Origin of the sequence: Mycobacterium sp. OAS707, assembly GCF_014873705.1 — a bacterium.
Classification (GTDB): domain Bacteria; phylum Actinomycetota; class Actinomycetes; order Mycobacteriales; family Mycobacteriaceae; genus Mycobacterium.
On the sequence record NZ_JADBDS010000006.1, the window covers coordinates 57,672 to 510,965 of the forward strand.

At 65.8% G+C, this 453,294-nt stretch carries 450 protein-coding genes, 2 tRNA genes and 3 pseudogenes (1 of these 455 cut by a window edge); 204 read left to right on the forward strand and 251 right to left on the reverse strand.

Going from position 1 to position 453,294, the window contains the following annotated elements:
* On the forward strand, nt 1–574 hold the end of the coding sequence (locus GGC64_RS31530; protein WP_192726547.1) for a hypothetical protein. Its footprint begins 980 nt before the window's first position; 574 of the gene's 1,554 nt are visible here — the last part of the coding sequence; its start codon lies off the left edge, out of view; the stop codon is at nt 572–574.
* 61 nt (nt 575–635) lie between these two features.
* Here the strand turns inward: GGC64_RS31530 and GGC64_RS31535 are convergent, their stop codons facing one another.
* Together GGC64_RS31535 and GGC64_RS31540 are read right to left on the reverse strand one after the other, a co-directional pair.
* A complete protein-coding gene (locus tag GGC64_RS31535) occupies nt 636–1,520 on the reverse strand; it encodes an LLM class flavin-dependent oxidoreductase (RefSeq protein ID WP_192726548.1) in 885 nt (294 codons plus the stop codon).
* A gap of 32 nt (nt 1,521–1,552) precedes the next feature.
* On the reverse strand, nt 1,553–1,987 hold the full coding sequence (locus tag GGC64_RS31540; protein ID WP_192726549.1) for a DoxX family protein: 435 nt from the start codon (nt 1,985–1,987) through the stop codon (nt 1,553–1,555).
* Nucleotides 1,988–2,075: 88 nt separating this feature from the next.
* Here GGC64_RS31540 and GGC64_RS31545 point away from each other — a divergent pair, with 88 nt between their 5' ends.
* Nucleotides 2,076–2,489, forward strand: coding sequence for a VOC family protein (locus GGC64_RS31545; RefSeq protein WP_192726550.1), 414 nt, complete (start codon nt 2,076–2,078; stop codon nt 2,487–2,489).
* Here the strand turns inward: GGC64_RS31545 and GGC64_RS31550 are convergent, their stop codons facing one another.
* Nucleotides 2,490–3,335, reverse strand: coding sequence for a class I SAM-dependent methyltransferase (locus tag GGC64_RS31550; RefSeq protein ID WP_370582452.1), 846 nt, complete (start codon nt 3,333–3,335; stop codon nt 2,490–2,492). It lies immediately after the preceding gene.
* A gap of 26 nt (nt 3,336–3,361) precedes the next feature.
* Nucleotides 3,362–4,471: a TDT family transporter gene (locus GGC64_RS31555; RefSeq protein ID WP_192726551.1), complete on the reverse strand. Its 1,110-nt coding sequence runs from the start codon at nt 4,469–4,471 to the stop codon at nt 3,362–3,364.
* A gap of 92 nt (nt 4,472–4,563) precedes the next feature.
* Here GGC64_RS31555 and GGC64_RS31560 point away from each other — a divergent pair, with 92 nt between their 5' ends.
* From GGC64_RS31560 to GGC64_RS31570, 3 genes are read left to right on the forward strand one after another with little or no spacing between them, the layout of a single operon-like run.
* Nucleotides 4,564–5,871, forward strand: coding sequence for a sensor histidine kinase (locus GGC64_RS31560; protein ID WP_192726552.1), 1,308 nt, complete (start codon nt 4,564–4,566; stop codon nt 5,869–5,871).
* A complete protein-coding gene (locus GGC64_RS31565; protein WP_192726553.1) occupies nt 5,862–6,506 on the forward strand; it encodes a response regulator transcription factor in 645 nt (214 codons plus the stop codon). Before GGC64_RS31560 ends, GGC64_RS31565 begins: the two co-directional genes overlap by 10 nt.
* A 20-nt stretch (nt 6,507–6,526) precedes the next feature.
* Complete coding sequence (locus GGC64_RS31570; protein ID WP_192726554.1) at nt 6,527–7,408, forward strand: DUF4097 family beta strand repeat-containing protein; 882 nt, start codon at nt 6,527–6,529, stop codon at nt 7,406–7,408.
* On the opposite strand, the gene GGC64_RS31575 is transcribed toward GGC64_RS31570, so the two are convergent.
* The 4 genes from GGC64_RS31575 to GGC64_RS31590 are packed head-to-tail and all read right to left on the reverse strand — an operon-like array spanning nt 7,389 to nt 10,374.
* Entirely contained in the window at nt 7,389–8,351 is a 963-nt protein-coding gene (locus GGC64_RS31575) for an RNA polymerase subunit sigma-70 (RefSeq protein ID WP_192726555.1), read from the reverse strand. The genes GGC64_RS31570 and GGC64_RS31575 overlap by 20 nt on opposite strands.
* Nucleotides 8,348–8,749: a PPOX class F420-dependent oxidoreductase gene (locus GGC64_RS31580; protein ID WP_192726556.1), complete on the reverse strand. Its 402-nt coding sequence runs from the start codon at nt 8,747–8,749 to the stop codon at nt 8,348–8,350. The genes GGC64_RS31575 and GGC64_RS31580 overlap by 4 nt, the downstream gene beginning before the upstream one ends.
* Before the next feature lie 41 nt (nt 8,750–8,790).
* Nucleotides 8,791–9,804, reverse strand: coding sequence for a nitronate monooxygenase (locus GGC64_RS31585; protein WP_192726557.1), 1,014 nt, complete (start codon nt 9,802–9,804; stop codon nt 8,791–8,793).
* A gap of 30 nt (nt 9,805–9,834) precedes the next feature.
* A complete protein-coding gene (locus GGC64_RS31590; protein ID WP_370582453.1) occupies nt 9,835–10,374 on the reverse strand; it encodes a GNAT family N-acetyltransferase in 540 nt (179 codons plus the stop codon).
* 19 nt (nt 10,375–10,393) lie between these two features.
* Between GGC64_RS31590 and GGC64_RS31595 the strand changes: the two genes are divergently transcribed.
* Nucleotides 10,394–10,786: a VOC family protein gene (locus tag GGC64_RS31595; RefSeq protein WP_192726559.1), complete on the forward strand. Its 393-nt coding sequence runs from the start codon at nt 10,394–10,396 to the stop codon at nt 10,784–10,786.
* Here GGC64_RS31595 and GGC64_RS31600 read toward each other — a convergent pair.
* Together GGC64_RS31600 and GGC64_RS31605 are read right to left on the reverse strand one after the other, a co-directional pair.
* Nucleotides 10,755–11,411, reverse strand: coding sequence for a maleylpyruvate isomerase family mycothiol-dependent enzyme (locus tag GGC64_RS31600; protein WP_192726560.1), 657 nt, complete (start codon nt 11,409–11,411; stop codon nt 10,755–10,757). The genes GGC64_RS31595 and GGC64_RS31600 overlap by 32 nt on opposite strands.
* On the reverse strand, nt 11,398–12,300 hold the full coding sequence (locus GGC64_RS31605; protein WP_192726561.1) for an alpha/beta hydrolase: 903 nt from the start codon (nt 12,298–12,300) through the stop codon (nt 11,398–11,400). The genes GGC64_RS31600 and GGC64_RS31605 overlap by 14 nt, the downstream gene beginning before the upstream one ends.
* Nucleotides 12,301–12,377: 77 nt before the next feature.
* Between GGC64_RS31605 and GGC64_RS31610 the strand changes: the two genes are divergently transcribed.
* Nucleotides 12,378–13,058: a TetR/AcrR family transcriptional regulator gene (locus tag GGC64_RS31610; RefSeq protein ID WP_192726562.1), complete on the forward strand. Its 681-nt coding sequence runs from the start codon at nt 12,378–12,380 to the stop codon at nt 13,056–13,058.
* Here GGC64_RS31610 and GGC64_RS31615 read toward each other — a convergent pair.
* The 7 genes from GGC64_RS31615 to GGC64_RS31645 form a co-directional block, all read right to left on the reverse strand.
* Nucleotides 12,988–13,464, reverse strand: a complete 477-nt coding sequence (locus tag GGC64_RS31615) for an RrF2 family transcriptional regulator (protein WP_192726563.1) — start codon at nt 13,462–13,464, stop codon at nt 12,988–12,990. The genes GGC64_RS31610 and GGC64_RS31615 overlap by 71 nt on opposite strands.
* Nucleotides 13,465–13,474: 10 nt before the next feature.
* Nucleotides 13,475–14,071 (reverse strand): cysteine hydrolase family protein, encoded by a 597-nt coding sequence (locus tag GGC64_RS31620; protein ID WP_192726564.1) that lies wholly within the window; start codon nt 14,069–14,071, stop codon nt 13,475–13,477.
* Nucleotides 14,072–14,093: 22 nt separating this feature from the next.
* Entirely contained in the window at nt 14,094–14,822 is a 729-nt protein-coding gene (locus tag GGC64_RS31625; RefSeq protein ID WP_192726565.1) for a 3'(2'),5'-bisphosphate nucleotidase CysQ, read from the reverse strand.
* Nucleotides 14,819–16,663, reverse strand: a complete 1,845-nt coding sequence (gene cysN, locus GGC64_RS31630) for a sulfate adenylyltransferase subunit CysN (protein ID WP_255529013.1) — start codon at nt 16,661–16,663, stop codon at nt 14,819–14,821. Before cysN ends, GGC64_RS31625 begins: the two co-directional genes overlap by 4 nt.
* 1 nt (nt 16,664) lies before the next feature.
* Nucleotides 16,665–17,588 carry a sulfate adenylyltransferase subunit CysD gene (cysD, locus tag GGC64_RS31635; protein ID WP_192726566.1) on the reverse strand — a complete coding sequence of 308 codons (924 nt, stop codon included), beginning with the start codon at nt 17,586–17,588 and terminating at the stop codon, nt 16,665–16,667.
* A 155-nt stretch (nt 17,589–17,743) separates the two neighbouring features.
* Nucleotides 17,744–18,868, reverse strand: coding sequence for a zinc-binding dehydrogenase (locus tag GGC64_RS31640; RefSeq protein ID WP_192726567.1), 1,125 nt, complete (start codon nt 18,866–18,868; stop codon nt 17,744–17,746).
* Nucleotides 18,861–19,292 carry a tautomerase family protein gene (locus GGC64_RS31645; protein ID WP_192726568.1) on the reverse strand — a complete coding sequence of 144 codons (432 nt, stop codon included), beginning with the start codon at nt 19,290–19,292 and terminating at the stop codon, nt 18,861–18,863. Before GGC64_RS31645 ends, GGC64_RS31640 begins: the two co-directional genes overlap by 8 nt.
* A 75-nt stretch (nt 19,293–19,367) precedes the next feature.
* Here GGC64_RS31645 and GGC64_RS31650 point away from each other — a divergent pair, with 75 nt between their 5' ends.
* Entirely contained in the window at nt 19,368–19,937 is a 570-nt protein-coding gene (locus GGC64_RS31650) for a helix-turn-helix domain-containing protein (RefSeq protein WP_192726569.1), read from the forward strand.
* Here GGC64_RS31650 and GGC64_RS31655 read toward each other — a convergent pair.
* A complete protein-coding gene (locus tag GGC64_RS31655) occupies nt 19,924–20,730 on the reverse strand; it encodes a transporter substrate-binding domain-containing protein (RefSeq protein ID WP_192726570.1) in 807 nt (268 codons plus the stop codon). The two genes, GGC64_RS31650 and GGC64_RS31655, sit on opposite strands and share 14 nt — an antisense overlap.
* 58 nt (nt 20,731–20,788) lie before the next feature.
* Here GGC64_RS31655 and GGC64_RS31660 point away from each other — a divergent pair, with 58 nt between their 5' ends.
* Together GGC64_RS31660 and GGC64_RS31665 are read left to right on the forward strand one after the other, a co-directional pair.
* On the forward strand, nt 20,789–21,214 hold the full coding sequence (locus GGC64_RS31660) for a PaaI family thioesterase (RefSeq protein WP_192726571.1): 426 nt from the start codon (nt 20,789–20,791) through the stop codon (nt 21,212–21,214).
* Nucleotides 21,215–21,715: 501 nt separating this feature from the next.
* A pseudogene (locus tag GGC64_RS31665) lies at nt 21,716–21,883 on the forward strand (PaaI family thioesterase); the annotation flags it as partial.
* Here GGC64_RS31665 and GGC64_RS31670 read toward each other — a convergent pair.
* The 6 genes from GGC64_RS31670 to GGC64_RS31695 form a co-directional block, all read right to left on the reverse strand.
* Nucleotides 21,880–22,371, reverse strand: a complete 492-nt coding sequence (locus tag GGC64_RS31670) for a carbonic anhydrase (RefSeq protein WP_192726572.1) — start codon at nt 22,369–22,371, stop codon at nt 21,880–21,882. The pseudogene GGC64_RS31665 and the gene GGC64_RS31670 sit on opposite strands and share 4 nt — an antisense overlap.
* Nucleotides 22,372–22,502: 131 nt before the next feature.
* Entirely contained in the window at nt 22,503–24,383 is a 1,881-nt protein-coding gene (locus tag GGC64_RS31675; RefSeq protein ID WP_192726573.1) for a glycosyltransferase family 39 protein, read from the reverse strand.
* 33 nt (nt 24,384–24,416) lie between these two features.
* A complete protein-coding gene (locus GGC64_RS31680; protein ID WP_192726574.1) occupies nt 24,417–25,685 on the reverse strand; it encodes a bifunctional glycosyltransferase family 2/GtrA family protein in 1,269 nt (422 codons plus the stop codon).
* Between the two features lie 47 nt (nt 25,686–25,732).
* The gene (locus GGC64_RS31685) at nt 25,733–27,598 is read right to left on the reverse strand and encodes a glycosyltransferase family 39 protein (protein WP_192726575.1); all 1,866 of its coding nucleotides are present in this window, start codon (nt 27,596–27,598) and stop codon (nt 25,733–25,735) included.
* Nucleotides 27,599–27,621: 23 nt separating this feature from the next.
* Nucleotides 27,622–29,244: a cell wall metabolism sensor histidine kinase WalK gene (locus GGC64_RS31690; RefSeq protein ID WP_225952749.1), complete on the reverse strand. Its 1,623-nt coding sequence runs from the start codon at nt 29,242–29,244 to the stop codon at nt 27,622–27,624.
* Nucleotides 29,222–29,926 (reverse strand): response regulator transcription factor, encoded by a 705-nt coding sequence (locus tag GGC64_RS31695; RefSeq protein ID WP_192726991.1) that lies wholly within the window; start codon nt 29,924–29,926, stop codon nt 29,222–29,224. Before GGC64_RS31695 ends, GGC64_RS31690 begins: the two co-directional genes overlap by 23 nt.
* 186 nt (nt 29,927–30,112) lie before the next feature.
* Here GGC64_RS31695 and GGC64_RS31700 point away from each other — a divergent pair, with 186 nt between their 5' ends.
* Nucleotides 30,113–30,628, forward strand: a complete 516-nt coding sequence (locus GGC64_RS31700) for a hypothetical protein (RefSeq protein ID WP_192726576.1) — start codon at nt 30,113–30,115, stop codon at nt 30,626–30,628.
* 5 nt (nt 30,629–30,633) lie between these two features.
* On the opposite strand, the gene GGC64_RS31705 is transcribed toward GGC64_RS31700, so the two are convergent.
* Both GGC64_RS31705 and GGC64_RS31710 read right to left on the reverse strand, forming a co-directional pair.
* Nucleotides 30,634–30,864, reverse strand: a complete 231-nt coding sequence (locus GGC64_RS31705; RefSeq protein WP_225952886.1) for a hypothetical protein — start codon at nt 30,862–30,864, stop codon at nt 30,634–30,636.
* A gap of 111 nt (nt 30,865–30,975) precedes the next feature.
* A complete protein-coding gene (locus GGC64_RS31710; protein ID WP_225952750.1) occupies nt 30,976–31,215 on the reverse strand; it encodes a hypothetical protein in 240 nt (79 codons plus the stop codon).
* A 247-nt stretch (nt 31,216–31,462) separates the two neighbouring features.
* Between GGC64_RS31710 and GGC64_RS31715 the strand changes: the two genes are divergently transcribed.
* Genes GGC64_RS31715 through GGC64_RS31730 form a run of 4 tightly spaced genes read left to right on the forward strand, consistent with a single transcriptional unit; the run spans nt 31,463 to nt 36,880 of the window.
* Nucleotides 31,463–32,440 (forward strand): ABC transporter permease, encoded by a 978-nt coding sequence (locus GGC64_RS31715; protein WP_192726578.1) that lies wholly within the window; start codon nt 31,463–31,465, stop codon nt 32,438–32,440.
* Nucleotides 32,437–33,366 carry an ABC transporter permease gene (locus GGC64_RS31720; protein WP_192726579.1) on the forward strand — a complete coding sequence of 310 codons (930 nt, stop codon included), beginning with the start codon at nt 32,437–32,439 and terminating at the stop codon, nt 33,364–33,366. The genes GGC64_RS31715 and GGC64_RS31720 overlap by 4 nt, the downstream gene beginning before the upstream one ends.
* Nucleotides 33,363–35,198, forward strand: a complete 1,836-nt coding sequence (locus tag GGC64_RS31725; RefSeq protein ID WP_192726580.1) for an ABC transporter ATP-binding protein — start codon at nt 33,363–33,365, stop codon at nt 35,196–35,198. The genes GGC64_RS31720 and GGC64_RS31725 overlap by 4 nt, the downstream gene beginning before the upstream one ends.
* An 11-nt stretch (nt 35,199–35,209) precedes the next feature.
* Nucleotides 35,210–36,880 (forward strand): ABC transporter family substrate-binding protein, encoded by a 1,671-nt coding sequence (locus GGC64_RS31730; RefSeq protein WP_192726581.1) that lies wholly within the window; start codon nt 35,210–35,212, stop codon nt 36,878–36,880.
* Here the strand turns inward: GGC64_RS31730 and GGC64_RS31735 are convergent.
* Complete coding sequence (locus GGC64_RS31735) at nt 36,867–38,123, reverse strand: alpha/beta fold hydrolase (protein WP_192726582.1); 1,257 nt, start codon at nt 38,121–38,123, stop codon at nt 36,867–36,869. The genes GGC64_RS31730 and GGC64_RS31735 overlap by 14 nt on opposite strands.
* Before the next feature lie 89 nt (nt 38,124–38,212).
* On the opposite strand from GGC64_RS31735, the gene GGC64_RS31740 reads away from it, so the two are divergent.
* On the forward strand, nt 38,213–39,427 hold the full coding sequence (locus GGC64_RS31740) for an acyl-CoA dehydrogenase family protein (protein WP_192726583.1): 1,215 nt from the start codon (nt 38,213–38,215) through the stop codon (nt 39,425–39,427).
* Here GGC64_RS31740 and GGC64_RS31745 read toward each other — a convergent pair.
* Genes GGC64_RS31745 through GGC64_RS31765 form a run of 5 tightly spaced genes read right to left on the reverse strand, consistent with a single transcriptional unit; the run spans nt 39,424 to nt 43,507 of the window.
* Nucleotides 39,424–40,347 (reverse strand): ABC transporter substrate-binding protein, encoded by a 924-nt coding sequence (locus GGC64_RS31745; protein ID WP_192726584.1) that lies wholly within the window; start codon nt 40,345–40,347, stop codon nt 39,424–39,426. The two genes, GGC64_RS31740 and GGC64_RS31745, sit on opposite strands and share 4 nt — an antisense overlap.
* A gap of 10 nt (nt 40,348–40,357) precedes the next feature.
* Nucleotides 40,358–41,080, reverse strand: a complete 723-nt coding sequence (locus GGC64_RS31750; protein ID WP_370582483.1) for an ABC transporter permease — start codon at nt 41,078–41,080, stop codon at nt 40,358–40,360.
* A gap of 2 nt (nt 41,081–41,082) precedes the next feature.
* Entirely contained in the window at nt 41,083–41,727 is a 645-nt protein-coding gene (locus GGC64_RS31755) for an ABC transporter permease (protein WP_192726586.1), read from the reverse strand.
* Nucleotides 41,724–42,827, reverse strand: a complete 1,104-nt coding sequence (locus tag GGC64_RS31760) for an ABC transporter ATP-binding protein (RefSeq protein ID WP_192726587.1) — start codon at nt 42,825–42,827, stop codon at nt 41,724–41,726. Before GGC64_RS31760 ends, GGC64_RS31755 begins: the two co-directional genes overlap by 4 nt.
* A complete protein-coding gene (locus GGC64_RS31765; RefSeq protein WP_192726588.1) occupies nt 42,824–43,507 on the reverse strand; it encodes an IclR family transcriptional regulator in 684 nt (227 codons plus the stop codon). The genes GGC64_RS31760 and GGC64_RS31765 overlap by 4 nt, the downstream gene beginning before the upstream one ends.
* A gap of 162 nt (nt 43,508–43,669) precedes the next feature.
* On the opposite strand from GGC64_RS31765, the gene GGC64_RS31770 reads away from it, so the two are divergent.
* Nucleotides 43,670–45,118 carry an aromatic amino acid lyase gene (locus GGC64_RS31770; RefSeq protein WP_192726589.1) on the forward strand — a complete coding sequence of 483 codons (1,449 nt, stop codon included), beginning with the start codon at nt 43,670–43,672 and terminating at the stop codon, nt 45,116–45,118.
* Here GGC64_RS31770 and GGC64_RS31775 read toward each other — a convergent pair.
* Nucleotides 45,115–46,623: a GMC family oxidoreductase N-terminal domain-containing protein gene (locus GGC64_RS31775; protein ID WP_192726590.1), complete on the reverse strand. Its 1,509-nt coding sequence runs from the start codon at nt 46,621–46,623 to the stop codon at nt 45,115–45,117. The genes GGC64_RS31770 and GGC64_RS31775 overlap by 4 nt on opposite strands.
* Nucleotides 46,624–46,831: 208 nt before the next feature.
* Between GGC64_RS31775 and GGC64_RS31780 the strand changes: the two genes are divergently transcribed.
* On the forward strand, nt 46,832–47,182 hold the full coding sequence (locus tag GGC64_RS31780) for a hypothetical protein (protein WP_192726591.1): 351 nt from the start codon (nt 46,832–46,834) through the stop codon (nt 47,180–47,182).
* On the opposite strand, the gene GGC64_RS31785 is transcribed toward GGC64_RS31780, so the two are convergent.
* Nucleotides 47,127–48,734 carry a DHA2 family efflux MFS transporter permease subunit gene (locus tag GGC64_RS31785; protein ID WP_225952751.1) on the reverse strand — a complete coding sequence of 536 codons (1,608 nt, stop codon included), beginning with the start codon at nt 48,732–48,734 and terminating at the stop codon, nt 47,127–47,129. The two genes, GGC64_RS31780 and GGC64_RS31785, sit on opposite strands and share 56 nt — an antisense overlap.
* A gap of 78 nt (nt 48,735–48,812) precedes the next feature.
* Between GGC64_RS31785 and GGC64_RS31790 the strand changes: the two genes are divergently transcribed.
* Nucleotides 48,813–49,472: a helix-turn-helix domain-containing protein gene (locus tag GGC64_RS31790; RefSeq protein ID WP_192726592.1), complete on the forward strand. Its 660-nt coding sequence runs from the start codon at nt 48,813–48,815 to the stop codon at nt 49,470–49,472.
* Between the two features lie 80 nt (nt 49,473–49,552).
* On the opposite strand, the gene GGC64_RS31795 is transcribed toward GGC64_RS31790, so the two are convergent.
* From GGC64_RS31795 to GGC64_RS31810, 4 genes are all read right to left on the reverse strand, one after another.
* Nucleotides 49,553–50,179 (reverse strand): DUF1326 domain-containing protein, encoded by a 627-nt coding sequence (locus GGC64_RS31795; protein WP_192726593.1) that lies wholly within the window; start codon nt 50,177–50,179, stop codon nt 49,553–49,555.
* Nucleotides 50,180–50,193: 14 nt separating this feature from the next.
* The gene (locus tag GGC64_RS31800; RefSeq protein WP_192726594.1) at nt 50,194–50,970 is read right to left on the reverse strand and encodes a DUF2182 domain-containing protein; all 777 of its coding nucleotides are present in this window, start codon (nt 50,968–50,970) and stop codon (nt 50,194–50,196) included.
* A gap of 69 nt (nt 50,971–51,039) precedes the next feature.
* On the reverse strand, nt 51,040–53,661 hold the full coding sequence (locus GGC64_RS31805) for an ATP-binding protein (RefSeq protein ID WP_192726595.1): 2,622 nt from the start codon (nt 53,659–53,661) through the stop codon (nt 51,040–51,042).
* A complete protein-coding gene (locus GGC64_RS31810; protein ID WP_192726596.1) occupies nt 53,658–54,806 on the reverse strand; it encodes an exonuclease SbcCD subunit D in 1,149 nt (382 codons plus the stop codon). The genes GGC64_RS31805 and GGC64_RS31810 overlap by 4 nt, the downstream gene beginning before the upstream one ends.
* Before the next feature lie 103 nt (nt 54,807–54,909).
* Here GGC64_RS31810 and GGC64_RS31815 point away from each other — a divergent pair, with 103 nt between their 5' ends.
* The gene (locus GGC64_RS31815; protein WP_192726597.1) at nt 54,910–55,416 is read left to right on the forward strand and encodes a histidine phosphatase family protein; all 507 of its coding nucleotides are present in this window, start codon (nt 54,910–54,912) and stop codon (nt 55,414–55,416) included.
* Here GGC64_RS31815 and GGC64_RS31820 read toward each other — a convergent pair whose 3' ends face one another.
* Complete coding sequence (locus GGC64_RS31820) at nt 55,417–55,971, reverse strand: DUF3558 domain-containing protein (protein ID WP_192726598.1); 555 nt, start codon at nt 55,969–55,971, stop codon at nt 55,417–55,419.
* Complete coding sequence (locus GGC64_RS31825; protein ID WP_192726994.1) at nt 55,968–56,489, reverse strand: DUF3558 domain-containing protein; 522 nt, start codon at nt 56,487–56,489, stop codon at nt 55,968–55,970. The genes GGC64_RS31820 and GGC64_RS31825 overlap by 4 nt, the downstream gene beginning before the upstream one ends.
* Nucleotides 56,490–56,673: 184 nt before the next feature.
* Between GGC64_RS31825 and GGC64_RS31830 the strand changes: the two genes are divergently transcribed.
* Genes GGC64_RS31830 through GGC64_RS31840 form a run of 3 tightly spaced genes read left to right on the forward strand, consistent with a single transcriptional unit; the run spans nt 56,674 to nt 62,507 of the window.
* Nucleotides 56,674–58,413 carry an ABC transporter ATP-binding protein gene (locus GGC64_RS31830; protein ID WP_192726599.1) on the forward strand — a complete coding sequence of 580 codons (1,740 nt, stop codon included), beginning with the start codon at nt 56,674–56,676 and terminating at the stop codon, nt 58,411–58,413.
* Complete coding sequence (locus tag GGC64_RS31835) at nt 58,413–60,323, forward strand: ABC transporter ATP-binding protein (protein WP_192726600.1); 1,911 nt, start codon at nt 58,413–58,415, stop codon at nt 60,321–60,323. Before GGC64_RS31830 ends, GGC64_RS31835 begins: the two co-directional genes overlap by 1 nt.
* Before the next feature lie 18 nt (nt 60,324–60,341).
* On the forward strand, nt 60,342–62,507 hold the full coding sequence (locus GGC64_RS31840) for a molybdopterin-dependent oxidoreductase (protein WP_192726601.1): 2,166 nt from the start codon (nt 60,342–60,344) through the stop codon (nt 62,505–62,507).
* Here the strand turns inward: GGC64_RS31840 and GGC64_RS31845 are convergent.
* Nucleotides 62,504–63,073, reverse strand: a complete 570-nt coding sequence (locus GGC64_RS31845; protein ID WP_192726602.1) for a hypothetical protein — start codon at nt 63,071–63,073, stop codon at nt 62,504–62,506. The two genes, GGC64_RS31840 and GGC64_RS31845, sit on opposite strands and share 4 nt — an antisense overlap.
* 90 nt (nt 63,074–63,163) lie before the next feature.
* Nucleotides 63,164–63,364 carry a hypothetical protein gene (locus GGC64_RS31850; protein WP_192726603.1) on the reverse strand — a complete coding sequence of 67 codons (201 nt, stop codon included), beginning with the start codon at nt 63,362–63,364 and terminating at the stop codon, nt 63,164–63,166.
* Nucleotides 63,365–63,402: 38 nt separating this feature from the next.
* On the opposite strand from GGC64_RS31850, the gene GGC64_RS31855 reads away from it, so the two are divergent.
* Entirely contained in the window at nt 63,403–64,254 is an 852-nt protein-coding gene (locus GGC64_RS31855) for an AIM24 family protein (protein WP_192726604.1), read from the forward strand.
* Nucleotides 64,255–64,260: 6 nt separating this feature from the next.
* Here GGC64_RS31855 and dtd read toward each other — a convergent pair whose 3' ends face one another.
* Together dtd and GGC64_RS31865 are read right to left on the reverse strand one after the other, a co-directional pair.
* Nucleotides 64,261–64,692, reverse strand: coding sequence for a D-aminoacyl-tRNA deacylase (dtd, locus tag GGC64_RS31860; RefSeq protein WP_192726605.1), 432 nt, complete (start codon nt 64,690–64,692; stop codon nt 64,261–64,263).
* A gap of 36 nt (nt 64,693–64,728) precedes the next feature.
* Nucleotides 64,729–65,343 carry a DUF305 domain-containing protein gene (locus tag GGC64_RS31865; RefSeq protein ID WP_192726606.1) on the reverse strand — a complete coding sequence of 205 codons (615 nt, stop codon included), beginning with the start codon at nt 65,341–65,343 and terminating at the stop codon, nt 64,729–64,731.
* Nucleotides 65,344–65,402: 59 nt separating this feature from the next.
* On the opposite strand from GGC64_RS31865, the gene GGC64_RS31870 reads away from it, so the two are divergent.
* The 3 genes and pseudogenes from GGC64_RS31870 to GGC64_RS31880 all read left to right on the forward strand — a co-directional run bounded on the left by GGC64_RS31870 (nt 65,403) and on the right by GGC64_RS31880 (nt 68,681).
* Complete coding sequence (locus GGC64_RS31870; protein WP_192726607.1) at nt 65,403–65,609, forward strand: heavy-metal-associated domain-containing protein; 207 nt, start codon at nt 65,403–65,405, stop codon at nt 65,607–65,609.
* A pseudogene (locus tag GGC64_RS31875) lies at nt 65,609–66,495 on the forward strand (hypothetical protein). Before GGC64_RS31870 ends, GGC64_RS31875 begins: the two are co-directional and overlap by 1 nt.
* Nucleotides 66,492–68,681: a cation-translocating P-type ATPase gene (locus GGC64_RS31880; RefSeq protein WP_192726608.1), complete on the forward strand. Its 2,190-nt coding sequence runs from the start codon at nt 66,492–66,494 to the stop codon at nt 68,679–68,681. The pseudogene GGC64_RS31875 and the gene GGC64_RS31880 overlap by 4 nt, the downstream one beginning before the upstream one ends.
* Here the strand turns inward: GGC64_RS31880 and GGC64_RS31885 are convergent, their stop codons facing one another.
* The 3 genes from GGC64_RS31885 to GGC64_RS31895 all read right to left on the reverse strand — a co-directional run bounded on the left by GGC64_RS31885 (nt 68,682) and on the right by GGC64_RS31895 (nt 72,629).
* Nucleotides 68,682–70,067: an HNH endonuclease signature motif containing protein gene (locus GGC64_RS31885; protein WP_192726609.1), complete on the reverse strand. Its 1,386-nt coding sequence runs from the start codon at nt 70,065–70,067 to the stop codon at nt 68,682–68,684.
* Nucleotides 70,068–70,148: 81 nt separating this feature from the next.
* A complete protein-coding gene (locus tag GGC64_RS31890) occupies nt 70,149–71,363 on the reverse strand; it encodes a glycosyltransferase (RefSeq protein WP_192726610.1) in 1,215 nt (404 codons plus the stop codon).
* Between the two features lie 138 nt (nt 71,364–71,501).
* A complete protein-coding gene (locus GGC64_RS31895) occupies nt 71,502–72,629 on the reverse strand; it encodes an adenylate/guanylate cyclase domain-containing protein (RefSeq protein WP_192726611.1) in 1,128 nt (375 codons plus the stop codon).
* Nucleotides 72,630–72,671: 42 nt separating this feature from the next.
* On the opposite strand from GGC64_RS31895, the gene GGC64_RS31900 reads away from it, so the two are divergent.
* Nucleotides 72,672–73,166: a DNA-deoxyinosine glycosylase gene (locus tag GGC64_RS31900; RefSeq protein ID WP_192726612.1), complete on the forward strand. Its 495-nt coding sequence runs from the start codon at nt 72,672–72,674 to the stop codon at nt 73,164–73,166.
* An 87-nt stretch (nt 73,167–73,253) separates the two neighbouring features.
* On the opposite strand, the gene GGC64_RS31905 is transcribed toward GGC64_RS31900, so the two are convergent.
* Genes GGC64_RS31905 through GGC64_RS31915 form a run of 3 tightly spaced genes read right to left on the reverse strand, consistent with a single transcriptional unit; the run spans nt 73,254 to nt 75,793 of the window.
* The gene (locus GGC64_RS31905; protein WP_192726613.1) at nt 73,254–74,633 is read right to left on the reverse strand and encodes an amidase; all 1,380 of its coding nucleotides are present in this window, start codon (nt 74,631–74,633) and stop codon (nt 73,254–73,256) included.
* 8 nt (nt 74,634–74,641) lie between these two features.
* Nucleotides 74,642–75,475 (reverse strand): helix-turn-helix domain-containing protein, encoded by an 834-nt coding sequence (locus tag GGC64_RS31910; RefSeq protein ID WP_192726614.1) that lies wholly within the window; start codon nt 75,473–75,475, stop codon nt 74,642–74,644.
* A gap of 21 nt (nt 75,476–75,496) precedes the next feature.
* Entirely contained in the window at nt 75,497–75,793 is a 297-nt protein-coding gene (locus GGC64_RS31915) for a hypothetical protein (RefSeq protein WP_192726615.1), read from the reverse strand.
* Nucleotides 75,794–75,872: 79 nt separating this feature from the next.
* On the opposite strand from GGC64_RS31915, the gene GGC64_RS31920 reads away from it, so the two are divergent.
* From GGC64_RS31920 to GGC64_RS31935, 4 genes are read left to right on the forward strand one after another with little or no spacing between them, the layout of a single operon-like run.
* Complete coding sequence (locus GGC64_RS31920; protein WP_225952752.1) at nt 75,873–77,237, forward strand: MFS transporter; 1,365 nt, start codon at nt 75,873–75,875, stop codon at nt 77,235–77,237.
* A 47-nt stretch (nt 77,238–77,284) separates the two neighbouring features.
* The gene (locus GGC64_RS31925; RefSeq protein WP_192726617.1) at nt 77,285–77,758 is read left to right on the forward strand and encodes a glyoxalase/bleomycin resistance/extradiol dioxygenase family protein; all 474 of its coding nucleotides are present in this window, start codon (nt 77,285–77,287) and stop codon (nt 77,756–77,758) included.
* 9 nt (nt 77,759–77,767) lie between these two features.
* Nucleotides 77,768–78,205: an HIT family protein gene (locus GGC64_RS31930; protein WP_192726618.1), complete on the forward strand. Its 438-nt coding sequence runs from the start codon at nt 77,768–77,770 to the stop codon at nt 78,203–78,205.
* Nucleotides 78,206–78,210: 5 nt separating this feature from the next.
* Nucleotides 78,211–78,666, forward strand: a complete 456-nt coding sequence (locus tag GGC64_RS31935; protein ID WP_370582460.1) for a nitroreductase family deazaflavin-dependent oxidoreductase — start codon at nt 78,211–78,213, stop codon at nt 78,664–78,666.
* On the opposite strand, the gene GGC64_RS31940 is transcribed toward GGC64_RS31935, so the two are convergent.
* Together GGC64_RS31940 and GGC64_RS31945 are read right to left on the reverse strand one after the other, a co-directional pair.
* A complete protein-coding gene (locus GGC64_RS31940; protein WP_192726619.1) occupies nt 78,663–79,712 on the reverse strand; it encodes an LLM class flavin-dependent oxidoreductase in 1,050 nt (349 codons plus the stop codon). The two genes, GGC64_RS31935 and GGC64_RS31940, sit on opposite strands and share 4 nt — an antisense overlap.
* 7 nt (nt 79,713–79,719) lie before the next feature.
* The gene (locus tag GGC64_RS31945) at nt 79,720–80,538 is read right to left on the reverse strand and encodes a uracil-DNA glycosylase (protein ID WP_192726620.1); all 819 of its coding nucleotides are present in this window, start codon (nt 80,536–80,538) and stop codon (nt 79,720–79,722) included.
* A gap of 75 nt (nt 80,539–80,613) precedes the next feature.
* Here GGC64_RS31945 and GGC64_RS31950 point away from each other — a divergent pair, with 75 nt between their 5' ends.
* From GGC64_RS31950 to GGC64_RS31970, 5 genes are all read left to right on the forward strand, one after another.
* Entirely contained in the window at nt 80,614–81,843 is a 1,230-nt protein-coding gene (locus GGC64_RS31950; RefSeq protein ID WP_192726621.1) for an MFS transporter, read from the forward strand.
* Nucleotides 81,844–81,913: 70 nt separating this feature from the next.
* Nucleotides 81,914–84,496: a LuxR C-terminal-related transcriptional regulator gene (locus GGC64_RS31955; RefSeq protein ID WP_192726996.1), complete on the forward strand. Its 2,583-nt coding sequence runs from the start codon at nt 81,914–81,916 to the stop codon at nt 84,494–84,496.
* A 9-nt stretch (nt 84,497–84,505) separates the two neighbouring features.
* Nucleotides 84,506–85,870: an FAD-binding oxidoreductase gene (locus GGC64_RS31960; protein WP_192726622.1), complete on the forward strand. Its 1,365-nt coding sequence runs from the start codon at nt 84,506–84,508 to the stop codon at nt 85,868–85,870.
* A gap of 45 nt (nt 85,871–85,915) precedes the next feature.
* Nucleotides 85,916–87,157 carry a cytochrome P450 gene (locus GGC64_RS31965; RefSeq protein ID WP_192726623.1) on the forward strand — a complete coding sequence of 414 codons (1,242 nt, stop codon included), beginning with the start codon at nt 85,916–85,918 and terminating at the stop codon, nt 87,155–87,157.
* Nucleotides 87,157–87,741 (forward strand): TetR/AcrR family transcriptional regulator, encoded by a 585-nt coding sequence (locus GGC64_RS31970; RefSeq protein WP_192726624.1) that lies wholly within the window; start codon nt 87,157–87,159, stop codon nt 87,739–87,741. The genes GGC64_RS31965 and GGC64_RS31970 overlap by 1 nt, the downstream gene beginning before the upstream one ends.
* Before the next feature lie 3 nt (nt 87,742–87,744).
* On the opposite strand, the gene GGC64_RS31975 is transcribed toward GGC64_RS31970, so the two are convergent.
* From GGC64_RS31975 to GGC64_RS31995, 5 genes are all read right to left on the reverse strand, one after another.
* Complete coding sequence (locus GGC64_RS31975; protein WP_192726625.1) at nt 87,745–90,120, reverse strand: arylsulfatase; 2,376 nt, start codon at nt 90,118–90,120, stop codon at nt 87,745–87,747.
* Nucleotides 90,121–90,196: 76 nt separating this feature from the next.
* The gene (locus GGC64_RS31980; RefSeq protein ID WP_192726626.1) at nt 90,197–90,910 is read right to left on the reverse strand and encodes a siderophore-interacting protein; all 714 of its coding nucleotides are present in this window, start codon (nt 90,908–90,910) and stop codon (nt 90,197–90,199) included.
* Nucleotides 90,911–91,019: 109 nt separating this feature from the next.
* Complete coding sequence (locus GGC64_RS31985) at nt 91,020–91,841, reverse strand: formate/nitrite transporter family protein (RefSeq protein ID WP_192726627.1); 822 nt, start codon at nt 91,839–91,841, stop codon at nt 91,020–91,022.
* 228 nt (nt 91,842–92,069) lie between these two features.
* Nucleotides 92,070–93,221, reverse strand: coding sequence for an acyltransferase (locus GGC64_RS31990; RefSeq protein ID WP_192726628.1), 1,152 nt, complete (start codon nt 93,219–93,221; stop codon nt 92,070–92,072).
* Nucleotides 93,218–94,906: a DEAD/DEAH box helicase gene (locus GGC64_RS31995; protein ID WP_192726629.1), complete on the reverse strand. Its 1,689-nt coding sequence runs from the start codon at nt 94,904–94,906 to the stop codon at nt 93,218–93,220. The genes GGC64_RS31990 and GGC64_RS31995 overlap by 4 nt, the downstream gene beginning before the upstream one ends.
* 87 nt (nt 94,907–94,993) lie before the next feature.
* On the opposite strand from GGC64_RS31995, the gene GGC64_RS32000 reads away from it, so the two are divergent.
* Nucleotides 94,994–95,554 carry an LppP/LprE family lipoprotein gene (locus GGC64_RS32000; protein WP_192726630.1) on the forward strand — a complete coding sequence of 187 codons (561 nt, stop codon included), beginning with the start codon at nt 94,994–94,996 and terminating at the stop codon, nt 95,552–95,554.
* 52 nt (nt 95,555–95,606) lie between these two features.
* On the opposite strand, the gene GGC64_RS32005 is transcribed toward GGC64_RS32000, so the two are convergent.
* The gene (locus GGC64_RS32005) at nt 95,607–96,536 is read right to left on the reverse strand and encodes a DUF559 domain-containing protein (protein WP_192726631.1); all 930 of its coding nucleotides are present in this window, start codon (nt 96,534–96,536) and stop codon (nt 95,607–95,609) included.
* A 190-nt stretch (nt 96,537–96,726) separates the two neighbouring features.
* Between GGC64_RS32005 and GGC64_RS32010 the strand changes: the two genes are divergently transcribed.
* A complete protein-coding gene (locus GGC64_RS32010; RefSeq protein ID WP_192726632.1) occupies nt 96,727–100,149 on the forward strand; it encodes a TM0106 family RecB-like putative nuclease in 3,423 nt (1,140 codons plus the stop codon).
* Entirely contained in the window at nt 100,146–101,495 is a 1,350-nt protein-coding gene (locus GGC64_RS32015) for an FAD-binding oxidoreductase (protein ID WP_192726633.1), read from the forward strand. The genes GGC64_RS32010 and GGC64_RS32015 overlap by 4 nt, the downstream gene beginning before the upstream one ends.
* Here GGC64_RS32015 and GGC64_RS32020 read toward each other — a convergent pair.
* Entirely contained in the window at nt 101,492–103,579 is a 2,088-nt protein-coding gene (locus GGC64_RS32020) for an MFS transporter (RefSeq protein ID WP_192726634.1), read from the reverse strand. The two genes, GGC64_RS32015 and GGC64_RS32020, sit on opposite strands and share 4 nt — an antisense overlap.
* 88 nt (nt 103,580–103,667) lie before the next feature.
* On the reverse strand, nt 103,668–104,930 hold the full coding sequence (locus GGC64_RS32025; protein WP_192726635.1) for a multidrug effflux MFS transporter: 1,263 nt from the start codon (nt 104,928–104,930) through the stop codon (nt 103,668–103,670).
* A gap of 213 nt (nt 104,931–105,143) precedes the next feature.
* Here GGC64_RS32025 and GGC64_RS32030 point away from each other — a divergent pair, with 213 nt between their 5' ends.
* The 7 genes from GGC64_RS32030 (at nt 105,144) to GGC64_RS32060 (ending at nt 113,481) form a co-directional block, all read left to right on the forward strand.
* On the forward strand, nt 105,144–105,431 hold the full coding sequence (locus GGC64_RS32030; protein ID WP_192726636.1) for a WGxxGxxG family protein: 288 nt from the start codon (nt 105,144–105,146) through the stop codon (nt 105,429–105,431).
* Between the two features lie 170 nt (nt 105,432–105,601).
* Nucleotides 105,602–106,348 (forward strand): hypothetical protein, encoded by a 747-nt coding sequence (locus tag GGC64_RS32035; protein ID WP_192726637.1) that lies wholly within the window; start codon nt 105,602–105,604, stop codon nt 106,346–106,348.
* Between the two features lie 150 nt (nt 106,349–106,498).
* Nucleotides 106,499–110,209: a multifunctional oxoglutarate decarboxylase/oxoglutarate dehydrogenase thiamine pyrophosphate-binding subunit/dihydrolipoyllysine-residue succinyltransferase subunit gene (locus GGC64_RS32040; RefSeq protein WP_192726638.1), complete on the forward strand. Its 3,711-nt coding sequence runs from the start codon at nt 106,499–106,501 to the stop codon at nt 110,207–110,209.
* 276 nt (nt 110,210–110,485) lie between these two features.
* Nucleotides 110,486–111,229 carry a cutinase family protein gene (locus tag GGC64_RS32045; RefSeq protein ID WP_370582484.1) on the forward strand — a complete coding sequence of 248 codons (744 nt, stop codon included), beginning with the start codon at nt 110,486–110,488 and terminating at the stop codon, nt 111,227–111,229.
* A gap of 127 nt (nt 111,230–111,356) precedes the next feature.
* Nucleotides 111,357–112,118, forward strand: a complete 762-nt coding sequence (locus GGC64_RS32050) for a class I SAM-dependent methyltransferase (protein WP_192726640.1) — start codon at nt 111,357–111,359, stop codon at nt 112,116–112,118.
* Between the two features lie 70 nt (nt 112,119–112,188).
* Complete coding sequence (locus tag GGC64_RS32055; protein ID WP_192726641.1) at nt 112,189–113,019, forward strand: SDR family oxidoreductase; 831 nt, start codon at nt 112,189–112,191, stop codon at nt 113,017–113,019.
* Between the two features lie 96 nt (nt 113,020–113,115).
* Nucleotides 113,116–113,481 (forward strand): hypothetical protein, encoded by a 366-nt coding sequence (locus tag GGC64_RS32060; RefSeq protein WP_192726642.1) that lies wholly within the window; start codon nt 113,116–113,118, stop codon nt 113,479–113,481.
* An 89-nt stretch (nt 113,482–113,570) separates the two neighbouring features.
* On the opposite strand, the gene GGC64_RS32065 is transcribed toward GGC64_RS32060, so the two are convergent.
* The 3 genes from GGC64_RS32065 to GGC64_RS32075 all read right to left on the reverse strand — a co-directional run bounded on the left by GGC64_RS32065 (nt 113,571) and on the right by GGC64_RS32075 (nt 116,648).
* A complete protein-coding gene (locus GGC64_RS32065; RefSeq protein WP_192726643.1) occupies nt 113,571–114,401 on the reverse strand; it encodes a glycine betaine ABC transporter substrate-binding protein in 831 nt (276 codons plus the stop codon).
* A gap of 8 nt (nt 114,402–114,409) precedes the next feature.
* Nucleotides 114,410–115,591 (reverse strand): NADP-dependent malic enzyme, encoded by a 1,182-nt coding sequence (locus GGC64_RS32070; RefSeq protein WP_192726644.1) that lies wholly within the window; start codon nt 115,589–115,591, stop codon nt 114,410–114,412.
* A gap of 67 nt (nt 115,592–115,658) precedes the next feature.
* Complete coding sequence (locus GGC64_RS32075; protein ID WP_192726645.1) at nt 115,659–116,648, reverse strand: malate dehydrogenase; 990 nt, start codon at nt 116,646–116,648, stop codon at nt 115,659–115,661.
* A 158-nt stretch (nt 116,649–116,806) separates the two neighbouring features.
* On the opposite strand from GGC64_RS32075, the gene corA reads away from it, so the two are divergent.
* On the forward strand, nt 116,807–117,910 hold the full coding sequence (gene corA, locus GGC64_RS32080) for a magnesium/cobalt transporter CorA (RefSeq protein WP_192726646.1): 1,104 nt from the start codon (nt 116,807–116,809) through the stop codon (nt 117,908–117,910).
* Here the strand turns inward: corA and GGC64_RS32085 are convergent.
* From GGC64_RS32085 to GGC64_RS32110, 6 genes are all read right to left on the reverse strand, one after another.
* Entirely contained in the window at nt 117,907–118,500 is a 594-nt protein-coding gene (locus tag GGC64_RS32085) for a suppressor of fused domain protein (protein ID WP_192726647.1), read from the reverse strand. The two genes, corA and GGC64_RS32085, sit on opposite strands and share 4 nt — an antisense overlap.
* Entirely contained in the window at nt 118,497–119,729 is a 1,233-nt protein-coding gene (locus GGC64_RS32090) for an ABC transporter ATP-binding protein (protein WP_192726648.1), read from the reverse strand. The genes GGC64_RS32085 and GGC64_RS32090 overlap by 4 nt, the downstream gene beginning before the upstream one ends.
* A gap of 4 nt (nt 119,730–119,733) precedes the next feature.
* Entirely contained in the window at nt 119,734–120,573 is an 840-nt protein-coding gene (locus GGC64_RS32095; RefSeq protein WP_192726649.1) for a carbohydrate ABC transporter permease, read from the reverse strand.
* Nucleotides 120,573–121,499, reverse strand: a complete 927-nt coding sequence (locus GGC64_RS32100; protein WP_192726650.1) for a carbohydrate ABC transporter permease — start codon at nt 121,497–121,499, stop codon at nt 120,573–120,575. Before GGC64_RS32100 ends, GGC64_RS32095 begins: the two co-directional genes overlap by 1 nt.
* Entirely contained in the window at nt 121,496–122,893 is a 1,398-nt protein-coding gene (locus GGC64_RS32105; RefSeq protein ID WP_192726651.1) for an ABC transporter substrate-binding protein, read from the reverse strand. Before GGC64_RS32105 ends, GGC64_RS32100 begins: the two co-directional genes overlap by 4 nt.
* A 230-nt stretch (nt 122,894–123,123) precedes the next feature.
* Nucleotides 123,124–123,651, reverse strand: a complete 528-nt coding sequence (locus GGC64_RS32110; protein ID WP_192726652.1) for a general stress protein — start codon at nt 123,649–123,651, stop codon at nt 123,124–123,126.
* A 107-nt stretch (nt 123,652–123,758) separates the two neighbouring features.
* Between GGC64_RS32110 and GGC64_RS32115 the strand changes: the two genes are divergently transcribed.
* Together GGC64_RS32115 and GGC64_RS32120 are read left to right on the forward strand one after the other, a co-directional pair.
* Nucleotides 123,759–124,541, forward strand: a complete 783-nt coding sequence (locus GGC64_RS32115; RefSeq protein ID WP_192726653.1) for a DUF4190 domain-containing protein — start codon at nt 123,759–123,761, stop codon at nt 124,539–124,541.
* Between the two features lie 2 nt (nt 124,542–124,543).
* Nucleotides 124,544–124,930, forward strand: coding sequence for a DUF4190 domain-containing protein (locus tag GGC64_RS32120; RefSeq protein ID WP_192726654.1), 387 nt, complete (start codon nt 124,544–124,546; stop codon nt 124,928–124,930).
* A gap of 1 nt (nt 124,931) precedes the next feature.
* Here GGC64_RS32120 and GGC64_RS32125 read toward each other — a convergent pair whose 3' ends face one another.
* On the reverse strand, nt 124,932–125,900 hold the full coding sequence (locus GGC64_RS32125; protein WP_192726655.1) for a CoA ester lyase: 969 nt from the start codon (nt 125,898–125,900) through the stop codon (nt 124,932–124,934).
* 26 nt (nt 125,901–125,926) lie between these two features.
* Between GGC64_RS32125 and GGC64_RS32130 the strand changes: the two genes are divergently transcribed.
* From GGC64_RS32130 to GGC64_RS32145, 4 genes are all read left to right on the forward strand, one after another.
* Nucleotides 125,927–127,222, forward strand: a complete 1,296-nt coding sequence (locus GGC64_RS32130) for a magnesium transporter MgtE N-terminal domain-containing protein (RefSeq protein ID WP_192726656.1) — start codon at nt 125,927–125,929, stop codon at nt 127,220–127,222.
* Nucleotides 127,219–127,770, forward strand: coding sequence for a DUF1003 domain-containing protein (locus tag GGC64_RS32135; RefSeq protein ID WP_192726657.1), 552 nt, complete (start codon nt 127,219–127,221; stop codon nt 127,768–127,770). Before GGC64_RS32130 ends, GGC64_RS32135 begins: the two co-directional genes overlap by 4 nt.
* Nucleotides 127,771–127,857: 87 nt before the next feature.
* The gene (locus GGC64_RS32140; protein WP_192726658.1) at nt 127,858–129,192 is read left to right on the forward strand and encodes a lytic murein transglycosylase; all 1,335 of its coding nucleotides are present in this window, start codon (nt 127,858–127,860) and stop codon (nt 129,190–129,192) included.
* A 34-nt stretch (nt 129,193–129,226) separates the two neighbouring features.
* A complete protein-coding gene (locus tag GGC64_RS32145; protein WP_192726659.1) occupies nt 129,227–130,369 on the forward strand; it encodes an Mrp/NBP35 family ATP-binding protein in 1,143 nt (380 codons plus the stop codon).
* Between the two features lie 4 nt (nt 130,370–130,373).
* Here the strand turns inward: GGC64_RS32145 and tatB are convergent, their stop codons facing one another.
* The 4 genes from tatB to sigE form a co-directional block, all read right to left on the reverse strand.
* Nucleotides 130,374–130,766, reverse strand: a complete 393-nt coding sequence (gene tatB, locus GGC64_RS32150; protein WP_192726660.1) for a Sec-independent protein translocase protein TatB — start codon at nt 130,764–130,766, stop codon at nt 130,374–130,376.
* Complete coding sequence (locus GGC64_RS32155; RefSeq protein ID WP_192726661.1) at nt 130,766–132,259, reverse strand: trypsin-like peptidase domain-containing protein; 1,494 nt, start codon at nt 132,257–132,259, stop codon at nt 130,766–130,768. The genes tatB and GGC64_RS32155 overlap by 1 nt, the downstream gene beginning before the upstream one ends.
* A 73-nt stretch (nt 132,260–132,332) precedes the next feature.
* A complete protein-coding gene (rseA, locus tag GGC64_RS32160) occupies nt 132,333–132,725 on the reverse strand; it encodes an anti-sigma E factor RseA (protein WP_192726997.1) in 393 nt (130 codons plus the stop codon).
* Between the two features lie 89 nt (nt 132,726–132,814).
* Nucleotides 132,815–133,525, reverse strand: coding sequence for an RNA polymerase sigma factor SigE (sigE, locus tag GGC64_RS32165; protein WP_225952804.1), 711 nt, complete (start codon nt 133,523–133,525; stop codon nt 132,815–132,817).
* A 253-nt stretch (nt 133,526–133,778) separates the two neighbouring features.
* Here sigE and GGC64_RS32170 point away from each other — a divergent pair, with 253 nt between their 5' ends.
* The 6 genes from GGC64_RS32170 (at nt 133,779) to GGC64_RS32195 (ending at nt 139,129) form a co-directional block, all read left to right on the forward strand.
* Nucleotides 133,779–134,444, forward strand: a complete 666-nt coding sequence (locus GGC64_RS32170; protein WP_192726663.1) for an O-methyltransferase — start codon at nt 133,779–133,781, stop codon at nt 134,442–134,444.
* Nucleotides 134,445–134,536: 92 nt separating this feature from the next.
* Complete coding sequence (locus GGC64_RS32175) at nt 134,537–135,223, forward strand: TetR/AcrR family transcriptional regulator (protein ID WP_192726664.1); 687 nt, start codon at nt 134,537–134,539, stop codon at nt 135,221–135,223.
* The gene (locus tag GGC64_RS32180) at nt 135,195–136,127 is read left to right on the forward strand and encodes an ABC transporter ATP-binding protein (protein ID WP_192726665.1); all 933 of its coding nucleotides are present in this window, start codon (nt 135,195–135,197) and stop codon (nt 136,125–136,127) included. Before GGC64_RS32175 ends, GGC64_RS32180 begins: the two co-directional genes overlap by 29 nt.
* On the forward strand, nt 136,124–137,746 hold the full coding sequence (locus tag GGC64_RS32185) for an ABC transporter permease (protein WP_192726666.1): 1,623 nt from the start codon (nt 136,124–136,126) through the stop codon (nt 137,744–137,746). Before GGC64_RS32180 ends, GGC64_RS32185 begins: the two co-directional genes overlap by 4 nt.
* A gap of 21 nt (nt 137,747–137,767) precedes the next feature.
* On the forward strand, nt 137,768–138,442 hold the full coding sequence (locus GGC64_RS32190) for an isoprenylcysteine carboxylmethyltransferase family protein (RefSeq protein ID WP_192726667.1): 675 nt from the start codon (nt 137,768–137,770) through the stop codon (nt 138,440–138,442).
* A gap of 12 nt (nt 138,443–138,454) precedes the next feature.
* Complete coding sequence (locus GGC64_RS32195) at nt 138,455–139,129, forward strand: isoprenylcysteine carboxylmethyltransferase family protein (protein WP_192726668.1); 675 nt, start codon at nt 138,455–138,457, stop codon at nt 139,127–139,129.
* On the opposite strand, the gene GGC64_RS32200 is transcribed toward GGC64_RS32195, so the two are convergent.
* The gene (locus tag GGC64_RS32200; RefSeq protein ID WP_192726669.1) at nt 139,102–139,503 is read right to left on the reverse strand and encodes a hypothetical protein; all 402 of its coding nucleotides are present in this window, start codon (nt 139,501–139,503) and stop codon (nt 139,102–139,104) included. The genes GGC64_RS32195 and GGC64_RS32200 overlap by 28 nt on opposite strands.
* A gap of 87 nt (nt 139,504–139,590) precedes the next feature.
* Between GGC64_RS32200 and GGC64_RS32205 the strand changes: the two genes are divergently transcribed.
* Nucleotides 139,591–140,439, forward strand: coding sequence for a sigma-70 family RNA polymerase sigma factor (locus tag GGC64_RS32205; protein WP_192726670.1), 849 nt, complete (start codon nt 139,591–139,593; stop codon nt 140,437–140,439).
* Here GGC64_RS32205 and GGC64_RS32210 read toward each other — a convergent pair.
* The 4 genes from GGC64_RS32210 to GGC64_RS32225 all read right to left on the reverse strand — a co-directional run bounded on the left by GGC64_RS32210 (nt 140,436) and on the right by GGC64_RS32225 (nt 142,724).
* On the reverse strand, nt 140,436–141,380 hold the full coding sequence (locus tag GGC64_RS32210; RefSeq protein ID WP_192726671.1) for an NADP-dependent oxidoreductase: 945 nt from the start codon (nt 141,378–141,380) through the stop codon (nt 140,436–140,438). The genes GGC64_RS32205 and GGC64_RS32210 overlap by 4 nt on opposite strands.
* Nucleotides 141,381–141,509: 129 nt before the next feature.
* Complete coding sequence (locus GGC64_RS32215) at nt 141,510–141,887, reverse strand: DUF4267 domain-containing protein (protein ID WP_192726672.1); 378 nt, start codon at nt 141,885–141,887, stop codon at nt 141,510–141,512.
* Nucleotides 141,888–141,909: 22 nt separating this feature from the next.
* Nucleotides 141,910–142,227: an NIPSNAP family protein gene (locus tag GGC64_RS32220; protein ID WP_192726673.1), complete on the reverse strand. Its 318-nt coding sequence runs from the start codon at nt 142,225–142,227 to the stop codon at nt 141,910–141,912.
* 20 nt (nt 142,228–142,247) lie between these two features.
* On the reverse strand, nt 142,248–142,724 hold the full coding sequence (locus tag GGC64_RS32225; protein ID WP_192726674.1) for a DUF1772 domain-containing protein: 477 nt from the start codon (nt 142,722–142,724) through the stop codon (nt 142,248–142,250).
* Between the two features lie 110 nt (nt 142,725–142,834).
* Between GGC64_RS32225 and GGC64_RS32230 the strand changes: the two genes are divergently transcribed.
* Nucleotides 142,835–143,401, forward strand: coding sequence for a TetR/AcrR family transcriptional regulator (locus GGC64_RS32230; RefSeq protein WP_192726675.1), 567 nt, complete (start codon nt 142,835–142,837; stop codon nt 143,399–143,401).
* 58 nt (nt 143,402–143,459) lie between these two features.
* Entirely contained in the window at nt 143,460–143,948 is a 489-nt protein-coding gene (locus tag GGC64_RS32235) for a MarR family winged helix-turn-helix transcriptional regulator (protein ID WP_192726676.1), read from the forward strand.
* Here the strand turns inward: GGC64_RS32235 and glgC are convergent.
* On the reverse strand, nt 143,945–145,159 hold the full coding sequence (gene glgC, locus GGC64_RS32240) for a glucose-1-phosphate adenylyltransferase (RefSeq protein WP_192726677.1): 1,215 nt from the start codon (nt 145,157–145,159) through the stop codon (nt 143,945–143,947). The two genes, GGC64_RS32235 and glgC, sit on opposite strands and share 4 nt — an antisense overlap.
* 142 nt (nt 145,160–145,301) lie before the next feature.
* Here glgC and glgA point away from each other — a divergent pair, with 142 nt between their 5' ends.
* On the forward strand, nt 145,302–146,465 hold the full coding sequence (glgA, locus tag GGC64_RS32245) for a glycogen synthase (RefSeq protein ID WP_192726678.1): 1,164 nt from the start codon (nt 145,302–145,304) through the stop codon (nt 146,463–146,465).
* Here the strand turns inward: glgA and GGC64_RS32250 are convergent.
* From GGC64_RS32250 to GGC64_RS32285, 8 genes are all read right to left on the reverse strand, one after another.
* The gene (locus GGC64_RS32250; protein ID WP_018598966.1) at nt 146,462–146,632 is read right to left on the reverse strand and encodes a DUF3117 domain-containing protein; all 171 of its coding nucleotides are present in this window, start codon (nt 146,630–146,632) and stop codon (nt 146,462–146,464) included. The two genes, glgA and GGC64_RS32250, sit on opposite strands and share 4 nt — an antisense overlap.
* A gap of 106 nt (nt 146,633–146,738) precedes the next feature.
* Entirely contained in the window at nt 146,739–147,341 is a 603-nt protein-coding gene (locus tag GGC64_RS32255) for a DNA-3-methyladenine glycosylase I (RefSeq protein WP_370582462.1), read from the reverse strand.
* A complete protein-coding gene (locus GGC64_RS32260) occupies nt 147,338–147,709 on the reverse strand; it encodes a DivIVA domain-containing protein (RefSeq protein WP_192726679.1) in 372 nt (123 codons plus the stop codon). Before GGC64_RS32260 ends, GGC64_RS32255 begins: the two co-directional genes overlap by 4 nt.
* Before the next feature lie 42 nt (nt 147,710–147,751).
* On the reverse strand, nt 147,752–149,260 hold the full coding sequence (locus GGC64_RS35430) for an adenylate/guanylate cyclase domain-containing protein (protein WP_192726680.1): 1,509 nt from the start codon (nt 149,258–149,260) through the stop codon (nt 147,752–147,754).
* 65 nt (nt 149,261–149,325) lie between these two features.
* Complete coding sequence (locus GGC64_RS32270; protein WP_192726681.1) at nt 149,326–150,276, reverse strand: glucosyl-3-phosphoglycerate synthase; 951 nt, start codon at nt 150,274–150,276, stop codon at nt 149,326–149,328.
* Entirely contained in the window at nt 150,273–151,097 is an 825-nt protein-coding gene (folP, locus tag GGC64_RS32275) for a dihydropteroate synthase (protein ID WP_225952809.1), read from the reverse strand. Before folP ends, GGC64_RS32270 begins: the two co-directional genes overlap by 4 nt.
* 123 nt (nt 151,098–151,220) lie before the next feature.
* Entirely contained in the window at nt 151,221–153,032 is a 1,812-nt protein-coding gene (gene fadD6 / locus GGC64_RS32280; RefSeq protein ID WP_192726682.1) for a long-chain-acyl-CoA synthetase FadD6, read from the reverse strand.
* Nucleotides 153,033–153,084: 52 nt separating this feature from the next.
* Nucleotides 153,085–153,645: a TIGR00730 family Rossman fold protein gene (locus GGC64_RS32285; RefSeq protein ID WP_192726683.1), complete on the reverse strand. Its 561-nt coding sequence runs from the start codon at nt 153,643–153,645 to the stop codon at nt 153,085–153,087.
* A gap of 29 nt (nt 153,646–153,674) precedes the next feature.
* Here GGC64_RS32285 and GGC64_RS32290 point away from each other — a divergent pair, with 29 nt between their 5' ends.
* A complete protein-coding gene (locus GGC64_RS32290) occupies nt 153,675–155,744 on the forward strand; it encodes an AAA family ATPase (RefSeq protein ID WP_192726684.1) in 2,070 nt (689 codons plus the stop codon).
* Here the strand turns inward: GGC64_RS32290 and GGC64_RS32295 are convergent.
* The 4 genes from GGC64_RS32295 to dapE all read right to left on the reverse strand — a co-directional run bounded on the left by GGC64_RS32295 (nt 155,741) and on the right by dapE (nt 160,366).
* The gene (locus GGC64_RS32295; RefSeq protein ID WP_192726685.1) at nt 155,741–156,430 is read right to left on the reverse strand and encodes a hypothetical protein; all 690 of its coding nucleotides are present in this window, start codon (nt 156,428–156,430) and stop codon (nt 155,741–155,743) included. The genes GGC64_RS32290 and GGC64_RS32295 overlap by 4 nt on opposite strands.
* A 5-nt stretch (nt 156,431–156,435) precedes the next feature.
* A complete protein-coding gene (locus GGC64_RS32300; RefSeq protein WP_192726686.1) occupies nt 156,436–157,572 on the reverse strand; it encodes a hypothetical protein in 1,137 nt (378 codons plus the stop codon).
* Nucleotides 157,573–157,611: 39 nt separating this feature from the next.
* The gene (abc-f, locus tag GGC64_RS32305; RefSeq protein WP_192726687.1) at nt 157,612–159,222 is read right to left on the reverse strand and encodes a ribosomal protection-like ABC-F family protein; all 1,611 of its coding nucleotides are present in this window, start codon (nt 159,220–159,222) and stop codon (nt 157,612–157,614) included.
* Nucleotides 159,223–159,298: 76 nt separating this feature from the next.
* Nucleotides 159,299–160,366 carry a succinyl-diaminopimelate desuccinylase gene (gene dapE, locus GGC64_RS32310; protein ID WP_192726688.1) on the reverse strand — a complete coding sequence of 356 codons (1,068 nt, stop codon included), beginning with the start codon at nt 160,364–160,366 and terminating at the stop codon, nt 159,299–159,301.
* 34 nt (nt 160,367–160,400) lie between these two features.
* Here dapE and dapD point away from each other — a divergent pair, with 34 nt between their 5' ends.
* Entirely contained in the window at nt 160,401–161,345 is a 945-nt protein-coding gene (dapD, locus tag GGC64_RS32315; RefSeq protein ID WP_192726689.1) for a 2,3,4,5-tetrahydropyridine-2,6-dicarboxylate N-succinyltransferase, read from the forward strand.
* Between the two features lie 123 nt (nt 161,346–161,468).
* A complete protein-coding gene (locus GGC64_RS32320) occupies nt 161,469–162,752 on the forward strand; it encodes a nucleotide disphospho-sugar-binding domain-containing protein (RefSeq protein WP_192726690.1) in 1,284 nt (427 codons plus the stop codon).
* Here the strand turns inward: GGC64_RS32320 and GGC64_RS32325 are convergent.
* Complete coding sequence (locus tag GGC64_RS32325; protein ID WP_192726691.1) at nt 162,749–163,942, reverse strand: ROK family transcriptional regulator; 1,194 nt, start codon at nt 163,940–163,942, stop codon at nt 162,749–162,751. The genes GGC64_RS32320 and GGC64_RS32325 overlap by 4 nt on opposite strands.
* 52 nt (nt 163,943–163,994) lie before the next feature.
* Here GGC64_RS32325 and GGC64_RS32330 point away from each other — a divergent pair, with 52 nt between their 5' ends.
* Nucleotides 163,995–165,173 carry an MFS transporter gene (locus tag GGC64_RS32330; RefSeq protein WP_192726692.1) on the forward strand — a complete coding sequence of 393 codons (1,179 nt, stop codon included), beginning with the start codon at nt 163,995–163,997 and terminating at the stop codon, nt 165,171–165,173.
* On the opposite strand, the gene GGC64_RS32335 is transcribed toward GGC64_RS32330, so the two are convergent.
* From GGC64_RS32335 to GGC64_RS32345, 3 genes are all read right to left on the reverse strand, one after another.
* Entirely contained in the window at nt 165,170–165,727 is a 558-nt protein-coding gene (locus GGC64_RS32335; protein WP_192726693.1) for a M15 family metallopeptidase, read from the reverse strand. The two genes, GGC64_RS32330 and GGC64_RS32335, sit on opposite strands and share 4 nt — an antisense overlap.
* Nucleotides 165,728–165,825: 98 nt before the next feature.
* The gene (locus GGC64_RS32340; protein WP_192726694.1) at nt 165,826–166,176 is read right to left on the reverse strand and encodes a VOC family protein; all 351 of its coding nucleotides are present in this window, start codon (nt 166,174–166,176) and stop codon (nt 165,826–165,828) included.
* Nucleotides 166,177–166,225: 49 nt separating this feature from the next.
* A complete protein-coding gene (locus GGC64_RS32345; RefSeq protein WP_192726695.1) occupies nt 166,226–167,644 on the reverse strand; it encodes an acyl-CoA synthetase in 1,419 nt (472 codons plus the stop codon).
* Between the two features lie 41 nt (nt 167,645–167,685).
* On the opposite strand from GGC64_RS32345, the gene GGC64_RS32350 reads away from it, so the two are divergent.
* The 3 genes from GGC64_RS32350 to GGC64_RS32360 all read left to right on the forward strand — a co-directional run bounded on the left by GGC64_RS32350 (nt 167,686) and on the right by GGC64_RS32360 (nt 169,525).
* Complete coding sequence (locus GGC64_RS32350) at nt 167,686–168,222, forward strand: NUDIX hydrolase (RefSeq protein WP_192726696.1); 537 nt, start codon at nt 167,686–167,688, stop codon at nt 168,220–168,222.
* 71 nt (nt 168,223–168,293) lie between these two features.
* Entirely contained in the window at nt 168,294–169,067 is a 774-nt protein-coding gene (locus GGC64_RS32355; RefSeq protein WP_192726697.1) for a glucose 1-dehydrogenase, read from the forward strand.
* Between the two features lie 44 nt (nt 169,068–169,111).
* Entirely contained in the window at nt 169,112–169,525 is a 414-nt protein-coding gene (locus tag GGC64_RS32360) for a cupin domain-containing protein (protein WP_225952755.1), read from the forward strand.
* Between the two features lie 10 nt (nt 169,526–169,535).
* Here GGC64_RS32360 and GGC64_RS32365 read toward each other — a convergent pair whose 3' ends face one another.
* Nucleotides 169,536–170,657 carry an alpha/beta hydrolase gene (locus GGC64_RS32365; RefSeq protein WP_192726698.1) on the reverse strand — a complete coding sequence of 374 codons (1,122 nt, stop codon included), beginning with the start codon at nt 170,655–170,657 and terminating at the stop codon, nt 169,536–169,538.
* A gap of 37 nt (nt 170,658–170,694) precedes the next feature.
* On the reverse strand, nt 170,695–171,720 hold the full coding sequence (locus GGC64_RS32370; protein WP_192726699.1) for a zinc-dependent alcohol dehydrogenase family protein: 1,026 nt from the start codon (nt 171,718–171,720) through the stop codon (nt 170,695–170,697).
* 128 nt (nt 171,721–171,848) lie between these two features.
* On the opposite strand from GGC64_RS32370, the gene GGC64_RS32375 reads away from it, so the two are divergent.
* From GGC64_RS32375 to GGC64_RS32385, 3 genes are all read left to right on the forward strand, one after another.
* Nucleotides 171,849–172,727 (forward strand): helix-turn-helix transcriptional regulator, encoded by an 879-nt coding sequence (locus GGC64_RS32375; RefSeq protein WP_192726700.1) that lies wholly within the window; start codon nt 171,849–171,851, stop codon nt 172,725–172,727.
* A gap of 33 nt (nt 172,728–172,760) precedes the next feature.
* Nucleotides 172,761–173,297, forward strand: coding sequence for a pyridoxamine 5'-phosphate oxidase family protein (locus GGC64_RS32380; protein WP_225952756.1), 537 nt, complete (start codon nt 172,761–172,763; stop codon nt 173,295–173,297).
* A gap of 173 nt (nt 173,298–173,470) precedes the next feature.
* Nucleotides 173,471–173,866, forward strand: coding sequence for a nuclear transport factor 2 family protein (locus GGC64_RS32385; protein ID WP_192726702.1), 396 nt, complete (start codon nt 173,471–173,473; stop codon nt 173,864–173,866).
* On the opposite strand, the gene GGC64_RS32390 is transcribed toward GGC64_RS32385, so the two are convergent.
* Together GGC64_RS32390 and pruA are read right to left on the reverse strand one after the other, a co-directional pair.
* Nucleotides 173,863–174,822: a proline dehydrogenase family protein gene (locus GGC64_RS32390; protein WP_192727001.1), complete on the reverse strand. Its 960-nt coding sequence runs from the start codon at nt 174,820–174,822 to the stop codon at nt 173,863–173,865. The two genes, GGC64_RS32385 and GGC64_RS32390, sit on opposite strands and share 4 nt — an antisense overlap.
* Nucleotides 174,822–176,462: an L-glutamate gamma-semialdehyde dehydrogenase gene (gene pruA, locus GGC64_RS32395; protein ID WP_192726703.1), complete on the reverse strand. Its 1,641-nt coding sequence runs from the start codon at nt 176,460–176,462 to the stop codon at nt 174,822–174,824. Before pruA ends, GGC64_RS32390 begins: the two co-directional genes overlap by 1 nt.
* 92 nt (nt 176,463–176,554) lie before the next feature.
* Here pruA and GGC64_RS32400 point away from each other — a divergent pair, with 92 nt between their 5' ends.
* Nucleotides 176,555–178,135 carry a CdaR family transcriptional regulator gene (locus GGC64_RS32400; protein WP_192726704.1) on the forward strand — a complete coding sequence of 527 codons (1,581 nt, stop codon included), beginning with the start codon at nt 176,555–176,557 and terminating at the stop codon, nt 178,133–178,135.
* An 8-nt stretch (nt 178,136–178,143) separates the two neighbouring features.
* Here GGC64_RS32400 and GGC64_RS32405 read toward each other — a convergent pair whose 3' ends face one another.
* The gene (locus tag GGC64_RS32405; RefSeq protein WP_192726705.1) at nt 178,144–178,572 is read right to left on the reverse strand and encodes a hypothetical protein; all 429 of its coding nucleotides are present in this window, start codon (nt 178,570–178,572) and stop codon (nt 178,144–178,146) included.
* Between the two features lie 99 nt (nt 178,573–178,671).
* On the opposite strand from GGC64_RS32405, the gene GGC64_RS32410 reads away from it, so the two are divergent.
* Together GGC64_RS32410 and idi are read left to right on the forward strand one after the other, a co-directional pair.
* Nucleotides 178,672–179,541, forward strand: a complete 870-nt coding sequence (locus tag GGC64_RS32410) for a MerR family transcriptional regulator (protein ID WP_192726706.1) — start codon at nt 178,672–178,674, stop codon at nt 179,539–179,541.
* A 52-nt stretch (nt 179,542–179,593) separates the two neighbouring features.
* Complete coding sequence (gene idi, locus GGC64_RS32415; protein ID WP_192726707.1) at nt 179,594–180,184, forward strand: isopentenyl-diphosphate Delta-isomerase; 591 nt, start codon at nt 179,594–179,596, stop codon at nt 180,182–180,184.
* Here idi and GGC64_RS32420 read toward each other — a convergent pair.
* From GGC64_RS32420 to GGC64_RS32465, 10 genes are read right to left on the reverse strand one after another with little or no spacing between them, the layout of a single operon-like run.
* The gene (locus GGC64_RS32420; protein ID WP_192726708.1) at nt 180,126–180,458 is read right to left on the reverse strand and encodes a DUF3140 domain-containing protein; all 333 of its coding nucleotides are present in this window, start codon (nt 180,456–180,458) and stop codon (nt 180,126–180,128) included. The two genes, idi and GGC64_RS32420, sit on opposite strands and share 59 nt — an antisense overlap.
* Complete coding sequence (locus GGC64_RS32425) at nt 180,459–180,671, reverse strand: DUF2945 domain-containing protein (protein WP_192726709.1); 213 nt, start codon at nt 180,669–180,671, stop codon at nt 180,459–180,461.
* Nucleotides 180,672–180,708: 37 nt separating this feature from the next.
* Complete coding sequence (locus tag GGC64_RS32430; protein ID WP_192726710.1) at nt 180,709–181,713, reverse strand: DUF5914 domain-containing protein; 1,005 nt, start codon at nt 181,711–181,713, stop codon at nt 180,709–180,711.
* Nucleotides 181,710–183,233, reverse strand: a complete 1,524-nt coding sequence (locus GGC64_RS32435; protein WP_192726711.1) for an FAD-dependent oxidoreductase — start codon at nt 183,231–183,233, stop codon at nt 181,710–181,712. The genes GGC64_RS32430 and GGC64_RS32435 overlap by 4 nt, the downstream gene beginning before the upstream one ends.
* Nucleotides 183,230–183,940, reverse strand: a complete 711-nt coding sequence (locus GGC64_RS32440; RefSeq protein WP_192726712.1) for a class I SAM-dependent methyltransferase — start codon at nt 183,938–183,940, stop codon at nt 183,230–183,232. Before GGC64_RS32440 ends, GGC64_RS32435 begins: the two co-directional genes overlap by 4 nt.
* Entirely contained in the window at nt 183,937–184,266 is a 330-nt protein-coding gene (locus tag GGC64_RS32445) for a lycopene cyclase domain-containing protein (RefSeq protein ID WP_192726713.1), read from the reverse strand. The genes GGC64_RS32440 and GGC64_RS32445 overlap by 4 nt, the downstream gene beginning before the upstream one ends.
* Nucleotides 184,263–184,607, reverse strand: coding sequence for a lycopene cyclase domain-containing protein (locus GGC64_RS32450; protein ID WP_192726714.1), 345 nt, complete (start codon nt 184,605–184,607; stop codon nt 184,263–184,265). The genes GGC64_RS32445 and GGC64_RS32450 overlap by 4 nt, the downstream gene beginning before the upstream one ends.
* Nucleotides 184,608–184,609: 2 nt before the next feature.
* Complete coding sequence (locus tag GGC64_RS32455; protein ID WP_192726715.1) at nt 184,610–185,560, reverse strand: phytoene/squalene synthase family protein; 951 nt, start codon at nt 185,558–185,560, stop codon at nt 184,610–184,612.
* Nucleotides 185,557–187,074: a phytoene desaturase family protein gene (gene crtI / locus GGC64_RS32460; RefSeq protein WP_192727002.1), complete on the reverse strand. Its 1,518-nt coding sequence runs from the start codon at nt 187,072–187,074 to the stop codon at nt 185,557–185,559. Before crtI ends, GGC64_RS32455 begins: the two co-directional genes overlap by 4 nt.
* 5 nt (nt 187,075–187,079) lie before the next feature.
* The gene (locus tag GGC64_RS32465) at nt 187,080–188,177 is read right to left on the reverse strand and encodes a polyprenyl synthetase family protein (RefSeq protein WP_192727003.1); all 1,098 of its coding nucleotides are present in this window, start codon (nt 188,175–188,177) and stop codon (nt 187,080–187,082) included.
* A 219-nt stretch (nt 188,178–188,396) separates the two neighbouring features.
* Between GGC64_RS32465 and GGC64_RS32470 the strand changes: the two genes are divergently transcribed.
* On the forward strand, nt 188,397–188,864 hold the full coding sequence (locus tag GGC64_RS32470) for an N-acetyltransferase (RefSeq protein ID WP_192726716.1): 468 nt from the start codon (nt 188,397–188,399) through the stop codon (nt 188,862–188,864).
* A gap of 1 nt (nt 188,865) precedes the next feature.
* Here the strand turns inward: GGC64_RS32470 and dapC are convergent, their stop codons facing one another.
* Together dapC and fdxA are read right to left on the reverse strand one after the other, a co-directional pair.
* Nucleotides 188,866–189,942, reverse strand: coding sequence for a succinyldiaminopimelate transaminase (gene dapC / locus GGC64_RS32475; protein WP_192727004.1), 1,077 nt, complete (start codon nt 189,940–189,942; stop codon nt 188,866–188,868).
* A gap of 38 nt (nt 189,943–189,980) precedes the next feature.
* Nucleotides 189,981–190,307: a ferredoxin gene (gene fdxA, locus GGC64_RS32480; RefSeq protein WP_192726717.1), complete on the reverse strand. Its 327-nt coding sequence runs from the start codon at nt 190,305–190,307 to the stop codon at nt 189,981–189,983.
* 366 nt (nt 190,308–190,673) lie between these two features.
* On the opposite strand from fdxA, the gene GGC64_RS32485 reads away from it, so the two are divergent.
* The 5 genes from GGC64_RS32485 (at nt 190,674) to GGC64_RS32505 (ending at nt 194,609) form a co-directional block, all read left to right on the forward strand.
* Nucleotides 190,674–190,886, forward strand: coding sequence for a hypothetical protein (locus GGC64_RS32485; protein WP_192726718.1), 213 nt, complete (start codon nt 190,674–190,676; stop codon nt 190,884–190,886).
* A gap of 79 nt (nt 190,887–190,965) precedes the next feature.
* Entirely contained in the window at nt 190,966–191,526 is a 561-nt protein-coding gene (locus GGC64_RS32490) for a PadR family transcriptional regulator (RefSeq protein ID WP_192726719.1), read from the forward strand.
* Complete coding sequence (locus tag GGC64_RS32495) at nt 191,523–193,532, forward strand: NADPH-dependent 2,4-dienoyl-CoA reductase (RefSeq protein ID WP_192726720.1); 2,010 nt, start codon at nt 191,523–191,525, stop codon at nt 193,530–193,532. Before GGC64_RS32490 ends, GGC64_RS32495 begins: the two co-directional genes overlap by 4 nt.
* Before the next feature lie 9 nt (nt 193,533–193,541).
* A complete protein-coding gene (locus GGC64_RS32500; protein WP_192726721.1) occupies nt 193,542–193,943 on the forward strand; it encodes a type II toxin-antitoxin system VapC family toxin in 402 nt (133 codons plus the stop codon).
* Between the two features lie 102 nt (nt 193,944–194,045).
* Nucleotides 194,046–194,609 carry a YceI family protein gene (locus GGC64_RS32505; protein WP_192726722.1) on the forward strand — a complete coding sequence of 188 codons (564 nt, stop codon included), beginning with the start codon at nt 194,046–194,048 and terminating at the stop codon, nt 194,607–194,609.
* Nucleotides 194,610–194,632: 23 nt separating this feature from the next.
* On the opposite strand, the gene GGC64_RS32510 is transcribed toward GGC64_RS32505, so the two are convergent.
* Nucleotides 194,633–195,094, reverse strand: a complete 462-nt coding sequence (locus GGC64_RS32510; protein ID WP_192726723.1) for a DUF2231 domain-containing protein — start codon at nt 195,092–195,094, stop codon at nt 194,633–194,635.
* Nucleotides 195,095–195,253: 159 nt separating this feature from the next.
* Between GGC64_RS32510 and GGC64_RS32515 the strand changes: the two genes are divergently transcribed.
* Entirely contained in the window at nt 195,254–195,649 is a 396-nt protein-coding gene (locus GGC64_RS32515) for a hypothetical protein (RefSeq protein ID WP_192726724.1), read from the forward strand.
* 2 nt (nt 195,650–195,651) lie between these two features.
* On the opposite strand, the gene GGC64_RS32520 is transcribed toward GGC64_RS32515, so the two are convergent.
* On the reverse strand, nt 195,652–198,231 hold the full coding sequence (locus GGC64_RS32520) for a bifunctional FO biosynthesis protein CofGH (RefSeq protein WP_192726725.1): 2,580 nt from the start codon (nt 198,229–198,231) through the stop codon (nt 195,652–195,654).
* Between the two features lie 208 nt (nt 198,232–198,439).
* Here GGC64_RS32520 and GGC64_RS32525 point away from each other — a divergent pair, with 208 nt between their 5' ends.
* Nucleotides 198,440–199,507, forward strand: coding sequence for a hypothetical protein (locus tag GGC64_RS32525; RefSeq protein ID WP_192726726.1), 1,068 nt, complete (start codon nt 198,440–198,442; stop codon nt 199,505–199,507).
* Between the two features lie 3 nt (nt 199,508–199,510).
* Here the strand turns inward: GGC64_RS32525 and GGC64_RS32530 are convergent, their stop codons facing one another.
* On the reverse strand, nt 199,511–199,924 hold the full coding sequence (locus GGC64_RS32530) for a hypothetical protein (protein ID WP_192726727.1): 414 nt from the start codon (nt 199,922–199,924) through the stop codon (nt 199,511–199,513).
* Between the two features lie 115 nt (nt 199,925–200,039).
* Nucleotides 200,040–200,924, reverse strand: a complete 885-nt coding sequence (mshB, locus tag GGC64_RS32535; RefSeq protein WP_192726728.1) for an N-acetyl-1-D-myo-inositol-2-amino-2-deoxy-alpha-D-glucopyranoside deacetylase — start codon at nt 200,922–200,924, stop codon at nt 200,040–200,042.
* Nucleotides 200,925–201,660: 736 nt separating this feature from the next.
* On the opposite strand from mshB, the gene GGC64_RS32540 reads away from it, so the two are divergent.
* The 4 genes from GGC64_RS32540 to GGC64_RS32555 all read left to right on the forward strand — a co-directional run bounded on the left by GGC64_RS32540 (nt 201,661) and on the right by GGC64_RS32555 (nt 208,025).
* The gene (locus GGC64_RS32540; RefSeq protein ID WP_192726729.1) at nt 201,661–203,265 is read left to right on the forward strand and encodes a hypothetical protein; all 1,605 of its coding nucleotides are present in this window, start codon (nt 201,661–201,663) and stop codon (nt 203,263–203,265) included.
* Between the two features lie 106 nt (nt 203,266–203,371).
* Complete coding sequence (locus GGC64_RS32545; RefSeq protein WP_192726730.1) at nt 203,372–204,607, forward strand: chloride channel protein; 1,236 nt, start codon at nt 203,372–203,374, stop codon at nt 204,605–204,607.
* Between the two features lie 441 nt (nt 204,608–205,048).
* Complete coding sequence (locus GGC64_RS32550) at nt 205,049–206,332, forward strand: hypothetical protein (protein ID WP_192726731.1); 1,284 nt, start codon at nt 205,049–205,051, stop codon at nt 206,330–206,332.
* A gap of 115 nt (nt 206,333–206,447) precedes the next feature.
* Nucleotides 206,448–208,025, forward strand: a complete 1,578-nt coding sequence (locus GGC64_RS32555; protein WP_192726732.1) for an LCP family protein — start codon at nt 206,448–206,450, stop codon at nt 208,023–208,025.
* On the opposite strand, the gene GGC64_RS32560 is transcribed toward GGC64_RS32555, so the two are convergent.
* Both GGC64_RS32560 and typA read right to left on the reverse strand, forming a co-directional pair.
* Nucleotides 208,026–209,906 carry an ABC transporter family substrate-binding protein gene (locus tag GGC64_RS32560; protein ID WP_192726733.1) on the reverse strand — a complete coding sequence of 627 codons (1,881 nt, stop codon included), beginning with the start codon at nt 209,904–209,906 and terminating at the stop codon, nt 208,026–208,028.
* Between the two features lie 23 nt (nt 209,907–209,929).
* Nucleotides 209,930–211,819: a translational GTPase TypA gene (gene typA / locus GGC64_RS32565; RefSeq protein ID WP_192726734.1), complete on the reverse strand. Its 1,890-nt coding sequence runs from the start codon at nt 211,817–211,819 to the stop codon at nt 209,930–209,932.
* A gap of 164 nt (nt 211,820–211,983) precedes the next feature.
* On the opposite strand from typA, the gene GGC64_RS32570 reads away from it, so the two are divergent.
* Nucleotides 211,984–212,241, forward strand: coding sequence for a hypothetical protein (locus tag GGC64_RS32570; RefSeq protein WP_192726735.1), 258 nt, complete (start codon nt 211,984–211,986; stop codon nt 212,239–212,241).
* A gap of 4 nt (nt 212,242–212,245) precedes the next feature.
* Here the strand turns inward: GGC64_RS32570 and GGC64_RS32575 are convergent, their stop codons facing one another.
* Together GGC64_RS32575 and GGC64_RS32580 are read right to left on the reverse strand one after the other, a co-directional pair.
* Nucleotides 212,246–213,307, reverse strand: a complete 1,062-nt coding sequence (locus tag GGC64_RS32575) for a hypothetical protein (protein ID WP_192726736.1) — start codon at nt 213,305–213,307, stop codon at nt 212,246–212,248.
* 55 nt (nt 213,308–213,362) lie between these two features.
* Nucleotides 213,363–213,770 (reverse strand): (deoxy)nucleoside triphosphate pyrophosphohydrolase, encoded by a 408-nt coding sequence (locus tag GGC64_RS32580; protein ID WP_192726737.1) that lies wholly within the window; start codon nt 213,768–213,770, stop codon nt 213,363–213,365.
* A gap of 410 nt (nt 213,771–214,180) precedes the next feature.
* Between GGC64_RS32580 and GGC64_RS32585 the strand changes: the two genes are divergently transcribed.
* Complete coding sequence (locus GGC64_RS32585) at nt 214,181–214,468, forward strand: 4a-hydroxytetrahydrobiopterin dehydratase (protein ID WP_192726738.1); 288 nt, start codon at nt 214,181–214,183, stop codon at nt 214,466–214,468.
* On the opposite strand, the gene GGC64_RS32590 is transcribed toward GGC64_RS32585, so the two are convergent.
* Nucleotides 214,410–215,663 (reverse strand): mannosyltransferase, encoded by a 1,254-nt coding sequence (locus tag GGC64_RS32590; protein ID WP_370582486.1) that lies wholly within the window; start codon nt 215,661–215,663, stop codon nt 214,410–214,412. The two genes, GGC64_RS32585 and GGC64_RS32590, sit on opposite strands and share 59 nt — an antisense overlap.
* A gap of 118 nt (nt 215,664–215,781) precedes the next feature.
* On the opposite strand from GGC64_RS32590, the gene GGC64_RS32595 reads away from it, so the two are divergent.
* From GGC64_RS32595 to GGC64_RS32605, 3 genes are all read left to right on the forward strand, one after another.
* A complete protein-coding gene (locus tag GGC64_RS32595) occupies nt 215,782–216,324 on the forward strand; it encodes a hypothetical protein (RefSeq protein WP_192726740.1) in 543 nt (180 codons plus the stop codon).
* 56 nt (nt 216,325–216,380) lie between these two features.
* A complete protein-coding gene (locus GGC64_RS32600; RefSeq protein ID WP_192726741.1) occupies nt 216,381–217,310 on the forward strand; it encodes a hypothetical protein in 930 nt (309 codons plus the stop codon).
* Nucleotides 217,311–217,631: 321 nt separating this feature from the next.
* Nucleotides 217,632–220,073, forward strand: coding sequence for a hypothetical protein (locus GGC64_RS32605; RefSeq protein WP_192726742.1), 2,442 nt, complete (start codon nt 217,632–217,634; stop codon nt 220,071–220,073).
* Here GGC64_RS32605 and GGC64_RS32610 read toward each other — a convergent pair.
* A complete protein-coding gene (locus GGC64_RS32610) occupies nt 220,070–220,216 on the reverse strand; it encodes a DUF1059 domain-containing protein (protein ID WP_192726743.1) in 147 nt (48 codons plus the stop codon). The two genes, GGC64_RS32605 and GGC64_RS32610, sit on opposite strands and share 4 nt — an antisense overlap.
* Nucleotides 220,217–220,251: 35 nt before the next feature.
* Here GGC64_RS32610 and GGC64_RS32615 point away from each other — a divergent pair, with 35 nt between their 5' ends.
* Together GGC64_RS32615 and GGC64_RS32620 are read left to right on the forward strand one after the other, a co-directional pair.
* On the forward strand, nt 220,252–220,917 hold the full coding sequence (locus GGC64_RS32615; RefSeq protein ID WP_192726744.1) for a nitroreductase family protein: 666 nt from the start codon (nt 220,252–220,254) through the stop codon (nt 220,915–220,917).
* 113 nt (nt 220,918–221,030) lie between these two features.
* Nucleotides 221,031–221,420 carry a recombinase family protein gene (locus GGC64_RS32620; RefSeq protein WP_192726745.1) on the forward strand — a complete coding sequence of 130 codons (390 nt, stop codon included), beginning with the start codon at nt 221,031–221,033 and terminating at the stop codon, nt 221,418–221,420.
* A 21-nt stretch (nt 221,421–221,441) separates the two neighbouring features.
* On the opposite strand, the gene GGC64_RS32625 is transcribed toward GGC64_RS32620, so the two are convergent.
* Complete coding sequence (locus GGC64_RS32625) at nt 221,442–222,020, reverse strand: HhH-GPD-type base excision DNA repair protein (RefSeq protein ID WP_192726746.1); 579 nt, start codon at nt 222,018–222,020, stop codon at nt 221,442–221,444.
* 115 nt (nt 222,021–222,135) lie between these two features.
* On the opposite strand from GGC64_RS32625, the gene GGC64_RS32630 reads away from it, so the two are divergent.
* From GGC64_RS32630 to GGC64_RS32640, 3 genes are all read left to right on the forward strand, one after another.
* Nucleotides 222,136–222,486, forward strand: coding sequence for a DUF485 domain-containing protein (locus GGC64_RS32630; RefSeq protein WP_369434734.1), 351 nt, complete (start codon nt 222,136–222,138; stop codon nt 222,484–222,486).
* Nucleotides 222,483–224,126 (forward strand): cation acetate symporter, encoded by a 1,644-nt coding sequence (locus tag GGC64_RS32635; RefSeq protein WP_192726748.1) that lies wholly within the window; start codon nt 222,483–222,485, stop codon nt 224,124–224,126. Before GGC64_RS32630 ends, GGC64_RS32635 begins: the two co-directional genes overlap by 4 nt.
* 96 nt (nt 224,127–224,222) lie before the next feature.
* Complete coding sequence (locus GGC64_RS32640; protein ID WP_370582487.1) at nt 224,223–225,365, forward strand: MFS transporter; 1,143 nt, start codon at nt 224,223–224,225, stop codon at nt 225,363–225,365.
* Here GGC64_RS32640 and GGC64_RS32645 read toward each other — a convergent pair.
* The gene (locus GGC64_RS32645; protein ID WP_192727005.1) at nt 225,346–226,509 is read right to left on the reverse strand and encodes a sulfotransferase; all 1,164 of its coding nucleotides are present in this window, start codon (nt 226,507–226,509) and stop codon (nt 225,346–225,348) included. The two genes, GGC64_RS32640 and GGC64_RS32645, sit on opposite strands and share 20 nt — an antisense overlap.
* Nucleotides 226,510–226,618: 109 nt before the next feature.
* Between GGC64_RS32645 and GGC64_RS32650 the strand changes: the two genes are divergently transcribed.
* The 3 genes from GGC64_RS32650 to GGC64_RS32660 all read left to right on the forward strand — a co-directional run bounded on the left by GGC64_RS32650 (nt 226,619) and on the right by GGC64_RS32660 (nt 229,679).
* On the forward strand, nt 226,619–227,191 hold the full coding sequence (locus tag GGC64_RS32650) for a TetR/AcrR family transcriptional regulator (protein ID WP_192726750.1): 573 nt from the start codon (nt 226,619–226,621) through the stop codon (nt 227,189–227,191).
* On the forward strand, nt 227,188–228,291 hold the full coding sequence (locus GGC64_RS32655; RefSeq protein WP_192726751.1) for a DUF1214 domain-containing protein: 1,104 nt from the start codon (nt 227,188–227,190) through the stop codon (nt 228,289–228,291). The genes GGC64_RS32650 and GGC64_RS32655 overlap by 4 nt, the downstream gene beginning before the upstream one ends.
* A 182-nt stretch (nt 228,292–228,473) precedes the next feature.
* Nucleotides 228,474–229,679 (forward strand): glycoside hydrolase family 76 protein, encoded by a 1,206-nt coding sequence (locus tag GGC64_RS32660; RefSeq protein ID WP_192726752.1) that lies wholly within the window; start codon nt 228,474–228,476, stop codon nt 229,677–229,679.
* Nucleotides 229,680–229,808: 129 nt separating this feature from the next.
* On the opposite strand, the gene GGC64_RS32665 is transcribed toward GGC64_RS32660, so the two are convergent.
* The 3 genes from GGC64_RS32665 to GGC64_RS32675 are packed head-to-tail and all read right to left on the reverse strand — an operon-like array spanning nt 229,809 to nt 231,077.
* Nucleotides 229,809–230,420: a LysE family translocator gene (locus GGC64_RS32665; protein WP_192726753.1), complete on the reverse strand. Its 612-nt coding sequence runs from the start codon at nt 230,418–230,420 to the stop codon at nt 229,809–229,811.
* 3 nt (nt 230,421–230,423) lie between these two features.
* Nucleotides 230,424–230,591, reverse strand: a complete 168-nt coding sequence (locus GGC64_RS32670) for a DUF5302 domain-containing protein (protein ID WP_192726754.1) — start codon at nt 230,589–230,591, stop codon at nt 230,424–230,426.
* Nucleotides 230,592–230,633: 42 nt separating this feature from the next.
* Nucleotides 230,634–231,077 carry a PPOX class F420-dependent oxidoreductase gene (locus tag GGC64_RS32675; RefSeq protein WP_192726755.1) on the reverse strand — a complete coding sequence of 148 codons (444 nt, stop codon included), beginning with the start codon at nt 231,075–231,077 and terminating at the stop codon, nt 230,634–230,636.
* Nucleotides 231,078–231,123: 46 nt separating this feature from the next.
* Here GGC64_RS32675 and GGC64_RS32680 point away from each other — a divergent pair, with 46 nt between their 5' ends.
* Nucleotides 231,124–231,642, forward strand: a complete 519-nt coding sequence (locus GGC64_RS32680) for a DUF1697 domain-containing protein (RefSeq protein WP_192726756.1) — start codon at nt 231,124–231,126, stop codon at nt 231,640–231,642.
* Entirely contained in the window at nt 231,639–232,478 is an 840-nt protein-coding gene (locus GGC64_RS32685; RefSeq protein ID WP_192726757.1) for a class I SAM-dependent methyltransferase, read from the forward strand. The genes GGC64_RS32680 and GGC64_RS32685 overlap by 4 nt, the downstream gene beginning before the upstream one ends.
* Here GGC64_RS32685 and GGC64_RS32690 read toward each other — a convergent pair.
* The gene (locus GGC64_RS32690) at nt 232,444–233,970 is read right to left on the reverse strand and encodes an NAD(P)/FAD-dependent oxidoreductase (RefSeq protein ID WP_192726758.1); all 1,527 of its coding nucleotides are present in this window, start codon (nt 233,968–233,970) and stop codon (nt 232,444–232,446) included. The genes GGC64_RS32685 and GGC64_RS32690 overlap by 35 nt on opposite strands.
* 130 nt (nt 233,971–234,100) lie before the next feature.
* On the opposite strand from GGC64_RS32690, the gene GGC64_RS32695 reads away from it, so the two are divergent.
* Nucleotides 234,101–235,303, forward strand: a complete 1,203-nt coding sequence (locus GGC64_RS32695) for a CdaR family transcriptional regulator (protein WP_192726759.1) — start codon at nt 234,101–234,103, stop codon at nt 235,301–235,303.
* Here the strand turns inward: GGC64_RS32695 and GGC64_RS32700 are convergent, their stop codons facing one another.
* Entirely contained in the window at nt 235,304–235,669 is a 366-nt protein-coding gene (locus tag GGC64_RS32700; protein WP_192726760.1) for a GntR family transcriptional regulator, read from the reverse strand. It lies immediately after the preceding gene.
* A gap of 37 nt (nt 235,670–235,706) precedes the next feature.
* Here GGC64_RS32700 and GGC64_RS32705 point away from each other — a divergent pair, with 37 nt between their 5' ends.
* Nucleotides 235,707–236,420, forward strand: coding sequence for an NAD-dependent deacylase (locus GGC64_RS32705; RefSeq protein WP_192726761.1), 714 nt, complete (start codon nt 235,707–235,709; stop codon nt 236,418–236,420).
* A 47-nt stretch (nt 236,421–236,467) separates the two neighbouring features.
* On the opposite strand, the gene GGC64_RS32710 is transcribed toward GGC64_RS32705, so the two are convergent.
* Genes GGC64_RS32710 through GGC64_RS32720 form a run of 3 tightly spaced genes read right to left on the reverse strand, consistent with a single transcriptional unit; the run spans nt 236,468 to nt 240,054 of the window.
* Nucleotides 236,468–237,100 (reverse strand): class I SAM-dependent methyltransferase, encoded by a 633-nt coding sequence (locus GGC64_RS32710; protein WP_192726762.1) that lies wholly within the window; start codon nt 237,098–237,100, stop codon nt 236,468–236,470.
* Nucleotides 237,036–237,776: a TetR/AcrR family transcriptional regulator gene (locus GGC64_RS32715; protein WP_192726763.1), complete on the reverse strand. Its 741-nt coding sequence runs from the start codon at nt 237,774–237,776 to the stop codon at nt 237,036–237,038. The genes GGC64_RS32710 and GGC64_RS32715 overlap by 65 nt, the downstream gene beginning before the upstream one ends.
* 1 nt (nt 237,777) lies before the next feature.
* Nucleotides 237,778–240,054 (reverse strand): MMPL family transporter, encoded by a 2,277-nt coding sequence (locus tag GGC64_RS32720; RefSeq protein ID WP_192726764.1) that lies wholly within the window; start codon nt 240,052–240,054, stop codon nt 237,778–237,780.
* 100 nt (nt 240,055–240,154) lie between these two features.
* Here GGC64_RS32720 and GGC64_RS32725 point away from each other — a divergent pair, with 100 nt between their 5' ends.
* Both GGC64_RS32725 and GGC64_RS35110 read left to right on the forward strand, forming a co-directional pair.
* A complete protein-coding gene (locus tag GGC64_RS32725; protein WP_192726765.1) occupies nt 240,155–240,421 on the forward strand; it encodes a hypothetical protein in 267 nt (88 codons plus the stop codon).
* An 89-nt stretch (nt 240,422–240,510) separates the two neighbouring features.
* Nucleotides 240,511–240,642 (forward strand): hypothetical protein, encoded by a 132-nt coding sequence (locus GGC64_RS35110; protein WP_101953086.1) that lies wholly within the window; start codon nt 240,511–240,513, stop codon nt 240,640–240,642.
* A gap of 84 nt (nt 240,643–240,726) precedes the next feature.
* Here the strand turns inward: GGC64_RS35110 and GGC64_RS32730 are convergent, their stop codons facing one another.
* Genes GGC64_RS32730 through GGC64_RS32740 form a run of 3 tightly spaced genes read right to left on the reverse strand, consistent with a single transcriptional unit; the run spans nt 240,727 to nt 243,584 of the window.
* Nucleotides 240,727–241,722, reverse strand: a complete 996-nt coding sequence (locus tag GGC64_RS32730) for a nitronate monooxygenase family protein (protein WP_192726766.1) — start codon at nt 241,720–241,722, stop codon at nt 240,727–240,729.
* The gene (locus tag GGC64_RS32735) at nt 241,719–242,471 is read right to left on the reverse strand and encodes a 3-hydroxyacyl-CoA dehydrogenase (protein WP_192726767.1); all 753 of its coding nucleotides are present in this window, start codon (nt 242,469–242,471) and stop codon (nt 241,719–241,721) included. Before GGC64_RS32735 ends, GGC64_RS32730 begins: the two co-directional genes overlap by 4 nt.
* Before the next feature lie 18 nt (nt 242,472–242,489).
* On the reverse strand, nt 242,490–243,584 hold the full coding sequence (locus GGC64_RS32740; protein ID WP_192726768.1) for a CaiB/BaiF CoA-transferase family protein: 1,095 nt from the start codon (nt 243,582–243,584) through the stop codon (nt 242,490–242,492).
* A 78-nt stretch (nt 243,585–243,662) separates the two neighbouring features.
* On the opposite strand from GGC64_RS32740, the gene GGC64_RS32745 reads away from it, so the two are divergent.
* From GGC64_RS32745 to tet(V), 3 genes are all read left to right on the forward strand, one after another.
* Entirely contained in the window at nt 243,663–244,484 is an 822-nt protein-coding gene (locus GGC64_RS32745; RefSeq protein ID WP_192726769.1) for an enoyl-CoA hydratase, read from the forward strand.
* 110 nt (nt 244,485–244,594) lie between these two features.
* The gene (locus GGC64_RS32750) at nt 244,595–244,954 is read left to right on the forward strand and encodes a hypothetical protein (protein WP_192726770.1); all 360 of its coding nucleotides are present in this window, start codon (nt 244,595–244,597) and stop codon (nt 244,952–244,954) included.
* A gap of 44 nt (nt 244,955–244,998) precedes the next feature.
* The gene (gene tet(V), locus GGC64_RS32755; protein WP_192726771.1) at nt 244,999–246,282 is read left to right on the forward strand and encodes a tetracycline efflux MFS transporter Tet(V); all 1,284 of its coding nucleotides are present in this window, start codon (nt 244,999–245,001) and stop codon (nt 246,280–246,282) included.
* On the opposite strand, the gene GGC64_RS32760 is transcribed toward tet(V), so the two are convergent.
* From GGC64_RS32760 to GGC64_RS32770, 3 genes are read right to left on the reverse strand one after another with little or no spacing between them, the layout of a single operon-like run.
* On the reverse strand, nt 246,279–246,998 hold the full coding sequence (locus tag GGC64_RS32760) for a CPBP family intramembrane glutamic endopeptidase (RefSeq protein WP_192726772.1): 720 nt from the start codon (nt 246,996–246,998) through the stop codon (nt 246,279–246,281). The genes tet(V) and GGC64_RS32760 overlap by 4 nt on opposite strands.
* 2 nt (nt 246,999–247,000) lie before the next feature.
* Nucleotides 247,001–248,143 (reverse strand): NAD(P)H-binding protein, encoded by a 1,143-nt coding sequence (locus GGC64_RS32765; RefSeq protein ID WP_192726773.1) that lies wholly within the window; start codon nt 248,141–248,143, stop codon nt 247,001–247,003.
* Between the two features lie 38 nt (nt 248,144–248,181).
* Nucleotides 248,182–248,793 carry a TetR-like C-terminal domain-containing protein gene (locus GGC64_RS32770; protein ID WP_192726774.1) on the reverse strand — a complete coding sequence of 204 codons (612 nt, stop codon included), beginning with the start codon at nt 248,791–248,793 and terminating at the stop codon, nt 248,182–248,184.
* A 90-nt stretch (nt 248,794–248,883) separates the two neighbouring features.
* Here GGC64_RS32770 and GGC64_RS32775 point away from each other — a divergent pair, with 90 nt between their 5' ends.
* On the forward strand, nt 248,884–249,915 hold the full coding sequence (locus GGC64_RS32775; RefSeq protein WP_192726775.1) for an aldo/keto reductase: 1,032 nt from the start codon (nt 248,884–248,886) through the stop codon (nt 249,913–249,915).
* On the opposite strand, the gene GGC64_RS32780 is transcribed toward GGC64_RS32775, so the two are convergent.
* The gene (locus tag GGC64_RS32780; protein ID WP_192726776.1) at nt 249,912–250,436 is read right to left on the reverse strand and encodes a gamma carbonic anhydrase family protein; all 525 of its coding nucleotides are present in this window, start codon (nt 250,434–250,436) and stop codon (nt 249,912–249,914) included. The genes GGC64_RS32775 and GGC64_RS32780 overlap by 4 nt on opposite strands.
* A gap of 58 nt (nt 250,437–250,494) precedes the next feature.
* Nucleotides 250,495–251,451, reverse strand: coding sequence for a GlxA family transcriptional regulator (locus tag GGC64_RS32785; RefSeq protein ID WP_192726777.1), 957 nt, complete (start codon nt 251,449–251,451; stop codon nt 250,495–250,497).
* Nucleotides 251,452–251,490: 39 nt separating this feature from the next.
* Between GGC64_RS32785 and GGC64_RS32790 the strand changes: the two genes are divergently transcribed.
* Entirely contained in the window at nt 251,491–252,810 is a 1,320-nt protein-coding gene (locus tag GGC64_RS32790; protein WP_225952759.1) for an MFS transporter, read from the forward strand.
* Between the two features lie 77 nt (nt 252,811–252,887).
* Nucleotides 252,888–253,619: a fasciclin domain-containing protein gene (locus GGC64_RS32795; protein ID WP_192726778.1), complete on the forward strand. Its 732-nt coding sequence runs from the start codon at nt 252,888–252,890 to the stop codon at nt 253,617–253,619.
* Here the strand turns inward: GGC64_RS32795 and GGC64_RS32800 are convergent.
* The 3 genes from GGC64_RS32800 to GGC64_RS32810 are packed head-to-tail and all read right to left on the reverse strand — an operon-like array spanning nt 253,616 to nt 256,698.
* Complete coding sequence (locus GGC64_RS32800; RefSeq protein WP_192726779.1) at nt 253,616–254,758, reverse strand: acyl-CoA dehydrogenase family protein; 1,143 nt, start codon at nt 254,756–254,758, stop codon at nt 253,616–253,618. The two genes, GGC64_RS32795 and GGC64_RS32800, sit on opposite strands and share 4 nt — an antisense overlap.
* A complete protein-coding gene (locus GGC64_RS32805; RefSeq protein ID WP_192726780.1) occupies nt 254,759–255,556 on the reverse strand; it encodes a crotonase/enoyl-CoA hydratase family protein in 798 nt (265 codons plus the stop codon).
* The gene (locus tag GGC64_RS32810; RefSeq protein WP_192726781.1) at nt 255,553–256,698 is read right to left on the reverse strand and encodes an acetyl-CoA C-acyltransferase; all 1,146 of its coding nucleotides are present in this window, start codon (nt 256,696–256,698) and stop codon (nt 255,553–255,555) included. The genes GGC64_RS32805 and GGC64_RS32810 overlap by 4 nt, the downstream gene beginning before the upstream one ends.
* 166 nt (nt 256,699–256,864) lie before the next feature.
* Between GGC64_RS32810 and GGC64_RS32815 the strand changes: the two genes are divergently transcribed.
* The gene (locus tag GGC64_RS32815) at nt 256,865–257,656 is read left to right on the forward strand and encodes a GntR family transcriptional regulator (RefSeq protein ID WP_192726782.1); all 792 of its coding nucleotides are present in this window, start codon (nt 256,865–256,867) and stop codon (nt 257,654–257,656) included.
* A gap of 160 nt (nt 257,657–257,816) precedes the next feature.
* On the opposite strand, the gene GGC64_RS32820 is transcribed toward GGC64_RS32815, so the two are convergent.
* Nucleotides 257,817–259,565, reverse strand: a complete 1,749-nt coding sequence (locus GGC64_RS32820) for a DUF3556 domain-containing protein (protein WP_192726783.1) — start codon at nt 259,563–259,565, stop codon at nt 257,817–257,819.
* A 55-nt stretch (nt 259,566–259,620) separates the two neighbouring features.
* Between GGC64_RS32820 and GGC64_RS32825 the strand changes: the two genes are divergently transcribed.
* A complete protein-coding gene (locus GGC64_RS32825) occupies nt 259,621–260,322 on the forward strand; it encodes an alpha/beta hydrolase (protein WP_192726784.1) in 702 nt (233 codons plus the stop codon).
* 352 nt (nt 260,323–260,674) lie between these two features.
* Entirely contained in the window at nt 260,675–260,953 is a 279-nt protein-coding gene (locus GGC64_RS32830) for a hypothetical protein (RefSeq protein WP_192726785.1), read from the forward strand.
* 60 nt (nt 260,954–261,013) lie between these two features.
* Here GGC64_RS32830 and GGC64_RS32835 read toward each other — a convergent pair whose 3' ends face one another.
* Nucleotides 261,014–261,547: a DoxX family protein gene (locus tag GGC64_RS32835; protein ID WP_192726786.1), complete on the reverse strand. Its 534-nt coding sequence runs from the start codon at nt 261,545–261,547 to the stop codon at nt 261,014–261,016.
* 22 nt (nt 261,548–261,569) lie between these two features.
* Nucleotides 261,570–262,334 (reverse strand): SDR family NAD(P)-dependent oxidoreductase, encoded by a 765-nt coding sequence (locus GGC64_RS32840; protein WP_192726787.1) that lies wholly within the window; start codon nt 262,332–262,334, stop codon nt 261,570–261,572.
* A gap of 24 nt (nt 262,335–262,358) precedes the next feature.
* Here GGC64_RS32840 and GGC64_RS32845 point away from each other — a divergent pair, with 24 nt between their 5' ends.
* On the forward strand, nt 262,359–262,964 hold the full coding sequence (locus GGC64_RS32845; protein ID WP_192726788.1) for a TetR/AcrR family transcriptional regulator: 606 nt from the start codon (nt 262,359–262,361) through the stop codon (nt 262,962–262,964).
* On the opposite strand, the gene GGC64_RS32850 is transcribed toward GGC64_RS32845, so the two are convergent.
* Complete coding sequence (locus tag GGC64_RS32850; RefSeq protein WP_192726789.1) at nt 262,961–263,284, reverse strand: helix-turn-helix domain-containing protein; 324 nt, start codon at nt 263,282–263,284, stop codon at nt 262,961–262,963. The two genes, GGC64_RS32845 and GGC64_RS32850, sit on opposite strands and share 4 nt — an antisense overlap.
* A gap of 75 nt (nt 263,285–263,359) precedes the next feature.
* Here GGC64_RS32850 and GGC64_RS32855 point away from each other — a divergent pair, with 75 nt between their 5' ends.
* The gene (locus GGC64_RS32855; protein WP_192726790.1) at nt 263,360–263,971 is read left to right on the forward strand and encodes an NADPH-dependent F420 reductase; all 612 of its coding nucleotides are present in this window, start codon (nt 263,360–263,362) and stop codon (nt 263,969–263,971) included.
* On the opposite strand, the gene GGC64_RS32860 is transcribed toward GGC64_RS32855, so the two are convergent.
* Nucleotides 263,954–265,219, reverse strand: a complete 1,266-nt coding sequence (locus tag GGC64_RS32860; protein WP_192726791.1) for a DUF1298 domain-containing protein — start codon at nt 265,217–265,219, stop codon at nt 263,954–263,956. The genes GGC64_RS32855 and GGC64_RS32860 overlap by 18 nt on opposite strands.
* 23 nt (nt 265,220–265,242) lie before the next feature.
* On the opposite strand from GGC64_RS32860, the gene GGC64_RS32865 reads away from it, so the two are divergent.
* Complete coding sequence (locus GGC64_RS32865) at nt 265,243–266,043, forward strand: SDR family oxidoreductase (RefSeq protein WP_192726792.1); 801 nt, start codon at nt 265,243–265,245, stop codon at nt 266,041–266,043.
* A 113-nt stretch (nt 266,044–266,156) separates the two neighbouring features.
* Here the strand turns inward: GGC64_RS32865 and GGC64_RS32870 are convergent, their stop codons facing one another.
* The 13 genes from GGC64_RS32870 to GGC64_RS32930 all read right to left on the reverse strand — a co-directional run bounded on the left by GGC64_RS32870 (nt 266,157) and on the right by GGC64_RS32930 (nt 279,180).
* The gene (locus tag GGC64_RS32870) at nt 266,157–267,053 is read right to left on the reverse strand and encodes an alpha/beta fold hydrolase (protein ID WP_225952840.1); all 897 of its coding nucleotides are present in this window, start codon (nt 267,051–267,053) and stop codon (nt 266,157–266,159) included.
* A gap of 5 nt (nt 267,054–267,058) precedes the next feature.
* Nucleotides 267,059–267,709: a hypothetical protein gene (locus tag GGC64_RS32875; protein WP_192726794.1), complete on the reverse strand. Its 651-nt coding sequence runs from the start codon at nt 267,707–267,709 to the stop codon at nt 267,059–267,061.
* The gene (locus tag GGC64_RS32880; protein WP_192726795.1) at nt 267,706–268,368 is read right to left on the reverse strand and encodes an Mce protein; all 663 of its coding nucleotides are present in this window, start codon (nt 268,366–268,368) and stop codon (nt 267,706–267,708) included. The genes GGC64_RS32875 and GGC64_RS32880 overlap by 4 nt, the downstream gene beginning before the upstream one ends.
* A complete protein-coding gene (locus GGC64_RS32885) occupies nt 268,332–269,834 on the reverse strand; it encodes an MCE family protein (RefSeq protein ID WP_192726796.1) in 1,503 nt (500 codons plus the stop codon). The genes GGC64_RS32880 and GGC64_RS32885 overlap by 37 nt, the downstream gene beginning before the upstream one ends.
* Before the next feature lies 1 nt (nt 269,835).
* Nucleotides 269,836–270,990 (reverse strand): virulence factor Mce family protein, encoded by a 1,155-nt coding sequence (locus tag GGC64_RS32890; RefSeq protein WP_225952760.1) that lies wholly within the window; start codon nt 270,988–270,990, stop codon nt 269,836–269,838.
* Nucleotides 270,987–272,306, reverse strand: coding sequence for an MCE family protein (locus GGC64_RS32895; RefSeq protein WP_192726797.1), 1,320 nt, complete (start codon nt 272,304–272,306; stop codon nt 270,987–270,989). The genes GGC64_RS32890 and GGC64_RS32895 overlap by 4 nt, the downstream gene beginning before the upstream one ends.
* Nucleotides 272,303–273,637, reverse strand: coding sequence for an MCE family protein (locus GGC64_RS32900; protein WP_192726798.1), 1,335 nt, complete (start codon nt 273,635–273,637; stop codon nt 272,303–272,305). Before GGC64_RS32900 ends, GGC64_RS32895 begins: the two co-directional genes overlap by 4 nt.
* Nucleotides 273,634–274,665, reverse strand: coding sequence for a virulence factor Mce family protein (locus tag GGC64_RS32905; RefSeq protein WP_192726799.1), 1,032 nt, complete (start codon nt 274,663–274,665; stop codon nt 273,634–273,636). Before GGC64_RS32905 ends, GGC64_RS32900 begins: the two co-directional genes overlap by 4 nt.
* Before the next feature lie 36 nt (nt 274,666–274,701).
* Complete coding sequence (locus GGC64_RS32910) at nt 274,702–276,153, reverse strand: MCE family protein (protein ID WP_192726800.1); 1,452 nt, start codon at nt 276,151–276,153, stop codon at nt 274,702–274,704.
* 3 nt (nt 276,154–276,156) lie between these two features.
* Nucleotides 276,157–277,011, reverse strand: a complete 855-nt coding sequence (locus GGC64_RS32915) for an ABC transporter permease (protein WP_192726801.1) — start codon at nt 277,009–277,011, stop codon at nt 276,157–276,159.
* Nucleotides 277,008–277,775, reverse strand: coding sequence for an ABC transporter permease (locus tag GGC64_RS32920; RefSeq protein WP_192726802.1), 768 nt, complete (start codon nt 277,773–277,775; stop codon nt 277,008–277,010). Before GGC64_RS32920 ends, GGC64_RS32915 begins: the two co-directional genes overlap by 4 nt.
* Nucleotides 277,776–278,038: 263 nt before the next feature.
* Entirely contained in the window at nt 278,039–278,512 is a 474-nt protein-coding gene (locus tag GGC64_RS32925; RefSeq protein ID WP_192726803.1) for a VOC family protein, read from the reverse strand.
* 56 nt (nt 278,513–278,568) lie between these two features.
* Entirely contained in the window at nt 278,569–279,180 is a 612-nt protein-coding gene (locus GGC64_RS32930; protein WP_192726804.1) for a TetR/AcrR family transcriptional regulator, read from the reverse strand.
* A 101-nt stretch (nt 279,181–279,281) separates the two neighbouring features.
* Here GGC64_RS32930 and GGC64_RS32935 point away from each other — a divergent pair, with 101 nt between their 5' ends.
* The 4 genes from GGC64_RS32935 to GGC64_RS32950 all read left to right on the forward strand — a co-directional run bounded on the left by GGC64_RS32935 (nt 279,282) and on the right by GGC64_RS32950 (nt 284,037).
* Nucleotides 279,282–280,136 (forward strand): alpha/beta fold hydrolase, encoded by an 855-nt coding sequence (locus tag GGC64_RS32935; protein ID WP_192726805.1) that lies wholly within the window; start codon nt 279,282–279,284, stop codon nt 280,134–280,136.
* Nucleotides 280,133–283,027 carry an aminotransferase gene (locus GGC64_RS32940; protein WP_192726806.1) on the forward strand — a complete coding sequence of 965 codons (2,895 nt, stop codon included), beginning with the start codon at nt 280,133–280,135 and terminating at the stop codon, nt 283,025–283,027. Before GGC64_RS32935 ends, GGC64_RS32940 begins: the two co-directional genes overlap by 4 nt.
* 81 nt (nt 283,028–283,108) lie before the next feature.
* The gene (locus GGC64_RS32945) at nt 283,109–283,519 is read left to right on the forward strand and encodes a hypothetical protein (protein WP_192726807.1); all 411 of its coding nucleotides are present in this window, start codon (nt 283,109–283,111) and stop codon (nt 283,517–283,519) included.
* 143 nt (nt 283,520–283,662) lie between these two features.
* On the forward strand, nt 283,663–284,037 hold the full coding sequence (locus tag GGC64_RS32950) for a limonene-1,2-epoxide hydrolase family protein (RefSeq protein WP_192726808.1): 375 nt from the start codon (nt 283,663–283,665) through the stop codon (nt 284,035–284,037).
* Here the strand turns inward: GGC64_RS32950 and GGC64_RS32955 are convergent.
* On the reverse strand, nt 284,034–284,984 hold the full coding sequence (locus GGC64_RS32955) for a hypothetical protein (protein ID WP_192727008.1): 951 nt from the start codon (nt 284,982–284,984) through the stop codon (nt 284,034–284,036). The genes GGC64_RS32950 and GGC64_RS32955 overlap by 4 nt on opposite strands.
* A 28-nt stretch (nt 284,985–285,012) precedes the next feature.
* Between GGC64_RS32955 and GGC64_RS32960 the strand changes: the two genes are divergently transcribed.
* Nucleotides 285,013–285,795, forward strand: a complete 783-nt coding sequence (locus tag GGC64_RS32960) for an adenylate/guanylate cyclase domain-containing protein (RefSeq protein WP_192726809.1) — start codon at nt 285,013–285,015, stop codon at nt 285,793–285,795.
* Here GGC64_RS32960 and GGC64_RS32965 read toward each other — a convergent pair.
* Nucleotides 285,792–285,956 (reverse strand): hypothetical protein, encoded by a 165-nt coding sequence (locus GGC64_RS32965; RefSeq protein WP_192726810.1) that lies wholly within the window; start codon nt 285,954–285,956, stop codon nt 285,792–285,794. The two genes, GGC64_RS32960 and GGC64_RS32965, sit on opposite strands and share 4 nt — an antisense overlap.
* A gap of 43 nt (nt 285,957–285,999) precedes the next feature.
* On the opposite strand from GGC64_RS32965, the gene GGC64_RS32970 reads away from it, so the two are divergent.
* The gene (locus GGC64_RS32970; protein WP_192727009.1) at nt 286,000–286,680 is read left to right on the forward strand and encodes a guanylate cyclase; all 681 of its coding nucleotides are present in this window, start codon (nt 286,000–286,002) and stop codon (nt 286,678–286,680) included.
* 7 nt (nt 286,681–286,687) lie between these two features.
* Here GGC64_RS32970 and GGC64_RS32975 read toward each other — a convergent pair whose 3' ends face one another.
* A complete protein-coding gene (locus tag GGC64_RS32975; protein ID WP_369434738.1) occupies nt 286,688–287,695 on the reverse strand; it encodes a DUF2993 domain-containing protein in 1,008 nt (335 codons plus the stop codon).
* A 294-nt stretch (nt 287,696–287,989) separates the two neighbouring features.
* On the opposite strand from GGC64_RS32975, the gene GGC64_RS32980 reads away from it, so the two are divergent.
* Nucleotides 287,990–288,238: a hypothetical protein gene (locus tag GGC64_RS32980; RefSeq protein ID WP_192726811.1), complete on the forward strand. Its 249-nt coding sequence runs from the start codon at nt 287,990–287,992 to the stop codon at nt 288,236–288,238.
* 28 nt (nt 288,239–288,266) lie between these two features.
* Nucleotides 288,267–288,509 (forward strand): hypothetical protein, encoded by a 243-nt coding sequence (locus GGC64_RS32985; protein ID WP_192726812.1) that lies wholly within the window; start codon nt 288,267–288,269, stop codon nt 288,507–288,509.
* A gap of 77 nt (nt 288,510–288,586) precedes the next feature.
* Here the strand turns inward: GGC64_RS32985 and GGC64_RS32990 are convergent, their stop codons facing one another.
* The 6 genes from GGC64_RS32990 to ychF form a co-directional block, all read right to left on the reverse strand.
* Nucleotides 288,587–288,928, reverse strand: coding sequence for a hypothetical protein (locus tag GGC64_RS32990; protein ID WP_210082371.1), 342 nt, complete (start codon nt 288,926–288,928; stop codon nt 288,587–288,589).
* 86 nt (nt 288,929–289,014) lie between these two features.
* Nucleotides 289,015–290,217 (reverse strand): serine hydrolase, encoded by a 1,203-nt coding sequence (locus tag GGC64_RS32995; RefSeq protein ID WP_192727012.1) that lies wholly within the window; start codon nt 290,215–290,217, stop codon nt 289,015–289,017.
* 101 nt (nt 290,218–290,318) lie between these two features.
* Nucleotides 290,319–291,065 carry a class I SAM-dependent methyltransferase gene (locus GGC64_RS33000; RefSeq protein ID WP_192726813.1) on the reverse strand — a complete coding sequence of 249 codons (747 nt, stop codon included), beginning with the start codon at nt 291,063–291,065 and terminating at the stop codon, nt 290,319–290,321.
* A gap of 310 nt (nt 291,066–291,375) precedes the next feature.
* Nucleotides 291,376–292,161 (reverse strand): methyltransferase domain-containing protein, encoded by a 786-nt coding sequence (locus GGC64_RS33005; RefSeq protein ID WP_192726814.1) that lies wholly within the window; start codon nt 292,159–292,161, stop codon nt 291,376–291,378.
* A 98-nt stretch (nt 292,162–292,259) separates the two neighbouring features.
* A complete protein-coding gene (locus GGC64_RS33010) occupies nt 292,260–292,526 on the reverse strand; it encodes a MafI family immunity protein (protein WP_192726815.1) in 267 nt (88 codons plus the stop codon).
* Between the two features lie 36 nt (nt 292,527–292,562).
* Nucleotides 292,563–293,642, reverse strand: a complete 1,080-nt coding sequence (gene ychF / locus GGC64_RS33015) for a redox-regulated ATPase YchF (protein WP_192726816.1) — start codon at nt 293,640–293,642, stop codon at nt 292,563–292,565.
* A gap of 84 nt (nt 293,643–293,726) precedes the next feature.
* Between ychF and GGC64_RS33020 the strand changes: the two genes are divergently transcribed.
* Nucleotides 293,727–294,830 carry a DUF6542 domain-containing protein gene (locus GGC64_RS33020; RefSeq protein WP_192726817.1) on the forward strand — a complete coding sequence of 368 codons (1,104 nt, stop codon included), beginning with the start codon at nt 293,727–293,729 and terminating at the stop codon, nt 294,828–294,830.
* Here the strand turns inward: GGC64_RS33020 and GGC64_RS33025 are convergent.
* From GGC64_RS33025 to GGC64_RS33065, 9 genes are all read right to left on the reverse strand, one after another.
* Nucleotides 294,827–295,453: an FHA domain-containing protein gene (locus tag GGC64_RS33025; protein WP_192726818.1), complete on the reverse strand. Its 627-nt coding sequence runs from the start codon at nt 295,451–295,453 to the stop codon at nt 294,827–294,829. The genes GGC64_RS33020 and GGC64_RS33025 overlap by 4 nt on opposite strands.
* Complete coding sequence (locus tag GGC64_RS33030; RefSeq protein ID WP_192726819.1) at nt 295,453–296,733, reverse strand: VWA domain-containing protein; 1,281 nt, start codon at nt 296,731–296,733, stop codon at nt 295,453–295,455. Before GGC64_RS33030 ends, GGC64_RS33025 begins: the two co-directional genes overlap by 1 nt.
* The gene (locus GGC64_RS33035; protein WP_192726820.1) at nt 296,730–297,734 is read right to left on the reverse strand and encodes a protein phosphatase 2C domain-containing protein; all 1,005 of its coding nucleotides are present in this window, start codon (nt 297,732–297,734) and stop codon (nt 296,730–296,732) included. Before GGC64_RS33035 ends, GGC64_RS33030 begins: the two co-directional genes overlap by 4 nt.
* Nucleotides 297,731–299,941 carry a serine/threonine-protein kinase gene (locus GGC64_RS33040; protein ID WP_192726821.1) on the reverse strand — a complete coding sequence of 737 codons (2,211 nt, stop codon included), beginning with the start codon at nt 299,939–299,941 and terminating at the stop codon, nt 297,731–297,733. The genes GGC64_RS33035 and GGC64_RS33040 overlap by 4 nt, the downstream gene beginning before the upstream one ends.
* Entirely contained in the window at nt 299,938–301,083 is a 1,146-nt protein-coding gene (locus tag GGC64_RS33045; RefSeq protein WP_192726822.1) for a hypothetical protein, read from the reverse strand. Before GGC64_RS33045 ends, GGC64_RS33040 begins: the two co-directional genes overlap by 4 nt.
* 2 nt (nt 301,084–301,085) lie before the next feature.
* Nucleotides 301,086–302,051: a glutamate ABC transporter substrate-binding protein gene (locus GGC64_RS33050; RefSeq protein WP_192726823.1), complete on the reverse strand. Its 966-nt coding sequence runs from the start codon at nt 302,049–302,051 to the stop codon at nt 301,086–301,088.
* Nucleotides 302,048–303,298, reverse strand: a complete 1,251-nt coding sequence (locus GGC64_RS33055; RefSeq protein WP_225952761.1) for a hypothetical protein — start codon at nt 303,296–303,298, stop codon at nt 302,048–302,050. Before GGC64_RS33055 ends, GGC64_RS33050 begins: the two co-directional genes overlap by 4 nt.
* Before the next feature lie 81 nt (nt 303,299–303,379).
* The gene (locus tag GGC64_RS33060; RefSeq protein WP_192726824.1) at nt 303,380–305,152 is read right to left on the reverse strand and encodes a penicillin-binding transpeptidase domain-containing protein; all 1,773 of its coding nucleotides are present in this window, start codon (nt 305,150–305,152) and stop codon (nt 303,380–303,382) included.
* Nucleotides 305,152–306,153, reverse strand: coding sequence for a 4-hydroxy-3-methylbut-2-enyl diphosphate reductase (locus tag GGC64_RS33065; RefSeq protein ID WP_192726825.1), 1,002 nt, complete (start codon nt 306,151–306,153; stop codon nt 305,152–305,154). The genes GGC64_RS33060 and GGC64_RS33065 overlap by 1 nt, the downstream gene beginning before the upstream one ends.
* A 54-nt stretch (nt 306,154–306,207) precedes the next feature.
* Between GGC64_RS33065 and GGC64_RS33070 the strand changes: the two genes are divergently transcribed.
* Genes GGC64_RS33070 through GGC64_RS33085 form a run of 4 tightly spaced genes read left to right on the forward strand, consistent with a single transcriptional unit; the run spans nt 306,208 to nt 309,389 of the window.
* A complete protein-coding gene (locus GGC64_RS33070) occupies nt 306,208–306,774 on the forward strand; it encodes a lipid droplet-associated protein (RefSeq protein WP_192726826.1) in 567 nt (188 codons plus the stop codon).
* The gene (gene xseA, locus GGC64_RS33075) at nt 306,771–308,000 is read left to right on the forward strand and encodes an exodeoxyribonuclease VII large subunit (protein WP_192726827.1); all 1,230 of its coding nucleotides are present in this window, start codon (nt 306,771–306,773) and stop codon (nt 307,998–308,000) included. The genes GGC64_RS33070 and xseA overlap by 4 nt, the downstream gene beginning before the upstream one ends.
* Nucleotides 308,001–308,213, forward strand: coding sequence for an exodeoxyribonuclease VII small subunit (locus GGC64_RS33080; protein WP_192726828.1), 213 nt, complete (start codon nt 308,001–308,003; stop codon nt 308,211–308,213).
* A 51-nt stretch (nt 308,214–308,264) separates the two neighbouring features.
* A complete protein-coding gene (locus GGC64_RS33085) occupies nt 308,265–309,389 on the forward strand; it encodes an NAD-dependent epimerase/dehydratase family protein (RefSeq protein WP_192726829.1) in 1,125 nt (374 codons plus the stop codon).
* 30 nt (nt 309,390–309,419) lie between these two features.
* On the opposite strand, the gene GGC64_RS33090 is transcribed toward GGC64_RS33085, so the two are convergent.
* Nucleotides 309,420–309,698, reverse strand: a complete 279-nt coding sequence (locus tag GGC64_RS33090; protein ID WP_192726830.1) for a DUF1876 domain-containing protein — start codon at nt 309,696–309,698, stop codon at nt 309,420–309,422.
* Nucleotides 309,699–309,801: 103 nt separating this feature from the next.
* On the opposite strand from GGC64_RS33090, the gene GGC64_RS33095 reads away from it, so the two are divergent.
* From GGC64_RS33095 to GGC64_RS33110, 4 genes are all read left to right on the forward strand, one after another.
* Nucleotides 309,802–310,509 carry an alpha/beta fold hydrolase gene (locus tag GGC64_RS33095; protein ID WP_370582471.1) on the forward strand — a complete coding sequence of 236 codons (708 nt, stop codon included), beginning with the start codon at nt 309,802–309,804 and terminating at the stop codon, nt 310,507–310,509.
* A gap of 79 nt (nt 310,510–310,588) precedes the next feature.
* Entirely contained in the window at nt 310,589–312,133 is a 1,545-nt protein-coding gene (locus tag GGC64_RS33100; RefSeq protein ID WP_192726832.1) for an arylsulfatase, read from the forward strand.
* A gap of 2 nt (nt 312,134–312,135) precedes the next feature.
* On the forward strand, nt 312,136–313,032 hold the full coding sequence (locus tag GGC64_RS33105; protein ID WP_192727014.1) for an HAD family hydrolase: 897 nt from the start codon (nt 312,136–312,138) through the stop codon (nt 313,030–313,032).
* Nucleotides 313,025–313,903 (forward strand): formylglycine-generating enzyme family protein, encoded by an 879-nt coding sequence (locus GGC64_RS33110; protein WP_192726833.1) that lies wholly within the window; start codon nt 313,025–313,027, stop codon nt 313,901–313,903. The genes GGC64_RS33105 and GGC64_RS33110 overlap by 8 nt, the downstream gene beginning before the upstream one ends.
* Nucleotides 313,904–313,928: 25 nt before the next feature.
* Here GGC64_RS33110 and GGC64_RS33115 read toward each other — a convergent pair whose 3' ends face one another.
* Nucleotides 313,929–314,375: an SRPBCC family protein gene (locus tag GGC64_RS33115; protein WP_192727015.1), complete on the reverse strand. Its 447-nt coding sequence runs from the start codon at nt 314,373–314,375 to the stop codon at nt 313,929–313,931.
* A gap of 80 nt (nt 314,376–314,455) precedes the next feature.
* Here GGC64_RS33115 and GGC64_RS33120 point away from each other — a divergent pair, with 80 nt between their 5' ends.
* Genes GGC64_RS33120 through GGC64_RS33130 form a run of 3 tightly spaced genes read left to right on the forward strand, consistent with a single transcriptional unit; the run spans nt 314,456 to nt 317,245 of the window.
* A complete protein-coding gene (locus GGC64_RS33120; protein ID WP_192726834.1) occupies nt 314,456–315,232 on the forward strand; it encodes an SDR family NAD(P)-dependent oxidoreductase in 777 nt (258 codons plus the stop codon).
* Nucleotides 315,229–316,059, forward strand: a complete 831-nt coding sequence (locus GGC64_RS33125; protein WP_192726835.1) for an SDR family oxidoreductase — start codon at nt 315,229–315,231, stop codon at nt 316,057–316,059. Before GGC64_RS33120 ends, GGC64_RS33125 begins: the two co-directional genes overlap by 4 nt.
* Nucleotides 316,060–316,069: 10 nt before the next feature.
* Nucleotides 316,070–317,245 carry an AI-2E family transporter gene (locus GGC64_RS33130; RefSeq protein WP_192726836.1) on the forward strand — a complete coding sequence of 392 codons (1,176 nt, stop codon included), beginning with the start codon at nt 316,070–316,072 and terminating at the stop codon, nt 317,243–317,245.
* Here the strand turns inward: GGC64_RS33130 and GGC64_RS33135 are convergent.
* The gene (locus GGC64_RS33135; protein ID WP_192726837.1) at nt 317,226–318,053 is read right to left on the reverse strand and encodes a dienelactone hydrolase family protein; all 828 of its coding nucleotides are present in this window, start codon (nt 318,051–318,053) and stop codon (nt 317,226–317,228) included. The genes GGC64_RS33130 and GGC64_RS33135 overlap by 20 nt on opposite strands.
* 8 nt (nt 318,054–318,061) lie before the next feature.
* Nucleotides 318,062–318,718 (reverse strand): DUF4245 domain-containing protein, encoded by a 657-nt coding sequence (locus tag GGC64_RS33140; protein WP_192726838.1) that lies wholly within the window; start codon nt 318,716–318,718, stop codon nt 318,062–318,064.
* Nucleotides 318,719–318,756: 38 nt separating this feature from the next.
* On the opposite strand from GGC64_RS33140, the gene glpX reads away from it, so the two are divergent.
* The 6 genes from glpX to GGC64_RS33170 all read left to right on the forward strand — a co-directional run bounded on the left by glpX (nt 318,757) and on the right by GGC64_RS33170 (nt 329,129).
* Nucleotides 318,757–319,803: a class II fructose-bisphosphatase gene (gene glpX / locus GGC64_RS33145; protein ID WP_225952762.1), complete on the forward strand. Its 1,047-nt coding sequence runs from the start codon at nt 318,757–318,759 to the stop codon at nt 319,801–319,803.
* A 23-nt stretch (nt 319,804–319,826) separates the two neighbouring features.
* Nucleotides 319,827–321,251 carry a class II fumarate hydratase gene (locus GGC64_RS33150; RefSeq protein WP_192726840.1) on the forward strand — a complete coding sequence of 475 codons (1,425 nt, stop codon included), beginning with the start codon at nt 319,827–319,829 and terminating at the stop codon, nt 321,249–321,251.
* Between the two features lie 53 nt (nt 321,252–321,304).
* A complete protein-coding gene (locus GGC64_RS33155) occupies nt 321,305–324,049 on the forward strand; it encodes an AAA family ATPase (protein WP_192726841.1) in 2,745 nt (914 codons plus the stop codon).
* 97 nt (nt 324,050–324,146) lie between these two features.
* Nucleotides 324,147–326,933, forward strand: coding sequence for a LuxR family transcriptional regulator (locus GGC64_RS33160; protein ID WP_192726842.1), 2,787 nt, complete (start codon nt 324,147–324,149; stop codon nt 326,931–326,933).
* A 63-nt stretch (nt 326,934–326,996) separates the two neighbouring features.
* Complete coding sequence (locus tag GGC64_RS33165) at nt 326,997–327,206, forward strand: hypothetical protein (RefSeq protein ID WP_192726843.1); 210 nt, start codon at nt 326,997–326,999, stop codon at nt 327,204–327,206.
* Nucleotides 327,207–327,299: 93 nt separating this feature from the next.
* On the forward strand, nt 327,300–329,129 hold the full coding sequence (locus tag GGC64_RS33170) for a hypothetical protein (RefSeq protein ID WP_192726844.1): 1,830 nt from the start codon (nt 327,300–327,302) through the stop codon (nt 329,127–329,129).
* Here GGC64_RS33170 and GGC64_RS33175 read toward each other — a convergent pair.
* A complete protein-coding gene (locus GGC64_RS33175) occupies nt 329,062–330,279 on the reverse strand; it encodes a cation:proton antiporter (RefSeq protein WP_192726845.1) in 1,218 nt (405 codons plus the stop codon). The two genes, GGC64_RS33170 and GGC64_RS33175, sit on opposite strands and share 68 nt — an antisense overlap.
* Nucleotides 330,280–330,291: 12 nt before the next feature.
* Nucleotides 330,292–331,173 carry a polysaccharide deacetylase family protein gene (locus GGC64_RS33180; RefSeq protein ID WP_192726846.1) on the reverse strand — a complete coding sequence of 294 codons (882 nt, stop codon included), beginning with the start codon at nt 331,171–331,173 and terminating at the stop codon, nt 330,292–330,294.
* A 157-nt stretch (nt 331,174–331,330) separates the two neighbouring features.
* Between GGC64_RS33180 and GGC64_RS33185 the strand changes: the two genes are divergently transcribed.
* Complete coding sequence (locus GGC64_RS33185) at nt 331,331–331,780, forward strand: hypothetical protein (RefSeq protein WP_192726847.1); 450 nt, start codon at nt 331,331–331,333, stop codon at nt 331,778–331,780.
* Nucleotides 331,781–332,087: 307 nt separating this feature from the next.
* On the opposite strand, the gene GGC64_RS33190 is transcribed toward GGC64_RS33185, so the two are convergent.
* Nucleotides 332,088–333,218, reverse strand: coding sequence for a BTAD domain-containing putative transcriptional regulator (locus GGC64_RS33190; protein ID WP_192726848.1), 1,131 nt, complete (start codon nt 333,216–333,218; stop codon nt 332,088–332,090).
* A 68-nt stretch (nt 333,219–333,286) separates the two neighbouring features.
* On the opposite strand from GGC64_RS33190, the gene GGC64_RS33195 reads away from it, so the two are divergent.
* Nucleotides 333,287–334,129: a hypothetical protein gene (locus GGC64_RS33195; protein ID WP_192726849.1), complete on the forward strand. Its 843-nt coding sequence runs from the start codon at nt 333,287–333,289 to the stop codon at nt 334,127–334,129.
* Here GGC64_RS33195 and GGC64_RS33200 read toward each other — a convergent pair.
* Nucleotides 334,117–335,526, reverse strand: coding sequence for a serine/threonine-protein kinase (locus GGC64_RS33200; RefSeq protein WP_192726850.1), 1,410 nt, complete (start codon nt 335,524–335,526; stop codon nt 334,117–334,119). The genes GGC64_RS33195 and GGC64_RS33200 overlap by 13 nt on opposite strands.
* A 126-nt stretch (nt 335,527–335,652) precedes the next feature.
* Here GGC64_RS33200 and GGC64_RS33205 point away from each other — a divergent pair, with 126 nt between their 5' ends.
* Nucleotides 335,653–336,000, forward strand: a complete 348-nt coding sequence (locus tag GGC64_RS33205; RefSeq protein WP_192726851.1) for a DUF732 domain-containing protein — start codon at nt 335,653–335,655, stop codon at nt 335,998–336,000.
* A gap of 10 nt (nt 336,001–336,010) precedes the next feature.
* On the opposite strand, the gene GGC64_RS33210 is transcribed toward GGC64_RS33205, so the two are convergent.
* The 4 genes from GGC64_RS33210 to GGC64_RS33225 all read right to left on the reverse strand — a co-directional run bounded on the left by GGC64_RS33210 (nt 336,011) and on the right by GGC64_RS33225 (nt 341,105).
* Nucleotides 336,011–337,324 (reverse strand): PhoH family protein, encoded by a 1,314-nt coding sequence (locus GGC64_RS33210; protein WP_192726852.1) that lies wholly within the window; start codon nt 337,322–337,324, stop codon nt 336,011–336,013.
* A gap of 229 nt (nt 337,325–337,553) precedes the next feature.
* Complete coding sequence (locus tag GGC64_RS33215; protein WP_192726853.1) at nt 337,554–338,375, reverse strand: acyl-ACP desaturase; 822 nt, start codon at nt 338,373–338,375, stop codon at nt 337,554–337,556.
* Nucleotides 338,376–338,433: 58 nt separating this feature from the next.
* Nucleotides 338,434–339,900, reverse strand: a complete 1,467-nt coding sequence (locus GGC64_RS33220; RefSeq protein WP_192726854.1) for a glycine hydroxymethyltransferase — start codon at nt 339,898–339,900, stop codon at nt 338,434–338,436.
* 5 nt (nt 339,901–339,905) lie between these two features.
* On the reverse strand, nt 339,906–341,105 hold the full coding sequence (locus GGC64_RS33225; RefSeq protein WP_192726855.1) for a DUF885 domain-containing protein: 1,200 nt from the start codon (nt 341,103–341,105) through the stop codon (nt 339,906–339,908).
* A gap of 30 nt (nt 341,106–341,135) precedes the next feature.
* Between GGC64_RS33225 and coaA the strand changes: the two genes are divergently transcribed.
* The gene (gene coaA, locus GGC64_RS33230; RefSeq protein ID WP_192726856.1) at nt 341,136–342,074 is read left to right on the forward strand and encodes a type I pantothenate kinase; all 939 of its coding nucleotides are present in this window, start codon (nt 341,136–341,138) and stop codon (nt 342,072–342,074) included.
* A 41-nt stretch (nt 342,075–342,115) separates the two neighbouring features.
* On the opposite strand, the gene GGC64_RS33235 is transcribed toward coaA, so the two are convergent.
* The 4 genes from GGC64_RS33235 to GGC64_RS33250 form a co-directional block, all read right to left on the reverse strand.
* On the reverse strand, nt 342,116–342,526 hold the full coding sequence (locus GGC64_RS33235) for a hypothetical protein (protein ID WP_192726857.1): 411 nt from the start codon (nt 342,524–342,526) through the stop codon (nt 342,116–342,118).
* Between the two features lie 90 nt (nt 342,527–342,616).
* Nucleotides 342,617–343,024 carry a hypothetical protein gene (locus tag GGC64_RS33240; protein WP_192726858.1) on the reverse strand — a complete coding sequence of 136 codons (408 nt, stop codon included), beginning with the start codon at nt 343,022–343,024 and terminating at the stop codon, nt 342,617–342,619.
* A gap of 69 nt (nt 343,025–343,093) precedes the next feature.
* Nucleotides 343,094–344,446, reverse strand: coding sequence for a hypothetical protein (locus tag GGC64_RS33245; RefSeq protein ID WP_192726859.1), 1,353 nt, complete (start codon nt 344,444–344,446; stop codon nt 343,094–343,096).
* Between the two features lie 15 nt (nt 344,447–344,461).
* Nucleotides 344,462–345,253, reverse strand: coding sequence for a (2Z,6E)-farnesyl diphosphate synthase (locus GGC64_RS33250; protein WP_192726860.1), 792 nt, complete (start codon nt 345,251–345,253; stop codon nt 344,462–344,464).
* Between the two features lie 55 nt (nt 345,254–345,308).
* Here GGC64_RS33250 and GGC64_RS33255 point away from each other — a divergent pair, with 55 nt between their 5' ends.
* Nucleotides 345,309–346,046: a hemolysin III family protein gene (locus GGC64_RS33255; protein ID WP_192726861.1), complete on the forward strand. Its 738-nt coding sequence runs from the start codon at nt 345,309–345,311 to the stop codon at nt 346,044–346,046.
* A gap of 52 nt (nt 346,047–346,098) precedes the next feature.
* Here the strand turns inward: GGC64_RS33255 and GGC64_RS33260 are convergent, their stop codons facing one another.
* The 4 genes from GGC64_RS33260 to mca are packed head-to-tail and all read right to left on the reverse strand — an operon-like array spanning nt 346,099 to nt 349,546.
* Complete coding sequence (locus GGC64_RS33260) at nt 346,099–346,470, reverse strand: nuclear transport factor 2 family protein (protein WP_192726862.1); 372 nt, start codon at nt 346,468–346,470, stop codon at nt 346,099–346,101.
* A gap of 10 nt (nt 346,471–346,480) precedes the next feature.
* A complete protein-coding gene (locus tag GGC64_RS33265; RefSeq protein WP_192726863.1) occupies nt 346,481–348,466 on the reverse strand; it encodes a thioredoxin domain-containing protein in 1,986 nt (661 codons plus the stop codon).
* The gene (locus tag GGC64_RS33270; RefSeq protein ID WP_192726864.1) at nt 348,450–348,677 is read right to left on the reverse strand and encodes a hypothetical protein; all 228 of its coding nucleotides are present in this window, start codon (nt 348,675–348,677) and stop codon (nt 348,450–348,452) included. The genes GGC64_RS33265 and GGC64_RS33270 overlap by 17 nt, the downstream gene beginning before the upstream one ends.
* A complete protein-coding gene (gene mca, locus GGC64_RS33275) occupies nt 348,674–349,546 on the reverse strand; it encodes a mycothiol conjugate amidase Mca (protein ID WP_192727016.1) in 873 nt (290 codons plus the stop codon). The genes GGC64_RS33270 and mca overlap by 4 nt, the downstream gene beginning before the upstream one ends.
* A gap of 109 nt (nt 349,547–349,655) precedes the next feature.
* Between mca and GGC64_RS33280 the strand changes: the two genes are divergently transcribed.
* The 3 genes from GGC64_RS33280 (at nt 349,656) to GGC64_RS33290 (ending at nt 351,518) form a co-directional block, all read left to right on the forward strand.
* Entirely contained in the window at nt 349,656–350,078 is a 423-nt protein-coding gene (locus GGC64_RS33280) for a DUF4307 domain-containing protein (RefSeq protein WP_192727017.1), read from the forward strand.
* A 240-nt stretch (nt 350,079–350,318) separates the two neighbouring features.
* A complete protein-coding gene (gene greA, locus GGC64_RS33285) occupies nt 350,319–350,813 on the forward strand; it encodes a transcription elongation factor GreA (RefSeq protein WP_067800314.1) in 495 nt (164 codons plus the stop codon).
* 39 nt (nt 350,814–350,852) lie between these two features.
* A complete protein-coding gene (locus GGC64_RS33290) occupies nt 350,853–351,518 on the forward strand; it encodes a GPP34 family phosphoprotein (RefSeq protein WP_192726865.1) in 666 nt (221 codons plus the stop codon).
* Here the strand turns inward: GGC64_RS33290 and GGC64_RS33295 are convergent.
* Complete coding sequence (locus GGC64_RS33295; RefSeq protein WP_192726866.1) at nt 351,507–352,661, reverse strand: cystathionine gamma-synthase; 1,155 nt, start codon at nt 352,659–352,661, stop codon at nt 351,507–351,509. The genes GGC64_RS33290 and GGC64_RS33295 overlap by 12 nt on opposite strands.
* A 54-nt stretch (nt 352,662–352,715) precedes the next feature.
* Here GGC64_RS33295 and GGC64_RS33300 point away from each other — a divergent pair, with 54 nt between their 5' ends.
* On the forward strand, nt 352,716–353,882 hold the full coding sequence (locus GGC64_RS33300) for an acyl-CoA dehydrogenase family protein (protein WP_192726867.1): 1,167 nt from the start codon (nt 352,716–352,718) through the stop codon (nt 353,880–353,882).
* A 6-nt stretch (nt 353,883–353,888) separates the two neighbouring features.
* On the opposite strand, the gene GGC64_RS33305 is transcribed toward GGC64_RS33300, so the two are convergent.
* The 5 genes and pseudogenes from GGC64_RS33305 to GGC64_RS33325 all read right to left on the reverse strand — a co-directional run bounded on the left by GGC64_RS33305 (nt 353,889) and on the right by GGC64_RS33325 (nt 358,890).
* Nucleotides 353,889–354,995: a hypothetical protein gene (locus GGC64_RS33305; RefSeq protein ID WP_192726868.1), complete on the reverse strand. Its 1,107-nt coding sequence runs from the start codon at nt 354,993–354,995 to the stop codon at nt 353,889–353,891.
* A gap of 13 nt (nt 354,996–355,008) precedes the next feature.
* Nucleotides 355,009–355,581, reverse strand: a pseudogene (locus GGC64_RS33310) (RDD family protein); the annotation flags it as partial.
* 3 nt (nt 355,582–355,584) lie between these two features.
* Nucleotides 355,585–356,259 carry an RDD family protein gene (locus GGC64_RS33315; protein WP_192726870.1) on the reverse strand — a complete coding sequence of 225 codons (675 nt, stop codon included), beginning with the start codon at nt 356,257–356,259 and terminating at the stop codon, nt 355,585–355,587.
* Nucleotides 356,260–356,379: 120 nt separating this feature from the next.
* Entirely contained in the window at nt 356,380–357,774 is a 1,395-nt protein-coding gene (locus GGC64_RS33320) for a cystathionine beta-synthase (protein WP_192726871.1), read from the reverse strand.
* A 54-nt stretch (nt 357,775–357,828) separates the two neighbouring features.
* A complete protein-coding gene (locus GGC64_RS33325; RefSeq protein ID WP_225952764.1) occupies nt 357,829–358,890 on the reverse strand; it encodes an alpha/beta hydrolase in 1,062 nt (353 codons plus the stop codon).
* Nucleotides 358,891–359,087: 197 nt separating this feature from the next.
* Between GGC64_RS33325 and GGC64_RS33330 the strand changes: the two genes are divergently transcribed.
* Both GGC64_RS33330 and GGC64_RS33335 read left to right on the forward strand, forming a co-directional pair.
* Nucleotides 359,088–360,053 (forward strand): SGNH/GDSL hydrolase family protein, encoded by a 966-nt coding sequence (locus GGC64_RS33330; RefSeq protein WP_192726872.1) that lies wholly within the window; start codon nt 359,088–359,090, stop codon nt 360,051–360,053.
* Nucleotides 360,054–360,085: 32 nt separating this feature from the next.
* A complete protein-coding gene (locus GGC64_RS33335; protein ID WP_192726873.1) occupies nt 360,086–361,303 on the forward strand; it encodes an acetyl-CoA C-acetyltransferase in 1,218 nt (405 codons plus the stop codon).
* A 144-nt stretch (nt 361,304–361,447) separates the two neighbouring features.
* Here GGC64_RS33335 and GGC64_RS33340 read toward each other — a convergent pair whose 3' ends face one another.
* Nucleotides 361,448–362,296: a Bax inhibitor-1/YccA family protein gene (locus GGC64_RS33340; RefSeq protein WP_192726874.1), complete on the reverse strand. Its 849-nt coding sequence runs from the start codon at nt 362,294–362,296 to the stop codon at nt 361,448–361,450.
* A gap of 159 nt (nt 362,297–362,455) precedes the next feature.
* On the opposite strand from GGC64_RS33340, the gene GGC64_RS33345 reads away from it, so the two are divergent.
* Genes GGC64_RS33345 through GGC64_RS33355 form a run of 3 tightly spaced genes read left to right on the forward strand, consistent with a single transcriptional unit; the run spans nt 362,456 to nt 365,974 of the window.
* Nucleotides 362,456–363,493 carry an enoyl-CoA hydratase/isomerase family protein gene (locus tag GGC64_RS33345; RefSeq protein ID WP_192726875.1) on the forward strand — a complete coding sequence of 346 codons (1,038 nt, stop codon included), beginning with the start codon at nt 362,456–362,458 and terminating at the stop codon, nt 363,491–363,493.
* Nucleotides 363,490–364,269: an enoyl-CoA hydratase gene (locus GGC64_RS33350; protein WP_192726876.1), complete on the forward strand. Its 780-nt coding sequence runs from the start codon at nt 363,490–363,492 to the stop codon at nt 364,267–364,269. Before GGC64_RS33345 ends, GGC64_RS33350 begins: the two co-directional genes overlap by 4 nt.
* A 10-nt stretch (nt 364,270–364,279) precedes the next feature.
* Nucleotides 364,280–365,974, forward strand: coding sequence for an alpha/beta-hydrolase family protein (locus GGC64_RS33355; protein WP_192726877.1), 1,695 nt, complete (start codon nt 364,280–364,282; stop codon nt 365,972–365,974).
* On the opposite strand, the gene GGC64_RS33360 is transcribed toward GGC64_RS33355, so the two are convergent.
* Together GGC64_RS33360 and GGC64_RS33365 are read right to left on the reverse strand one after the other, a co-directional pair.
* Complete coding sequence (locus GGC64_RS33360) at nt 365,971–366,342, reverse strand: rhodanese-like domain-containing protein (RefSeq protein WP_192726878.1); 372 nt, start codon at nt 366,340–366,342, stop codon at nt 365,971–365,973. The genes GGC64_RS33355 and GGC64_RS33360 overlap by 4 nt on opposite strands.
* Nucleotides 366,342–366,893, reverse strand: a complete 552-nt coding sequence (locus tag GGC64_RS33365) for a cysteine dioxygenase family protein (protein ID WP_192726879.1) — start codon at nt 366,891–366,893, stop codon at nt 366,342–366,344. The genes GGC64_RS33360 and GGC64_RS33365 overlap by 1 nt, the downstream gene beginning before the upstream one ends.
* Nucleotides 366,894–367,845: 952 nt before the next feature.
* Between GGC64_RS33365 and GGC64_RS35215 the strand changes: the two genes are divergently transcribed.
* From GGC64_RS35215 to GGC64_RS33380, 3 genes are all read left to right on the forward strand, one after another.
* On the forward strand, nt 367,846–369,690 hold the full coding sequence (locus GGC64_RS35215) for a hypothetical protein (protein ID WP_192726880.1): 1,845 nt from the start codon (nt 367,846–367,848) through the stop codon (nt 369,688–369,690).
* A 63-nt stretch (nt 369,691–369,753) separates the two neighbouring features.
* Nucleotides 369,754–370,188, forward strand: a complete 435-nt coding sequence (locus GGC64_RS33375) for a lipoprotein LpqV (protein WP_192726881.1) — start codon at nt 369,754–369,756, stop codon at nt 370,186–370,188.
* Between the two features lie 26 nt (nt 370,189–370,214).
* Nucleotides 370,215–371,177, forward strand: coding sequence for a patatin-like phospholipase family protein (locus GGC64_RS33380; RefSeq protein WP_192726882.1), 963 nt, complete (start codon nt 370,215–370,217; stop codon nt 371,175–371,177).
* A gap of 1 nt (nt 371,178) precedes the next feature.
* Here the strand turns inward: GGC64_RS33380 and GGC64_RS33385 are convergent, their stop codons facing one another.
* On the reverse strand, nt 371,179–372,036 hold the full coding sequence (locus GGC64_RS33385) for a patatin-like phospholipase family protein (RefSeq protein ID WP_192726883.1): 858 nt from the start codon (nt 372,034–372,036) through the stop codon (nt 371,179–371,181).
* A gap of 37 nt (nt 372,037–372,073) precedes the next feature.
* On the opposite strand from GGC64_RS33385, the gene GGC64_RS33390 reads away from it, so the two are divergent.
* Nucleotides 372,074–372,793, forward strand: coding sequence for an HAD family acid phosphatase (locus GGC64_RS33390; protein ID WP_192726884.1), 720 nt, complete (start codon nt 372,074–372,076; stop codon nt 372,791–372,793).
* Here GGC64_RS33390 and GGC64_RS33395 read toward each other — a convergent pair whose 3' ends face one another.
* Nucleotides 372,794–373,654, reverse strand: coding sequence for a class II glutamine amidotransferase (locus GGC64_RS33395; RefSeq protein ID WP_192726885.1), 861 nt, complete (start codon nt 373,652–373,654; stop codon nt 372,794–372,796). It lies immediately after the preceding gene.
* A 22-nt stretch (nt 373,655–373,676) separates the two neighbouring features.
* Between GGC64_RS33395 and GGC64_RS33400 the strand changes: the two genes are divergently transcribed.
* The 3 genes from GGC64_RS33400 to GGC64_RS33410 all read left to right on the forward strand — a co-directional run bounded on the left by GGC64_RS33400 (nt 373,677) and on the right by GGC64_RS33410 (nt 376,598).
* Complete coding sequence (locus tag GGC64_RS33400; RefSeq protein WP_192726886.1) at nt 373,677–374,720, forward strand: zinc-binding dehydrogenase; 1,044 nt, start codon at nt 373,677–373,679, stop codon at nt 374,718–374,720.
* On the forward strand, nt 374,717–375,460 hold the full coding sequence (locus GGC64_RS33405; protein ID WP_192726887.1) for an SDR family NAD(P)-dependent oxidoreductase: 744 nt from the start codon (nt 374,717–374,719) through the stop codon (nt 375,458–375,460). Before GGC64_RS33400 ends, GGC64_RS33405 begins: the two co-directional genes overlap by 4 nt.
* Before the next feature lie 91 nt (nt 375,461–375,551).
* Nucleotides 375,552–376,598 carry a cupin domain-containing protein gene (locus GGC64_RS33410; protein WP_192726888.1) on the forward strand — a complete coding sequence of 349 codons (1,047 nt, stop codon included), beginning with the start codon at nt 375,552–375,554 and terminating at the stop codon, nt 376,596–376,598.
* 82 nt (nt 376,599–376,680) lie between these two features.
* Here the strand turns inward: GGC64_RS33410 and GGC64_RS33415 are convergent, their stop codons facing one another.
* Nucleotides 376,681–377,733: a dihydrodipicolinate reductase gene (locus GGC64_RS33415; RefSeq protein WP_192726889.1), complete on the reverse strand. Its 1,053-nt coding sequence runs from the start codon at nt 377,731–377,733 to the stop codon at nt 376,681–376,683.
* Nucleotides 377,734–377,822: 89 nt separating this feature from the next.
* Here GGC64_RS33415 and GGC64_RS33420 point away from each other — a divergent pair, with 89 nt between their 5' ends.
* From GGC64_RS33420 to GGC64_RS33435, 4 genes are all read left to right on the forward strand, one after another.
* The gene (locus tag GGC64_RS33420) at nt 377,823–378,944 is read left to right on the forward strand and encodes a BTAD domain-containing putative transcriptional regulator (protein WP_192726890.1); all 1,122 of its coding nucleotides are present in this window, start codon (nt 377,823–377,825) and stop codon (nt 378,942–378,944) included.
* A 101-nt stretch (nt 378,945–379,045) separates the two neighbouring features.
* Entirely contained in the window at nt 379,046–379,387 is a 342-nt protein-coding gene (locus tag GGC64_RS33425; protein WP_192726891.1) for a DUF732 domain-containing protein, read from the forward strand.
* Nucleotides 379,388–379,504: 117 nt separating this feature from the next.
* Nucleotides 379,505–380,695: a lipid-transfer protein gene (locus GGC64_RS33430; protein WP_192726892.1), complete on the forward strand. Its 1,191-nt coding sequence runs from the start codon at nt 379,505–379,507 to the stop codon at nt 380,693–380,695.
* Between the two features lie 93 nt (nt 380,696–380,788).
* On the forward strand, nt 380,789–381,100 hold the full coding sequence (locus GGC64_RS33435; protein WP_369434742.1) for a hypothetical protein: 312 nt from the start codon (nt 380,789–380,791) through the stop codon (nt 381,098–381,100).
* A 57-nt stretch (nt 381,101–381,157) separates the two neighbouring features.
* Here GGC64_RS33435 and GGC64_RS33440 read toward each other — a convergent pair whose 3' ends face one another.
* From GGC64_RS33440 to GGC64_RS33450, 3 genes are all read right to left on the reverse strand, one after another.
* Nucleotides 381,158–381,463 carry a hypothetical protein gene (locus GGC64_RS33440; protein WP_192726893.1) on the reverse strand — a complete coding sequence of 102 codons (306 nt, stop codon included), beginning with the start codon at nt 381,461–381,463 and terminating at the stop codon, nt 381,158–381,160.
* Between the two features lie 166 nt (nt 381,464–381,629).
* Nucleotides 381,630–383,012 (reverse strand): cation:dicarboxylate symporter family transporter, encoded by a 1,383-nt coding sequence (locus GGC64_RS33445; protein WP_192726894.1) that lies wholly within the window; start codon nt 383,010–383,012, stop codon nt 381,630–381,632.
* A 108-nt stretch (nt 383,013–383,120) separates the two neighbouring features.
* Nucleotides 383,121–383,735 carry a DUF4352 domain-containing protein gene (locus GGC64_RS33450; RefSeq protein WP_192727020.1) on the reverse strand — a complete coding sequence of 205 codons (615 nt, stop codon included), beginning with the start codon at nt 383,733–383,735 and terminating at the stop codon, nt 383,121–383,123.
* Between the two features lie 77 nt (nt 383,736–383,812).
* On the opposite strand from GGC64_RS33450, the gene GGC64_RS33455 reads away from it, so the two are divergent.
* Complete coding sequence (locus GGC64_RS33455) at nt 383,813–385,378, forward strand: ATP-binding protein (RefSeq protein ID WP_370582474.1); 1,566 nt, start codon at nt 383,813–383,815, stop codon at nt 385,376–385,378.
* Nucleotides 385,375–386,064, forward strand: coding sequence for a response regulator (locus tag GGC64_RS33460; RefSeq protein ID WP_192726895.1), 690 nt, complete (start codon nt 385,375–385,377; stop codon nt 386,062–386,064). Before GGC64_RS33455 ends, GGC64_RS33460 begins: the two co-directional genes overlap by 4 nt.
* Before the next feature lie 36 nt (nt 386,065–386,100).
* Here GGC64_RS33460 and GGC64_RS33465 read toward each other — a convergent pair whose 3' ends face one another.
* The 6 genes from GGC64_RS33465 to GGC64_RS33490 all read right to left on the reverse strand — a co-directional run bounded on the left by GGC64_RS33465 (nt 386,101) and on the right by GGC64_RS33490 (nt 391,431).
* Nucleotides 386,101–387,051 carry a DMT family transporter gene (locus GGC64_RS33465; RefSeq protein ID WP_192726896.1) on the reverse strand — a complete coding sequence of 317 codons (951 nt, stop codon included), beginning with the start codon at nt 387,049–387,051 and terminating at the stop codon, nt 386,101–386,103.
* Nucleotides 387,032–388,081 carry an aminotransferase class I/II-fold pyridoxal phosphate-dependent enzyme gene (locus GGC64_RS33470; protein ID WP_192726897.1) on the reverse strand — a complete coding sequence of 350 codons (1,050 nt, stop codon included), beginning with the start codon at nt 388,079–388,081 and terminating at the stop codon, nt 387,032–387,034. The genes GGC64_RS33465 and GGC64_RS33470 overlap by 20 nt, the downstream gene beginning before the upstream one ends.
* 107 nt (nt 388,082–388,188) lie before the next feature.
* Nucleotides 388,189–389,196, reverse strand: coding sequence for a hypothetical protein (locus GGC64_RS33475; RefSeq protein ID WP_370582475.1), 1,008 nt, complete (start codon nt 389,194–389,196; stop codon nt 388,189–388,191).
* Between the two features lie 492 nt (nt 389,197–389,688).
* Complete coding sequence (locus GGC64_RS33480) at nt 389,689–390,102, reverse strand: DUF1232 domain-containing protein (RefSeq protein ID WP_192726899.1); 414 nt, start codon at nt 390,100–390,102, stop codon at nt 389,689–389,691.
* Nucleotides 390,103–390,117: 15 nt separating this feature from the next.
* Entirely contained in the window at nt 390,118–391,134 is a 1,017-nt protein-coding gene (locus GGC64_RS33485; protein WP_192726900.1) for a peptidoglycan-binding protein, read from the reverse strand.
* Nucleotides 391,135–391,242: 108 nt separating this feature from the next.
* A complete protein-coding gene (locus GGC64_RS33490) occupies nt 391,243–391,431 on the reverse strand; it encodes a hypothetical protein (protein ID WP_192726901.1) in 189 nt (62 codons plus the stop codon).
* 80 nt (nt 391,432–391,511) lie between these two features.
* Between GGC64_RS33490 and GGC64_RS33495 the strand changes: the two genes are divergently transcribed.
* A complete protein-coding gene (locus tag GGC64_RS33495; RefSeq protein WP_192727022.1) occupies nt 391,512–392,252 on the forward strand; it encodes a DUF427 domain-containing protein in 741 nt (246 codons plus the stop codon).
* Here the strand turns inward: GGC64_RS33495 and GGC64_RS33500 are convergent.
* Entirely contained in the window at nt 392,249–393,202 is a 954-nt protein-coding gene (locus GGC64_RS33500) for an esterase family protein (protein WP_192727023.1), read from the reverse strand. The two genes, GGC64_RS33495 and GGC64_RS33500, sit on opposite strands and share 4 nt — an antisense overlap.
* Nucleotides 393,203–393,299: 97 nt before the next feature.
* Nucleotides 393,300–395,333 (reverse strand): DUF4185 domain-containing protein, encoded by a 2,034-nt coding sequence (locus tag GGC64_RS33505; RefSeq protein WP_192726902.1) that lies wholly within the window; start codon nt 395,331–395,333, stop codon nt 393,300–393,302.
* Nucleotides 395,334–395,527: 194 nt separating this feature from the next.
* Here GGC64_RS33505 and GGC64_RS33510 point away from each other — a divergent pair, with 194 nt between their 5' ends.
* The 4 genes from GGC64_RS33510 (at nt 395,528) to GGC64_RS33525 (ending at nt 398,205) form a co-directional block, all read left to right on the forward strand.
* Nucleotides 395,528–395,881 (forward strand): hypothetical protein, encoded by a 354-nt coding sequence (locus GGC64_RS33510; protein WP_192726903.1) that lies wholly within the window; start codon nt 395,528–395,530, stop codon nt 395,879–395,881.
* 208 nt (nt 395,882–396,089) lie between these two features.
* A complete protein-coding gene (locus GGC64_RS33515) occupies nt 396,090–396,527 on the forward strand; it encodes an HPP family protein (RefSeq protein WP_369434745.1) in 438 nt (145 codons plus the stop codon).
* A gap of 79 nt (nt 396,528–396,606) precedes the next feature.
* Nucleotides 396,607–397,422 carry a mycofactocin-coupled SDR family oxidoreductase gene (locus GGC64_RS33520; protein WP_192726905.1) on the forward strand — a complete coding sequence of 272 codons (816 nt, stop codon included), beginning with the start codon at nt 396,607–396,609 and terminating at the stop codon, nt 397,420–397,422.
* A 99-nt stretch (nt 397,423–397,521) separates the two neighbouring features.
* Complete coding sequence (locus GGC64_RS33525) at nt 397,522–398,205, forward strand: hypothetical protein (RefSeq protein WP_192726906.1); 684 nt, start codon at nt 397,522–397,524, stop codon at nt 398,203–398,205.
* A 2-nt stretch (nt 398,206–398,207) separates the two neighbouring features.
* Here GGC64_RS33525 and GGC64_RS33530 read toward each other — a convergent pair whose 3' ends face one another.
* From GGC64_RS33530 to GGC64_RS33540, 3 genes are all read right to left on the reverse strand, one after another.
* Nucleotides 398,208–398,843: a TetR/AcrR family transcriptional regulator gene (locus GGC64_RS33530; protein ID WP_192726907.1), complete on the reverse strand. Its 636-nt coding sequence runs from the start codon at nt 398,841–398,843 to the stop codon at nt 398,208–398,210.
* Nucleotides 398,836–400,089 carry a cytochrome P450 gene (locus tag GGC64_RS33535; protein WP_192726908.1) on the reverse strand — a complete coding sequence of 418 codons (1,254 nt, stop codon included), beginning with the start codon at nt 400,087–400,089 and terminating at the stop codon, nt 398,836–398,838. Before GGC64_RS33535 ends, GGC64_RS33530 begins: the two co-directional genes overlap by 8 nt.
* 190 nt (nt 400,090–400,279) lie before the next feature.
* Complete coding sequence (locus GGC64_RS33540) at nt 400,280–401,323, reverse strand: hypothetical protein (protein ID WP_192726909.1); 1,044 nt, start codon at nt 401,321–401,323, stop codon at nt 400,280–400,282.
* Nucleotides 401,324–401,597: 274 nt separating this feature from the next.
* Between GGC64_RS33540 and GGC64_RS33545 the strand changes: the two genes are divergently transcribed.
* Complete coding sequence (locus GGC64_RS33545) at nt 401,598–402,077, forward strand: hypothetical protein (RefSeq protein WP_192726910.1); 480 nt, start codon at nt 401,598–401,600, stop codon at nt 402,075–402,077.
* 494 nt (nt 402,078–402,571) lie between these two features.
* On the opposite strand, the gene GGC64_RS33550 is transcribed toward GGC64_RS33545, so the two are convergent.
* A tRNA-Leu gene (locus tag GGC64_RS33550) sits at nt 402,572–402,644 on the reverse strand.
* A gap of 887 nt (nt 402,645–403,531) precedes the next feature.
* On the opposite strand from GGC64_RS33550, the gene kdpF reads away from it, so the two are divergent.
* From kdpF to GGC64_RS33580, 6 genes are read left to right on the forward strand one after another with little or no spacing between them, the layout of a single operon-like run.
* Entirely contained in the window at nt 403,532–403,618 is an 87-nt protein-coding gene (kdpF, locus tag GGC64_RS33555; RefSeq protein ID WP_192727024.1) for a K(+)-transporting ATPase subunit F, read from the forward strand.
* Entirely contained in the window at nt 403,618–405,288 is a 1,671-nt protein-coding gene (gene kdpA / locus GGC64_RS33560) for a potassium-transporting ATPase subunit KdpA (RefSeq protein WP_192726911.1), read from the forward strand. The genes kdpF and kdpA overlap by 1 nt, the downstream gene beginning before the upstream one ends.
* Nucleotides 405,288–407,438, forward strand: coding sequence for a potassium-transporting ATPase subunit KdpB (gene kdpB / locus GGC64_RS33565; RefSeq protein WP_192726912.1), 2,151 nt, complete (start codon nt 405,288–405,290; stop codon nt 407,436–407,438). Before kdpA ends, kdpB begins: the two co-directional genes overlap by 1 nt.
* Before the next feature lie 2 nt (nt 407,439–407,440).
* On the forward strand, nt 407,441–408,310 hold the full coding sequence (locus GGC64_RS33570; protein ID WP_192726913.1) for a potassium-transporting ATPase subunit C: 870 nt from the start codon (nt 407,441–407,443) through the stop codon (nt 408,308–408,310).
* Complete coding sequence (locus GGC64_RS33575) at nt 408,297–410,837, forward strand: sensor histidine kinase KdpD (RefSeq protein WP_192726914.1); 2,541 nt, start codon at nt 408,297–408,299, stop codon at nt 410,835–410,837. Before GGC64_RS33570 ends, GGC64_RS33575 begins: the two co-directional genes overlap by 14 nt.
* The gene (locus tag GGC64_RS33580) at nt 410,834–411,526 is read left to right on the forward strand and encodes a response regulator (protein ID WP_192726915.1); all 693 of its coding nucleotides are present in this window, start codon (nt 410,834–410,836) and stop codon (nt 411,524–411,526) included. The genes GGC64_RS33575 and GGC64_RS33580 overlap by 4 nt, the downstream gene beginning before the upstream one ends.
* A 9-nt stretch (nt 411,527–411,535) precedes the next feature.
* Here the strand turns inward: GGC64_RS33580 and GGC64_RS33585 are convergent, their stop codons facing one another.
* Entirely contained in the window at nt 411,536–411,838 is a 303-nt protein-coding gene (locus GGC64_RS33585) for a DUF732 domain-containing protein (RefSeq protein ID WP_192726916.1), read from the reverse strand.
* A gap of 285 nt (nt 411,839–412,123) precedes the next feature.
* Between GGC64_RS33585 and GGC64_RS33590 the strand changes: the two genes are divergently transcribed.
* The gene (locus GGC64_RS33590) at nt 412,124–413,659 is read left to right on the forward strand and encodes a 5'-methylthioadenosine/S-adenosylhomocysteine nucleosidase (RefSeq protein ID WP_225952766.1); all 1,536 of its coding nucleotides are present in this window, start codon (nt 412,124–412,126) and stop codon (nt 413,657–413,659) included.
* A 3-nt stretch (nt 413,660–413,662) separates the two neighbouring features.
* Here GGC64_RS33590 and GGC64_RS33595 read toward each other — a convergent pair whose 3' ends face one another.
* Genes GGC64_RS33595 through GGC64_RS33610 form a run of 4 tightly spaced genes read right to left on the reverse strand, consistent with a single transcriptional unit; the run spans nt 413,663 to nt 417,416 of the window.
* Nucleotides 413,663–415,255, reverse strand: a complete 1,593-nt coding sequence (locus tag GGC64_RS33595) for an NAD(P)/FAD-dependent oxidoreductase (protein ID WP_192726917.1) — start codon at nt 415,253–415,255, stop codon at nt 413,663–413,665.
* Nucleotides 415,252–415,722 carry an SRPBCC family protein gene (locus GGC64_RS33600; protein ID WP_192726918.1) on the reverse strand — a complete coding sequence of 157 codons (471 nt, stop codon included), beginning with the start codon at nt 415,720–415,722 and terminating at the stop codon, nt 415,252–415,254. Before GGC64_RS33600 ends, GGC64_RS33595 begins: the two co-directional genes overlap by 4 nt.
* Nucleotides 415,719–416,501, reverse strand: a complete 783-nt coding sequence (locus GGC64_RS33605) for an SDR family oxidoreductase (RefSeq protein ID WP_192727026.1) — start codon at nt 416,499–416,501, stop codon at nt 415,719–415,721. The genes GGC64_RS33600 and GGC64_RS33605 overlap by 4 nt, the downstream gene beginning before the upstream one ends.
* A gap of 48 nt (nt 416,502–416,549) precedes the next feature.
* Nucleotides 416,550–417,416, reverse strand: a complete 867-nt coding sequence (locus tag GGC64_RS33610) for an alpha/beta fold hydrolase (protein WP_192726919.1) — start codon at nt 417,414–417,416, stop codon at nt 416,550–416,552.
* 42 nt (nt 417,417–417,458) lie between these two features.
* On the opposite strand from GGC64_RS33610, the gene GGC64_RS33615 reads away from it, so the two are divergent.
* Nucleotides 417,459–419,330, forward strand: a complete 1,872-nt coding sequence (locus GGC64_RS33615; protein WP_192726920.1) for a propionyl-CoA synthetase — start codon at nt 417,459–417,461, stop codon at nt 419,328–419,330.
* A 20-nt stretch (nt 419,331–419,350) separates the two neighbouring features.
* Here the strand turns inward: GGC64_RS33615 and GGC64_RS33620 are convergent, their stop codons facing one another.
* Nucleotides 419,351–420,139 (reverse strand): PaaX family transcriptional regulator C-terminal domain-containing protein, encoded by a 789-nt coding sequence (locus tag GGC64_RS33620; protein WP_192726921.1) that lies wholly within the window; start codon nt 420,137–420,139, stop codon nt 419,351–419,353.
* 49 nt (nt 420,140–420,188) lie between these two features.
* Between GGC64_RS33620 and GGC64_RS33625 the strand changes: the two genes are divergently transcribed.
* Both GGC64_RS33625 and GGC64_RS33630 read left to right on the forward strand, forming a co-directional pair.
* Nucleotides 420,189–421,352 carry an SRPBCC family protein gene (locus GGC64_RS33625; RefSeq protein WP_192726922.1) on the forward strand — a complete coding sequence of 388 codons (1,164 nt, stop codon included), beginning with the start codon at nt 420,189–420,191 and terminating at the stop codon, nt 421,350–421,352.
* Nucleotides 421,349–422,167, forward strand: coding sequence for an enoyl-CoA hydratase/isomerase family protein (locus GGC64_RS33630; protein ID WP_192726923.1), 819 nt, complete (start codon nt 421,349–421,351; stop codon nt 422,165–422,167). Before GGC64_RS33625 ends, GGC64_RS33630 begins: the two co-directional genes overlap by 4 nt.
* Before the next feature lie 13 nt (nt 422,168–422,180).
* On the opposite strand, the gene GGC64_RS33635 is transcribed toward GGC64_RS33630, so the two are convergent.
* From GGC64_RS33635 to GGC64_RS34960, 3 genes are all read right to left on the reverse strand, one after another.
* A complete protein-coding gene (locus GGC64_RS33635; RefSeq protein WP_192726924.1) occupies nt 422,181–422,390 on the reverse strand; it encodes a three-helix bundle dimerization domain-containing protein in 210 nt (69 codons plus the stop codon).
* A 70-nt stretch (nt 422,391–422,460) separates the two neighbouring features.
* Entirely contained in the window at nt 422,461–422,625 is a 165-nt protein-coding gene (locus tag GGC64_RS34955) for a hypothetical protein (protein WP_210082463.1), read from the reverse strand.
* Between the two features lie 32 nt (nt 422,626–422,657).
* Nucleotides 422,658–422,843: a hypothetical protein gene (locus GGC64_RS34960; protein WP_225952767.1), complete on the reverse strand. Its 186-nt coding sequence runs from the start codon at nt 422,841–422,843 to the stop codon at nt 422,658–422,660.
* Between the two features lie 322 nt (nt 422,844–423,165).
* Between GGC64_RS34960 and GGC64_RS33645 the strand changes: the two genes are divergently transcribed.
* Together GGC64_RS33645 and GGC64_RS33650 are read left to right on the forward strand one after the other, a co-directional pair.
* Nucleotides 423,166–423,582: a DUF4383 domain-containing protein gene (locus GGC64_RS33645; RefSeq protein WP_192726925.1), complete on the forward strand. Its 417-nt coding sequence runs from the start codon at nt 423,166–423,168 to the stop codon at nt 423,580–423,582.
* A 107-nt stretch (nt 423,583–423,689) separates the two neighbouring features.
* Nucleotides 423,690–424,430, forward strand: a complete 741-nt coding sequence (locus GGC64_RS33650; protein ID WP_192726926.1) for a DUF899 domain-containing protein — start codon at nt 423,690–423,692, stop codon at nt 424,428–424,430.
* A 28-nt stretch (nt 424,431–424,458) separates the two neighbouring features.
* Here the strand turns inward: GGC64_RS33650 and GGC64_RS33655 are convergent, their stop codons facing one another.
* The 5 genes from GGC64_RS33655 to GGC64_RS33675 form a co-directional block, all read right to left on the reverse strand.
* Entirely contained in the window at nt 424,459–425,397 is a 939-nt protein-coding gene (locus GGC64_RS33655) for an exopolyphosphatase (protein WP_370582476.1), read from the reverse strand.
* Entirely contained in the window at nt 425,394–425,885 is a 492-nt protein-coding gene (locus GGC64_RS33660) for a DUF501 domain-containing protein (RefSeq protein WP_192726928.1), read from the reverse strand. Before GGC64_RS33660 ends, GGC64_RS33655 begins: the two co-directional genes overlap by 4 nt.
* The gene (locus GGC64_RS33665; RefSeq protein ID WP_192726929.1) at nt 425,878–426,504 is read right to left on the reverse strand and encodes a septum formation initiator family protein; all 627 of its coding nucleotides are present in this window, start codon (nt 426,502–426,504) and stop codon (nt 425,878–425,880) included. Before GGC64_RS33665 ends, GGC64_RS33660 begins: the two co-directional genes overlap by 8 nt.
* A gap of 3 nt (nt 426,505–426,507) precedes the next feature.
* Nucleotides 426,508–427,797 carry a phosphopyruvate hydratase gene (gene eno / locus GGC64_RS33670; protein ID WP_192726930.1) on the reverse strand — a complete coding sequence of 430 codons (1,290 nt, stop codon included), beginning with the start codon at nt 427,795–427,797 and terminating at the stop codon, nt 426,508–426,510.
* Between the two features lie 76 nt (nt 427,798–427,873).
* A complete protein-coding gene (locus GGC64_RS33675; RefSeq protein WP_192726931.1) occupies nt 427,874–428,602 on the reverse strand; it encodes a lytic murein transglycosylase in 729 nt (242 codons plus the stop codon).
* Between the two features lie 172 nt (nt 428,603–428,774).
* On the opposite strand from GGC64_RS33675, the gene efeU reads away from it, so the two are divergent.
* Genes efeU through efeB form a run of 3 tightly spaced genes read left to right on the forward strand, consistent with a single transcriptional unit; the run spans nt 428,775 to nt 432,116 of the window.
* Complete coding sequence (efeU, locus tag GGC64_RS33680) at nt 428,775–429,689, forward strand: iron uptake transporter permease EfeU (protein WP_192726932.1); 915 nt, start codon at nt 428,775–428,777, stop codon at nt 429,687–429,689.
* Nucleotides 429,686–430,843 carry an iron uptake system protein EfeO gene (gene efeO, locus GGC64_RS33685; protein WP_192726933.1) on the forward strand — a complete coding sequence of 386 codons (1,158 nt, stop codon included), beginning with the start codon at nt 429,686–429,688 and terminating at the stop codon, nt 430,841–430,843. The genes efeU and efeO overlap by 4 nt, the downstream gene beginning before the upstream one ends.
* On the forward strand, nt 430,824–432,116 hold the full coding sequence (efeB, locus tag GGC64_RS33690; RefSeq protein WP_192726934.1) for an iron uptake transporter deferrochelatase/peroxidase subunit: 1,293 nt from the start codon (nt 430,824–430,826) through the stop codon (nt 432,114–432,116). The genes efeO and efeB overlap by 20 nt, the downstream gene beginning before the upstream one ends.
* 101 nt (nt 432,117–432,217) lie before the next feature.
* On the opposite strand, the gene GGC64_RS33695 is transcribed toward efeB, so the two are convergent.
* The 3 genes from GGC64_RS33695 to GGC64_RS33705 are packed head-to-tail and all read right to left on the reverse strand — an operon-like array spanning nt 432,218 to nt 437,640.
* Nucleotides 432,218–433,330 (reverse strand): nucleoside triphosphate pyrophosphohydrolase, encoded by a 1,113-nt coding sequence (locus tag GGC64_RS33695; RefSeq protein ID WP_192726935.1) that lies wholly within the window; start codon nt 433,328–433,330, stop codon nt 432,218–432,220.
* Nucleotides 433,327–436,983 (reverse strand): transcription-repair coupling factor, encoded by a 3,657-nt coding sequence (gene mfd, locus GGC64_RS33700; protein ID WP_192726936.1) that lies wholly within the window; start codon nt 436,981–436,983, stop codon nt 433,327–433,329. The genes GGC64_RS33695 and mfd overlap by 4 nt, the downstream gene beginning before the upstream one ends.
* A 54-nt stretch (nt 436,984–437,037) precedes the next feature.
* The gene (locus tag GGC64_RS33705; RefSeq protein ID WP_192727027.1) at nt 437,038–437,640 is read right to left on the reverse strand and encodes a TetR/AcrR family transcriptional regulator; all 603 of its coding nucleotides are present in this window, start codon (nt 437,638–437,640) and stop codon (nt 437,038–437,040) included.
* A gap of 85 nt (nt 437,641–437,725) precedes the next feature.
* On the opposite strand from GGC64_RS33705, the gene GGC64_RS33710 reads away from it, so the two are divergent.
* From GGC64_RS33710 to GGC64_RS33730, 5 genes are all read left to right on the forward strand, one after another.
* Nucleotides 437,726–437,797: transfer RNA gene (locus GGC64_RS33710), tRNA-Gln, on the forward strand.
* Nucleotides 437,798–437,801: 4 nt separating this feature from the next.
* A complete protein-coding gene (glmU, locus tag GGC64_RS33715; protein WP_192726937.1) occupies nt 437,802–439,277 on the forward strand; it encodes a bifunctional UDP-N-acetylglucosamine diphosphorylase/glucosamine-1-phosphate N-acetyltransferase GlmU in 1,476 nt (491 codons plus the stop codon).
* 74 nt (nt 439,278–439,351) lie between these two features.
* Nucleotides 439,352–440,332, forward strand: coding sequence for a ribose-phosphate diphosphokinase (locus tag GGC64_RS33720; RefSeq protein WP_192726938.1), 981 nt, complete (start codon nt 439,352–439,354; stop codon nt 440,330–440,332).
* Entirely contained in the window at nt 440,332–440,685 is a 354-nt protein-coding gene (gene arsC / locus GGC64_RS33725) for an arsenate reductase (glutaredoxin) (RefSeq protein ID WP_192726939.1), read from the forward strand. The genes GGC64_RS33720 and arsC overlap by 1 nt, the downstream gene beginning before the upstream one ends.
* The gene (locus GGC64_RS33730; RefSeq protein ID WP_192726940.1) at nt 440,682–441,338 is read left to right on the forward strand and encodes an LpqN/LpqT family lipoprotein; all 657 of its coding nucleotides are present in this window, start codon (nt 440,682–440,684) and stop codon (nt 441,336–441,338) included. The genes arsC and GGC64_RS33730 overlap by 4 nt, the downstream gene beginning before the upstream one ends.
* On the opposite strand, the gene GGC64_RS33735 is transcribed toward GGC64_RS33730, so the two are convergent.
* A complete protein-coding gene (locus GGC64_RS33735; protein ID WP_370582479.1) occupies nt 441,319–443,415 on the reverse strand; it encodes a bifunctional polysaccharide deacetylase/glycosyltransferase family 2 protein in 2,097 nt (698 codons plus the stop codon). The genes GGC64_RS33730 and GGC64_RS33735 overlap by 20 nt on opposite strands.
* Nucleotides 443,416–444,166: 751 nt before the next feature.
* On the opposite strand from GGC64_RS33735, the gene GGC64_RS33740 reads away from it, so the two are divergent.
* From GGC64_RS33740 to pth, 3 genes are all read left to right on the forward strand, one after another.
* Complete coding sequence (locus GGC64_RS33740) at nt 444,167–445,036, forward strand: oxidoreductase (protein ID WP_192726941.1); 870 nt, start codon at nt 444,167–444,169, stop codon at nt 445,034–445,036.
* Between the two features lie 138 nt (nt 445,037–445,174).
* A complete protein-coding gene (locus GGC64_RS33745; RefSeq protein WP_192726942.1) occupies nt 445,175–445,843 on the forward strand; it encodes a 50S ribosomal protein L25/general stress protein Ctc in 669 nt (222 codons plus the stop codon).
* 6 nt (nt 445,844–445,849) lie between these two features.
* Nucleotides 445,850–446,428: an aminoacyl-tRNA hydrolase gene (gene pth / locus GGC64_RS33750; RefSeq protein ID WP_192726943.1), complete on the forward strand. Its 579-nt coding sequence runs from the start codon at nt 445,850–445,852 to the stop codon at nt 446,426–446,428.
* 162 nt (nt 446,429–446,590) lie between these two features.
* On the opposite strand, the gene GGC64_RS33755 is transcribed toward pth, so the two are convergent.
* On the reverse strand, nt 446,591–447,625 hold the full coding sequence (locus GGC64_RS33755; RefSeq protein ID WP_192726944.1) for a 4Fe-4S binding protein: 1,035 nt from the start codon (nt 447,623–447,625) through the stop codon (nt 446,591–446,593).
* A gap of 91 nt (nt 447,626–447,716) precedes the next feature.
* On the opposite strand from GGC64_RS33755, the gene GGC64_RS33760 reads away from it, so the two are divergent.
* On the forward strand, nt 447,717–448,256 hold the full coding sequence (locus GGC64_RS33760; RefSeq protein ID WP_192726945.1) for a DUF6611 family protein: 540 nt from the start codon (nt 447,717–447,719) through the stop codon (nt 448,254–448,256).
* Here the strand turns inward: GGC64_RS33760 and GGC64_RS33765 are convergent.
* Genes GGC64_RS33765 through GGC64_RS33775 form a run of 3 tightly spaced genes read right to left on the reverse strand, consistent with a single transcriptional unit; the run spans nt 448,253 to nt 450,869 of the window.
* Nucleotides 448,253–448,978, reverse strand: a complete 726-nt coding sequence (locus tag GGC64_RS33765; RefSeq protein ID WP_192726946.1) for an SDR family oxidoreductase — start codon at nt 448,976–448,978, stop codon at nt 448,253–448,255. The two genes, GGC64_RS33760 and GGC64_RS33765, sit on opposite strands and share 4 nt — an antisense overlap.
* On the reverse strand, nt 448,975–449,415 hold the full coding sequence (locus GGC64_RS33770) for a VOC family protein (protein WP_192726947.1): 441 nt from the start codon (nt 449,413–449,415) through the stop codon (nt 448,975–448,977). The genes GGC64_RS33765 and GGC64_RS33770 overlap by 4 nt, the downstream gene beginning before the upstream one ends.
* Nucleotides 449,388–450,869 carry an NAD(P)/FAD-dependent oxidoreductase gene (locus tag GGC64_RS33775; protein WP_192726948.1) on the reverse strand — a complete coding sequence of 494 codons (1,482 nt, stop codon included), beginning with the start codon at nt 450,867–450,869 and terminating at the stop codon, nt 449,388–449,390. Before GGC64_RS33775 ends, GGC64_RS33770 begins: the two co-directional genes overlap by 28 nt.
* Nucleotides 450,870–450,960: 91 nt before the next feature.
* Between GGC64_RS33775 and GGC64_RS33780 the strand changes: the two genes are divergently transcribed.
* Nucleotides 450,961–451,404, forward strand: coding sequence for a hypothetical protein (locus GGC64_RS33780; RefSeq protein WP_192726949.1), 444 nt, complete (start codon nt 450,961–450,963; stop codon nt 451,402–451,404).
* A gap of 19 nt (nt 451,405–451,423) precedes the next feature.
* Here the strand turns inward: GGC64_RS33780 and GGC64_RS33785 are convergent, their stop codons facing one another.
* Complete coding sequence (locus tag GGC64_RS33785; RefSeq protein ID WP_192726950.1) at nt 451,424–452,272, reverse strand: ABC transporter permease; 849 nt, start codon at nt 452,270–452,272, stop codon at nt 451,424–451,426.
* A complete protein-coding gene (locus tag GGC64_RS33790; protein WP_192726951.1) occupies nt 452,269–453,222 on the reverse strand; it encodes an ATP-binding cassette domain-containing protein in 954 nt (317 codons plus the stop codon). Before GGC64_RS33790 ends, GGC64_RS33785 begins: the two co-directional genes overlap by 4 nt.
* Nucleotides 453,223–453,294: the final 72 nt, after the last annotated feature.

Consider the following 453,294-nt stretch of genomic DNA (forward strand, 5'->3'; position numbering starts at 1 on the left):
CGGGATCGGCAGCGCGATCCCGTTCGCAGCGACAGCTGCCACCGCCAAGGCCGCCGGACCAGAAGTGGTGCCGTTGGCCGCTTCCCGGATGGTGGCGGTAAACGTCGACAGCGGTGCGGCCGGCTCCAACGGCGGACAGTCGTCAACGCAGACGACCGTCAAGAACAAGGACGAGTCGCAATCGTCGGGAACCGGAGCCGGCACCACCGCGGCCGCCGACGAGCACCAGTCGTCCTCCGGCGGCGGATCTGCGACCGGCAACGACGGATCCTCGGTGAAGGACGAGAAGTCCGGAACCAACGACGACAAGTCCGGATCCAACAACGGTTCCACCACGACCAGTGGCGGCACCACGACCGGGACGGACGACACCAAGGGTTCGACGGACACCAAGGGTTCGACCGAGACCAAGGACTCGACCGACACGACGGACACGAAGACGGGCAACAAGACCTCGCCTGATACCTCGAAGTCGGACGACTCGGCCAAGGCCGGTGCGAGCGCCGGTGGCGGCGGTTCGGACCACGATTCCGGTTCCGACAACGGATCCGGCGGCGGTTCAGACAAGAACTGATACATCCCCACACCTGGACCCCTCTTCGCCCTTCGGAGAGGGGTCCAGTCTGTGTGCACGCCTAGGTGAATTCTGCGACCACCTCGGCGACACGACGCAACTGGTCGATGTCGGAGCTTGTCGGGATGAGGTGAACCTCGTCGGTACCGATGTCGGAGAACCTCTGCAGCACCGCGAGCAGATCGTCGCTGTCGCCTGACCATCCTGTGGAGGGTGCCATCGCATCGACGACCTGCGCCGGAATCCAGTTCATGTAGTGCAGCAGATGCCGGTGAATCTGCGCGCGGGTGAGCTGTGGGTCGTCACCGATGGCGAACCAGAACGACGTCGCCAGATGAGGCTTGGGTTTACCCGCCTTCGCCCATGCCTGGCGCGCGACGTCGAACAGCTCGTTCTGACTGCCGATGTCCAAATCAAGCGTGGTGGCTGCCAACCCGTCGGCCCAAACCGCAGCGCTGCGAACGGTTTTCGGCCCCATTGTGCCGACCAGCAGCTGCGGACCCCCGTCTTGCACCGGCGGCGGCCCGACGGGGACGACGGAGTCCGTGATCTTCTCGCCTGCCCAGACGCGCTTCATCACCGCGACGCGTTCGGCGAGCCCGCGCATCGTCTGCGTCGCGGGGTCGGCGCCGACGCCGTGATAGTCCTCGTGTCGGCCCCCGACTCCAAGGCCGACCGTCAGCCGGCCACCGCTGAGCATGTCACCGGTCGACAGTTGTTTGGCCAACATCACGGGGTCGTGCAACTGGGGCACCACGACCGTCGTCACCAACCGCACCCGGTCAGTCCACGCGCAGAGGGCACCCATCAGCGTCAGGCATTCGGGATTTTCGAAGACGACGCGCTCACCCCAGCACAGCGACGAGAACGGGCCGCTGTCGATGAGTTCGGCCCACGCCCGCAGCGTCGCGGCGTCCAACGCCGGCTCCATAATCGGCATGGTCATCCCGATCCGCACGTCGGCGATTCTGACACGGCTCAGTCGGTGGTCCGCGCAAGTCCAACGACACGCAGCAGATCCGGGCGCCGCATGGCGAGCCCGACCCACATCAGCGCGCCCACGTACACCGCAAACAGCGTGTGCGAAACCAGCGGCGACTCCACGCGCATGTTGGCCGTGACCGCACCACCCAGATACGCCGTGATCCCGAGTGCGCCCAGTACGGCGGTGCGAGGGATCACGTAGACGACGACGCACACGGCCAGCACGATGCCCATGATCAGCGCCTGACCTGGAGGAAAGCCCAGGGCCTCGGTGCCCTCCTTGACCTGCGGTACCGAGGCGAGCTTGCCCACGGCGTCGAAGGCGAGAAACGCGGCGACCAGGACGCTGATGACGATGCCGGCCTTGCGAAGCTTCGATGACCGGCGAGCGGGCTCGATGCTGAGGTTTTCGTCGGCGATGACGCTCATGGTGGTGCTCCCTGCTGTTGTCGAGACATTGATGACAAGACAGACCGGGGCTGCGCGGAGAACTCATCGCTACTGGCAGCATGAACCCATGACGATCACCACCGGCTCCATCGCGCACGTGCGACTCACGGTCACTGATATCGAGCGGTCGCGGCAGTTCTACGAAAGCGTGTTCGGCTGGCCGGTGTTGATCGAGGCGCCCGAGAGTGCCGACGCGGCCACGCAAGAGGCGCTGAGCTTCCTGTTCGGCGGGGTGATCTACGACCTCGGTGGCACGCTGGTCGGCCTTCGGCCTGTAGCGTCCGACACGTTCCACGAAGACCGCTGCGGGCTGGACCACTTGGCTTTCCGTGTCGGCAGCAAGGCCGAATTGGACGACGCAGCAGCGCATCTCGACGAGGTCGGGGTCGATCACGAGCCCATCAAGGACATCGGCCCGTCGTACATCCTGGAATTCCGCGACCCGGACAACATCGCGCTGGAGCTCACCGCCCCGAAGTAGTCAGCTCGGCGCGAAGCGGACAACCCCGCTGTAGGTGTTGTTGCCCGGTTTACGGGGGTCCGGCTGCGGTAGCCACGCCAGCGGCCGCATCCACCGGGGCAGCCGATCGAGGCGACGCGCCGCGGTGAACACCGATTCGATCTCGATCGCCCGCCAGCCCAGGTCCTCGAAAAAGGCGACGCCGTTGTCGGGCGCGAATTTGAAGGGTGCGCTGTCCAGCAGGCCCCGGGTCTGCTTGTTCATCCGCTTCTGTAATCCTGGGCCGGAGAAATCCAGCATCCACCAGGCGATCTCGGGGCGCTTGAATGCTGTCGACAACGCTCGGACGTCTCGCTCTTCCAGGTACATCAGCAGACCCTCGGTCAATACCAGGGCCTTGGTGACGCCGGCCAACTCGCCGTTGAGGAAGTCGTCGCGGGCCGCTGGATCGGCGAGGTCGACGGCATGTCTGGTCAACCGGCAGCGCGGCGTCTGATCGGCGAGCGCGTCGTCCTTCTCGGTGAGCAGGTCCGGCAGATCCGCTTCGACCCAGGAAAAATCGGGCGGCAGGTCCAACCGGTAGGGCCGGGTGTCCAGACCGGCGGCCAGGTTCAGCACCTTGTCGCAGCCGTCGCCGATGGCCTCGAGGATGACGTCGTCGATGATCTTGGTGCGCGCCACCAACCACCAGCCGTTGCGAATCGCCTTGGGGGCCGCAGCAACGATGGCACGCCCGCGCTCGCCGGCAAGCCGGTCGGCAAGGTGGTCGTGGAACAACGCATCGGACCGCTCGGACTCGACCGCTCGGTAGGTCGCGACCCAGCGCGCGGTATCGGACACATGGGAAATCAACGGTTCTGTCGCCACCCTGCGAGTCTTACACGCTAAGCGAGCTAATCCTTCTTGGCCTTGATCGGATCGGCCGACGGTGGCGCGAAGATGTTGCCGCGCAACCCTCCTCGGAATGTGCGCGCCGCGACGAGACACCAGGTGCTCAGCAGGCCGACGTAGGCGATGGCCGCGGCGAAGCGGAATGCAGGCAGCCCGGTGTGGACGGCCAGCTGCGTGGTGCCGGTGACGAAGGTGCCCACCGGGAACGTCAGGCTCCACCACGTCAGCGCGAACGGCATACCGCGCCGCAGGGTGCGGATGGTCAATGCCGTTGCCAATCCGATCCACAACACCGCGAATCCCCACACCGGAACGCCGTACAAGATCGCGAAGACGCCCATGCCGTCGGCGAGCCGTGGTTCAACGGCCATCACCGCGTTCGTGCCGAGAAGCCCTGCGGCTGTGATGGATTGGCCGAGCGGACCGAGCACTATCCACAGCGTTGGCACGCGCGCGGTGCCCGAGGTGCCGAAGTGCGCAAGCCGACTCCACACCATCGAAATGATGATCAGCGACGCGACGAGCGAGAGCCCGAACATCGCATAGCAGCCGTAGAGCATGGTCTGCCTGCCGGTGCCCGGAACGATGTGCGGGATCAGCAGCGCACCCGTCGCCGCGGACACCATCGGCGGCACCACCGGCATCAGCCAACCGCCGAATGCGGCATCGGGCTCGACGCGGTACTGAGTGAACATCAGATACGGGATGCTGATCGCGGTGAACAAGCCGCCGAGCGTGCCCGCAGTCCACAGCACCCAATCGAGATCGATCGCCGCCCGCTCACCGATCAGGTCCCTGCCGACGAGGGCCGCTCCGGCGCCGACGGTGAGCAGGGCCATCGGCGCTGCGCCGTAAAAATGACCCATCTGGGGGTTGTAGGCATGACTGCGGGCAACGGTCGGGTGGCGTACCCAATGGGCGGCCACGGCGACGATGAGAATCACCAGCCATACCGTGCTTGCCACCCAGACCGCCTCGGCGAACGCCCGTAGACCGGGGATATGCAGCGGCAACGTCGCACCCGCTGTCGCCACGATGCCGGTTCCCATGACCGAGGCGAACCAGTTCGGCCCAAGAAAACCCAGCCGGTGCTGCCGGTCGGTCGTCGTCATCGGGCCATCATCGCGCCTACGGGGGTTATCCCCCGGCAGGTTCTCGGGAAAACGCTGTGTCGCACCTGCGCTGCGGTCCATAGGTTGAAGGCATGGTCGCAGTCACCGACACCAGTCCCGACACTGCTCCGGCACCCGCTTCCGCCGATGAGCCCGTCTCGGCGGCCCCGCGCAACATCGGCGTGGTGCCGACCGCGTCGTTGCTGACCGGAGCCGCGATCGCAACCGTGTGGTTCTGGATCCCGTTGACAATCTTCATCATTGGCGTCTCGTCGATCCCAAGCGGTGTCGGCTTCGTGCTCTGCGCCATCGTGTTCATCTATCTGATGCGCGGCGTCGAACACGTCGAACGCGTACGCAGCGAGGCGGTGTTCGGCCTGGGCATCGCCGTTCCGCCACGGCCAATGTCGCGGTATGCCGGCTTCCAGCGCTGGCTGCATCAACTCTGGCTGGACATCAGCAGCGCCCGGTTCTGGAAGGCCACCGCCCATCACTACCTGCGCATGCTCTACGACATGCTGGCCGCGGGCACTGCGCTTGCACTGCTGGCCTGGGCGATCCTGGGTCCGGCCGCCGCGGTCGCGATCCGGCAGAGCGATCCCGATGCCGGTCTGTCTTTCATATCGCCGCCGCTCGCGTTCCTGACCGCCGTCGTTGCGGTGGTCGGGGCGGTGGTGATCCTGGTCTTCGCACCCGCTGTCGACGCGATCATCGACCGCTGGCTGCTGTCGCCGTCGCCGACCGCGGCGCTGCAGTACCAGGTCAGCGCGCTCGCCGATGCTCGTCAGGGCGCGGTGTCGTCGGCGCAGACCGAGCGTCACCGCATCGAACGCGATCTGCACGACAGCGTGCAACCGCGACTGGTTTCGCTTGCGATGACCATCGGACTGGCGCAGACCAAACTCGACACCGACCTGCCCGCGGCCAAGCAACTGATCGCCGAAGCGCACGACGACGCGAAGAGCGCGCTTGTCGAGTTGCGAAACGTGGTGCGCGGCATCGCACCCACGATCCTGTCCGACCGAGGCCTAGACGCCGCGTTGTCGGCGGTGGTGCAACGTTCGGCAGTACCCACCACGCTCAACGTGTACCTGCCGCGCCGACTGCCCGACGAAGTCGAATCGGTGGCCTACTTCGTCGTCGCCGAGACGGTCACCAACATCGCCAAACACGCAGCGGCCAGCCAGGCCGTTGTCACCGTGCGCCTCGACGAAGCGGCGAACCAGTTGCACGTCACCGTGTTCGACGACGGCCGCGGCGGAGCATCGATCACCACCGACGAGAACGCCACCGGCCTCCGCGGGCTCGAAGAGCGGGTGCGGGCCGCGCACGGCACGTTCACGGTGTCCAGCCCGGCCACGGGCCCGACGATCATCACCGCGGTGCTGCCATGCGCGTAGTGATCGCCGAGGATTCGGCGCTGCTGCGGGCGGGCATCGAGCGGATCCTCACCGACGCCGGTCACGAGGTGGTGGCCGGCGTTCCGGATGCGACGAATCTGCTCCGGCTGGTCAACGAGAAGCGGCCCGACCTTGCGATCCTCGATGTCCGGATGCCGCCGACGTTCACCGACGAGGGCATCCGCGCCGCGGCGCTGCTGCGCAGCCAGAATCCGGAGTCGCCGGTGCTGGTCCTGTCGCACTACGTCGAGGAGCGCTATGCCGCAGACCTGATCGCCTCGGACACAAAGGGATTCGGCTATCTACTCAAGGATCGGGTGGCCGACGTCCCCGCATTCCTTGACGCCGTCGAGGTGGTCGGCGGCGGCGGCACTGTGCTCGATCCGGAGGTGGTTTCGCAGATCCTGGTGCGTTCGCATCGCCGCAGCGCGCTCGACGAACTGACGCCGCGTGAGCGCGAGGTGTTGCAACTGATGGCCGAGGGCAAGACGAACTCGGCGATAGCCGCAGCACTGTTCATCTCCGTCGGCTCGGCGGAAAAACACATCGCCTCGATCTTCACCAAGCTGGGCCTGGCTCCTGACGAAAGCGAGAACCGCCGCGTGCTGGCGGTGCTGCGCTACCTCGAATCCTGAAGCACCGAAAGGGTTTGATTGTGACAACCATCGCTCCCCCACCACCGGCACCGGTGAACCCGCCGCCTCCGCTCTCCCCCGGCGGGCGGACCGCGTTCCGGATAGCGCTCATCGCCGCCGCGGCGGTGCTGGTGGTGGGGACCCTCGCCTCGCTCGGCACGGTGGGGTGGGGCATCGCCAGTTTCCGGGTCATCACGGACAGCAAGCCACTGCCCGCTGGGATGCGGTCGGTGGTTGTCGATACGGGCTCGGTTCCGGTCGCGGTCCGCATCACCGCCGATCGTGAGGCGCGGGAGCCGCGGGCCGACCTGCGGATGGTGAATTCCACTCGGGCAGGGGCAAATCCGCTGGCCGTCAGTACCGAGTCAGGCGACACACGGATAACGATCAATGGCGAGTCGACCTCATTCCTGAATTGGGGCCGGGCCGGCGAGATCACGCTCGTCCTGCCGCCGGAAGTCGCTCGCAGGCTGTCGGTTACCACCCAACAGGACACCGGCGTGGTGCTGGCGCAGGCCGACCTCGATCAGCTGATCGCTCGGACCGACAACGGCGAGGTGGTGTTGAGCGGATCTGCTCGACGCGTCGAGATCTACACCGACAACGGCGATGTGTTCACCCGCCATCCGATCTCGGTGTCTGAATCGTTCAGCGCCACTGCCGACAACGGCGAGATCAGAGTGGAACTTGCCGAAACAGCGCCGCGCACGGTCAATGTCACCAGTGACAACGGCGATGTCATCGTCGCATTGCCTGCCCGTGGTCCCTACGCTGTGAACGCGAGCACCGACAACGGCGACACGACGATACGCGTGCCGCAGGCAACCGATCGGGAGAAGGCCGCGGCCGTTGTCACGGCGCACTCACAGAACGGCGACGTCGTCATCGACGGTCTGCGGTAGCGGCTTCAGCGATCAGCGGTAGCCCGAACAGTGTGACCAGCCTGGAATCCCCGTACACCACGATGCGGGCGATCCCGGACGCGGTGACGTCGAGCAGTGCGATCCCGAATGCGCGCAGCGCGCCGTCGCCGTCGCGGCGATACGCCGCCGCCGCGGGCTGGCCATTGGCGCCGATCTCCACCATCCGCCAATCACCTTGCACGCCAACCACTGTTGCGAGATAGGGCAGACACGTCGCCCGGCCCGAGAACCAGGTCCGCGAGCCGACCATCTCCAGTGCGGCATCGTGCCGCAGCGCGTCGGCGAGCAAGGTGGTGTCGGCCGTCTCGAACGCGGTCATGTACTTCTCGAGCAACTCGCGGGCCCGTGGCTCGGTCGGTTCGATGACCTCGTCGGCGTTCGGCGCGATGTCCTGCATACGCGCGCGGGCCCGTTGTAGCGCACTCTTGACGGCCACGACGCTGATGTCGAGCATCGCGGCGACGTCTGCGGCAGGGAAGGCCAGCACGTCGCGAAGCAGTAGCACCGCCCGCTGCTGCGCGGGAAGGTGCTGCAGGCTCGCGATCAGCGCCAGCCGAAGACTCTCCCGCGACGCGACGACCGCGGCCGGGTCGGCGACCCGGGAGTCCGGAATGACCTCTACCCACATCACATTCGGTGCTGGTGCGGCTTCCGCATGCGGGTCGTCGGCAGGGCCCGCCAGACCCGAAGGCAACACCCGCCTGCTGCTGTGGGCCAGCGCGGTCAAACAGGTGTTCGTCGCGATGCGGTACAACCACGTCCGCACCGAAGACCGGTTCTCGAAGTCCTGGTATGCGCGCCACGCCCGCAGATAGGTTTCCTGCACGACGTCTTCGGCGTCGTGTGCCGACCCCAGCATGCGGTAACAGTGCGCGATCAGTTCGCGCCGGTACGGTTCCGTGTCGCGGACGAATTCGCTCATGCGGCCGCCGGGGGAAACTGGTAGACCTTCTCCGGTGTGATGCGCACGATGAGCCGTTCGGCCTCGGGCTCGGGCGGCGGCTGCGTGCCACCCATGTACCTGTCGTACATCTCGTACAGCAGTCGCTTCTCCGGGTCTTCGACGATCTCCACCGTGCCTCGGATCTCCAGATAGCGCGGCTGCCGCTTGTCCGCGACCAGCAGGCTGACCCGGGGATCGCGAGCCATATTGCGCGTCTTCAGGCGACCCTTGATGGTGCTGAACACCACCGTGTCACCCTCGCGTTTGACGAATATCACCGACGACTGCGGGCGTCCGTCGGCGTTCGACGTGGCGATCGCCGCGATGTGTGGTCCGTCGAGCACTTCGCGCGCGAGCTCGTTGAGTGTTATGTCCATGCCGGTATAGACACGCGGAGGCGCGAAAAGGAATCGGTCGGCTAGGTGAGGCTGCTGACGATCTCGGCGACCGTGCCCGCCCTGGCCTGCCGATAGCCGGTGCCGGCCCAGATGTTGACGGCTTGCGGATCGCCCGCCCGCACCGAAGCCTGCCGAAGCGGGCTGGTCAGCCAGTGGATCTCGGGATAACCAAAAGTCGCCTCGGCTTCATGTTCGTCGATGAACCGGTTGCGCAGCCCGCGCGCGTAGCGGCCGGAGAATGCCCTCGTCACAACGGTTTCCGTGAACTGCGGGTCCTGCAGCGCGGCGCGGTGCACCGGGCTGCTGCCCGACTCGGCCGACAGCAGGAACGCCGTGCCGAGTTGCGCCGCGACCGCGCCTGCCGCCAACACCCGCCCGACATCCTCGGCCGTCATCAACCCGCCCGCTGCCACGACCGGCACGTCGACGGCGCCCTTGACGTCGGCAAGCAGTTCGTCGAGGGGCTGCGTGGCAGGCTGCGCGGCAGGATCGAACGTGCCGCGGTGACCGCCGGCCGACGGTCCCTGCACCGCTACCGCGTCAACGCCGCGCGAAACCGCCGTCCGCGCCTCGGCCAACGTGGTCACAGTCCCGACGACCGTGACGCCGGCTTCTCGCAATCGGCGGCACTCCTCCGCACTCGGCACGCCGAACGTGAAGGAAGCGACATCGGGTCGCACATCGAGCAGCACCTCGATCTTGGTCGACCAATGGTCGTCGTCGAACCGCGGCTCACCCAGCTTGGCGCCGTAGCGCTGCGCCTCGGGTGCGAGCGCCTTGGCGTAGAGCTCGATGTCCTCGCGAGTACCGGCACTCGGTTGTGGCACAAACAGATTCGCGCCGATCGGGCCTGACGTGAGGCTACGCGCCGCGGCGAGCCGCTCGGCGAACGCCTCGGCCGTGAGGTAGCCCGCGGCGACGAAACCGAGCCCGCCCGCGTTGGTCCCGGCGGCCGCGAGTTCCGGCGTCGACGGCCCACCGGCCATGGGCGCGACGATGATCGGTACTGAAAGTTCGCGAAAGTCCAACGCCATCGAACCTTCGTACCACTTCGGGCACGGCCGCTATCTGAGAGCCTTGCCGAACATCAGGCAGTCCTGCGGATCGGTGGAGATGTTCGGCAAAACGGCGAATTGCGACATCCGACCCTCGAAGGCCAGCCCACTGCGCTCTAGCAGCGCCGCCGAGCCGGTGTTGTCGACGTGACAATGAGCCGTCACCCGGTAGATGTGAGGGTCGGCCTTGGCCCTGTCGATCAGCAGCGCCAGCACCTCCGACATGATGCCCTTGCGCCACCACGGCCTGCCAAGGCAGTAGCCCAACTCGACGGTGTGCGGCGGATGTCGCCGCCAGCCGCACAAGCCGACGGCACCGGTGCCGTCGTGCAATTCGATCAGCCACGTCGTCTCGCCGCCGACGTTGAAGAACTCGGTGATCACCCGCCGTGTCTCGGCCACGTCCGGATGCGGACTCCACGACAGATAGCGCGTCACCTCCGGATCGGACGCGACACGCTCGAAGAGCAGCTCGGCGTCGTCGACGGTTGGCGCGCGCAGCGTGACCCGTGGACCGGTGAGCTCGGGGACGCCGATGTTGTCGGACACCGCTCTATCCTGAATCGATATGGCAATCACGTTCAACCACACCATCGTCGCTGCGAAGGACCGCGAGGAATCGGCCCGCTTCTTCACCGAGCTGTTCGGGCTGCCGGCCGCCAAGGAATTCGGCCCGTTCCTGGCGGTGGGGCTCAACCACGACGCCAGCCTTGACTACGCCCAGGTGGCCCAGGGTGAGGACATCCACCCGCAGCACTACGCGTTCCTGGTGTCCGAGGACGAGTTCACCGAGATATATGCACGCATCAAGGCCCGCGGCCTGCAGCACTGGGCCGATCCGCGGGGCGCCAGGCCCGGCGAGATCAACACCAACGACGGCGGCCGTGGCGTCTACTTCCAGGACCCCAGCGGGCACTATCTGGAAATCCTCACCCGGCCCTACGGATCAGGTGCCGGCTGACCCTCGACGCCAGGGTGCCGACACCGTCGCCGTCGAGGCGGCCCAACATCGCTTCTCGGTTGGCAAGCACCGAAACCAAGTCGGCGGCAAGGCCACGGACCAACGGGCCGTGACCGTGCGTCCAGTCGGCGTCGGTGGCGACCAGTCGCAGCCCTCGACTGTTGCGGTAGGCGGGCACGAAGGGGTTCGGCACACGAACTTGGGTGTTGAGCACTGCGACGAGCGCGTCGGCGGGAATCGCCGGCTGGCGGCCCAACGCGAACAGCATGTCGAGTTCGTGGGTGATGTGGTCACCAAGCAGTAGCTGCGGCGGGAAGTATCGGCCGAGCCCCTGAGGCCGCCAGGTCAGCCTGTCGAAGTCGTCGAGCAGTTGCAGCGGAGTTCGCGACACCGCAAGCGATCGCGCCATCGCGGCGTTCGCGCGGTCGAACGACCAACTGTGCCGGCGCATTTCGGCCGTCAGCGCGACTGCGCCTGCGCTGTACCCAACGACCAGATGCGCGAGCACGTCGTGGTTGGACCAGCTGTCGCACAGGCTTGGCCGCGCCCAGTCCTCGGCGCTGAACGCGTCGGACACTGCACAGAAGCGAATGTCGTTAGCCCTCAACCGATCACGCGCGGACATCGAGGTGCTCCTTGAGGAAGGCGGTTTGGTCGGCGAGCACCTGGGCCACCAGCGGCGGGTGGTAGATCGCGAAGTGGTCGGAGTCGTAGTGCCGCTCCACGCCTTTGGGCGCGCGGCGCGCGACCAACGCGGCGTATGCCGGGTCCATCAGGTTTTCCCTGTCGCAGACACACACGAGGAAGGGCGCGTCGATGCGGCGGGCATGGTGAAGGACCGACGTCGTCACCATCGCTACCGCGTCGGCGGCGGCGATGCGGTTGTCGAACTGGCCGTCCGGCGGAACCGTGGAATTCCAACCGGATTGGGCGCCTTCGACGGTGACCATCGCGAACCCGCCCGGCGGCCCGACGATCGGCACGTAGCGTCGACCGCGCTTGGTGGCTATGCGCAGCAGGTCCTCCGCGATCGCGGGTGTCAGCCGCAACGCGGACAACAGCCCCAGTCTGCGGGCGGCGCCGGGCCCGTGCACGATCGGGCACTGCACCACGGCGACCGCGACGTCGTCACGCTCCGCGGCGACGCGGACCACGTTCATGCCGCCGAGACTGGTGCCCCACAACCCGATGCGCCGGTGGTCGATTTCCGGCGTCGCCGTCAGATGGTCGAGCGCCGCGACGACGTCATCGCATTGTTTGCGTATCGAAATATGTTGGCGCGGTTGGCCGTCGGATGCTCCGGTGTTTCGATAGTCGAACGCGACCGTCGCGATTCCTGCGGCGGCGAAGTGTTGTTCGTACTGCGCGAGCATCATGTCGTGCGTTGCGCCGAGACCATGCACCAGGACGACGGCCGGATGCGGGCCAGACCCAGCGGGCAGCGTCAGCCACGCCGCGCATCGGACGCCACCAGACGAGAAATCGACGCGCTCGGTCGGAATGGTCGCGGGCATGTGCACTCCTTCATAAGTACGCTGTACGTGTTGGCTACACTGGCTTACGTACGATGTACTTGTCAAGGAGTCAAAGAATGCGCGCACGGTTCACGACGGAAGAGATCGCCGCGGCGGCGCTGGGCATCGTCGACGCAGAAGGACTGAGCGCGCTCAGCATGCGGTCGCTGGCCGCCGCGCTGGGCACCGGCCCGATGACCGTCTACAACTACGTCGCCGACAAGGAAGGCCTCGAGGAACTCGTGGTCGCCGCGGTTGTCGCGCAGGTTCGACTGCCCGACCCGACCGACGATTGGCGGCACGACGCGTACGCGATCGCCGATGCGATGTGGCGGGGCATCCGTGCGCACCCTGCCGCGATTCCGCTGGTGCTGACTCGCCGGACACTGTCGGCGACCGGTTTTGCCGCCGCCGATGCCTTGATTGCCGCGCTTGCACGCGCCGGTTTAGCGGACCGCGATCGGCTGGCTGCATTTCACGCCGTGCTCGGATTCGTCGTAGGCGCCGCGCAGACCGAACTCGCAGGCCCACTGACCCGCGGCCGCGATGCCGCCGACGCCGCCGCGCGAATCGGCTCAGTGGCCGGCCGGACGTATCCGAATATCGAGGCGCTCGCGAAGGTCGCGACGAAGATGTCGGTTGACGAGGACTTCGACCGCGGGCTGCACATGCTGCTCGACGGCATCGCTACCCGACGGAGTGACCCCGCTGCTCCTCCTGGCCGCGATAGTCGTCGGCCATCTTCGCGACGTGTTTAGGCAGCGCACCGGACGCGACGTCGGCGAGACTGGTCTTCTCGAGCACCGACCGCATGCTGGCCCGCAGCGCGCGCCAAACGTCGGTCAGCGCCGCCGTCGGCCCTGAGTACGGCAGATCGCCGAGCCCGATGTCGCGCACGCTGGCCAGCGGGCCGTCGATACAGCGCAGGACGTCGGCGATGCTGATTTCTCGGGCCGGACGGGCCAGCGCATAGCCGCCGTCCCGGCCGCGATGGCTGCGCACCAGCCGGTCGGTGCGCAGGTCAGACAGGATGTCGACGAGAAATTGCGGCGGAATGCCCTGGGCCTTGGCCAGGTCGTCGGTCTTCGCAAGGACGCCCTCTTCGATGGTGGCCAGCTGCACCATGGCCCTGACGGCATACTCCGCCTTGGCCGACATCCGCATGTTGGTCAGGTTAGTCGGGAATGTCGTGAGCGCTGGGAACCACGACGGCGAACAGGTCGGCCATCGCGGCGAGGCTGGCCGCCTGCATGGCCTCCGCGGACACCGTCTCGTCACCCAGTCCGGGCAGCGCACGGGTGGCCGTCGCCGATGCGACCACCGTCGGCGCATAGCCGAGATTGAACGCGCCGCGGGCCGTCGAGTTCACGCACATGTGCGTCATGAAGCCCGCCAGTACGAGGTTGGTGGCATTGGAGGTCTTCAACACCTCATCGAGGTCCGTCTGCACGAACGAGTTCGGATAGTTCTTCACCACGACGGGCTCGCCGTTGTGCGGTGCGACCTGCGAGACGATCGCGCCACTCTCCCCCTCGATGTCGTACAGCGAACCGGGGCCGTCGTCGTGCTGGATGTGGATGATCGGGATGCCCGCCGAGCGGGCCCGCTCCAGCAGAGCGGCGGCCTCGTCGAGCGCCGCCTGCACGCCCTCGAGTTCCATGATTCCGCGCGTGTAGGTGTTCTGGCAGTCGATCAGGATCAGGGTCGATTCGGCCAGACTGACCGGCCGTTGGGGCAGATCGGCGAGGACGCGCAGGGTCGGGTTGCTCACGCGCAGAGCGTACTGTGCGCACTCATTTGGTGACGGCCAGCACGGCGTCGGCGAATTCGGGGCGACACACGATGAGGTCGGGCAGTCGTGGGTCGGCCTGGTTGTAGACCAGCGGCGTGCCGTCGATGCGCGACGTGTACAGACCGGCCGCGCGGGCCACTGCGACGGGTGCCGCGGAGTCCCACTCGTACTGGCCGCCGGCGTGCACGTAGATGTCGGAGATGCCCTGCACGACGGATGCGACCTTCGCTCCTGCCGAACCCATTTCGACCAGCGTGCCGTCCAGCGCTTCACGCACCGCGAGCGCGATCGCCGGTGGCCTGGTGCGCGACACCACGATTCGCGGCCTGTCCGCGGTGGCCGGCGGCGGGTTGACCGTCGGCGTGACAAGCGTGATGCCCTGTGCGGGAAGGGCAACGGCACCGGCCACCAATTCACCTGCCTGCCACAGCGCAACATGCACAGCCCAGTCCTCGCGGCCCAGTTCGGAGAACTCCCTGGTGCCGTCGAGGGGGTCGACAATCCACACCCGCTCCGAGCTCAGCCGCACCGGGTCATCGGCACCTTCCTCCGACAGCACGGCATCGCCGGGCCGCTCGACGGCCAGCGCCTCCATCAGGAAGTCGTGGGATCGCTTGTCCCCCGCGGCTTTCCGCTCGGCCTCGGTGGCGTCGGCAAGCTCGCTGCGCACATCGAGCAGCAGTTTGCCTGCCTCAGTCGCCAACCGTGCGGCGACGTCGTGGTCGGTCACCGCTTCGATTCCAGTAGCTCGATCACCAGATCGGCGAGCTCCTCCGTGGAGCGGTCCGGCGTGAGCCTGATGTCCGGGTTCTTCGGCTTCTGATACGGGCTGTCGATTCCGGTGAAGTGGGTGATCTCGCCCGCGCGCGCCTTGGCGTACAACCCCTTCGGGTCACGGCGTTCGCAGTCCTCCAGCGGGGTGTCACAGAACACCTCGAAGAAGTCGAGGCCCGCATCGGTGGTCACCTTGCGTGCCAGCGCGCGGTGCTCTTCGAGCGGGCTGATCGCCGGAACGAGCACGACCTGGCCGGAGTCGGCGAGAATCGCCGCGATGTGAGCCAGCCTGCGCTGGTTCTCGGCGCGGTCGGCCATCGAGAAACCGAGGTCGGCGTTCAGGCCGTGCCGCAGGTTGTCACCGTCGAGAACATAGGCGGGCGTTCCCTTTTCGAGCAATTTCTGCTCGACCAGCATGGCCACCGACGACTTGCCCGAGCCGGACAGGCCGGTGAACCACACCGTGCGGCCCTTCGACAGCCGGTCCTCGGAGGTGCACAGCGACTGGTGGCGCACCGTGTTCGGGCTCGACGTGCGCGCCGTCACGTACGGCAGGATCATGCCCGCGGCGACGGTGCCGTTGGTGTTCGGGTCGATCAGGATGAACGAACCCGTCGCGGCGTTGCGGCTGTACTCGTCGAGCAGCAGCGGCACCTGCGTGCGCAGCGAGATGCGGCCCAGCTCATTGAGTTTCAGTGCGGTCGCCGACTTGTCCCGGTGCAGCGTGTTGACATCGAGCCGGTAGTCGAGCGCGGTCACCTTCACGCGAGTGCTGCGGGTGGTGTGCTTGATGATGTAGTCGCGGCCCGGCTCCAGTGAGCTTTCGTCGGCCATCCAGCACACCGTGGCATCGAACTCCTGCGCAACCCGCGGCTGGTTGTTCGGCCGCGCGATCAGGTCGCCCCTGGAGATGTCGATGTCGTCGGCGAGGCTGATCGACACCGCCATCGGCGGAAAGGCTTCCTGCACAGGGCCGCTCGGGCCATTGATTTCGGTGATGCGGCTGGATTTTCCGCTGGGCAGCACGACGATCTCGTCACCGGGCCGCATCACACCGCTGGCCACGGTGCCCGCGTAACTGCGGTGGTCGTGATGATCAAGGCTTTGCGGACGGATCACGTACTGCACAGGGAACCGCACGTCGACCAGGTTGCGGTCGCCCGCGATGTACACGTCTTCCAGATGCGACAGCAGCGAGGGCCCGTCGTACCACGGGGTGTTCTCCGACTTGGTGACGACGTTGTCGCCCTTGAGCGCCGACAACGGAATCGTGGTCACGTCATGGATGTCGAGCCGGGCGGCGAACTCGTGAAAGTCGTCGCGGATCTTCTCGAAGCGCTCACGGTCCCAGTCGACGAGGTCCATCTTGTTGACTGCCAGCACGATGTGCCGGATTCCGAGCAGCGAGGCGAGGAACGCATGCCTGCGCGACTGCTCGAGCAACCCGTGCCTGGCGTCGACCAACACGATCGCCAGCTGCGCGGTCGAGGTTCCCGTGACCATGTTGCGCGTGTACTGGATGTGGCCCGGGGTGTCGGCGATGATGAATTTCCGCTTGGCCGTGGCGAAGTAGCGGTACGCGACGTCAATCGTGATGCCCTGCTCACGCTCGGCGCGCAGACCGTCGGTGACCAGTGCCAGATCGGTGTAGTCATGTCCGCGTTCCTTGGACGTGCGCTCGACCGCGGCGAGCTGGTCCTCCATCACGGCCTTGGAATCGAACAACAGCCTGCCGATGAGCGTGGACTTGCCGTCGTCCACCGAGCCTGCGGTGGCGATGCGGAGAAGTGTTGCCATGTCAGAAATACCCCTCGCGCTTGCGATCTTCCATTCCAGCTTCAGAGATTCGGTCGTCGGCGCGGGTAGCGCCGCGCTCGGTCAGCCGCGAGACGGCGGTTTCGGCGATCACCTCGGACACCGTGCCCGCCAACGACTCGACGCAGCCCGTGCAGGTGACGTCGCCGACGGTGCGGAACCGCACGGTCTTGGTGACGACCTCCTCTTCCTTGCGCGGCTGCATGTACTTGTGCACCGCCAGCAGCATGCCGTCGCGCTCGAACACCTTGCGCTCGTGTGCGTAATAGATCGACGGCAGCTTGATCTTCTCGGCGCCGATGTAGGACCAGATGTCGAACTCGGTCCAGTTGGACAGCGGGAACACGCGGATGTGCTCGCCCTTGTGATGCCGGCCGTTGTAGATGTTCCACAGCTCGGGCCGCTGCGCCTTGGGATCCCACTGGCCGAACTCGTCACGGAAGGAGAACACCCGCTCCTTGGCGCGGGCCTTCTCCTCGTCGCGGCGTGCGCCGCCGAATGCGGCGTCGAACTTGTTCTCGCGGATGGCGCGCAACAGCGTGAAGGTCTGCATCGGGTTGCGCGACGGGATCGTCTCGACCACCCGGCCCGCGTCGATGTCGTCCTGCACCTTGGCCACGACAAGGCGTACTCCGGACTCCGCGACGAGTTCGTCGCGAGCGGCCAGCACCTCGTCGAAGTTGTGCCCGGTGTCGACGTGCATCACCGGGAACGGCAGCCGGCCCGGCCGGAACGCCTTGATCGCCAGGTGCAGCATCACGATGGAGTCCTTGCCGCCGGAGAACAGCAGCACCGGCCGCTCGAACTCCGCGGCCACCTCCCGAATGATGTGGATGGCCTCGGCCTCCAGCGAGCGCAGATGGCTCAGCTCGTAACGGCCAGCGTTCAATTCCTGGGTGGCAGTCATGTCATCCTCGTAAAGTTGGTAGAGATGACCAGAATTATCTGCATAACCCGATATGAAACCAGCCAGGGGCTGCGCTGTCAACGGCGTTCCCCGGCGAGCAGACGCAAAGTGGCGTGTCGCGGCGGCGTGTCGGGCCATTTTGCGTCTGCTCGCGATCAGGTCAGCCGGGAGCGGTGGAGGACCAGCTTCGTGGTGTGCGCCTTGTACGCCTCCGGGGCGTCGTCCCAGTCCGCGGTCAACGTGGTGACGACTTCTGCCGGGAAGTCGTCGGCGGCAACGAAATCCAGCAACTCCGGCAAGACCGGACGGACACTGGACACTGCGATCTTGAGCGAGGCGTCGTTGACGTACATGTGCATCAGCGGCACCTTCGTGCCCGGCGGTAGGTAGAACCCGACCGGTTGGCACACTCCCCCTGGCGCCAGTGACCGCAGCGCCGCGTCGACACCCGCGGCGGTGGCCGTGCCCTCCACCGCGACGTCGTAGTCGCGGCGCGGGATGTCGGCGGTGGTGCGCTTGGCGTTCTTCACCTGGTGCACGCGGGCACCGAACTTCTCTGCGATCGCCAGCCTCTCGGGCCGGTCGTCGACGTAGTCGACGGTCTCGGCGCCGTGGCGCACGGCCAGCCCCGCCGCATACAGGCCGATGCTTTGCGCCGCGCCGCCGAGAATCAACACCCGACCACCCGGTCGTTCGCGCAGCATCGGCACCACACATCGCCAGGCGTCGGCGAGGTTGTCGCTGGCCGACGCCACCCGCAGGGGATCCACCTCGCCGGGCACCTTCACCAGCATGTGATCTGCGAACGGGATGCGCAGCACATCGGCCACCATGCCGCCCCACGGCCCGCTCGCCGGCCCGAAACCGAAGGCCGCCAACGTGTTGGTGCGGGTGGTGGCGCATTTCGCGGTGATCCCGCGTTCGCATTCACGGCAACTGCCACACGACACTGCCCACGGCACGATCACGACGTCGCCGCGTTGCAAACCACTAACCGACGGGCCCGTCTCGATCACCTCCGCAACGCATTCGTGCCCGATCGCGAACGGGCCCACAAACGGGATCGGTCCACACACGCTGGCGACGATCGGATCCACCAGCCCGACGCGCATCCCGACCTGCATCGCACGCGAGACATGCCGATGCACCGGCAGCGCGTCACCGTCGCAGCGCCCCGCAACGAACGGGCGCACCAACGCGTCGCCAGGATCCTGCAGCCGCGGCGCATCGCGTTCTCGCCACTCGAGATGACCCGTGCGAATCAGTTGCAGCTCACGCATTTTCGCGCTCCGCCTTCGCCAGCGCGGCGAGTTCGGCGAATCGGACGATCGCGCCTCCGGCGCCCCAGGTGCCTTCGGGTTGCTCGTGGACGAGCACCCACACCCGCAGCGCGTCCGCCTCGGACAGGCCTGCCGCATCGAGCACATTGGCGGTCGCCTCCTTGACCAGTCCCTCCTTGCGGCGGTCAGACAATGCACCCTGCGGCACCGTCACATCCACGCGGAACCGCGGCGCGTCGTCCTCGAGTGCGGCGAAAGCGCCGGGAGTCACTTCGTCAACCCGGCTCCACGCCTGCGCGCGGAAGAACGCCGTTTCGGGCGCGCCTTCCCACTTGAGCAGCGTGGCCGCCAGGGTTTTCTGCAGGTCACGACGCTTTTCCGCGCTGAGTACGCCGGCGGGCACCGTCAATCCGATCATCGGCATGAGAAACCTCCTATAACGACTGTTATAAATGATGTACCGTAGGCTATAACAGTCGTCATAGCAAGGAGGTCGGCGGTGGCCGATACGGAGTCTCGACAGCGCCTCGTGGCCGGGGCGGCCGACATGATGCGCCGCCGCGGATTGAACGCGACAAGCGTTCGCGAGTTGGCCAAGCACGCGCAGGCACCGCTCGGCTCGACGTATCACTACTTCCCCGGCGGCAAGTACGAGTTGGCCGCCGAGGCGGTGCGGTGGGCCGACGATTTGACCACGCGCGCATTGGTCAAGGAGTTGCAGGCCGGACCGTTGGCCGGCCTCAGAGCATTCCTGAAGATGTGGCGAAAGATCGTGGTCGACAGTGACTTTCGCGCCGGCTGCCCGGTGCTTGCCGCATCCGTCGAGGACCTTCCGGACGACGGAACAGCGCCGCGTGATGCCGCAGCGGTGGCCTTCGGCAACTGGACATCGCTGCTTGCGCAATCACTGCGTGACCATGGCGCATCCGACGCCGAGAGCCTGGCCGTTCTGATCGTGGCAGCCGTCGAGGGCAGCGTGGCGATGTGTCGCGCCCAGCGCAGCACCGAGTCGCTGGATCAGATTGCCGCACAATTGGAGTCGCTGGTCGCTGCCGTCACGGACCGATGACGGCGCCGAGATACTTGCGACTCACCGCCTCATAAGTGCCGTCGTTCTGCGCGATGTTGAGCCACTGGTTGATCCACTGCTGCAGGTCGGTCGCCGGCCGCGAGATGAGATAACCCTTCTGCTCGAACGTGAACGGGTGATCCAGGCTCACGCCGCACAGTTGCGGATTCTGGTTGGCCTGCCACCGGACCTCGCTCGCATCGGTGATCATGACGTCCGCGGCGTTGTCGATGAGTTGGTCGAAGATCGTGTTGTTGTCGGGGTAAGTGACAACCTGCGCTTGCCGCAGATGCTCCTTGTCGAAGTCGGCGTTGGTCCCGCCCGGATTGACCACTACCCGTACGTCTGGGTGGTCGATATCGGCCAACGTCTGAAATTTCGCTGAGTCGGCGCATCGGATGATGGCCGCTTTCCCATCGCGTAGATACGGGGCGCTGTAGAGAGCTTGCTTGGCGCGATTGAGCGTGATCGAGATTCCACCCATCGCGACGTCACACTTGTCGTTCAAGTCCGTGATGAGATTGGCCCACGTGGTCTGCACCACGTCCAACCTGACGCCAAGCCGAGCGGCCATATCATGCGCCATCTCGACGTCGAGCCCGCTCCAATTCCCTTGCGGGTCGCGGTAAGTGAACGGGCGATAGTCGCCGGTGCTGCAAACGCGGACGGCGCCGCGCTGTGCGATGCCCGGCAAACCGCCTGCCGTCTGCATCGTGGTCAGCGGAGCGGATGACCCGCAGCTTGTCAGCAAGACGATCAACACAGCCATCGTGGCCAACCGGATCGCTGTCATCGACTCTCCTCGGTTCGCTTACTTCAGAGGTAATTGATCAGGCGCACATACTGGGTTCATGTCTACTCCCACCCAGCCCCAGACCGGTGCCGACGTCATGGCCCAGTTCATCCCGTCGTCGCCGTTCGTCGCCAAGCTCGGGATCGTCGCCGATGCACTCGATGCCGACGAGGTGCGACTGCGCCTGCCGTGGGACCCGACCAACGTCACGGTCGCCGACATGGTGCACGGCGGCGCGATCGCGGCGCTGGCCGATGTCGCGGTGATGGCCGCGGCATGGGCGGGTGCTGAAGTGCCGGACTCGCTGCGCGGGGTGACGACGTCGATGTCGATGCAGTTTTTGGCGCCTGCGCGCGCGACCGACCTGATTGCGATCGGGCGGGTGCTGCGGCGCGGCAAGACATTGGTGAATTGCGACGTCGACGTCGTGACGCCGGAGGGTGAGGCAGTCGCGAAGGCGATCGCGACCTACAAAGTGGGCTGACCTACAAGTGGGCTAACGCCATTAGGTGACCGGTAGAGGCGTCAGCCGACGCTGCCCGGTGTTCCGATTGGAACCTGCAGACCCACCCAGTTGCACGGTGTCCAGGTTCGCCACGCGATCAGCGCGCACTGCTGCTCGGGACTGAGCGATGGCGCACACGGCGGGGTCCCGGGCACTCCACACACAGGATCGGCCGAGGCGATACCCACACCTACAAAGCCGCCAACGCTGATCGAGCCGGCGACGACCCCGATCATCAGAAATCGTTTTAACATGTCAAGCCCTGCCTTCTGTCGTTCACGCCAAGGGGTGCGCTGCACTTGTCGCTGGAGCCACCCCGATGGCTGTCGCTGCCACGACAAGGGTTCGGACCGTTTGGAGTCCCTGTTTTGATCTAGAAAATCCGGCGGTCCGCCCCCGAAGCGCGTCCGCCTACAGCACCAAGTCTGCGCGCGAATCGGCGACATTGAATCAGGTGTTTCCCTATGTCTTGTTTGCTGGACGACGTCGATGTCGATGCAGTTTCTGGCGCCTGCGCGCGCGATCGACCTGATCGCGATCGGGCGGGTGCTGCGGCGCGGCAAGACGTTGGTGAATTGCGACGTCGACGTCGTGACGCCGGGGGGTGAGGCGGTCGCGAAGGCGATCGCGACCTACAAAGTGGGTTAGAGCGTGACCTCGTTCAGCCGACCCGTGGCGACGTCGAAGATGAATCCGCGCAGCGATTCGTGTTTGGTGACGAACGGGTTTGCCTCGATGCGGCGCAGCGACTGACGCACATCCTCTTCGAGATCGACGAAGGACTCCGCCGCCCACTCGGGCTTGATGCCGGTCTCGTCCTGAATCTGCTGTTTGAATCCGTCGTCGGTGAAAGTCAGCATGCCGCAGTCGGTGTGGTGAATCAGGATGATCTCTTTGGTGCCGAGCAACCGCTGACTGATCGCCAGCGAGCGGATCTCGTCGTCGGTGATGACGCCCCCCGCATTGCGGATGACGTGTGCCTCGCCGTCGCCAAGCCCGAGGATCCGGTAGACGTCGAGCCTGGCGTCCATGCACGCCACCACCGCGACGTGCTTGCTCGGCGGCAGCGGCAGTGGGCCACTGAACGTGCTGGCGTACGCCTCGTTGTTCTTCAAATATTCGTCGGTCACGGACATTGGGACCTCCTCGAAGACCTGCAGGAGACCATAGCAACGCAGCGACGCAGCGCCAGCCAAAAAATCATCGTGAACAGGCCGCGACGGCCGCCCTGCCGGGGGTAGCAGGGCGGCCGTCTGATCAGGGCGGACTAGCGCGGTTGACTCAGGTCGTAGACGGTTGTGCCGCCGACCTCGATCGGGGTGAAGTTCTGCTTCACCCACGTCGTGATCTCCTGCGCCGGGCCCGAGCGGTCCCGACCGGGACCTCGGTGGTTGTCGCTGCCGATGAAGTACCGGACCTCGTGGTCGGCGACGTAGCCCTGGAACTGCGCCAGCGTCGGTGAGTTGTCCGATCCGGTGAAGCCGCCGATCGCCATCAGGGAAGTGCCTGTCTTGAGTTCGAGGCTGCTCACCCCCATCGAACCGATACTGGCTGCGGCCCAACGACTGTCGGTACCTTTGAGAAGTTGCGCCAGCGCCTCGTTGTCCTCGTTGGCGGCACCGGGGCCGCGTCCACCGAACGGCCCGCCTGACCCGCCGCCGAAGCCGGCGTCGCGGCTGGGACCTGACATCGTGCCAGGCCCGCTGTGGGCCTGCGTGACGTTGTAGAGCGAGAACGCGGTGGGCGCGGCGAGGCCGAAAAGTGCTGCAGCAGCTATGAGTACGACCGCGGCGCGGCCGAGACGGTGGGCACCGACCGCGATGACAGCCGCGACGATCACGCATCCGGCCAGCACGATCCAGCGCAATGCGGGCAGCCAATCCGGCGTGCGGTCGAGCAGAATGAACGCCCAGACGCCGGTGAACGCGGCCATCACCGCAAGCAAGAGCCGCTGCATCAGGAACTCCCTGCCACGCCACAACTCGACCGCGGAGATCCCGACCAGCGCCGCGACGGCCGGCGCCAAAGCCACTGTGTAATACGGGTGCACGGTGCCGTCCATGAAACTGAACACCGCGCCGGTGACCAGCACCCAGCCGCCCCACAACAACAGTCCTGCCCGAACGGATCCGGTGCGCGCCGTGCGGCGGGTGAACCAGAGACCCGCGGCAAGCCCGATCAACGCGGCGGGCAACAGCCAGGACGCTTCCACACCCATCGACGGACCGAACAGCCTGCCGATACCCGGTTCGCCACCGAAGAACAGGTTGGCCCCCTTCGGCCCTCCTCCGCCGGGACCGCGGCCGGGACCACCCTCACCACCGGCGATGCGCTGGATTCCGTTGTAGCCCAACGCAAGCTGTAACAGGCTGTTGTCGGTGGACCCGCCGATGTACGGCCGCGAGTCCGCGGGCCAGAGGCTGACCAGTGCGACGTACCAACCACCCGAAACCACCATCACGGCGGCGCCGACGAGCAGCTTGCCGATGCGCTGCCAGATGCCCACGGGCGCGGCGATGAGGAACGCCAGCGCAAGACCGGGCACGATCAGGAAGGCCTGCAGCATCTTGGTAAGGAACGCAAACCCAACAACGAGACCCACCAACGCAATCCAGCGCGTGCCGCCCGTCTGGATGGCCCGCACCATGAAGTACGCGGCGGCCACGAGCAGCAACACGAGCAGGGCGTCGGGGTTGTTGTACCGGAACATCAGCGCGGCGACCGGCGTCACCGCGAGTGCTGCGCCCGCGATCAGACCGGCGACGGGTCCGCTGGTGCGCCGCACCGTCAGATACAGCAGTCCGACCGCTCCGACACCCATCAACGCCTCGGGCAGCAGCATGGTGAACGCGCTGAACCCGAACAGCCTGCCGAACAAGCCCATCACCCACAGCGCGGCGGGTGGCTTGTCGACGGTGATCGCATTGCCCGCGTCCAGTGAGCCGAACAGCCACGCCTTCCAGTCCTGCGTGGCTGCCTGCGCCGCGGCGGCGTAGTAGTCGTTGGCCCATCCGGAGGATCCAAGTCCCCACAGATACAGCACCGCGGTCGCCGCAAGCAGCGTCAGCACCGCGGGACGGACCCATCGCGCGTTGCGTCGCGCCTCTGGTACCGCCGCGGTCTGCGGGGGTACTTCGGTGATCGTCATGTAGGCAGTTTCCTTTGCGTCGTGGGTGGGGGTTCAGCGCGATCGGCGTGGGTGAAAGACCCAGCCGCGCAGGAGGACAAAGCGCACGGCAGTGGCGACCAGGTTCGCCAGCACCAGTGCTGCGAGTTCGACCAGGTGGTGTGGCTGCGCGACCACCGCGTGCAGCAGGGCCAGCGAGCCGCTCGTGATCGTCAGCGCGATGCCGAATACGACGAGACCCTCGAAGTGATGGCGGGTCGCGTTGGTGCGGCCGCCGACGCCGAACGTGAACCGCCGATTCGCTGCGGTGTTGCCAACCGCCGTGAGCAGCAAGGCGATCAGGTTTGCCGCCTGGGCGCCTGCCCAGCCCTGCATCAGCATGAACAGCAGCACATAGGCCGCGGTCGATGCGACACCGATGGCGCCGAACCGAACCACCTGGCGAAACAGCGAGCCTGGTGCGGCCGATTTCCGCGATGAACCCAATTGTGCGGCAATGGTGTTCACCGGGATCGAACCGTCGGCGAAGCCTCGCAACATCCGCCCGATGCCCTTGAGGTCAGCCGTCGCCGTGGCGACGATGTCGACGCGACTGTCCGGATCGTCCACCCAGTCCACCGGGACTTCGTGGATCCGCAGTCCGCTGCGCTCCGCGAGCACCAGCAGTTCGGTGTCGAAGAACCAGCCGGTGTCGGAAACGTGCGGCAGAAGACGCTCGGCGACGTCGGCGCGGATGGCCTTGAACCCGCACTGCGCATCGGAAAAGCCAGCGGCCAGTGTCGATTTCAGGATCAGGTTGTAGCAGCGCGAAATGATCTCGCGCTTCGGGCCGCGCACAACCCGTGCGCCGCGGCCGAGCCGGGTGCCGATAGCGAGGTCCGAGTGGCCCGAGATGAGTGGCGCGACCAGCGGGGCGAGCGCGGCCAGGTCGGTCGACAGGTCGACGTCCATGTAGGCCAACACCGGAGCATCGGAGGCCGACCAGACCGCGTGCAGTGCGCGGCCGCGTCCCTTCTGCTCGAGCCGGACGACGCGGACATCGGGCAACTCGTCGGCGAGTTCGGCCGCGATGCGTGGCGTGTCGTCGATGCTGGCGTTGTCGGCAATCGTGATGCGCGCCTCGAACGGCAGGTTCTCCCGAAGATAGCGATGCAATCGGTGCACAGAGTCGGCGAGCGCGGCTTGTTCGTTGTACACCGGTACCACGACGTCGAGCACTGGCACGCCGGCGGCGCGGGCCGCCACGGCGGCGTTCGGCCGCGATTCGAAGTGGTGAGCCAGTCCGGTGAGCGGTTCAAGGGCGATGTCTGTCATGAGAACCATGGTTGAGTAGCAGCGTGTGTCCGTCGTGGGCCTTAGCTATGCCCTGGCTATGAATCGCGGGGCGGTTGCGTGAGGTCATAAATGACCACGCGGTCGACGGTCAGCGGGGTGTAGTGGGTCTCGACCCAGTTGGCGATATCGGTGGACTCGCTGCTGCCTGTCACGCGGCCCCAGTGGCCGATCATCATCTTGCCGCGGACGAAGTAGTGGATCCGTCCGTCCGCCACGTATCGCTGAAACTGCTCCAGCGTCGGTGACGGGTCGGTGCCGTTGAATCCGCCGATCGCCATGATCGGTGCGCCCGTTGCCAATTGGTAGCCGGCGGCGTTGTTCGAGCCGACGGCCGCCGCGGCCCAGGTGAAGTCGCGCGCATTCGCGGACAGCTTCGCAGTCAATGCCTGTCCCGGTGTCGGCGAGTCGAGCAGGCCGCCCGGGCCGGTGAATCCGCCGAAGCCATGCCTCGCGGGGCCGACGGACGGGATGGCGCCGCTGTGCGGGACGGCCGCGGTCGCAACCGAATACACCGCGGGCGCTGCCAGACACGCCACAACAGCCAGCGCGGCCGCCGACCGAGCAACCGCCAGGGGTAGGCGGCCCGCGACCAGCAGCAGCACTGCCGCGCCCACTCCCCCGACCGCGACCGCGGCCCGCAGCCACGGCAGCCATTCGCTGTCCCGCGACAACAGCACCGCCGCGAGGATGGTGGTGACCAGGACCGTGCCTGACAATGCCATCGCGGCCCGCAGGTCGGATCGGTTGCGCCACAGCAGCATTGCCCCGATACCGATCGAGGCGCCGACCGCGGGCGCCAGTGCGACGGTGTAGTAAGGGTGCAGAATGCCGTTGGCGAAGCTGAATACCAGCGCGGTGACGGTCAGCCAGCCACCCCACAGGATGAGCGCGGCCCGCGTCGGATCCGTGCGCGGTGCCCGCCTGGTGATGAGGAACCCCGCACCGAGGCAGATCAGCGCGGCAGGCAGCAGCCACCCGATGTCCAGCCCCATCCCGTTGCCGAAGAGCCGGCCCCATCCGACATCGAAGTTGAGGTTGCCGAGCCCGCCGGGCTCGTCACCGGTCAACCGGCCCAAACCGTTGTAGCCCAACGCCAACTCGACGATGCTGTTGTGCTGCGAGCCGCCGATGTAGGGCCGCGCATTCGCGGGCCACAACTCCACGAGCAACAGATACCAGCCGCCCGACACGACAACGGCGGCGAGGGCCGCGAGCAGATCGACGACGCGCCGTCGCATCCGGTGCGGACCCGCGATCAGATACGCCGCGGCGAGTCCCGGCAACACCAGGAATGCCTGCAGCATCTTGGCAAGAAACCCGAAGCCGACGAGGACGCCCGCGCCGATCAACCACCAAGGGCTGCTGTCCTTTTCGCACGCTCGCGCCACACAATAAGCGGCGCCGACGAGAAGCAGCACCAGCAGCGCGTCGGGATTGTTGAACCGAAATATCAGTGCGGCCACGGGCGTCAGCGCGAACACCGCGCCCGCCAGCAGCGCCGCGCCTTCACCGCTAACCCGTCGCACCGCGGCATACAACAACGCCACGGCCGCGACACCTTCCAGCGCCTGTGGCACCAGGACGCTCCACGGGTTGAGCCCGAACAGTCGCACCGAGATGTCGATGATCCACAGCGCGGCGGGCGTCTTGTCGACGGTGATCGCGTTGGCGGCATCGCTCGACCCGAAAAGCATCGCTGTCCAGTCGCTGGCGCCGGCCTGTGCAGCGGCGGAGTAGAACGCGTTGCCCCAACCGCTCACCGAGAGGTTCCACAGGTACAGCACGGCCGTCGCGACCAGAAGTAGGCCCAGGCGGACCCGCGAGCAGACGCAGATGGCCCCAAAACCGCGGCGTGTCGGGGCCATTTGCGTCTGCTCGGCGGGGAGAACCAGGGTGGTCATCAAGGCGAGTTTCGTTGAGCGCGCTAGGCGCCGGATTTGGGCGAGCTGTGAGTCGACTGTGGATCACCAGGAAAGCGCACGACGAACTCGGTCTTGCCGGGCACGCTGTGCACCCCGATGGTGCCGCTGTGGGCCCGCACCACTGCGGCGACGATCGCCAGTCCGAGGCCGGTGCTGCCGCCACGCCGCGACCGCGACGAATCGCCGCGGGCGAAGCGCTCGAATATCTCGGGCTGCAGCCACGGCGGAATGCCAGGACCGTCGTCGGCGACCGTGAGCGCGGCGCCGCCGGAATCGTCGATGGACAGCGATGTCGTGACGGTGGTGCCTGCAGGCGTATGCGTCCTGGCGTTCGCGAGCAGATTGGCGAGCACTTGGTGCAGCCGGGCTTCGTCGCCGGTGACGACAACGGGCTCGTCGGGCAGATCCAGCGACCACTGATGGTCGGGTCCGGCGATATGGGCGTCGCTGACCGCGTCGACGACGAGTCGGGACAAGTCGACCTGCTCGCGCTCCAACGGCCGTCCGGTGTCCAGCCGAGCCAACAGCAGCATGTCCTCGACGAGTTGCGTCATGCGCTCGGTTTCGGATTCGACGCGGCTCATCGCATGCGCGACGTCGTCGGGCAGGTCATCCCTTTTGCGTTGCGCCAGTTCGGTATAGCCGCGAATCGCGGCCAGCGGCGTACGCAGTTCGTGACTGGCGTCGGCGACGAACTGACGCACGCGCGTTTCGCTGGCGTGGCGGGCAGACAGCGCACCGGCGATACGATCCAACATCCGGTTCAGCGCCGAGCCGAGCTGTCCGATCTCGGTGTCCGCGCTGAGGGGATCGACCTTGACGATCGGCGTCGGCAGTCGCACCTCGCCGCGGTCGAGTTCAAGGTCGGCCACCTGCCGGGCAGCCTCGGAAACCCTTGACAGCGGCGCAAGTTGGCGACGGATGATGATGATGCCCGCGGTGGTGCCGCCGACAAGTGCTACCGCGCCGACTACGCCGAAGATGACCATCACCGTCAACAAGGTGTCGTCGACGTCCGAGGTGGGCAACCCCGTCACGATCGTCTCGCCGGGACCGCGGGCGTGCATAGCGACGACGCGGTAGCGGCCAAGGCCGTCGAGCCTCATCGTGATCGGTTTGTCGTTCGGCAGCACAGTGGCGAGTTGTTTGGCTGCGGTGCTGCTGATTTCGGACTGTGTGCCGTCTGCGTTGATGATGCCCGCATCGACAGGGGCGCCGCGGCTCACCACCGCCCCGACCGTGCGGGCCGCTTGGCCCGGGGCGTTGAGGAAGTAGGGGCCAGGCCCGAAGTCGTTACGAATGATGATGCGCCGCGTGAAGTCTGGCGGCGGGAAGCCAGGCACCTGCTCCATGCCGGGCGGTCCCGGTGGCCCTGGTCGTCCGGGCGGCCCCATCGGAGGCCCGAACTCGAACAGCCCGACCGAACGGTGACCGGTTTCGGCCAGCCGGTCGTCGAGTTGATTCATCAAAAAGCGTTGCAGCGCAAGCTCGGTGCCCACCCCGATCGCCGCGCACACCAAGGCCAGCAGGACGATCTGAGAGGCGAGCAGCCTGGCCCGCAGCGACCAACTGCGCGGCGAGCGGAAGCGGCCGCGCCGGACCTCAGCGGGGGGGCTTGAGGACATAACCCGCGCCGCGCAAGGTGTGGATCATCGGCTCACGCCCGTTGTCGATCTTCTTGCGCAGATACGACACGTAAAGCTCGACGATGTTGGACCGACCACCGAAGTCATAACTCCACACTCGGTCCAGTATTTGCGCTTTGCTGAGCACGCGTTTGGCGTTGCGCATCATGAATCGCAACAGCTCGAACTCGGTCGCGGTCAGTGAGATCAGCTCGCCGCCGCGGGTGACTTCGTGGCTGTCCTCGTCGAGGACCAGATCGCCGACGATCACCTTGGCGCCCCCCGTCTCGCTCGTCACGCCGGTGCGCCGCAGCAGCGCGCGCAGCCGCAGCACCACCTCTTCGAGGCTGAACGGTTTGGTGACGTAATCGTCGCCGCCTGCGGTCAAACCGGCGATGCGGTCCTCGACCGAGTCTTTCGCGGTCAACAGGAGCAATGGCAGGCCGGGAATCTGCTCACGCAGCTTGTGCAGCACGTCGAGCCCGCTCATGTCCGGCAGCATCACGTCGAGCACCACCACATCGGGCGGCGTCTCCCTCGCCGACGCGATCGCCGAGGCGCCGTCGCCCGCCGTCGCGATCTCCCATCCCTCGTACCGCAGGGCCATCGACACGAGTTCGGCGAGCACCGGCTCGTCATCGACGACCAGCACGTGGATCGGCTTGCCGTCCGCACGCCGCATCACCACGCGCGCGGGTTCGGTCTCGTTCACGCTGAAAGCGCTGGGAGTGGACACGCGCCCATTATTCGTCGCGGCCATAGGTCTCGACTGTGCCTTGTCTATGTGTCGGCTGTGAAGGCGTCCAGGTATACGAGATTTCGGCAACACGCACAGCGGACTCACATGAACGGCTTGCACTCTGGTCACATGAGCACCCCTCAAATCGCCGAGCATCGGGCGTGGGGCTGGCGCGGGAGCGTTGGCGCCATCGCGGTCGCAGCGGTCATCGCCGCAGTCGGCGGGGCCGCCATCTACGCCGCGACCGAGGGCACGTCCCACCCGTTCGGCGCCTCCCACCAGCCAGGACCGCAGATCGGAATGCACGGCGCGATGGGCGCACCGGGCCAGAGTGACAGCGCACCGCACTCACTGCACGCGGAATCCGTCGTGGCCGACGGCAACGGCGGTTACCGCACCGAACTGACACAGACCGGCACGGTCACCGCGGCCTCGCCCACCTCAATCACAGTGCGCAGCGCTGACGGCTACACACAGAGCTACGTCATTCCCGCCGCGGCGCGCAATGCCGGCGCACCGCTCGCCGTTGACGCCCAGGTGGCCGTGCGCGCCACCCGCAACGCTCAGACGGCGATCGTCACCAGCATCGGCAATCCGCCACCGGATCTCGGCGGATCCGGGTCGGCGCCGACTCACCGGAACTGACGCCGCTACGGGGTGGCGAACCCGGACGGCGTCGTCGCGGTCACCGGTGGTGTCGCGACGCTGGTTTCCACGGTCGTGGGGGCCGTCGTCGACGTGGTCGTTCCGCCGAGCGTGATCTCTGGGCCCTCGCTGATGTTTCCCGGTGCGCCGCTGACCACGACGGTGAACGCGCCCATCCCAACAAGGGCGCAGGCACCGATACCGGCCGCGACGAGTTTGAGCTGACTCGGATTCACCTCTGACCACTCCATTCGGTCTCTGGCCTCGAACAGTTCATGAGGGGTCGACCAGCGACCCCTCCGCTGTTTCGGGTAACCGAACGGACCGTGGGTGAAACGTCAGAGGCGCTAGGAGCCGGCGCCGCCGAATGGGGTCGCCTTGACCAGTGGCACCGCGATCGTGGTTTCCGGGGCGGCCGGCGGCGTTTCCTGGGTGCTGGTCGCGCCGACCGTCATACCCGAGCTGGTGATCGTCACCGGCGCCGCCTGCTGGCTGATCGCCATGCTCAGCGCCCCCGCCGCCACTATGGCGCTGCCGCCGATGACGGCCGCCAGCATCTTTGCGTTGGTTTGCCTGGTTGGTTGCATGGTGTTCGCTCCTCTATGACTGTGAGCCGGGCCGTCGCCTCAGCGCGACGAACCGGCAAACGTGCAGGTCGGAGCCAGTGAATGCGAAAATCCTGTGAAGGCACTGGATCGAGCGTGCGAACTACCTACATGCGCGCTGTCACTGTTTCCACAGTCAAAGAGTCGGGCGCGCGGGGCGCTTGCCGGTGGTTATTCAGGAACCATCTCTTACCCTGTGCGTCATGCACGCCGCCCGTGGATGTCGCCCATGACGCGATTTCTCCTGCGGCGACTGCTGAACTACATCGTGCTGCTGGCGGTGGCCTCGTTCCTTACCTTCTCGCTGGCTTCGCTGACGTTTCGACCGTTGGACAGCCTCCTGCAGCGGAGTCCGCGGCCGCCGCAAGCAGTCATCGACGCGAAGGCCGCAGAGCTGAACCTCGACAAGCCGATACCGCTGCGCTACGGCCATTGGGTGGCAGGCGTTGTGCACGGTGATTTCGGCACCACCATCGGCGGACAGCCGGTTTCGGATGAACTGGGGCGACGCATCGGCGTCAGTCTGCGTCTGCTCGTGATCGGCTCGGTCGTTGGCACCGTGATCGGCGTTGTGGTCGGCGCGTGGGGGGCCGTCCGGCAATACCGGCTGTCGGATCGGGTGATCACCGTGTTGTCGCTGTTGGTGATCAGTGCCCCAACGTTCGTCATCGCTAATCTGCTCATTCTTGTTGCGCTGCAAGTCAATTCGCTGCTAGGCATCCAGCTGTTCGAATATACGGGTGAGACGTCGCCGGACGCGATCGGGGGGACGTGGAACCAATTCGTCGATCGGGTACAGCATCTAGTGCTGCCGACGTTCACCTTGGCCTTGGGGGCGATCGCCGGTTACAGCCGGTATCAACGCAACGCGATGCTGGATGTGCTCGGCCAGGACTTCATCCGCACCGCCCGCGCCAAGGGGCTGACCCGGCGCCGCGCACTGTTCAAACACGGCCTACGCACGGCACTGATTCCCATGGCGACACTGTTCGCCTACAGCGTCGCCGGGTTGTTCACCGGCGCACTGTTCGTCGAGACGATCTTCGGCTGGCACGGTATGGGTGAATGGGCGGTACAAGGCATCTCGACGCAGGACACCAATATCGTCGTCGCCATCACCTTCTTTTCGGGCGCCCTGATCCTGATCGCAGGGCTGTTGTCCGATGTCATTTACGCGGCGCTCGATCCGAGAGTCAGGGTGACGTGACCGAACCAGTGACCACCGAGACCGCGACCACCGCCAAATCCGGAGTGGACGTGGCCCGGTTCACGTCGCGACGCACACTGGTGTGGCGCCGATTTCTGCGCAACAAGCCTGCGGTGGTCTCGCTCGTGCTTCTGGTCGTGCTGTTCATTGCCTGCTACGCCCTACCGTCGGTGTTGCCTTACCGCTACACCGACATGGATTTCACCGCTTTACAGCAGCCGCCGACGCCTGAGCATTGGTTCGGCACAAATTCATCCGGCCAGGACCTGCTGTCCCAAACCCTGCGCGGTATGCAGAAATCCATGTTGATAGGGGTCTGCGTAGCCTTCATCTCCTCGCTCATCGCTGCGACCGTGGGCTCGATAGCCGGATACTTCGGGGGCTGGCGCGATCGCACACTGATGTGGATCGTCGACCTGTTGTTGGTGGTCCCGAGCTTCTATGTGATCGCGATCATCACACCGCGCACCAAGCAAGCCGGGACCGTGCTTTGGTTGATCCTCCTGCTGTCCGTGTTCGGCTGGATGATCAGCTCCCGGGTGGTACGCGGCATGACGATGAGTCTGCGCGAGCGCGAATTCGTCTCTGCTGCACGTTATATGGGAGTCAGCAACACGCGAATCATCGCTCGCCACATCGTGCCCAACGTAGCGTCATTTCTGATTATCGACACCGCACTGAACGTCGGCCTCGCGATCTTGGCCGAAACCGGGTTGAGCTTCCTGGGTTTCGGCGTTCAGGCGCCGGACGTATCGCTGGGCACGCTGATTGACGACGGTAGAACGTCTGTTACGACATTCCCGTGGGTGTTTCTGTTCCCCGCGGGTGTGCTGGTGCTGATCATCTTCTGCGCCAATCTCGTCGGAGACGGCCTGCGCGACGCGCTGGATCCGAGTGCTCAACCGCTGCGGAGGCTTCGCAAATGAGCCTGCTGCAGGTGACCGATCTCACCGTTGCCTTCTCAACAGACACCGAGCGGGTAAATGCGGTGCGCGGCATGACCTTCGAAATGGCGGAACGAGAGGTTGTCGCACTCGTCGGCGAATCCGGTTCGGGCAAGTCGGCGACAGCGATGTCGATCGTCGGGCTGTTGCCGGAGTACGCGGAGGTATCCGGATCGATCCGGCTGCACGGCGACGAACTGCTCGGGCGATCAGACAGCCAGATGTCGCAAATCCGTGGCAAGGTCATCGGCACGGTGTTTCAGGATCCGATGTCGGCGCTGACCCCCGTGTACACGGTGGGCGATCAGATCGCCGAGGCGCTGGAGATTCACAACCGCGGTATCGGCAAGCAAGCCGCCAGGACCAGGGCCATCGAACTGCTCGAGCTGGTCGGCATCGCCCAGCCCGAGCGACGCGCGCGCGCCTTTCCACACGAGCTGTCCGGCGGTGAGCGACAGCGGGTGGTGATCGCCATCGCCATCGCCAACGATCCTGACCTGCTCATCTGCGACGAGCCGACGACAGCTTTGGACGTGACCGTGCAGGCGCAGATATTGGAGGTGCTCAAGACCGCGCGCGACGTCACCGGCGCGGGCGTGCTGATCATCACCCACGACCTCGGTGTGGTCGCCGAATTCGCCGACCGTGCATTGGTCATGTACGCCGGTCGCGCGGTAGAGACTGCAGAAGTCGACGCGTTGTATGCCGACTGCCGAATGCCTTATACCGCAGGGTTGCTCGGTTCGGTGCCGCGGCTGGACTCCCCGCAAGGGGCGCGGCTGGTGCCGATCCCCGGCGCGCCACCCTCGATGGCGGCCCTGCCGCCGGGTTGCTCGTTCGCGCCGCGTTGTCCGCTTGCCATCAGCGACTGTCGCGCGGCGGAACCGGAACTTCTGCAGATCAGTCCCGGGCATCGCGCGGCATGCATCCGCACCCAACTCGTCGCCGGCCGAAGCGCGGCCGAAATCTATGGCGTGCCGACGGAGCCACTGGCCACCGAGAAGGAAGACGACGTTCCCGTCGTGCTGCGAGTGCGCGACCTTGTGAAGACCTACAAGCTGACCAAGGGCGTGGTGCTGCGCCGCCAGATCGGCGAGGTGCGCGCGGTCGACGGGGTCAGTTTCGAGCTGCCCCAAGGCCAGACGCTCGGCATTGTCGGCGAATCCGGGTCGGGCAAGTCGACGACACTGCACGAGATCCTGGAACTGACGGCGCCGCAGTCAGGTTCGATAGAGGTCCTCGGCTCCGACGTCGCCACGCTCGACCGGCGTGCCCGGCGTGCCCTGCGCGGCGATCTGCAGGTGGTGTTCCAGGACCCGGTCGCGTCGCTGGATCCGCGGCTTCCTGTGTTCGATGTTCTCGCAGAGCCATTGCAGGCCAATGGTTTCGACAAGCGCCGAACCGGCGAGCGGGTTGCCGAACTACTGGGAATAGTTGGGCTGCGACGCGAGGACGCCAGCCGATATCCGGCCGAGTTCTCCGGTGGACAGAAGCAGCGTATAGGGATCGCACGGGCACTGGCGCTGCAGCCGAAGATCCTGGCGCTCGACGAACCCGTTTCGGCGCTGGACGTGTCGATCCAGGCAGGCATCATCAACCTGCTGCTGGAACTGCAGGACCGGTTCGGCCTGTCGTACCTGTTCGTGTCGCACGATCTTTCCGTCGTCAAACATTTGGCCCACCGTGTCGCGGTCATGTACAAGGGCAAGATCGTCGAACAAGGCGACGGCGACCAGGTGCTCGCCAATCCGCAGCACGATTACACCCGCCGATTGCTCGCCGCAGTACCGCAACCAAAACCGAATCGCAGGTAACGTCTGTCGCCATGAAGATCCGACGCTTCGCCGCGGTTGTCCTCGCCGCCGGTTTGACTCTCACCGGATGCTCCGGCACAAAGCACGAGACGCCGTCGGCAGGCGGATCCGCGGAGGTCGGGACGACCAATGACATCAACCCGCAGCCGGTATCAGCCCTGAAACAGGGCGGCAACCTGCGGTTGGCGCTGACCGAATTTCCGGCCAACTTCAACCAGCTGCACATCGACGGGAACACCGCCGACGTCGGCGCGCTCGCGCGGGCGACATTGCCGCGGGCGTTCCGGATCGCGCCGGACGGCTCGCTGACCGTGAACACCGACTACTTCACCGACATCAAGCTCACCAGCACCAATCCCCAGGTCGTTACGTACACCATCAATCCCAAGGCGGTTTGGACCGATGGGACGCCGATCACGTGGGAGGACATCGCCTCCAACATTGAAGCCACCAACGGCAAGGACAAGCGGTTCGCGATCGCGAGTTCGTCGGGCAGCGACCGCGTCGCATCGGTGACTCGCGGGGTCGACGACCGTCAGGCCATCATGACGTACGCCAAGCCGTACGCCGAGTGGCGCGGCATGTTCTCCGGCAATACGCCGCTTCAGCCCAAGAGCACAGTCGCAACGCCTGAAGCATTCAACAAGGGCGAGCTCAACGGGCCAGGGCCATCCGCAGGACCATTCATGGTCTCGTCTGTTGACCGTTCCGCCCAACGAATCACGTTGACCCGCAATCCAAAATGGTGGGGAACACCGCCGCTGCTCGATAGCATCACGTACCTGGTGCTCGACGATGCTGCTCGCATCCCCGCGCTGCAGAACAACACCATCGACGCAACCGGGCTTGCCTCACTTGACGAGTTGACCATCGCTCGGCGCACGGACGGCGTCGCGATCCGACGCGCGCCCGGGCTGAGTTGGTATCACTTCACCTTCAATGGCGCCCCCGGATCCATCCTGTCGGACAAGGCGCTGCGACTCGCCATCGCCAAGGGCATCGACCGGCAGACAATCGCCGACGTGTCGCAGCGCGGACTCTCAGACAAGCCTGCAGCGCTGAACAACCACATATACGTCGCGGGCCAAAAGGGCTATCAGGACAACAGCGCGGTGGTCGCGTTCGATCCCGAGAAGGCCAAGCAGGAACTGGATGCGCTGGGGTGGCGGATGAACGGCCAGTTCCGCGAGAAGGACGGTCGACAACTTGCGATTCGTGACGTGTTCTACGACGCCCAGACCACCAAGCAGATTGCCCAGATCGCCCAAAACAGCCTCGCGCAAATCGGCGTCAAACTCGAACTGGTCACCGCGCGAGGTGGCACATTGTTCACCGATTTCGTCACTGTGGGCAATTTCGATATCGCTCAGTTCGCTTGGGGCGCAGATGCATTCGCTCTCTGCTGCCTGACGCAGATCTACACCACCGGTGCCGACAGCAATTTCGGCAAGATCAGCAGCCCGGAAATAGACGCCAAGGCCGAGCAGACGCTCGACGAACTCGATCCCGACAAGGCCCGCGCGCTTGCCAATGAATTGGACAAGCTGATCTGGGCGGAGGGCTTCAGCCTGCCCTTGTTTCAGAACACCGGAAACGTCGCTGTGCGAAATACTTTGGCTAACTTCGGCGCATTCGGTATGGGTGATGCTGACTACACCAAGATCGGCTTCATGAAGCAGTAACGCGATGCACGGTGCGGGGAACTGCGGCAGGGACGGCCTTTTCGACGGCGGCGGCGCCTGCAATGGCCCAGATCGCCAGCCGAACCCCGAGGCCGCCCGGCGCCGCGTCCAGCTTCCTGGCACGGGCCGGCAGACCTGACGTCGCGCGGTCGTAGGTGGCCTTGATGATGTCCAGCGCTGCCCGCTCACGAAGGTCGATCGCCGAATGCCCGGCGGTGGCCAGCCTGACCAGCACCGCGCCCGGGATCAGCGAGGCGATCCTGTCGGCCACGGCGGGCGGGGTGATCAGATCGCGACCACCCGAGATGACGACCGTCGGCCAGTTGAACATCGGCATCGCCTCGACGAGATCGAACGGCTCGGCTTCGAATTCCGTTGTGCTCACGTCGAACTCGAGAAAAGCGACGGCGGGGTCAAGCGGCTTTCCGTCTGGAGCAGCCGCGTAGTTCAGCTCGCGGTAGCCGATCCTGCCGACCAAATCGGGTTCGTGCCGGTAGGGCGCCTTGCGTTCGAACAGGAAGCGCGCGCCCCGGTCGAGGGCCGACCACAGCGCGAGCCGCCCGGCCAGCAACAGGTCGAGTTGACGCCGTAACACCGCGGGCCCGGCGAAGCCGTACACCGCGGCGGCCAGCTGGGTCGCCTGCGGGCTGAACTTCTGCTGGTCAACGAGCTGGCGCACCTTGGCGGCCAGGTCAGCGGTCTCGGCGCTGTCGCCGTCCCACAACAGCCGACGGGTCGCCTCGCGGACGGCGTCGATATCGTCGGCCGACAACACCGGTGAGTCGAGAATCATCGCGTGCACCCGATCCGGGTGTCGCACACCGACTCCGGCTGCGACGTAGGTGCCATACGAGGTGCCGTAGATGGTGGCCTTGGCGACGTGGGCGTCGTCAAGGACAGCGGCAACGTCGTCGACCACCTGGTCGATGGTCAGCGCCTCGGGCGGCAGATCCGTGCCGCTGTCGTCATGACGGGACATGCCCACGCCGCGGTGCTCGATCATGATCACGTCGAGGCCCTCGGCGGCAGCGCGGCGACGGAAACCTCGGTACAGAGCGATCGAGGCGGCGCCGGGCCCGCCGGGGATGACGACCAGCGGATTCGTCGATTTACGCCCCGTGCGCACATAGAACAGGTCGAAGTCCTCTGTGCCATCCGGCCGGATCGGCCGTCGCACCGCGCGCACGCCTGGCAAAGCGGCCAGCTTGTCGTGCGCCCGGCGACGCTTGGCGTTCATCGTCATCACCACACATTGTGCCCCGTCGGCCGTTCTTAGGCTCCCGATGATCCAAAGCAGTGCGTGTCAGGGCCCGGCTTCGGTAAAACCAGGCCATGACCTCAGTAGACCGCGCGGCTCGCACACTGCCAGGCTCGCCCGAATGGGCAAGCCTGCTCGACCAGATCGGTGCTGGCGCAAAAGATCGAGATCTCAACGACGAGAACCCTTTTGACCAAGTGTCTGCGTTGAAGCGAGCCGGATTCGGTATCCTCCGGTTGCCTGAGCATCTCGGCGGCGCGGGACTCACAGTCCCGCAACTGTTTTCAGCGGTGATAGATGTCGCCAAGGCCGATCCCATTGTGGCCCACATCTTTCGGACGCACTTCTGGTTCGTCGAGGAAAGGCTGCGCACCGCCGACGATCCCAGTTCTGCGCGCTGGTTGCACAAGGTTTCCGAGGGCAAGATCTTCGGCAATGCGTTCAGCGAGAAGGGTTCACTGGCCGTCGGCAGCCTCGTCTTCAACACCCGCCTGCTACCCGCGGATGGCGGTGGTTACCGGCTCAACGGCGAGAAGTTCTACAGCACCGGCACGCTGTTCTCCGACTATCTCACCGTCGCTACCACCACCGACCACGACTCGGTCGCGACGGTGGTGGTGCCCGCCGACCGTGCGGGCGTGCGGCTGATCGACGACTGGGATGGCTTCGGCCAGCGCCGCACCGGCACAGGTACCACGGTGTTCACCGACGTCGCGGTGTCTGCGGATGAGGTCCTCTCCGACACCTCCTATGACGCGGACCCGGCGCCGACGGTGCAGTATGCGTCGCTGCAGCTGTACATCCACGCCGTGGTGGCCGGCATCCTGGCCGCGGTCGTGGATGACGGTGTCGCGCTGCTGCGTTCACGCGACCGCAGCTTCAGCCATGCGCTGTCCGAGCGGCCGACCGACGACCCGCTGTACCAAAGGCAGCTCGGCGAGTTGGCCGCGACCGCCTACATCGCGCGGGCCGTCGTGCTCGATGCCGCTGCAGCCATTGAGGCCGCGACGGCATCCGAGACCGGCGGCGTTCCCGACGCGCGGCTCGCCGAGGAAGCCCAGCTGAAAGTCGCCAAGGTCAAGGTGCACCTCGACGACGTGGCACCGCAGGCCGCAACCCGGCTGCTGGAGTTGGGCGGAGCCAGCGCGGCCAGCAGGCAGCGCAACCTCGACCGGCACTGGCGCAACATCCGCACCATCACCCTGCACAACCCCGTGGCGTACAAGGCCCGGGTGATCGGCCAGAACCTGTTGCACGGCACGCCGGTTCCGGCCAACGCCTACTTCTAGCTCTTGGATATCCCCGCGTTTGCGAGCCACTTCTTTGCGATGTCGGCCAGGTTGGTGCCCTTGGCCGCCTCGGCATTCATCGAGATCAGGTCATCGGTGGTGAGCTTGGCCGACACGGCGTTCAGTGTCTTGGTGATGTTGTCGTTCTGCTTGCCGGACTTGATCAGCGGGACCACGTTCTCCGCGGCGAACAGGTTCTTGTCATCCTCAAGCGCGACAAGGTGGTTGGCGTGCAGGCCGGGGTCGGTGCTGAACAGGTCGCCCGCCTGGACCTGACCGTTTGTCAGTGCGGTCATCGTCAAGGTGCCGCCTGCGTCGAGGCTGACGAAGTCCTTGAAATTGAGGCCGTACAGGTCGCGCAGTCCTACCACGCCCTGGGTTCGGGTCTTCCATTCGGGCGGTCCGCCGAGGACGAGTTCGCCTGCGACCGGCTTGAGGTCGGAGATGGTCTTCAGCTTGTACTTGTCGGCCGTCGCCTGTGTCACGGCCACGACGTCCTTGTCTTCTGCCGGTGACGGCGTCAGCATGGACGTTCCTGCCGGCAGCTTCGTCGACAGTTCGCTCTGCACCGCTTGCGGGGTGGCTGCGGTCGACTTCGGATCGAGGTAGCTCAACAGCGCCCCGGTGTACTCGGGAACCAGGTCGATGGAGCCGTCCTTGAGGGCCTGGAGATAGACCTCACGGCTACCGATGTTGAACTGTTCCTTCACACTCACACCGTCTGCCTGCAACGCCTGTGAGTAAATGCTTGCGATCAACTGGCTTTCGGTGAAGTCGGCCGAACCCACGATCACCTGCGAGCCCGACGACCCGCTGTTGTTACCGCCGCCTGAGAGCGGGTCGCCGCCCCCGCCGCCGCACGCGGACAACGCGAGGACGGAGGCTGCGGCCATGGCCGATAACAGTGTGCGTTTCTTCATGGTGATTCTCCTAGGTGGTGGCCGGCTCGAGGACGGTTGTGGATATCGGTGAGCTTGATTTGGCGGTGGTGCGGCGCAGGCCCGGTGACACAATGACACGGCCGAGCCAGGCGAAGGTGAATTCGAGAGCGAGCGCCAGGATCGCGACAAGGATTGCCCCGCCGGCCATTTCGGCAAAGCTGGCCTGCGCCCTGCCATCGAGAATGAATCGACCCAGCCCCTGCAGGCCCAGGTAGGCGGCGATCGTGGCCGTCGAGACGATCTGCAGCGTCGCGCTTCTGACGCCGGAGACCATCAGCGGCAAGGCGCAGGGCAGCTGCACACGCAACAGAATCTGGGGCTTGGTGAACCCCATTCCCCTTGCTGCGCCGACGGCGTCGGGATCGGCGGTCTGGATGCCGGCATACGTTCCGGTCAGGATCGGCGGCACGGCAAGCAGCACAAGCACAATGATGGTCGGCAGCACATAGACCAGCTTTCCGGCGACGACCGGCGAGATGACCAGGAACAGCAGCACGAGCAGGCCCAGGGAGGGCAGTGCGCGCAACGCGTTGGCCGACCCGGCGACCAACGCCTCCCCGCGTCCGGTGTAGCCGATGAGAACTCCCAGCGGAACCGCGATGACCAGGGCGGCCAGCAACGCGATCGCGGAGTACAGCAGGTGGTAGCCGACCTGCGCCGGAATACCGCCCGACCCCGACCAATTCACCGGATCGGTCAGCCACGCAACGATGTTCATGAGGTGACCGTCCTTTGCCGCCAAGGGGTCAAGAGTCTGTTCAGCCAGATGATCAGGCCGTCGAAGACGACCGCAAGCACCACGCACAGCGCGATGCCCGTCACGAGCGGAACGTACAGCCGCAACTGGAACCCCTGCGTGAACAGGGAGCCCAACTGCGGGATCCCCAGCAGGGCCGCCATGGTCACGATGCTGACGTTGGACACCACTGCCACCCGCAGTCCAGCGGCGATGACCGGAACCGCGACCGGCAGTTCGACGAGAACAAGTCGCTGCCACCCTCGATAGCCCATGGCCTCGGCGGCCGCGACCGTGTCGTGCGGCACCGAGTCCAGCCCATCGGCGACCACCCGCACGAGCAGTGCCAGTGTGTAAAGCGTCAGTGCGACAACGATGTTCAACGGGTCGAGGATCTTCGTACCGAGGATCACCGGCAGGATAATGAACAACGCGAGCGAGGGAATCGTATAGAGCAGCCCCGCGGTGCCGACGATCGCGGCCTGGCCCCTCTTGAATCGATGCGCCCACCAACCGAGCGGGAGCGCGATGAGGAGCCCCAGGATGGTGGGCACCAGCGTCAGCCAGGTGTGGCTGATCGTCAGCGAAACGATCCGGTCGATATTCGACGATATCCAGTTCATGCCGCCGTCCTCGCGGCCTTCGCGCGGCGGATCGCGTCGATCACGTCGTGATCGGATGCGGTGCCGAGCAGCGCGCCGTTCTCATCGGTGACGACGCAGCGGCTGCTCGGGCTGGACAGCGCCGAGTTGAGCAGGTCACGGAGCGGAGCAGTGCGCGGCGCCGACGTGGCGCTGAGGTTGACGTCACTGTCCTGGATGCGGTCGCCGCGGACATTTTCGGTGTCGACCCAGCCAATCGGAGCCCGCTTCTCATCGACGACAAGAACCCACCGCCCCTGCGACGCGATTGACGAGACAGGTTGCCCCACAGTGATAGTCGGCTCCTCGTTGAGCTTCAGCAGCTCATCTGAAGTGTGGAACCCCAGCGCGCGATAACCGCGTGCCGAGCCGACGAAGTCGGCGACGAACGCATCGTTCGGCGCGGCGAGCAGCTCGGCAGGCGTCGCTGCCTGTGCCAGCGTTCCGCCCTGCCGAAGCACCACCACCTGGTCACCGAGTTTGAGCGCCTCGTCGATGTCGTGGGTGACCATCACGATGGTCTTGGAGATGTCGGCCTGCAGCCGCAGAAATTCGTCCTGCAACTGGTTGCGCACGATCGGGTCGACGGCGCTGAACGGCTCGTCCATCAACAGGAACGGCGGATCCGTCGCCAATGCGCGGGCCACTCCGACACGCTGCTGCTGGCCACCGGACAACTGCCACGGGTAGCGCCGGGCGAATTTCGCATCCAGCCCGACGCGCTCCAGGAGTTCGATTGCCTTGGAACGGCTTTCCCGCTTTCCGCCGCCAAGCAACCGCGGCAGCGCGGCGACGTTGTCGACCACCGTGCGGTGCGGGAACAGGCCTGCGTTCTGGATGACGTAGCCGATCCTGCGGCGCAACGCGACCTTGTCGAGCGTCTGGGTGTCGACCCCGTCGAGCGTGATGCTGCCCGAGGTCGGTTCGATGAGCCGGTTGATCATCCGCATCGACGTCGTCTTGCCGCATCCCGACGGGCCGACCAGGGTGGTGATCTTGCCGTTGGGTGCGGTGATCGTGAGCTTGTCGACGGCGACGGTGCCATCGGGATAGACCTTGGAGACGTTGTCGAACGTGATCATGAGTGTCCTTCTGGCGGAGTGGAATTCGAGCGACGACTCAAGCCGGCAGACAGCGAAGCCGCTGCCGCGCCGAGCATTCGGCCGTATTCGGCGGATTGCGAGGAATTGAGCCGGTAGCTGGGAATCACCAGGCTCAGCGCGGCGACGATGCGCGACTCGGAATACACGGGGCATGCGATCGCGGTGACATCCGCCTCGACACCGCGTTCAACGATCACGTACCCCTCGTCGGGCACCCGACCGCGCAACGCGTGCCCGGCCGCTGACTTGTCCAACGGAACGGTGCGACCGACCCAGCTGGCATGGCGCACGGAATGAGTGCCCTCGACGATGCTGATGTAGAGCGCAGTGCCGCCGTGGCCCTCGACGCTCAGGTATGCCGATTCCCCCGCCTCGGCGACCAGCTTCTCCATCACGGGCTTGGCGAAGTCGATCAACGACTCGTTGGAAAGGGCCTGCGCCCCGAGCTGGATGAGGCGGCTGCCGGGCCGGTAGGTGCCGCCGACTTCTTCCTTGGTGACGAAGCCGGTGTTCTCCAGTGTGCGGAGCAGCCGAAGCGCCGTACTCGGCGCGAGATCGCACTCCCTCGCGCTGTCGGCGAGGTTCGCGCCACCGCGGTCGCAGATCGTGGCGAGCAGGGCGAGCGCGCGCTCCACGGTCCGCGTGGACGGTTCGGCCACCGTGACCTCCTCTCACCGCCATGCAATCTACGAGGGGTTTGTTGCGAGCAACGCCTCGTCGATTTCCACTAAGTAAAATTCAAATTCCATCTAGCGGCAATACCCGGTTTCGGTGATGATAGGACTCGTCGCGCGCGTGCGATAGATAACGAGGAGAATTCCATGCTTGTACTTAACGGATCCGCGAGTATCGCCGACGTGGTGGCACTCGCGGACCGCCGCGAGCAGGTTTCGGTCTCGCCGCGCGTTGTTGAAGCCGTCGACCACGCGCATCGGGTGGCCGCGGAGCTGGGCACCCGCTTCCCCATCTACGGCAGAACCACCGGCGTCGGCGCGAATCGAAACACGGCCGTGTCGCCGACCGACACGGAATACGGCATGCGTCTGCTGCGCAGCCACGCAGTGGATGCGGGTGACCCGCTGGACGACAGGACGGTGCGGGCGATGCTCGCTGTGCGGCTGGCCCAGTTGTGCGTGCCTGGCGCGGGACTCGATCCGAAAATCTTGTCCGGACTCGCGACGATGCTCAACGACGACGCCCTGCCGGAGCTTCGTCAGTACGCGTCGATCGGGACGGGGGACCTCGCCCCGCTCGCAGGCACCGCATTGACTCTGATCGGCGAGCGGCGGGCGTCGAAGCCGCTGACGCCGATGGCGCCGTGGGGCGCCGACAGCGCGTTGCCGTTCATGAGCAGCAGCGCGCTCACCGTCGGCCGCGGTTGCCTTGCACTGGACGAGCTTTCACGTCTGGAAAGAGCGTCGAGCATGATCTACGCGCTCAGTTTCATTGCACTCGACGGCAATCCCGAGGCGCTGTCTTCCGTCGCCGCGCAAGCGTCGGCCGCCCCGTATGTCGCGACCGTCGCCGATCGGCTGTGCTCACTGCTGGCGGACGGGCTGGGTCGACCACCCGCCCGCATCCAGGATCCCTACGGCCTGCGGGTGTACCCGGTTGCGCAGGCGACGGTGCTCGCGTCCATGCACACGCTGGAGGGGCAACTGGAGCGAACGCTCAACTCCGCGCAGGAGAATCCGCTGTTCGATATCGACAAGGGCGCAGTCGTTCATCACGGTGCGTTCTACCAGGCGTCGTTGTCGCTCGAATTGGATGGCACCACGCTGGCGCTCGCGCTCACCGCTCCCATCACGCACTCCCGGATCAGAATGATCAACGACCCGGATACCAACGGCGGCAACGCTTTTCTCGCAGCTGATGCGCCGGGGTCGTCCGGGCTGATGATGGTCGAGTACGTGGCCGCAGGTGCGATCGCGGAGATCCGCAACGCCGCCCAACCTGCGTCTGCCGGCACGCTCGTGCTGTCGCGGGGCGCAGAGGAGGACGCCACCTTCGCGTCTCAGGGCGCACAGCAACTCGAGCGGTCCATCGCCGCATACCGGGTCTTGCTGTGCTGCGAACTCGTTGGCGCAGTGCGACTTCTGCGTCACCGCGGACTCCACGATCAGGTCGGCGGTGTGGTTGGCGATGCGCTCGACCTTGCCGGCGTGCTGCCCCGCGCCACCGACGACCGCGACCTCCGCGGGGATATCGCGTTGGCGGAATCCCTGCTGGACGAGATCGGCCGACTGGTGCCCGCCGAAACGAAGAGCTAACCCGCTCGGATCAGGTCTGCGGCCTTCTCGCCGATGAGCACGCTGGGCGCGTGGGTGTGGCCGCGGATGATTGTCGGCATCACCGACGCATCGGCGACCCGCAGCCCGTCCACCCCGCGCACGCGTAGCTCAGGGTCGACGACGCTGGCGTCGTCGCTGCCCATCCGGCAGGTGCCAACCGGGTGATAAAGCGTGTGCGACAACGAGTTCAGTGCCGTTTCGAGCGTCTCGTCGTCGAGTACCCTCGCGCCCAGCGGCCTGGCGATCTTGCCGATGATGCCCTTGAGCGCGGCGGCCCTGGCGATATCGGCACACATCCGCAACCCGGACATCAGCGCTGCACGGTCGGCGCCGTCGGCGTCGGTCAGGTACCGGGGGTCGATGATCGGCTTGTCTTTCGGATTCGCCGACCGCAGGGTGATGGTGCCGCTGCTGTGCGGCTTGAGCAGGATCGGACCCATCACAACGGCATGGCGGTCGTAGGGATCGCCGAGCCCTTCCTCGAAGTACGGAGCGGGCGCGAAAATCAGCTCCAGATCTGGGTGTTCGAGGTCCGCGCGGCTCTTGGCGAAGCCGTAGGCCTCCCCGACGTTGGACGTGAGCATGCCGCGTCTGCGCGCAAAGTAGTTCACCAGTTCCAGCGGTTTCTCCGCCGTGAACAGAGTGTCGTTGGGCACGTCGAAACCAATCGGGACCACGAGATGGTCCAACAGGTTCGTGCCGACACCGGGTGCCTCGGCCACCACGCCGATGCCGTGCTCGGTGAGCTGGTCGCCAGGCCCGATGCCGGACAGCATCAGCAACTGCGGGCTGTTGATCGCGCCGCCGCACAGCACCACCTCGCGGCGGGCCTTCACGACGCGGCGAGCACCCAGCTGCTCGAATTCCACACCGACTGCGCGCTTTCCGTCGAAGAGCACACGCGTCACGGTGGCCTCGGTGTGCAAGGTCAGGTTTCGCCGCCGCAGCGCCGGTTTGAGATACGCGTCGGCGGTGCTCCACCGCGCTCCCCTGCGCTGTGTGACGCGGGTTTCGATGAAACCCCTGTGACCGCACTCGCGCGCGGCTTCCAACCAGGCCGCCGTTGCGCTGCGTGGGCTGCGCTGCGGCGAGATGACGAGCGGTCCGCTTTCGATGCGCTGGAAGTACTTCTCGACAAACCCGTAGCTCCACTGCTCGCCAGCGTGCTCGGCCCACTCGTCGTAGTCCGCGGGAAAACCCCTGACCCACATCATCGCGTTCATCGATGATGAGCCGCCCAGCACTTTGCCTCGCGGCCAATAGATTTCGCGGCCGTCGAGTTCCTTCTGCGGTTCGGTCAGGTAATCCCAGTCCATGGCGCTGCGAAAGAGTTTCGCGAAACCGGCAGGGATGTGAATGAACTTGTCCTTGTCCCGCGGGCCAGCCTCGAGCACCACCACGGACACGGCCGGATCTGCGCTGAGCCTGTTGGCCACCACTGACCCGGCCGAGCCGGTCCCCACCACGATGTAGTCGGCATCCACCTGCCGGAGTCTATGAGTCCGCCAGTCGTTGCACGCTCAATTCGTCGGCTCAGGTGTGGCCGTGGCGTATTGCCGATGACGTCAATTCAGCAACTCTTTCTGATGGCGAATTGACCGGAAATGCTGGCATAACGGGGCGAGGGGACTATTTTGGCAACCGTGATCGGGCTGTCTCACCCTACCCTCGCGAGCCGAAAGGGAGAAGTCGATGAAGAATGCCACTCACAAGTTCGTCGCGGTTTGCATCGGGGCCCCTCTGATGGCTCTCATGGTCGCAGCCCCCACCGCGTTCGCCGCCCCGTGTGATGCGTCGTGCGGCGTCGGCGGTGCATCCGGTGGCAACGGCGGTATCAAATCGGGCGGTAAAGCCAACGGCGGCCAGGTGGTTGGCCCGCGTGGCGGCACCTTCTCGGGCACTGTAGCCACCAATGGTCCCACCAGCTCGGGTCGCATCGTCACAGCGCCGGATTCTCAATTCGGCGCAGGCACGCTGAGCGGCAACTTCACGACGTTGCCGGGGAAGGGTCATTGCACGGGCGGCTTGACTCAGTTCTGCTGACCGACAAGGCCGGCACCGCCTCGGCCTCGAGCAGCTCTGCGTGCGGTGCCCGGGCGGGAAGCAACCAGGCGACGACGATCGCGGCGCCCAGCGCGATTCCCGCGCTGACAAGCGAACCGACCTGCAGACCGTCGAGAAAAGCCGTGTTGACAGCGGCGCGGGCGTCGGGAATCAGCGGCTGCGGAAGCTGACCGATGACTCGTTGCGCGGCGGCCATCGACCGTTCCATTGTCGCGCGGGCATCGGCGGGCAGGTTGGCCAACGCCGGGCTGGCGGAAAGCCGACTCGAATAGATCGAGGCGAACACGCTGCCGACGATCGCGACGCCCAGCGTTCCACCGAGTTCACGGGTGGTGTCGTTGACCGCCGAACCGACGCCGGCCTTGTCCGGGGACAGCGAGCCCATGATCGCCTCGGTGCCCGGCGCGGTGGTCAGGCCGAGGCCACCGCCGAGAAGCACCATCTGCAAGGCGATTTCGAGGTACGGCGTAGCGGCGTCGGCTGTCGACGCCCACGCGAGTCCAGCCGCGAAGGTGGCCAACCCGCCTGCGACCACCGCAGTGGTGCCGGTCCTTTCGACAATGCGCGGACCGATGATGCTGGCGACCGCAATCGAGACGGCGACGGGCAGTAGCCGGACCCCGGCCTCAAATGCGCTGTAGCCCTTGATGAATTGGAAGTACTGGGTGATGACGAAAATGAACCCGAACAAGGTCAGAAACCCTGCGGTCACCGCCAGGCTGCCACCGGAGAACCGCCTGTTGAAGAACACCGTCACGTCGAGCATCGGGTGCGGGGTGCGCCGCTCCCACAGCGCGAAAACCGCGAGCACTGCCACGGCACTCACGAAGCCCGCGACGGTGTGCGTGCTGCCCCAGCCCCAGTTCGGCGCCTCGATGACGGCGTAGACCAGCGCAGTGATGCCGATGGAGGACAGCACCAGACCCGGCACATCGACCGGCGGTGCCGCGGGATCACGTGAGGTCGGGATGAACAGCACGCCGCCGATGATCGCCACCGCTGCCAGCGGCACGTTGACCATGAATACCGAACCCCATGAGAAGTGCTCGAGCAGCCAACCACCGGAGATCGGCCCCGCGGCCACACCGACGCCGACCATGGCGGCCCACAGCCCGATCGCCTTCGCGCGCTTCACCGGTTCGGCGAAGATGTTGGTGATCAATGACAATGTGGTTGGGAAGATGACGGCGGCGCCGACGCCCATGGCTGCCCGCGAAGCGATCAGCGCATCGGCCGAGTTCACTTGTGCCGCAATGGCGGAGGTGACCGCGAACAGCGCGAGGCCGGCACTGAGCCAGCCGCGGCGACCGAAACGGTCGGACAGGCTGCCCGCCGACAGCATGAGCCCGGCCATCACGAGCGTGTAGGCATCGACGATCCATTGCAGCTGCGCGGTGTCGGCGTCCAAGTCCCGCGACAGAGTAGGTAGCGCAACGTTGACGATGGTGGCGTCCACGCTGATGACGAAGACGCTGAGGCAGATGAAGACGAGCGCGGCGACCGGGCGGTCTTTGAAGATTGGGGTGCTCATGGCCAGAACCGTAAACCTCTCAGACAAGTTTTTCAAGCGATAAGACCTATTACTTGTCTAAGTGGTAAGGTTATTCCCATGCCACGGAGCTACCAGCAGAACTGCCCGATCGCCAAAGGCCTCGATGTGCTCGGCGAGCGCTGGACGCTGCTGATCCTGCGCGAGCTGATCGGTGGTCCTCGCCGCTATGGAGATCTGCGCGGACAGCTGCCCGGGATCGCCACCAACCTGCTGGCCGACCGACTGCGCGAGCTGGAGGAGGCCGGTCTGGTCGATCGCGAGGAGTTGCCGCCGCCGGTCGCGCGGACGGTGTACACGCTGAGCCAGACGGGCTGGCGCAAGGTGCTGCCGGTGGTCAAGGCGATCGCGATGTTCGGCCTCGACATGGTCGTGCCGGATGCCTCCGCGCTGACGCCGCTCAACGGATTTCTCGCAGGCATCCTGCTCGGCATTGATTCCGGCAGCATCGGGGACGTGCGCGCGTCGTATCGCGTCGACATCGACAAGCGCAGGTTCGAGTTCGCCGTCGACCCCGCAGGCTTGAGCGCCCCACAGGGTTCGCCCGCCGTCACCGTGACGACGACGGCAGCCGACCTGATCTCCGCTCGGCTGGGCGCGACCGCGGCCGAGCGCAAGGCCGCTCTGCGGCGGATCAAGTTCGACGGGGACGCGGACGCCGTCGGCGACATGCGACGCGTGTTCGGCCTATCCGGCGACCCTGGTCTACAGGCGGCCTAGGTATTGGCGCGAGCGGCCAGTTATGACACAGTTTTTGCGAGATCCTGTGCCGCAAGTGGCCACTCGGCGGCGGACGGCAACTAGGCGTTCGACCAGTCGAACTCGTAGAAGATCCAATTCGTGTCGGTGAAGTCCAGCCGAACACCTTCGGCCTCGACCTGGAACGAGCCGATGCCGCATTCACCCTTCGTCCAGATGAACCCATCCGGCAGCACGATCTGTGCTTGATGCGGCTCACCGGTCACGGGGTTCTTGAAGCTGTCACCCGTGGCCCGGCCGAGGCCCTCGGCCGTCATCGTCACGGTCACGCCCTCACCGTCGAAACTGATCGGTGCCTTCGCAAGCCCGACGACCTCGTACGTCGTGCCGAGGATTCCCCATGGGTCGCCACCGAGTTGGCCGGTGTAAATCTGTGACAGACACTCGATCTGCTCGTCGGTGGTCTCCGGGGCGACGATGAACACCGCCCTGCCGTTGCCGTCGTGAATCGCCTTCGGCCAGTCGATCACCGCGATCGCTTTCACACCGGAGAGGTCCACATCACCGCAAGAGCCCTCGAGGATGTGGTTACCGACCATCGCCCGGCAGCTGCCGTCGGCCGACGTCGGGAACCCGTGAAAGTTGCACCCGCACCCCGGCGCGCAGTTGCAGAACTCATACCCGTGTCCCTTGAGGTACCAGCGAGTGCTTTGTTCGGTCGTTGTCATGGCAAACCTTTCGATCAGAGCAGGTAAGTAACAAAGTCGGGGCGCATCAACAGCGTGGCACCCAGAATCACCAGCACCACTCCCGTCACCCGGGCAAGCTGTTCTCCGAACGGCGCGAGTTTCTCGAGCAGAATCAGCACCGCGAAAACCACCATCCATACCAATTGCATTGCCCCGAAAGCGATCAGCAGCGCCATCAGCATCCAGCAGCATCCGATGCAGAACATGCCGTGCCGCATGCCTGCGACGAACGCGCCCACCGGGCGATCCAGATGCTTGCCGTGGCGCATGAAGAACGACAGCGGCGATCGGCAGTGCCGCAGGCAAACCGATTTCAGTGGCGTCAGCTGATACAAACCCGCGGCCAGCGCGACTCCGCCCGCGACGCGTGCGGCCCATGAGCTGCCCGTCATCAGCGGCTCATTCAAGCGACTCCACGCGAAGTACGCCGGAACGCCGACCAGTCCCCACAGCGCGATGTATCCGCCGACGAAGACGGCCACCGGCGCAGCCTGCCCGTTAGCGGCTGCCCTCGCGTAGAGGCGGACCACCGGCAGCACCGCCGGGAACATCATCGCGGCCATCATCGCCACCCATGCGACCAGGAACGCGACGAATGACATGGCCGGCTGTTGCGCCATCGGCATGCCGTCCATCGACGTCTCGTCGCCGGCCATCTCACCGGCGGTGTAGGCCGACCACCACCAACCGAGTGCCGCGAGGATCAGCAGCCCAGCCTGCAACCAGATGTCGCGGTTGCCCGCTACCCCACGAACGTCGCTCGCACGCAAGTCAGCCCCCCACGGCCGTCGTGTACCAACTATTGCACCGTTGGCGGGCCGGGGTAGCGGATTTGCCGGCTAGGCCGTGAGCTCGATGTGATGGGCCCCCGTCACGCTGGCGTAGCGCTCCGGACTGCAGGTCAACACGATCACCTGACCATCTCCGCCGACGGCGTCGAACACCGCGCCCATTTTGGTCAGCCGCTGCGGGTCGGTGAAACCGAGCGCGTCGTCGATGACCACCGGAACGCTGTCTTCCTTGGCCACCAACACCGCGCCAGCCAGTCGCGCGACGATGCCCATCTGTTCCTTGGCGCCGCCGGACAACGACTCGTACGGCACGGTGCGGCCCGCCAGTGTCCGGTTGCAGATGCGCAGCGCGCTGTCGATCTCGACTTCGAAGCTATCGCCAAACACGATGCGGCCCAACCGCTCCACCTGGTTTCGGAACGGGTCGACGTAACGCTGCCTGGTGGCGTCGCGGTGTCGCGCCATCACCGAGCGCAGCAGTTGCGCAGCACGGGCACGCCGATGCATACGCAAATACTCTGCCTCTGCGCGCTCGCGTTCGGTCTGTGCGGCATCGAGGTGACCCTTGCGGCCCTCGGTGCCGTAAACCTTGAGCTGCGTGGTCACCTCGCGTAGCGCCTCGGATGCTTCCTCGTGCCTGCTGTCCAGCGAGTCGGCCCGGCGAACCGCATCGCTGAGCGCGGCGCCGACGGTGTCCGGTGCACTCTTCGCCAATTCGGCGCCCAGTTCTGCGACGAGTCCTGTTGCGCGCCGGGCCGCCTCACCGTCGGCTTCTGCCTTGACCGCGAGCTCGTCGTCGGTAGCGAGCGATCGCAGATGAACCAACCGCTCCTGCGCTGCGCTGAGTTCGATTCGGGCCGCGGCGAGTTTTTCGCGGGCGACGTTGGCACGGGTGGTCTGCTCCCCCAATCGCTTCGCCGCGGCCTCGGCCACCTTGCGATGTGTTTCGCAGTCCGCCATGGCCTGCTTGTGCGCGACCACCGCGGCGTCGAGGTCGGCGCGGGCAGCCGTCGGGTCGTCCCACAGACTGAGGTCGGCGGGCTCACCAGCGCGCAATTCGGCTAGCCGCGTTCGCAATTGGTCGACGACGTCGTCACCTGTCAGCGCTTCGCACGTGGCGCTCAGTTTGGTATGCGCAGCAAGCAGTTCGCGGCGACGCTCATCCAGCAGGCGCGCGGCATCCACATCCGCGACCCGCGCCCGCGCCAATGCACCAGCGAGAACCTCTTGTGCCGCTTCGAGTTTGGTCTGTGAATCCGCCGCGGGAGTTCCGGGCACGACGCGGGCACGCAGCAACCCGGGCAGTTCGATGTCGGTCGGCGCGCCGACGTTTGCCGCCCAGCTGCCACCGGCCTCGAGGGAAACCGGCTCGCCCTCGACGCGGACCTCGACGTCGGCGATCGCGACGATTTCGATGTGGGCTGACGCGAGTTCGGCTTGACCCGCAGCCCGTTCGACCGCAATGGCCGCGGCTTCGATCGCCCGCATCGTGTCGTCTGTCAGCGCAATGTCCGCGAGCTCGCGGGCAACGCGGTCGAGCTCGCGGCGTGCGGCATCGAGCTTGGCAAGGCGGCCTTCGAGGCGGTCGGCCTCGTCCCGGGCGGATACGCGCTCGACGGCACGCCGGGCGACATCGACCCGCGTCTGGGCCGCCTCGACTGCGGCACGCGCCTCCCCCGCTGCGGCCTCGGCGGCCTCCTGCACTTCGGCAGCGGTCGCGAGGTCCTCGACAGCCTCCGCCGCGGCGGCCTGCAGTTCGGTGGTCGCGGCGGTGCGCTGATCGATGTCTGCGCGCAGCCGCCGCCGTTCGGTGAGCGCGGCGACCGACGCGGTCATCGTGGCATCGGCTGCTGCGGCGACCACCTGGGCCTGCTTGAGCTGCTGGGTCAGCGCGGCGACGGCCTCCGCCGCTGCACGCGCCTCGGCGAGACGTTTCGCCGCCTCGGCCCGCTGCTCGGCCAGCACCGAAAGGCTCTCGGTCAGCGCGCCGTGCTTGCGCACCGCATCGTCGACCTCGGCCACCGCGGCCGCGCACCGGGCCACCTCGTCGTCGGCGTCGCGCAGCCGCTTGATGGCGGCGGCCCATTCGGCGGTCGGCCGGCCGGTCTGCGTGTAGTACCGCAGGTATTCGGCGTCGATGCGGTCGATCAGCAGTCCATCCGTAGCGCCGGACGGCGCCTGCGTTTCGCCGGCGGCCGCATCCAGCGCGCGCGAGAGTGCGTCGCACCCTGACAGGTCCACCACCGCGGTGGAGGTCGCCTGCAGCACCCGTTGCGCCTGCCACAACTCCATGTCGACCGTCTCGTCGAGCAGCGCGAGGACCCGCTCGTGCGCCTCGTCGCCGGTGAGCTGCTCGCGGCGCGGCGCGAGCACCGTCAGCTGCGTCTCGCAACGTTTGTGAAACCGCTTGTGATAGACGAATCGATAAGGGCCGGTTGAGATTTCGGCGGTGATCTCGGCGCCGACGTCGGCGTGGGTCGGCTTGACCTGCTTGACGTCCTTCTTGTTCGACCGGTCCTTTGAGTTGATCAGCAGATCGAGCGCCTCGATCATCGACGACTTGCCGATCTCGTTGGCGCCGCTGACGACGACCACGCCGTGGTCGGGAAACTCGATCTCGCGGTGGGTGATGCCGCGGTAATTCGTCAGTACGAGCCGATGCAGTTTCACGCGACGCCCCGGTCCACCAGGCGCAGCAGCAGCGCCAACGCCGCGCGGGCGTCGTCGGCATCCTCACCGTCAGTGCGTGCGGTGTCGACCAGCTCGTCGACGGCGGCCGCAGCGAACCCGCCGATGCCGAGGTCGTCGAACTCGCCGTCGGCGGGGATGACCGCGATGTCGGTCTGCTTGTCCCACGGCACCAGCGCGGCAAACAGCCGGGCGTACTTGTCGAGGCACGCGTCGAGCGCGGCCTTATCGGTGACGGTCAGCGATCCGCTGAGCCCCAGCCGAACGACAGTGCGCTCCTTGTCCGGCATCAGGTCGAGGTTGATATCGAGGTCGACGATGTCACGACTGCTGTCCACGGTGCGGCACAGCGTGACGAAGCGCCACCGTCCGACGCGTTGCGCGTCCACCTGCACCGGCCGTCGCGGGTCGTTTTCATCGATGTCGACCAGCAGCACGTGGCCAGGGTCGGGCTCGATGTCGTCGTAGTTGGTGACCTCGGGTGAGCCGGAGTACCAGATGCGGCCCGTCGAGCCGACCTGAGTACGGGAGTGCTTGTCCCCCAAAGCAACATAGTGCACCGCGCCACGCTCGATGGCCGCCTCCAGCACAGCGAGCCGGACCAGCGACGGCTTGTCCTTGTCGGGTTCGAAGATGTCGACACCGCCGTGCCCCACCACAATTCGCGTGACGCCGTCGGGCTGCAGTCCGCCCAGCACCTCGGCCACCAGATCGGTGGTCGGCTTCTTCGAGCGCCACGGCGCGGCAACGATTTCCAGCCCCGGGCGCACCTCGTGTACGCCCTCACGGTCGAGAACCGTGACGTTGTCGGGACATTCGGCGGTGAACAGCGCACTGGTGTACACCGACGAAGCGTCGAGTGGGTCGTGGTTGCCGGGAAGCAGATACACCGGAATGCCGATGGCGCGCATGGCTTCCAGCGACTGGCTGACGTCACGCGGCGCGAGTTGGTTGTCTTCGAAGACATCGCCTGCCACCACCACGAATTCGGCGCCCGCGTCAACCGCGAGCGGCCCGATGCCCGCGACGACGTCGCGGCGGGCGGCTGAATACCGCGGCTGGGCCTCGCCGTTCAGGAAGTATCGGGTCATGCCGAGCTGCCAGTCGGCGGTGTGCACGAATCGCATCTCGGCTCTCCTTTCATGTCCTGTATCTCCTCGGCACCGCGAGTGTAGGTCCGCCCGCCGACAAGTCTCGGGACGTGCGTCGGCATGCCCTACCGTTATTGGTGTGACCGACCGCTACCGCACTCTGCTATTGCTTCGGCACGCCAAATCGGACTATCCGACCGGTGTGGCCGACCATGAGCGCCCGCTGGCGCCGAGGGGTGAACGGGAGGCCACGCTGGCAGGCGATTGGCTGCGGGCCAACGCGCCCGCGGTGGACGCGGTGCTGTGCTCGACGGCCACCCGCACCCGCGAGACGCTGGCGCGGACCCGTATCGACGCCCCGGTTGACTACCTTGACCGGCTATACGACGCAACACCTGGCACGGTGATCGAGGAGATAAACCGGGTCGCACCCGACGTCGAAACCCTGCTGGTGATCGGACACGAGCCGACGATGTCGTCGTTGGCGCTCGGCCTGGCCTCCGTTGACGGAAGCAATAGCACAGCGGCCGAACGCATTTCGGCGAAGTTCCCGACCTCTGCGATCGCGGTGCTGCGCACCGGTGAGCCGTGGGACAAGCTGACGCTCAGCGGCGCCACACTTGTCGGCTTCCACGTGCCCAGGTGATCAGGAACTGGTGGCCAGCGTCAGTTCCATCAGCTTGACGACCATCCCGCATGCGTCGATGCCCGGCGTCTGCGGGTTCACCCACCAACCGACCACACCGCCGGCGTCGCTGGCGACTCCGCACGCCCCGTTGGGATCGTTGGGCTTCATCACTATCGACGGCACACCCGCGATCGAGCGGTTCTCGATCTGATAGTTCAGGCTTTGGGCGACCTTCTTCTCGTTGTCGAGGCTGCCCTGCTCGTACCAGAACCGGGTGATGTCGATCAGGCCCGCCGGGTTGGCCGCCTGCCAGCGGCACACCGCGCCGACGAACGTGCTCTGAATGTCCAGCGGATCGGCGCCGACGGTCTTGGCGAGGATGTCCTCGGTCAGCACCTCACATTCCTTGAGCAGGTTGGGGTACTGCTTGGCCGAGTCGTCGTTGCGGGGCACGTCGCCCGTTCCCGACTTCGTCGCGGTTCCCTGAACCGTTGATGTGCAGCCGGTCAGCAGCACCAACACCGACATCGCGGCGACCACGCCGGCCAGTGCGCGACGGCGCAAGCGGCTCATTTCGCATTCACAATCGATTGTCGGGTCAGTTCCTTGGCCACGTCACAGGGATCCGGGAACGGCTGTTCGTTGAAGCTGATCGACCACTCGATGAAATCGTCTTGGAACTGGATGCCCACCTCGCACAGGTTGTTGCCGATCGTCGGATCGGTGCCCAAGGCGATGAACCCGCTGTGCCCCTCGATGTTGATGTCCTCGACGCTGGCCCGCGACAGTTCCTCGGTCTTGCGTTCGCGCCCAATCGGGCTGCCGCGATACCACGTGAAGGAGAAGTGCGGGCCCAGGATGCCGCCGCCCTGCAGCCACTGGCAGCCCACCGAGTTGCGCGCGGTGTTCACCAGGCCGGTGACCCGGGTCTGTTCGGCGATCGTCTGGTCGGTGACGCCGCCGCATTCGGGAAACATCGGGCCGTGCGAGGCGTTCTGCGACGGGCCCGGCGACTGCGGAACGCTAGGCGAAGTCGAGCCCCCCGAATCGCTCGAGCACGCCGCAAACAGCGGCATCATGGCCGCGGCCATTGCGGCCAGCGCCTTCGCGGACCGCGGCTTCCCGGTCGCGCACTTGCTGGGGGTCACGCCATGCACTGTAGCGGCACCCCAACACCTCAACCACCGACATGCCGATTGACCAGCTCATTAAGCGAATTCTCAGGTGGCGCTGCCGAACACAACTTCGGTGGGCGGGGTATGCGACAGTAGCGGGATGCTCTGGGCGTTGCTGCGACGGTATACGCGTCCGTACCGCTCTCTGCTCGCGACCGTGGCGGGTCTCCAGCTCATCAGCACGCTCGCGTCGCTGTACCTGCCCACCGTCAACGCCGCGATCATCGACGACGGCGTCGCCCAAGGGAATCTGCGGCGGATCGCCGAACTCGGCGGCGTGATGCTCGCCGTTACCGGAATGCAGGTGGTGTGCGCGGTCGGCGCGGTGTACTTCGGGTCGCGGGCAGGCATGGGGGTCGGGCGTGACCTGCGCAGGTCGATCTTCAGCCACGTCACCAGCTTCTCGGCAGAGGAGACGGCTAGATTCGGCGCCCCGTCGCTGCTGACCCGGACCACCAACGACGTCCAGCAGATCCAGCAGTTCGTGCAGCTGACCTGCACGATGCTGATCACCGCGCCGATCATGTCGATCGGCGGCATCTTCATGGCGATACATCAGGACGCGGGCCTGTCGTGGCTGCTGTTGATCAGTGTGCCGGTGCTGGCGGTCGCCAATTATCTGATCGTGTCGCGACTGCTGCCCATCTTCCGTCGGGTGCAGCGTCAGATCGACAGCATCAACCGGGTGATGCGCGAACAGCTCTCCGGCCTTCGGGTGATCCGGGCCTTCGCGCGGGAGGCGTTCGAACGCAACCGATTCGGCGTTGCCAACCAGGGCCTATCGGACTCCGCGCTGGAAGCCGGCCGGCTGCAGGCGTTGATGCTGCCGGTCACCACGCTGGTGATCAACATCTCCAGCGTCGCGCTGATCTGGTTCGGCGGCTTGCGAATTGACGCCGGGCTGATGCAGGTGGGCTCGCTGATCGCGTTCCTTTCTTACTTCATGCAGATCCTGATGGCCGTATTGCTGGCCACGTTCATGCTGGTGCTGCTGCCGCGCGCGTCGGTATGCGCCGAACGGATCACCGGCGTGCTGTCCACTACGCCCGGCATCACCAGCCCTCCGTCGCCGGTGCGACCCGACACCGTTCGCGGCGAAACCCGGTTGGACGGTGCGACATTCAGCTACCCCGGCGCCGACCGCCCTGTGCTGCAGGATGTTTCGTTCACTGCGCTACCCGGCGCCACCACCGCGATCGTCGGGTCGACCGGTTCGGGGAAGTCCACCCTGATCGCGCTGATCTGCCGACTGTACGACGTCACCGCAGGATCGGTGCGCATCGACGGCGTCGACGTGCGCGACTACGACACCGAACAGCTGTGGTCGGCCATCGGCCTGGTGCCGCAGCGTGGCTACCTGTTCTCCGGCACGGTCGCAGACAACCTGCGATACGGCAAGGCCGACGCGACCGACGAGGAGATGTGGGATGCGCTGCGGGTCGCGGCCGCCGACGATTTCGTCCGCGCCCACCCCGACGGTTTGGCGATGCCGGTCGCGCAGGCCGGCATCAATTTTTCGGGAGGCCAACGGCAACGGTTGGCGATCGCACGCGCCGTGATCCGCCGTCCGGCGATCTACCTGTTCGACGACGCGTTCTCCGCACTCGATGTGCACACCGACGCCCGCGTCCGCGCGTCGCTGCGCGAGGTGTCGGCGGACTCGACGGTCGTGATTGTGTCGCAACGCATCTCGACGGTCGCCGAGGCTGACCAGATCGTCGTCGTCGACGACGGCCGGGTGGTGGGAATCGGCACGCATGACACGCTGCTGGCCACCTGCCCCACCTACGCCGAGTTCGCCGACTCGCAGTCGCTGGTCGCCGGGGCGGGAGGCCACTGATGACCGCAGGGCCGATGACACGGCCGATCCGCGGCGTGGTGCAGGCACCGACGGAGCGGTCGCGCGACTTCAAGGGGTCGGCGGTCCGATTGGTCAAACGGCTGACGCCACAGCGCGGGCTCACCGCCGTCGTGATCCTGCTGGGGGTCGGCGGGATCGCGATCGGGGTGATAGGCCCGCGCATCCTCGGCCACGCAACCGATCTGCTGTTCAACGGCGTGATCGGCCGCCAACTGCCCGCTGGTCTGACGAAGGAGCAGGCCATCGCGGCAGCGCGGGCGCGCGGCGACAACACCTTCGCCGATCTGCTGTCGGGAATGAATGTCGTGCCTGGCCGTGGCGTGGACTTCGGCGCGATCGGCCGCACGCTGCTTTTGGCTTTGGGGCTGTATCTGGTTGCTGCGCTCATGGTTTGGCTGCAGGCGCGCATCCTCAACGTCGTGGTGCAGCGCACCATGGTGGGCCTGCGTTCCGACGTCGAGAACAAGGTGCATCGACTGCCGTTGCGCTACTTCGACTCCCGGCAACGCGGTGAGGTGCTGAGCAGGGTCACCAACGACATCGACAACCTTCAGCAGTCGTTGTCGATGACGATCAGCCAGCTGCTGACTTCGGTGCTCACCGTGGTGGCGGTGTTGGTGATGATGCTGACCATCTCGCCGCTGCTGACGTTGCTCACGGTCATCACCGTGCCGCTGTCGCTGTGGGTGACGCGCGCGATCGCCCGCCGCTCACAGCGCTTGTTCGTCGCGCAATGGCGCAACACCGGCCGCCTCAACGCCCACATCGAGGAGACCTACAGCGGGTTCACGGTGGTCAAGACCTTCGGCCACCGGGCGAGGGCGCTGGAGCAGTTCGAACAGTTCAACGACGACGTCTACCAGGCCAGCCGTGGCGCGCAGTTCTTCTCGGGATTGGTCGGCCCGGCCACCACATTCGTCGGAAACCTGAGCTACGTGGCGGTCGCGGTGGTCGGCGGTGTGCAGGTCGCGACGGGTCAGATCACGCTGGGCAGCATCCAGGCGTTCATCCAGTACGTCCGCCAGTTCAATCAGCCGCTGAGTCAGGTCGCGGGGATGTACAACACCCTGCAGTCCGGAGTGGCAAGTGCCGAGCGGGTTTTCGATCTGCTGGACGCCGAGGAAGAGTCGCCGGACCCGGGCGTGGTGCTGCCGTCGGTGGACGGCGGCCCGCGCGGCCGGGTCGAGTTCCAGCACGTCGACTTCAGCTACCAGCCAGGCACACCGGTGATCGAAGACCTGTCACTGGTGGCGGAGCCCGGCAGCACAGTGGCGATCGTCGGGCCAACCGGCGCGGGCAAGACCACGCTGGTGAACCTGTTGATGCGGTTTTACGACGTGGACTCGGGACGCATTCTCGTTGACGGCGTTGACATCTCGTCGGTGGACCGGCAGTCACTGCGGTCAAGGATCGGCATGGTGCTGCAGGACACCTGGCTGCTGGGCGGGTCGATCTACGACAACATCGCCTACGGCAGACCCGATGCCAGCGAGGACGACGTAATCGCTGCCGCTACGGCGGCCTACGTCGACCGGTTCGTGCATACGCTGCCCGACGGCTACCAGACGGTCGTCAGCGACGACGGCGGCAACATCAGTGCGGGTGAGAAGCAGCTGATCACCATCGCCCGCGCCTTCCTGGCCCGCCCCCAGCTGCTGGTTCTCGACGAAGCAACCAGCTCGGTGGACACCAGAACGGAGCTGCTGATCCAGCACGCGATGGGCGAACTGCGCCGCGATCGCACGAGTTTCATCATCGCGCACCGGCTTTCGACGATCCGCGATGCCGACGTGATCCTGGTGATGGAGGCGGGCCGGATCGTCGAGCGAGGCAGTCATCAGGAACTGTTGGCTAAGCATGGCGCTTATTGGGAGATGACGCAGGTCTAGCGGGGCTATGGTGCGTGCATGACCGCCACGGTGCACACGTTCTGCCGATACTGCCTGGCCTGCTGTGGTCTCGAAGTGACGGTCGAGGACAACCGGGTCACCAAGATCGCGCCCGACAAGCAGAACCCCCACACGTGGCAGGACTTCTGCGCCAAGGGCCGCACCGCCAACCAGCTTGTCGAGCATCCGCGCCGGATCCTCAACCCCATGCGCCGGGTGGGCGATACATACGTGGAGGCCAGTTGGGAGGAGGCGATCGGTGACATCGCCGCCCGGATGAACGCGCTGATCGACGCCGACGGGCCCGATGCGGTCGGCATCTATTACGGCAATCCGTCCGGCTTCTCGTCGTCGAACATCATCTTCATGAACGCATGGCTGGACGGCATCGGCACGCACAACCGGTACTTCGTCGGCTCGGTGGACCAGAACGCGATGCACGTCGTCGCAACGGCGATGTACGGTTCGATGCTGATGGCGCCGGTGTCCGACATCGACAACTGCGACTACTTTCTGCTCGTCGGCACCAATCCCGCTGTCAGCGCGTGGAATTGGCTCGAGACGGTGCCTGGTGGATGGCGGCGCGCGGTGGAGCGACAAAAGCGGGGCGCGACGATCGTCGTCGTCGACCCACTGCGGACAGAGACCGCAGAGAAGGCCGACGTCCACCTCGCCGTGCGGCCCGGGCAGGACTGGGCACTGCTGCTCGCGATGGTCAAGGTGATCCTCGACGAGCGCCTCGAACATGAGCAGGACTGCACGGAACTGGCAACGGGCGTCGACGATCTGCGCCGGCTTGTCGCCGATGCCGACCTCGACGATCTGGCAGTGCGGTGCGACATTCCGCGCGCTCAGATCGAACGGGTGGCGCGTGAGTTCGCCACAGCGCGCGCCGCGATGGTGGTGACACGGACCGGCGTCTCGCTGCACCTTGCAGGCACCGTCGCGGAGTGGCTCGGGCACGTGCTGAACGTGATCACCGGCAGGATGGATCGTCCCGGCGGTCGCAGGTATGAGCCCGGCTACGTGGACGCCATCCGGCTGTCCGGCATGATCAAGCAGTCACCCCATAGAAGTCGCGTTGCCGGCCGCGGCATGGTTGCCGGCGCGCATGCGCTAAGCGAATTGCCCGATGAGATAACAACTCCGGGTCCCGGCCAGATCAAGGCGATGCTGATCAACTGCGGCAATCCGGTGGTCTCGGGACCCGACGGCGCCAAGCTCGACGAGGCGCTGGCCCAGCTGGATCTGTTGGTGGCCATCGACTTTGTGCAGCGCGAAAGCCACCGGCATGCGCACTGGCTGCTGCCCGCCGTCCATTGGCTGGAGCGTGACGACCTGCTCGCGTTCACCAGCAACATGCACGACGAGCCGTACCTGCAGTACGGACGCAAAGCGGTTGAACCACCGCCCGGCGCGCGTCAGGAATGGCGCATCTTCGTCGATCTGGCGATCGCCATGCGCAAGCCGTTGTTCGGCGCCAGGGGGTTCAATGGATTCGTCAAGGCGACGCGCCGACTGGCGCGGCTGACGCGCAAGCCCGCGTTGGAGTTCGGGCCGCACTGGGTCGACCGGCTGGTGGTCTCCACCGGGCGAAAGGTCAACGGCCGCAGGATCAAATGGCGTGACGTGATGGCACACCCGCACGGCTGGGTGCTCGGCCCTCGCGAGTTCGGACACTTCCGGCAAGCGCTGCGCACCGACGACAAGAAGGTGCACGCGGCGCCGCCGGAGTTCGTGCAGCGGGCGCGCGAGCTGCTCGCCGAACATACGCCGCAGGCGCCTGCCGAGTATCCGTTCCAGCTCGCGAACCGGCGAAACCGTCACTCGATGAACTCATGGCTGAACGAGTTGCCCGGTCTGCATCCGTCCGGCAAGGACAACGAGGTGGTGATCCATCCCGACGACGCGGCCGCGCTTGGCGTCCAAGACGGCGACAAGGTGAGGGTCTACTCCCCTGTCGGCGCGATCGAACTGGCGGCGTCGGTCGACGAGCGACCTCGGCGTGGCGTGGTCGTCATCGACCATGGCTGGGGCTCAAGGATTTTCGACCCGCGCGGCGGCGCGCAGCCGGAGTCCTACGGCGCCAACCGCAATCTGCTGATCGACGGTGGACCCGTCGACCCGCTGTCGCAGACCGCCGCACTGAGCTCGTCGTACGTCGGAATAGAACGCTTGGCCTAGAGTTGCGGGCCCTCGGCGCGCAGGTCGTCGACGTTTTTCATAGCGTCGCGCAGCTTGCCAAGCCATTCGTCGGCGTGCTCGCCAACCAGGCGGACCGACCAGGCCAACGCATCGGAGCGCGACCGCGCCACCCCCGCGTCGACCAGCGTGTCGAGCACCTGACGTTCCGGCTGCTTGAGCCGGGTCATCACCGGAACGGCGATGTGGGTGAACAGAATTCGCTCTGGGTTTTCGGCGCTGCCCACCTCTACCCCCCAAGCCACTTTCCGGCCGTAGCGGGCCTCGGCTTCGTCGGCGATGTGCATGCGCTCGGCTCGGGTCTCTTCGCGGAAGCGCGAGACTCTGCCTGAGGCGCGCGCCTCGCTCTCTTCTCCGTCGGCCACGGGCAGTCGGCCGATCACAGTGATCTCTTCGCGGTCGACAACGACCGTCGGGTCGCCGTCGAACCAGCCATCGGGCAACCGGCCGGCGAACCAGTCGGCAGCATCGCTTGCATCGGGTTGTTCGGCCTGCTGCCAGCCGCCGGAGCGGCCCGACCGTCGGCCATGGAGGTGATGTTGTCGCATGATTACATGATTACACCGTTACAACGCTGATGGGACGCCTTTCACCGCAAGCGAACGGCCGTGATCGCCGCTAGCAGCGTCAGCCGGTGTCTAGCGCTTCATGAGCACGACGGCGCCGCCGCCGACGACCGCCCCGATCAACAGCAGCACGGCCAGGGCCGGGCTGACCAACCACCACACCAGCCCTACCCCGATGAGGACCGGCGAGACGGCGAACAGCACCATGCCGGGGTGCTGCTTGATGACCGCAAGGGCGCTCTGCGCCCGAACCCGGTCGATTTCCTTTGCCATCACCTAAGAATGCCAGCGGTTGCCCTAGTTTGGACGGCATGACAGGAACTGGACCTGGAAGCTGGCGCCCCGACCCCGAAGGCCGTTACGAGTACCGGTGGTTCGACGGCCGGCAATGGACCGATCAGGTGTCCCATCGCGGGCAGGTGAGCCGCGCACCGCTGGGTGGGCCGCCTGCGTCACCGGCGCCACCGCAGGCCGCTCCGGTCGGTGACGGATTCTCGGGCATCACCGGCGATCTCGTCGACGGCCGGTTCAGCGAGAAGGAAGCCAAACCGATCGCGAACCAGAACTCGAAGCTGCTGCGCGTGCGCCTCGGCGAACCGTTCATGGCGCGACAGGGTGCGATGGTCGCCTATCAAGGCAACGTGGATTTCTCGTTCGAGGGCGGCGGCGCAACGAAATTCATCAAGAAGGCGTTGACAGGTGAGGGACTGCCGCTGATGCGCTGCCAGGGTCAGGGCGATGTCTTCCTCGCCGAGCGGGCCTACGACGTACATCTACTGAACCTGAACAATGCCGGACTGTCGATCAGCGGCAAGAATGTGCTGGCGTTCTCCTCGAGCCTCGACTGGAACATCGAGCGGGTGAAGGGCGGCAGCATGGTCGCGGGCGGTCTGTTCAACACGACGCTGCGCGGCACCGGTTGGGTGGCGCTGACCACCGATGGCCCGCCTGTCGTGCTGAACGCGGCCGAGGCGCCGACGTTCGCCGACACCAATGCCGTGGTGGCGTGGTCGGCGAATCTGCAGACGCAGCTGAAGACGAGCTTCAAGGCAGGCGCGCTGATCGGTCGCGGTTCCGGCGAGGCGCTTCAGGTGTCGTTCTACGGGCAGGGCTTTGTCATCGTCCAGCCGTCGGAGGGCATTCCGCCGGTCGCGACGGGCTAGCACTCACTAAGCCTCCAGCAGCACCGTCACCGGGCCGTCGTTGACGAGCGCGACCTGCATGTCCGCGCCGAACACGCCGGTTTCGACGTGGGCGCCGAGGCGTCGGAGCGCTTCGGCGAACGCCGTCACCAACGGTTCGGCCACCGCGCCAGGAGCGGCGGCGTTCCACGTCGGGCGCCTGCCCTTCGCGGTGTTGGCGTAGAGCGTGAACTGGCTGACCACCAGAATCGGTGCGCCGACATCTGCCGCGGCCTTCTCGTCGTCGAGAATCCTCAGCTGCCATAGCTTTTCGGCCAGTCGCTGTGCCTTCGCCGCATCGTCGGTGTGCGTGACGCCGACGAGCGCGAGCAGGCCCTGACCGTCCGGGGAGATGGCGCCGACGATCTCACCGTCGACAGTCACCGATGCCGAGGTCACCCGTTGCACGAGGATGCGCATGACCGCAGATGCTGCCATGCGCACCCAACGCCACAACTAGAGCGTCGCCAGGATGCCCCTCATGGTTTCGATCTCTTTCTGCTGGGCGGTGACGATCGCGTTGGCAAGTTCGATCGCGGCTGGATATCGGCCATCCTTGATTTCGTTCTGCGCCATCGTGATTGCGCCATCGTGATGCGCAATCATCTGCGTCAGGAACAGCTTGCTCGCGTCGACGCCCTGCGCGGAGGTCAGCGCCGTCATGTCTGCGTCGGACATCATGCCGCTCATGCCAGGCATCTCGTGACCGGACATGGGCGGCATGGCGGGCGTGCCCCATTGAGTGAGCCAACCCTGCATCAACTGGATTTCGGGTCCCTGGGCGGCCTTGATCTGATTGGCAAGTTCGGTGACGCGTGGATCGATGCCCTGCTTGCCGAGGACCATGTCGCTCATCTCGACCGCCTGCTGGTGGTGCGGAATCATGTGCTGGGCGAACATCACGTCTGCGTCGTTGTGGGCCTGCGCCGCTGCGCTCGTGGTCGGTGCGGCGGTCATGGCCGACATGGAGTGTTCAGCGGGATGCTCGGATTGGGTCGAGCTGCTACAGCCTGTCGAGATGGCCAGCACCGCCAAGGCGCCGGCACCGATCACGGTCGTTCGCTTCCACATGGTCATCGTTCCTTTCTACACACTTTTAATACCCTAGGGGGGTATGGTACACATGACACATGAGCACAACGACGGTCACCGTCACGGGTATGAGCTGCGGTTCCTGCGCCTCGACGGTGCGTGAGGAAATCTCCGATATCCCCGGGGTGCACGCGGTCAATGTCGATCTCGGCAGCGGAACGGTCGTCATCGAGAGCGGACGACCTGTCGAGGCGGCGGCGATCAAGACCGCCATCGAGGAAGCCGGCTACCGGTTGGCCGGCTGATGAACGCCGCACAGAAGATCGTCGCGTTCATGGTCGGCCTGGCCGTGGTGTTCACCGTCGCCGTCTTCCTCGGCAGGGCCGTCGGGCCCGAGGGCGGTGTGGTCGTGCAGCAGGCAACCGGACACGACGACGGTCACGGAGACCACGGCGCCGCGACCGAGTTGCCCGGTGGCCTGTCGTCGATGCAAGACGGCTACACGCTCTCGCTGGCCGAAGATCGATACGAGGCCGCCAGCCGGGTGCCGCTGCGATTTCGGATCCTCGACGCCAGCGGCGCGCCGGTCATGCGGTACATCGAGAACCACGAAAAGCTGTTGCATTTGATCGTGGTCCGCAACGATTTGACGCGTTACCAGCATGTGCACCCAAGGCTCGGTCCGATGGAACATGGGATGTACCAGTCGATCTCGGCCTTGGCGGCGACTATCGCGTGTTCGCCGATTTCACCCCGGCCGGTGGCCCCGCGATGACGTTGGGGGCCAACGTGCACGTCGGCGGCGAATACGCCCCGCAGCCGCTGTCGCCAGTCGCGGCGACGTCGGTCGTCGACGGGTACACGGTCACTTTGAGCGGGACGGCGAAAGCGGATGAGCCGGCTATGTTGACAATGTCGGTGAGCCGCGCCGGCAAGCCGGTCACCGATTTGCAGCCGTACCTGGGTGCATACGGCCATCTGGTTGCGCTGCGCGCGGCGGACCTGGCCTACCTGCACGTCCACCCGATGGGCACGCCGGGCGATGGCGTGACTGCTTCAGGACCCGACATCGGCTTCCACGCCGTCTTTCCGAGCGGGGGCGACTACCGGCTGTTCCTCGATTTCCAGCATGCTGGTGTGGTGCGCACCGCTGAGTTCACCGTGCCCGTCGGCGACAGGGAGTCTCGATGACGTCGGTCGAGCTCGCGATCGACGGCATGACGTGCGCGTCGTGTGCACATCGGATCGAGAAGAAACTCAACAAGCTCGAGGGCGTCACCGCCACGGTGAACTTCGCGACCGAGAAGGCGCATGTCGAATACGGCGATGCCGTGACCGCAGGTCAGCTGGTGGCCACGGTCGAAGACGCCGGCTACCAGGCGCACCTTCCCGAGGAAGCCATCGAAACGACAGCTGATCCGACGGCGTCGCTGCGGGAGCGACTGCTGATCTCGGCGGTGCTGACGGTTCCGGTGATCGCGATGGCGATGGTGCCCGCGCTGCAGTTCAGCAACTGGCAGTGGCTGTCGCTGGCGCTGGCGGCGCCGGTGGTCATCTGGGGTGCGTGGCCGTTTCACCAGGCGGCGTGGACGAATCTGCGGCATGGCACCGCCACCATGGACACACTGATCTCGATGGGCACGCTCGCCGCGCTCGGTTGGTCGATCTACGCGTTGTTCTGGGGCAATGCGGGCATGCCGGGAATGAAGCATGCGTTCGAGCTGACGATCGCGCGCACCGACGGAACCGGCAACGTCTACTTCGAAGCGGCGGCGGGAGTGACCACGTTCATCCTCGCAGGCCGCTATTTCGAGGCCCGCGCCAAGCGGAGAGCCGGTGCGGCCCTGGAGGCGCTGCTGGAACTCGGCGCCAAAGACGTCGCGGTGCTCAAAGACGGTGCAGAGCAACGCATTCCGATCGAACGCTTGTCGGTCGGCGACGAGTTCGTCGTGCGTCCGGGAGAGAAGTTCGCCACCGACGGCGTGGTCGTTTCGGGCAGTTCAGCGGTTGACGCGTCGATGCTGACTGGGGAATCGGTGCCGGTGGATGTCCGGCCAGGCGATGCCGTAGTGGGTGCGACCGTCAACGTCGATGGCAGGCTTGTGGTCCGGGCCAGCCGCATTGGCTCGGATACTCAGCTAGCGCAGATGGCCCGCCTGGTGGAAGACGCGCAGAACGGCAAGGCGCAGGCGCAGCGGTTGGCGGATCAGATTTCCGGGGTGTTCGTGCCGATCGTCATCGCGTTGTCGGTAGCGACCTTGGGCTTCTGGCTCGGCACAGGCGGATCCGCCGCAGCGGCGTTCACGGCTGCGGTGGCGGTGCTGATCATCGCGTGCCCATGTGCGCTTGGCTTGGCCACACCGACCGCGTTGATGGTGGGTACTGGTCGCGGTGCACAACTCGGCATCCTGATCAAAGGGCCGGAAGTGCTCGAGTCCACGCGCCGCATCGACACCATCATCTTGGATAAAACAGGCACGGTGACCACTGGGACGATGACGCTGGTCGACGTGATCACGACCGATGGTGAACAACCGGACGAGGTGTTGCGATTGGCCGGCGCGCTCGAGGATGCGTCGTCGCATCCGATCGCCAAGGCGATCGCGAGCGGCGCGCGCGAGAAAGTCGGCGAGCTACCGATCGTGGACGACTTCAAGAGCCTCGATGGGCTGGGTGTCCAGGGCCTCGTTGAGGGGCACACGGTTTTGGTTGGCCGACGCCGGCTGCTAGACCTGCCCGATGACCTCGCAAAGGCCATGCAGGAGGCCGAATCTCATGGCCGGACGCCGGTGGTTGTCGGCTGGGAAGGCAAGGCGCGCGGAGTGCTCGTCGTCGCCGACGCCGTCAAGCCGACGTCGGCCGACGCTATCCGGGAGTTGCGCGATCTCGGCTTGACGCCGATCCTGCTGACGGGTGACAACGCTGACGCTGCACGGACCGTTGCGAAGCAGGTCGGAATCGACGAAGTGATCGCCGAGGCGCTGCCCGAGGACAAGGTGGCAGCGGTGAAGCGGCTGCAGGCCAACGGTCGAGTGGTAGCGATGGTCGGCGACGGCGTCAACGACGCCGCTGCGCTCGCCCAAGCGAATCTCGGCTTGTCGATGGGTACCGGCACCGACGTCGCAATCGAGGCGAGCGACCTGACGCTGGTACGCGACGACCTGCGCGCCGTGCCGACCGCGATTCGGTTGTCGCGCAGGACGTTGTCGATTATCAAGGGCAACCTGTTCTGGGCGTTCGCATACAACGTCGCGGCATTGCCATTGGCCGCGGCCGGCTTGCTCAACCCGATGATCGCCGGCGCTGCAATGGCTTTCAGCTCCGTATTCGTTGTCAGCAACAGCCTGAGGCTGCGCCGATTCAGCGCGTACCGGTAGCTATGGGTCGTCCTCTTCGGCCACCAGATATTTCTCGGGATGGTGGTAGTCGTTGACGCGTTCCTGCCCGACGTCCAGATGTGGTGGTGGAATCCATTCGGTGCGGCCGTCTTTGCGCTTTCGGGTGGTCCACCCCTGCTCCTCGACGAGGCGGTTATCCGGGCCACAGGAAAGCGTCGCGTTGGTGATGTTGGTTTCACCGCCCGCGGCGGCCCAGCCGTCGACGTGGTGAACCTGGCACCAGTACCCTGGCGCGGTGCAACCCGGCCGCGTACAACCACGGTCCATGGCATGCAACACAATGCGCTGCCCAGGTGTCGCGAAACGTTTCGCCCGGCCGCAGTAGAGCGGTTCGCGGGTGTGCTTGTCATAGACCACCAGATAGTGATTGGCCTGAGATGCCAATCGGATCACGTCGCGCATCGGCAGCAGCGTGCCGCCCGCGGTGACCGCGACCCCGGCGCCTGACTGCAGGTCCTGCAGCGTCGTCGACACGATGATCGTGGCAGGCAGCCCGTTATGCTTACCCAACTCTCCCGAGGCCAACACCGATCGGCCCATCGCCTTGAGCGCATCGTGGTTGCGCTGCCCCGCCGACCGTGTATCGGCTAGCACCGCCTCGTCGCTGGGCTCGCCATCCACACACGGCGATTCGTCGTCCGGGTTGCACATGCCCGGCGCCGCCAACTTCGCGAACACCGCATCCAATGTCGCGCGGGCTTCGGGGTCGAGCAGACCGCGGACCTCGCTCATCCCGTCGACGTCCTGCTTGCCGATGGTCAGATATCGCCGCCGCGCCCGGTCGGCGTCGTCGGGCAGATCACCATCCTGGTTCAGCAGTAGCGCCAAGCGTTCCATCGCCGCCCGAAACTGCGTCGGCCCCAACCTGGTAGCGACGCACGCCAAATCGGCCTCGGCCGATCCACGGGTCTGACCGTCGATGTGACTGGGCAGGTCATCGAAGAACTTCTCGATGATCCGCACATGCTCGGCCCCGATGTCGCCACGGGCCTGGGCCGCAGCCACATTCGGCAACGACGGGGCCAACGCTTCTCCGCTCAACGCCGTCCGCGGCCCCAACATCGCGGCCTGTTTGATGCGACGCTTCGCTTCGGCCTCCGAGATCCGAAGCGCTTCGGAGAGCACCTTGGCCCAGGACCTGGCACCTAGCTCGGTCGGCGTGCACTGCGAAGTGAGCTGATGAATCAGCCGGTGATCGACGGCGGGCTGACGGCGATACCCGACCTCGAGCCGCTTCTGAATGCCAAGCACCTCGGGCCCCGTCAACGCGCCGAACGACAGCCCGGCCATGTCGACCTGGGCCTGTTCCCAGCGCGCAACAGTCACGAGAATCTCCTCGCGATCCGCAACCGCACCCGACGTCATGCTTCGAACATTAGTTCGATGCTCCGACAAGAATGGCCGGGTTGGTGCCAGTGAAATCAAAGTGACACAAGAGGTTTGGCGTCAGACGCGCGAGACCTCCTCGAGCAAGAGGTTCGCGGCCACCGTGGTCCCGTCGGTGCGGATCATGCCCGCCACATCCTTCGCTCGCAGCCGGGTCTCCGGAGCCAGCGCGACCGCGAGTCCGGCAGCCAAGGACTCCACCGTCGGTGTCGAACCATCATGTGCCGCACCGATTCCCAGCTCTGCCACACGTTCGGCCCAGTACGGCTGATCCGCGATCTGAGGCACCACCACCTGAGGCGCGCCCGCCAGAGCGGTCGTCGTGGTCGTCCCCGCACCGCCATGGTGCACGACGGCGGCGACCCGGCCGAACAGCGCCTGATGATTGACCTCGCCAACGACGAAGCAGTCGTCTTTCTCGTCAATCAGAGCGAGGTCGGCCCACCCGCGACCGATGACCACGCGGCGGCCCTGCGCGCGAACCGCTTCGATCGCCACCCTGGCGACGTCTTCGGGGGCGCGCACGCTGCCCATGCTGACAAATACCGGAGGCTCTCCGGCGTCCAGGAAGCTCTCCAGGTCGGCAGGCAGCGGGCGTTCGTCGCGCAGGATCCACGCGCCGGTCTGCACGACGTCGAGGTACGGCGAACCGGGCCATGGTGACAGCGTCGGGTCCGTCGCAAGCCATGGACGGTCCGTGAACACGTGGTCGCGGACATTGTCGACCGGCGGCAGCCCGATCGCGGCGCGACGTTCGTTGAGCGGCTTGGCGTACAACGCGTTTACTCGTTCGGCGTCGATGGCCCACAGCACCCGGTTGTCGGTCTCGCCCGGCGGAAACGGCTTGCCGGGCCGCGGCAGCGGCCGCTGAGTGGGCGAAGGAAACGAACCCGAGTGGAAGGCCGCGAGCACATACGGGATGCCTCGACTCTCGGCCACCGACCGCACACCGGCAGGCATCAAGCCCGTCGCCACCACCGCGTCACAACCCTCAACCGCGGCTCCGACAATCTCGAAATGCGCAGCGACCAACCCGGCTGCCACGCGTGGTGCGTCGGCCGGTGTCGACGGCTTCTTTCCGTCGCTCCCGTGCACCAGCGCGCGCACCGACTGACCGGCAGGGACCATCTCGACGCCGAGGCGTGCCGATTGCTCGGCGAAGTCCGGAGGCGCGCACACCCGAGCCTGCGCACCGAGTTCTTGCAGTCGCACCGCAAGCGCCAGCACCGGTTCGACGTCTCCACGCGACCCCCACGTCGACAACAACACACGCATTTTCGCTGCCCCATTTCCACGAGTTTTGGCTTCGGCCTGGGCCCACACCGCAGGTAGGGGAGGATTTTGCGGCACCACCGGGGTCTTGCCGCAAGCCCCCCTATGCGCTATAGATTGAGAGTGGGAGGGGGTCAGCACTCAGTCGCTCTCGACTGTCGCCCTTCGCGCACGGAACAGCTTGACGTCGGATTTGATGCCCTTCAGGTGCCGCGCTCCCGCGAATGACCAGGTGAATCGGCCGTCGTCGGCGATCGCTTCGTAGGTCTGCTCCGAGACCAGTATCGAACCGGGCCGCGCCGCGCTCGTCACACGACTGGCGAGGTTCACCGGACTGCCGAACCAGTCGCCGGCCCGGCTCACCGCCATCCCGGTGGCGATGCCCGCGCGCAGTCGAGGAAAGTCATCATCGCCCTCGGTCGCGTCGACCAGGTCCAGCACCGCCTCAAGTAGCGGAACCGGTTCCGGGCTGACCAACATCACCTCGTCGCCAATGGTTTTGATGAAGCGCACCGGCGGGACGGCGACCTCACGAGCGAGTTCGCCGAGGCGGTGTGCCAGCCGTTCGAGGTCCTCGGGCGACACCACCTCGCCGAGACGGGTGAAGCCGACGAGATCGGCGAACGCGATGGTGACCAGGCGAGCGCCTGGCAGGCGTTGCCCCTCGGCCCTTTCGCTGGCCGTGACGGCCTCGGTCTCCATCAGGTGGCGCAACTGCAGGCGCAGCATTTCCTGAATCATCGGGCCGAGCATGGGAGCGATCTCACGTATCAACGCTTCGGTGTTCTTCGCGATCTGCAGCTCCGAAGCCGATGGGTCCAGAATCGACGCCAAGGCGGCGTAGCGCATCACCTCGGCGGCGCGCGACAACCCCTCAGCGAGCGTCCTGGTGATCTGCACGACCTGGTCGGGCTCGATGCCAAGGTCCAGCGACTTCTTCGCATATGCCGCGGCCTCCGCGTCGGCGCGCAGATACACGGCCGCATCGGGATCGTCGACGCGCGGCAGCCCCATGGCGCGCTGCAGGCGCTGAAGCAGGTCCAGGTCGATGCCCGTCTTTTCGCTGGTCTCCCTGGCAGAGACGTAGACGCCGTCGTCACCGAGGAGCCGACGCGACGCGAGCAGCGCCGGCATGAACCCGCCCCTGATCTGCTCAACGGTTACTCCCCGCTCGAGCAGCCACGGAATCAGTTCGGCGCGCTCCTGACGTTCCTCGCCCTCGAGGCCGTCGAGCAGCCCGGACGCTTCGAGATCGAAGTCTTCGGCCACGGCCACAACGTATACCGCCGAGGTGGGGCAATATTCGGATACATGGCTTCCGAGCTGCTCCACGGGTTTCCGCCGATTGTCGGCGACGGCGCCAAGACGCTGATCCTCGGCAACATGCCGAGCGTGATTTCGCTGGGCGCGCAACAGTACTACGCGAACCCGCGGAACGCGTTCTGGAGGATCACCGGCGCGATCTTCGGGTTCGACGCGGACGCGCCGTATGACGGGCGGACCGCGGCGCTGGTCGTGAATGGCGTTGCGGTGTGGGACGTGCTGCGGTCGTGCCGGCGAGTCGGCAGCCTGGACTCAGCGGTCGAGCCGGATAGCATGGTGCCCAACGACTTTGGCGAGCTTTTCGAGCAGTATTCGGATATCTCGCGGGTGTTCTTCAACGGAGCTGCCGCTGAGAAGAACTTCAACCGCCTGGTCCGCGTCGCGCCCGACTTTCAATATCGGCGGCTGCCGTCAACCAGTCCCGCGCAAACCATGCGCTACGAGGACAAGCTGGCCGCCTGGCGGGTCATAGGCGACTCATGACACCGTCGGGAGCCGCGAGCGTGCGCAAAATGCCAGAATTGCGCGGCGTGTCGTGTGCAGACACGCACGCTCGCGGGTAGTTGAGGGTCAGGACACCGGCGGGCGGCGCTGCGCCCACGGCCGGGCCTGCTCGATCTGCGCTCCTAACGACAGTAACGTCGCCTCATCGAATGGCTTGCCCACCAACTGAATCGACGTCGGCAGACCATTGCCGTCCAGGTCCCACGGCACCACCGCCGCGGGCTGCCCCGTCACGTTGAACATCGCCTGGAACGGAACCCGCATGGCGACTAGCGCCAGTGTCGCGATCGCCCCGCGCCGCTGGTAGGCCCCGACCTTCGACGGGCCGGTCGCCGTTCCAGGGGTGATCACCACGTCGACATCGTCGTAGATCGACTGGATACGTTCGGCCACGCCGCTTTCCGACCCCCTGATCGCGTTCATCCGACGATCAGAGAGCAGTCCGCCGATCCGCGCGAACGCACGGGTGCGACGCTCGAGGCGCTCCGGGTGCGGCAGCGTCTTCACGTCGTCATACACCCCGCGGAAGTAGCGGGGCAGCGCATGCCCATAGACCCCCGAAAGCGGATAGTCGGGATCCCGCTCGATGACCTCGTGGCCCAACTCGCGCAGCAGCTTTCCCGCCTGCTCGACGGCCGCCCGCTGCGCCTTGCCGACCCGAGCGGTCAGCGGCGGAGGCACCTTGGTGCTCAACGCAATCCGCAACTTTGCCGGCGCCTGCTTGGCCGCGGCGACGAACCCGTTGCCCGGAGCAGTCACATCCAGAAACAGTGCGGCGTCCTCGACCGTCCGCGCCATCGGGCCGTTCACGCTCAACCCGTTCCATGCGTCGTCGTGCGGCGCCAGCGGCACCCGGTCGCGCTGCGGTTTGATGCCGAACAACCCGCACCACGTCGACGGAATCCGGATCGATCCCATGCCGTCGGATCCCAGGGCCATGGCCGCCAAACCCGCGGCCACCGCCGCACCGCTGCCCCCGCTGCTGCCACCGGGCGTGTAGTCGGTGTTCCATGGGTTGCGCGTCGCCCCGAACGCGAGCGTCTCAGTGAACGACCACACCATCATCTCGGGCACCGCGGTCTTTCCGATGATGACCGCCCCTGCGTCACGCAGTCGACGCACCACTTCCGCGTCCTGCGTGCGGGCAGGCCCGTGCGCGGCACTGCCATACGTCGTGACCTCGCCCGCGACGTCGACGTCGTCCTTGATGGCGATGGGCACGCCCAGCAGCGGCAGCCGCTCCCCCGCGTCCAACCTGGCCTGCGCGGTGACGGCCGCCTGCCGCGCGCTGTCGGCCAGCACCACCCGATACGACCTCAGCTCCGGGTCGAGGCGGCCGATGCGCTCCAGGTAGACGTCCAGCAACGCAGGTGCTGCGATGACGCCGTCGGCAAGAGCGCGGGCCTGCTCGGCGGCGCCTGCGAAGACGAGCTCACGAGTGTCCACGCCATCTCCTAACTTCCGTGGGTCGAGGCGTATTCGCCCGGTGTGGTGCCAAGCATGTCGCGGAAGTCGTTGATGAAGTGCGCCTGGTCGTACCAGCCGAGCCGGACGGCAAGGTCGGCATGATCGACGCCTGGCCGGCTCTCGATCTCCAGCGCCGCCTGCTGCAGCCGGTAGCGGCACAGCACCCACTTGACCGGAACGCCGACATACCGGCGAAACACCCGCTGCGTGGTGCGCGCGCTCCACGGCGAATGCGCCATCACCTGCTCGACCCGGTGCAGCCGATCGTCTTCGCGGATCCGGTCGACCAGATGCGTCAATGCCACGAACGTGGGGTCGAGCTCGCCAGCGTAGTCACCGATGAGCTCGTCCATGCGAGCCGATGCGGAATCGACGTCGTCGTCGAGATGTATTGCCCGGCCGAACAATTCGTCGTCCACCGGTTGGATGCGCCCGGTCAAGGCGGCAGCGTCGCGGCCGAACCGCGCGGTGAAACCACCTGGCCGGAACCGGGCCCCGACCACGCGACCGCGCTCACTGATCGTCGTGTGGAACACGCGCTCCACCACGCCGTGCACCAACGTGTTCGGCAACGGAAAGCCGTGGCGCGGACCGTCATCGCCCCACTCGTGCGTGAGATGCAGCGACGGGAAGGTGATGACCGTGCTGTCGAACGGCGCCTGGTCCCGAAGGTCCCAGCACACCGACCAGAAGTGCTCGACGAACCGTGCAGTGGCATCCGAGGGCGCCCACCGATCGAGGTCGAACGCCGACGCGCTGCCTGCCCGTCCCACCACGCCGCGGATGGGCGCGGCTTGTGTCGCGGTGTCGCGGGCGCCCATGAGAGTCAGGCTACGAAACTGCTAGTCGATGCGGATGATGTACGTGCCATCTTCGTCGCGCTCGATCGGCCGATCGGCCGCATTCACCCAGACCAGTGGGTCACCCGGGGTGCCGACGAACGCATTCGTCATGGCGCCGCCGGGCGCCAGGTAGACGCTCCACTCCTCGCCCGGCGAAAAGATCGTGAGCACCTCTTCCCCGGTGGCACGACGAATGGAGAGCGTGTGGCCGTTTTCGTCCTCTACTGTCCCGCCATCTTCGGACTCATCGGTCAGTTCCTCGTCAAGGTCTTCGTCAAGGTCTAGGTAGTCGGACACGCGGATCAGCCTAACCATCCGGGCGGACGACATACGATGCCGACAGCGTGACGGCGGGGGGCGCATCGTGGACCATGCCATGTCCAGGAACCAGACCGTCCTGATGGTGTCGGCGCTGATTGTCTCCGTGGTCGCGTTCCAACTCAACACGACGATGCTGATCCCCGCGATCCACACCATCAACGAGCAGTTCGGCCGGGGCGCGTTCGCGACGATGTCGACGTACTTCTCGCTGGCGGGCGCGGTTTCCAGCGTCGTGCTCATCCGGTGGAGCGATTACGTCGGACGCAAACGCGTTCTGCTCGGCGTGATGGTCGTCATGTGCATCGGCACCGTGCTCTGCCTCGTGAGCACGACGCTCGTATTCATGGTTGTCGGCCGAATCCTGCAGGGCGGCAGCGTAATTACCTTCGGCATCGCGTTCCTGATCATGCGCCAGCACCTCAGCGGTCCCGCGTTCGGCACCTGCTGCGGACTTGTCACCGCGATCAACGGTGGCGTCGCCGGGTTCGACTCGCTACTCGGCGGCGTCATGGTCGACCGGCTGGGATACCGGTCCATTTTCGGACTGAGTCTGATCGTCGGTCTCGCCGCTCTCGCGTTCGCGTGGAAGACCGTCCCCGTCGATCATCCGTCCCGTTCGAGCGCCGATCGGATGGACTGGCTGGGTGCGGTTCTGTTGTCGCTGACCGCTATTGGAGCCAACCTGTTCCTCGGCTATGGCGCCCGCGAGGGCTGGGGCTCCCCCGTCGCACTCGGCTGGATCGGCATTGGAGCCGTGGCCCTGTTTGCGCTCATCGTCGTGGACAGCAGGCTGGCACATCCGTTGGTGGCCGTCGAGCATCTGCGTTCACGTCAGGCGTGGCCGCTGATCGTCGCGACCATCCTGTGCATCGCGTCGTTCATGACCGTCCTCACGTTCATCGTCCCGTCGATCGGTGAGGACGCCGACTCCGGCTTCGCCCTCGACGGCACCATGACCGCAATGCTGCTTCTGACGCCCGCCGCAATCGTCCAATTGATCAGCGCCCCTTTGGCAGGCAGGCTCGCAGTGCGGATCGGCTTCGTCACGGTGCTGCGTGCCGGCGTCGCCTCCTCCATCGTGGTCACCGCGCTTCTCGCGCTCTTCGTCGAGAGCCTCTCCATGATCGTCGCCCTGATGGTGGTGTTCGGATTCACATGCACGGGTGTGCTGTTGACGGCCGTGAGCACGCTGGGCGTCGTGCAGGCTGCCGACGACGAGCCAGGCGCGCTACCCGGCATCAACGGCGTGGCTTTCGGGATCGGCGGTGCGGCCGGATTCGCTTGGGCCGGACCGGTTGTCGGCACGGGCACTGTCGCGAGCTTTCAGACAGCGCTGTGGGCCTGCGTCGTCATCGGGATCGTCGCCCTGGTTTTCAGCCTGATCCTCAAACCGAAGCCCGGACCCGTAGTGCCCGGCTGACGCGTTTCTCCAATACGCCCTTTCCGCGACGGGCCACAGTGGTTCGCATGAGCGTGAAACCAATTCCGGAGGGCTACACCAGCCTGACCCCGTTCCTGTGCATCGACGGCGCCGCCGCCGCGATCGACTTCTACGTTTCGGTGTTCGGCGCCAAGCTCGTCGACCGAATGGACGGTCCCGGCGGGACGGTTGCGCACGCCGAACTGGACTTCGGCAACGGCCGCCTGCAACTGGGCGACCCCGCCGAGGCGTATCAGATCGCCGCGCCCGACCCGAAAGCCCCGGCCACCCATTCCGTGGGGTTCTACTGCGAGGACGTCGACGCGGTCGTGGCCAAGGCCGAGGAGGCCGGCGCCACCATCCGCGAACCCGCCCAGACCTTCGTCACCGGCGACCGCTTCGCCTCGATCCTCGACCCGTTCGGCCAGCGCTGGACCGTGATGACTCGCGTCGAGGATGTCTCACCTGAAGAACGCGACCGCCGGATGGCCGACTGGGCCAAGGAGAACATGGGTAGCTAACGTGGCGGAATGTCCTGTGTTTTCTGCGCCGTCGTCGCCGGCGAGGCCCCGGCCATCCGGATCTACGAGGACGACGACTACCTGGCCATTCTCGACATCCGGCCGTTCACCCGCGGCCACACCCTGGTCATCCCCAAGCGCCACACGGTCGACCTGACGGATACGCCTTCGGAGACGGTCGCCGACATGGTGCGCATCGGCCAGCGCATTGCCAGGGCGGCCCGTCGGTCGGGGCTGCATGCCGACGGCAACAACGTCGTCATCAACGACGGCAAGGCCGCCTTCCAGTCGGTTTTCCACATCCATCTGCACGTGCTGCCGCGGCAGAGCGGTGACAAGCTGTCGTTCGCCAAGGGCATGCTGCTGCGCAAAGACCCCGACCGCGAGGAGTCCGGCCGGTTGCTGCGCGAGGCCCTGGCGGAACTGGACTCGGCTGCGCAAGACTGACCCTCATGAGTGGAATGCCTGCCTGGGAGAAATACATCGGCCTTCCGTTGCTGATGCTGCACGACAAGATCTACAAGGGCACCAACGGCCGGATCGGGCACCGCATCCTGCCCGGCACGCCGCCCAACCTGCTGCTGCACACCGTCGGTGCGAAGACCGGAATCCAACGGACGAATTCACTCACCTACGCCAAAGACGGAGACTCCTACCTGATCGTCGCGTCCAAGGGCGGTGATCCCAAGGCGCCAGGCTGGTATCACAACCTCAAGGCCAATCCGAACGTCGAGATCAACGTCGGGCCAAAGAGATTCGGCGTGGTAGCCCGGCCAGTGCTGCCCGACGACGCCGACTACGCGCGACTATGGGAGATCGTCAACAAGAACAACGCCAACCGGTACGCGAACTACCAGAAACGGACGTCGCGACCGATTCCGGTGGTGGTCCTCCGCGCCAGCGGCTAAAACAGTTCCTTGGCGAGCAGTTCCAGCGTGGTGTCCCGGGCGGGTGCGGTTGCGGGGTCTGTGCCGCGGCGCGCGGAAGCGACCGGGTTGACCATCACCTCGTCGACGCCGAACTCCTCGGCCAGCGCGCGCACTTGATCGGCCGCCTCGGTTGGTGAGCCGACGACCGCACGCCGCAGCGCTCCCTCGATGACGCGTTGCGCCTGCGGGGTCATCTCCTGCTGTTCGGCGTCCTCGACAAGATCGAGCGCGGCAAGCGGCTGGCCCGTCCGCAGCCGTCCCATCATCTGTAGGTTCGGCAACAGCAAAGCCATTGCCTCGTCCCGGGTTTCGGCAACGACCGCGTTGACTGTCAAGAACGTCACCGGCTCGGCCGCCAGGTCGCTCGGCCGGAATTCGGAGCGGTACACCTCGAGCGCCTCGGCTGTGCCCTGGCCCGAGAAGTGATGCGCGAACACATACGGCAAGCCCTTGGCCGCGGCCAAGTGGGCCGAGTACATCGACGAGCCCAGCAGCCACAGTTTCGGCTCCGTCACCGCCGACGGCGTCGCCTTGAGGACGTAGTTCTCCCGCATCAGATCCCGCGGCAGCGGCACCCGCACGCCGCGGGCGCTCATCAGCGCGACCACGTCGTCGAGGTACTCCGGGAACGCCTCGATGTCGCGGTCGTCGCGGCCTGCGGCGCCACGCAACGCCATCGAGGTCACCGGGTCGGAGCCCGGTGCGCGGCCGATGCCGAGATCGATGCGGCCGGGGTGCGCGGCCTCCAGCAGCGCGAACTGCTCGGCGACGGCCAGCGGCGCATGATTGGGCAACATCACGCCGCCAGAACCCAGCCGCAGCTGCGACGTCTGCGCGGCCAGATGCGCGATCAGCACCGGCGGACTGGTGGCCGCCACGGCGGGCATGTTGTGGTGTTCGGCCAGCCAGTAGCGGGTGTAGCCGAGCCGATCGGCCGTCTGCGCGAGGTGCGTCGTCGCCGCCAGCGCATCAGACGTCGTCTGGTCGGTGCGCACCGGCACCAGGTCGAGAACGGAAAGTCGCATGGCTACGTCAACGCCCCTTTGCGCCTGCGCGTTCCCGGGCCTGCCGAAACACGTCGTCGAGCATCTGCGGGGTCAGCTTGCCGGTGAACGTGTTCTGCTGGCTGGGGTGATAGCAGCCGATTAGCGTCACAGCGCCCAGGGTGGCCGTCGCGCCGTGCCCGAACTTCGGCGCGGGCGACGGGACGCCCCCGACCATCTGCAGCGCCGCCCGCCACGCGAACCCCCCGAGCGCAATGATCACCCGAACGTGGGAACTGATCAGTCGCCACTCGGCGTCCAGCCACGGTGCACACGTCGCGCGCTCTGCCGGTGTCGGCGCGTTGCCCGGCGGAGCGCAGCGCACAGCCGCGGCGACCCGAGTGTCGTTGAGCGCCAAGCCATCTGCCGCGTCGACACACTCGGCTTGATTGGCAAGACCGGCGCGGTGCAGCGCGGCGAACAGAAAGTCGCCGGAGCGGTCACCGGTGAACACCCGGCCGGTGCGGTTGCCGCCGTGCGCCGCCGGTGCCAGGCCGACGATGACGATCCGCGGCGTTGTCGACCCCCAGCCGGGAATCGGCCGACCCCAGTACGGCTCGCCTGCGAACGACTTTCGCTTCACGATGGCAACTTCTTCGCGCCATTCGACCAGCCGAGGGCAGGCGCGGCACACCGACACCTCCGCGTCCAGTTCTTCAAGGGTCTTGACCGCCGAGGCCATGGCCTCAACCTGCGCGGGCGTCTGCGCCACCGCAGTGCGCGACGTGGCCGGATCGCCCGGCCAGCCGGTGCCGGGAGGCACGGGCGAATCGAACATCTCGCCGGTTCGCGGATGGTTCAACTTCACCCCTCCACTGTGCACGGCATGCAAAATCGCGTGCCGAGCGGGCTTGGCCGCTGTTACATTCGGCCGCGATACCCCATGACGAACGGCAAGCGCGGTCCGCTACTCCTGATTCTGTCCGCCGCGCTGATGGCCGGCGCCGGCAACGGCATCTCACTCGTCGCCTTTCCTTGGCTTGTGTTGCAGCGCAACGGCTCTGCGTTGTACGCCTCGATCGTCGCGATGGCGGGCACGTTGCCGCTGCTTGCCGCTACCCTGATCGCGGGTGCCGCAGTCGACTATCTCGGCCGCAGGCGGGTGTCGATGATCTCCGACGCGTTGTCGGCGCTCTCGGTGGCCGCGGTCCCTGTGCTGGCGCTCATGTTCGGGGTGCAGGCCATCAACGTCGCGGTGCTGGCAGGGCTGGCCGCGCTCGGCGCGTTCTTCGACCCGGCAGGAATGACCGCCCGCGAGACCATGCTGCCGGAGGCGGCCACGCGCGCCGGTTGGACGCTCGACCGCGCCAACAGCGTGTACGAGGCGATTTTCAACCTGGCCTACATCGTCGGGCCTGGCATCGGCGGCCTGCTGATCGCGACGCTGGGCGGCGTCAACACCATGTGGGTGACCGCAGCGGCATTCGGGTTCTCGATCGTCGCGATTTCGGTGCTGCGGTTGGAGGGCGCGGGCGTACCCGACCGCGCTGCGCTGCCCCAAGGCGTCTGGGCCGGCATCGTCGAGGGCCTGAAGTTCGTGTGGCACAACAAGGTACTGCGCACGCTGGCGATCATCGACCTGACGGCCACCGGTCTGTATATGCCGATGGAGTCGGTGCTCTTTCCGAAGTACTTCACCGACCGCAACGAACCGGCCCAACTGGGGTGGGTGCTGATGGCGTTGAGTGTTGGCGGCCTGATCGGCGCGCTCGGATATGCGGTGCTGTCGAAGTATTCGCGGAAGCGGACCGTGATGCTGACCGCGGTGCTGACCCTGGGCGTGGCGATGACGATCATCGCGTTCCTGCCGCCGCTTCCGCTGATTCTGGTGCTGTGCGCGGTCGTGGGGTTGGTCTACGGGCCGATCGCTCCGATCTACAACTACGTGATGCAGACGCGCGCGCCCCAACATCTGCGCGGCCGTGTCGTCGGCGTCATGGGGTCGTTGGCGTACGCCGCGGGACCACTGGGCCTGGTCGTGGCCGGACCGCTCGCCGACGCCGCCGGACTGCATGCGACGTTCCTTGCGCTGTCGCTGCCGATGCTGGTGCTGGGCCTGGTTGCGGTCTTTTTGCCCGCGTTGCGCGAGTTGGATCGGGCGGGTTTGCCCTGACGAGCCGTTTCGGCGTTTTAGGCTACTTTCTGTGCGTGTGACGTGGCCCTTGATCGGTCGCTCAGAAGAGATGCAAACGATCGTCGCCGCGATTACCGAGCCAGGCCTGGCCGGAATCCTGGTCAGCGGGCCGGCGGGCGTCGGAAAGAGCCGGATCGTGCGCGAAGCCCTGGCGTCGGTCGCCAAACAGGGCTTCGAAGCGCGGTGGGCGGTCGGCACGATGTCGGCGCGCAAGCTTCCGCTCGGCGCGTTCGCACCGTGGACGGGGTCGGCGAGCAGCGATCGCCTGCAGCTCGTGCGCGGCGTGATCGACTCGGTGACGGCAGCGCCGCCCGGTACCACGGTTGTGCTCGGCGTCGATGACGTGCATCTGCTCGACGAACTGTCGACATTCGTGGTGCATCAGATCGTGCAGCGCGAGGCCGCCAAGGTCGTGCTCACGGTGCGCGAAGGCGAACGCGTCCCGACCGAGATATACGAGATATGGCGCGGCGGCCAGTTCGACCGGCTGGACCTGCAACCACTTTCTGCCGACGACGTCGGCGCGCTGTTGACGGCGGCGTTGGACGGGCCGGTGGATCCCGACGCGGCCAAGCGGCTGTGGAAGCTCACGCGCGGGAACGCGTTGTATCTGCGCAACATCGTCGAGCAGGAAATCGCAGACGGCCGAATCCAGCAGCAGAACGGCTTTTGGCAGTGGATCGGTGAACCGACCATGCCGCGGGGATTGATCGAACTGATCGAATCCCGGTTCAGCGGCCTGTCGCAACCGGTCGGCGAGGTGATCGACGCGCTGGCGGTCGGAGAGCCGCTCGAGATGAAGACGCTGCGACGGATCGCCGATCCTGACGCCATCGAAGAAGCCCAGGTTCGCGAGCTGATCACCGTCGACGAGCTCGACAGCGAACTCGAAGTCAGACTGGCGCATCCGCTCTACGGCGAGGTGCGCCGATCTCGATCCCCGGAAACCAGGCTGCGACGACTTCGCGGACAGGTCGCGGCCGAACTCGCATCGTCGCCTGGCAGCGACGAGATGGGCACCGTGGTGCGCCGGGCCTCGCTGATCCTCGACTCCGACCTGCCGCCCGACGCCGATCTGTTGCTCAAGGCGGCAGGTGGCGCGGTATGGGCAGGCGATCTCCGGCTAGCCGATCGACTCGCCAAGGCAGCGATCCGCGCTGGCGGCTCACCGCGCGCGTATTTCCTTCGCGCACATGCGTTGTCATGGTTCCCCGCCGGCGAGGAGGCTGAAGCCGTGCTGGCCGAACTCGCCGGCTTGGAGCTGAACGACGACGACCGCGGCCGGCTCGCCTACATGCGCGCGCTCAACATGCTGTGGGCTTCGGGCGATGCCGAACGCGCTAAAGACATCATCGACGAAGCGGCACAAGGCACTTCACCTCGGATGTGGATCGACGCCTTCCTCACTGTGTACTGGTTTGCGCTGGATCAGCCGCAGGAAGCGTTGAAGACCGCGAAAAGCCTTGTGCTGGAAGAGCTGCCGGCCGTCGCGGGGACCGAGACGGCATGGGCGCTCGCGGTGATACTCGCAGACGCCGGACGGACGGGCGAGGCAGTAGCCGCGGCGAACACCGGATACGCCATCGCGTCCCGCTTCTTCGACTCGCCGCAGATGCGCTTCAACATCGCCGACGCGCATGTCAGCGCCTTGCTGTTGGCGGGCGAAATCGATGACGGCCTCGCAGAGGCGCAGCGTGTGCGCGAGCAGGGCGCCGAGATGCCAGGGGCGATGCAGCTGGTCGGCACGGCGATCGCGGGTCGGGCCGCGCTTTTTGCGGGCAGGCTCGAGGAGGCATGCGCATTGTTGGGCACCGCGGCGCCTGCGTTGTCCGCATCGGGTAACGAAATGGGCTGGGGCTACCGCTATCACATCCCTTATGCGATCGCGCTTGCGATGCGGGGTTCGACAGATGAGGCCGCCGCGGTGCTGGCGTCCCTCGAGAAGACGCGTCGCCCATTCCGCGGCCTGGACTACGAGCGCAGCCTGGCCCGCGGATGGCTGGCGGCCGGGCAAGGTGCGGTCACCGAAGCGATCGCCACGATGTTGTCGGCTGCCGAAACCGCCGCGGCCAAGGAACAGTTCGCCGCCGAGTTGCTGTGTCTGCAGACCGCCGCGCAGTTCGGGGATCACTCCGCCGTGTCGCGACTGAACGAGCTCGCCTCGATCGTGGAGGGGCCGCGAGCGCCGCTGGTGGCCCGCTTCGCGGCCGCGCTCTGCCCCGTCGATGGCACCGAATTGGAGGCGTTGTCAAAGGAATTCGAGAACATGGGCGATCTCGTCGCTGCCGTCGACGCGGCCGCCCACGCATGTCTGGCGTTCCGCGAGGGCGATCTCAGGGGGTCGGCACTGCGGTGTTCGTCGCGGGCAGAGTCGCTGGCGAAGCGATGCGGCGTCAGCACACCGACGCTGCGCGAGGTCAGCGAACCGTTGCCGCTCACCGGGCGTGAGCGCGAGATCGTCAGTCTGCTCCGATACGGCTATTCGACGCGCGAGGTTGCCGAGCGGCTCTGTGTTTCGGCACGCACCGTGGAAGGCCACGTCTACCGGGCGATGACCAAGACGGGGGCGGCGACCCGGGAAGAGCTCATCAGAATGGTGTTCCCCGACTGGGAAGGCCCAAGCGGCTCGTAGCATCGACTTATGAGTGAGGCACTGGCGAGTCTGATCGCCGAACTGCCCGACGGTGTCGTCGTCACCGACCCCGACATCCTGGCGTCCTACCGCCAGGACCGTGCCCTTGACCCGAGTGCAGGCACGGCCCTTGCCGTGGTGCGGCCGCGACGAACCGAAGAAGTCCAGACCGTGATGCGCTGGGCGTCACGGCACCGGATCGCCGTCGTTCCCCGTGGCATGGGCACCGGGCTTTCCGGCGGCGCCACGGCGCTGACCGGCGGCATCGTGCTGAGCACCGAGAAGATGCGCGACATCACCGTCGATCCCGTGACGCGCACGGCCGTCGCACAGCCCGGGCTGTTGAACGCCGAGGTGAAGAAGACGGTCGCCTCCTACGGGCTGTGGTATCCGCCGGATCCGTCGTCGTTCGAGATCTGCAGTATCGGCGGCAACATCGCGACCAACGCGGGCGGGCTGTGCTGCGTGAAATACGGAGTCACCACCGACTACGTGCTGGGTCTTCAGGTCGTGCTGGCCGACGGGACCGCGGTGCGCCTCGGCGGCCCACGGCTGAAGGATGTCGCGGGGCTGTCGCTGACCAAGCTGTTCGTCGGCAGCGAGGGCACGCTTGGGATCATCACCGAGGTGACACTGCGGCTGCTGCCGCCGCAGCACGTGGCTTCCACTGTCGTAGCGACGTTCGACTCGGTGGAAGCGGCGGCCGGTGCTGTCGTGTCGATCACCGGCAAGATCCGGCCCTCGATGCTGGAGTTCATGGATGCCGCGGCGATCAACGCGGTCGAGGACAAACTGCGCATGGGGTTGGACCGGTCTGCGGCGGCGATGATGGTGGCGGCCACCGACGACCGCGGGCCGTCTGGCGTCGAGGACGCCGAGTTCATGGCGACGGTGTTCACCGAACATGGTGCGAAGGAAGTGTTTTCGACGTCCGACCCGGAAGAGGGCGAGGCGTTCGTCGCCGCCCGCCGCTTCGCGATCCCCGCGGTCGAGGCCAAGGGCTCGCTGCTGCTCGAGGACGTCGGCGTCCCGCTGCCCGCACTGGCCGACCTGGTCGGCGGCGTGGCCAAGATCGCCGCGAACCACGACTTGATGATCTCGGTGATCGCGCATGCCGGCGACGGCAACACCCATCCGCTGATCGTCTACGACCCCGCCGATGCGGCGATGGCCGAACGGGCCCAGAAAGCGTTCGGCGAGATCATGGATCTCGCGGTCGGGCTGGGCGGGACGATAACCGGCGAACACGGCGTCGGTCGGCTGAAACGGCCATGGCTGGCGGGCCAGCTCGGGCCGGAGGCGATGGAGCTCAACCAGCGGATCAAGCGGGCGCTCGATCCCGACGGCATCCTCAACCCTGGCGCGGCAATCTGACCGCGGCTATTGACACGATCTGGGTGCGTGTCGTACCAATGAGACATGACAGCCACTCTGTCTCACGGCTCGCCCGTCCGGTTTCAGCTCGCTGACGCCGATACCTGGCCCAACCCGTGGCCGATGTATCAGGCCCTGCGCGATCACGACCCTGTCCACCACGTGGTGCCCCCTGACCAGCCCGACCACGATTACTGGGTGCTGTCGCGGCATGCCGACGTTTGGGAGGCGGCACGCGACAACGAGACCTTCTCGTCGGCGCAGGGCCTGACGATCAATTACGGCGAACTCGAACTGATCGGCCTGCAGGACAATCCGCCGTTCGTGATGCAGGACCCACCGGTCCACACCGAGTTCCGCAAGCTGGTGGCCCGCGGTTTCACCCCGCGGCAGGTCGAGGCCGTCGAACCGAAGGTTCGTGAATTCGTCGTCGAACGCATCGAACGGCTGCGCGCCAACGGCGGCGGCGACATCGTCGCCGAGTTGTTCAAGCCGCTGCCCTCGATGGTGGTCGCGCACTATCTCGGGGTTCCTGAGGAGGATCGCAACCAGTTCGACGGTTGGACCGAGGCGATCGTCGCCGCCAACACCACCTCCGGTGGTGTCGCCGGAGCGCTGGGCGGGCTCGGCGACGCGCTCGGCGAGATGATGGGCTACTTCACCTCGTTGATCGAGCGACGCCGCGTTGAGCCCGAGGACGACACCGTGTCGCATCTGGTGGCCGCCGGTATCGGCGCCGACGGCGACATCGCGGGTGTGCTGTCGATCCTGGCGTTCACGTTCACGATGGTCACCGGCGGAAACGACACCACGACCGGAATGCTCGGCGGCACAGTGCAATTGCTTCACCAACGACCCGACCAGCGGCAGCTGCTGGTGGCTGAGCCGGAGCTGATCCCCGACGCCATTGACGAGTTTCTGCGGCTGACGTCGCCGGTTCAAGGTCTGGCCCGCACCACCACCCGCGACGTCACTGTCGGCGACACCACGATCCCCGCCGACCGCAAGGTGCTGCTGCTCTACGGGTCGGCCAACCGCGACGAGCGTGAATTCGGCGACGACGCAGCCGAACTCGACGTGCGGCGGCGACCGCGCAACATCATGACGTTCAGCCACGGCGCGCACTTCTGTCTCGGCGCCGCGGCGGCCCGCATGCAGTCGCGAGTCGCGCTGACGGAGCTGTTGGCGCGCTGCCCCGATTTCGAGGTCGACGAGTCCGGAATCGTCTGGGCCGGCGGCAGTTACGTGCGTCGCCCGCTGTCGGTGCCGTTCCGGGTGAGCTCCTGATGGCCGGTGACTGGCTCGCGGCGCAGCGCACCGAGGTGGCCGCCGACCGAATCCTCGACGCTGCGGGCGAGCTGTTCGCACAACAAGAAGCCGCGACCGTCGGCATGCACGAAATCGCTTCGGCCGCAGGATGCTCGCGCGCCACCCTGTACCGGTACTTCGAAAACCGTGAAGCGCTCTACACCGCCTATGTACACCGCGAGGCCTACCGGCTGTATCGCGAGATGACCGAACAGATCAACTCGTTGGCGGACCCGCGGGAGCGGTTGATCGAGGGCATGATGGCCTCGATGCGCAACGTCCGCGAAAGCCCAGCGCTCGCATCGTGGTTCGCCACCACTCAACGGCCGATCGGCGCGGAGATGGCCGAGCAGTCCGAGGTGATCAGGGCGTTGACGGAGGCCTTCGTGATCTCGCTGGCACCCGACGACCCCGAAGTGGTGGCGCACCGGGCCCGCTGGTTGGTGCGGGTGATGACGTCGCTGTTCCTGTTTCCCGGACACGACGAGGCCGACGAGCGCGCGATGCTCGAGGAGTTCGTCGTGCCGATGGTGGTGCCGAACCAACCCGAGCGGACGGGCTGACGTTTACTGCCGCGCCATCGCGATGCGGAAGCGCTCGTCCGGCTCGATGTAGTGCTCGGCGGCCTTGGCGTCATCGCCGAGATCGATTCGCACCCATCCGATCTTGCCGGTGAATCTGCTGTTGTGGGCGGTGTAGTCCGGACTGACGGTGGTGCCGGTCTCGTTGCCGACGTCGGTGGTTTCGTCGGCGGAGAAGATGAAGCCCTGGGTTTGATCGACGCGACCCTTGCCTACTTCCTTGCCGTCGTAGTACAGGGTGACGTCACCGCCCTTGCCCATGCCTCCGCCGTCGTAGGCGAACTCCATGCGCACTTGGGTCGTTCCGGTCGGAACGGGCTCTGCGGCTTCGATATCGAATGACTTGATGCCCAACACGTTGTAGTGGAACTTGGCCCGACCGTCTTTGGCGTAGAGGCTCCACCCGCCGAATCGGCCACCTTGGGCGATGATCACGCCCTGTACGCCCTCTGGCGGAACCTCCACTTCGGAGGTGACCGCGAAGGACTTGTTCTTGATGTCGACAACGCTGTTCTCCGACAAGCGGCCCATGCCGGCGAAGAGAAGCTGGGAATTGCCCTTGATCAGTGTCGGCCTGCCTGCCGACGTCGGGTTGATGCGTTCGATCTGTCGGTCATCGAGCGGTAACACGTTGTACTTGACCGCTTCGATCAGCCAAAGCCGTTGCAGCTCATGCAGTTTGTCGGGATTCTCCCTGGAAAGATCCTTGGACTGCGTCCAGTCGGTGTTGCCGTCGTAGAGTTCCCAGACGTCGTCGTCGAAGGCGGGCATGGCCGCCCCACCCATCTCCCATGGTGTGCGGTGCTTGGTCACCGCGCTCCAGCCCTTGTGGTAGATGCCCCGGTTGCAGAACATCTCGAAGTACTGGGTCTCGTGTCGCTCAGGGGCGTCGGCGTCGTTGAAGCTGTACAGCAGGCTGGTGCCCTCGTAAGGGCTCTGCATGACGCCGTTGACGATGGTCGGCTCCGGTATTCCGGCTGCCTCCAACACAGTGGGCGCCAGGTCGATGACGTGGGTGAACTGGTTGCGTATGCCGCCCTTGTCGTCGATTCCCTTGGGCCAGTGCACGATTGTGCCGTTGCGGGTGCCGCCCCAGTGCGACGCCACCTGCTTGGTCCACTGATAGGGCGTGTCCATCGCCCACGCCCAACCCACCGCGTAGTGGCCGTAGGACGTCTCACTGCCGAACTCGTCGAGCTTGGAGGCCAGGAACTCGGGCGTCTCGAGGTCGGCCATCCCGTTGAAGTTGGCCATCTCGTTGAACGCACCCTGCAGCGTGCCTTCTGCGGAAGCACCGTTGTCGCCGATGATCACGTAGACCAGCGTGTCGTCCATTACCGGTTCGAGCGCGTCGAGCAACCGGCCGACGTGATAGTCAGTGTGCTCCAAAAATGCGGCGTACACCTCCATTTGGCGCTCCAGCGCGGGCTTGAGCGCAGGATCCATTTCGTCCCACGCCGGGATCTCCGCGTGGCGCGGCGTCAGTACCGCGTCGGGGCCGATGACGCCCAGCTCCTTCTGCCGTTCGAAGGTGATCTCGCGCTGCCGGTCCCAGCCGTGGGCGAACTTTCCCTTGTACTTGTCGATCCACTCCTTCGGCACATGGTGCGGCGCGTGGGTGGCACCCGGTGCGAAGTACATGAAGAACGGTTTGTCGGGCAGCAGCGCCTTCTGCTGGCGCACCCAGCTGATCGCCTTGTCCGCCAGGTCCTCGGTGAGGTGATAGCCCTCGGCAGGCGTCTTCGGGGGCTCGATGGGCGTGGTCCCCTCGTAGAGGGCGGGGTCCCACTGGTTGTTCTCACCGCCGATGAAGCCGTAGAAGTACTCGAATCCGCCTCCGCCAGTAGGCCATGCCGTGAACGGCCCCGCCGGGCTGGTCTGCCAGACAGGTACCTCGTGGCACTTGCCGAATTGAGCGGTCGAATAGCCGTTGAGCTTGAGCGTCAACGCCAATGGCGCCTTGGTGTTCGGCAGCACCGAGGTGTATCCCGGTGCCGCAGTCGCGGTCTCGGTGATGTTGCCCATGCCGACCGAATGGTGGTTGCGGCCGGTCAGCAGGGCCTGCCGCGTCGGCGAGCACAGCGCGGTGGTGTGCAACCGGGTGTACTTCAAGCCGCCGGAGGCGAGCCGTTCGAAATTCGGCGTCTCACACGGACCGCCGAAGGCGCTGCTCGCGCCGAAGCCCACATCGTCGATGAGGACGACGAGCACGTTCGGGGCCGTCTTCGGCGGCCGCACATCCTTGATAGGCGGATAGCTGGTGTCCGGGTCCTTGGCGTCGTACGTGGTGAGTCCGACGTGCGCGATGTCGGGGATGGGAAGGATGTCACGCCGGACGGTGTCCGCTGACGAGTTGGGCATGGATGTCCTCTCCGCTCGAACCACGCTGCTTGGGTCCGAGAGGGTCAGACTAGCCGCTCGCCAAGTGATCGATGCGTCATGCGACCCAATATGCTTGTGCCTTGATGGATTTCCGAGGGATGTTGTAGTCCTCGCGGAAGACCTTGGCGACCGCGCGGGTGGTTCGGTTATCGCATGCGACCCAGCCGAAGTGGTCGGCCGCGTCGAACGCCGATGAGCTGACTGCCTGCGTGAGCGCTTCACCGCCGTTCTTGCGGTCAACCCACACCACGTCCGTGCTGCGCGCCACCGGCAGTTGCTTGTCATCGTCGTGGCCTGCTTCGAGAAACACCTTCGCCGGGGCGTTGCCGATCGCGGTCAGCAACGAGTTGATGGCGGGCAGCGAGGCGGTGTCGCCGACGATGACGTAGCCCTTGGGCGCGGGCTCGGGCAGCGTGAAGTTGCTGCCGAGCACCGTCACCTCGATGGTGTCGCCGGGTTGCGCGTTTCGAGCCCACCGCGAGGCGACCCCATCGTGCAGCGCGAACTCGATGTCGACGGTGTCGGTCGCCGGATCCGGGTCGACCAGCGTGTAGCCGCGCTGATGCTGCTTGTCACCGTCGGTGAACCACATCCGGATCCACATCGTCGGATGCAGCGGCCGGTCGGTCAGCAAGCCGCCGGCGTCGAAGCTCAGGCGCAGGTAATGCGGTGTGATCTCGCGACGGCCCGTCACGGTCAGCCGGTAATCACCGGCACGCAGCAGCTTCAGCACCGCGCCCTGAAATCCACGCGACGGCGTGTCCGACATGAGTAGCCCTTCCTAGCGATTTATTAGGAAAGGTTACCCTAACTCGCGCGAGTGGGCGGCTGTCCGTGTATAGCCGTTGCAGTAGGTCAGTGAAAGCTTGGGCCGCAAGTCATTCCGCTGACTCCGCGTCGTCTCGCTCTTCCTCCAGTCGGTCTTTGCTTCGGAGCAGGCGCAACAGTGTTACCAAGCCAAGCCCCCCGACCATGTTGCCGACCACCGTGTAACCGAACCACGTGAGCCAGTCGAGATAGCCGAACGGTGCGTGGCCGGTGAACATCGCTCCGAAGATCAACAACGAGTCCAGAATCGAGTGAAACATCTGCAGTCCGGCGAGCAGGAACGCGCCGGCGACGGCCGCCGCAATTTTGCCAACTACCGAATCGGTGCCGTGCTGCATGCGCGTCATCAGTGTGATCGCCATGCCTCCGAGCACGGCTAGCGCCAACGTCTCTGCGGACATCGGTGCGGTGGCGTAGTGGGTCGCCGACTCGACCGTCTGGTCGTGCAGTTTCGGGAACGCGGTGATGATCAGCCACATGATCAGCCAGCCGCCCGCGAGGTTGGCAGCCAGCGTGCCGCCCCACAGCTTGAGCAGTTGGGCGAAGCTGGCCCTTTTGGCGGCCACCGTGGTCACAGGGACCAGGAAGCCCTCGGTGAACAACTCGCTGCGGCCCAACAGCAGGGCGAGGAAGCCGATCGAAAACGCCAGCCCCGCAAGCAATGTGTTGTCCGTGGCTGCCAGCACGGAAAGGTATGCGAGTACGCCCATCGCAACCTCCGTGCCACCGAAGAATCCGGTGACCAGAACTTCGCGCCAGCTACGGTGCAGCCGTTGCGTGCCCTCGTCGACCATCCTGGTGAAGGCGTGTTCGAGTTCGTCCTCGATCGGGCTGTCGGATCCTCCGAGGTGGCGTTGGTCGGTGTTGCTCATCGAATGCGGCGATCGCGTTCGGAGTCGCGTTTGCCACAGTGGGCGCGCTGCGTGACGACGCGGCGTGCTGCTGGCGTGGTGGAGGGTGTGCCCTGCGATCCCGGAGTGGCCATGTGTCCTTTTTCGTGGGTCACCAAACCGGCGATCCGTGTTCTGTTGGTTGGATCCCGGGATGCCCGATGGCGTCGGCTTCAAACCCTCGGGCGGCCGATAGGCGCTTACGCCGCGCTAGTCGGCGCGTACGCGCGTGAACCTGTGCAGCAGCCACGCCACCGGCACCGTCACCACGAACGTCGTCAGGAACAGGATTGCGACGTTGCCGGTGTAGATGTGCCAGCGCAGGATCTCCACCATCACCAATTCCATGGTCACCAGATGGATCAGGAAGATCTCGTAGGAAATCTCGCCGAGAAAGACCATCGGGCGAGTGGCGAGGAACTTCGCGTACAGGCCGCGGTCGTGCAGCGCCAGCGGAGCGACAGCCAGCGTGGCGATCACCGCGTAGAACCCCGCCTTGATCAGGGCCTCACGCAGCTCATGCGGTGACGTGGTGGGTTCGCCCGCAATCGGCGTCGAGGCGATGAGGTAACACACCACCGCCAGCGGCACGCACGCAAACGCATACGCGCGCACCCCCATCGGCTGCAGCACCGCCAGCATCATGCCGCCGATGAACCACACGAGATACGTCGGCAACCACAGCCGCGCACCGTCGGGCAGAAAGTCAGTGGTGTGCACCAGGATCAGCCACGCAGGTGTGATCAACGCAAGCCCCGCGAGACCGGTGAGCAACAGCAGCGGCCGCCAACGACGCCGGCACAGCACCACCAACAACAGGTACGCCAACAGTGGCAGCACCACATAGAACGCGACCTCGACCGCCAGGCTCCACATCTGCGTAAGTCCTTGGTGCAGATACGAATACAGATAGTTGTCGGTGTAGATCTGAGTCAGCGTCAAGTTGCGCAACAACCCGATCATGTTGTGGCCGGGGTTCGGGCCCGCGGTGCGCCAGTGGTAGATCGCGAAGGCCACCAGCACCGTGACGACGTATGCCGGCATGATGCGACGCACCCGATGCCACGCATAGCGGCGCACCGAAGGAGACACACCATCGGTGGCGACGGCCTTGACCCACGGCGCGAACAACAAAAACCCCGACAGCACAAAGAAGATCGGTACGCCGATCTCCATCCGCGAATACACCAGCCCGATGTAGCCGTGCGTGTACTTCCCGGTGGTGTATGCCGCATGCGTGCCCATCACCAGCAGCGCCGCGATTGCGCGGATGCCTGTCAGCGACGCGACGCGCTCGGCCTTGCTTACCGATTCCAGGCCGCCTTGCGCGACTGGGTCTTTCACGCCTTTCGGCGATGTCATTCGTGCTTCCGCTTCGACTTACCTGGTGGCCGCTTCGGTGCGCGATCCGGCTGGAGATTGATCAGGTTGCCCTGAATGCGGGTTTTTTCAAGGGCTTTCAGCGTCTCCTTGGACAACTTCGCGGGCAATTCGACCAGCGAATGGTCTGGCCGGATCGTGATATGACCGAAGTCGCTGCGGTGCAACCCGCCCTCGTTGGCGATCGCGCCGACGATCGCGCCCGGCATCACCTTGTGCCGCTTGCCAACCGAGATGCGGTAGGTGGCAAGGTCGCTGCGCCGCTCGCGCGGCTTGCGCGGGCCGTCATCGCGCGGTCGCTCGGGCCGTTCGCGCCGTTTCTCCGGCGGCGGTTCGGTCATCAGGAACTCTTCGCCGTCGCGGCTCTGCAACGCCAGCGCGGCGGCGATGTCGGCCATCGGCACGTCGTTGTCGCGCTCGTAGCCCTCGATCAGCTTGCGGAACAGGTCTATTCCCGGTGCGCTGAGCGCCTTGGTGATCGAATCGCGGAACTTCTCCACCCGCTGAGCGTTGACGTCGTCGACCGAGGGCAACTGGGATTCGACCAGCTTCTGCCTGGTGACCCGCTCGATCGAGTTGAGCAGGTGACGTTCGCGCGGCGTGACGAACAACAGGGCGGTGCCCGACCGCCCGGCCCGACCGGTGCGTCCGATCCGGTGCACATAGGACTCGGGATCGTGGGGGATGTCGTAGTTCAGCACATGCGAGATGCGTTCGACGTCAAGGCCACGGGCCGCGACGTCGGTGGCGATCAGGATGTCGATCGAGCCGTTCTTCAGCGAGTTGATCGTTCGCTCGCGGACCGCCTGCGGGATGTCGCCGTTGATCGCGGCCGCGGAGAACCCGCGGGCCCGAAGCTTTTCGGCGACCTCCTCGGTGGCCTGCTTGGTGCGGACGAAAACGATCATCGCCTCGAAGGGCTCGACCTCGAGCAGTCGCGTCAGCGCATCCATCTTGCGCGGGCCTGCCACCTGGATGTAGCGCTGCGAAATGTTCTCGGCGGTCTGCGTTTTCGACTTGACCGTCACCTCGACCGGATCGTGCAGGTATTTATTGGTGATCTTGCGGATCGCGGGCGGCATCGTCGCCGAGAACAGCGCGACCTGCTTGTACTCCGGGGTGTCCGCCAGAATGCGCTCGACGTCTTCGGCGAACCCCATCTGGAGCATCTCGTCGGCCTCGTCGAGCACCATGTAGTCGAGGTGGCTGACGTCGAGGGTGCCCTTTTCCAGATGGTCGATCACCCGCCCCGGCGTGCCGACGACCACCTGGGCGCCTCGCTTGAGGCCGGCCAGTTGCGGGCCGTAGGAGGAGCCGCCGTACACCGGCAGAACGTTGACATGAAGGTGCGCGCCGTACCGGCTGAACGCCTCGGCCACCTGCAGCGCAAGCTCACGGGTCGGGGCGAGGACAAGCGCCTGGGTGGTCTTACTCGTCGGGTCGATCTTCGACAGGATCGGGATGGCGAACGCGGCGGTCTTGCCGGTGCCGGTCTGGGCCAGGCCGACGACGTCGGAGCCCGCCATCATCGCGGGAATGGTCGCGGCTTGGATGGCCGACGGCGACTCGTATCCGACGTCGCTGATGGCCTGCAGCACCGAGGGGTGAATCTGCAGGTCGGCGAATGTCAGATCAGCGCTGGTCGGATCCGGTTCAGAGGACGTCATCTCGCAGGAAGTCTAGTGGTTGGGAGCCCGATTCCCCGCCGCGCGCCTGTCTGCCGGTTGGTCGCATTGGCGTTAGGGTGCCCTGTTGTGAAATGGGCCGTCCTCGTCGCGGCGGTGACGGTCGCCGTTGCCGGCTGCGGATCGGGTGACTCGACGGTGTCCAAGACGCCGGAGCCGACGGTCTCGACGGCGACACCGGCGACCGCTGCGCCTGCCCCGGCGTTACCCCCGCCGCCGCCCGTCGTCGCACCTTCGGCGACTGCGGCGGCTGATCCGTGCGCGATCAACCTCACCGCGCCCGAGATCGCCAAGGCGGTCTCGGAGTTGCCCCGCGACCCGCGCAGCAACCAGGGCTGGAGTCCCGAACCGCTGGCAGGCAACTACAACGAATGCGCGCAATTGTCGGCGGTGATTGTCAAGGCCAACACCAACGCAGACCACCCGAACACCCGTGCTGTGCTGTTCCACCTCGGCAAGTTCATCCCGACCGGCGTTCCCGACACTTACGGGTTCAACGCCATCGAGAACTCGGCCACCACCGGCGACACGATCGCGCTGAAGTACTCCGGCGGCATCGAGGGGCTCGACAGCGTGGTGAAGTTCCGGTGGAACGGCAACGGCGTCGAGTTGATCGGCAACACTGGCTGATCCCTGGCGCGAACGTGGGTTACCCGCACGGTTTTAGTGTGTGATGCGTGCATCAAGCCCACACTCGGCGCGCTGGATCGAGCCAAGAGATGCGCGCGTCGAGTCGGATTTCCTGCCAGCGGGGCCAACCCGCCGCGCGGGCGGCGTCACGCACGCGAGCCAGGAAAACATGCGACCGGTAGCGCAAGTGATCGCGGCTCAACCGGATGATCAGCCAGCCCTGGGCGGCGAGTCGGGCCAGTCGGTCGATATCGCGAGCATGCTGGTCGGGGTCAACCCAGTGTTGAGCACCGTCATACTCGACGCCGACCTTCAACTGCTCCCATCCGATGTCGACGCGGCCAACGAATTCGCCGAATTCGTCGAGAACGACGATCTGCGTTTGGGGATTCGGAAACCCGGCGGCGATCAACAGCAGGCGCGTCCGGGTCTCTTGCGGTGACTCTGCGCCGGCGTCCATCAAATCCAAGGCACGCCGCAGTTGAAGCATGCCGCGGGCCCCGCGATGGTTCTCGGCGACAAGCGCAACATCTTCGGGCTTCAGACCAGTCGCGTTCGCCAGTGCGTCGATCCGGATGATCGCGGTTTCGAGTCGATCGCGCCGGCCGAGGTCGTATGCAGTTCGTGCCGGCGTAGTGACGGGCATTCCGCGTACGACGCACGTCTCGTCATCGCGGAGGCGGTTGCGGTGAATGATGATGCCGTCGACGCCGCAGGTGTCACGACGGATCAACTCGGCAGGTAGGTCCGAAGCTATCCACTGCGAGCCGTGCAGTGCCGCGGCGGACATTCCTGCAATCGTGGCGTTTCGCTCGGACCACAGCCACGCAGCGACCGCTCGTCTGGCAGGTGTGAGTTCCACGGCCTTCACCAAATACACGTTGCGGTAGACCATGTCGTGGCGGCTCACCAACGTTCGCCTGGTCACCCTGCCTGCCGCCAATGCTTCGGTGCCGACGAACGGCATCACTTCGTCATTCATGCCGTCACCGTTGCGACGCAGACCCACACAATCGGCGCTCGCAGCCAGCTCACTGGTCTATCTGTGGATGGCGGCACGACTGGGGATCGACGAGTGTGGGCTTGTGTCACGCTGCGGCGGCCCAAAGCGTGCGGGTAACCCACGTTCGCGCCTGACGTGAGGTGTCGGTTGGCTCACATAGGCTGACAGCGTGTTCGTCTCCGGCGATCGCGTCATCTACAGCGCATCCGATCTCGCCGCAGCAGCGCGTTGCGAGTACGCGCTGCTGCGTTCGTTCGATGCGCAACTCGGCTGGGGACCTGCGGTCGCCAAAGAGGATGAACTGCTCGCGCGGACAGCCAAACTCGGCGGCGAGCACGAGCAGCGTCACCTCGACGAACTGCGCGAGGATGCCGACGAAACCGTCGCGGTCATCGGCAGGCCCAAGTACACCGTCGACGGGCTGACCGCCGCGGCGGAGCAGACGATGCGCGCCGTCGAGCGCCGCGCCCCCGTCATCTATCAGGCCGCCATGTTCGACGGCCGGTTCGTCGGCTTCGCCGATTTCCTCGTCTTGTCGCACTCTGAGGCTGGCGCCCGCTACCGGCTGCGCGACACCAAACTGGCCCGCTCCGTCAAGGTCGAGGCGCTGCTTCAGTTGGCCGCCTACGCGGACACCCTCGCCGCGGCCGGTGTACCCGTCGCCGACGAAGTGGAACTCGTGCTCGGCGACGGCGCCGTCGCGAGCTACCGCGTCGACGAGCTACTGCCGGTGTATCTGCCTCGCCGCACCGAACTGCAGCGCCTGCTCGACGACCACATGGCCGGCGGCAAGGCAGTCGCCTGGACTGACGACGACGTGCGGGCGTGCTTTCGCTGCCCGGAATGCGAGATCCAGGTGCGCGCCACCGACGACCTCTTGCTCGTCGCGGGTATGCGGGTAACCCAACGCGCCCGGCTGATCGACGCAGGCATCACCACCCTGCACCAGCTGGCCGACCACACCGGCGCTGTCGAGGAACTGCCTGCCCGCACGGTCAAGACGCTCGCGGCCCAAGCCCGACTACAGGTCGCCGACCGTGTCGACGGCAAGCCACCGTACGAGGTCGTCGACGCCCAACCGCTGATGGTGCTGCCCGACGCGGACAAAGGCGACCTGTTCTTCGACTTCGAAGGCGACCCGCTGTGGACCGTCGACGGCCGGGAGTGGGGGCTCGAATACCTATGGGGCGTACTCACTGTCACCGACGAGTTCCACCCGTTCTGGGCACACGATCGGGCCGGTGAGCGCCAGGCGCTGCAAGATTTCCTCGCGATGGTGCGCAAGCGGCTGCGGCGCTATCCCGGCATGCACATCTATCACTACGCGGCCTACGAGAAAAGCACCCTGCTGCGGCTGGCAGGCCGCTACGGTGTCGGCGAGAACGATGTCGACGACCTGCTGCGCAACGGCGTGCTCGTCGACCTGTATCCGTTGGTGCGCAAGAGTATTCGAGTCGGCACCGAGAACTACAGCATCAAGTCGCTCGAGCCGCTCTACATGGGCAACGAGCTTCGCGACGGTGAGGTGACCACCGCAGCCGACTCCATCACGCAGTACGCGCGCTACTGCGCGCTGCGCGACGAAGGGCGGCCCGACGAGGCGGCGTCGGTGCTCAAGGAGATCGAGGACTACAACGTCTACGACTGCCGGTCGACGCGGCGGTTGCGCGACTGGATGATGGCCCGCGCCATCGAGTCCGGTGTACCGCCTCGTGGTCCGCAACCCGTAAGCGATGGCGGCGCAATCGAACTCGCCGACGCCATCGACCGCAGACTGCTCAAGTTCGCGGGCGACGGCGTCGAGGAACGCACGGCCGAACAGCAGGCCGTGGCGATGGTCGCCGCCGCGCGGGGATTCCACAAGCGTGAGGACAAGCCGTACTGGTGGGCCCACTTCGACCGGGTGAACAATCCGGTTGACGAGTGGGCGGACAACAGCGACGTCTTCATTGCCGAGCGCGTCGAGATCGTCACCGACTGGCACCAACCGCCGAAAGCGCGCAAGCCCCAGCGGCATGTCCGCCTGGTCGGCGGCATCGCGAACGGCGAACTGTGCAAAGAGATGTACGCACTCTATGACCCGCCCGCACCCGTGGGCCTCACCGACGATCCCGACCGGCGCGGGTTCGGGTCGGTGACGGTGGTCGGGTGCGACAACCCCGAAGCCCCCACCGAGGCCGTTGTCGTCGAGAAACAGCCAAAGGACGGCGACGTCTTCGAGCAGTTGCCGTTCGCGCTGACACCGGGTCCGCCCATCAACACCAAACCGTTGCAGGACTCAATCGCCGAGACCGCCGCGCTCGTCGCCGCCGGCCTTCCCAATCTGCCCGTCGACGCGGTGACAGACGTTCTGCTGCGGCGCAATCCGCGAACGCTCAGCGGTGCGGCACTCCCCCGCACCGGGGTCATCGCCGACGACATCACGACCGCGTTGCTGGATCTCGACTCGTCGTATCTCGCGGTGCACGGACCGCCGGGCACCGGCAAGACGTTCACCTCCGCGCAGGTGATCGCGCGCCTGGTGAACCGACATCAATGGCGGATCGGCGTCGTCGCCCAGTCGCATGCGGTGGTGGAGAACCTGTTCTGCGATGTGCTCAAGGCGGGCGTCGACGGCGAGCGGATCGGCAAGAAACTCAACACCGTCAACGCGGGCTGGACCGATCTGACCAATCCGGAGTTCGCGGGTTTCATCGAAGGCCGTGACGGGTGCGTGGTGGGCGGGACGGCCTGGGATTTCGCCAATGCCAACAAGATTCCGCGTCAAGCCCTCGATCTGCTCGTCGTCGAGGAGGCCGGCCAGTACAGCCTGGCCAACACCGTCGCAGTCGCACCGTCGGCCAGAAACCTGATGCTGCTTGGTGATCCACAGCAGCTGCCACAGGTCAGCCAGGGCACACATCCCGAACCGGTGAACGAATCCGCGCTCGGCTGGCTGGTGGACGGCCATCACACGCTGCCCCCAGAGCGCGGCTATTTTCTCGACTACTCGTATCGGATGCATCCCGCCGTTTGCGAACCGGTTTCCCGGCTCTCCTATGACGGCCGGTTGCGTTCACATGAGCACGTGAGCGCCGCGCGCAGCCTCGACGGCGTCGCCCCCGGCGTCCGGGTGCTCACCGTGCAGCACAACGGCAACTCCACCGACAGCCCCGAAGAGGCCGACGCGATCGTCGCGGACATCTGCGACCTGCTCGGCAGGACGTGGACGGACGAAAACGGCGAAACGCCGTTGGCGCAGGAGCACGTCCTGGTGGTGACGCCGTACAACGCGCAGGTGGTCACGTTGCGGCGCAGGCTGGACGCCGCCGGACTCGACAAGGTCGAGGTCGGCACCGTCGACAAATTCCAGGGCAGGCAGGCTCCGGTGGTGTTCGTCTCCATGGCGGCGTCGTCTGCAGATGATGCACCGCGCGGAGTTTCGTTCCTGTTCAACAGGAATCGGCTCAACGTCGCCGTCAGCAGGGCGAAATACACCGCGATCATCGTGCGGTCGGCGCTGCTGACCGACTACCTGCCTGCCACGCCGGACCGCTTGGTGGAGCTGGGGGCGTTCTTGTCGCTCGCGTCGTGTGATACACCGACGGAATGACGCTGACCGAAACGCTGGCCGGGATCGTGGGCGCCGCACACGTCATCACCGATCCCGATGTGCTGGACGGCCGCAGCGTCGACCACACCGGGCGCTATCGCGGGAAGGCAGGCGCTCTGGTGCGACCGGGTTCGGCCGACGAGGTGGCTGCGGTGCTGCGGGCCTGCCGCGACGCCGGCGCATATGTCACGGTGCAGGGCGGACGGACGTCGTTGGTTGCCGGCACGGTGCCCGAGCATGACGACGTGCTGCTGTCGACCGAACGGCTGCGCGAGGTCGGTGAGGTCGACGGCGTCGAGCGGCGCATTCGCGCGGGCGCGGGCGCGACGCTGGCCGAGGTGCAGCGCGCCGCGTCCGCCGCCGGTCTGGTGTTCGGGGTCGATCTGGCCGCGCGCGATTCCGCGACGGTCGGCGGAATGGCGTCGACGAATGCCGGCGGACTGCGCACGGTCCGCTACGGCAACATGGGCGAGCAGGTCATCGGCCTGGACGTGGCGCTGCCCGATGGGTCGCTGGTGCACCGGCATTCTCAGGTGCGCAGCGACAACACCGGCTACGACTTGGCGTCGCTGTTCGTCGGCGCCGAGGGCACTCTCGGCGTCATCACCTCGCTCGACTTGCGGCTGCACCCGACTCCGAAGCAACGGGTCACCGCGATCTGTGGATTCGACGATCTCGACGCGCTGGTCGAAACCGGGCGCGTGTTCCGCGACATGGACGGCATCGCGGCACTGGAGTTGATCGATGCCCGCGCCAGCGCATTGACCGCCGAGCATGTCGGGGTTGCCGCGCCCGTCGATGGGGCATGGCAGCTGCTCATCGAATTGGCAGGCGACACAGACCAAACCGAGCAACTGGCCGATGCGCTCGACGATGCGCGGATGTCCGACGAGCCCGCCGTCGGTGTCGACGTCGGCGCGCAGCAGAGGCTGTGGCAGATCCGCGAATCGGTGGCCGAGGTGCTCGGCGTGTACGGGCCGCCGCTGAAATTCGATGTGTCCCTTCCACTCTCGGCGATCGCGGATTTTGCCAAGGCATCCGCCGGCTTGGTCGCCAAACATGCGGCCGAGGCGATCCCCGTGCTCTTCGGTCACATCGGCGAGGGCAATCTGCACCTCAACGTGCTGCGGTTTCCGGCAGGCGAGGCGGAGCGGGCGATGTATTCCGAGATGATGGAGTTGATCGCCGGCAGCGGCGGCAACGTCAGCTCCGAACACGGCGTCGGCACCCGCAAGCGCGACTATGTGTCGATGTCACGCACGCAAGCCGATATCGCGGCGATGCGCGCAGTCAAAGCCGCGTTCGATCCGACCGGATATCTCAACCCCGCAGTGCTTTTCGGCTAGTCGTGGCCAGGAGTCGAGTGCCTGCCGTAGCGCGGCGCGTCGTCGGGATCGTCGCGGGAGTGTCTGCCGTTGGACTCGAACCAGAACGGCCGCTTCTGCGGTTGGCTCTCGGGCAGGTAGTGGCGCGATGACCGCTCATGGCGTGACGGACGCGGCCGCGGAGCGGGCGGGGTCAGCGGCTGAAATCGCTCCTCGTCGACGTGAAAGCCGTTGTGCGCGAATCCGATCGGTTCGGATTGGGGCTTGGCGGGCGGAACGTCGTCAGCCAAGAGCTGGTCGAAGATGCCGCGCCACGATTCGGGTTCGGGGGGCTCGTCATCGGCCGGCAGATGCCGCCACGACTCGACCGGGGCGGAGTGCCAGGCCTCGGCGGGGGCCGGCAGTGGGTGGTCGACACGCGTCGGCATCGGCGCGGTGACGCTGTCGTCAGCGGGGACGACGGGCTCGGCTTGGATCACCGGTTCGGGATCGTCGTCCCAACGGATTTCGTACTCGAGGTACTCGTCGTCATCGACGAACGTCTCGTCGCCGCCGTAGTCGACCGCCAGGCCCGCGTGGTGGTCGTCGTCCAGATCGTCTTCGTCCTCATCGAGATCAGCGGTGCCGAACCCGAGCAGGAAAATCGCTGCGACGACGCCGAACAACGCGAAGAACGCGGGCAGCAACATCGATTGCGACATCGCTGCCGCGAACGGATCGTGCAGCCAGGCGGGCAGCTGCGTCACCCCACCTTCGCCCTGCGTCGCCTGCGCAGGCATGGGCGGCATCTCGGCACTGATCCGCGACGTCATGAACGCGGCCATCCCCGCGCTGCCCAACACCGAGCCAACCTGCCGCGTGGTGTTGTAGACGCCGGAACCGGCTCCCGCCAGTTTCGGAGGCAGGTTGCGAGTTGCGGTGGCCGCCAGCGGAGCCCAGATGAATGCCGAACCGACGCCCATCGCGGTGATCGGCAACACCAACCGCCAGATCGGCGTGCTCGGCGTCATCTCGACGGACAACCAGGTCATCGCGATCGCCAGCACCGAGAAGCCGAAGCCGATCACCGGCCGTGGGTGCGAGCGGTCGACGATCTTGCCGACGAACGGCGCAAGCACTCCGGTGGAGATCGCCATCGGCGCCGTCAGCAACGCTGAGCGCGTCGGCGAAAGTCCGCACACCGCTTGGGCATAGAACATCAGCGGCAAGAACGTCGCCGTGACGACGAAGCCGATGGTGGCGACCCCGACGTTGGACAACGAGAAATCGCGGTCGCGGAAGATGCTCAGCGGGATCAGCGGTTCGCTGGTGTTGACGTACTGCCAGATCAAGAATGCGGCCATGAACCCGATGCCGCCCGCGATGGTGCCCCAGATCCACGGCGCCCAGTGATGCGACTGGCCTTCCTGCAGTGCGAACACGATCATGAACATGCCGATGCCGGACAGCAGCACACCGAGCAGATCGAATTTGTGCGTCGACGTCGGCAGCACCGGGATCAGCCACACGGCCAGCGCCAGCCCGATGACGCCGATGGGCACGTTGACGAAGAAGATCCACTGCCAGCCGAGCCGGTCGACCAGTACGCCGCCGGCCAGCGGGCCCACCAGCGTCGCTACCCCCGCCGTCGCGCCCCACACGCTCATCGCCACGCCGCGGCGCTCGGCCGGGAAGATCCGGGTGATGGTCGACAGCGTCTGCGGGGTGAGCAGCGCGGCGCCGATGCCCTGCACCACGCGGGCCGCGACCAGCATTTCGATGCTGCCTGCCAGCCCGCACCACAGCGACGCGGCGGTGAACACCGTCAGACCCAGCAGGTAGAGGTTCTTCGGCCCGAACCGGTCGCCGAGGCGGCCGGCCACCAGCAGCGGCACTGCGTAGGCCAGCAGGTAGGCGCTTGTCACCCAGATGACGGAGTCGTAGCTGGCGCCGAGCTTGTCCATGATCGACGGGTTGGCGACCGCGACGATGGTCGCGTCGACCAGGATCATGAAGAAGCCGACCAGCATGGCCCACAGGGCGTTCCAGGGATTTCCGGCGTCGACTCGTAGCCGCACTCCCCCTCGAGCGCGGCGATCCTGCCGGTTACTTAACGTTTGGAACATCTCGGGTCGACCACAAAAGCAACGATTCAGCCGACGGTACGGACCTGGATATCCCCCGGACAAGTCCGGGGTCGGCCAGCGACGAACGTCAGGCTGGTTCGGCGACGGCGTCGCCGGTGACGTCGTCCTTGGTTTCGGTGGCCGGCACGCCGACCGCCAAGAGGGCCAGCAATGCGATCACCATGCCGGCCGTCATCACCAAGGCTAACGCGATCTCGTTGTTGCCAAGCACGCCGACCAGCGGTGCCACCGCGGCACCGAGCCCGAACTGCGCGGCACCGAGCAATGCCGCCGCCGTGCCTGCCGCGTCGGGATGCCGGGACAACGCGACGGCCGGCGCGTTCGGAATGACCAGACCCATCGCGGCGAGGATGAACCAGACCGGCACCACGAAGCCCGGCAGACCGCCGATGTGCGCGGAGGACACGCCGACGAAGACAACCCCGGCCGTGACGGCCGCCGACAACGCCCACAGCACGATCGTCTGCGGGGCGAACCGCCGCAGCAGCACCACGTTGAACTGCGTGGCGCCGATCAGCGCGACCGCTCCGGCGCCGAACACCAGCGCGAAGGCCTGCTGGCCGAGGCCGTAGTGGCCCTGCAGCACGAACGACGCGCCCGCGATGTACGCGAACAGCCCCGACATGGCAAGCGCGGCCACGAGCACGAGGATGACGAAACGGGCGTCGCGCAGCAGTTCGACGTAGGTGGCGCCGATGCTGCGCACCTTCAGAGGCCGACGATGTGAGGCGGGCAGAGTTTCCGGCAGTGCGAGCGCCGCGAGCAGCAGCAGACCACCCGCCAACACGACCAGCGCGGCGAACACCCAGTGCCATGAGGCCGTCAACAGCACCGCCGCGCCCAGGGAGGGGGCGATCACCGGCGCGACGCCCAGCACGAGCATCAGCCGCGACATCACAGTGGCGGCGACGGATTCCGCGTACAGGTCACCGACCACGGCGATCGCGACGACCATCGCGGCCGCGGCACCCATGCCCTGCAGCCCGCGTGCCAGCCCGAGCACGGCGATGTTGGGCGCGAACAGGCACACCACCGACGCCAGCATGTGCAGCACGATGCCGGCCATCATCGGCCTGCGGCGGCCCAGCGAGTCGGACAGCGGGCCGACGATCAGCTGGCCCAGCGCCAGTCCGGCGAGCGTGCCGGTGAGCGTGAGTTGGGCGACCGATGAAGACACCGAAAGGTCGTCAGCGATCTTGGGCAGCGCAGGCAGGTACATGTCGATGGTCAGCGGACCCAGCGCGACGAGGGCGCCAAGGACTGTGATCATCTTGGCGCGGCTTGGCGTCGTTTCGACCGGGGCCACGTCCATGTCGATTGATGCTGCCATGGGAATGGTTAGCGCCGCTTCTCAGTAAATTGTTCCCAGGGGCCCCCGGGGAGCGGTTTCGAAGCGCGAGCAAAGCAATGTGGTTTGGCTGAATCCCGCCGGGGTATCTGTGCTCGCGGCAGGGGGGACCCTCTCATTGCCGCCGTTGTGCGAGCTACAGCACCTGGCTCGCGTCTCTGGAGCATTCGCTCCCAATCATCAAGGAGTTCAACCATGCGAAATCTTCTTGCTGCGCTCATCGCTGCCGGTGCGGTGTCCGTCGCCGGCGCAGGAGTGGCGAACGCCACACCGGCGCCTGCGCTGCCGACCGCGCCCGCCGTCACTGTGACGACGCTTGCGGCCGACGACATGAACAGCGACGACAGCGACAACACCGGGCTGTGGGGTCTTGCAGGGCTGTTGGGCCTCCTCGGCCTGCTTGGGCTGAAGCGCCGCAACGACGTCGACCGTCGCGTCGGCACCGGCACGACACCTGGCGGCACCGCGGGCCCGCGCGTGTAAATACCCGAAGAGCCCCCGCCCCGCGCACGTCGCGGCGGCGGGGGTTCTCCGCTTCCTGGCGTCTGACAATGCCTGGCCGCCTTGCGGCACTCGGCGCCGTTACCGTTCGTTGAGCAAGCGTTAGCCTGAAGGTTCGGACAGGTCGAACCGGGTCGACAAAGGGGAGCCACATGAGTGCTCGGTCGAACGCGAAGAGTCAGCTGCCGGCTACAACGGATGAGAATCCCGGCGCCGCCGCCAAGGTGTTGTCGCAGATCATCGAGCGCGGGAGCCGCGTTCAGGGCCCTGCGATCAAGGCCTATGTGGACCGGATGCGCCAGGGCAGTCCGGATGCGCTGCCCGCCGACATCGTCAAGAAGCTGGAGAAGCACTACCTCGCGGCCGTGATGGCCAGCGGGGCGGCGGTGGGCTCCGCGGCGGCATTTCCCGGCATCGGCACGCTGGCCGCGCTGTCGGCCGTGGCCGGTGAGACCGTGGTGTTCTTGGAGGCCACCGCGGTCTACGCGCTGGCGCTGGCCGAGGTGTATGGCATCCCCGCCGACCACCGCGAACGCAGGCGTGCACTGGTGCTGGCGGTGCTAGTCGGCGAAGAGAGCAAGCATGCGGTCGCCGAGCTACTCGGTCCCGGCCGCACGAGCGGCGCCTGGGTGGCCGACGGCGCGGCGACATTGCCACTGCCGGCGGTGTCCCAACTGAATTCGCGGCTACTGCGCTATTTCGTGAAGCGCTACACACTCAAGCGCGGCGCGATCGCATTCGGCAAGTTGCTGCCGGTAGGCATTGGCGCGGTCGTCGGCGGCGTCGGAAACCGACTGATGGGCAAGAAGATCGTCGCCAACGCACGCAGGGCGTTCGGCAACCCGCCGGCGCGGTGGCCCTCATCGCTGCACGTGCTGCCCGGCCCAAGCGAGCGATGACGATAACTGCCGTTCGCGTGGTTTGGCCGACGGCACAAGCGTTAGCCTTTAGGCGGTGGAATCACGGGTAACCCTCGTGGTCCGCAGGAATATGGGTGGCGAGCGTTGAACCGCTTGCCTGAGGCGAAGGAATCGAGGCGAGTAGCTGCCGTGAACTCACCATCACCATTCGGACAGAACGAGTGGTTGGTCGAGGAGATGTATCGCAAATTTCGCGAGGATCCCTCGTCGGTAGACCCGAGTTGGCATGAATTCCTAGTCGACTACTCGCCAGAACCAACCACGGAGACGCATCCCACCATCGGCAACGGGCAACCCGCGCAAGCGCCCGTCGCACCGCCGGAACCGGCGCCCGCCCCCGCGCCTGCCCCGAAGGCCGACGCGGGCAACGGCGTCGCCGCTGCGCCCCCGAAGGCGCCGGAACCGCCGAAGCCTGCGGCCAAACCGGCAGCCCCGCCCATCACGCCTGCCGAGGGCTCCGAATCGCAGGTGCTGCGCGGTGCCGCGGCCGCGGTCGTGAAGAACATGTCCGCATCGCTCGAGGTGCCGACCGCGACGAGCGTGCGGGCCATCCCGGCCAAGCTGCTGATCGACAACCGGATCGTCATCAACAACCACCTCAAGCGAACCCGCGGCGGCAAGATCTCGTTCACGCACCTGATCGGCTATGCCTTGGTGCAGGCGGTCAAGAAGTTCCCGAACATGAACCGCCACTTCGCCGAGGTGGACGGCAAGCCGAATTCAGTCACCCCCGAACACGTCAACCTCGGCCTCGCGATCGACCTGCAGGGCAAAGACGGTGCTCGGCAACTCGTCGTCGCGGCCATAAAGGGTTGCGAGACAATGCAATTCGGCCAGTTCATCGCAGGCTATGAGGACATCGTCCGGCGTGCCCGCGACGGCAAGCTGACCGCCGAGGACTTTTCCGGCGTCACGATCTCGCTGACCAACCCGGGCACCATCGGCACCGTGCACTCGGTGCCGCGGCTGATGCGCGGCCAGGGCGCGATCATCGGCGTCGGCGCGATGGAGTACCCGGCGGAGTTCCAGGGCGCCAGCGAGGAACGCATCGCCGAACTCGGCGTCGGCAAGCTGGTCACGTTCACGTCGACCTACGACCACCGGATCATTCAGGGCGCGGAGTCGGGCGACTTCCTGCGGACCATTCACGAATTACTGCTGTCCGACGACTTTTTCGACGATATCTTCCGTGAGCTCGGCATCCCGTATGAGCCGGTGCGCTGGCGCACGGACAACCCGGACTCGATCGTCGACAAGAACGCCCGTGTCATCGAGTTGATCGCGGCCTACCGCAACCGCGGCCACCTGATGGCCGACATCGACCCGCTGCGCCTGGACAAGAGCCGGTTCCGCAGCCACCCGGATCTCGACGTGGCCACGCACGGCCTGACGCTGTGGGATCTGGACCGCGAGTTCAAGGTCGACGGATTCGCAGGCAAGGAATACAAGAAGCTGCGTGACGTGCTCGGGCTGTTGCGCGACGCGTACTGCCGGCACGTCGGCGTCGAGTACACCCACATTCTCGAGCCCGAGCAGCAGAAGTGGCTGCAGGAGCGGATCGAGGTCAAGCACGACAAGCCGACCGTCGCGCAGCAGAAGTACATACTGTCGAAGCTGAACGCAGCAGAGGCGTTCGAGACGTTCCTGCAGACCAAATACGTTGGGCAGAAACGATTCTCGCTCGAAGGTGCGGAGACCGTCATCCCGATGATGGATGCGGCCATCGACCAGGCGGCCGAGCATGCGCTCGACGAGGTCGTCATCGGTATGCCACACCGCGGCAGGCTCAATGTGCTGGCCAACATCGTCGGCAAGCCCTACTCGCAGATCTTCTCCGAGTTCGAGGGCAACCTCAACCCGTCGCAGGCGCACGGTTCCGGCGACGTGAAGTACCACCTTGGCGCGACCGGCAATTACATTCAGATGTTCGGCGACAACGACATTCAGGTGTCGCTGGTCGCCAACCCGTCGCATCTGGAGGCCGTCGACCCTGTGCTGGAGGGCCTGGTTCGCGCGAAGCAGGACCTGCTGGACAAGGGCGACGCGCCGGACGGCTTCTCCGTCGTGCCGATGATGCTGCACGGCGACGCTGCATTCGCGGGCCAGGGCGTGGTGGCCGAGACGCTGAACCTGGCGCTGCTGCGCGGTTACCGCACCGGCGGCACGATCCACATCATCGTCAACAACCAGATCGGCTTCACCACATCGCCGAACGACTCGCGGTCCTCGGAGTACTGCACCGACGTCGCGAAGATGATCGGCGCGCCGATCTTCCACGTCAACGGCGACGACCCCGAGGCGTGTGTGTGGGTGGCGCGGCTTGCCGTGGACTTCCGCCAGAAGTTCAAGAAGGACGTCGTCATCGACATGCTGTGCTACCGCCGCCGCGGGCACAACGAGGGCGACGACCCGTCGATGACACAGCCGTACATGTACGACGTCATCGACACCAAGCGTGGCTCGCGCAAGACCTACACCGAAGCGCTGATCGGCCGTGGCGACATCTCGATGAAAGAGGCCGAGGACGCCCTGCGCGACTACCAGGGCCAGCTTGAGCGGGTGTTCAACGAGGTGCGCGACCTCGAGAAGCATCCGATCGCGCCGAGTTCGTCGGTGGAGTCCGATCAGATGGTGCCCGCAGGCATGACCACCGCGGTGGACAAGTCTCTGCTCGCCCGCATCGGTGACGCGCACTTGGCGTTCCCCGACGATTTCAACGTCCACCCCCGCGTCATGCCCGTGCTGGAGAAGCGCAGAGAGATGGCGTACGAGGGCAAGGTCGACTGGGCGTTCGCCGAACTTCTTGCGCTCGGCTCATTCCTGGCCGAGGGCAAGACGATTCGGCTGTCCGGCCAGGACACCCGTCGTGGCACGTTCACGCAACGGCATTCGGTGATCATCGACCGCAAAACCGGTCGGGAGTTCACCCCGCTGCAGTTGCTGACGACCAACACCGACGGCACGCCGACCGGCGGCAAGTTCATGGTCTACGACTCGGCGCTGTCGGAGTTCGCAGCGGTCGGCTTCGAGTACGGCTACTCGGTCGGCAATCCCGACGCACTTGTGTTGTGGGAGGCGCAGTTCGGCGACTTCGTCAACGGCGCGCAGTCGATCATCGACGAGTTCATTTCGTCCGGCGAGGCCAAATGGGGCCAGCTGTCCGACGTGGTGCTGCTGCTGCCGCACGGCCACGAGGGCCAGGGACCTGACCACACCTCGGCGCGCATCGAGCGGTTCCTGCTGCTGTGGGCAGAGGGCTCGATGACGATCGCGATGCCGTCGACACCCGCGAACTACTTCCATCTGCTGCGCCGCCACGGCCTGGACGGAATTCACCGGCCGCTGATCGTGGCAACGCCAAAGTCCATGCTGCGCAACAAGGCTGCGGTCAGCGATCTCAAGGACTTCACCGAGGGCAAGTTCCGGTCGGTCATCGAGGAGCCCACCTACGACGAGGGCATCGGAGACCGCAACAAGGTCAAGCGGATGCTGCTGACCAGCGGCAAGATCTACTACGAGCTGGTCGCGCGGAAGAACAAGGACAACCGCGACGACGTCGCGATCGTCCGTATCGAGCAGCTTGCTCCGTTGCCCCGGCGGCGGCTGTCCGAGACGCTGGACCGGTATCCGAACATCGAGCAGTACTTCTGGGTGCAGGAGGAGCCTGCGAACCAGGGTGCGTGGCCGACATTCGGGCTCACGCTTCCTGAGGTGTGCTCGGACAGGCTGTCTGGCATCAAGCGGATTTCGCGTCGCGCGATGTCGGCGCCGTCGTCGGGCTCGTCGAAGGTGCACGCCGTCGAGCAGCAGGAGATCATCGACGAGGCGTTCGCCGAGTAGCCGGTCGTTTTTGCGTTCAGGGTCGTGAACCTCGGCGGTTCACGACCCTGAACGCATTTTTGAGCGCCTAGTCGGCGAGCAAACGCTGCGGGGACCGTCGACCATCCCCGCCGACGAGCTTTTCGCCCGTGAGATAGATCACTTGACATTTCTGGAATCGCAGGTAGCGGATCCCGCTTGTAGCAGGCAGTTGCCACCTCTGCATAGAAGCGATGGCAGACCGACCGAAGGACGGGACCGCTCATGACGACACCGCTACTGGCTCGCTCCGCCAAGATGACGCAAACGGCCACTTTCGCGGCACTCACGCTGGTTGCTGTCGTCGCCGGGCTGTTCGCAGGCCCCGCCACAACGGCCAACGCCGCTGACGACGCGTGCGCCGCCGTCGAGGTCGTGTTCGCCCGCGGCACTTTCGAGGCGCCCGGCGTCGGTGCCACCGGGCAAGCATTCGTCGACGCGTTGCAAGCCCGGTTGCCGGGTAAGACGGTCGAGGTGTACGGGGTCGACTATCCGGCTTCGCTGGATTTCGGGCAGGCCGTCACCGGAATTGCCGACTCTGTCAACAAGATTCAGTCGATCGCCGCACAATGCCCATCGACAAAGATCGTGCTCGGCGGTTACTCGCAGGGCGCCGCTGTCGCCGGTTACACCACATCCAGTGTTGTGCCCGCTGGATACACACTGCCGGCAGGCATCTCCGGACCAATGCCTGCATCCGTCGCCTCCCACGTCTCGGCGGTGGTTCTGTTCGGCACTCCGGACCCCTGGTTCCTTGGCCTGGCCGATCGCAACGCACCGCCGATAACCATCGGTGACCTGTACGCCGGCAAGACGATTCAGCTGTGCGCCACTGGCGACCCGGTCTGCTTTCCCGGTGGCCTGGATCGCTCCGCGCACAGCTCGTACAAGTCAAACGGCATGGCCGATCAGGCGGCCGACTTCGTGGCCGGCAAGCTCGGCGGCTCTGCACCGGTGGCGCCGGTCGTGCAAACCGCCGGCGAGGCCGATCCCGGAAACTGAGACAAACCCTCGCCGACGGCCGGAAGTCAGTCCCCAAGGACTGCTTCCGGCCGTCGGTCATTCACAGCCCGTTGACAGCGAAAGACGTAGCGCCCCATAGCCGGTAGCGGCGATCTACCTTGGACGAATGACTGCTGTAGACGTTCGCCAGCACGAGGCCGACTACGGGTACGACGGGGACTACCGCGCCATACCGGCACCCGCAGTCGCCGGCATCACCGCGGCGACCAGCGCCGCCCTGCTCGCGTCGGCTGCCAGATGTCTGCGGCGGGGTAAACCGCTCGCGGCGGCGGTGACCGGTGGCACGGGTGCGTCCATCATCGCGACCGCGGCGCTGTTCATCCGCACCACCCGCGTCGGCAAGTTCGAGGCGTGGGCCGACATCCTGAAGGACCTGCGCCTGCGCGGCGACGAAACCCTCCTCGACATGGGCTGCGGACGTGGCGCGGTGCTGCTCGCCGCGGCCAAGCTGCTACCGAACGGCCGGGCAATCGGCGTCGACATCTGGCGCGCCGACCAGACGCACAACGCCGAGCAGAACACGCTGCGCAACGCCGAGATCGAGGGCGTCGCGGATCGTGTCGAGGTGCGGACCGCCGACATCACCGACCTGCCGTTCGACGACGACAGCTTCGACGTCATCGTCAGCAGCCTTGTGGTGCACAACATTCCGGACGCAGACGCGCGCGCGAAGGCCATCAGTGAAGCGGCGCGGGTGTTGCGTCCCTGCGGCAAGCTGGCGCTTGTCGACATCTTCTACACCAACCACTACGCCAGCCAACTGCGCGCACTCGGCTGGACCGACGTTCGTCGTCGCAATCTGGGCTGGCGGATGTGGTGGGGCCCGGGCATGGGCACGCACGTCATCACGGCGACGAAACCGGCATAGGGCCGCTGTAAGCGGGACCGCCGGTACCGACTAGCCTCTACCCGAGTCGTCTCACGCGAGGGAGTTGGTTATGCAGGGCTTTGCCGGAAAGGTCGCGGTGGTGACCGGCGCCGGGTCGGGTATCGGGCAGGCGCTGGCCGTCGAGCTGGCCCGTTCAGGCGCCAGCCTGGCGATCAGCGACGTCAACACCGAAGGTCTGGCACAGACCGAAGAGCGACTGAAGGCCATCGGCGCGGCGGTGAAGGCCGACCGGCTCGACGTCACCGAGCGCGGGGCATTCGAGTTGTACGCCGACGCGGTCAAGGAGCACTTCGGCAAGGTCAACCAGATCTACAACAACGCGGGCATCGCGTTCGCAGGCGACATCGAGGTCACCGAATTCAAGGACATCGAGAAGGTGATGGACGTCGACTTCTGGGGCGTCGTCAACGGCACCAAGGTATTCCTGCCGCACCTGATCGAGTCCGGCGACGGCCACGTCATCAACGTCTCCAGCATCTTCGGGCTGTTCGCGGTGCCCGGACAGGCCGCCTACAACGCGGCGAAGTTCGCCGTCCGCGGCTTCACCGAGGCACTGCGCCAGGAGATGGCGTTGGCCGGGCATCCGGTGAAGGTGACGACCGTGCACCCCGGCGGCATCAAGACCAACATCGTGCGCAACATGACCGCCGTCGACGGCGTCGACAAGGAAAAGCTGACCAACACCTTCGACAAGAAGCTCGCCAACACCACTCCCGAGAAGGCAGCGCGGATCATCCTCGAGGGCGTACGTAAGAACAAAGCCCGCGTGCTCGTCGGCCCCGATGCGACGGCGCTCGACCTGATCGTCCGGGTCACCGGCTCGGGTTATCAGCGGCTGTTCTCGACGGTGATGTCGCGGATGGTGCCCGAAGCGCACTGAACCACACGTTCCTCGCGATCGTGAGTGATGTGAGGGGGTCAACCACGGGGCGTGCCAGCACGCACCCGGATCTGACAACCCGAGAGGAACGCAGACATGAAGCACAAACTGATATGCGCAAGCTGCATGGTCGCCGCCGCTGTCATGGGCGCGGCACCTGCACACGCCGGTCCCCCCAACGCCGAATGCGGCGCACCGGGAGCCACCAGCACTCCGGGTAATGCGGCGACGTCGCCCGGTTCGGTGTTCAACGAACCCGGCGTCAACAGCACCAATGGCGGCAAAGGCAATCAGGCATATGAAAATGCTGGGGCGCCGTCGCAGTACGACGTCGCGTGCGCCAAGGTAACCGCGGCCAACGCGGGCACGCCGCAGCAGACCACCCCGCCGCCGGACGTCATCACCAACAATTCGCGGGCCAACAGAGCGATTTCGCACGTCGGTAAGGGCGCCGACAAGTAGCGCGATCGTCGCGCTCTACGGCCGCGAGAGTGCTTGGAATGTACGCAGATTGCGGCGTGTCGACGTGCAGACACGCACGCTCGGCGTAGTCAGCGGCCGAGTGGGTGCGCGTCGAGCCATGCGTCGGCCACCTGCCCGGGTTCCTTACCCTCGGCGACCTGCCTGCGCATGTCGACAAGTGAGCCGCTGTCGAGCACGCCTGCCACCTCGTTGAGCGCAAGCACCTGCTGCTCGTTCAACTCGTTGCGGCGGTACAGCGGGACAAGGTTCTCGGCGCGGATCAGTGCGGTCTTGTCGGACAGCACGACCAACTCGGCCGGGATGTTCGGCGTGGCGGTCGTCGTCCACGCCGCGTTGATCTGCCCGGCTTTCAGTACGGCGAAAAGGGTTGTGCTGTCCTTGAATTCGCGTGGCCGCGGCAACGAGCACGGGCCGACCTTCGCCGGTGTGGCCATGCCAGGCAAGGCACCGGCGACGATCTTGGCGCAATTGCGGACCGCCGCGGTGACGTCGCGTCCACCCCACGCGCCTGCCGTCTGCTCGGTAACCGCTACTGCGGGCTTGTCCTCAGCGGAGGTTGTATAGTCGCCCGCCGCAACACCTTCCGGCAACGCAGACAGCAGCGCGCGGTACACCTGCGCGTCTGCTCGCGCGGTGGCGTCGGGGTCGAATCTGGCCAGCAGTTGGCCGGTGAAGCCCGGTGTCACCCGAACGTCGCCGGAATCCAACTCCCCCACCGGATCCGGCACCGATTTCACATGTGCCGGGCTGCCATAGAACCGCAGCGCGGCGGCATACAAGTGCGCCACCAACTGCGATTCCGGCTCGGACCTGGCGCCCACTGTGATCGACGGCGGCCCGGCAGGCGCCCCACATCCGACGAGGATCAGCGCGAGGAGCGCGACCGCGAACCGGCGCATAGGGCCCGTCAGAGCTCAGCGGCCGCGGCCACCGCCGCTGCGACCTCCGGAGCGACCCGAGGATCGAGCGGGCTTGGCACGATTCGGTCCGCGGCGAGGTCGTCGCAGGCGACCGCGAAGATCGCTTCTGCGGCAGCCACTTTCATCCGCTCGGTGATCCGCCGGGCGCCTGCATCCGACGCACCGCGGAAGATGCCAGGGAACGCCAGCACATTGTTGATCTGGTTCGGGAAGTCACTGCGCCCGGTCGCCACCACCGAGGCGTACTTCGCGGCCACATCGGGATGGATCTCCGGGTCGGGATTCGACAGCGCCATCACGATGCCATCGGGGGCCATTGTCGCGACCAACTCCTCTGGCACCACACCGCCGGAGACACCGAGGAACATGTCGGCACCCTTGAGCGCGTCGGCCATGCCGCCGGTCAGGCCGTCGGGGTTGGTGCGCCCCGCCAACTCGGCCTTCACCGGAGTCAAGCCGTCACGGCCGGAATGCAGGATGCCGCGGGTGTCGACCACGGTGATATCCGAAACACCTGCTGCCAGAAGGATATTCGCGCATGCGACACCCGCGGCGCCGACGCCGGAGATCACCACGCGAAGCGAAGCCATATCCCGGTCCAGCACCTTCGTGGCGCCCATCAGCGCCGCGAGCACGACGATCGCGGTGCCGTGCTGGTCGTCGTGCATCACCGGGCAGTCGAGCGCCTCGATCAGGCGACGCTCGATCTCGAAGCAGCGTGGCGCCGAGATGTCCTCGAGATTGACCGCCCCGAACGTCGGCCGCAGCCGCACCAGGGTCTCAACGATCTCGTCGGGATCCTTGGTATCCAACACGATCGGGATCGAGTCCAGTTCGCCGAACGCCTTGAACAGCGCGCACTTGCCTTCCATCACCGGCAGCGCGGCCGCGGGCCCGATGTCGCCGAGGCCGAGCACCGCGGTGCCGTCGCTGACCACGGCCACCAGCCTGTTGGCCCACGTGTAGCGGGCGGCCAGCGTGCGGTCGGCGGCGATCGCCCGGCTGACCTGCGCCACACCGGGCGTGTAGGCGATCGACAGGGCGCGCTGCGTGTCCAGCGGCGACTTCAGCTCGGCCGACAGCTTGCCGCCTACGTGAGCCTCGAAGATCTCCTCATCGGTGACGACAACCTGCGGGGTTTGGACTTCGTGCGGCACCGTTTCAGTCACCGCGTCAGGCTACTTGGCCGAATTAACGAGGCCGCCGACGGGGTTGTGAATTTTGCGAATATTCGGCTCAAATCAGCCCGAGCTCGGTGACCGCCTTGCGTTCGTCGTCGAGTTCCGCGGTCGACTTGTCGATGCGGGCACGGGAGAATTCGTCGATCTCCAGGCCCTGGACGATCGACCAGTTGCCGTCCTTCGTCGTGACCGGGAACGACGAGATCAGTCCCTCGGGCACGCCGTAGCTGCCGTCGGAGAGCACCGCCATCGACACCCAGTCGCCCTCGGCGCTGCCCAGCAGCCAGTCACGGGCGGCGTCGGTGGTTGCCGACGCAGCCGATGCGGCAGAGGAGGCGCCGCGGGCGTCGATGATCGCCGCGCCGCGCTTGGCGACGGTCGGAATGAAGTCGTTCTCGATCCAGGCCTGGTCGTTGACGACCTCGGCGGCGTTCTTGCCGTTGACCTCCGCGTGGAAGATGTCGGGGTACTGGGTGGCCGAGTGGTTGCCCCAGATCGTCACCTTCTTGATGTCGGTGACGGCCGCCCCGGTCTTCTTGGCCAGCTGCGAGATCGCCCGGTTGTGGTCGAGGCGAGTCAGCGCGGAGAACCGCTCCTTGGGGATGTCGGGCGCGTTGCTCATCGCGATCAGCGCGTTGGTGTTGGCCGGGTTGCCGGTGACACCGATCCGGATGTCGTCAGCAGCGACCTCGTTGACCGCCTTGCCCTGGGCAGTGAAGATCGCGCCGTTGGCCTCCAGCAGGTCACCGCGCTCCATGCCCGGGCCACGGGGCCGGGCGCCGACCAGCAGGGCCAGGTTCGTGCCGTCGAAGATCTTGTTGGCGTCCGAGCCGATCTCCACACCCGCGAGCAGCGGGAACGCGCAGTCGTCGAGTTCCATCACGACACCCTCGAGCGCCTTGAGCGCCGGCTCGATCTCCAGCAGCCGCAGTTCGATCGGCCGGTCGGGGCCGAGCAGCGATCCGCTGGCCAGGCGGAACAACAGGCTGTAGCCGATCTGGCCTGCGGCACCGGTGACGGCGACCTTGAGGGGAGTTGTGCTCACGTCAGATGCTCCTTAGGCGAAGTCCGATTGCCCGCACCGCGGGCGAGGGTCTGTCCGGGACGAAACTAGCGCACGGGCTTGCGCAGCTGGTGTCTGGGTGTATCGCGACGCGTAGCATTGATCCGCTGGTCAGACCTGCGCGACGAGGGGAGATTGAGATGCCGTCGTTCCGCGGACTACCGCCCTCTCTACGGCCGGTGGCACGACCGAAGCACACCCACCCGGATGTGAAGTCGATTCACGTGCCGGTGGCGCGGGCCATGGTCGACTGCGGCATCTATGTCGACGGTCAGCGCGCGCCCGGCAAGTACACCCACGCCGCCGCGCTGAACAAAGTCCATGAGCTCGAACGCGAAGGCAAGGACGCATTCGTCTGGATCGGCCTGCACGAGCCCGACGAACACCAGATGCAGGCCGTCGCCGACGTGTTCTGCCTGCACGAGCTGGCCGTCGAGGACGCGGTGCACGCCCACCAGCGGCCCAAGTTGGAGCGCTACGACAAAACCCTGTTCCTGGTGCTCAAGACCGTGAAGTACGTCGAGCACGAATCGATGATCAACGCCCGCGAGATCGTCGAGACCGGCGAGATCATGATCTTCGTCGGACCCGACTTCGTGGTCACCGTCCGCCACGGCGACCACGGTGGGCTGGCCGATGTGCGAAGGCGGCTCGACGCCTCACCCGCGATCCTCAAGCTGGGGCCGTACGCGATCATGCACGCGATCGCCGATCACGTCGTCGACAAATACCTCGACATCACCGATTCGATCGAAACCGACATCGATGCGATGGAAGAGGACATCTTCTCGCCGGGAAAGCAGACCAACATCGAGTGCATCTATCTGCTCAAGCGCGAGGTGGTCGAATTGCGCAGGGCCGTCTCGCCGTTGACGCTCGCCCTGCAACGGATGGGCACCGACCACAACGACCTGATCTCGATCGAGGTCCGCCGCTACCTGCGCGACGTCCTCGACCACAACATCCAGGCCTCCGACCGGATCGCCAGCTACGACGACATGTTGAGTTCGCTGGTGCAGGCCGCGCTTGGCAAGGTCGCGATGCAGCAGAACGTCGACATGCGCAAGATCTCGGCGTGGGTGGCCATCGCGGCGATTCCGACAGCGCTGGCAGGCATCTACGGGATGAACTTCGACCACATGCCCGAATTGCACTGGGTCTGGGGCTATCCGACCGTGCTTCTCACCATGGTGGTCGTCTGCTCACTGCTGTACCGGACCTTCCGCCGCAACCACTGGCTCTAATTCGGCTGTGCCGCAGGGCGCGACGGGTCCAGCACGTCGACGCCGTCCTGCACCCACGCCTCTCGCATCGCGTCGGCGCCCTTGAGCCGCACCCAGGCGGCCTCGGTGGCCGTGATCGGTGTGGCAGACAGCAGCTTGACCGGCGGCAGCGGATCGGTCAGCGGGACGTCGTCAATGTCGCTGCGGTCCAACAGGAATGCTGTGAAAGGCGCCGACTCCCACAGCGGGGTCTCGAGGTCGATCAGCGCGTCGGGCTCGAGAACCAGGCCTTCGACGGCGGGCGCGGCAGCCACGATGGCCACCGAGCGCGTAAGGCCCGCGGGTGACGGGCCCCGCAATGCGACAACGACCTCGGCCCGCGGACCGTGCAGCGCGTCTGTCACCATCTCCGTCGGGTCGAACATCGGGTTGCGCGAACATCCAAGCGAAACATAGTGACTGACGCCATCGCTGTCGGGACCGAACCGCAACAGGTCAATGCGCTCAGTGCCGAGAAACGTCACGCTGGCTTCGTCGGGTTCGGCGATGATCCCGGCCCGGGTGAAGTGCTCGCCAAGATGCGAGCGGACCTTCGCCAGGACGTCGATCACTCGGCAGGCGGCGGCGGGTCGCTGAGCGGCTCGGAGGTCGGCGCTTCAGGCTGGGCCTGCGAACCGGCGGGCTCGATAGTCAGATTCACTCCGGAGTCGGCGTCGAAGATCGCGATCTTGGTGGTGTCGAACGCCAGCTCCATGGTCTGGCCAGGCGTCACCTTCGACTCGGTGGAAACCCGTGCGACGAACTCGTTTTCACCGCCTTCGGATTCGGCTGCCGCGGCCAGCTGGGCCGACTGCGCGCTCGCCCCCTCCAAGTTGAAGTGCACGTACTTCTCGGCGCCGAGCGATTCCACCACGTCGACCTTCACCTCGAAGACCAGCGCCCTGATGCGCTGATAGGTGTCGATCAGGCTGGCGTCCTCGAGGTGTTCGGGCCGGATCCCGACGATCACGTTGTTGGGTTTCGGGTGCTTGTCGAGCATGTCGTGGACCTCTTGGGTCAACGTGATCTCGCCCATCGGCAGGCGCACGCCGACGTCGGTCAGCGTGGCGGGGAAGAAGTTCATCGCGGGAGACCCGATGAACCCGGCGACGAATAGGTTGGCCGGCCTGCTGTACAGCTCGTCGGGTGTGCCGATCTGCTGGGCCACGCCGCCCAGCAGCACCACCACCCGGTCGCCCAGCGTCATCGCCTCGGTCTGATCGTGGGTGACGTAGACGGTCGTGGTGCGCAACCGGGTCTGCAGCCGCGCGATCTCCGATCGCATCTGGACGCGCAACTTGGCGTCGAGGTTGGACAGCGGCTCGTCCATCAGGAAGGCCTTGGGATCACGCACGATCGCACGGCCCATGGCTACGCGCTGCCGCTGACCACCCGAGAGCTGTCCCGGTTTGCGATCCAAAAGCTCGGTCAGGCCAAGGATTTTCGCGGTGTCCTCGACCTTCTGCGCGATCTCGTCCTTCTTCACCTTGGCCAACGTCAGCGGAAACGCAATGTTCTGCCGGACGGTCATGTGCGGGTACAGCGCGTAGGACTGGAACACCATTGCGATGTCGCGGTCCTTGGGCGCCTTCTCGTTCACCCGCTCTCCGCCGATACGCAACTCGCCGGACGAGATCTCCTCGAGGCCGGCGATCATGTTCAGCGTCGTTGACTTTCCGCAGCCCGACGGTCCGACCAGAATGATGAACTCGCCGTCGGCGATCGTCAGCGACAGATCCTTCACGGCCGTAGCGCCGTTCGGGTAACTCTTGGTCACCCTGTCCAACACGATTTCGGCCATGCAACTATCCCTTCACCGCACCGGACGTCAGGCCGGCGACGATCCGTCGTTGGAAGATTAGAACAAAGACAATGATCGGGATGGTGATGACCATCGCGCCCGCTGCGATGGAGCCCGTCGGTTCCTCGAATTGCGAACTGCCGGTGAAGTTGGCGATCGCCACCGGAGCCGTGATGGCACGCTGAGTGGCCGTCAACGACAACGCCAGCAGCAGGTCGTTCCACGCGAAGATGAACACCAGAATCGCGGCGGTGACGATGCCCGGCGCGGCCAGCGGGGCGATCACCCTGCGGAACGCCTGAGCCGGTGTGGCGCCGTCCATCTTCGCCGCCTTCTCCAAATCCCAAGGGATCTCCCGGAAGAAGGCCGACAGCGTGTAGATCGCCAGCGGCAGCGCGAACGTGATGTAGGGGATGATCAGGCCCGGCCAGGTGTTGAACAGCCCGATGGTGCGCCACATGTTGAAAATCGGCGTCACCAGTGAGATCTGCGGGAACATCGCGATCAGCAGCGCAACGCCGATCAGCAGCCGCTTACCCGGAAACGCCAGTCGCGCAACGGCATAGGCCGCCATGCCGCCGAACACCACCGCAATCACGGTGGTGATCAACCCGATGCCGATCGAATTGATCAGTGCCGAGGTGAAGATGTCGCCGTCGAAAATCCCCTTGTAGTTGTCGAAGGTGATCTGCGACGGGATCAGCTTGCCGTCCTTGACGCTCGACGTCGGCTTCAACGACAGGCTCAGGATCCACAGCACCGGAAACAGCGCGTACAAGACGACGAGAATGTTGACGACGGTCCAACCCGTCGCCCGGCCCGCGCCGACCTTTTCGCGCGTCATCAGCGCCTCTCCTCATCGGACCCGGGCGCCGAAGCGCCGAAGAGCTTGATGTAGATGAACGCGATGATCGCCACCGACAGGAAGATCAACACGCTGATCGCCGAGCCCAGTCCGAGGTTGAACGCCTTGAATAGGTTGTCGTAGCCAAGGATCGACACCGAGCCCGTCTGGTTTGCGCCGCCGGTCAGCACATAGATGTTGTCGAAGATCCGGAACGCATCCAGCGTGCGGAACAGCAGCGCCACCAGAATCGCCGGTTTGATCAGCGGCAGAATCACTTTGACCAACCGCTTCCACGCGCCCGCCCCGTCGACCTGGGCCGCGTTCAGCAGATCCTGTGGCACCAGGGCCAATCCGGCGAGCAGCAACAGCGCCATGAACGGCGTCGTCTTCCACACCTCGGCCAGCACCACGATCGCAAGCGACGGCAGCTGTTCGGTCAGCGGCGCGCTGCCTTCTGGCAGCAGGTTGGCCAGATAGCCGGTGCCCGGCGTCCACGCGTAGTACCAGCTGTACGAAGCGGCGACGGTGACGATCCCGTACGGGATCAGAATCGCGGTGCGCACCACGCCCTTACCGAAGATCGTGCGATGCATGACGAGCGCCAGCGCCATGCCGAGCACGAACTCGATGGCCACCGATACCACGGTGATCGCCAGGGTCACCACGAACGCCGTCCACCAATACCGGTCGGACAGCACGGTGATGTAGTTCTGCAAGCCGACGAACGACGTGTCGTCCGGTGTCGCGAGGTTGTAGCGCTGCAGGCTCAGCCACACCGCGTAACCGATCGGGTATGCGGTGACCGCAAGCATCAACAACACCGCGGGCGCGATCAACAGATACGCCAGGCGCCGTTCCGATTTCGTGTCGTCGGTGCCACCGGTTGGCGTGGTCGATGCGGCCGGCGGTGCAACCGCGGTCATGGGATCAGCCCCTTACCGTCAATGGCCTTTTGCACCTGGACCGTGAGCTCGTCGGCGGTGCGGTCGGGATCGATGTTGGTGATCGGCGCAAGCGTGACCGAAATGCGCGTCGACACCGCTTGATAAACGGGCGTCGCGGGCCGAACGGCGGCGTTGGTCAGCTGCTCTTTGATGATCGCGTACTGCGGGTACTTCGCCTGGAACGTCGGATCGTCGTACAGCGAGGTCCGCACGGCAGGAAGGCCACCCTCGACGGACGTGTACCGCTGATTTTCGACGTTACGCAGGCACCGGATCGCCTCGAAGGCCTCCGCGCGGTGCTGGGTGGTCTTGGCGACCGCGAGGTTCAGCCCGCCGAGCGTCACTTTGGCCGGCTCCCCCGCCTTCACACCCGGATAGTTCGCGAACCCGAAGACTTCCTTGCTCACGTCATACGCGGATTTGAACTGCTCGTCGGTGGGCGAGAACGTGCCCGCGTCGTTGATGCTGCCCGCCAGATCGGGCTTCTTGTCCAACGGCAGGAAGCTCACCCCGCCCTTGACGGCGTTCTCGAGCATCGAAGGCAACACGAACGGCCAGTTCACCTCGAGCGCGGCTTTGCCCTGCTCGAGCGCGAGTCGCGCGGTGCCCTCGTCGGTCTGGGTGATCGACGGGTCGGCACCCGGTGCGGTGGCAACGGCCTTCATGATCTGCAGCGCCTTGACCGTCGCGGCGCGGTGCTCAGGGGTGTCGGTCAGCGTGACGGTCTTGCCGTCATCGGAAAGCACTTGACCGCCAGCGCTTTCCAGCAAGGTGTTGAACCACACGACCAAACCCTCGTACTGCTTGGCCTGTACGGCGATCCAGCTGGGCTTGCCCGCGGCATGCAGGCGCGTGGCCTCGTCGACCATGCCGTCCCAGGTCTCTGGTGGCTTGTCCATCAAATCGGCGCGATACCAAAGCAATTGGGTGTTGGTCGTAATCGGGGCGGCGTACAGCTTGTTCCGCCACGTGGCGGTTTCCAGCGGACCTGGCAGCGTGTTGCTCTTGGCGTCGGCCTCGGCCTTTCCCGCCGGATCCTCCGAAAGCGGCAAAGCCCAACCAGCCTCGGCGAACTCGGCGGTCCACACCACGTCGAGCGCCATCACGTCCAGCGTCTTGTCGTTTCCATTGAGGCGCCGAGCCAACTGCAGGCGCTGATCGTCGGCACCCTTCGGCAAGCTGACCTGTTGGATTTTGAAGCGGCCGCCGAGTTCCTCGTTACACCGCTTGGCGACCGCGGTGAACGTCGCCATCTCGTTAGCCGGGGTGTAATAGTCGATGACAATTCCGCCGCCGCCGGATCCACACGCGGACACCACTGACGCAGTCGTCAACGCGGCCAATGCCGCAGCACCTAGCCGCCGTGGGCCCACCACTGAACTCCCGCCTGCGTCTTGAATGTCGCCGCCGGGGCGGCTTCGACGGGACTCTCCCGCGGGCAAACCGTATTGCCAGTTAGGCGTGATTCGCAACACTTTCGGCACGCGCGTCGCGCACCGTTACGCAATTGCGGCGGGCCCACGCGCAAGCTGGGGAGGTGCGCAAACTGCCAGCTAATTCCGGCGTGTCTGCGTGCAGACACGCACGCTGGCGGATGGAGGCGCTAGATCGTCAAGCGCGCCAGGAGATCCCGGCCCTTTTCGGCGCTCTGTGGATCGCACAGAACGTCGTAGCGACCTGCGACGAGCTGCATGGTCGAGCTGAAATCTCTTGTGCCGCGCGCCATCGCATACGGGATCGCCGACGTGATCAAGCCGAAGAACACCCCGGCCACCAAACCCGTGATCAGCGCGCCCCACGGACTGGGGCTGAAAAAGCCGAGGATCAGGCCGATGAACAGGCCGAGCCACGCGCCCGTGACGACCCCGCCTGCCAGCACCTTGGGCCAGGTCAACCGGCCGGTGACCCGTTCCACCTGCATCAGGTCGACGCCGACGATGGTCACCTGCTGCACCGGGAACTCTTGGTCGGACAGGTAGTCGACGGCGCGCTGCGCCTCGGCATACGTCGGGTACGAGCCGATCGGCCAGCCCTTCGGCGGGGTGGGCAGCGCGGCCGGACCACCGCGTCCAGGAGTCGCGGTGCCCGGCGTCACGCCCGGGGTCTGTCCTGGCTGAAACGGGCTGGTCATCGCTCTTCCATCTCCTTTGTGCGCACCTGAGTTTCGTCGCTGCTCTCACTCGGACCAACGCTGCGACGCCCGCAAAGGTGCCCGGCACGTGCGCTAGGTTGATCAGCATGACAAATCCGGGCGACGACGCAGGCCAAACGCCATCATCGGACTCCAACGACGGGGCGTCGGAGCCGGCGTCCGGGGGTTATGAGGCGCCCCCGATCGAGCAGTCCGCGGACAACCCTGCCGGCTCCGCGCAGTCCGACGCGACGCAGCAGATCCAGCAGTCCGACGCGACGCAACAGATAGCGCAGCCCGACGCGACGCAACAGATCCAGCAGCCCGGCTACACCCCGCCTCCGGCCTACACCCCTCCGCCGGTGTACGACGCGCCCAGCTATCCCCAACAGCCGGGCTACCCCGGCTTTCCGCCGCCCGACTATTCGGCGCCGACGGACTATCCCGCGCCTGGCGCTGCCCAGCCGGGCTACCCTCCCCCGCCGTACCCCGGTGCGCCCGGCTACGGCGTGCCGTCGTATCCGCCGCCGCCGCAGTACGGGACACCTCAGTACGGGGCGCCGCCCTATGGGGCGCCGACGCCGGGCTATCCGCCGCCGCCTATGGGCTACGGCCCACCGCCGACCGGCTATCCGGCGCCCGACTACTCGATTTACGGACCACCCCCGCAGAAGACGAACACGATGGCGATCGCCTCGCTCATCGCATCATTCGTCGGCTTCGTGTGCTGGCTCGGTTCGATCGCCGGGATCGTCCTCGGCATCGTTGCGATGAATCAGATCAAGCAGTCTCGAGAACAGGGACGCGGTTTGGCGATCGCGGGCATTGCCATCGGCGCGGTGTCACTGATCGTCGGCTTCATCTTCATGGTGTTGGCGTTCAACAGCTGACGATGACCGAGAGCCAGCCCGAGCAGCCGCCTGTCGACTATCCGGCCGACGCCGGATTGCCGCCTCCGGTCTATCCGCCGCCGTATCCTGGCGCGACCGGTTACCCGGGCTACGACCCGTACCGGCCCATGAAACCTCCTGGCACGAACGGCAAAGCGATCGCGGCGCTTGTCACGTCGCTGCTGGGGCTGGTGTGCTGCGGCCTGCCGTCGATCGCGGGTCTGGTCCTCGGGATCATCGGCATGCGCGAGACCAAGCGCACCGGCCAGGACGGCTATGTGCTCGCGCTGGTCGGCACCATCATCGGTGGCCTCGCGGTCGCCGGGTGGGTGGCCTACCTGCTGTTGTCGATCAGCATCTACGCCAGCGGCTGGCAGTGGGCGCCCTGAGCTAACTGGGCGGGGAGAACGGCTCGGTCGTGCGCGCCAGGCCCGCGGCCCGGCCCTTCGCCGCGATCACCAACGCCATTTTGCGGCTGGCCTCGTCGATCATCTCGTCGCCGAGCATCACCGCGCCACGCGCGCCGCCTGCCCGCGACGTATGCCACTCGTAGGCCTCGAGAATCAGCTCGGCGTGGTCGTAATCCTGCTGTCGCGGGCTGAAAACCTCATTGCCCGCCTCGATCTGATCGGGGTGCAACACCCACTTGCCGTCGTACCCCAGCGCGGCCGACCGTCCTGCCACCCGCCGGAAACCGGCTACATCACGCACTTTCAGATATGGCCCGTCGATGGCGAGAACCCCGTGCGTGCGGGCGGCGACCAGGATTCGCATCAACACGTGGTGATGCGCGTCGCCGACGTCGTAACCCTCCGGCTGCTCACCCACCTCCAGGGTCCGCATGTTGAGGCTTGCCGCCATATCCGCGGGCCCGAGGATCAGCGCCTGCATCCTCGGCGCCGCCGCGATCGCGTCAATGTTGGTCAGCCCCTTGGCATTTTCGATCTGCGCCTCAATTCCGATGCGGCCCACCGGGAGTCCGTGCGTGGTCTCGAGCTGGCTCAGCAGCAGGTCGAGCGCGTGGATGTGCGAGACGTCAGTCACCTTGGGCAGCACGACAATGTCGAGCGCCGCGTCCTTTGCAGAAGCGACAGTCGAAACCACCTCGATCACGTCGGCGTACGTCCATGGCGTCGTCCAGTCGTTGACCCGCACCCCGCGCAGCTGGCCCGCCCATCCCGGTTCGGCGAGCGCGAGCGCGACCTGCGTGCGCGCCTCGGCCTTGGCGTCGGGTGCGACGGCGTCCTCGAGGTCGAGGAACACCTCATCGGCGGGCAGATTCTTTGCCTTCTCGATCATCTTGGGGTTGCTGCCAGGAACCGAGAGGCAGGTTCGACGGGGCCGATAAGCATTTTCCACAGCCCTACTCTCTACTCTCTACAGACATGGCAGCGGTGAACAGGGTCTATGCGGCCCGGCTCGCGGGGATGGTGGTGCTGGGCCCCGACGGCGAGTCCATCGGCCGTGTCCGCGATGTGGTGATCAGCATCGGTGTGGCCCGCCACCAGCCGCGCGTGCTCGGCCTCGTCGTCGAATTGCTCACCCGCCGAAGGATTTTCGTTCCGATTCTGCGGGTCACCGCCATCGAACCGAGCGCAGTCACACTGGCGACGGGCAACGTCTCGCTTCGTCGCTTCTCGCAGCGGCCCAACGAGGTGTTGGTGCTCGGCGAAGTGATCGAAACCCGTGTCCGCGTCGATGATCCCGACCTGCCGGAGCTGGCCGGAATCGACGTCGTCGTGGTCGACCTCGGCATCGAACAGACCCGCACCAGGGATTGGGTCGTCACCAGGGTCGCCGTGCGGCCGCAACGTCGGCTCGGCCGACGCTCCAATGTCGCGATTGCCGACTGGAATCGGGTGCAGGGGCTGACACCGTCCGGGTTGGCGATGCCCGACCAGGGCGTCGGCCAACTGCTCGAACTATTCGCGGGCCAGCGGCCGATCGAGGTCGCCGAAGCGATTCGCGAACTGCCGGAGAAGCGGCGCCTCGAGGTGGTCAGGGCGCTGGACGACGAGCGGCTCGCCGACGTGCTGCAGGAGCTGCCCGAGGACGAGCAGGCCGAGGTGCTGCGGCGGTTGGAGACCGAGCGGGCGGCCGACGTGCTCGAAGCGATGGATCCCGACGACGCCGCCGACCTGCTCGGCACGATGACGCCGGCAGACGCCGAGCAGTTCCTGAGGCGGATGGATCCCGAGGATTCCGAGGACGTGCGGCGGCTGCTGAGCCACTCGCCGGACACGGCGGGCGGCTTGATGACGTCGGAACCGGTGGTGCTCGCACCCGACAACACCGTCGCCGAAGCGCTCGCCAGGGTTCGCGACCCCGACCTCACCCCCGCGGTCGCTTCACTGGTCTTCGTCACCCGCGCGCCAACGGCCACCCCGACCGGGCACTACCTGGGTTGCGTGCACCTGCAGCGGCTGCTTCGCGAGCCGCCGGCCGAGCTGGTCAGCGGCATCCTCGACAAAGATCTGCCGAGCCTGAGCCCTCAGGACCCGCTCGCGGCGGTGACCCGCTATTTCGCTGCCTACAACCTGGTCTGCGGCCCGGTTGTCGACGAGGAGAACCACCTGCTGGGCGCGGTGTCCGTCGACGACGTCCTCGACCACCTGCTGCCCGACGACTGGCGTGAACGCGAAGAACCCGAGCTGTCCGGCGCCGAAAGGGAGCTCCCATGAGCGACTTGTCGGCGCGCCAGCGGCTGGACACCCCCCGCACGTCGCGTAGCCGCTTCTCGCTGAACGTCGATGCGGAGGCGGTGGGGCGATTCAGCGAATCGATCGCGCGATTCCTCGGCACCGGCCGCTTCCTGCTGTGGCAGTCCATCGTGGTGATCGTCTGGATCTCGCTGAACCTGTTCGCGGTCAAGCTGCGGTGGGATCCGTATCCGTTCATCCTGCTCAACCTGGCGTTCTCCACCCAGGCCGCCTACGCGGCGCCGCTGATCCTGCTGGCCCAGAACCGGCAGGAAAACCGCGACCGGGTGGCGCTGGAAGAGGACCGCCGCCGCGCCGAACGAACCAAAGCCGACACCGAGTATCTGGCCCGTGAGCTGGCAGCTCTGCGGCTGGCCGTCGGTGAGGTCGCCACCCGCGACTACCTGAGGCGCGAACTCGAGGAATTGCGCGAACTGCTGGTTGCACTGCAGCCGAAGCAACCGCCGACGGACGGGGAGGCGACGACCAAGCCCGACGGTTCGGAGCGGCGCACCAAAAGACCGAGCTAACCGGCTTAAGCCATTGCTACAACGCTCGAATCGAGAATCACCTATGGTGACTTGGTTCACCATTCACCGCACACCAAGGACGGTTGAGTGCACATAGGGGGACGAGCCGCCCTCGAGGCAGCGCAGCGCCGAGCAGGGCGAGCCGTACGCAAGCCTGTCTTCGGCGTTGCCATCATCACCCCGTTCATCCTCGCCGGCGCCGTCGGTGCGTCGGCGCCGACACCGGTGCGCGACGCAGCCGTGACGCCGCTGGCTTCGGTTCAGTCGTCAGGCAACCGCTCCGGGGCTTCGGTGGTAGCGGTCACCAAGACGCCTACCGCGTTCCACATCGCCGCGTCGACGGTGTCGGCTCCCCCGCCGTCGGCAGTGGTGAATTCGCCTGGGTCGCTTCGCATTCCGGCCATCGTGTTGTCCGCGTACCGCAACGCCGAGCGGATGATGGCTGCCGCGTATCCAACCTGCGGTGTGAGTTGGAACCTTTTGGCGGGCATCGGTCGCATCGAATCGCTGCACGCCAACGGCGGCGCCACCGATTCGCAAGGCACTTCGGTGCGGCCGATCTACGGGCCGTCACTCGATGGCACGCTGCCCGGCAACGAGGTCATCGTGCAGAGCCGCGCCGCAGACCGAGTGACATATGCCAGGGCGATGGGCCCGATGCAGTTCCTGCCCGGCACCTGGTCCCGCTACGCCAGCGACGGCGACGGCGACGGCAAGGCCGACGTGCAAAACGTGTACGACGCTTCGCTGGCGGCGGCTCGCTATCTTTGCAGCGGCGGACTGAATCTGCGTGATCCGAGCCAAGTGATGGCCGCGATCCTGCGCTACAACAATTCGATCGCCTACGCCCGCAATGTGCTGGGCTGGGCCGCGGCCTACGCAACCGGCGTGGTGCCGGTTGACCTGCCGCCGATCACCGGGCCGGTGCCGCCGCTTGGCGACGCCCACCTGGACAACTACCAAGGCCTCGGCCCCGGCCTGCCGGAGAACGCTCTCGGGCTGCCGGCCAACGACCCGTTGGCCTTGATTCCGATGATGGGTCGCGGTGACCTCGCCAGCCAGCTCGCCCTCGGGCCCCTGCCTGGCCCGCTGCCGGGACCCGCGCCGCTGGTCGTCGCACAGCAACCGGAGCCCGAGCAGTCGGCGCCACCGCCGTGGCTGCCGCCGTGGATGCAACCGCAGCAGACCGTCCAGGAACCGCCGTCGCGGCCTGCCGGGTGCGCGGTGTTCTGTATCACCCCGACCGCGCCCGCCCCGAGCGCGGCCGCGGTGCCTGGTGATGCGCAGATGCTGATGCCGCAGGCCCCGCAGCCGGCCGTGCCCGCGATGGCACCCGAGCAGCCCGCGACCGAGACCGCGCCGGCTGAGCAGCCGGCGGTGCTGCCACCGGCGCTGGGGCCTGCGCCGGGACCTGCTGGTTAAAGAGGACCGTGGGGTCGGCCTAGACTCGATGCCGATGTCTCAAACTCCCACTGACCTGGAATCGGCGATCCGCGCCGCGCTGGCCAAGGTGATCGACCCCGAGCTACGCCGCCCGATCACCGAACTCGGCATGGTCAAGAACGTCACCGTCGAGGCCGATGGTGGCGTGCACGTCGAGGTGTACCTGACCACCTCGGCCTGTCCGAAGAAGGCCGAGATCTCCGAGCGCGTCACCCTGGCTGTGGCGGACGTGCCGGGCACCGGCGCCGTCAAGGTCAGCCTCGATGTGATGAACGACGAGCAGCGCACCGAGCTTCGCAAGCAACTGCGCGGCGACGCCCGCGAACCGGTCATCCCGTTCGCCCAACCCGGTTCACTGACCCGCGTGTACGCCGTCGCGTCCGGTAAGGGCGGCGTCGGCAAGTCGAGCGTCACGGTCAATCTGGCTGCCGCGATGGCCGCGCGCGGGTTGTCCGTCGGCGTGCTCGACGCCGATATCTACGGCCACTCGGTGCCGCGGATGATGGGCACCACCGACCGGCCTACCCAGGTGGAGTCGATGATCCTGCCGCCGGTCGCCCACGACGTTCGGGTCATCTCGATCGCGATGTTCACCCAGGGCAACACCCCCGTGGTGTGGCGCGGGCCGATGCTGCACCGCGCGCTACAGCAATTCCTGGCCGACGTGTACTGGGGTGACCTCGACGTACTGCTGCTGGACTTGCCGCCGGGCACCGGCGACATCGCGATCTCGGTCGCGCAGCTGATCCCCGGCGCCGACATTCTGGTGGTGACGACGCCGCAGCTGGCCGCCGCCGAGGTCGCCGAGCGGGCCGGCGCGATCGCGCTGCAGACCAAGCAGCGCATCGCCGGCGTGGTGGAGAACATGTCGGGGCTGCTGATGCCCGACGGAACCACGATGCAGATCTTCGGTGAAGGCGGCGGCAAGCAGGTCGCCGAATCGCTGTCGCGTTCGGTTGGCGCGGATGTGCCGTTGCTCGGCCAGGTGCCACTGGACCCTGCACTGGTCGCGGCAGGCGATGACGGTGTGCCGCTGGTGTTGTCGGCCCCGGATTCGGCCGCGGGCAAGGAGCTGCGCAAGATCGCCGACGCGCTGTCCTCGCGTAAGCGTGGGCTTGCGGGCATGTCGCTGGGTCTGGACCCCGCGGGCCGCTAGGCGCTCACGTCGCGTCGGTGTCGAACGGCGTCGAGGCGGGCGGCTCCGGCTGCGCGACGGGCGCAGGCGCCGACACTGGCTTTTCCGCGCTGGTCGCAGGCTTGTCGAATTTTCCGGTGAAGATCGAATCATCGCCGTCGAGAAGGTGTTTCGTCAGTGCGGCCCTCGGCGTCATGCCACGCAACTTGTTGAGCTCGCTCAGCGGCTCGCGCAGATCCTCGAATTCCGGGCCGAGGTCGTCGCGTAGTTGACTGGTGGCGCCGCTGATGTAGTCGCGCGCCTGGCGCAGCGCACCCGAGGTCCATCGGATCGCGCCGGGCAGCCGTTCTGGCCCGAGGATCACCAGGCCGGCGATCACCAGGACCAGCATCTCGCCCCAGCCCACGTTCGCGAACATTATGTCGTTGGAGTGTCAGCGCCCGGGGTGACCATCAGCGTCACGTGACGGCCGTCGCGGACCACCTCGATCGGCGACTCTTGACCAATTGTCAACTGGCGCACCGCAACAACGAATTCGTCGGCATCTGCGACCGTGCGGTTGCCGACCTTGACGACGACATCGTTCTCGAGGATGCCGCCCTTCTCGGCGGGCCCGCCCGCCTTCACGTTGGCCACCTGCGCGCCCGACGCGATGTCGTTGCTCACCGAGCGGGCGGTCAGGCCCAGCGTCGGGTGGGCGATCTTGCCGTCCTTGATCAGCGCGTCGATGGTCTTTTTGACCTCGTTGACCGGGATCGCGAAACCGAGGCCGCTTGCGCTGTCGGACAACGACTTTCCTGCGGTGTTGATGCCGATCACTTCGGCGTTCATGTTGATCAGCGGGCCACCGGAGTTGCCGTGGTTGATCGATGCGTCGGTCTGCACGCCGTCGATCACGGTGTCGGTGTCCGAGCCGTCACCGGACAGCGGCACCGGACGGTGCAGCGCGCTGATGATCCCGTGGGTGACCGTGCTGCGCAGACCCAGCGGTGCGCCGGCGGCAATCACCTCATCGCCGACGACCAGCTTCTCGGAGTCGCCGAGCTTGGCCACCGACAGGTTGTCGACGTTGTCGACCTTCAGCACGGCCAGATCTGTCTTCGGGTCGCGGCCAACGAGATTGGCGGGTACTTCCTTGCCGTCGTTGAACACCACCGAGATCTTGTACTGGCTCGGGTTGGCCGCAGCCTCGGAGATGACGTGGTTGTTGGTGACGATGTAGCCGCGGCCGTCGACCACGACGCCCGAGCCCTGTGAGCCCTCGGAATCGCTGACGGCTTCGACCGTCACCACCGAATCAGCAATCGCGGCAGCCACTTTCGCGAACTGTCCGGGCGGAGGCGCGTCGTTGTTGCTGGTTTCCAGCGTGACCTTTGACGTGGTGAACGCCTCGACGACTTCAGCCGTCTTGCGACCCACCCAGCCGCCGCCGATGCCGACCACCAGCGCCAGGATCGCCAGGACCGCCAGCGCGACGTAGGAGACCCGGCCGCCGAACAGCACATCGCGCACGCCGAGCTTGCCCGTCGCGGCATATGACGTTGCAGGCGCGGTCTGCGGCAGCGCAGGAGTGCCGAGGGCCGCCGCGGCCCCAGGATTGCGCCAAGGGTCGTCGGCGTCGTCAGGACCGGCGCCGTCGCGTTCAGCCTCAAGCGCGCCCGCGTCGGCAGGGTGCCGCTGCAGTGAATCGCCACCCGCGTAGGGCCTGCCGAACGCCTCGGCCAGCACCGGGTCGGGCTTTTTGTCCTTCGGCGTGTACTCGGCTTGGTTGCGATAGCGGTCCAGACCCACGAACGACCCGTCGACGCCCTCGGGCCTGCCGAACGCGCGACGCGCCGCAGGATCGACAGGTGGACGCGACACAGGGCGCGGCTCTAGGCGCTCACGCCCGGACTGGTCCAGATTGGTCACCCGTTCATCACCCTCGTTATGGGAGCGCCCGCCCGAAAAGTGGGCGCCCGGCGCGCGTCATTTCGCATTCACCCTACCGGCGCCTGCGCCGATACCGCGGTGTGCCGTCAGCAAACTGAGGCTGATCCGCTTCGTCGGGCGGTGCGGGTGGAGCGTGCGGGATCTGGGACAACATGCCCAGCAGAGATGTCGGGATGGCGATGGAGCCGGAATCCCGCAAGGCGGCGCGGGCCTGACGCTGGGCCTCGACCTCGGCCGCGCACTCCTGGCACAACGACAGGTGATGTGCGGCGCGCAGGTGCGCGGTCATCCGCAGTTCACCGTCGACGAACGCCGCGACCGCCTCGATCGACAGGTGCTCGGTGGAGCCGAATTGCCGGGGCCCGACCGGCGCATCGCTCTGCGAGGCGAACTGAGCGGGCAGCCAGGAGAACGCACGGCGGAACACATGTCCCGGGTCCACCATCACCCAGCTCCTCTCGTTCTTGTTCACGTCGCAAACGACGGTCCTGGATTGAATGTAGCGCGGCAGCCTGTGGGCCACACCCGCGAACCTCAGGCCGATTTCGCCGTGTCGTCCGAGTGGCTGGCCAGGTAGTCGCGCAGCGCCTGGCGTCCGCGGTGGATTCGGCTGCGCACAGTGCCGAGCTTGACGCCCAGCGTGGCACCGATTTCCTCGTAGGACAGGCCTTCGATGTCGCACAGGACCACGGCGGCGCGGAACTCCGGCGGCAGCGAGTCCAGTGCGGCCTGCAGGTCGGGGCCCAGCCGCGAATCGTGGTAGATCTGCTCGGGGTTCGGCTCGTCGGCAGGCACCCGGTCATAGTCCTCGGGCAGCGCCTCCATCCGGATGCGGCCGCGGCGGCGGACCATGTCCAGGAACAGGTTCGTGGTGATGCGGTGCAGCCAGCCCTCGAAGGTGCCTGGCTGGTAGTTCTGCACCGACCGGAAGACGCGGATGAACGTCTCCTGCGTCAGATCCTCGGCGTCGTGCTGATTACCCGACAGCCGATATGCCAGCCGGTACACCCGGTCGGCGTGCTGACGGACCAGCTCGTCCCAGGACGGCATCGTGGTCGCGTCGCCGGTGGCGTCGAATACCGCGGTTCCGGTCAACTCGTCGGACGGCTCTACCCAGTTTCCGTCGGTGTACTGCTCGAGATGGGCCATCGAGACTGGGGCCAGCTTGGTGGTGGTCGTCGGATCCTCCGTTGTTTCGGCTCTTCGCGCGAGCCGATCATCGCTGTCACAGCCGTCACTGATCATCGACGGCTCGATGTCGGCGGAAACGCGTTTGTCCACGTGCCTATTCCCATAACGCCAGCGTCCGCCGTGTTCCATGCGAGATACGCTCTCCGACTGGGGTGTGCTTGGCATATGAGCAAACTGAACTTTTCCTGAGAACATTCGTTACCCGTTTTCCGACCAGCACAAACGGGTTTGCGCAGGCTGTGATTCTGGCGATCGGGACGGGCGTGTCGCGGCTGCGGCCCACATGGGTTCGCTCTACGCTGCGGGCATGGCCGGCATCGACGACGTCATCGGGGGCGGACCGCAGAGCCGGCCCGAGTCGATCGTCAGCCACGCCGAGGGCTCGATCTCCGAGGACGCGATCGTCGCCGCCGCCCGTGAGCGGGCCGTGGACATCGGCGCAGGCGCAGTCACCCCCGCGGTCGGTGCGCTGCTCTGCGTGCTGGCGAAGCTGACCGGCGCCAAGGCAGTGGTCGAAGTGGGCACGGGCGCGGGCGTCAGCGGGCTGTGGTTGCTCTCAGGGATGCGTGAAGACGGCGTGCTGACCACCATCGACGTCGAACCCGAGCATCAGCGGCTGGCCAAGCAGGCCTTCACCGAGGCGGGCGTCGGCCCGTCGCGGACACGGTTGATCGTGGGCCGTGCTCAGGAGGTCCTGACCCGGCTGGCCGACGAGTCCTACGACCTGGTGTTCATCGACGGCGATCCGGTCGACCAGCCGCAGTTCGTCGAAGAGGGCGTGCGACTGCTGCGGCCCGGCGGCGCGATCGTGGTGCATCGCGCGGCACTGGGCGGGCGTGCCGGCGACGCGAACGCCAAGGATGCCGAGGTCAGCGCTGTGCGCGAGGCGGCGCGACTGATCGCCGAGAATGAGCGGCTGACGCCGGTGCTCATCCCGCTCGGCGACGGCCTGCTGGCCGCCGCGCGCGACTGAATTTTCTTCCGCACCCCAAATCGCGATCTTTACGGATTTCTGACGGGGTAGATCCTTGACTGTGCACTGAACGCGTGTTTAGTGTACTAAACATGCGTTCAGCGTCAGACGATCGCACGGCCGTCGCCCGGATCCGCGACGCCGCGATCGAACAGTGGGGTGAGCACGGCTTCAACGTCGGGCTTCGCAGCATCGCCGAGTCCGCTGGCGTGTCCGCCGCACTGGTGATTCATCACTTCGGCTCCAAAGACGGCCTGCGCAAGGCCTGCGACGACTACATCGCCGAGGAGATCCGCACCGGCAAGTCCGCTTCGATGCAGACCAGAGATCCGGCCGACTGGTTTCGGCAGATGGCCGAGATGGAGTCGTACGCGCCGATGATGGCCTACCTGGTGCGCAGCATGCAGTCGGGCAGCGAGCTGGCAAAGATGCTGTGGCAGAGGATGATCGACAACGGCGAGGAGTATCTCGAAGAGGGTGTGCGAACCGGCCTACTCAAGCCCAGCCGCGATCCGAGTGCCCGCGCCAAGTTTCTCGGCCTGACCGGTGGCGGCGGATTCTTTCTCTACATCCAAATGCACCCAACCCCAACCGATCTGCGCGCCGTCCTTCGCGATTACGGCGAGGAGATGATCCTGCCCGCCCTCGAGCTCTACACCGAGGGCCTGATGACGGACTCAACCATGTACGACGCATTCCTCGAGGCGCGTGAAAAAGGTATTCCGTTCACATCCAATGAAGGAGAGCACAATGACGGCGGCATCTCTGCAACGAGCTGACACTTCGCGGTCGCAGCTCGCTGTCGAAATCCGGGGCCTGTCCAAGTCGTTCGGCCGCACCAAGGCGCTCGACGGTCTCGACCTGACGGTCGCCCCGGGTGACATCACCGGATTCCTCGGCCCGAACGGTGCGGGCAAGTCCACCACGATCCGGGTGCTGCTGGGCCTACTGCGCGCAGACAGCGGCACCGTCCGACTGCTCGGCGGCGACCCCTGGCAGGACGCGGTGGGACTGCACCGGCGAATCGCTTACGTGCCGGGCGATGTCACGTTGTGGCCCAACCTGACCGGTCTTCAGGCCATCGACTTCCTTGTCCACCTGCGCGGTAACGGCGTCGACACCAGGCGCCGCGACGAGTTGATCGAGCGGTTCGAACTCGACCCACACAAAAAGGCGCGCACCTACTCCAAGGGCAACCGGCAGAAGGTGGCGATCATCGCCGCATTCTCGACCAACGCCGAGCTCTACATCCTCGACGAACCCACTTCTGGCCTGGATCCGTTGATGGAGAAGGCATTTCAGACCTGCGTGGAGGAGGTCACGAAGCAGGGCGCTGCGGTGCTGCTGTCCAGCCACATCCTTGCCGAGGTGGAGAAGCTCTGCGACAACGTCACGATCATCCGCGCGGGCCGTGCGGTGAAATCCGGTACGCTCGACGACCTGCGACACCTGATGCGCACCACGATCACCGTGCGCACCCGCGGCGATGCCGGTGTGCTGCAAGACCTTCCGTATGTACACGACTTCGCAGTCGAGGACGCGCACGTCCGGTTCTCCGTTGACCGCAATGAGCTCGACTTCGTCATGGAGCACCTCACCGATCTCGGCATCGCCGAACTGACGGTGGCACCGGCGTCGCTGGAGGATCTGTTTCTGCGCGAGTATCAGGGGGTGAACCGATGACCACCACGACCGTTGCGACCCGTGCGGGCCGGCACGAAGCGGCGCGGCAGGGATCGTCGCTCACCGGAGCAGCGAGCCTGCTGCGACTCGCGTTGCGGCGCGACCGGGTTCGGCTGTCGGTATGGGTGGCGGCGCTGACGCTGATGATGGTGTATGCGCCAAACGCGGTGAAGCTCGCCTACCCCGAGGAGCCGCAGCGGCTCGCGCGGGTGAACCTGCTCAAGACACCCGCCGGAATGATGTTGGGCGGACCGATGTTTGGCGGAAACGAGACCGACCTCGGCGCGATGATGGCAAACGAGCTGATGCTGACGCTGATCATCGCGGCGTCGATCCTCGCCATCACCACCGTCATCCGGCACACCCGCGCCGAGGAAGAAAACGGCATCGCGGAACTGGTTTCGTCGTCGGTGGTCGGACGCTACGCGCGAACCTGGGCCGCGTTGATCCTCGTCGCAGGCGTGAACGCCGTCCTCGCAGTGACCATGACGGTGGCGATGGCATCGACGGGCTTCTCGTTCGCAGACACTGCCGCGATGTGCCTCGGCATCACCGGGGTGGCCATGGTTTTCGGTGCGGTGGCCGCGGTCACGGCGCAACTGTGGCGCCAGGCGCGGACTGCGACCGGTGCGGCGATGGCGGTGCTTGCCGTGGCGGCGTTGGTGCGCGGCATCGGTGACGTCATCGACAACTCCGGGTCCGCGCTGAGCTGGTTCTCCCCCATCGCATGGGCCCAGCAGATGCGCGCGTTCGTCGACTTGCGCTGGTGGCCGTTCACGATGCTTGTCGCGCTGACGATCGCACTGATGGCGCTGGCCGCCTGGCTGGAAGGCAGCAGGCAGTACGACGCCGGGGTGATCCCGTCAACCGGCGAGAAGCCGAACGCGCGGCCGATCTCCGGCGTGTTCGCCCTGCACATGACGCTGCAGCGCGGCCAGATCATCGGCTGGACCGTCGGACTGTTCCTGGGCGGCTTGGCCTTTGGCTCCATGACCAAGTCGCTGCTGGACGCGGCGAAGGACAACCCGCTGCTCGCCAGGGTGCTGACTGCCCAGGGCACCGACGGCGTCTACATGACGATGACGCAGTTCCTCGCGGCCGCCGCCAGCGCGTATGTCGTCAGCGCCGTGCTGCGGGTGTACAACGACGAACAATCGGGCCTCGGCGAGGCGGTGTTGGCCGGCGCGGTGTCGAGGTGGCGCTGGTTGCTGACCGCTGTCGCGGCCGCGCTCGTCGGCTCCGCGGTGTTGATGTTCTTCGCGGGTCTTGGCAACGGGCTCGGGGCGGGCCTGACGCTCGGCGAGCCCGCAACCATCGCGAAGTTGACGTTGACCGGTCTCGCTCACCTGCCGGCGATGGCGGTGATCGCAGGCGTCGCGGCCTTGGCCGTCGCAGTGCGCCATACCTGGATCGGTTGGCTCGCAGTCACATTCGTCGTCACATCGCTGTACCTCGGCGCGCTGCTGAGACTGCCCCGCTGGCTGATCGACCTGTCGCCGGTGGGACGGACCACGATGCCGACGGACTTTCCCGCAGGCGCACTGACGGTGATGGTCGTCGGTGCCGCGGCGCTGACAGTCCTCGCCTGCTGGGTCTATCGCATCCGCGACGCGGTGTAGCGCTCTCGACAAGGAAGGATCATGAAAACCGCACTCCAAGCCACGATGTCATCCGTTCTGTCGCTGGCGCTGATGGCCCTGGCATTGTTCTGGCCCGCAGGCACATTCGACTACTGGCAGGCGTGGATCTTCTTCGGCATCTTCGTCGGGCTCTCGGTGCTCTACATGGTGTATGTCGGACTGACGAACCCCGCAGTGCTTCGCAGGCGGATGAACGCCGGACCTCAGCACGAAACCAGGCCGGTGCAGAAGGTCGTCATCACCGGCATCGCGCTGGCGTTCTTCGCGCTACTAGTCGTCTCGGCGTTCGACCATCGGTTCGGCTGGTCGCACGTGCCCACCACATGGGTGGTCGTTGGGAACCTGATGACGTGGACCGGACTTGGCATCGCGCTGGTGGTGATCACTCAAAATGACTACGCGGCTACGAACATCACCGTCGACGCGGAGCAGACGGTGGTGTCCACAGGGCTGTACGGCCTTGTGCGACATCCGATGTACTTCGGTGCTCTCCTCATGTTCATCGGCCTCCCTCTCGCACTCGGCTCGTATTGGGGCCTCGTCGTCGTCCCCTTCAGCGCAATCCTGTTCACCGCCCGCATCGTCGACGAGGAGAAGGCGTTGACAGAAGGGTTGACCGGCTACCGCGAGTACACCGAGAAGGTGCATTCCCGGCTGGTGCCCGGTGTCTGGTGAGAGACGAGAGTCATGAAGACAGCCGTCCGAGCAGTGTTGACGTCCGTCGTCGGCTTCGCCGTCTTCCTGCTGTTGGTGTTCCTACCGGCCGGGACGTTCGACTACTGGCGAGGCTGGACGTTCATCGTGGTGTTCGCGCTCGCCACGATGATCCCGAGTGTGTACCTGGCGACCACGAATCCCGCTGCGCTGCAACGACGTATGCAGGCAGGGCCCGCCGCGGAGAGTCGGCCGTTGCAGAAAGTCATCATCACGTTCGCGTTCGTCTCGATGGCAGCGATGATCGTGGTGAGCGCATTGGACTACCGCTTCGGTTGGTCAGCGGTGCCCGCGGCGATCTCGGTGGTCGGCGATGTGCTGGTCGGGGTGGGGCTTTCGATCGCGATGATCACGACGATCCAAAACGGCTACGCTGCCGCGAACATCACTGTCGAGTCCGGGCAGAAGGTGGTGTCGACCGGTGTGTACTCCGTTGTCCGCCACCCGATGTACTTCGGAAACGTGGTGCTGATGATCGGCGTGCCGTTGGCTCTTGGATCGTATTGGGGATTGCTGTTCGTCATTCCGGGGCTGGCTGTACTCGCCACCCGAATTCTCGACGAGGAGAAGGCGCTGCGCCAGGAGCTCGACGGGTACGACGAGTACACGCACAAGGTGCACTACCGACTGGTGCCCGGCGTCTGGTGACGACGGGCCGCCCGCCACACAACCAGCAACACCACAACGACCGCGAACCGCAACACCGTGTTCGAGATCATCGTGGCGTTCGGTTGCGTAAGTGCCATGTAGAGGACGTTGAGGACACCGCTCGTCGCATGCAGCACGACGAGCGTCGTCAGGATCAACCCCAGCGCAGCCCAGTCGGTGACGCGGATGGCTCCGAATGACAGCACCGCCACGGCCAGTTCTGCCGCGGCGACCAGATAGACAAGCAGATAATCGGGTCTCGTGAGCGTGATGCCCACCATCGACGGGATGGCTTGCGGGAATGCCGTCAATACGACCGCACCGGCCAGCGTGATCAGGCCGTGCAGCGCGAAAACCGCCCTCAGCGTCTTCATGTCAGTCCTCCGTGTCATGCCGATCGGCGCTCATCCGTCATATCCATGACGGACCAAACGGGCGGAATATGACATAGGAGGTGAGCCGTGCCCGCCGAGTCATTCGAGGAGCACCGAGCACATCTGCGGGCGGTCGCCTACCGAATGCTGGGATCGGTGGGCGAGGCCGAGGACGCGGTGCAGGAGGCGTGGCTGCGAATGCAGGGCGCCGACATCAGCGACGTGCGCAACATGCGCGGCTGGTTGACGACCGTCGTCGCGCGAATCTGCCTGGACATGCTGCGGGCCCGCAGCGCGCACCCGCAGGAGCCGCTGGACGATGCCGCCGCGATCGCCGGCGAGGGCGTCGACCCGGAAGCCGAAGCGGTGCTTGCCGACTCCATCGGCGTGGCGCTACTTGTCATCCTGCAGACACTGAGTCCCGCCGAACGGTTGGCCTTCGTGCTGCACGACATGTTCGACCTGCCATACGCCGAGATAGCACCGATCGTCGGCCGCACCGAGAACACCGCTGCCCAACTCGCGGCGCGGGCCAGGCGTCGAGTTCGCGGTAAAACTCCCGATCCTGCAACAGATTTGGTACGCCAACGCGAACTCGTCGACGCGTTTCTGGCCGCAGCACGCGACGGTGATTTCGATGCGCTGCTGAACGTGCTCGACGCCGACGTCGAGCTGCGCGTCGACGCCGCTGCAGCGGGCACCGCGACGACAATCCGCGGCGCGCATGCCGTGGCCACCAACGCCCGCGCTTTCTCAGCCAACGCCCGGTTCGCCGAGCCCGCTTTGGTGGATGGCGCCGTCGGCATCGTGGTGGCCCCCGACGGGAGGCTGGCATTGGTGCTGCGCTTTGGAGTCGGCGGCGACAAGATCACCGAGATCGACATCGACGCCGACCCGCAACGGCTGAGTCGTTTCAGTTTGGCTGTGTTGGATTAGTGCTCGGCAGGCAACAGGATCGTCTTGCCGTGCAGGCGGCCGGCGTCGGAGTCGGCGTGCACTGTTGCGGCCTGCTCGAGCGGGCGGCGGTCGGCGACCTCAACTCGCAGTTGGCCGGCGTCGACTCGGCTGACCAACTCCGCGAGTTGCGCTGCGTCGCTGCGGACGAAGATCCGCTGCGTGCGGACGCCCCGGCCGGGGTTCTGCGGCCCGAAGACCATGGTGCCCACGTGGAAACCGCCGCCGGCGACCACGCCGATGAGGGCTTCGGTCTGTTCGTCGGTGGTGCTGACCAGGTTGAGCACCACGTCGAACGGTGCACCGTCGACATCGATCGGCGAGTGCGTGTAGTCGATGTAGTCGACGATCCGGTCGACGCCCAATGTGCGCAGACGCTCGGCGTCACGCGCTTTGGCAGTCGCGGTCACGACGGCCCCGGCGCTCTTGGCCAACTGAATCGCGTAGCCGCCGACCGCACCTGACGCACCGTTGATCAGAATCGTCTGTCCCGCCGTCAAACCCGCGATCTCGAAGAGGGCCTGCCACGCCGTCAAGGCGGCCACCGGCAATGCGGCGGCGTCGGCCAGATTCACCGACTGCGGTGCGGCGGCCAGCAACTCGGCAGGCACGAGCGCATACTCGGCGGCGGCGCCATCGGCATCCAGCGGCAGAAACGCGACGACCGCGTCGCCGACGTTCCACCCCTGAACTTCCGCACCGAGTTCGGCGATCGTGCCCGCGACGTCCACGCCGGGGATGTGCGGGAAGCTGATCTGGTACACCTCGGACAGGTAACCGCCGCGGATGCCGGCATCGACCGGGTTGAACGAGGTGGCGGCCACCTGCACCAACGCCTCTCGCGGGCCTGGCACCGGACGCGGGGCCTCCTCGTACTGCAGAACCTCGCTGTCGCCGTAACGGTGGTATCGGAGCGCCTTCATGATTTCCTCCTTCGTTCGATTGCTTCGATGTCAAAGCAACTTCTGGTTGCATCAACTTGCTTCGAAGTCGAAGCAATCCCCGAATGCGCGTGACGGTCGTCACAGTGCGGCGACGGAGGTGCCGTCGCGTCAGGTCAGCAGTAGCGCAGCGGTGATGAGCATGACGGCAGCGGTGACGCCGTGGACTCCCCATGCGATGGCTTTGGAGCCGCCGTTGCGTAGCACGATCGCCGCGTCTGCGAGCGGGATGACGGTGGCGGCCAGTATCACCAAGCCGACCAGATGGGTGGCGCCCGCAGCCATCAGGATGATGACGAACAGCCCCGACGCAATGTCGCGCACACCCTTGACACTCAAGTACGCGCCTGCCGCGGGCTCATGCAGATCTGGAAGAACACCGTAGCCGGCTGCGGCAACGCGCGGTGCGACGAGAAATCGTGCGCCGATGAAGATGATGGCCGCAGCGATCAGTCCGGCGAGCGCGTAGCCGATGATGGTGGTGGTCATGTCGAGCACTCCTGGGGTTTCGCTAATGAATCGGTGAAAACGCTGTCGGGTCAAGCAGTTCCGCGTCAACGTTGGTGATTTCGTCGACGTCGAAGCCGGCCATGTCGGCGGCAAACTCCGGGCTGCTCATGATGCGCCGGGTCAGCTGCTCAGTGTCGGCGCCCGATGGAAAACGGATGAGCGCGACGAGTCGATATGCGGCGGCGCTGCGCTCGGTCCACACCCCAACGGTGGTGACGCCGAATGCCTTGAACGTTTCCAGGTGTCGGGCCCAGTGAACGGTTGCGTACTGGTGCAGAGCTTCCGGCGACCGCAGGGTGTAGGTCCTGAGCTGAAACATCGGATGCGGTTCTCCCCGTGTCATATCACGAGCACCAGGCAAAGAGCAGTAACTGCGAGGCCTTGCAACACCGCGCGAGCGTCGATGACGCGGTCCCACTTCGCCTGCAGCGCACGCCCGTTCGGCAACACCATGCCGGTGCCGGCAGCCTGTGTCAGTTGACGATTGATCGGTGCGCTCATACGTGTGTAGAGCACAAGCCAGACCAACAACGCGACCACGGCGGCGCCCGCCACGATCGTCTGCGCCCAATGCGCGGTGACGGCGGCCGCCACCACGCTCGTCGCGGCGGCGATGACCCCGAGCACGCCAGGAACCGGCATGCGCCGGTCGCCGTAGCGATGCACGCTGCCCATGACGGCGACCAGGGCGTTGTCGTCGATCGACGCCAAGGCCGGTCGCAGCACGGCTGCGCAGAAGACGTCGGTGCCGTACACGACCGCGGTTGCGAGCACCGCGATCAGTGCGCCGGCCCGGGTGATGAGCTCTATGTCCATTCCGGATCTCCTCTGATAAGTGCTAGCAGCGCTAGCGCTAGCAACGCTAACCGTGTTTCGCCGGCGCGTCAATAGCAGCGATAGCACCTCTAGCGGTGCTATCGTGCGGCATGGCCATTGAGGACCGCCGGGTCCGGGAACGCGAAGCCCGCCGGCAGCTGATCATCACAACGGCGCGCACATTGGCCGAGGCTGAGGGGTGGGACGCCGTCACGACCCGCCGGCTGTCCACCGAAATCGAGTACAGCCAGCCCGTCCTGTACAAGCACTTTCAAGGCATGGACCAAATCGCCGACGCCATCGCCATCGAGGGTTTCGGCGAGCTCGCCGAGGTGATTCGGGGTGCGGGCGGCGGGGCGGCCGACGGCGCGCTGAGCCGGATTGCGCGCGCGTATCTCGACTTCGCCCGCGACAATCCCGCCGTCTACGACGCGATGTTCACCCGCGCGACCAGCTTGCGCTTCGCCGCCGACGCGACACCGCCCGAGCTGACCGCGGCTTTCGCCGAGTTGCACCGAGCGGTCGCGCTCGTCGCCGATACACAAGACGCCGACACTCTCACCGAAGTGTTCTGGGCCGCGCTGCATGGCCTGGTCACCCTCGGCCGGACCGGCCGACTACGCGCTGACCATGACTCGGAGCGTCTGCAAGCGCTCGTCGCGCAGTTCACCAATTGAGATTGGCTGTGCCGCAACGGTTCCAGACGCTTCGATATTGAAGCATTAGGATGACGGCATGGCTGACGGCCTTGAGCCTGCCCAGATGCGCACCTACTTCGCCCTGACCGAGGCGGCGAGCTTGCTGCAGTATGCCGTTCAAGAGCAGTTGCAGGCCGAGGGCGGGCTCAGTTACGTGCAGTTCGAGGTACTGGCCAAATTGGTCGACGCCGACCGGCCGCTCACGATGACTGAACTAGCCGACGGTGTGGTCTACAGCCGCAGCGGGCTGACCCATCAGGCCGGGATACTCGAAAAAGCGGGGCTCATCGCGCGCGAAGTCAGCACCCGCGACAAGCGCTCCACCGTCGTCGCCATCACCAAGGCGGGCCGAGCGCGCGTCGCCAAGGTCTTGCCCGGCCACATCGAGGTCGTACGTGACCTCCTCTACGGCTCACTTACCGAGCAGGACGTGGACACCCTCGGCGACATCATGAGTCGCGTCCGCGACCACATGCGTGGTCGGCCACCGCGCTCGGCCGCGCCGAGGAGCCGAAACGCGGGCTAGATCCAGACGCCCTTACCGACCGCGACCACTCCACCGGCGCTGATCGCAAACCGCTCGCGGTCCTTCTCCAGATCGACGCCGACCATCTCACCCGGGCCCACCACGACGTTCTTGTCGAGGATCGCGTGGCGCACCACTGCGCCCCGACCGATGCGGGTGCCCGGCATGATCACGCTGCCCTCGACGATCGCGCCGTCGTCGACGACCACGTTGGACGACAGGACCGAATTGCGTACGGACGCAGCCGAAATGATGCTGCCGGCACCGACGACCGACTCCTGCGCCGAGCCGCCGTTGACGAATTTTGCGGGCGCCAGGTTCTCGGACTCGCCGCGGATGGGCCAGCGCTTGTTGTAGAGGTTGAACACCGGATGCACGGACACCAGGTCCATGTGGGCGTCGTAGAACGCGTCGAGCGTGCCGACGTCGCGCCAGTAGCCGTGGTCGCGTTCGGTGGCTCCGGGCACTTCGTTGTTGTTGAAGTCGTACACCGCGGCCATGCCGTCGCTGACCAGACGCGGGATGATGTCGCCGCCCATGTCGTGGTCGGAGTCGTCGTCGTCGGCATCGGCGCGGATGGCGTCGATGAGCACCTTGGTGGTGAAGATGTAGTTGCCCATCGAGACGAAGGTCTGCTCGGGCTCGTCGGGTGTGCCAGGGGGGTCGGCAGGCTTCTCGATGAATCCGCGGATGCGACCGGACTCGTCGCTGTCGATGCAACCGAACGCGCTTGCCTCGGCGCGCGGCACCCGGATTCCGGCCACCGTCGCTCCCGCGCCGCTCTCGATGTGGAACTGGAGCATCTGCTCGGGATCCATCCGGTACACGTGGTCCGCACCGAAAATGATGATGTAGTCGGGATCCTCGTCGTAGATCAGGTTCAGCGACTGATAGATCGCGTCGGCCGAGCCGGTGTACCACCGCGGGCCGAGCCGCTGCTGCGCTGGCACCGGGGTGATGTATTCGCCGGCAAGCCCTGACAGCCGCCAGTTCTGCGAGATGTGGCGGTCCAGCGAATGCGACTTGTACTGGGTCAGCACGCAGATCCGCAGGTACCGCGCGTTCACGAGATTCGACAGCACAAAATCGATCAGCCGGTACGCGCCGCCGAAGGGAACGGCCGGCTTGGCCCGATCGGCCGTCAACGGGTACAGCCGCTTGCCTTCGCCGCCTGCCAGGACGATGCCAAGGACGTGTGGCAACTCCCTCATGATTCAAACCTATCCGCAGGTGCACGCGGCTGCCAGCCATTGCGTGCTATTGATCGGTTCTGGCAGTCATCCGTTCTGGCAGTCAAGGTATTTGGCGTTTTGGCGGTCGAATAAACCTCCGACAGCTATTACGGTCGTGACTATGCGGGTGGCGATGATGACTCGGGAGTATCCGCCCGAGGTCTACGGCGGCGCGGGGGTGCACGTCACCGAACTCGTCGCGCAACTGCGCCACCTGTGTGAGGTCGACGTGCACTGCATGGGCGCGCCCCGGCCCGGGGTCGTCGTCGCGCAACCCGACCCTGCTCTCAAGGGCGCCAACGCTGCGCTGTCGACACTGTCGGCCGACCTCAACATGGTCAACGGCGCGTCGAACGCCACCGTCGTGCATTCGCACACGTGGTACACCGGGCTGGCCGGACACCTGGCCGCCCTGTTGTACGGCATCCCGCACGTGCTGACCGCGCATTCGCTTGAACCGATGCGGCCGTGGAAGGCCGAACAGCTTGGCGGCGGCTACCGGGTGTCGTCGTGGGTGGAGAAGACCGCGGTCGAAGCCGCCGACGCCGTGATCGCGGTCAGTTCGGGCATGCGTGACGACGTGCTGCATACGTATCCGGCGCTGGACCCCAACCGGGTCCACGTGGTGCGCAACGGGATCGACACTGATGTCTGGTACCCCGCCGAATCGGAGGCCGACGACTCGGTGCTGCGGGAGCTGGGCGTCGACCGCACCCGTCCGATCGTGGCGTTCGTCGGGCGGATCACCCGGCAGAAGGGGGTCGCGCATCTGATCGCGGCCGTCCATCACTTCGCACCCGAGATTCAGTTGGTGTTGTGCGCGGGCGCGCCGGACACCCCTGAGATCGCGGCCGAGGTGACGACCGCGGTGCAGGAGCTGGCGCGCGTCCGCAGCGGCGTGTTCTGGGTCCGGGAAATGTTGCCGATCGGCAAGATTCGCGAAATACTCTCAGCAGCAACGGTTTTCGTGTGTCCGTCGGTGTACGAACCGTTGGGCATCGTGAACCTGGAGGCAATGGCCTGCGCGACGGCGGTGGTGGCCTCCGATGTTGGCGGCATCCCGGAGGTGGTCGCCGATCGTCAGACCGGTCTGCTGGTGCACTACGAGGCGAGTGACCCGACATCTTTCGAGCGGCGGCTGGCCGAGGCGGTCAACTCGCTGGTGGCCGACCCGGAGAGGGCCCGCCAGTATGGCCAGGCTGGACGGCAGCGCTGTATCCAGGAATTCTCCTGGGCGCATATCGCCGAACAGACGTTGGAGATCTACCGGAAGGTGTCTTCTTAGGAGCTGGTGACGCCCTTGAGTTCGTCGCCGAGGGCGGCCGCTTCGTCAGGGGTCAGTTCGACGACGAGTCGCCCGCCGCCTTCCAGTGGTACCCGCATCACGATGCCGCGCCCCTCCTTGGTTGCTTCCAGTGGACCGTCTCCGGTCCGGGGCTTCATCGCCGCCATCGAGTGCTCCCTCCACATGAGCCGGCCCGTCGTCGGGCGTCCAGATCTTCTCCCATTGTTCCCTATCGGCAGCGATCGGTGTGCAAAGACCCGGCTAAGACCGTCATTACGATGCGGCTTTGATGGCCGGAACCCAGCAATCGACGGTGTGGTCGTCGACCATTCCGGTGGCTTGCATCAACGCGTAGGCCGTCGTCGGTCCGACGAATCGGAAGCCGCGGCGCTTCAATTCCTTGGCCATCGCGGTGGATTCCGGTGTCACAGCGGGCACGGCGGAAAGGTCGGCCGGTCTTGGCCGAGCCGGTGGTGCGAATGACCACAGCAATTCGCCGAGATCCACTCCGCCGTCGGAGAGGTCGGCTACCGCGCGCGCGTTGGCGATGGTGGCTTCGATCTTCGCGCGGTTGCGCACGATGCCGGCATCGGCCATCAACCGGTCGATGTCGCGCTTCGTGTAGCGGGCGACGCGCTCGGCGTCGAACTCGTGGAACGCGCGACGGAAGTTCTCCCGCTTGCGCAAGATGATCAGCCACGACAGGCCACTCTGGAAGGCTTCGAGACTGATCCGCTCGAACAGGGCCGCAGAATCCCGCAGCGGCTGCCCCCACTCGGTGTCATGGTAGTCGCGGTAGAGGACGAAATCGTCTGGGGCCAAACGACTTTGGTCGATCCAACCGCAGCGGGTGCGGCCGTCTTCGACAACGGTCACGAGTCTTCCTCGCCGTTGGGTAGCGCATGCGCCGGCCCCTCGGCGCGTTCATCGGCATCCTCTGTTTCATCGTCGAGGCCGTTGGCCGCACGCACCGCGGCGAGCTGACCCCGCAGCAGGTCGAGTTCCTGGCCGAGCCGGTCGAGTACCCAGTCGACCTCGCTGGTTTTGTAGCCGCGCAGGGTCTGGGTGAACTTGACGGCATCGACGTCGGAACCGGTGACACCCGACGCGGGCAACACGGTGGCGGTGGTGGCGGCGGGCAGCGGCGGCAACGGCTCGCCACGGCCGAACAACACGCTGCCGAGGCCGAACAGCACGACAGCCACCAGGATCAGCACAACCAGATACAGCAGAACCAAGGTCACGTATCGATACTGCCCGACGGGCCTGACAAACCGGTCGCCGGATCAGGCCGGTTTCGAGCGGGGACGGCGGCTGAGCGTGCGCAGCGTGAGCCGACTCAGCTTGGGCGCCCGGTTCGCCACCTGGACCAACGCCCGATCCGCCGGCTTCATCGTCGCGACCGGCGACGGGGTCAGCGCCGCCTGCTCGGGGGTGGCCTGGGCGGCAGGCCGCTGATCGTCGCGGCGGTCGGCCACCACGGAATGGACTGCCCATCTGCCGGGCACGCCCTTCAATTCGTGCTCGCCGCGCTCTTCGAATTCGACGCCCGAGCCGAACACCAGGTCCCGCACGGTCGCGGACACCAGGACCTCGCCCGGGCCGGCCAGTGCCATGATGCGAGACCCGATGTGGGCGGCGACGCCGCTGATGTCATCGTTGGTGACCTCGCACTCGCCCGCGTGCACGCCGGCCCGCACTTCGACACCTTCATCGCTGGCATGCCGCGAGATCGTCAGCGCGCACCGGACCGCGAGTGTCGGCCGATCGAAGGTGGCGAGTACGCCGTCGCCCATCGTCTTGATGAGTGTGCCGTCGTGACGTTCGACTGCATCCCGCACCGCGCCATGGTGCACGCCCAAAAGCGTCGACCACGTCTCGTCACCCATGGCCACCGCCCGCGCGGTTGAGCCCACGATGTCGGTGTAGAGCACGGTGACGAGCTTGCGTGAGATGGGCCCGCGGGGTGCCCTGCCGCCGATGAACTCTTCGATACCGGCGAGGATGTCGTCGCCGTTGAAGAAGCACATGTGCTCGTCCCCCGGCAGTTCAAGCATCTTCGCGCCGGCGATCGCATCAGCGGCCCACCGCGCGCCCTCGATTGGCATGATGTCGTCGGTTCGGTGGATCACCAGCGTCGGCACGTCGACGGCGTCGGTTGCGCCCGTGACGTCGTAGTCCCAATACGAATTGATGATCACCCGCGCCATGCCGGGGCTCGCGCAGGCACGCTCCACATTCGGGGCCAACCTGCGATACACGGCGCTCTCTCGCGCATACGGGGACAGCGTGTGGAAAAAAGCACCGTCGCCCCAATGTTCGCTGCAATGGCGCATATTCGCCCACAGCCGATCAAATCGGGCCTCACTGCCTGGGAGGTAATCCTTTCCCGGCACGACCCGAGGCACACCACACATCGAAATCAGCGCCTCGACACGCTCAGGGTGCGTCGCGGCGAGCAGCATCGCCGGTGTGGCTGCCTCTGAATTCCCGATGACCACAGCGCGCTTGGAATCGGCGGCATCGAGCACCGCGAGAAAGTCGTCCGCGCGCTGTTGCACCGTCGGAACGCCCGCCACCGGATCGGAAAGGCCAGTGCCGGGCTTGTCGAACAGCAGCAGGCGCCCCATCGACGACAACCGGCGAAGGAAGTCGGTCGCATACGGATCGGCCCACATGAGATCCAGGTGCGACACCAGACCCGCACCAAAGATGATGTCGACGGGACCATCACCGATCGCCTGGTAGGCGATGCAGATGTCCCCCCGACGGGCGTACTCGACGTCGACCGTCACGTCGCTACCGCCTGTGCTTCCCCCACATAAACGCTGATCCTCCGCCGCCGAGGCGGTCAGGTCAATTAGCCGCGTGGGCGCAGCGTGATCATCGGCGGGCGGTCGGCCAGCGATACCGACGAAGTCCGCGGCGTGTAGTCGTCGCCGTCGGCGAAGAACTGCGTCAGCGCGACGCCTGAGTCCGGCACGCCGCAGCGCGACAGCAGGGTGGCGATGACCTGGCGACTCATCGACGCGAGTTCGGTCAGCGGCCGGTTGCGATGGGTACGTACGCCCAAGTTGACCTGCGCGATCGCGTCCAGGCCGAGGCGGTCGTAGGTGTCGATCAACAGCCCGATCTCTACGCCGTAGCCAGGGGCGAACGGCACCGACGTCAGCAGCTCGCGAGTGCCCGCGTATTCGCCGCCAAGGGGCTGCAGCAGGCAGCTCAACTCCGGCCGAAGCGACGCCAGCAGCGGGCGCGCGACAAGCTCGGTGACCCGGCCGCCGCCGTTGGCGTCCTCGCTGCCGCTCACCTTCAGCGGCCTGCGGTAGAAGCCCTTGACCAGATGAACGCCGTCCGTGGTCAGCAGCGGGCCGAGCAGCTTGGGCACGAACATCGGGTCGGGGTCGATCAGATCGGAGTCCACGAACACGATGATGTCGCCGGTGGTAGCGGCAAGAGACCGCCACAGCACCTCACCCTTGCCGGGCTGCGGCTCGACTTCGGGCAGCGCGACCTCGCGGCTGACCACCCGCGCACCGGCCGCGACGGCCCTGATCTCGGTGTCGTCGGTGGAGCCGGAGTCGAGCACGATCAGCTCGTCGACCAGCCCGCCCAGCAGCGGGGTGATGGTCTCGACGACGCTGCCGACGGTGTCTTCCTCGTTGAGGGCGGGCAGCACCACCGAGATGGTGCGTCCGCGCTTGGCGGCCACCAGTTCGTCGATGGTCCACGACGGCCGGTTCCAACTGTGGTCGGTCAACCATCTGCCGGTGACGACATCCGTTCCCGGCAGTTCTGGTGTGAGTGTCATGCCAGTCCCCTAACCGTGCGCGTGGGCGGACGCACGCCCTGAATCGACGCGACCATTTCCAGTACGCGCCGTGTGGGACCGACTTCGTGCACGCGGAACATGGCAGCCCCGTCCGCCGCGGCCAGCGCGGTCGCGGCCAGGGTGCCCTCCAGGCGTTCGGTCAGACCCACACCCAGAGTTTCCCCGACGAAATCCTTGTTGCTCAGTGCCATCAGGACCGGCCATCCAGTTTTTACAAGCTCTTTCACCTGGCGCAACAAACTAAGACCGTGATAAGTGTTCTTGCCGAAATCGTGGGTCGGGTCGATCAGCACGGCGTCTTTGGCCACCCCGGCGGCCACCGCGCGCTCGGCGGCAGCGGTCACCTCGGCGATCACGTCGTCGACGACGCCGCGTTCGGTGATGCCGTAGTTGACGCGGAACGGCCGGGTGCGTGGCGTCGCACCGCCGGTATGCGAGCACACCAGGCCGGCGTTGAACTCCGCTGCGACCTCCGGCAGCGCCTGGTCGTGGCCGCCCCAGGTGTCGTTGATCAGGTCAGCACCCGCCGCGCAGGCCTGCTTGGCCACCTCGGAGCGCCAGGTGTCGACGCTGATCAGCTGGTTGGGGAAGGTGTCGCGCAGCCACTCGATGAACGGCACGACGCGGGCGATCTCCTCGTCGATCTCGACCGGCCCGCCTGGGCCTGCCTTGACGCCGCCCACATCAACGACGTCGGCGCCTTCTTCGATCACCCGGTGCGCCGCGGCCTTGGCCGCCTCGTCGGTGAACGTCGCGCCGCGGTCGTAGAACGAGTCCGGTGTGCGGTTGACGATCGCCATGATCAAGGCGCGATCGCCTGCCACCGGACGGCCCAGGAACGTCGACAACACGCCTTCCAGGCTACGGGCCTGTGATTTCGGCGCGCTCACCGTCGCTCAGCGTGGATTAGCGCACCGAAATCGCTAGTTCTTGGGCTTCTTTCCGTCGGCGACCTCTTTGGGGTATTCGTCGTAGAACTCGACGTAACCCTCGTCGCGGCCTGCCAGCACGTAGATCGGATCCTCGATCTTGTCGGCCTCTTCGTCGCCCTCGCCGGTGTTGCCGCCGTATCCCTCCTTGCGGAGGTCGACCTTCTGGCTCTTGAACGTCGACGTGTGCGCCAGTTCCTTGACGACGCGGACGAACAACGGCACCGCATAGCCGGGCAGCCGCTCGTAGGCCGCCTTCGCCAGCGCCTTGCCGTCGAACTCCTCGCCCTCCTTGAGCTGAATCGCCGCCATGCCCGCTTTCCCGCCCGCGCCCTCGACCTCGACGCCGAACACCGTCGCCTCCTCGACCTGCGGGTCGGTGGAGATCGCAGCCTCCACCTCGGTGGTGGCGACGTTCTCCCCCTTCCACCGGAACGTGTCGCCGAGCCGGTCGGTGAACGCCGCATGCCCGAAGCCCTGCGAGCGCATCAGATCGCCGGTGTTGAACCACACATCGCCCTCTTTGAAGGCGTTGCGCACCAGCTTCTTCTCGGACTCGTCCTTGTCGGTGTAGCCGTCGAACGGCTGGAAGCTGCTGACCTTCGACAGCAGCAGACCGGGTTCGCCATTGCGGACCTTCTTGACGCGGCCTTTGTCGTCGCGCACCGGATCGCCTGTCTCCGAGTCGTATTCGACGAACGCCACTGGCGTCGGGCAGATGCCTGTCGTCTTGTCGACGTTGAGCACGTTGACGAACGCCGTGTTGCCCTCACTGGCAGCGTAGAACTCACACACCCGGTCGATTCCGAACCGGTTGGTGAACTCGTCCCAAATCGCCGGGCGCAGACCGTTTCCCGCGATGACCCGCACCTTGTGCTTGCGGTCGGTGTCCTTCTCGGGCTGGTTGAGCAGATACGCGCAGATCTCACCGATGTAGACGAACGCGGTCGCCTTGTAGCGGATGATGTCGTCCCAGAACTTCGACGCCGAGAACGACTTACCCAGCGCCAGCGTCGATCCGCCGTTGAGGACCGCAGACAGCGCGACCGTCAGCGCGTTGTTGTGGTAAAGCGGCAGACAGCAGTACAGGGTGTCGTTGCTGTTCAACCGCATTCCCAGGCCACCGAACCCCGCGAGCGCGCGCAGCCACCGATAGTGGGTCATCACACTGGCTTTCGGCATGCCGGTGGTGCCCGACGTGAAGATGTAGAACGCCTTGTCCTTGGCGAGGACGGCCGATGCCGTGGCCGGGTTCCCGGTCGGCGCCGTTTCGGCGAGACGGTCGAACTCGTCGAGTGTCACGAGACCTTCGGTGTCGGCGCCACATTCCTGAATCGGGTCGGCGAATTCGGGGTCGGCGACGATCACTTTGGCCGACAGCAGCCCCAGGCTGTGCTTGAGGACGTCACCGCGCTGGTGGTAATTCAGCATGCCGGAGATCGCGCCGCACTTGACCGCGGCAAGCATCAGAAGCACGGGTTCGGGCGAGTTGCGAAGCATGATGCCGACGACGTCGCCGTGGCCGACACCGCGGGCGGCCAGCACCGCGGCGTATCGGTTGGCCGTCTCGTTGGCCTCCCGGTAGGTGATGTCGCGGTCCTCGAACCGCAGAAACACCTTGTCGCCGTAGCGGGCGGCACGTTCCTGGAACACTCGGCCGATCGAGGTCTTGGCGGTGGGGCGGGCCCCGAAGCCGGTGACCACACCGCTCAAGATGGTCGGTAGGTCCATCAACAGACCCGGCACTTGGCTGGCGATGTCGAGCAGCCCGACGCTGCTGCGAGTCCCCGACTTCTGGTCGCTCATGGGCGATACGTCCCCTCCACTGTTTTGTTGTCGCACACCCTAGTGACCGTTGTCACCGGGTCGGCGCGCACGCCGCCATCGCAGCGCCCACGTCGTTCACCACAACCAGCCGATCCAGCGCACCTTCGGCGACATAACCGCTGTCGACCAGCCCGTGCAGCCAGGCCAGCAGCCCGTCGTAATGCCCGATCGGATCGAGCATGACCACCGGCTTGTCATGCATACCCAAATAGCCCGCTGTCCAGGCCTCGAAGAATTCCTCGAGGGTGCCGATGCCGCCGGGCAGCGCGATGAACGCGTCGGCGCGGTCCTCCATGATCTGCTTGCGTTCGCGCATGGTGTCGGTGACGACGAGTTCGTCGGCCTCGGTGTCGGCCACCTCCCGGTGCACCAGCGCCTTCGGGATGACGCCGACGGTTCGGCCGCCGCGGGCGCGCGCCGCGCTCGCCAGCGCACCCATGGCCGAGACGTTGCCGCCGCCGGACACCAACGTCCAGCCGCGATCGGCGACCGCTTCTCCTACCTCGGCGGCCAGGGCCAACAGGTCGGGATGCGTCGGCCCGGACGCGCAGTACACACAGACCGCCCATTGGCGGTCGGGTTCTTGGGACACGCGGACAACGCTAGCGATAGTCTCCGGCGGTGCCTGTTGAGTGGGTGACCACGCCGACCGAACCGGCACTGGAATCGATCGAGACGGGTCTTCGAGAGCAGGCCGGCGCGGTGCTCATCGGTTCCGCCGGTGTCGGCAAGACGTGGTTGGCCCGCGCGGCGGCAGACCGGTCGGCGTCGCAATTCGACCGCATCGACTGGATCATCGGCACAGCGCCCGCTGTCCCGTTCGCCGCGTTCAACCACCTGATCGACGTGCCCGACACGGGCAAGACGGCGGCCGTGCTGTCGGCGGCGCGGGAGTCGCTGAGTGACGGCAGGCTGCTGATCGTCGACGATGCGCATCTGCTGGACAAGCTGTCCGCCGCGCTCGTCTACCAGTTGGCGGTCAGTGGCGCGGTGAAGCTGATCGTCACCGTCGCTCCGAATGGTGCTGTCGCTGACGAGGTTTCGGCCTTGTGGCGTGATGACCTGCTCGCGAGGGTAGACATCGACCCACCCGGACACGACGACAGCAGACAGGCCACGCTTGTCGAACAGTTCGTCGCGGCGCTGCCGGAGCCGGCCCACCGGGTGCTGGAGTATCTGGCTGTCGCCGACCCACTGCCGGTCGCGGACATCTCCGCGCTTGCAGGCGATCTCGACGCCGCGGAGGCGGCGGGCGCGATCATAATCGAGGGAGAAGTCGCGCGGCCGGCGCATCCGCTGTTCGTCGACGCGGTTCGCGATGCGATGGGCGGACCCGAGCTGCGTCGCGTGCGCACCGAGGTGGTGAACGCGCTGACGCCATCGAGCGGTGTCGTCGATCGGCTGCGGTTCGCGATGCTTGCGCTCGACAGCGACAGCCCGCAGCCGGTGGCCGACCTGGCCGCTGCGGCCGAGGACGCGCTGCGGCTCGGTGACCTCGAGCTCAGCGAGCACCTGGGCCGCGCCGCGGTCGCCCGGTCTCCGGAGTTGTCGGTTCGGCTGACGTTGGCCTATGCGCTGGCCTGGCAGGGCAACGGCATGGACGCCGATGCCGTGCTGGCCGACGTGGATCCGGCGACGCTGTCGGAGACCGAGCTGATGGCGTGGGCGCTGCCCCGCGCGGCCAATCAGTTCTGGATGCTGAGCGAACCGGAGCGGGCGACCGCATTTCTGCAGACCACCCGGGGCCGGGTGTCGACGCCGGAGGCGCAGACGACTCTCGACGCGCTGTCGGCGACGTTCGCGATGAACGCGGGCAGTCCCAGCCGCGCCAAGCAGATCGCCGACGAGGTGCTGGCCTCGCCTGCCGCCGACGACACCGCAGTCGGATGGGCGGCGGCCGCAGCGGCTTTGAGCTCGGCGCGGATGGGCCGCTTCGGTGAGGTCGACGCGCTGGCCGAGCGCGCGATCGCCGCCGGACATCCGGGTCTGCTGCGGTTCACCAGCGGGTTCGGGCAGACGACGGCGTTGGTGATGGCCGGCGAACTGGACCGCGCGCAGGCACTGAGCCAGCAGCTCACCGACTTCGCGCAGATGCAGCAGCCGGGCCGCGCGATCGGTGAGGTGTTGGTAGCCGACGTGCTGATCGCCAAGGGTGAACTGGAGTCGGCGGTGTCGCTGCTGCGGGAGGCCGCTGCTGCGTTGGCGCCGACGGGGTATTCGTGGGGCCCGCTGGCATGGATGTTGTTGGCGCAGGCGCTCGGTCAGCTCGGCGAGACCGTCGAGGCGGGAAAGATCTTGTCGCGGGCCGAGTCTCGACATGGCTTGAAGTCGATGTTGTTCGCGCCGGAGCTGGCGTTGGCGCGGGCGTGGACGTTGTTCGCCCGACGCGACGAGCACGGGGCGGTCGCCGCCGCGCGCGACGCTGCCAAAGCGGCCGAGCGCGGCGGCCAATGGGCGATCGCACTGCGGGCCCACTTCGACGCCGCGCGGCTCGGCGACCTGCGCGCGGCCGACGCCATCGCACGGATCACCGGCGAAATCGACTGTGTGCTAGGCGGTTTGGCGCTCGACTATGCCAGAGCGGTGACTGCACGCGACGCGGCGGCGCTCAACGAGATATCAGCCCGCCTGGACTCGATAGGGATGAAGCGCGCGGCCGCGGGCGCGGCAGCGCAGGCCGATCGCTGCTAGAGGTTGCGGCCGAGATCCTCACGGTGAGTTTGGTGCTCGGGCGACTTCACCGGTGCCGGGCCGTGTTCTGAGGGTCCGGCCGCGGCGTGGTCGTTGGTCTCGGCGCGGTGCAACGCCTCGCGCTGAGGCTCGTGCTGGGTTGGTCGGTCGTCTTTGGCGTCGACGGCATCGTCGCGCGTCGGCGTTGGCCCGCCCGCACCCGCCGGGGTCGGGGCACCACCGCCGGCTACACCGCCGGCCCCGCCGCCCTCCTGACCGCCGAACGAGCCCGCGAATGCGCCGCCGCCACCGGCTTTCGCACCCTGCATGGCCTGCTGCATCAGCTGCCCGAACATGCCGGTCTGACCGCCGAGCATCTGCCCGGGCGCGCCGGCCATCTGTCCCATCTGGCCGGCTTGCTGGCCGAGTTGTCCGAGCATGCCGACCACCTGGCCGACGGATTGCGAGCCCGCGTCGTCGGAACCTTGGTACGCCGCCTGCGCGACGCCGAGCTTGCCGGCGAACATGCCCTCTTTGGCCTGCAGCGTCGCGACATTCGCCGCCAGCGGTGCGGCCAGTGTCGGAAGCACGGCCGAGATCGTCGCGCTCAGCGCGTCCTGCCCCGCCGGGATCATCGGGATGTCGGGCAGCTCAACCGTCGCCGGATCCCAACTCAGGCCGTCTGGTTTTCGGAGCGGGTCAGTCATTTACCTCACCAATCATCGTCGACATCGTCCTCGGCAAGGTCGTATTCGAGCGGCGGGGGCATCGCCAAACTTGCTGCGGTGCCGCCACTTTCGCCGCGCTGGCCCATCATGCCCATGCCGCCCATACCGCCCATACCGACACCGGCGGCCGCCGGGGCGACGCCGCCGGTGGCAGTGGTTCCCGCTGCCGCGCCCTCCTGCGGAGCTGTGCTCACCGACTTGGTGCCGACGAGATTGGCCATCTGCGGCGTCTGCAGCGGACTTCCGCCTGCACCGGGCAGCGACGCCGCCTTCGTCAGGCCCGACCCGCCGCCCGCACCGGAGCCACCTGCCAGCGGATGGTTGGAGAACGAGGAGAACGGCATGCCCGCGGCGCCAAGCGAATCGGCCTTACCGCCGGAGCCGAACATCGAGGTCAACTGTTGCAGCGGCTGCGCCAACTGTTGCAACTGCTGACCCATCTGCTGAGGCACGGCCATGACCGCCTGGCCGAGTTGCATCGGGAGCTGAGTCGCCATCGATCCCATCTGGCTCATCATCTGCATCGCCTGCTGGGATCCGCCGCCGGCTTGTTTCGCGGCCTCTTCAGTGGTGTCCTTGGCTTGTTTTTCGCCTGGCACGGACGGGGCGACGCCGGCGAGAGGAATGCTCGGGGGCACGCCGAGCGTGTTGGCCAGTTCGGTCGTGTGGGCGGTCATGTTGGCGATGTTCTGCGACAGCCCCATCTTGATGCGGCCCTGCACCAGCTCCTGAGTGTTGCTGAAAGGCATCGCCGAGAGCGCCTCGCATTCGTGCTGGACTTCTTGGGCGATCGCGTTGGCCAACATCTTCGCCTTGACGACGGTGGCTTCCATGGCGCGCAGCTTGCCCGCGACGGCTGCGGCGTGAGCGGCGTTGGCCTCGTGGCCGCCGATGATCGTCGTGGCCTCACCCGTGGCGGCCAGCGATCCTGCGCCCTCCCAGACGTCGGACAGCTTCATCAGCTGGCTCTGCTGCTGGGGCACGATCGAGCCGGTGATCTTGGCGGCCAGCGCCTCGAACTTTGCGGCCGCGGCGGCCAGCATGTCCTCGTCGACGTTCGGCCAGCCAGGGCCCATCACCGTCTGCGACCCGTAGGGGCTCTGGTCGGGTGGGATCGGCATGACCACAAATTTACCGTGCCCGCGGTAGCTGCCGGTCCGCTATATCGGCTCCAACCGGCCCTCCGAGAGCCGGAGCCGACGCTCGATTCCGATGTCGGCGAGAAACCGTTCGTCGTGACTGACGACAATGAATGCACCTTCATAGGCGTTGAGCGCGGCCTCGAGCTGGGCGACGCTGGCGAGGTCCAGGTTGTTCGTCGGCTCGTCGAGCAGCAGTAACTGCGGCGCCGGCTCGGCATACAGCACGCAGGCCAACGTGGCACGCAGCCGTTCACCGCCCGACAGCGCCGCGACGGGCAAATGAATTCGACTGCCGGTGAACAGGAACTGAGCCAGCAGATGCATGCGGCGGGTGTGGGTCAGGCTTGGCGCGTACGCGGCCAGACTCTGCGCGACGGTGTCATTCGGGTCGAGCAGATCCAGCCGCTGCGAGAGGTACGCGACGCGGCCGTCGGCGCGCTGCACCGTACCGGCGTCCGGCTGGACGTCGCCGCTGATGACGCGCAGTAGCGTCGACTTGCCCGCGCCGTTCGCACCCGTCAAGGCGATGCGTTCGGGGCCGCGGATGCTCAACTCGATGCCGTTGTCGGCGAACAGCTTTCGGTCGCCGCGGCAGAGGCGAATCCCCTCCGCGCGAAACACGGTGCGCCCCGCAGGCACATTGGTTCCCGGCAGATCGAGCACGATGGTGTCGTCGTCGCGAAGAGCGCGCTCGGCGTCGTCGAGCTGTGCCCGCGCCTGGTTCACCCGTTTCTCGTGTACGTCATCGGAGCGACCGGCCGACTCCTGGGCGCTGCGCTTCATCGCTCCCGCGACGATCTTCGGCAGGCCGGCGTCCTTGATGTTGCGGGCCGCGGTGCTCGATCGGCGGGCTGCGCGCTCGCGGGCCTCCTGCCGTTGACGCTTTTCGCGTTTCAGTTGCTGCTCGGCGTTGCGCAGGTTGGCCTCGGCGGCCTGTTGCGTCTCAGCGACGGTCTGCCGGTAGGAGGTGAAATTGCCTCCGTAGAACAACATTTCACCGCGATACAGCTCGGCGATGCGGTCCATCCGGTCGAGCAGCACACGGTCGTGGCTGACGAGCAGCAGAGCGCCCGCGTAGTCGTCGAGCGCGTCGTAGAGTCGGTGACGCGCATCGACGTCAAGGTTGTTGGTCGGCTCGTCGAGCAGCAACACCTCTGGCCGGTTGAGCAACTGTGCGGCCAGACCAAGAGAAACCACCTCACCCCCGGACAGCGACCCGAGCCGGCGGTCAAAACCGATGTGGCCCAAGCCAAGACGATCGAGTTGGGCTCGCGTGCGCTCTTCGATGTCCCACTCGTCGCCAATGGTGGCGAAGATGTCGTCGCCGGCGTCGCCCGCCTCCAACGCCTTCAGCGCATCCAGGATCTCGGCCACACCGAGCACGTCGGCCACGCTTCGGTCCGCGACGAACGGCAGCGTCTGCGGCAGGTATCCGATGGCACCGTCGACGGTGATCGTGCCTGCGGTGGGGCGGTATTCGCCGGCAATCAGCTTGAGCAGCGTGCTCTTTCCCGCGCCGTTGGGTGCGACGAGCCCGGTGCGGCCGTCGCCGATGGTGAACGACAGGTCGGTGAACAGCGGCGTTTCATCGGGCCACGAAAATGACAGATTCGAACAGGTAATAGACATGCGAGAGAGCTCTCGTGGATAGACGACTGGGAACGAAGCCGGGTCTCACCGCATGTGATCCAGGGTAGCCACCCCGTCAAGCGGTTAAGTATCTGCGCAACATGTCGGTGGCCGCGGTGATCGCGGCCACCTCGACGCGCTCGTCGGCGCGGTGTGCAAGGTTGGGATCGCCCGGTCCGTAGTTGACTGCCGGAATGCCAAGCGCTGCAAAGCGTGCGACGTCGGTCCAGCCGTACTTGGCGCGCACCTGGCCGCCTGCCGCGTCGACGAGTGCGGCGGCCGCGGGTTTCGTCAGCCCGGGAAGTGCGCCTGCGGCGGAGTCGGTCATTTCGATCTCCACATCAAGCCCGTCGAGAACTTCGTGAACGTGTCGCAGCGCCTGCTCGACGCTGCGGTCGGGGGCGAAGCGGAAGTTCACGGTCACCGATGCCGCGTCGGGGATGACGTTGCCTGCGATGCCGCCGTCGATCCGCACCGCTGACAGCCCCTCGCGGTAGACGCACCCGTCGATGTCGACGTCGCGGGCCTGATAGGCCTTCAAGCGGGCCAACACGTCGCCGAGTTTGTGAATCGCGTTGTCGCCCAACCAGGATCGCGCGGAATGGGCCCGGGTGCCCGCGGCGCGGACGACCACCCGCAGCGTGCCCTGGCAGCCGGCTTCGATGAAGCCGCCCGACGGCTCGCCGAGAATCGCGACGTCGGCGTGCAGCCAGTCGGGCAGCTCACGTTCGATACGACCGAGACCGTTGGCGGCCGACTCGATCTCCTCGCAGTCGTACATCACCAGCGTGATGTCGTGTGCGGGGTCGGCGACGGTCGCGGCCAGGTGAAGGAACACCGCGTCGCCGGACTTCATGTCCGAGGTGCCGCAGCCGTGCAGCTCGCCGCCGGCAAGCCTGCTGGGCAGGTTGTCCGCGGCAGGCACGGTGTCGGTGTGGCCGGCGAGCAGCACCCGCGACGGCAACCCCAGGTTCGTGCGGGCCAGCACGGCGTCACCGTTGCGGATGACCTCGAAGTTCTCGGTTTGCTCGCGCAGCGCGGCCTCGATCTCGTCGGCGATGCGCTGTTCCTGCCGCGATTCGCTGGGAATGTCGACCAGCGCCGCGGTCAGGGCGATCGGATCGCCGCGTAAGTCCAGGCCCACACCGCTTGAGGTTAGTCGAGTACGGTTTTGGACCGTGACATCTGCAGCAGGCGTCGGCCTGGCGACCATCGCCGCCGACGGATCCGTCCTCGACACCTGGTTCCCTTCGCCCGAACTCGGCGGCGACGGCCCTACGGGCACCGTGCGACTGTCAGTCGCCGAAGTGCCGCCCGAGCTGGCGGAGTTGACCGGCCGCGACGACGACCGTGACGTCGAGACGGTCGCGGTGCGCACCACGATCGCGTCGCTGGACGACAAGGCCACCGACGCGTACGACGCCTACCTGCGGTTGCATCTGCTTTCGCATCGGCTGGTCGCACCACACGGGCTGAACGCCGACGGTTTCTTCGGCGTGCTCACCAACGTCGTATGGACCAACTACGGCCCGTGTGCGGTGGCGGGCTTCGAAGTGGTGCGGGCGCGCCTGCGTCGTCGGGGACCGGTCACCGTCTACGGCATCGACAAGTTCCCGCGGATGGTCGATTACGTGGTGCCCGCCGGCGTGCGAATCGCCGACGCCGACCGCGTGCGACTGGGTGCGCACCTGGCGTCCGGCACGACGGTCATGCATGAGGGCTTCGTCAACTTCAACGCCGGCACGCTGGGCAGCTCGATGGTCGAGGGCCGTATTTCGGGGGGCGTGGTCGTGGGCGACGGCTCCGACGTCGGCGGCGGCGCGTCGATCATGGGCACGCTGTCTGGCGGCGGCACCGAGGTCATCTCGGTCGGCAAGCGCTGCCTGCTCGGCGCCAACGCCGGGCTCGGCATATCGCTGGGCGACGACTGCGTCGTCGAGGCCGGGCTTTATGTGACCGCCGGGACCAAGGTGATCACCGGCGACGGTGAGACCGTCAAGGCCCGCGAGCTGTCCGGCGCCAGCAATCTGCTGTTCCGGCGCAATTCGCTGTCCGGTGCGGTCGAGGTCGTCAGGCGCGACGGCACCGGCATCACGCTCAACGAAGCCCTGCACCAGAACTAACCACCCGAACTCCCGCTAACTACCGCGAGCGTGCGTGTCTGCACAACGACACGCCGCAATTTGCGTGCATTTTGCGCACGTTCGTCGCGCGCCGAGCGCGCGATGACGGCGTAAGTTGCGATCATGAACCAGCCGACGGTCGCATTGTTTCCGGAACCCGGCGCGTGGGGGCCGACGAACAACCTCGTCGCTCTCGGAAATCACCTGCGGGAGCGGGGCATCCGGACGGTCTTCGTCGTAGAGGAATCATTCGACGGTGAGCTCAGCAAGCGTGGCTTCGAAGAGCGGCTGATGCGGATGGCTCCCCCGCCTCCGGAGGGCTCGGAGATTGTCGGGGGAGGATGGGCGGAGTTCGTTCGCGAGACGTCACCGCAGTTTCGCAGGCCGACCATCGAACAACTGGAGACCGTGACGGCGCCCATCTGGGCCGAATTCGTCGACGGCGCCGAGTATTCACACGACAGACTCACCGAGATCTGGGCCGAACTGAGGCCGAATGCGATCGTGCACGACTGCGTGGCCAGTTTCCCGTCGGTGTCGTTGGCCGGCTGTCCGTGGATTCGTGTGGTGTCGGCCAACCCGCTCGAGATCACCGACCCTGACATTCCGCCGGTGTTCTCCGGCTACTCCTCACGCGACCGCAGCGGGTGGGACGAATTCCGGGTCGAGTACCGCAGGCTGACCGATCCGCTTGTCGAACGGGCGTCGGCGTTTCATCAGCAGTGCGGCGCACCACCGTTGCCCGACGGCGAATTCCAGTACCAGTCACCGTATCTCAACCTCTACATGTATCCGGCCGAACTCGATTATCAGCGGTCACGCCCGCTGGGATCCACGTGGCACCGCATCGACACCTCGACCCGCAACTCCGATGGCGCCTTCGACGTATCCGAAAAGGTAGGCAATGACGGCAAGCTGGTTTACCTGTCACTGGGCAGCCTCGGCTGCATGGATGTGCCGTTGATGCAACGGGTGATCGATTCGCTCGACCGGACGCCGCACCGGGTGATCGTCTCGATGGGCCCGCTGCATGACCAGCTCAGGCTCGGCGACCGGATGTGGGGTGAGCAATTCGTCCCACAGACCGCGATCGTGCCGCAGTGTGACGTGATGATCACCCACGGCGGCAACAACACTGTCGGCGAGGCGTTCACGTTCGGGGTCCCGACGATTGTGCTGCCGCTGTTCTGGGATCAATACGACAATGCACAGCGAATCGACGAATGCGGTTACGGCGTACGGCTTTCCACCTACGAGTTCACCGATGACGAGCTACATGACACGATTGACCGACTCAGCGGCGATCGGCAATTGGCGGCGCGCCTGGCTGCGGCGGCCAAGCGGTTGAAGGGTTCACCGGGCCGGGTGCGCGCCGCGGACCTGATCGAAAACGTAGTCCGCGGTTAATCGCGTTGCCGCTCAAACCATTCCGCTAACCCTACCGGCGTGGTGATGCGATCCAACGCGAGGGCGACGGCACCGTGAAGGGGACCGTCCTCGCCGTGCTCCGCATCGCGCACCGGCGGCGGAGAGCTCTTGCGGAAGGCCATCAGTCCGTCGCGGTACGCGTCATCGAAGGCTTGCGGCGCGGCCGCTCGCAGCATCGCCGCAACGCCACCCAGGGTGACGACCTCAGGGTCGTGCACATTGACGAACGCACCGATACCCGCGCCCAGTGATGCCGCGACGGCTTCAAAAGCCTTCTGGGTCTTCTTGTCTCGAGTGGGCCGGCCGAGCACGTCATGTACGTACACGACCGCATCATCGGGTGGCGCATCGCCGAGGTACCTGGCAAGGGCGCGCCCGTCGACGGTGAGATCCCAGCAGCCGCGGGCGCCGCACGGACAGACGAGCGCGTGATCTCCGAACGGCACGTGGCCGTATTCACCCGCTGCGCCGTGAAGGCCGGTGAGCGGCTCGCCATTGACCACCAGCGTGCCGCCGATACCTTCGGCGACCATCAAATACAGCGTGGTCGCGGCCGAACGGGCTGCGCCAGTGCGGGCTTCGGCCAATCCCGCCAGCGTGGCGTCGTTACCCAGGAGCAGGTGGATGCCGGCGCGCTCGGGGATCTTTTTGGTCAGCACCGAAACGTCGACGTCATTCCAGCCTCGCGGGGTGAACTGACCCAGCCTGGCTCCGCTGATGGGGCCTGCGGCCGACACCGCTATTGCCCTCAGCCGCTTTGACTTCCGCCGGTAGAACGCCGCGATCTCCCTTGCGATAGGCGTGAGCACGTCGTCAGAATTCCCGCTCACATAACCGGCCTGGCCGACGACCTGTGGCACGCCGTCAAGACCCGCAACAGCCAGCCGCCAATCGGCGGCGCGCAGATCGACCGCGAGGACCAGCGGACCATCGGCATGCGGGCTTAGCACCGTCGTAGGTCTGCCGCGGCCCCGCGCGGGGGCGGGGCTTTCGTCGAGCAGTCGAGCTTGCCGCATCCGCGCAAGCAACTCGGTGGCACCGCCGCTGCCAATGCCGAGGCGCTGCGCAGCAGCAGCTCGTGTGATGCCCGGCTCGGACCGCACCACCCCGATGAGTTGAGCGGCGCTCAACCAGCGCGCATGTGCGGCTTGCCGCTGCTCGTGTGCCATCGCCGGTAGTATCCCACTTGAATATGCTCGGGCGCCGAGTATATTCGGGAACATGACCCTGGCAGTCGAGCGCGTTCCGGCACGTGGCCTTCGTGAAAGCCTGCCCGGGCTGCTGTCGCTCGCATTGGCGTCGTTCCTGGCAGTGACGACCGAGGTATCGATGGTGGGCCTGTTACCCGACGTCGGCGCCAGTTTCAGGGTGTCCGATTCCGTCACGGGCCTGCTGGTGAGCCTGTACGCGGTGATGGTCGCGACGCTCGCGGTGCCGTTGACCCTGGCCACTTCCCGGTTCGGCCGCAAGCCACTGCTGCTGACGACGGTGCTCGGCTACGCGCTGAGCAACGCGCTCGTCGCCGTCGCGCCGGAATTCACCGTTGTCGCAGTCGGGCGCGCGGTCGGCGGCATGACCCACGCGCTGTTCTTCTCGTTGATGATCGGATACGCACCGCGATTGGTCTCGCGCGGACACGTCGGCCGCGCACTCGCGTTGGCGGGCGGCGGCGCGTCGGCGGGCATGGTGCTGGGCGTGCCGTTGACGACATCGGTCGGTACCGCGGCGGGTTGGCGAGTGTCCTTCGGCCTGTTGGCTGCGCTATCGATCGTGACGTTCGTGCTCGTGGCCAGATTGCTGCCGAGCGTGACTCACGAGCCGGGCTCTGGTGGTTCCATCCGAGCGGGCCGCCGCGCACTCACGGCGGTCTCCGTGTCCAATATGTTCTCGTTCCTCGGGCAGTTCACGGTTTACACCTTCGTCAGCGTGCTGTTGCTGTCCAGCGGCGTCAGTCCTGCGTTCGTCGGCCCAATTCTGTTGGCGTGCGGTGCATGTGGACTGATCTCGCTGTGGTGGGTAGGCAGGCATCTCGACCGTAGCCCCAGGCGAGCCGCCGTGATCGTGCTGACGATAGTGATCGGCGCCGTCGTCGTCCTCGGCGGCACAATGCCGTCTCTGGTCGCGGTGATCGTCGCGGCGGCCGTCTGGAACGGTGCGTTCGGTGGGTTGCCCTCCATCTACCAGGCGTGTGCGGTGCGCACGCACGCGGTGTCGCCGGAGTTGGCGGGCGCCTGGGTGAATGCGACGGCCAACGCGGGCATCGCAGGCGGGTCGGCCATCGGCGCGGGTCTGCTGCAAGTAGCCGGGCTGTCGTCGTTGCCATGGGCCGGTGCAGCATTGATCGGTGTCGGCCTGGCGATAGTCATGTTGTCTCGCAAGGCATTTCCCGCTAGGACTTAACCTGCCGCGTTGGGCCGCAACGGCGGGCAGTTGCCCTGCGGGTCGACCGCGAGCTCGAAGTGCCACAGCTCGTTGGCGTAGATCTGGCACAGGCCGAACTGGGCGCCGTTGCGGATCAGCCATTGGTCGGCGTCGACGGGAGCGACGTCGACCGCTTGACCCACAACATGTTTCGACACTTCAGGCGATGCGACGAACTGTCTTGCGATGTCGACGCTGCCGTAGCTACGCACGGCGTCGTCGAACAGTCGCTGTTGGAAGCCGATCGAGCGCCAACCCGAATTGATTCGTAGGTCGATGCCCTGCTGCTTGGCGGCGTTCGCTGCGTCCTGAACCGCCTTGAGCAGAGCCGGGTCGAGTTGCGCCACCGCCGGATTCGACAGGTCGAATGGGCTCAGCGGCTGTCCGTCGGGAATCCATCCGCCGTAGGTGTCGGTGGCCGCGGGGCCGATGGTCAGCGGTACCGGAGCAGGGGTCGGTTCGGTGGTGGACACGGGCTCGACGGGGACGACGGTGGCGCAGCCGCTGATGAGCAACGCTGTCGCGCTCAACAACCGACGAGCGTGCGCAGAATGCACGCGAAATGCGGCGTGTCGGCGTGCAGACGCGCACACTCGCGGTAGTAGCGGCGGTCGCGGTAGTTCTGGCGCCATCAATCTTTGGCCGCGAGGATGCAGAACTCGTTGCCCTCCGGGTCGGCAAGCACCACCCACGTCTGCTCGCCTTGACCGATGTCGACATGCTTGGCGCCCAAACCGATCACGCGGTCGACCTCGGCCTGCTGATCGTCGGGTCGAAAGTCGAGGTGAATGCGATTCTTGACCACCTTGTCGTCGGGCACCGCGATGAACAGCCAGTTCGGTCCGGCGCCGGGCGGGGCCTCGAGAACCACATCGCCGTCCTTGTCGACGTGATGCTCCCAACCCAGCACCTTCGACCACCACGCGCCCAGCGCGTTGGCGTCATGGGCGTCGATGCAGATCTCGTCGAACGTCAGACTCATTTCTCGACTCTCGCTCGCTCCGGTCCTCGCTCGTTCCTCGCTGCGATCCTCACTCGCGTTCGTCTTCGGGCCACCCGGTCAACTCCTTCTTCAGCACCTTGCCCATCGCATTGCGCGGCAGACTCTCCACCCGCCGCACCTCACGTGGTCGCTTGTGGACCGAAAGTTGTTCGGCCACAAAGTCGGTCAGGACTTGCGGGTCGGCGTCGCCGACGACGAACGCGACGATGCGCTGGCCGAGATCGTCGTCGGGTGCGCCGATGACGGCCGCCTCGGAAACGCCGGGGTGGCCGAGCAACACGGTTTCGATCTCGCCTGCACCGACGCGGAAGCCGCCGGTCTTTATCAAGTCGACGGATTCGCGGCCGACGATGCGGTGCATGCCGGCGTCATCGATCACCGCGACGTCGCCGGTGCGGTACCAGTCACCGTCGAACGCCTCGGCGGTGGCGTCCGGCCGGTTGAGGTAACCATCGAATAACGTCGGGCTCTGAATCTGTAGTCGCCCAATGCTTTCGCCGTCGTGTGCCAGCGTGGCGCCGTCATCGTCCACCAACCGCGTCTGCACGCCGACCAACGGCAGTCCCACCGAACCGGGCCTGCGCTCACCGTCGGCGCGGGTGGACAGCGTGATCAGCGACTCGGTTGAACCGTAGCGTTCCACCGGCTGATGCCCGGTCAGCTCGGCCAGCTTGTCGAAGACCGGCACCGGAAGCGGCGCGCTGCCCGACACCAGCAGTCGCGCCGACGACAAAGCGTGTGCCGCTGCCTGATCGCCGACGACTCGCGTCCATACCGTCGGCACCCCGAAATACAAGGACCCGCCCGCCGCCGCATACGCCGAAGGCGATGGTTTTCCCGTGTGCACGAAGCGATTTCCGATCCGCAGCGATCCGAGCAACCCGAGTACCAGCCCGTGCACGTGGTACAGCGGCAGCCCATGCACGAGCGTGTCATCCGGCGTCCACTGCCACGCCTCGGCGAGCATGTCGATGTCGGCGGCGACCGCGCGCCTGCTCACCACCACGCCCTTGGGCGGACCGGTGGTGCCCGACGTGTAGATGATCAACGCGGTCGCGTCCGGATGCGGCTCCGGGTAGCGATGCCACGACCGCGCGTGCACGCGCACCGGGATGTGCGGCAGACCGTCCGTCTCGTCGGGCTTCTCGCCCAGCCAGGCCTGTGCACCGGAGTCGGAGAGGATGTGCAGACGTTCGGCCGCGCCGACGTCCGCGGGCACCGGTACGACGGGCACACCCGCGATGAGGCAGCCTGCGACGGCCAACACCGTCGCGGCTGTCGGAGTCGCCAGCACGGCCACGCGATCGGCATTGGCCACCCGCTCAGCCACCGACGTTGCGGCGCCGACGAGATCGCTGCGGCTGAGTGTGGCGCCGTCAATGCGCACCGCGTCGCCGACATCGGCGCCGCCGGCGACAGCAGAAGGGTCCAGCGAGGCCAAGAGCACGAGGTGAGGTTACCCATTCGGCGCTCGGCGATACTGAGCGCGTGAACCAGATCCATCGAGTGGGCTCGCGTGAGGTGTACCGGAACAACTGGCTGACACTTCGCGAAGACGAGATCCGGCGGCCCGACGGCACGACCGGCATCTATTCGGTGATCGAAAAACCGACCTATGCACTGGTGATCCCCCAAGACGGCGACCGTTTTCACCTGGTCGAGCAGTTTCGGTATCCGCTTGGCATGCGGCGATGGGAGTTTCCCCAGGGCACCGCGCCCGGCCACGAGGAATCGGATCCGATCGAGCTGGCCCACCGCGAGCTGCGCGAGGAGACCGGGCTTCGGGCCACGTCGATGGAGTTCCTCGGCGTGCTCGACGTCGCGCCAGGGATGAGCAGCCAGCGCGGCCGGGTCTTCCTCGCGACCGGCTTGACCGAAGGTGACCACGACCGTGAGCACGAAGAGCAGGACATGCACAGCGAGTGGTTCTCCCGAACGCAGCTGGAGGGCATGATCCGCGACGGTGCGATCACCGACGCCCAGACCATTGCCGCCTGGGCGTTGCTGTTGCTGGCAGGACGTTAGCGGGATGCACTGTCGGTACACGTTTCGGTAGGGACTCCCTCATCCGGACGAAAGCGGCTTACGTCGATGGCATGACTTCAAACCCTTCCTACGACTTCAGCGGTCAGGCGGCCTTGGTCACCGGCGCGGGCTCCGGTATGGGTCTGGCCACCGCTCAAGCGTTCGCCGAAGCCGGCGCAGCGGTCGTGATGGCCGATATCGACCCCGTGACGTTGAAAGCCGCCGCCGACACGTTGAGTGAGGCTGGGCACGAAGTGCTCGCTGTCGAGTGCGATGTTCGCGACGAGGCGAGTGTCGCCGGTGCGGTGCACGCCGCCGTCGAGACGTTCGGCCGAATCGACATGGCGTTCAACAACGCCGGAATTCAGGTGCCGCCATGCGATGCCGCTGACGAGGCAGCCGAGGTGTTCGACCGAGTCAACGCCATCAACCTTCGTGGCGTATGGGCCTGTATGAAACACGAATTGGCCCAGATGCGTGTGCAAGGCAGCGGCGCAATCGTCAACTGTTCCTCCCTCGGCGGGCTTGTCGGCCTTCCCGGTCGCGCGGCTTATCACGCGTCCAAGCACGGCGTACTCGGTCTGACCAGCAGCGCGGCGCTGGAGTACGCGCCACGCGGCATCCGGATCAACGCGGTATGCCCTGGCACCATCGCGACCCCGATGGTCACCGAGATGATCGACAATGGGGAACTGGACCCAGCCGAAGCCATCGCCAACCAGCCGATCAACCGCCTCGGCGAAGCCAGTGAGGTTGCCGCCGCCGTCCTCTGGCTCTGTAGCGCCGGCGCCAGCTTTGTCGTCGGCGTCGCACTGCCGGTCGACGGCGGTTACACCGCACGCTGACAGGGAACAACCGATTCCAATCGAGACTGCTGGAAAGGATGACCATGCAATCCGACGACACCATGGAAATCTCGTCCGACGAATCACGGCCCGCCACTGCGGGACCCGCCGACACCTTCACCGGCGATGTCAGCGTCAAGCCGCTGTTCGGTCCAAACGCCGTACGGACCTTCAGCTCAGCAGAAGTGACCTTCACGCCGTGCGCGCGCACCGCCTGGCACACCCACCCCGCCGGACAGACGCTCATCGTGACAACGGGGGCCGGCTGGATCCAGCAATGGGGCGGCGAGAAGCAGGCGATCAAACCCGGTGACGTGATCTGGACACCACCCGGGGTCAAACACTGGCACGGCGCCACTGACTCAAACACGATGACCCACATCGCGATTCAGGACAGCGTGGACGGCAAGCCCGTCGACTGGCTCGAGCACGTCACCGACGACCAGTACCTGAGTTGAGGGTTGACCGTCACCTCAGGCTGGTCTGGAAGAACGTCGTCAGCTTGTCGAACGGGATGAGATTGACCCGGTCGTAGAGATCCACGTGACCGGCACCAGGAATGATCACCAGTTCCTTGGGCTGACCGGCACGGCGGTAGGCCTCTTCGCTGAACTCCCTGGAATGCGCGTTCTCGCCCGCGATGAAGAGCATCGGCCGCGGAGAGATCGTCTCGATGTCTTCGAACGGATAGAAGTTCATGAACTTCACATTGCTGGTCAGCGTCGGGTGCGTGGTGAACTGATCCGTCGTGCCCGGTGGGGTGTACGCACCGCGAGAGGTGCGGTAGAAGTCGTAGAACTCGCGTTCAACCGGTGTCGACTCGGGTGTCAGTTCGTGCACGGTGCCGCTGGTGTATTCCGTTGCCCCGCCTGCAAATTCCACATCGCGCTGCTCGGCGGCCGCTGCGATCGCTTGCTTGCGCTGTTCGACGGTCTGCGAGTGTCGCAGCCCGTCACGGTTGGCAGCGCCCATGTCGTACATGCTGACGGTGGCGACGGCCTTGATACGCGGATCGATCTTTGCGGCACTGATCACGAAGCTGCCGCTGCCGCAGATTCCGAGTGCACCGATCCGCTCTCTATCGACAAATGACTGGGTACGCAGGAAATCGACTGCGGCGCTGAAGTCTTCGGCATAGATGTCCGGTGACACGGCGTTGCGCGGCTGACCATCGCTCTCGCCCCAGAACGACATATCAAGGGACATCGTCACGAACCCCCGCTCGGCCAACTTGGTGGCATACAGGTTCGCGCTCTGCTCTTTGACGGCCCCCATCGGATGTCCGACGACCATCGCTGCATTCTTCGCGTTGCGGTTCAGATCCTTCGGGACGAAGAGGTTTCCCGCCACCTTCATGCCGTACTGGTTCTTGAAAGACACCTTCTGAACGTCCACGCGGTCGCTCGTATAGAAGTTGTCGGCACCGTTGGACCGGTCCCCCGCGGCCAGGCTCGGCATCGCCCGGGTTGCCGACGGCGCCGAGGTGGCATTGCGGTCGGACGGAGCGCAGCCCGAAGCGGTGATTACACCGAGCAAAGCGGCACCGGCGCCGAACCGGCGGATCACGTCGCGTCGCGTGGTCGTGTTCATTCTCGAGACTCCTTGCTATGAGTTGGGTGCGCGGGGCTCAGGGCCGCAGCAGCACCTTGATGGCTTCACGTTCGTCCATCGCCCGGTAGCCCTCGGCTGCCTGGTCAATGGGTAGTTCGAGGTCAAAGACCTTGCCTGGATTGATCTTTCGATTCCAGATCAGGTCGATCAGCTCGGGGAGGAAGCGGCGTACCGGGGCGGGGCCACCGTGGAGGTGGACGTGAGACATGAAGAGGTCGTCGCCGTTGATCTCGACGTCGTGCAGCACACCGACGTAGCCGATATGACCGCCAGGCCGGGCCGTGCCCATCGCCTGCGCCATCGACTGCGGAGTACCGACTGCTTCCACGACAGAATGCGCGCCCAGTCCATTGGTCAACTCCTTGACCTTGGCCACACCCTCTTCGCCACGCTCTGTGACGATGTCGGTGGCCCCGAATTCCACCGCGAGCCGCTGCCTCGGCTCGCGCCGGCTCATCGCGATGATCCGTTCTGCACCAAGCTGTTTAGCGGCAAGCACCGCCATCAGGCCGACCGCACCGTCGCCGACGACCGCCACCGTCTTACCCGGACCGGCAGCGGCCGCGACCGCACCGAACCACCCGGTACCGAGCACATCGGAGGCAGCCAGGAAGCTGGGCACCAGATCTTCGGATGGAACGTCAGGCGTGGCCACGAGCGTGCCGTCGGCCAGCGGCACTCGCATCCGCTGTGCCTGAGCCCGACCCGTGGTGCCGAGCACCTCGCGGTTGACGCACGACGTCTGGTAGCCGGCCTGACAGATCTCGCAAGTGTTGTCCGACGCGAAGAACGAGCCGACGACGAACTGGCCTGGCTTGACCGTGGTGACCGCGTCGCCGACCTCGTCGACGATGCCGACGTACTCGTGGCCCATATGGAACGGCTCGGTGACGTCGTCGGCGCCGCGGTACGGCCAGAGGTCCGACCCGCAGATGCAGGTGGCCGAGAGCCGGATGATCGCGTCGGTCGGCTTCAGAAGCTGGGGTTCCTCGACGTCCTCGACCCTTACATCGCCGGGGGCATACATCACGACACCACGCATCAAGACCTCCTACCAATCGAACTGACGATGACCAGGGAACTCCCTTCACAGTCGATGTGGGAGTGCCTGATGAGAGGTGTACTGAGAAGGCATCCCACCCGTCCCCAAGCAGCCGTACGGTGGTTGACGTGGACAATCGCGCCGAGGTCCGCGAGTTCCTGGTCTCGCGACGTGCCAAAGTCACCCCGCAGCAGGCGGGGTTGCCAGTCATCGGTACCCGCCGGGTGCCGGGTCTGCGCCGCGGCGAGGTCGCAGCGCTGGCCGGGGTGAGCATCGAGTACTACAGCAAGCTGGAACGCGGCGCGCTGGCCGGTGTGTCGTCGTCGGTGCTCGACGCGATCGCCCGCGCGCTTCAACTCGACGACGCCGAGCGGGCACACCTCTTTCACCTCGCCCACGCCGCCGACGGCACCAGCGCAGGAATGCGTCCGCGGCGACGGCCCGCGAAACGGTGGACACCCCGTCCAAGCCTGCAGTGGGTGCTCGACAAATACACGGGCCCGGCCATCGTGCGCAACGGCCGCATGGACCTGCTGGCGGTCAACCATCTCGGTCGCGGCATGCACTCCTCGATGTACGACAACTGCACGACCGAATATCCGAACTTCGCCCGCTATACATTTCTCGACGAGGACTCCCGTCGCTTCTATCCCGACTGGGACGGAGCCGCAGATATCTGCGTATCGATTCTGCGCACAGAGGCCGGCCGCGATCCGTTCGACACCTTGATGCACGATCTCGTCGGCGAATTATCCACCCGCAGTGAGGATTTCCGCCGCCGGTGGAGCGCACACGACGTCCATGCCCACGGCGCCGGCCTCAAACACTTTCACCATCAGATTGTCGGCAACCTCGAATTGGCCTACGAAAGCGTCGACATGGTGTCCGAACCTGGACTCTCACTCACCTTCTACGTCGCGGAACCGGCATCCGCGACCGCGCATGCCCTCGACCTGCTTGCCTCGTGGACGGCCAGTCAGATGGCAGAGGAAACCCAATCCACCTGATGAGTTCTCGCGGCGCGCGCGGTCTATATGGGCATGAACATCGAAGCGAAGAATCTCGACGGCTACGGAACACCTCCGATCGACTGGGGGCGGGTGCGCGACGTGCTGACCTCCGAGATCACCCAAGCACCCGACACCGGCGGTCCGAACCGGCACACCGTCTGGTTGACGACTATCAACCCTGACGGCTCACCGCACGTGACACCGGTGGGCATCGTCCACGTCGACGGGGTCTGGTATTTCACCTCCGGGCCAGCCACTCGCAAATCCCGCAACATCGACGCTGACCCGCGCTGCGTCGTCAGCGTCGCGACGCAGCCTTTCGATCTCGTAATCGAGGGAACGGCCACGCGCGTCACCGATGCGAGCGAACTCCGTTCCGTCGCCGAGGAATACAACAAAGACGACGGTTGGCCCGCAAAGGTCGAGGGTGATGCATTCACGGCCGAGTACAGCGCACCGTCAGCCGGGCCGCCACCGTGGCACGTCTACAAGATCACGCCGGCGACCGTGTTCGCGTTCGGCACCGCCGAACCCTTCGGCGCCACCCGATTCCACCTCACGCGATGAGTTTTGAACCACGTGGCTGTCTACACCGTGGAAAGAGAACGAGCGGACGAAAGGGGTGACACGAATGACCGCGATGTACGGAATGATGGCGATGGTGCCAGTCCTGTTCGCCAGTGCAGGCTACGTCCTCGTGTCCTCCGGCGGTACCGCCGAGAGAAAGGGCTGCAAAGCCGATGACTGACCAGGACGCCATCCGCGAACTGATCCTCCGCTGGGCCGACGCCGTTCACACTGGTGACCTCGAAACCGTTGTGGCCGACCGTGATCCGGACATCGTCATGTTCGACGTGCCGCCGCCGTACGACGGTCTTCGCGGCATCGACGCCTACCGGGACTCCTGGCCGGATTTCTTCGAGTGGCAGCGCCAGGGCGCCGTCTTCGAAATCACCGAACTCGACGTGACGGCCGGGGCCGACGTGGCGTTCGCGTACGCGCTGGCGCGCTGCGGTAAACCGGAGGACTTCGAGAAGAACCCCGACAATCGCCTGCGGATGACCTTCGGCCTGCGCAAGCGCGACGGCCGCTGGGTGGTCACCCACGAACACGGATCGTTCCCGCTGGCCGGCTAGTGCCTGCGCTCCGCCAGCGCCCGCAGGAAGAACGTCAGGTTGGCAGGCCGCTCGGCCAGCCGGCGGACAAAGTACCCGTACCACTGTGTGCCGAACGGGACGTACACGCGGACGTGGTTGCCCTCCTCGGCCAACCGCCGCTGCTCAGCGTCGCGGATGCCATACAGCATCTGGTATTCGAAATCGTCTACGCCGCGCCCGTTCTCGCGAGCCAGTGCGGGCACCGCCTCGATGATCTGCGGATCGTGAGACGCCACCATCGGATAGCCGGACCCCGCCATCAGCACCTCGAGGCACCGCAGGTATGAGCCGGTGACGTCATCGCCGGACCGGAAGGCCACCGACGCGGGTTCATCGTAGGCGCCCTTGCACAGCCGGATCCGCGCGCCCGCGAACTCACGGCAATCGCCCTCGGTGCGCTTCAGGTACGCCTGCAAAACGGTTCCCAGCCAACCGAACTCGGTCCGCAAGTCGCGCACGATCGACAGCGTCGAGTCCGTGGTGGTGTGGTCTTCGGCGTCCACCGTGACCCAGGCGCCCACCTGCTGCGCACGCTCACAGATCGTGTGCGCATTCTCCAGCGCGATCTTCTCGCCGTCCCGCGGCAGCGCCTGCCCGAGCGCCGACAGTTTCAGCGAAACCTCAAGGGGTCGCACTCCCCCCGCGGACTCGCTGCGGCTCCCCAGTGCGTCGAGCAGTCCTAGGTAGGCGTCGACGGTCGCGTTCGCCGTCTCGACGTCGGTGACGTCTTCGCCGAGGTAGTCGATGCTGACCAACCGTCCCGAATGTCGCAGTTGTTCAACGGAGTTCATCGCATCGGCAACGGTCTCGCCCGGCACGAAACGATGCACCACATCGCGGGTGACAGGCAACCGCTCGGCGGTGCGGCGCAAGCCTTCGCGCCGGCTGGCGGCCAGGATCGCCGGGCGCGCGACCCGGTGGAAAAGCTCAGTCATCATTCGCTCTCCATGTGCGGGTAGGTGTGGTCGGTCGGCGGCACGAAGGTCTCCTTGATCGACCGCGCCGACGTCCAGCGCAGCAGGTTCAGCGCCGAACCGGCCTTGTCGTTGGTGCCCGACGCTCGCGACCCGCCGAACGGCTGCTGCCCGACGACGGCTCCGGTCGGCTTGTCGTTGACGTAGAAGTTGCCCGCGGTGTGACGCAGCCGCTTCTCGGCCGTCAGCACCGCGGCGCGGTCGTCGGCGATCACCGCACCGGTCAAGGCGTACTTCGCACCTGTGTCCACGACATCGAGAATCCGGTCGTATTCGTCGTCGGCATACACGTGCACCGACAGGATCGGCCCGAAGTACTCGGTGCAGAACGACTCGTCGGTCGGGTCATCGGAGAGCAGCACCGTCGGCCGCACGAAATAGCCTTCGCTGTCGTCGTATTCGCCGCCAACGGCGACCGTCACGTTGGCCGCACTCTTGGCCCGTTCGATCGCCTTGACGTTTTTTGCGAACGCCCTCTCGTCGATCACCGCGCCACCGTAGTTGGACAAGTCGGTGACGTCGCCGTAGCGCAACGCTTCGGTGGCCGACAGGAAGTCGTCGCCCATCTGCTGCCACACCGAGCGCGCGATGAACGCGCGCGACGCCGCAGAGCACTTCTGTCCCTGGTAGTCGAACGCACCGCGGATCAGGGCCGTGCGCAGCACATCCGGGCGCGCCGACGAGTGTGCGACGACGAAGTCCTTGCCGCCGGTCTCGCCGACCAGCCGCGGGTACGTGTGGTACCGGCCGATGTTGTTGCCGACCTCGCGCCACAGGTGCTGGAACGTGCCCGTCGAACCGGTGAAGTGGATGCCTGCCAGACGCGGATCTGCAAGGGCCACATCGGAAACCGCGATGCCGTCGCCAGTCAGCAAGTTGATCACCCCGGGCGGCAGCCCGGCCGCCTCCAGCAGTTGCATGGTCAGATAGGCGGCGAATGTCTGCGTCGGCGACGGCTTCCACACCACCGTGTTGCCCATCAACGCCGGCGCGGTCGGCAGATTGCCCGCGATCGCCGTGAAGTTGAACGGCGTGATCGCGTAGACGAAGCCCTCCAGCGGCCGGTAGTCGGTGCGGTTCCACACGCCGCGGCTGCTGATCGGTTGCTGCGCCAGGATCTGTCGCGCGAACGCGACGTTGAACCGCCAGAAGTCGACAAGCTCGCACGGCGAGTCGATCTCGGCCTGGTAGGCGGTCTTTGACTGGCCGAGCATGGTGGCCGCGGCGATCTTCTCCCGCCACGGTCCGGCCATCAGGTCGGCGGCGCGCAGGAAGATCGCGGCGCGCTCGTCGAACGGGGTGGCCTCCCAGTCCGCCTTGGCGGCAATCGCCGCCTCGATCGCGGCGGACGCGTCGGCGTGCTCGGCGTTGGTGAAGGTGCCAAGGCGGCCAGCAGGGTCAGAGTGCCGGTGCGGCTGGACCACGTCGACCCGTTGACCGCCGCCCATGCGGTGTCTGCCGCCGATGACGTGCGGCAGGTCGATCGGCTGCCGGGCGAGGTCGCGAAGCTGTTCGGTCAGGCGGGTGCGTTCACCCGAACCAGGCACGTATTCGTGAACCGGCTCGTTGGCCGGAAAGGGCACGTCGGTGATGGCGTCCATGCAGCAAGGATCCCCGGAATGCGACGCACAACACATGGCTGATCGGACAACGCCGTCGACCATCTATAGTCGAATCGGACAAAGGAGTGCGGATGGCTGTGGACTCTCCAGGCCTGGGTCTCGGCCAGCTTCTGCTGGCCCTCGACCGCACGATGGTGACGCTGGTGGAGGCGCCGCGCGGCCTGGACATGCCGGTGGGTTCGGTGGCGCTCGTCGACGCCGACGACGTCCGACTCGGCCTCGCGGTCGGGCCGGGCTCAGCCGACCTGTTCTTTCTGCTCGGCGTGTCGGATGCCGAGGCAGTGCGCTGGATCGGCCAGCAGAGCGGAAGCGTCCCGGCGGCCATCTTCGTCAAAGAGCCGTCGGCCGCAGCGATCAAGCGTGCCGTCGCACTCGGCATCGCGGTCGTGGCCGTCGAACCGCAGGCGCGGTGGGAACTGCTGTACAAGCTTGTGAACCACGCCTTCGAACACCACGGAGACCGCGGCGACCCGGCGTATGACTCCGGCACCGACCTGTTCGGCCTCGCGCAGTCGATCGCCGATCGCACCCGCGGCATGATCAGCATCGAGGACGCGGACTCGCACATGCTGGCCTATTCGGCTTCCAGCGACGAAGCCGACGAACTGCGAAGGCTGACGATCCTGGGCCGGGCAGGCCCGCCCGAACACCTCGAATGGATTGGACAGTGGGGCATTTTCGACGCGTTGCGTGCCAGCGGCGACGTGGTTCGAGTGGCCGAACGTCCGGAGCTGGGGCTGCGACCGCGCCTGGCGGTCGGCATCCATCTCCCCCCGACCGACTCACGCAGAAGGCCCGGATACGCGGGAACCATTTGGCTGCAACAGGGTTCGGCGCCATTGGCCGACGATGTCGAGGACATCCTGCGGGGCGGCGCGGTGCTCGCGGCGCGGATCATCTCGCGGCTGGCCGCGACGCCGTCGACGCATACCATGCGTGTACAGGAATTGCTCGGTCTGGCGGGCGACGATACCGACGTCGGCTCGATCGCCCGCGAACTGGGCATCAGCCTCGACGGACGTGCTGCGCTGATCGGCTTCGTCGGCGTCGAGAAGTCGGTGCCTGCCGATGTGATCGCGTTGAGCGCCAGCGCTTTCCGCGCCGATGCGCAGATCGCGTCGACAGGCGAGCGCGTCTACGTGCTGCTGCCCAACACCGGCGGCGCTTCGTCGGTGACGTCGTGGGTGCGCGGTGTGGTCGCGGCGCTGCGACGCGAACTCGACTTGACGCTGCGTGCAGTGATCGCCGCGCCGTTGGCGGGGTTGGCATCAGTCGCGGGGGCGCGCGCCGAAGTGGACCGGGTATTCGACAGCGCCGAGCGTCACCCCGGTGTCATCGCACAGGTCAGCTCGCTCGACGAGGCACGCACCACCGTGCTGCTCGACGAGATCGTCTCGCAGGTGGCCGGGCAACCGCGATTGGTCGATCCGCGGGTGCGGCAATTGCGTGAGCAGGAGCCGATGCTGGCCGACACGCTGAATGCGTACCTTGATGCGTTCGGAGACATCGCGACGGTCGCACAACAACTCCACGTGCATCCGAACACGGTGCGCTACCGCGTCCGCCGGATCGAAAAGCTGCTGTCGACGTCGCTGGACGATCCTGACGACCGGCTGGTGCTGGCGCTCGGATTGCGCGCCACCGAGCGCTAGTCAACCCGTCAGGGCCGGCTTTCGTGACCGGGCTTGCCATGGGTGCGACGGCGTTCCTTCATCTCTGCTTCGAAGACGTGCCTGACTCCCTGTTGAAGTTCGTCTCGGACCTGGCGCTCGTGCTCACGGAACACCGACCAGTAGTTGTCGTCGAAATCCTCGACGATCTGGAAGGTCCATCGGCCGTGCAGGACATTGCGACCGACGACCTCCGCCTCGAGCCTCTCGGCGATCGCGCCGTGGCCGGCTTTCCTGAGCTTGTCGCATGCATCGCCGAGCAGCAGATCGGCATGTCCCATCAGTTGGTGAAACGAGTACAGCTCGCCACGCGCACGTTCTACGCATTCCATTGCTTCTGATACGGCGCCGACCGCCTCAACCGTCGCATCGTCCATCCCCTCGGGGCGCATGCGCTGCCCTGTGTCCATCTGAGTCATAGTGCCGACATACCCATTTCGGGACCGAATGCATCGTTTGTGCATTGATGATGCTCGCTGGGGGGCAACCTGGCTCTATCCTGTCGGGTTGGAGGCACAGTGAACCAGACGTCAAGACGCATGGGCCGTCGCGAGGATCGTGACGCGGACCTGCCGCAGTACACCGTCGGTGTGGTCGCGGAGCGCATCGGTGTGCCGATCGCCACCCTGCGCAGCTGGAATCAGCGATACGGCGTGGGACCGCCCGACCACCACCCCGGCAGCCACCGGCTCTACAGCCAGAACGACATCTTGATAGTGGAGCGGATGCACCACCTGATCGGCGAAGGCGCCAGCCCCCGCAGCGCCGCGCGCGCCGCACTTGATGCCGTTGTTCCGCCCAGGGCCGATACCGAAAACCTGCTCGCCGCCGCCTTTGATCTGGACATCGTCCGCGCAGGCCGACAGCTGGAAGGCCACCTGCGCCACTACGGCGTCGTCGACACGTGGGATCTGTTGATACGGCCCGTGTTTTCGGCCATCGAAGCGCGACAGGCCGACGGCGAAGGATGCATCGATGTCGAACACGCGCTTTCGTGGGCGGTCTCGCGGTCGTTGCAGCGTGTGCCCATCGCGGCCGCCAACAAATCTGCTTCCACGATCCTGGCGTGCAGCGAAGGCGAGACCCACACGCTGCCCATCGAGGCGCTCCGCGCGGCGCTCGGGGACCACGGCCACGGCTCGTTGATGCTTGGCGCCGACGTGCCGCCCGCCGCACTCGTCGACGCCATTGAACGCACCCCCCGGCCGACGAACGTGGTGTTGTGGGCGCAATCCACCGACACCGCCAACATCGCGATGACCAAGGCGGTCGTCGCCGCTCATGCGCGCCTGTTCGTCGGCGGCCCCGGATGGCAGTCGGCGCGGCTGCCGAAGAAGGCGGTCCGGGTGGACAGCCTCCAGACCGCCCTGCAGGCACTGGTGGAGTAGACTGGCCAGAGCTGCATCGTTTCCGCATCGATTGATTGGGTACCCGTGGCAGATGCCTGAGACCGCATTAGCCGGCACTGACGAATTGGTGGTGCTGGTCGACGACGATGGACGAGAGCTTGGAACCGCCGCGAAAGCCTCCGTCCATCACGAGAAAACACCTCTGCATCTGGGCTTCTCCTGCTACGTCTTCGACGCCGAGGGCCGCGTCTTGATGACCAGGCGCGCACTGGGCAAGCGGACATGGCCCGGGGTGTGGACGAATTCGTTCTGCGGCCATCCCGCTCCCGGTGAAGCCGTCATGGATGCGGTGCACCGACGGGCCCGCCAGGAACTCGGCCTGCGTATCGATGGCCTGACCTGTGTGCTGCCCGACTACCGGTACCGCGCGGTTGCCGCCGACGGCACGGTCGAAAACGAACTCTGCCCGGTGTTCTGCACCATCGCATCAGGGCCCGTCCACCCGGTGCCCAACGAGGTCATGGACCACGCCTGGGTGCCATGGGCCGAATTGCGGACGGCCGCCGCGCTGCGCTGGGCGATCAGCCCGTGGGCGGCCGAACAGATCCCCCTGCTCGAGGCCGCTACTTACACGGATCGTGGCCCCAATTCATCAGTGAGTAGCGCCAAGCCGAGTCGGTGACGTCGCCGGACGGTCGTTGCGCGAGGTGGCGACGCGCATACCCGACGACCTTGCGCATGTGCGCGTAATCGCCGCCAGTCAGCTCTGATTTCTTGGAACGCAACAGATCGACGATCCACCGGCCGCTGGCGTGACCAGTCGACTCCCCGGTGCCTTCTTTCTGCCCGACTTTCTTCGATTCGATTGTGTCGAGCCACTTCTCGAGCTCAGCGGCAGACATGTTGACGGTGTCGCGGAAATCCTGCCAGGCTGCCTTTGGGTCGTCGATCGTCATTCAGTTCGCCCGACGCAAAGATTCCGGCTTGTGCACAGCGTCACGCCCGCTCTTGTCACTGCGCACGCGGTACTGCGGTTCAGCCTTGGATGCGCGGACCATGCGCCCAGCCGTTGCCGTGTCGGCGGTGATCTTTTCCTCGACGGCGCCCGTGACCGTGCTGCCGTGACTTTTCCAGGTGACCTTGTCACCCTTGCGAAACTCTTTGCTCATGCCATTCGGATACCCGGCAAATCGATGCACAAACGACTCACCGAGTGCGCAGGCGATAGATCCGCTCGGCATAGGCGAGGTCGTCGCGCCACAGCCGGGTGGCAGCGCGTCGCATCGCCGGCCTGATCAAGGGTGCGGCGCGCAACGCGTGGCCGAAGCCCGGCCGGTCGGAGTGCGCGACGACCGCTTCGAGGACAGCGGTGCGAGGCAACCCGTCGGCTCCGGGTCCTACTGGCGTGGCGTGCGTTTCGACGACGCTGCCCGTTCCCTCACCGTCGACGATGCGCATCACTATCGTCCGCGGTTCCGGACTCGTGAACTCGGCGACGACGGGCACCCCTACCCTGCCGATCCGAAACGTCACCGCGACCAGGAAACGATCCTGCTCCTCTGGAACATCGTCGTCCGCAGGCGGGGCGGTGAGGACGTCGAGCCGAGTAAACGAATACGGGTGAAACCATGAGCCATGCCAGGGGTCCATCCGGTTGGCGATGACGTCTTGCGGCTCGCACGTACCGACCAGCCGTGTCACCGCGTCGATCTGCGCGCCGCGCGGCCGCTCGGAAAGCACCGGGCGCTCCGTGGGCGGCTCACCGCCGATGCCGTCCAGACGCACCCAGGTCAGCACGCCGTCGTCGTACGACGGATAAGGCCGCCAACCGAATTCGCGCCCACCGTGCAGGCGTAACCCGTGCCACGGGCATACCAGCGCGCCGCAGTCGACAGTCCCCGTCGTGAGGTCGGCACCGAGGTGTGGGCATGCCTCCGGCCCGATATGCACAGCGCCGCCTTCGCCTCGCCACGCGACCAGTTCGACCCCGGCAACCGAAACAGCAAGCGGTCGCTTACGGATGGCATCGCTGGCGGCAATCGCATACCAGTTGCCGCTTGGGCGGCGCTGGGAGCGGCGTAACGCGGCGTTGATGATGGCAGGCGCGGCATCGCGATAGGTCGGACGTTGTTGCGACCAGCGCAGGGCCGGAAGCACTTGAAAGGGCGTCGTTTTCGACAGGCGTGACGTGAGGTCGGCGAACCTGCTCATCGTTGTGACCGCCTTTCGCGGTTGGCAAGCCGGCTCAGAAGACCCATCCGGCCAGAGTTCGGGACGGTGTGCAGCGGGTGACCTCGGATCCCGAATCGCTGCAGTTGCCCGTTGGCGGCCGCCCAACCGGTCGTGGCGGCCCGTTCCATCAACGCGACGGGTAGGTCGATGCGGATGCCGTCACCGGCCAGCATCACCGCGGGGTTCGGTGTGGCCACGCCGGGACGCCCCTCGAAGTCGCCCGGCGCGAACCGCGGACAGTCGTTGTGGCACAACACTTTTTCACCGACAATTCTGGCGTCTCTGGTTTCCGGGTACAGCTCACGTAGCCGATCCAACAAGTCCTCACGCACGTTCGCATGGGTCGTCACCGCGTATGAGTGCAGTTCGACGACGGAGCCGCCGGTGCGCTCAGACCATGCTTTCGCTTCGCGTTCGTAGCGATCCAGCACGCTGACGTTGTCCAGCGGAGCGCGTCCGCCGGTGCCGACGAACGGTGCCCGGTCGGGGTTCACTTTGCGGTCAAGCCACAACCGCAGTACGACAAACGGCGGCGCAATGCCCAGCTTCGACACACTCTTGCGCCAGTCGTCGTCCCCGAGGGTGGGTGAGTTCTCCACGATGCGCTGAAGGCCTGCGACATCCGTCGCCAGCACCACGCCGTCGGCATCCAGCCGGGTGGAAGGATCGCAGTGCACGGCGATAGCACCATCGACACGTACTTCCTGCACGGACGTTCCGGTCAGGAACCGAACGCCGAGCGACTCCAGATAGTGGCGCAACGGATTCCACAGGGCGACATCGAAATTGGCGTCTGCGACATCGAAGAGCAGGCCCTCACTGGAGCCAAGGAAGTAGATATGGAACATCGCCGCAAGTTCTGCGGCCGACAGATCGGCCGGTTCGGCGAAGAAGCTGCGCGAGAACACCTCGAACGCCAGATGCCGCGCCGCTTCTGGGAAGTTGATGTCGCGAAGAAACGAATCGGCGTCGACATGGTCGAGCCGGTGATACACGTCGGGCACCGACACCGCGGCCAGCGGGCCGGCTGCGCGCACATTCAGCCGCACCAGATCCCGCACCCGAAAGGTCGGACTGCGCAGCGCAAATGCCAACGCGTTGAAAGGTGGCCTCAGCGGCAGCCCGCGAAACGTGTCCAGCCGGCCGACTCCGTCGATCAGTGGATAGTCATCGACGGGCGCCAACATCGACAACCCTGAGTCCACCCGACGCAACAGGTTCCGCAGGTTGTAGTACTGGCGGAAAAATGCGTGAAACCCGCGGTTCATCGCCACATCGGTGCCATCAGGCAAGGTCTCTGTCCAGCCACCGACCCGGCCGCCCAGGTAAGGACGCTGCTCGACAACGTCGACCGTGACGCCGCGCTCTGCCAGTCCCGCCGCGGCCGCCAGCCCGGCGATCCCTCCGCCGACGACCACGACATGCGGCCTGCTGGGCAGCGCCCCTGCATCGGGAACGCCTTGGGGTGCGGCGATCGTCACGCGTCGCGGATCAGTCATCGTGGCGCCTGCCCCAAGAAGGTGTGGACAACATTTCGCTGCCAGCCGGGCACCGTTTCGCTGCGCACCGAGGTGAAGCCGTTGGCGCGCATCCTGTCTCGAAACGCGGCTGCGCCGTCGAACCGGTTGACGCTTCGCCTGAGGTACCGGTACAACGCGGCGTCACCGCTGCGCATGCGGCCGCTGGGAATGATGATCGTCGCGCACACCGCGTTCCACACGATCGTGGCGAGCCGGGAATCGCGCACCGAGTACTCGTGAACGGCGAGCGTTCCACCCGGCCGCAACAACTCCCGAAACCTCTGCAGCTGGCCGTCCTTGTCTTCGACATTACGCATGAGATAGGCGGCCAGAATGCCGTCGAACGGGCCGCGCACCCCTGCCTCGGCCAGGTCTTCTATGCGGCTCTCAACGAACCGCACCGAGGTCGGCCAGCGTTTGGCGGTCGCCTGCGCCAACATGCCACTCGATGCGTCGACGGCGACGATTTCGGCCTGCGGGGCCACCGCGACCAGTGCGGCCGTGGATGCGCCTGTGCCGCAACCGGCGTCGAGCAGACGCAGCCCCGCGCCGTCCCCTGGCAATCGCATCCGCTGCGCCGACAGCCTCAGATGGCCGTGGTATCCGGGATTGGCGCCGACGAGTTTGTCGTAGGCCGGCGCGCCGGCATCGAACGCCTCAGGGATATCGCCGTACGACAGGGTCATGAAACCGCCCTTTCGCGGTCGCGTTGCCGCAGACGTTCCCACAGCAGCAGCACGGCGGTCACCATCGCCCAGCCAAACAGGAAGTCTTCGACGGGGATGTCGAACGGAAACCGCACGCCTGCGGTGTGACGCTCGTTGTAGATGACGATCGGGGCGTTGAGTTTGGTGAGCCAGCCGTCGACCGGAATCTGGAAGCCCAGCACGATCACCATCGAGATCCAGTACGCCGCACGGCGAAACAGCCCGGTGTGCAACACGGCGAACTCCAGTATGCACACCACGACGACCGCTATCACGGCCGGCACGGTGTACCCGAGGCCGATCATGACACCCGCGCCGCTTCGGATCGGTTACGCCGCAATCGCTTCAGAAGCGCCTCGACGGCGTTGTACGTCAGCAGCCCGCACAGCGGGATCACGACGAAGAACAACAACTCCTCGATCGGTATCCGACCCAAAAGCTCGACACCGGTAACGTAGAGCGGGTTGTAGGTCCACACACCCGCCGCGATGGCGACCGCATCCCAGATCACGAAGACCGCGGCGACCGGGATTATCGCGCATACAGTGCGCCACGGCTGCCGGTATACGCCGGGACCGAGAAGTTCCAGCGGCAGCGTGATCGCCAAACATGCTGCGAGAACGAACAGATACTGCCAGTGGCCCATGGTCACGCCCCTTTTGCACCCCGCGCCCTGGCAACCCACGCTTTGGCCAGTCCGGCGCCGGCGACCTGAAGGCGCCTGCCCATGCCGACGGTGGCGCGCTGATTGAACACCGCGAAGTCGAGTGCTTCGATGCGGTCCAGTATCTCCGAATACAAGGTGAACGCCGCGGCGATGCACGGCCTCGACCGCGGGTGCAGCAGTGGAATGCCGCGGCGCGCATAGTCGTAGATGCGCCGGGTTTCGGCGTGCTGCTCTATCAACGCTCTGCGGACCCGGGCATCGGTGCGCTGATGGGCGTGACACCACATCAACACGTCGCGGTTCACCTGATGTACAGCGAGCTCATCGGCGGGCAGGTAAATCCGGCCGCGCTCGAGGTCTTCACTTATGTCGCGAAGAAAGTTGGTGAGCTGGAAGGCTTTTCCCAATGCCGCGGCGTACGGGGCGGCTTCCTCGCGCTCACACACCGTGCCGAGGACGGGCAGCATCTGCAAGCCGATGACTTCTGCCGAGCCGTACATGTAGCGGTTCAGTGCCGCGCGGTCGGCGTAGTCGGTGGTGGTCAGGTCCATCCGCATCGAGGCGAGGAAGTCGTCGAACAACTCCCAGCGGATCCCGTACTTGTGTGCGGTGTCGACCACCGCGGCCAGAGCGGGATCGCCGCCGTCGGCGGCGCCGCCCACCATCCGATTGAACAGCTGTGTCGCCAGGCATTGCAGCTCGTGTTCGCGATCGGCGGTCTGCAGCGCCGGATCGAAGTCATCGAGGATGTCGTCCGCGCGTCTGGCGAAGCCGTACAGGGCGTGCACGGCAGGGCGCTGCTCGGGAGCGAGCAGCCGGGTGGCCAGAAAGAAGGTGCGCCCGTGCTGCGAGTTGAGCGTTCGGCAACGCCGATAGGCGTTGCGCAGCGCGGGATCTCGGACACCGGCCGCATGGAGTTCTGAACTGATCATGTTTGCACCACCCGGGGACGGCGTTGACGGCGCTGCTGTGAGACGGCGCCGGTAATTCGGTCGGCGGCCAAGCGACCCGAAAGCAGGGCCGTGGGCACCCCGACTCCCGGCACGGTCGACGATCCGGCGAGGACCACGTTGTCGATACCGCGCACCGTGTTGGCCGGCCGGAACGGGCCGGTCTGGGCGAAGGTGTGCGCCAACGCGAATGGTGTACCTGCCACCATTCCCTGCCGCGCCCACGCGGCAGGATCGTCGACGTGCAGCACCTCAGCGTCGACGCCGAGTGCAGGCAGCCGGTCGTGCACAGCCTGCAGCATCTGCTCGGCGTAGCCCGTTCCCCTACTGGCCCAATCGACCTTGCCGACAGCGATATTCGGTGCCGGGGCCAACACGTAGAGCAGGTCACGGCCCGCTGGAGCCAACCGGGGGTCACCGGCCGTTGGCCGGGTGACCAGCAGCGAGGGATCGGCCATCAACTGCCCGTCGTCGATGATGTCGCGAAACGTCTGCTGCCACGCCTCACCGAACACGATGTTGTGGTGGCCGATGTCGTCACCCACCGCGCGACAGCCCACGTGTGCGACAACGGCAGACGGCGCCGGACGCAGCGGCAGCAGTCTGCGCGGTGTTCGGCCCAGCAGTCGATAGGTGTCGGGCAGCTCGGTTGTCAATACCACTGCGTCGGCCGGAATCCGGTCCCCGCCGTCGGTGTGCACAGCCGTGATCTGCGCTGCACTGCGCTCCAGTCTGGAAACGGCTGCGCCATAGCGGAAGTCGACGCCTGCGTGGATGGCGGCCGCGGCGAGGGCGTCGGGAAGCGCGCGCATGCCGCCGCGTGGGAAGTACACCCCGGAAATGGTGTCCATGTAGGCGATGACCGCGTAGACGGCCAAGGCCCGCTCCGGTGGAACCCCCGCGTAGAGAGCCTGGAAGGTGAACACCCGCTGCAATCGCTCATCGCTGATGAATTGGCGGACCACCCGATCCCAGCGCCGGAAACCACCCATCGCGGCGAGTCGAGCGAGCTGCGGGGTGAGCAGCGACAGCGGCGAGTCGAAGTTCGCGGCGATGAACCCCTCGAACTCGACCTCATACAGCCGGGTCAGCCAATCCCTCAGCTGCAGATAGCCGTCTGCCTGTTTACGGCCGGCGAATCGCTCGATCTCTGTGGCCATCGCGTCGCGGCCACTGTGCACGTTCAACGCGCTGCCGTCGGCGAACGAAGCGCGATAAGCAGGATCGACGCGCATCAAATCGAGCCGGTCGGAAAGCGTTTCGCCGACGGCGGCGAAGGCGTCGTCGATGATGTCGGGCATCGTCAGCACAGTCGGACCCGTGTCGATTACGTAGCCGTCGATGTCGAGCCGGCCGACGCGGCCGCCTGGATGCGGTGCCCGTTCGACGACAGTGACGTCCCTGCCGCGACCGGCGAGGTGCAGCGCCGCGGACAGTCCGGACAGTCCAGCGCCAACCACGACGACGCGGTTCGCGTTCTTCCCGATGATCCGCATATCCGTCACGCCGTCCGCTCGGCGCACGCAGCCGCCATATCCGCAAGGGCGGTTTGGACGGCTGGGCGGATGTCACAGTCACTGACCGAATTCAAGGCGCGGGTGAGCCGCGAATCGATCAGCCGTTCAATCCAATCGACGGCCCCGGTGGCTTGGATCAACTCCGCCCATCGGTGGACGTCGTTGTCGTCGAGGTCGTCGGCGCTCATCATCTCGCGCAGCTGCCTGCGCAGGCTCGGGTTGGCCAGATGGTAGGCGGCCGCGACCACGGTGGTGGCCTTGCGTTCGGCAAGGTCGCTGCCGGTGGGCTTTCCGGTTATGGCAGGCGATCCGAAGATGCCAAGCACGTCGTCTCGCATCTGAAACGCCTCGCCGATCGCGTCGCCGTATTCGGCGAGCATCCTCATCACCTGTTCGCCGCAGCCGGCCATCGCGGCGCCCATTTCAAGCGGCCGCTTGACGGTGTAGTTGCCGGACTTGCGGCGCGCCACGTCGAGCACCTTGTCCAGGGTCGGGAAGACGCGGGCATCGTTGATCAGGTCGGCGAACTGCCCGACCGCCAGCTCCGTGCGCATCGCGTCGTATCGCGGCCAGACGCGCTCCAGTGCAGCCGCGGGGACCCCGCTTTCCCGCATCATCTGCGCCGCCCAGACCAAGCACATATCGCCGAGGAGTACGGCGGCCGAATCACCGAACCGGCCCGGCGAACCCGAGAGCCCAAGGCGGCGGTGCCATTGGGCGAAGGCGACCTGACCTGACGGGCGACCACGGCGCAGTACGGAACCGTCCATCACGTCGTCCTGCAGCAGCGCAAAAGCGTGCAGCAGTTCGAGGCCGGCGGCGGCCCGCAGCGCCGCCTCGTCCTCGTCGGCACCGCACAACCAACCGAGGTACATGAACGTCGACCGCACGCACTTGCCGCCCGCGACGAAGTCGCGAAGCACTTCAGAGGCGATGCCGATGCCCGCGGTGTGCAGCTCGGGTGCACACCGCATGGTGACGAAGTCCTCGACGATCTCCTGCACGGCGCCTCGCATGGTTCTGCGCCAACCGTCGCCACGCAGCTCGTGACGGGTACGCGAACCCGCGGTGCTCCGCTGCATGGTCGATGCGGGCATGCGGGCTCGTCCGTCGATCGCCGTCAAGCGGCACCCCTCTCCCTGCATCGATGGCGTGGTGTACCCCGCGGTTGGAAAGCCAAATCGCGATGGTCCCCGATGTTGTAGTCAGTTGTACCCCATTTTGCATCGATTATGCATCGATTGTGACGACCGCGATGTCGCTCGGTCTGCTGACCTGGCGACAGCGTGCGAAGGTGGAGCATGCAGCAACAGCCGAGAACCACCCCGCTGGTACCAGAGCACTTCGCCGTCCCGACGCACCTTCGGTGCCCGCGCTTCCGGCTCGAACCGCTCGGACCCCAGCACAACGCCGGAGATCACGCGGCGTGGATGTCGAGCATCGTCCACCTGCAGAGGACACCGGGCTTCGAGGATCGAGGCTGGCCGCCCGACGAGGGTTACTCGGCAGAGCGGAACCTGGCCGATCTACAGGAGCACGCCGACGAGTTCGAAAGGCGCGTCGCGTTCGCCTACTCGGTGCTCGATCCCGACTCCGAGGACGTCATCGGCTGCGTGTACATCGACCCCGGCGACAGCGAAGGCAACGCGAGTGTCCGGTCATGGGTGCGTGCCGATGTGGCCGAGCTCGACGTTCCGTTGCGCAAGGCGGTCCGGGACTGGCTGGCAGAGTCCTGGCCGTTCAACGAGATCGATTACGCGGGAGGGTGAATCAACTACGCAACCTGGCCGCAGCAGCCTCGATCCGCTCGTCGGTCGCGGTCAACGCCACCCGGACATGCTGTGACCCTCGCGGGCCATAGAACTCACCGGGCGCCACCAGAATGCCGAGCTTCGCCAGCCAGGCGAGCGTGTCGCGGCAGGGCTCGCCGCGAGTAGCCCACAGATACAGCCCGGCCTCGGAGTCGTCGACCGTCAGTCCCGCCGCTTGCAGGGCGGGTAACAGCATGGCCCGCCGCTGCTGATACCGCTCGCGCTGCAGAACTTCGTGCGGATCGTCGTCGAGCGCTGCGACCATGGCGGCTTGTATCGGCGTCGGCACCATCATGCCCGCGTGCTTGCGCACCGCCAGCAGTTCGGCGATCACCGCCGGGTCACCGGCGACGAACCCTGCGCGGTAGCCGGCCAACGACGACGTCTTCGACAGCGAGTGCACGGCCAGCAACCCGGTGTGGTCGCCGTCGCAGACGTCGGGATGCAGCACCGAGTACGGCTGAGCGTCCCAGCCCAGTCCGAGGTAGCACTCGTCGGACGCGACCAGCACGCCGCGCTCGCGGGCCCACCCGACCACCTTGCGCAAGTGGTCGACGCCCAACACCTTGCCGGTGGGGTTGCCAGGCGAATTCAGGTAGACGAGCGCCGGCGACTGCGGGCCGAGTTGGGTGAGCGAGTCGGCCCGCACCACCTGAGCGCCTGCCAGCTGCGCGCCGACTTCATAAGTGGGATAGGCCAATTCGGGCACCACGACCACGTCGTCGGGGCCGAGACCCAGCAGCGTAGGAAGCCACGCGATCAGTTCCTTGGTCCCGATTGCCGGAAGCACCGCGTCATCGGCCACTCCCGTGATGCCGTATCGGCGACTCAGCGCCGCGACCGCCGACGCGCGTAACGCGGGCGTGCCCGCCGTCGTCGGATACCCGGGAGCGGAACTGGCCGCGGCGAGTGCGTCGCGAATCAGCGGCGCGACGGGATCGACCGGTGTGCCCACCGACAGATCGACGATGCCGTCTGGGTGCGCGCGCGCCAGCGCGGTGACGTCAGCCAGCGTGTCCCACGGAAACTCCGGCAGTGACGAAGAGGCGCGCTTACGAAGGCCAGGGCGGGCCGTTAGGAGTCCTCACCTTGCGGCGGGAGATCCTTCACCGACTGCGGGTCGTTCTCCGTCAATCCGACCTTGGAGGCGCCGCCAGGCGATCCGAGTTCGGTGAAGAAGTCGGCGTTGATCTGGGTGTATCCGCTCCACTGATCGGGCACGTCATCTTCGTAATAGATGGCCTCGACAGGGCAGACCGGCTCGCATGCGCCGCAGTCGACGCATTCGTCCGGGTGGATGTACAGCATGCGTGCGCCCTCGTAGATGCAATCGACAGGGCATTCCTCGATACATGCCTTGTCTTTGATGTCGACGCAGGGTTCGGCAATCGTGTACGTCACTGAGGTCTCCTCGATCTCCTGTCAGTGGGGCTGCCGCTCTTTTAGCTCGGGCCCGCCGAAAAGTCGCTGCCAAGTATCCGTTGCCGGTACTTGGACATTCGCCTCAGTGTGCCCTAACTTCCGTGACTCCCGGTTAGGGGTGCCGCGTGGTTACTGATACTAGACGTTGCACATACAGCGCGCCTAGGGACACTCCCATCCGGATCGCTCTTCTCCCTGCTCGTCAGGCATGTGATGCCCGCCACATCCGCCGCGCCCCTGTGATCGTCTGCCAGGCACACCGCGTGACGGAACAGCCGTTATTCGTAACGCGTTTCTGCGGACATCAGATACTTAGCTCAGCTAAGTCGGACAAAGGAGTCAGAGATGAAGAAGTTCACCCTCGGTCTCGTCAGTGCAGGTGCGTTCGCCGCGGTCACCCTCGGGTTGGCCGGTCCGGCGATGGCAGCGCCCGACTATGTCGCGCCAACGCACGACGCGGTCTACTCGACGCATTCGGACTCGCCGACCGTTCGCCCCGTCGACTGCTCGGTCCACGTCAACTCCGGCGGCACCGACGTCAACGTGAACTGGTGCTGACGTGACGAACCGCGGCCTATGCGCTTGGTTGCAGTGCAACTAGTTGCATAGCGCCGCGGATTCGCTCTAGGCTGCCCGCGTGGCCCTTCCCCACGCGATCCTGGTGTCGCTGTGCGAGCAGTCCGGGTCCGGTTATGAGCTGGCTCGTCGCTTCGATCGGTCCATCGGCTACTTCTGGGCCGCTACCCATCAGCAGATCTATCGGACGCTGAAACAGATGGAGCAGGACGGCTGGGTAAGCGTCAGCCCCGTCGTGCAACAGGGCAGGCCGGACAAGAAGGTCTACACGGTGTCGGACGCAGGCCGTGGCGAACTCGCGCGCTGGATCGCCGAACCCCTGTCAGGGCGCGGCAGTTCCGTTGCCGACAACCGCACCCGCGACATCGCGGTCAAGGTCCGGGGCGCCGACTACGGCGATGTCGACGCGGTGCGCGCACAGGTGGCGGCCCTGCGCGCCGAACGCGCCGAGTTGCTCGACACCTACCGCGGGTTCGAGAAGCGGCAATTCCCCCACCCGCGCGGGCTGACCGGCGCCGCGCTGCACCAATACCTGGTGCTGCGGGGCGGTATCCGTGCCGAAGAGAGCGCCATCGACTGGCTGGACGAAGTGGCAGCAGCGTTGAAGGGGGACATCCTGTGACGTATCCGAAGTTGTTGTCGCCGTTGGATCTTGGGTTCACCACACTGCGCAACCGGGTGGTGATGGGCTCGATGCACACTGGCCTCGAGGACCGCGCTCGCGACACCGACCGGCTCGCCGCGTATTTCGCCGAACGCGCCCGCGGCGGCGTCGGCCTGATCATCACCGGCGGGTACGCCCCGAATCGCACCGGTTGGCTGCTGCCGTTCGCCGCGCAGATGACCTCCAGCTCGGACGCCAGGCGGCACCGCCGCATCACGCAGCCCGTGCACGACGCAGGCGGCAAAATTCTGCTGCAGATCCTGCACGCCGGACGCTATGCGTACCACCCGTTTTCAGTGAGCGCGTCGTCCATCAAGGCGCCCATCAACCCATTCCGTCCGCGGGCGCTGCGCGATGTCGACGGCACGATCGACGACTTCGCCCGCTGTGCGGCGCTGGCCCGCGAAGCCGGCTACGACGGCGTCGAGATCATGGGCAGCGAGGGTTATCTGCTCAACCAGTTCCTGGCCCCCCGCACCAACAAGCGCACCGACGCTTGGGGCGGCACCCCGGAGAAGCGTCGACGGATGCCGGTCGAGATCGTGCGGCGTACCCGCGCAGCAGTCGGCGACGACTTCATCATCTGCTACCGGATGTCGATGGCCGACTACGTCGAAGACGGCCAGAGCTGGGACGAAATCGTCGCGCTGGCAACCGAAGTCGAGGCTGCGGGCGCGACGATCATCAACACCGGTATCGGCTGGCATGAGGCTCGGGTGCCGACCATTGTCACCTCGGTGCCCAACAGTGCGTTCGTCGACATCAGCAACGCGGTGGCAGAGCATGTGCAGATCCCGGTGGTGGCATCCAACCGAATCAACATGCCGCAAGCGGCCGAGCAGATCCTCGCTGACGGCAACGTCGCGCTGATCTCGATGGCGCGGCCACTGCTGTCCGACCCGGACTGGGTCCGCAAGGCGCAAGCCGACGCGGCCGACGAAATCAACACCTGCATCTCCTGCAACCAGGCCTGCCTCGACCACGTGTTCGTGCACAAAACAGTGTCGTGCCTGTTGAATCCGCGGGCCGGACATGAGACGACGTTGGTGCTCGCGCCGACGCGACGCACCAAGCGCGTGGCTGTCGTGGGTGCGGGACCCGCCGGCCTGGCCACCGCGGTCACCGCCGCACGGCGCGGCCATCACGTGACACTGTTCGAGGCCGGCGATGCGATCGGCGGCCAATTCGACTTGGCGCGAAGGATTCCCGGCAAGGAAGAGTTCAGCGAGACCATCCGCTACTACACGACGATGCTGACCAAGCACGGCGTCGAGACTCGGCTTCGAACTCGCGCGACGGCGGCCGAACTCGCCGGCTTCGACGAAGTGGTACTGGCGACAGGCGTGTCGCCGCGAATGCCCGACATCCCCGGCATCGACCATCCGATGGTGCTCACCTACGCGGAGGCCATCACGGGCAAGCCCGTCGGCAAGACGGTCGCGGTGGTCGGTGCGGGCGGCGTCGGTTTCGACGTGAGCGAGTTCCTCGTCACGGACGAATCACCAACGCTGAACCTCAAGGAGTGGAAAGCGGAATGGGGTGTGGCCGATCCGCAGGAAACACGTGGCGCATTGACGACTCCGCTGCCCGCGCCCGCGGCGCGCGAGGTGTATCTGCTGCAGCGGACGAAAGGCCCGCAAGGTAAACGGCTCGGCAAGACGTCGGGGTGGGTGCACCGGGCTTCGTTGAAGGCCAAGGGCGTACAGCAGCTGTCCGGCGTGAACTACGAACGCATCGATGACGGCGGGCTGCACATCAGCTTCGGGCCCAACCGCTCCGACCCGCGGCTGCTCGAGGTCGACAACGTGGTGATCTGCGCGGGCCAGAACTCGGTGCGCGATCTCGAAAACGACTTGCGCCGCAACGGAATTGAGCCGCACATCATCGGCGGCGCCGCGCTGGCGGCCGAGCTCGACGCCAAACGCGCGATCCGGGAAGGCACCGAGCTGGCCGCCAAGCTCTAGGCTCTCGGCATGGCCCACCTGGCGATCGACGCCCCGACGCTGTTGCACCTGGTGAGCTCGGGGCTCCGTCCCGACCCGGCACACCAACTCGTCGCCCCGAACCTGATCCGATCGCACGCGCTCACGCTGATGCTGCAGAGTGTGCAGCGTGGCGAACTCACCGACGGCGAAGCCCTCGAGCAACACGAGCGCATCACTGAGCTCAAGATCCGCCTACTGGGCGATCGGTCTTCCCGTCGCACCGCATGGAACCTCGCGCGTGAACACGGCTGGAACACGATCTACGACGCGGAATACATCGCCATCGCCAAGCTCCAGGCAGACGAACTGGTCACCATTGATCCAGAGCTGAGCTCGATGGCGACCGGAATCGTGCCGGTGGCGCCGCTCAACCGGCTCTTAAAAGGCTGATTCCATCCGCTTCCATCCACCGGGAATGTATTCGGACTGCGGTCCGTTTACTTCGGGTGAAGGCGTCGGGCAGGCCGGCGCCCTTAGGTGAGAGAGATACACATGACTTCGACCTCTGAAGCGACCGGAACCACCCAGCTCCCCGCGGGTACCACCTGGGCCATCGACCCGGTTCACTCGTCGATCGGCTTTTCGGTACGCCATCTGATGGTGAGCAAGGTACGTGGCACCTTCCAGAACTTCAGTGGCGAGATCGTCGTCGCCGAGGACGGCACCCCTTCGGTGACGGCCGAGATCGCCGTCGACTCCATCAACACCAACAACGAGCAGCGCGACGCCCACGTCAAGGCGGCCGATTTCTTCGATGCCGAGAAGTACCCCACCGCGACGTTCCGGTCGACCAATGTGCGGTCCAACGGCGACAACTATGTGCTCGACGGTGAGTTCACCCTCAAGGGTGTCACCAAGCCGGTGAGCCTGGATCTCGAGTTCAACGGCGTCAACCCTGGCATGGGGCACGGCGAGGTCGCCGGCTTCGAGGCGTCGGTGGTGTTGAACCGCAAGGACTTCGGCATCGATATCGACATGCCGTTGGAGACCGGCGGCACGGTCGTCGGCGACAAGGTCACCATCACATTGGAGATCGAGGCGCTCAAGCAGGCCTGATGTTGCGGGGCCGACGGAGGCTGTCAGCTCTGTCGGCCCCACACCGCCTGGGCACCGGCGTCGCCGATACGCACCACACCGACGATCGACGAAACCCCCACCGCCAGCGCGACAATCGCGATCACCACCGTTGCGACTGTTCGGCGTTTTTCGGACCTGCCCTCTAGCCAATGCATCGCTGCCAGTGCGATAGCCACCAGCAGCAGACCGATTGAGAAGTAGATCATCCAATCGCCGCGCTCGGCGTGTTCGCGAAGGATGGGGCTGGGGTCGGACTGCTGGTCGTAGAGCCACTCCCCCGCGTAGGTAGTCAATGGCGTGAGGACCATGTTCACCGCCGCAAGAGCGAGGACGAGCCAGACCAGTCGCCGCCGAGCCCCAGGCCAGATCGCGCACAGGATCTCGAGCAGCGCGACCAGCGGCGCGAGCACGACGATTGCGTGCACCAGCAGGGCGTGGGCCGGTAGCCCCGAAATGGTGGTCATGCATCTCCTTCGCGTCGGTCCGTCATGTATACGTGCCGAGCCTGGCACCTAGTTCACGGTCGCGCTCGAACAAAAAGTGTCACCCTCGACACCTCTGGTCGCACCTAGCTGATGAATGCACTCGACAAGGCGAGTGCGCCATCAACAAGGAGCACCACAATGACACGTAGGAACAAGATCACCGCAAGCTTGCAACTCGCTACGAGTGCGGGCCTGCTCGCGGCCACTTTTGCGTTCGGGCTGGGTGGCCTCGGCGATGCCGCCCTCGCGTACGCCGAAGGGGACGACCGCGGCACCGGATCGGACGTCCTCGACATGGAGGCTTACGAAGCCTGCATGAACAAGACGGTCAGGAACGCCGTCGAATGCTGCCTCCAGGCAGGCGGAATCCCGGGTAACCCAGCGACGGGTGACCGCGACCGTTGCTTCGCACCCGCAGGTAAGCCTGCGAGCATGGGGCCGCGACGCGTCCCGCTTCGGGTCATACCGGGCGACGCACCGGAACTCACGCCGTCGCATGACCCGTCGGTAGTTGCCGTAGCTCCTGTTGGTTAGGGCTAAGCCGCAAGCGGCGCGTACGTCGTGGATCGTTGGCGGGCCGGTCTGCCGATGCCCGCCGCGATCTCGACCAGTTCGTCGACGCTCTTGGCCGATCCGAACTCCGAGCCGGCCATCCGCGAGATGGTCTCTTCCATCAGCGTGCCGCCCAGATCGTTGGCGCCGCCGTTGAGCATCACCTGTGTGCGTTCAACACCGAGCTTGACCCAGCTGGTCTGGATGTTGGAAATCCTGCCGTGCAACATGATTCGGGCCAGTGCGTGCACCGCTCGGTTGTCGCGGTGCGTGGGCCCAGGACGCGCTCCGCCTGCCAGATACAACGGACTGCTCTGATGCACGAACGGCAACGGCACGAACTCGGTGAAGCCACCGGTCTGGTCCTGGATGCCGCGCAACACGTTGAGGTGTCCGACCCAGTGGTGGGGCGCATCGACGTGGCCGTACATCATCGTCGAGGACGACTTCAGCCCGACTTCATGGGCGGTGGTGACGACCTCGATCCACATCGACGTCGGCAGCTTGCCTTTGGTCAACACCCAGCGCACCTCGTCATCGAGGATCTCTGCGGCGGTTCCCGGAATGCTGCCTAGGCCCGCCTCGTGCAGACTGGTCAACCACTCCCGAATGCTCAACCCGCTCTTGGTCACGCCGTTGGCGATCTCCATCGGGGAAAACGCGTGCACGTGCATCGAGGGGACCCGCGCCTTGACCGCGCGCACCAGATCGGCGTAGCCCGTCACCGGCAATTCGGGATCGATGCCGCCCTGCATGCACACCTCGGTGGCGCCCGCGACGTGCGCCTCCCACGCCCGGTCGGCCACCTCGGCTGTCGACAACGAAAACGCGTCGGCGTCGCCCTTACGTTGAGCGAACGCACAGAACCGGCAGCCGGTGTAGCAGATGTTGGTGAAGTTGATGTTGCGGTTGACCACAAACGTCACGTCATCGCCAACCACCTCGCGACGCAGCGAATCAGCCAGCGCGGCAACGGCATCCAGTGCAGGGCCATCAGCAGTGGCCAGCGCCAGATATTCGTCGTCACTGCACCCGGCGGGATCACGCTCGGCCGAACGCAGCGCGGCCAACACATCGGTATCGATGCGCTCGGGCGCGCGCGCCGCCAACTCGTGCACCTTCTCGCGGACAGACTCCCAGTCGCCGAAAGCGCTACCCAGATCGCTGCGCGTCTCAGTCAGACGACCCTCGGAATCGATGGCCGTCGCCAAATCGATGCGGCCCAATGATTCACTGGCCTCATCGGGCTCCTGCCACGGCCGCCCGACCGGATTGACGTCGGCCGCCAGCCCGGTGTCCGGATCGGCCAACGCGTCGACGTGCCCGCGCACCCGCGGGTCGATCCACGCCGCTCCGGCCTGCACGTACTGCGGTTGCGCGGTCAGCCGCTGCACCAGGTCATAGCCGGCCTCGGCGGTGACCGCCTCGAGCTCATCCAGCGCCGGCCACGGTCGCTCCGGGTTGACGTGATCCGGTGTCAGCGGCGACACCCCGCCCCAGTCGTCGACACCGGCGCCGATCAACGCCAGGCATTCGGCGCGTGACACCAGATTCGGCGGCGCCTGGATACGCATCTTGGGGCCCATCACCAATCGGGTGACCGCCACCGTCGCGACGAAGTCCTCGAAGCCGGTGTCGGGCACCGCGGCCATCGCGGTGTGGTCCTTGGCCCGGAAGTTCTGCACGATCACTTCCTGAACGTGCCCAAACTCCTTGTGGGAGGAGCGAATCGCATGAATGGTTTCGGCGCGCTCGACAAGCGTCTCCCCGATCCCGACCAGCAGTCCGGTGGTGAACGGGATGGACAACCGACCGGCGTCGGCCAGCGTGCGCAGCCGCACCGCGGGGTCCTTGTCAGGGCTGCCGTAGTGCGCAAGCCCCTTGGTCTCGAACAGCCGGCGCGACGTGGTCTCCAGCATCATGCCCATCGACGGCGCAACCGGCTTGAGCCGCGACAGCTCCGACCACGACATCACCCCGGGATTCAGATGCGGCAGCAGCCCGGTCTCCTCCAGCACGCGAATCGCCATCGCGCGCACATAATCCAACGTGGAGTCGTAACCGCGCTCGTCGAGCCATTGCCGCGCCTCGTCCCACCGCGCCTCCGGACGGTCGCCGAGGGTGAACAACGCCTCCTTGCAACCCAATTCGGCACCCCGACGGGCCACGTCGAGAATCTCGTCGGGCTCCATGAACATGCCCATACCCTCGGCGCGCAGCTTGCCGGGCACCGTCACGAACGTGCAGTAATGGCAGGTGTCGCGGCACAGATGCGTGACAGGGATGAACACCTTGCGCGAATAGCTCACTGGCAACCGCCCGTTGGGGCCGCGCCGGCCCGCGGCCTGAAGCCCCGCATCGCGCACCCGCGCCGCACTCGCGCACAGATCCGCCAGATCGTCCCCGCGAGCCGTCATCGCGATCGCGGCCTCGTCGACATTGAGAGCCACACCGTCCCGCGCCCGCCGCAACACCCGCCGCAGAGCGGCAGGGCTCGGCTCGTCAAACTTCGGGGGGACCACCGGGCTGGGCAGGTCGGCGCCGCGCTGGGAGTTCAGAGCCACTCCCGTGTAACCCCGCGGTCGTCGCGAATCATCCGCATGTCTCACATTCTGAAACCACTGCGCCGAACATACGGGCCACAGTAGTCGCAGCCGCGCACGCTGTTGTGCGCCCCGTCCCAGACACGTTGCTCAATGCGACGCGATCCGATTAACACGAGCGTAAGTTCGAAAGCATCCAGTAGCTGCCATAGCTGGAGGGGGAACTCACATGGATATTTCGCTTCGCTCATGCCTGACCGCCGGGGTCGCGACGATCACCGCGGCGGCCGTCGCCCTCGGTCCGGCCGTCCAGGAACCGACGGCGCTCGCGCCGCGCCCGGCGGTGGTCCAGGTCGCGACACCGTCGATACAGCTGACCGCGTCAACCGACTACTTCTCACAGTTGTTTGACTGGTGGCAGCCGATCTTCCTGCCGAGTGCCAGTCGGCCGTTGCCGACGCCGCCTGCAGGCGTCGGCCCCGCACCGACATCGATTCCGAGCACCCTGGAATGGGCCTACCACGCCGTCGAGCCGTGGGTGCGCTACGGTTTCGAACTCGCCACCTACGCCGCCGGTTGGGTTCCGTATGTCGGATGGCTGTCCGGCCAAATCATGATCTTCTACAACTTCGGCGAACGCATCGTCCATGCGATCACGCACAACACGCTCGACTGGCTCAACGGCAACGGCAGCTTCCTGTTCAACTTGAGCGAGGGTGTGGCGTGGACCGTCGACGCCTTCATCCAATTGGGCATCGACGAGTGGAACTTCTTCCTCCCGCCGCTTCCCCCGTTGCCGCCCTTCCCGTTCTCGGCTCAGGTTTCAGGGGCATTGAACGGTGTGCGGGACTTCCTTCACGACACGGTGATCGGTGTCCTGCAGCAGCTGTCGGCTGGTCTGCCGTCGCACGATCCAGACCAGCTTCCCCCGCCGCCGATAGTGACTGCGGCAGTGCCCGGTGTCGCGACACCGAGCAGTGATGTTGCGGCCCAAGCCAAGAGGGGGCCACAAGCCGCGGCCGACACCGTCGCAGCGATCGCCGCGCCGAAGCTGCGGGAACCGAAGCTGCGGGAACCGAAGACCCCCGCGGGCGTCGTGGAAGCATCAGACACCCCGACTACGGAGAGCAAGCAGGCGACCGACACGGTCACCAAGGTCAAGGACGACACCGACACCTCGACCAAGCAGGCGACCGACGCGACCGGCAACAAGGGCGCCAAGAAGGACGACGCAGCCGCCAAGAACGACGACAAGAAGAGCGACGACAACGGCAAGAAGAAGGCCGACAAGGAATAGCCGTCAGGCGTCGGCGCGCACCCGCCGCCACAGCACCAATGCCGGCGGCAGCGCACCCAGCACGATCAGCAACAGCGGTGCGTACTCCATGGGTCCGACGCCGCCGAACACGATGTCGTCACCTGGCCCGCCGAACGTCATACCCGCGACGGTCAGCAGCCAGCACCACAGCGGTAGCGCAGCCAGTCGCGGCGAGGACGTCCATTGCAATGCGGCCCACACCAGCGCGGCGTTGACCAGACCACTGATCAATGCGCTGATCGGAAACGGCACCGATCCGATTCGAACCGGCAGAAAGAACGCGCCGGCCATGGCTGAGAGCACACCGTCGATCGCCAGGAGTGTCAGAACGACGGGACGCGGCTGGATCAGGTCGGAATGCTGTCGAGCAGTGCGACGAGCGACCCCAGCACCCACTGGAAGTTATCTCCGCGGTCCTGCCAGTGCTGCAGGTTGGGATCCATGTCCGGGTCCATTGCCATCCCTTTCACACGCGGCCGATTGACGGGCAGCTTACCGCGAGCCCGCCACGCTATTCCAGGTTAAGGCCAGCCAGCAGGTCAGTTTCCCAACCGCGGGCATCTCGTTCGCCCGGTGTGCCCGCGGCGAGGATGTAGTGCTCGACAGACCCGATCGGCAGCGCGATGTTGTTCGACAGCGCGCAGGCTCGGCCGTCGGCGGCGACGGTCACCTGCGTGGCATGCGCACGCAGCGCTGCGACCTTCGCCGACAGTTCGTCGGCAACTTCGATCACCGCGTCGATCGCGTCGTCGGGATAGCCGAAGGGCACGTCGGAGATCGATACTCGGATCCATTCCGGCGGCAGGTCATCGATCGCGTCAAGCGCCTCGGCCATCGCCGACGTCGAGATCACGGTCCAGTACACCTTCGGCACCGTCCAAGGTTCGCCGGGGTAGTCATTGCCATCGGCCGCGGCAACGGCCGCCATCGTCACTTCGTGGGCGTGAATGTGGTCGGGGTGGCCGTAGCCGCCCTTCTCGTCGTAGGTGACGACGACGTGCGGGCGGAGTTGCCGGATCAGCGCGACGAGTTCGCCGACCGCCTCACGCTCGTCGGCGTCGATGAACCGCTGCCAATGCCGCGGCGGGGTGCCGGCCATGCCCGAATCACGCCACCGGCCAACTCCGCCGAGGAAGATCGGTTGGTCGACACCGAGCGCGCGCAAGGCCGCCGACAACTCGGCGATGCGGTAGCCCCCCAACTGGTCCGCGGCATCGACAGCGAGCCGACGGTATCGGTCGCCGATGACCTCACCCTCTTCGCCGAGTGTGCAGGTAACGACATGGACGTCGGCACCACGCGCGATGTAATGCGCAATTGTGCCACCGGTTGTCAGCGTTTCATCGTCGGGATGCGCGTGCACGAACAACAGACGCGGCGTTTCCTGTGACTGCATCGACTGCCACGCTACCGTCGGCCTTCCGGATGGCCACCACGAGTTTCGGTCGGGCCGTGTCCGACAGCGAGTGTCAGTGGGTAGCGGCTGTCGTGTTGAGAGGTGACCCAAGTGGGCTGCGGTGGCCGTGCTCGGTCTTGCCGGTTCGGCGGCGGCCGCGCTGACACCACACGTCTTTAACCTAAGCAAAGTAGCTGCAACCGCTTACGAAAGTTGCCAGCGCCGCGTGTTGCGTAACAAAGTCTTCGACGAAACTGCGGCGGGCCAAGGAATTTGTCGTACACGTCAGTTAACTTTCAGCAAGCATCCGTGACCCTCGCACCGCCATTGCCAGGATGATGCACGTGGGGCAGGTGGTTCAATTCCGGTCCTGGGGTGCCTAGCCAGAACGCGAACTCCAGGGACCCGCCACGCCCCTGATACGGGTGTTAGCCAGCAAACGCCGCCAGGGGCCTTGCCGCAGGTAATTAACTAGCACAGCAATTAAATATCAGCTAACTGAACCTCGCCCCGGCGCGGTCGCCAAGAGGGTGGGACGAGGGCTTATTAGCCGCGCTATTCGGCGTTTGCCAGACTCCGCCTTGGGCGGCAGTAACCAGCTATTTTTATCCCTGCAGCGCACCGTTTGTGTTTGCAACAGGCCCGATCGCCAACCATCTGAAGCTGGAAATTTGACGGAATTTGTCGCATAGGTTCCTGTGTGCGGCTAACTACGGCTCAGGTTTTGGAGGAACTCATGCAACTCGCGCTACGCCCATACGTCACAACCGGAATAGCAATCGTCGGAGCCAGCGTCATCGCTGTCGCTCCGATCGTGCCGACACCGACCGACATACATATAGCGAACCCGGTGACGGCGGTTGATCGAGCGGTTCAACTCACCGCCAACGAGATCGAGGACGCGGTCAACCAACTGGCATACGTCGGTGCTCAGGTACTGGTTTCGCTGGCAAAACTGCCGGCCCCTGTGGTGGCACAGCTTTTGGGCGTTCCCGTGCCTGCGGCAGAAGCCTTGCTCGCCGGCGGCGCTTTAGGCTTGTCCGGTCCACTGATCGGTGGCGTAGGCGCGGGCGGCGCCGCAGTCCAAGAGGTTGTCGACCAACTCGGCTCAGGTGATATCGCTGCCCTCATCAATGCGCTGATCGGTGCACCGGCGACCCTCATCGACGGAGTTGTCAACGGAAACTTCGGGCCCAACGTGGGTCCCCTGCTGGGTATCCCGGCGATCGTGACTGTTCTGGTCGGGGGGCTGATCAATCCCGGCGGCCTCGGTCTGGGTGGAATCACCCTTCCCGGCGCCATACCCACCGTGCAGACGCTGATCACAGAACTGTTGGGCGCGCTGGGAGGCGGCGGCATGCTGGCCGCGGCTGCAACGCCATTGGCTGCGCCGGTGCAGAATGAGGGACAAATCGAGGGTGCCGTCAATGCGCTGCTCTACAACCTCGTTGCGAGCCCCATCGTCACCATTGCCGGGCTGTTGGGGCAGGTGCTGGCGCCAGTACTCGGTGAGGAACAGGCGGCGTTGCTGCCCCTTGCCGCGCTGGGCCTTTTCGGTCCCTTGATCAGCGGCCCAGGAGCGATCGGTGCCGCCACCCAAGACGTCGTGGACTCGCTGGGCTCCGGCGACATCGCGGGCGTGCTCAGCGCCCTGATCGGCGCCCCGGCCACCGTCATCGACGGCTTCATCAACGGTGGGTACGGACCTGACTTGGGACCGCTCGTCAGCCCGGTGCCCTTGCCATACCCATTCCGGGCGGGCGGACTCATCAACGAGGGAAAGCTTCCGTTGTTGAGCCTCCCCCCGTGGAAACTGCCCGGCACCATCCCCACGCTGCAGGGGCTGGTGACCCAGATCCTCGGGTTGCTGCCCGGGGCCTCAGCTTTGACGCCTCTGAAGACCGCCGCGCCGGCACAGACGCTGAGCATCAACAGTGTCGATACGTCGGATAAAAAGCTCGTCACACTCGACGTGGCGCCAGTTCTCGGCGGAAAGCAGGCGGCACCCAATGCTGATCTGACGGCAAACGTGCCGGCTGATGTGGAACTCCCGAAGAAGGCCGAAGCGATCACGTCGACCATCGAGAACACCAAGCCGGGACCCGACCTCGGCAAGACCGTATCCGAGGTTGCCAAGCCCGACACGGCGCACACCCCGCCCGCGGGGCCGCGCAGCGACACCGACAGCCTCGATACGACCGACGGCGCGAAGTTCATTCCCGAGAAGACGGCCCACGAAGCCGGCACCAACAAGGGCAACGGCTCGAATCCGGTCGGTGCCGCGATCAGCTCTGTGGCGAAGAGCTTCGCCGGCGCAGTGAAGAGCGCGCTCGGCGGATGACCAGGTGACGGCGGCGCCCAGTACGCGTCGCCCCGCAACGCCCCGCCCGGGTCGGCCCCCCTCGTAAGGGGGGCCGATTCGGGTCGGGCCCGTATAGATTCAGCTGGTGACGCGGCGCACCGTTGAGTTCGGCTGCGCGATCGTCATCATCGGCCTGCTGGCGGGTGTCGCCGGCGCGGCAACGACGCTGTTGCTGCACGGGATCGAACACCTCACGTATCACTACACATTCGGCTCCCTGCTGGCCGGCGTCGGCGGCAGCAGCCCGGTCCGGCGAGCGGTCGGTCCGATGATCGGTGCCGCGCTGGCCGGTTGGGGGTGGTGGATTCTGCGACGGCGCATCGAGATTCCCGGCCTGACCGAGACCATCAAAAGCCATCGGTCGGTGCCCCGATGGCCGTTGTCGATCGACGCCGGGTTGCAGGTACTGATCGTCGGATCCGGCGCCTCGCTTGGCCGCGAGGGCGCGCCGCGCCAACTCGCCGCGGCGCTAGGCGATTTCGGCACCACGCGGTTGGCGCTGACGCCCCGCGACCGCGAAATCCTGCTGGCATGCGCGGCGGGGGCGGGCCTTGGGGCGGTTTACAGCGTCCCACTCGGCGGCGCGTTGTTCGCCGCACGCATCGTCATGGGTACCTGGCATCCAAGGGTGCTCGGCGCCGCGTTGATCACGTCGAGCTTGGCCGTTGCGGTGGCGTCTCCCGTCACGCATCTCGAGCACGCGTTGACTTGGCCGGACGCGAAACTCTCCTACCTGTTCGGTTTTCTCGCCCTGGCCATCGCACCGTTGGCCGCGGTAGTCGGCCTCGGGTTCAACCGGGTGATGGCGATCGCAAAACCCAAGGTGCAATTCAAGTCGTGGGTGCTGATCCCGTCGGTCGCCGCCGCTGGACTGCTGACCGGAATCTGCTCGATCTGGTGGCCGGAGTTACCCGGTAACGGCAGGAGCATCCTGGCCGTGAGCCTCAACAGCGGACTGACCCTCGGTGCGGCCGCGATCATCCTGTTGTTGAAACCGCTACTGACGGCACTCTTCCTGCGCGCCGGCGCCGTCGGCGGCCTGCTCACACCCGCCATGGCCACCGGCGCCGCGGCGGGATCACTGGTGACTCTCGCCTTGAACCACTTGGCCGGCAACGGCATTCACGTGTCCGCCGTGTCGTTGACATGTGCCGCAGGCGTGCTGGCGATCACGCAGCGGGCGCCGCTCTTCGCGGCACTGTTCGTCTGGGAACTCGCCCGCCCGCCCTACTGGCTCCTGGCCGTGTTCGCGATCGCTGCTTTCGCCTCGCATGGCCTGCGTGTGCTCCGCGAGCGACGGCAGGCCCCACGCGCCAACTGATTTGACCGTCGCTGCGGCGGCAAACGCGACGGTTCCGATCGTGGCCGACAACGGCCGTTGCCACCTGACTCGCCAGACCTGTCGGCATACCGAATCCGCAGCTGCTCCCGATTCGGTGGAGGCAAATCCCGCGGGCGTCGGCTCGCCATGGATATTGACGAGATTGTCAGTTCCGTGCCGAGTGCAGCTAATTAACGACGGCAATAAGTGCATTTACTTTGTCGAGGACAACCATGCCAAGAGGCTTCGGATATCGCTGTTTGCCACTCGGTAATTCGCACCTTTAGGTCAGCTATTAGTGCGTTAACAATATTCAGCAGTTCATGATCGAAAGGCCGTTCTAGCTGCGATAACAATTGTTCCTAAAATTCCTGGCGCTGCACCTTACTTGCGAGTAAATTCCCCGGCGTCCAGATCACAACCACGTTAAAAGGGGTTGCTATGCAAGTCGCTGTTAGGTCATATCTCGCCACCGGGATCGCGACCGTGGGAGCCAGCGCGATCGTGCTCTCGCCCGTCTCACCCGTAGTTCCCCGGGACATGCACCTGCCGCCGGTTGAAGTGTCGATTCCCGTTGAGCTTGCCGCGGCCGTCAACCCGATCCAGGCCTACCTCGACCTCGTCAACAACACCGTCAAGAACCTGTCCAGCGTGGGGCAGACGATCCTCCAAGACCCTGCACCGATCCTGCGGCAGATCCTCACCAACCAGTTCTCGAGTGCAGGTGAGCTGCTGTCGGCGCTGCAACAAGCGGGCGGTCAGTTGCTGGACAACGTCAGCACGATCGTTCCGCAGCAGCTTCAGGAGGCGCTCGCCAACTTGGCGGCAGGCAACATCGTCGGCGTCGGACAGAACGTGGTGAACATCATCACGCAACCGGTGCTCTTTCCCGCCCTCACCCTGCTGCCCGCGATCCAGACCTTCCTCGAGCAGCCCGTCGCCAACCTGCTGGCCGTGACGCAGCAGTTCACGACGATCGCGGCGTTGGGTGGCATCGGTCTTCTGGAGCCGCTGGTGAGCACTGTAAACGCCACGGCGCAGGCCATTCAGAACATCGTCGATGCCGCCAAGGGGTTGGATCCCGTCGGCGCGGTCAGCGCGATCGTTGCGGTTCCGGCCATCGTTGCGAACGGCCTTCTCAACGGATTCGGGTTCGACGGCGGTGTCCTGAGCCCCGGGCTTGGCTTGGCTGGAGCGCTGCTGCAGATCCGTGACGTCATCGCGAATGCGCTCAAGCCTGTGACCGTGACGACTACGACCAACCTCGCTGCGGCGAACTCCACCACCACGTCTTCGGCAAACACGGTGACCCTGTCCACTACCCCGGCCACGACCGCCCCGAAGAAGTCGGCGGAGGTGACAACACCTCCGGGGGCCGACGCCAACAACGGCGCGACGAGTTCCGGCACCGCCGACAGCACCACGGGCAAAGACGCATCGACGACGCCGGCGGATCCCGCCGGTGCGGAGGTCGACGGCACCAAGGCCGACGCCACAGGCGGCAAGGCCGACGCGTCCGCGCCGAAGGACACCGCGGCAAGCAGTGGCGACGCCAAAACCGAAGCCGGCAGCAGCGCCGACAAGGGTGACGCGAGCTCAAAAGACACCACGTCGAAGAGCGACACCTCGGCCACCAAGGCAGACAGCGGCGACAAGAAAACTGACGGCAAGAAGGACGCCGACGGCAAGAAGGACACCAACTCGGCCAAGGCAGGCAGCGAGTAGGTAACCAGGAAAGCGCTCGGCCCCCTCCGCTCTTGGAGGGGGCCGACACCTGTTCCTTCGATCCTGAGAAACTCGCCCGGGCGTTCTCAGGCCGTGTCTGGATAATCCGGCTGTCATGAGTCGACGGGCCGTTTCGGAGTTGGACACGCAGCCGATAGCGCGGGCGAACGGTCCGCGACATCGGCTGCCCCGCCGCCGCAATCGAAAACGCATCCTCGTCGCCGGCCGGGTGGTCGGCGCGCTGGTTGCCGTCGCGGTATTGGCCGCCACGGCGGCGGGGTGGAGTGGTTACCGCAATCTGTCCGGTGGCATCACCACCTCCCAAGCGTTGGCCGGTGGCCCCGAATCAGTCGGCGGTTCGCAGAACATCCTCATCATGGGTTTGGACAGCCGGTTGGACCAGCATGGCCAGCCGCTCCCCCAGGACATCTACGACGCGCTGCATGCCGGCGACGAAACGGTCGGCGGCTACAACTCCAATGTCCTGATTCTTCTGCACCTGCCGGGCGGCAACGGTCCGGTCAGCGCCGTTTCGGTGCCGCGTGACGACTACGTCGACATGCCGGGCTGTCCCAGCGGGGTGTGCAAGGGCAAGGTGAAGCAGGCCTACGGTTTGGCATACCAGCAGCAGCTGGACTCGTTGAGCGACAGCATCGCTGCGTCCGCACGCGAACAAACGGCGCGTGAGGCCGGCCGCAAGGCCGAGATCGCCACTGTGCGAAGGCTGTTGGGCGTGCCGATCGATCACTTCATCGAAGTCACACTCGGGGCGTTCTTTCAGATCGCACAGGTGGTCCAGCCGATCACGGTGTGCCTGAACGATGACACCTCAGACAGCTATTCCGGTGCGGACTTTCACCGCGGCACCCAACAGATCAATGCCTCGCAGGCGATGGCGTTCGTCCGGCAACGCCGCGATGAGAACGACCAGATGTTCACCGACATGGACCGCACGCGCCGCCAGCAGGCGTTCATCGTGTCGCTGGTGACCGCGTTGCGCCACGGCGGCGCGCTGTCCAACGCTACTGATCTGCGAAACCTGTTGAGCGTCGCCCAGCAGAACATCGCTGTCGACGGCGGCTTCGACCTCGCCGGTTTCGTCGACCACGCCGCCGCGTTGACCGACAGTCCGCTGACCCTCTACACGCTGCCGATCAAAGAGTTCGGCCAGAACACCGCGGGCGAGGACGTCAACATCGTCGACGTCCAAGGGATTCGGTCCATCGTGCACAACCTCTTCACCGACGGGTCCACCCCTGCAACTCCCACGTCCACTCAGAAGCCCTCTGCCCCAACAACACTCGATGTCATCAATGCCACCGATCACGCCGGCCTCGGCTCGGCGATCGAGCATTCGTTCGGCGCCGACGGAATGATCGTCGGCACGGTGACGACCGCCGATCGTCTAGCCGAAACCAGCACGATTTCCTACGGGGTCGGCGCTGCCGACGCCGCGCGCACGTTGGCTGACCGCCTTCAGCTCGCCGCGACCGCCTCCGACACCGTCGCCCCGGACACCGTGCTGTTGACCGTCGGCGCCGACTTCCCCGCCGATCAGTACTTGACCGACAACCCGACCACCACTGCTGCGGCGCCGGTTACCACCGTCGACGCGACAGCCGCCGGTGCGCAAGCACCTGCGCCGACTGACCTCACCGAGATGGCAGGGAAGAACACTCCGTGTGTGAAGTGATCACTGCCGCGGTTTGACCCACATTCCGGCGTCGCCGACGATGCCCACCGGTACCGCGCCAGACAGGCTGACGTTCTGCACGCTCGGGCCGGCCGCGACGATCGTGGTGTCCTGAAGGATCGGCAGCACGGTCGACATGTTCCACAGCCGGGGTTCGACCGCGTTGATCACCTCGCCGATGTCCTCGGTGCCGTCGAGTGCCGCGTCGATTTTCGGCTGGATGCTGTGGTCGCAGATGCCGGTGATATTGCTGGGCGCCTGAACGAGCTGGCCGGCTTCCGGCGCCGGGCTCGCGGTGGTCTGCGTCGGCGTCGTGGTCGGCCGCGGCGGTGGCGGCGAATTACCCGTCGGCGCAGGTGAATTGGTGGTGGACGGAGTCGACGGCGTGGTTCCGAGGGTGGTCGTCGAAACCGCGGTTGCCTCCAGCGCCGGGCAACCGTATCGCGACGCCAGCGACGTCGCGAGGTCGCCGCCTGCCTGGTGCCAGCCCACGACCGCGTCGACCCGGTTGTTGATCAGCGCGTCGCCGTAGAGCGCCACGGGATCCAGCGCAGACACCGATGCCGCGATGCCGACGTTGCGCAGTTGGTCTGCGGCGGTGTTGGCCACCGCGACAGCCGTCGGATCGTTGGCGGAGACGCCGAGGACAAGCGTCAGGGGCACACCGTCTTTGGTGATGCGCCCGCGGTTGTTCTCGGGCACCGGTGTGCCCGGCGTCGCAGGCGGCGTCGTCTCGATCGGCTCAACCTGATAACCCGCGTTGGCCAGCAGCGCGAGCGCTGCCTCCTTTGTCATCGCGGGTGGCGCCGTCGGGACATAACCCGGGTCGGACGGGGATCGCACTTGAGCCTGCGCCAGTGTGACGGTGTTGTCGTCGCCGGCTCCGACCGACGCCAGCAGGTCGACGTCGAGCAGACCCAGAATCGCTTTGCGCACTTGGGAATCCGTGAGCGCGGGCTGCTGTGCCCGCAGGGTCAGCTGCATGACCCGCGGGGTGACGATGCGGGCGGTCCGAACGTCGGGGATCGCCGACAGTTGTGCGAACGCCGCCGCCCCGCCGTGCACCTGTGCGACCTGGGTGTCGCCGTTGCGGATCGAGTCGGCCAGCGCCGCCGACGAACCGCCGCGACGGAACAGCACCTGGTCCGGCTTCGCAGGCGCACTCCAATAGCGGTCGTTGCGGGCGAGCAGGATCTCATCGCGCTGCGGGTCAATGCTTTCCACGCGGAACTGGCCACCGGTGACCGGCAGCGCACGCGCCAGGCCTGCCGCGAATCCGCCAGGCGCATCCTTGACGATGTGGGCGGGCAGGATGTTGTTGAACAGCTCGCGCCACGCGGGATAGGGCTGCGAGAACGTCACCACCGCGGTCTTGCCGCCCTCGACCGATTGCACGCCGGTGATCAGGTCATACCCCGCGGGGTCCACGACTCCCGGCTGGCTGACCATCTGACGCCACAGGTACCAGTAGTCGTCGGCGGCGATCGGCGCGTTGTCCGTCCACGACGCCTCGGGACGGATCTTGTACGTGACGGTGAACGGGTTCTGATTGGTGACCTCGGCCGACTGCAGGAGCGTGGTGTCGAGCTCCCAGCGAGACCCGGTGGGCGAGTTGGGATCCGGCACAGGCCGAAATGAACTGGGCAGCACCAGCGAGCTGATCGCCGCGTTCACCGGCGACTGGTCGGACAGCAGGTGCGCATTGAAGCCCGGGCCGATGGAATCGATGGCCATGATGATCTGCGTGGCCTTCATCGGAGGAGGCGGCGTCGACTCACTGGTGTCGGTGCTCTGCGGCGCGGGCGGCGGGCTGACCGTACAGCCCCCGACCAACGTCACCAGCGCAGATAGCGCAACGATGACGCGTAGCGGGCCCGGCACGTCACACAGGTTATCGGGAGCGATTAAGAGCGCGCCTTGGCTCGAGCCTTTGCCCGCGCGCGCAGGCTGGCCGTCAGCTCCACCTTGCGCACCCGGACCACCTCCGGCGTCACCTCGACGCACTCGTCTTCCGCGCAGAACTCCATGGCCTGCTCGAGGTCCAGCTCCAGCGGCCGGGCCAGCGTCTCCATGACGTCGGCGGTCGAGCTGCGCATGTTCGTCAGCTTCTTCTCGCGAGTCACGTTGACGTCGAGGTCCTCGGCGCGCGGGTTGATGCCGACGACCTGACCCTCGTACGTGTCCTGGCCGGGCTCGACGAAGAACTGGCCGCGGTCGGAGAGCTGGATCATCGCGAACGGCGTGATCGTCCCCGAGCGGTCCGACACCAGCGAGCCGGTGTGCCGCGAGCGGATCTCGCCCGCCCACGGCCGGTAGCCGTCGAACACCGCGTTGGCGATGCCGGTGCCGCGCGTTAGCGTCAGGAAGTCGGTCCGGAAGCCGATCAGCCCGCGGCTGGGCACGATGAAGTCCATCCGCACCCAGCCCGCTGCGTGGTTGGTCATCTCCTCCATGCGGCCCTTGCGGCCTGCCATCAGCTGCGTGATCGCGCCGACGAACTCCTCGGGGCAGTCGATCGTCATCGCCTCAAAGGGTTCGTGCAGCTTGCCGTCGATCGTCTGCGTGACCACCTGTGGCTTGCCGACCGTCAGCTCGAAGCCCTCCCGCCGCATCTGCTCGACCAGCACGGCCAGCGCCAGCTCGCCGCGGCCCTGTACCTCCCAGGCGTCGGGCCGGTCGATGTCGACGACCTTGATCGACACGTTGCCGACCAGCTCCTGGTCGAGCCGCGACTTCACCATCCTGGCGGTCAGCTTGTGGCCGGACACCTTGCCAGCCAGCGGCGAGGTGTTGGTGCCGATGGTGACCGAGATGGCGGGCTCGTCGACGGTGATCCGCGGCAGCGCGTGCGCGTGGTCCGGATCGGCCAGCGTGTCGCCGATCATGATCTCGGGGATGCCTGCGACGGCGACGATGTCGCCTGCGATGGCCTCGTCGGTAGCGGTCCGTTCGACGCCCTCGGTGACCAGGAGTTCGGTGATCTTGGCGTTCGTGATGACCGGATGTCCGTCGACCTCGCGCATCCAGGCGACCTGCTGGCCCTTGCGGATGCGCCCCTTGTAGATGCGGATCAGTGCGAGGCGGCCGAGGAAGGCCGAGGCGTCGAGGTTGGTCACCAACGCCTGCAGCGGCGCCTCGGGATCACCCTGCGGTGGCGGGATGTGCTCGAGCAGCACGTCGAACAGCGGGTCGAGGTTGGTCCCCTCGGGATTCTCACCGTTGGCCGGCTCGGTGGTGCTGGCGATCCCTGCGCGCCCCGAGGCGTAGAGCGTCGGCAGTCCAAGGGCGTTCTCGGCGGCCTTCTGCGCTTCCTCGTCGAGGTCGGAGGCGACGTCGAGCAGCAGGTCGTGACTTTCGGAGACGACCTCGGCGATCCGGGCGTCGGGCCGGTCGGTCTTGTTGACGACGACGATCACGGGCAGGTGCGCCGCGAGCGCCTTACGCAGCACAAAACGGGTCTGCGGGAGCGGCCCTTCCGACGCGTCGACCAGCAACAGCACGCCGTCGACCATCGAAAGGCCGCGCTCGACCTCGCCGCCGAAGTCCGCGTGACCGGGGGTGTCGATCACGTTGATCACCGTCATGGAGCCATCGGCGTGCTTGCGGTGCACCGCGGTGTTCTTCGCCAGGATCGTGATGCCCTTTTCCTTCTCCAGGTCACCGGAGTCCATCAGGCGTTCGACGGTGTCGTCGCCGCGATGGTGCAGGGCACCCGATTGGCGCAGCATGGCGTCGACGAGGGTCGTCTTCCCATGGTCGACGTGTGCCACGATCGCGACGTTCCGAAAATCCACGCTGGTGATTCTCCCAGTGTGGTCGGCCAAACACGAAAACGAGAGACGCCGGTCACGTGCCGTACGGCGCACCTGTGAGCGGCAATGTCATCACACACCGCACTCACAGCGTCCGGGCGTAGCGTCGAATTCGCCCGTCAAGAGTCGGTAGGAGGTTGACGAAAATGCCTGCTGAAGAGGTATTCACCATCGCAGTCATTGCCGTGCTGGCGACCGCCGCGACCGCGGCGATCTACCTCGGGCTGCTCAATTGGATCGGCGCGTTCTATGTGGTGCGGTGCGCGGCGTGCAGGCATCTGACGTTCTCGTCGGCGAACCAGTCGCGAGAGTCCTGCCCGCACTGCAGGCATCCGGGTTTGATGCATCCGATCCACTCGCTGCGCCACGCCGGTGTGGTGGTCAACGACCGGCTGCACTACTGAGCGACTACGGCGTCGTCAGCCGCACCAAAACGCGACCGTCGTCCGGACGCGGCGGGAAATCGGTTTCGTTGAAGCCGTAGTACCTGCGCTGGTCGTCGGTGATCTCGTCGATCACAGCGCCCTGCGTCTTGATCAGATCGCCGTCGGCTTCGCGTATCGCGACGATGAAATCGCTCACCACCATTGATTCCGCCAGCAGCAGCGCCTGACCGCCAGACGTCAGGTCGACGAGAACGCCTGCGCCCGCGTAGTTGTTTCCGCCGCGCCCGGTGCCGTTGGGCGCCCAGTACACCGGCGTTGATGCGAGTCGACCTTCCACCCGAAACATCTGTCCCCCATGGCCGTTCGCATCCGCGGCAGTGATCGCGGGCAGTGCGGCCACGCGCCGGTCGTCTTGCCAGAACATCACCGCCAGCGGGATGCACACGATCGCGTAGCACATCACGGTCAGCATCAGCACGGGCTTCCACGCGACCTCCCATGCGGTCCGCGCCGTCACACGTTCCAGTCGGCTCCTGCCGAATCGGAAGACGTACCAAGCCAATACGCGTGCGAACGCCATTGCGGCAATCACGATCAGGCCGACGATGCCGGTGATGCGCCAATAGAACGTGCTGTCGCCCTCGTTGCGGCTGAAGTACCACATCGACAGCGGGATGGGCACTGTCAGTAACGAGAGCAATGCGTAGGACGGATGGCTGGTCAGGTATTCGTAATCGACCCTGGCTCGGCGGTTGGCGACAAGGACCTCGACGTCGGTACCGGTGGGAACCTGGACCATCGGCGCCCAGGAGCCCTCGACGACGCGGGGCCGAAGCAGCCCGCGCACGAAGAGGAAGCCGGTAACGAGGGCCAGCACCAAGGCTCCCCAGAAAACGGCGGGGATCGACCCGCCGGTGCCCGGAACCCCAAGGGCACCGTGGATGTCGATCACTTTGCCGATGAAGAACGCCAGTGGCATGACGAAGAACAGTTCGACAAGCCAAATCTGAATCAGCTGTGGAATGCGGCTACCGACGCGGTCGAACGCCAGCACACCCCGCCAGATGAACCGGAGCACGCGCATGGGTGGGGAGAATAGTGTGCGCCGGCGGCTGGCGGGGCGAACAAAAGGCGTCGGCCTAGCCGGCGTCGCGCAGAAGAAGGGCCAGCTCGCTTACCCAGGCGCGGTCGGCGGGTACCCACGGCAGGTCGTCGAGTTCGTCGGCGCCGACCCAGCGCAGCGCGCGGTGATCGTTGGGGTGCAACGCGCCACCGGTCTGGGTGACGCGGTAGGCGCGCAACGTCATGGTGTCGGTGAGCGCGACATCGGCGCCGATGCGTGGGCCGACGGTGACGGCGACGCCGAGTTCCTCGTGAAGTTCGCGGGCCAACGCGGCCGCGTCGCTCTCCCCCGCCACGACCTTGCCGCCGGGAAGTTCCCAAAGGCCGGCGAGTTCCGGCGGCCGGGCCCGTTGCGCCACCAACAGCAGGGAATCCGATATCAGCGCACCGGCAACGACGATCTGGTTCGACGCATGAGCAGACACTGCCCGCGACGGTATACGCCCGCCAATCAGTTCGGGAACAGGTTTGGGAACAACTCGTGCAGTCGTCGGTGGCGCGGCGGAGCGGGCGCCATCGTCTCGGCCGTCAACTGCGAGGGCGATATCGCTACGGCCGGTGGCGTGGTGGGCGGCGGCAGCTCAGTCGTAGTCGCCGGAAGCGGCTGCGGCTCGGCGGCCACCGGGCTGGAGGTCGAGGGAGCTGAATTGGGTTGGACCACAGGTTGTTTCGAACTGTCCGACATCCAGATGACAGAAGCGACGAGCACGCCGAGAAGGAGTACGAGACCACCCCCGGCAACCACGTATCCGGACCGCCGTTGCACTGCTCGATTGTTCTGCACAACTCTGTCAGGCACCTGTCAGTACACCCACGAGCGCGCTACGTTGAAGAGATGGCTGTGTTAACGGATGACCAAGTAGACGCCGCACTGCCCGACCTTCCCGGCTGGGAGCGCACCGACGGCGCGCTGCGCCGCTCGATCAAATTTCCCGCCTTCCTCGCCGGCATCGACGCCGTGCGTCGAGTCGGCGAGAAGGCGGAGGAAAAAGACCATCACCCCGATATCGATATCCGTTGGCGGACAGTCACTTTCGTCTTGGTGACGCACTCCGCCGGCGGCATCACCGAGAACGATCTGCAGATGGCTCGGGAGATAAACGCGATCGTCGGGAACCCGTAGTCGCGACCCACGCCAGCGTCGCCACCGTCGCGACGATGTAGATCAGCCCCGCCCAGGCCAGGTACCACGGGCGGGGGATGACCCAGATCGTCGGCTGCGCGAAGCTCAGCAGCCACGGCACCCCGACGACGGTCAGGACCAACCAACCCCAGCCCAGCACCCGCGCGCCCGTCCGCTCGCGGAGCGGGCCGTGCAGCAGCCAGATCATCAGCGGAATCAGCCACACCCAGTGATGCGTCCACGAGATCGGCGACAGCAGTAGGCCGAACAGTTGCACGACGACGATCGCGCCCAGCCGATCGGATGCGCCGCCGATCGCGCGCCACGCCAACACGGCGAGCACGGTGGTGATCGCGATCCCTGCCAACACCAGTGGCCCATAACCGGCGTCGTGCCCGAGAATCCGCGAGATGCCGCCGCGCCACGACTGGTTGAACGACGTTCCGATCGGGCCCACCCGGGACGCGTCGCCAAGCAATTCCGTGAAGTAGTAACGGGTTTGGTCGCCGACGACGATGGCCGAGACGGCGATCGTGCCGAAGAACACCACCGCCGAGAACAGCGCAGCGCCCCAACGTCGGGCACCGACGAAATAGAGGCCCGATACCGCAGGCGTCAGCTTCACCCCCGCGGCCAGCCCGACGAGCAGACCGGACAGCCACCATCGTGTGCTGTAGACCGCGTACAGGACGGCGAGCACCAGCAGCACGTTGATCTGCCCGTAGTCGAAATTGCTTCGCAGCGGTTCGAGCCAGATGCCGACCGCGGTCCACAACATCGCGATGCGCCGGTCGCCGGCGGGACCGGGCAGCAGTCGCTGGCTGACACGCACGACTCCGTAGAGCGCCGCGATGGTGCCGAGTTGCCAAGCGAACGCGAGGATTCCGAACGGAATCAGATGCAACGGATAGAACACGACGGCCGCGAACGGCGGGTAGGTGAACGGCAGCGGGAAGTCGGGCGTCTGGTCGGCGTACACGTAGTCGTACAGGGTGCCGCGATGGTCGAGCGCGCCGGCACCGCCGACGTACACGTGCAGGTCGACGAAGTTGGCGCCGTTGGGCACCAGGTAGGTCCACGCCAGGCGCGCGGCGATGCTCAGCACCAACAGCACTGGCGCCGCGGCGGCCAGGCGGGCGGGCAGGCGCGGGGCGGCGGCTGTCGAGGTGGTGTTTATCCGCCCGACTCTATCCACGGTCACCGAAGCCCTTCGTATCCGTAACGGTTGAATAACCGCCACACGTGTCACTTGAGTAACACCAGTAACTGGACGACTGTCGGGCCCAGGCGTGCCTTCAACGATTGGGAGAACCATGAAATTCACCAGGAAAATGCTTGCCACCAGCATGATCACCGCTGCGAGCGCAGCCGGGCTTGCGCTGGGGCTCAGCGCAACGGCCGCAGCTGATCCCGCCGCGGCCCCCGCCCCGACTCCGGGCGTGCCGGGCCTGCCGTTCCTCCAGCAGCTCGCCACCAATCCGGGTACGGCAACGAGCCTCATGCAGGGCCTCACGTCGTTCCTCGGCACCGCGCAAACCGCCGCCGCACCTGCCGCGGCACCCGCCGCGGGGCCGTCAACTGCAACCGCGTCGCTCACGCTTCCTCAGGCTCCGGCGGCGGCTCCCGCCCCCGCGGCACCGCTGGCCGCGCCGCAGAACCTGCTGACGTCGGTGCCGGGTGCCCTGGCGTCGTTGATGCCGGCAGGCACACCGTTTGCCGGTCTCCTGCCGTCCGCACCGACGGCGCCCGCCGCGGCCGCGCCCGCAGCTGCCGCCGCTCCGGTGGCCGCCGCACCAGCGGCGCCGGCGAGCCAAGCCATCGCACCGCTGCTGATGCCGCTGTCGGCACTGCCGTGACGGCGGTCGGCGCGCGTCACTGAATACAAACCAGGCAACCAGGAATCGGGGAAACCATGTCATCGATTAGGACGACGTTCGCCGGCATCAGCGCCGCTGTCGGCTCGTCGGTAGCACTACTGCTGGGTGGAATGACACCGGTGGCCAACGCCGACCCGGCGCCGCCGCTTCCGATCGATGCGGTGCAGGCGCCGGGTCTTTCGGCGGTGCAGGGCATCGGTCCGGTGATCCAGCGCGCCGCTGCGGATCCGACTAATGCGGCTTCGGAGTTGATGGCCGCCGCGGCGGCATTCGCGGGCAACTCGGCGTTGCCTTCGGATTCGCGGAACGTGGCGACGGCGGTGAATCAGTTCGTCGCCCACGTCCCCGCGCCCGGCGCCGTCCCGGGTACCGAGGCGCATCTGCCTGCGGGTGTCGACCCTGCGCATGCCGTCGGGCCCGCGCCGCAGGCCGCCCCGGTCGCCGCGCCGATCCCCGACGCTGCACCGGCACCGGCCGCTGTCCCGGCGCCCGCTCCTGCCCCGCTTCCTGCGCCCGATGCGGCGGCTCCGGCCGCTGCGCCCGCGTTCGGTCCCGACGCTCCGCCGACGCAGGACTTCATGTACCCGTCGATCAGTAACGGGTGCCTGGCCGACGGCAGCAATGTGTTCGCGACCGCGATCTCGGTTGCGGGCCCGGCCAAGATCCCCGCACCTGGACCCGCAGCGGGTCAGACGGCATACGTGTTCACCGCGATCGGGACGCCGGCGCCGGCCGCCGAGCAGAAACTGCCACTGAACGTCACCTGGGTCAATCTGACGACGGGCAAGTCGGGCAGCGCGACACTGAAGCCCCGCCCGGACATCAACCCGAATGGCCCGACGACGCTGTCGGCAATCGTGGACACCGGCTCGGGCAGCATCATCTCGACGATTTTCGGGCAGGTCACCACCGTCGAGAAGCAGTGTCAGTTCATGCCGACCATCGGCTCGACGGTCGTCCCTTAGCTCGCGTCCAAATAGAATTCCCGGTCGTTATCCGTCGCGATTAACGACCGGGAATTCTGTTTCGCGGGACCGGCGCTATTTTTGACGGAAGTGGTAATTACTCCGTGCTGCCTGATTGAATTCGGAAGTAAATACACCGTTTCGTTAGCGGACATACAGCCAGGTCAGCGGCGTTGATATTTGAAATAGGAAATGCGTAGCCTAGGCGGCGCCGCCCGAATTTTCGAGTACTCGAATACTCGACTCGTTCACCCGGGCCGAACTTAATCTCCCTTTCGACAGCATTCCCGCGTCCGCGGGACTACTCGGGGGAGGTCAATCATGGGGTACGGACGTTATGTCGGTCGAATCGGGGGATTAGCGGTAGCGCTGGGCATCGGCGTCGGGATGGCCGCGGCGCCGTGGGTGGCGTCGGCGAAACCGCCGTCAGACAAGTCATCGGACTCGGCATCGTCCACCTCATCGCCGTCCTCGGCATCGACGACGAACACGTCGCCGACGACAAAGAAGCCGTCCACCCCAGGCTCCACGAAGGGCGTCAAGGGCAACATCAGCATTTCCGTCGACGGGGTGCAGCGAGTCGACCACGGTGACGCTCAGGCGACCACAACTTACGGGCAGGGCTCGACGGCAGTTGCCAAGGGCGCCAACACGATTGCAGATGCGAGCAACTGCATCGGCTGTTCGGCCACCGCCACAGGCACTGGTGCGACGGCGAGCACCGCCGGCAGCGATCCCGCCAATCCCGGAAGCGGTAACAATGCCACCGCCACCGGCGCGGGCAGCACCGCTTTGGCCGGAGCCAACGGCAGCAACAACATTGGAAACACCGCGACCGCGACGGACGGCAGTACCGCTTACGCCGGCTCGTTCGGTGGCGGCAACGTTGGCAACACCGCCAACGCCACGGGCGGCAGCACGGCCTATGCAGGCAGTGGCGTGCAACTGCCGGAAGACCCCAACGATCCTGGGATCGTTGTGGTCGCTGGTAGCAACAACGTCGGCAACATCGCGGAGGCCACCAACGGAAGCACGGCCTCCGCCGGTTCTCTCGGCGACGGCAACCTCAGCAACACGGCGACCGCCAGTGACGGCAGCAACGCTGTGGCCGGCGGCGGTGCAGTTCTGGCTCACGACTTCTCCACCGGAAACAACAACTACCTCAACACCGCCGACGCCACGAACGGCGGCATCGCAGGCGCTGGTGCTTCCGGCGACGGAAACTACGACAACCACGCCACCGCCAGCACTGGCGGTGCCGCCGACGCAGGCACCGACGGAAGCAACAACTACAGCAACAAGGCGACAGCCTCCAACGGTGCCGTGGCTCTCGCCGGGGCTCAGGGATCCGAAAACACGGGAAACGTCGCAACGGCGTCCGGCAATCCCGACGACGAGACGTTCACCGTGACGCAGGCCTTTGCCGGCTCGTTCGGCAGCGGCAATGACGACAACACAGCGATCGCTACAGACACCGTCGTTGACGGCTCGGAAGCCATGGCCAGCGCCGGGTCCTTCGGATCGTTCTCCGGTGAGTCCACGTCCAACGACGACAACACGGCCGTCGCCACGGACGGCATGGCTGTAGCGGGTTCGGATGGCACCGGCAACGAAAACAACAAAGCCGAGACCACCAATGGCGTGGCGCTCGCCGGCACGCTAGGCAACGACAACCACGACAACGATGCGGTGGCCACCGATGGCGGCTTCGCTTCCGCCGGTGCATTCGGCAGTGACAACAACCTGAACACTGCGGAGGCCAACACGGGCTTGGCGGTCGCAGGCGGCGGGGATCTGTTCGGTAGCTCCGCGGCGCCGGGTGATCACAACACCGACAACCACGCGTACACCGACAGCGAGGGCACGGCCTATGCGGGCGCCGCCGGCAGTTACAACGACGGCAACAACGCCGGGGCAAGCACCGGCGGAACCGCCTATGCCGGATACAACGGCGGCTTCGATGACACCACGGGGAATGCCGGAAACGACGGCAACTTCGCCATCGCCACCGATGGCGGCACGGCAACGGCGGGCTCCAACGGCAACGGCAACAACAGCAACTGGGCCATCGCCACCGGCACCTCCGCCGACGGCACCTTCTCCAGCCAGGCGACCGCGGGCTCCTACGGCAACGGCAACGACACCAATCAGGCCTACGCCTTCGACGGCAGCATGGCGTCGGCCGGCGAGGGCGGTAACTCCAACGTCGACAACTACGCCTCCGCAGAAGGCGGGGCGGACGGCATCAGCTTCGCCACCGCGGGAATCCAAGGAGACTCCAACACCAACAACCACGCCGAAGCGGTGAACGGCAGCGAGGCGTACGCCGCGGAGGTGGGCGATTTCAACGTCAACAATTACGCCAAGTCCACCGACAACAGCTATGCGAGCGCGGGCATCTGGGGCAGCAACAACCTCAACAACACCGCCACTGCCGAAACCGACAGCGGCGCGCAGGTGGCCAGCTTCGGGAGTTTCCTGCCAGGCGAAGGCAACACCGGCAACGTCGGCACCGCGACCAACGGCAGTGCGGCTGAGGCCGCATACGGGTCATCCAGCAGCGACGGCAACGTAGCCACCGCCAGCGACGGCGGATTTGCGAGGGCGGGGACGGCCAGCGTAGATGCCGACGACAACAACGCCACCGCCACGGGAGTCGACAGCTTCGCGTCCGCAGGCTCGTACGGTACCGGCGACCCGTACTCGGGATGGGACGTCACCGCCGGCCCCGGCCAATCGGTCTGCGAACCGGATGCTTGCTAGTAGGCCATGAAGAGGATTGCATCCCGGTCGTACTCGCGGCCGGGATGCGCCTCGGTCAAGTGAGCCTGGGCTTTTTCGACGAGATCGTCCTCGTCCTTGCCGGTGATCGCCTCACCGCAGGGGCAGTTCAAATGAGTCTTCATGTGTTCACAATCGCATATCGGCCAAGATGGCGGTCATGGACTTCTCCGACGTCATCCGCACAACGGGCGCCACCCGCCGGTTCGCCGACGACCCGCTGCCCGACGAGGTGCTCGAGCGCATCCTCGACAATGCCCGATTCGCGCCGAGCGGCGGCAACCGTCAAGGCGTGCGTGTGATCGTCGTCCGGGACCGCGCGACCCGTGAGGCGATCGTCGAGCTGAGCGTCACGGGTGCGCGACGGTATATCGCGCAAACCAAAAACGGTGAGGGGCCGTGGAATCCCGTGCAGCCCATGAAGGTTTCGCCCGAAGAGGTGGCTGCCACCGAAGTGCCGCCCTACCTAGGCGCGCCGGTCCTTGGCGCAGGCGCCGTGCTCGTCGTCACGGTCGATCTCAATGTCTGTGCGGCGTTCGACCAGAACCTCGACCGCATCGGCCTCATCGCAGGCGCGTCGGTCTATCCGTTCGTCTGGAGCATCCTGCTGTCCGCGCGAAATGAAGGATACGGCGGCGTGCTGACCACGATGGCGGTCGCTGAGGAGCCTGCTGTCAAGGAACTGCTCGGCATCCCGGACGACTATGCGATCGCGGCCATCCTTCCGATCGGCAAGCCGGTCAAGCAGGTCAGCAAGCTCACCCGTAAGCCGGTCAACGAACTCGCGACCCGCGAGCGTTTCGACGGCGAGCCGTTTGGCGCCTAGGTGTCGCAGCGCGATAACAGTTCGGCAGTTAGCCAGACTCGAAGCAGACTCGAACCAGACTCGAAGCGGCGTTCTCTCTTCCGCTGACCGCGGTCTCATGAGACCTTGGGTTCGTGACCTGCACGCTGGGCTACGCAACAGCCAGCACCGTCGAGCACAACCTTGAGGGACAGCTCGCGGAACTGAACGCTGCAGGCGTCGACCCTAGGCGCGTGTTCACCGACAAGTTGTCCGACTCCGCCGAGCGCGTGCGCGCCGGCCTGCACGCGATGCTGAGCTACGCGCGTTCCGGTGACACGGTCATCGTCGTGGCAATCGACCGGCTCGGCCGGTCCGCCGCCGAGGTGACGCGGACCATCGCCGACCTCACCGACCGCGGAATCCGGCTGCGCACACTGAAAGAGGGACTCGACACAGGTACCGCGACCGGACGCGTCGTCGCCCACATCCTGACGTCGCTGGCGCAGCTCGATGTCGAGCACGAGCAGCACCGCGCGAGCTAGGCCTTCGCCGGGTTGAACGGCTCAGGCCTTCGCCGCCTTCGCTGCTGCCTTCGCCTGCTTCTTGTACGACCGCACCTTCTCGAGCGAACCCGCATCCTTGACGTCGGCGATCGACATGAACGACCCGGCCTTGCCGTAGTCCCCTGCTGCCTCACGCCAGCCCTTCGGCGTCACGCCGTACTGCTTGCCGAGCAGCGCCAGGAAGATCTTCGCCTTCTGTTCGCCGAATCCGGGCAATGACTTGATCCGACGCAGCACCTCGGCTCCGTCCGGATCGCCTGCCGTCCACAGCGCCGACGCCTCGCCGCCGTACTGGTCGACGACGATTTGCGCCAGTGCCTGGATCCGCTTGGCCATCGATCCCGGAAAGCGGTGAATCGCAGGCGTTTTCGAACACAGAGCCGCGAATTCCTCGGGGTTGTAGTCGGCGATTTCGCGGGCGTCCACTCCGCCGATGCGGTCGGCGATCTTCTTCGGTCCTGCGAACGCGGCTTCCATGGGGTACTGCTGATCCAGCAGCATCCCCACCAGCAGCGCGAAGGGATTGGACTCCAGCAGCGCGTCGGCCGCCGGATCTTGAACTAGCTGCAGTTTCGCCACGCGGCCAGTCTAGAACGCGTGTTTCACCTTGGAGTTCCCTGGGAACTAGCTTATTGTGACGCAGGTCTCACGAGGCTGTCGCATGCGCAACTACACATGGAGGTCAGGAGTCACCGTGCCCGAGACCCAACATCCGCCCCACGAAACCGCCGTCAGCGGTGAGAAGTATTTGGCTGTTCAGGCCAGCCCGGAATTCCAAGAGTTACGAAATAGGCTGCGCCGCTTCGTTTTTCCGATGAGCGCGCTGTTCCTGGTCTGGTACTTCGCCTACGTGCTGCTTGGCGCGTTCGCGCACGACTTCATGGCGATCAAAGTGTGGGGCAACATCAACGTCGGCCTGCTCATCGGCCTCGGCCAGTTCGTGTCGACATTCGCGATCACGGCCATCTACGTCCGGTTCGCCAACCGTGAACTCGACCCGCGGGCCGAAGCCATCCGCGCCGAGCTCGAAGGCGGCGCGGCATGACCGTCAACGTGCTTGCCGCCGCCACCGTCGGCAATCCCGCCGCCAACATCGGGATCTTCGCGTTGTTCGTCGCGATCACGCTCTACATCGTGATTCGCGCCAGCAAGAAGAACACCACGGCCGCCGAGTTCTTCACTGCCGGACGCGCATTCACCGGACCGCAGAACGGCATCGCGATCTCCGGTGACTACCTTTCGGCCGCCAGCTTCCTCGGCATCGCGGGTGCCATCGCGGTGTACGGCTACGACGGCTTCCTGTATTCGATAGGCTTCCTCGTCGCATGGCTCGTTGCTCTGCTGCTTGTTGCCGAATTACTGCGCAACGCAGGCAAATTCACGATGGCCGACGTTCTGAGCTTTCGGCTGAGGCAACGCCCCGTGCGACTCGCCGCCGCGACCACCACCCTCGCCGTCTGTCTGTTCTACCTGCTGGCTCAGATGGCAGGCGCCGGCGGTCTGGTCGCGCTGTTGCTCAACGTCAAGAGCGATCTCGGTCAGGCCCTCGTCATCGCGGTCGTCGGGCTGCTGATGATCCTCTACGTGCTCATCGGCGGAATGAAGGGCACCACCTGGGTGCAGATCATCAAGGCCGTCTTGCTGATCGGTGGCGCCGCATTGATGACCGTGTGGGTGCTGGCGAAGTTTGGTCTGAACTTCTCCGAGATGCTCGGCGGGGCGCAGTCCGCGGTGTCGGGTTCGTCGAGCAAGGCGGTCGCCGCCCGTGACGTGCTGGCGCCCGGCGCTCAGTACGGCACCTCGCTGACATCGCAGATCAACTTCATTTCGCTGGCGCTGGCCCTGGTGCTCGGCACGGCCGGCCTGCCGCACGTGCTGATGCGCTTCTACACAGTGCCGACCGCGAAGGAGGCCCGCCGCTCGGTCGTGTGGGCGATCTGGCTGATCGGCGCCTTCTACCTGTTCACGTTGGCACTGGGTTACGGCGCCGCGGCCTTGGTCGGGCCCGACGCCATCCTCGCGGCGCCCGGCGCGCAGAATTCGGCCGCGCCGTTGCTGGCGTTCAAACTCGGCGGCGTCGTGCTGCTCGGTGTCATCTCGGCAGTCGCGTTCGCGACGATCCTCGCGGTGGTCGCGGGCCTGACCATCACGGCGGCAACGTCATTCGCGCACGACATCTATGCGAGCGTGTTGCGAAGCGGCGATGGAAAAGCACCGGTGACCGAGGCAGAACAGGTGCGCGTGTCCCGCATCACGGTCGTGGTGATCGGCATCATCGCGATCGGCCTCGGCATTCTCGCCAACGGTCAGAACATCGCGTTCCTCGTAGCGCTCGCCTTCGCGGTGGCCGCGGCGGCCAACCTACCGACGATCCTGTACTCGCTGTACTGGTCACGGTTCAACACCCGCGGCGCGCTGTGGAGCATGTACGGGGGCCTGATCTCGACGATCGTGTTGATCATCTTCTCCCCCGCGGTGTCTGGTGCGAAGACCGCGATGCTGCCAAGCGTCGACTTCGCCTGGTTCCCGTTGGCCAATCCCGGCATCGTGTCGATTCCGCTGGCGTTCATCCTCGGCATCGTCGGCACCCTCACGTCACCTGATCGCGGTGACGCCGAGCTCAACGCCGAATTCGAGGTGCGGACGCTGACCGGCGTCGGCGCGGAAAAGGCGGTCGGCCACTAGCTCGCGGGATTACTCGGGCGGCCGTATGGGTTATCTTCACGCGTGACCGCTCGACGATTCGCCTTCGGACTGCTGGCGTACGCCTTCGCGGCCATCATGGTCGGCACGACGTTGCCAACACCGATGTATGCGCTGTACGGCCAGCAGATGCACTTTGCGGTGCTGACCACCACCGTGATCTACGCGACCTACGCGGCCGGCGTGCTTTTCGCGCTGTTGGTGTTCGGGCGATGGTCCGACGCGATCGGCAGGCGGCCGGTGCTGCTGGCAGGTGTGGTGGCCGCGCTGGCCAGCGCCGCCGTCTTCCTGGTCGCAGACTCGGTTTCGCTGTTGTTGGTCGGACGTGTCTTGTCGGGGCTTTCGGCCGGCATCTTCACCGGCACAGCGACCGCAGCGGTCATCGAGGCTGCCCCGGAACACTGGCGCACCAGGGCCGCGGCGGTGGCGACGGTCGCCAACATGGGCGGGCTGGGCATCGGGCCGCTGTTGGCCGGTGTGCTTGTCCAATACGCACCTGCGCCACTGCAGCTCAGCTTCATCGTGCACATTGTGCTGGCGGCGCTGGCCGGCGCTGCGGTGCTGATCGTGCCGGAAACTTCCGCGCGCACCGGCAAGATCGGTGTGCAGCGCCTTTCGGTGCCAGCCGAGGTGCGCGCCGTGTTCGTCGTGGCCTCGTTGGCGGCGTTTGCAGGTTTCGCGGTGACGGGGCTGTTCGCCGCGGTGGCGCCGTCGTTCGTCTCGGGCGTCGTCGGCATCGACAACCACGCGATCGCCGGACTCATTGCCAGCTCGATCTTCTTCGCGTCAGCGGCAGCGCAGATCGCCGCCCGCAACCTCAATTCACAACGCGCCGTAGCCATCGGCTGCGGAATCCTGGTCGCCGGCATGGTGATTCTAGCTGTGGCACTTCAGCTTTCGTCGCTCATCGGACTTGTCGCCGCCGCGGTGGTGGCAGGTGTCGGGCAGGGCATCAGCTTCAGCCGCGGTCTGGCCGCGGTCGCCGAGCGCACACCTGCCGACCGCCGCGCGGAAGTCAGCTCGACGTATTTCGTCGTCGCCTATGTGGCGATCTCGCTGCCGGTTGTCGGCGAAGGTGTGGCGGCCCAGCATTGGGGATTGCAAACGGCCGGTGTCACTTTCGCGATTGCCGTGGCAGCCCTGTCAGCCATCTGCCTGGTCGGCATTCTCGTGCTCGAGGCGCGCCAGTCCCGCAGCCTCGTCACGACAGGAATCGGCTGACGTAGGGCGCGAAGCGCCTGCGCAACTCGTCCTCGTCGAGTCCGAACATCTCGCACGACGTGACGACCTTGCCAAGCCTGCCGCGTTGGTGACCGGCCAGATACTCGGTCAGCGCACCACGGGCCTCGTCGGTCACCGGTTCACCGACAAGGCCGTAGACCCGTTTTGCCACGCCGAGTTCGTCGGCCATGAAGTCGTCGAAAGTCACGTCGATAGAGCGTTGCGGCGCAATGACATCGCGGTCCCGGATCAGCGCGTTGAGCATCAGCTCCAGCCGGTCGATCCAGTCGGCGGCGATCTCCTCCACCGGCACCGGTGACCGGTGCATGCGCGCCGAGTAAGTGAGCATCGCGACCATCGAAATCGCCACCGGCACAGGATCGCGATGCGTACACACAACGGCGACGCCTGGAAAGACCTTGTCCAGCACTACAAGCTGCTCGAGGTGCTGGGGCGACTTGAGCAGCCAGCGTCTACCGCCCCGCAGGAATTGCAGCGCCTTGAGTTGGGTGGCCAGGTATTCGTAGGTCGACGTCTGGTCGTGGGCCAGGTAGTAGTCGGCCCACCGCGGCACGTGCGCCAGCGTTTCCATGAACATCGTGGAGAAATCGTTGGCAAGCAACTGGATTTCCTCGTGCACATGTTCGGTGGTCATCTCGTGCATGAGGGCGAAGTGCGGCATCAGCGTGTTCATCACCGCGACCGCGACATCCATGCGCGCCGCGCGCGGGTCGGGCTCGATGCCTTCCTCGGCGGGTAGCGGGAAGGGCTCGAAGCTCTCCCAGTAGGGCAGCGTGCGGAACGTCGGTCCCGCAGCCAACAGATTGTGCAGATGCGTGGTGCCGGTGCGTGGCAGTCCGGCGATGACCACCGGTGGCAGCAGTTCGATGTCGTGGATCTCGGGGTGACGCGTGAGCAGGTCCGTCAGCAGCAGGCGGTTCTTGAGCCACTGAGACAATTGGCCGAAGAAGTTCACGATGCCCGGGCCATGCATGCCGTCGATTTCGTGCAGCGCGGCGAGGTAGACGTCGAGGCGCTCCCGGTAGTCGTCGGGCCCGAAGTCGTCGAGGCCGATGTCCGCGCTCGCCCTGGCGTGCAACGCATCCGCATCCAGCGGGCAGTCGGGCGCCAGCGCAGCCATCATGTCGAAGATCTGCTTGGCCTCGGGGCTGAACCGCGGCTCGGCGAGGTCATCAAGGTGGACCAGGGGTGTGGCGTGGGTCACGCTGACTTATGTTACTCTGAGTTTCGTAATGACAACAGACCTTGGCCGGCCCCGCGATCCGCGCATCGACAGCGCGGTGCTGGAGTCGACGGTCGAACTGCTCGGCGAGACCGGATACGCCGCGCTGTCCGTGGATGCGATCGCGCGCCGTGCCGGTACCAGCAAGCCCGCGATCTACCGGCGTTGGCCCAGCAAGGCGCACCTCGTGCACGAGGCGGTGTTCCCGATCAACAGTGGAACCGAGCTGCCCGACACGGGCTCGCTGGCCGACGATGTGCGCGAAATGGTGCGCCGCACGGTCGCGGTGTTGACCACACCCGCGGCACGCGCCGCGCTGCCGGGACTGGTCGGCGAGATGGCCGCGGACTTGACGTTGCACGCGGCGCTTCTCGAGCGGTTCGGCGGCATCCTGTCTCGTGACATGACCGCGCGACTGGATAACGCCATGGCACGCAACGAGATTCGGCCCGATGTCACCGCGGCAGAAGTCACCGAAGCCCTCGCGGGCATCACCTTCCTGGCGCTGCTCACGCGCGGTGCGCTCGACGACACCTGGGTCGAGCGAACCGCCAATTTGATTTTGAGAGGAATCTCTGCATGACGCACGAGTCCACTGCCGCGTGGCACGAGCTATTGGAAACCCTTGGCGGGCTTGATCGCTCGTTCCTCGAAGGTGATCGCGCGGTCAGCGACGACCGGCACATCGCCGACGGTTACCGGATGCTGGCGACAACGTTGGGCGTCGCGCTCGATACCTATCTGTTCTCCGAGCCGAGCCGACCTCAGTTCGTGGAGGTGAACACACCATTTCGCCGTGACCGTCGGTGGGGCGGCGACAACACCGACGCCTACTACCACATGTGCCCGGTCGATCCGAGGCGCCGCTATCGCATCAGCGGCAACAAGGGTGACAGCGTGTACTTTTCGGTGACGGCGTACAACGAACCGTCGCCGGGTGCGTGGTCTGACCGGATCGTGGCGCTCATGCGCGACGACGACCTCGACATCGACGGGGAAGGCAACTTCTCCTTCGACCTTGGGCCGACGGACGACGGGGTGGTGTTGATGACCCGTGACTACCAGGCCGATCCGCTGACCGGCAGGCCGGTCCGCTGGCAGATAGCAGCGCTCGACGACCCTGAGCCGATTCGGCACGGGGACGCCGAAACCGCTGCGGCACTGCGGGCCAGCGCGGCCTGGCTGCGCACCATGTTCGCGATCGTGCCGCTCGCGGTCGGCGTACGCGTCGATGATTCACACCAGCTGGGGCATGAAGTGTCGCAAGTGGCAAACCAATTCGCCGACCCGTATCAGGTGCCCGACGCGAACTTCGGCTGGTCGGCGCGCGATGCGTGCTACGCGTATGGCAGCTTCGTGCTCGAGGACGACGAGGCGCTGGTGATCACCCATCGGCCACCGAAGTGCCGGTTCTGGAACCTGGTGGTGTGGAACCAGTTCATGGCCACCCACAATGTGAACGACGCGCGCAGTTCGGTCAACGGCCACAGCGCGGTGCCCAACGCCGATGGTTCGGTCACGATCGTCGTCTCCCGCGGCATGACGAAACATCCGAATTCGCTTACCACGCTGGACTATCCGCGCGGCAACCTCGCGTTCCGGTGGTTTTTGGCCGACGAGGTCCCGGCGCGGCCGGAGGTGCAGTTGGTGAAGGCAACGGATGCACCGACGAGTGTTGACTGAGCCACGATGCATTGCCTGGGTCAACGCTAGCCGTAGGATTCCAACCCGCGTGGCGGATGGCGATGTATCTACCAGGGGCGTTTGCAGGATTCTCATCGAAATGGCGGCCGCGTCGCGATAAATTCAGCTGCACGGTCTCCAGTCTCCGGTGATCGTTGTTCGGCAAAGGGGAGCTCGAGCGGATGGATCGCCGGAACCAGGGGATCAGCCGGCGCAGTGCGCTTTTGGCGGTCGCCGGCGCCGTCGCACTCACCGCAGTGACACAGCCGATGCAAGCGGTGGCATTTATGGAGAAGCCGTCCCCCGGCCCGGTGGGGTCCGGGGAACGAGCGGACCTGGCTGAGCGGGCGGTCATGGAGCGGCACGTGCACACGCTCTGGGGGCAACCGGGGACGCAACTGGGCGCGCTGCACTGGCCGTCGTCGCTATTCGACAAATGGTTGTTGGCGCGTTGGTGTTACTGGTGGCAGGCCCACCTGTTGGACTGCGCGGTGGATGCCGCGTACCGCGCACCCTCCCCCGAACGCATCGACCGGATCGGCGCCATCGCGCGTGGCATTCACACCCGCAATCTCACCGGTTGGACCAACGCGTACTGCGACGACATGTCATGGCTGCTGCTGGCGCTCGAACGCGCCGACAGGCTGCTCGGCGTCCGGTTCGACGATGCCGTTCCGAAACTGCGGACCGCCCTGCTCGACGGCTGGAATCCGGCCGCTGGCGCGGTGCCGTGGAAGGTCGGGCACGATTACTACAGCACCTCCGCGATCGGTCCGACCGGCATCGCGATGGCGCGCCTGGGCAAGCTGTCCCACGCCGAACAACTCGCCGATTTCCTGAACACCCGGCTGCGCGACACCGAAAGCGGCCTCATCTTCGACGGCGTGCACGAACCCAGCGGGCCGGTGGACCAGGCATTGCGGACCTACTCTCAGGGCGTGGTCATCGGACTGGAGACCGAATTAGCCCTGCGCACAAACGATTCGAGCCATCGTGACCGCGCGGCGGCGCTGGTCGCCGCTACCGCCGACAGGCTCGCCGACGCGGGCGTAATCGACGGGGCCGGCGGGAACGACTCCGGGCTGTTCATGGGCATCCTGGCCAGGTATCTCGCCCAGACCGCGCTGGCCCTGGGCGACACCATCGCCGCGGAGCTCGTGCACGCCTCAGCGCGGGCGGCTTGGGGCAACCGCGCCGAGGTGGACGGCCTGCCGCTGTTCGGTGCGGATTGGACCCGTCCGGTCACGCCGGCAGGTCTGGAAACCTCTCCCCGGCTCGCGGACTCGACGCTGGCGTCGTCGCCGAACCAGAGCCGCGATCTTTCGATACAGCTGAGCGGGTGGATGCTGCTCGAGGCGGATCACCAGCTCACCTTCGCCGGGCTCTGAGCTACGAAACTGGCCGGGAGCCGGCGCTCTAGCTCGCCCGATCCCGCCGAACGTGGGTTACCCGCACACCATCAGGCCCTCAAGCGTGCGGGTAACCCACGTTCGGCGGGTCGGCCGAGCCCGAGACTCTCAGCGGGTCTGCGCCGCGAGCCTGCCCGCCAGGACGACGTAGGTGGCGGCGAAGCTGCGCCGCATCCACGCGACGATCCGTGGCCGCGAGATCACCTCGCGGCGGACCGCCCCGGCGAACACACCGTAGAGGCTGAACACCGCGAGCGTCGCCGCCATGAAGACGGTGCTGAGCCACACCATGTGCAGCATCGCGCCATTGCTGTCGGGCGCCACGAACTGCGGCAGGAATGCGAAGAAGAAGATGGTCAACTTCGGGTTCAGCACGTTGACCAAGACACCCGACACGATGACCCGCCAGGCTGACGGTTTCGCGTGATCGGGCTGCACCTCGAAGACCGACTTGTCGCGAAATGTCTTCCACGCCAGGTAAACCAGATATGCGACGCCCAGCCATTTGACGATCGAGAACGCCACCGCACTGGCATGCATGATCGCCGCCAGGCCGGTCACCGCAGCGATCATGTGGGGCACGATCCCGAGCGTGCATGCAAAGGCCGCCACCAGGCTGGCCCGGGGACCGCGCGACAGGCCTGCGGCGACGGTGTACAGCACGCCCGCCCCTGGGGTCGCGACCACAATCAAGGTCGTGATCAAAAATTCCGGCGTCACGGGTTAACCGCTCTTGCGGCGGAACTCCCTGCGGCTCTCGAGCGGTCCATGCGCCCGCGGCTGCTTGGCTCCGCCGTCCTTGTGGGCGGATCCGCCTGCCGCCTTGGCCTTCTTCCGCTCCAGCGCTTCCCGGAACTTGCGCTTGGTGTCGTCTTCCGGTGCATCTGCCATAGACGGCAGCCTAACCCGACGCCGCCGCAGCCGTCGTACCCTTTACCGCTTGCCCGGCGGCATCCCGTAGACGTGCGAGATCGGCAACGTCAGCACCACCCTGCGGTCCTCGACCATGGCCCGTCGATAGTCGTCCCAGTCGGGGTGTTCACCGGCGATATTGCGGTACAAGGCGATCAGCGCCTCCACGGTGGCGTCGTCGGGCGCCGCGGCCGGCGGTGTCAGGTCCGCCTCGCCCTCGGCGACGGCGTAGGACCAGCCGTCGTCCGAGCTGACATGGATGGACGCCCGCGGGTCGCGGCGCAGGTTGCGGGTCTTGGCCCGCTGCTCGGTGAGCGACGCCTGGATGGCCAGATTGGGTTTGTCGAACCAGTAGGACACATTCGACAACTGCGGCCTGCCGTCGCGCTTGATCGTGGCCAGCACGCCCAGCGAGTTCCCGCAGAGCAGCGCCAGCAGCTTGTCGTCGAACACATGGCGTCCCATTGGTCGAGCCTACGTCCGCCGGCCCGCGCCGCCTACCATGGCGGCCATGACCCAATACGCTGCTTTTCTGCGTGGCGTCAACGTCGGCGGCGTCAACCTCAAGATGGCCGAGGTCGCCAAGGCGTTCGAGGAAGCCGGATTCACCAATGTGCGAACGATTTTGGCCAGCGGCAACGTGCTCCTGGAAAGCAGCGCGGGTGTCGATGCCGTGCGAAAGAAGGCAGAGAAGGCGTTACGCGACGCCTTCGGATACGACGCCTGGGTATTGGCCTACGACTTGAAGACGGTCGCAGCAATCTCGAAGGCTTTTCCGTTCGAGCGCGAGGTCGAGGGTAAGCACTCCTACGTCACGTTCGTCACCGACAAAGACGTGCTCGACGAACTGGCCGCACTCGGCAAGGACGCCGGACCGGACGAAAAGGTCAAACGCGGCAAGGGCGTCATCTACTGGCAGTGCCCCAAGGGCACGCTCGGCACGACCATCGGGAAAACCATGGGCAAGAAGCGCTACAAGTCCTCGACCACGACCCGCAATCTGCGCACCGTCGAAAAGGTGCTGCGGTGAGCTCCGCGCCCACCGTCAAGGTCGATGGCACGGTGCTGACGGGCGTCTCCGAGACCGCGCTGCTGACCTTGCGGGTGCGTGCGAACGAGGCGCGTAGGCCGGATTCGATCATCGACGACCCGGTGGCCATCGAGCTGGCCGACTCGATCGACTACGACTTCGCGAAGTTCGGTTTTTCCCGGCGCCAGGACATGGCGCTGCGGGCCGTGGCCTACGACAGGCACACCCGCCGTTATCTGACCGACCATCCCAAAGCCACCGTGGTGGCCCTGGCCGAGGGGTTGCAGACCAGCTTCTACCGTCTGGATGCCGCAGGCGTCGGTGACCAATTCCAATGGCTCACAGTCGATCTCCCGCCGATGATCGACCTGCGTCGCAAGCTGCTGCCCGCGAGGGATCGGGTGCGGATGTGCGCCCAGTCTGCGCTCGACTTCACCTGGATGGATCAGGTGGACGCCGAACACGGCGTGTTCATCACCGCAGAGGGGCTGCTGATGTACTTGCAACCCGACGATGCGCTCGGCCTGATCGCCGCGTGCGCCGCGCGGTTTCCCGGCGGACAGATGATGTTCGACCTGCCGCCTGCCGGCTTGGCGGCAGTGCACCGCCGCGGCATGCGCACCTCGTTCCGTTACCGGGTCCCGCCGATGCCATTCAGCTTGTCGGTATCCGACGCCGCGAATCTGGTCAGTTCCGTGCCAGGCATCCGGGCAGTCCATGATCTGCCGTTTCCCGCGGGTCGCGGCAAGGTGCTGAACGCGCTGCTGTGGACGGCGCACCGGATCCCGTTACTCGATCCGATCAGGCCCGTGCTGACTCTGCTGGAATTCGGCTAGCCTCGCGGTTCGAAGACCCAAAGTGCAAGTGGGGGTTGACAACTGATCCCTCGCGCAGCTGTTCGATGTCGTGGTAGTAGTTCATCTGCACGAGCCACGGGTCACCGTCGCCCTGTTTCGGCAACTGGTCGAGGGCACGCTGAATATAGCCGGCGCTGAGGTCGAGCATCGGCTGGGTCGACATCGCGGGGTCGGCCAGTTCGGGCCGCGCGATGTCGTAGCCGCAGGCGTCCATGTGCGTCAACAGGCGGCAGAAGTGCTCGCACAACAGGCCCACCTTGAGCGTCCACGAGGAGTTGGTGTATCCGAACGCGAACGCGAAGTTCGGGACGCCGGACAGCATCATGGCCTTGTAGACGACGGAATCGGTGGGATCGACTGGTGTCCCATCCACTGTCAACGACATGCCGCCGAACAGCTGAATATTCAAACCCGTTGCGGTGACGATGATGTCGGCGTCGAGATGCTCCCCGGATTCCAGCAGTACACCGGTTTCGGTGAAGGTGGCAATCCGATCGGTGACCACCGAGGCCGCACCGCTGCTGATCGCCTTGAACAAGTCGGCGTCAGGCACCGTACACAGCCGCTGATCCCACGGGTTGTATGCGGGGCGGAAGTGCTCGTCGACCGGATAGCCCTCGGGTAGCTCCTTGGCGTTGAGGTGGCGGATCAGCCTGCGCGCCGCGGCGGGATACTTCTGCGACAACTGGTAGACCGCGCGTTGCCTGACGATGTTCTTGCGCCGGGCCAACGCATAACCGCGCTTGGCGCCGAGCAGCTTTTGCGCCGCGTTGGCGAACGTGTCTTTCGACGGCACCGGGAGCACATAGGTCGGTGAGCGCTGGAGCATCGTCACATGGGCGGCCGTGCCTGCCATCGCGGGCACCAGCGTCACCGCTGTCGCGCCGCTGCCGATGATGACGACCTTCTTGCCCGCGTAGTCGAGATCCTCGGGCCAGTGCTGGGGATGCACGATCTGACCGCGAAATCGGTCGCGGCCGGGAAACTCCGGCGTGTAGCCCTTGTCGTAGCGGTAGTAGCCACCGGCGCAGAAGATCCAGTTCGCGCTGAACTGCACCAACTCCTCGGTGTCGTCCTCGTCGTTGAAGCGCTCGACGTCGACGACCCAGCGCGCGTCGTCGCTCGACCACGCCGCGGCCAGCACCTTGTGGTGGAACCGGATGTTGGCGTCGATGCCGTTCTCCGCGGTGGTCTCACGCAGGTAGGCCAGAATCTTGTCGGCCGACGCAATCGCGTCCTCGTCCTGCCACGGCTTGAACTCGTAGCCGAACGTGTGCAGATCGGAATCCGAGCGAATCCCCGGATAGCGGAACAGGTCCCACGTGCCACCCGACGCGCCACGCGCCTCGAGAACGGCGTAGGTCCGGTCCGCATGCTCCTGCTGCAGGTAGTACGCCGCGCCGATGCCGGAGATGCCTGCGCCGACGATCAGAACGTCGACGTGCTCGATGTGACTGGAGGTGCGGGCCATGGTGTGACTCCTGACGACGGGTTTTCGTTGCATTGATGGTCGCGTCTGGAGGTCCGCGAACCCAAGAGCAAATCGTCTCAATATCGCTCTTCTATGGTGCACTTTGCACCAGGCGGTCTACCGTGGTGCGATGACGTCGAATCCCCCGTCGGCCCCGGTCAGGGAGCTGATCCGGCAGTGCGCGCAGATCATCGTCAATGCGCCGCCGGAGTGGCTCGAGGAGCTCGACACCGCCGTGCTCGGCGCCAACCCGGCGATCGCCGCCGACCCCGACCTCGCCGGGGCGGTGAGCCGCAGCAATCAGGCCAACCTGTACTTCTGGTCCACCGCCAACGTCCGCGATCCCGGCGCGCCGGTACCGCCCAACACCGGACCTGAGCCGGTGACCGTCGCGCGCGAACTGGTGCGTCGAGGACTCGACGCGTTCGCGCTGGACGCGTATCGCGTAGGCGAGGGAGTGGCGTGGCGGCGGCTGATGGAAATCGCGTTCGGGCTGACCTCGGATCCGGTGGAGCTGCACGAATTGCTCGACGTGTGCTCGCGGTCGATCAGCGCGTTCGTCGACGCCACGCTGGCGGCCATCGCGGCCCAGATCGACCTGGAGCGCGACGAACTCACCCGCGGGACGCACGCCGAACGTCGCGAGACCGTCGCGCTGCTTCTCGATGGCGCGCCCATTCCCCGCAGGCGCGCCGAGGAACGACTCGGCTATGCATTGACCGGACCTCACACCGCCGCGGTCATCTGGACCGACGATCCCGGCGGCGATCTGGCCCGACTCGACCGAGCAGCCCAGGCTTTCGGGCACGCAGCGGCAGGCCGCATGCTGAGCGTGCTGGCCAGTACGGCGACCCGATGGGTCTGGGTGGCGGGCACACTCGACACCGGCGCAGTGCTGCGGTCAGTCGCCGCGACGCCCGACGTCCGCATCGCGATCGGCCCGATGGCCACCGGAGTCGACGGATTTCGGCGCAGTCACTTCGACGCGATCATCACCCAACAGTTCATGGCGCGGTTGCATTCGCCTCAGCAGGTCGCGCTGTTCACCGACGTCCAACTCGTCGCGCTGATCACCGCCGACACCGACCGCGCCGCCGAGTTCGTCAAACACACACTGGGCGATCTCGAGTCCGCAGGATCCGAATTACAGGACACGGTAAGGACTTTCGTCGCATCACAGTGCAACGCGTCGCGAGCCGCGCAACGTCTCTACACCCACCGCAACACCTTGCTGCGGCGCCTGGCCCGCGCCGATGAACTGCTGCCCCGACCGCTGGCAGACGCCAGCGTCGACGTCGCGGTCGCTCTGGACGTGCTGCGCTGGCGCGGCTGATCAGCCGAAGGCCGCCTCGACGTATTTCAAGGCCTCGTCCTTGTCGACGCCCAGCGCGCGCGCCGCGGACACAAACGTGTGCGCCGCGGTCGCCATCGCGGAGTCGGCCGGATCGACACGGGCAACGAAAGTACCGAAGCGGCCCCGGGTTTCGAGCACACCCGCCGACTCCAGCTCCCGATATGCGCGCGCCACCGTGTTGACCGCCAGGCTCATCTGCCCCGCCAGTTCGCGGACCGTCGGCAATCGGGTGCCCGGCGGCAGCCTGCCGTCCCGGATCCCGTCGATGATCTGCGTCCTGAGCTGGTCGAAAAGCGGCTTGGCGGCGTGCTGGTCAATGCGAACCCAATCCCCCAACTCGGCCACGTGCATCAGTATCGCTTAAACGGGCTACTTTGGTGATGTGCAAGTGACGGTGCTCAGCGGAGCAGGCATTTCCGCCGAGAGCGGGGTGCCGACCTTCCGCGATGCCGAGACGGGGCTGTGGGCGAAGGTCGACCCCTATGAGATCTCCAGCGCCGAGGGTTGGCAGGACCACCCCGACAAGGTGTGGGCGTGGTACCTGTGGCGTCATCAGATGATGGGCTCGGTGCAGCCGAACGACGGCCATCTCGCCGTGGCGGCCTGGCAGGACTACGCCGACGTGCACGTGGTCACCCAGAACGTCGACAATCTGCATGAGCGCGCGGGCAGCAAGCGCGTCTATCACCTGCACGGCAGCTTGTTCGAATTCCGTTGCGACCGTTGCGGCCGCGAGTATCTCGACGAGTTGCCGACGATGCCTGAACCCGTGGAATCGGTCGAACCGCCGCGATGCGTGTGCGGCGGATTGATCCGCCCGAATGTGGTGTGGTTCGGCGAAGCACTGCCCGACGAGGCGTGGCAACGCTCGCTCGACGCGGTCACGCATGCCGACCTCGTGATCGTCGTCGGCACTTCGTCGATCGTCTACCCCGCCGCAGGGTTGCCTGAGCTGGCGCTGGCCAACGGCACCGTCGTCGTCGAAGTGAACCCGGAGCCCACGCCGCTGTCCGACGCCGCGACGGCCGTCGTCCGCGAATCGGCGGCCACCGCGCTGCCCACCTTGCTGCAGCGCCTGCCCGCCCTACTTCCCTAGCGATTCTGTGCAGTTTGTTGCGCTCACCGCCACAAGCTGCACACAGCTCACGGTTTGACGGCCCGGCCGATAGCGACTTCCGACGACGGCACCGGCACCCACGGCGGCAACACCCACTCGCGACGCGATCTGGACACTTTGAAGCCGGCATTGACAATTGTCTGCTCGGTATGGCGATGCGTGTGGCAGTTGCCTGCCATCCGCGGCCACAGCGTGGCGTCGGCGAACCTCTGCAGCCGATCGCGCCAACCGCTGCTGGCGACGTGTTCGAAGTAGCGCAGTTCACCACCGGGCTTGAGTACCGAAAAGAGTTGACGCACAACCTGATCAGGGTCGTCGACCGAGCACAGCACCAGGGAACACACCGCCGCGTCGAACGGCTCAGCGTCCGCGAACTGTTCCACCGTGTTGGCGCTGACGCGGATCGGCACCGACGCCGCAGCGGCCGCCTGCTCAGCCTGTACCGACAGCCTGCGCTCGGGCTCGACGGCGACCACCTCGGTCACGGTGTCGGGATACAACTCGAAGTTCGTCCCGGTGCCTGCGCCGACCTCGAGCACGCGTCCCGAGAGGCCGGCAAGGTTCTCGCGGCGCAGTTGCTTCAATGACTCCGGTTCATGGCTTGCCATCCACGTCCACATCCGCGCGAAGAACGGATTGTCCACTTCGCTTGTGCTCATCGAGCATTCCCTTCAGCAGTGCGATGGCCGCCGAGGGCGGCAGATCCGGATCGATGGCACCGGAAACGATCTGGCCGGCGCACACCGATCTCATCACTCGGTCGGCGAACTCTTCGATATCGCCCCACGGCAGGTACGGCCGCGAAATCAGTAGAGCCGACAGCCCATGGGCCACGGTCCACAGCTCCAGTGCCTTCACAACGGGGTCGCCAGGCGGGTAGGTTCCCTCAGCCATCAACGTTTCCACCGACGCGCGCATGTGGACGAAGGCGGAACTGTTCAGCGCGACGTCGATGTCGCTGCCGGGCCGACTCTCGGCCATGGTCGCAATCCGGTACAGCTCAGGGGTTTTCAACGCGAACCGGACATAGGCCAGACCCTGTGCGCGCAAGACGTCGATGGTCGAGGGCTGATCCGTCGCGACACGCTGCATCTCCTCGTCGAGCTTCTCGAAGTACCTGGCGCAAACGGCGTCGAGCAGCGCGTCCTTGTCGGCGAAATGCAGATAGATCGACGGCGGCGTGACCCCGACCCGCTGGGCGACCGAGCGGATGGACACCGACTTCGCGTGCCCGGTTTCCAGCAGCAGTTCGGTCGTGGCGTCGAGGATTTCGTCACGCAACTGTTCGCCCGAACCGCGCGGGGCGCGGCGGCGACGCAACGGCTGGATCGACACGCTACTCAGTGTCCGTTACCGACGCCGCGACGCGTTCACGTTTCTCTATGGGCGCGTCGCCGTCACCGGACTCGTCGACCCCGATGCGGTCGTGCAGCCTGGCGAGCGGCTTTGGTGCCCACCAGTTCCACCGGCCGAGCACGTGCATGAACGCGGGCAGCAGCAGCATGCGGACCAGGGTTGCGTCCGCGATCACCGCGAGCGTCAGGCCGACGCCGAACATCCGCATGAACGCCACCTTGGCCGCGATCAGCGCGGCGAACGAAATCGCCATCAGCAGCGCGGCGGCGGTGACGACACGACCGGTGCGCGCCAGACCGAGCGCGACACTCTCGTCGTTGTCGGCTCGCGTCTTACCGGATTTGAGCCAGTATTCGCGGATACGCGACACCAGGAACACTTCGTAGTCCATCGACAACCCGAACGCGATGCAGAACAACAGCACCGGCATGTTCGCGACGAGCGTTCCAGTCGGAGTCGTGCCAAGTGCGCCGAGGTGTCCCTCCTGGAAGATCCACACCAGCGCGCCAAATGCCGCGGTCAGCGATAAGACGTTGAGCACCAACGCCTTGAGCGGCAATATCACGCTGCCGGTGAGCAGGAACAGCAACACGAACGTGATCACCGCGATGATCCCGAGAACCATCGGCAACCGCGACGTGATCGCCTCCGAGCTGTCGCGGTTGACCTGCGCGACACCGGTCAACTCGACATGCTGCCCCGCCGGTGGCGGCACCGCGCGCAACCGGTCGAGCTGCGATTCGGATGCGTCGCTGAACAACGGCGCAGTGCTACCTACCGTGAGGAATGCGCTACCGTCCTTGAATCCGGTTGCGGCAGAAGGTGGCCCGACCGATCGACCGCCCGCGTATGTGCCGCCCGGCGCGGACACCGACGACACGTCGGGCACCTGCGACAGCGCCGAGGCGTAACGGTCGACGTCGGCGGGTGTGACGCCTGCGGCATTGGGCATGACGACGGTGACGTTGCGCGCCGAGTCGACCGCGAAGTTGGCGCGCAGGTCGTCGCCGACCTGACGGGCAGACAGCGACTGCGGCAGCACGCGCTCGTCGGGGAAGCCCCACCTGATGTTGAGGAACGGTGCGCCGAGCATCAGTAGCAGTGCGACGATCGCGATACCAATCGGAACTGCCCGGCGCATAACGATTTTCGTCGAGCGGTACCAGAAGTTCTGCTCGATCGGCTTGGGCACCGGATCGGGCCGCCGGAACACCCAGCGCGCGAGCCTGCGCGCGTCCAACGAGTCCAGCCTGTCGCCGAGCAGCGCGATCGCAGCAGGTGCCACCACAATAGCGGCGATGGCCGCGAACACCACCACGGCAATGCCCGCGTAGGCGAACGACTTCAGGAAGTACATGGGGAAAAGCACCATCGCGACCATCGACAGCGCGACGGTCATCGCCGAGAACAGCACCGTGCGCCCCGCGGTCATCATGGTGCGCACCAGCGCGCGGTCGCGGTCGGCGCCTTCGGCGAGTTCATCGCGATATCTGCTGATGATCAACAGCGTGTAGTCGATGGCAAGCGCCAAACCCATTGCGACCGTGAGGTTCAGCGCGAAGATCGACACGTCGGTGATCAAGGTGACCGCCCGCAGCACCGCCATCGAACCGAGAATCGCGAAGCCGCCGACGGCCAACGGCAGCGCAGCGGAGATCAGCCCGCCGAACACCCAGACCAAGACGATGAAGCTCAGCGGGATCGCGATGGATTCCATTGTCAGCAGGTCTTTTTCGCTCTGGGCGTTGATCTGCACGTAGGTCATCGCCTCGCCGCCCGCGCGCACCGTGACGCCGTCGCGGTCGTGGATGAGTCGCTCAGTCAGCTCTTTGGCATGCTGCTGGGCGCCGCTCTCCCCGCCGGTGATGCCTGCGACGATCAGCCCGGTCTTGCCGTCCTTACTCATCAGCGCCGGCGCGGCGGACTCGGGGGCAGTCCACACGGACGTCACATCGCCGACATAGGGCGACGCCTTCAACTGGTCGACGATGTCGGTTCCGACGGCGCGGGCCGCAGCGCCCTGCGCGCCGGCACCCGAGGTCACGCTGATCAACAGCTCCATGTCGCCCTGACCGAACTTGTCGACGAGCAATTTCGTCGCTTGGGCGGACTCCGAAGTCGGGTCCTGGAAGCCACCCGCGGACAGATGCTTGGCAACAGGGATGCCGAAGATGCCGCAAGCCACCATCACCAGGAGCGCGACCGCGATGATTCGCCGCGGCGCGGCGATGGCCAGTAGGGCGATTCGTTGCAGCACGTGGCGTCCTTCCAAACGAGATATCGCCGATAACTTACCAGCGGTAACTTAGCGAGATCAACATGTCTCTCTCTTGATAACTACGTCGCGGCGCGGACCGATGTTCACCACGCAAACACTCACAGCGCTTTGGCAGCCGCTTGGGCTGCCGTCCTTCGAGGCGCTCGACTTCAACTCCGCCGTCGGATGTATGGAATCCGGTGGCTGGCGCGGCTATTTCGTTGACGCCAGGATCCTCGGCCGCACCCGGTTCGACGCCCGCGTGGCTGTGAGCCTGCTGGTCGCGGCGGTCACCGCCGCTGCGCTGACCTGGATATTGCTGAACGGGAGGAACCCGATCCATTTCACGGCGCCGCCGCCGGCGTGAGCCCGGAACCTACCCCGCAGTAAGAATTGCCACCATTTTCCGAATCGAGACTCAAAGATTCCTTAATGGTGATGGTTACTGTTCAGTACATGTGGATCGACGACACCAGTGCCGATGTCATCAAGGTTGACTTCGAGGCGCTCTACCACGGCGATGTCCTGGTTGAGGGCGACACCTCGGAGCAGCTCGACGACGAGCACACCCTGCCAACCGCAGTCTGAGTAATCGCGCGCCTCGCGGCGCGCGTTCACCCATGACAGTTTGCCCAGTACGGGCGTTTCGTCGATCTTTCGTTTTCTCGGTTTCTAGGCCACGTTCTCTGCAGCCTCAGGCTCGACCATGTCGGCCAGTCGGCCGGTGATCAGCTCCTCGGCCTCGTCCACGATCCGGGCCACCAGCTCCCCGCACGTCGGGATGTCGTTGATCAGGCCCATCGACGTGCCGACCGACCAGATGCCCGCATCCAGATCGCCGACCTCGTAGACCTTCACACCGCGCTTGCCCGCGACCAGATCCTTGACGTCCTCGAACTGCCCGCCGCGGTTGAGAATCTCGACGACCTCGCGCGACACCGTGTTGCTTGCCACCCGCGCCGTGTTGCGCAGCGGACGGAAGATCAGCTCGGTGTCCAGCTCGCTGCCCGCGACGATCGCCTCCTTGACGTTCTGATGAATCGCCGATTCCACGGTGCACATGAACCGTGAGCCCATGTTGATGCCGTCGGCGCCCAATGCCAGTGCGGCCACCAGGCCGCGCGCATCGGCGAAGCCGCCGGAGGCGATCATCGGAATGTCGATCTTGGTCGACGCCGCGGGGATCAGCACCAGGCCAGGGATGTCGTCCTCGCCGGGATGCCCGGCGCACTCGAATCCGTCGATGCTGATGCCGTCGACGCCGAGGCTCTGGGCCTTGACCGCGTGCCGCACCGAGGTGCACTTGTGCAGCACCTTGATCCCGTTGTCGTGAAACATCGGCAGATGCGGCGCGGGGTTCGAGCCTGCCGTCTCGACGATCTTGATTCCGGCGTCGACGATCACCTGCCGATACTCGTCATACGGCGGCGGGTTGATCGTCGGCAGGATGGTCAGGTTCACGCCGAACGGCTTATCCGTCAGATCGCGACACCTGGCGATCTCGTTGGCCAGGTCCGCGGGCGTCGGCTGCGTCAGCGCGGTGATGAAACCGAGCGCACCCGCATTGGCAACGGCGGCAACAAGTTCCGCGCGACCGACCCACTGCATACCGCCCTGGACGATCGGATGCTCGATGCCGAACGTCTCGGTGAACTTCGTCGTGATCATCGCGGCGCCATCCGGATTGCGCCGTCCAGACGGATCACCTCACCGTTGAGCATCGGGTTCTCGACGATGTGCACGGCCAGCGCGCCGTACTCGTCGGGATCACCCAGGCGGGCCGGATGCGGCACCTGCTTGCCAAGCGACTGCTGCGCCTCTTCGGGCAGCGAGCCCAGCAGCGGGGTCTTGAACAGGCCGGGCGCGATCGTGACGACGCGGATCAGCTCGCGCGACAGGTCCCGGGCGATCGGCAGTGTCATGCCGACGACGCCGCCCTTGGATGCGGAGTACGCGGCTTGGCCGATCTGTCCTTCGAACGCCGCGACGGACGCGGTGTTGATGATGACGCCACGCTCGCCGTCGATCGGTTCGGTCTTCGCGATGCGCTCGGCGGACAGCCGAAGCACGTTGAACGTGCCGATCAGGTTGACCTCGACGACCTTCTTGAACGCGTCGAGCGGAAACGGCCCGTCCTTGGACAACGTCTTGGCCGCGTTGCCGATACCGGCGCAGTTGACGTTGATGCGCAGCGGGCCGATCTTCTCGGCGGCGTCCAGTGCTGCGGACACCGCTTCGGGATCGGTCACGTTGGTCTCCACGAACTGGGCGCGATCGCCGAGTTGCTTCACCGCGTCCTCACCACGCAGGTCGATGACGACCACGGATGCGCCCCGGTCGAGCAGTCGCTTGGTGGTCGCCAGGCCGAGACCCGAGGCTCCCCCGGTGACAACCGCTACGGCGTCTTTGATCTCCACTGATTGCGTTCCTTTCCTCTACTGCCAGTCGCGCAGGACGGCGTCGGTGTCGGCACCGGGTACTCCCGGCGCTTTCGGTTGGTCGGGCACAGTGCGCGAAAACCGCGGCGCCGGTGCGGGATACAGAAAGCCGTTCTCGCGGTAGAACGTGTCGCGCTCGGTGTTGTGCGGTTCGGTTTCGACTTCGCCGAACGACAGCACGGGCGCGACGCAGGCGTCGCTGTCGGCGAACACCTTGGCCCAATGGTCGCGATCCTGCGACGCGAACACCTCAGTCAGCTTGGCGCGCAACTCGGGCCAGCGGCTCATGTCGTTTTGCGGGGGCAGGTCAGCGGCGTCGAGCCCGAGCTTGTCGAGCAGCTCGGCGAAGAACTGCGGCTCGATGCTTCCGACCGAGACATAGCGACCGTCGGCGCAGGTGTAGGTGTCGTAATACGGAGCGCCGGTGTCGAGCATGTTGACACCGCGCTCGTCGCTCCACATGCCCATCCCGCGGAACGCCCACATCATCGTCGAGAGCACGCTCGAGCCGTCGACCATCGCCGCGTCGATGACCTGTCCCTTGCCGGAGCGCTCGCGCTCCCAGAGCGCCGACAGAATGCCGACGACGAGAAACATTGAGCCACCGCCGAAATCACCGACGAGGTTCAGCGGCGGAACCGGTCGTTCGCCTGCGCGGCCGACCGCGTGCAGCACACCGTTGAGCGAGATGTAGTTGATGTCGTGGCCGGCCTGTTGACTGCGGGGGCCGGTCTGACCCCAGCCGGTCATCCGGCCGTAGATCAGTTTGTCGTTGACCTTCGCGCAGTCCTGCGGGCCGAGCCCGAGTCGCTCGGTGACACCAGGCCGGAAGCCTTCGATCAGCACGTCGGCCTTGGCCACCAGCTGCAGTACGAACTCGCGACCCTTGTCGCTCTTCAGGTCGGCCGTGACCGAGCGCCGGTTGCGCAACAGATAGTCGCGCCCGGGTTCGGTCGCCGGCCCTGGCCCCTTGCCGGGACGCTCGACGCGGACGACGTCGGCGCCGAGGTCGCCCAGCAGCATCGCAGCGTGTGGGCCTGGGCCGATGCCGGCCAATTCGACGACTCGCAGTCCGTGCAGTGGTCCAGCCATGTCCAAACCCGCCCTCCGTTAGGTGACCGCGACATAGCTTACTTGTATAACCATGTGGCCCGACCTAGGGTGCCTGGTATGACGACAACGGACTCCCGCGCGGGCGTGTACACGAGCATCGACGACCTTTCCGTCGAGCTTGCCGACGGTGTGCTGTCGGTGACGCTGAACCGTCCGGACAGCCTGAACTCGCTGACCGCGGCGATGCTCGCGGGCATCGGCGATGCGCTGGAGCAGGCGGCGGACGACCCGCGGGTGCGCGTGGTGCGCCTCGGCGGAGCGGGCCGCGGTTTCTCGTCGGGCGCAGGGATCAGCGAAGAAGACCACGCGAATCCAGGTGCTGCAGGCACGCCGGCCGATGTGCTCGACGCCGCAAATCGGGCGGTCCGCTCGATCGTGGCGTTGCCGCAACCGGTGGTCGCGGTCGTGCAGGGGCCGGCGGCAGGGGTCGGCGCGTCGCTGGCGTTGGCATCGGACATCGTATTGGCTTCGGAGAAAGCATTTTTCATGCTGGCGTTCACGAAGATCGGGCTGATGCCCGACGGTGGTGCTTCGGCGTTGATCGCCGCGGCGGTCGGGCGGATCAGGGCGATGCGCATGGCATTGCTGGCCGAACGGATTTCAGCGGCGGAGGCGTTCGACTGGGGCCTGGTCACGGCGGTGTATCCGGCCGACGAGTTCGATGCCGAGGTCGCCAAGGTGATCTCGAAGCTGGTGTCAGGACCCGCGGTGGCGCTGCGCAAGACCAAGGACGCGATCAACGCCGCGACGCTGGTGGAGTTGGAGGCAGCGCTGGAACGCGAGAAGCGGGGCCAGTTGGTGCTGCTCGAGTCCGCGGACTTCCGCGAGGGCACCCGGGCCTTTCAGCAGCGTCGGGCGGCGACCTTCACCGACTCCTGAGCGGCTCGCAAAAACTGCTCGACAGAAAACTGTGGGAATCGCCGGCAGCGCGTGCTCCTACGAGGTGAACGCAGCCCACCCGGGGCTGCGACGCACCTCAAGGAGTAGTCATGACCAGCAACGACACCCGCCGCCGGTGGCTTCGACTCGCGTCCGTATCGCTATTCGCGGCGGCGTTCGGCATCAGTTCCGCGGCGACGGCGCATGCCGTCGACAACAACCAAGGTCAAGGCGCGTTCCTAGCGTGCTACAAGGAGATGATCTCGCACGCCCCGCACGATCCGCCGACACAGGACGACGCCGACAGCGCCACCCACGACTGCTGCCTCACCACCGGTGGGTCGTGGAGCACGAGCGACTATCACCACGGCTTCTGCATCTGGCCGCCGGCCGATTCCGATTCCGGTCGCACACCTCGTCCCGGAGCGATCATCGTCACCCACCCAGACCTGGGGCGGCTCGCCTACTAGCCGAAATTCGGTGGACTGGAGCATCGTCGCTCCGCGACCATCTCATGGTGAGTACGCAATTCGAGATCGAACAGCCGGTGGTCGACGCCGGCGGCTGGCGCGTGCTCGCACCCTTCAGATTCCGCGAGTACCGCCTGCTGATCGCCGCGGTGTCGTTGTCGATCTTCGCCGAAGGCATGTGGGCCGTCGTGATGGCGTTGCAGGTCATCGAACTCGACAACGACCCCGCGTCGCTGTCGCTGGTCGCCACCTGCCTTGGCGCAGGCCTTGTCACGTTCGTGTTGGTCGGCGGGCTGGCAGCTGACCGAATCAGTCAGCGCGCCATCATCATTGCCGTCGAGACGGTCAACGTGATCGCGGTGTCGACCGCCGCAGTCCTCGGACTCACCGGCGCGCTGAGGATCTGGCATATGGCGGTGGCTGCCGCTGCGCTCGGCATCGCGGCGGCGTTCTTCTTCCCCGCCTACAGCGCGATCCTGCCCAGGATCCTGCCCGCCGAACAGTTGCTCGCCGCCAACGGTGTCGAAGGTGTCGTGCGTCCGGTGTTTCAGCGCGCCGTTGGGCCCGCGATCGCCGGCCTCGTCGTCGGCGCGACATTCCCTTCGTTGGGCGCCGTCGTGGTCGCGGCATTGTTCGCGATCGGCTTGACATTGCTGGTGGCCACCAGACCAGCGGTGAAAGCGGCTGTGCACCAACCGGATCGGCCTCACCTGCTGCGTGACCTTCGCGAGGGCTTCGTGTTCATGGTCCGCACGCCGTGGCTGTTGTGGACGCTGCTGTTCGCGAGCATGTTCGTGCTCGTGGTGCTCGGCCCGATCGAAGTGCTGCTGCCCTTCATCGCCAAGCAACGCTTCGAGGACGGCGCCCGCACGTTCGGCTTCATTTTGGCGTTCTTCGGCGTCGGCAGCGCATTGGGAGCGCTCGCGGTTTCGTCGCGACGACTGCCGCGGCGCTATCTCTCGGTGATGATGACGATGTGGAGCGTCGGCTCGATACCACTCGTGATCGTCGGGATCACCTCGTCGTTCCCGTTGATGGCAGCGGCGACGTTCGTCATCGGTGTCACTGACGGCGCAGGCATGGTCATCTGGGGCACGCTGCTGCAGCGGCGCGTCCCGACGGAGATGCTGGGCCGCGTGTCGAGCCTGGACTTCTTCGTGTCGCTGGCGTTCATGCCGGTGTCGTTCGCGATCGTCGGTCCGCTGTCGAAAGTCGTTTCCATGCAAACGATCTTCTTGGTGGCCGGGGTCATGCCGGTGGTGCTCGCGGCCGTCGCCATGCATGCGGCTCGGATGCGCCGCGATGAGGTGGCCCACCCGCTGCGCTAGACGCCGAAAATCGGGGGTAATGCGAGCACCATGACCAGACCCCAGAAGAAGTGGATCAGCATGGGAGCGAGTACACCGCCGGTGATGCGGCGGGCGCATGCGCACACCGCACCAAGTATCACAGCGGCGAAGCCGAGCATCGGATTACTGGTGGTCGCTGTCGTGATCACGTAGATGACCGTCGAGATCACCACCGGATAGGCCTTGCCCAACGCGGTGTACAGGGCACCACGGAAGAACATCTCTTCCGTGATTCCGTTGATCACGGTGATGAACACGACCAACGCCAGCGGGCCATAACGGGCGAATTCCAGTACCTGCGTGATGTATTCGCGTACGCCGGGAATCTCACGCGCGATCAGGCCGCCGATAAGGAAAGCGCCGCCCAACAGCAAGCCCACCGCTGCGCCGGTGATCAGCGGACGTTGGTTGCGCCCGCGGAATCGGATACAGCCGAGATGCAGGGGTCCCGAAAGCAGCGCGCCCACCGCCCAAACTGCCGCCAGCGCGAGCGTCAACCAGTAGAACGACTCGTCCCCCGGCCGCCGTGTGAGCGAATATCCAAGCAGCGCAGCACCGATGACGAGGACGATCGCGACGACGATCCGGCGCCGCCGCACGACCGCAGGCGGTTCGTGGTGCGGGACTGGACAGGCACCCACAATGTCCTTCACCTCGGCGAGCCAACCGGGCCGAGTGGCGGTGGATTGAGTCATTCTCAACCCGCCTTCGGCGCGAGGTTGATCACCGTGTCGAGCCCGGTGCGCACTGCGCCCGCGACCGGTCCCGGCACAAGCCCGAGCAGCCCGAGCGCGGGCCACATGATCGACGGCGTAATCGCCTGCGCCAGTTGCCGAATGCGGGCCGTGTCGCCGCCGGCCCACGACGGGTCGGAGTCGGCGAGGTGATGCGGATCGGCGAGATCATTGACCGGTCGCGCCCGATCACTGGACAACGAACGAGCTATCGCGTCGTCGATGCCCACCAGTCCACCCGGCGGGTCGGGCACCACATCGCGCAGTCGTGCGTCCGACGCCATCATCGGATAGTCAAGGGACTCAACCAGATCCGATGCCAGGCCGCCGGGGACCGGTAGCACGGCCGCCGTCATCCAGGACACCACACCGGTGTCGACCATGGGTACCGGCAGCTCCGCGCGCCAGTGGCCGGAAATCCGCGCATAGGTACGCAGCAATTCACTGTAGGACGTCGTCTCGGGGCCGAAGATGTCATAGGCACCGGCGGGTACTCGCGCAGAGTCAGCCGCAGCGACGAGGTAATACAGCACATCGCGGATCGAGATCGGGTCCATCGGGTTCGCCGACCACGCGGGCATCGGAATCAGCACGAACCGGTCGCTGACGTAACGGAGCATCTCGAACGACGTCGATCCCGCCCCGATGATCATCGCCGCGCCCAGCCACACCACATCGGGTCCGCCGTCGACGCTCAACGCGTGCGCCACCTCGGCGCGGCTGGTCAGGTGTTCGGAGAGTTCGTCGTCATCTGGGACGAAGCCGCCCAGATACACGATGCGCCGCACCCCGGCGTCCTTCGCAGCGTTGGCGACGTTGGCCGCGGCGCGGTTGTCGGCCTCGCGGAAGTCGGGTTGGCCGATGCCGTGCACCAGGTAGTAGAGGACATCGACGGCACCGGCATCGGCGAACGCCTGCTTGGCCGACTCTTCGTCGTGCGCGTCGAGCGTCACGCCCGTGACCTGGTCATGCCAGCCGAAGTTCACCAGCCGATCGGGGTTCCGGGTGGCGGCGATCACATCATGGCCCTCGTCCAGCAGCGCACTGACCAGCCGGGAGCCGACGTAACCGGTCGCACCGGTAACCAGAGTTCGCACGGGAGTCACCGTACGGAGGTACCCGCAGCTGTCGATTCGGAATCAAATTATCGGCGGCGGCCACGCACGAAAACCCCGGCAGTAATCGCCGAAATCGCGGCATCGACAGCGCGCTCAGCATCTCTTGCGGTGAGAGGCCTTGTGCTGGTGAGGAATTGATAGTAGAGCGGCGCCGAGACCTGCCGAATCGCGGCGGCCGCATCCGTCCCCTCCGGCGCTTCACCGCGCGCCACCGCGTCGTCGACGCAAACCGACCACTCGGCGACCCGACGGTCATAGAACGTCGACAGCGCGGCCGCAGTGCGGTCATCGCAGCTCGACGCCGCGATCATCGCCTTGAACAGGCGGCCCTGCCGCGGGTTCGCCAGAGTCCGCCGCACGAGGGCGGCGTTCGCCCGCAGGTCACCCCGCAGCGATCCGGTGTCGGCACGCGGCAGCGACTGAGCGGCCATGTCGCACAGCAGATCGGTGACGAGCCCGGGCACTGATCCCCACCGCCGGTACACCGTCGACTTGCCGACCCCCGACCGCTCGGCGACGGCCGTCAATTCCAGGCCGTGTAAACCGGACTCAACCAGCATGTCGCCGGCCGCACGCAGCACGGCAGTCCGCACGGCGGCCGTTCGTCCGCCCGGCCGCAGCGAGCCCGGGGTGCTCATGCCATCGATATTAACGGGAATAGAGTTTCGTTAGTCGAGGTTGGCGGGAGGCGAGGACTAATGAGACTGGATTCCTATTAAGGAGAGATCGTGGAGTATCGAAGAGTTGGCGACTCCGGACTTGTGGTGTCGGAACTGAGCCTGGGCACCGCTACATTCGCGGGAGTCGGGGATTTTTTCGGTGCCTGGGGCAACACCGACGTCGAACAGGCGCGCAAACTCATCGACATCAGCCTGGAAGCGGGAGTCAACCTCGTCGACACGGCGGATGTGTACTCCGATGGCGCGGCCGAAGAAGTACTCGGCCAGGCGCTGCGCGGCCGGCGGGACGACGTGCTGATTTCGACCAAGGCCAGCCTGCCCACCGGGCCCAACGACTGGGGCTCGTCGCGTCCCCGCCTGTTGCGTGCGGTCGACCGTGCGCTTCAGCGGCTGCAGACCGACCACATCGACCTGTTCCAACTGCACGGCTTCGACGCGTTCACCCCCATCGACGAAGTACTGCAGACGCTGGAGATGCTCGTCGAGCAGGGCAAGGTGCGCTATACCGGCGCATCCAACTTCTCGGGCTGGCAGTTGATGAAGTCGTTGTCGCTTGCCGACGCAGACCACCGGCCGCGGTATATCGCGCACCAGGTCTATTACTCACTCGTTGGCCGCGACTACGAATGGGAGCTGATGCCGCTCGGCGTCGCCGAAGGCGTCGGGGCAATCGTGTGGAGCCCGCTGGGCTGGGGCAGGCTGACAGGAAAGATCCGCAGAGACACGCCGTTGCCCGAACGCAGCCGGCTGCATGCCACCGCAGCCGCGGGCCCCCCGGTCGACGACGATCAGCTCTACGCGATCGTCGACGTGCTGGACGAGATCGCTTCCGAGACAAGCAAATCCGTAGCTCAGATCGCGTTGAATTGGTTACTTCGTCGGCCGACGGTGGCGTCGGTGATCGTCGGCGCGCGTGACGAGAGGCAACTACGGGACAACCTCGGCGCCGTCGGCTGGCGGCTCGATTCCGACCAGATGGCCCGGCTGGATGCGGTCAGTTCACGCGAAGCGCCGTACCCCTACTTCCCGTACTTCCGGCAAGAGGGGTTCACGCAGCTCAATCCGCCGATCGGCGCCTAGCTGAGGGCCTCGCGGTGCAGTTCGGTCATTGCCTGGTACACCTGCGCATTGTTGCGGTTGTGGGCGACCTCGGCGTCGGACAGTACGCGACGGACCTTGCCCGGCACGCCTGCCACCAGCGACCGCGGCGGGATCACCACGCCCTGCAGCACCAACGCACTCGCAGCGATCAGCGACCCCGCACCGATCTTGGCGCCGTTGAGGATCACCGCCCCCATCCCGATGAGGCAGCCGTCCTCGATCTCACAGCCGTGCAGAACAGCGTTGTGCCCGACGCTGACATGGGCGCCGATACGTGCCGGGAAACCCGGGTCGACGTGGATCGTCGCGCCGTCCTGGACGTTGGCGCCGAAGCCGATCTCGATCGGTTCGGCCTCTGCGCGCAACGTCGCGCCGTACCAGACGCTCGCCCTCGCGGCCAGCGTGACCGGGCCGATCACGCTCGCAGTCGGCGCGACCCACGACTCGGCGTGCAACTGGGGCGCGCGCCCGCGGATGGGCAGGATCAGGGGCTCTGGCATGACGGACATCGTATTCACCCGCGGTTTGCCGGTTCGTCGCCCGCCCGCCGTGGCCGGACTAGGCGCCTTGGTACACCTTGCGATAGCTCGACGGTGATATGCCCATCCCGCGGCGCAGATGGTGCCGCAGGTTGCCGCCCGTCCCGAGACCAGACAACCGTGCGACCTCGTCGACCGGTAGATCGTGCGACTCCAAGAGTTCGCGGGCGCGATCTATCCGACGCTGACGAATCCACGTGCCCGGCGACTGCCCGGTTTCCTCGCGGAACCGACGGTTGAACGTGCGCGCGCTCATCTTCGCGTGCCGCGCCAGCCGCTGCACCGTGAGCTCCTCGTCGAGGTGTTGCAGCGCCCACTCGCGCGTCGTCGCAGTCGAAAAGTGATCCGGCGCAGGCACGTGCCTGTCGATGAACTGCGCCTGACCACCTTCTCGCCACGGCGGCACCACGCAGTACCTGGCTACCGCGTTGGCCACCTGCGCACCGTGATCGGAGCGAATTATGTGCAGGCACAAGTCGATTCCCGCCGCAAGGCCAGCCGAGGTGAGCACATCTCCTTCGTCGACGAACAACACATTCTCGTCGATCAGCACCCGCGGATGCAGCCGTCGCATGTCGTCGGCGAACTTCCAATGGGTGGTCGCACGGCGCCCGTCGAGCAGTCCGGCCGCGGCGAGGATGAACGCGCCCGTGCAGATCGACACCAAGCGGGCGCCCGGCCGGATCCGCGCCAGCGCCTCGGTCACCTCAGGTGTGAGCACCCCCTCGGTGCGGGCCGACGGGAACCGCGTGCCGGGAATGACGACCGTGTCTGCGCTCTCCAGTGCCTCAGGTCCCGCCTCAGGCACCACCGCGAAGCCCGTCGTCGCTGTCACCGGACCCGGCGTCAGCCCGCATGTGACGACCTCGTAGAGCGCGTTGCCGTCGGGGTCGGTCGCGTTCGAGAACAGCAAGGGCGGGATCGCCGCGTCGAACCCCACCACAGGAGGCAACAAGAGGACGGCGACGCGATGCATGCCGCCATTTTGGCATGTTTTTGATGATTAGTGTCATTCATGCCACTAGTCGCAGCTCGACAGATCCGCGACAGTGATCCGGTGACGCTCACCGCCGCACGCAAACGCACGCCCTTGGCCCGGATTCACTGGGCCTGGGTGGTGGCCGCCGTCAGTTTCGTCGCGATCCTCGGCGCGGCCGGGTTCCGCTCGGTGCCCGGCGTGATGATGAACCCGCTGCACCACGAATTCGGCTGGTCGCACGGGGTGGTCGGGCTGGCGATGTCGGTCAACATGACGCTGTTCGGGCTGACGGCGCCGTTCGCGGCGGCCCTGATGGATCGGTTCGGCGTGCGCCCGGTGCTGTCGGTGGCGCTGCTGCTGATCGCGACCGGGTCGGCGCTCAGCGTGACGATGACCGCGAGCTGGCAGCTGGTGCTGCTGTGGGGCGTGCTGGTCGGCGTCGGCACGGGCTCGATCTCGATGGGCTTCGTCGCGACAGTCGCGACCCGCTGGTTCGAGGCCCGCCGCGGCCTCGTCACCGGTGTGCTGACCGCGGCGAGCGCGACCGGGCAGTTGATCTTCCTGCCGATCGTCGCGGAGGTGACCACCCGGCACGGTTGGCGGTGGGCGTCGTTGATCGTTGCCGCCGCGGCCCTCAGCGTGGTCCCGTTGGTGCTCGTGTTCATGCGAAACTACCCGCGGGACAAGGGATTAACGGCATACGGTGGGACGGCCACCGAGCCCGCCGTCGTGCCCGCGTCGAGTTTCAAGGCCGCGTTCGACGGGTTGCGCATCGGCGCCCGGGTGCCGGCCTTCTGGCTGCTGGCGGGCAGCTTCGCGATCTGCGGAATGACGACGAACGGCTTGATCGGCACGCACTTCATCCCCGCCGCCAACGACCACGGCATGCCAACCACGGTGGCTGCGGGACTACTGGCGACAATCGGCATCCTCGACGTCGCAGGCACGGTGTTCTCGGGCTGGCTGACCGACCGCGTCGACCCCCGGCTGCTGCTGGTCGTGTACTACACCGGCCGCGGCATATCCCTGCTGCTGCTCCCGGCGCTGCTCTCGCCGCAGGCCGAACCGAGCACCTGGGTGTTCGTCATCTTCTACGGCCTGGACTGGGTCGCGACAGTGCCGCCGACGATCGTGCTGTGCCGCAACTACTTCGGCACCCGCTCCCCCGTCGTGTTCGGGTGGGTGTTCGCCTCCCACCAGCTCGGCGCCGCGATCGCCGCCGCTGGCGCGGGCCGGCTGCGGGATTTGCAGGGCAATTACGACATGGCGTTCTACCTGGCGGCCGGCCTCTGTTTCGTCGCTGCGCTGCTGTGTGGCCAAGTCCGAAATGTGCAGGTCAGCGCACCTGTAACGTAACCAAGCCGTCGGAACGACTTTGGAATTGGGCCTTCGCTGCCCTTAACATGCGATGCGACCTGACGAAGGAGCCGACATTGAAGACTCGCGCCAGCAAGGCATTGGGAGCCGCGGCCGGGATTGCCGCGATCGCCGTATCGGTGCCGTTCGCGCTGAACGCCCCGTTCACCGGCAACGCGTACGCCGATCCGCCGCCGACGGACGTCTCGACGCCCGTCGCGCCGATCCCCGACCCTCAAGGCTCTGGCTGTGACGCCTTCAAGACCGAGTTGCCGAACTGGAAGGCCTTCGCCAAGCAGCCCGTCAGCCAGGTGCTCGGCAGCATCCCCGAGATCTCGACGTTCAACTCGTTGATCTCCGGTGGGGCCAACCCGGCCGTCAACATCCTCTCGGTGCTCGACGGCGGTCCGTACGTCGTCTTCGCCCCGACCAACGACGCTTTCGCGGCGATGCCGGATCTCGCAACCATCACGGCCGACCCCGCGGCGCTGTACAAGCTCGATTACTACCACGCCTTCCTCGGCCTGCTCGGCCCCGACGACCTGAAGGGCCAGCGGCCCACACAGCAGGGTGCCGAGATCAAGGTGACCGGCAAGGGCGGCGACATCAAGGTCAACGACACGGCCAAGGTCGTCTGCGGCGGCATCCAGGCCAACAACGCGCGGATCTACATCATCGATCAGGTGCTGGATCCGAACCAGGCGCCGGAGCCGGTCACACCGACCGGCACCAGCGCCACGACCACCACCACGACGACCACCAGCACCTCGACGGAGGCACCGGCCCCGGCCCCGGCGCCGGCCGGCTAGAGCCCGAGGTCGCGGCCGATGATCTCCTTCATGATCTCGGTCGTACCGCCGAAGATCGTCTGGATCCGTACGTCGACGTAGTCACGGGCGACCTTGTACTCGTTCATGTAGCCGTACCCGCCGTGCAGCTGTACACAGTTGTCGACGACGCGCTTGCCGAGCTCGGTGCACCACCACTTGGCCTTGGACGCCTGCACGGCGGTCAGGTCCTTGTCGACGGCGGCGCGCAGGCACCGGTCGATGTACTGCTCGGCGATCTCGAGTTCGGTGTCCATCTCGGCCATCAGGAACCGGTTGTGCTGAAAGCTGCCGATCGGTTGCCCGAACGCCTTGCGGTCCTTGACGTATTGCAGTGTCTCGCGCCAGGTTTCACGCGCACCGGCGATCGCGGCGATCGCGATGGACAACCGCTCGGACGGCAGGTTGTGCATCAGATGGTAGAAGCCCTTGCCTTCCTCGCCGAGGAGGTTGTTGCCGGGCACGCGGACGTTTTCGAAGTGCAGCTCGGCGGTGTCTGCGGCGTGCAGGCCCATCTTGTCGAGCTTGCGCCCGCGCTCGAAGCCCTCCATGCCGCGCTCGACGACCAGCAGCGAGAAACCCTTGTGGCCGGCTTCTGGGTCGGTGCGGGCCACCACGATCACCAGGTCGCTGTTGATGCCCGCTGAGATGAATGTCTTGGAGCCGTTGAGGATCCAGTCATCGCCGTCGCGAACGGCCGTGGTCTTGATGCCGGCCAGGTCGCTGCCTGCGCCGGGTTCCGTCATCGCGATCGCGCCGATCAGCTCACCGGTGATGTAGCCCGGCAGCCACCGCTCCTTCTGCTCGTCGGTGGCCAGCGACGCGAAGTACGGCCCGACGATGTCGTTCTGCAGGCTCACCCCCGGGGTCGCGGGACCGAACTTCGAAAACTCCTCGACGATCACCGCGTTGAACCTGAAGTCGTCGACGCCGCCGCCGCCGTACTCCTCGGGCATGTTGAACCCGATCAGGCCGTATTTGCCTGCGGCCACGTAGGATTCGCGGTCTACGAGGCGTTCGCTCTCCCACTTCTCGACGTGCGGCGCGCATTCCTTTTCCAGGAACTGGCGCGCGGTCTCGCGCAGTTGGTCATGCTCGGCTTCGAATACCAGACGCTTCATTTATTTTGCTTTCCATACGGGCTGACGTTTCTCCGCAAACGCCAGCGGTCCTTCTTTGGCGTCCTCGGAACGGATCAGCGTCCCGATTTCGCGCATGGTCCTCGCCCAGCCCGCCTCGTCACCGGTGATCACCCCGTCGTCGACGCCCATCGCGACCCGCTTGCTCGCCCACACGGCCAGCGGCGCGTTGCACGTGATGCGTTCGGCGAGCGCGAGAGCCGCCTCCACCGCGGTGCCGTCGGGTACCACCTGATTGATCAGTCCCCACTTGAGCGCATCGGCCGAACTCATCGGCTCGCCGGTGAAGATCAACTCCATCGCGACCTTGCGGGGCAGGTGATCGACGATGCGGAACACTCCGCCAGCGGCGGCGATCAGTCCTCGCTTCACTTCTGGCAGGCCGAATTTCGCGCGCTCCTCCGCGACAACGAGGTCACTGGCGAGTGCCAGCTCCGAGCCACCGCCGAGCGCGGTGCCGTTCACGGCGGCGATGGTCGGCTTGTCGATGTAATGGTGCACGTATCCCGCGAAGCCCCACTCGCCGTGATCGGGATGGAACAGATTCTCCCGGCGGGAGATGGCCTTGAGATCAGCTCCGGCACAGAAGGATTCACCGGCGCCGGTGATGATGACCGCCCGCACGTCGGCATCATCCTGCGCCGCCTGCAGCGCGTCACCGACGGCGGTACTCACCGCACTGTTGACCGCGTTGCGGGCCTCGGGCCGGTTGATCGTGATGATCAAGACGTTGCCCCGCCGCTCGGTGAGAGCGGCGGGTGCCTGAACGTCTGATGTCACAGCAGCTCGATGATCGTGGCGTTGGCCTGGCCGCCGCCCTCGCACATCGTCTGCAAGCCGTATTGAATTCCCTTGTCCCGCATGTGATACAGCATCGTGGTCATGATGCGGGCGCCGGAGCCACCGAGCGGATGGCCGAGGGCGATCGCGCCGCCGTTGGGGTTGAGCTTCTTCTCGTCGGCGCCGATGTCCTTCAGCCACGCCATCGGTACCGGGGCGAACGCCTCGTTGACCTCGAACACGCCGATGTCATCGATCGAGAGGCCGGAGCGCTTCAGCGCCTTCTGCGTAGCGGGGATCGGTGCGGTCAGCATGATCACCGGATCAGCACCGGCCAGCACTGCGGTGTGCACCTTGGCTAGCGGCTTGAGGCCCAACGACTTCGCCTTCTCGGCGGACATGAACAGGATCGCGGCCGATCCGTCGGAGATCTGCGACGAGTTGCCCGCGTGGATGACGCCGTCCTCCTTGAAGGCCGGCTTCAGCTGGCCCATCTTCTCGATCGTGGTGCCGCGGCGAATGCCCTCATCCTTGAGCACTGGATTGCCGTCCTGGTCCTTGATCGCCACGATCTGGTCATCGAATGCACCGGAATCCTGTGCCGCCGCGGCTTTTTCGTGTGAGCCGAGCGAGAACTGGTCGACCATGGTGCGATCGAAACCCCACTGGTCTGCGATCATCTCGGCCCCGATGCCCTGGTTCGGGGTCTGGCTGTAGCGGTTGCGGAACGCCTCGGGGTACGGGTGGCCACCGTTGGCCAACGATGAGCCCATCGGCACCCGTGACATCACCTCGACACCGCCTGCGACCACCACGTCGTAATGCCCGGCGACGACGCCTGCCGCAGCGAAGTGGATCGACTGCTGGCTGGATCCGCACTGCCGATCGACGGTCACACCCGGCACGCTCTCGGGCCAGCCGGCCGCCAGCACCGCGGTGCGGGCGATGTCGAGGGCCTGTTCCCCGGCCTGCATCACACAGCCCCAGATCACGTCGTCGACGATCCCGGGGTCGATGCCGGTGCGCTCGGCAAGTCCGTTGAGCACCTGCGCGGACAGCTCACCGGGATGCACACCCGACAGCCCACCGTTGCGCTTGCCGACAGGCGACCGCACAGCCTCGACGATGACGGCTTCAGCCATGACACTTCTCCTTTGAACGTGGTGTTTCCCCGAAGGTAGAGCAACAAAGTTTACTAGGTCAACCTACTGGTTGGTAGGCTGTGGACGAGCATTCGTGCCGGACTCATGTTCCCCGACATGGTTTACTGAGTTGCATAGCTCGGGGAGACACTGTTTGGGAGAAGATGTGACGCGAAGCACACCGCTGGCGCCGATGATCGGCCCTAACGCCGTTTCAGCCGGCGCGGCGGTCCGGTCACCGAAGACCGCCGAGCTTGTCGCGGGCACTCTGCGCCGGATGGTGGTCGACGGTCAACTCAAGGACGGCGACTTCCTGCCCAACGAGGCCGAGTTGATGGCCCACTTCGGTGTCAGCCGCCCGACGCTGCGCGAGGCGGTCCGGGTGCTGGAGTCCGAACGGCTCGTCGAGGTGCGGCGCGGGTCGCGCACCGGGGCCCGTGTCCGAGTGCCCGGGCCCGAGATCGTGGCGCGGCCTGCGGGGCTGCTGCTCGAACTGACCGGTGCCACCATCGCTGATGTCATGGTGGCCCAGGCCGGTATCGAGCCGATGGCCGCGCGACTGCTCGCGGAATCCGGGAATGCCGAGGCGTTCGACGAACTGGACAAGATGCTTGCCGACCAGATTCCCTCTGGCTGGCAGTCCGGCCGGCTGGCCGAGACGACCGGGGATTTTCATCGCCGCATGGTGGAGCTCTCCGGCAATGCGACCCTCGCCATCATGGCCGGCATGTTGCACGAGATCACCGTGCGCCACACCGCATTCGTCTTCAAAGAGAACCGGCCGGTATCCAAGGCCGACTACGACAAATTGATGCGCTCGTATGCACGCCTGATGAAGCTGTTGCGCGCAGGCGATGGGGCGGCCGCCGAGGCGCACTGGCGCAAACATCTCGACGTCGCCCGCAACCTCATGTTGGAGGGACTCGAGACCGTCAAGGTCCGCGACGTGATGGGCTAACGTCCGCGACGTCCCAGAGGGTCCCTGAGGTAGTGGTCATCAAATTCCCCGGCTCTTGGCGACAAAGTCGTCAGTAGCGACAAAGTCGCTCAGAGCCGGGCATTTTGGTATGTGCTCCCCTAGTCCGGCCAGACCGCAAGCCGGCCAGACAACCACCGGGTCAGGTCGCGTCGGCGCTGTCCTTCTCCCATGTAACGTGCACCGGCACGGTGTCATCCCACGGTTGCCGCGTCACCATGTCGGCGACTTTCACGTAGCCCCTTTCGAATTCACCCGTAGCGGCATCCACAAGCCGGTACTCCTGGCGCTGCTTGTGGATCGGCTGGGCGTCCAGGAGCAGGATGCGGATTTCGCCCGGTTCGAAGTGGCAGCGTTCCTGCAGCGCCTCGATCAGCTGCTCGTTGTGCATGTGCCCGTCGCCGAAATTCCAGCCGATGGCCGTCGAACAGATCCGCTCGCCGTCGGTCAGCACGTAGTCGTCCTCGTTCTGCCCGGCCATCGCCCGGTGGGCGAGGGTGAACATCGCGCGACCGTGAGTGTTGAAGGCGCGGAACGCATATCCCATGTAGAGGTACATCTGCGCGGTCTCCGGACTGCCGTAGTACCGCTCCATCTGGGCCTGCGGCATGCTGGCGATCGACACGATGTGCTTCTCGATCTTCTCCGCCGCCGAGGGCTTGACACACCACAGTCCGGTGTCCCAGTTGCCTGCGTAATACCGCATGCCGGGTAGGAACGACACCTTGCGCGGGAAGAGGTTTCCGATCACCACAGTGCCTGCGACGACGACGAACAACAGCACCGGCAGCGGCGTCGTCATATCACCCAACCCAACTCCAGCGTGGCCGATGAACAACGCCAGCACGGAGAACATCATGAAAACGTTCCACTCCAGCGGCACGCCCATCGGAATCGACGACAGGATGCCGAAGTGGAAGCACAACATGACGAACGCGGCGATGGCTGTCGGCCAGCCGCCGTGGGTGAAGAACAACACCAGCGGGACCAGGCCCTCGATCGCGGTGGAAAAGTGCGCGAGCCACCGCGAAAGCCGGCCCGGCCGTAGGTCATCCGGAAAGTGCTCGAAGAACAGGCGTTTGATCCACCGCGGCCGGAACACCGGGTTGTTGCTCATCATCGTCGAGATGACGAAGGGGAAGTGCTTGTTGAGCTTGGAGGTGGCGGCGCCCAGCCAGATCACCAGGCAGACCAGCTTGGCCCCGATGATCATGTCGACGCCGTAGCCGACGAACAGAAACGCGACGGTGAACGACGCGTACACCTCGCCGCGCGCGGCCAGGAAGATCACCTTGTCCCGCAGTCCGAGCACGGCCAGCAGACCGAGCACCGCCCAGATCTGCCACATCGGCAGCACACCGACCGTCGTGCCCAGCGCAGGTACCGGGCCGGTGCCGTCGGAGAACAACGCGATCAGCAGCACCACACACAGCGCCCCATACAACGCTGCGTCGAGGAGCGTGCGCGTGGTGCCCTTGGTCAGCGGCACCCGATTCGGCCACGGTGGCAGCCGAATGGTGTTGGGCCGCAACCAGTACAAGATCGACCCCATCGGCGGGAAGAACCGGTTGTTCAGCGGGCCGAAGCCGCAACCCAGTCCGACAACCTCGAACAGCATCGTGTACAGCACGACCTTCTCGAACACGATCGGCTCGGCGTACCACTGCGCGACGTTGGTGAAGCCGTCGATGCCCTTGGTCGCGAGCGCGAACAGCCAACCGCCGAGAATGTAGAGCAGGATCTTGACGACGTAGAACAGGTGCAGCACGACCGGTGTTCCGAAGCCGACTTCGGCCCAGTGCCGGGCCATCGGGACGATCTTCTCGGCGCGGGTGCCCTTGCTCCACTCCTGGTAATCGACGACGGGTGCGTCCTGCTTCAGAAACCCCATGACGCATCAGACTAGAACGTGTTCTAGCCGAGCGGAATGCGTTTAGCCTTGCCGGGTGACGACCTTCGCCCTCGTGCACGGCGGATACCACGGTTCGTGGTGCTGGGAACTGCTGACCCCGCTCGTGCAGCAGGCAGGCCACGAGGTCGTGACGATGGACCTGCCGCTCGAGGACAGCTCGGCGACGTTCGACACCTACGCCGACGTCGTGTGCACCGCGCTCGACGATCGCGACGGCGATGTGGTGCTGGTCGGGCACTCCTACGCTGGAAACACCATCCCGCTGGTGGCGGCGCGCCGCCCGCTGCGCCATCTGGTCTATCTATGCGCCATGATTCCTGACGTCGGCCGGAGCCTCGCCGAGCAACTGACCGATACACCCGAGATGCTCAACCCGGTCTACATACGGGGTCTCAGCGAGCTCGACGAGAGCCTCTGCCAGCGATGGATCGATCTCGACATCGCGTGTCAGGTCTTTTATGGCGACTGTGATGACGAACTCGCGCACGCCGCGCGTGACCGCTTGCGATCCCAGTCGGTCAGTCCGGCCCTTGCTCCGTGCTCCCTCGTCGAACACCCAACGGTGCCAACGACATACATCCTGTCCAAGGACGACCAGATGCTACGGCCGGATTGGTCTCGATGGGCAGTGCGTGAGCGGCTCTCCGCCGACTTGGTCGAGATTCCCGGTGGACACTCGCCGTTCTACTCCAGGCCTGCCGAGTTGGCCGACGTGTTGATCGGCCTGGCTGGGTAATTCCGCCGCGCGACGCGTTGGCAGCAAACCACGTCGCGAGCCGCTCGGGAAATACTTACGACGAACATCGGCTCGGCCTGGACGAAATTAGCAAATTTGGTTAACTGGATGCCGTTTCGCCGATCATGATTTGAACGGGCAAGGTGCTGAGCCGCCCACGGGTGATCGTACGATGGTTAACGTCATCTCCACTCGATCGCACAGCCAGCCTGTAGGAATCCTGTGAGCGGCAAACGGGCCAACTATTTGAAATTTCACGGTTTTAACGCTGAGCAGGATGGCTAATCCCTCTTCGCGCCTGGCAAAGCCATTTGCTGGGTAGGGAGTTCACATAGGAAGAGGAGATACGGCCATGCGTCGCAAAGGCATGTTGTCGAGGATCGCGTACGTCGGCGGAGCCGCCATTGTTTCGGGCGGCATTGCGCTCGGGGGCGCAGGAATGGCGTCCGCGGCACCGGGTGACACGATCGATCAGCAGATCGGTCACGCCGGTACGTACTACAACCATCAGCTGGGGCACCTTGGCACGTTCCTGAACCATCAGGTTGGCCATGCGGGCACCTACTACAGCGTCCAGACAGGCCGGGCGATCAAGGGCTTGCTGAACAGTCTTCTCGGCAAGAGCAACTAGTCGCGCTACGTGAGCAGGTGGCCGCGCTCTCGGCCACCTGCGCACACGTGAGTCAAGTTGTCAGGCTTCGGTTTTGGCCGGAGGCCGATAGAAAATGGCCAGCTGGCCGATGCCGCCGGCGAGGCCGAGCCCAGCCGAAATCAGCAGACCCCACCAGCCGTGCAGGAAGTCGTAGAGCCCCGACGTGCGGAACAGCGCGTAATCGAGGCTGAACTTGCCTGCCCCGATCGTGGCGACCGCGACCGCCGACACCGCGAGGATCAGGTTGTACTCCCAGCCCTCCTTGACAATGAAGAAGCCGTTGGGCCGGTGCACAGTCCACGCCGCGACGAGCATCAGCGCGACGAAGCCCGCCGCGGGAATCGGCGTCAGCAGTCCGACCGCCAAACCGATGCCCGCCGACATCTCCGTGGTGGCGGCGACGCGAGCGTGGAACATGCCCGGTTTCATTCCCATGCTGTCGAACCAGCCCGCGGTGCCCTTGAGCCCGCCAGGACCGAAGAACTTGTTGTAGCCGTGTGCGGCCATCGTCAGGCCCAGCACCACCCGAAGGATCAGCAGGCCGGTGTCGATCGCCGTGTGGTACGCAGTCATGTAACAAAATCTAGGCCATGTGTTAAACCGCCGCCCAGCCCCCGTCCACACTCAGCACGATCCCGTGGATGTTTGCCGCGTCGTCGCTGGCCAGGAAGACCACCGCCGCGGCGACCTCCGCGGGCGTGCTCAGCCGGCGCGACGGGATGCGGGCCAGCAGCGGCGCGGTGTGATCGGCGAACTCCGCCTGGCGTTCGGTCGCGATCGGCCCGGGAGCGACGGCGTTCACTCGGACACCGGACGGCCCGTACTCGTCGGCCCACGCCTGGGTGAACGAATGCATCACGGCCTTGTTGGCGTTGTAGACCGCCGAACCCGCCATGCCGCGAAGCCCGGCGATCGACCCGATGTTGACGATCGCGCCCCCACCTCGCTGCACCATGGCCGGCGCCACCACACCGGTGAGCAGAAACGGAGCAAACACGTTGACCGCGAACGCATCTCGCAGCAATTCTTCGGAGACCTCGGCCGTCGGCGTCGGCATCAGTAGCATCGCCGCATTGTTGACCAGGACGTCGAGCTGGCCTCCCGCGGCGGCGGTGGCGTGCGTGGCCAGGCGCCTTACCTCGCGCTCGCCCGCACCGAGATCGGCCATGACGAATTCCGCAGTGCCGCCTGCGGCCTTTATGTCCGCGACGACGGCATCGCCGCGGTACTTGTCGCGGCCGCTGACAACAACGAATGCGCCCTCCGCCGCCAACGCTCTCGCGATCGCGACGCCGAGACCGCCGGTGGAACCGGTAACCAGTGCTGTGCGGCCAGCGAGCCGCGCGTTGTTTGAACCCATGGCTCCACTGGTACGCTTGCAAAAATGGACCAGCAAGTCCAGAAGCTGACGGCCAAGGGTCAGGCGACGCGACAGCGCATCATCGAAGGGGCGGCCGCCGAGATCCGGGACCGCGGGGTGGCCGCCACCACGCTCGACGATATTCGAGCGCGCACCCGAACCTCCAAAAGCCAGCTGTTCCATTACTTCCCGGACGGCAAGGAGCAGTTGCTGCTCGCCGTCGCCGAGCATGAGGCACAGATGGTTCTCGACGATCAGCAGCCCTATCTCGGCGCGTTGACATCGTGGGCGGCATGGCAGCGGTGGCGCGACGCGGTCGTGGACCGATATCGCAGGCAGGGTCAACATTGCCCGCTCGGCGTGCTGATGTCCGAGATCGGTCGCAGCACACCGGGCGCTCAGGCGGTGACGAAGGCGCTGATGCGCCAGTGGCACGACGAGATCACCGCGGGCGTGCGGCACATGCAATCACAGGGCAAGGTCAATGCCAGGCTGGACGCCGATCGGGTGGCCGCCGCGCTGCTCGCCGGAATCCAGGGCGGCGTCGGCGTGATGCTGGCGACGGGCGATCTGGGCTATCTCGAGGCCGCCCTCGACGTCGGCATCTCGTCGCTGCGCGAAGCGGATTAGGCGGCCCCGGTGGCCATGTGCCGCTTACCCCACGTGCACATCGCCTCGGTCACGGGCCGCAGCGATTCGCCGTATTCGGTCAGCGAGTACTCGACGCGCGGCGGCACTTCGGCGAACACCTCGCGGCGGACGATGCCATCGGTCTCCAGTTCGCGCAGTTGACGAGTCAACACGCGGTCGCTGATTCCCCTCGTCTTGCGCTTGAGTTCGGCGAAGCGATGCGGCCCGGTGTGCATCATGTGAAAGATCAGCACGGCCTTCCATTTGCCGCCGATGACCTCGAGCGTTGCCTCTACCGGACAGTTGAACTGATCGTCCACACCCACCTCCCGGTCAGTAGCTCACCTCAAAGTGCGTACTTATCGGTGTCCGCCCTCGGCCGTAGCGTAGCCCCAATGAAGATCGCAATCATCGGAGCAGGCAACGTCGGTCGCGCACTCGGCGGGGCATGGAGCGCAGACCACGACATCACTTACGGCGTCCGCTCCCCCGACGACGGCAAGTACGCCGACCTCGACACGCCCGTTTCAACCAACGATGCGGCCGCGGCCGCCGGCGACGTCGTCGTGCTGTGCACGCCGTGGCAGGGCACCGAGGAAGCGGTCAAGGCATGCGGCGACCTCACGGGCAAGGTGCTCATCGACTGCACCAACCCGCTGACCCCCGACTTTTCCGCGTTGGAGGTCGGGCACACCACATCGGGGGCCGAGCAGGTCGCGGCGTGGGCGCCGGGGGCGCGGGTGTGCAAGGCGATGAACCAGATCGGCGCCCCGATGATGGATCACCCTCAATTGCCAAGCGCGCCCGTCATGTTCGTCTGCGGTGACGACGACGAGGCCAAGCAGGTCACCGCCGAGCTGGTTACGCAGTTGGGCTTCGAGGCGGTCGACGCGGGCGACCTCACACTGGCCCGACTGCTCGAACCGTACGCGTTGGTGTGGATCCACCTTGCGTTGCGTCGCGGCTTCGGCACCAATTGGGCCTTCGGGTTACTGCGCGGGACCTAGCGCGCGTTCCAGCCGATCGACATAGGCGTCGATGTCGCCGATCGCCGACGCTGCGTGCACACTGATCGCGATGGTGTCGCCGATGCCGTGCACGCCGTGCGTCAGGCCCATCATCGGCGAGAGCCCCGGATAGCCCGCGGTCAACACCACCGGCAAGTCACCGAAATACAGATCTGCCGGCCCCCTGTTGACGCTCGAGACGACGGTGTTACCCGTGACGGTCGGCGATCGCACCAACGGGTCGAATTGGTTGACGCCCCAGCGCAATAGGATTGCAGGTACCGCCGCGGATGCCCTACTGGCAGCCAACATCGCCGGATGCGCGGCCCTGCGGCGGCGATCGGCAAGATCGCCGACGATCCTGGCGGTGCGCGCGTCGATGTCCAATTGGGGATACAGTCCGATGCCGACGTTGCCGAAGTGGTTGTTCGCCTTGCGGACACCGGTTTTCGCCATCGGCACCTCGGCGCCCAGCGTCGACGCGTCGTCACCTAGCTCCTCCAGGTGTCCCGCCAGCGCGGTGGACACCGCCGCCAGCACCCCGACCGTCACGGTCGGGCCCGCCAGACCGGCGCGCTTCCTGACCACAGTGCGGACACTCCGCAGACCGTCAGGCGGGGTGTTGCATCGCAGCGCCGGGCGCGAATTGGCTTGCGGCGGAACGAGCCCCGCCTCGGTATCGTGAACCAACTGCTGATGTGCCCGGGCGGCCCGAATGCTGCGCCACGGCAGCGCTGCGCCCCGAAACGGCGGTGGTGCCGGCACGGGCGGTACCGGTTTCGCGCGGCCGAACAGCCACGCCGCCAGCGCCGACGACCGGATGCCGTCGCCGAGCGCATGAGCGGCCTGCAGCACCGCCACCGTCCCAACGCCGCTACCGGGTATCCCTTCGACAGCTGTGAACACGTGCAGTCGCCACGCCATCTCGCAAGGGTCGAGTTGGTGGTCGGCCAGCGCTGCTACAGCGGTGAGGCAACCCGGCCAGGTGTTGTCGGCGAGATCGTGCACAACGAACTGATCGGACCTGATGTGGCCGGTCACCCAAGCGGGATAGCGCACGGGATTGCTGTCTTCGATGCGCAGCCGCAACTCGGGGCATGCCCAAGCTCGCCCGCGTATCGCGTCCACCGCACGGTCGGATTCGGACACCTCGCCCGCGAACGCGTAAAGCAGGAACGAATCGTTGGGAATCTTGGCCGACATCCAATACGTTTGCGCATCGACCGCCGAGAGCCGACGGACCATCATGTCTAGAGGCTATTGTCTGGCCCATGCTTCCGCCTATAAGCGCCGACAGCGCCGTCATAGTCACCGGTGCGTCGTCGGGTATCGGCGAGGAGATCGCCCGTGAATTCGCGCGCCGCGGTTACCGATTGGTTTTGGTGGCGCGCAGGGCCGACCGACTGCGCCGCATCGCCGAGGAACTGGGCGGACGCGCCCATGTATTGCCGCTCGATCTGTCGAACCGTGACGAAAGGGCCACGCTGCCCGACCAGGTGGCCGCGCTGGGGCTGGTGGCGGAGGTCGTGGTCAACAACGCGGGGCTCGCAACGCTTGGCCCGATCGCCGAATCCGACGTCCAAGCCGAACTCAACCTGGTCGAAGTCGATGTCGCCGCGGTGGTGGACCTCTGCTGTCGGTTCGTCCCCGCAATGGTGAAGCGAGGACGCGGAGCGGTGCTCAACGTCGCATCGGTCGGCGCGTTCGGCCCCGTTCCGGGTCAGGCCTCCTACGGCGCGGCCAAGGCGTTCGTGCTGTCCTACACGCAGGCGCTGCGCGAAGAACTGGGCGACACGGGCGTCACCGCCAGCGCCTTGTGCCCTGGGCCGGTCTACACCGGGTTTCTCGAGTCCTACGGCATCGCGGACGAGGAAACCGAGAAGACACTGCCGAAGTTCCTCTGGCAACAGCCTGACGCCGTGGCCAGGGTCGCGGTCAAGGGTCTCGCGTCAGGCAAGGGTGTGATCGTTCCCGGTGCGGCCAACCGGATCGCGGCGGTGGTCAACCACCACTCACCGCGTGGACTGCTCACCCGACTGGTGGCGCGCAACCATCCGGGACTGAAGAAGTAAAACGGGGAGCCAGCCGGCGGCGACAAAGTCGCGCACGGCGACAAAGTCGCTCAGAGCTGGGCAAAAATAGAAGTGGCCTTCCGGGCGGCGCACGGCGCGCCGCCACCGATCGACTAAGCCTGCCCGACGAAGTCGACGATGCGCCGCGCAACCACCTCGGGCTGATCGAGCTGAAGGAAGTGCCCGCCATCCTCGACGAGCACGACCTCGCTCTCCTCGGGCAACACCCGCTCGATCCACGGCGTGTAGTCCTCCGAGCAGCCGTCGTCGGTGCCGTGCAGATACAGCGTCGGCAGCCGCGGCGCCTCCAGCCAGTGCTTGTTGAGCTGTGCGTACTGCGCAGGCGGACGGGTGCCGCGGATGGTCGCGCGATAGAACGCCAGCGCGGCACGCCATCGCTCGGGCGCACCGATCGCGTCCTCGACGTAGCGCAGATCCTGGTCGGCACGATAGCCCGGTGACCACCTCCGCCACAGCCGAGGTATCACCCACGACGCGGAACGCTCTGGTAGCCAAGGCAATTGGAAGTAGGCGAGATACCAGGACAAAAGCAGCTGACGCGGCAGCTTCGCGGCCAACCGGGCCACTTGTGGTACCCGACCGAGCGGCCGGAACGCGGCGCTGAACGGCACCGACATGATCACCGCCTTGCTGAACGGGCTGTCCGGCATCGCCGCTAGCCCGGCGCCGGCGAGCGCCCCCCAGTCGTGGCCGATGAACACGTCGCGTCCGGTCGGGCCGGCGGCCTGCAGCACCCGCAGCGCGTCGTCCATGTACGCGCCGACGTGGTAACTGCCATCCGAGGGCAACGAGGACGGCGCGTAGCCGCGCATGAACGGTGCCACCACCCGCCATCCCGCGTCCACCAAGGTCGGCGCGACCTTGCGCCACCCGTAAGCGGTATCTGGAAAACCGTGCAGGCACAACGCTATTGGTGCGTCCGCCGGACCCCACGTCAACGCGCGCAACTGCACGGTCGGCGCCGCCACGTCGAGCCATTGAGGTTGCATCACTGCTACACCGGGTCGAACTTGGAGATCAGCCAGTGATCGCCGACCTTGTCCATCGTCACCCGCACACTCGAGGCGGTATCGGTCGGCGCGTCCTGACCGACGATCACCGTCTGGTTGACGAACACCAACACCACGGCGTGGCGCGGATTGGCCGACACCGATGCCGCCGCGGGAACCGTTGCCACCGCGGAGATCTGCTTCTGCTTGGCGCCCGGGATCACGACGTCGTTGGTCAGCGAGGTGTACGAGTCGCGGAAGTCTCCGGTCAACAAGTCGCGCGCGGCGTGGAGTTGCTGCTCCACGGTGTCGGGCTTGTAGGACAGCAACGCGACGGTGCTGTCCTTGGCGGCTTTCAGCGACTCATCGCGCGCCGACTCGTCGTTGCGCACCGAATTGTCCATCCACTTCAGGTATCCGGCGCCCAGCGCAAGCAGCAGCGCTATCGCGGGCAGTACCCCGAAGGCGAATACCCGCGCCCATTGGATCTTCCGCTTGGGCTTGTCCGGTTCAGCGGGTTCCGTTGACTCATCGACATTTTCGGCGTCGTCGGCCGCGTCCGCCTCGGCGACCGCATCTTCGACCTGCTCGGTATCCGTGTCGGAAGGCACAGTGGTCTCTTCTTCTGTGGTCTGGTCTTGGCTGTGGTTACTCATGGCACGAACTCCACGTTGGAGACCTTGGCCTCATCCCCGACCTTCTGCACCGTGAGGCGCATTCGCCACGCGCGCGGCGCTTGGTCGGGCGCACCGGCATTGGAGGTTTTGACCGTCACCGCAACCAAGACCTGAGCACCGTTGGCGGTGATGGATTGCGGCTCGAGCCCTGCCTCGGCGATGGTGCCCTCCGACTTGGATTGCGCCTGCTTGACGACCTCCATGAACGGCTGAGCGCGCTTCTGGAAGTCGTCGTAGAAGGTGCCGGTCGCAGAGTCGAGGATGCGCTGCACATCCGCGTCCGCGTGCTGCCAGTCGATCGACGTCAGGTTCAACGCACCCTGCCTGCCGACGGACAGGAACAGCTTCTGTTGCTCATCGGCCTGATGCGACTGATACGCGCGGAAGCCCAGCCAACCCGTCAAGCCCGCCAGTGCGACCACCAGAACCAGACCGGCGATCATCGCCAGCCGCACGTGCGACATCCGCGGCTTGGCCGGTGCGGTTTCCTCCTCCGAAGCTTCGTCGGCAACTTCCGTAGCGTCGTCGGTGGCCTCGTCCGTCTTCGCCGCGTCCGAAAGTTCGCTACCGCCCGATTCCGGCTCGGCGGCTGTCGACTCGGTCAGTTCCCCTTCGGGGGCAGCAGCATCGTCTGCCATGTTTGCTCCTCTTTGGCACCGTTAGCCAGGTTGGACTGTGTGTACACACGTCCGTCCGGTCCAACGTACGTGCCGTTGGCTGGGTCGTATTCGGCGGCCGCTATTGGCGGTGGCGCCGGACCCGGCGGCGGAGCTGCTTGCGCAGGTGGTGAACCCGGCGGCAACTGCGGAACGGCCTGACCGGACAACGTCGCGTTGGGGTCGCCCTTCCAGTTGTAGCCGTCGTTGAGCGGCACGTAATGCTCATTGCTTTCGCACATCTGCCAGGTCGGCGCCCGTTTGCCGGGCACGGTGATGCAGGGCAGGTTCCTCGCCCCGCGCACATTGAACGGCGCGTCCTGAGGAACCCGGCAATACACGTCACCCGCCGGCCTGTCGGGGTAGTCCTGGAAGGTGGGCACCCGCTGCTGCTGGGCCGGCAGGAAGCCGGTGGTGCACGGCGGCGGAATCTGCTGCGGCGGCAGCGGGATGGGCGCCGGGAACGCGGGGATCATCAGGTTGAGGTTGAAGGTCAGGGCGTCGCCCATGTAGTCCTGTTTGGTGTTGCGCTTGTGCACGCCGACGGCCTGGGTGACCGCGGTGCCCTGCGGCAGCAATACCAGCAGCTGCTCGAGGCTGGGCTGATACGTGACGGCTACGTCCCCGAGACTGACCAGGTTGGCCAACACGATCGGCAATGTCGGCTGCAGCCGATCGAACAGCGCCCGCACCTCGTCAGCCGCGCCAGGCCCGTTCTCCAGAATCCCCGCGACGGCTTGGTCCTGACTCTGCAGCTGACCGGTGATGCTGGCCAGGTTCGATGCCCAGGCCTGAATCGAGGGCGCGGTGTCCGTCTGCGAGTCCAACACCGGCTTGGACTGATCGATCAATGTCGTCAGGGGGTCGAGATTCTTGCGCGCGTCGATGGCCAGCGTGGTGCTGCCGCTGACCAACCGGCGCAGCTCGGGACCGAGCCCGCCAACCGCCACATACGCCTCGTCGACGACCGTCTTCAGGTTCTCCTGCGGAATCGCCTGCAGCCCACGGGTGGTGTCCGCCAAGACCTTGTTGATGTCCGTCGGCACCGTCGTGCGGTTCGCGGCGATCACGTCGCCGTCCTTCAACGACGGCCCGCTGCCGCTTTGTGGGACCAGTTGGACGAACTGCTCACCCACCGACGACACACTGTGCACTTCGGCTTTGAGGTCGGCGGGGATCTTGACGTTGGAGTCCAGCGAAAGGACCGCCTGCACACCGGTATCGGTCAGGTTGACGCTGTCCACGATGCCGACCTGCGCGCCGCGGTAGGTGACGTTGCTTCGCGGATACAGGCCGCCAGTCTCCGGCAGGTTCAGCTTCACGGTGTACTGCCCGATGCCGGCCATGTCCTGAACCCGCATGTAGCCGAACAGCATGACCGCGAGGGCCGTCGTCGCGATCAAGGCGAAGACGGCCATCTGGATCAGGATGCGCCTCGTCAGAATCATGTCAGGGCCCCTGATCGAAGCGATACGGAGCGACAAGCGGGTTGCCGGCGGTGCCAGGCCCGCCCGCGTTGCATGGGCTCGGGAACTGGCCGATGGTGCGGCCCCACTGCAGCTCGAGCCAGGTCAGATCGCATTCCCACCGGGATCCGGTGAAGATGCCCTGATCGATTCGGCTCAGCGTCAAGTCGAGGATCAACGTCAGGTTCGCGTAGTCGCCGCGCATCCAGTTGGTCAGCGTCTCCTTGGGGAACGGGAAGGTGGGCAGGAAGCTCAGCGCGCGGGTCAGCGCCGGGCCTGCGTCAGCCAGTGATTGCGCCACCGGGCCAAGGTCTTTGAGCTCTTGGACGAGCGCGTCCTTGGTCTGGTTGACCGAGTCGGCGGCCAGCGCGCTGAACTTGCCTAGTTGTGCGAGCGCATCCGAGAGGTTGTTGCGCTGATCCTTGAGCACCGCAAGCGCGTCGGGGATGGTCTTCAATGCCTTGTCCACCACGGGTTTCTGCGCCGCGAACTGACCGACCAGGTTGTTCAGACTCTCACTGGCCGCGATGATGTCGTGCTTTTGGTCGTCGAGGTAGCCGATGGCCTTGTCGAGCTGCTCGATCAGGCTACGCAGGTCGTCCTCACGCCCCGTGAAGGCGACGCTCAACGCCTCGGTGATGTCTTGAATGTTGCCGATACCACCGCCATTGAGCAGCAACGCAATCGCGGACAAGGTCTGTTCGGTGCTCGGATACTTTCCAGACGAGGCAAGCGGGATCAGCGAGCCCTCATGCAGCTTTCCTTGCGGTGGCGCATCTTTCGGCGGCGCCAGCTCGATGTGCAGCGACCCCAACAGGCTGGTCTGGCCAAGCGTGGCCGTCGCATTGGCCGGCAGCTCGACATCGCGGTTGAGCTGCATGGTGACCAGCGCATGCCAGCCCTGCCGCTCGATCTTGGTGACCGTGCCGACGTTCACGTCGCCGACGCGCACACGCGAGTTCTGCTCGATGTTGTCCACATCGGGCATCTGAGCCTGGACGGTGTACGCACCTGGGCCCACACCCTCCACGCCGGGCAACGGAACCGAGTTCAGCCCGCGCCAGTCGCTGCAGCCAGCCAATGCGACGGCGAGCACCAGCGTGCCGATCGCGACGCGTATCCCCTTGGTGCGCATCATGATCCGGCTCCCGGCGGCACCATCAGGCCCTGCAGTCCATCAGCGGGGTTCGGCGTGACTGGGGCCTCCGCAGGGAGCGGGGGGCCAGGAGGCGGCGGTGGCGCACCTTCGCTGGGCTGCGGCGCCGGACCCGGCGACGGTTGCGGCGGAATGTAATCCGGGCGCATCCAGTCCTCGCTGTAGGTCAACTCATTCGGCCGCGTCGTGGCACCGACGAACACGTTCGACGCGAGGGGCAGGAAGTTGTATTGCCGATTCTTCATGATCGGCGCCAGGTACTGCACGCACAGCTTCGCCGACTGCTCGGCGCCGAGCCGTGAGGCTGCCTGAATCGCGCCGCACAGGAAGGAGATCGGATTGGCGAAGTTGTTGATCATCGGCACGCTGCTCACCGCGCCCTGGGCGGGTTGCCAGATGTTCACGTAGTTCTGCAACGTGTTGGGCGCCACGTGCAGGAACTGCTTGAGGTCGGAAAGGCTGTCGTTCAACGCCTGAGTCACCCCGGCCAACTTGTCCGACGTGGTACCAAGGGCTTCGCGGTTGTCGGCGACGAACTGCTGAACCTGCGGCACGACGGCGTTGAGATCCTTCACCGCGTTGGCGACTTCGTTCGGGTCGTCAGCGAGCAGGCCGGTCACCGATGCGAGGTTCTGGTTGAGCTGACGCATCAGGTTGGTGCTGTCCTGAAGTGCCGACACCAGAATCGCCAGGTTCTTGATCGTCGAGAAGATGTCGGTGCTGTGATCTCCGAGCGCCGAAAACGCTTGTGAGAGTTTGATGACGGTGTCGCGGATGTTGGCACCCTGGCCGCGCAGGTTGTCGGCGGTGGTGTTGATGAACGATCCCAGCGGGGCGACACCGCCCGGCTCGGTCGGCTGTAATGAGGTGGCCAGTTTCTCCAACTGTGCTCGCACCTGATCCCATTCGACCGGAACCGCGGTGCGCTCCCGCGGGATGACCGCGTTGTCCTTCATCACCGGGCCGGTGGTGTAGACGGGGGTGAGCTGAATGGCTCGCGCAGTCACCAACGTCGGCGACAGGATGGCGGCCTTCGCATCGGCGGGCACCTTGTACTTGCTGTCGTAGTAGAACGAGATCTTCACCCGCTCGGGCTGCGGCTGGATCTCGGTGATCTTGCCGACGTTCACGCCCAGGATGCGCACGTCGTCGCCGACATAGATGCCGTTGCTGTTCTCAAAGTACGCAACGGCATTCGTGCGGTTGATGGTGTCACTGGTTCTGAACAGCACGACCACGCCCGCGATCAACAGCACCACGAGGCCGACGGCGACCCAGCTCCTGCGAACGTGGCTCATTGTCCAGCCTCCCCGGGCGCAGGCACCATGACCGGGCTTGGCGTCGGAAGGGCCGTGGAATCCAGCCCGGGCGGCGGCAGCGCGGGCGGCCCCGGCGGCGGGCCGCCTGGCGGCGGCGCGGGCGGCGGCTCACGGTACGGGTAGCACCCCGTCGGTCCTGGCAACGGCAATCCGGGCGGACCGCAGCCCTGATCGCCGGGGTTGCCGGTGATCGCATCGGGAATGGTCAGACGCGGCTCCCCGCCCTGTCCTGTGCGCGGGAAAGGCACCGGCAGCGCAGGCGTCCCCGGCTGGCCGACCTGTGGGTCGGACAGTTCCGACGGAAGCTTCACGTTGGGATCCAGGCCCAGATCGGAGAACGCGGCATCGATGAACGGCTGCAGGAACTGGCCCGGCAGCAGGTTGGCGACGTAGGTCTTGAAGAATGGTCCGGAGGCCACCGATTCGCCAAGCGACATCGAGTATTCGGTGAGCAGGTGAAGCGATCTCTGCAGCCGTTCCTTACGGTTGTCCAAGATCGTCAGAACGCCGTTGAGTTTGTCGAGCGCGGGTCTCATGGTGGCCTTGTTCTCGCCGATGAAGCCCTGCAGCTGCTGCGACAGCGCCGAGATGTTTCCAGCGATTTGATCCACTGCGGCGCTTTGACTTTGGAGCTCGGCGAGCAGCGCGTTGGTATTGCCGATCAGGCTGACCACCTGGTTGCTGCGCTCGGCCAGCACTGTCGTGGCCTTGTCGGCGTTGGTCAGCAGCCCACGCAACTGGGCGTCGCGCTCGTTGAGCGTTTGCGAGAACCGTGACACGCCCTCGATCGCGATCTTCAGTTCGGGCGGGGTGCCGGCGAACGTCTCCGAAAGGACTCGCAGCGAGTCCGACAGCTGATTGGTGTTCAAACCGCTGATCGTGGTTGCCAATTCGCCGAGCGCGTCGGGCAATTGATACGGCGACGTGGTGCGGTCGAGGGGAATCGTGCCGTCTTGTCGACCGTCGCCGCGCGACGTGACTTCCAGGATCTTCGTGCCGAGCAGACCCTTCGTCTTGATCGACGCCTCGGTGCGATCACCGAGCCGGATGGTCTTGTCGACGGTGAATTTGATAAGCACCCGTGGCCCGTCGAGCTCGATGGACTCCACTTTGCCCACCTGGAAACCCGAAACCTGAACGGCCGCATCGTTCATCAGCCCGCCGGCCTCGGCGAAGTAGGCCGAATACTCCTTGGTCTGGTTGATGAACGGCAGCTTGTCGTAGTTGATCGCACCCAAGATGATGGCGATGGTGACACCGATGCCAATGGCACCGATGACGAGCTGGTTGCGTTCGGAGAAGGGCTTCATCGCGGCGCGCACCTCCCGGTGCTCTGGCCCGCGACCTTGACGTACACCGGCTGGCCCCCCTTGCCGTTGAGCTTGAGCACGATGTCGCACAGGTAGAAGCTGAAGAAGTCACCGTAAATGCCTTGCCGTGCAAGCGCTTGGTAGGCGTCCGGCAGGGTGTTGAGCAGGTTGTCGAAGTAATCGTGGTCGGCGACGACGATCCCCGCGGCGCGATCGGTTTCGTGGATCGTCTTGGCGAACGGCGGACGCGCCTGTGACAACAGATCGGTGATGCTCGCAGCCGCGGCGTTGCTGTAGGCCAGACCGTTGCTGATGTCCTGTTTGCGTGACGCGAGACCCTCGACCAGTCCGGAGAGCGCGTCGACTGCCTTTGCGAACTGGTCGCTTTGGTCGCCGAGCGAGCCGAGCACGGTGTTGAGGTTGACGATGACCTGCCCTATCAACTGGTCGCGGTCGGCCAGTGTGCTCGTCAGCGCAGCGGTCTGCGACAGGAAAGAGTTGATCGTGCCGCCCTGACCCTGCAGCGCCGCAATCAGCTGGCCGGACAACGCATTCACCTGGTCCGGGTCCAGCGCCCGGAACAGTGGCCGAAACCCGCCGATCAGTGCATCCAGATCGAGCGCCGGTGACGTGCGGGCCAGCGGAATGGTGTCCCCGGGGTTGAGCTTCTTGGTGCCGCCGACACCTTCTTCCAGTGCCAGGTACCGACCGCCGATCAGGTCGTCGTATCGGATGACCGCTCTACTGCCCTCGGTCAGCACCACCGAATCGTCGGCAGTGAACTCCACCAATGCGGTCGTATCAGGTTGGATGGCAACCTTTTTCACCTGGCCGACCTCTACACCCGCGATGCGGACGAAGTCGTTGGTCTCCAGGCCGGTCACGCTGGTGAAAGCCGCCCGATAGGTGTTGGCCTTTTCGCCGAAGCGCAACTGCCCGAACACCGCGTACAGCCCGAACACGCCCAGCAGACACACAGTCAGAAAGACAGCGAGGCGCACCACCGTGGCTCGCAGGTTCTCTCTCATGACTGGGTTGCCTTTCGTGACGTTGGGACGGGACGGTTAGGGCGACGGGGCCGCGAATTCCGGAAGGGGAACGGGCGGCAACGGCGTCGGTTGCATATGCGCGGGCTCCTGCACAACGAACGGTTCCGAACCTGGCGTCGCACCCGGATCCCGCGGCGCCATCGGTGGTGGCGCCGGCGGAAGCCCCGGCCACAGCGGGGTGCCGTCTGGCGCGTACAGATCGGAACCGTAGGCCGGGGCACCCGGATACGGGATGGGTCCCGGCGCAGGGCCGCCGAACAGATTGCGGATACTCGGCGGTTCGGGCACCGCGCGAGTGACCGGCAGGTAGTTCGCCCATGCCGGGAAGCCGATTCCGGGGTTGGGCCGCCAGTCGATACCGGTGCCGAATCCGGTGTTGGTGACGAGATTGCGCACCGGCCAGTTCTTTGCGACGTCGGGCAGCGAACCGCAGCCCGGCTTGCCGCCAGGGCCGCCCTTGGCGCCGATGACCGGCAGGTTGTCCGGATAGTGGTACGGGTCGTCGCCGAGCGCCAGGGACGTGTCGAGCACGAGCGTTCGGCCGTTGCCGCCAGCCGACTGATAACCGCCGGTGTCCAGGATGGTTTTGGCGCCCATCAGCAGGCAGGTGTACTCCGGGTTGTACTTGTACAACAGGTTGGTTGTCGGCTCGAGCACATTGATGGCCTTGATCAGGTTGGCCTGATTCGGCGCCAGCAGGCTGATCCCGCTGTTGGACAGCCCAATCGTCGCCAGCAGCAACGCATCCAGCTGCTTGGTGTGGCTGGTGATGGTTTGACTGGTGGTGCTCGCCGCGTTCAAGACGGTCAAAATGTCTTGCGCCGCACCGCTGTACGCGTCGTTGAAGCCCTTGAGGGCTTGCCAGTCTTCGCGGATCGTCTCATTGCGCGGATTGAGCTGCAGCAGCACCTGATTCGCGTCGGTGGTGGCCTCGCCGATCCGCTGCCCTTGTCCGCGAACACCTTCGGCGAGAGCGGACAACGTCGCGTTGAGCTTGGCGGTGTCGATCTGGTTCAGCACGGACACCACGTTCTGGAACACCGTGTTGACCTCGGTGCTGACGTTGCGCGACTTCAACACCTGATTTTCGGCCAGCCGCTGCGGGCTGGGGTCCTCCGGATACACCAGGTCGACGAACTTCGCCCCGAACACCGTGGTCGCGCGGATCTGCGCCTCAACGTTCGCGGGTATGTACTTGATCTGGTCCGGGTCGATCTGCAGCTTCAACGAGACAGGCTCCTTGCCGCCGTTGATGGCCGCGACCCGGCCCACCTGAACGCCTCGCATCTTGACCTTGGCGTTGGTCTCCATCACCAAGCCCGCCCGGTCGGAGGTAAGCGTGACCGGAACCTCTTTCTTGAGGGTTCCTGCAAACAGCGCGTAGCTCAACCAGATCAGGACGGCGAAGACCACCACCAGGATGAGCGTGTACCACCCTGGGTGGAGGCCGTGTTCGTCGCTGTCCATGTGCTACCCGGCCAGGTTGAAGTTTCCGGACTGGCCGTAGACGGCCAGTGACATCATCACGAGAACAAATGCGGCGACGATCAGCGAGGTGCGCACGGCACGCCCGACCGCCTCACCGACGCCTGCAGGGCCACCGCTTGCGGTGTAGCCGTAGTACGTGTGCACGAGCATGATGACGATCGCCAGCACGACGCACTGAATGAACGACCACATCAGGTCGGTGGGATTCAAAAACGTTCGGAAATAGTGGTCGTAGACGCCGCTCGACTGACCGTAGATGACGGTGGTGCCGAACTTCGCCGCCCAGAACGCCGCAATCACGCCAACGCAATACAGCGGGATGACGACCAGCAGGCCGGCAAGCACACGCGTGGAAGCCAAATAGGCGACCGAGCGAATGCCCATCACCTCGAGTGCGTCGATTTCCTCGTTGATGCGCATGGCACCGAGTTGCGCCGTGGCGCCGGCACCGATGGTCGCCGACAGCGCGACGGCGGTGGTCGCCGGTGCGATCAGTCGGACGTTGAAGAACGCCGACGCGAACCCTGTCAGTGCTTCGACGCCGATCTCGGAGAAGTCGGTGTAGCCCTGCACCGCCACCAGCGCGCCGGTCGTGACGGTCAAAAAGCCGACGATCGCGACGGTTCCGCCGATGATGATCAGCGCGCCCGCGCCAAGGCCCATCGCGGCGATCTGCCGAATCAATTCGACCCGGTAGGACGTGACGGCGATGTGGATCGAGCGCAGCGTATTGCCGTAGAACTTCGTCTGCCTGCCGACCCGGTTCCACGGCTCGGCCACAGCGGCGAACCTGGCCTTCAGCCAGGGAAACTGAGAATGCGGGCGGGAAACTGTCACATCGTCACCTTCACGGCGACGGCGGTTGCGACCACATTGATCGCGAATAACGCCATGAAGGTGAACACCACGGTTTCGTTGACCGCGTTGCCGACACCCGCGGGGCCGCCACCGACGGAAATGCCCTTGTAGCAGGCGATCATGCCGGCGGAAAGACCGAACAGCGCGGCCTTCAGCAGTGCAATCGTGACGTCGGCAGCACCGATGATCAGTGTCAGGCCCGCCGCGAACGCACCGGGCGAGACGTGCTGGATGTAGACGCAGAACAAGTACGCGCCCGCGAGGCCGACGAGGATCACCGTCGCCGCCAGCGCCAGCGACACGAGTGTCGCGGCGAGAACCCGCGGAACAACAAGGGCCTGAATAGGATTGACGCCCATCACTCGAAGGGCGTCAAGTTCTTCTCGGATCGTTCGTGCGCCGAGATCGGCGCACATTGCGGTGGCCCCGGCGCCTGCCACCACCAACACGGTCACGATCGGGCCGATCTGTCGCACTGTGCCGAGCGCCGCGCCGGTGCCGGAGAAGTCGGCGGCGCCGAACTCGGTCAGCAGGATGTTGAACGTGAACGTCAGCAACACGGTGTACGGAATCGTGAGCATCAGCGTCGGCACGATCGACACCCGCGCGACAAACCAAGACTGCGAGATGAATTCGCGCCATGCGAACGGCGGCCGGAACATCGCCACGAACGTGTCGAGCGCCATTGAGTAGAAGCCGCCGAAACCACGTACCGGTTTGGCAATGAGATTGGAAGTGACCATTACCGGGCCCTCCCTCGCGTTCTCCTCACCGCCATCGGCTGACGATCCCTCCATCGAACAACCCGTGCGCGCAAGGTGTGAGTGTTGCACGGGAGGACGCCGCAGAACCGTACATCACCGATTTCGGGACCAGCAACACGAACCCCACAGCAAGGAACACCACGCCCGCCTACCCACGGCCAGTTACAGCACATATACAGGGCCTGGTAGCCGCCATCCTTTCAGAAGTGCGTTCCATCCCGGCATGGAATGCATAACTTGCTTCAGGCGCCTGACGAACTCACCGCGTCCTCCAGTTCCGCGATGACGATCTTGCGCATCCCCATCATGGCCTTCATCGCCGCCCCGGCGCGCGCGGGATCGGGGTCCTGCTGCAGTTCGAGGAGCCGATCTGGCACCACCTGCCAACTCAGTCCGAACCGGTCCTTGAGCCAGCCACATTGCGACTCCTCGCCGCCGTCGAGCAGCCGATCCCAGTAGTAGTCGACCTCGTCCTGATCCTTGCAGTGGATCATGAACGAGACCGCCTCGGTGAAGACGAACTGCGGACCCCCGTTGATCGCAAGGAACCGCTGACCGTCGAGGACGAAGATCCCGTACACGACGTCGTCGGGCGTTGCGGAGGCCGTGTTCCGGTTGAGCAACTCGATCGTCGAGTTCGGAAAGATCGATGTGTAGAACGCTGCAGCTTCCTCGAGGTTGTTGTCGAACCACAGGGAGGGGGTGATCGACGGCATGGCGGGTTCCTTCGGCTAGACGGCTTTCCCTTATCGACTGTCGAGACGCCGCAGATTCATCGCCGACCGGCGGTCCGCTCGGCGCCAAGCGCACGCAGCGCGAACTCCAGGACCCAGTCCAGGGACCGTTGCAGCCGCGCTTCGTCGCCCGGCGACTGGTTGGCCATCTCGCGGCTGATGACCGCGCTGATGGCGACCGCGTCGTGTTCGGGGTCGGCCCGCGGGAAGGAGCCGTCGGCCCGGCCGCGTCGCAGGATCTCGACCAGGGAGCGTTCCCGGTCGGCGTGTGCACGCTCACGCGTCTCGCGATAGCCCTTGGCGGCCCGCACCTCGTCGGAGTCGATCACCATGAGATGCATCCGCATCTCTTCGTCGTGCATCCAGCCGAACATCCCGTTGATCCACGCCTTCAGCTGGCCGACCGGGTCGCCGGTTTCGTCGACGATGCGGTCGAGGCGTTCGGCGAGCGTGTCGCTCTCCTGTCGCAGCAACGCGAGGAACAACTCGTCCTTGGATTGGAAGTGCCGGTAAAACGCCCGGGTGGAGACCCCCGCGCGCTGCAGAATCGCGGCGACCGGGATCGGGCCGGTGTGCGGTTCCGACAGGCAGCTGTAGGCCGCGTCGATGATGCAGCCGCGGTCGTCTTCGTTGGCGGAATCAGGCTGCACGATCGCAAAGTCTAGGGACGCCTGGTACCGGCCGGGCCGAAGATTGACGCAAATTATCGGCTGGGTAACGTCAGGGCTCGGGGCCAGCCGAGAGGACGTCCATGACCACGACACGAAGCGAACCGCAGACCGTCAAGTTCCGCGGCTCTGAGGACTTGGTGCTGGTCGCGGACGAATGGAACCCCTCGGCGCAGTCGGGGCCGTCCGTGTTGATGCTTCATGGCGGCGGTCAGAACCGGTTTTCCTGGAAGAACACCGGCCAGATCCTGGCCGACGAGGGCTTCCACGTCGTGGCATTGGACAGCAGAGGCCATGGCGACAGCGACCGCTCCCCTGACGGGAACTACACCGTGGACGCGCTGTGCGCCGACACGCTGGCCGTGCTGGAGCAGATCGGGCGGCCGGTGGTACTGATCGGGGCCAGCATGGGCGGGATGACCGGGATGTTGGTGGCCGACACGGCCGGACCGAACACGGTCAAGAAGCTGGTGCTCGTCGACGTGGTACCGCGCTACGACAAGAACGGCAGCGCCCGGATCCGCGACTTCATGGCGAGCGGTATGGACGGATTCGAGACGCTCGAAGACGCCGCGGATGCGGTGGCGTCCTACCTGCCGTATCGGACCAAGCCACGCAGTCCCGAGGGCCTGAAGAAGAACCTGCGGTTGCGCGACGGTCGGTGGTACTGGCACTGGGATCCGGCGTTCCTGACCGCACCCGATGACGACAGGTTCGTCCGAATGCAGAAGCTCGAGCAGGCGGTCATCGACCTGACCATCCCGATCCTGCTGATTCGTGGCAAGCTGTCCGATGTGGTCAGCACCGAGGGCGTGAAAGACTTTCTGGAGAAGGTGCCGCACGCCGAGTTCGTCGAACTCTCCGATGCCGGACACACCGCGGCAGGCGACGACAACGATGCGTTCTCCGAAGCCGTCGTCCAATTTGTCAGCCGGTGACCGTCGGGTTCAATTTCCTTGAGGCACCGGAACTTCCGGCACCTCAGGTCAGCGAGGAGCAGGCCGAGGAGATCCTCGCCACGCACTACGGTTTGCGGGCTCGCGCGACATCGCTTGGCAGCAACCAGGACAAGAACTTCACCGTAACCGATGCTGACGGTGAGATCGTCGGGGTGCTGAAGATCGCCAATCCGGTGTTCAATGCGATTGAAATCGAGGCGCAGGATCTGGCGGCGGAGCGGATCGCCGCGGCCGAGACGACGCTGCGGATGGCGGTACCGCTGCGTAACGTCTCCGGTCAAACGTGTACGGCCATCGAGGGATTGGTGGAGGGCAACGCATACGTGCGGCTGCTGCGCTACCTGCCGGGCGGGACGCTGCTGAAGTCGGGATACCTCTCGCCGAACGCAGTAGCGGGGCTCGGCGAGGTGGCTGCACGTGTCAGCCGGGCACTCGAGGGCTTCACACACGCCGGCCTCGACCGCGTACTGCAATGGGACCTGCGCTACAGCACCGCCGTTGTCGCGGAGCTGATTTCGTATGTCGCCGACCCATTGCACCGCGCGCGGCTGGACGCTGCGGTGACCGAAGCGTGGGCGCGGATCGCGCCGCTGGCCGATGCATTGCCGCGGCAGGCCGTACATCTGGATCTGACCGATGCCAACATCGTGGTCTCGCCGTCGCGACAGCCCGACGGCGTGATCGACTTCGGCGACCTGACGGACAGCTGGGCGGTCTGCGAACTCGCGATCGCGGCGTCGTCGGTACTGGGCCATCCTGGCTGCGAACCGATTTCGATCCTTCCTGCCGTGCGCGCATTTCATTCCATCCGACCGTTGACGGCCGCTGAGGTGGAGGTGTTGTGGCCCCTGCTCGTATTGCGGACCGCGGTGCTCATCGTCAGCGGCGCACAACAGGCGACCCTGGATCCTGACAACCAGTATCTCGCCGATCAATCTGGCGGCGAGTGGCGCATGTTCGACCAGGCGACGTCGGTTCCGATCGATGTGATGACCGAGGCGATCAAGGCCGACCTCGGGTTCGCCGAAACATCGGCCCCTGTGAGCGGCGCCCTCGTCGACGTAGATCCCGCAACGGTGGTGACGCTGGACTTGTCAACCACGTCCGATGTCTACGACTTCGCTTTCGAAGACGACGGTTCGTTGCAGGCCGACGTCGAAGACGAATTAGCCTCGGCCGCAGTGCAGAACGGCGCCCAGCTGGTCGTCACCCAGTACGGCCAGGCGCGGCTCAGTCGCACTCGCAGGCTCAGCCAACAGAGTCCGGAGACCGTCGCGACGGGCATCGGCATGTGGGCGGCCTCGGTGACCCCGCTCGTCGCCCCGTGGGACGGCGAGGTCGAGGGATCGGTGCTCCGCGGATCCGAATACGAGTTGACATTGGCCGGGTTCGAACCGGTCACGGGGCGCGTGCGCGCTGGCGATCCGCTGGGCGAAGCACCCGCGGGCGCGTGGATCGAGGTCGGCGTGCGACCGGTCGGCGCGCCGCAGGCGCCGGCTTTTGTCCGGCCGGAGATGGCGCCCGGTTGGCTGGGGCTGACCCGTGACCCGCGGCCGCTACTCGGCCTGCCCGCTGTTGAAGTTGCGGAGACCGGTGATCTGTTGTCGCGTCGCGACGCGAGTTTCGCTCCAGTGCAAGAGTTTTACTACCGCAGGCCGCCGCAGATCGAACGTGGCCGACGGCATTACCTGATGTCGACGGCCGGCCGTACCTACCTCGACATGGTCAACAACGTGACCGTGCTGGGCCATGCGCATCCGCGGATAGCCGACACCGCGGCCACGCAGTTGCGCAAGCTGAACACGAACTCGCGGTTCAACTACTCGAGCGTGGTCGAGTTCAGCGAACGCCTCGCCGGGCTGCTACCGGAGCCGCTCGACACGGTCTTTCTGGTCAACTCCGGTTCGGAGGCAAGCGATCTGGCGATTCGGCTGGCGACAGCGGCGACGGGCAGACGCGACATAGTCGCCGTTCGCGAGGCGTATCACGGCTGGACGTACGGCACGGACGCGGTCTCGACATCGATGGCAGACAACCCCAATGCGCTTGCCACCCGGCCGGATTGGGTGCACACGGTCGAGTCGCCGAACAGCTTTCGCGGTAAGTACCGGGGCGCCGAGGCCGGTCGATACGCGGGCGAGGCAGTCGAGGTCGTCCAGCGTTTGGTGGCCGAGGGTCGCCCGCCGGCGGGGTTCATCTGCGAAAGCGTGTACGGCAACGCAGGCGGCATGGCGCTGCCCGACGGTTACCTGCGGCAGGTCTATGCGGCGGTGCGGGCAGCGGGCGGATTGGCCATCTCTGATGAAGTGCAGGTCGGGTATGGCCGTCTCGGCGAATGGTTCTGGGGTTTCCTGCAACAGGACGCCGTGCCGGACATCGTGTCGATTGCGAAGTCGGTTGGCAACGGCTATCCGCTCGGCGCGGTGATCACCAGTCGTGCGGTCGCCGATGGATTCCGGTCGCAGGGGTACTTCTTCTCGTCGACTGGCGGCAGTCCGCTGTCGTGTGCGATCGGGATGACGGTGCTCGATGTGCTGCGCGACGAAGGGCTGCAGGAGAACGCCAGGCAGGTGGGCGCGCATCTGAAGTCGAGACTGCAAGCGCTGCAGGAAAAGCACCCGATCATCGGGACGGTTCATGGCGTCGGGCTGTACCTGGGTGTCGAGATGGTCCGCGACCCGTCGACGCTGGAACCGGCGGTGGAAGAAACGTCGGCAATCTGCGATCGGATGCTCGAACTCGGGGTGATCATCCAGCCAACGGGTGACCACGGCAACATCCTGAAGACCAAGCCGCCGTTGTGCATTGACGTCGAGGGCGCGGATTTCTATGTCGACACACTTGATCGGGTACTGACCGAAGGCTGGTAAGGCCCTGCTGGCCAGATCCGTTCGCATCTTGGCCAAAACCGAGAGGTTCGGACTGCTTTCACTCCCCTAGCCTCGGCGTTGATGTCTGCGATACTGCTCAGCGCCCATGTCATCGTGGCGATCCTCGCGGTTGGCCCAGTCGCGGTCGCTGCCAGCATGTTCCCCCGCTACGCCCGCGAAGATGGTGCAGTCGCGGGCGTGCTCTACCGCGTCTGCCAGACGTACGCCGTGGTGGGCGTTGCCGTTCCACTGCTGGGCATTGCAACGGCCGCTTCGATGGGGGTGCTGACTCAGGCGTGGGTGTTGGTGTCGATCGCGCTGACAGCGGTCGCCGCCATCCTGCTCATCGTGAGCATCCTGCCGGACCAGCGCGCGGCCTTGGCAGGTAAGACGGCCGCTCGGCTGGCCATGACGACGGGCATCTTCAACCTGCTCTGGGTTGTCGTCACCGTCCTGATGATCGTGCGGCCGGGGTCGACAACCGGTGTCTGAGGAGTGGATATCCGAAGTGCCCAGCTCTGGGCGACAAAGTCGCGCCCACCGACTTTGTCGCCTAGAGCCGGGCAATTGAACATATGCGCCCTGTGAGGGACAGCGGGGTTGATTTACGTCGCGCCGCTGGGTTCTATCGACGCATGACACTCTCCCCCGGCCGCGTGGTCACCGAATTCGCCGAGAAGTGGGCCTCGCCCGATCCGGACGAGCTCGCCGAGTATTTCACCGAAGACGCCGTCTACCACAACATCCCGATGGACCCCGTGCAGGGACGCGAGGCCATCAAGCAGTTCATCGCAGGCTTCACCGCCGCATTCGACGGGATCGACTTCCAGATTCACCGGCAGATCACTGACGGCAACGTGGTGATGAACGAGCGAACCGACACGATGCGCCGTAAGGACGGCGGTGCGATACCGCTGCCGGTGATGGGCGTCTTCGAGATCGTCGACGGCAAGATCGCCAAGTGGCGGGACTACTTCGACATGGCGACGGTAACCAACGCATTCACCTAAGCCAAGAGCGGCACCTCGGCGTGGCGCTCGTCGGTGAGGATCTCGAACATCGCCCGGCGGGGGGCCAACAGCTCCCGACGTTCAAAAGCCTTGCCCGCGACCTGAACTCGGCAGTTTGCAACTGCCGAGTTGTAGCAGAACTTCGCACCGCCATCGGTGTCGGTGTAGGTCAGGCCGACGACGTCGGCTGGCTCGGTGATGATCTCGCCCTCGATCATCTGATCGCCGACTCGCCCGCCGAACGCCCACGAGAACGGCCGATATCGGCCGTGGGTCTGCAGGCTGCCGAGGATCGTGCGCACCGCGAACTCCTGGCCCGCGTGCCGGAACACGAACAGCGTTGCCGCGGGCGTCAATAGCGGCCCGATCGCGGCGCGTGCCGTCACGATCTCCAGGCTCGAATCGGGCGCGTCGTCGAAGCCGCACACCTGACCGAACGCGTAGGCCGGCGTATGTCGGGTGCCCCAATTGTGGTTGACGCTGCCGGTCCAGCCGTCGAGGACCAGCGTGACATCGTCGAGTTCCACGACCCCGTCGAACTGCGCGAGCGGATGGCGCACTGTCGTCTTCGCCGTCGGAACGCGCGCCTTGTAGGCCCGCTCGGTAAGGAGCTTGACCGCGTCTTCGGAGCCAGGGTCGATCCGCAGATCCCATCGCGCCGAACGGTTTCCGCCCGTCACCGTTCCCTCCGCGGAGCGATCGTCGATGGATGTCGCGCCGATGCGGGCGGTCCAGTTGTCGTACTCGTAGTCGGCAGCGTCAATTGGGTACGACTGCTTGAGCGCCCGATTGCCGTGCCCCTCGGGGTCGAAGATCATCACCCACACATCGGCCACCGCGTCACCTGCCGTTGGCAGCAGCAGGGTCTCGCGGAGCCACAGCGCGAGCGGCCGCTCGGGGTGGTTGGCACGGATGTAGCGGCTCTCGTAGTAGGGCGCCTCACGCATCACGGGATCAGCATCCAATACTTGACGGGTGATCGGAGCGCAGATTGCGGCTTATGTGCTTGCCGGACTCGCCGCGGTGGAGGCGGTGACGCTGGTCGTGCTCGGCCTGCGCTACCGGCACCAGCAGCACGAACTCGAGCAGCTGCGCCACCGCCTCGACGCCAGGAACACCCTGCTGTCGGGCGGTCGGGAAGCCGTCAAACAGGTCTGGCAGACCGCCAACATCCTGCGCAAGGACGGGTTTGGCGCGGCCGTCAGGTCCTCGATCGAAGACCTCGCGGACTGGGCCGAGGTGGAGCGACCGGATCTGGCGCGGCTGGCGCCCAACGGCAAGGTGGCGATCGTGTTCTCCGACATCGAGGAGTCGACGGCGCTCAACGAGCGCATCGGCGACCGCGCGTGGGTGCGGCTGATCGGCAGCCACGACAAGCTGGTTCGCAAACACGTCAAAAAACACTCCGGCCACGTCGTGAAGAGTCAAGGCGACGGCTTCATGATCGCGTTCGCACAACCCGAGCAGGCGGTACAGTGCAGCATCGATCTGCAGCGCTCACTTCGCCTGCGACCCAGTGGTATTTGCGTCCGAATGGGTATCCACATGGGCAAGTCGGTGCGCCGCGGGGACGATCTGTTCGGTCGCAACGTCGCGATGGCGGCCCGGGTGGCCGCGCAGGCCGACGGTGGCGAGATCCTCGTCAGCGAGGTGGTACGCGACGCCCTCAGCGACGAGGACATCGACTTCGACGACGGTCGCGAGGTCGCGCTGAAGGGGTTCTCCGGCTCGCATCGCCTCTACGCCGTCGCCAACTAGTCGGTGGTCTCGCCGGCCTCGGCCAACCGTTGATGCAGCCGCGCGCGGATGTCCTCGGGTGTGTAGGAGTTGCGCTTGCGTTGGTCCCGTGCAACCAGCACTCCGCCGGCCACCACACCGGCGACACCGGCCAGTCCAACCCACTTCCATATACCGCGCATAGTGCAACAGTCTGCCTAAGCTGCCCGGGTGAGTGAAAGCACGGTGTCGTTGCAGCGGGCACTCGAGGAGACCCGAACCGGGGACATCTGGCTGTTCCGGGGCAGCTCTGGACCCGACCGGGCGATCCGGACCTTGAGCAACGCCCCGGTCAACCACGTGGGAATGACGGTCGCCATCGACGACTTGCCGCCGTTGATGTGGAGTGCGGAACTCGGCAACAAGCTGATCGACGTGTGGACCGGTGGCCACCATCGTGGCGTTCAGCTCAACGACGCTCGTGAATCCGTCGAGCAGTGGTGGAACGTCTACGGGCAGCGCTGCTGGCTGCGTCAGCTGACGCCGTACGCGACCCGCGAGCAGGAGGACCGGCTGCTTCGGGTCATCGCCCGGATGGACGGCACCCCGTTTCCGAGTACCGCCCGGGTGACAGGCCGATGGTTTCGTGGCCGGGTGCCGACCGCAGGCGACTGGACCAGGGGGATACCGTTCCTCGACAAGAGGGTCCAGGAGTCGACGAAGCGACGGAAGGCCGCCAAGCGCAAGATGGGTTTGGAAACCGCGTACTGTGCCGAGACCGTCGCCATCACGTACGAGGAGATGGGCTTGATCGTCACCGATAAGGATTCGAATTGGTTTGACCCCGGCCGCTTCTGGAGCGGCGACGCGCTGCCCCTGGCGCCCGGGTATCAACTCAGCGACGAAATCGCTGTCACAGTCGACTAATTGGTGCTCAGAGTCGGGCGAAGCATGGATTCGCGTCTTCTTTGGGGATCGACGCGTTCTGGCTCGAGAAGGTACCAACGACTCCGGTATCGGTCACCTTGACGCTGTCGGCGTGGATGCCGAGCGGATAGTTGTCGTTCAACTTCTTCGTAAGACCATTCAGCGCCGTCTGAACCACGTCTTTCGGCAGCAGGCCGCTGACGTCGACGACATCCAGGTTCAGGTCACCGTCGGTGACGACGGGCTTGGCGCTGATGCTGCTGCCGCTGGCCTCCATGATGACTGTGCCCGCTGCAGGGTCGGTGCTCACGCCGGTAACCAGGTTGCCTACGGCCGGAAGGTTGGCGGCCACGGTGTCCTTGATGCCTGCCGACGTCCACGACAGGGTCGCCGTGAGCGATCCGATGGTGCCCTTGGAGTTGGCCGAGTCCTGCAGCCGGACGTCTTTGAGCGTCACGTCGGCGGTCATCCCGTCCGCGCTCTGCACCCGCTTGCCGGCGGTGGTGACCGAGATGTTGGTGTAGTGACCGGTGATGTGCTGCCACAGGAACGGCGGATTCACCCCGAACGAGATGGATACGCCGTCCTGCACGACGCACTCGGCGACCTCCGTCAAGACCTGGTCGGCGCGGTACCGGGCGTAGAGTTCGCCGCCTGCCAGTCCGCCGACGAGCAGTGCAACCACGATGACGACGATCAGGATCATCGACGTCCGGGAGAAACCGCGCGAGCGGCGCTTTTTCTCGGGCTGCGGCGGTACCGCCGGCGGTGGCGGCGCAGCGGGCGGGGGCGGGGGTGTGCGCCGAATCTGTTGTGTGGGAGCAACATCCGCGGGTGACTGAGGCCGAGGGATTCGCTGTGTGGGCCCGACATCGGGTCGCTGCGGCTGGCGCAGCTGCTCGGTCGGCGGCTCGGGCTGACGGGGAGGCTGTGGACGGCGTCCAGGCGGCCCCGGCGGCGGTGGCGTACCCCTGCCGCGCCAGTCAGGTTGCCCGGGGCGTTGAGGCGGAGTCACGTGCGCGATTCTGCCTCATATCGGAGTCAGACCACGCTGATCTCGGTGTGTCATCGCGGCTTGGACTGAATGGTGGTAGCCGTGCGCTGTCAACATTTGATGGCAAGTCCGGTTGGGCATCACTTCAATCCTCTTCGCCGCAGTCCGCCGACCTGCGCATTACCGGCTGGCTGCCGCGCCGACTTCCTGCTAGCAGCAGGCCGGGAACGGGCGGTAACACTGACGACATTGGCTTGCTGAGGCGGGATTCTTTACACAGCCCAACAGGGCCACCCCACAAGCCAGGAGGACATCATGAAGGCAATCAAGTACGTTGCGCCGTGGTTGGCGGCAGCTGCAATCGGTGCAGCCGTGGCCCTCGCCCCGACCGCCAGCGCTGCAACCCCTCCCGCTCCCGCGCCCGCAGTCACCACCGGCACTGCAGGCACCGATCCGCTGGTGCCTTTCGGCACGGACCCCCACAGCCCCTACGTGTTCGGCTACCACACCTCAGACCACGACGAGTCCGACACCACCAACGGCCAAGTCGACGTGCCGTTCTGATTCACCGGCCCTCACATAGGAGATCGAAATGAAGATCCTTACGCTCGCCGCACCGTGGTTGGCCGCAGCCGCGATGGGAACCGCGATCACGCTCGCGCCGATCGCCAGTGCTGCCACCCAGCCGACGCCTGTCCCGACCGCCACGACGCACACAACGCCGGCCGCGGTCACCGATACCGATCCGGCCACGCCGTACGGCACGGATCCTGAGAGCCCTTCCATCTTCGGGTACCACACCTGGCTCGGCGACGACGTCGACGTGCCCTTCTGACTCGGCGCCCTCACCGCCGGAGCGGCCCGCCACCCGTGAATTCTATTGGGTGGCGGGCTGTTTCGCGTATGCTGCGGCTACGGGCACAGGAACGCGAACGGCGGGCATGGACCATAGAACCGCGGCGGAGGCGGGTCGGGAAAGCCCTCGATGATTGTCGAATCAGTCACCGGACTGTTGGGATCGAAATACCAGGGATGGCACGTATTCATGTCCCAGTCGGGCATGTGCTTCATCACCGGGGACCCCGGACACCACTGATAGGTGCAGAAGTTGTCCGGGGCCGGCGGCGAGTTGGGGTCCTGGCAGACCATCGGCGCAGGTTGGGCTTCGGCAACGCCTGCGGCCAATCCCATACCGAGCCCAACCGATGCCACAGCCGTGGCCAGCCCGGCCACGACCGCTTTGAGTTGATTCATGGTGGTTCCCTTCCTGATCGGCGCCTCCCCGCTGGCTATCAGCAAACCGATCACAGGATCCTTGGAGGATTCTTGGCAGCCAGAACTCAGCGTGTGGTCGTCGGTGTCGGCGAAGAGGCCAGCGACAGGCCCGCGTAGATCTCGTCGAGCAGGACCGGCAACAAGGCCTGCGCGGTCGTCTTGCCCTCTGGCGAAAGCGTCAGGTTCGTCCAAATGACCAGCGCCACATCGTTATCGGGGTCATAGCCCATGAATGAATTGAAGCCGGGAAGTTCACCGCCGTGATAGAACATCGCCGCCGTCGGACCGAAGCGCTGATATGAGATTCCGTACCCGTACTTCTGTCCGTCAGGGGCGTTCGGGTCCTCGGCCTGCAGGCTCGCCATCCACTGCTGCTGGTAGTCGGCGTCGAAAACCGCGCCCGTGACGAGGGCTTTCAGCCACTTCGCCAGGTCGTCGGCTGTGGATATCGCTCCACCGGCCGCGGTGGCGTAGGAGGCGTTCTGGTTCGTGTAGTCGTTCGGCCGCAACGTCCCGGCCTGCGCGCCTGCCTGAATCTCGGCGGGATACGGCTCGTCGGCCAGTGCGTAGACGCTGCCGCCGTACATGTAGCCATTCGAGAACGGCGCAGGCATGGACGTGTCGTTGGCAGCGGGAAGGGACGTCTGTTTGAGACCGAACGGGCCGAACAGTCGCTCCTGCAACTGCTGGCCCAACGGGCGACCGCCGACCTTCTCGGCAATGAGGCCGAGAAGCGCGTAGTTGGTGTTGCTGTAGTCGTAGGAGGCGTCAGGCGCGAACAGCGGCGGATGCCGGAATGCGATGTCAAGTACTTCCTGCGGCGTCCACGCCTTCGCGGGGTCAGCATCCATGACGGCCGCAAGCCCGGGATCGGCCGAGTAGCCGTACAGCCCGCTGCGCATCTTCAAAAGCTCTGCGACGGTGATGTTCTCACCGTTCGGCACGTTCGCCACGTAGTCGGAGACCCGGTCACTGAATTTCAGCTTGCCGTCCTGAGCAAGAAGCACGATCAGCGCCGCGATCATCGTCTTGGTATTCGAGGCGATCCGGAAGTGGGTGTTCGGCGCCGGTGGTGTATGCGCGCCGAGTTCAGTGGTGCCGTAGGCCACTCTGAAGCTGCCACGCGGCGTGTGCAGCAGCACCATCGCGCCGGGGACCATCAGCTTCTTCGCCGCGGCGTCGACAACCGCTTGAAATGCCTTCGGATCGATGGGTTTAAGTGCTGACGACACTGGGGCGCTCGTCGACGAACAGGCAGCGACCAACATTGCCACGCACGCCGCAGCCAAGACTCTGCCCATAGGCGACAGTAGCCCCGGCCGAGCAGCCCAAATCGGCATTTGGGCGGAGCGGGCCGACTACAGTTCGGTCACACTGTGCCGCGCGCGGCCCATGCGGTTGCGGTAACGGTGAACGGGCCGTTGCCCAGACGTTCGCGGGCCACCGAAGCCAAACGCGCGCGACCCTCGTCATCTAGTCGCTGGACATAATCCCCCGCGGGGCCGACACCGAATGTGTAGGGCTCCCACCATTCCTCAAAGGTCGGATGAACAACGTCGACCGCGATCGAGTCTTCCTTCACATCGCGCAGTCCCGCAGCGTCGAACAACTCAGTCAGGTGTCCCCTGTGTGCGCCGGAAAGAAGCGCCTCATCCTCGGCATCCGGGTCGATCACGTGAACGGCATCCCAGAATGGCGCCAGCGCACCGGTCGGCCCGTCCCACACGCACGCCGCAACGACCCCGCCGGGCCGGGTCACGCGCGCCATCTGCCCGATGGCCAGCACCGGATCCGTCATGAAGTGCACCACCAGCTGCGCAAGGGCAGCGTCGAAAGCTGCAGTGTCGTAAGGTAATTCCTCGGCCGTGCCTTGCCGCACGTCGATTTCTGGAAAGCGGTCCCGGATCGCGTCGACGAACGGCGGCGAAGGATCGATTGCCGTGACCTCGGCGCCACCCGAGAGCAACTCCGCCGTCAACGCGCCAGGACCGCAGCCCACGTCGAGCACCCTTCCCCCAGCGCCGATCCCGGCGAATGTCACGAAAACCTTGGAAAGAGGCTCGGCGTAGCGGCCCATATATCGCGTGTATTTGTCCGGCGAGACAGCGAAACTCATCGAGAAAGCGTACGTCGGTTGGCCGGTGGTCCCAGCCAATATGTTCTATTGGCAGATATTCGCAGGTCATAGGCCAAAACTGTGTTAGGTTGAACACCTACAGAAGTAGGAAAAATGAATAGTCGTCTGAACAATTTCTGGTATGCGATCGAACATCCGCTGGGACCGTCGCGGGAACTGGGCTCGTACGCAAACCACCAGGAAAGCGTGGAGCAACTGATTCGGGAGATGAACGAAAGAGTCCCTCCGGCCAATCGGGTGCCAGAACACTCGCCTGACGAATAACGAATCCGCCCTCAGACGATTTGTCTCATGCCGGCTTGTGCGCCTCGAAGCAGCATTGGACACATGCGAAGTAGAACCTTCCGGCGGCGTCGAGTTCCTTTTGTTCGCTGCGCCATTCGGCGGCATGGGCTCGGTCCACTCCGCCTTGCTTCACCGCATAATCGAAGATGATGTCAACCAGCGCACCGCCGTAAGACTCCGGAGTCAGTTCAAGGGTGACGAAGGCATGGCCGGCGACAGTGACGTCGACAAAACCGGTGTCCCGCAGATGATCTGCAAGGACTTGGGGCAGCGCCGGGTGAGTCAGGTGCTTGTCCCACGTTGCGAGCATTCGTTGCATTCGATCAGCGTCATCCGACCGCCATGACACAGTCGTCCAGTCCACGTCCCAGATCACCGCACGACCGCCCGGGCGCAGGGCCCGGTACATCTCGGCGAGTGCAGCGGCCACGTCGGGCACGTACTCGAGCACTTGAACCGACAGGACCGCATCGAAATCACCGTCGTTGACTGGTAACTCGGCAGCACCGGCCTGACAAAGAGTTGTATTCGCGTGACCCTCGCTGCGCTTGGTTGCCACCGCAAGCATTGCCGGTGCGGCGTCAACCCCCGTCACCCATCCCTGCGGGCCGACACGATCAAGCAACTCCGTTACGTAGAATCCCGGGCCACATCCGACATCGAGCACCCGTTCACCGGGTTGGGCGTCCAGAGCCTCATGAACCAGACGCCGCCGGCGCAGTACGTCGCGTCGGTTATAGAGAATCTCCATCGATTCGACGAGACTTCCATCGAAATCGAGTTGCCCCATTGCCGAAGGTTACCGACTGATCCTTTCCGGCGGAGGCGGTCGAGCAAAGGCTCCGATCGGCCCCTAGACGTTGAACCTGAACTCGACGAAGTTGCGGTTCATTGTTCATCGCTATACGGGGGACAATCGCCGATTTGTTCGACCGACCTTTCAATCCCCATTGTGTGGGCAAGGTCGAGCAATTCAGCACGTTCGGAGGTGCGCAACGGGACTGCCTCGTACTCCGTCAACGCATACGTGAGTTGCTCGAGAGCGACGCCATACTCGCCAACGTCAAGGAACTCACGGGCAATGGCGATGTCACGCTCGGGTACTCGACCCTCGAACAAGCGGAGCATCTCGGCGAGGCGTTCAAGAGTAGACATGCCGGACTCCTTGATGCAGGCACTGCAGATCGGCCCCTAGACGTTGAAGCGGAACTCGACCACGTCGCCGTCGGCCATCACGTAGTCCTTGCCCTCCATCCGCACCTTGCCTGCGGCTTTGGCCGCAGCCATCGACCCGGCCTCGACAAGGTCGTCGAACGACACGATCTCGGCCTTGATGAAGCCCTTCTCGAAATCGGTGTGGATGACGCCGGCAGCCTTAGGCGCGGTGTCGCCCTGGTGAATTGTCCACGCGCGGGCCTCTTTTGGACCAGCCGTCAGATAGGTCTGCAACTTCAACGTGTGAAAACCCGCCCGCGCCAACGCATCCAGCCCTCGCTCGGTCTGACCGATCGACTCCAGCAACTCCGCAGCCGATTCGTCGTCGAGCTCTTGCAGTTCGGCCTCGATCTTGGCGTCGAGGAACACCGCATCCGCCGGCGCCACCATCTCCCGCAACGCCGCCACTTTCGCCTCGTCGGTCAGCACCGCTTCGTCGGCGTTGAAGACATAGAGGAACGGCTTGGTCGTGAGCAGGTTCAGCTCGCGCAGCAGTGACGTGTCGACCGCCGTGCCCGCCGCGAACAGCGTCGTGCCGCCGTTGAGAATCTCCTGCGCGGCCACCGCGGCTTCGTGCGCCGAGCGCTTGTCCTTGTGCGTTCGGGCCTCCTTCTCCAGCCGGGGCACCGCGCGCTCGAGCGTCTGCAGATCGGCGAGGATCAGCTCGGTCTCGATCACCTCGATATCGGACTTCGGATCGATGCGGCCATCGACGTGGGCGACGTCGTCGTCGGTGAAGACCCGCACCACCTGACAGATCGCGTCGGCCTCGCGGATGTTGGCCAAGAACTTGTTGCCAAGACCAGCGCCTTCCGACGCGCCTTTGACGATTCCGGCAATATCGACGAACGTCACCGGCGCCGGCACGATCTTTTCGGAATCAAACATCTCGGCGAGTTTCGACAGCCGCGGGTCCGGCAGCGGCACCACGCCCTCGTTCGGTTCGATCGTCGCGAACGGGTAGTTGGCTGCCAGCACGTTGTTGCGCGTCAGCGCATTGAACAAGGTCGACTTGCCGACATTCGGTAATCCGACGATTCCCAGATTCAGGCCCACAGGCACCAGAGTCTAGGAGAATCTGACAGGCACGCCAGAACCGCGCTGACAGCTACTTTTACGTAGAGCCGGTACGGTCTACCTGTGTCAGCTCAGCGCGCGCGGTCGGCGGTCACGCCCGACCATCGCTCTGCGCACCCCAACATCCCGGGTGTTCCGTGGTGGGGTGCCGTGCTGGTCGCCGTCACCCTGACCGCTGTCGGCTTCGCCTATGACGCAGGGTCCGGCGCCAAAGAGCTGGGCATGTTCTTCGCCGCGACATACGTGCTGGGCTGCATCTTCGCTGTGCTGGCCGTTCGTCAGTCCGGCCTCTTCACCGCTGTCATCCAGCCGCCGCTGATTCTGTTCGGCGCCGTCCCCACCGCTTACTTCCTGTTCCACGGCGGCCAGCTCGGTGGCATCAAGGATCTGGCCATCAACTGCGGCTACCCGTTGATCGAGCGGTTCCCGCTGATGTTCTTCACATCGGCCGCCGTCCTGCTCATCGGCATGGGCCGGTGGTATTACGGCATGTCGTCGCGCCGCGGGACCACCCGATCCACGGCCAAGGACGGCGCAGAAAAGGCAAGCAGCCGTGTGTCTTCGGTCACATCGAAGATGTCCTCGTTGCTGACGGGTGAGACGGACGAGGCCGACGACGACGCCGCAGACACCGCAGCGTCGTCGCGCCGCAGGCACACCATCGACCGCCCAACCCGCGCGACCAAGGCCGCAAAGGCGGGAGCAGGCACCACGCGCACGCCCAGAACGAGCAAGCGCGCGGCCCCGTCGCGGTCCCGGCACGCCCGCCCGCCCGAGACCGAACTCATCGAACCGGTCACCGAGCGGCCCCGCCGGCCGCGCCCATCGCGGCAGACCGAACAGCCGCCGGTGCCTCCGGCCGAGCCTCGCCGCCGCCAGCGCTCGTCATCGACCCGCGAGCCCCGCAAGCCGGTGCCGACCGAAAGACGCTCCTCCTACGAGCGAACCGAGCGGCCGGAGCGGTCCGAGCGCCCCGAACGGCGCCGTCGCTACGACGACTACCCGCCCCGGGAACCTCGCTCCAGCAACGGGAACGGGACGCATCACCCGGTCTCGCGGGTGCGTTACCGCGGCTCCGACGAGGGCGACGACCGCGCAGAGCATCGGTCGCGGCCGCGCGCATCGCGCAGCAGCTGGGAAGCCGACAGCTGGGAGTACGACATCTAGCCCTGCTCGATCGTGATCGTGGTCCAGGCACCGACGTGGATGCGATCGCCGTCTGCAAGCGGGGTCTCTTCACCTTCGGTCAAGCGGTCATTGCTGCCGTTGAGGCTGGTGCCGTTGGTGGAGCCCAGATCGGTGACGGTCAGGCCGGAGTCGCGCAGCCGCAGCACGGCATGTTGCGTCGAGACGCCGCGGTCGGCCGGATGGATGCCCAGATCGATCTCGGGCTCCACGCCCTGCTTCGCGTTTCCCCTTCCGATCAGTGTGGTGTCGCTCTGCAGCGCGATTCGGCGTGCGGGGAAGAACTGTGGGAACTCGACGGTGTCGGGGCCGCCCTGGGCCAGCACCCGTTCATAGAACTCCCTGTCGGCGTTAACGACGGCGGTCCACCCGACCGGCTTGGCAACGGCGGCAGGCGCGACGGTCGCCGACGGTTCGGGCAGCGCAGAGTCGTGCCCGCACGCCTCACAGAACCGCCCGCTCACCGGCATCCCGCATGCCGGGCAGGCCTTGGCCTCCCCCGATGCCGGCGAATCCGGTTGTGCCGCAGCGCCTCCGATTGGCGCCCCGCATACGTCGCAATAGTCGGCGGCCTTCGACGAGTGTCCCTCGACGCAGGTCGGCATCAGGTCTCCTTCCGCACTCGAGCGGTTCTGGTGGACCGGGCGTCGAGTGCCATCTCGTCCGCCGCCGCGACCTCCCGCCGCAGTTGCACCGTGCCGGTCCGCTCGTCGACCTCGACGACCCGTCCGAGCAGCTTGGCCGTGCCGTCGTTGCCCGATTCGACCGCCAACTCCATCGCGCGTTGCAGTTTGGCGGTCGCGGTCCTGACGTCACCCACTTTGCGCGCGCTCAAGCCCTCCTGAACCGCCTGCGCCAGCTCTGCCTGGCCGGTGTAGTGCGCAACCCGGCGGCTGATCTGGGCCGACAATCCCGTGTCGGCGGTCCATATCGCCTTGACCAGCCCCTCGCCCACCACCTCGTCGCCGGCAACGACGCTCACCCTCGCGGCCAATTTCTCCCGCCCGATCGCTGCCGGCTCCACCTCGACCTGAATGTGGTAGTCGCGGTCCTCCGAGCCCCACGAGCCCAACGGGTATTCGCCGCACTGATTTCCGGCCTCGACGCGGCGGTGTGTCAGGTCTTCCACAGTCGGCGCGACCTGTTTGACGAATTCGACCCTCGCCCCGGCCGGCGTCCACAGTCGCAGCGTCAGATCGGGGATCGCCTTGCTCATCGACGTTTTCATCATCGACGCGAAGTCGCCTGCGAGATCTTCCGGGTCGGCCACGATGTCGACCGTGCCCAGCAGCGCGGTCGAGATCGCACGCAGCTCGTCGACCTCCCAGGCGGTGCCGACACCCCGGCAGTCACACGTGAATTCGCCTTCGCTGAGCCCGATTTCCTGCCCCAACTCCTCCGGCGTCTCATGCTCGTCCTTGCCGTCGGTGAGCAGGATCGCGTGCACGATCGCGCCCTTGCGCTGCCCGACGATGCCCCGGACGTGTGCGAGCCAGGTGCCCATCGCGGTGCCGCCGTGGGGCCGAAGGCCGTCGACGGCACGCATTGCTGCGGCCTTGGTCTCCGTGCTCGCCCGCGCCAGCCCTTCGTTCGGGTAGACACTCGCGGCCTTCTCGGTGCCGTCGACGATCGTGAAATACGTGCCGTCGACGAGTTCCATGATGGCCGCGGCAGTGGCTCGCTTGGCCGCCTCGAACTTCTCGATCGGTGCCTGCATGGACGTCGAGCAGTCGATGATGATGGCCTCGACCCGCTCGGGTGCCGAGGCCGTCGCATCGACATCGGCGGTGATGCTGACGATGGCGTCGACGGTGCCGCTGCCCTCTGCGAGGTAGGGATTGTGATCGACGTCTACGGAAATGCCTTGGTGTTCAGCCGAACTCATGACGTCCCTCCGATCGGGATTATCGCGACGGTGATGTTGTCCTGGCCACCGGCGTTCAGTGCGTATTCGGTCAACGCCCGCGCCGCGGCGCTCGGCTCGACGCCGATGCAGAACCGGGCGATGTCGGCGGCCTCAGGCAGGTAGTTCCACAGTCCGTCGCTGCACAGCAACAGCGTGCCCGGGCCCTCGGCGGTGATGGTCTGCACGCTCGACTCCGACCACGGCTCGGCATCGCTGTCAGCGCCGAGCCAGCGCGTCAGCGTGTGTGCGCCACGGCGGACGGCTTCCGATTCCGGCGAGGCGCCTGCCGTGATCAGCTCTTGTGACAGCGAGTCGTCGACCGTCAGCTGCTGCGGGGATGCGGGTGGTTCAGGCAGCCAGTACGCCCTGCTGTCACCGACGTTGCCGACGGTGACCTGCGCGGAACCCTCGCCGGGGAGAACGATCGCCGCGGTGTAGGTGCACGACGGCGCCGAGGCCGAACCGCTACCCGCCGCAACCGCAGCCTTGGCCGCCGCGTCCAATCCCGCCAGCACAGCCGCACGCGCCTTCTTGGTCGCCGCGATCGCTGCGAGCATCGCGTCGACGCCCGCGGCCGAAGCGGCGACCGCCGCCTTGTGCGCCTCATCGGAACTGGACACCCCGTCACACACCACGACGGCGATCGCATCGGGTCGCGTTGCGTCGTTGCCCACCAGCATCCCTGCGGAGGCGGCGTCCTCATTGCCTGCGTGTTCGATGCCACGGTCGGTGATCAGCACCACCTCGCCAAGGCTCGCCTCGTCTCGGTCGGGCTGCTCGCGGCGGTGCCCGCAGACGGTGCAGTACTCGTCGAACTGACCCTCGTTGCCGCAGTCTGTGCACGGCCCATCCGTCGATGGGGGACGCGGGATGGCCACCTTTTGCAGCTCGGACAACGAGCCACCGCAGTCCTCGCAGAACCGGTCGGTGGGCGCAACTGCAGTAGCGCAGTGCGGACACCTGCTGTTTGAACTTGTCATACGCGTGACCTCGGCCGAATCTTGTTCGCCTTCTCCACCAAGGCAATTCTGTCCCACATGTCGGGTGTCTCGTGCGCCAACTCGCGGTAGCTGCGTTCCATCCCGGTCCGGATTCTCGGCTCGTCGAACGCCGCACCGAGCAGCCACCCCGCGCTGCTCTTGTGCCCGGCCCCCACCCAGTCCAGCGCCGCGCCGAGCACCCGCAAGCGGATCATTGCGCGCTTGGTGGCCGACTCGATGTTCAGCGCGTCGGCGCGCTTGCCCGCGTCGAGCAGGATCTGCTCGTCGAGCTTGTCGGCGGTTCTGCCCTCGAGCAGGATCTCGATCGCGGTCGCGCCGGCGGGCGTGAAATGCGCTGAGTCGTTGGGGACTTGGTCGAGTGCGGCGACCGCGCCCGCGGTGTCGCCGGCGTGCACCCGCTGCCGTGCCAGCCCGAATGCGGCGCTGACGTAGCTGCGGTCGGTGCGCCACACCGTCTCGTAGTAGCGGGCGGCCACCTCGCGGTCGCCGCGTAATTCGGCGGTGGCGGCGATCGCGATCTTCGGGGCGAGTTCGCCGGGCAGCGCGGCCAACACCGCCTCGAAATCGGCTGCGGCCTTGTCGAATGCGTGCTCCAGCAAGGCGCACTGTGCGCCGTACCAACTCAGCCGCCAGTCTCCGGGGATGACCGTCTCCAACTCGGTGAGACGTTTTCTGGCGTTGTCGGGCGCGCCGATCTCGAGTGATGCGCGCACCAGACGCAACGGCACCTCGACCGAGGACCGGTTGGCTTGCTGCGCACCCGTTCTGGCCAGATCGAGCGCATGCTCGAGTTGAGCCGCAGGTGTGCCGCTGGTGGTGGCGAGCACTGCGGCGCCGGGGTCGGTGGGGTCGACGACGGGGACAGGCAGCGCGGCGATCACGTCTTCGGGGTTCACCGCCACCTCGATACCCGCGCCGTAGATGCCGCGTTGCGGACTGAAGTATCTCGACATTCGCGGTTGTGGGGTGTCGCGCTCGACGGCCACGATCTCGTGCAGCACACCGGTCAGTTGGTCGGCCAGCTCTTCCATGGACGCGAACCGGTATCCCGAATCATGGTCGGTGGCACGAAGAATCGCGCGATAGAGCGATTCGTGCTTGGCAAGCATCGGTACGGTCTCCGGGCCGGGCAACTGCTCGACGAAGCGGCCTCGATCCTGAGGCACGTCCATCACGAGCACGGCGAGCGTTCGGCCGACGGTGTAGACGTCACTGGCGACTGTCGGGCCGGTCTCGGCGATCTCCGGCGCCTGGTAGCCCATGGTGCCGTAGATCGCGCTCTCTTCGTCGTCCATGCGGATGACGGCGCCGAGGTCGATCAGCTTGACCTGGTCTTCGGTCTGCATCACGTTGTCCGGCTTGAAGTCGCAGTAGGCGAGACCTTGTGAATGCAGGTAGCCGAGCGCCGGAATGATCTCAACCATGTAGGCGACCGCCTGATCCGGCGGCAGCGGAGCGTTGAGCTCCTTGCGCATCTGCTTCAGCGACTTGCCGCCGATGAACTCCATCACGATGTAGCCAACCGGGACCCCCGTCGCATCCGGATGCTGGACGAAGTTGTAGATCTGGACGATGTTCGGATGCTGGACCCCCGCGAGCGCGAGAACCTCCGCCTTGGCCACGGCCATCGCCTCGGCATCGCCGGAGTTGAGCAAGCCCTTGAGCACCACCCAGCGGTTTTCGACGTTGCGGTCGGTCGCCAGGTAGATCCAGCCGAGGCCCCCGTGCGCTATCGCGCCCTGAACTTCGTACTGGCCGCCGACGACTTCACCGCGAGAAAGCTTGGGAACAAACGAGTATCGCGTGCCACACTCGGGGCAGAAGCCCTCGGTGCGGCCCGGTTGCCCGTCACGCTGGCGACCCACCGGCTTGTTGCAGTCGTGGTTGCCGCAGTAGCGGCTGCTCTCGGGTACCTGCGGATCGGAGAGTATCGCCGCCGCCGGGTCGCCCTTCGGTATGCGCGGCATCTCCACAATCCCTGCGCCGAGGCGGCCGCGGGAACTGCCTCGAGTCGACGAACCGGTACGAGACGTGCGCACCGAGGCGGTGCGAGCCGACGGGACGGAATGCCGTGGCGCGGTTGCGACGGAAACCGCTTGCGGTGCTTCAGGTCCCGGGGCGGTGCCGCAGACATCGCAGTAGCCGTCGACGACGGTCCCTTCGCATCCCGCTTCAGCGCATTTCATTCCGTCTTCTCCTGCTTGTCCGCAATCAACTGCTGGTAGTCCGAGATCGCACGCGTGACGGCGCGCAGATCGCATGGCTGCCGCGACAGCAGCCCCTTCGCGATTCGGATGCACGCCAGCAGGTCTCGGTCCTCTCCGAAGCCGAGCCTGGCTGCTTTCGCCTGGTATGCCGTCAGCCGCCCCTTGAGCTCATCGCGACGGTCGAGCAGTCCCTGTGCGAGCTGCTCCTCCTCACGCGCGGCGTGCAGCGCGGCATCGATGCGGCGCCGAAGCGATCGAAGCGCCTTCGGGTCCGGGGAGGCGAGCGCAGCGAGCTCGGCGCGCAGGGCCGGCTCGGCGTCGCTGCGCGCCGGGAATGCGCCCGCCAGTACCTTCTGCACCGCATGCCTGCGGATCTCCGTAGCACGCGCGCCCGCCTCGCGCAGCGCGTCGAGGCTGTCCGCGGCGGCGGCCAGACTGGCTGGCCAATTCGACTGTATTGCAGCGAGTTCGGCGAGCTCGGCCGATTGCCGCTCGACGGTTTCGGCTATCGAGTTGATGCGCGCTTCGATGTCCCGGGTGGTCAAGGACAGCGGATCGGTCGCGGTGACCTCCAACAGGTCGGCAAGTTCGGCGGGCCCGGATACGCCGGCTGCGTCGAGTCGTTTCCGTGTCGGTGCGAGCTTTTCGGCCACAAGTGAGTTGACGCGGTCGACGGCGTCGAGGAATTCGACCACGGCGGGATAGGCGGCGTGCATCCGCTCTGCCGTGTCTGCGAGCCCGACGTATTCGACCGACTCGCTGACTCCGCTGATCTTGCGCTTCGCCAACGGGATCGGCTGCCGGGACACCTCGAGCGTCGGCTCACGGAGCAACTTCGTCAACTCCCGGCAGTCATCGTCATCGGGCCTCGACCGGCGTGACCGGACCGACCGGGCCGATTCCAGAATCGACGTCATGCGGCGCAGATCCTCCCACAGCTGGCTCAGCGACTTCTCGATCACCGTCCACCGCTGCGCTGTCAGGCCGATCGGCGCATACACCCGTACGTGTTCCAGCCCCGGGTGGTTCTCCAGTTCGACCAGCGTCGACGACATCGCCGCGACTTCCGTTGTGCGCGACTGGAGTTCGCGATCGATCTCGTCGGGGGTCAGCACGCGCATGATCAGCCCTCGTAGCGCGGTTCCGGAGGACCTGCCGACGGCCCGAGTTCCTGCAGCCTGGCGTCGTAGAGCCGTTGCCAGGTGCCGTCGTCGCGGATCTTCTCGAGCACACCGTTGACGAATCGGACCAGGTCGATGTTCTCCTTCTTGATCCCGATGCCGTAGGGCTCGACGGCCACGCTCTGGCCGATGACCTCGACCGTCGGGTCCTGATGTGCCAGTCCCCGCAGCACCACGTCGTCGGTACTGATCGCGTCGACCTGTCCTTGCTGCAACATCAACAGGCAGTCCGTCCACGTCGCGACCCCGAACACCTGTGGTCGCGGGTTCAGCTCGAACAACTTCGACAGCGACGTCGTGCCCGACACCGCGCACACCCGCTTGCCCGAAAGTGCCTGAAATGATTCGATTCCGGAGCCCTTGACCGCGAGAACCTTCTGATTGGCGTTGAAGTAGACGGTCGAGAATGCGACCTTCTGCTTGCGGGCACAGGTGATCGAGTACGTCCGGACGACAAGGTCCACCTCGTCGTTGGCCAACACCGACTCTCGTTGGCTGGCATCGACCACGCGCAGTTGGATCCGGTCCGGATCACCGAAGATGGCCCGCGCGATCTCGCGGGCGATGTCGATGTCGAACCCCTCCAGTTGCCCGGTGGCCGGATTCCTGAACCCGAACAGATAGGTGTTCTGGTCGACGCCGACGATAAGCCTGCCGCGGTCGAAGATCTTTGCCATCGTCGAACCGGCAGGCATCGCACCCGGCGACGGCAGCGGCCGCTCGGGACGGGGGCTTGCTTCTCTGTCGCAGTCCGCGTTCACGGCGGCCGGCGGTGCAGTGACCTCCGTCGCGCCCGCCGGCCGCGGCTCGACAGGGGCGACCGAAACCGATGCCGGCGCCGCGGAAGACCCACACGCGGCGACGGTGAGCGCAATGGCGCTCAGTGCCAATACAATTCGTGTTCTCACAGGAACTCCTTGAGCCGCGGCCACAAGCCGACCACGGCCGTTGTGGCAGCAACGACCATCAACACAAGGGTTCCTGTTGGGCTCCATGCCATCCATCGCCCCGCGGCGGACACCCGGTCGCGCAACGTATTCCGCGTTCCCTCGGTGCCGTCGCGCAGGCTGGCTTCGACGGCGAAGAACTGCGTTGCGGAGGGGCCGAGCGCCTGGGCGACGGCGGCGTCGTAGTCACCTCTGCCATACGCCTCGGCTTGCTTGGCGTGGCTGGTGGTCCACTTTTCGACCGCGTCCTTCGTGGCTGCGGGCGCAGCTTCGATCAGCTTGCCCATCTCGTCGATGTGGTCGTTGAACGATTTTTCTCTTGCGGTGATGTCACCCCGCGCGATCAGCTCCAGAGTTTCGTCGGTCCGCGCCTGCTGCGCGAGAATGCGCGCCTTCGCGAGCTGTTCGAACCGTTCGCTGCCTTCGGTTCGGCTGTGCTCGATTTCGCCTGCCGCGAGCTGAGTGGCCAGCACAACCCAGCCGATCACCACCACCACCGTTGTCGCCGCGACGACGAGCCCGATGTTGAACTGCCGGTTCGTTCGGCGATACATCATCACCGAACCAACCCCGATGGCCACCAGGGCGAGCAGCAGCAGCGCCAGGCTGATGACCGGCAGGGAACCGACGGCGCGCTGATCGTCCTCGACCGTGGCGAGATTTCGGGTGTAGATCTTTTCGGCGCTGGGCAGCAGCGACGTCTGCATCAACGACGATGCTTCGCGCAGATATGCCGACCCGATCACAAAGCCCTGCCGGTTGTTCGCCCGTGCCGACTCGACAAGCGCGGTGTACGCGGAAAGCTGCGCCGATATCTCCGCAATCGAGGTGCGGGTTTCCTTGTCCGTAGCGCCTGCGGTCGCGTCGGCGAGCGCCGAGGAAGCGCGCGCAAGGGCTTCCTGGTACCGAGCACGCATCTGGCCTGTTTCGATCCCGCCCGACAGGAACGCCGATGCTGCCGCGGCATCGGCGGCCGACAAGGCGGCGTACAGGTTTTGCGCTGCATAGGCGAACGGTTCAGAGCGAGTCAGAATGGCATCGCGTTGGTCGATCCGGCCGTTGAGTTGGCCGCCGCACACCACGCCGGCGACGACGCAGATGGCCCCGACAGCGAGCGCGATGATGGCGATGACACCGGGCGTCGTTCGGGCGAACCGTCGCAGCCAAGCCGTGGAGAACCGCGTGTCCTCTATGCCCGGAGAACCCAATTTTTCGGCCTACCTCCCCATCACCGCAGATCGTAACTGCAAACACGGGGCCGATAGCGGAGATTGCGATTGAAACGAGATTCAGGGGTGCAGAGTGCGCAGGAATCGGCCTGCCGCGTCCACGGCAGGGCCGGAACTGCCCGCGTCACTGATGAATACCGCCAGCGCGAGGTCGCCGTCGATACCCACGAACCAGCCGTGGGCGTGGGTGTTGTCGATGTATTCGGCCGTTCCGGTCTTGCCGAGCATGTCGGGGATGTCCTGCAGTTGTGTGGCGGTGCCACTCGTAATCGTTTCGCGCATCATCGTTTTCACTTGATCGTCGATGGTTGCCGGTAACGGGTCAGGAGCGTGGTCGGGCTTCCCGGGCTGGCTTGCCACGATCGTCGGCGCGGGTACCGAACCGTGCGCCAGCGCGGCCGCAACGAGCGCCATGCCGAACGGCGACGCGGTGACCTGGCCTTGACCGATACCCTCCTCGACGCGCAGCGCCGACGTGTCGGCGACCGGCACCTTGCCCGTCACCGTCGTCATGCCCGGTGCGGTGTAGTCGATGCCGAGGCCCAGTTGCGCGGCGGCCTTCGTCAGCCCATCAGGCGGTAAGTTGACCGCGAGCCGGCCCATCGTGGTGTTGCACGACCGCGCGAACGCGGTGTGCAACGGCACCTGACCGAGATCGAAGTTGTCGTCGTTCGGGATCTGGCGGCCCTCGATGTTCTCGGTTCCCGGACAGCCGACGATGCTGTCAGGCGTCACCTGGCCGGCCTGCAGCGCCGCCGAGACCGTCACCGTCTTGAAGGTCGAGCCGGGCGGATAGAGGCCCGTCAGCGCGATCGGACCTTGCGCGTCGGCGGCGGGGTTCTGCCCGACGGCCAGCATGTCGCCGGTCGAGGGCTGGATCACCACCATCGCGGCCGGCGTTGGGACAGGGGCTAGTGCTTCCCTGGCGGCGCGCGACATTCCGATGTCGAGGGTGCTGTGGACGTCGGCGACGGGCTTGGGGTCCTGTCCGCCGACATGCTGGCTGCCGGTGGCGGTCTTGGCGCTCACCGACCACCCGGTGGCGGCGTCGGTAGCCGCTTGCCACAGGTCGGACAGCCCCGACAGTGTCGGTGACGTCAACACCTTGTCGGTGGTGAGCAACCGCGTCTGCGGGGCCAATGTCACGTTGGGCAGGGCCGACAACGCGTCCTGGATCGGCGCGAGGTCCTCGGCGCGCAGCGTGATCGCGGTGACGGGCTGGCCGTTGGCCGCGGCCAGCTGCGCCTGCAGCGACTCTGCCGTGATGCCGCCGTCGATCGGATTCAGCAGCGCTGCAACGGCATTCGCGTCGACGCCGGGCGACACGTTGACCAGCGTGACGACCTGCTGGGTGAACAACTCTGCTCCTGTCCGGTCCAGCACCCTGGCCGCCGGATCGGGCGTCAGGGTGCTGTACGACAGCGGCCCGGCGTCAAGACCGGGCGCGACGGTCGCCGGATTCCACTGGAGCTTCCACTGGCCGCCGTTCTGGCTGGCGCTGCCAGTGGTGCTGTAGGTCCACTGGTTGCGGTCGTCCTTGCCGAATTTCCATGTGGCGGCAAGGGTGAACGTTCCGTTGTCGTCCTTGTGATCGACGGCCGACACGTCGAAGTGGGCGTTGTGGCCGAGGCTGTCGAACAGCTTGCCAAGGGTGTCGGAGGCCTGCGCCGGATCGGTCGTGACTGCCGCGGCCGCCTGCGTGTCGCCCTTGCTGAGCGCATCGGCGAACGCGTGCACGGTGCTGTTCAACCGGTTCGCTGCGTCGTCACCGCAGCCGGCAAGGAGGAAGACGAGCGTCGCGAGGAGACCAAACAGCTTGTGGCGCAAGCGCATTATGCGCGCGCCGGGCGGATCTCCCGCGGCAGCGCGAACACCAGCGTCTCGTTCGCGGTCGTGACGGGCTGCACGGTGCCGTAGCCGTATTCGGCCAGCCGCTCGAGCACCCCACGCACCAGCACCTCGGGTACCGACGCACCGGAGGTGACGCCGACGGTCGTCACGCCCTCGAGCCAGGCCGGGTCGATGTCGTCGGCGTAGTCGACCAGATGGGCCGCATCAGAGCCGGCACCCAACGCCACCTCGACCAGCCGCACCGAGTTCGACGAGTTGCGCGAGCCGACCACGATCACCAGCTGACACTCCGGCGCCATCGCCTTGACCGCGACCTGACGGTTCTGTGTGGCGTAGCAGATGTCGTCGCTCGGCGGGTCCTGCAGCGTCGGGAACTTCTCGCGCAGCCGCCGGACGGTCTCCATCGTCTCGTCCACGGACAGCGTGGTCTGCGACAGCCAGATCACCTTGTTCTCGTCGCGCACGGTCACGTTGTCGACCGCTTCGGGTCCGTCGACGAGTTGTACGTGGTCGGGCGCCTCCCCTGCGGTGCCGACGACCTCCTCGTGGCCCTCATGGCCGATCAGCAGGATGTCGTAGTCGTCCCGGGCGAACCGCTTGGCTTCGTTGTGCACCTTGGTGACCAGCGGGCAGGTGGCGTCGATGACCTTCAGGTCGCGCGCGGCGGCGGTCTCGTGCACTGTCGGCGCGACACCGTGGGCGGAGAACACCACGATCGCGCCCTCGGGCACCTCGTCGGTTTCGTCGACGAACACCGCGCCCGCCTTGGCCAGCGTGTCGACCACGTGGCGGTTGTGCACGATCTCGTGGCGCACGTAGACCGGGGCGCCGTGCTTTTCCAGCGCGCGCTCCACGGTTTCCACGGCCCGATCGACGCCCGCGCAGTACCCGCGCGGCTCGGCCAGCAGCACCCGCTTACCGGTAACACCGCCGGTCGCCGAGCTGGAGGCACCCGGAATCCCCATGTTTATCGTCGGCGGCATGGTTCCAAGGGTACTGACCCGCGCCCGCGGGAGGCCAGCCGTACGCTGGGGGCCATGGCAACTGCACCGTATGGGGTCCGCCTGCTGGTAGGTGCGGCGGTGACCGCCCTCGAGGAAACCCGCAAGCTTCCGCAGACCATCCTGATGTACCCGATGACCGTCGCCAGTCAGGTTGCCCACCTCGTGATGAAGATGCAGCAGGACGTCGCTGATCTGGTCATCAAGGGCGACGAGACGCTCGAGCAGCTGTTTCCGCCCAAGGATGAGCAACCGGAGTGGGCGACGTTCGACGAGGATCTCGAACAGGGCGAGCAAGCGCCGAGCGGTGACGGCGAACGGCTGACCGAGGGCCGCTTCGCGCTGTTCACCGGCGGCGAGCCGGAGACCGCCGACACACGGGCCAAGGCCGACAGCGGGACGAACTCAGCGCAGGCCGATACGCCCGAAATCGTCACCGAGCTCGATTACGAGTCGCTCACGCTGGCCCAGCTGCGGGCCCGCCTGAGCTCGCTGCGGGTTGCCGATCTCGAGGCGCTGCTCGCCTACGAGGACGCCACCAAGTCGCGCGCCCCGTTTCAGACCCTGCTGTCCAACAGGATCACCCGCGCGACCGCCAAGTGACAGCGCAGGAGCAACCCAACTCCGCGGACAATCCGTATCCGGTCCGCACCGTCGCGATGATGGTCAAGGGCTGGATCGACCGGCTGGGCACCGTGTGGGTCGAGGGTCAGATCGCGCAGATGAACGTGCGCCCGAACTCCAGCACCGCCTACATCACGCTGCGCGACCCCGCCGCGGACATGTCCCTGCAGATCACCTGTCCGCGGGAGCTGGTTCACAACGCACCGGTGAAGCTCGCCGAGGGCACCCAGGTGATCATGCTCGGCAGGCCGAATTTCTTCGTCGGCCGCGGCACATTCTCGTTGCGGGTCAACCAGATTCGCGCGGTCGGCGTCGGCGAGCTGCTCGCCCGAATCGACCGGCTACGTCAACTGCTGCATGCCGAGGGGCTGTTCGATCCGCGGCTGAAGCGACCGCTGCCGTTCCTGCCTTCGACCATCGGGCTGATCACCGGTCGCGCATCGGCCGCCGAGCGTGACGTGATGACCGTAGCGACGGGCCGCTGGCCCGCCGTGCGATTCGAGGTGCGCAACACCGTGGTGCAGGGCCCCAACGCCGTCCCACAGATCGTCGAGGCGCTTGGCGACCTTGACCGCGACGAAGCCGTCGACGTGATCGTCCTCGCCCGCGGCGGCGGCAGCGTCGAGGACCTGCTGCCGTTCTCCGACGAGACGCTGTGCCGCGCGATAGCGGCGTGCACCACGCCCGTCGTCAGCGCGGTCGGCCACGAACCCGACAACCCGCTGTGCGACCTGGTCGCCGATGTTCGCGCGGCCACGCCGACCGATGCGGCGAAGCGGATCGTCCCGGACGCCGCCGCCGAGCAGGCGTTGATCACCGACCTACGCCGGCGCTGTGGCCGCGCGCTGCGCAACTGGGTGCACCGCGAAGAGCATGTGGTTTCCCAGCTGCGCAGCAGGCCGGTGCTGGCCCAGCCGCTGGCCGCGCTCACCGCGCGCGCCGACGAGATCCAGCGAGCCAGGAACTGCATCCGACGCGATATCAACCGGCTGGTGGCCGCCGAATCCGACCGGATCGGCCATCTGTCGGCGCGGCTCACCACACTGGGGCCGGCGGCCACACTGGACCGCGGGTACGCCGTCGTGCAGACGGCGGCGGGCACGATCCTGCGCACGACAGCCGATGCGCCCGCGGGGACGCGGCTGCGGGTGCGGGTCGCCGACGGGGCGGTCATCGCAACGAGCGAGGGCAGCGAGGGGCATTGAATGAAGCCTATTAGTCAGCTGGGGTACGAAGATGCGCGCGACGAACTGATCGCCGTCGTGCAGCAACTGGAACAGGGCGGCCTGGATCTAGAGGCATCGCTGAAACTCTGGGAAAGAGGCGAAGAGCTCGCTAAACGCTGTGAAGAGCACTTAGCTGGCGCGCGCAAGCGGGTGGCGGATGCACTGGCCTCGAAGGACGCCGACGACGCTTGAGTTCGGAACAATTTTTCGCGCGAGGACTCGAAACTGTAACACGTTTCATTTATGCTCTCCGGCATGGGTGATTCAACGCTGACCACCGAACTGGGCCGCGTGCTCGTGACCGGAGGCTCCGGCTTCGTCGGCGCCAACCTGGTGACCGAACTGCTGGACCGAGGACACCACGTCCGCTCGTTCGACCGAGTTCCCTCCCCTCTCGCCGCGCATCCGCGGCTCGAGGTCCTCGAGGGCGATATCTGTGATGCCGCGACGGTGGCCGCCGCCGTCAAGGACACCGACACCGTGATCCACACCGCGGCGATCATCGATCTGATGGGCGGCGGGTCGGTCACCGAGGAGTACCGCAAGCGCAGCTTCGCGGTCAACGTCGAGGGCACCAAGAACCTGGTGCACGCCGCGCAGGCCGCAGGCACCAAGCGGTTCGTCTACACCGCCTCCAACAGCGTGGTGATGGGCGGGCAGCGGATCTCCGGCGGAGACGAAACGCTGCCCTATACCAAACGCTTCAACGACCTCTACACCGAGACGAAGGTCGCCGCGGAGCAATTCGTCCTTTCGCAGAACGGCGTTGACGGGTTGTTGACGTGCTCGATCCGGCCCAGCGGCATCTGGGGCCGCGGCGATCAGACGATGTTCCGCAAGGTGTTCGAGAACGTGCTCGCAGGCCACGTCAAGGTGCTGGTCGGCAGCAAGAAGGTCAAGCTCGATAACTCCTACGTACACAACCTGATTCACGGATTCATCCTTGCCGCCGAGCATCTGGTGCCCGGCGGAACGGCGCCAGGCCAGGCGTACTTCATCAACGACGGCGAACCGATCAACATGTTCGAGTTCTCCCAGCCGGTGGTCGAGGCATGCGGCCAGCCGTGGCCGAAGATCTGGGTGCCGGGGCGACTGGTCAAAGCCGTGATGACGGTGTGGCAGTGGTTCCACTTCCGGTTCGGCCTGCCCAAGCCGCTGCTGGAACCCCTTGGGGTGGAACGGCTTTACCTGGACAACTACTTCTCGATCGCCAAGGCGCAGCGCGACCTGGGCTATCAGCCGCTGTTCACCACCGAGCAGGCCATGGCGGAGTGCCTGCCGTATTACGTCGACCTGTTCCACCAGATGAAGGGTGAGGTCCACGAGCCGGCGGTCGGCGTGATGACGGCATCTCCGCTGGAGGGCTGATCTGCAGCCACTACGCGCTGCTGTCGCGGGTCAGCGATACAGATGCACCGGCTGTTGCGTGACCTGTTCGATTTGCGATGACGCCCGATGCAACAGCTCGGTGCCCAGTGCGATGAGCCCGCGCGCGGCCGCGATCTCCTCGCCGATCATCGGCGCAGCCGAGTCTTTCGGGTTGCGGTAAGCGTCCCCCAGCGTGGTCACGGTCTTACCGTCGCCGCACTGGGCGTGCACCGTCGCATGCGTGTGCGTCTCGTCCTCGTCGAAGTCGATCTCGACGCGCCACTTGTTGCTCAAATCCTTGTCATACATGGTCTTCCCCTGCCATCACCGTCCGGTTACCAGGGTGCGCCTCTCAGGCATGCTTTGCACCGAAACCGCACACTGGCCGACCGCGAGACGGCATCGTGGTCCAGTGCCGCGTTCCCGCTTTGCCACCAACGGCGACACCCGCATTCACTACCTCGACTCTGGCGGCGACGATCGCGGTGCGCCGATCGTCTTCGTCCCGGGGGTGACCGATCTCGCGGACGACTACGTCGAGATCCTGCCACTGCTCGGGCGGCGAACGGTCGTGGTGGAGCTGCGCGGGCACGGCCGAAGCGACGCGCCTGAAACCGGGTATGACCTCGGGGCGCTCAGTGCGGATGTCGGTGCGGTTGTGGACGCGGTCGCGGACGGACCGGTGCACCTCATGACGTTCTCCCGCGGCACGACGTATGCGATCGCGTGGGCGCTGGCGCACCCGGATCGCGTGCTGTCGCTCTCGATCGGCGATTACGTGCCAGCGGAAATCGTGTTGCCCGAGCCGCATATGCGTCGCCTGCTGGACGGCCGGTGGCGCGGTTCGCCGGTTCGCGACCGGCTCGACTACGAGGCGGCGGTCAAGACGTTCCGCGCGGCGCGGGGTCGGTCGTATTGGGAAGAGTTGTCGGCGCTGCGGCCGCCGATGCTGGTGGTGCGCAGCCCCAACAGCCCTTTGATCGATGACGCCGCATGGGCGCGCTATCGGCGGTTGTTTCCGTCGGCGGAACTGCACGAGTTCCACGACTCCCCCCACGACATCTTCCGGCCCGACCGCGCCCGGTACCCGACGCTGGTCCGAGAGCTCACGAATCGGTGAACCGTTGGCCGAATACCCGATCACTGCCGCACTGCGCCCCTAGGCTTCGACCTAATCGTCAATTGGTCAAGGAGCAGCCGTGCCGAACGAAAAGCCGAACATTCTCGTCATCTGGGGCGACGACATAGGCATCAGTAACCTGAGCTGCTACAGCCGCGGCATGATGGGCTACTTCACCCCCAACATCGATCGCATCGCCGATGAGGGGATGCTGTTCACCGATTCCTACGGTGAACAAAGTTGCACCGCAGGGCGGTCGTCGTTCATCACCGGGCAGAGCGTCTACCGCACCGGCATGAGCAAGGTGGGCATGCCAGGGGTCGACGTTGGGCTGCAGAAAGAGGACCCGACGATCGCCGAGTTGCTCAAACCGCTGGGTTACGCCACCGGCCAGTTCGGCAAGAACCACCTCGGGGACCTGAACAAGTATCTGCCGACCGCGCACGGGTTCGACGAGTTCTTCGGCAACCTCTATCACCTCAACGCCGAAGAAGAGCCCGAGAACCCCGACTACCCCACCGAGGAAGAAGCACCGTTACTGCGCCGGGCGCTGCTGCCGCGTGGCGTCATCCACTCCTGGGCCACCGACGAGGACTCCGGCGAAGTCGACGAGAGATACGGACCCGTCGGCAAGCAGCGCATCGAGGACACCGGGCCGCTGACCAAGAAGCGGATGGAGACCATCGACGACGAAACCACCGGTGCGTGCACCGATTTCATCCGGCGCCAGCATGAGGCCGGCACTCCGTTCTTCGTCTGGATGAACATGACGCACATGCACTTCCGGACGCACACCAAGCCGGAGAGCCTTGGCCAGGCGGGCCGTTGGCAGTCGCCGTACCACGACACCATGATCGACCACGACCGCAACGTCGGCCAACTGCTCGACCTGGTGGATGAGCTGGGCATTGCCGAGGACACGATCGTCATCTACAGCACCGACAACGGCCCGCACGCCAACAGCTGGCCGGACGGCGCCACGACCCCGTTCCGAAGCGAGAAGGCCACCAACTGGGAAGGGGCCTTCCGTGTTCCCGAGATGATCCGCTGGCCGGGAAAGATCAAGCCCCGCAGTGTCTCCAACGAGATCGTCCAGCATCATGATTGGCTACCGACTTTCCTTGCCGCAGCAGGGGATCCGGGCATCATCGACAAGCTGAAGGCCGGCCACACCGTCGGTGACATGACCTACAAGGTTCACATCGACGGGTACAACCTATTGCCCTATCTCACCGGTGAGGTGGACAAGAGCCCACGCCGCGGCATGATTTACTTCTCCGACGACTGCGACGTGCTGGGAATCAGGGCCGAGAACTGGAAGGTCGTTTTCATGGAGCAGCGGTGCCAGGGCACGCTGCAGATCTGGTTCGAGCCGTTCACGCCACTGCGGGCGCCGAAATTGTTCAATCTGCGCACGGACCCGTACGAACGCGCGGACATCACGTCGAACACCTACTGGGACTGGATGATCGACCGTATCTACTTGGTCCTCTTCGGATCGGCGATCGCCACCCAGTTCCTCGAGACGTTCAAGGAGTTCCCACCGCGTCAAGAGCCGTCGTCGTTCACCATCAACCACGCGGTCGAAGAGCTCAACAAGTTCCTTTCCTCCCGCGGCGGGTGAGCGTGCTGGAGTCATGGCAAGACGGGTCTGCGAAGGCGGCGATTGTCGACTTCGTAGACCGCGTGACCACCCACGGCGGACCGGATTACGTTGAGCCCCAACAGCGTGTCGCGGTCTTCGACAACGACGGCACGCTGTGGTGTGAGAAACCGATGTACATACAGCTCGACTTCCTCGTGCGCAGATTCGCCGAACAGGCGAAGGCCGATCCGTCACTGCGGGACAAGCAACCGTACAAGTCGGCCTTCGAGGGGAACTTGAAGTGGCTGGCCGACGCCGTCACCAAGCACTATCAGGGCGATGACGCCGACATCACGACGCTGATGGGGGCCGTGCTCACCGCACACGAAGCGATCACTGTCGAGGAGCACCGCCGTCGCGTCGAAAACTTCTTCGCCGACGCCAAGCATCCGACACTCAAGCGATCCTATGCGTCCTGTGGATATCGGCCGATGGTCGAACTGTTGCGCTACCTGGAAGCGCACAGCTTCACGAACTATATCGTGTCCGGTGGGGGTCGGGACTTCATGCGGCCGATTACCGCTGCGCTGTACGGGATTCCGCCCGAACGCGTGGTCGGCAGCTCGGTGGGATTGATTTATCAGGACGGTCATCTGTATACGACGGCGCAGCCGGAATTCCTCGATGACGGGCCGATGAAGCCGGTGCGACTGTGGAGCCGGATCGGGCGCAGACCTATTCTTGCCGCTGGCAATTCGGACGGCGACATCGAAATGCTGGAGTTCACCCGCGGTCTGCGGCTGCTTGTGCTGCACGACGATGCCGATCGCGAATTCGACTACACCGCCGGCGCGGAGAAAGCCCTTGAGCAGGCGAGCAAGGACGACTGGACCGTGGTCAGTGTGTGCAACGACTGGACGACCGTCTTCGGTGATTAACGAACTGGTGTGGATCCCACCGCAGACATCGGTGCTGGGATCCGATCGACATTACGACGAGGAGAGGCCTGCGCGGGCGGTCAGCGTCGACGGCTTCTGGATCCACACCCACCCGGTGACCAACACCGAGTTCGCCGAATTCGTTGCCGCCACTGGCTATCTCACGGTCGCGGAGCGGCCGCTGAACCCGGCCGACTATCCCGGCGCACCTGCCGAGAACCTGCAACCGGGGTCGATGGTGTTCACCCGCACGAACGGACCGGTCGACCTGCGGCACCTGAATCTGTGGTGGACGTGGACGCCGGGAGCGTCGTGGCGGCATCCGGTCGGCCCGAACTCGTCGATCGACAAGCGCGCCGATCACCCCGTCGTGCACGTCGCCTTCGAAGACGCGGAGGCATACGCGGCGTGGGCGGGGCTGGCGTTACCCACCGAAGCCGAATGGGAAACGGCCGCGCGCGGCGGTCTCGACGGCGCGACTTACACCTGGGGCGACGAGCCGGAACAGCCAGACCAGCCGATGGCCAACTACTGGCACGGCGAATTCCCGTGGCGGCCCGATCGTGGGTATGGCCGCACCACGCCCGTCGGCAGATTCCCGCCGAACGGCTACGGGTTGGCGGATATGGCAGGCAACGTGTGGGAGTGGACGACGGACTGGTACGCCGACTCGCACGAAGGCGATCCTTGTTGCGAGGCAGGCAGTTACGACCAGCGCCAGCCGCAGTTCCAGGTGCCGCGCAAGGTCGTGAAGGGTGGGTCGTTCCTGTGCGCCGACAACTACTGCCTGCGCTATCGTCCGGCGGCGCGGCGACCGCAACCCGTCGATACGGGCATGAGCCACATCGGCTTTCGCTGCGTCAAGCGCTGAGGTTGTTTTTCGCCGCGCCCAGAAGTCAGGCTTCCGCGGTCTTCTTGATCGCGGCGAGCGTGGCGGGGATGCCTGTCCTGGCGAGTTCGCGACGATGCTCGATGTGCGCGTCGGCGTGCTCGCCCCAACGCTCGTGGAAGCCGGCGATGCCTGCGGGCAGGAACTCCCAATGTTCGGTGAGCCGGGTGCCGCCGTCCTCGGGTGCGAAGGTGAATCCCCACCGCACCCAGCCGTTGTTGACCTCCCACGCGAACTCACGGCCGGGGTCCGCGACGACCACCTGGCTGCGGGTCTCCCAGGTGCGCTCCGGAAGCTCGTTGCGGCCGGTGAACCAGGCACCGACTTCCGGGCCCGCGCCGTCGTCCCACCAGCACGCCTTGCAGACCGGACTCCACTCACCCATCCGGGTCACGTCGGACACCAACGCATACAACTCATCGGGTGTCAGGGCAACAGAAATCGAATCGGACATCTTCAATTCGGTCACATTGGCAGTCTGCCCTAGCGCTAAGTTAGAACGCGTTCTAGTTCACCGTCGAAGGGCCGTCCGGCATGAGCAACGGTAATCAGCGCAGCGCCATCGTGATCGGCGGAGCGTCCGGAATCGGCTGGGCGACGGCGCAGGCGCTGGCAGCCCAACAAGACCGGGTCACCATCGCCGACCTCAACGCCGACGGCGCGCGCAGCCGGGCCGCAGAACTCGGCGATCCGCACACCGGCGCAGCCGTCGACGTCACCGACGAGGGCTCCGTACAGCGGCTGTTCGAACAGACCGGACCGGTCGATGTCGTCGTCAACACCGCCGGGTTCTCCAACGTCGGGCTGATCACCGACATGCCCGTCGACCAGTTCCGCGACGTCATCGACGTCTGCCTCACCGGGGCGTTCATCGTCGCCAAGCACGCGGGGCGCACGTTGCGCTCCGGCGGTGTGCTGGTTTCGATCAGCTCGCTCAACGGCCGTCAACCCGCAGCGGGCATGAGCGCGTACTGCGCTGCCAAGGCCGGGCTTTCGATGCTCACTCAGGTCGCCGCACTCGAGCTCGGCCCGCGCGGCATCCGCGTCAACGCCGTCGCGCCCGGCTTCGTCCACACCCCTCTCACCGAGCCGGCAGCCGCCATCCCCGGCGTGATCGAGGAGTACGTCGAGAACACCGCGCTGGGCCGGGCAGGCACGCCGGAGGACATCGCGGGCGCCGTGCTGTACCTGTGCTCGCCAGCGTCGTCGTGGCTGACCGGAGAAGTGCTCGACCTCAACGGCGGCGCGCACCTCAAGCGCTACCCCGACATCCTGGGCCATGTGATGAAACTGGCGGAGGCGCCGCAATGAGTTTCGCGGGTAAAAACGCGATCGTCACCGGCGCCGGATCGGGCATCGGTGCAGCGCTGTGCCGCGCGCTGGTCAATGCGGGCGCCACTGTCGTCTGCACCGATATCGACGGTGACGCCGCCGAACGCACTGCCGCGGCGCTCGGCGGCAACGCCCGCTCCGCGCGAGTCGACGTGACCGACGCGGCCGCAGTGCAGGCCGTCGTCGACGACGTGGTGGATCGCGCCGGACGGCTCGACCTGATGTTCAACAACGCAGGCATCGTGTGGGGCGGCGACACCGAACTGCTGACGCTCGACCAGTGGAACGCGATCATCGACGTCAACATCCGAGGCGTCGTGCACGGCGTCGCGGCGGCCTACCCGCTGATGGTCCAACAAGGCCACGGCCACATCATCAACACCGCTTCGATGGCGGGGCTGACCGCGGCAGGGCAGATCACCAGCTACGTCACCACCAAGCACGCCGTCGTCGGGCTGTCGATGTCCCTTCGCTCCGAAGCCGTCAGTCGCGGCGTCGGCGTTTTGGTGGTGTGCCCGTCAGCCGTCGAGACTCCGATCCTCGACAAGGGCGCAATCGGCGGATTCGTCGGGCGCAACTACTTTCTCGAGGGCCAAGGCGTGAAGACCGCCTACGACCCCGACCGGCTCGCGCGAGACACGTTGCGCGCCATCGAGAAGAACAAGGCGATCCTGGTGAAGCCGCGACTGGCACACGCTCAGTGGCTTTTCGCCCGACTCGCGCCGACTCTGATGAACCGCGTTTCGATCGGGTTCATCGAACGCCAGCGCGCCAGCCAGGCCACAGCACGTTCCCAGCTGGGCTAGCGTCACGGCCATGGACACCGAGTTCACGCTGACACAAAGGCGTGCACTGGCCGTTGCGACCGTGATCGCGCTGCTGTTCGGCGCCTACTTCCTGCGCGGCTACTTCATTCTGATCGTCGTCGCGGCCGTCGCCGCCTACCTGTTCACGCCGTTGTTCGACCGGCTCAACAAGCGCTTCGGCACCGGCTTGTCGGCGACGCTGACCTTGTTGGCGGCGATCGCGTCGGTGGTGGTGCCCATGGGGCTGTTCGTGATGCTCGCCGTCGTGCAGATCACGAACATGGTCGAACGGGTGGCGGAGTGGGTGGGCCGCACCGACCTGTCGACCCTCGGCGATCAGGCGCTGCGCTTCGTCAACGACGTGCTGGACAAGGTGCCGTTCATCAATGTCGACGTCACGCCCGACTCGCTGCGGGGGTCGATGGCGACCGCGGCGCAGAAGGCCGGTGAGTGGCTGCTGGGTCTGCTGCAGGGTGCGGCAGGCAGCGTGTTCGGCGGTGTGACGGCGGCGATCCTGTTTCTCTACGTGTTCTTGTCGCTGTTGACCAACCGCGACAAGGTGCTCATGCTGATCCGTCGACTCAACCCGCTCGGCGAGGAGATCACCGACCTCTACATGTCGAAGATGGGCGCGATGGTGAAGGGCACCGTGATGGGCCAGTTCGTCATCGCCATCTGTCAGGGCGTCGCAGGCGCGGCCTCCATTTACATCGCAGGCTTCCACCAAGGCTTCTTCCTTTTCGCGGTGCTGCTGTCGGCGCTATCGGTGATACCGCTCGGCAGCGGCATTGTGACGATCCCGTTCGGAATCGGAATGATCTTGTTCGGCAACGTATTCGGCGGTGCCTTCGTGATCCTCTTCCATCTCATCGTGGTGACGAACATCGACAACTTCTTGCGACCGATCCTGGTGCCGCGGACCGCGCGCCTCGACTCGGCGCTGATGCTGCTCGCGGTGTTCTCCGGCATCGCCATGTTCGGCGCGTGGGGCATCGTGATCGGCCCGGTGTTGATGATCGTCATCGTCACCACGATCAGCGTCTACCTCGCCGTGTACAAGGGCGTACCGATGGATGACCCCGATGAGGACGAAAAACCAAAGCAGCGAAGGCTTCCCGGCTGGTTCGCGCGCCTCGGCAAGGCCAAGGCGCCGGTGCAGACGCCCGCTAAGCCAGTCGCTCCTTGAGGAATTGGACGACCCGCTTACGCGCCTCGTAGGCCGGATGCAGGTCGACCTCGCGGACCTCCAGCGTCAACACCGAGTGGGCCATCTTGCCGAAACCGTGCTCGTTGCCCTTCTTGGAATCGATCTCGATAACCTCGAACGCATCGCCGAGCCGATCTTTCAACGTCTTGAAGCGCGCGCCCGGCGAAAGCGGGTCTTCGCTGAAACGCAGGCCCAGTGCGCACAATCCGTCGTTGGCCGCCCGCTGCTCGATGACCTTCAACTCGGCCTCGGACAAGCCTGGGTCGCGTCGATGTTTGGCCGTCAACCCGATCGGCAGCGACGGCTGGCTCAAAACGGGTGCCAGCACGCTGTCGTCGACGGCGGCCGCGAGCGCGAAACCGCCGCTCCAGCACTGGCCGATCACGCCGACCCCCTTACCCGGCGTCTTCTCGTTCAGATCGCGGGCCAACGCACGCAGGTAGTGCGCGACCGGACGGTCAGCGTTGGTGGCGAACGCCGCGAATTCCTTTGCCACACAACCGCGCAGCATCACCGGCACCGCACCGGGGCGGACACCAGGGGCGCCGGGCGTGCCGTACAGCGACGGCGACGCGACGGTGAATCCGTTGTCCACCAAGTGATTACCCAGTGCCAGTACTCCTGGATGAATACCGGGCATCTCGGGAATCAACACCACGCCGGGGCCTTCGCCTTTGCGGTAGACGTCATAGGTGAAACCGGCAGCCGAGAACGGCGAGGCGGTCCAACCGGTCAAGTCGGCTTCCGGGGCCGCCTGGCCGGCGACATTGGGGTCCGGCGCGGTCATCGATTCTCCTATTTGGCGGGCAGTGGCGACTGGGTCTGCGTCGCCGCAGCCAGCGTACGGTACTCGCCGGTACCCGCGGCGCCCGTTATGGCGATCTGCGCCGGGCCGCCCTGACCGTTCAGCCGGGTGGTCCACACCGGCTCAGCCCGCTTGCCGTCCTGGCCGGACCCCTCGGCGCCCTCGTACACCACCCACTTCACGCCGTCGACGTCCTGTGCCCCGGTCGGATAAACGTCGGTGTTCAGTGAGGCGATCAGCTTGTCCTCATCGGCGTTGCTCTGCGTCAAGCTGAGGTACATCCCGCTCGGGGTCAGGTATCCCACGGTGGAGCTGACGGCACGGACCTGCTGGCGCGAGACCGGGTCGGTGCGACCGCCGTCGATACCTTTGCGGCTGCCGGAGTTGGCGTGCCAGCCGTCGGGCAGCTTCGGTACCCGGATCGGGATCTTCAGGGCCTCGGCGTCGGCCTGGAGCGCGGCGGGAGCGTCGTAGTTGGGCGCCGGACCTTTGCCGGGCCCGTTCGGCGCAAACGAGCACATGCCGAGCACGCCCGCCAGCACGATGCACGCGATCACCAGGGGTGCGATGGACCAGAACATGTCCCGGCCGTCCTGCAGGATCCGGGGCTTTGGGGGCTTGGGGGCCGGTAGTGGCTCCATCGTCATGGCCGCCAGTATCCCAGCTGCCAAACTCCGACCTGGCAATGGGAGAATCTGCACCCATGAGCCCCGCGCGCGGTGAAGCCCCTGATCGCAACCTCGCCCTCGAACTCGTGCGAGTCACCGAGGCCGGCGCCATGGCCGCAGGCCGCTGGGTAGGCCGCGGCGACAAGGAAGGCGGCGACGGCGCTGCCGTCGACGCCATGCGTGAGCTCGTCAACTCGGTGTCCATGCGCGGTGTCGTGGTGATCGGCGAGGGTGAGAAGGACAACGCTCCGATGCTGTACAACGGCGAGGACGTCGGCAACGGCGACGGTCCCGAATGCGACTTCGCCGTCGACCCGATCGACGGAACGACGTTGATGGCCAAGGGCCTTTCCAACGCGATCTCGGTGCTCGCGGTGTCCGAGCGCGGCACCATGTACGACCCGTCGGCGGTGTTCTACATGAACAAGATCGCCGTCGGACCCGATGCCGTCGATGCCATCGACATCACCGCCCCGATCGGCGAGAACATCCGCAAGGTGGCCAAGGCCAAGAACGTGTCGGTGTCCGACCTGACCGTGTGCATTCTGGACCGGCCACGGCACGAGCAGTTGATCGCCGACGTGCGCGCCGCGGGCGCCAGGTGCCGGCTGATCTCCGACGGTGACGTCGCGGGCGCAATCTCGGCGTGCCGGCCCAACACCAGCACCGACCTGCTCGTCGGAATCGGCGGCACGCCCGAGGGCATCATCGCCGCTGCCGCGATCCGCTGCATGGGCGGCGCCATCCAGGGCCAGTTGGCGCCCAAGGACGACGACGAACGCCAGAAGGCCCTCGACCGCGGCTACGACCTTGACCAGGTGCTGTTCACCGAAGACCTGGTCTCAGGGGACAACGTCTTCTTCTGCGCCACCGGTGTCACCGACGGTGACCTGCTCAAGGGCGTGCACTACTACGGCGGTGGCTGCACCACGCAGTCGATCGTGATGCGGTCGAAGTCGGGCACCGTGCGGATGATCGAGGCCTACCACCGGCTGTCCAAGCTCAACGAATACTCCGCCATCGACTTCACCGGCGACAGCAGCGCCGTCTATCCGCTCCCGTAACCACCAGACCGAAAAGGATCCACATGAGCATCGACTCGTCCCCCAAGGAAGATGTCGAGTACCGCATCGAGCACGACACCATGGGCGAGGTCCGGGTGCCTGTCAGCGCGCTGTGGCGCGCGCAGACCCAGCGGGCGGTGGAGAACTTCCCGATCTCGGGACGCGGCCTGGAGCGCACGCAGATCCGCGCGCTCGGACTGCTCAAAGGCGCTTGCGCGCAAGTGAACAAGGATCTCGGGCTGCTGGCTGCCGAGAAGGCCGACGCGATCATCGCGGCGGCGGGTGAGATCGCTGACGGCCTGCATGACGACCAGTTCCCGATCGACGTGTTCCAAACCGGTTCGGGCACCAGCTCCAACATGAACACCAACGAGGTGATCGCAGGCATCGCCGCGCAGAACGGCGTAACCGTGCATCCCAACGACGACGTCAACATGTCGCAGTCGTCCAACGACACCTTCCCGACCGCTACCCACATCGCGGCGACGGAAGCAGCTGTGCGCCATCTGATTCCGGCGCTCGAGGTGTTGCACGAATCGCTGGCGGGCAAGGCTCGGCAATGGCGCACGACGGTGAAGTCGGGTCGCACGCACCTGATGGATGCCGTGCCCGTGACGCTGGGCCAGGAGTTCTCCGGCTACGCGCGGCAGGTCGAAGCCGGCATAGAGAGGGTCAAGGCCACCCTGCCGCGACTGGGCGAACTTGCCATCGGCGGAACGGCTGTCGGCACCGGCCTGAATGCCCCCGACGATTTCGACCAGCGTGTGGTCGCCGTGTTGACCGACCAGACGGGTATTGCTGAATTGCGGGTCGCCGCAAACCATTTCGAGGCCCAGGCCGCGCGCGACGGGCTGGTCGAGGCGTCCGGGGCGCTGCGCACCATCGCAGTGTCGCTGACCAAGATCGCCAACGACATCCGGTGGATGGGCTCAGGACCGCTGACTGGTCTTGGCGAAATCCAGCTGCCAGACCTGCAGCCAGGCAGCTCGATCATGCCGGGCAAGGTCAATCCTGTTATCCCCGAAGCGGTTACGCAGGTCGCAGCTCAGGTGATCGGCAACGACGCGGCGATCGTGTGGGGTGGAGGCAACGGCGCGTTCGAGCTGAACGTTTACATCCCGATGATGGCCCGCAACGTGCTGGAGTCGTTCAAGATTCTGGCCAACGTCTCAAAGCTGTTCGCCGAGCGCTGCATCGACGGGCTGGTCGCCAACGAGGAGCGGCTGCGTGAACTCGCCGAATCCTCACCATCGATCGTGACGCCGCTGAACTCCGCGATCGGCTACGAGGAAGCCGCCGCGGTCGCCAAGCAGGCGCTCAAGGAGAAGAAGACCATCCGCCAGACGGTGATCGACCGTGGTCTGATCGGCGACAAGCTGTCGGAAGAGGAACTCGACAAACGCCTGGATGTGTTGGCGATGGCGAAGGTAAACGACGGCGACGCCTAGCAAGCGAGGCAATCGGGTACCGACCGCGGGTGTTAACTGACATCCTTGCGGCAATGACCACGGGCATGGCCAGTCGCCCCGCCGAGCAACAGGCTCTCGGTGAGTTCCTGACCGTCGCGGCGCAAGAGCCGGCGGCGCTGTTGCTCGACGGTGAAGCAGGGATAGGCAAGACCACCCTCTTGCATGCCTGCCTGGCGCGGGCGCGCGCCCTCGGGTTTGTGGTGCTCTCCGCGCGCGCGGTCGATGCGGAGTCTGTTCTGGCGTATGGGTCGCTGGCCGACCTGTTGGCCGATGTCGATGCGAGCATCTGGGCGGACCTGCCGGCTCCTCAGCGCATCGCGATCGACCGGATGTTGGTGCGTGAACAAGCGGCCGAAGCAACCACCGACAAGCGGGCCGTAGCCGCCGCGTTCCTTTCGGTCATCGATCGCCTGACCGACAGCGCACCGGTGTTGGTGGCGATCGACGACCTGCAGTGGCTCGACCCGTCGTCCGCCAACGTCATCGCATACGCGGCGCGTCGGCTGTCTGGCCCGGTGGGGTTGCTTGCCACCGTCCGCACCGAACCCGACAACGGCGGCGCAACCGCGTGGTTGCATCTTCCCCGTCCTGATGCCGTCCACCGGATCACTGTGCAGCCGTTGCCGTCTCGGGCGCTGGAGACCATCATCAAAGACGAGCTGGGCCGAACGATACCGCGCCCAGTCATGGCCCGCATCCACCAGATGTCGGCCGGAAACCCGTTCTATGCCATCGAATTGGCCCGCGCATTCGTAGCGAAGGCCGGCGAGACGCTGCCGAGCACGCTGGCCGAGTTGGTGCGGGTAAGGATAGGCGGCCTGGACTCCGCGGCACAGGAGGTGCTACTCGCTGCCGCATGCCTGGCCACGCCGACAGTCGAGGTGGTCGGCGAGGCGGTGGGCGTCGACCAAAATCGGCTGATCGAGCTCGTGGAAACGTCGGAACGCCACGGCATCATCGCCATCGAAGGAAACCGGATCAGGTTCACCCATCCCCTGCTGGCCAGTGGCGTATACGCCGATGCCTCATCGACGCAGCGTCGATCGATGCATCGTCGCCTCGCCGGGATCGTCGACGAATTGGAGCTGCGCGCACGGCATTTGGCATTGGGCTCGACAACGGGTGACACCGAGACCTTCGCCGCGCTGGACGATGCGGCGGCTTCGGCGCATGCACGTGGCGCACCCGCGGCGGCCGCCGAGCTACTCGAGCTGGCCATCGGTCTCGGCGGCGATACACCCGAACGTCGAATCAAACTGGCCATCAACACATTTGACGCCGGTGAACCCGCGCGAGCACGAGTGTTGCTCGAGAAGGTCATTGCGGACGTGCCTGCCGGACCGCTTCGAGCAGAGGCCCGGTATGCGTTGGCCGTCGTCCGGTTCATCGACGACGGCTACCTCGAGGCGTCGGCGTTACTGCAGCGCGCGCTGGACGAAGACAATCCCGGTGTGCCGCTTCAGGTTCGCATGTCGACCACGTTGGCATACGCGCTGTATATGACCGGGGCGCCGGATACCGCGTGGCAGTGTGCCGAAAAAGCCGTGGTGCTCGCCGAACGCCTCGGGCACCCCGGCCTCCTCAGCGAGGCCCTCGGGGCACGGGCGACCATTCGCTTCTTCGTCGGCGGTGGCATAGACGACGAAAGCCTACGGCGAGCGCTGGAGCTGGAGGACCACAACTCGTTCACCCCGATCATGCTTCGGCCCAGCGTCGAACACGCGCTGATTCTGGCCTGCATCGGCGAACTCGATGCGTCGTATGACCGCATGCAGGCCATCGAGCGACGCTGCACCGACAGGGGTGAAGAAGGCGAGCTGATCTTCGTTGACTTCTACGTCGTGGTGAATCGGATCTGGCGGGGAGATCTCGGTGAAGCCAGGCGACTGGCCGACGACGTGAGGGAACTGGCCAGACAACTCGACGCCGAGTTCCCGGCCATGTTGAGCCTCGTGTTGCAGGCATGGCTCGCCGTATACGGCGGCTCTGAAGACGAAGCCCGGCAGGCCGTCGTGGACGCGATCGACGCCAGTAAACGCAGTGGCACCGCGTGGCACGAGGGATGGGCGCTCACGGCCCTCGGATTCCTCGAAGTTTCACTCGGCAACTACGGCGCCGCGGTGGACGCACTGCAGCCGTTGCTGTCCGCGTACGTACCGGACTCCACCGAGATCAACGCGGCGTCGTTCATGCCGGACGCGGTGCAGGCGTTGACCGCCACCGGCCGAGCGGATGAGGCCGAACCGCTTGTCGAGGCGCTCGAGCGCAACGGACGCAGGCTCGACCGTGCCTGGATGCGGGCGGTCGGCGCCCGCGGGCGCGCGATGGTGCAGGCCGCCCGCGGTGACACCGACGCCGCCGTGCAGAGCGCGCGAGCGGCGCTGGTTGAGCACGACCGGCTGCCGATGCCGTTCGAGCGGGCGCGCACCCAGTTGCTGCTCGGCCAGTTGCTGCGCAGAGAACGCGCCGAGGCGACGGCCGTGTTGCGGGAGGCATTGGCCGTGTTCGAGGAACTCGGCACCCCGCTGTGGGCCGACCGTGCGCGCGCGGAGCTTGCCGGCACCCGGCCGCGCGTCAGGACGGCCCAGGAAGGCCTGACTCCGGCCGAGCAACGCGTCGCCGAACTGGCGGCGTCGGGGATGACGAACCGCGATGTGGCGGCCATGCTTTTCATCAGCGCGAAGACCGTCGAGGCCACGCTGGCGCGGGTGTACCGCAAGCTGGGTATCCGGTCGCGCGCAGAGCTCGGCAGGCACATGGATACGATCGGGCAGTAGCGGGTAACCATACTGGCGCGAATGTTGCCGGAACGTATGTTCCACCTAGTTGATTAGAAAAGTAGACCAATTTGCCGTTAGCTGGAATTGTTTAGCTGTGCCAGGACCAGACGTGCAGAGCCGCCCGACGGAGGGCCGGGTGATCAACCGGTTCCTGTCGTCTGCGACGGCCGAGCCGTCGGCATTGCTGATCGAAGGCGAGCCGGGAATCGGCAAGACCACGCTGTGGCTCGAGACCGTCGAGTTGGCGCGCGACTCCGGGTTCCGGGTGCTGTCGGCGCGCGCGGCCGCAGCCGAATCTGTGCTGGCCTACGCGGCCCTTGCCGACTTGCTGGACGGCGTGCCCGCCTCGGCATGGGCCGACCTGCCCGACCCCCAGCGATATGCGGTCGCCCAGGTGCTGATGCGGGCCGAGGACGGGACCGCCACCGATCAACGCGCAGTCGCCGCGGCCTTCTTGTCGGTGCTCGGATACCTGGCCGACGACGGCGCGCTGCTGCTGGCCATCGACGACATGCAATGGATCGACCCGTCCAGCATGCACGTCGTGGCTTTCGCGGCGCGCCGGCTCACCGGGCCCGTCGGGATCCTCGGCAGCGTGCGCACCAACGGTGACGGCAGCGGCGCCGCCTGGCTGCAGATGCCGCGGCCGGACGCAGTGAACCGAGTTCGGTTGCATCCCTTGGGTATCCAAGATTTGCATCAGGCGGTTTCGGCGCGGCTGCGTCGGCCGTTCTCACGTCCGACGATGGGCCGGATTCACCAGCTGTCCGGCGGAAACCCTTTCTACGCAATCGAATTGGCGCGGGCAATCGCCGAACGCAGCCCCGGCGTCGACACGTCGCTGCCCCGCACGCTGGCCGATGCCGTGCGCACGAGGCTGTCCGGCCTCGACTCCGACGTCCACGATGCGCTGCTCGCGGCATCGTGCATGGCGTCGCCGACCGTGGAGTTGGTTTCGCGCGCGACGATCGGCGATGAGGACCGGTTGATCGAATTGCTCGAGGACGCCGAAACCAAAGGCATCATCGCCATCGACGGCAACAGGATCCACTTCGCCCACCCCCTGCTGGCAAGAGGTGTATACACCGAAGCCGCGCCCGGCCTGCGGCGAACGATGCATCGGAGGCTCGCTGACATCGTCGACGAGCCCGAGTTGCGGGCACGGCATCTGGCGTTGGCAGCCACCAGCGGCGACCAGGTCACGTTGCGAGCGCTCGACACGGCCGCGGAGTCCGCGCGCGTCCGCGGCGCGCCCGCCGCAGCCGCCGAGTTGATGGACCTGGCGATCGGCCTCGGCGGCGACACCGCCGAACGTCGACTCCGTTCCGCGCTACACCATTTCGATGCAGGCGACCACGAACGCGCGCGCACCATTCTCGAAGAGACGGTCGAGCGACTGGAGCCGGGCGACCTACGCGCAGAGGCATTGAACCGGCTCGCCGTGGTGCGACTGTATGCGGACGGATTCCTCGAGGCCGCGGCCCTCCTGCAGCGCGCCGTCAGTGAGCTGCACCCGGACAGCCAGCTACGCGTGCAGATACTGATCACGTTGGCCTACGCCCGGCTTCAAGCCGGCCAGCTCGATGAGAGCGTACAGATCGCCGAAGAGGCGGTGACCCAGGCAGAACACCTCGACCAGTCGCATCTGCTCGGACTTGCGCTCGGTATGCGGGTGATCCAGCGGTTCCTCGGCGGCGGCGGGTTCGACGAAGAACAGCTGCGTCGGGCAACGGAGCTCGAAGATCCGAAGATCTTCACACCCTTGGTGTTTCGGCCTTCGGTCCAGCGGGCCCTGCTGCTCGAATGGACGGGCAGGCTCGACGAAGCTCACCAAGTGCTCGAGGGTGTTCGTCGTCGTTGCCTTGAGACAGGTGAAGAGGGCGAGTTGATCTTCATCTCCCAGCACGTGGTGCTGGGCAGCATCTGGCGGGGCGAGTTCGTCGAAGCCGAGTTGGTGGCCGAGGACGCCATGGAGCGCGCCCGCCAGTTGGGTGGCGACACCCCGATGTTCCTTGCGTACAGCCTCCGCACGAAGCTGGCGACATATGCCGGCCGTGAGGACGACGCGAGGAAGGCAGCCGCGCAGGCCCTGCAGAGCGGCAAGCGCACAGGAGCAGTTCGGTTGACGGACAGGGTTGTTGCGGCGCTCGGCTTCCTCGACCTCTCGCTTGGCCGTTACGAGGAGGCGCTGGCAACGCTGGGGCCATTGCTCGCGAAGTTCGACCCGGCATCGACACCCACCGAGCTTCCCAACGCCGCTTTCCTGGTCGACGCCATCGAGGCGCTGATCCAGGTGGGCCGCGGGGCCGAGGCGCAGCCACTGATCGAAGCGCTCGAGCGCAACGGGAACCGGCACGACCGGGCGTGGATGCTGGCGTCGGGCGCGCGCGGCAGAAGTATGCTGCTGGCCGCAGGCGGTGACCTCGACGCGGCGAGCGCGGCAGCCGCGTCCGCGATGACGCAACACGACCGGTTGCCGATGCCGTTCGAGCGTGGCCGAACGTTGTTGCTGCTCGGTCAATTACAGCGGCGGCAACGCAGGAAGGAAGCCGCTTCGGCGAGCCTGACCGAGGCTCTGGACATCTTCGAGCGGCTGCACATCCCGCTGTGGGCCGACCGTGCCCGCGCCGAGCTTGCCCGCGCGAACGTGGGCCCAAGGCAGAGCGGGCAGCTCACCCCGTCCGAACGACGGGTCGCCGAGCTCGCCGCGTCGGGAATGAAGAACCGCGATGTTGCGACTGCCCTGTTCATCAGCCCGAAGACTGTCGAGGCGAACCTGGCGAGGATCTACCGCAAGCTGGGCATCAAGTCGCGTGCTGAACTCGGCCGCCACATGGGCAAGTCCCGACCCGGTAGAAGTAGGGAAACACCCTATTTCTGAATGCCCTTGGGCAAATTACCGTCGACTCCGGCCCGCGATGGATCTCAGTCAGCAGGAGGAACGGTGACGGTAACCCTGGACCCGGCGACCCGGAGCCCGGCAACCTTGGTGACCACCGCGACAAGTCAGCCGGCGTTGCGCACCGGCTTCGCGCTGCTCGGCCTGATCTCGCTGCTGGACCTGCCCAAGGCGGACCGTGCGGATCGGGTGGTCGCGCTCGGCGGTGCGGCGGCAGCGGGCTGGTTCCTGGTGCGGGGCAGCAGGCGCCGCTAGCCCCCCGTTGACTGCGCCGGGCCCGCGGCCCGGTGCGCAATGCGGTCACTTCTTGCGGTTTCAAACGATATGGTCGCTGTTCGGGGAGGCGACATGACATCGGATATTCGACCGCGACCGCGACCAAACAGCGACGTCGAACTCGGGTTCACCCGGCGCAAGGCGGTGCGTTGGTTCAGCCCGCCCACGTTGGCGCGAGCGGCCGCCAAGGTCGTGCTGTCGGCGGCCTTCGGTGACTATCTCGACAAGCGGGAAATGGAAAGCACGCTGAAGGCCCGCGTGCTGACGGCGGGCGCCGGTTCGGACGACGTGTGGATCGACTTCATCGCCGACACCGCAGACGGATTCGATCAAACGTATTCCGTTGCGTGGTGCGCCTCGCAGTCCGAAATTGCGCCGATCGGTCTCGACCGCGAGTTGCCCCGCGCGCAGCTCGTCGTCTTCGGCGGCGACGAAGTGTATCCGTATGCCACCCCCAAGGAATACGAAGACAGGTTCAGCGGGCCATACCTTGCCGCTCTGCCGTGGACGGAGCCCGACGAGTCACGCCCGCACGAGAAGCATCCGCGGATGCTGGCCATCCCGGGCAACCACGACTGGTACGACGGCCTCACCGGGTTCATGCGGCTGTTCGCGCAGGCCAATTGGATAGGTGGCCGTGAGCTCGAGCAGACCCGTAGTTACTTCGCCGTCGACTTGCCGGGCCCATTTTGGCTGTGGGGCATCGACATTCAGAGCGACAACTATGTGGATGCGGCACAGATCGAGTACTTCCACACCGCCGCAACGCGGATGGCCGCAGGCGATGCGCTGATCCTGTGCACGGCCAAACCCAGCTGGACCGAAGTCGGCAATTCAAAGGATGCCTATCGCAATCTCGCGTTCGTCGAACGGACGATGGTGCCTCGGTATGTCAGGACCGTTCTCATGCTGTCCGGCGACAAGCACCACTACGCGCGCTATGAGGCGGTCGAAGACGTCGGCGCAAAAGGCCCGCGAATGAGGATCACCGCCGGCGGTGGCGGCGCATTCCTGTCGACCACGCAGAAGCTCGATGACATCTTGAGCGTGCCGAGACCGAAAGCCGACAACGATCCGGCGACCGACGAAACGGAACGATTCAAGCTCGAGAGCCGCTACCCCACCGCCCCCCAGTCGCGCAGGCTCAACGGTCGCATTTTCCTACTGGGACTGCGCAATCCGTCGTTCATGGTCATCCCCGCGATGTTGTACATACTGCTGTTCTTTGCCACCGTCTCCAGACTGGCAAGCCAGGACAACGGCGGGGAGATACGTGTCGACCCACAGCCGTGGAAGTTTCACGACATTCTGGCCAGCCAGGTGGGCCTGGCGCCACTCACCCTGATCCTCGGTGTCGCGGCACTGTTGTCGGCCTTCTGTATCGTCCCCAAACGCGTGCCCGTATGGCCCTCGCGCTTTTTGCGGGGCTTCGCCGGACTGGCTCAGACCGCATGCCATGTCGTGGCACAGGCAACGATCACGTGGCTGTGCGTTCAGTATTTCTCGCCGCTGACGAGTTGGCGCCTGCTGCTGTGCATGGTGCTGGTCGGGTTGGTCGGCAGCGTTGTCGGCTCGCTCATCTTCGCGACGTTTTTGTTCCTGTGGTTCACCCTGTTCGGTTGGAACAGCACAGAAGCCTTCTCCTCGTTCCGCTACTCGGGCTACAAGAACTTTCTGCGCATCCATGTGACAACGACCGCCATCACCGTCTATCCGATCGGGATCGACAAGGTGTGCAAGAAGTGGGAGTACGACGCCGGAAACGCGTCGCCCGAGGCGTCCTGGCTGAAGCCGTCCAGCGGCATCATCGAAACACGGCTCATCGAACCGGAATTCACGATTCTGGCGTCGCGGTCTCCGGCGGCCGGGCAGGCCACAGCCGAATCCCGAACGGTGCAGTGAGGCTGTGCAACACCAGGCTGACCGTGACTGTGACCACGACCGCCTGAGTGATCATCGCGGTCTGCTGGATCTCGCCTCGCTGGATCATCAACAAACCGAGCACCAGGGTGCCGATCCCGCGCGGCCCGAACCATCCGATGAACAGCCTGCTGCGGCCGGGGAGGTCGGTGCCGAGCAGCGCAACGGACACCGCGATCATTCGCACCGCGAACAGCGCGCCGACGGCGAAAACCACCACCCGCCAATCGGCGTCGCGCCATCCCACGAACACCGCGTAGCTGCCGAACATCGCGAACACCATCAGCTCCAGCAGTTGTCCGGCAGCGTCGGTCACTTGTGACGGCAACTGCGCGTCTGCCCGGCGCGCCATCATGGAGTACGCCAAACCACCGGCGAAGGCCGCGACGAATCCGCTGCCGTGCAATCGCTCTCCGACTTCGAAGCAGACCAATGCCAGTGCGAGGGTGGCCAACTGGGCCCAGACGTCGCTCATCCAGCCGCGCTCCCGCGACCTCATGATCACCCAACCACCGAGCACGCCGATGCCGAGGCCGACGCCGATCGAGACCACCTCGGTGCGAATGGCGAACCAACCCCACCGACCGGGGTCCGGGTCGTTCTGCTCGGAGGCCAGCGCCAATGCGGCCAGCATCGCCGCGAGCGCGAGGCCGTCGTAGCAACCGCTCTCAACCGACAGCGCGTGGCGGACGCGTTCCGGGATGCGACGGTTGTCGAGCAGCGCGTCGATCAGCGCCACCTCCGTCGGCGCGACGATGGCCGCCAGACACACCGCCTCCCACAACGGCATCACCGGCATGACCCACAGGGCGAGGGCGGTGCCGAGGACCATGGTCAGGGGGAAGCCGAAGAGAAGCAACCGAAACGTCACGTGGCCGCGACGCACCACGGACGGCAGGTCGAGCATCGCGGCCTGGTTGAACAGGATGACGGTCAGCGCCAACTGGGCCAGGACGGTGAAACCGGCGGTGTCGGGGCCGACCTCGATGACGCCGAACCCGAACGGGCCCAACACCATTCCGGACGCGACGAAGATCAGCGCAGGAGCGATGTACCACCGCTTGACCAGACCCGAGACAACCGCGTAGCAGAGCACCAGGATGGTGAGCACGAACGCTGTGTCGGTGCGCACCCTGTCCCCTACTCAGGCGCCGTTGTTCGCGCCGCCGGAGTTCGCACCCTCGATGTCAGTGATCGGAAAGTTCGGCATGGGTTTGGGCGACGGCGTATTCGGCAGCGTCGGGATCTCGGCCGGCGGGATGTCGGTCAAGTCGTTGACCGGCGGGCCGTTCTCCCGGCTGCCGTAGCTGCTGCCCGGTTCGCGCGGGCCGACGAGCTGACTGACGGTCACCAGGTGGTAGCCGTTGCGCTTCAGGACAGGGATGAACTGGTAGACCAAATCGACTGTGCTGGAGTAGGTGTCGTGGAACAACACCACCGAGCCAGGTTTGATCTGGGTCATCAGCATGTAGCGCGTCGCGCCGGTGTTGGAGTCGTTCGCCCAATCGAAAGGGATCACGTCCCAGTTGATGTCGGCCATCCCCTGCTGCTTGGCCGCGGCAAGGACGTTGTCGTTGATCAGCCCGCCCGCGGTCCGAAGAAGGTTGGGCTTTTGACCCGTCGCCGCTTGGATGGCGTCGTTGGCCTTCGAGATCTGGCTCGGAATGTCCTCGGGCGGGATCGTCGTCATGTTGGGGTGTTCCCAGGTGTGGTTGCCCACCTCCATGCCGGCGTCGGCGACACGTTTGGCGCCCGCGGGGTTGGCCGCGACCTTGTTGCCGATCAGGAAGAACGTCGAGCGCGCGTCGTTGTCCTTGAGGATCTGCAGCAGACGGTCGGTGTACGGGCTCGGCCCGTCGTCGAACGTCAGCGCGACGCACTTCTCTTTGGAACAGTCGACGTCCTCGGCGCTGGCCTTGCGGACATGCCCGGTCAGCCCGCCGATGATCAGCACCGCGGCGGCCGCCAGCACGCCAATGGCGGTCCTGGCGTAGCGCCAGGCCTGGCTGTCGGGTCGTTTCGGCACGCCGCGAGTTTACCGACTGGTGATTTCGGCGCGGTTATCCACGCTGAGCGATGGTTTTCGCGCCGAAACCGCCGCCAAGATTTCCTTGAGAACCGCTTGAGGGCTCCGTCGCAGCCTTTCCGTGAGCCGCCACACCGGCCGCCGGAAAGGAACCGACATGACCACTATCGGTAAGTTCACGATGCTCTCCGCGGCGACGATCGCGGCGACGGTCGCCCTCCCGGCAGCCGCCTACGCTTGCGGGGAGCCGCCGCCTGAGGCTTTTCATACGCCGTCCGGCAACATCCTGTGCTGGATGACGCCGTACTCCTCCGATTGCCAGGTGGTCGACCACTCGTATTCAGTGCAAGGGCAATCAGCGGACTGCGTGTCGCCCGATTCGCCCCATTCGTTCTCGCTCAACAAGGGCGCGGTGGCGACGCTGTGGTGCACCGACAAGCCGCTCAGCACGTATCAGGACATAGGCAAGAACATGACGCTCGACTACGGGCAATCGAAGTCCGAAGGCGTAATGACTTGCGTCAGCGAGACCTCGGGTGTGATGTGCACCGACACCAGCACCGGCCACTTCTTCCGCGTGTCCCGCGACTCCTACGAGCTCGGGTGACCTCGTGGGCACGGTTACCGTTCGGGCCCGAGCGAGGTGTCAATGCGATGGACATGCTCCAGTACGCGGCGGTCTGTGCGGCTGCCATGGCATCGGTGACAGCTTGCGAAGCAGGCGTCTCACGCGACGCTGCGCCGACTGGCACCCCTCGACACGAATCCCCCCGGACTCGTGGCCGTTCCACAGCGACGGCGGCAGTTGGCGCGTCGTGACATACGGCAGTGGATTCAATTGCACCAACGAGGGCGTACCACCGTCGATCGCCGCCGAACTCGAATGCTAGCCGCGGGTTTCCGGCGGAATCCTGCTAGGGGCCGAGTTCGAAGGTGAATTCATGGTCGCCGATGCGGATGCGATCCCCGTCGGCCAACGTGGCGCTGCCGCGAATCCGGTTGTCCGCCAGGGTGACTCCGTTTGCCGAGCGGAGGTCGGTGACGACAAAGCTGGTGCCCGTATCGACGATCATCGCGTGGTAGCGGCTGACCATCGCATCGTCGATAACGATGTCGTTGTCGGCAAGACGACCGATGCGGACGATGGCGCCCCTCAGCGGATACAGGTCCCCGGAGCCGTCGCGCAGATGCGCGACGGAAGACTGCGACGACGCACTGGTGCCTCGCGCGAGTGTCGCGACAGCACGTTTGGCGGTCGCGCGGGCTACTCGTTTGACGTCCAGCGGTTCTTGGCGAAGGATCCGCTCGTGCAGGGCTCGCAGTGTGGGTCCGGGGTCGATGCCCAATTCGTCGGCGAGCGTGGTCTTCAATCGTCGATACGCCTCGAGCGCGTCGTATTGCCGTTCCATCAGGTAGTAGGCAGTGATCAACTGCGCCCACAACGGTTCTCGGTACGGTTGCTCTGACGCCAGCGCTTCGAGCTCAGATATGATGGAATGAGCTCTGCCACAGGCTATCTCGGCTTCCGCCCGCAGCGTCTGCGCCACCAGCTTGTCCTCAGCCAGCGCGGCGGCATATGGCTCGACGAACTCGAACTCGCGCAGGTCGTCGAGCACCGGGCCGCGCCACGGGGCCAACGCCGTAGACAGGTGACCGCTGGCCTCGTCGAACCGCCCGCTCGCGGCGGCCCGCACGCCGGCCGCGAGTTCAGCGTTGAAGCGGCCGACATCGCACTCCGTGTCGGCTACGTTCAGGCGATACCCCGGCCGTGCGCTGACCAGAACAACGGCAGGATCGACACCAGCCTTGGTCAACAGGCGGCGAAGATTGGAGACGTAGGTGTGCAGGCTGGCTCGAGCGTCCGGGGGTGGGTTTCCTCGCCACGCCGCGTCCAACAACGAATCGATCGCGACGGCGCGATTCCGATTGATCACCAACACCGCCAGCACCGCCCGTTGCTTGGCGGCGCCCAACGAGATATCGGAGCCGTCGACGCTCATCTGCAGAGGACCGAGCACCCCGAACTGCAGAGCGCTGTTGGCCATCGCGGCAGCAACCCCTTCAATTCGGCAATGCGTCAGGACCCATTGTGAGTCGTCCACCGCGGACAGTAATGCGTAGCGGTCGGCCTGTCTGGCTCATCGCGGGTCTCGTCGTGCTCGCGACCCTGGTGCTGGTGGTCGGCGTGCTTGTCGGCCTGCGCCTCGGCGGCCGTACACACCCGTCGGTGCAGTCAGCGCTGGCGACTGACTTCGCCGGATTGGAGTCGCAGTTGCATGCGGAGGTCGGCATCGCACTCAGTGCCGTTGGCGCAGGAGGAGCCCCGATCGTCTTGGGCCACTGGCACAGTGGCCCCGCCTGGTCGACTATCAAGGTGCCGCTCGTCATCGCTGCGCTTGGTGAACATCAGCCGCCTGTACTCACCGACGCGATGAGGGCCGCTGTCACCGAATCAGACAATGCGGCGGCGGAATCGATCTGGGCCGGCCTTGGCGATCCGGCTACCGCGGCGCGCAAGGTCGACGCGGTGCTGAGACAGACAGGCGATCCGACGACGGTGCAGTCGCAACGAGTACGTCCGGAGTTCTCCGCCTTCGGCCAGACCGAGTGGCCGTTGACCGATCAAGTGCATTTCATCTCAGTTGCCGTGTGCGACAGGGCAACTGAGCCAGTCTTTGCGTTGATGGGCCAGGTCACGTCGGACCAGAGCTGGGGTATCGGCACACTCCCGGACAGTCGGTTCAAAGGCGGCTGGGGGCCATCGCCCAGCGGTAGCTATGTGGTCAGGCAAATGGGAGTGTTGACCGGCTCGACCGGAATGATCGCCGTTGCGTTGGCCGCGCAGCCGTCGTCGGGAAAGTTCGACGACGGGGTCACCGCGGTCACTGAAATGGCGAAATGGCTGACCGCCCACCTGTTCGCACTGCCGGCGGGCCACTGCGACTACCACAAGTAGACGCGAGCATTGTTGCCGCCGATGCACGTGATCCAGCTGTCCCCCGGCTCCTTCTTGCAGTGCATGAGGAAGTTCGAGCCGTTGCACAACGCGCCCGGCACAGCCTGGCAGTCGACGGCGCCCGGCGCGGACACGGCGCGTGGCAGCGGGCTGGCATTGCCGTAAGCAGCCCAGTACGACGTCAACACGCTGTTGGCGAATAGGCACGACGTTTCGGGCGTCCCGCGTCCGCCGTGGGTGCCGAATCCGGTGGCGTCGGGTAACGAGAAGCCCGCGTCGCAGAGTTCGTGCCGAACGCTCAGGTCTGGTCCGGTCACCAGCGGCGGCACCGCGGCCGCCGGTTCGTCGGTGCCCGCCTGCCCATTGTTGTTGCTAGCGAGCAGCCCGATCACCACGCCGATTCCCCCGAGAATCAACGCTGCGGCGACCGCGATCACGGTCGGCACCAACCATCGTCGCCGCCGCGAATCGTTCTGTACCTCCGTGGGTTCGGCCATGGCCGCTTCGGACGGCCGGGTAACGGTGACACCCGAGTACGTCGGCGCGGTCGGCAAAGAGGTGACATCGACATTGGCCACCGTCTGCATCGCGCGCTGCGCCGCGCGCCCCAGTGCGCCCGCCGATCCGTAGCGGTCGTCGGGCTCCTTGGCCATTCCGCGGGCGATGACGTCGTCCATCGCAGCCGGGAGGCGCCGATTGACCTCAGTGGGCCGTGGCGGCGGCGAGGCGATATGCGCCGCTATCAAGTTCTCCAAACTGTCACGCGTAAAAGGGATTTCACCAGTCAGCGCCTCGTAAAGGACACACGTCAGCGAGTAGACATCGACCGCCGGGGTGCTGGGCTGGCCCCTAAGCCGTTCAGGTGCCATGTAATCCAAGGTGCCGATCTGAGTGCCCGCCGTCGTCAACCGGGTCTCGCCGGTGGCCTCGGCGATGCCGAAGTCGACCAGGTATGCGAAATCAGCAGGGGTGACAAGGATGTTCTGAGGCTTGACATCGCGATGGATCAGCCCCTCGGCGTGGGCCGCATCCAGGGCGGCGGCCACCTGGCAGACGATGTTGACCGCGCGGGAAGCATCCAGCTGACCCTGTTCGATCAGGTCGAGCAGCGTCTGGCCCTGCACCAGGCGCATGTCGATATACAGGCTGCCGTCGATCTCGCCCCAGTCGTGGATCGGAATGACATGCGGCTCTTGCAAAACCGCAGCCGCTTGCGACTCGCGCTGAAACCGGGTGCGGAAAGAGTCGTCGTCAGACAGCTTGTGGGCAAGTATCTTCAGCGCGACGGTGCGTCCCTTGGCATTGTCGTACGCTTCGTACACCTCACCCATGCCGCCCTTGCCGAGCAGGCGCGTGACGTTGTACTTGCCGAACGTCGTGCCGACGCGCGAGTCCACCGAGGAAGTATCTCCCCCCATTACAAGGATTCGCCAAGAAACCGTTGAGAGTCGCAAGAGGCGTCCGCCACAACCTGGACATGCCCGGCCACCAGGGTCGGCACTACCAGGAGAGGACCTACCACGATGCTCACCAACCGCTTCACCAAGTCAATCGCAGGAACCGCACTCGTCGCCGCCACGCTGGGCTTCGGCGCGATCGCCGGGGCCGCTGCCGCCAACGCCGACTCCGTCGACGACACCTTCGTCGCCAGCCTGGCCCAGGCCGGCATTCCGCAGATTCCGGCGGCCATGGAGATCTCGGCAGGCCACGCCGTGTGCCAGAACCTCGACGAGGGCACGACCAACCCGGATCTGGTGCTCGCGGCGTTCGACGCGAAGCACGTGTTCGCCACGCACGGGCAGAACAGGGCGATGATCGTCGCCTCGATGACGGCCTACTGCCCGCAGTACCTCCCGCAACTGCACGGGTAGCGCGCCAGGCTCACGGCAGCGCGCCGGGGCTGATCTCCTCCAGCATCTCGGTGACCAATGCCGCGATCGGCGAGCGCTCGCTGCGCAGCAGCGTGATGTGTGCGAACAGCGGGTGGCCCTTGAGCTTTTCGATCACCGCCGCCACACCGTCGTGGCGGCCCACCCGCAAGTTGTCGCGCTGGGCGACGTCGTGGGTGAGCACCACCCGCGATCCGGCGCCCAGCCGCGACAGAACGGTCAACAACACGTTGCGTTCCAACGACTGCGCCTCGTCGACGATCACGAACGAGTCGTGCAACGAGCGCCCGCGAATGTGCGTCAGCGGCAGCACCTCGAGCATGCCGCGGGAGAGCACCTCCTCGAGCACCGCGGGGCTCGCCAGACCTTCGAGTGTGTCGAAGACGGCCTGCGCCCACGGGCCCATCTTCTCGCTCTCGCTGCCGGGCAGATAGCCGAGATCCTGCCCTCCGACCGCATACAGCGGCCGGAACACAACGACCTTGCGTTGGGTGCGGCGTTCCAGCACCGCCTCCAGTCCCGCGCACAACGCGAGCGCAGACTTGCCGGTGCCGGCCTTGCCGCCGAGTGAAACGATGCCAATCGACTCGTCCAGCAACAGATCCAGTGCCACCCGTTGTTCGGCGGAGCGCCCGCGCAACCCGAACACCTCGCGATCGCCGCGCACCAGCTGCACCTGCTTCTCCGGGTTGACCCGGCCCAGCGCATGCGAGCTGCCGCCCAGCAGCCGAACTCCGGTGTGGCACGGCAGATTGCGCGCTGCTTCGAGATCGATCTCGCTGTCTGCGTACAGCTTGTCGATGTCGTCGGCCGACAACTCGATCTCGTCCATCCCCGTCCAGCCGGACGTGATGACGTCCTGGGCGTGGTACTCGTCGGCGGCCAGGCCGACGGCGCCTGCCTTCACGCGCAGTGGAATGTCCTTGCTGACCAACGTGACTCGCTTGCCCTCTGCAGCGAGGTTGGCCGCTACCGTCAGAATCCGCGCGTCATTGCTCTCGTTGCGGAAGCCGGCGGGCAATACAGTGGGATCGCTGTGGTTGAGCTCGACGTGCAGCGTTCCGCCTTGCGTCCCAACGGGAATCGGCTGGTCCAGCCGCCCGTGTTCGAGCCGCAGATCGTCGAACATCCGCAGTGCCTGCCGGGCGAACCAGCCAAGCTCATGGTGATGCCGCTTGGCTTCCAGTTCGCTGATGACCACCAACGGGACCACGACTTCATGTTCGGCAAACCTCGTAGCGGCCCAGGGATCGGACAGCAGCACGGAGGTGTCGAGTACGTAGGTCCGGACGGTAGTTTTGGTCACGTAGCGCTCCTCGAGGCGAGGGAGTTCATGCGACCCCGCACGAACACATCGGCGGACGCTGCGGTACCAGGACCGGGGCCGGTCCTCTCGTGATGACGATCGGTACCGCCCGGATAGCAGAGCATGTCGCTAGCCATCGAGAAACGACGCTACTCCGGCTTCTCGCTTCGCGCCGTGCAGGCGCGCCGTATCCGATGCCGCCTGCCGTAGCGGCGAGTTGGCTAACTCGTCAGGCGAATTGCTTCAGCGACGGTTCGTCGGCAACGCCCCACGCGGTGATGCGGTCGGCGATCACCTGCCGCCGCTGCTCAGGTCCGAAGATGCCGGCATCGGCGACGTTGGCCACTTTGTCCTTATAAGCGTCGATATCGCCGCCGACCACGTCGAGTTCGGCTGCGCGGCGTGCGATCGCCTCGATGGTCTCGTCGCGGCGGTAGCCGAGGCAGTGCGCGACGAGGTTCCCGAAGAACTCCTCGTGGCGTTCCTCGTCGCGGGCGATGCGGCCAACAAGACCCTTCAGCACCGGCTCGGTGATCTGGGCTTCGAGATTGCGGCAGAACACGGCATGCTCACGCTCGAAGAACGCCATGTGCACCAGGCGCTCGATCTGGCTGTAGGTGTCGGCGCGGTAGCCCTTCATCACGTGCTCGACGCGCACGTCCTCATTGGCGGCGGGGTCGATTTCGCGGGTGACGACGAGGTAGTTGCGCAGCGCGATGGCGTGCAGGTGCTCCTCGGCGGTCCAGCGGCCGATCCAGCGGCCCCACTTCTCCTCGAGGATGAAGCTGAACACGAACTCGCGGTGATAGCCGGCGAGGTTGTCCTTGGTGATCAGCAGGATCTCGAGGGCATCGGTGACAGTCTTGGGCAGCGTGACCTGCGACGGGTCCCAATCGCGGCCGCCGAGGAAGGCGAAGTTCTCGCCCTGCTCGAACGGCACGTAGTCGTGGGCGTACCAGAGATCCTCGGTGTCGATGTGACGTCGCAGTTCGTTCTGCACGACCGGCTCGAGCTCGAGAATGAAGGCATTAGGTACAGGTTTCTGTGCCATGCGGTTACAGTAACCCAATTCTGTGGGAATCGTAAAATTCCCCAGCGGCGTGGCGCGGCTACAGCGTCAGGCCGGGGTAAAGCGGGTTGGCGGCCAGCAGTTCTGCAGCCCCGGCGTGCACCCGCTCGGCGGTGCCGTCGGCCAGCTTGTACTTCGCCTTCGATGTGCCCTCCGGCTGCGTGTTGGACAGCACCTCGACCATCAGCTCGGCGACGCGGTCGAAGTCGTCGGGGCCGAAGCCGCGAGTGGTCAGCGCCGGCGTGCCCAGCCGGATGCCGCTGGTGTACCAGGCGCCGTTGGGGTCGGCGGGGATCGAGTTGCGGTTGGTGACGACGCCGGAGTCCAACAGCGCCGATTCGGCCTGGCGGCCGGTCAGCCCGAACGACGTCACGTCGAGCAGCACGATGTGATTGTCGGTGCCGCCGGTGACGAGGCGCGCGCCACGCTTGAGAAACCCGTCGGCAAGCGCCTTGGCGTTGTCGGCGACCCGCTGCGCGTAGGCCTGGAACGAAGGCTGGCGCGCCTCGGCCAGCGCGACGGCCTTCGCCGCCATCACGTGAGAAAGCGGTCCGCCCAACACCATTGGGCACCCCTTGTCGACGGCGTCGGAGTATTCGGCGGTCGCCAGCACCAGGCCGCCCCGCGGCCCGCGCAGCGACTTGTGCGTCGTGGTGGTGGTGACATGGGCGTGCGGCACCGGATTCTCGTCGCCGGTGAACACCTTGCCGGCGACGAGCCCTGCGAAGTGCGCCATGTCGACCATCAGGGTGGCGCCCACCTCGTCGGCGATCTCGCGGAGCTTGGCGAAGTTGACCCGTCGCGGGTAGGCCGAGTACCCGCCGACCAGGATCAGCGGCTTGAATTCGCGGGCGGCCTTCGCGAGCGCGTCGTAGTCGAGCAGCTCGGTGTTCGGGTCGGTGCCATAGCTGCGCTGGTGAAACATCTTGCCCGAGATGTTGGGCCGGAAGCCGTGGGTGAGGTGCCCACCCGCGTCCAGCGACATGCCGAGCAGCCGCTGGTTGCCCAGCTTGGCGCGCAGCTCCTCCCATTGCGCTTCGGTGAGGTCGTTGACGTTCTTGACGCCGACCTCGGCCAGCCCAGGACCTTCTACACGGGTGGCCAGGATCGCCCAGTACGCAACGAGGTTGGCGTCGATGCCCGAGTGCGGCTGAACATAGGCATACGGCGAGCCGAACAGCTCGCGGGCGTGCTCGGCGGCCACTGTTTCGACGGTGTCGACGTTCTGGCAGCCGGCGTAGAACCGGTGCCCGATGGTGCCTTCTGCGTACTTGTCGGACAGCCAACTGCCCATGGTCAGCAACGCCGCCGGCGACGCGTAGTTCTCGGAGGCGATCAGCTTCAGCGAATCACGTTGATCGGCAAGCTCTTTGCGCGTGGCCGCCGCGATGCGCGGCTCGACAGACTCGATGATCTGCAGAATCGAGCGGTAGGCGGCGCTTGCGGTGTCGGCGTACTCGGCGCCGGGAGCAGCGGTGGTGGTGGTCGCGGTCGAGTCTGCGGTCATGCGGTTCAGCCTACTTTCCGCAGCGCCGACGGAATCAGCGGCTCGTCCAGCAGTCGGCCGAAGCGTTGCGTGAGGCTGACGCCCTCGGGCCTGTCCTCCAGCCAGCCGCGCAACAACCGATAGCCCTCGACATAGGTGCTGGTGTAGGCGCGCCACAACGGCGAGGAGAGGAACCGCAGCATCTGCCGGGCGCGGTCGTCGTTGACCAGCAGCCAGCGTTTGAGGAAGGCCACGACGTCGTCCACGTCTCGATGTTCGTCGTGCAGCATCAGCGCGGCGTCCTGGCGCACGTCGGCCAGCGCGGCTGAGGCCTCCGAGACCGCCTCGGCACGTTCGCCGTCGAACCGCAGTCCGAGATCGGCGTAGATGTCGCGAGCCCAGCCACCCCAATCCGGCCCGATCGCGGCGTACAGCGCCAGGTCCGCCAGCCCCTCGGCCATCAGACACTGCGGCGTGTTCACCAGGAAGATCGTCTGCTCCGTCTGCCCCTTGCCCTCGACAAGGCCTGCCTCCTTGCGGCAGTGCTCGGTGTGGTGGCCGGGATAGGACTCGTGCGCGACCAACCGCGGCAGGTTGGACATCTGCTGCTTGAGGTCGGCGTTGACCGCGACGGTGGAGCGGTAGTCACCGAGGTAGTAGTTGAACCCCGACCACGGCTTGTCGGTGACCACCTCGTAGGTGATGGTTTCGGTGTCGGGCAACGGATATTCGGCGCGCACCCGGTCGCGCAGCGCGCTGGAGAACGCGTGGATGGCTTCCTCGAGCCGGTCAGGCGGGATCTCCTCTGCCGCGCGATAGTTCTGCATGCGCTCGGCGAGTGATCCACTGCCGGGCAGCGCTTCGTCGAGCTTGCGGTGGGCCTGCTCGTAGCGCGCGGGATCGCCCTTGGTGACGTGCACGTCGAAGTAGGCCTCGACTTCATCGACGAACCCGACGTCTTGACCCGCGAATTTCTTCCCCGCGCACGCCAGCGCCCGCAGATGCGCCGCGACGTACTCCGCACGGTCCGGTTCGAGGTCGTCGGGGATCTCGGCAGCCAGGCGAGCTGCCTGGACGGCCAGGTCAGCGGGATCGGGGGCGGGCTCGTTCTGCACCTGATGACGCAGGGCGGGGTCTCCGGTGAAGGAGTCGACGTAGCCGTCCTCGATCCGGTCGAAGCGCAAACCGAGCAGCAGATATTCGCGAATGAGGGTGCCGGACTCCATGGCGACCACGCTAACTGCAAGACTGACCCCATGCCGCGGCTGAGCGAGCCGAGCCCCTATGTGGAGTTCGACCGGAGTCAATGGCGCGCGCTGCGCATGTCGACGCCGATGAAATTGACCGAAGACGAAGTGCTGCAGCTGCGGGGCCTCGGCGAGAAGCTGGACCTACTCGAGGTCGAAGAGGTCTACCTGCCGCTGGCCCGGTTGATCCACCTTCAGGTCGCAGCACGCCAGCGACTGTTCGCCGCGACCGCGGAGTTCCTCGGTGAGCCGCAGCAGAACCCGGATCGCCCGGTGCCGTTCGTCATCGGCGTGGCGGGCAGCGTGGCCGTCGGCAAGTCCACCACCGCCCGTGTGCTGCAAGCACTTCTGGCCCGATTCGAGCACCATTCCCAGGTCGACCTGGTCACCACCGATGGGTTCCTGTACCCCAACGCCGAGCTGACCCGTCGAAACCTGATGCACCGCAAGGGTTTTCCTGAGAGCTACGACCGCCGCGCGCTGATGCGGTTCGTGACGGCGGTGAAGTCAGGTGCCGACAAGGTGTGCGCGCCGGTTTACTCGCATCTGCTCTACGACATCGTGCCCGGCGAAAAGCAGATCATCAAACATCCCGACATCCTGATTCTCGAGGGCCTCAACGTATTACAGACCGGTCCGGCGCTGATGGTTTCGGACCTGTTCGACTTCTCGGTGTACGTGGACGCCCGCATCGAGGACATCGAGCACTGGTACATCAACCGGTTCCTCGGGCTGCGCTCGACGGCGTTCGCCGATCCTGCGTCGCACTTCCACCACTACGCCACGCTGACCGATGAGGCCGCGGTGTTCGCGGCCCGCGACATCTGGCATTCGATCAACCGGCCCAACCTGATCGAGAACATCCTGCCGACGCGTCCCCGCGCGACGCTGGTGTTGCGCAAGGACGCCGACCACGCGATCAACCGGCTGCGGCTGCGCAAGCTCTAAGCCCGCCGGCGCAGAGCCGAGCGGGCTTGAGCGGCAACGGCTTACGCCTTGGCGCGACGCCAGCCCTGATACTGCAACTCGGCCATCACCAGCGTGTAAACGCCGGCACCCAACGTGAGCACGATGCCGGTGGTGGTCAACGGGAGAACGTCGGCGAGGACGAATACGACGGACGCGACGGTGTAGAACGCGTTGCCTACGGCGATCACAATGCCTGCCCGTTTCACCGACGAACTCGCCGCCAATGCGAAAACACCCACAGCGAAGGCGATGAAGAATGCGCTCACCGAGTACTCGAACGCTTTGGTGGTGCCTGACGTTTCCGCCAGCCAGCCCGCGAGCGGGATGCCGGCGATACCCATGATCCCGCTGCAGGTCGCGTCGAGGCGCAGAGCGAAGCGCAAAAACGAGTCGCTGGACTGCGCGAGTTTCGGTGTGGAGATGGCGGTCATGAAATTTCCTTTCTTGTTGGGTGAGTACCGGTTCCGGAGCCGACGCAGCAACCTCTTACAACGGCGGCTCCGGACCCAGTCATGCGGGAGTCACGCGAGACGGCGCACTCCGAGGTACTGGGCGTAGGCGAAGGCGAGGGTGGCGACCGTGAATGCGACCGCCGCGACCACGCCGAGTTCGGTCAGCGGCAGCCACCCGGCGATCAGCACCACGGTGACGAGCACCGCGAACGCGATGTTTCCGGCCAGCACGCTGACGCCGACGCGGCGGACATCGGACAGGCCGGCCGCGAGGTAGAGCGCGGCGCCGTAGCCCACCAACGCGGTGCCGCCGATGAACTCCGACGTCGACGACAGACCGGACAGTCGTGACAGCGGATCGGCCGCCATCGCGACGAGCAGCCCGAGACCGCCGCACAGGGTGGCGTCGGCGCGAAGGGCGAAACGCAGTAACGAGTCGGTGCTTTCCCGGACCGGGCGGGTGTTGATTGCCGTCATGGCTCTGAGATTGCTCAGAATGCACTGCCAGATCGACGCCGGACGCTGCCAGCTACTGCCAACAGCAGGTCAGACGTCTTGCGCCGCGACCAGATTGCCGCGCAGATCCGCGGCGATCAGCCGGGCGGCGGCGTTCTGCCAGTTGTGCAGCGACCGCTGCGGCACCTCGGTGACGAACCACTGCCAGGCCTGCCTCGCGACGGGGTCCAGCCCTGAGGCGGTGGCATTCTGCGCGTAGGCGCGCACCCCGACGACGTACGGGAAGTACAGCGAGTTGTAGTGGCGCCACTGCTCGGTGGTGCCGAAGTCGCCGCCGTCGCGCGGCTTGAGCCGTGCGATGTGGTCGGCCAGCAGCGCCTTGAGTTCGTTGGCCCGCTCGAGCGGTGCGTCGGGCGCGCCGCGGGCGGCCAGCCGCTCGTCGATGATCGGCAGTGCGGTCAGCGGGCTGGCGACGAGCTTGGACAGGTCGCCGTAGTGCCCGAGCGCGCGACGGGTGAGGCGGACGAAGGTGTCGTCATCGACGCCGTCGAGCGGGTTGGCCGCCCGTCTGGCCAGTGCGGCCTCGGTATCGCGCAGTGCCGCACGGTCGGCCCGCAGATCTGGCGAGCGGGAGAACGCGACGCGGTCGAGCAACGCGGCCAGCGGATCGGCGAGCACGTTGATCGCGATCGCGATGCCGAGGCTGGTGAACAGGAGGACCGTCAGCGCTGTCTGTTGCCCGGACACGGCAAGACCGATCAACAGCTGACCGCCGAACAGCAGCGCCACCACGGCCGTCGCCGCGAACGACCGCAGCATGTCGGCCCGCAGCGCCTGGCCCTCGTCGAACGCGTCCCACATCGCGACCGCCAAGCCGAGCACTCCGACGTCGAACCCCGTGGACGCCAACGCAATCCAGCTCGGGACCAGACCCAGCGGGATCACGACGATCGCATTGGCCAGCGCGAAGAACAGCGTGCCGATGACGACGAAGCCCGTGACGCGCCCAGGCGTGCGCTGCAGCACCGCCACGATCATCGCGCCCAGCGTGGACAACGAGATCGCCGCGAACATCACCCAGTGACCGAGCCGCACCGGTCCGTCGACATTGCCCGCCATCACGGCGCCGAACAGTGCGACGGCGCCGACACCGGCCACGAGCGTGATCTCGCCTGCCCGGCTGCGCCAACTATCGGATGGCCGGCACAGTTCAAGCAGGACGGCGAACCATGCGATGCCGGGCACTGCGACCAGATAGATCTCGACGCGGCTCAGTGCGTCCAGACCGCTGGTCACCCGCACCGCGTCGAGGGCGACCACCACCGCGAAACTGGTCAGGCCGATCGCGGCGAGAACCAGCACCGGCTTGCGTGGATCGCGGGCCAGCAGATAGAGGCCCAACCACCAGCTGAGCGAGAAGACCATCGCTGACAGCGCAGCCATGGCTCAAGTGTGGCACTACATGCCGTACCGGCGATGGCGCGCGGTGTAATCGCGCAGCGCCCGAAGGAAGTCCACCCTCCGGAACTCCGGCCAGTACGCCTCGGTGAACCACATCTCCGAGTAGGCGCTCTGCCACAGCAGAAAGCCGGACAGCCGCTGCTCCCCCGAAGTCCGGATCACCAGGTCGGGATCGGGCTGTCCTGACGTGTAGAGGTTCTCGGAGATGGCGTCGACGTTGATCGCCTCGATCAGCTGGTCGCCGGTGGCACCGTTGGCCAACTCCTTGCTGAGCAACTGGCGCACGGCATCGACGATCTCCTGGCGGCCGCCGTAGCCGACGGCGAGGTTGACATGAAAGCCGCTGCCGTTGCCGTTCGTGGACTCCACGGCCTCGCGCAGCCGCCGCGCGGGTTCCTCGCCGATCAGCTCGAGGTCGCCGACCGTGCGCACGCTCCACCGGTTGGCCGGTGCGCAGATCTCCTCGGTGACGTCGGTGATGATCTCGATCAGCGATGCCAGCTCACCCGCGTCACGCTGCAGGTTTTCGGTGGAAAGCAGGTAAACCGTGGCCATCTCGATGCCGGCCTCCTGGCACCAGCGCAGCATCTCGGCGATCTTGCGGGCGCCCATCCGGTAGCCGTAGCTGACGTCGTCGTGACCGGCATCACGTGCCCATCGTCGGTTACCGTCACACAGCACCGCGATGTGGCGGGGCAGTTCAGTTTTCGAGGACGCCAGTCCCTGACGCAGCCGCATCTCGTAGAGGCGGTACATCGGTTCCTTGAGACGAGGAGGAATGATGTCCACGAGGATCCAGACTACTGTTTCGGTCGAAGACCCCCATGGCATTGAGGGAGGTGACATGGCCCAGATCGATACGGCCGACGAGGCCCAGCAACAACCGGCCCGCGTATACGCAGAAGACTTTCCCGAAGCCGTCGTCGACGGTGTCGAGAAGTTCCTCGGCAGGCCGCGATTGCGTGGGTGGATCCACGTCTACGCAGCCGTTGTCGCGTTCATCGCGGGCGCCGCGCTGGTGTCGGTGTCGTGGGCGGTGGAATCGACGCGCGCCGGGCTGGCGACACTGCTCTACACGTTCACGATCGTGGCGATGTTCGCCGTCAGCGGTACTTATCACCGGGTGACCTGGGAGTCGGCGACGGCGCGCAAGTGGATGAAGCGCGCCGACCACTCCATGATCTTCGTGTTCATCGCGGGCAGCTACACGCCGTTCGCCTTGCTGGCGCTGCCGGAGCGCAGCGGTTGGGTGCTGTTCTGGATCGTCTGGGGCGGCGCGATCGCCGGGGTGCTGCTCAAGATGTTCTGGCCGTCGGCGCCCCGCTGGGTGGGCGTGCCGCTGTATCTGTTGCTCGGCTGGGTGGCCGCCTGGTTCGTCGGGCCGATCATGGACGGCGCGGGCGTCGCGGCTCTGGTGTTGTTGATCGTCGGCGGCGCGCTCTACAGCATCGGCGGCGTGCTCTACGCCCTCAAGTGGCCCAACCCCTGGCCGACGACATTCGGCCACCACGAGTTCTTCCACGCCTGCACCGCGGTCGCGGCGATCTGCCACTACATCGCGATGTGGTTCGCCGTCTTCTGAGTGGTTTCGGCGCGGTTATCCACGCTCAGCGACGGTAAGCGCGCCGAAATCACTAGAACGTTGTGACGTTGTCCTGGCTCCAGTAGGCCTTCATCGACGCGATCTTGGCGTCGTCGTCGAAGGTCATGGTGCTGATGATGTCGATACGCATCCCGTTGCCGCCGAAGTCGAGCGACAGCGTCCAGTGAAACGCCGCCTCGTTGCCGAGCGCGCGCAGCGTCAGGACGTCGGTCTGAGCCTTGACGTTCTCGATCGCGCCGTAGAAGCCGCGGATAGCCTGGCGGCCGATGTGCACCTCGCCGCCGACGGGATCCTCGACGGTGGCGTCGTCGGCGTAGAGCGACGCGACCTCATCGGGCTGTCCCTTCGAGACGAAGTCCAGGTAGCGGGTGACGGTCTGGGTGATGTCCTCGGCGCTCGGCATGGCCGAGACGCTACCTCAGCGCCGCCGTCAATTCGGCAATAGTTGTGACGGGCAGATCGCACACCCGGCCGCGGCACACGTACGCGGCGTCGGCGCCGTCAACCCTGTCGCGGTCCAGCAGGAGCGGCGAGGAGTTGACCGGTCCGCCGACGACAACTGCTCCCCCAGGCGCCAATTCGCGTGCAGCAGAGAGCAATTGCGAATGCGGCGGATCGCAAGCCACCGCGATCTGGATCGGCCCGCGCACCGCGGCTTCGGCGACCGCCAGCCAGTGTCCACCCGAGCGGGCCAACCGGGCGAGAATCGGCGTCGCGCCGGCCAACGTGGCCTCTGCCGCCGCGGCGTAGCGCTCGGGATGCGGTGCCAGGTGAGCGGCCAGCTGTAGCGCCTCGGCGATCGACGAGGCTCCCGACGGTGTGGCCCCGTCCAGCGGGTCGGCGGGCCGGACCATCAGCTGCTCGGCGTCGTCGGCGGTGTCGAACCAACGGCCGTCGGTGTCGGGGTCGACGAAATGATCGAGCGCGATGTCGAGCAGCCCGGTGGCCGACTCCAGCCAGGACTCTTCGCCCGTCAGCTGATACAGCGTCAACAGTGCGGTCGCCAGCGTCGCGTGGTCTTCGAGGATCGCGGCACTGTCGCCGACACGGCCGCCGAGGCTGGCGCGCCGCAACCGGCCGTCGACAAGGTGCAGGTCGAGGATCGAGCGCGCGCATTGCGTTGCCGCACCGAGGAATCCGTGCCGACCCAACGCCACACTCGCCTCGGCGAGGGCGGTGATCGCCAAGCCGTTCCATGCGGTGACGACCTTGTCGTCGCGGCCGGGCTGCGGCCGGGTCAGCCGTGCGGTCAGTAGCTTGCCGCGCACCCGCTCGAATCTGACTGGGTCGTCCGGATCGACCGGCAACTGCAACACCGAGCTGCCGTGCTCGAAGGTCCCTTCCGCTGTGACGTTGAAAAGCGCTGCAGCCCAAAGTCCGTCGTCATCACCGAGCACGTCGCGAAGCTGTGCTGGATTCCAGACGTAGGTCAGGCCCTCTTCACCGTCGGCGTCGGCGTCCAACGACGAGACGAACATGCCGCCAACACTCAGCTCGTCGATGATGAAGCGGGCGGTCTGCTGGGCAACCCTGCGCGCCAACGAGTTTCCGCTGCGCCTGGCCCAGTGCGCATACACCCGAAGCAGCAGCGCATTGTCGTACAGCATCTTCTCGAAGTGCGGCACCACCCACGACGCGTCGACGCTGTAACGGGCGAAACCGCCGGCCAGCTGGTCATAGATGCCGCCGCGCGCCATCGCGGTGCAGGTCCGCTCGACGGTGTCCAACGGCAAAATGTCGCCGGTGCGTTCGTGGTTGCGCAGCAGCGCTTCCAGCAGAGCCGACGGCGGAAACTTCGGCGCGCCACCAAATCCGCCGCGCTCGACATCCTCGTCCTGCAGCGCCGCGGCGACCGCGTGATCGCACAGCGCCGGCTGCACCGGCGGACCTCCGCCCGGCAAGCCGGAGGCCATCGACCGCAGTTCGCCCGCGATCCGGTCGGAGGCTTCCTCGACCTCAGAACGCCTGCTGCGCCACGTGTCGGTGACGGCAGCCAACAGCTGCAGGAAATTCGGCTTCGGGTAATAGGTCCCGCAGAAGAACGGCCTGCCATCCGGCGTCAGGAAGCACGTCATCGGCCAGCCGCCCTGCCCGGTCAGCGCGACCGTCGCATTCATGTACACGGCGTCGAGGTCGGGCCGCTCCTCGCGATCGACCTTGATGTTGACGAAGCCCTCGTTCATCACCGCGGCCACCTGGTCATCCTCGAACGACTCGTGTGCCATCACGTGACACCAGTGGCAGGCGGCATATCCGATCGACAGCAGGATCGGCACGTCGCGCTCGGCCGCCTCGGCCAGTGCCTCGGGAGTCCATTGCCGCCAGTGCACCGGGTTGTCGGCGTGCTGGCGCAGATAGGGGCTGGTCGCCTCCGAAAGGGTGTTACCCGCCGGGCTCACTCTTGTGATCCTCGTCGAGCGACTGGTCCGGCTCGGAGTCGAACGACTTCGGCAGCTTGCGCAGATGCCGGTTCATCGACCACACCAACGCGAACGTGCCGATCAACAACAGCACGATGATGACGAGCCCGAACGGGCTGGCCTTGCCGAAGTCCGGGCCGGTGTTGCGAGGAGCGTCGTCGGCGAGAAACGTGGCGAGTAGATAGTTCACTTGGCATCCTCGATGCCCGCGAACAGGTCGGTTTCCGGCAACGAAACCGGCACTCGCGAGCGTGCGAGCTCGAATTCCTCAGTGGGCCAAAGCCTTTGCTGCCACTCCATCGGAGTGGCGAAGAAGAAGCTGTTGGGATCGATCTGGGTGGCGTGGGCGCGAAGTGCGTCGTCGCGCTGCGGGAAGTACTTCGCACACTCGATGCGGGTCGTCACCCGCTTGTCGAAGATGTCGTGGTCGGCGTCCCACTGCTCGAGCCACTTGGCGAACGGGCCCTCCTGGCCGTGTTTGGCGAACTCGTCCTGCAGCAGCTGCATGCGTTTACGCAGAAAACCGTGGTTGTAGTACAGCTTGAGCACGTCCCACGGCTCGCCCGCGTCGGGGTAGCGCAGATAATCAGCCGCGGCCTCGTAGGCGGCCACCGAAACCTGATGGGTGCGAATGTGATCGGGATGCGGATAGCCGCCGTTCTCGTCGTACGTCGTCATCACATGCGGCTTGAACTTACGGATCACGCGCACCAGTTCCTCGACGGGCTCCTCGAGCGGAACGACGCCAAGGCAGCCGTCGGGCAGCGGGGGCGGCGGGTCACCCTCCGGCAGGCCGGAGTCGATGAAACCCAGCCAGTGGTGCTCGACGCCGAGGATCTCGGCGGCCTTGGCCATCTCGTCGCGGCGGATCTCGGCCATCCGGCCGTGCACGTCCGGCAGGTCCATCGCGGGGTTGAGGATGTCGCCGCGCTCGCCGCCGGTCAGCGTCACCACCATCACGCGCACGCCCTCGTCGGCGTACCGCGCCATCGTCGCGGCACCCTTGCTGGACTCGTCGTCCGGGTGGGCGTGCACCGCCATCAACCGCAGCTCGCTCAACCTGTTCTCTTTCACCTGTGCAGACATTCCGAGACGGTTCAACCATCACGGGTGCCCCTATAGTTCCAGCACTAGTACATCTATCCGACCGATGGGTTTGCAAAACGAGATGATCGAGCGTCCCACGGCCCGCTACGGGCGGCAGCGGCTGTCGCGAGCCAACCGCCGCTGGATCGCCATCGGCCTGGGCCTGCTGGTCCTCGGAGCCGGCATTGCGATCGCCATGATCGCTTCGCAGCGGCTCGGCACCGGCGAGGTCAAGGGTGAGTTGGGCGGCTATCAGCTGCTCGACGACCAAACGGTGCAGGTGACGGTCACCGTGACCCGTGACGACCCGTCCCGACCGGCGGTGTGCATCGTGCGGGCCCGCTCGATCGACGGCAGCGAAACCGGCCGCCGTGAGTTGCTGGTCGGTCCGTCGACGCAGAAGACCGTGCAGGTGACGACGGTGGTCAAGACCAGCAAACCCCCGGTGGTGGGCGACGTCTACGGTTGCGGCACCGACGTGCCGTCCTACCTGGTGACCTCCTAAAACAGCACGCAGAAGTCGGTGCGACAAACGGCGAGCAGCCGAAACGTGAAAATCCGCTGTCCCGGCGGTGTTAGACTAGTCAGATACACGGTTCCTGCTGGGAGCCGTGTATTGCTGCTTTTAGTGCGCGGATTAGGCGTTGACCATAGCGGCAATACACGCAAGAAGCTCCCGGCGCCGTAGACACGAGACTTCTTACGCGAACAAGCGCGAGAGCAACGACGAGGGGAGCGCGACGACATGACCGACACCCAGGTCACCTGGCTGACGCAGGAGGCGTACGACCGGCTGAAGGCCGAGCTCGATCAGCTGATCGCCAATCGACCGATCATCGCAGCCGAGATCAACGACCGTCGCGAAGAGGGCGACCTGCGCGAGAACGGCGGCTATCACGCCGCCCGCGAGGAGCAGGGCCAGCAGGAGGCCCGCATCCGTCAGCTGCAGGAGCTGCTGAACAACGCCAAGGTGGGCGAGGCTCCCAAGCAGTCCGGCGTGGCGCTGCCCGGCTCGGTGGTCAAGGTCTACTACGACGACGACAAGAGCGACACCGAGACGTTCCTGATCGCCACCCGCCAGGAGGGCGTTTCGGACGGCAAGCTCGAGGTGTACTCCCCGAACTCGCCGCTTGGCGGCGCGTTGATCGACGCGAAGGTCGGCGAGACCCGCAGCTATCAGGTGCCCAACGGCAACACCGTCAAGGTCACGCTGGTCAGCGCCGAGCCGTACCACTCCTAGGCCGCGACCGCGGCTCGGCCGCTGGTTTACAGTCCGCCTATGGCGCAGATCGCCGAGGACCTCTTTCTGCTACTGGTGGACAACGCGTCCGCACAGCCGGGTCTCGACCGCGTGCGCCGCGAGCGGGTACTCACCGGCGCGGTGCTACTCGATCTTGCGCACGCCTGCCGAATCCGGCCCGCGATGGCCGGTGAGCCGGTCGAGACGGGCCGGCTGGTGGCGTTATCGGTGCCCGGCCCAATGGATCCCGTCGTCGCGCCCGCGTTCGAGCTGCTGCAGCGACGGCCGCTGCGTCCGGCGACCGCGGTCAAGCGGCTGTCCAAGCACACCGAGGAGAACCTCGCCAACTATCTGGAGTACATGGGCCAGATCCGCCGTGTTCGGTTGAACTCCAGGCGGTTTGGTCAGCCCTACGCGTGGCCCCTGACCAACAGGGAGCGGGTTGCGCACGCGCGCTCCGCGCTGCTGGCATCGTTGTTCGATCGCAGACCGCCTGCCCCGGCGACAGCGGCGATCATCTCGCTGCTGCACGCCGTCGACGGGCTCGGGGCGCTGCTGAGCCTCAATGACCGCGGCTGGCGGTGGGTGCACGCCCGGGCGGGCGAAATCGCAATGGGCAGTTGGGTCGACGAATATCCGACCGCACTGCCCGAGGTGAATCTGGCGATCACCGCTTCGGCGGTTCGGGGGGCGCTAGCTTCTTAGCGCCTGCTCCACGTCGGCGAGCAGGTCGGCGGGATCCTCGATGCCGACCGACAGCCGCACCAGGTCGTCGGGCACCTCCAGTTGAGAGCCCGCCGTCGACGCGTGCGTCATCGCGCCGGGATACTCGATCAGCGACTCCACTCCGCCAAGGGACTCGGCAAGGATGAAAATCTCTGTCCGAGAGCAGAAGTCGTGTGCTGCCTGCGGGCCGCCGCGCATCCTCACCGACACCATGCCGCCGAACGCGCTCATCTGCCGCTTGGCCACTTCGTGGCCGGGATGGCTGGACAGCCCTGGGTAGAGCACAGTTTCGACGGCGGGGTGGCTGTCGAGGAATTCGGCGACTGCGGTGGCATTCTCGCTGTGCCGCTGCATCCGCAGCACCAGCGTCTTGAGCCCGCGCATGGTCAGGTAGGCGTCGAATGGGCCCGGCACCCCACCCGCACCGTTCTGCAGAAAGGCGAAGGCGGTGTCGAGTTCTTCGTCGTTGGTCAGCAGCGCGCCGCCCACCACATCGGAGTGTCCGCCGATGTACTTGGTGGTCGAATGCAGCACGATATCTGCACCGAGCGTGAGCGGCTGCTGCAGCGCCGGCGAGGCAAAGGTGTTGTCCACCAACACCTTTGTGCTCGACGGGGCCGCCAGTTGCGCGATCGCGGCGATGTCGGCGATCGAAAGCAGCGGGTTGGTCGGCGTCTCTACCCAGATCAACCGCGTCTTCGGGGTGATCGCCGCACGCACCGCGTCCAGATCCGACAGCGCCACCGCGGTGTAGTCGATTCCCCACTGCGTGAACACCTTGTCGATCAGCCGGAAGGTCCCGCCGTAAGCATCGTCGGGCATGACGATGTGATCGCCTGGCCGCAGCACCGCGCGCAGCGCACAATCGGTGGCCGCCATACCCGAGGAAAACGCCCGCCCGAACGTCGCCTCCTCCACTGCGGCAAGCGACGCCTCGAGCGCCGCGCGTGTCGGGTTGCCGGTGCGGGCGTACTCGAACCCGCCGCGCAGCCCGCCGACACCGTCCTGGGCGAACGTGGAACTCGCGTAGATCGGTGCGTTGACGGCACCGGTGCCGGGGTCGGGCCTGAATCCCGCGTGGATGGCCTTGGTGGCCAGGCCCTGGTATTTGTGCTCAGTCATCCCGCTCAGCGTATCGAGGCCCGCGTCACTGCTTCACCGGTGTAGGAATGGACCATGCCTACCCGGATCGAAGACCTGCTCGACCTCGACACACTGCTGACGCCAGAAGACATCGAGCTGCGCCAGACCGTGCGCCGGTTCGGTGAACAGCGGCTGCGTCCACACATCGCCGACTGGTTCGAGGCCGGTGAGGTCCCGGTCCGCGAGTTGGCCGCCGACCTGGGCAAACTCGGCGTGCTGGGCATGCACTTGAAGGGCTACGGCTGCGGCGGCTCGACTGCGACGGCCTACGGGCTGGTGTGCCAGGAGCTTGAAGCCGTCGACTCCGGGTTGCGCAGCCTGGTCTCGGTGCAGGGGTCGCTGGCGATGTTCGCGATCTACCGCTGGGGCAGTGAGGAGCAGCGCAACCAGTGGCTGCCCGCGATGGCAACCGGCGACGTCATCGGCTGCTTCGGGCTGACCGAGCCGGACTTCGGGTCCAACCCCGGCGGCATGCGCACCACCGCGCGCCGTGACGGATCCGACTGGATCCTCAACGGTTCGAAGATGTGGATCACCAACGGCTCGGTGGCCGACGTCGCGATTGTGTGGGCGCGCTCCAAGGAAGGCATCGTCGGCTTTGTCGTGCCCGCAGGCACCAAGGGCTTTTCGGCGCGCGACATGACCCACAAGCTGTCCCTGCGCGCGTCGGTCACCTCAGAGCTGCATCTCGACGACGTGCGATTGCCCGCCGACGCCCAATTGCCCGACGCCTCAGGCCTTTCGGGACCGCTGAGCTGCTTGTCGGAGGCGAGGTTCGGCATCGTGTTCGGCAGCGTCGGCGCGGCACGCGACTGTCTGGAGACCGCACTCGACTACGTCGGCACCCGCGAGGTATTCGAAAAACCGCTTGCCGGATATCAACTGACGCAAGCCAAGATCGCCGACATGGCGGTAGAACTCGGCAAGGCGCAACTGCTCGCGCTGCACCTGGGTCGGCTCAAGGACGACGGCAGGATCCGGCCGGAGCAGGTGAGCGTCGGCAAACTGAACAATGTGCGCGAGGCGATCAAGATCGCCCGGCAATGCCGAACACTGTTGGGCGCCAACGGAATCACGCTGGAGTATCCGGTCATCCGGCACGCCAACAACCTCGAGTCCGTGCTGACCTATGAGGGCACCTCCGAGGTGCACCAGTTGGTCATCGGAGAGGCGCTGACGGGTGTCAGCGCCTTCCGATGAGCCTCGTTACTGCTGTGGCGGTGGGCCGTACTGCTGTGGCGGTGGGCCGCCGAACTGCTGCGGCGGTCCCCCTGGCGGCAGCGGCTGCGGGTTCAGCGCGGCGGTCTGTCCGCCGGTGAGCTGCCGGTAGGCGTACACCAGATAGAGCGCGGCGACTGGGGCGGAGACCAGCACCCCGACACCGCAAACCACCAGTCCGACAACAAAGATCACCGCTGCCAGCAGCCAGGTCAGAAGCGCCTGAACGAAATTCGCCCTGGCGATCTCGATGCTGGCCTTGATGCCGTCGATCGGCGACAGGCTGCGGTCGACGATGGCGACAGTGGTGAACACGGTGAAGATCGCAACCACGATGCCCAAAATGAAGCAGAGCGAACCGATTGCGGACGCGATGCCGACGAGCACCGTTGCAAGAACGACGCTGCCGACCATGCGGGGCTTGAAGAACGACCCGATCGACACCGGCTGCCCGTTCGCGATGTCCAACACGCCGCCGTAATACGCCGACTGCATCGCGGCCACTGCGACCAGCATCAAGAGTCCGCCGAGCACCAACACCGCGATGCTGGCGACACCGAAGGAGCTACTCGCCGAGTACTCGAAGCCGCTGCCATACGAGTCGTAGGTGGTCACCGGGCTCGGAGCCAACGCGAATGCGAGGCCGTAGATGACCCCGTAGAGCACGCCTGCGATCAACGCGTACACCAGCGTCGCGACGACGAGCGCCGAGGCGTTCTCCCTGAACTTGCCCCACGCCCACGAGAAGGCCTGGCCGATGTCGACCTGGGCTTGTTGCGGCGCAGGCGCATACCCACCCGGCGGCGGGTAACCCCCTGGTGGCGGGTAACCACCCGACGAGGGCGGCGGTGGCGGCGGATACCCACTCTGTGGAGGCGGCGGATAGCTACCCGGCGGTGTCGGTGGCGGATAGCTGCCCGGCGGAGTCGGCGGTGGATAGCCCCCGCCGGGAGACTGGGGTGGCGGGTAGCCGCCGCCCGGCGGCGGTGGGTAACCACCCGGTGGCGGCGGTGGTGGGTAGCCACCCGGCGGTGGGTAACCACCCGGTGGCGGTGGCGGATTGTTCCCCGACGGAGGGGGCGGTTGATCGGTCATTGGCCCTTCCTGATTACTGCTGCGGCCGCAGCGGTTGTGGATTGAGTGCCGACTGCTCTATCGGCACACATATCGTCGACATGATCTTGTCGGCAATGGTCTGCCGCTTGGCGTCCCACAGGGGGAAAAGAAAGCCGATATAGCAGAAGATCGCGTCGACGACGTGGGCGATCTGACGAAAGATCGACAAGCCGAAACCAATTGGCTGGCCGGTCTTCTCGCTGATCACTTTGAACTTCATCACCGACTTACCGATGCTCTGGCCGGTGGTGCCCTGCCGGTACCCCCAGTTCCAGATCCAATAGGCCAGCGCGATGAGATACGCCAGGACGTAGACGATCAACCCGAAGGCGGTCATCGACGACGTGCAGTAGACACCGTAGTCGTACTGGCCGCTGACGCACTGGTTGTCGGCCGTGCCGAAGGCGATACCCGCTCCGATACCTATCACCACGGCGGCGGGGACGAAGTCGATGACGTATCCGACCACACGCGTAAACCAAGGCGTGTAAGCCTCTTTCGGCAACGCGGCCGCCGGCGGTGGCGGCGGTGACGGATCGGTCACTGAATCTCCAGGAGTCGCCGGTAGCTAGATCGGCAGTGCGATCGTACTGAAGATCTTGTCCACCAACGTCTGCCGCTTCTGATCCCACAGCGGGAACAGGACTGCGATGATCCAGAGGAGGCCGCAGATGGCAGCAGCCAGCATATAGACGAGCTCGCGCACGAAGGACATTCCGAAACCAATTGGCTGCCCTGTCTTTTCGCTGACAATCTTGAACTTCATGATGCCCTTGCCGATGCTCGAGCCCGTGGTGCCCTGGCGGTAGCCGAAATTCCACACCCAGTAGGCGAAAGCAATGATCCCCGTGACGATGAGGGCCGCCTGGCCGAGCGTCGACGCCCCGGTCGCGCAGAACTCACCGAGGTCATACTCGGACGTGTCGGTGATACATGCCGTCTCCTGGGTGCCGAGCAATATGCCCCAGCCGATGGCTTCCAGGATGATGATCGGAATCGCGTCGATGAGGTAAGCCAGCACACGCGTGACCCATGGCGTGTACGCCTCTTGGGGCAGCGCCGGTCCGCCTGCCGGCGCAGGCGGATAGCTCGTTGCGGCCTGCGACGGCGGCTGGTAACCACCACCCGCAGGCGGAGGAGGCGCGTAACCACCACCCTGCGGCGGCGGAGGCGGCGGATAGCCACCGGGTGGAGGCGGCGGAGGCGGATAGTTACCAGGGGGCGGTGGCGGTTGATCGGTCATGGACGCCTTCCAGTGTGAAATTAGCTGGCAACGAGCGTGCTTACACTAACCTGAGAGGTCCCTCATAGCAGGGCTTTCCACTCGGAAGTCGATCATGAACGCCCGCCCCCGGGCATATCACTATCGGCGGATTATGCCGTCGGACAGAAAGCCGAGCAGGTCGTGACGGGTCAGCACACCGACCGGCTTGCCTTCCTCGACCACCATCACCGCATCGCATTCGCGCAACGCCTTGGCGGCGTTGCTGACCAGTTCCCCGGCGCCGATCAACGGCAGCGGCGGGCTCATGTGCACCGAAACCGCGTCGGCGAGCTTCGCCCTGCCTTCGAACACCGCGGAAAGCAGTTCCCGCTCCGACACGCTGCCTGCGACCTCCCCCGCCATCACCGGCGGTTCCGCCCCGACGACCGGCATCTGCGACACGCCGTACTCGCGCAGGATGCCGATCGCGTCGCGCACGGTTTCCTGCGGATGCGTGTGGACCAGGTCGGGCAGCGCACCCGACTTGCCGCGCAATACGTCGCCGACGGTCGACTCCTCGACCGAACCGTCCAACCGAGTGCGTAGGAAGCCGTAAGACGACATCCACGCATCGTTGAAAACCTTTGACAGATAACCTCTTCCGCCATCAGGCAGCAGGACGACCACCAGTGCGTCAGGCCCCGCCTGCTCTGCGACCTTGGCCGCGGCAACTACAGCCATGCCACACGACCCACCGACCAACAGCGCTTCCTCGCGCGCGAGGCGCCGCGTCATCTCGAACGAGTCGGCGTCGGACACCGCGATGATTTCGTCGGCGACTGTCGGGTCATACGCCGACGGCCAGAAGTCCTCACCGACGCCCTCGACCAGATAGGGCCGCCCGGTCCCGCCGGAGTACACCGAGCCCTCGGGGTCGACGCCGACGATTTTGACCTTCCCGCCAGAGACTTCCTTGAGGTAGCGGCCTGCGCCGGTGATGGTGCCGCCGGTGCCGACACCCGCGACGAAGTGGGTGACCTTGCCGTCGGTATCCGCCCAGACTTCCGGGCCCGTCGTCTCGTAGTGGCTGGCGGGCCCCATCGGGTTGGAGTACTGGTCGGGCTTCCACGCCCCGTCGATCTCTTCCACCAGCCGGTTGGAGACGCTGTAGTAGCTGTCGGGATGATCGGGCGGCACGGCCGTCGGGCACACCACGACGTCGGCGCCGTAGGCGCGCAACACGTTCTGCTTGTCCTCGCTGACCTTGTCCGGGCAGACGAAGATGCATTTGTAGCCGCGCTGCTGGGCCACCAGAGCTAACCCGACGCCGGTGTTGCCTGAGGTCGGTTCGACGATGGTGCCGCCCGGCTTGAGTTCGCCGCTTGCCTCGGCGGCGTCGATCATCTTGACCGCGATGCGGTCCTTGCTGCTGCCGCCGGGGTTGAGGTATTCGATCTTCGCGGCGACGGTGCCGGCGCCGTCGGGGACAACTGAGTTCAGCTGTACCAGAGGCGTATTGCCGATGAGCTCACTGACGTGCCGGGCGATGCGCATGCGTCCATCGTCTCAGGCCCGAGATGGAGTAGAAAGGCGGCCTCCTGCCGCTTGCTACCAGGTGGCCTCTTTGATGTAGTCGCCGATCTGTTTGAGCGATCGACTCGCCTCGGTCACCATCGGGGCAGCCAGCTGGAAGACGTGCATCTGGCCCGGCCAGACCCGCACCTCGACGGGCACCCCGGCGGCGGCCAACATGTGTGCCGCCTTGCGGGCGTCGCTGACCAGAACCTCGGATCCCGACACATGAATCAGCGTGCGCGGAAGTCCCGGCTCGATGTGATCGAGCGGCTCGTAGACAGCTTCGGGCTTTCCGTCGACGACGTTTCGTTCTGCTGCCTCTTCGATGAGCTCCACGAGTGCGTGGAATGCCTTGGGCGGGAACATCACATCGGTCCGGACGTTGGGGTGATTGGCCCGGGTTTCGTTGTCGATTTCGAACAGCGGTGACATGGTCACGATGGCGGCCGGCGTCTCACTTGCCAGGCCTTCCTGCTGCAGCTTCTCGGCCAGCGCGAGTGCCAGATAACCGCCCGCGGAGTCACCGGCGAGGACGATCTGATCAGGCTCGTAGCCCTTGATCCTCAGCCACTTGTACGCCTCATAGCAGTCGTCGAGCGCCATCCCGACCGAGTGCTTCGGGATCATCCGGTAGTTGACGACGAGCACCGGGCTGTCTGCGTACTTCGACAAAGCCGTGACCAGTCGGCCGTGGGAGTTCACGCCACAGGTCAAAAACGCGCCGCCGTGCATGTAGAGAATGACGCTGCGCTTGCCGTCGGCGGGAAGCACACCTGAAGCGCGGACCAACTGTGCGGTGCAATTCGGCAAAGAAATGGTGGCTCGCACGGTGCCGGGGGCCGGACGCATGACGCGTGAGACAAAGTCGACCAAACCCCATGGCCAGGGCAGGCGCGGCGCATAACTACCGATTGCTAGGGTCGGCCTGATAGTTAGCAGAGCCGCGAGCGCAGTCACCCGTCCCGCGATACTGGGACCGTCTTCGACAACTTCTACGGGCGCGCCGTCGCTGACCGGGAATTTGCGCGGCTTGTGTGCTCTAGCTGGGCTTACGCCGGCATGAGACGCTGTCGATGCCTTACTTGGTGCCGTCATTGCCACCACTCCTACGCCTGTGTAGTGCCGGGGTGCGCCAGACTTAACTGGGCTAACCGGTCTAGGTTAGCTTGACACCCTATAAGCCGTTCAACAATCGACTTGTCAAAATCGATACCGGACTTGATACCGCAATGTGACCGCCGACCACGTCTTGCCACGCGGATAGCCCCCGATTTCCCACTTAAACTTGTCCCGTGCGCATTCGTGTGGGGCGTCGGTCGACCATCGCCCTGGCGGCGGCAGCCGGGCTGGCCTCGACGGGCACCGTTTACGTCGGGGCCCGCAACCTGCTGAGCGAGCAGGCTGACCAGGCACGACAGGTCATACCCAAGTCCTGGGACATCCCTCCGCGCGCCGATGGCGTGTATTCGCCGGGCGGTGGTCCGGTCGAGAAGTGGCATCGCGGCATCCCCTTCGACCTGCACCTGATGGTCTTCGGGGACTCCACAGCTGCAGGCTACGGCTGCACGGTGGGCGACGAGCTGCCCGGTGTGCTGATCGCGCGGGGGCTTGCCGAAGAATCCGGCAAACGGGTGCGGCTGAGCACCAAGGCGATCGTCGGCGCGACGTCCAAGGGCCTGTCGGGCCAGATCGACGCGATGTTCGTGGCCGGTCCGCCGCCGGATGCGGCCGTGATCATGATCGGCGCGAACGACATCACCAAGCCGAACGGCATCGGGCCGTCGGCGCGCAGAGTGGGCCGCGCGGTGCGACGACTGCGGGCCAGCGGCGCGGTCGTGGTCGTCGGCACCTGCCCGGACTTCGGTGTGATCACCGCGATCCCGCAGCCGTTGCGCTGGGTGGCACGCAGCCGCGGCTTGCGGCTGGCCCGCGCACAGGCCGCGGAGATCCGCTCGGCAGGCGGTGTGCCCGTTCCGTTCTCCGATCTGCTGGCGCCGGAGTTTCGCAAGATGCCGGAAGTGCTCTTCAGCCACGACATGTTTCATCCCTCGGCGGCGGGATATGCGTTGGCGGCCAGCCAGTTATTGCCTGCGCTCGGTAATGCGTTGGGAGAGTTCATCGGTCACCCGGTGGCCGATGACGCGCTGGAATCGCGATCGGGCGAGCACAGCTCGTTACTGTCCCGGGTCGGCAACATCAGCAGGCTGTGGCGTCGCTCGACCGGGGTCCCCGCACCCGTCGTGGTGCCCGCCAGCTAGGTTTCTCGTATCACGGGACACGAGGAGCCGTCATGACTGAAGCCGTCATCGTTTCGACCGCGCGTTCGCCGATTGGCCGCGCAGGCAAGGGTTCGCTGGTCGATATGCGGCCCGACGACCTGGCAGCCCAGATGGTGCGCGCTGCGCTGGACAAGGTGCCGGGGCTCGATCCCCGCGAGATCGACGACCTGATGATGGGCTGCGGGCAGCCCGGCGGTGAGGCCGGCTTCAACATCGGCCGCGCAGTGGCCGTCGAGTTGGGCTACGACTTCCTGCCCGGCACCACAGTGAACCGCTACTGTTCGTCGTCGCTTCAGACCACCCGGATGGCGTTCCACGCGATCAAGGCGGGCGAGGGCAGCGCATTCATTTCCGCTGGGGTGGAAACGGTTTCGCGGTTCCCGAAGGGTACGTCCGACGGCTGGCCTGACTCGCACAACCCGTTGTTCGCCGATGCTGAGCAGCGGTCAGTGCAGGCATCAGCCGGCGCCGACGAGTGGCACGACCCGCGTGCGGACGGGCTGCTGCCGGACGTCTACATCGCGATGGGCCAGACCGCCGAGAACGTCGCACTGCACACCGGTATCAGCCGCGAGGACCAGGACCACTGGGGTGTGCGCAGCCAGAACCGCGCCGAAGAGGCCATCAAGAGCGGCTTCTTCGATCGCGAGATCGTCCCGGTGACGCTGCCCGACGGCTCGACGGTGAGCAAGGACGACGGGCCGCGCGCAGGCACCACCTATGAGGCGGTCAGCCAGCTCAAGCCGGTGTTCCGGCCGAACGGCACCATCACCGCGGGCAATGCCTGCCCGCTGAACGACGGCGCGGCCGCAGTTGTGGTGGTGTCGGACGCGAAGGCCAAGGAGCTTGGGCTCAAGCCGTTGGCGCGCATCGTCGCGACCGGTGTGTCCGGGCTGTCGCCGGAGATAATGGGTCTTGGCCCGATCGAGGCAACGCGTAAGGCGTTGGCGAATGCAGGCATGACGATCGACGACATCGATCTGTACGAGATCAATGAGGCGTTCGCGGTGCAGGTGCTGGGCTCGGCCCGCGAGTTGGGAATGGACCTCGACAGGCTGAACGTGTCCGGCGGTGCGATTGCGTTGGGTCACCCCTTCGGAATGACCGGTGCCCGCATCACCGCGACGCTGCTGAACAATCTGCAGACCCACGACAAGCAGTTCGGTCTGGAGACGATGTGCGTCGGCGGCGGCCAGGGCATGGCCATGATCATCGAGCGCCTCAGCTAGCTTTCATTTCTGCCGCGAGTGTGGGCGTAATACACGCCGAACGTGAATTCGCGTGCCTTAAGCCCACACTCGGCGCAACGCCGTGGGTGCAGACTCAACGACAAAGGCCCGGCACATTTCGTGCCGGGCCTTTTCGTCGGGTAGCTAGTTACTGCTGTTCAAGTAGGACAGCAGTCGCAGGATCTCCAGGTACAGCCAGACCAGCGTCACGGTCAGGCCGAGCGCGATGCCCCATGCCGCCTTCTCTGGCGCGCCCGCGCGGATCGCCTGGTCGGCCTGGTCGAAGTCCGACAGGAAGAAGAACGCCGCGAGGCAGATCATCAAGAGCGAGAACAGAATCGCCAGCGGGCCGCCGTCGCGCAGCGGTCCGGCGCTGTGGGTGAAGAGCCCGACCACCAGGTTCACGATCATCAGCACAACGGCACCGAAACCGGCCGCCACCAGGAAGCGGGTGAACTTCGGCGTCACGCGAATGGCGCCGGTCTTGTACACCACGAGCATGCCGAAGAACACGCCGAGCGTGCCGACGACGGCCTGGCTGATCAGCGCGCCCGCGCTGATGCCCGACACCATGAAGTTGGCGACGACGAAGGAGAACGTGCCGACGACCAACCCCTCACACACCGCGTAGCTCAGCACGATGCCCGGGTTGTCCTGTTTGCGACCGAAGATCGCGACCAGGATCAACACCATCCCGCCGATCAGGCCCACCATCATCAACGGCATGGCAAGCGCGATGTTCTGCGCGACCACGAAGTACGCCGCGACCGCGACCGCCGCCAGCACGCCCAGCGTGATGCCGGTCTTGGTGACGACGTCGTCGATGGTCAGCGGCCGCGAAACGCCCGCCTGCCGCTGCTCTGGGTACGCGCCTGCGTATGGGTCGGCATTTACCGCCTGCGCACCGTAGCCGGCGGCTCCGGTACCGAACTGCGCATAACCGCCCTGCGTCTTAGGCAGGGATCGAAATACCGGGTTGCTGGTCTCCCGCACCGTCGGATCCTCTCCATGTGCTGTGGTTCGACAAGTCGACGAACACACTCTCAACGTTCGACTACCTGGCATCGGTTCCCGAGGGGACCTCCCAGCTAGTTCACAGGAAACCCTACCCGGCGCTGCTGTTTTCCGGACGACGATCTAGATTGCATAAGCGTGGCGGAAAACGAGGATGTCCTAGTAACTGTCGAGAACGGCGTCGGCCTGATCACTCTCAACCGCCCCAAGGCGATCAACTCGCTGACCCATCCGATGGTCACCGCGATGTCGACGGTGCTGGCCGACTGGGAGACCCACGACGGTGTCCACGCTGTCGTCGTTGACGGCGCAGGCGAGCGTGGCCTCTGCGCAGGCGGCGACATCGTCGTGATCTACCACAGTGCGCGGGCCGACGGCTCCGAGGCGCGACAGTTCTGGTACGACGAGTATCTGCTCAACGCGCAGATCGGTCGCTACCGCAAGCCGTACGTCGCGCTGATGGACGGCATCGTGATGGGCGGCGGAGTCGGCATCAGCGCTCACGGCAGTGTCCGCGTCGTCACCGATACCACGAAAATGGCGATGCCCGAAGTCGGTATCGGCCTGATCCCCGACGTCGGCGGGACGTTCATTCTGTCGCGGGCACCGGGTCTGCTCGGCCTGCACGCCGCGCTGACGGGTGCGAACTTCGACGGTGCCGACGCGATCGCCCTCGGCTTCGCCGACCATTTCATGCCCCACGACAAACTGCCCGCATTCAAGGAAGCGATCGTGGTCGACGGTATCGACGCGGCGCTGGCCGCATACGCCACGGAGCCGCCGCCGAGTCACCTACTGGCGCAGCGGGATTGGATCGACCAGTGCTACGCAGGCGACAGCGCCGAGGACATCATCGCGGCGCTGCGCGGCCATGACGCAGGTCCCGCCAATGACGCCGCCGGGCTGATCGAGAAACGCTCCCCCATCTGCGTGTCCGTGGCGCTGCAGGCCATCCGCCGGGCCGCCAAGCTCGAAACACTCGAAGACGTGCTGCGCCAGGAGTATCGGACGTCGTGCGGATCGTCACGTTCGCATGATCTAGTGGAGGGCATCCGCGCCCAGGTCATCGACAAAGACCGCAACCCGAAGTGGTCGCCCGCGTCGCTGGCGGCCGTTACCACCGCCGACGTCGAGGCATACTTCGCGCCGGCCGATCGCGAACTGGAGTTCTCATGACCGACTACGAGACCATTCTGGTCACGCAAGACGACCGCGTCGGCACCATCACCCTGAATCGGCCCAAGGCGCTCAACGCGCTCAACAGCCAGGTGATGAACGAAGTCGTCTCCGCCGCAGCGGAATTCGACAACGACCCCGGCATCGGCGCGATCATCATCACCGGCTCCGGCGAGAAGGCGTTCGCGGCGGGCGCCGACATCAAGGAGATGGCCGAGCTGTCATTCGCCGACGTGTTCGCCGCTGACTTCTTCGCCGCGTGGGGCAAGTTCGCCGCCACCCGCACCCCGACCATCGCCGCGGTCGCCGGCTACGCGCTCGGTGGCGGGTGCGAGCTCGCGATGATGTGCGATCTGCTGATCGCCGCTGACACTGCCAAATTCGGGCAACCCGAGATCAAGCTCGGCGTGCTGCCCGGCATGGGCGGCTCGCAACGGCTCACCCGTGCGATCGGTAAGGCCAAGGCGATGGACCTGATCCTCACCGGTCGCAACATGGATGCCGAAGAGGCGGAACGCGCCGGCCTGGTGTCGCGCGTCGTGCCCGCCGACAAGCTGCTCGACGAGGCCAACGCCGTCGCCAAGACCATCGCCGGCATGTCGCTGTCGGCGTCGCGAATGGCCAAGGAGGCCGTCAACCGTGCCTTCGAAAGCACGTTGGCCGAAGGACTGCTGTTCGAGCGCAGGCTGTTCCACTCTGCATTCGCCACCGACGACCAGACCGAAGGCATGAACGCGTTCACCGAGAAACGCCCACCGAACTTCACGCACCGGTAAATTTTCGTCCGTGACGGACACGGCGGAAGCCACCGAGGAAAGCCCTCCGCAGCAGGAGCCCGCCAAGAAGCCGTGGTGGGAGAGGCATTACACCTTCACCGGCACAGCCGTCGGCTTGGTGTTCATCTGGCTGTCGCTGACGCCGTCGCTGCTGCCGCGCGGTCCGTTGTTCCAGGCCATCGTCAGCGGCGCGGCCGGCGCCATCGGCTACGGCATCGGCGTGTTCATCGTCTGGTTGGTGCGCTACATGCGCTCGAAGGACACCAGCCCGCCTGCACCACAGCAGGCATGGGTTGGGCTCCTGGTCATCGGCGTCATCGGCCAGGTCCTGATGATCATCTATTTCCACGTGTGGCAGGACGATGTGCGCGACCTCAACGGTGTGCCGCGCCTTGGGTTCTGGGACCACCCGCTGACCGCCGTGCTGTCGATCGTCGTGCTGTTTGTGTTCGTCGAAATCGGCCAGCTGATAGGCAGATTGGTGCGGTTCCTGGTTCGCAAGGGCGATCGCTTTGTGCCGCCGCGCATTTCGGCCGTCATCGTGGTCGGGCTGCTGCTGGCGTTGACCATCGCGCTGCTCAACGGCGTGGTGGCTCGTGTCGCGATGAGCACCATCAACAAGACGTTCTCGGCGGTCAACGACGAAACCGACCCCGATTTCCCGGCGCCGACGTCGAAGCTGCGGTCCGGCGGGCCGGAGTCGTTGGCAAGCTGGGAGTCGTTGGGTCATCAGGGCCGGGTATTCGTTTCTGCGGGCCCGACGATCGACAAGCTCACCAAGTTCAACGGCGCACCGGCGATCGAACCGATCCGGGCCTACGCGGGACTGCATTCCGCCGACGGCATCAAGGCCACGGCCAAGCTGGCCGCGGAGGAGTTGCGCCGAGAAGGTGGGCTGAATCGCGCGGTGGTCGCCGTCGCAACCACGACCGGCACCGGCTGGATCAACGAGGCGGAGGCCTCCGCGCTGGAGTACATGTACAACGGCAACACCGCGATTGTTTCGATGCAGTACTCGTTTCTGCCGAGTTGGCTGTCGTTCCTGGTCGACAACGAGAACGCGCGCCAGGCCGGCCAGGCGTTGTTCGAAGCCGTGGACGCGTTGGTGAAGGGTCTTCCCGAGGGCACGCGCCCGAAGCTCGTCGTATTCGGGGAAAGCCTCGGGTCGTTCGGCGGCGAGGCACCGTTCCTGGCCCTCAACAATCTCGTCGCCCGCACCGACGGGGCGTTGTTTTCCGGGCCGACGTTCAACAACACGATCTGGGACGACCTGACCCGCAACCGCGACGAGGGTTCCCCGATGTGGTTGCCGATTTACGACAAGGGCGACAACGTCCGCTTCGCGGCGCGTTCCGAGAATCTCGGCAGGCCGGCGGATCCGTGGGGCCATCCGCGGGTGGTGTACCTTCAGCACGCGTCCGATCCGATCGCGTGGTGGAACGTGGATCTGCTGTTCACCCAACCGGATTGGCTGAAGGAACCGCGCGGTTATGATCTGTCACCGCGGATGGATTGGATCCCGATCGTGACGTTCCTTCAGGTGTCCGCCGATATGGCGGTCGCGGTCGACGTGCCCGACGGGCACGGCCACGTCTACGTCAAGGACGTCGCCAACGCCTGGGCGGCCATTCTGCAGCCGCCGGGGTGGACGCCGGCAAAGACCGACAAGCTGCGCCCGCTGCTGTCGAACGACGAAAACGCTTAGACGACAACCCCTTCGGCCTTCAGCGCGTGATAGCCGCCGACGACGTCGGTGGCGCGGTGCAGTCCGAGGTCGACCAGCGCGGCGGCGGCCAGGCTCGAGGTGTACCCCTCCGAGCACAGCACCACCCATTCGACGTCGTCTCCGACGGCCTGCGGTAACCGGGCGTCGCTGGTCGGGTCGCAGCGCCACTCGAGCACATTGCGCTCGATCACCAGCGCGGCGGGCACGTCGCCCTCGCGCTCGCGCTGCGCCTGCGGTCGGATGTCGACAAGTAGCGCACCGCGCTCCAGTGCTGCGGGCACCTCACGCGCCGAAAGCCTGTGCAGCCGGGAGCGGGCCTGTTCCAGCACGCGATCGATTCGACTCATCATCCCTCCGGTGCGTCGGTGAGTTCGGTTCGCTTGCGGCGCAACGTCTTCCGCTCGGTCACCTCGTAGTAGGACATCGCCGTCAGCGGCGGCGAGTACGCGTGCACACTGATCGTGGGATTCACGGGCGCCGACAGGTCGCGTTCAGGCGTCCAGACCACGTCATGCACCCAGCCGAGCGGGAAGGCGGCCTGATCACCCGCCCGAAGGCGACGGCGCCGCAGGGCCTCCCCGTCCCAGCGCGTCTCCCGCAGTGCGCCGGAAACCACCGTCAGCGCGCCAAGCGACCCACCGTGATCGTGCAACTCGGTCGAGCGATCCGGCACCCAGCTGATCAGCCAGACATCGAGTTCGTCGTCGCCATGCAGGCGCGTGAACCAACGCTCGTCGGGCGGCGGTCCGTCAACCGGCAGCAGCTGGTCGAAACGGCCCGACAACACGTCGTCGGCGTAGCGATCGGTGGCTTGCAGCAGGTCGGGCAGTCGCAGGCGGGTCGGCGAGGATACGGCCGGGACTGCAGAGGGCAACACAGCAGGCTGCGCGGAAACCATGAAGAACTCCAGAAAATGGGCGAGGACGGATCGGGGGGCGGGCGCTTACGCCCCGCAACACTCGAGCAGTCCGGTCCTCACGCCGTACAGTGTGGCACCGCCGAGCGGTCGCCCGGCAGCACGTTGTCGCATCGCATTCGGGCCCCTCTGGAACTGGCCTGCTCAGACGCGCGAATACCGCTAGATTCACGGTGAGCTTAAGTATCTGTCCCAAATATGGGACTAGTGCTTCGATCTTGTTGCTAAAACTGCAGGGAATTATTTGCCAGAAGCGTCAATTTGGGTCCTAATTTGGCCTACTGGGTTCGGATTGTGGCCCTAACGGCTGGGCCTCCGATCCATACGCTGCGCGTCGAGCAGGCATATCGCCATTTGGTTTGGACAATTTGCGAAACAGTCGGCCGACGTTTCTGCGGCTGCGTCGATTAGACGCATCAGATGACAAATTTGCCATCTTTGCGAGCTGTGACGCGGATGCCCCCACCTCCCGACCCCGCGGCGACCAGTACGACGGCCCCACTCGCGTTGGGTCAACCACCCTTCACGGCGCTGGTCGCAAGCCCGAGGTCGCATGCGGCACAGGTCATTCCCCAACTTGCCGGCCCCGGATCGGACCAGGCTGCTGCGCCGCGGGTGGAATGAGCAGGGGCAGTTCGGCACCTGCCCGAACGCCTTGCCACCGACAGTCGGCGACACCCGTCGCTCAGCCCGGACTCCCGCTCGCCATGACGCCATGCCGAAGGGAACCCGAGCATGGTTGCTGACAGGCACCAGATGCATGGCCCAGCAAGTGGCACTTGCGGGCTTGGCAATCGCAATCTCGCGATATTTATCTGCCAGTTGCTGTGAAAAGTCATTCGGACTGTGCTAATTATTATTGTTGCTCGCAGCGAGTTGCTGATTAGCCACGAAATAGAGCGCAGGCTCACTCACCGGTGAAGGGATGGCATCGATGACGGCCAAGTACCCCAAGGGCGCAAAGCATGGACGGCCGGGCAAGAAAACGCTGGTCACCGCCGCTGTGACAGGCGGCGTGCTCGCTGCTGCCGGGGCGGGCGCCTTCGATGTGTTCAATGGACCGGACGGGTCCCCTGTCCCCGCGCCGGTGATGCACACCCCCAGCTTGGCTGCGGCCATCCTGCCCAACCCGACCCCCAACCCGCTGCTGGCGGCGGCCCAGCCCATCGTGGCCCCGGACCCCGACGGCGGGCTGGCGGTCGGTGGCGGTGCTGCCCCTGCCGGCGTCGACCCTGCGGCACCTCCCGCCGCAGAACCCGTGACGGCGAGCTCCGATCCGGCGCCGGGGCTGTGCGGCGGCACACCGATCATCGGCCAGAACTGCGTCACGCAGGCGTTCGCACCCATGACCACGTTCGACACTCAAATCGCGGCGTTCAGCCCGCAGAACCTGGGCTTGCAGACCGCCAACGTGGCGAATGCGTTCGCCGGCCTGCCGATGAGTGGCATCTCGGCGTTCCTCGGTGGCGGCGGCAGCTCACCGACCGCCAAGCCGGCTGCCACTGACGACCCACCCTCGACTCCGACCACTACTGGCCCAGCACGGAATCCGTTCGCAGAGGCCATCGGCCAGATGACGTTCAACAGCGTCAAGGTCGCCGGGATCTTCGTCAACAACGGCGACGAGCCCGGTGAGAACGGCGGACTGCTCTTCGGCAACGGTGCTGACGGGGCCGACGGTCAAAACGGCGGCCGCGCGGGCCTGTTCTTCGGCCGCGGCGGTAACGGCGGCAATGGCGTCGAAGGCGTCAACAACGGCAATGGCGGTGACGGCGGTTCCGCCGGATTCTGGGGCAACGGCGGATCGGGCGGTGCCGGGGCCAGCACGACGACCGCCGAAGGCAACACAGTCGCAGGCAACGGCGGCAACGGCGGCAATTCCGGGTTGGCGTTCGGCAATGCCGGTGACGGCGGTGCAGGCGGCACGGCCACCAGTGCGAACGGCGACGCCATCGGCGGGCAGGGCGGTTCCGGTGGCAGCAACACATGGACCGGTTCCGGCGGCATCGGCGGCGCGGGCGGTGGCGCCACCAGCGACTCAGGCAACGCCACGGGTGGCACCGGCGGTGACGGCGGCCACACCGGCAGCCTGTTCGGCTGGGCAGGCGGCGGCGGCGCGGGCGGCACGGCGACAAGCAACACCGGCGACGCAACCGGCGGCACCGGCGGCAACGGCGGCGGACTCGGCACCGAAGGTGACAGCGGCGACGGCGGCGCAGGCGGCGGGGCCACGACCGGAACCGGTACTGCCACCGGCGGTTCGGGCGGCAACGGCGGAAGCAACATCTTCAACGGCACCGCAGGCAACGGCGGAACAGGCGGCACTGCAGCTGCGACCACCGGCACCGCCACCGGCGGAACCGGCGGCAATGCGGGAACCGGCGGCATCGACGGGCAGGGCGCCAACGGTGGATCCGGCGGCGACGCAACCGTCGGAACCGGTTCGGCCACAGGCGGATCCGGCGGATCGGGCGGCGGCAGCGGCCTGATGCAAAACGGTGGCGACGGCGGCAACGGCGGCACCGGCACCGCGACCACCGGCACCGGCACCGGCGGCTCTGGCGGCACCGGCGGTGGCACCAGCTGGGCGAACGGCTACCACGGCGGCACCGGCGGCACGGGCGGCAATGGCACCGCGACCACCGGCACCGGCACCGGCGGTAGTGGTGGCACCGGCGGACACGACGGCCTCGGCGCGGCAGACGGCCAGGGCGGCGCAGGCGGCACCGGCACCGGGTCGGCAGGCGGTACGAACGGCGGGACCGGCTCGAACGGGTAGCCGGTGAGTCCGTAGGGGCCAGGCGCCCGAACGGGCTCGAACGCGTTGCATAGATTGGGCGGCATGCGCAGGTACCCCCAATGCGTCGTGCTGTGCACTGCACTGCTGGCGTTCGCGATCGCCGGATGTTCGTCGAGTGAGCAGAAGCCGTCGACGACAGCCAACCCGTCGACCACCGAGCCGCCCCCGCTGCCCGCAGCACCTGCTGAGCCCGGCGCCATCGGCGTCTCCCCCGGCGGCGTCACCACAAAGGTCGACGTACCGGCCGATGCGACGGAATCGCAGTACGGGCAGGCTTGCCACGCCGCCAAGGTGTGGATGGACGAGCAGCACTCTGCCGACCCCAAGACCCTCGTTGAGCCCTACCTGAAGCTGATCCAGGCGCCCGACTTCACCGGCCCCGGGAACTTCAACACGCCCTGGGCCAACCTGACGCCGGCGCAACAGGCGGGCGTCATCGTGGCGATCACCGCCGCGGGCAACGGCGAGTGCGAGTAGCAGCAGCAGCAGCGCAGAATAGCGGTATGGCTTCCAAGCGTGTCGCCCTGGCTCTGGGGAGCGGCGGCGCGCGCGGATACGCCCACATCGGCGTCATCGACGAACTGCGCGACCGCGGTTACGACATCGTCGGGATCGCGGGCTCGTCGATGGGTGCGCTCGTCGGCGGGTTGCAGGCCGCAGGCAAGCTCGACGAATTCGCCGACTGGGCCAAGTCATTGACGCAGCGGGCGGTGTTGCGGCTACTCGACCCGTCAATCAGCGCCGCGGGGGCGCTGCGGGCGGAGAAGATCCTCGACGCGGTCCGCGACATTCTCGGTGAGGTGACGATCGAGGAGTTGTCGATTCCGTATACCGCGGTGTCGACTGACCTGCTGTCGGGGAAATCCGTTTGGCTGCAACGTGGTTCGGTGGACGCGGCGATTCGGGCCTCGATCGCGATCCCCGGCGTGATCACACCGCATGTGTTCGACGGACGCCTGCTCGCCGACGGCGGCATTCTCGACCCGCTGCCGATGGCGCCGATCGCGGCCGTCAACGCCGATCTCACCATCGCGGTCAGCCTGGCGGGCAGCGAAGCCGGCGGCCGCTACGAGCCGACCGACACCGAACCGCGGGCGTCGACAGAATGGTTGAGCCGGATGTGGCGAAGTACCACGGCCCTGTTCGAACGCACGGGTGCCGCGCCCGACGAGGCCGCCGACGAGCTGGTCGACGTATCCAAGAACGACCCCGCAGAGGCGGTAGATGCGGTCGAGCCGGTGCCGAGGCTTGGCAGCTTCGAGGTGATGAACCGCACCATCGACATCGCCCAGGCGGCGCTGGCACGCCACACGCTGGCGGCGTATCCACCCGATGTGCTGATCGAAGTGCCGCGCACGGCGTGCCGCAGCCTGGAGTTCTATCGCGCAGCCGAGGTCATCGACATCGGCCGCGAGCTGGCCGTCGCCGTTCTCGACGAGCTCGAAAAGTCAACGCAGGCGCACTGATTCAGGTCTCGAGGAAGTCGGCGACCGCCGCGGCGACGCGACGACCCTGCTCACGGCCCGCCAACGCCGACGGCGTGCGGCACGCCGGGTCCAGTGGATTGGGACCGAATGCGGCGAGCGACTCGTCGTCGGCGAACACTCCGAATGTCGCCGCGGCGAACGTGTCGACCTCATCGGCAGCGCCGTCACCGAACGGCGATGGCGTCGAACGGCCCGACGGCACCAGCACCACCACGACATCGCAGTCGCCCGCGAGCGCGATGTTGACACTGCTTCCGACCCCGCCGTCCATATAGCGCCGGTCACCGATCGTGACCGGCGGCCAGACACCCGGCACCGCGCAGCTGGCCGCGACAGCATCGACCAGGGCGACACCCGAGTCGTTGTCGAACGTGACCAGCTCGCCGGTGGCGGTGTCGATCGCGGAAATCCGCAACGCCCGCTCGGGCCAGTCATGCGACGGCAGCCGGTGCGCAATCACCTCGCGGCGCACCGCCTCGCTGACGGTGGCCGTGGACAGCGCAACTGCGCCGATCTTCTGCAGCTTCTGCGTCTGGGTCGTGTTCGGCGTCAGCATCGCGGCGACGAACAGGTCGGTGATCTCCTCGATGCCGACGTTCGGGGTGAGCTCCGTCGACGACGCGCTGATCTGCCGGTCGAACAGCGCATCGAGCCCAAGGCCGCTGCTCAGTTGCGCGGCGACCGTCGAGCCTGCCGACGTGCCCACCAGCACGTCGACGTCCAACAGGGCCTTCGCAGTCTCCGGCGACTCGTCAGCGATGCCGCGCAGTACTCCGGTCTCCCATGCGATGCCTGCCAGTCCTCCACCGGCCAGCACCAGGGCGCGTTTCGTTGCCACGGCAGCGAGTGTGCCAGGCCGCCGTTAGGGTCCAGACATGCGCATTGTCGTGACCCTGGTCGTCGGCTGGCTGGTCGCTTTCGCACCAACCGCGATTGCCGAGCCGCCCGCGCCGCCGGCGCCGATCATCCCGCCGCCGGTGCAGCCCGCAAACATCGGCGATCTGAAGTTCACCGCGGTCGACTATTACAACAGCGGTGCCTACCTGACAGATCTGCAGCTCGCGACCGCGCCTGCCATCGCGTGGATCAACGACGAGGCGCCGCGGGTGGACCGGCCGGCGGTCGTGTTCGATATCGACGAGACGGCGCTGTCCAACTGGGAAGGGCTCAAAGCCAACGACTTTGGCCGCATCTTCAATGGGCCTTGCGACCGGTTGCCGCAAGGACCGTGCGGCTTGATCGCGTGGGATCAGCGGGCGCAGTCGACGGTGATTCAGCCGACGATGGACGTGTACACCACCGCGCGCGACCGCGGCGCGACGATCTTCTTCATCACCGGCCGGGATGAGACCCAGCGTGCGGCCACCGAGCGTAACCTGCAGGCTGTCGGCTACACCGGCTACCAGCAGTTGATCATGGAACCGGCTGGCGCCCATTATGTTTCGGCCGCCGACTTCAAGGCACCGCAGCGGGAGAAGATCGAGCAGCAGGGCTACACGATCATCGCCAATCTCGGCGATCAGCCGTCCGACCTCGAAGGCGGCTTCTCCGAGCAGACCTATCTGCTGCCGAACCCGTTCTATCGCATTCCCTGATCACGCCACCGAGGCGTGCTGGGACGCAGCGGCCTGTGCCGTCAAATCGTCATGGCGCAGTTGATGTTTGGGCGGGTCGGGGAATGCGATGCGACGTTCGATTCCCAGGTCGGCGTCGACATGCACCAATTCCCCAGGCGCGAGCGGCTGCCAGTCGTCGTCATCCATCGGCTCGCTGGCGAATACGACCGAGGCCTCCGACGTCAACTCGTCGCTGTGGGCGGTGATGCGCGAGCTCTGCATCCGCAGCCGCCGGTTGTCGACATCGCGGCGGTCGAGCAGATATAGCTCGTGGGTCTCCGGATAGCGCAGCGCCCACATGTCGGTTGCGGTGCTGAGCAGGACGTTGACCGCGAAGATGGGCACGTTGCCGGCCAACCAACCGACCGCGTCGACGATGCCCGTGCCGACATCGTCGCCACGCCTGATGCAACCCGTGATCAACGCGAAGACCCGTTCCGAGTCCGTCTCGCCGACCACCAGATCGGCGACGCCGAGGTCGTTCAGCCGCGCGTCGATCACGTCGAGCCCCTCGACGACGCCGTTGTGCGCGAAGATCCGGTCGTCCTGCAGGAACGGGTGGGTGTTGCGGGGCTCGAGCGCTGCGCTCGACGAATACCGGACATGCGCGATGAACGTCGTCCCGGTCAGTTCGTGCGCCTCGGTCGCGAACGCCTGGTCCTGCCACGCCGCGATGGGCTGCTTGTAAATCCCTGGCTTACCGTCGGGCCCGAAGACTCCGAGCCCAGTGCCGTCCGGGTTGCGCTTGCTCTGCTCGACGAGATTGTCGGGCGCGTCGAGCAACCAGAACGTCGCGGTCACCTCGCGTTTGTCGGCATGAAGGCCGAACAGCCGGCACATGGCCCGATGGTAGCGTGACGGAATGGTTGACACCATGCGTGCCGAGCGTTTCTATGCCGACTCCAAAACCATTGCGGTGGAGGATATTCCGATTCCCGAACCGGGGCCCGGCGAGGTGCTCGTCAAGGTCGCGTTCTGCGGCATCTGCCATTCGGATCTCAGCCTGATCAACGGTACCTTCCCCGCGCAGCTGCCGGTGGTGACGCAGGGCCATGAGGCGTCGGGCACGATCGCCAAGCTGGGCCCCGGCGTCACCGGCTGGTCGGAGGGCGACCGGGTGATCGTCGCTGCAGGCAGGCCCTGCACGAAGTGCCCGAAATGTCGGCGCGGCGACATCTCCAACTGCCAGCGGCTTCAGTTGATGGCCTTCGCGTACGACGGCGGGTGGGCCGAGTACACGGTCGCGCAGGCCGTCGGTCTGACCCGGGTGCCAGACAACGTTTCGCTCGAGCAGGCCGCGATCCTCGCCGACGCGGTGTCGACGCCGTTCGGCGCCGTGGTGCGCACCGGGAAGGTGGGTATCGGGGAGTCGGTCGGCGTGTGGGGTGTCGGTGGCGTCGGCACGCACATCGTGCAGCTGGCCCGGCTGGTCGGTGCCGCGCCGGTGCTCGCGATCGACATCAAGCCCGCAGTGCTGGACCGGGCGCTCGAATTGGGTGCCGACCACGCCCTGGATGCGAGCGATCCCGCGCTGCGCGACAAGATCGCCGAGATCACCGGTGGCCGGATGTTGGATGTGGCCTTCGATGCCGTAGGCCTGAAGTCGACGTTCGAGCAGGCGCTCGACTGCATCACCGTTGGCGGGCGTCTCGTCGGCGTGGGGATGAGTGCTGAGGCGCCGAGCGTTGGTCCAACCAGTATGTTCGGCCTGACGCAGAAGCACGTGCTCGGCCACCTCGGCTACCAGAACGTCGACATCGAAACGCTCGCCACGCTGGTTTCGCTGGGGCGGCTCGATCTGTCCCGCTCCATCAGCGATGTCGTCTCCTTGGAAGACGTCGGAGTCGGCATCGAAAAGCTGGAACGCCAGGAGGGCAACCCGATTCGGATTCTGGTCAAGCCGTGACGGAACTGAACGGCCGGGTGGCCCTGGTGACCGGTGCGTCAGGCGGCATCGGCAAGGGCATCGCGCGTGCACTGGCCGACGAGGGAGTCGATCTGTTCCTGACCTACGGCCGCCACGCCGATGACGCCGAGGAAGTTGCGGGCCACGCCTGCGCCCTCGGCAGACGCGCCGTCGTCGCATCGGCGGACCTGGCCGACCCGACCGCTCCTGCCCGCTTGGTCGCGCAGGCCAACAGCGAGCTGGGCGGCGTCGACGTCCTGGTCGCCAACGCCGGCACCGCGGATGTAAAGGGTTGGCAGAACATCGATCTCGAGTCGTGGAACAAGACGCTGGCCATCAATCTGACGGCACCGTTTCTGCTGGCGCAGCAGGTGCTGCCCGCGATGGTCGAGAAGCGGTTCGGACGCGTGCTGTTCGTCTCGTCGGTGGCTGGGCTCAACGGTGGTGTCGTCGGCGCCCATTACGCCGCGAGCAAGGCCGGACTGCACGGGCTGATGCATCATCTGGCGCCGCGGGTGGCAGCCGACGGTGTGACCGTCAACGCGTTGGCGCCCGCATTGATCGGCGACACCGGAATGTTTCCCGTCGACCCGGATAGCGCGGCCAGCACGCCGATGCCCATTCCGGTCGGGCGCGCCGGCCGCCCCGCCGAGGTGGCGGAGATGGCAATTGCCATGCTGCGCAACGGGTATCTGACCAACAAGGTGGTCACGCTCGACGGCGGGATCCTGCCGCGCTAGTGCGGCGGTGCGCGCTACCGGCTAGCCGGTAGCACATATTGGTGGCCAGCGGCGATGACCAGCGCGCCTTTGGTGCGCGAAAGTACCCTGCATGACGCTATCCATTGACCGCAGCACACACGCCGCATCACTACGACACGGCGAGGTCGTCGAAGAGTCAGACCTCGGCTTCATTCAGCGCCTCACCGCCGACAACTTCCCGATCCTCAATGGTCTATCGATCAAGCGGTTGGTGATCAACCCCGGCGCGATGCGCACCCCGCATTGGCACGCCAACGCCAACGAGCTGACCTACTGCATCTCAGGCACCGCACTGGTCACCGTGCTCGACACCGGCAGCCAGTTCGCGAGCTTCACGATCAGCGCCGGCGAAATGTTCCACATCGACTCCGGCTCACTACATCACATCGAGAACATCGGCACCGACCCCGCCGAGTTCATCATCACGTTCCGCCACGAACGTCCCGAGGACTTCGGCCTGGCCGGTGCATTCGGCGCAATGACCGACGCGGTGCTCGGCAACACCTATGACCTCGACGCGTCGGACTTCAAAGCGATCCGTCGCAACCTGGTCGACCGCTCGATCGTCGGCCGCATTGGCGACGCAGTGGTGCCGTCGACCGCGCATTTCAACGACCCCCACAAGTTCGCTGTCGAGGCGATGACGCCACCGGTCCAGGCCGCCGTCGGATCCGCCCGCACCGCCCGCGTCCAGTTCTGGCCCGCGCTCAAGGATCTGTCGATGTACTCGCTGCGCATCCGCGAAGACGGCATGCGCGAGCCGCACTGGCATCCGGTCACGGCTGAAATGGGTTATGTGCAAAGCGGTTCTGCGCGCATGACAGTGATGGATCCCGACGGCACACTGGACACCTGGTACCTCGACCAGGGCGACGTGTACTTCATACCGCGCGCCTATCCGCACCACATCGAGGTTTTCGACGCCCCGGAGTGGCACTTCCTGATCTTCTTCGACCAGCCGTTCCCCGCCGACATCGGCTACCGCACGTCCATCAGCGCGTACTCGCGGGAAGTGCTGGCCGCGACGTTCAACACCCACATCGACGACCTGCCGAATTTCCCGTTCACTTCGTCAGACCCGTTGATCGTCAACCGGCACAACCCGTTGGACCGCTGACTCCTGAATTGCCCGGCTCTAGGCGACAAAGTCGGCGGCAGCGACAAAGTCGCGCAGAGCCGGGCAATTTGGGGATCTATCTCTACACTCCCAAACCCGGTGCGGCCTTGCCGCTCATCAACGGCAAGTCCAGATACGTCGCGATGCCGGGCTTGGCCGCGCATACCGCGGGTATCGAGTTCACGCAATGCGCGGCCGTGCCGACCACACCGTATTCGGGGCCTTCGCCACCGATCTCGGACTGAAAGCCCTTCACGCTCACCCTGATATCCGGGTTGCCACGGACTTCCATTTCGTAGCGCTGCCCCTCGGGGCCGAATGACCATGCGGGGTCGAGGTTTTCCTCACCCATCAGCCAGTTCACCGTCACTCGGACGACGGGCTCGCCGTCGACGAGCGCCTCCCAGTGGAACTTCCGCGCCGCGACCTGGCCCGGTTGGATGACACCGATCGGCGAGTCAATCGGCGCGGTCGCCACCGCGATCTCCTGGGTGGACCGCACCTTTGGCTCCGCGTTGAAACCCAGCTTGTCCACACACATCTGGACCGACTGGATGAAGCCGCCGTCGAGCAGCTTCTGCATCGGCCCGGAAAGCGCCTTTTCCGGAACCTCACCGAAACCCATGATGTGACGGACCACATCCGGCGCCTCATACGAGCGCAGATCGGAGAACTCCTCGGCACGAACGAATGTGATGCCGGTCGACATGATCGAAAACATCAACGGAAACTTCTCGCTGATGCCGCCTGGTGCCATCCCTGTGCCGTGCAATGTCGCGTTGCCTGCCAGCGCCGCCTCCCGCAGTGACGCACCCTGGCGCTCGCTGGGATAGACCCACCCCACCGGCGTCACCACGTTCTTGCCCGACCGCAGCAGCGCTGCCACCTCGTCGGGATTGGGCAGCAACGGTGCGTAGATCACGGCGTCGGCATCCAGGGCCAGAATCTCCTCGACGCTGTTGGTCGCGGTGACACCGAGAGGTTCACTACCAATCAGCGAGCCGACGTCCTTGCCCGCCTTGCCCTCCGAGTGCACCCAGCAGCCGGCTAATTCCAGGTCAGGGTGCTCGAGCACGCCCTTGATCGCGGCGACCCCGACCCCTCCGGTTGCCCACTGCACGACCCGCAGGCCCATGTCGCCTCCTTGACAGCGGTTGGAAAACTAGAACACGTTCTACTCCGGTCTACACCACAAAACGGCGCCGGCGGGTGACAATTGGCTCGATGACCAAGATCGGGTTCGGCGTGCTGGGACCGTTGCAGGCGACGGTCGACGGCCGGTCTGTGCCGCTGGGCACCCCGAAACAGCGTGCGGTGCTGGCCATGCTGGTGATGAACCGCAATCGTCCGGTCGGGATCGACTCGCTGATCACCGCGGCGTGGGAACAGTGGCCGCCGTCGGAGGCGCGGGCCAGCCTGCACTCCTACATCTCCAATTTGCGCAGGCTGCTCGGCGACTCGCGGTCGATGCTGGAGAACGCCCCGCCGGGGTATCGCCTCACGGTTGACGACACCGCCTGCGATATCGGCCGATTCATTCTCGAGAAGACCGCGGGCGTGCAGGCCGCCGCGGCAGGGCAATTCGAGCAAGCCAGCCGCCACCTGACGACAGCGTTGGCCGAATGGCGCGGACCCGTGCTGGAGGATCTGCGTGACTTCCAGTTCGTCGGAGCGTTTGCGACCGCATTGACCGAGGACAAAGTCGTGGCGCACACCGCGCGTGCGGAAGCCGAAATCGCTTGTGGGCGTGGCTATGCCGTCATCGGCGAGCTCGAGTCGTTGACAGTCGAGCATCCTTACCGCGAACCGCTGTGGGCGCAGCTGATCACCGCGTACTACCTGTCCGACCGGCAGTCGGAGGCACTCGACGCCTTCCAGCGGCTGAAGACCACGCTCGCCGACGACCTCGGGATCGATCCGGGCCCGACGCTGCGCGCGCTGCACGAGCGGATCCTGCGCCAGGAACCACTCGACGTGAAGAAGGCGGCCAAGACCACCGCTGTGCACACGGTCCACAATTTCGGACTGCGCACCTCTGTAGACGCCACGCATACGCAGGCAAGTCTGCGATCGGCGGCTGGACACGCCTTTCCGCTGCGGGCCGCCGCCACCCGCATCGGGCGACTGGACGACAACGACATCGTGCTCGACGATACGAAGGTCAGCCGCCATCACGCCGTGATCATCGACACCGGCACGAGCTTTGTGATCACCGACCTGCGCTCGGCCAACGGGGTCGACGTGGGCGGACAGCGTATTCGCGGCACCGCGACCCTGGCCGACGGCGACCGGATCCGCATCTGCGACCACGAGTTCACGTTCGAGATCGCGCCGCAGCAGGCATAGTCGCGACGCCAAGAATCCTCCAAGAATCCGCCAAGGCCTTCGTCGGACTCTGATGTCAGCCCGGAGACACCCGGACCGAGACGACATCGCCAAGGAGCCCAATGTTCGCCCCGAACCGCGTCGCCAAGTTCGCCGGCACGGCACTCGTCGCCACTGTTCTTGGACTTGCCGCCGTCGCCACGGCCGGCACCGCCGGTGCCGTCAGCTCGACGGATAACACGTTCCTGACCGAGATCAGCAGCGAGGACATTTCCTACGACACGCCCAAGGCCGCGATCCAGAACGCCCACTACGTGTGCAGCGCGCTCGAGGACGGCGCCAAGCCGGTGGACCTCGGCCAGGAGATCCTGGACAACACGGACCTGACCACCCATCAAGCGGCCGCCTTCGTGGTCATCGCGGTGAACGCCTACTGCCCCGAGTACACCGGCTACTTCAAATAAGCCCTCCCCCATGCGGGGGCCTCGCTGCGGCGGCGGGGCCCCCGCACCCTTTTCCACGGCGGCCTCCTCGATAGCGCATCTAGACAGTTCGCCCCTCTATGTGTTTCTGTCGATCGCATGGCTAACAAAGTTTTCGTGGTCGGCGTAGGGATGACGAAGTTCGAAAAGCCGGGCCGCCGCCAGGGGTGGGACTACCCCGACATGGCGCGCGAATCCGGCACCAACGCACTCAAGGACGCGGGCATCGACTTCTCCGAAGTCGAGCAGGGCTTCGTCGGTTACGTCGCGGGCGACTCGACGTCGGGTAACCGGGCGCTCTACGAACTCGGTATGACCGGCATCCCGATCGCCAACGTCAACAACAACTGTTCGACCGGTTCGACGGCGTTGTTCCTTGCCGCACAGACGATCCGGGGCGGGTTGGCCGATTGCGCAATCGCTTTGGGATTCGAGAAGATGCAGCCGGGCCCGCTTCAGGGCGGTGCAGAGGACCGCGAATCTCCGATGGGCAAGCACGTGAAAGCAATGGCTGAGATCGACGAGTTCGCCTTCCCGGTGGCACCGTGGATGTTCGGCGCCGCCGGACGCGAGCACATGCGCCAATACGGCACGACTGCAGAGCATTTCGCGAAGATCGGGTACAAGAACCACAAGCATTCGGTGAACAATCCGTATGCACAGTTCCAGGAGGAGTACTCGCTCGACGATATCCTCGCGGCGAAGATGATCTCCGATCCGTTGACCAAACTGCAGTGCTCACCGACCTCCGACGGTTCGGGCGCGGCGATCGTGGCCAGCGAAGCGTTCGTCGACAAGCACGGGCTGGCAGGCCAGGCGGTGGAGATCGTCGGGCAGGCGATGACCACCGACTTCGATTCCACCTTCGACGGCAGCGCCAAGAACCTGATCGGCTATGACATGAATGTCCAAGCCGCACAGAAGGTTTACCAGCAGTCCGGCCTCGGCCCGTCCGACTTCCAGGTGATCGAACTACACGACTGCTTCTCCGCCAACGAGCTCTTGCTGTACGAGGCGCTGGGCCTGTGCGGTGAGGGCGAGGCCCCGAAACTGATCGACAACAACGACACCACCTATGGCGGTCGTTGGGTCGTCAATCCGTCCGGCGGGCTGATCTCCAAGGGCCACCCGCTTGGTGCGACGGGACTTGCGCAGTGTGCCGAGTTGACGTGGCAGCTGCGGGGCACGGCCGACAAGCGGCAGGTCGACAACGTCACCGCCGCGCTGCAGCACAACATCGGCCTCGGCGGTGCCGCGGTGGTGACGGCCTACCAGCGCGCCGAGCGGTAGTCACCCCTTCTCGCGGGCAGACGCAAAACGGCCGAAATGTTGCCGAAAAAGGGCAGTTTTGCGTCTGCTCGGCAATGGGAGGAGTATTGGATTGTGCCGACAAAGTTGATGCTCGCCGCCGTGGTTGCGGGTGTGTGTGCAGCGGTCGCGGCCCCCGCTGGCCTCGCATCGGCCGAGGAGACGGCCCAGGAGACGATCAGTCGGCTGCAGAGCGAGGGCTACACCGTCAACATCGACCGCGTCGGCACCGGCCCGCTTGACCAGTGCGTGGTGACGAGTGTCAGGAACCCTCAGCGAGTCACACAGTGGGTGCCGTACACCGGTCCGGGCAAGGACGGCGACCGCGTGCTTGTGCAAGTGGTTACGAGTCAGACGATTTCGGTGACCCTGAACTGCTCGCGCTGAGCTGACCCGATTCACAACGAAAGACCCGACCGGTTACTCCGGCCGGGTCTTTCATTGTCAGCGCCCTGAGCAGTCCAGCGACACCGTGACGGTACGGTCGACGATCACGGGGACGACGCCGCCGCGCTCATGATCGCCGAGCACAGGGACGAATTCCGTTCTATTCCTTGGGTTTCGAACGCTGGTGACCACGCAGTCGGAGAGCGGCGCGCTCCCGACGCGGTCAATCTTGACGTCGAAGCCCTGGGCCTGCAACGAGCCGATGGTGACGATTGCGGACTCGGCTGCGAACGCCGAAGGGGCAAGGATCAAACCGCAAGCCGCCGCGGCCAACCCGATCAGTGTGAACAAGATGGCACGCATGGCGAGCCTCCGTATCTTTTCCGTTGGTGGATGTCAGCCGGTTCAACGGGCGGAGGCCGCAGGGGGTTCAAGGGATTTTCAAAAACTTTCCGAACGTCTCAAGGGGTCTCGAGGCAATAGAAAGGCCCGGCCGGAGGGGCTCGGCCGGGCCTTTCCTTCGCGCGCCCTACACCGGCACAGGGATTCGCTCCTGTGGCGGCTCTTCGGCGTGCGGGGCGCGATCGTCATCAACCATGGTGAGCTCGTCGAACGGGTCCTCTCCACCCAGGACGGCGTTCACCTTGTCGCGGTCGATCGTCTTGGTCCACGAGCCCACGAGCACTGTCGCGACGGCATTACCGGAGAAGTTCGTCACGGCCCGGGCTTCGGACATGAACCGGTCGATGCCGACGATCAAGCCGACGCCGTCGAGCAGGTCGGGGCGGTGGGCCTGCAGGCCGCCGGCCAGGGTCGCCAGGCCTGCGCCGGTCACACCGGCAGCGCCCTTGGACGCGACGATCATGAAGACCAGCAGACCGATCTGCTGACCGACGGACATCGGGGCGCCCATCGCGTCTGCGATGAACAGCGACGCCATGGTCAGGTAGATCGCGGTGCCGTCCAGGTTGAACGAGTAGCCGGTCGGCACGACGACGCCGACGGTGCTGCGGTCGACACCGAGGTGCTCCATCTTCGCGATCAGCCGCGGCAACGCCGACTCCGACGACGAGGTCGAGAAGATCAGCAGGTACTCGCGGGCCAGGTAGCGCACCAGCTTGAAGATCGAAACGCCCGACACGACGCGCAGGATGACGCCCAGGACGCCGAACACGAACAGCACGCAGGTGATGTAGAAGCCGAGCATCAGCGTCAGTAGCTGGGTCACCGCGGACCAGCCGGTCTGGCCGACGACGTTGGCGATCGCGCCGAACGCACCGATCGGAGCCAGCCACAGGATCATCACGAGAACCTTGAAGACGAGCTTTTGCAGATGCTCGATGCCGCGCAGGATCGGCTCGCCCTGACGACCCATCGCCTGCAGCGCGAAGCCGACGAGCAGCGCGACGAACAGCGCCTGCAGCACATTGCCTGCCGTCAGCGCGGAGAACAGCGTGTCGGGAATGATGTGCTGGACGAAGTCCATGAGGCCGCCGGACTCGTGAGCCTTCTCAGCCAGCTCGGCGCCCTTGCTCGCGGTCTTCTCGGTGATGTGCATGCCGCTGCCGGGATGGATCAGGTTGCCGACCACCAGGCCGATCGCCAACGCGAACGTCGACATCACCATGAAGTAGACGAACGCAAGACCGCCGACCTTGCCGACAGTCGCGGCTTTGCGCACCGAGCCGATGCCGAGCACGATCGTGCAGAAGATGACCGGCACGATCATCATCTTGATCAGGCTGACGAACATCGTGCCGAGCACGCCGACGCTCTTGCCGACCTCAGGCGCCACCAGACCGACGACGATGCCCGCCAGCACGGCGCCGATGACGGCGATGTAGAGCCAATGGGTGCGATCGCGTCGGCGCGGTGGCTCGGCCACCGGCTGCCTTTCCAAACTCGTGGTCATGGCGTCCCTCCAGGTCGAAATCCAAAGTGGTGTGCATTGGACTCTCGGCTAGAAGGTGAGCCAGGTCACGTTTTAGTTCATTACGTTCAACTGCATCCGCTGCGCAGGCTACGGCCGCGGCACGACGGATAGGCCCGCTGACACCGCTGCGTCATGCAGTTCGATGTGGTCCAAGTCGGTGTTTCCGGCGGGAACGGTGAACGGCACGACGACCGTCGCGGACTTCCCCGGCTCGAGCTTGACGCTCGTGGTGCCGGCCTTCGCCGCAGCCGCCTTATCCGGCATGAACCACTGTCCGCCAACCCACAGCCGCTGGTTGTCGGTCCAGAAAACCACTGGGCGGTTGCCTGCGTTCTTGACGTTCAGGTGGACGTTGACGGAGGTTCCCGCTGAATCGACGGAGGTGACCAGGAACGTCAGATTGCCGTCCCGGCCCTCCTGGTTGAGCTTCACCTGCGACGGGTGTTGAGGAGCCGCCGGCGCTGGTCCCGATGGGGCCGAACTCTGCGTCGACTTCGACTTATGGATCACCTTCTGACCGAGTGGTGAAGCCAGCATCAAGGCAACCGCGACGAAGACGGCGCCGGCGACGATGACAAGAGTCTTCCACCGCGACGACTTGCGCTGCGGCGGGAGCAGCCATTGCTGACCATCCCAGTACGCCTGGCCGGAAACGCCGCGCGGGTCCGGGTACCAGCCTGGCGCCGGCGGAGGTGGCCACATAGGCGCCGATGGTAACCAGGCCAGCCGATTCCTCGCGATCGGCCGATGTCAGGGGCGTCAACAGACAAGATGAACCCGTGAACCGCTCCATTGGCCGCTCGCGGCCGTGGTCACTGGCGACTCAGGCGATCGCACTGCAGATCCTCGTGATCGCGGTGGTGGTCCTGGCCGGCAGCGCCCTGGCATTGTTCGACGCAGCCCGCGACGGTGACGACGCAGCGCGGCAGCAGGTGCTCGGCATCGCGACGGCACTGGCCGATTCGCCGTCGACGGCCGCCGCAATCCAATCCGGAAGGGCCACAGAGACTTTGCAGCCCGTCACCGAGGCCGTCCGCAAGAACACCGACATCGCGTTCATCACGATCATGGCGCCCGACCGGACGCGCTTCACCCACACCGATCCCACACAGATCGGCGGGAAGTACATCGGCACCATCGAGCCTGCGCTGCGCGGAGAAACGTTCACCGAGGTCTACACCGGCACGCTTGGGCCGTCGATCCGCGCCGTGGCACCCGTGCGCGACGGCAGCGGGCACATCGTCGGTCTCGTGTCGGCGGGCATCCTGCAGCAGAGCCTGGCCGACCGCTGGCGTTCGCAGGTGCCGACGATCGTCGCTGTCAGCGTCGGCGCGCTCGCCATTGCACTGGTCGGGGTGTGGGCGATCCGGCGCCGGTTGTTCCGGCAGACGCACGGACTGCGGCCCGACGAGCTACGCGTGATGTACGAACACCACGACGCGATCCTGCATTCGGTGTCGGAGGGGCTGATCGTGTTGGATCGCAACGGCGTCGCGTTGGCCAACGACGAGGCGCGCAGGCTGCTCGCACTGCCACCCGGACCCGTGGACGGGACGGATCTGCCGCAGTTCCTGCGCACCTACAACCCCGGAGCGCGCGACGAGGTGCACGTCACCGACGACCGGGTGCTGGTGGTCAACCGCTCCCCTGTCGAAGACGGCCCGCGCGACTCCGAAGTCGTCACCATCCGCGATCGCACCGAATTACAGGGCGCGCTAGGCGAACTCAGCTCACTGAAGGTGCTCACCGACTCCTTGCGCTCGCAAGCGCATGAGGCGGCCAACAAGCTGCACACCATCGTCACGATGGTCGAGATGGGCCGCGCCGACGAAGCCGTCAGATTCGCCACCAACGAGCTGGAGCTGTCCCAGCAACTCGTCGACCGGCTCTCCAGCGCCGTCGGAGAACCCGCACTGGTCGCGTTGTTGCTCGGCAAGACCGCCCAGGCCGACGAACGCGGCATCGAGTTGACCGTCACCGAGGAAACGCACCTGCCTTCCAACGCCGACGATCTCGCGCTGTCCGGTCAGGAGATGGTCACGGTGCTCGGCAACCTGATCGACAACGCGATGGACGCCTGCGACCGCGACGACCCGTGGATCGAGGTGACCGTCGCCCAGGACAACGGCACGCTGCTGATCCGGGTGGCCGACAGCGGCCCCGGCATGGACACCGCGACATTCGAAAAGGCCATGCAGCGCGGCTATTCGACGAAAGCGGGTTCCGACGCCGAACAACACGGCCTTGGCCTGGCGTTGGTTGCTCAGGTCGTGAAGCGGCACAACGGCACGCTGACCGCCGATGTGACCTACGGTTCAGTCGTGACAGTGACGGTGAAGTCGTGATCCGCGTGTTGATCGTCGAGGACGAGCCGCTGATCGCCGAGGCGCATCGCACATATCTGGGTCGCCTGCAAGGCTTCTCAGTGGCGGCCGTCGCGCACACCGCCCGCGACGCGATGCGTGCCGCATCGGAGGCGCTCGCCGCTGAGGAGCCAATCGACTTGGTATTGCTCGACATTGGACTGCCCGATGCCAACGGCATCGCGCTGGCGTCCGGTCTGTCGGGCCTGCGCCCAGCACCCGACATCATCACGATCACGTCTGAGCGTGACCTGGAGATGGTCCGCGCCGCGGTCGGCCACGGCGCGCTGGCGTATCTGCTCAAGCCGTTCACGTTCGCCGCGTTTCGCGACCGCCTTGAGCGCTACCAGCGCTACCGCGAGGCACTGCCGGCAGGCACCGATGCGGCCAGCCAGGCCGAGGTCGATCGCGCGCTTGCCGAATTGCGTGTCGGCTCAGACAGATCCGCCGCACCCAAGGGCGCAGCACCCGGTACCAACGACGAGATCGCGCGTGCGGTCCGGGATTCCGTCGACGGCATCACCGCCGACGAGGTCGCAAAGCAGATCGGCGTGTCACGCGTGACGGCCTGGCGGTACCTCGAGCGTCTCGCCGACGAGGGCACGGTCACGCGGCAGACCGACTACGGCAAGGCAGGCCGGCCTAAGACCCGCTACACCTGGCGCTAGCCCGTCACCCCTCTACCCCTTTACCCCTCTACCCCTCTACCCCTCTACCGCGAGCGTGCGTGTCTGCACGCCGACACGCCGGACGATGCGGGCATTTCGCGCACGCTCGCCCGGGTGCGAGCGTGCAATGAGCGCCGCCGCGGCCAGAATCGCCGCGCCACCGAACGCCTGCGCCGGCGTAATACCCTCGCCCAGAGCTATGCCCGCGAGCATTACCGTCGACGCTGCCTCCAGCGTCGAGACGACGGCCGTGTGGCTTGCGCCGATCCGTGCCAGCGCCGCGAACGTCAACGCGAACGCGGCCGCAGTCACCGCGCCATAGCCGACGATCTGTAACAGATGACCCGTCGGCACCCGCAACGTGCCACCGACGGCACCCCGCGTCAGCGATGCCGCCGCCGCACCTGTCGCGACCCAGCATGCCGCGGTCATCGCGTCGGTCTGCCGTCGGACATCGCGCCCGACAACCAGATACAACCCGTACGCAGTCGCCGCCACGAGCGCGAGGACGATGCCCGCCGGCGAGATCGACACGTCGCGGCCGACCGCGACCACGCTCGCTGTACCGGCGACGGACAACCCCAATGCCATCGCCGTTGTTTTGGTGATTCGTTCTCTGCCCCGGGCGAATTCGATCACCGTGACGATCGCGGGATACGCGTAGAACAACAGGATGCAAGCGGCCGCGGTGCCATGGCCGAGTGACAGGTAGAACAGCGTCGACTCCAGCGTGTAGCCGATCGCGCCGAGCAGCACAATCGGTAGCCACTCGCCCGCGGCCGGCCGCATCGACACGTGACGCAGCCGCATCAACACCGCGAGAATGACCGCAGCGATCGAAAACCGAATGCCCAGCGCGGTCGCCGAGTCAACGCCGGCACCCGCCAACGACCGACCGATGACCGTGGCGATGCCGTAGGCCACCGCACCGACGGCGGCCAGGCCAACTCCCACCACGCCGATGTGGTCAGGCCGCGGCGCGCTCATCGATCACGTCCGCGAGGGCAGCAGCGAACCGCTCTCGCTCGTCATGACGGGGTGCGACGATGCGCAGCGCGTCGGGCCGAACCCCATGGGCGGCGCCCAGCACGCGCACACCGATCCCATGCCTGCGAAATATCTCAGCCACCTCTGCGGAGCGTTCGCAGAATGCGTATTGAAAGTGCACGTTTTTGTTGGCACACAGCTCGAGGCCGCTGACGCCGCACAAGGTCTCGGCGAGCCACGCGTTGTCGGTGTGCATCTGCGCTCGGCTGCGATTCGACCAGTCGAGATCCCGCACCGCCGCACAGGCGACGCGGACGTCGACACCGGATAATCCCCAGTTCTCCTGCTGCCCGAAAAGACTTGCCAGGGGGGCGGATTCAGCGCACCACGCGATCCCCGTACGCGTGGCGGCGATGCCGTAAAACTTTGTCGTTGAGCGCAGCACCACGACGTTGGGCACCTCGCAACCGAGCACCGACCAGCCTGCGGGATCCGGTGTGAAGTCGATGTAGGACTCGTCGACCACCAGCACTGCGGCGGGATGCGCGGCAGCGACGGCGATGAGCCCTTCGGAATCGAGATGCGTGCCGGTTGGGTTGTGGGGATTCGAAATGATCACGGCGCCGGCGGCGTTCAGCGCTTCATCGATCAGTTCCAGCGACGGGATCTGCGTCGCAAAAGGATTGAATCCGCGGCCGGGAAACGCCTTCAGGTAATCGGTATATGCCGGCATCGGCACCTGCACCGAGGCGTGGTCGAGCTCGCGGCTCATCGCCCAGATGAACTCGCTGGCACCGCGGCCCGCGATCATCTCGCCGTGCAACACCCCGGTTGATTCGCGGTACAGGTCGATCAGCTGCGGCGCTGCCTCGTACGGATGCATCACGATGTCGGCCGGCTCGAAACCACGCAGCGCGGCGATTGCGGCGGGCGCAGGCCCGTAGCGGTTTACGCAGGTGCTGAGGTCGATATCGACCCCGCGGCTTGGATCGCCGCCCTGCGCACCAAAGTCAATTGCGGGCCCGGGCATGGTGTCCTCCTGGTCTGAGCACGTGTAAAAACCGTGCTTTGAACCGTAGGAAGGTCTGCCATGCCGGCTACGCGTAGTTCACTACGCGTTTTCCCACGCGCAACCACTCAGGCGGTGACGGGCTCCAGTTCGCGCGCAGGCACGCCGATCGGCTCAGTGGCCACCAGCTGCGAATAGAACATCGGCAAAGTCGACGCGACGGTGAAGACACCGACGTAGCCGTCGTAGTCGGCGACGACGAGCCGGCCACCGTCGGAAGTCATTGCGACACAAGAAGGCCGGGCATCGATTGAGATCTTGGTAACCACTCGGTGGGTCAGCGTGCACACCACCGCGACATGGTCGTAGTCGACGATGTACGCGCGGGTCTTGTCGGGGCTGAGCGCCATCTGCGTCGGGGCGCCGATACCGAGCTCGATGGTGTCCGTGATCCGATTGGCCGCCATGTCGATGACACTGACGGCTCCCCCGCGCTCACGGTCCGAGGTCAGCACGTATGCGGTGCCGTCGGCGAAAGCGACGTCGCGGATCGGCGAGCCGACCCACACCTTGCGATCCACGCGGGTGGTCTCGGCGTCGACGACTACGAGTTGGCTGCCGCGGACATCGGTGGTCGCGACATACAGACGCTTGCCGGTCGGGTCGACGGTGATGGCGTCGATGCCGATGCCGGCGCCGGACGCGATGTCGATGGTGCCGACGCGGTCGGCGGTGGTGTCGATGACCGCGACGTCGACGTGGCTGTCACCGGTGCGGCCGGCATAGACGCGCTTGCCGTCCGGGCTGATGGCCAGCGCGGTGACACCGAAGGCCAGCGGGTAGTTCGCGATCACTGTCCTGGTGGTGGTGTCGACCACCGCTACAGAGTCATAGGTCGCCGACGTGGTGCTCACATAGGCGCGGTCACCCGAGATGACGACCGCGACCGGCTCGCCGGGGACGCCGATGGTCTGCTCGAGGACGAGTCCATCGGGATTGATGAACGAGATGCTGTCGTGGCCGTGATTGGCGGCGACGACGACGTCGCCCGCAGCGATGTCGCCGATCGGCCCCCGCCGCACCGCGACGCTGCCCACGATGGCGACGTCGGGATCAACCTGCGCCTCGTTATTCACATGCGAATCAGTAGTGCTCTCAGGCAACAAAAAGTTAGCCATATTCAATCGGTACCTCCGCCGGTATGGGCGTGCACCGGCCCTAGATTGCAGGTCATCTGCGCCTGTTCGGCGCGATCTGCGTCGAGTCTAGCGACGAAATAGCGTGTTACGAGCGGGTGACATGGCCAATCGGCCGAAATTGCGCGGAAGCTCTCAGGCGCCGCTTAAGAAACTCTTCGTTATGCAGTTGTTATATTCAGCTGGCAATCCGATTTGCCGGGTTTAGCTGGTCATACGACCTCCTGGCAACCTTTGGATTATCGAAAGTCTGCGGCTTACAGATAACGACTTCTTATGTTTCTGAGCGAAAATGAGCGGCAGATCACACCCGACACGACAGCAAACTTCTCGACACCTGTCACCTGCCGGGCACGTTGGCGGGACGCCTGATGCGTGGGTGCGTCGGGAAACAAAAGACAGACCTTGCCGTGTTAGCTGGATCACAGAAGTTCATTTGCCGTTCAGCCGACACAGCCTGTTGAGCGCCGCGAGTCCCTGCGGCGTGCCCGGCCAGTGCTTGGCCAACGCGTCGGGCCCCGCCCTGCGCGTCGTCGAGCGCAACACCAGCGCGACGATGATCGCATCATCGGCGTAACCGAGCACCGGGACGAAGTCCGGAATGAGGTCGAATGGCAGCGCGAGGTAGCCGAGCAGCAGCAACAGCCTGATCCGGACGCCACGCGGCGTTGCCGGGTCCGCGGCCAACCGCTTGATCAGACGAATCACGTCGGGCAGCAGACGCAGCGCTTCCTTGAGGTCATGATCGCCGGGTTTGGTCAGCCACAGCACCGTCGCAAGGGCGGCCCACAGCAGCACGAGGCCACAGGCGATGCCGAGCGGGATCGTCCACCAGTCGTGCCACACGACTCAATGATCGGCCTAAGGGCCGCCCGTCGAACCCGTCGCAATGATCTGCACGGCGCGGTCGACGCCGTTGACCCCGTTGAAATCGGGCCAGTCGCCGTAGTGGATGTGAGGATTTCGGATCAGGAAGTCGCCGACGACGATCGAAGTTCTGATCAGTTTCGCGATGGTCTCCGGGGTATTCGCGAGGTTGAGCAGGGCGAGGAATTCGTTGCTCTGGATCAAGGTGAAGATCTTCAGAGCGAACGGCAACTCGAGTTCCAGCGGCGTCAGGGCCTCGTAGCCGAGATGCAGCAGCGTGTCGTCGGTGGTCGTGGCGTACATGTCGCCGTTCAGGACGAAATCGTATGTGCGCGAGCGGAACTGGTCAGGTGTGTAGATGCCGGAAATGCCGGCCCCCGGCGGGTTGTTGCCGAGCAGCGTTGGCCCGGGCGGACGGCATGGGCTGCCGAACGTGATCACCTTCAGCAGATCACCGGCGCGGTGCGCCAGCGGTTGGCCGGGCAGCATCAGTCGCAGCGTTCGCACCACCACCTCGGCGCCCTGGCTGTACCCGCAGAGGTAGAACTGTCCGGCATTCATCAGGATCAGCCGCATCAACTCCGCGACGCCCTGCGCCACGGATTCGTTGTAGCTCAGGAACGGATTCGGATACAGGAAGCCCGCCGCGGGGTAGCCGACTGGCTGGTTGCGGACCCGGCCCATCTGCTCCAGGCGCCAGCCCACGTCGAACGGGGGCCCCTGAAACGGCGTGGCCCAGGTGCCGGAGGCGCAGTAGAAGAACGGCAGATTGGTTGGCAGCGGCGGAGGCTGATCGAAGTTCAGTCCAAGGCGTCCCAGCGTCTGCGGTCCGGCGATGCCGTCGACCACCAGGCCCGCCCGTCGCTGGAATTCGCGGACCACTGCCGTGGTGCGCGGCCCGTAGATTCCGTCGACGACGAGGTTGGAGTACAGCGGGTAGTCGCGGTTCAGCCGAGCCTGCAACAGCCGGACAAGATCGTTACTGTCACCTGGTCGCAATACAACTGCCATGCCTCGACGCTACGCCGAATTCCATTCAGCCGTAACGGAATTGGCGGCTAGCTGACCGAGCAACGTCACGCGCCGTCATGCAATGGCGTTACCGTCGGAGTTTGGGTATTACGACTTGGGGCGGCGAAGCGCGCCGACTGCGACCACGATGCCGATCACCGCGACAATCGGACCGATGATGGACCAGGTCGTCGTGTTGCTCATCGGGCTTCCGCCGACGACGCCGAAGCCCTGCAGGGCCCACAGCAGGCCGAACAAGAAAACGACCACTCCAACAACCGCGATGGCGATGCGCATCCATTCACTGTAGGCGCGACTTTGGCCATGATGGAGAGGTGAGCACTACATCTCAGCAGCCGACAACCGACTATCCCCAGATGGCCGCGGTCCGCGGCCGACTTGAGCCGGCCCCACGCCGGGTCCGTGGCTTCCTCGGCGACCAGTTGGTCTTTGACACGACCTCGGCGCGCTACGTCTGGGAAGTGCCGTACTACCCGCAGTACTACATCCCGCTCGCCGACGTTCGTCGCGAGTTCCTGAAAGACGAGAACCATCCGCAGAAGGTGCAGATGGGTCCGTCGCGGACCTTCGCATTGGTCGGCGGCGGCCAGACGTACGACTCGGCCGCGCGGGTCTTCGATGAGGGCGAGGGTCCCGTCGCCGGCCTGGTGCGTTTCGAATGGGACCGGCTGGCGTGGTTCGAGGAGGACGAGCCTATCTGGGGTCATCCCCGCAATCCGTATGCCCGGGTTGACGCGCTGCGCTCGCACCGTCACGTCATCGTGGAGCTGGACGGCGTGGTGCTGGCCGACACGCACAGCCCGGTACTGTTGTTCGAAACCGGTTTGCCGACAAGGTATTACATCGACAGGACCGACGTGGCGTTCGAGCATTTGGAGCCGTCTGATACGCAGACGCTGTGCCCGTACAAGGGCGTCACGTCCGGTTACTGGTCGGTGCGGGCGGGCGACGCCGTCCATCCCGACCTGGCGTGGACGTACCACTATCCCCTACCGGCGGTCGCCCCGATCACAGGAATGGTCGCGTTCTACAACGAGAAACTCGACCTCACGGTCGACGGTGTGAAGCTCGCGCGCCCGCAGACACAGTTCGGTTAGCCAGCCGGTGGTTGGGTGCCGATGATCCGCACCAGATCAGGCTTCATCGCCTGCAGCTGCGATCCCCAGTAGCCCCAGCTGTGCGTGCCGTCGGCGGGGAAGTTGAACACCGCGTTGTGACCGCCGGCCGCGACGTACTTCTGCTGGAACTCCTTGTTCGTCGACAACGTGATGTTCTCCAGCACCTGGGCGCTGTATTGGTTGCCGAGGTTCGCGCCGTCGTCGAGCTCGCCGGTGACGCCGTTGCCGCAGTAGATCCATAGCGCGGTGTTATTGGCCGCCAACGTGCTGATGTTGACCATCGGGTCGTTACGGCGCCAAGCGATGTCAGACGTCGGCCCCCACATGTTCGTGGCGCTGTATCCGCCCGCATCCTTCATCGAGACGCCGATCAGCGTGGGCCACAAGCCCATTGACGGATTGAGGTATCCGGACAATGAGCTGGCGAAGATGAACTGCGTCGGATGCCAGATGGCCAGAGTCAACGCCGCACTGCCCGACATCGACAGTCCGACAACGGCATTGCCCGTCGGCGCCTGCGCCTTGTTCGCGGCGAGCCACGCGGGTAGCTCTTGCGTCAGGAAGGTCTCCCATTTGTACGTCAGGGTTCCTGAACTGCCCGTCGCAGGCTGGTACCAGTCGGTGTAGAAACTGGATTGTCCGCCGACGGGCATGATGACCGAGATGCCCGACTGGTAGAACCACTCGAACGCCGCGGTGTTGATGTCCCAGCCGTTGGCGTCGTCCTGGGCGCGAAGTCCGTCGAGCAGAAGCACAGAGTGCGGACCGCCGCCCTGAAACTGCACCTTGATGTCGCGCCCCATCGACGGCGACGGCACCTCGAGGGTCTCCACGGGCAGACCGTTGCGTGAATACGCTGCCGCCGTCGGCGATTGAACCGCGATCGCGGTGAGCACCGCCAGCAACGCCACGCAGATCCTGCCGATCATCAGCCTCACGCGGGCAACCTAGCAGCGCGACGGCAGCAATCTTCGCACGGCGCGCACCGTTGACCAGCTTGTTACCAAATCTTGCGGATCGCGGCCGCTATACCTTCGTCAAGTCGGTACGCATCAGACGTACCTCGTAGTTGCCCCAGGTCGACAGGTTCCAGAACAGGTACTTCTGGTCGGAGTCGGGCACATTCGTGGTGCCGGACCAGGGGTGGATCATAGGAGCGTAGAGACCGGGCATCTTTGCCGATGTCACCAAAGTCTTTGGCGCCGACCATGTTCCCTGTGGCGTATCCGATGTCCTCATGACGACGTTGTTGCCACCGTCGGCGTAGAGCATCACGTACTTCTTCAGATACGGGCTGTACTGGACGGACATTTCTCCAACGCTGGGATACACCGTGGTCGCGCCGAAGCCAAAGAAGCCGGTGGTCTGCTTTCCCGGCAGGATCGGCTTGGCGGCGGCCGGGTTGTTGGCCACCCACTTCGTCCCGTTCCAGTACTGGTACTTCGTCTGGTCGAGTATTTGGTACTGGTTGACCCGTGACAGGTACACCGTGCCGCCGCGGCCCGACGGAGTGCCGTACGAATAGACCCAGCCCGCGGCGGCATCTGCCGAGCCCGGCGGCGGCTTGACGAACGCGCCCTGCTGGAAGTTCTGGTTACCAGAGATGTACGGCACCGTGGACCGACCCGGCGCTGCAGTGCGGATAGATGACGCCGGCACCAACTCGGCCCGCCAATTCTGGCCGTTGTCATCGGAATACGCGATGCCCGAGTAGTTCGTGGTCCAGCGGCCTGGTGTATCCCATGACCTGACGGCCATGAAGTTCATGTATTGCCGCGTCCCGCCGTTCGGTCCGGCACCGGGAACCGAGATCGCCGCGGTCGGGATGATCGTCACTTCCGGCTGTCCGATGCCGTACGAGGGATGGCCGAGGATCTCTCTCGAGAAGTTGGGATCGGTCATCGGCGAGCCGCTGTACTTGCCGGGGTCGTTCTGAATGCCGGCAGGCACATACAACCCGTTCGACAGGTTCGCGTCCGAACTGCGGAACAGCGTGTTCATGCGCCATATGCCGGACCGGACGGGGAAGCTGTTGCTGAACGTGTCGCCGAACGCGATCAACACCTGATGTTCGTTGACCGCGGTGGTCGGATCGTCGGCAATTCCGTTGTCCCACATGATTCCGAGGTCGGTGCCGCCGATGCCGAAGCGCCTCTGCGTGTCGTTCAAACCGCCCGGCCCGGTCACATATTCGATGAATTGCGTGTTGGTGCTCACCGATACCGGGGTCCTCGTCGTTCCCGGTTCCGACGATGCCAGCGCCGCGGCTGTCGGTGTCAGCGCCAACGCGGCGACGGGCGCGCCGGCCGTGGAGACCGTCTGCTCGGTTTCTCGGCGCGCTCCCAATGCGAGCAGCGCCAGCCCGAGCGGCGACCAACTGGGCACGCCTGGGATATTGGCGGCAAGCGAGCCAAGCCCGAAGGCCGACAACAGATTTGTCACCAGCCGCGGGAGCGTCAGCCGCGCAGCCGTTGGCTGAGAAGTCACCATTATGGTCCGTGGTGCGGCCAGCGTGAATGCGGTCGGCGAGGCAACGGTGGCGGGCACGACAGTGACAGGGCCGGCTTGCAGGGTGGCAGCGGGCTTCTCGATGGTGACCTTGTCAGCGACGTCGACTGTCGACGTGGTGGCTGACAAGCGACTGGTCGACGCATCGGCCACCTTGGCGGCGGGCCGGGCGGACGCCTTTTTCTCGACACGGACCGTGTTGGTAGCCGACCGCTTCTTCGGCCGGTGCGCCGACGGGGCAGCTACTTCGGTGTCCGTATCGGCGGACCCGGCTTCGGTACTGTCGGCCGCCTCAGCCTCGTCGGCCGGCGCTACGGTCTCCGGCTTGGACGCCGAAGTCTCGGACGACGAGTCGGTAGGGGGGGACTTGGTGGTCGATGCGTCGGATGCCGCATTCGAATCGGCATCAGCGGGTGCCGATGCCGACGATTTCGACGAATCCGTGTCGGTTGGACTGGCCCAGGCAACGCCCTGGCCAGTAGCTATCGCCGCTCCCACCCCGAGCGCCACCGCCAGACCGCCTACACGACCGATATATGCCGATGCACCCATTTACTTCCCCCAGCATGTTGATGCATCCCCGACTTGGGACAACCCTCTCACCCTTGACCCGAACTCATGTGCGAAACGGCAAAAGAAAATCCGGCTTACGTGACGCCTATCCGATTTGCGAAAACGCTGCTCAGCAACTGATCTTGACGCGGTCGCCAAGAATCCCCCAAGCGGCGCTGCTGACACTGTGCATCATGATCAACGCAGTTCTCTACACCTATCTGACCGGCTGGGTCGTCACCGCGATCGGCCTGGCGCTGATGGGTCGGCGTGTGTCGCGCCCGGCGTCCGTCGCCGTGGTGGCTGGAGCAGCCTGGCCACTGCTGCTGCTCGGGGCGGCCCAGTTCGTCGTCCTCGCACTGGTTGCCGAAGCCGCGCGTGTTCGTGAGCCTGCCCCGAAGTCGATCGACGAGGAACTCGAGGAGTTGCTCACCGAATGGGCTATCAACGAGGCCGGCGCCCATGAGCGCGGGATGCCTGTCATGACGGGCAGCGATAACGCACATGAATCGGGGGCCGGCGACAGTCGGCAAACCGTAGCCGGCTAGCGGTAGCGCTTGCATCGACATTCCTTGTGCCGCTTGATAATTAGTGTGAATCACACAATTGTTGCCTTCAGGTAAACCGACGACCTAGCTTTCTCCGGGATGGCTTGACCGTTCGGGAGGTTCAGTGACGCAGGCCGAGGCACCCGCCCCGACCAGGTCGCGCTGGTATGCAAGTTCAGCGCCGCCACGGCAGAGACTCCAGGTCATCGTGGTCGAAACGATCGTGAGCCTCGTAGCGCTCGGCATCGTGGCCGCGCTGACGGCGCTGACCCGGGAACCGTGGCTGATTCCGCCGTTGGCGGCCAGCATGGCGTTGGTCATCGGCGGTGCGCACTTCCCGCTCTCGCAACCGCGCAATGTCATCGGCGGGCACATCATGTCGGCGATGGTCGGGGTTCTTGTCGGCACCATCGGCATGGACGCCTTATGGGGCGGAGCGGTTGCCGGGGCGCTGGCTCTTGGCGGCATGAAGCTGATGCGGATGTCGCATTCACCGGCGGCCGCTACCGCGATGATCGCCGTCGCACCCGCCATCCCGCGCTGGGAGTTCGTTGTCCTAATCGGCTCTGCGGCAGCCATTCTTGTTGCCGTCGGCCTGGTGGGCAACAAGATCAACCGCGCGAAATATCCCCACTACTGGTGGTGACCTTCGCGAATTCACTGCGGACTTCGCCAGCGGACAGCTATGTAATACATAGCGGAGTTCAGCGAGTCGGGGGATTGTCATGGGTCTGCTGGAGAACAAGGTCGCCTTCGTCACCGGCGCGGCGCGCGGCATGGGCCGCAATCACGCGGTGCGCCTCGCGCGCGAAGGGGCGTCGATCATCGGCATCGACATCGCCGCCGACGTGTCACCGTATTGCGGATGCCCCGGCGCCACCGAGGCCGAACTCAAGGAAACGGTTCGACTGGTGGAGGCCGAGGGCCGGCCATGCCTGATGGAGATCGCTGATGTGCGGGACTCCGGCGCGATGGACACGGTGCTGGCTGACGGCGTCGAGCGCTTCGGAGGACGCCTGGACGTCGTCGTCGCCAACGCGGGCATCAGCGACTGGGGGCGCTTCTGGGAGATGCCGGACGACCAGTGGCAGACGATGATCGACGTGAACCTGACCGGGGTGTGGCGCACGATGAAAGCCGCGGTCCCCCATATGCTTTCGGCAGGCAACGGTGGATCCATCGTGAATATCAGCTCGGTCGCGGGACTGAAGGCATTGCCGGGCCAGAGTCACTATTCGGCAGCCAAGCACGGTGTCGTGGGGCTGACGAAATCTGCGGCCATTGAGCTCGGGGAGTACAACATCAGGGTCAACTCCATCCACCCCTGGGGCGTCGCCACGGTGCTCAGTGAAGACCCCAAAGTCGCGGAGTTGCTCAGCGCCCACACGAACTACCTGATGTCCTTCGGCTGTGTGCTGTCCACTCCGTTTCCCGCCGCAGTCGACGACATCTCCGATGCGGTCATATATCTGGCCTCGGATCTCTCGCGCGCCGTCACGGCAACGCAGCTGACAGTCGACATGGGTGCCACCAAGGTCTGAACTTCACAGGCACGGGTCGAACCGACCGAGTTGCATTGTGCCGACGATCGATTCCCAGAACCGCCGAACGCGACGGCACTCCTCGACTACGTTCGCAGTGTGGAACCACCCCACAACTACGTGCACGAGACATCTTCCTCTGTGGTGCACCACCAGAACTACCTAAACCACCGCAACGACCAAGCGCTCTGCGGGCTGGTGCTCGCGAATGCGGCCCCGCTGGACCCGACATTCCGTCCAGCGGCTGTCTGCCCTGACTGTGAGGCGAGGCTGGTCGAGTACCACGTCAGATGGTGGCGGGAGAAAGCCGAAGCGGCGACCGCTGAGCTCGAGGAGCTGCGCGTCAGGTTTCGCGAGCTGACGCAGCCCGCCGACGACGCGCAAGGCACGGCGCAGCCGAGCGCAGACGAAGAGCCGGCGGTCCCGGCGGCCGAACACGGCGAGCCGACCCCCTTGCTGGACCAGGCCCGAAAGGAACTCGTCGAACTGTGTCGGCGATTCGATGAAGCCATTCCCTACTTTCGCTTGAAGAACTGCATGGACGCGTTCAGCGACAAGTTGACGTCAGAGGAGCGGGTTCTTCTTGCAGAGGAGATCGGCGCCGAGGGGTCGTTGATACGGTGGTGCACGAAGGAGATTGAAGGTCGCGGATGGCAGGTGACGAATAACCCCGTGCACAGCGACGCCGACACGATGATGGACGCCTGGACCGAGGACTACTACCAAACGCCGAAGAAGACCAAGTGGCGGATGGGCCGGTCACGGTCACACGAAGCCAGCTGAGCTTAGCCAGTCGGCGCGGCAGCTCTAGCCAGCGACGTCATTCGTGGATAGAGGATCGCTGGACCGAGCCATCGCGCAACGAACCGGCGTAGCGGGAGATCCCTGCGCGACACCTGCCCAGGATCAGTCAGCAGGGACTGCACTGTGCGCAAGGTCATTTCGGCAAGCTCACCGAGCGCGGTGGTGTCGAAGCCGTGAAGCTTCCAGTCGACGTCAAGGCGGTGGAAAACCGTCAAGCAGAATGAGATCGCCGTGTCGGAGGTCAACGAAGTGATGGCTTCGCCTTCATGTCGACGGCTCAATAGGTTCTCCAGCTGCGGATCACCGGAGAGGTTCTCGACTCCGAACGAAACACATTCGACGACTGCGACGACGGGGTCGTTGAGTCCGCTGGCGTGTTCGACGACCTGGTCGATGAACCCGTTGACCGCACGCATCGAGCTGGCGATGAGCAGCGCGTCAGCATTGGGAAAGTAGCGGTACACCGTCTGGCGGGTGATGCCTAGCCTGCGGGCGACGTCGGCAAGGCGTAGCGCCGGTCCGTGCTCGGCGACCTCTTCGTCTACCGCGTCCAGAATGCGGGCGATCGCCTCCTCGTCCGAGGCGGGCGTTGATCCCGCCCAGCCGCGACTACGCATTCGCTGTCACGAGCGCTTTCGCTTCGAACTCGATGGGAAGTGTCGTCGGGCCTGTCATTCCGAGCAGGGATTTCCACGGGGCCGGACCGGTTCGGTGGGGTGCGGGCAGGCGTTGAGTGAGAACTGTGAGTGCTTCCGCCAGTTCCCGACGTGCGAGATTGGCCCCCAGGCAGTAGTGCGCGCCACCGCCGAAGGTCAGGATCGCCGGAACGTCTTTGCGTGTGATGTCGAAGCGGTCAGCATCGTCGTAGATCGCTGGATCTCTGTTGGCCGCAAAGGTATTCGCGAGTACGAAGGTGCCCGCCGGGAACATATAGCCACCGAACTCGACATCGTCAACGGCCGCTCGCGGCACGATGCAGGCGGCAGGTGAGTGGCGCATGCTCTCCTCGACCGCCTGCATCGCAAGTTCTGGATGGTCGCGCAGCTTCGTCCACTGGTCCGGATGCTCGCACAGCACTTGAACCGACGCCGCCAGTTGGTTTCGCGTCGTATCCGTTCCCGCCATCAAGAAGCCGGCCACCAGCATGCGGAGTTCGTCGAGATTGAGCCGGTCGCCGTCGCTTTCAGCGCGTATGAGCTCAGACAGCAGATCATCGGTCAGATTGCCTCGGCGAGCGGCGACCATGTCGTCGACGTACGCGTCGAGTTCACGCCATGCGCGCATGATCGCGGACTCGTCGAACTTGGCATCGGGCTGAAAGTTGAGGGCTTTGAAGACCTCCTCAGTCCAGTCGGCGAACAGCTGCCAATCCTCTCGAGGCGCACCGAGCAACGCGCACATGATCGGGGTGGGATACGGACGCGCGATGTCGGTCACGACGTCGCACCGTCCGGCGTCCATCACCCGATCGATCAGTCCGTTGACCACCTCGTGGATCGTGTCTTGGAGACGTGACGTCGCGCGGGGCGTGAACGCCTTGGAAACCAGTTTGCGCAACCGAACATGAGGTGCACCGTCCAGCCCCAGCAGGCTAGTCGCCATCTTGTCGAACAACGGACCCGACGTGATGCCCTGCGCCGCTAAGGTGATGCCGGGCGGCAGGCGGAATCTGTTGTCGCGCAATATTTCCCGAGCCAACTCGTAGGACAGTATCTCCGGACCGAGGGGGCCGATGGCGATGGGCGCACGCGATTGCGCCAGCCTGACGTCTTCGAGGATGTCATGCGGAGTGGCGGTGAGGTCGTAGTTGAACCTGGGGAGGTCGGCCTCGAAGACGTTCGGAACGGTACTGCGCGCATTCATCGATGCCTCGACCTTCGTTAGCGCATGGCTTTGGACATATATCCTAAGAGTGTATGACCAGTGTGCTCTGGCGGTCAATGTAGAACCAATATCTGCAGTTCAGTAGGTGCCGTCCACTCAGAGATCATACGTTCTGCGTGATGACGTCCAACGGTGCCGCCGCAGAAGGCAGGCAGTCGACGCTAGACCTTCAGGCCCTGCACGTTTCGTAGGTATGGATGAAGCGCTGCTCGGTCGGGTCTGGCGCGTAGGTGCGCACAGTGCAGCCGCCGATCGTGATGGCGACGGGGCCGGTGGTGCGAGCGTTGAAGTCGCGACGTCCCTGCAGCTCATCGGTGGCGGTGTACAGCAGCGGTGGGGGTAGCGTCGCCGCGATTGGTAGATGCCGCTCGGCGAGCGCGACCGCGACCGCCGGATCGTGGGAGGTCACTTCCTCCGATATCCAGACCGGCGGGGCCTGCGGTGGGTTGATCGCCATTGCGTCGGAGTGCGGCGTGGCCTGGTCGGCGTTGAGCGTGCCCCACATCGCGAGTTCCTGGCCAGTCGGCAGCCGCTGGGAGGTGCTGATCTGCGCAGTGCGCGCGTGATTGGTTGCACTGACCGTCCATGTGCCAGCGGACAATTGGGGGAATCGGGCACCCAACGTGGTGATCGCCGAGGTGACTGAGGCGTAGTCGGCATCGGGCATGTCGATCGTGCCGATGCTGGCATGACCAAGGTCGGGGCGTGCCGAACTCTGCGGCGGATGGGTGACGGTGGCGCGCAAAGTGACTGTGGCGCGGGAGAATTCGTGGCGCAGCGCCGCCCAATCACGGGCCTGCCCGATGATCTGATCGGTGTTGGTGACCGCGTGCTGCCCGCTGTCGACAGCGAACAGGTTCCAGCCATGCCGGATGTCGAGCTCGGTGTCGTAGCCGCCGTAGTCGACGGCCCGCAACCCCTCGAGGTATCGGGCGGCCACGGCGGCGATCTGGTCGGCGGTGGCGGCGTCGGTGACGTCGACCGTCAACCAGGCATGCACGTTGCCCGCTAGGAAGGCGTCGGCGTAATCGAGGTTGGCCGCAGCCACTCCGGGCAGCGCCCGGACCTGCTCAGTGAGCTGGTCGGCCTGCGTGCGGCGGTCGGGCGGCGACTGCTGGCAACCGGTCAATGTCAGTGTCAGCACGATCATGAGGTAGCTGATGCCCCGCCACGGCCACGTTGAGCGCTTCGGGCAGCGATGTCTCCGACTCACCGTCGAAGAGTATGTCGGCGCTCGACGTCCTTGGCGCAGGAGGCGTGCATCGTCGCGCATTACGGCTTAGCGGGACGCGGGTGCTTCCGCCAGTCGCCCAAAGGCCGACCGCGATCATCGGCGGTCCCGAGTTGCCTAGCAGTTTTAACTACCGCACGATGGGTATCTGAGCGTCACCTGAAGAGCGCCTGAACGCCATTGAAACTCGCTTGAGCCGATTCGAGTGACGTCCCATCGACGAGTCCATGGTGTACGCAGGGAATGGAGTAACGAGTTGAACGTCCGAATCTGTCTGGCACTTTCGGCCGCCCTACTTGCCGCCTCATTCTTATTTGCACCTAGCGCCTCAGCTGACACGATTCCCGGAGCGGAAGCCGCGATCTCGAAGGCCGAAGCCGCGCTCGGCTCAGACCAGTTCGGCCCATACGGATGCGAGGCTTTTGTGGCCTGGGCTTACGGCGTGCCGCAGGGCCAGTACGGGTGGGACGGCGCCGCCGAAACCATGTACCAAACCCTTCTTCGACAGGGCCAAATACACACCGACATGGATGCCCCGCGGGGGGCACTTGTCTTCAGCAAGAGCCCGTATGGCGCCCACATCGACATTGCCCGCGGTGACGGAACGTATATCTCCGGCGGCGTCCAAGGGCTCAAGCGAGGGTACGGCGACGGGCACAACATCCAGATTCTGCCCCGCCCCCATGTGGGGTCTGGCTGGACCTACCGGGGCTGGAGCCTGGGCTTTCCGCAATAACTCCGGTCTCCTCGGGCCATGAGGAGCCGCCATTTGCAGTGCCCCCACTGGGACTCGAACCCAGACGATGGCACACAAGAAGACAGCCGAACTCGTAGAGCAGTACGGCATATCCGAGGGCACATGGCGCTGGTGGCGGTACCGCGGCGAGGGAAGGCGCTCATCCAGGTTGGGGGCACCGTGTTCTACGACGATGCTGATGTGGCGGCATGGATAGCGGCGCAGAAGGCCAAGACCGCTCGTGGCGGGATGCTGCGATGGCGACGTATTTGCGCCGTCGGAATCCGATCGTCCGGCACGGAGAGCTGAATTAGAAGTAGGCACTAGGGCACTAGGGGTTTGGCCGTCGCCGAGCTAAGTGCACGAAGCGAGTGTCCCCTACTCTTTGACCGAGAGTGTGGTCGCGCGAAATAGCGGCGCAGAGACTTCGGACTGCGCTGCACAACGACACGCCCGCGTAGCCCAATTACGATGCAACTCGCGGTAACTCGACGTGCCCCAGGCGAGAGTCGAACTCGCAACTCAAGGATTTTAAGTCCTTCGCCTCTGCCGTTGGGCTACTGGGGCTCGACCGAGAAGAGTCTACGTCCTCGTCTTCCAGTCAAGCTGGACGCCAGTCCTAATCATATGGCAGTTGGCGCACCTGACCTCACACTTGTCAAGCTCAGCAAGCAGCTTATTGCGGGTCCCTATCAACCTGGAAATCCTGCGAATGTCGGGTCCGCGCTCAACGTGATCAAATTGTAAGACGCGTATATCTGCGATGCCGCAATCCACGCATGGATGAGCCTCCAAATATTGCCTAATCAACAAGCGCTGTTCAATGCGCTGTTTTGCGCGAGACGCGACGGCCCTTGTCTTGTACAACTCCTTATGTTGTTCATAATGGAGGCGCTGATACGCTCGTTCATCTTCCGGGTTGACGTACGGCATTAGTTCTCCAAAGCTATTGCGGCTCTTATACCTAGCGGAAAATAGTGGGTCGGCATCTCGTACTGCTGCCAGTGTTCCACACGCCTATGACACCGCTGGCGGATTCTAAGTCCGCTGCCTCTGCCAATTGGGCTATGGGGGCCAGCCCTGATGGTAGAGATAGGCCCCCATGCCGTGACAACGGATATCGATCCGTGTTGTCGCTCGGTACGCGGGCAATTTCGTAAATGCCCCCTGACGCCGTCACGCCGCGTTCTGTCCCATCATCGTCGGTCCCGACCAAACTTTCACGCCTCGTCGACGGCGGCTCACAGGAAGATTCCGTAAAGGATCACCGCCCCGCCGTCAAGAAACCGTTAACGCCGCCATCAACCCCGTGAGCTGGGCCGATCCTCGGTTAGGACGTCGAAATCCGACGCCCCGTAAACGTTGGAGACGGGCATGTCCGTGGTCATATTCATCGCCCTGACGCTGGCGATCTTCGCCGTGCTCGGCCTGGTTCAGAAGTTGGTCGAGAACCTGTGAGTCAAAACATCGTGGGCCTGGTCCTCGCGGTTCTGCTGGCCCTCTTCCTCTTCGCCGCGCTGCTCTTTCCCGAGAGGTTCTAGTGAGCACTACGACGGCGGGGATCCTTTTCCTCGCATCCCTGATCGTCGCGCTGGTGGCCGTCCACGTCCCACTCGGCGACTACATGTTCCGGGTCTACACGTCGACGAAGGACTCCCGGCCCGAACGCCTCATCTATCGGCTCATCGGCGCCGACTCCAAGGCCGAACAAACGTGGGGCGCCTACGCCCGCAGCGTGCTGGCCTTCTCCGCCGTCAGCGTCCTGTTCCTGTTCATCTTCCAACTCGTTCAGGGCAAGCTGCCGCTGCACCTCAACGATCCCGCCACCCGAATGACTCCGGCGCTGGCGTGGAATACCGCCGTCAGCTTTGTGACGAATACCAACTGGCAGGCCTATTCCGGTGAATCCACCCAGGGTCACCTCGTTCAGATGGCCGGCCTCGCCGTACAGAACTTCGTCTCGGCCGCCGTCGGCATGGCCGTCGCCATCGCGTTCATCCGCGGCCTGGCCCGCCGCAGCACCGGCGAGCTCGGCAACTTCTGGGTCGACCTGGTCCGCAGCACCATCCGAATTCTGTTGCCGCTCTCAGTGGTTGCCGCGATCATCCTCATCGCCGGCGGCGCCATCCAGAACTTCCACCTCCACGACCAGGTCGTCAACACACTCAGCGGCGCCCAGCAGACCATCCCCGGCGGACCGGTCGCCAGCCAGGAAGCCATCAAGGAACTCGGCACCAACGGCGGCGGCTTCTACAACGCCAACTCTGCGCATCCGTTCGAGAACCCCAACGCCTGGACCAACTGGGTCGAGATCTTCCTGCTGCTCGTCATCAGCTTCTCGCTCCCCCGCACCTTCGGCCGGATGGTCGAGAGCAAGAAACAGGGTTACGCGATCGCAGCGGTCATGGCCGTCATCGCCACGCTCAGCGTCAGTTTCATGATGCTGTTCCAGCTGCAACACCACGGCACCGTCCCCACCGCAATCGGCTCGGCGATGGAAGGCGTGGAACAGCGCTTCGGCGTTGCCGATTCGGCCGTCTTCGCCGACGCGACGACGCTGACGTCCACCGGCGCGGTCAACTCGTTCCACGACTCCTACACCAGCCTGGGGGGCATGGTCACGCTGTTCAACATGCAGCTAGGCGAGGTCGCGCCCGGCGGTGTCGGCTCCGGCCTCTACGGCATGCTGATCCTGGCCATCATCACCGTGTTCGTCGCCGGGCTTATGGTCGGCCGCACCCCGGAATACCTCGGCAAGAAGATCACTCCGCGTGAGATCAAGCTCGCCGCAACGTATTTCCTGATCACCCCGCTGATCGTGCTGACCGGCACCGCCATCGCGATGGCCATGTCCGGCCAACGAGCCGGCATGCTCAACTCAGGACCACACGGCCTCGCAGAGGTGCTCTACGCGTTCACCTCTGCTGCCAACAACAACGGTTCGGCGTTCGCAGGCATCACCGTCAACACCGAGTGGTACAACACGGCACTCGGCCTGGCGATGGTGTTCGGTCGCTTCCTGCCGATGATCTTCGTGCTCGCATTGGCCAGCTCGCTGGCCAAGCAGGGCAAGGCGCCTGAGTCCATCGGGACGCTGCCGACGCACCGTCCGCAGTTCGTCGGCATGGTCGCCGGTGTGACGCTGATCGTGGTCGCCCTCACTTTCCTGCCGATGCTTGCGCTCGGCCCCCTCGCCGAAGGAATTCACTGATGTCCGTTGTCATACTCGAATCCGCTGAGCCGAAAACCATCAGCCCCAAGCGAATCCAGGGTGGTCTGCTGGACCCGCAGATGCTGTGGAAGTCGCTGCCCGACGCGCTGCGCAAGCTCGACCCGCGCACGCTGTGGCGCAACCCCGTCATGTTCATCGTCGAGATCGGCGCCGTCTGGAGCACGATCCTCGCGGTCATTGATCCGTCCTGGTTCGCCTGGCTGACCGTGATATGGCTCTGGCTGACCGTCGTTTTCGCCAACCTCGCCGAGGCCGTCGCCGAGGGCCGCGGCAAAGCCCAAGCTGAGACGCTGCGCAAGACCAAGACAGCGACCGTGGCCCGCCGCCTCGTCGGTTGGTCACCCGGTGCGCCGGGCCGGGAGGAAGAGGTAGGCGCTCCCCTGCTACAGCAGGGCGATGTCGTCGTCGTCGAAGCCGGCCAGACCATCCCCGGCGACGGAGACGTCGTGGAAGGCATTGCCTCGGTGGACGAATCGGCCATCACCGGTGAATCGGCGCCCGTCATCCGTGAGTCCGGCGGCGACCGCTCGGCTGTCACCGGCGGCACCACCGTCCTGTCCGACCGCATCGTCGTCAAGATCACGCAGAAGCCTGGCGAGAGCTTCATCGACCGGATGATCGCGCTCGTCGAAGGCGCCAACCGGCAGAAGACGCCCAACGAGATTGCGCTGAACATTCTGCTCTCGTCGTTGACGATCATCTTCGTGTTCGCCGTAGCCACCCTGCAACCGCTGGCGATCTTCGCCAAAGCCAACAATCCTGGCGTCCCGGATTCGTTGTCGCTCAACGGCAACGGCGTCAGTGGCATCGTGATGGTCTCACTGCTGGTCTGCCTGATACCGACCACCATCGGCGCGCTGCTGTCGGCCATCGGCATCGCGGGCATGGACCGCCTGGTGCAGCGCAACGTGCTGGCGATGTCGGGTCGCGCCGTCGAGGCTGCAGGCGACGTCAACACGCTGCTGCTCGACAAGACCGGCACCATCACGCTCGGCAACCGCCAGGCCTCCGCCTTCGTCCCGGTCACGGGTGTGTCACCGGAATCGCTCGCCGACGCCGCGCAACTGTCCAGCCTCGCCGACGAAACGCCCGAAGGCCGCTCGATCGTCGTGTTCGTTAAACAGGAATACGGGCTGCGTGCGCGCACGCCAGGCGAACTCGACAAGGCGCACTGGGTCGAATTCAGCGCACAGACCCGGATGTCCGGCGTCGACCTCGAGCCCGGGCACTCGCTGCGCAAGGGTGCGGCCGCCGCGGTCGCCGAATGGGTGCGTAGCCAAGGCGGCGTCGTGACAACAGAACTCGGCGACATCGTCGACGGCATCTCCGCCGCGGGCGGTACTCCCCTGGTCGTCGGGCAGGTCATTCAAGACGACGGAGTCGGCACGTCCTCAATTTTGGGCGTCATCCACCTCAAGGACGTCGTCAAGCAGGGCATGCGCGAACGCTTCGACGAGATGCGCCGCATGGGCATCCGCACCGTGATGATCACCGGCGATAACCCGTTGAGCGCCAAGGCCATTGCCGACGAGGCCGGTGTCGACGACTTCCTCGCCGAGGCCACGCCCGAGGACAAGATGGCCCTGATCAAGCAGGAGCAAGCGGGCGGAAAGCTGGTCGCGATGACCGGCGACGGCACCAACGACGCACCCGCGCTGGCACAAGCCGACGTCGGCGTCGCGATGAACACCGGCACATCGGCGGCCAAAGAGGCCGGCAACATGGTCGACCTCGACTCCGACCCGACCAAGCTGATCGAGATCGTCGAGATCGGCAAGCAACTGCTCATCACCCGCGGCGCATTGACCACGTTCTCGATCGCCAACGACATCGCCAAGTACTTCGCGATCATTCCTGCGATGTTCGTCGCACTGTTCCCCGGCCTGGATCTGCTGAACATCATGCGGCTGCACAGCCCGCAGTCCGCGATCCTGTCAGCGGTGATCTTCAACGCGCTCGTCATCGTCGCGCTTATTCCGTTGTCGCTAAGGGGTGTTCGCTACACCCCCAGCAGCGCGTCCAAGCTGTTGAGCCGCAATCTGTATGTCTACGGGCTCGGCGGCATCATCGCGCCGTTCATCGGCATCAAGCTGATCGACCTCGTCATCCAATTCCTCCCAGGGATGTGAAAATGAAGCTCTCGAATCTGGCTCGTCAACACTGGGCCGCATTGCGCGCCCTACTCGTGCTCACGGTCATCGTCGGTCTCGCCTACCCGGTATTCATCTGGCTGGTGGCGCAGATCCCAGGCCTGCACGACAAGGCCAACGGGTCGATCGTCGAGGCCAATGGAAAGCCGGTGGGCAGCAGCCTGATTGGGCAGTCGTTTACCGACAAGGACGGTAACGCGCTGCCGCAGTACTTCCAGAGCCGCCCATCGGCCGCAGGCGACGGGTACGACCCGCTGGCCACCGGCGCTAGCAACCTCGGCCCGGAGAGCATCGTCGACAAGGACAAGCCGAGCCTGCTCACGCAGGTCTGCACGCGCAGCAAGGCCGTCGGAGAGCGCGAAGGCATGGACGGTGCGCGCCCGTTCTGCACCGGCGAGGGTATCGGCGCGGTGCTATCGGTGATCGGCCCCCGCGACGCGGTCGGCAATGTCGTGCACCCGACAAAGGTGGTCAGCGTCAACGAGCCATGCGACACGACGAAGACACCGTTCCTTAACACCTATGAGGGTGTCCGTGTCGAATGCGCCGAGTTCGGTGAGGACTACAGCATCGGCCAGATCGTGCCGATCCGGGGTGCGGCCTCCGCAGATCCGCGAGTGCCTGCAGACGCCGTCACCACCAGCGGCAGCGGCCTCGACCCGCACATCTCGATCGCCTACGCCGACCTGCAGGTCGACCGGGTGGCCCGCGTCCGAGGCCTGAGCGCTGACCAGGTCAAGCAAGCCGTTGCGGACAACACCGACGGCCGCTGGCTCGGCTTCATGGGTGAACCCACCGTCAACGTCCTGGCATTGAATATCGAACTCGATCAGAAGTATGCAGGTGGATGATGTTGATGTGAGCAACCCGCAGTGCGCCACCAAACGCGGGGAGCTGCGCATCTACCTCGGCGCAGCGCCCGGCGTCGGCAAGACGTACGCGATGCTCGGCGAGGCGCATCGCCGCCTGGAACGCGGCACCGATCTGGTGGCCGCCATCGTCGAGACACACGGCCGCAAGAAGACCGCCGAGTTGCTCGACGGCATCGACATGGTGCCGCCCAAATACATCGAATACCGGGGCAAGCGCTTCGGTGAACTCGATATCGAGGCGGTGCTCAAACGCCAACCGCAAGTGGTACTGGTCGACGAACTCGCGCACACCAACACTCCCGGCAGCAAGAACCCCAAGCGCTGGCAGGACGTCGAGGAGCTGCTCGACGCCGGCATCACCGTCATCTCGACGGTCAACGTCCAGCACCTGGAAAGCCTCAACGACGTCGTCACCCAGATCACCGGCATCGAACAACAGGAGAAAGTGCCCGACGAAATCGTGCGCGCGGCCGACCAGATCGAGTTGGTCGATATCACCCCGGAAGCGTTGCGGCGCAGGCTCGCCCACGGCAATGTCTACGCGCCCGAACGCGTCGATGCCGCGCTTTCGAATTACTTTCGGCGCGGGAACCTCACGGCGCTACGCGAATTGGCGCTGCTGTGGCTCGCCGACCAGGTCGACGCGGCACTTGAGAAGTATCGCGAAGAAAACCAGATCACCGACACCTGGGAGGCGCGCGAACGGGTCGTCGTAGCCGTAACGGGTGGGCCGGAATCGGAAACCTTGGTGCGCAGGGCATCCCGTATCGCGTCGAAATCCAGCGCAGAGCTGCTGGTAGTGCACGTCGTCCGCGGTGACGGACTCTCGGGCGTCTCGGCACCGCAGATGGGCAAGGTGCGTGAGCTGGCGACGAGCCTGGGCGCGACTCTGCACACCGTTGTCGGTGACGACGTGCCAAGCGCCCTACTGGATTTCGCCCGCGACGAGAACGCCACCCAGTTGGTGATCGGTACGTCGCGGCGCTCACGGTGGGCCCGCATCTTCGACGAGGGCATCGCCGCGTCGGTGGTACAGCAGTCCGGCAAGATCGACGTGCACATGGTCACGCACGAACATGCGGGCCGAAGCTCGGTGTTGGCACGGCTGACGCCGCGACAACACCATGCGATGTCATGGCTTGCCGCCCTCGTGGTTCCGTCGGCGATCTGCGCATTGATCGTCTACGGGCTCGATCCGTACCTGGGGATCGGCGGCGAGAGCGCGATCTTCTTCATCGGCGTGCTGACGGTCGCGCTGCTCGGCGGCGTCGCACCCGCTGTGCTGTCGGCAGTGCTCTCTGGATTGCTGCTGAATTACTTCCTGGTCGAGCCTCGCTACACGTTCACGATCGCCGAACCCGACAGCGCAGTGACCATCGTCGTGTTGTTGCTCGTCGCGATCGCCGTCTCGGCCTTGGTCGACGGGGCGGCCAGTCGGTCGCGCGAAGCCCGACATGCGTCGCAGGAAGCCGAACTACTCGCACTGTTCGCCGGCTCGGTGCTGCGCGGCGCCGACCTCGACACCTTGCTCGAGCGCGTCCGCGAAACCTATTCCCAGCGCGCCGTCAGCCTGCTGCGGGAAGGCACGGGCATCGTCGGCTGCGTGGGCAAGGATCCCTGCGTCGACGTCGACACCGCCGACAGCGCCATCGAAGTCGGCGACGACGAGTTCTGGTTGTTGATGGCAGGCCGCAAGCTGGCCGCGCGCGATCGCCGGGTGCTCAGCGCGGTCGCCAAGCAGGCGGCGGGACTGGTCAAGCAGCGGGAGTTGACCGAAGAAGCAGGCAAGGCCGAGGCCATCGCGCAAGCCGACGAACTGCGCCGCTCACTGCTCTCGGCCGTCAGCCACGACCTGCGCACACCGTTGGCCGCCGCCAAGGCCGCGGTATCCAGCCTGCGCAGCGACGACATCGACTTCTCAGCGGAGGACACCGCCGAACTGCTCGCCACCATCGAGGAGTCCGTCGACCAGCTCACCGCGTTGGTGGGCAACCTGCTCGACTCGTCGCGCCTGGCCGCCGGTGTGCTGCGGCCAGAGCTGCAACGGGTGTACCTGGAAGAAACCGTGCAGCGCGCACTGCTGGCAATCAGCAAGGGCGTCACCGGTTTTCGCAGGCAAGGCCTGGACCGCGTCAAGGTCGACGTCGACGACGCGGTGGTGATGGCCGACAGCGGTCTGCTCGAACGCGTGCTGGCCAACCTGATCGACAACGCATTGCGCTACGCCCCGGACAGCCCGATCCGCGTCACGGCGGGGCAGGTCGGCGACCGCGTGCTCATCGCCGTCATCGACGAGGGGCCTGGCATTCCGCGCGGCAGCGAGGAGCAGTTGTTCGCGCCGTTCCAGCGGCTCGGCGACCACGACACCAGCATCGGTGTCGGGCTGGGCCTGTCGGTTGCCCGGGGTTTCGTCGAGGCGATGGGCGGCACCATTTCGGCGACGGACACGCCCGGTGGCGGGCTCACAGCCGAAATCGACCTTGCCGCACCGAAGGACGAGCCATGACCCCGCAGAAAACCAGGGTGCTGGTCATCGACGACGAGCCGCAGATACTGCGCGCGTTGCGGATCAACCTCTCGGTGCGCGGCTACGAGGTGTTCACCGCCGCGAGCGGCGCCGAGGCTCTCAGCACGGCGGCCGATCACCGGCCCGACGTCATCGTGCTGGATCTCGGGCTGCCCGACATGTCGGGTATCGAGGTGCTCGGCGGGCTACGCGGCTGGCTCACCGCACCGGTGATCGTGCTGTCGGCACGCACCGACTCGTCGGACAAGGTCGAAGCGCTTGACGCAGGCGCGGACGACTATGTCACCAAACCCTTTGGGATGGACGAATTTCTGGCGCGGCTGCGGGCAGCGGTGCGCCGGGGCACTGCCGCGTCGGACACCGATGAGCCGGTGATCGAAACGTCGTCGTTCACCGTCGACCTCGCCGCGAAGAAGGTTACCAAGAACGGCACGGAAGTCCACCTGACTCCCACCGAGTGGGGCATGCTCGAGATGCTGGTGCGCAACCGCGGCAAGCTTGTCGGCCGCGAGGAGCTGCTCAAGGAAGTCTGGGGTCCGGCTTACGCCAAGGAAACCCACTATCTGCGGGTGTATTTGGCGCAGCTGCGACGCAAGCTGGAAGACGATCCGTCGCACCCCGTGCACCTGCTGACCGAGGCGGGGATGGGTTACCGATTCCAGCAGTAACGGCCCGCGTCAGCAGAGATGGACGACCGCAGCCGCGACAATGTCGCCCGCCGCGGTCACCGATGCCCCGATGTCGTCCTGGACCATCTGGACGGCCTTCGGGGAGTTCATGCCGCTGTTCTGCGCCGAGCAGACCCTGAACCCCTCGGACAGCAACTGCTCGGCGCTGAAGTTCTGATAGAACGGCTGCACCTCTTTGAGGAAGCTTCCCGCGTCCGCCGCGGCGGGTGAGGCAACTGCCAGTGAGATCGCCGCACCGGCGGCCAGGGCTCCAAGCCGGATGGACCACATGTCAGAGGTGAACTTTCCCATTGTTGCTGTTGGAGGTGCCAACGTTACCGCTAATCAGCGCGGATCGGGGCATGTTCTGAGCTGATGAGCTCGAGCAGAGTGAGCTTCGGCACGCTAGGCGCGATTTCGACGCCATGGCTGTGCAATTCCGCATAACGGGTGCACACCACGACCCTGAAGTAGAAATTGCTGCTAGCACCGCGACCAAACGATCTCAGCAGCTATCGCAAATCCGGCGCGCCGACCGCACCCAAGCGATATACATTCCGCATGCCTGTGGGGGCATGGCTGCGTAGGGTCGGCGGCTTGACCGTCGCCCTGGGCATCGGCGCTGCCGTCATGACCGGGTGGCAGAGCGGCCTCGCGTGGGCCGACGAAACTGACGGCGCCGTCGGATCCACGTCGTCCAGCACGACCGACACGAAGGCCGACCCCAGCGATAAGGCGACCGAAGCCGCCGATCCGCCAAACAAGGACACCGACGAGACGCCGCCCACGAAGCCACTGCGAAAGAAACGGTCTGCCGCGCCGGCGGCCAAGCCGAAGCCGAAGCCGACGACGGCCGCGTCGGCGGCCTCGGACGTGAAGCATGCGGCGCCCGCCGTCGCGAAGCAGGAGGACACCACCGCCGTCCCCAACAGACTCTCTGATCCGACGCAGTCATCCGTCGCATCAAGCCGCGCCACGATCAGCACGCCGGCAACACCGAAACCGGTGCAGCCCAACATGGTCCGCGCAGTGACCGCTGTGGTGTCCGGAGTCGTCAACGCGATCCTGAGCCCGTTCGCCGCCAGCAGCACACCAGGAGCGCCCGCCGAAGGTCCGTCGATCTGGTCTCTGCTGGCGTTCGCGCGCCGCGAGTTCGAACGGGCATTCACCACACCGTCGCTGAGCGACAAGCCCGTGGACACGCAGCACACGAGTCAGACGACCGAACAGCGGACGCTGATCCTTTCAGCCTTTCCCGCGGAAACCGACGCTATTCTCGCCCGCACCACCCTCGATCCGAATCCCTCGGTGGTCGTCGGCGGGCATCACTTCTACCTCGGCACGCTGGGTGGCAAAAAGGTGATCGTCGCGATGACCGGCATCGGCATGGTCAACGCCACGCAGACGACCGAGATCGCGCTCGACCATTTCACTGGCGAATCCGGCATATCGATTGGCGCAGTGGTCTTCTCGGGCGTCGCCGGTGGTTCGGGGCGCACCGAGATCGGGGACGTGGCGGTGCCGGCCCGATGGACCTCCGACGACGGCCAAACCTGGCACGCTGTCGATCCGGGCATGCTCGCCACCGCCAGCGCGTTGGACGTCGACCTGCTGAGTCGAGACAGCATCGGCGACCCCAACTGTTATTGCGGGCTGTTCGCAGGCCCGCAGATCGACCTCAAGCGCGAACCGGATCTGGTCGTCGGCGGTGACGGCTCCAGCGACGACAACAACAACGGGACGGCATTCCCCGCTCTCCCGTCGATTCCGTTCGTCGGCGACATCTTCGGTGCACAGCCCTGCGCCGCGCCGGACTTCTCACTTCTGTTCACCGGCAACTTCTTCCAGGCCATCGTGCCGTTCCTGGCCTTCGGGCTCGTCAGCAACCTGACCGGACTGCTGAGCCCCGCGACGCCTGCCGTGGACGCCGTCGACCAGGAGACCGCTGCGGCGCAACAGGTCGCCGACGCGCACGGCATCCCGTTCCTCGGCATCCGCGGCATGTCCGACGGGCCGGGCGATCCGCTCAACCTGCCGGGTTACCCGTTCACGTTCGCCGTCTACAAGCAGATCGCCGCAGACAACGCCGCGATCGTCGCCGAAGCGTTCCTGCAGAACTGGGACGGCGCGTGAGTATCACCGCGTCGCCAACGACAGCGCTGCCCGGGTGAGCCGACGACGCGGCCAGCCGCGCACACCACTGCCTGCCAGCGCAGCGCGCGCGGCGTTGCGTCCGCAGACACCGTGCACACCGCCGCCCGGACTGGCGCCCGCGCTGCCCAAGTAGACGTTCTCGACGGTTGTTTCGGCGCGACCGAAACCGGGAGCGGGCCGGAAGATCAACTGCTGAAACAGCTGCGACGTGCCGCCGTTCACCGCGCCGGTGTGCAGGTTCGCGTCGCTGGCCTGCAAATCCGATGGTCGCTGAACGCTCTTGCCAACGACACGATCGAGGAAGCCGGGGGCGTGCTCCTCGAGTACGCGATCAACAGCCAGCGCCAATCTCTGAGCCGACTCGTCGTCGGCGACGCCGCGCGGCAGATGCGTATATGCCCATGCGCTTTCGGTGCCGGCAGGCGAACGGCTGGGGTCCGCCGTCGTCATTTGGCCGAACAACATGAACGGCCGCTCGGGCAGCGTCGCGGTGTTCAGGTCGGCCATCCACCGGATCAGACCGTCGTGGTCCGCACCGAGATGTACAGTGCCCGCGTCGTTCAGGCTCTTCGACCGCCAAGGTATCGCACTGTCGAGCGCGTAATTCACCTTCAAAACCGGGGTATCCCAGACGAAACGCTTCATGCTGCGCTCCACCGCATCCGGCACCGCGTGCGCCGGAAGCAATTGGCCGTACAGCCGGGGTGCCGATGTGTCGGCGATGACAGCGCGCCGAACACGCACCGTGGCACCATCTTTCGAATGCACCGCGACGGCCCGTCCACCGCGAACGTCGATCGCGTCGACCTCACGTCCACACTCGATGCGCGCGCCCGCCGACTGGGCTCGGCGGACCAGTGCCGCGGCCAACTCCCCCGCCCCGCCGACGGGTACCGGCCACCCGCCATCCTGCGCCATCATGATCAACAGGTAGCCCATCACTCCGCTGCCTACTGCATCGATCGGCACGTCGGCGTGCATTGCGTTGCCCAACAACAGGAGTCGTGCTGATTCACCCTCGAACAGCTGCTCGGCCATGATGCCTGCCGGCAACAGCAGCAGATGCGCCAGCCGCAGCGCATCGGCGGTCCCGAGCTTCCGCAACAGGGACAACGGCCCACGCGCAGGCGGGAACGGTGAGAACAGAGTGGACAGGATGGGGTCCTTGATGCGGAGCCACTGGTCGAACAGCGCCTGCCACCGATCGCCGTCGCCGCTGCAGCGTCGCTCCAAATCGTCAGCGGTACGGTCGATCTCGCGGTAGATCACTGGTGCGTCGTCATCATCTGCCGAGCGGGCGTGTCCGACGACTGCGGGCGCATGAGTCCATCGCAGGCCGTGATCTTCGAGGTTGAGCGCGCTGAGCGCCGGAGATGCCACGGACAGCGGATAAAAGGCGCTGTACAGATCGCTCACGTAGCCGGGGAACAGCTCAGCGCTCTTCACCGCACCGCCGGGCTCTTGCTGAGCCTCCAGCACCAGCACGTCCCAGCCGGCGTCGGCCAGGAGCGCCGCGGCGACCAGGCCGTTGTGGCCGGCCCCGATCACCACCGCGTCTGCGCTCTGCGCATTCACTCCGGTTCTTTTCGCCGTTCCGCCAACGCGGCCAACCGAGCCAGGCACTCCCGATTTCTCGGGTACGCCGCGGCCAGTCCCAGTCGCCGCGGCAGCAGGTTCAACGGTCCACCGACCGGCACCTCGGCCATCTCGATGCGGCAGCCGGTCGGGATGTCGAAGAGCCGCAACACTATTCGAGCACCGCCGAACGGCCGGCTCTTGGCACGCAGGATCAGTTCCTCCGGCGGTGTCGCGGACTCGACCTCCGTCTCGTCGTTGAGAACCACGGGCCAGATCCCGATGGTGTGGTGAATCTTGCTGCCCGGTGCAGGCCAGTGAGGTTCGACCGCTCGCATCCTGGTGTTACCCACCACCCACTGTGAATAGGTCCAGCCGTCGGCGACGATGTCCCACACCTGCTGCCGTGTCGCGGTGGTGTCGCGCTTGACCGTCAACGAGCTGTCGATTGCGGCTGGTCCTGTCATTTGTTACGTCCTATCCGTGTCGAGATGATCCGGCTGGCAACGGCTTTCACCGAGTCCGGAAGCACCGTGTTGGCTACGCCCATCGACTTTGACAGCGCCGACTCGGCGACCACCTTGCGGTCGCCCTTCATCAGCGCGTCGTAGCCTTGCTTGGCGACTTTGGCGGAGTCGTCCTTCGGCATGCGCCCTACGAGCGTGTCGAGCATGTTCGCCCGTCGGAAGAAGTTCGTCTCGGTGGGGCCGGGCATCAGCGAGGTGACGGTCACGCCGGTGTCGCGGAGTTCATCCTGCAGCGCCTCGGCGAAAGACTGGATGAACGACTTGGACGCGTTGTAGACCGTCTGCAGCGAGCCCGGCATAGTCGATGCGATCGACGACGTGAACAAAACCTTGCCCGTTCCGGATTTGGTCATGTCCGACAGCACGAGTTTGGCTAGATGGACCGTCGAGCGGACGTTGAGGTCGATGATGCTCAGGTCGGTGTCGAGATCGCCCTTGACGAACGGCCCGGCCCGGCCGACACCTGCGTTGAGCGCCGCCGCGGCAAGTCGCCGACCGTCCGCTGTGGCGGTGCGGTAGAGGCGTTCTACGTCGTCGGCTTTGCGCAGATCGACCTGGACCGGAATGACGTCGATCTGCGCTGTCGCGAGCTTGTCGGCGCAGGCGTGAATAGCGTCGTCCTCCGCGGCGATGACGAGGTCATATCCGTCGTCGGCGAACAGCTTCGCGAGTTCGAAGCCGATTCCGCTCGACGCACCGGTGACCAACGCGATGCCCATTGCGTTTGCCATACCCGCGGGCTACCCGGCACCGGCAAAGCCAAACGCTCAGGCCTTCGTTTCGTCGGCCAGCGCGATCAGCCTCGCCCGCACCAGGTCGCCCTGCTTTTCGAGCATGAAGTGTGGCCCGTCGATCTTCTCCAACGTGAAGTCGTCGGCGATGGCGTTTTCCGGCGACGTCCACGACTCGGCGATGACGAAGTCCTTCGTACCGTGGAGCGCGCGAATCGGAACCGTAGCCCGTCGCTTTTCGGGATGCCTTGCGCCCCTGGGCACCTCGCGCAGCAGGAACGTCCGGTACGCGTCTCGGCCTGCCCGCGCCACCACCGGATCGCGGAAACGGTCCACGTACACACGCGCGGTCTCACGATCGAGCGCAGACGACAGCCTGAAGACCAGGTAAAGGAAATTTGTGTAGCGCTGCAAAGGCACGCCGAAGGCTGCCATCAGTGGTTGGTACTGCAGCAGCGGCAAAACGTTCGGCAGGAAATGCCGCGCCGTCACCCACGGAAAGCCCATGTTCAGGGCTAGGTAGCCGGCAAAGCGATCGGGATCGCGCAGGACCATCAGATAGCCGACGTACGCGCCCCAGTCGTGCCCCACGAGCAGCACCTTGTCCAGCCCGAGCGCGTCGATCAGCGCCAGCACGTCGCTGGCGACGTCCTCCTTGGCCCACTTGTGCGGCGCGGGCCCGGACCACCCGAAGCCGGGTAGGTCAGGCGCGATGATCCGCAGGCCGGGCGGCGGGTCGGCGAGCAGAGGGTGGTAGGCCCAGTAATGCTGAGGCCAGCCGTGCAACGCGAGAACCGGGCGGCCGTCCTCGGGACCCGATTCGGTCACGTGAAAGCGCACACCACGGGCCTCGACGTATGACCGGCGCACGCCCGGGATCGGTGGCGGTTCCGCTGAAGGCATGAATCGCACTCTACGTACCCCTGCCCGCGCTACGGTCGCGGTATGGGTGGCTATCGAGACCTGTTCAACGCTAGCATCGCCGACCCCGAGGCCTTCTGGGCCGACGCCGCGCGGGCGGTCACGTGGACGCGCGAGCCGACGCGCGTTCTCGACGACTCGAACCCGCCGTTCTACCGCTGGTTCCCCGATGGCGAGATGAACACCTGCGCCAACGCGCTGGACCGTCACGTCGACGGCGGCCGCGCCGATCAGCCGGCGCTCATCTACGACTCCCCGGTGACCGGGTCGCAGCGCACTTACACCTACCGCGAGCTGCTCGACGAGACCGCCCGCTTCGCGGGGGCGCTACGCGGATTGGGCGTGAACAAAGGCGACCGCGTCGTCATCTACATGCCGATGGTGCCCGAGGCGGCGATCGCGATGCTCGCGTGCGCGCGGCTGGGCGCGGTGCATTCGGTTGTGTTCGGCGGGTTCGCCGCGCACGAACTCGCGACCCGCATCGACGACGCGAAACCGGCCGTCATCGTGACCGCGTCGTGCGGAGTCGAGCCGACGCGGACCGTCGACTACAAGCCGATGCTCGACGCCGCGCTCGAGATGGCCGAGCATGCCCCACCCGCGTGCGTGGTCCTACAGCGCGAACAGCGACCATGCGAGCCTGTGACGGGCCGTGATCACGACTGGCGCGAGCTGATGAGCGACGCGCAACCCGTCGACGCGGTGCCGGTCGCGGCCACCGACCCGCTGTACGTGCTGTACACCTCGGGCACCACCGGTAAGCCGAAGGGTATCGTCCGCGACAACGGCGGGCACGCGGTGGCGCTGCTGTGGAGCATGCGCAACATCTACGACACGCATCCGGGCGATATCTTCTGGGCGGCAAGCGATGTCGGCTGGGTGGTCGGCCACTCGTACATCGTCTACGCGCCATTGCTGCTCGGGGCGACGACCGTGCTGTACGAGGGCAAGCCGGTCGGTACACCGGATGCGGGTGCGTTCTGGCGAGTCGCCGCCGAGCACGGTGTCAAGGCATTGTTCACCGCGCCGACAGCGATCCGCGCGATCAAGAAAGAAGACCCCGAAGGCTTGCACCTGAACAAGTACGACCTGTCGTCGCTGAAGTACTTGTTCCAGGCGGGTGAACGACTCGACCCTGCCACCTACGGTTGGGCGTCGGACATCCTCGGCATTCCCGTCGTCGATCACTGGTGGCAGACCGAAACAGGTTGGGCCATCGCGGCAAACCCGATGGGTGTCGAACCGATGCCCATCAAGCCGGGTTCCCCAACCGTACCGATGCCCGGATACGACGTGCGGATCCTGCGGATCGACGGCTCGGAATGCGAACCCGGTGAAGAGGGCGCGATCTGCGTCAGGTTGCCGCTGCCGCCGGGCACGCTGCCAACACTGTGGGGAGACGACGACCGCTATGAAGCATCGTATCTGTGCGAACATCCGGGCTTCTACCTGACCGGGGATGGCGGATACCTCGACGAGGACGGCTATCTCTTCGTCATGGGACGCATTGATGACGTGATCAACGTTGCAGGACACCGGCTTTCGACGGGATCCATCGAGGCCGTGCTGGCCGGCCACCCCGCGGTTGCGGAATGCGCGGTGATCGGCGTTCACGACCAGATCAAGGGTCAGGTGCCCCGTGGTTTCGTCGTGCTCAAGGCCGGTGCGTCGGACAAGGGCCTGGCAGCCGAGTTGGTTCAGTTGGTGCGCGACGAGATCGGCGCGGTGGCGTGCTTCAAACTCGTTGACGTCGTGGCTGCGCTGCCCAAGACGCGATCGGGCAAGATCCTGCGCAAGACGATGCGTGGCATTGCCCATGGCAAGGATGAGCCCCTGCCGTCGACCATCGAAGACCCTGCGGTGCTCGACGCGCTGAAACCCATCCTGCAGCGTTGACTCGGGACGAGTAGTGACAGTCAGCGAAATGCTGTCGCCAGCCGCTTCTGGAACACCTCGTTGAAACGACGGTAGGCCTGGCGCAACTCGTGTCCCGGCCAGTCGTTTCCGATGACTTCGGCGGGCAGCAGCGGGTCGAGTTGAAGATGGCGGACGACGGCGACCGACAGTGCGAACCAATAGGCAAAGTCCTCGGCGCCGACCGCCTCGATGTCGAGTTCGTCCTGCAGAGCGACGGTGAACCTGTCAGCGTCTGCAGCCCAATCATCAAGACTGAACAGAGATCTCACCGTCTCGGCGGGGATGTCCGTCGCGGCGTTGTGGAAATGCACACATTGGCGGTCGAGCACAGTGCGCAGCGTCGGCAGCCGATCCGGGTCGAGGTTGTCGGGCCGAATCCAGACGCCCTCCCGTAGCTCTGCGAGGTGCAGAGCCGTTGCCGCCTTGCGCAACGCCAGGCGATCGGCGGCCGACCGTCGCTCCAAAGACACGACCGCCAACTCCCAGGTGCCGTCCCACGGCGGGGTTGTCGCGGCGCGCGACGCTTCGTCGACACGTTGACGTCGCTCGAGCAGACCGCCCGCGAGCGCATAGGTGCCGTCGTCGCTGGTGAGTTCGCCGTTGGAGACCATGCGCCACAAGCACGTGCGGGCTGCGCCGTCGCTGATACCGAAGAGCGACGCCATCGCGACCAGTTCGCCGACCGTGAGGTGGGGCTGCGGGGCGCCGAGCAGCGCCGTCGCAAGGACTGATCGTGCGCTGAGTGACTGGTCCCCGATCAGGTCGGCGACCTGGCGGCGCGCGCTCATCTCACGATATTGTTGACGCGTGACGTTCATAGTGTGATACTTCCACACTATGAGCACTCCGACAACGACGTCGGTCGCCGACGATGTGGAGATCGTTCACCGCATCCTGGCGCACATCGACGCCGGTACGACCGATGAAGGCGACGCCTGGCGGGAGCCGGTCGAAAACTATTTGAGTCCAGAAAGATTCGCCGACGAGCTGAAGACCATGCGCTCGTATCCGAGCGTGTTCCTGCCGTCGGCGGCGATTCGCAATCCCGGCGACCACGCCGAACGGACCACGTTCGGTGTTCCGCTGTTCGCGGTGCGCGGCCGCGACGGCAAGGCACGGGTGTTCCGCAATTCGTGCCGGCACCGCGGTATGGCCCTGGTCGAGGGTCCGGGCTGCGCGCACGCGTTGGTGTGCCGCTATCACGGCTGGACGTACAGGCTCGACGGTTCGCTCTCGCACGTCCCGCATTCCGACGCGTTCCCCGATCTCGACATGTCCGTCCGCGGACTGGTCGAGGTCGACAGCAGTGAGGTGGACGGCCTGATCGTGATCGGACCGCTCGAGTCACCTGCGCCGGGGGCCGACGCTGCGATGGCGGCGCTGATCAATGGCAGTCCGTGGCGCGACAAGCTGCTGCCCGCGGAACGGCTTTTCACCGTGCGGCCGGCGTTACGCCAGATGAACTGGAAAGTTCTCGTCGAGCAGTTCCTCGAGGGCTACCACATCCGCACGACCCACAAGAACACCTTCTACCCGATCCAATACGACGACCTCAACGTCATCGAGGCGTTCGGGCCAAACACCCGAATCACGTTCCCATATCAGAACATTGAGCGGCTGCGTGATCGCCCCGAATCCACGTGGAACGTCGGACACCGGGTGACGTACGTGTACCACCTGTTCCCGAACGTCATGGTCGCGACGTTTCCCAACCAAGTGCTGGTGATAACCATCGACCCGATCGACATCGACCACACCAACGTCACGATCTACGCCATGGTCACACCCGACGTCACCGAACGCCTGTCCACCGACCCCGATGCCGCCGCAGGCGCTCGCGATCTGCTGAACGAAGGCGGGATCGAGGACAACGAGATGTCGGAGGGTGTGCAGAAGGGCCTGTACGCAGGCGCCAACGACTTCGTCGAGTTCGGTACGCACGAGAGCGCCATCGGGCGCTTCCACTCCAACCTCGACGAACGACTGGCATCCATTCGATGACCGACTACGAGCACCTGACCTACCAGCAGCGCGGGCCGGTCACGGTCATCACCATCAACCGACCAGAGCGCATGAATGCCATTGGGCCGCAGACACATTCGGAACTGGTCGAGGCCTGGTCCCGGTTCCGCGACGACGACGACGCGCTAGTCGGCGTCCTCACCGGCGCGGGCGACAAGGCGTTCTGCGCGGGCGGCGACCTGAAGGCGGCATTCGGCGGGGAACTGGACATCGACCTTGCTCCCGACGACGGCGTGCTCGGCCCGTCGCGATGGACCGACATCTACAAGCCCACCATCGCGGCCGTCAACGGCGTCGCCTATGCCGGCGGCCTCGAGTGGGCGTGCTGGACCGACATGGCGATCGCCGACGAGCACGCCACCTTCGGGGTCACGTGCCGACGCTGGAACATCGGGCTGGCCGACGGTGGCACACAACGACTTACCCGCATCCTCGGATACCGGCGCGCGATCGAACTGATCGTGACCGGGCGGGTGATCGACGCCCGCGAAGCCGAACGCATCGGCCTCGTCAACGAAGTCGTCCCGAAGGGGACGTGCCTGCAGCGGGCGATCGAGTTGGCGCAGAGGATCGCGACGCTCCCCCAGCCCGCACTGCGCACCGACCTGGAAGCGGCGCGGACCGGCCTGGGACGACCACTCCACGACGGACTGCGCATCGAAGCGGAATGCTTCGGCCGGTCGATCTCCGCGTCCGAAACGTTCGAAGGGCTACGGCAATTCAACGAACGCGACCACCCGGACCGTCGGACGGGGAGCACCCCGGTCACCCCGGGGCTTGCCCGCTCGGGCTAGGGCGCATTGCCCACTAACCTACGGTGGCGTGCATGCGGTCCAGTTCATTCCTCGCATGGCGCTCGACCAACAACGGGACATAGTCGCGCAACGGTTTGTCATCGAATCTGGCGTGCACGTCGTGGACAACGCGTTCCACGGTTGACTGAGAGATCGCGGGATAGCGATTCGTCAGGCGCACGACAATCTGGTCGATGATCGTCTGTTCACTCAACTCGATCACACCCGAAGTTTGACGTCCATTAACCGGACCGTCAACTAGGGCAGCCGGTGCCAACTGGCAGAGGGCGGCACTAGTTTTCTGGCGGCGTGAATTGGCTCAACGTCAGCTCGGCGCCCTGCGGATCGCAGATCAGCGCGGTCTTTGTCCACTCCGTTTCGTCGGACGAAAGGACTACAGCACCAAGCTTTTCCGCCACTGCCGCGGAGTCGTCACGTGATGCGACCGTGAAAGTCACCTGCCAGTGATCATCACCACGCGACGGCGAGATCACCCAGCCGATGGCGTCGGCGGAGCCGGGGCGGGACGCCGGATCGTCGTCACGAATCCGACGTCATCGAATTCCCAGCCGAACACCCGGGAACAGAGCCCGCCGGCCGGGCCGGCGTCCGCGGCCGCGTCTGCGTCGTCGACGGCGATGTAGGTGGTCCGCTCGACCGGCGCATCGGGAGGCACGGCGTCGGCTCGGCTTCCTGTTCTTTTCAAAGCGATGCGAACCATTGTGATCGCGGCATATGTTGATATGCGTACGTGGTGACGAACTCTGCTCCCACCCTCTCAGGTTGGTCAGAGCAACAGAGGAGTTGATCGACGATGCGAGCATCAGAGGCCAAAGCGGGCTCGGGTTGCAACTGTCATTGCAACGCATGCGAAGGCGGCCACCACTGTGGTAATCCGCCGAACTGCAACATCAGGCGGTAGCTAACCCCGAATTCCGGGTTAATCCGGCATCGCCCGGGGTATTTCTGCTGCGTAAATAAACGCAGGAGAGGCAGCGATGACCACGACGACCCCCAAGTACATGGCGGTGCAGGGTGCGGCGCTGCTCGTCGCGGCAGGGTTCGTCGTCATCGGCGTGCTCGGTTTCATCCCCGGGGTCACGCCAGACGGCAAACTCTTCGGGGTGTTCGCGATCTCCGGCTTGCACAACGTCCTGCATTTGGTGTCGGGTTTCGTCGGCTTCGCGCTGGCCCGCACGTATGCCGCGTCGCGTGCGTACTTCCTCGGCGGAGGTCTGGTCTATCTGGCGCTCTGGCTGCACGGATGGCTCATGGGCAGCCGCCTACTTCCGATCAACGGCGCCGACAACTGGCTGCACTTCGGCCTCGGTTTCGTGATGATGCTCCTCGGCCTGACCCTCGCCGGCCAGCGCGATCCCACGAAGCGTCGGGGCCGAGGTCAGCGAAAGGGTTAGAACAGCTCCGATATCCCTGGCGGAATTCTGCGCTCCGCCGCGATGAATTACAGCCCAGCAACGCATCTGACGTACTGGGGGCAACGAACATCGCAAGGAGCATCGCAATGAAGACACCACCGGTCGTATCTCTGCAGGAGTGGCAGGCCGCCCGCCAGCAGCTTCTAGCGCAAGAGAAAGAGGTCACTCGGGCCCGCGACGCGTTGGCCGCCGCGCGTCGGCGCATGCCATGGGTCGCAGTGGAAAAGGACTACCAATTCGAGGGGCCAAAGGGCAAGGCCAGCCTTCTCGACTTGTTCCAGGGCCGTCGTCAACTGATCGTCTACCGCGCGTTCTTCGAGCCCGGGGTGGACGGCTGGCCCGACCATGCCTGCCGCGGCTGCTCGTTGATCGCCGACAACGTTGGCCATGTCGGTCACCTCAACGCACGTGACACCACCCTGGTGTTCGCCTCGCGCGCCCCGCAGGCAGACATCGATCGCGTCAAGGCGCGGATGGGCTGGGACATGCCGTGGTACACGTTCTCCGACGACTTCGATGTCGACTTCGGCGTGGACCAGTGGCACGGCACCAACGCGTTCATCCGCGACGGCGACCGCGTGTATCGCACATACTTCATCAACAACCGTGGCGACGAGGCATTGGGCACGACGTGGAGCTACCTTGACATGACTGCGCTTGGGCGCCAGGAGAATTGGGAAGACTCGCCCGACGGCTACCCGCAGTCCGCGCCCTACGCGTGGTGGAACTGGCACGACGAATACAGCGAAACCCCGCAGTCCCAGTGGTGGAACGACCCGGACGACGACGACCGGGACCCGGCCGATCCACGACCACGCAACGCATGACCCTGCTTCAGGGCCCGAAGCGCTGGCGTTAGGTGATCGAGAGTGCGATGCCGTCGAGGATGTCGTGCTCGCTGACCACGAGCTCGTCGATGCCAGCGCGACTGCCCAACGCGTCGGCGAGTTCCTCGACAATGATTGCGCCGCCGCCGATCACGTCCACACGGCCCTCGTGCATCGGCCCCAGCGCCGCGCGTTGGGCACGCGTCATCGCGATCAACTCCTCGCACACCGGCAGCAGGTCAGCGAAACCCACCTTGGACAGATGGATCGCTTCGGAGTCGTAGGCCGTCATCTTTTGCGCCAGCGCCGACAGCGTCGTCATGGTGCCCGCCACCCCGACCCAGGTGCGGGCGCTCTCGACGGGCACCACCCGCAGCGCCTGGCCCAGCCCCTCGCGGACGACTTCCCGCGCAGCGGCGATCTCCGTTGCCGTCGGGGGATCGGAGTGCAGGCACCGCTCGGTCAGGCGCACACACCCGATGTCGGCGGAGAAACTCGCGTTGACGTCTCGTGAGCCCAGCACCACCTCCGTGGACCCACCACCGAGGTCGACGACCACGAAAGGTGCTGAAGCAGAGTCCAATTCGTCGACAGCACCGTGGAACGACAGCGCTGCCTCCTCGGTGCCGGTGATCACCTCGGCGACCGCGCCTGGCACCACCGCGCCGAGAATCTCGGCTGTCATCGCGAAGAACTCGTCCCGGTTGGCGACATCACGGGCGGCCGACGTCGCCACCATCCGCACCTTGCCCACCTCGAAACCGCGCATCAACTCGGCGTAGTCGCCAAGCGCCACTTTGGTTCGCGCAAGCGCCTCGTGCGCGAATTGCCCTGTGGCGTCGACGCCTTGGCCCAACCGGACGATTCGCATCTCGCGATGCACGTCGCGCAACCGGCCGTCGACCTGGTCGGCGATCAACAGCCGGATCGAATTGGTACCGCAATCGACGGCCGCTACTCGGCTCACGTCCACCGACCCTTCTCCAAAATCCCCGCCATTGCAGGCTCTTCGGCCAACACCGCAAGCGCTTGGTCGCCAAACGGATTCACACCCGGGCCCTTGGCAAGCGAATGCGCGATCACCACATGCAAGCACTTCACCCGCTCCGGCATGCCACCGCCGGAGAACGTGGTGCCAAGCGGCTCGATCGCATCACGCTCAGCCAAATACGACTCGTGCGCCCTGCGGTACGCGGCGGCCAGCCCCGGATCCTGTTGCAGCCGTTCGGTCATCTCGCGCATCAGACCCTCGGACTCCAGCCGGCTGGCGGCGGCCGTCAACACCGGATGCGTCAGGTAGTACAGCGTCGGAAACGGCGTTCCGTCAGGCAGTCTCGGTGCGGTCTTGACGACACCGGGTTCGCCGTTCGGACAGCGGTAGGCGATCTCGAGCACACCGCGGGGCTCGCGGCCCAGTTGCCGCGCGACGGCCTCGAGATCCGCTGCGTCAACCACCGGGAGGCGGTGCATCGGGAACAGGTGCCGGCGCAGGTGAAACGCCGTGCGGCGCATCGGCGATGGTGTGCCACAGCGCGGTGTACCAGGGCTGATCGCTGTGCTTGACCTCGGGCTCGTTGCCGGGTGTGCCCGGCGCGGCGGCGTTCGCCGGCAACTGCACCTGGTAGGGAATGTCACCGGGCATCACGAACCCGAGCCGCTCGCGTGCCTGCGCCGCGATGAACACCGGATCCGCGAGCTTGACCTTCTGCTCCTCGAGATCGGCGATCTGCGAGCGTAATTGGGCCTCGGTCGCCTTCAGCTGCTTCATCTCGGTGCGTTGCGCGAAGTAGGTGCGCACCGGACCCGCAATGGTCAGCGTCAGCACGCAGACGACCGCGGCGAGAATCGCAGCACGACGGGCCGCCGAGCCGAACCGCTGCTCGGACTGCTGCTCCGCCGACGCGACGATCGATTCGCGGATGGTCTCCGCGACCTTGGGTTCGGCCTCTGGTGTCGACTTCGGCTCGGTCGACCGCGCTTCCGAAACACGCGGCTTTCGGCGGGCAGGCGCCGTCCCCTTCGGACGGCCCGCAGGGGACCGTCGCTTGGGGTCGGGCCGTTTCGCCTCGGGCACGGGTTATTTGGCCTCCACCGAGAAACGCGGGAACGCCAAGTCACCGGCGTACCGGGCGGCGTCGCCGAGGGTCTCCTCGATGCGCAGCAGCTGGTTGTACTTGGCCACGCGCTCACTGCGGGCCGGGGCACCGGTCTTGATCTGACCGCTGCCGACCGCGACGGCCAGATCGGCGATCGTGGTGTCTTCGGTCTCGCCGCTGCGGTGACTCATCATCGTCCGGTAGCCGCTGGAGTGTGCCAGCGCCACCGCGTCCAGCGTCTCGGTGAGCGTGCCGATCTGGTTGACCTTCACCAAAAGCGCGTTGGCCGCGCCCCTTTCAATGCCGTCCTCGAGACGCTCAGGGTTGGTGACGAACAGGTCGTCGCCGACAAGCTGGACGCGGTCGCCGATGGCCGTCGTCAGCGCCACCCAGCCGTCCCAGTCGTCCTCGGACAGCGGGTCCTCGATCGACACCAACGGATAGGAGTCGATCAGCCCGGCGTAGAAGTCCGACATCTGCTCCGCGGTGCGGGTCTCCTTCTCGAAGCTGTAACCCGTTCCGGCGGTGAAGAATTCGGTGGCGGCGACGTCAAGCGCCAACGCAACCTCCGAACCCGGCTTGAGGCCCGTCGCCTCGATGGCGCTGAGGATCAGGTCCAGCGCGGCCTTCGTGCCTGCGACGTCGGGCGCGAAACCGCCTTCGTCACCGAGACCGGTGGCCAGCCCTTGCTTCTTCAGCACCGACTTCAGCGAGTGGTACACCTCGGCGCCCCAGCGCAGCGACTCCTTGAAGCTGGCCGCACCGATCGGCGCGACCATGAACTCCTGGACGTCGACGCCGGTGTCTGCGTGGGCGCCGCCGTTGAGGATGTTCAGCATCGGCACCGGAAGGATGTGCGCGTTGGGCCCGCCGATGTAGCGGAACAGCGGCAGCCCGGCAGACTCCGCGGCGGCCTTGGACACCGCCAGCGACACCCCGAGCATCGCGTTGGCGCCGAGTCGCGATTTGTCCGGCGTGCCGTCGAGGTCGACGAGCGCCTGGTCGACCAGTCGCTGGTCGTCGGCGCTCAGCCCGATCACCGCGGGCGCGATCTCGTCGAGCACGGCGTTGACCGCCTTCTCGACGCCCTTTCCGCCGTAGCGGCTGCCGCCGTCGCGCAGTTCCACCGCCTCGTGCTCGCCAGTCGACGCGCCCGAGGGCACCGCGGCACGGGCGAACGTGCCGTCCAGCAGGGCCACTTCGACCTCGACCGTCGGGTTGCCGCGGGAGTCGAGAATCTCGCGGGCTCCGACCTGCTCGATGATGGGCACTTGCGTCTCCTTGTTCTGAACTGACACTGCCTGGACTCGGCATTGAGCCTAGAGCGTGCGCTGCGCGATGGCGTGGTTAGAGGGGGTGTCCGTTCGCATACGCCGTCGCCCAGTCCCGCACGGTACGGGCGTACTGGTCGGAATGGTTGTAGGCGTGCAGGGCGTCCATCCAGCCGCGGGGCTTGGCCAGGTCTTTGCCACGCCAGCACAGGTAGCCGGCCGCCGACAGCGCGGCGTCGTCGATGTTGTCCGGGCTGATGATGCCGTCGTTGTTGGCGTCTACGCCGTAGAGCTTCCACGTCTCGGGAATGAACTGCATCGGCCCCATCGCGCGGGCGAATTCGGGGTCACCGTCGTCGCCGCCGTCGTTGTCGATGATCTCCAGGTTGCCGTTGGTGCCGTCCAGGCGCACGCCGCGGATCGGCGGGGTGACGTCGCCGTCGGGCGCGATGACGGCCCCGCGGTAGGTGCCGTGGTGGCTCTCCACCTGCCCGATGCCTGCCAGCGTCGTCCACGCGATATGACAGTCGGGGTTTTCCACCTCGGCGACGCGGGCGGCATACGCGTAGGCCTCGAGCGCGGTGACCGGTATGCCGAGTGCGGGTCCTCGCTGGAGCGCCCAATCGTGCAGCTGGTCGGCGGGCCGGCCCTTGGCGTGCGTGTCGATCTTGGGCACGGGATCACCGGGAGGTGGCGGCACGCCGTCGGGTATCGGGGTGCCCATCTGCCACGAGCAGCTGGAAGCCATCAGCAGCGCTGTCGCGCCTATCACCGCGACAGCCCGCAGCCAACGCACTGGCGACACCGGACTCCCTCAAACCCACTGTGGTCGTTGCCCATCGTCCCACGCGTTCGGAGCAGATCGACAACCGTCATCGGACCTGTACTCTGCCAAGTCGCACCCTGATAAGGTGAGCCACACCTTGCTTTGGACAGCCAAAGCAAAGTCGTGGGAATGGCGTAGCGAGGACGAGTCGATGACTGCTGGTACGGACTTCCATGTCAGTATTCAGGCCGCCGCGCCCAACATCACATCGCAGCTGTTCGGCAGCGGTTTGATCGGCCTGCGCGAGGGTCTGGAAGCCGCGATCGTCGTCAGCATTCTTGTCGCGTTTCTGGTCAAGTCCGACCGCCGCGACGCGCTCAAGTGGGTCTGGCTGGGCGTCGGTGCAGCTATCGCGATGACCGTCGCAGTGTTCCTGGTGATCCAGTTCGGCGAGAACACCATCTCCGGGCTGGCGGCCGAGGCGATCGCCGGAATCGCCTCGCTGGTGGCCGTCGCCATCGTCACGACGATGGTGCTGTGGATGAAGCGGGCGGCCGCGTCGATCTCCGGCGAGCTGCGCAGCGATATGGAGCGCGCGCTCGAGACCGGGTCGGTGGCCGTGCTGGCGCTGGCGTTTTTTGCGGTCGGCCGAGAAGGCGTCGAGACCGCGCTGTTCATGGTCGGCTACGCCGAGGCGCAGTCATCGTGGCCGCTGATCGGCCTCGTGGTCGGCGTCGTGATGGCCGCCGCGATCGCGTACGGGATGTATGCCGGCGCTGTGCGCATCAACCTCGCCAAGTTTTTCTCCTACACGGGCGTGTTCCTGATTCTCGTCGCCGCGGGAATCCTGTCGTACGGCATCGGCGCCCTGCAGACCGTCGGCTGGCTTCCCGGCCTGGCAGACAAGGCATTTGACGTCACCACCTGGTTCAACTGGTCGTCCTGGTACGGCGAAATCATCCAAGGCGTTTTCAACGTCACGCCAACGCCGACCGTTTTGCAGCTCGTCGCGTGGCTGGCCTACCTCGCGATCGTGCTGTCGATCTTCCTGCGCCCGACGAAGGCGCCGGCCAAACCCGATCCGTCGGATCAACCTCTACCCGAACCCGAAAGGTCCACCACGTGAAGCTTCATACGACCGTCGCCGTTGCCGCGGCTGCGCTGGCGGGTCTGGCGCTGACGAGCTGCCAGGCCAAGGAGCAGGCGGCCCCTGCCGAGCCCGGCAAGAGTGCGCCTGCGGAGATCACGGTCAACGCGTCGGACACCGCGTGTGAACTGTCGGGCAGTGAAGGCGCGACCGGTGCCAACACGTTCGTCATCACCAACAACGGCAACAAGGTCACCGAGTTCTACGTCTACGGCGAGGGCGAGCGGGTGATGGGCGAGGTGGAAAACATCTCCCCGGGGTTGCAGCGCAAGCTGATCGTGCAACTCGGCGAGCCCGGTACCTACCAGACCGCATGCAAGCCGGGCATGGTCGGCGACGGGATCCGCGGTGACTTCAAGGTCACCGGCGACAAGGTCACGGTCGATGAAGCCGGCAAGTTCAAAGAGGCGTCGGAAAGCTACAAGCGCTACGTGAACAGTCAGACCGACGCGCTGATCGCGGCGACGCAAGTGTTCGTCGATGCCGTCAAGAAGGGTGACGTCAACGCGGCCAAGGCCCAATATCCGGTCGCCCGAACCTATTACGAGCGCATCGAGCCGGTGGCCGAGTCGTTCCCCAACGATCTCGACCCACGCATCGACCTTCGCGAGGCAGATTTGGAGCCGGGTCAGAAGTGGACGGGCTTTCACCGGTTGGAGAAGGACCTGTGGGTGACGGGCCTGCAGCCGGACAGCAAGGCGATGGCCGACCAGCTGATCGCCGACGTGAAGGAGCTCGATGCCGGAGTGAAGGCGTCGGAGTACAAGGTCGACTCGACCCAGATCGCCGGTGGCGCACAGGGTCTGCTCGACGAGATCTCCGCCAGCAAGATCACCGGCGAGGAGGACATCTTCAGCCACACCGACCTGTGGGACTTCAAGGCCAATGTCGAGGGTTCGCAGACCGCGGTGGCGTCGGTGCGGCCGATCCTCGACGAGCGGAACGCCGAGTTGGGCAAGAAGGTCGACCAGCGGTTCGCCGAAGTCGAGGCGTTGCTCGAAAAGTACCGCCAGGGCGACGGTTTCGTGTTCTACGACAAGGTGACCGAGCCGCAGCGCCAGGAGCTCTCGCGCGCCATCGACGCGTTGTCCAAGGAAGTAAGCCAGGTGCAGGGTGTCATCGCTCCCCGATAGCCCGGAACGTTCGGGACTATCCCGACGAAAGTTGTTCGGCGCCGCTGGGGTAACGGCGGCGGTGGTTGGTGCGGCGGGAGCGGGTGCTTTGGCGGGCCGGGCATCGGCTGCCAGCACGGAGTTCGGCGGGCTGGACAAGCCGATCCCGTTCCGCGGTGAGCGTCAAGCGGGCATCGTCACACCGCAGCAGGATCGGATGCACTTCTGCGCGTTCGATGTGACGACGGACAGCCGCGACGACGTCATCGCCTTGCTGAAGCAGTGGACCGAGATGGCCGAGCGGATGACGCGCGGCGAGGACGCGGTGCACGACGGCGCTGTTGGCGGCAATCCTTATGCGCCGCCGGATGATACGGGTGAGGCGCTGGGCCTGCCTGCATCCGGGTTGACGCTGACGATCGGGTTCGGGCCGTCGTTCTTCGAGAAAGACGGCAAGGACAGGTTCGGCATCGCCGCACAGCGGCCGGCGGCACTGGCCGACTTGCCGAAGTTCACCAACGAGATCCTGGATCCCGCGAAGTGCGGTGGCGACATCTGCATCCAGGCGTGTGCACATGACCCGCAGGTTGCGGTGCACGCTGTGCGCAACCTGGCGCGGGTGGGGTTCGGAACCGTCGCGGTGAAGTACTCGCAGCTTGGGTTCGGCAGGACGTCGTCAACCACGCGCGAACAAGTGACGCCCCGAAACATGCTGGGGTTCAAGGACGGAACCAACAACATCAAAGCCGAGGACCACGAAGTACTGGACAACCATGTCTGGGTGGCCAAGGGCGACGGTCCGGATTGGTTGGCGGGCGGCACGTATCTGGTGACGCGGCGCATCCGCAATCGGATCGAGGCATGGGACCGCACCTCGCTCAAGGAGCAGGAGCGGGTGATCGGCAGACATAAGGGCACCGGAGCGCCCAATGGCTACAGCGACGAGTTCGCCCCGGTGGACTTCAACATCAAGGACGCCGAAGGAAATCCGCTCGTTGATGTCGATGCGCATATCCGTCTGGTGGCCCCCGAGCATGTCGGCGGGATCAAGATGTTGCGCCGGGGCTACAACTTCACCGACGGCTCCGACGGGTTCGGCCACCTCGATGCCGGGTTGTTCTTCATCGCGTTCGTGCGGAGCCCCGCCACACACTTCATTCCGGTGCTGTCCCAGATGTCCAATGATGCGCTGAACGAGTACATCTTCCACACCGGCACAGCGGTTTTCGCATGCCCGCCGGGATTGCGGGAGGGTGACACATCGGCATACTGGGGTTCGACGCTGTTCAGCTGAGCGGGTGGGCATATGCCGAAATGCCCGGCTCTTGGCGACAAAGTCGCCGCCAGCGACACTGTCGCTCAGAGCTGGGCAGAAAGTGAAGTATGTTGCGGTGCTCAGGCGGTGAACTTCGCCGCCGCGACGTCCTCGACATCCTCGACGTCCTCCGGGACGTCTTCGGGCGCAGGCTCCGGCACATCCACCGGCGCAGGCTCGGGCACCTCGACCGGGGCAGGCTCGGGTACATCGGCGGGGGTCGGCTCCGGAATGCGATCCGGTGCCGGCTCGGTGTCGTCGGCAACGACGGGCCAGTAGTCCCGCCACTCCTCCTCGGAGATGTCCCCGAGCGTCGAGACGTCGAGTTCCTCCGGCACATCCTCACCACGGCGCCCCGCCGCGATCGCGTGCTCGACGCGGCGCACCGTGTCCATGAACTCCAAAACCTCTGAGCGCAAGACATTCTCAGCGTCCGAATCCACCGACACCGTCACCGACGTGATGGTGTCGGGAATCAGATCAGCGGGCAGCCCCGCCGCCGCCACTCGCTCGAGTACCTTCTGCGCCAACGCCAATGCGGGCTGTCCGGTCGGCACATCATCCATCGACGAGTTGCGAGTCTTCTCCAGCTTCTTGCGCTCTTCCCATTGCGCAAGCTGTTCATCCAGCGAAATCGACTCACCGGCGAGCACCGCAGGCACCCGATTGCCGAGCTTTCGCACCAGCGAATCCGCTACGTCATCGATGGTGAACGGGTGCTGTGGGGCATCCTCCGCGATGCGCGCATGGAAGAGCACCTGGAGCAACACGTCTCCGAGCTCCTCACGCAGCTCGTCGGCGTTGCCGCCGCGCACCGCGTCGAACACCTCGTATGTCTCCTCGAGCAGATACCGACGCAGCGAGTCATGTGTTTGCTCGCTCTCCCACGGCCCGGAGGTGCGCAGCTTGTCCATCATCGCCACGGCGTCCACCAGCCGCTCCCCCGGCGCAGCTTCCGGCGCAGCGATCAACTTGTCCCCGGCGGCCAGGCGCGCCACCACTGCCGGGTGCTCCGGATCCGACGACAGCAAAACCGGCGCATCTTCCCCGTCGTATGCAGGCCGCGCCGCGGGTAGCGACCACGGCACCTTGACGGGCATCTCTTCGGTGTACTGGACGTCACCGGTCAGCAGGTCAATTGCCTCGACCGGGACGAGCGAAGGACGACGAGGGTCGACCAGGACGACTGTCATGTCGCCTGTCGCTTGTCACTCATCGCCGTACCTCCGAACTTCGTTATATCAACACCTTCCTGGGCTTTTCCATCGAGGGCCAACACCAAACCGGCCACCATGGCAACCAGTTCAAGATCACGAATCCGCGGTGCCCCAACACCGGAACCCGCGCGTGGAATCGGCACCTGCACGGTCGACGTCGTCGCCCGGTAAGTCGCACCCGGGTAGAGCCGCTTGAGTCGCAGTTGCTGCGAGTCGGCCAGCTCAAGGGGCGACAGCCGCAATGTGGACTCGGATACCGCGCTGAGTTCGGTGATCCCGTACTCACGGAACAGCAACCGCAGCCGCGCCACAGCAACCAATCTCTGCGCGGCCTCAGGCAGCGGCCCGTACCGGTCGACCAACTCGTCGATCACGGCGTCCACTCCTGCGTCATCGGCGGCCGCCGCCAGTCGACGGTAGGCTTCCAACCGCAAACGATCGCTGCCGATGTAGTCCGGCGGCAGGTGCGCATCGACCGGAAGATCGATCCGGACATCCTTCGGTTCCTCAGGCGCCAGAACGGTTTTCCCGTCGGCGGCCGCGCGGTACGCCTCGACCGCTTCGCCGACCAACCGCACGTAGAGGTCGAAGCCGACGCCGGCGACGTGTCCCGACTGCTCGACGCCGAGAACGTTTCCCGCGCCGCGGATTTCGAGGTCCTTCATCGCGACGGCCATGCCGGCGCCGAGTTCGTTGTTCTGCGCAATCGTCGCGAGGCGGTCGTACGCGGTCTCGGTCAGCGGCACCTCGGGCGGATACAGGAAGTACGCGTAACCGCGCTCACGGCTACGGCCGACCCGACCCCGCAACTGGTGCAACTGCGAGAGCCCGAACGTGTCCGCGCGGTCCACGATCAACGTGTTGGCGTTCGAAATGTCAAGGCCCGTCTCGACAATCGTCGTGCACACGAGTATGTCGAACTCACGATTCCAGAAGCCTTCGACCGTGCGCTCCAACAGATCTTCGTTCATCTGCCCGTGCGCCACCGCCACTCGTGCCTCCGGCACCAGGGCCCGCACCCGCGCGGCCGCCTGGTCGATCGACCGCACCCGGTTGTGGATGTAGAACGCCTGCCCGTCGCGCAGCATCTCGCGCCGTAGCGCCGCCGCGATCTGTTTGTCGTCATGCGGGCCGACGTAGGTCAGCACCGGATAGCGCTCCTCGGGCGGGGTGAGGATCGTCGACATCTCGCGGATGCCCGCCAGGCTCATCTCCAGCGTCCGCGGGATCGGTGTTGCGCTCATGGTCAGCACGTCGACGTGAGTACGCATCGACTTGATGTGCTCCTTGTGCTCGACGCCGAACCGCTGCTCCTCGTCGACCACGACCAGGCCGAGGTCCTTCCACGTGACGCCGGTCTGAATCAACCGATGCGTGCCGATCACGATGTCGACCGACCCGTCCTTCATGCCTTCGAGCACCGCTTTTGAGTCGGCCGGGGAGGTGAACCGCGAGAGACCCTTCACGGTGACCGGGAAGCCGGCCATCCGCTCGGAGAACGTCTGCAGATGCTGATCGGCCAACAGCGTCGTCGGCACCAGCACGGCCACCTGCTTGCCGTCCTGCACCGCCTTGAACGCCGCCCGCACCGCGATCTCGGTCTTGCCGTAGCCGACGTCGCCGCAGATCACCCGGTCCATCGGAACGGGCTTCTCCATGTCGCTCTTGACCTCGGTGATCGCGGTCAACTGGTCGACGGTCTCGGTGAAACCGAACGCGTCCTCCATCTCGGCCTGCCACGGGGTGTCCGGGGCGAACGCGTGGCCCGGCGACGCCTGCCGCTTGGCGTACAGCGACACCAGTTCGGCGGCGATCTCGCGCACCGCCCGCCGGGCCTTGGTCTTGGTGTTGGCCCAGTCGCTGCCGCCGAGCCGTGACAGCGTCGGCGCTTCGCCGCCGACGTAGCGCGACAGCTGATCCAGGGAATCCATCGGCACATACAGCCGGTCGGAGCCGCCGCCGCGTTTGGCCGACGCGTATTCGAGCACCAGGTATTCGCGGCGCGCTCCGCCGACGACCCGCTCGGTCATCTCGACGAAGCGACCGATGCCGTGCTGGTCGTGCACGACGAGATCGCCGGCGGTCAGCGCCAGCGGGTCGACGACGTTGCGCCGCTTGGCCGCCAGCCGCTTGCCCTCGGTGGCGGTCGCGCGGTTGCCCGTCAGGTCGGTCTCGGTGATCACCACCAGGTTGGCGCCCGCGATCACCACACCGTCGTGCAGCGGGCCTTTGAGGACTCCGACGACGCCTTCCTTCGGCGCGGCACCGCCTTCCAAAAAGGTTGCGGGAGTGTCGGATTCGCTCAACTGCTCGATGACGCGGTGCGCGGTGCCGGTGCCCGGGGTGACGACGGCGGCATAACCGCCGGTCGCGACGTGGGCACGCAGCATCGCGAAGATCTCGTCTATGTTGTGCTGCTGCCCGCGCGCTGACGGCGCAGGCCGGATGTTGAGTTCCAGTGCCGCCTCGTCGGACAGCTGCGACAGCGTCCACCATGGGTGCCCGCCCTCGCGCGCGGCGGCGCGGGCGTCCTCCAACTCGACGAAGCCCGAAGCGCCGAGCGCCTCGATGTCGATCGGCACGTCGCCGCCGACCGCGGCCGTCGACCACGACGCCTCGAGGAACTCGCGGCCGGTCTTGATCAGGTCTGCCGCGCGCGTGCGGACCTTCTCGGGATCGCAGATCAACAGCGGCGTGCCCTCGGGCAGGTGCGCGGACAGCGTCGCCAACTCCGTCGGCCGCAGCAGCGGCAGCAGCGCCTCCATGCCGTCGACCGGGATGCCCTCGGCCAGCTTGGCCAGCATGTCGGGCACGCTGCCCGGCACGCTGTTCTCCTGCACCGGGTGCTCGGCCGACAGCTTGGCGGCGCGGTCGCGCACATCGTCGGTGAGCAACAGCTCACGGCATGGCACCGCGACCACGAAGTCGACCGCGATCTCGGGGATGGAGCGCTGGTCGGCGACGGAGAACATCCGCATCTCGGATACCTCGTCGCCCCAGAACTCGACGCGCACCGGGTGCTCGGCGGTGGGCGGGAAGATGTCGAGGATGCCGCCGCGCACCGCGAATTCACCGCGCTTGCCAACCATGTCGACGCGCTCGTAGGCCAACTCGACCAGTCGCGCGATCACGGCATCGAAGTCGGCCTCCGCGCCGAGAGACAACGTGACCGGTTCGATGTCGGCCACGTCGGGCGCCATGGGCTGCAGCAGCGATCGGGTCGTCGTGACGACCACGCGCAAGGGCGGGCCGAGTCGCGAGTCGTCGGGATGACTCAACCGGCGCAGCAGCATCAGCCGCGCGCCGACGGTGTCGACGCCTGGCGAGAGCCGCTCGTGGGGCAGCGTCTCCCAGGACGGAAACAGCGCGACGGCGTCACCGAAGACGCCGCGCAGTTCGGCGGTCAGATCGTCGGCTTCCCGGCCGGTGGCGGTGACGACGAGCAGCGGGCCGGATTGTGCAAGCGCGCACGCCGCGTACACCCGGGCGCTGGCCGGGCCGATGAGGGTGAGATCGCTGGGTCTGTCGGCGGCGCGGCGGGCGACATCCTGTAGGGAAGGGTCGCGCAGCGCCAGGTCAATCAGCCCCGCGATCGGGGTTTGGACATGGTTGTGCCCCGATGCGGTCATGATGAAGTCCATCCTAGGCAAGCGCCGAAGTGCTTGCCGGAGCGGGCAAAACCGCTACTCGTCGAGCAGCAGCGGATCGTCCTCCAGGTGGGCCAGGCCGTTCCAGCACAGGTTGACCAGATGCGCGGCCACGACTTCTTTCTTCGGCTCGCGCACGTCCAGCCACCACTGGGCCGTCATCGAAACGGACCCGACCAACGCCTGGGCGTACAGCGGCGCCATGTCCGGGTCCAGGCCGCGACGGGAGAAGTCGCCTGCCAGGATCGACGACACCTGGTTGACGGCGTCGTTGAGCAGGGTCGAATAGGTGCCCGACGTGATGGCGGCAGGCGAGTCGCGAATCAGGATGCGAAAGCCATCCGTGCGCTCCTCGATATACGTCAACAGCGCCAGCGCCACCCGCTCGATCCGCAGCCGGGAGCGGTTGTTGGTCATCCGGGTCAACGAATTCGTGATGCCGTCCAGCAGCGCCGACATTTCGCGGTCGACCACGACGGCGTAGAGACCCTCCTTGCCGCCGAAGTGTTCGTAGACGACGGGTTTGGAGACGTTGGCGCGCTGCGCAATCTCCTCGATCGAGGTGCCCTCATACCCGCGCTCGGCGAACAGCGTTCGCGCGACGTCGATCAGCTGATGCCGTCGCTCGGCGCCGGTCATCCTGGCGCGGGGTGCTCGGACTTCCTTGTCGGGCGCTGCCACGTCTTCAGGCTAGTGCGTTCGACTAGCATCACGAGTTGATCAGTCCGTCGTGGTGTAATCGGCAGCACCTCTGATTTTGGTTCAGATAGTTCAGGTTCGAGTCCTGGCGACGGAGCTTTATGTCCAATGTGCACGGTGAGGCCGCTGTCCTGGTTTTGGCGGCCGGGGCAGGTACCCGCATGCGCTCGGACATCCCGAAGGTCTTGCACACGCTGGGCGGCCGCAGCATGCTCGCGCACGCCCTGCATTCGGTGGCCAAGGCGTCGCACGGGCAGCTCGTGGTCGTACTCGGCCACGACCGCGACCGGATAGCGCCCGCCGTCGCTGAGGTGGCCGACGAGCTGGGCAGGCCGATCCAGGTGGTCGTTCAGGAAGAGCAGCTGGGCACCGGGCACGCCGCGCAACGCGCGATGGCGGCGCTGCCCGACGACTTCGCCGGCGTCGTCGTCGTGACCTACGGTGACGTGCCGCTGCTGGACGCCGAGACGCTGGCCGGACTGATCGCCGCGCATACCGCCGAGAACGCTGCCGTGACGGTGCTGACCACGACGGTGGCGGATCCGACCGGTTACGGGCGTGTTGTTCGCACCGCAGACGGCGAAGTGATCGCCATCGTCGAGCAGAAAGACGCAGGCCCGTCGGAGCTGACCATCCAGGAGATCAATGCCGGCGTCTACGCGTTCGACGCCGCCGCGTTGCGCTCAGCTCTTGGCAGGCTCAAGCCGCTGAACGCTCAACAGGAGCTGTACCTCACCGACGTCATCTCGATCGTCCGCTCGGATGGGCTCGTCGTGCGGGCCAAACACGTCGACGACTCCGCGCTGGTCGCCGGCGTCAACGACCGGGTGCAGCTGGCGGAGCTCGGAGCCGAACTCAACCGGCGCATCGTCGCCGCGCACCAGCGGGCGGGTGTGACGATCATTGATCCCGCAACGACGTGGATCGACGTCGACGTGACCATCGGCCGCGACACGGTGATCCATCCGGGCACGCAGTTGCTCGGCGCGACGCGCATCGGTGGTCGCTGCCAGATCGGCCCCGACACGACGTTGACCGACGTCACGGTCGGTGAGAAGGCGGTCGTGATGCGTACCCACGGCGGTCAGTCGCAGATCGGCGACGGCGCGGCCGTCGGACCCTTCGCGTATCTGCGGCCCGGCACCGTGCTGGGCGCCGAGGGCAAGCTCGGCGCGTTCGTCGAAACCAAGAACGCGACCATCGGCACCGGCACGAAGGTGCCGCACCTGACGTATGTCGGCGACGCCGACATCGGCGAGCACAGCAATATCGGTGCGTCGAGCGTGTTCGTCAACTATGACGGCGAGAACAAGAGCCGCACGACGATCGGATCGCATGTGCGGACCGGTTCGGACACGATGTTCGTCGCGCCGGTGAATGTCGGCGACGGCGCCTACACCGGAGCGGGCACGGTGGTGCGCGAGGACGTGCCGCCCGGTGCGCTGGCCATCTCGGCGGGCCCGCAGCGCAATATCGAGGGCTGGGTGTCGAAGAAGCGGCCCGGCTCGAAAGCCGCGGAGGCCGCGCGACGGGCTGCCGGCGAACAAACCGACGAGGACGACGCCGCAAAGCCGTGAGCCGGTTGCCGATTGTTCGCAATCTGGCTACCCGTACGATTAGGCGGTAACGATCCCCAAGCAATGAGGGCACCGTGGGCACCGAGTGGACCGACAATCGCAAGAATCTGATGCTCTTCTCGGGTCGCGCGCACCCCGAGCTGGCCGAGCAGGTGGCCAAGGAGCTTGACACCCCAGTCACCGCGCAGACCGCACGGGACTTCGCGAACGGCGAGATCTTCGTCCGCTTCGACGAGTCTGTGCGCGGTTGCGACGCGTTCGTGCTGCAGAGCCATCCTGCGCCGCTGAACCAGTGGCTGATGGAACAGCTGATCATGATCGATGCGCTCAAGCGCGGCAGCGCCAAGCGGATCACCGCGATCCTGCCGTTCTATCCGTATGCCCGCCAGGACAAGAAGCACCGCGGACGCGAACCGATCTCGGCGCGCCTGGTCGCCGACCTGCTCAAGACCGCCGGCGCCAACCGGATCCTCACCGTCGATCTGCACACCGACCAGATTCAGGGGTTCTTCGACGGGCCCGTCGACCACATGCGTGCGCAGAACCTGCTGTGCGGCCACATCGCCGAGAACTACGCCGACCACGACATGGTCGTCGTCTCCCCCGACTCCGGCCGTGTCCGGGTCGCCGAGAAGTGGGCCGACGCGCTCGGCGGCGTGCCGCTGGCCTTCATCCACAAGACGCGTGACCCCCTGGTGCCCAACCAGGTGAAGTCCAACCGCGTCGTCGGCGACGTCAAGGGCAAGACCTGCATCCTGACCGACGACATGATCGACACCGGCGGCACGATCGCAGGCGCGGTCAAGCTGCTGAAGGACGACGGAGCGGGCGACGTCATCATCGCCGCGACGCACGGCGTGCTGTCCGACCCGGCGGCCCAGCGCCTGGCCGAGTGCGGCGCCCGCGAGGTGATCGTCACCAACACGCTCCCGATCGGCGAAGACAAGCAGTTCCCGCAGCTGACCGTGTTGTCGATCGCACCGCTGCTGGCCAGCACCATCCGCGCGGTGTTCGAAAACGGTTCAGTCACAGGCCTTTTCGACGGGTCGGCGTAGTGGCGGAAAGCTCGCGAAACGTCATCTATCACAACCCGAAGTGCTCGACATCGCGTAAGACCTTGGAACTGTTGCGGGAAAACGGCATCGAGCCGGAAGTCATCCAGTACCTGAAGACGCCGCCGTCGCGGGCCGAGCTGGTCAAGATGATCAACGACGCCGGCATCGACGTGCGCACCGCGGTACGCAAACGTGAAGCGCTGTATGACGAGCTCGGGTTGGCCGACGCATCGGATGACGAATTGCTCGATGCAATGGCCGAGCATCCGATCCTGATCGAGCGGCCCTTCGTCGTCACCGCAAAAGGCACTCGACTGGCCCGACCGATCGACGCGGTTCGCGAGATTTTGTGAGGTTGTCGCGTTGCGCGACTGCTGTCGCGGTTGTCGTCCTCACCGCAACGGGTTGCGGCGCGAAAACCCCTGACTATCAATCAGTCTGGTCGACATCGGCCACCACGACGACCTCGACGACCGCCGCTGCCGCGCCGGTGCCCATCGCGCAGTTCCTCGAGGAAAACGGCGTCAAAGGAGATCCGGTCGCGCCGCAGAAGCTCACCGATCTGATCGTGACCATGCCGCAGCCGAAAGGTTGGACGCAGTACAACAATCCGAACTTCGCACCGGGCACGCAGATGATCGCCAAGGGCGACACCTATCCCACCGCGATGCTGATCGTGTTCAAGCTGACCGGCGACTTCGACGTCAACGAGGCGATCAAGCACGGCTACGCCGACGCGCAGCTATCGCAGAACTTCAAGCAGCTCAACGCATCTACAGCGAACTGGCACGGCTTCCCGTCGGCGATGATCGAGGGCAGCTACGACCTCAACGACCGTCGGATGCACAGCTACAACCGCATCGTGATCCCGACGACCGTACCGCCTGCCAATCAGCGCTACCTCGTTCAGTTCACGGTGACGGGTTACGCGGAGAAGGCCGCCGAGGAGGCCCCGGACATCGAGGCCGTGATCGGGGGCTTCGACGTCAAGGTGCCACCGAAGTAGGAGCGGTCAGGGTGCCGAGACGGCGCATGGCGTGCCAACGCAGCCGCACCCCGTAGAACGCCGATGCGACGGACTGGATCACCACGAGGTACATCATCTGCCGGTAGACGATCTGTTGCAGCGGCATGGTCCACAGCGGTCGTAGCGATTCGCGATCCAAGCGGAATGCGTATGCCGCACATGCCAGTTGGGCCAAAAGAAAGCCGAACCAAGTGGCCCAGATGATTACGACGTCCTCGGTGAAGAACGAGAAGCCTGCGGCGACGTCCACCACGGGAGCGGTCAGCGGCAGCAGGACCTGAAAGAGCAGCAGATAGGGCAGCCCACGGCGGCCGAGCTTGCCGGGCCGACCTCCTTCGACGACGGCGTGCCGGTGCTTCCACATCGACTGCAGAGTCCCGTAGCACCAGCGGTAGCGCTGTCGCCAAAGTTGCGTGAGGGTGGCGGGGGCTTCGGTCCACGCCACCGCATTGGGCGCATACACGACGCGCCAGCCATCGCGGCACAACGCCATCGTGAGGTCGGTGTCCTCGGCCAGCGTTTCGTCGCTGACTCCACCGACTGCTTCGATCGCAGAGCGGCGGAACGCGCCGATAGCGCCCGGCACGGTCGGCATGCATTGCAGGACATCGAACATGCGGCGGTCGAGGTTGAAGCCCATCACGTATTCCAGGTGCTGCCATGACCCGAGTAGGCCGTCGCGGTTGGCCACCTTCGTATTTCCCGACACCGCACCGACTTCGGGATCGGCAAACGGTTTTACCAGCTCGCGCAGCGTATCCGGCTCGAACACCGTGTCACCGTCAACGAGGACGAGCGTTTCGTATCGCGCCGCTGCGATGCCGGCGTTGAGTGCTGAGGGCTTGCCCCCGTTTTCTTTGCGAATCAACGTGACGCGGTCCAGGTTCAGCGAGCGCACGATGTCACTCGTGTCGTCGGTCGAGCCGTCGTCTACCACGATCACTTCGTAAGTTGGGTAGTCCAAGCTGGTCAGCGATCGCACGCACGCTTCGATGCCGAGACGTTCATTGAAAGCCGGCACCACGATTGTGACGCCAGGCAATGAATCCAGCTGTTGCACGGTGGTTTTGGTGCGCTTGGCGTGCCCTCGGGCATAGACGATGAGAATGGCGATGCGGAGAAGCGCCAACACCCCGGCAGTTATGAAGAACAGCTTCAGCACGAATGCGAACCACAACGAGAGCTGGACGACAGCGAGTGTGACTGTGCCGCGCATGCGCTGTCCCGCGGTCGCCGGAATCCATGGCGATTGATCGCCCGTTGCCCGAGTTATCGTGGTGAATTGGAAACCGCGTGCCTGCAGCGCAGGAATCAGCTTCTCCAGCGCTGCAACGGTTTCCGACCGGTCACCACCGCCGTCGTGAAACATCAGCACGGCTCCGTTGTCGCCTTGCGGCGTGGCTGAGGCCACGATCTTGTCCACCCCGGGACGCGCCCAGTCCTTGGTATCCCGATCGGTCAGCACGACCAGGTAAGGGCCGATACCGGATACCGAATGCCAAATCGGATAGTTGATGTCGGCGATCTCGGAGGAGAACGGGGGCCGCATGAGATGGGTCATATACCCGGTCGCCGCCGCGATCGCGTACTGCGTTTGATCCAGTTCGAGCCGTCGCTGCCAGCGCGGGATGGCACCGAGGTCGGAATGCGTGAAGGTGTGCACACCGATTTCGTCGCCGTCGCGCACCATGCGTTGAAGCACATCGGTACGGCCTGGAATTCTCGACCCGATCACGAAAAATGTTGCAGGGACTTCGAACCGCTCGAGCACCCCGAGTATCCGGCCGGTTTCGGCGTCGGGGCCGTCGTCGAATGTCAGCGCGATTGTCTTGGGCGGTAGTCGCACGCCGCGCCGGTCAATCGCCTCGCCGTTGAGAATCGGGCCGCCCTGGATCACCGCGTCGGGAACGTGGTCAGCGGTGCCATCGGTCATGTAGTGCTTGGGCTGCTCCCCGCGATGGCCGCCGGTTACCGCGGCCACTCCCAGCATCATCACCACGCCGATGAGAATCGCCGTCAGCAGAAGCCAGTGCGATTTTGGTGTGGGCCGGCTCACCGCTGTGGTCCACGACCCGCCGGTGGCCCGTGCTGGTCCTTGGTGCCGTGGTTGCCTCCGGATTGACCAGGAGGTTGCACTGGCCGGTTCGCAGGCGTGGGCCGGACGGAGGGCTTGTGCGGCGTCGAGGTGGGAGTAGGCGAAACCGTAGCGGTAGCGGGCGTCGCCGGACCCGAAGATTCGGTTCGGGCTTGCTCAGCCGGCCGAGGTGTCGGTGGTGTCGGCGCAGCAGACGGGACTGCGGTCGCGGCGTCGCGCCCGACGGTCACCGGTGATCGGTTGCCGGGGTCGACGGCCGCTTGCGGGGGTTGCGAAACGTCCGAACGCGGTACCGGTGCGGTAGTGGAGCCTTCGCCCGCCGTCCCTCGTTGCGGGCGCAGACTTTCCCCGGCGGGCGGCGGCGCCGGTCGCGTCAGACCCGGCAACGGAACGCCGCCGACAAGTGACAGCACGGTCGCGGCGACCAAAATCAGGAGCAGCGCAGTCAATGCTCTGACGGCAACCCGGGCGGTCTTGACCCTGCGCCCGGTCGCGTCAACAAACACTGGGCTCGCAGCAATGCCCATAGTCGACAAGATGTTCCCCCATATATCGCCGATTTACGGTGATCCCCAATGGTGGACTTTAAACGTTGCAGGCCAGGGTTTGGTTGTGTTAGCAAAATTTGCCATGGACATTTCCGGCGAGGTTCGTTTTCGACCTCCGATGACCGACTGCGGGAAATTCAATGACCCGCATTAGGGTGAGCGCCATGACTGACTGGACCGCTGCGGATCTGCCTTCGTTCTCCGGACGCACCGTGATCGTCACGGGGGCCAACAGTGGCCTGGGCCTGGTCACCGCCCGAGAGCTCGCCCGCGTCGGTGCCAAGACCATTCTGGCCGTTCGCAACACCGCCAAGGGCGACGAAGCCGCCGCCACGATGACCGGTGATGTCGAGGTTCGCAAGCTTGACCTGCAGGATCTGTCCTCGGTGCGGACATTTGCTGACGGCGTCGACAATTTCGACGTTCTGGTCAATAACGCGGGCATTATGGCGGTGCCATACGCGCAGACTGTCGACGGCTTCGAAAGCCAGATCGGCACCAACCATCTGGGCCACTTCGCGCTGACCAATCTGCTGCTGCCCAAGATCAGCGACCGGGTGGTGACGGTCGCGTCGATGATGCACCTGATCGGCCGGATCAACCTCAACGACCTGAACTGGAAGTCGCGGCCCTATTTGGCGTGGCCGGCCTACGGGCAGTCGAAGCTGGCCAACCTGCTGTTCACCAAGGAACTGCAACGTCGTCTCGATGCCGCGGGGTCACGGGTGAAGGCGATCGTTGCGCATCCCGGATATTCGGCGACCGAACTTCAGTCGCACTCGACGGGTGTTTTCGGCAGGGTGTTTCAGGCCGGCAACTCGCTGATGGCCACGACCGCCGAGTTCGGCGCCCGCCAGACGTTGTACGCGGCGTCACAGGATCTGCCCGGCAACGCGTACATCGGTCCCCGCTTGGCGTTTTGGGGCGCCACTGGGCCGACACCACTGCGCAGCCCGCTGGCCCGCGACGCCAAGAAGGCGACCGCGCTTTGGGAACTGTCTGAGCAGCTCACGGACGTCAAATTCCCATTCTGATTTGGGTGTGAGCCGCCTCCCGCGCTAACCTCGTTGGCAATCACGGCGAGGGTGGCCCGGCCACCGTTATCGACGCGAGCCTCTTTCAAGCGGTGCGCCCTTGCTGTGCTGAGCACACGACACAGGAGCAACACCGAAATGGCTAAGACGTCCCCCGCGAACAAGCTGAGCGCCGCCGTGCGCACCGAGACCGGCAAGGGCGCGTCACGTCGCGCCCGCCGCCTTGGCAAGGTCCCCGCCGTCCTCTACGGCCACGGCAGCGACCCGCAACACCTTGAACTCAACGCTCACGACTTCTCGGCCGTGCTGCGCCACTCCGGCACCAACGCCGTGCTCACCCTCGATATCGAGGGCAAGGAGCAGTTGGCGCTGACCAAGGCGCTCGAGATCCACCCGATCCGTCGCAGCATCCAGCACGTCGACCTGCTTGTCGTGCGCCGCGGCGAGAAGGTGACCGTTGAGGTCAACGTTCTTGTCGAGGGTGAGCCGGTCTCCGGGGCGCTTGTCACCCAGGACGCCAACACCATCACGGTCGAAGCAGACGTGCAGTCGATTCCCGATCACCTCACCGTGTCGATCGAGGGCGCCGAGCTCGGCACCCAGTTCACCGCGGGGGCCATCACCCTGCCGTCGGGCGTCAGCCTGATCTCGGATCCGGAGACGCTCGTCGTGAACGTCGTCGCGGCGCCCACCGCTGAGGAGATGGAAGGCGAGGGTGCCGGCGAGGCAGCCGAAGCCGCGGGCGAGGCACCGGCCGAGGGCGAAGACGAGGCGACCGAAGAGGCGCCCGCCGAAGAGTCGGAGTAGTTGGGCATGGCCGACACACTTCTCGTGGTCGGCCTCGGCAACCCGGGCCCGCAATACGCAACGACCCGGCACAACATCGGTTTTCTTGTCGCCGACATCCTTTCCGACCGCGTCGGTTCGGGATTCAAGGTGCACAAGAAGTCTGGGGCCGAGGTGGCCACGGGCCGCCTCGGTGGCCGGTCGGTCGTGCTGGCCAAGCCGCGGTGCTACATGAACGAGTCCGGGCGCCAGGTCGGGCCGCTGGCCAAGTTCTACTCGGTGGCGCCCGCCGACATCGTGGTGATCCACGACGAGCTCGACATCGACTTCGGTCGCATTCGGCTCAAGTTCGGCGGCGGCGTCGCCGGGCACAACGGCCTGCGCTCAGTCGGCTCATCGTTGGGCACCAACGACTTTCAGCGTGTCCGCATAGGCATCGGCCGCCCGCCCGGACGGATGGAAGGCGCGGCGTTCGTGTTGGGAAACTTCACCAACGCCGAATGGCGCGAGGTTCCGACGATCTGTGAGCAGGCGGCCGACGCCACCGAACTACTTGTGGCCCAAGGGCTTGAGCCGGCGCAGAACACGGTCCACGCCTGGGGGTAGAGGCGAGCGGGCGGGTAACCGAGTTGCCCGCCTCTGAGCGACAACGGTGCTTTCGCAGGTCAGCGGCTTAGCGCTAGCGCGTCGCGGAGCGACAACACCATGCAAAACCACAGGTCCGGGGGTGTCGCTCAGAGGCGGGCACAACGCCGGCGGTCAGAGGGTTCAGCGGCCCCGGATTCCGCTGTCGACGACCTTCACCTGCTTGTGCGGGTACCGGCGTTCGGCGTGCTCCTTGGCCGCCGAGTTGGGCAGCACGTAGAGCGTTTCCTTCTTCTCCTGCAGCGGCTTGAGCACCAGATCCATGAAGCCCTTGCGGTCGTCGAGATAGGGCTCGATCACGTCCTCACCCGCGGGACACACTGCGAGGCAATACGCTGCCTTGTAGTTGGCCTTGAAGGACAGGCTCTGCCACATCGACGCATTCTCGGAATCGCTGACGCGCGAACGAAAATCGTCGGCATCGGAACTGTCGGCGACGGTCTGCACCCAGTCGGTGAACCCACCCATGAACTCGCGATAGTTGTGCACCGAGCACGCGACGAAGTCGAAGTCGCCGTTTTTCTTGATAGCACCGACGGGGCAGGCGGCCACACACAGCTTGCACTCCAGGCACGGCGAATAGTCAAGCGGCTCACCGTAACTGCTGACCGGTGCGGCGACAAGAATGGTGCCGAGCAGGATGAAGTTGCCGAACTTCGGATGGATCACATTGCGGTGGATGCCCATCACCCCCAGACCTGAGGCGACCGCGACCGGCTTGTGCGCCACCACCCAGATGCGGCCGGGGTATTTGTCCATCTCCATCGGGAACGACATCGACGGGTTGATCGCGCGGTAGCCGGCGTCCTGAAGCGCCCGCGTGATCCGGTGCGCAGCCTCGTTCATGATTTCGCCGCTACGGTGGAACTCCTGATTGGCCACACTGCGCGCGGTCGACCGGATGTTGTCGCGGTTCATCTTCACCACAAGCGAGATGTAGCTCTGCACGCCCGGCAGTGCCGCATCGACGTGCTCGCGCTCGCCGGCCAAGTCCGGGTTCTCGACGCTCGCGAAGGCGACGTCGTCGACGCCGGCGTCGAGACATACCTGCCGCAGCCAGTCCGCGTCGATGACCCCAGGCTTCTTCACTGTGCGGGCCCGCACTTTGCGAACCGTCGGGTGGTCGGCGAGGCGGGCCGGGATCTTCTCGAGAGCCATGCTGAGTATAGTACACACTACTCAGGGTCTCAGGTGTAAAGAAAATGTCCGGATCGGACATTCGGGGCTCCGACGGGGGTACACCGGAGACATGAGCGGCATCCGTACAGGCCACTGCGGCCTGCTACGACGGGGGTGGTCACGGTTGCTTGACGGCGACCGCGTTTGGGGGTCAATCGAAGTTCGTCCCGACCGCTTCGGGGTGACCCGATACCGGCTCGTGGTTTTCCCGCCGGGGATCAGCGAGTCCGAACGCAGGCGGGTTCGGCTGGCTCGGGGCTGGCCCGTGTGGGGCGCGCTGGTTTGGATCTTGTGCGAAATCTGGCTGAGCCACCTGACGGGGCCGATGACCGCATTGGTCGCGTCGACCGCGGTCTACCTCGGGTCGGGCGTGCTCGCCACGGCCAAAGCGGGCGATGCGCGCAGACAGGTCAGGGAAATGGGCGTGACGGTGATGGCGGGCCACCACGATCCGATGTCGACTGCGCTGCTGCACAAGCGGGACACCCTCGCATGCGCGCTACTGGAGGCCGACGACCTACTGGCGCGCGGCGAGATCTCGCCGGCGGCCCACGAGATGACGTGGTGGCGCGTGTACGACCAGACGGGCCAGACGATCGTCGCGGCCTAGCCCCGCCTCAGCCGTTGTGTCTGGCCGTATGCGTCGATTGGGCTGTGCAACGCAAGACCGCCGTCAGCGAACACGATCTGCCCTGTCACCCAGGACATTTCGAGCACAGCGACGATGGCTTCGGCGACGTCATCGGCCTCGCCGAGTCGGCCAAGTGCGGTGCGCTCCGTCAAGCCTTCCACCCAGCCCGGCAGTTGTTCGGGTTTGGCAAGCATCGGCGTGCGGGTGACACCGGGTCCGACGGCGTTGACGCGAATACCGTGCACGCCCCACTCTGTCGCCGCAACCCGCACCAACATGTCGATGCCCGCCTTCGACACGCAGTAGGCGCCCATGTCGCGGTCGGCGAGTGTGCCGCTGATGCTGGAGACAGCGACGATCGAGCCTCCGCTGCCTGCCTCGACCATGGCCTTGGCCACCGCTCGCATTGTCAAGCACGTGCCGGTCAGGTTGGTGTCGATGACACGCCGCCAGTCGGCGGGGCTCTGGTCGAGCAGCAGTCCCGATGCCCCGATGCCGGCGCAGGCGACGAGCCGGTCGGGCGTGCCGTGCTCGGCGACGGTCTGGTCGACGGCAGCCGACACTGCCTCGGGATCGCTGATGTCGCAATCGATATCGCCGCCCTTGAGGTCCCACACGATCACGTCGGCTTTCGCAGCTCGCAGTCGGCCGGCGACCGCGCTTCCGATCCCGGACGCTCCCCCGGTGACGACGGCGATCACTGCGCAGGCCCGATCAGCTCGACGCGCACTCCGTCGGGCGCGGTGATCACCGCCATCGCGACGGTCTTGCCGCCAGGGGCAGGCATGTCGATGCGGCGCACACCGCCGTCGAAACCGAGTGCGGCGAGCCCGGCCAGGGTTGCTTCCACGTCACGCTGGAGTGAGAGCAGAAAGAAGCCGAACGCCGGCTCCTCTGGGAGCACCGGACCGGTTGGCGCGTCGTCGAATTGGACCAGTTCGACGATCCCCGAGTCGGGCGTGGCCGGGTCGCCGAGGAAGATCGATCGCAGCCGGTCAGTACGGGCATTGAACAATGTGGGCCAATCGCCGGTGAAGGTGTGGTCGAACAGTTCCGTGAAGCCCAGCCCGTCGCACCAGAACCGTTTCGAGCGTTCGACGTCGGCGGTGACTATCGCAGTGTGGTGGATTCCCGGCACGCGGTCGCCTCCATCCGATTGAATGCATCGAGTCCGACCCGGCCGAGCATCGTCACGAACTGCGTTCCGCTGTAAGGGAACTGAGTGACGACCTTGCCGTTCGGATGACGGTAGTAGTTGTTGCAGTTGGCCAGCCAGACGGTGCCCCGCATCGCCTGCTGGATGTCGGCGTTGTAGGCGTCGTGAACGTCTTGTTTGATGTCGATGGCGGGTATGCGGTGGTGGACCATGTCGTCGAGGGTGCGGCGAACGAACTCCGCCTGGGCCTCGAGGATGTAGATGATCGAGGTCACGCCGTTGGTGTTGGGGCCGTACAGCGTGAACAGGTTCGGATAGCCGGGGACGACGGTGCCGAGATACGCCTCCGGGCCATCGCGCCAGTCGTCATGCAGGCGGCGGCCGTCAGTGCCGTAGACGTCGAGGCTGCGGAGGTAGTCGGCGGCGTGAAAACCGGTGCCGTAGATGACGGTGTCGACTTCGTGCTCTGTGCCATCGGCGGTGCGCAGGCCCCGGTCGGTGAACTCGACGATCGGCGACGTCTCGAGATGCACGTTGGGTAATGCGAAGGTCGGGAACCAGGCGCGGGATTGCAACGGCCGCTTGCAGCCGACCGGATAGGTCGGCTGCAGCTTGGCCCGCAGTTGAGGATCTGCAACCTTGCGTATCAGGTAGGCACGGGCCATCTCGGTGAGTTCCTTGGTCATGTCCGAGTCGACACCGAAATTCGCGGACTCGTAAGCCTCGAACGCCGCGTCGCGCACCTTCAGCGCCTCTTCGGGATCGCGCTCGAAGAGTTCGTGTTGCTCTGGGGTGAAGGGTTCGTCGTAGCGCGGACTCACCCAGATCGGTGTCCGCTGGAACACGGTGAGATGTGCAGTGTGCGGGGCGATCTCGGGAACATACTGGATGGCGCTGGCGCCGGTGCCGATCGACGCGACCCGCTCCCCCGCCGTAGTTTTCGAGTGGTCCCACTGCGATGAATGGAACGCGCGTCCGCGAAAATGGTTGGCGCCGGGGATATCCGGAATGTTGGGCTGGTCCAGCATGCCGACCGCGGTGACGACGGCGTCGAACCGATGCACGGCGCCGTCGTCGGTCTCCAGCGTCCAGCGCCGGTCGGCGTGGGACCACCTCAGGGTCGTGACGCGGCTGCCGGTTCGGAGGTGGTTGGCGAGCTCATTGTCGGTGGCGACCTTCTCGAGGTAGGCGAGGATCTCCGGTTGGTTGGCGAAGGTCTTGCTCCAGCGTGGGTTGAGCGCGAACGAGTAGGAGTAGAAGTGTGACGGGACGTCGCAAGCCGCGCCAGGATAGGTGTTGTTGCGCCAGGTGCCGCCGAAGCCGTGGTTGCGGTCGAAGATGGTGAAGTCGTAGCCGCCTGCGGCGAGCTGGATCGCCATCGCAATGCCGCCGGGGCCTGCCCCGATGACTGCGACCTTCGGTTTTCCGCCCGCCATCGTGCAATCATTACATAAATAGCGGAATGCGTAACTGCGCGGCGGTCGGCAATGGCCGGCTCTTCAGGCGCCGTTGTGCGAATATTTGCCGGTGGACGAGGGCACCGGGGACCAGCCGGAAAACCGAAGAACCTTCTTCGGGGTGCGCAATGTCATGTTGCTGATGATGTTGTTGATCGTCGGCGTCGGGCTTTACCAACTGCGCGACGACTGGCACCCGATCTATGAGTACCGGCTCGGTACTGCCACGACAGCCACTATTGATCACTGCGACCGATCAAGCACACCTCGCCACATCGTTACGTGCACGGGTACCTGGAATGTCGGCGGACAATCTCAGTCCGGCATCATCGATGGGGCCGACCGAATGCTCGCGCCCGGATCGTCGCTAGCCGTTCACGTGAACGATGGCGCCGCCTACACCGCGCGATCAGTACACATGTCCATTTTCTTCATTGTCTTTTTTGGCCTGGTCCTATTAGGGCTCTGCGCCTTGATGATTCGTGCTGTGCGAAGGCTGCGCACCGACCGATAACCGGCCAAGCGCAACGCACCTAGCCTCCCGTACGACGCGCATACGCCCGCAACGCGAACGGCGCGAACACCGCCGTCAACGCCACCGACCACAGAACGGTCGCCAGGATCGGATGGTGCAGCGGCAGCTGAGCGCTGGCAGGTGCCGGCCCGCCGTTGCCCCACAGCTCCCGCATGGCCTGAGCCAGCGAGGAAACCGGATTCCACTCCGCGATCACCCGCAACCAGTGCTGCATCGGCTCTGTCGGCGCAAACGTGTTGGCCAGAAAGGTGATCGGGAACAGCACCGTGAACATCACGCCGTTGACGGCCTCGACCGACCGCATCACCGAACCGATCAGAATGCCGAACCAGATCATGGAAAAGCCGAACACCAGAATCAGCAGGAACGCCAGCGCAGCCTCGGCGACGCTACCGCGAATCCGCCACCCGATGGCCAACCCGGTCACAGCCATCACCACCACACCGATCGACGAGTGCATCAGGCTGGCAACACTGCGCCCGATCAACACCGACGACCTTGCGATCGGCAGTGACCGGAACCGATCGATGATGCCCTTCTCGACATCTGCCGTGATCCCCGACGCCACGACGAACGCGGTGAAGACGATGGTCTGCGCCTGGATTCCGGGCAGCAGGAACTCCCGGTAGGACGCGCTGCCGCCCGTCGCGATCGACGCGCCGAAGACGAACGCGAACAACAGCACGAACATGATCGGCTGCACCGTCACGTCGCTGAGCATCTCGGGCATCCGCTTGGTGTGGATCATGTTGCGCTTCACCATGATCCACGACTGCTGCACGATGTTGGTTGAATGAGTGCGTGCCGGCTCCAGCTGGATCTGCGTCGGCGTCGCCGTGGTGGTCATGCGTCTACCTCTTCCTCTTCGGTGCGGTGCCCGGTGAGTGACAGGAACACGTCGTCGAGACTGGGCCGCGAGAGCCCGATGTCGTCGACGTCGATGTCGCTGTCGCGCAGCCAGCCCGCGACTCGCACCATGTCGGCCAGGCCGTCGGCGGCCGCGGTGAGCTGCCGCGCGCCCGCGTCGACGAACACCTCGGCGCCCGTCTTCCCCAGCAGCGCCTGCGCCGCGGGCAGGTCGTCGGCGTTGGACACCGTGACGACCAGGCTGGCGGTGCCCGCCTGATCCTTGAGCTGCAGCGGCGAGCCCTCGGCGATGATGCGGCCCTTGTCGATCACCACGATGTTGTCGGCCAGCTGATCGGCTTCCTCCAGGTATTGCGTGGTCAGCAACAGCGTCGTCCCACCCTTGACCAGGCCGCGCAGCACCTCCCACAGGTCGCTGCGGCTGCGGGGATCCAGCCCGGTGGTTGGCTCGTCGAGGAACAACACCGGCGGCGACGCCAGCAGACTGACGGCGAGGTCGAGTCGGCGGCGCATCCCGCCTGAGTACGACTTGACGACGCGATCGGCGGCATCGGCGATCGAAAACTGTTCCAGCAGTTGGTCTCCCAGCCGCGTCAGCTCCTTGCGCCGAATGCCGTAGAGCCCGCCGATCATCCGGATGTTCTCGCGGCCGGTGAGCAGTTCGTCGACGGTGGCGACCTGACCCGTCAGGCCCATGCTGCGCCGCACCTTGTCCGGCTCGCGCACCACGTCGTACCCGGCGACGCGTGCCGTGCCGCTGGTGGGCTGCGTCAGCGTCGTCATCATCCGCACCGTCGTGGTCTTGCCTGCGCCGTTGGGGCCGAGCAGGCCGAGCACCGTGCCGGGCGCAACCGCGAAGCTGACCCCGTCAACCGCGGTGTTCTCGCCGAAACTCTTGACCAGGTCGATGGCCTCGATCGCGGGTGTCATGCCCCGACCGTATCGGCGCATACCGACACAGGGCCATTGGTTTTGTTTCCGCTTCTGGACGCCCGCCTGCGG

Coding starts and splice junctions, on each gene's coding strand:
- GGC64_RS31535 (WP_192726548.1), bottom strand. CDS start 1,520: ATGACCATGCCGATTATGGAGCCGGCGTTGGACGCCGCGACGCTGCGG.
- GGC64_RS31540 (WP_192726549.1), bottom strand. CDS start 1,987: ATGAGCGTCATCGCCGACGAAAACCTCAGCATCGAGCCCGCTCGCCGG.
- GGC64_RS31545 (WP_192726550.1), top strand. CDS start 2,076: ATGACGATCACCACCGGCTCCATCGCGCACGTGCGACTCACGGTCACT.
- GGC64_RS31555 (WP_192726551.1), bottom strand. CDS start 4,471: ATGACGACGACCGACCGGCAGCACCGGCTGGGTTTTCTTGGGCCGAAC.
- GGC64_RS31560 (WP_192726552.1), top strand. CDS start 4,564: ATGGTCGCAGTCACCGACACCAGTCCCGACACTGCTCCGGCACCCGCT.
- GGC64_RS31565 (WP_192726553.1), top strand. CDS start 5,862: ATGCGCGTAGTGATCGCCGAGGATTCGGCGCTGCTGCGGGCGGGCATC.
- GGC64_RS31575 (WP_192726555.1), bottom strand. CDS start 8,351: ATGAGCGAATTCGTCCGCGACACGGAACCGTACCGGCGCGAACTGATC.
- GGC64_RS31580 (WP_192726556.1), bottom strand. CDS start 8,749: ATGGACATAACACTCAACGAGCTCGCGCGCGAAGTGCTCGACGGACCA.
- GGC64_RS31585 (WP_192726557.1), bottom strand. CDS start 9,804: ATGGCGTTGGACTTTCGCGAACTTTCAGTACCGATCATCGTCGCGCCC.
- GGC64_RS31595 (WP_192726559.1), top strand. CDS start 10,394: ATGGCAATCACGTTCAACCACACCATCGTCGCTGCGAAGGACCGCGAG.
- GGC64_RS31600 (WP_192726560.1), bottom strand. CDS start 11,411: ATGTCCGCGCGTGATCGGTTGAGGGCTAACGACATTCGCTTCTGTGCA.
- GGC64_RS31605 (WP_192726561.1), bottom strand. CDS start 12,300: ATGCCCGCGACCATTCCGACCGAGCGCGTCGATTTCTCGTCTGGTGGC.
- GGC64_RS31610 (WP_192726562.1), top strand. CDS start 12,378: ATGCGCGCACGGTTCACGACGGAAGAGATCGCCGCGGCGGCGCTGGGC.
- GGC64_RS31615 (WP_192726563.1), bottom strand. CDS start 13,464: ATGCGGATGTCGGCCAAGGCGGAGTATGCCGTCAGGGCCATGGTGCAG.
- cysN (WP_255529013.1), bottom strand. CDS start 16,663: ATGGCAACACTTCTCCGCATCGCCACCGCAGGCTCGGTGGACGACGGC.
- cysD (WP_192726566.1), bottom strand. CDS start 17,588: ATGACTGCCACCCAGGAATTGAACGCTGGCCGTTACGAGCTGAGCCAT.
- GGC64_RS31640 (WP_192726567.1), bottom strand. CDS start 18,868: ATGCGTGAGCTGCAACTGATTCGCACGGGTCATCTCGAGTGGCGAGAA.
- GGC64_RS31645 (WP_192726568.1), bottom strand. CDS start 19,292: ATGCCGATGATCGGATTGACGGTGCCCGCCGGCGTACTCAGCGCGGAA.
- GGC64_RS31655 (WP_192726570.1), bottom strand. CDS start 20,730: ATGACAGCGATCCGGTTGGCCACGATGGCTGTGTTGATCGTCTTGCTG.
- GGC64_RS31660 (WP_192726571.1), top strand. CDS start 20,789: ATGTCTACTCCCACCCAGCCCCAGACCGGTGCCGACGTCATGGCCCAG.
- GGC64_RS31670 (WP_192726572.1), bottom strand. CDS start 22,371: ATGTCCGTGACCGACGAATATTTGAAGAACAACGAGGCGTACGCCAGC.
- GGC64_RS31675 (WP_192726573.1), bottom strand. CDS start 24,383: ATGACGATCACCGAAGTACCCCCGCAGACCGCGGCGGTACCAGAGGCG.
- GGC64_RS31680 (WP_192726574.1), bottom strand. CDS start 25,685: ATGGTTCTCATGACAGACATCGCCCTTGAACCGCTCACCGGACTGGCT.
- GGC64_RS31685 (WP_192726575.1), bottom strand. CDS start 27,598: ATGACCACCCTGGTTCTCCCCGCCGAGCAGACGCAAATGGCCCCGACA.
- GGC64_RS31690 (WP_225952749.1), bottom strand. CDS start 29,244: ATGTCCTCAAGCCCCCCCGCTGAGGTCCGGCGCGGCCGCTTCCGCTCG.
- GGC64_RS31695 (WP_192726991.1), bottom strand. CDS start 29,926: ATGCGGCGTGCGGACGGCAAGCCGATCCACGTGCTGGTCGTCGATGAC.
- GGC64_RS31700 (WP_192726576.1), top strand. CDS start 30,113: ATGAGCACCCCTCAAATCGCCGAGCATCGGGCGTGGGGCTGGCGCGGG.
- GGC64_RS31710 (WP_225952750.1), bottom strand. CDS start 31,215: ATGCAACCAACCAGGCAAACCAACGCAAAGATGCTGGCGGCCGTCATC.
- GGC64_RS31715 (WP_192726578.1), top strand. CDS start 31,463: ATGACGCGATTTCTCCTGCGGCGACTGCTGAACTACATCGTGCTGCTG.
- GGC64_RS31725 (WP_192726580.1), top strand. CDS start 33,363: ATGAGCCTGCTGCAGGTGACCGATCTCACCGTTGCCTTCTCAACAGAC.
- GGC64_RS31730 (WP_192726581.1), top strand. CDS start 35,210: ATGAAGATCCGACGCTTCGCCGCGGTTGTCCTCGCCGCCGGTTTGACT.
- GGC64_RS31735 (WP_192726582.1), bottom strand. CDS start 38,123: ATGACGATGAACGCCAAGCGTCGCCGGGCGCACGACAAGCTGGCCGCT.
- GGC64_RS31740 (WP_192726583.1), top strand. CDS start 38,213: ATGACCTCAGTAGACCGCGCGGCTCGCACACTGCCAGGCTCGCCCGAA.
- GGC64_RS31745 (WP_192726584.1), bottom strand. CDS start 40,347: ATGAAGAAACGCACACTGTTATCGGCCATGGCCGCAGCCTCCGTCCTC.
- GGC64_RS31755 (WP_192726586.1), bottom strand. CDS start 41,727: ATGAACTGGATATCGTCGAATATCGACCGGATCGTTTCGCTGACGATC.
- GGC64_RS31760 (WP_192726587.1), bottom strand. CDS start 42,827: ATGATCACGTTCGACAACGTCTCCAAGGTCTATCCCGATGGCACCGTC.
- GGC64_RS31770 (WP_192726589.1), top strand. CDS start 43,670: ATGCTTGTACTTAACGGATCCGCGAGTATCGCCGACGTGGTGGCACTC.
- GGC64_RS31780 (WP_192726591.1), top strand. CDS start 46,832: ATGAAGAATGCCACTCACAAGTTCGTCGCGGTTTGCATCGGGGCCCCT.
- GGC64_RS31785 (WP_225952751.1), bottom strand. CDS start 48,734: ATGAGCACCCCAATCTTCAAAGACCGCCCGGTCGCCGCGCTCGTCTTC.
- GGC64_RS31790 (WP_192726592.1), top strand. CDS start 48,813: ATGCCACGGAGCTACCAGCAGAACTGCCCGATCGCCAAAGGCCTCGAT.
- GGC64_RS31795 (WP_192726593.1), bottom strand. CDS start 50,179: ATGACAACGACCGAACAAAGCACTCGCTGGTACCTCAAGGGACACGGG.
- GGC64_RS31810 (WP_192726596.1), bottom strand. CDS start 54,806: ATGCGATTCGTGCACACCGCCGACTGGCAGCTCGGCATGACCCGATAC.
- GGC64_RS31820 (WP_192726598.1), bottom strand. CDS start 55,971: ATGAGCCGCTTGCGCCGTCGCGCACTGGCCGGCGTGGTCGCCGCGATG.
- GGC64_RS31825 (WP_192726994.1), bottom strand. CDS start 56,489: ATGGCCGCGGCCATGATGCCGCTGTTTGCGGCGTGCTCGAGCGATTCG.
- GGC64_RS31830 (WP_192726599.1), top strand. CDS start 56,674: ATGCTCTGGGCGTTGCTGCGACGGTATACGCGTCCGTACCGCTCTCTG.
- GGC64_RS31835 (WP_192726600.1), top strand. CDS start 58,413: ATGACCGCAGGGCCGATGACACGGCCGATCCGCGGCGTGGTGCAGGCA.
- GGC64_RS31840 (WP_192726601.1), top strand. CDS start 60,342: ATGACCGCCACGGTGCACACGTTCTGCCGATACTGCCTGGCCTGCTGT.
- GGC64_RS31845 (WP_192726602.1), bottom strand. CDS start 63,073: ATGCGACAACATCACCTCCATGGCCGACGGTCGGGCCGCTCCGGCGGC.
- GGC64_RS31850 (WP_192726603.1), bottom strand. CDS start 63,364: ATGGCAAAGGAAATCGACCGGGTTCGGGCGCAGAGCGCCCTTGCGGTC.
- GGC64_RS31855 (WP_192726604.1), top strand. CDS start 63,403: ATGACAGGAACTGGACCTGGAAGCTGGCGCCCCGACCCCGAAGGCCGT.
- dtd (WP_192726605.1), bottom strand. CDS start 64,692: ATGCGCATCCTCGTGCAACGGGTGACCTCGGCATCGGTGACTGTCGAC.
- GGC64_RS31865 (WP_192726606.1), bottom strand. CDS start 65,343: ATGTGGAAGCGAACGACCGTGATCGGTGCCGGCGCCTTGGCGGTGCTG.
- GGC64_RS31870 (WP_192726607.1), top strand. CDS start 65,403: ATGAGCACAACGACGGTCACCGTCACGGGTATGAGCTGCGGTTCCTGC.
- GGC64_RS31880 (WP_192726608.1), top strand. CDS start 66,492: ATGACGTCGGTCGAGCTCGCGATCGACGGCATGACGTGCGCGTCGTGT.
- GGC64_RS31885 (WP_192726609.1), bottom strand. CDS start 70,067: ATGACGTCGGGTGCGGTTGCGGATCGCGAGGAGATTCTCGTGACTGTT.
- GGC64_RS31890 (WP_192726610.1), bottom strand. CDS start 71,363: ATGCGTGTGTTGTTGTCGACGTGGGGGTCGCGTGGAGACGTCGAACCG.
- GGC64_RS31900 (WP_192726612.1), top strand. CDS start 72,672: ATGGCTTCCGAGCTGCTCCACGGGTTTCCGCCGATTGTCGGCGACGGC.
- GGC64_RS31910 (WP_192726614.1), bottom strand. CDS start 75,475: ATGGGCGCCCGCGACACCGCGACACAAGCCGCGCCCATCCGCGGCGTG.
- GGC64_RS31920 (WP_225952752.1), top strand. CDS start 75,873: ATGTCCAGGAACCAGACCGTCCTGATGGTGTCGGCGCTGATTGTCTCC.
- GGC64_RS31925 (WP_192726617.1), top strand. CDS start 77,285: ATGAGCGTGAAACCAATTCCGGAGGGCTACACCAGCCTGACCCCGTTC.
- GGC64_RS31930 (WP_192726618.1), top strand. CDS start 77,768: ATGTCCTGTGTTTTCTGCGCCGTCGTCGCCGGCGAGGCCCCGGCCATC.
- GGC64_RS31935 (WP_370582460.1), top strand. CDS start 78,211: ATGAGTGGAATGCCTGCCTGGGAGAAATACATCGGCCTTCCGTTGCTG.
- GGC64_RS31940 (WP_192726619.1), bottom strand. CDS start 79,712: ATGCGACTTTCCGTTCTCGACCTGGTGCCGGTGCGCACCGACCAGACG.
- GGC64_RS31950 (WP_192726621.1), top strand. CDS start 80,614: ATGACGAACGGCAAGCGCGGTCCGCTACTCCTGATTCTGTCCGCCGCG.
- GGC64_RS31955 (WP_192726996.1), top strand. CDS start 81,914: ATGCAAACGATCGTCGCCGCGATTACCGAGCCAGGCCTGGCCGGAATC.
- GGC64_RS31960 (WP_192726622.1), top strand. CDS start 84,506: ATGAGTGAGGCACTGGCGAGTCTGATCGCCGAACTGCCCGACGGTGTC.
- GGC64_RS31965 (WP_192726623.1), top strand. CDS start 85,916: ATGACAGCCACTCTGTCTCACGGCTCGCCCGTCCGGTTTCAGCTCGCT.
- GGC64_RS31970 (WP_192726624.1), top strand. CDS start 87,157: ATGGCCGGTGACTGGCTCGCGGCGCAGCGCACCGAGGTGGCCGCCGAC.
- GGC64_RS31975 (WP_192726625.1), bottom strand. CDS start 90,120: ATGCCCAACTCGTCAGCGGACACCGTCCGGCGTGACATCCTTCCCATC.
- GGC64_RS31980 (WP_192726626.1), bottom strand. CDS start 90,910: ATGTCGGACACGCCGTCGCGTGGATTTCAGGGCGCGGTGCTGAAGCTG.
- GGC64_RS31985 (WP_192726627.1), bottom strand. CDS start 91,841: ATGAGCAACACCGACCAACGCCACCTCGGAGGATCCGACAGCCCGATC.
- GGC64_RS31990 (WP_192726628.1), bottom strand. CDS start 93,221: ATGACATCGCCGAAAGGCGTGAAAGACCCAGTCGCGCAAGGCGGCCTG.
- GGC64_RS31995 (WP_192726629.1), bottom strand. CDS start 94,906: ATGACGTCCTCTGAACCGGATCCGACCAGCGCTGATCTGACATTCGCC.
- GGC64_RS32005 (WP_192726631.1), bottom strand. CDS start 96,536: ATGAATGACGAAGTGATGCCGTTCGTCGGCACCGAAGCATTGGCGGCA.
- GGC64_RS32015 (WP_192726633.1), top strand. CDS start 100,146: ATGACGCTGACCGAAACGCTGGCCGGGATCGTGGGCGCCGCACACGTC.
- GGC64_RS32020 (WP_192726634.1), bottom strand. CDS start 103,579: ATGTTCCAAACGTTAAGTAACCGGCAGGATCGCCGCGCTCGAGGGGGA.
- GGC64_RS32025 (WP_192726635.1), bottom strand. CDS start 104,930: ATGGCAGCATCAATCGACATGGACGTGGCCCCGGTCGAAACGACGCCA.
- GGC64_RS32030 (WP_192726636.1), top strand. CDS start 105,144: ATGCGAAATCTTCTTGCTGCGCTCATCGCTGCCGGTGCGGTGTCCGTC.
- GGC64_RS32035 (WP_192726637.1), top strand. CDS start 105,602: ATGAGTGCTCGGTCGAACGCGAAGAGTCAGCTGCCGGCTACAACGGAT.
- GGC64_RS32045 (WP_370582484.1), top strand. CDS start 110,486: ATGACGCAAACGGCCACTTTCGCGGCACTCACGCTGGTTGCTGTCGTC.
- GGC64_RS32050 (WP_192726640.1), top strand. CDS start 111,357: ATGACTGCTGTAGACGTTCGCCAGCACGAGGCCGACTACGGGTACGAC.
- GGC64_RS32055 (WP_192726641.1), top strand. CDS start 112,189: ATGCAGGGCTTTGCCGGAAAGGTCGCGGTGGTGACCGGCGCCGGGTCG.
- GGC64_RS32060 (WP_192726642.1), top strand. CDS start 113,116: ATGAAGCACAAACTGATATGCGCAAGCTGCATGGTCGCCGCCGCTGTC.
- GGC64_RS32065 (WP_192726643.1), bottom strand. CDS start 114,401: ATGCGCCGGTTCGCGGTCGCGCTCCTCGCGCTGATCCTCGTCGGATGT.
- corA (WP_192726646.1), top strand. CDS start 116,807: ATGCCGTCGTTCCGCGGACTACCGCCCTCTCTACGGCCGGTGGCACGA.
- GGC64_RS32090 (WP_192726648.1), bottom strand. CDS start 119,729: ATGGCCGAAATCGTGTTGGACAGGGTGACCAAGAGTTACCCGAACGGC.
- GGC64_RS32095 (WP_192726649.1), bottom strand. CDS start 120,573: ATGACGCGCGAAAAGGTCGGCGCGGGCCGGGCGACGGGTTGGACCGTC.
- GGC64_RS32100 (WP_192726650.1), bottom strand. CDS start 121,499: ATGACCGCGGTTGCACCGCCGGCCGCATCGACCACGCCAACCGGTGGC.
- GGC64_RS32110 (WP_192726652.1), bottom strand. CDS start 123,651: ATGACCAGCCCGTTTCAGCCAGGACAGACCCCGGGCGTGACGCCGGGC.
- GGC64_RS32115 (WP_192726653.1), top strand. CDS start 123,759: ATGACAAATCCGGGCGACGACGCAGGCCAAACGCCATCATCGGACTCC.
- GGC64_RS32120 (WP_192726654.1), top strand. CDS start 124,544: ATGACCGAGAGCCAGCCCGAGCAGCCGCCTGTCGACTATCCGGCCGAC.
- GGC64_RS32130 (WP_192726656.1), top strand. CDS start 125,927: ATGGCAGCGGTGAACAGGGTCTATGCGGCCCGGCTCGCGGGGATGGTG.
- GGC64_RS32135 (WP_192726657.1), top strand. CDS start 127,219: ATGAGCGACTTGTCGGCGCGCCAGCGGCTGGACACCCCCCGCACGTCG.
- GGC64_RS32145 (WP_192726659.1), top strand. CDS start 129,227: ATGTCTCAAACTCCCACTGACCTGGAATCGGCGATCCGCGCCGCGCTG.
- tatB (WP_192726660.1), bottom strand. CDS start 130,766: ATGTTCGCGAACGTGGGCTGGGGCGAGATGCTGGTCCTGGTGATCGCC.
- rseA (WP_192726997.1), bottom strand. CDS start 132,725: ATGGTGGACCCGGGACATGTGTTCCGCCGTGCGTTCTCCTGGCTGCCC.
- sigE (WP_225952804.1), bottom strand. CDS start 133,525: ATGATCAGTGACGGCTGTGACAGCGATGATCGGCTCGCGCGAAGAGCC.
- GGC64_RS32170 (WP_192726663.1), top strand. CDS start 133,779: ATGGCCGGCATCGACGACGTCATCGGGGGCGGACCGCAGAGCCGGCCC.
- GGC64_RS32175 (WP_192726664.1), top strand. CDS start 134,537: ATGCGTTCAGCGTCAGACGATCGCACGGCCGTCGCCCGGATCCGCGAC.
- GGC64_RS32180 (WP_192726665.1), top strand. CDS start 135,195: ATGACGGCGGCATCTCTGCAACGAGCTGACACTTCGCGGTCGCAGCTC.
- GGC64_RS32185 (WP_192726666.1), top strand. CDS start 136,124: ATGACCACCACGACCGTTGCGACCCGTGCGGGCCGGCACGAAGCGGCG.
- GGC64_RS32190 (WP_192726667.1), top strand. CDS start 137,768: ATGAAAACCGCACTCCAAGCCACGATGTCATCCGTTCTGTCGCTGGCG.
- GGC64_RS32195 (WP_192726668.1), top strand. CDS start 138,455: ATGAAGACAGCCGTCCGAGCAGTGTTGACGTCCGTCGTCGGCTTCGCC.
- GGC64_RS32200 (WP_192726669.1), bottom strand. CDS start 139,503: ATGAAGACGCTGAGGGCGGTTTTCGCGCTGCACGGCCTGATCACGCTG.
- GGC64_RS32210 (WP_192726671.1), bottom strand. CDS start 141,380: ATGAAGGCGCTCCGATACCACCGTTACGGCGACAGCGAGGTTCTGCAG.
- GGC64_RS32215 (WP_192726672.1), bottom strand. CDS start 141,887: ATGACCACCACCATCATCGGCTACGCGCTCGCCGGACTGATCGCTGCG.
- GGC64_RS32220 (WP_192726673.1), bottom strand. CDS start 142,227: ATGTTTCAGCTCAGGACCTACACCCTGCGGTCGCCGGAAGCTCTGCAC.
- GGC64_RS32225 (WP_192726674.1), bottom strand. CDS start 142,724: ATGGACATAGAGCTCATCACCCGGGCCGGCGCACTGATCGCGGTGCTC.
- GGC64_RS32230 (WP_192726675.1), top strand. CDS start 142,835: ATGGCCATTGAGGACCGCCGGGTCCGGGAACGCGAAGCCCGCCGGCAG.
- GGC64_RS32235 (WP_192726676.1), top strand. CDS start 143,460: ATGGCTGACGGCCTTGAGCCTGCCCAGATGCGCACCTACTTCGCCCTG.
- glgC (WP_192726677.1), bottom strand. CDS start 145,159: ATGAGGGAGTTGCCACACGTCCTTGGCATCGTCCTGGCAGGCGGCGAA.
- glgA (WP_192726678.1), top strand. CDS start 145,302: ATGCGGGTGGCGATGATGACTCGGGAGTATCCGCCCGAGGTCTACGGC.
- GGC64_RS32250 (WP_018598966.1), bottom strand. CDS start 146,632: ATGGCGGCGATGAAGCCCCGGACCGGAGACGGTCCACTGGAAGCAACC.
- GGC64_RS32270 (WP_192726681.1), bottom strand. CDS start 150,276: ATGACACTCACACCAGAACTGCCGGGAACGGATGTCGTCACCGGCAGA.
- folP (WP_225952809.1), bottom strand. CDS start 151,097: ATGGCGATCGTCAACCGCACACCGGACTCGTTCTACGACCGCGGCGCG.
- fadD6 (WP_192726682.1), bottom strand. CDS start 153,032: ATGAGCGACCAGAAGTCGGGGACTCGCAGCAGCGTCGGGCTGCTCGAC.
- GGC64_RS32295 (WP_192726685.1), bottom strand. CDS start 156,430: ATGACTGACCCGCTCCGAAAACCAGACGGCCTGAGTTGGGATCCGGCG.
- GGC64_RS32300 (WP_192726686.1), bottom strand. CDS start 157,572: ATGCCGATCCCACCCGACCAGAGCCCCTACGGGTCGCAGACGGTGATG.
- abc-f (WP_192726687.1), bottom strand. CDS start 159,222: ATGTCTATTACCTGTTCGAATCTGTCATTTTCGTGGCCCGATGAAACG.
- GGC64_RS32320 (WP_192726690.1), top strand. CDS start 161,469: ATGAACCAGCCGACGGTCGCATTGTTTCCGGAACCCGGCGCGTGGGGG.
- GGC64_RS32325 (WP_192726691.1), bottom strand. CDS start 163,942: ATGGCACACGAGCAGCGGCAAGCCGCACATGCGCGCTGGTTGAGCGCC.
- GGC64_RS32330 (WP_192726692.1), top strand. CDS start 163,995: ATGACCCTGGCAGTCGAGCGCGTTCCGGCACGTGGCCTTCGTGAAAGC.
- GGC64_RS32340 (WP_192726694.1), bottom strand. CDS start 166,176: ATGAGTCTGACGTTCGACGAGATCTGCATCGACGCCCATGACGCCAAC.
- GGC64_RS32355 (WP_192726697.1), top strand. CDS start 168,294: ATGACTTCAAACCCTTCCTACGACTTCAGCGGTCAGGCGGCCTTGGTC.
- GGC64_RS32360 (WP_225952755.1), top strand. CDS start 169,112: ATGCAATCCGACGACACCATGGAAATCTCGTCCGACGAATCACGGCCC.
- GGC64_RS32365 (WP_192726698.1), bottom strand. CDS start 170,657: ATGAACACGACCACGCGACGCGACGTGATCCGCCGGTTCGGCGCCGGT.
- GGC64_RS32370 (WP_192726699.1), bottom strand. CDS start 171,720: ATGCGTGGTGTCGTGATGTATGCCCCCGGCGATGTAAGGGTCGAGGAC.
- GGC64_RS32380 (WP_225952756.1), top strand. CDS start 172,761: ATGAACATCGAAGCGAAGAATCTCGACGGCTACGGAACACCTCCGATC.
- GGC64_RS32385 (WP_192726702.1), top strand. CDS start 173,471: ATGACTGACCAGGACGCCATCCGCGAACTGATCCTCCGCTGGGCCGAC.
- GGC64_RS32390 (WP_192727001.1), bottom strand. CDS start 174,822: ATGACTGAGCTTTTCCACCGGGTCGCGCGCCCGGCGATCCTGGCCGCC.
- pruA (WP_192726703.1), bottom strand. CDS start 176,462: ATGGACGCCATCACCGACGTGCCCTTTCCGGCCAACGAGCCGGTTCAC.
- GGC64_RS32400 (WP_192726704.1), top strand. CDS start 176,555: ATGGCTGTGGACTCTCCAGGCCTGGGTCTCGGCCAGCTTCTGCTGGCC.
- GGC64_RS32405 (WP_192726705.1), bottom strand. CDS start 178,572: ATGACTCAGATGGACACAGGGCAGCGCATGCGCCCCGAGGGGATGGAC.
- idi (WP_192726707.1), top strand. CDS start 179,594: ATGCCTGAGACCGCATTAGCCGGCACTGACGAATTGGTGGTGCTGGTC.
- GGC64_RS32420 (WP_192726708.1), bottom strand. CDS start 180,458: ATGACGATCGACGACCCAAAGGCAGCCTGGCAGGATTTCCGCGACACC.
- GGC64_RS32425 (WP_192726709.1), bottom strand. CDS start 180,671: ATGAGCAAAGAGTTTCGCAAGGGTGACAAGGTCACCTGGAAAAGTCAC.
- GGC64_RS32430 (WP_192726710.1), bottom strand. CDS start 181,713: ATGAGCAGGTTCGCCGACCTCACGTCACGCCTGTCGAAAACGACGCCC.
- GGC64_RS32435 (WP_192726711.1), bottom strand. CDS start 183,233: ATGACTGATCCGCGACGCGTGACGATCGCCGCACCCCAAGGCGTTCCC.
- GGC64_RS32440 (WP_192726712.1), bottom strand. CDS start 183,940: ATGACCCTGTCGTACGGCGATATCCCTGAGGCGTTCGATGCCGGCGCG.
- GGC64_RS32445 (WP_192726713.1), bottom strand. CDS start 184,266: ATGATCGGCCTCGGGTACACCGTGCCGGCCGTGATAGCGGTCGTCGTG.
- GGC64_RS32450 (WP_192726714.1), bottom strand. CDS start 184,607: ATGGGCCACTGGCAGTATCTGTTCGTTCTCGCAGCATGTTTGGCGATC.
- GGC64_RS32455 (WP_192726715.1), bottom strand. CDS start 185,560: ATGATCAGTTCAGAACTCCATGCGGCCGGTGTCCGAGATCCCGCGCTG.
- crtI (WP_192727002.1), bottom strand. CDS start 187,074: ATGCGGATCATCGGGAAGAACGCGAACCGCGTCGTCGTGGTTGGCGCT.
- GGC64_RS32465 (WP_192727003.1), bottom strand. CDS start 188,177: ATGCAGCGGAGCACCGCGGGTTCGCGTACCCGTCACGAGCTGCGTGGC.
- GGC64_RS32470 (WP_192726716.1), top strand. CDS start 188,397: ATGCAGCAACAGCCGAGAACCACCCCGCTGGTACCAGAGCACTTCGCC.
- GGC64_RS32485 (WP_192726718.1), top strand. CDS start 190,674: ATGAAGAAGTTCACCCTCGGTCTCGTCAGTGCAGGTGCGTTCGCCGCG.
- GGC64_RS32500 (WP_192726721.1), top strand. CDS start 193,542: ATGGCCCACCTGGCGATCGACGCCCCGACGCTGTTGCACCTGGTGAGC.
- GGC64_RS32505 (WP_192726722.1), top strand. CDS start 194,046: ATGACTTCGACCTCTGAAGCGACCGGAACCACCCAGCTCCCCGCGGGT.
- GGC64_RS32510 (WP_192726723.1), bottom strand. CDS start 195,094: ATGACCACCATTTCGGGGCTACCGGCCCACGCCCTGCTGGTGCACGCA.
- GGC64_RS32515 (WP_192726724.1), top strand. CDS start 195,254: ATGACACGTAGGAACAAGATCACCGCAAGCTTGCAACTCGCTACGAGT.
- GGC64_RS32525 (WP_192726726.1), top strand. CDS start 198,440: ATGGATATTTCGCTTCGCTCATGCCTGACCGCCGGGGTCGCGACGATC.
- mshB (WP_192726728.1), bottom strand. CDS start 200,924: ATGCAGTCACAGGAAACGCCGCGTCTGTTGTTCGTGCACGCGCATCCC.
- GGC64_RS32540 (WP_192726729.1), top strand. CDS start 201,661: ATGCAACTCGCGCTACGCCCATACGTCACAACCGGAATAGCAATCGTC.
- GGC64_RS32550 (WP_192726731.1), top strand. CDS start 205,049: ATGCAAGTCGCTGTTAGGTCATATCTCGCCACCGGGATCGCGACCGTG.
- GGC64_RS32555 (WP_192726732.1), top strand. CDS start 206,448: ATGAGTCGACGGGCCGTTTCGGAGTTGGACACGCAGCCGATAGCGCGG.
- GGC64_RS32570 (WP_192726735.1), top strand. CDS start 211,984: ATGCCTGCTGAAGAGGTATTCACCATCGCAGTCATTGCCGTGCTGGCG.
- GGC64_RS32575 (WP_192726736.1), bottom strand. CDS start 213,307: ATGCGCGTGCTCCGGTTCATCTGGCGGGGTGTGCTGGCGTTCGACCGC.
- GGC64_RS32585 (WP_192726738.1), top strand. CDS start 214,181: ATGGCTGTGTTAACGGATGACCAAGTAGACGCCGCACTGCCCGACCTT.
- GGC64_RS32595 (WP_192726740.1), top strand. CDS start 215,782: ATGAAATTCACCAGGAAAATGCTTGCCACCAGCATGATCACCGCTGCG.
- GGC64_RS32600 (WP_192726741.1), top strand. CDS start 216,381: ATGTCATCGATTAGGACGACGTTCGCCGGCATCAGCGCCGCTGTCGGC.
- GGC64_RS32605 (WP_192726742.1), top strand. CDS start 217,632: ATGGGGTACGGACGTTATGTCGGTCGAATCGGGGGATTAGCGGTAGCG.
- GGC64_RS32610 (WP_192726743.1), bottom strand. CDS start 220,216: ATGAAGACTCATTTGAACTGCCCCTGCGGTGAGGCGATCACCGGCAAG.
- GGC64_RS32615 (WP_192726744.1), top strand. CDS start 220,252: ATGGACTTCTCCGACGTCATCCGCACAACGGGCGCCACCCGCCGGTTC.
- GGC64_RS32635 (WP_192726748.1), top strand. CDS start 222,483: ATGACCGTCAACGTGCTTGCCGCCGCCACCGTCGGCAATCCCGCCGCC.
- GGC64_RS32640 (WP_370582487.1), top strand. CDS start 224,223: ATGGTCGGCACGACGTTGCCAACACCGATGTATGCGCTGTACGGCCAG.
- GGC64_RS32645 (WP_192727005.1), bottom strand. CDS start 226,509: ATGATGGCTGCGCTGGCGCCCGACTGCCCGCTGGATGCGGATGCGTTG.
- GGC64_RS32650 (WP_192726750.1), top strand. CDS start 226,619: ATGACAACAGACCTTGGCCGGCCCCGCGATCCGCGCATCGACAGCGCG.
- GGC64_RS32655 (WP_192726751.1), top strand. CDS start 227,188: ATGACGCACGAGTCCACTGCCGCGTGGCACGAGCTATTGGAAACCCTT.
- GGC64_RS32660 (WP_192726752.1), top strand. CDS start 228,474: ATGGATCGCCGGAACCAGGGGATCAGCCGGCGCAGTGCGCTTTTGGCG.
- GGC64_RS32670 (WP_192726754.1), bottom strand. CDS start 230,591: ATGGCAGATGCACCGGAAGACGACACCAAGCGCAAGTTCCGGGAAGCG.
- GGC64_RS32675 (WP_192726755.1), bottom strand. CDS start 231,077: ATGGGACGCCATGTGTTCGACGACAAGCTGCTGGCGCTGCTCTGCGGG.
- GGC64_RS32680 (WP_192726756.1), top strand. CDS start 231,124: ATGACCCAATACGCTGCTTTTCTGCGTGGCGTCAACGTCGGCGGCGTC.
- GGC64_RS32690 (WP_192726758.1), bottom strand. CDS start 233,970: ATGGCCCGCACCTCCAGTCACATCGAGCACGTCGACGTTCTGATCGTC.
- GGC64_RS32695 (WP_192726759.1), top strand. CDS start 234,101: ATGACGTCGAATCCCCCGTCGGCCCCGGTCAGGGAGCTGATCCGGCAG.
- GGC64_RS32710 (WP_192726762.1), bottom strand. CDS start 237,100: ATGAGCACAAGCGAAGTGGACAATCCGTTCTTCGCGCGGATGTGGACG.
- GGC64_RS32725 (WP_192726765.1), top strand. CDS start 240,155: ATGTTCACCACGCAAACACTCACAGCGCTTTGGCAGCCGCTTGGGCTG.
- GGC64_RS35110 (WP_101953086.1), top strand. CDS start 240,511: ATGTGGATCGACGACACCAGTGCCGATGTCATCAAGGTTGACTTCGAG.
- GGC64_RS32730 (WP_192726766.1), bottom strand. CDS start 241,722: ATGATCACGACGAAGTTCACCGAGACGTTCGGCATCGAGCATCCGATC.
- GGC64_RS32740 (WP_192726768.1), bottom strand. CDS start 243,584: ATGGCTGGACCACTGCACGGACTGCGAGTCGTCGAATTGGCCGGCATC.
- GGC64_RS32745 (WP_192726769.1), top strand. CDS start 243,663: ATGACGACAACGGACTCCCGCGCGGGCGTGTACACGAGCATCGACGAC.
- GGC64_RS32750 (WP_192726770.1), top strand. CDS start 244,595: ATGACCAGCAACGACACCCGCCGCCGGTGGCTTCGACTCGCGTCCGTA.
- GGC64_RS32760 (WP_192726772.1), bottom strand. CDS start 246,998: ATGACTCAATCCACCGCCACTCGGCCCGGTTGGCTCGCCGAGGTGAAG.
- GGC64_RS32770 (WP_192726774.1), bottom strand. CDS start 248,793: ATGAGCACCCCGGGCTCGCTGCGGCCGGGCGGACGAACGGCCGCCGTG.
- GGC64_RS32780 (WP_192726776.1), bottom strand. CDS start 250,436: ATGCCAGAGCCCCTGATCCTGCCCATCCGCGGGCGCGCGCCCCAGTTG.
- GGC64_RS32785 (WP_192726777.1), bottom strand. CDS start 251,451: ATGCATCGCGTCGCCGTCCTCTTGTTGCCTCCTGTGGTGGGGTTCGAC.
- GGC64_RS32790 (WP_225952759.1), top strand. CDS start 251,491: ATGCCACTAGTCGCAGCTCGACAGATCCGCGACAGTGATCCGGTGACG.
- GGC64_RS32800 (WP_192726779.1), bottom strand. CDS start 254,758: ATGAAGCGTCTGGTATTCGAAGCCGAGCATGACCAACTGCGCGAGACC.
- GGC64_RS32810 (WP_192726781.1), bottom strand. CDS start 256,698: ATGGCTGAAGCCGTCATCGTCGAGGCTGTGCGGTCGCCTGTCGGCAAG.
- GGC64_RS32820 (WP_192726783.1), bottom strand. CDS start 259,565: ATGGGGTTTCTGAAGCAGGACGCACCCGTCGTCGATTACCAGGAGTGG.
- GGC64_RS32830 (WP_192726785.1), top strand. CDS start 260,675: ATGCGTCGCAAAGGCATGTTGTCGAGGATCGCGTACGTCGGCGGAGCC.
- GGC64_RS32835 (WP_192726786.1), bottom strand. CDS start 261,547: ATGACTGCGTACCACACGGCGATCGACACCGGCCTGCTGATCCTTCGG.
- GGC64_RS32840 (WP_192726787.1), bottom strand. CDS start 262,334: ATGGGTTCAAACAACGCGCGGCTCGCTGGCCGCACAGCACTGGTTACC.
- GGC64_RS32845 (WP_192726788.1), top strand. CDS start 262,359: ATGGACCAGCAAGTCCAGAAGCTGACGGCCAAGGGTCAGGCGACGCGA.
- GGC64_RS32855 (WP_192726790.1), top strand. CDS start 263,360: ATGAAGATCGCAATCATCGGAGCAGGCAACGTCGGTCGCGCACTCGGC.
- GGC64_RS32860 (WP_192726791.1), bottom strand. CDS start 265,219: ATGATGGTCCGTCGGCTCTCGGCGGTCGATGCGCAAACGTATTGGATG.
- GGC64_RS32865 (WP_192726792.1), top strand. CDS start 265,243: ATGCTTCCGCCTATAAGCGCCGACAGCGCCGTCATAGTCACCGGTGCG.
- GGC64_RS32870 (WP_225952840.1), bottom strand. CDS start 267,053: ATGCAACCTCAATGGCTCGACGTGGCGGCGCCGACCGTGCAGTTGCGC.
- GGC64_RS32875 (WP_192726794.1), bottom strand. CDS start 267,709: ATGAGTAACCACAGCCAAGACCAGACCACAGAAGAAGAGACCACTGTG.
- GGC64_RS32880 (WP_192726795.1), bottom strand. CDS start 268,368: ATGGCAGACGATGCTGCTGCCCCCGAAGGGGAACTGACCGAGTCGACA.
- GGC64_RS32885 (WP_192726796.1), bottom strand. CDS start 269,834: ATGATTCTGACGAGGCGCATCCTGATCCAGATGGCCGTCTTCGCCTTG.
- GGC64_RS32890 (WP_225952760.1), bottom strand. CDS start 270,990: ATGATGCGCACCAAGGGGATACGCGTCGCGATCGGCACGCTGGTGCTC.
- GGC64_RS32895 (WP_192726797.1), bottom strand. CDS start 272,306: ATGAGCCACGTTCGCAGGAGCTGGGTCGCCGTCGGCCTCGTGGTGCTG.
- GGC64_RS32900 (WP_192726798.1), bottom strand. CDS start 273,637: ATGAAGCCCTTCTCCGAACGCAACCAGCTCGTCATCGGTGCCATTGGC.
- GGC64_RS32905 (WP_192726799.1), bottom strand. CDS start 274,665: ATGAGAGAGAACCTGCGAGCCACGGTGGTGCGCCTCGCTGTCTTTCTG.
- GGC64_RS32910 (WP_192726800.1), bottom strand. CDS start 276,153: ATGGACAGCGACGAACACGGCCTCCACCCAGGGTGGTACACGCTCATC.
- GGC64_RS32920 (WP_192726802.1), bottom strand. CDS start 277,775: ATGGTCACTTCCAATCTCATTGCCAAACCGGTACGTGGTTTCGGCGGC.
- GGC64_RS32925 (WP_192726803.1), bottom strand. CDS start 278,512: ATGCCGTCGATCACCCCCTCCCTGTGGTTCGACAACAACCTCGAGGAA.
- GGC64_RS32935 (WP_192726805.1), top strand. CDS start 279,282: ATGACCACGACACGAAGCGAACCGCAGACCGTCAAGTTCCGCGGCTCT.
- GGC64_RS32945 (WP_192726807.1), top strand. CDS start 283,109: ATGTCTGCGATACTGCTCAGCGCCCATGTCATCGTGGCGATCCTCGCG.
- GGC64_RS32950 (WP_192726808.1), top strand. CDS start 283,663: ATGACACTCTCCCCCGGCCGCGTGGTCACCGAATTCGCCGAGAAGTGG.
- GGC64_RS32955 (WP_192727008.1), bottom strand. CDS start 284,984: ATGCGTGAGGCGCCCTACTACGAGAGCCGCTACATCCGTGCCAACCAC.
- GGC64_RS32965 (WP_192726810.1), bottom strand. CDS start 285,956: ATGCGCGGTATATGGAAGTGGGTTGGACTGGCCGGTGTCGCCGGTGTG.
- GGC64_RS32980 (WP_192726811.1), top strand. CDS start 287,990: ATGAAGGCAATCAAGTACGTTGCGCCGTGGTTGGCGGCAGCTGCAATC.
- GGC64_RS32985 (WP_192726812.1), top strand. CDS start 288,267: ATGAAGATCCTTACGCTCGCCGCACCGTGGTTGGCCGCAGCCGCGATG.
- GGC64_RS32990 (WP_210082371.1), bottom strand. CDS start 288,928: ATGAATCAACTCAAAGCGGTCGTGGCCGGGCTGGCCACGGCTGTGGCA.
- GGC64_RS32995 (WP_192727012.1), bottom strand. CDS start 290,217: ATGTTGGTCGCTGCCTGTTCGTCGACGAGCGCCCCAGTGTCGTCAGCA.
- GGC64_RS33000 (WP_192726813.1), bottom strand. CDS start 291,065: ATGAGTTTCGCTGTCTCGCCGGACAAATACACGCGATATATGGGCCGC.
- GGC64_RS33005 (WP_192726814.1), bottom strand. CDS start 292,161: ATGGGGCAACTCGATTTCGATGGAAGTCTCGTCGAATCGATGGAGATT.
- GGC64_RS33010 (WP_192726815.1), bottom strand. CDS start 292,526: ATGTCTACTCTTGAACGCCTCGCCGAGATGCTCCGCTTGTTCGAGGGT.
- GGC64_RS33025 (WP_192726818.1), bottom strand. CDS start 295,453: ATGCCGACCTGCGTCGAGGGACACTCGTCGAAGGCCGCCGACTATTGC.
- GGC64_RS33030 (WP_192726819.1), bottom strand. CDS start 296,733: ATGAGTTCGGCTGAACACCAAGGCATTTCCGTAGACGTCGATCACAAT.
- GGC64_RS33035 (WP_192726820.1), bottom strand. CDS start 297,734: ATGACAAGTTCAAACAGCAGGTGTCCGCACTGCGCTACTGCAGTTGCG.
- GGC64_RS33040 (WP_192726821.1), bottom strand. CDS start 299,941: ATGAAATGCGCTGAAGCGGGATGCGAAGGGACCGTCGTCGACGGCTAC.
- GGC64_RS33045 (WP_192726822.1), bottom strand. CDS start 301,083: ATGCGCGTGCTGACCCCCGACGAGATCGATCGCGAACTCCAGTCGCGC.
- GGC64_RS33060 (WP_192726824.1), bottom strand. CDS start 305,152: ATGCGCTTGCGCCACAAGCTGTTTGGTCTCCTCGCGACGCTCGTCTTC.
- GGC64_RS33065 (WP_192726825.1), bottom strand. CDS start 306,153: ATGCCGCCGACGATAAACATGGGGATTCCGGGTGCCTCCAGCTCGGCG.
- GGC64_RS33070 (WP_192726826.1), top strand. CDS start 306,208: ATGGCAACTGCACCGTATGGGGTCCGCCTGCTGGTAGGTGCGGCGGTG.
- GGC64_RS33080 (WP_192726828.1), top strand. CDS start 308,001: ATGAAGCCTATTAGTCAGCTGGGGTACGAAGATGCGCGCGACGAACTG.
- GGC64_RS33085 (WP_192726829.1), top strand. CDS start 308,265: ATGCTCTCCGGCATGGGTGATTCAACGCTGACCACCGAACTGGGCCGC.
- GGC64_RS33090 (WP_192726830.1), bottom strand. CDS start 309,698: ATGTATGACAAGGATTTGAGCAACAAGTGGCGCGTCGAGATCGACTTC.
- GGC64_RS33115 (WP_192727015.1), bottom strand. CDS start 314,375: ATGTCCGATTCGATTTCTGTTGCCCTGACACCCGATGAGTTGTATGCG.
- GGC64_RS33120 (WP_192726834.1), top strand. CDS start 314,456: ATGAGCAACGGTAATCAGCGCAGCGCCATCGTGATCGGCGGAGCGTCC.
- GGC64_RS33125 (WP_192726835.1), top strand. CDS start 315,229: ATGAGTTTCGCGGGTAAAAACGCGATCGTCACCGGCGCCGGATCGGGC.
- GGC64_RS33130 (WP_192726836.1), top strand. CDS start 316,070: ATGGACACCGAGTTCACGCTGACACAAAGGCGTGCACTGGCCGTTGCG.
- GGC64_RS33135 (WP_192726837.1), bottom strand. CDS start 318,053: ATGACCGCGCCGGACCCCAATGTCGCCGGCCAGGCGGCCCCGGAAGCC.
- GGC64_RS33140 (WP_192726838.1), bottom strand. CDS start 318,718: ATGACGATGGAGCCACTACCGGCCCCCAAGCCCCCAAAGCCCCGGATC.
- glpX (WP_225952762.1), top strand. CDS start 318,757: ATGGGAGAATCTGCACCCATGAGCCCCGCGCGCGGTGAAGCCCCTGAT.
- GGC64_RS33150 (WP_192726840.1), top strand. CDS start 319,827: ATGAGCATCGACTCGTCCCCCAAGGAAGATGTCGAGTACCGCATCGAG.
- GGC64_RS33155 (WP_192726841.1), top strand. CDS start 321,305: ATGACCACGGGCATGGCCAGTCGCCCCGCCGAGCAACAGGCTCTCGGT.
- GGC64_RS33170 (WP_192726844.1), top strand. CDS start 327,300: ATGACATCGGATATTCGACCGCGACCGCGACCAAACAGCGACGTCGAA.
- GGC64_RS33185 (WP_192726847.1), top strand. CDS start 331,331: ATGACCACTATCGGTAAGTTCACGATGCTCTCCGCGGCGACGATCGCG.
- GGC64_RS33190 (WP_192726848.1), bottom strand. CDS start 333,218: ATGGCCAACAGCGCTCTGCAGTTCGGGGTGCTCGGTCCTCTGCAGATG.
- GGC64_RS33195 (WP_192726849.1), top strand. CDS start 333,287: ATGCGTAGCGGTCGGCCTGTCTGGCTCATCGCGGGTCTCGTCGTGCTC.
- GGC64_RS33205 (WP_192726851.1), top strand. CDS start 335,653: ATGCTCACCAACCGCTTCACCAAGTCAATCGCAGGAACCGCACTCGTC.
- GGC64_RS33215 (WP_192726853.1), bottom strand. CDS start 338,375: ATGGCACAGAAACCTGTACCTAATGCCTTCATTCTCGAGCTCGAGCCG.
- GGC64_RS33220 (WP_192726854.1), bottom strand. CDS start 339,900: ATGACCGCAGACTCGACCGCGACCACCACCACCGCTGCTCCCGGCGCC.
- GGC64_RS33225 (WP_192726855.1), bottom strand. CDS start 341,105: ATGGAGTCCGGCACCCTCATTCGCGAATATCTGCTGCTCGGTTTGCGC.
- coaA (WP_192726856.1), top strand. CDS start 341,136: ATGCCGCGGCTGAGCGAGCCGAGCCCCTATGTGGAGTTCGACCGGAGT.
- GGC64_RS33235 (WP_192726857.1), bottom strand. CDS start 342,526: ATGACCGCCATCTCCACACCGAAACTCGCGCAGTCCAGCGACTCGTTT.
- GGC64_RS33240 (WP_192726858.1), bottom strand. CDS start 343,024: ATGACGGCAATCAACACCCGCCCGGTCCGGGAAAGCACCGACTCGTTA.
- GGC64_RS33245 (WP_192726859.1), bottom strand. CDS start 344,446: ATGGCTGCGCTGTCAGCGATGGTCTTCTCGCTCAGCTGGTGGTTGGGC.
- GGC64_RS33255 (WP_192726861.1), top strand. CDS start 345,309: ATGGCCCAGATCGATACGGCCGACGAGGCCCAGCAACAACCGGCCCGC.
- GGC64_RS33260 (WP_192726862.1), bottom strand. CDS start 346,470: ATGCCGAGCGCCGAGGACATCACCCAGACCGTCACCCGCTACCTGGAC.
- GGC64_RS33280 (WP_192727017.1), top strand. CDS start 349,656: ATGATCGAGCGTCCCACGGCCCGCTACGGGCGGCAGCGGCTGTCGCGA.
- greA (WP_067800314.1), top strand. CDS start 350,319: ATGACCGACACCCAGGTCACCTGGCTGACGCAGGAGGCGTACGACCGG.
- GGC64_RS33290 (WP_192726865.1), top strand. CDS start 350,853: ATGGCGCAGATCGCCGAGGACCTCTTTCTGCTACTGGTGGACAACGCG.
- GGC64_RS33295 (WP_192726866.1), bottom strand. CDS start 352,661: ATGACTGAGCACAAATACCAGGGCCTGGCCACCAAGGCCATCCACGCG.
- GGC64_RS33300 (WP_192726867.1), top strand. CDS start 352,716: ATGCCTACCCGGATCGAAGACCTGCTCGACCTCGACACACTGCTGACG.
- GGC64_RS33305 (WP_192726868.1), bottom strand. CDS start 354,995: ATGACCGATCAACCGCCCCCTCCGTCGGGGAACAATCCGCCACCGCCA.
- GGC64_RS33315 (WP_192726870.1), bottom strand. CDS start 356,259: ATGACCGATCAACCGCCACCGCCCCCTGGTAACTATCCGCCTCCGCCG.
- GGC64_RS33320 (WP_192726871.1), bottom strand. CDS start 357,774: ATGCGCATCGCCCGGCACGTCAGTGAGCTCATCGGCAATACGCCTCTG.
- GGC64_RS33325 (WP_225952764.1), bottom strand. CDS start 358,890: ATGACGGCACCAAGTAAGGCATCGACAGCGTCTCATGCCGGCGTAAGC.
- GGC64_RS33335 (WP_192726873.1), top strand. CDS start 360,086: ATGACTGAAGCCGTCATCGTTTCGACCGCGCGTTCGCCGATTGGCCGC.
- GGC64_RS33350 (WP_192726876.1), top strand. CDS start 363,490: ATGACCGACTACGAGACCATTCTGGTCACGCAAGACGACCGCGTCGGC.
- GGC64_RS33360 (WP_192726878.1), bottom strand. CDS start 366,342: ATGAGTCGAATCGATCGCGTGCTGGAACAGGCCCGCTCCCGGCTGCAC.
- GGC64_RS33365 (WP_192726879.1), bottom strand. CDS start 366,893: ATGGTTTCCGCGCAGCCTGCTGTGTTGCCCTCTGCAGTCCCGGCCGTA.
- GGC64_RS35215 (WP_192726880.1), top strand. CDS start 367,846: ATGACGGCCAAGTACCCCAAGGGCGCAAAGCATGGACGGCCGGGCAAG.
- GGC64_RS33375 (WP_192726881.1), top strand. CDS start 369,754: ATGCGCAGGTACCCCCAATGCGTCGTGCTGTGCACTGCACTGCTGGCG.
- GGC64_RS33380 (WP_192726882.1), top strand. CDS start 370,215: ATGGCTTCCAAGCGTGTCGCCCTGGCTCTGGGGAGCGGCGGCGCGCGC.
- GGC64_RS33390 (WP_192726884.1), top strand. CDS start 372,074: ATGCGCATTGTCGTGACCCTGGTCGTCGGCTGGCTGGTCGCTTTCGCA.
- GGC64_RS33395 (WP_192726885.1), bottom strand. CDS start 373,654: ATGTGCCGGCTGTTCGGCCTTCATGCCGACAAACGCGAGGTGACCGCG.
- GGC64_RS33400 (WP_192726886.1), top strand. CDS start 373,677: ATGGTTGACACCATGCGTGCCGAGCGTTTCTATGCCGACTCCAAAACC.
- GGC64_RS33410 (WP_192726888.1), top strand. CDS start 375,552: ATGACGCTATCCATTGACCGCAGCACACACGCCGCATCACTACGACAC.
- GGC64_RS33415 (WP_192726889.1), bottom strand. CDS start 377,733: ATGGGCCTGCGGGTCGTGCAGTGGGCAACCGGAGGGGTCGGGGTCGCC.
- GGC64_RS33420 (WP_192726890.1), top strand. CDS start 377,823: ATGACCAAGATCGGGTTCGGCGTGCTGGGACCGTTGCAGGCGACGGTC.
- GGC64_RS33425 (WP_192726891.1), top strand. CDS start 379,046: ATGTTCGCCCCGAACCGCGTCGCCAAGTTCGCCGGCACGGCACTCGTC.
- GGC64_RS33430 (WP_192726892.1), top strand. CDS start 379,505: ATGGCTAACAAAGTTTTCGTGGTCGGCGTAGGGATGACGAAGTTCGAA.
- GGC64_RS33440 (WP_192726893.1), bottom strand. CDS start 381,463: ATGCGTGCCATCTTGTTCACACTGATCGGGTTGGCCGCGGCGGCTTGC.
- GGC64_RS33445 (WP_192726894.1), bottom strand. CDS start 383,012: ATGACCACGAGTTTGGAAAGGCAGCCGGTGGCCGAGCCACCGCGCCGA.
- GGC64_RS33450 (WP_192727020.1), bottom strand. CDS start 383,735: ATGTGGCCACCTCCGCCGGCGCCAGGCTGGTACCCGGACCCGCGCGGC.
- GGC64_RS33465 (WP_192726896.1), bottom strand. CDS start 387,051: ATGAGCGCGCCGCGGCCTGACCACATCGGCGTGGTGGGAGTTGGCCTG.
- GGC64_RS33470 (WP_192726897.1), bottom strand. CDS start 388,081: ATGCCCGGGCCCGCAATTGACTTTGGTGCGCAGGGCGGCGATCCAAGC.
- GGC64_RS33485 (WP_192726900.1), bottom strand. CDS start 391,134: ATGGCAGTTGTATTGCGACCAGGTGACAGTAACGATCTTGTCCGGCTG.
- GGC64_RS33490 (WP_192726901.1), bottom strand. CDS start 391,431: ATGCGCATCGCCATCGCGGTTGTTGGAGTGGTCGTTTTCTTGTTCGGC.
- GGC64_RS33495 (WP_192727022.1), top strand. CDS start 391,512: ATGGCCGCGGTCCGCGGCCGACTTGAGCCGGCCCCACGCCGGGTCCGT.
- GGC64_RS33500 (WP_192727023.1), bottom strand. CDS start 393,202: ATGATCGGCAGGATCTGCGTGGCGTTGCTGGCGGTGCTCACCGCGATC.
- GGC64_RS33505 (WP_192726902.1), bottom strand. CDS start 395,333: ATGGGTGCATCGGCATATATCGGTCGTGTAGGCGGTCTGGCGGTGGCG.
- GGC64_RS33510 (WP_192726903.1), top strand. CDS start 395,528: ATGATCAACGCAGTTCTCTACACCTATCTGACCGGCTGGGTCGTCACC.
- GGC64_RS33520 (WP_192726905.1), top strand. CDS start 396,607: ATGGGTCTGCTGGAGAACAAGGTCGCCTTCGTCACCGGCGCGGCGCGC.
- GGC64_RS33530 (WP_192726907.1), bottom strand. CDS start 398,843: ATGCGTAGTCGCGGCTGGGCGGGATCAACGCCCGCCTCGGACGAGGAG.
- GGC64_RS33535 (WP_192726908.1), bottom strand. CDS start 400,089: ATGAATGCGCGCAGTACCGTTCCGAACGTCTTCGAGGCCGACCTCCCC.
- kdpB (WP_192726912.1), top strand. CDS start 405,288: ATGTCCGTTGTCATACTCGAATCCGCTGAGCCGAAAACCATCAGCCCC.
- GGC64_RS33570 (WP_192726913.1), top strand. CDS start 407,441: ATGAAGCTCTCGAATCTGGCTCGTCAACACTGGGCCGCATTGCGCGCC.
- GGC64_RS33575 (WP_192726914.1), top strand. CDS start 408,297: ATGCAGGTGGATGATGTTGATGTGAGCAACCCGCAGTGCGCCACCAAA.
- GGC64_RS33580 (WP_192726915.1), top strand. CDS start 410,834: ATGACCCCGCAGAAAACCAGGGTGCTGGTCATCGACGACGAGCCGCAG.
- GGC64_RS33585 (WP_192726916.1), bottom strand. CDS start 411,838: ATGGGAAAGTTCACCTCTGACATGTGGTCCATCCGGCTTGGAGCCCTG.
- GGC64_RS33600 (WP_192726918.1), bottom strand. CDS start 415,722: ATGACAGGACCAGCCGCAATCGACAGCTCGTTGACGGTCAAGCGCGAC.
- GGC64_RS33605 (WP_192727026.1), bottom strand. CDS start 416,501: ATGGGCATCGCGTTGGTCACCGGTGCGTCGAGCGGAATCGGCTTCGAA.
- GGC64_RS33610 (WP_192726919.1), bottom strand. CDS start 417,416: ATGCCTTCAGCGGAACCGCCACCGATCCCGGGCGTGCGCCGGTCATAC.
- GGC64_RS33615 (WP_192726920.1), top strand. CDS start 417,459: ATGGGTGGCTATCGAGACCTGTTCAACGCTAGCATCGCCGACCCCGAG.
- GGC64_RS33620 (WP_192726921.1), bottom strand. CDS start 420,139: ATGAGCGCGCGCCGCCAGGTCGCCGACCTGATCGGGGACCAGTCACTC.
- GGC64_RS33625 (WP_192726922.1), top strand. CDS start 420,189: ATGAGCACTCCGACAACGACGTCGGTCGCCGACGATGTGGAGATCGTT.
- GGC64_RS33630 (WP_192726923.1), top strand. CDS start 421,349: ATGACCGACTACGAGCACCTGACCTACCAGCAGCGCGGGCCGGTCACG.
- GGC64_RS33645 (WP_192726925.1), top strand. CDS start 423,166: ATGACCACGACGACCCCCAAGTACATGGCGGTGCAGGGTGCGGCGCTG.
- GGC64_RS33650 (WP_192726926.1), top strand. CDS start 423,690: ATGAAGACACCACCGGTCGTATCTCTGCAGGAGTGGCAGGCCGCCCGC.
- efeU (WP_192726932.1), top strand. CDS start 428,775: ATGACTGCTGGTACGGACTTCCATGTCAGTATTCAGGCCGCCGCGCCC.
- GGC64_RS33695 (WP_192726935.1), bottom strand. CDS start 433,330: ATGACAGTCGTCCTGGTCGACCCTCGTCGTCCTTCGCTCGTCCCGGTC.
- mfd (WP_192726936.1), bottom strand. CDS start 436,983: ATGACCGCATCGGGGCACAACCATGTCCAAACCCCGATCGCGGGGCTG.
- GGC64_RS33705 (WP_192727027.1), bottom strand. CDS start 437,640: ATGACCGGCGCCGAGCGACGGCATCAGCTGATCGACGTCGCGCGAACG.
- glmU (WP_192726937.1), top strand. CDS start 437,802: ATGTCCAATGTGCACGGTGAGGCCGCTGTCCTGGTTTTGGCGGCCGGG.
- GGC64_RS33740 (WP_192726941.1), top strand. CDS start 444,167: ATGACTGACTGGACCGCTGCGGATCTGCCTTCGTTCTCCGGACGCACC.
- GGC64_RS33745 (WP_192726942.1), top strand. CDS start 445,175: ATGGCTAAGACGTCCCCCGCGAACAAGCTGAGCGCCGCCGTGCGCACC.
- pth (WP_192726943.1), top strand. CDS start 445,850: ATGGCCGACACACTTCTCGTGGTCGGCCTCGGCAACCCGGGCCCGCAA.
- GGC64_RS33755 (WP_192726944.1), bottom strand. CDS start 447,625: ATGGCTCTCGAGAAGATCCCGGCCCGCCTCGCCGACCACCCGACGGTT.
- GGC64_RS33760 (WP_192726945.1), top strand. CDS start 447,717: ATGAGCGGCATCCGTACAGGCCACTGCGGCCTGCTACGACGGGGGTGG.
- GGC64_RS33775 (WP_192726948.1), bottom strand. CDS start 450,869: ATGGCGGGCGGAAAACCGAAGGTCGCAGTCATCGGGGCAGGCCCCGGC.
- GGC64_RS33785 (WP_192726950.1), bottom strand. CDS start 452,272: ATGACCACCACGGCGACGCCGACGCAGATCCAGCTGGAGCCGGCACGC.
- GGC64_RS33790 (WP_192726951.1), bottom strand. CDS start 453,222: ATGACACCCGCGATCGAGGCCATCGACCTGGTCAAGAGTTTCGGCGAG.